Source organism: Lentzea sp. NPDC036955, assembly GCF_055608005.1.
In genome coordinates this window covers 392950-854322 of the sequence record NZ_JBVJRC010000002.1, presented here as the reverse complement: position 1 = coordinate 854322, position 461373 = coordinate 392950, and the positions used below count along the sequence as shown (strand labels likewise).

General features: G+C 71.9%; 382 protein-coding genes, 1 tRNA gene and 2 pseudogenes (2 of these 385 cut by a window edge). 191 read left to right on the top strand and 194 right to left on the bottom strand.

Annotated elements, in window-relative coordinates; translation table 11 throughout:
* The 12 genes from ACZ7CF_RS08855 to ACZ7CF_RS08800 all read right to left on the bottom strand — a co-directional run.
* On the bottom strand, positions 1-931 hold the 5' portion of the coding sequence (locus ACZ7CF_RS08855; RefSeq protein WP_470369303.1) for an FAD/NAD(P)-binding protein. 515 nt of this gene lie to the left of the window's left edge; the window shows 931 of its 1446 coding nt (coding positions 1-931); it begins with the start codon at positions 929-931; its stop codon lies off the left edge, out of view.
* On the bottom strand, positions 924-2207 hold the full coding sequence (locus ACZ7CF_RS08850) for a sulfate adenylyltransferase subunit 1 (protein ID WP_360396657.1): 1284 nt from the start codon (positions 2205-2207) through the stop codon (positions 924-926). Before ACZ7CF_RS08850 ends, ACZ7CF_RS08855 begins: the two co-directional genes overlap by 8 nt.
* Entirely contained in the window at positions 2207-3121 is a 915-nt protein-coding gene (gene cysD / locus ACZ7CF_RS08845) for a sulfate adenylyltransferase subunit CysD (RefSeq protein ID WP_360396659.1), read from the bottom strand. The genes ACZ7CF_RS08850 and cysD (ACZ7CF_RS08845) overlap by 1 nt, the downstream gene beginning before the upstream one ends.
* Positions 3118-3738 carry an adenylyl-sulfate kinase gene (gene cysC / locus ACZ7CF_RS08840; protein ID WP_470369302.1) on the bottom strand — a complete coding sequence of 207 codons (621 nt, stop codon included), beginning with the start codon at positions 3736-3738 and terminating at the stop codon, positions 3118-3120. Before cysC (ACZ7CF_RS08840) ends, cysD (ACZ7CF_RS08845) begins: the two co-directional genes overlap by 4 nt.
* Positions 3722-4867: an acyl-CoA dehydrogenase family protein gene (locus ACZ7CF_RS08835; RefSeq protein WP_470369301.1), complete on the bottom strand. Its 1146-nt coding sequence runs from the start codon at positions 4865-4867 to the stop codon at positions 3722-3724. Before ACZ7CF_RS08835 ends, cysC (ACZ7CF_RS08840) begins: the two co-directional genes overlap by 17 nt.
* A gap of 13 nt (positions 4868-4880) precedes the next feature.
* A complete protein-coding gene (locus tag ACZ7CF_RS08830) occupies positions 4881-6518 on the bottom strand; it encodes an AMP-binding protein (RefSeq protein ID WP_360396665.1) in 1638 nt (545 codons plus the stop codon).
* Between the two features lie 28 nt (positions 6519-6546).
* A complete protein-coding gene (locus ACZ7CF_RS08825; protein WP_360396667.1) occupies positions 6547-7299 on the bottom strand; it encodes an SDR family oxidoreductase in 753 nt (250 codons plus the stop codon).
* On the bottom strand, positions 7299-8216 hold the full coding sequence (locus tag ACZ7CF_RS08820) for a sulfotransferase (protein ID WP_360396669.1): 918 nt from the start codon (positions 8214-8216) through the stop codon (positions 7299-7301). The genes ACZ7CF_RS08825 and ACZ7CF_RS08820 overlap by 1 nt, the downstream gene beginning before the upstream one ends.
* Positions 8216-9106: a family 3 encapsulin nanocompartment shell protein gene (locus tag ACZ7CF_RS08815; RefSeq protein WP_360396671.1), complete on the bottom strand. Its 891-nt coding sequence runs from the start codon at positions 9104-9106 to the stop codon at positions 8216-8218. The genes ACZ7CF_RS08820 and ACZ7CF_RS08815 overlap by 1 nt, the downstream gene beginning before the upstream one ends.
* A gap of 20 nt (positions 9107-9126) precedes the next feature.
* Entirely contained in the window at positions 9127-9915 is a 789-nt protein-coding gene (locus ACZ7CF_RS08810; RefSeq protein ID WP_360396673.1) for a 2-amino-3,7-dideoxy-D-threo-hept-6-ulosonate synthase, read from the bottom strand.
* A 31-nt stretch (positions 9916-9946) separates the two neighbouring features.
* Positions 9947-11200 (bottom strand): aspartate kinase, encoded by a 1254-nt coding sequence (locus tag ACZ7CF_RS08805; RefSeq protein WP_360396675.1) that lies wholly within the window; start codon positions 11198-11200, stop codon positions 9947-9949.
* Positions 11201-11482: 282 nt separating this feature from the next.
* Positions 11483-14326 carry a helix-turn-helix transcriptional regulator gene (locus tag ACZ7CF_RS08800; RefSeq protein WP_470369300.1) on the bottom strand — a complete coding sequence of 948 codons (2844 nt, stop codon included), beginning with the start codon at positions 14324-14326 and terminating at the stop codon, positions 11483-11485.
* A 304-nt stretch (positions 14327-14630) separates the two neighbouring features.
* Here ACZ7CF_RS08800 and ACZ7CF_RS08795 point away from each other — a divergent pair, with 304 nt between their 5' ends.
* Both ACZ7CF_RS08795 and ACZ7CF_RS08790 read left to right on the top strand, forming a co-directional pair.
* The gene (locus tag ACZ7CF_RS08795; protein WP_360396679.1) at positions 14631-15800 is read left to right on the top strand and encodes an MFS transporter; all 1170 of its coding nucleotides are present in this window, start codon (positions 14631-14633) and stop codon (positions 15798-15800) included.
* Between the two features lie 69 nt (positions 15801-15869).
* The gene (locus tag ACZ7CF_RS08790) at positions 15870-16499 is read left to right on the top strand and encodes an HAD-IA family hydrolase (protein ID WP_360396681.1); all 630 of its coding nucleotides are present in this window, start codon (positions 15870-15872) and stop codon (positions 16497-16499) included.
* Between the two features lie 116 nt (positions 16500-16615).
* Here the strand turns inward: ACZ7CF_RS08790 and ACZ7CF_RS08785 are convergent, their stop codons facing one another.
* The 4 genes from ACZ7CF_RS08785 to ACZ7CF_RS08770 form a co-directional block, all read right to left on the bottom strand.
* The gene (locus ACZ7CF_RS08785) at positions 16616-17449 is read right to left on the bottom strand and encodes an aldo/keto reductase (protein ID WP_470369299.1); all 834 of its coding nucleotides are present in this window, start codon (positions 17447-17449) and stop codon (positions 16616-16618) included.
* Between the two features lie 30 nt (positions 17450-17479).
* A complete protein-coding gene (locus ACZ7CF_RS08780; RefSeq protein WP_458432220.1) occupies positions 17480-17878 on the bottom strand; it encodes an ASCH domain-containing protein in 399 nt (132 codons plus the stop codon).
* Positions 17879-17982: 104 nt separating this feature from the next.
* A complete protein-coding gene (locus ACZ7CF_RS08775) occupies positions 17983-18327 on the bottom strand; it encodes an RNA polymerase-binding protein RbpA (RefSeq protein ID WP_030466135.1) in 345 nt (114 codons plus the stop codon).
* A gap of 237 nt (positions 18328-18564) precedes the next feature.
* Positions 18565-19320 (bottom strand): thymidine kinase, encoded by a 756-nt coding sequence (locus tag ACZ7CF_RS08770; protein ID WP_470369298.1) that lies wholly within the window; start codon positions 19318-19320, stop codon positions 18565-18567.
* Between the two features lie 328 nt (positions 19321-19648).
* On the opposite strand from ACZ7CF_RS08770, the gene ACZ7CF_RS08765 reads away from it, so the two are divergent.
* Together ACZ7CF_RS08765 and ACZ7CF_RS08760 are read left to right on the top strand one after the other, a co-directional pair.
* Positions 19649-19981, top strand: a complete 333-nt coding sequence (locus ACZ7CF_RS08765) for a PadR family transcriptional regulator (RefSeq protein WP_360396688.1) — start codon at positions 19649-19651, stop codon at positions 19979-19981.
* Positions 19978-20853 (top strand): hypothetical protein, encoded by an 876-nt coding sequence (locus ACZ7CF_RS08760; RefSeq protein WP_470369297.1) that lies wholly within the window; start codon positions 19978-19980, stop codon positions 20851-20853. Before ACZ7CF_RS08765 ends, ACZ7CF_RS08760 begins: the two co-directional genes overlap by 4 nt.
* A 41-nt stretch (positions 20854-20894) precedes the next feature.
* Here ACZ7CF_RS08760 and ACZ7CF_RS08755 read toward each other — a convergent pair whose 3' ends face one another.
* A complete protein-coding gene (locus ACZ7CF_RS08755; RefSeq protein ID WP_470369296.1) occupies positions 20895-22304 on the bottom strand; it encodes an MFS transporter in 1410 nt (469 codons plus the stop codon).
* A gap of 55 nt (positions 22305-22359) precedes the next feature.
* The gene (locus ACZ7CF_RS08750) at positions 22360-23121 is read right to left on the bottom strand and encodes a glycerophosphodiester phosphodiesterase (RefSeq protein ID WP_470369295.1); all 762 of its coding nucleotides are present in this window, start codon (positions 23119-23121) and stop codon (positions 22360-22362) included.
* A 281-nt stretch (positions 23122-23402) separates the two neighbouring features.
* On the opposite strand from ACZ7CF_RS08750, the gene ACZ7CF_RS08745 reads away from it, so the two are divergent.
* The 3 genes from ACZ7CF_RS08745 (at position 23403) to ACZ7CF_RS08735 (ending at position 26478) form a co-directional block, all read left to right on the top strand.
* Positions 23403-23744: a hypothetical protein gene (locus ACZ7CF_RS08745; RefSeq protein WP_030475304.1), complete on the top strand. Its 342-nt coding sequence runs from the start codon at positions 23403-23405 to the stop codon at positions 23742-23744.
* A 72-nt stretch (positions 23745-23816) separates the two neighbouring features.
* Entirely contained in the window at positions 23817-25817 is a 2001-nt protein-coding gene (locus ACZ7CF_RS08740; protein WP_360396696.1) for a putative bifunctional diguanylate cyclase/phosphodiesterase, read from the top strand.
* A gap of 52 nt (positions 25818-25869) precedes the next feature.
* Positions 25870-26478 carry a VOC family protein gene (locus ACZ7CF_RS08735; RefSeq protein WP_360396698.1) on the top strand — a complete coding sequence of 203 codons (609 nt, stop codon included), beginning with the start codon at positions 25870-25872 and terminating at the stop codon, positions 26476-26478.
* 16 nt (positions 26479-26494) lie between these two features.
* Here the strand turns inward: ACZ7CF_RS08735 and ACZ7CF_RS08730 are convergent, their stop codons facing one another.
* The gene (locus ACZ7CF_RS08730) at positions 26495-26959 is read right to left on the bottom strand and encodes a PPOX class F420-dependent oxidoreductase (protein ID WP_470369344.1); all 465 of its coding nucleotides are present in this window, start codon (positions 26957-26959) and stop codon (positions 26495-26497) included.
* A 10-nt stretch (positions 26960-26969) separates the two neighbouring features.
* Here ACZ7CF_RS08730 and ACZ7CF_RS08725 point away from each other — a divergent pair, with 10 nt between their 5' ends.
* A complete protein-coding gene (locus tag ACZ7CF_RS08725) occupies positions 26970-27812 on the top strand; it encodes an alpha/beta fold hydrolase (RefSeq protein WP_470369294.1) in 843 nt (280 codons plus the stop codon).
* 19 nt (positions 27813-27831) lie between these two features.
* Here ACZ7CF_RS08725 and ACZ7CF_RS08720 read toward each other — a convergent pair whose 3' ends face one another.
* On the bottom strand, positions 27832-29037 hold the full coding sequence (locus tag ACZ7CF_RS08720; protein ID WP_360396702.1) for a GGDEF domain-containing protein: 1206 nt from the start codon (positions 29035-29037) through the stop codon (positions 27832-27834).
* Between the two features lie 176 nt (positions 29038-29213).
* Between ACZ7CF_RS08720 and ACZ7CF_RS08715 the strand changes: the two genes are divergently transcribed.
* Positions 29214-29399 (top strand): hypothetical protein, encoded by a 186-nt coding sequence (locus ACZ7CF_RS08715; RefSeq protein WP_360396704.1) that lies wholly within the window; start codon positions 29214-29216, stop codon positions 29397-29399.
* Between the two features lie 67 nt (positions 29400-29466).
* On the opposite strand, the gene ACZ7CF_RS08710 is transcribed toward ACZ7CF_RS08715, so the two are convergent.
* Both ACZ7CF_RS08710 and ACZ7CF_RS08705 read right to left on the bottom strand, forming a co-directional pair.
* Entirely contained in the window at positions 29467-30669 is a 1203-nt protein-coding gene (locus ACZ7CF_RS08710; protein WP_470369293.1) for an MFS transporter, read from the bottom strand.
* A 207-nt stretch (positions 30670-30876) separates the two neighbouring features.
* Positions 30877-32403 carry a carboxylesterase/lipase family protein gene (locus ACZ7CF_RS08705; RefSeq protein WP_470369292.1) on the bottom strand — a complete coding sequence of 509 codons (1527 nt, stop codon included), beginning with the start codon at positions 32401-32403 and terminating at the stop codon, positions 30877-30879.
* A 132-nt stretch (positions 32404-32535) separates the two neighbouring features.
* Here ACZ7CF_RS08705 and ACZ7CF_RS08700 point away from each other — a divergent pair, with 132 nt between their 5' ends.
* From ACZ7CF_RS08700 to ACZ7CF_RS08690, 3 genes are read left to right on the top strand one after another with little or no spacing between them, the layout of a single operon-like run.
* The gene (locus ACZ7CF_RS08700; RefSeq protein WP_360396710.1) at positions 32536-33192 is read left to right on the top strand and encodes an HAD family hydrolase; all 657 of its coding nucleotides are present in this window, start codon (positions 32536-32538) and stop codon (positions 33190-33192) included.
* 47 nt (positions 33193-33239) lie between these two features.
* Entirely contained in the window at positions 33240-34262 is a 1023-nt protein-coding gene (locus ACZ7CF_RS08695; protein WP_470369343.1) for a phosphotransferase family protein, read from the top strand.
* 1 nt (position 34263) lies between these two features.
* On the top strand, positions 34264-35475 hold the full coding sequence (locus tag ACZ7CF_RS08690; RefSeq protein WP_470369291.1) for an acyl-CoA dehydrogenase family protein: 1212 nt from the start codon (positions 34264-34266) through the stop codon (positions 35473-35475).
* 43 nt (positions 35476-35518) lie between these two features.
* Here the strand turns inward: ACZ7CF_RS08690 and ACZ7CF_RS08685 are convergent, their stop codons facing one another.
* The 3 genes from ACZ7CF_RS08685 to ACZ7CF_RS08675 form a co-directional block, all read right to left on the bottom strand.
* Positions 35519-35872 carry a VOC family protein gene (locus ACZ7CF_RS08685; RefSeq protein WP_470369290.1) on the bottom strand — a complete coding sequence of 118 codons (354 nt, stop codon included), beginning with the start codon at positions 35870-35872 and terminating at the stop codon, positions 35519-35521.
* Between the two features lie 65 nt (positions 35873-35937).
* Positions 35938-36651: a poly-gamma-glutamate hydrolase family protein gene (locus ACZ7CF_RS08680; protein WP_360396716.1), complete on the bottom strand. Its 714-nt coding sequence runs from the start codon at positions 36649-36651 to the stop codon at positions 35938-35940.
* A 91-nt stretch (positions 36652-36742) separates the two neighbouring features.
* A complete protein-coding gene (locus ACZ7CF_RS08675; RefSeq protein WP_360396717.1) occupies positions 36743-37174 on the bottom strand; it encodes an Hsp20/alpha crystallin family protein in 432 nt (143 codons plus the stop codon).
* 101 nt (positions 37175-37275) lie between these two features.
* Here ACZ7CF_RS08675 and ACZ7CF_RS08670 point away from each other — a divergent pair, with 101 nt between their 5' ends.
* Positions 37276-37821, top strand: coding sequence for an HSP18 transcriptional regulator (locus tag ACZ7CF_RS08670; RefSeq protein ID WP_470369289.1), 546 nt, complete (start codon positions 37276-37278; stop codon positions 37819-37821).
* Positions 37822-37923: 102 nt separating this feature from the next.
* Here the strand turns inward: ACZ7CF_RS08670 and ACZ7CF_RS08665 are convergent, their stop codons facing one another.
* Positions 37924-38772: a S66 peptidase family protein gene (locus ACZ7CF_RS08665; protein ID WP_470369288.1), complete on the bottom strand. Its 849-nt coding sequence runs from the start codon at positions 38770-38772 to the stop codon at positions 37924-37926.
* Positions 38773-38791: 19 nt separating this feature from the next.
* Positions 38792-40684 (bottom strand): prolyl oligopeptidase family serine peptidase, encoded by a 1893-nt coding sequence (locus ACZ7CF_RS08660; RefSeq protein WP_470369287.1) that lies wholly within the window; start codon positions 40682-40684, stop codon positions 38792-38794.
* 78 nt (positions 40685-40762) lie between these two features.
* On the opposite strand from ACZ7CF_RS08660, the gene ACZ7CF_RS08655 reads away from it, so the two are divergent.
* The 11 genes from ACZ7CF_RS08655 to ACZ7CF_RS08605 all read left to right on the top strand — a co-directional run bounded on the left by ACZ7CF_RS08655 (position 40763) and on the right by ACZ7CF_RS08605 (position 50622).
* Positions 40763-41329 (top strand): DUF3090 domain-containing protein, encoded by a 567-nt coding sequence (locus ACZ7CF_RS08655; RefSeq protein ID WP_470369286.1) that lies wholly within the window; start codon positions 40763-40765, stop codon positions 41327-41329.
* A gap of 1 nt (position 41330) precedes the next feature.
* Positions 41331-42119 carry an SCO1664 family protein gene (locus ACZ7CF_RS08650; RefSeq protein WP_470369285.1) on the top strand — a complete coding sequence of 263 codons (789 nt, stop codon included), beginning with the start codon at positions 41331-41333 and terminating at the stop codon, positions 42117-42119.
* 22 nt (positions 42120-42141) lie between these two features.
* Positions 42142-43167, top strand: a complete 1026-nt coding sequence (locus ACZ7CF_RS08645) for a S66 family peptidase (protein ID WP_470369284.1) — start codon at positions 42142-42144, stop codon at positions 43165-43167.
* Between the two features lie 132 nt (positions 43168-43299).
* Complete coding sequence (locus ACZ7CF_RS08640; RefSeq protein ID WP_470369283.1) at positions 43300-44001, top strand: aminoglycoside phosphotransferase family protein; 702 nt, start codon at positions 43300-43302, stop codon at positions 43999-44001.
* Positions 44002-44010: 9 nt separating this feature from the next.
* Positions 44011-44817 carry a DUF3097 domain-containing protein gene (locus ACZ7CF_RS08635; RefSeq protein WP_470369282.1) on the top strand — a complete coding sequence of 269 codons (807 nt, stop codon included), beginning with the start codon at positions 44011-44013 and terminating at the stop codon, positions 44815-44817.
* Between the two features lie 204 nt (positions 44818-45021).
* Entirely contained in the window at positions 45022-45447 is a 426-nt protein-coding gene (locus ACZ7CF_RS08630) for an NfeD family protein (RefSeq protein ID WP_360394452.1), read from the top strand.
* Between the two features lie 65 nt (positions 45448-45512).
* On the top strand, positions 45513-46709 hold the full coding sequence (locus ACZ7CF_RS08625) for an SPFH domain-containing protein (protein WP_470369342.1): 1197 nt from the start codon (positions 45513-45515) through the stop codon (positions 46707-46709).
* A 184-nt stretch (positions 46710-46893) separates the two neighbouring features.
* Positions 46894-47316 carry a YciI family protein gene (locus tag ACZ7CF_RS08620; RefSeq protein WP_360394457.1) on the top strand — a complete coding sequence of 141 codons (423 nt, stop codon included), beginning with the start codon at positions 46894-46896 and terminating at the stop codon, positions 47314-47316.
* Between the two features lie 29 nt (positions 47317-47345).
* Positions 47346-48623, top strand: a complete 1278-nt coding sequence (locus ACZ7CF_RS08615) for an RNA polymerase sigma factor (protein ID WP_470369281.1) — start codon at positions 47346-47348, stop codon at positions 48621-48623.
* A gap of 56 nt (positions 48624-48679) precedes the next feature.
* A complete protein-coding gene (locus tag ACZ7CF_RS08610) occupies positions 48680-49441 on the top strand; it encodes a hypothetical protein (RefSeq protein ID WP_470369280.1) in 762 nt (253 codons plus the stop codon).
* A 101-nt stretch (positions 49442-49542) separates the two neighbouring features.
* On the top strand, positions 49543-50622 hold the full coding sequence (locus tag ACZ7CF_RS08605; protein ID WP_470369279.1) for a hypothetical protein: 1080 nt from the start codon (positions 49543-49545) through the stop codon (positions 50620-50622).
* Positions 50623-50627: 5 nt separating this feature from the next.
* Here the strand turns inward: ACZ7CF_RS08605 and ACZ7CF_RS08600 are convergent, their stop codons facing one another.
* Together ACZ7CF_RS08600 and ACZ7CF_RS08595 are read right to left on the bottom strand one after the other, a co-directional pair.
* A complete protein-coding gene (locus ACZ7CF_RS08600; protein ID WP_470369278.1) occupies positions 50628-52061 on the bottom strand; it encodes an amidase in 1434 nt (477 codons plus the stop codon).
* 85 nt (positions 52062-52146) lie between these two features.
* Complete coding sequence (locus tag ACZ7CF_RS08595) at positions 52147-52647, bottom strand: CGNR zinc finger domain-containing protein (RefSeq protein WP_470369277.1); 501 nt, start codon at positions 52645-52647, stop codon at positions 52147-52149.
* A 26-nt stretch (positions 52648-52673) separates the two neighbouring features.
* On the opposite strand from ACZ7CF_RS08595, the gene ACZ7CF_RS08590 reads away from it, so the two are divergent.
* Both ACZ7CF_RS08590 and ACZ7CF_RS08585 read left to right on the top strand, forming a co-directional pair.
* Positions 52674-52877, top strand: a complete 204-nt coding sequence (locus ACZ7CF_RS08590; RefSeq protein WP_360394470.1) for a hypothetical protein — start codon at positions 52674-52676, stop codon at positions 52875-52877.
* A complete protein-coding gene (locus ACZ7CF_RS08585) occupies positions 52864-53478 on the top strand; it encodes a TetR/AcrR family transcriptional regulator (protein WP_360394472.1) in 615 nt (204 codons plus the stop codon). Before ACZ7CF_RS08590 ends, ACZ7CF_RS08585 begins: the two co-directional genes overlap by 14 nt.
* On the opposite strand, the gene ACZ7CF_RS08580 is transcribed toward ACZ7CF_RS08585, so the two are convergent.
* On the bottom strand, positions 53475-53996 hold the full coding sequence (locus ACZ7CF_RS08580; RefSeq protein WP_470369276.1) for an AAA family ATPase: 522 nt from the start codon (positions 53994-53996) through the stop codon (positions 53475-53477). The genes ACZ7CF_RS08585 and ACZ7CF_RS08580 overlap by 4 nt on opposite strands.
* Entirely contained in the window at positions 53981-54850 is an 870-nt protein-coding gene (locus ACZ7CF_RS08575) for a sucrase ferredoxin (protein WP_360394478.1), read from the bottom strand. The genes ACZ7CF_RS08580 and ACZ7CF_RS08575 overlap by 16 nt, the downstream gene beginning before the upstream one ends.
* Positions 54851-55078: 228 nt before the next feature.
* Between ACZ7CF_RS08575 and ACZ7CF_RS08570 the strand changes: the two genes are divergently transcribed.
* Together ACZ7CF_RS08570 and ACZ7CF_RS08565 are read left to right on the top strand one after the other, a co-directional pair.
* On the top strand, positions 55079-55774 hold the full coding sequence (locus ACZ7CF_RS08570; protein WP_470369275.1) for an SDR family NAD(P)-dependent oxidoreductase: 696 nt from the start codon (positions 55079-55081) through the stop codon (positions 55772-55774).
* Positions 55775-55802: 28 nt separating this feature from the next.
* On the top strand, positions 55803-56432 hold the full coding sequence (locus ACZ7CF_RS08565; protein ID WP_470369274.1) for a class I SAM-dependent methyltransferase: 630 nt from the start codon (positions 55803-55805) through the stop codon (positions 56430-56432).
* Here ACZ7CF_RS08565 and ACZ7CF_RS08560 read toward each other — a convergent pair.
* The 3 genes from ACZ7CF_RS08560 to ACZ7CF_RS08550 all read right to left on the bottom strand — a co-directional run bounded on the left by ACZ7CF_RS08560 (position 56429) and on the right by ACZ7CF_RS08550 (position 58730).
* Positions 56429-56791, bottom strand: a complete 363-nt coding sequence (locus ACZ7CF_RS08560; RefSeq protein WP_470369273.1) for a VOC family protein — start codon at positions 56789-56791, stop codon at positions 56429-56431. The two genes, ACZ7CF_RS08565 and ACZ7CF_RS08560, sit on opposite strands and share 4 nt — an antisense overlap.
* 80 nt (positions 56792-56871) lie before the next feature.
* The gene (locus ACZ7CF_RS08555) at positions 56872-57621 is read right to left on the bottom strand and encodes a ZIP family metal transporter (protein WP_458432244.1); all 750 of its coding nucleotides are present in this window, start codon (positions 57619-57621) and stop codon (positions 56872-56874) included.
* Complete coding sequence (locus ACZ7CF_RS08550) at positions 57618-58730, bottom strand: epoxide hydrolase family protein (RefSeq protein WP_470369272.1); 1113 nt, start codon at positions 58728-58730, stop codon at positions 57618-57620. Before ACZ7CF_RS08550 ends, ACZ7CF_RS08555 begins: the two co-directional genes overlap by 4 nt.
* 44 nt (positions 58731-58774) lie before the next feature.
* Here ACZ7CF_RS08550 and ACZ7CF_RS08545 point away from each other — a divergent pair, with 44 nt between their 5' ends.
* Together ACZ7CF_RS08545 and ACZ7CF_RS08540 are read left to right on the top strand one after the other, a co-directional pair.
* Positions 58775-59719 carry a helix-turn-helix transcriptional regulator gene (locus ACZ7CF_RS08545; RefSeq protein WP_360394493.1) on the top strand — a complete coding sequence of 315 codons (945 nt, stop codon included), beginning with the start codon at positions 58775-58777 and terminating at the stop codon, positions 59717-59719.
* A 2-nt stretch (positions 59720-59721) separates the two neighbouring features.
* Entirely contained in the window at positions 59722-59988 is a 267-nt protein-coding gene (locus tag ACZ7CF_RS08540; protein ID WP_360394496.1) for a hypothetical protein, read from the top strand.
* A 9-nt stretch (positions 59989-59997) separates the two neighbouring features.
* On the opposite strand, the gene ACZ7CF_RS08535 is transcribed toward ACZ7CF_RS08540, so the two are convergent.
* Positions 59998-60234 carry a hypothetical protein gene (locus tag ACZ7CF_RS08535; RefSeq protein ID WP_360394499.1) on the bottom strand — a complete coding sequence of 79 codons (237 nt, stop codon included), beginning with the start codon at positions 60232-60234 and terminating at the stop codon, positions 59998-60000.
* A 60-nt stretch (positions 60235-60294) separates the two neighbouring features.
* Here ACZ7CF_RS08535 and ACZ7CF_RS08530 point away from each other — a divergent pair, with 60 nt between their 5' ends.
* Positions 60295-60882 (top strand): TetR/AcrR family transcriptional regulator, encoded by a 588-nt coding sequence (locus ACZ7CF_RS08530; protein ID WP_470369271.1) that lies wholly within the window; start codon positions 60295-60297, stop codon positions 60880-60882.
* Position 60883: 1 nt separating this feature from the next.
* Here the strand turns inward: ACZ7CF_RS08530 and ACZ7CF_RS08525 are convergent, their stop codons facing one another.
* Entirely contained in the window at positions 60884-61432 is a 549-nt protein-coding gene (locus tag ACZ7CF_RS08525) for a cadmium resistance transporter (RefSeq protein ID WP_470369270.1), read from the bottom strand.
* Positions 61433-61523: 91 nt separating this feature from the next.
* On the opposite strand from ACZ7CF_RS08525, the gene ACZ7CF_RS08520 reads away from it, so the two are divergent.
* Positions 61524-62366 carry an SDR family NAD(P)-dependent oxidoreductase gene (locus ACZ7CF_RS08520; protein ID WP_470369269.1) on the top strand — a complete coding sequence of 281 codons (843 nt, stop codon included), beginning with the start codon at positions 61524-61526 and terminating at the stop codon, positions 62364-62366.
* A gap of 36 nt (positions 62367-62402) precedes the next feature.
* The gene (locus ACZ7CF_RS08515; protein WP_470369268.1) at positions 62403-62966 is read left to right on the top strand and encodes a TetR/AcrR family transcriptional regulator; all 564 of its coding nucleotides are present in this window, start codon (positions 62403-62405) and stop codon (positions 62964-62966) included.
* Between the two features lie 9 nt (positions 62967-62975).
* On the opposite strand, the gene ACZ7CF_RS08510 is transcribed toward ACZ7CF_RS08515, so the two are convergent.
* Positions 62976-63758 (bottom strand): LLM class flavin-dependent oxidoreductase, encoded by a 783-nt coding sequence (locus ACZ7CF_RS08510; protein WP_360394512.1) that lies wholly within the window; start codon positions 63756-63758, stop codon positions 62976-62978.
* 617 nt (positions 63759-64375) lie between these two features.
* Here ACZ7CF_RS08510 and ACZ7CF_RS08505 point away from each other — a divergent pair.
* The 5 genes from ACZ7CF_RS08505 (at position 64376) to ACZ7CF_RS08485 (ending at position 69675) form a co-directional block, all read left to right on the top strand.
* A complete protein-coding gene (locus ACZ7CF_RS08505; RefSeq protein ID WP_360394514.1) occupies positions 64376-65353 on the top strand; it encodes a tyrosine-type recombinase/integrase in 978 nt (325 codons plus the stop codon).
* 118 nt (positions 65354-65471) lie between these two features.
* Positions 65472-66299 carry a non-homologous end joining protein Ku gene (ku, locus tag ACZ7CF_RS08500; RefSeq protein ID WP_360394517.1) on the top strand — a complete coding sequence of 276 codons (828 nt, stop codon included), beginning with the start codon at positions 65472-65474 and terminating at the stop codon, positions 66297-66299.
* A complete protein-coding gene (gene ligD, locus ACZ7CF_RS08495) occupies positions 66300-67742 on the top strand; it encodes a non-homologous end-joining DNA ligase (protein ID WP_470369267.1) in 1443 nt (480 codons plus the stop codon).
* Complete coding sequence (gene ligD / locus ACZ7CF_RS08490; RefSeq protein WP_360394522.1) at positions 67732-68604, top strand: non-homologous end-joining DNA ligase; 873 nt, start codon at positions 67732-67734, stop codon at positions 68602-68604. Before ligD (ACZ7CF_RS08495) ends, ligD (ACZ7CF_RS08490) begins: the two co-directional genes overlap by 11 nt.
* Positions 68605-68637: 33 nt before the next feature.
* Positions 68638-69675, top strand: coding sequence for a GrpB family protein (locus ACZ7CF_RS08485; RefSeq protein WP_458432253.1), 1038 nt, complete (start codon positions 68638-68640; stop codon positions 69673-69675).
* Here the strand turns inward: ACZ7CF_RS08485 and ACZ7CF_RS08480 are convergent, their stop codons facing one another.
* The gene (locus ACZ7CF_RS08480) at positions 69676-71793 is read right to left on the bottom strand and encodes a choice-of-anchor P family protein (protein WP_470369266.1); all 2118 of its coding nucleotides are present in this window, start codon (positions 71791-71793) and stop codon (positions 69676-69678) included.
* Positions 71794-71959: 166 nt separating this feature from the next.
* Here ACZ7CF_RS08480 and ACZ7CF_RS08475 point away from each other — a divergent pair, with 166 nt between their 5' ends.
* Positions 71960-72202: a hypothetical protein gene (locus tag ACZ7CF_RS08475; RefSeq protein ID WP_470369265.1), complete on the top strand. Its 243-nt coding sequence runs from the start codon at positions 71960-71962 to the stop codon at positions 72200-72202.
* Here the strand turns inward: ACZ7CF_RS08475 and nikE are convergent.
* The 4 genes from nikE to ACZ7CF_RS08455 are packed head-to-tail and all read right to left on the bottom strand — an operon-like array spanning position 72163 to position 77224.
* Positions 72163-73689: a nickel ABC transporter ATP-binding protein NikE gene (gene nikE, locus ACZ7CF_RS08470; protein WP_470369264.1), complete on the bottom strand. Its 1527-nt coding sequence runs from the start codon at positions 73687-73689 to the stop codon at positions 72163-72165. The two genes, ACZ7CF_RS08475 and nikE, sit on opposite strands and share 40 nt — an antisense overlap.
* 4 nt (positions 73690-73693) lie before the next feature.
* Positions 73694-74518 carry an ABC transporter permease gene (locus tag ACZ7CF_RS08465; RefSeq protein ID WP_360394535.1) on the bottom strand — a complete coding sequence of 275 codons (825 nt, stop codon included), beginning with the start codon at positions 74516-74518 and terminating at the stop codon, positions 73694-73696.
* Positions 74515-75465, bottom strand: coding sequence for an ABC transporter permease (locus tag ACZ7CF_RS08460; RefSeq protein ID WP_470369263.1), 951 nt, complete (start codon positions 75463-75465; stop codon positions 74515-74517). The genes ACZ7CF_RS08465 and ACZ7CF_RS08460 overlap by 4 nt, the downstream gene beginning before the upstream one ends.
* A 1-nt stretch (position 75466) precedes the next feature.
* Positions 75467-77224, bottom strand: coding sequence for an ABC transporter substrate-binding protein (locus tag ACZ7CF_RS08455; protein WP_470369262.1), 1758 nt, complete (start codon positions 77222-77224; stop codon positions 75467-75469).
* A gap of 44 nt (positions 77225-77268) precedes the next feature.
* Here ACZ7CF_RS08455 and ACZ7CF_RS08450 point away from each other — a divergent pair, with 44 nt between their 5' ends.
* Entirely contained in the window at positions 77269-78096 is an 828-nt protein-coding gene (locus ACZ7CF_RS08450; RefSeq protein WP_470369261.1) for a M55 family metallopeptidase, read from the top strand.
* 87 nt (positions 78097-78183) lie between these two features.
* Positions 78184-79473: a M20/M25/M40 family metallo-hydrolase gene (locus tag ACZ7CF_RS08445; RefSeq protein WP_470369260.1), complete on the top strand. Its 1290-nt coding sequence runs from the start codon at positions 78184-78186 to the stop codon at positions 79471-79473.
* Here the strand turns inward: ACZ7CF_RS08445 and ACZ7CF_RS08440 are convergent.
* Together ACZ7CF_RS08440 and ACZ7CF_RS08435 are read right to left on the bottom strand one after the other, a co-directional pair.
* Positions 79470-80045 (bottom strand): pyridoxamine 5'-phosphate oxidase family protein, encoded by a 576-nt coding sequence (locus ACZ7CF_RS08440; RefSeq protein ID WP_470369259.1) that lies wholly within the window; start codon positions 80043-80045, stop codon positions 79470-79472. The two genes, ACZ7CF_RS08445 and ACZ7CF_RS08440, sit on opposite strands and share 4 nt — an antisense overlap.
* Positions 80038-80964, bottom strand: a complete 927-nt coding sequence (locus tag ACZ7CF_RS08435) for a helix-turn-helix transcriptional regulator (RefSeq protein ID WP_470369341.1) — start codon at positions 80962-80964, stop codon at positions 80038-80040. The genes ACZ7CF_RS08440 and ACZ7CF_RS08435 overlap by 8 nt, the downstream gene beginning before the upstream one ends.
* 182 nt (positions 80965-81146) lie before the next feature.
* On the opposite strand from ACZ7CF_RS08435, the gene ACZ7CF_RS08430 reads away from it, so the two are divergent.
* Together ACZ7CF_RS08430 and ACZ7CF_RS08425 are read left to right on the top strand one after the other, a co-directional pair.
* Entirely contained in the window at positions 81147-81731 is a 585-nt protein-coding gene (locus ACZ7CF_RS08430) for a DinB family protein (protein WP_470369258.1), read from the top strand.
* A 180-nt stretch (positions 81732-81911) separates the two neighbouring features.
* Positions 81912-83570, top strand: coding sequence for a M14 family metallopeptidase (locus tag ACZ7CF_RS08425; RefSeq protein ID WP_470369257.1), 1659 nt, complete (start codon positions 81912-81914; stop codon positions 83568-83570).
* A gap of 21 nt (positions 83571-83591) precedes the next feature.
* Here the strand turns inward: ACZ7CF_RS08425 and ACZ7CF_RS08420 are convergent, their stop codons facing one another.
* Positions 83592-84803: an FAD-dependent monooxygenase gene (locus ACZ7CF_RS08420; protein ID WP_470369256.1), complete on the bottom strand. Its 1212-nt coding sequence runs from the start codon at positions 84801-84803 to the stop codon at positions 83592-83594.
* Positions 84804-84893: 90 nt separating this feature from the next.
* Between ACZ7CF_RS08420 and ACZ7CF_RS08415 the strand changes: the two genes are divergently transcribed.
* Complete coding sequence (locus tag ACZ7CF_RS08415; RefSeq protein ID WP_470369255.1) at positions 84894-85433, top strand: TetR/AcrR family transcriptional regulator; 540 nt, start codon at positions 84894-84896, stop codon at positions 85431-85433.
* An 86-nt stretch (positions 85434-85519) separates the two neighbouring features.
* Here the strand turns inward: ACZ7CF_RS08415 and ACZ7CF_RS08410 are convergent, their stop codons facing one another.
* From ACZ7CF_RS08410 to ACZ7CF_RS08380, 7 genes are all read right to left on the bottom strand, one after another.
* Positions 85520-86284, bottom strand: a complete 765-nt coding sequence (locus ACZ7CF_RS08410) for an alpha/beta fold hydrolase (RefSeq protein WP_470369254.1) — start codon at positions 86282-86284, stop codon at positions 85520-85522.
* Positions 86285-86342: 58 nt separating this feature from the next.
* Entirely contained in the window at positions 86343-86801 is a 459-nt protein-coding gene (locus tag ACZ7CF_RS08405) for a hypothetical protein (protein WP_360394565.1), read from the bottom strand.
* A gap of 47 nt (positions 86802-86848) precedes the next feature.
* On the bottom strand, positions 86849-87400 hold the full coding sequence (locus ACZ7CF_RS08400) for a TetR/AcrR family transcriptional regulator (RefSeq protein WP_470369253.1): 552 nt from the start codon (positions 87398-87400) through the stop codon (positions 86849-86851).
* Positions 87401-87430: 30 nt separating this feature from the next.
* Positions 87431-88216: a pentapeptide repeat-containing protein gene (locus ACZ7CF_RS08395; RefSeq protein WP_360394571.1), complete on the bottom strand. Its 786-nt coding sequence runs from the start codon at positions 88214-88216 to the stop codon at positions 87431-87433.
* 230 nt (positions 88217-88446) lie between these two features.
* A complete protein-coding gene (locus tag ACZ7CF_RS08390; RefSeq protein WP_470369252.1) occupies positions 88447-89445 on the bottom strand; it encodes a hypothetical protein in 999 nt (332 codons plus the stop codon).
* A 372-nt stretch (positions 89446-89817) separates the two neighbouring features.
* Positions 89818-91053, bottom strand: coding sequence for an epoxide hydrolase family protein (locus ACZ7CF_RS08385; RefSeq protein ID WP_470369251.1), 1236 nt, complete (start codon positions 91051-91053; stop codon positions 89818-89820).
* A gap of 33 nt (positions 91054-91086) precedes the next feature.
* The gene (locus tag ACZ7CF_RS08380; protein WP_360394580.1) at positions 91087-91653 is read right to left on the bottom strand and encodes a TetR/AcrR family transcriptional regulator; all 567 of its coding nucleotides are present in this window, start codon (positions 91651-91653) and stop codon (positions 91087-91089) included.
* Between the two features lie 66 nt (positions 91654-91719).
* On the opposite strand from ACZ7CF_RS08380, the gene ACZ7CF_RS08375 reads away from it, so the two are divergent.
* On the top strand, positions 91720-92211 hold the full coding sequence (locus ACZ7CF_RS08375; protein ID WP_470369250.1) for an FBP domain-containing protein: 492 nt from the start codon (positions 91720-91722) through the stop codon (positions 92209-92211).
* A gap of 10 nt (positions 92212-92221) precedes the next feature.
* Here the strand turns inward: ACZ7CF_RS08375 and ACZ7CF_RS08370 are convergent, their stop codons facing one another.
* Positions 92222-92398, bottom strand: coding sequence for a hypothetical protein (locus ACZ7CF_RS08370; RefSeq protein ID WP_458432271.1), 177 nt, complete (start codon positions 92396-92398; stop codon positions 92222-92224).
* 376 nt (positions 92399-92774) lie between these two features.
* Here ACZ7CF_RS08370 and ACZ7CF_RS08365 point away from each other — a divergent pair, with 376 nt between their 5' ends.
* Together ACZ7CF_RS08365 and ACZ7CF_RS08360 are read left to right on the top strand one after the other, a co-directional pair.
* The gene (locus ACZ7CF_RS08365) at positions 92775-93326 is read left to right on the top strand and encodes an RNA polymerase sigma factor (protein WP_470369249.1); all 552 of its coding nucleotides are present in this window, start codon (positions 92775-92777) and stop codon (positions 93324-93326) included.
* Positions 93323-93739, top strand: coding sequence for a hypothetical protein (locus tag ACZ7CF_RS08360; RefSeq protein ID WP_360394592.1), 417 nt, complete (start codon positions 93323-93325; stop codon positions 93737-93739). Before ACZ7CF_RS08365 ends, ACZ7CF_RS08360 begins: the two co-directional genes overlap by 4 nt.
* Here ACZ7CF_RS08360 and ACZ7CF_RS08355 read toward each other — a convergent pair.
* Positions 93736-94509 carry a S8 family peptidase gene (locus ACZ7CF_RS08355; RefSeq protein WP_470369248.1) on the bottom strand — a complete coding sequence of 258 codons (774 nt, stop codon included), beginning with the start codon at positions 94507-94509 and terminating at the stop codon, positions 93736-93738. The two genes, ACZ7CF_RS08360 and ACZ7CF_RS08355, sit on opposite strands and share 4 nt — an antisense overlap.
* 81 nt (positions 94510-94590) lie before the next feature.
* Between ACZ7CF_RS08355 and ACZ7CF_RS08350 the strand changes: the two genes are divergently transcribed.
* Positions 94591-97110 (top strand): CHAT domain-containing protein, encoded by a 2520-nt coding sequence (locus ACZ7CF_RS08350; protein ID WP_470369247.1) that lies wholly within the window; start codon positions 94591-94593, stop codon positions 97108-97110.
* 43 nt (positions 97111-97153) lie between these two features.
* Here the strand turns inward: ACZ7CF_RS08350 and ACZ7CF_RS08345 are convergent, their stop codons facing one another.
* Together ACZ7CF_RS08345 and ACZ7CF_RS08340 are read right to left on the bottom strand one after the other, a co-directional pair.
* Positions 97154-97690, bottom strand: coding sequence for an HAD family hydrolase (locus ACZ7CF_RS08345; RefSeq protein WP_458432275.1), 537 nt, complete (start codon positions 97688-97690; stop codon positions 97154-97156).
* Entirely contained in the window at positions 97687-98424 is a 738-nt protein-coding gene (locus tag ACZ7CF_RS08340; RefSeq protein WP_458432276.1) for a DeoR/GlpR family DNA-binding transcription regulator, read from the bottom strand. The genes ACZ7CF_RS08345 and ACZ7CF_RS08340 overlap by 4 nt, the downstream gene beginning before the upstream one ends.
* A gap of 74 nt (positions 98425-98498) precedes the next feature.
* On the opposite strand from ACZ7CF_RS08340, the gene ACZ7CF_RS08335 reads away from it, so the two are divergent.
* From ACZ7CF_RS08335 to ACZ7CF_RS08320, 4 genes are all read left to right on the top strand, one after another.
* On the top strand, positions 98499-99683 hold the full coding sequence (locus ACZ7CF_RS08335; RefSeq protein WP_470369246.1) for an MFS transporter: 1185 nt from the start codon (positions 98499-98501) through the stop codon (positions 99681-99683).
* 78 nt (positions 99684-99761) lie between these two features.
* On the top strand, positions 99762-100448 hold the full coding sequence (locus tag ACZ7CF_RS08330) for an RraA family protein (protein WP_360394610.1): 687 nt from the start codon (positions 99762-99764) through the stop codon (positions 100446-100448).
* Positions 100449-100557: 109 nt separating this feature from the next.
* The gene (locus ACZ7CF_RS08325) at positions 100558-100956 is read left to right on the top strand and encodes a VOC family protein (protein ID WP_360394613.1); all 399 of its coding nucleotides are present in this window, start codon (positions 100558-100560) and stop codon (positions 100954-100956) included.
* 5 nt (positions 100957-100961) lie between these two features.
* Complete coding sequence (locus ACZ7CF_RS08320; RefSeq protein WP_360394859.1) at positions 100962-101375, top strand: YciI family protein; 414 nt, start codon at positions 100962-100964, stop codon at positions 101373-101375.
* A gap of 41 nt (positions 101376-101416) precedes the next feature.
* On the opposite strand, the gene ACZ7CF_RS08315 is transcribed toward ACZ7CF_RS08320, so the two are convergent.
* The 3 genes from ACZ7CF_RS08315 to ACZ7CF_RS08305 all read right to left on the bottom strand — a co-directional run bounded on the left by ACZ7CF_RS08315 (position 101417) and on the right by ACZ7CF_RS08305 (position 103494).
* A complete protein-coding gene (locus tag ACZ7CF_RS08315) occupies positions 101417-102169 on the bottom strand; it encodes an SDR family NAD(P)-dependent oxidoreductase (protein WP_470369245.1) in 753 nt (250 codons plus the stop codon).
* Between the two features lie 78 nt (positions 102170-102247).
* A complete protein-coding gene (locus ACZ7CF_RS08310) occupies positions 102248-102931 on the bottom strand; it encodes an aspartate/glutamate racemase family protein (protein WP_360394619.1) in 684 nt (227 codons plus the stop codon).
* Between the two features lie 8 nt (positions 102932-102939).
* Complete coding sequence (locus ACZ7CF_RS08305; RefSeq protein ID WP_470369244.1) at positions 102940-103494, bottom strand: TIGR03086 family metal-binding protein; 555 nt, start codon at positions 103492-103494, stop codon at positions 102940-102942.
* Between the two features lie 65 nt (positions 103495-103559).
* Between ACZ7CF_RS08305 and ACZ7CF_RS08300 the strand changes: the two genes are divergently transcribed.
* Together ACZ7CF_RS08300 and ACZ7CF_RS08295 are read left to right on the top strand one after the other, a co-directional pair.
* Positions 103560-104333 (top strand): helix-turn-helix domain-containing protein, encoded by a 774-nt coding sequence (locus ACZ7CF_RS08300; RefSeq protein ID WP_360394625.1) that lies wholly within the window; start codon positions 103560-103562, stop codon positions 104331-104333.
* Positions 104334-104376: 43 nt separating this feature from the next.
* Positions 104377-105318 carry a GNAT family N-acetyltransferase gene (locus ACZ7CF_RS08295; protein WP_470369243.1) on the top strand — a complete coding sequence of 314 codons (942 nt, stop codon included), beginning with the start codon at positions 104377-104379 and terminating at the stop codon, positions 105316-105318.
* Between the two features lie 16 nt (positions 105319-105334).
* Here ACZ7CF_RS08295 and ACZ7CF_RS08290 read toward each other — a convergent pair whose 3' ends face one another.
* The 6 genes from ACZ7CF_RS08290 to ACZ7CF_RS08265 form a co-directional block, all read right to left on the bottom strand.
* On the bottom strand, positions 105335-105538 hold the full coding sequence (locus tag ACZ7CF_RS08290; RefSeq protein ID WP_360394631.1) for a hypothetical protein: 204 nt from the start codon (positions 105536-105538) through the stop codon (positions 105335-105337).
* Entirely contained in the window at positions 105535-106788 is a 1254-nt protein-coding gene (locus ACZ7CF_RS08285; RefSeq protein WP_470369242.1) for an RNA polymerase sigma factor, read from the bottom strand. Before ACZ7CF_RS08285 ends, ACZ7CF_RS08290 begins: the two co-directional genes overlap by 4 nt.
* Before the next feature lie 7 nt (positions 106789-106795).
* Positions 106796-107062 carry a YciI family protein gene (locus ACZ7CF_RS08280; protein ID WP_360394637.1) on the bottom strand — a complete coding sequence of 89 codons (267 nt, stop codon included), beginning with the start codon at positions 107060-107062 and terminating at the stop codon, positions 106796-106798.
* Positions 107028-107948: an NAD(P)H-binding protein gene (locus tag ACZ7CF_RS08275; protein WP_470369241.1), complete on the bottom strand. Its 921-nt coding sequence runs from the start codon at positions 107946-107948 to the stop codon at positions 107028-107030. The genes ACZ7CF_RS08280 and ACZ7CF_RS08275 overlap by 35 nt, the downstream gene beginning before the upstream one ends.
* Complete coding sequence (locus ACZ7CF_RS08270; protein WP_470369240.1) at positions 107945-108700, bottom strand: TetR/AcrR family transcriptional regulator; 756 nt, start codon at positions 108698-108700, stop codon at positions 107945-107947. The genes ACZ7CF_RS08275 and ACZ7CF_RS08270 overlap by 4 nt, the downstream gene beginning before the upstream one ends.
* A gap of 62 nt (positions 108701-108762) precedes the next feature.
* A complete protein-coding gene (locus ACZ7CF_RS08265; RefSeq protein ID WP_360394646.1) occupies positions 108763-109071 on the bottom strand; it encodes a MerR family transcriptional regulator in 309 nt (102 codons plus the stop codon).
* 92 nt (positions 109072-109163) lie between these two features.
* Here ACZ7CF_RS08265 and ACZ7CF_RS08260 point away from each other — a divergent pair, with 92 nt between their 5' ends.
* Entirely contained in the window at positions 109164-109388 is a 225-nt protein-coding gene (locus ACZ7CF_RS08260) for a hypothetical protein (protein WP_458432286.1), read from the top strand.
* A 107-nt stretch (positions 109389-109495) separates the two neighbouring features.
* Here the strand turns inward: ACZ7CF_RS08260 and ACZ7CF_RS08255 are convergent, their stop codons facing one another.
* The 5 genes from ACZ7CF_RS08255 to ACZ7CF_RS08235 are packed head-to-tail and all read right to left on the bottom strand — an operon-like array spanning position 109496 to position 112373.
* Positions 109496-109717: a hypothetical protein gene (locus ACZ7CF_RS08255; RefSeq protein ID WP_360394649.1), complete on the bottom strand. Its 222-nt coding sequence runs from the start codon at positions 109715-109717 to the stop codon at positions 109496-109498.
* Entirely contained in the window at positions 109714-110220 is a 507-nt protein-coding gene (locus ACZ7CF_RS08250; protein ID WP_360394652.1) for a YflT domain-containing protein, read from the bottom strand. Before ACZ7CF_RS08250 ends, ACZ7CF_RS08255 begins: the two co-directional genes overlap by 4 nt.
* Before the next feature lie 35 nt (positions 110221-110255).
* A complete protein-coding gene (locus tag ACZ7CF_RS08245; protein ID WP_458432288.1) occupies positions 110256-111035 on the bottom strand; it encodes an arylamine N-acetyltransferase family protein in 780 nt (259 codons plus the stop codon).
* 45 nt (positions 111036-111080) lie between these two features.
* Positions 111081-111572: a GNAT family N-acetyltransferase gene (locus ACZ7CF_RS08240; protein ID WP_470369239.1), complete on the bottom strand. Its 492-nt coding sequence runs from the start codon at positions 111570-111572 to the stop codon at positions 111081-111083.
* Positions 111573-111602: 30 nt separating this feature from the next.
* Positions 111603-112373, bottom strand: a complete 771-nt coding sequence (locus tag ACZ7CF_RS08235; RefSeq protein ID WP_470369238.1) for an SDR family NAD(P)-dependent oxidoreductase — start codon at positions 112371-112373, stop codon at positions 111603-111605.
* Positions 112374-112438: 65 nt separating this feature from the next.
* Between ACZ7CF_RS08235 and ACZ7CF_RS08230 the strand changes: the two genes are divergently transcribed.
* Positions 112439-112831 carry a MerR family transcriptional regulator gene (locus tag ACZ7CF_RS08230; protein WP_470369340.1) on the top strand — a complete coding sequence of 131 codons (393 nt, stop codon included), beginning with the start codon at positions 112439-112441 and terminating at the stop codon, positions 112829-112831.
* A gap of 103 nt (positions 112832-112934) precedes the next feature.
* Positions 112935-113111 carry a hypothetical protein gene (locus ACZ7CF_RS08225; protein ID WP_360394664.1) on the top strand — a complete coding sequence of 59 codons (177 nt, stop codon included), beginning with the start codon at positions 112935-112937 and terminating at the stop codon, positions 113109-113111.
* Positions 113112-113320: 209 nt separating this feature from the next.
* Here ACZ7CF_RS08225 and ACZ7CF_RS08220 read toward each other — a convergent pair whose 3' ends face one another.
* The gene (locus ACZ7CF_RS08220) at positions 113321-113548 is read right to left on the bottom strand and encodes a hypothetical protein (protein ID WP_360394667.1); all 228 of its coding nucleotides are present in this window, start codon (positions 113546-113548) and stop codon (positions 113321-113323) included.
* Positions 113549-113610: 62 nt separating this feature from the next.
* Between ACZ7CF_RS08220 and ACZ7CF_RS08215 the strand changes: the two genes are divergently transcribed.
* The gene (locus tag ACZ7CF_RS08215; RefSeq protein WP_360394670.1) at positions 113611-114342 is read left to right on the top strand and encodes an SDR family oxidoreductase; all 732 of its coding nucleotides are present in this window, start codon (positions 113611-113613) and stop codon (positions 114340-114342) included.
* Positions 114343-114351: 9 nt separating this feature from the next.
* On the opposite strand, the gene ACZ7CF_RS08210 is transcribed toward ACZ7CF_RS08215, so the two are convergent.
* Both ACZ7CF_RS08210 and ACZ7CF_RS08205 read right to left on the bottom strand, forming a co-directional pair.
* The gene (locus tag ACZ7CF_RS08210) at positions 114352-114855 is read right to left on the bottom strand and encodes a DUF2087 domain-containing protein (protein WP_360394673.1); all 504 of its coding nucleotides are present in this window, start codon (positions 114853-114855) and stop codon (positions 114352-114354) included.
* A 60-nt stretch (positions 114856-114915) separates the two neighbouring features.
* Entirely contained in the window at positions 114916-115392 is a 477-nt protein-coding gene (locus tag ACZ7CF_RS08205) for a hypothetical protein (RefSeq protein ID WP_458432292.1), read from the bottom strand.
* Between the two features lie 49 nt (positions 115393-115441).
* On the opposite strand from ACZ7CF_RS08205, the gene ACZ7CF_RS08200 reads away from it, so the two are divergent.
* Positions 115442-116431, top strand: coding sequence for a helix-turn-helix transcriptional regulator (locus ACZ7CF_RS08200; protein WP_360394678.1), 990 nt, complete (start codon positions 115442-115444; stop codon positions 116429-116431).
* Here ACZ7CF_RS08200 and ACZ7CF_RS08195 read toward each other — a convergent pair.
* The 3 genes from ACZ7CF_RS08195 to ACZ7CF_RS08185 are packed head-to-tail and all read right to left on the bottom strand — an operon-like array spanning position 116367 to position 120288.
* On the bottom strand, positions 116367-117212 hold the full coding sequence (locus tag ACZ7CF_RS08195) for a DUF3626 domain-containing protein (protein ID WP_458432293.1): 846 nt from the start codon (positions 117210-117212) through the stop codon (positions 116367-116369). The genes ACZ7CF_RS08200 and ACZ7CF_RS08195 overlap by 65 nt on opposite strands.
* Entirely contained in the window at positions 117209-117967 is a 759-nt protein-coding gene (locus tag ACZ7CF_RS08190; RefSeq protein WP_360394685.1) for an SWIM zinc finger family protein, read from the bottom strand. Before ACZ7CF_RS08190 ends, ACZ7CF_RS08195 begins: the two co-directional genes overlap by 4 nt.
* On the bottom strand, positions 117964-120288 hold the full coding sequence (locus ACZ7CF_RS08185; RefSeq protein ID WP_470369237.1) for a DEAD/DEAH box helicase: 2325 nt from the start codon (positions 120286-120288) through the stop codon (positions 117964-117966). The genes ACZ7CF_RS08190 and ACZ7CF_RS08185 overlap by 4 nt, the downstream gene beginning before the upstream one ends.
* A 41-nt stretch (positions 120289-120329) precedes the next feature.
* On the opposite strand from ACZ7CF_RS08185, the gene ACZ7CF_RS08180 reads away from it, so the two are divergent.
* The 7 genes from ACZ7CF_RS08180 to ACZ7CF_RS08150 all read left to right on the top strand — a co-directional run bounded on the left by ACZ7CF_RS08180 (position 120330) and on the right by ACZ7CF_RS08150 (position 128502).
* Positions 120330-121100, top strand: a complete 771-nt coding sequence (locus ACZ7CF_RS08180) for a TetR/AcrR family transcriptional regulator (RefSeq protein WP_360394691.1) — start codon at positions 120330-120332, stop codon at positions 121098-121100.
* 120 nt (positions 121101-121220) lie between these two features.
* Positions 121221-122522, top strand: coding sequence for a hypothetical protein (locus ACZ7CF_RS08175; protein ID WP_470369236.1), 1302 nt, complete (start codon positions 121221-121223; stop codon positions 122520-122522).
* Positions 122519-123475, top strand: a complete 957-nt coding sequence (locus tag ACZ7CF_RS08170) for a glutamate ABC transporter substrate-binding protein (protein ID WP_470369235.1) — start codon at positions 122519-122521, stop codon at positions 123473-123475. Before ACZ7CF_RS08175 ends, ACZ7CF_RS08170 begins: the two co-directional genes overlap by 4 nt.
* A gap of 11 nt (positions 123476-123486) precedes the next feature.
* On the top strand, positions 123487-125658 hold the full coding sequence (locus ACZ7CF_RS08165) for a serine/threonine-protein kinase (RefSeq protein ID WP_470369234.1): 2172 nt from the start codon (positions 123487-123489) through the stop codon (positions 125656-125658).
* Positions 125658-126626: a PP2C family serine/threonine-protein phosphatase gene (locus ACZ7CF_RS08160; protein ID WP_470369233.1), complete on the top strand. Its 969-nt coding sequence runs from the start codon at positions 125658-125660 to the stop codon at positions 126624-126626. The genes ACZ7CF_RS08165 and ACZ7CF_RS08160 overlap by 1 nt, the downstream gene beginning before the upstream one ends.
* 84 nt (positions 126627-126710) lie before the next feature.
* Entirely contained in the window at positions 126711-127487 is a 777-nt protein-coding gene (locus ACZ7CF_RS08155; RefSeq protein ID WP_470369232.1) for an alpha/beta hydrolase, read from the top strand.
* Between the two features lie 107 nt (positions 127488-127594).
* A protein-coding gene (locus tag ACZ7CF_RS08150) for an IS5 family transposase (RefSeq protein WP_470369231.1) occupies positions 127595-128502 on the top strand; the annotation gives its coding sequence in 2 pieces (ribosomal slippage) (positions 127595-128008 and positions 128011-128502; 906 coding nt in all).
* 8 nt (positions 128503-128510) lie between these two features.
* On the opposite strand, the gene ACZ7CF_RS08145 is transcribed toward ACZ7CF_RS08150, so the two are convergent.
* Positions 128511-128855 (bottom strand): YybH family protein, encoded by a 345-nt coding sequence (locus ACZ7CF_RS08145; protein WP_470369230.1) that lies wholly within the window; start codon positions 128853-128855, stop codon positions 128511-128513.
* A gap of 24 nt (positions 128856-128879) precedes the next feature.
* Here ACZ7CF_RS08145 and ACZ7CF_RS08140 point away from each other — a divergent pair, with 24 nt between their 5' ends.
* Positions 128880-129260 (top strand): winged helix-turn-helix transcriptional regulator, encoded by a 381-nt coding sequence (locus ACZ7CF_RS08140; RefSeq protein WP_470369229.1) that lies wholly within the window; start codon positions 128880-128882, stop codon positions 129258-129260.
* Between the two features lie 237 nt (positions 129261-129497).
* Positions 129498-129860, top strand: coding sequence for a hypothetical protein (locus ACZ7CF_RS08135; RefSeq protein WP_360394711.1), 363 nt, complete (start codon positions 129498-129500; stop codon positions 129858-129860).
* Positions 129861-129963: 103 nt separating this feature from the next.
* Here the strand turns inward: ACZ7CF_RS08135 and hrpA are convergent, their stop codons facing one another.
* Positions 129964-133845: an ATP-dependent RNA helicase HrpA gene (gene hrpA / locus ACZ7CF_RS08130; protein WP_360394713.1), complete on the bottom strand. Its 3882-nt coding sequence runs from the start codon at positions 133843-133845 to the stop codon at positions 129964-129966.
* 169 nt (positions 133846-134014) lie between these two features.
* On the opposite strand from hrpA, the gene ACZ7CF_RS08125 reads away from it, so the two are divergent.
* Positions 134015-134389 carry a hypothetical protein gene (locus tag ACZ7CF_RS08125; protein ID WP_470369228.1) on the top strand — a complete coding sequence of 125 codons (375 nt, stop codon included), beginning with the start codon at positions 134015-134017 and terminating at the stop codon, positions 134387-134389.
* Positions 134389-134715, top strand: coding sequence for a hypothetical protein (locus ACZ7CF_RS08120; protein WP_360394718.1), 327 nt, complete (start codon positions 134389-134391; stop codon positions 134713-134715). Before ACZ7CF_RS08125 ends, ACZ7CF_RS08120 begins: the two co-directional genes overlap by 1 nt.
* Here ACZ7CF_RS08120 and add read toward each other — a convergent pair.
* On the bottom strand, positions 134682-135656 hold the full coding sequence (add, locus tag ACZ7CF_RS08115; RefSeq protein WP_458432305.1) for an adenosine deaminase: 975 nt from the start codon (positions 135654-135656) through the stop codon (positions 134682-134684). The genes ACZ7CF_RS08120 and add overlap by 34 nt on opposite strands.
* A 112-nt stretch (positions 135657-135768) precedes the next feature.
* On the opposite strand from add, the gene ACZ7CF_RS08110 reads away from it, so the two are divergent.
* The 4 genes from ACZ7CF_RS08110 to ACZ7CF_RS08095 all read left to right on the top strand — a co-directional run bounded on the left by ACZ7CF_RS08110 (position 135769) and on the right by ACZ7CF_RS08095 (position 140544).
* Positions 135769-136149, top strand: coding sequence for a DUF4180 domain-containing protein (locus tag ACZ7CF_RS08110; RefSeq protein ID WP_470369227.1), 381 nt, complete (start codon positions 135769-135771; stop codon positions 136147-136149).
* Between the two features lie 335 nt (positions 136150-136484).
* Positions 136485-137537, top strand: coding sequence for a threonine aldolase family protein (locus ACZ7CF_RS08105; protein WP_470369226.1), 1053 nt, complete (start codon positions 136485-136487; stop codon positions 137535-137537).
* Positions 137534-138652 (top strand): site-specific integrase, encoded by a 1119-nt coding sequence (locus ACZ7CF_RS08100; RefSeq protein ID WP_470369225.1) that lies wholly within the window; start codon positions 137534-137536, stop codon positions 138650-138652. The genes ACZ7CF_RS08105 and ACZ7CF_RS08100 overlap by 4 nt, the downstream gene beginning before the upstream one ends.
* A 365-nt stretch (positions 138653-139017) precedes the next feature.
* A complete protein-coding gene (locus ACZ7CF_RS08095) occupies positions 139018-140544 on the top strand; it encodes a M4 family metallopeptidase (protein WP_470369224.1) in 1527 nt (508 codons plus the stop codon).
* A 71-nt stretch (positions 140545-140615) separates the two neighbouring features.
* On the opposite strand, the gene ACZ7CF_RS08090 is transcribed toward ACZ7CF_RS08095, so the two are convergent.
* A complete protein-coding gene (locus ACZ7CF_RS08090; RefSeq protein WP_470369223.1) occupies positions 140616-141077 on the bottom strand; it encodes a YybH family protein in 462 nt (153 codons plus the stop codon).
* 106 nt (positions 141078-141183) lie between these two features.
* On the opposite strand from ACZ7CF_RS08090, the gene ACZ7CF_RS08085 reads away from it, so the two are divergent.
* Together ACZ7CF_RS08085 and ACZ7CF_RS08080 are read left to right on the top strand one after the other, a co-directional pair.
* A complete protein-coding gene (locus ACZ7CF_RS08085) occupies positions 141184-141558 on the top strand; it encodes a YciI family protein (protein WP_360394736.1) in 375 nt (124 codons plus the stop codon).
* Complete coding sequence (locus ACZ7CF_RS08080; RefSeq protein WP_470369222.1) at positions 141555-142736, top strand: RNA polymerase sigma factor; 1182 nt, start codon at positions 141555-141557, stop codon at positions 142734-142736. Before ACZ7CF_RS08085 ends, ACZ7CF_RS08080 begins: the two co-directional genes overlap by 4 nt.
* On the opposite strand, the gene ACZ7CF_RS08075 is transcribed toward ACZ7CF_RS08080, so the two are convergent.
* Genes ACZ7CF_RS08075 through ACZ7CF_RS08065 form a run of 3 tightly spaced genes read right to left on the bottom strand, consistent with a single transcriptional unit; the run spans position 142708 to position 145284 of the window.
* A complete protein-coding gene (locus tag ACZ7CF_RS08075) occupies positions 142708-143400 on the bottom strand; it encodes a histidine phosphatase family protein (RefSeq protein ID WP_470369221.1) in 693 nt (230 codons plus the stop codon). The two genes, ACZ7CF_RS08080 and ACZ7CF_RS08075, sit on opposite strands and share 29 nt — an antisense overlap.
* Positions 143401-143410: 10 nt before the next feature.
* Positions 143411-144238 carry an undecaprenyl-diphosphate phosphatase gene (locus ACZ7CF_RS08070; protein ID WP_360394744.1) on the bottom strand — a complete coding sequence of 276 codons (828 nt, stop codon included), beginning with the start codon at positions 144236-144238 and terminating at the stop codon, positions 143411-143413.
* Positions 144235-145284 carry an LLM class F420-dependent oxidoreductase gene (locus tag ACZ7CF_RS08065; protein WP_470369220.1) on the bottom strand — a complete coding sequence of 350 codons (1050 nt, stop codon included), beginning with the start codon at positions 145282-145284 and terminating at the stop codon, positions 144235-144237. The genes ACZ7CF_RS08070 and ACZ7CF_RS08065 overlap by 4 nt, the downstream gene beginning before the upstream one ends.
* 72 nt (positions 145285-145356) lie before the next feature.
* Here ACZ7CF_RS08065 and ACZ7CF_RS08060 point away from each other — a divergent pair, with 72 nt between their 5' ends.
* The 4 genes from ACZ7CF_RS08060 to ACZ7CF_RS08045 all read left to right on the top strand — a co-directional run bounded on the left by ACZ7CF_RS08060 (position 145357) and on the right by ACZ7CF_RS08045 (position 148012).
* A complete protein-coding gene (locus ACZ7CF_RS08060; protein WP_360394749.1) occupies positions 145357-146322 on the top strand; it encodes an aldo/keto reductase in 966 nt (321 codons plus the stop codon).
* Positions 146323-146514: 192 nt separating this feature from the next.
* On the top strand, positions 146515-147171 hold the full coding sequence (locus ACZ7CF_RS08055) for a YncE family protein (protein ID WP_470369219.1): 657 nt from the start codon (positions 146515-146517) through the stop codon (positions 147169-147171).
* Positions 147168-147380: a DUF5703 family protein gene (locus tag ACZ7CF_RS08050; protein WP_360394754.1), complete on the top strand. Its 213-nt coding sequence runs from the start codon at positions 147168-147170 to the stop codon at positions 147378-147380. Before ACZ7CF_RS08055 ends, ACZ7CF_RS08050 begins: the two co-directional genes overlap by 4 nt.
* A gap of 176 nt (positions 147381-147556) precedes the next feature.
* Entirely contained in the window at positions 147557-148012 is a 456-nt protein-coding gene (locus ACZ7CF_RS08045) for a hypothetical protein (protein ID WP_470369218.1), read from the top strand.
* A gap of 124 nt (positions 148013-148136) precedes the next feature.
* Here ACZ7CF_RS08045 and ACZ7CF_RS08040 read toward each other — a convergent pair whose 3' ends face one another.
* Positions 148137-148967, bottom strand: coding sequence for an alpha/beta fold hydrolase (locus ACZ7CF_RS08040; protein WP_470369217.1), 831 nt, complete (start codon positions 148965-148967; stop codon positions 148137-148139).
* Positions 148968-149148: 181 nt separating this feature from the next.
* On the opposite strand from ACZ7CF_RS08040, the gene ACZ7CF_RS08035 reads away from it, so the two are divergent.
* From ACZ7CF_RS08035 to ACZ7CF_RS08025, 3 genes are read left to right on the top strand one after another with little or no spacing between them, the layout of a single operon-like run.
* On the top strand, positions 149149-149337 hold the full coding sequence (locus ACZ7CF_RS08035; protein ID WP_360394762.1) for a hypothetical protein: 189 nt from the start codon (positions 149149-149151) through the stop codon (positions 149335-149337).
* Positions 149334-151025, top strand: coding sequence for a DUF6895 family protein (locus ACZ7CF_RS08030; RefSeq protein ID WP_470369216.1), 1692 nt, complete (start codon positions 149334-149336; stop codon positions 151023-151025). Before ACZ7CF_RS08035 ends, ACZ7CF_RS08030 begins: the two co-directional genes overlap by 4 nt.
* Positions 151022-152053, top strand: a complete 1032-nt coding sequence (locus ACZ7CF_RS08025; protein WP_470369215.1) for a serine hydrolase domain-containing protein — start codon at positions 151022-151024, stop codon at positions 152051-152053. The genes ACZ7CF_RS08030 and ACZ7CF_RS08025 overlap by 4 nt, the downstream gene beginning before the upstream one ends.
* 17 nt (positions 152054-152070) lie before the next feature.
* Here the strand turns inward: ACZ7CF_RS08025 and ACZ7CF_RS08020 are convergent, their stop codons facing one another.
* From ACZ7CF_RS08020 to ACZ7CF_RS08005, 4 genes are read right to left on the bottom strand one after another with little or no spacing between them, the layout of a single operon-like run.
* On the bottom strand, positions 152071-153387 hold the full coding sequence (locus tag ACZ7CF_RS08020) for a M20/M25/M40 family metallo-hydrolase (protein WP_360394863.1): 1317 nt from the start codon (positions 153385-153387) through the stop codon (positions 152071-152073).
* Positions 153388-153415: 28 nt separating this feature from the next.
* Entirely contained in the window at positions 153416-154300 is an 885-nt protein-coding gene (locus tag ACZ7CF_RS08015; protein WP_470369214.1) for a glutaminase, read from the bottom strand.
* An 18-nt stretch (positions 154301-154318) separates the two neighbouring features.
* Positions 154319-155275 carry an AAA family ATPase gene (locus ACZ7CF_RS08010; protein WP_470369213.1) on the bottom strand — a complete coding sequence of 319 codons (957 nt, stop codon included), beginning with the start codon at positions 155273-155275 and terminating at the stop codon, positions 154319-154321.
* Between the two features lie 30 nt (positions 155276-155305).
* Entirely contained in the window at positions 155306-155968 is a 663-nt protein-coding gene (locus ACZ7CF_RS08005) for a GAP family protein (RefSeq protein WP_470369212.1), read from the bottom strand.
* Positions 155969-156132: 164 nt separating this feature from the next.
* Here ACZ7CF_RS08005 and ACZ7CF_RS08000 point away from each other — a divergent pair, with 164 nt between their 5' ends.
* From ACZ7CF_RS08000 to ACZ7CF_RS07985, 4 genes are read left to right on the top strand one after another with little or no spacing between them, the layout of a single operon-like run.
* A complete protein-coding gene (locus tag ACZ7CF_RS08000; RefSeq protein ID WP_470369211.1) occupies positions 156133-157017 on the top strand; it encodes an ABC transporter ATP-binding protein in 885 nt (294 codons plus the stop codon).
* Positions 157014-157721 carry an ABC transporter permease gene (locus ACZ7CF_RS07995; RefSeq protein WP_360394776.1) on the top strand — a complete coding sequence of 236 codons (708 nt, stop codon included), beginning with the start codon at positions 157014-157016 and terminating at the stop codon, positions 157719-157721. The genes ACZ7CF_RS08000 and ACZ7CF_RS07995 overlap by 4 nt, the downstream gene beginning before the upstream one ends.
* Positions 157694-158863 (top strand): sensor histidine kinase, encoded by a 1170-nt coding sequence (locus ACZ7CF_RS07990; RefSeq protein ID WP_470369210.1) that lies wholly within the window; start codon positions 157694-157696, stop codon positions 158861-158863. The genes ACZ7CF_RS07995 and ACZ7CF_RS07990 overlap by 28 nt, the downstream gene beginning before the upstream one ends.
* Positions 158860-159465 carry a response regulator transcription factor gene (locus tag ACZ7CF_RS07985; protein WP_360394781.1) on the top strand — a complete coding sequence of 202 codons (606 nt, stop codon included), beginning with the start codon at positions 158860-158862 and terminating at the stop codon, positions 159463-159465. The genes ACZ7CF_RS07990 and ACZ7CF_RS07985 overlap by 4 nt, the downstream gene beginning before the upstream one ends.
* Here ACZ7CF_RS07985 and ACZ7CF_RS07980 read toward each other — a convergent pair.
* Positions 159462-160397 carry a squalene cyclase gene (locus ACZ7CF_RS07980; protein ID WP_470369209.1) on the bottom strand — a complete coding sequence of 312 codons (936 nt, stop codon included), beginning with the start codon at positions 160395-160397 and terminating at the stop codon, positions 159462-159464. The genes ACZ7CF_RS07985 and ACZ7CF_RS07980 overlap by 4 nt on opposite strands.
* Before the next feature lie 173 nt (positions 160398-160570).
* On the opposite strand from ACZ7CF_RS07980, the gene ACZ7CF_RS07975 reads away from it, so the two are divergent.
* Positions 160571-160656: transfer RNA gene (locus ACZ7CF_RS07975), tRNA-Leu, on the top strand.
* 139 nt (positions 160657-160795) lie between these two features.
* Here ACZ7CF_RS07975 and ACZ7CF_RS07970 read toward each other — a convergent pair.
* Positions 160796-161230 (bottom strand): hypothetical protein, encoded by a 435-nt coding sequence (locus ACZ7CF_RS07970; RefSeq protein WP_470369339.1) that lies wholly within the window; start codon positions 161228-161230, stop codon positions 160796-160798.
* Between the two features lie 216 nt (positions 161231-161446).
* On the opposite strand from ACZ7CF_RS07970, the pseudogene ACZ7CF_RS07965 reads away from it, so the two are divergent.
* The 6 genes and pseudogenes from ACZ7CF_RS07965 to ACZ7CF_RS07940 all read left to right on the top strand — a co-directional run.
* Positions 161447-161587, top strand: a pseudogene (locus ACZ7CF_RS07965) (acetyl-CoA C-acyltransferase); the annotation flags it as partial.
* Positions 161588-161816: 229 nt separating this feature from the next.
* A complete protein-coding gene (locus tag ACZ7CF_RS07960) occupies positions 161817-162506 on the top strand; it encodes a DUF7822 domain-containing protein (RefSeq protein WP_360383472.1) in 690 nt (229 codons plus the stop codon).
* 1635 nt (positions 162507-164141) lie between these two features.
* Complete coding sequence (locus ACZ7CF_RS07955; protein WP_470369208.1) at positions 164142-166034, top strand: endo-1,4-beta-xylanase; 1893 nt, start codon at positions 164142-164144, stop codon at positions 166032-166034.
* Positions 166035-166449: 415 nt separating this feature from the next.
* Positions 166450-167466 carry an SMP-30/gluconolactonase/LRE family protein gene (locus ACZ7CF_RS07950; RefSeq protein WP_360383478.1) on the top strand — a complete coding sequence of 339 codons (1017 nt, stop codon included), beginning with the start codon at positions 166450-166452 and terminating at the stop codon, positions 167464-167466.
* 754 nt (positions 167467-168220) lie between these two features.
* Positions 168221-168919: a helix-turn-helix domain-containing protein gene (locus ACZ7CF_RS07945; RefSeq protein WP_470369207.1), complete on the top strand. Its 699-nt coding sequence runs from the start codon at positions 168221-168223 to the stop codon at positions 168917-168919.
* Between the two features lie 38 nt (positions 168920-168957).
* Positions 168958-169737, top strand: a complete 780-nt coding sequence (locus ACZ7CF_RS07940; protein ID WP_470369206.1) for an IclR family transcriptional regulator — start codon at positions 168958-168960, stop codon at positions 169735-169737.
* 10 nt (positions 169738-169747) lie between these two features.
* Here ACZ7CF_RS07940 and ACZ7CF_RS07935 read toward each other — a convergent pair whose 3' ends face one another.
* Together ACZ7CF_RS07935 and ACZ7CF_RS07930 are read right to left on the bottom strand one after the other, a co-directional pair.
* Entirely contained in the window at positions 169748-174997 is a 5250-nt protein-coding gene (locus tag ACZ7CF_RS07935; RefSeq protein ID WP_470369205.1) for an SDR family NAD(P)-dependent oxidoreductase, read from the bottom strand.
* Positions 174997-180147: an SDR family NAD(P)-dependent oxidoreductase gene (locus ACZ7CF_RS07930; protein WP_470369338.1), complete on the bottom strand. Its 5151-nt coding sequence runs from the start codon at positions 180145-180147 to the stop codon at positions 174997-174999. The genes ACZ7CF_RS07935 and ACZ7CF_RS07930 overlap by 1 nt, the downstream gene beginning before the upstream one ends.
* Positions 180148-180515: 368 nt before the next feature.
* On the opposite strand from ACZ7CF_RS07930, the gene ACZ7CF_RS07925 reads away from it, so the two are divergent.
* Positions 180516-188036 (top strand): type I polyketide synthase, encoded by a 7521-nt coding sequence (locus ACZ7CF_RS07925; RefSeq protein WP_470369204.1) that lies wholly within the window; start codon positions 180516-180518, stop codon positions 188034-188036.
* A gap of 162 nt (positions 188037-188198) precedes the next feature.
* On the opposite strand, the gene ACZ7CF_RS07920 is transcribed toward ACZ7CF_RS07925, so the two are convergent.
* Positions 188199-190529, bottom strand: coding sequence for an ATP-binding protein (locus tag ACZ7CF_RS07920; RefSeq protein WP_470369203.1), 2331 nt, complete (start codon positions 190527-190529; stop codon positions 188199-188201).
* Between the two features lie 718 nt (positions 190530-191247).
* Between ACZ7CF_RS07920 and ACZ7CF_RS07915 the strand changes: the two genes are divergently transcribed.
* Positions 191248-194316 carry an AfsR/SARP family transcriptional regulator gene (locus ACZ7CF_RS07915; protein WP_470369202.1) on the top strand — a complete coding sequence of 1023 codons (3069 nt, stop codon included), beginning with the start codon at positions 191248-191250 and terminating at the stop codon, positions 194314-194316.
* On the opposite strand, the gene ACZ7CF_RS07910 is transcribed toward ACZ7CF_RS07915, so the two are convergent.
* Entirely contained in the window at positions 194277-196088 is a 1812-nt protein-coding gene (locus ACZ7CF_RS07910; protein ID WP_470369201.1) for a condensation domain-containing protein, read from the bottom strand. The genes ACZ7CF_RS07915 and ACZ7CF_RS07910 overlap by 40 nt on opposite strands.
* Positions 196089-196271: 183 nt before the next feature.
* Between ACZ7CF_RS07910 and ACZ7CF_RS07905 the strand changes: the two genes are divergently transcribed.
* The 14 genes from ACZ7CF_RS07905 to ACZ7CF_RS07840 all read left to right on the top strand — a co-directional run bounded on the left by ACZ7CF_RS07905 (position 196272) and on the right by ACZ7CF_RS07840 (position 212011).
* The gene (locus ACZ7CF_RS07905; RefSeq protein WP_470369200.1) at positions 196272-197546 is read left to right on the top strand and encodes an MFS transporter; all 1275 of its coding nucleotides are present in this window, start codon (positions 196272-196274) and stop codon (positions 197544-197546) included.
* A gap of 154 nt (positions 197547-197700) precedes the next feature.
* Entirely contained in the window at positions 197701-198420 is a 720-nt protein-coding gene (locus tag ACZ7CF_RS07900) for an O-methyltransferase (protein WP_470369199.1), read from the top strand.
* Between the two features lie 66 nt (positions 198421-198486).
* Positions 198487-199176: an O-methyltransferase gene (locus tag ACZ7CF_RS07895; RefSeq protein WP_470369198.1), complete on the top strand. Its 690-nt coding sequence runs from the start codon at positions 198487-198489 to the stop codon at positions 199174-199176.
* A complete protein-coding gene (locus tag ACZ7CF_RS07890) occupies positions 199173-200216 on the top strand; it encodes a hypothetical protein (protein ID WP_470369197.1) in 1044 nt (347 codons plus the stop codon). The genes ACZ7CF_RS07895 and ACZ7CF_RS07890 overlap by 4 nt, the downstream gene beginning before the upstream one ends.
* A gap of 29 nt (positions 200217-200245) precedes the next feature.
* A complete protein-coding gene (locus ACZ7CF_RS07885) occupies positions 200246-200467 on the top strand; it encodes a phosphopantetheine-binding protein (RefSeq protein ID WP_360383513.1) in 222 nt (73 codons plus the stop codon).
* Between the two features lie 16 nt (positions 200468-200483).
* Positions 200484-203582 carry an AMP-binding protein gene (locus tag ACZ7CF_RS07880; RefSeq protein ID WP_470369196.1) on the top strand — a complete coding sequence of 1033 codons (3099 nt, stop codon included), beginning with the start codon at positions 200484-200486 and terminating at the stop codon, positions 203580-203582.
* Between the two features lie 88 nt (positions 203583-203670).
* Positions 203671-203922 (top strand): acyl carrier protein, encoded by a 252-nt coding sequence (locus tag ACZ7CF_RS07875; RefSeq protein WP_360383519.1) that lies wholly within the window; start codon positions 203671-203673, stop codon positions 203920-203922.
* A gap of 1 nt (position 203923) precedes the next feature.
* Positions 203924-205162 (top strand): hypothetical protein, encoded by a 1239-nt coding sequence (locus ACZ7CF_RS07870; protein WP_470369195.1) that lies wholly within the window; start codon positions 203924-203926, stop codon positions 205160-205162.
* A complete protein-coding gene (locus ACZ7CF_RS07865; protein WP_470369194.1) occupies positions 205080-206009 on the top strand; it encodes a TauD/TfdA family dioxygenase in 930 nt (309 codons plus the stop codon). Before ACZ7CF_RS07870 ends, ACZ7CF_RS07865 begins: the two co-directional genes overlap by 83 nt.
* Complete coding sequence (locus ACZ7CF_RS07860) at positions 206006-207475, top strand: AMP-binding protein (RefSeq protein ID WP_470369193.1); 1470 nt, start codon at positions 206006-206008, stop codon at positions 207473-207475. Before ACZ7CF_RS07865 ends, ACZ7CF_RS07860 begins: the two co-directional genes overlap by 4 nt.
* On the top strand, positions 207466-208395 hold the full coding sequence (locus ACZ7CF_RS07855; protein ID WP_470369192.1) for a TauD/TfdA family dioxygenase: 930 nt from the start codon (positions 207466-207468) through the stop codon (positions 208393-208395). The genes ACZ7CF_RS07860 and ACZ7CF_RS07855 overlap by 10 nt, the downstream gene beginning before the upstream one ends.
* An 84-nt stretch (positions 208396-208479) precedes the next feature.
* Positions 208480-210243 (top strand): carbamoyltransferase family protein, encoded by a 1764-nt coding sequence (locus ACZ7CF_RS07850; protein WP_458432338.1) that lies wholly within the window; start codon positions 208480-208482, stop codon positions 210241-210243.
* A gap of 62 nt (positions 210244-210305) precedes the next feature.
* Positions 210306-210548, top strand: a complete 243-nt coding sequence (locus ACZ7CF_RS07845) for a phosphopantetheine-binding protein (protein WP_360383537.1) — start codon at positions 210306-210308, stop codon at positions 210546-210548.
* On the top strand, positions 210545-212011 hold the full coding sequence (locus ACZ7CF_RS07840; RefSeq protein WP_470369191.1) for a condensation domain-containing protein: 1467 nt from the start codon (positions 210545-210547) through the stop codon (positions 212009-212011). The genes ACZ7CF_RS07845 and ACZ7CF_RS07840 overlap by 4 nt, the downstream gene beginning before the upstream one ends.
* A gap of 1 nt (position 212012) precedes the next feature.
* Here the strand turns inward: ACZ7CF_RS07840 and ACZ7CF_RS07835 are convergent, their stop codons facing one another.
* Together ACZ7CF_RS07835 and ACZ7CF_RS07830 are read right to left on the bottom strand one after the other, a co-directional pair.
* Positions 212013-212723 (bottom strand): LmbU family transcriptional regulator, encoded by a 711-nt coding sequence (locus ACZ7CF_RS07835; RefSeq protein ID WP_360383543.1) that lies wholly within the window; start codon positions 212721-212723, stop codon positions 212013-212015.
* Positions 212720-213055 carry a hydroxyisourate hydrolase gene (locus ACZ7CF_RS07830; protein ID WP_360383546.1) on the bottom strand — a complete coding sequence of 112 codons (336 nt, stop codon included), beginning with the start codon at positions 213053-213055 and terminating at the stop codon, positions 212720-212722. The genes ACZ7CF_RS07835 and ACZ7CF_RS07830 overlap by 4 nt, the downstream gene beginning before the upstream one ends.
* A gap of 434 nt (positions 213056-213489) precedes the next feature.
* Here ACZ7CF_RS07830 and ACZ7CF_RS07825 point away from each other — a divergent pair, with 434 nt between their 5' ends.
* A complete protein-coding gene (locus ACZ7CF_RS07825) occupies positions 213490-215088 on the top strand; it encodes an HAL/PAL/TAL family ammonia-lyase (protein WP_470369190.1) in 1599 nt (532 codons plus the stop codon).
* 76 nt (positions 215089-215164) lie between these two features.
* Here ACZ7CF_RS07825 and ACZ7CF_RS07820 read toward each other — a convergent pair whose 3' ends face one another.
* The 11 genes and pseudogenes from ACZ7CF_RS07820 to ACZ7CF_RS07770 form a co-directional block, all read right to left on the bottom strand.
* Positions 215165-215869 (bottom strand): cold shock domain-containing protein, encoded by a 705-nt coding sequence (locus ACZ7CF_RS07820; RefSeq protein ID WP_470369337.1) that lies wholly within the window; start codon positions 215867-215869, stop codon positions 215165-215167.
* 30 nt (positions 215870-215899) lie between these two features.
* Positions 215900-216103: pseudogene (locus ACZ7CF_RS07815) on the bottom strand (cold-shock protein); the annotation flags it as partial.
* A 94-nt stretch (positions 216104-216197) separates the two neighbouring features.
* Positions 216198-218420 (bottom strand): MMPL family transporter, encoded by a 2223-nt coding sequence (locus tag ACZ7CF_RS07810; RefSeq protein WP_470369189.1) that lies wholly within the window; start codon positions 218418-218420, stop codon positions 216198-216200.
* A gap of 178 nt (positions 218421-218598) precedes the next feature.
* Complete coding sequence (locus tag ACZ7CF_RS07805) at positions 218599-220869, bottom strand: methyltransferase (protein WP_470369188.1); 2271 nt, start codon at positions 220867-220869, stop codon at positions 218599-218601.
* On the bottom strand, positions 220866-221756 hold the full coding sequence (locus ACZ7CF_RS07800; RefSeq protein ID WP_360383557.1) for a hypothetical protein: 891 nt from the start codon (positions 221754-221756) through the stop codon (positions 220866-220868). The genes ACZ7CF_RS07805 and ACZ7CF_RS07800 overlap by 4 nt, the downstream gene beginning before the upstream one ends.
* A 59-nt stretch (positions 221757-221815) precedes the next feature.
* Positions 221816-222037, bottom strand: a complete 222-nt coding sequence (locus tag ACZ7CF_RS07795) for a hypothetical protein (protein WP_360383559.1) — start codon at positions 222035-222037, stop codon at positions 221816-221818.
* A gap of 222 nt (positions 222038-222259) precedes the next feature.
* Positions 222260-223141, bottom strand: a complete 882-nt coding sequence (locus ACZ7CF_RS07790; RefSeq protein WP_360383562.1) for a TauD/TfdA family dioxygenase — start codon at positions 223139-223141, stop codon at positions 222260-222262.
* A gap of 7 nt (positions 223142-223148) precedes the next feature.
* On the bottom strand, positions 223149-224411 hold the full coding sequence (locus tag ACZ7CF_RS07785) for an ATP-binding protein (protein WP_470369187.1): 1263 nt from the start codon (positions 224409-224411) through the stop codon (positions 223149-223151).
* Positions 224408-225526, bottom strand: a complete 1119-nt coding sequence (gene aepY / locus ACZ7CF_RS07780; RefSeq protein ID WP_470369186.1) for a phosphonopyruvate decarboxylase — start codon at positions 225524-225526, stop codon at positions 224408-224410. Before aepY ends, ACZ7CF_RS07785 begins: the two co-directional genes overlap by 4 nt.
* A complete protein-coding gene (locus ACZ7CF_RS07775) occupies positions 225523-226377 on the bottom strand; it encodes an isocitrate lyase/phosphoenolpyruvate mutase family protein (protein ID WP_470369185.1) in 855 nt (284 codons plus the stop codon). The genes aepY and ACZ7CF_RS07775 overlap by 4 nt, the downstream gene beginning before the upstream one ends.
* The gene (locus ACZ7CF_RS07770) at positions 226374-227069 is read right to left on the bottom strand and encodes a class I SAM-dependent methyltransferase (RefSeq protein WP_360383573.1); all 696 of its coding nucleotides are present in this window, start codon (positions 227067-227069) and stop codon (positions 226374-226376) included. Before ACZ7CF_RS07770 ends, ACZ7CF_RS07775 begins: the two co-directional genes overlap by 4 nt.
* 336 nt (positions 227070-227405) lie before the next feature.
* Here ACZ7CF_RS07770 and ACZ7CF_RS07765 point away from each other — a divergent pair, with 336 nt between their 5' ends.
* Positions 227406-228155 carry a dTMP kinase gene (locus ACZ7CF_RS07765; RefSeq protein WP_470369184.1) on the top strand — a complete coding sequence of 250 codons (750 nt, stop codon included), beginning with the start codon at positions 227406-227408 and terminating at the stop codon, positions 228153-228155.
* 37 nt (positions 228156-228192) lie between these two features.
* On the opposite strand, the gene ACZ7CF_RS07760 is transcribed toward ACZ7CF_RS07765, so the two are convergent.
* The 8 genes from ACZ7CF_RS07760 to ACZ7CF_RS07725 all read right to left on the bottom strand — a co-directional run bounded on the left by ACZ7CF_RS07760 (position 228193) and on the right by ACZ7CF_RS07725 (position 240221).
* Positions 228193-230835: a DEAD/DEAH box helicase gene (locus tag ACZ7CF_RS07760; RefSeq protein WP_470369183.1), complete on the bottom strand. Its 2643-nt coding sequence runs from the start codon at positions 230833-230835 to the stop codon at positions 228193-228195.
* A gap of 79 nt (positions 230836-230914) precedes the next feature.
* Complete coding sequence (locus ACZ7CF_RS07755; RefSeq protein WP_470369182.1) at positions 230915-234310, bottom strand: helicase-related protein; 3396 nt, start codon at positions 234308-234310, stop codon at positions 230915-230917.
* 146 nt (positions 234311-234456) lie between these two features.
* Entirely contained in the window at positions 234457-235668 is a 1212-nt protein-coding gene (locus ACZ7CF_RS07750; RefSeq protein WP_470369181.1) for a sensor histidine kinase, read from the bottom strand.
* The gene (locus tag ACZ7CF_RS07745) at positions 235658-237154 is read right to left on the bottom strand and encodes a glycosyltransferase family 2 protein (protein WP_458432352.1); all 1497 of its coding nucleotides are present in this window, start codon (positions 237152-237154) and stop codon (positions 235658-235660) included. Before ACZ7CF_RS07745 ends, ACZ7CF_RS07750 begins: the two co-directional genes overlap by 11 nt.
* Positions 237151-238239, bottom strand: a complete 1089-nt coding sequence (locus tag ACZ7CF_RS07740) for a HEAT repeat domain-containing protein (RefSeq protein WP_470369180.1) — start codon at positions 238237-238239, stop codon at positions 237151-237153. Before ACZ7CF_RS07740 ends, ACZ7CF_RS07745 begins: the two co-directional genes overlap by 4 nt.
* Positions 238236-238610 (bottom strand): response regulator transcription factor, encoded by a 375-nt coding sequence (locus ACZ7CF_RS07735; RefSeq protein ID WP_360383593.1) that lies wholly within the window; start codon positions 238608-238610, stop codon positions 238236-238238. The genes ACZ7CF_RS07740 and ACZ7CF_RS07735 overlap by 4 nt, the downstream gene beginning before the upstream one ends.
* A 104-nt stretch (positions 238611-238714) precedes the next feature.
* Positions 238715-239173 carry a MaoC family dehydratase gene (locus ACZ7CF_RS07730; protein ID WP_360383596.1) on the bottom strand — a complete coding sequence of 153 codons (459 nt, stop codon included), beginning with the start codon at positions 239171-239173 and terminating at the stop codon, positions 238715-238717.
* Between the two features lie 34 nt (positions 239174-239207).
* Positions 239208-240221: a beta-ketoacyl-ACP synthase III gene (locus ACZ7CF_RS07725; RefSeq protein WP_360383599.1), complete on the bottom strand. Its 1014-nt coding sequence runs from the start codon at positions 240219-240221 to the stop codon at positions 239208-239210.
* Positions 240222-240564: 343 nt separating this feature from the next.
* On the opposite strand from ACZ7CF_RS07725, the gene ACZ7CF_RS07720 reads away from it, so the two are divergent.
* From ACZ7CF_RS07720 to ACZ7CF_RS07700, 5 genes are all read left to right on the top strand, one after another.
* On the top strand, positions 240565-240792 hold the full coding sequence (locus ACZ7CF_RS07720) for an acyl carrier protein (RefSeq protein WP_458434402.1): 228 nt from the start codon (positions 240565-240567) through the stop codon (positions 240790-240792).
* Positions 240789-242009: a beta-ketoacyl-[acyl-carrier-protein] synthase family protein gene (locus ACZ7CF_RS07715; protein ID WP_470369179.1), complete on the top strand. Its 1221-nt coding sequence runs from the start codon at positions 240789-240791 to the stop codon at positions 242007-242009. Before ACZ7CF_RS07720 ends, ACZ7CF_RS07715 begins: the two co-directional genes overlap by 4 nt.
* Before the next feature lie 29 nt (positions 242010-242038).
* Complete coding sequence (locus tag ACZ7CF_RS07710) at positions 242039-243880, top strand: acyl-CoA dehydrogenase family protein (RefSeq protein WP_470369178.1); 1842 nt, start codon at positions 242039-242041, stop codon at positions 243878-243880.
* A gap of 27 nt (positions 243881-243907) precedes the next feature.
* Positions 243908-245374 (top strand): acyl-CoA carboxylase subunit beta, encoded by a 1467-nt coding sequence (locus ACZ7CF_RS07705; RefSeq protein ID WP_470369177.1) that lies wholly within the window; start codon positions 243908-243910, stop codon positions 245372-245374.
* A gap of 451 nt (positions 245375-245825) precedes the next feature.
* A complete protein-coding gene (locus ACZ7CF_RS07700; RefSeq protein WP_360383609.1) occupies positions 245826-248720 on the top strand; it encodes an ATP-binding protein in 2895 nt (964 codons plus the stop codon).
* A gap of 22 nt (positions 248721-248742) precedes the next feature.
* On the opposite strand, the gene ACZ7CF_RS07695 is transcribed toward ACZ7CF_RS07700, so the two are convergent.
* A complete protein-coding gene (locus tag ACZ7CF_RS07695) occupies positions 248743-249564 on the bottom strand; it encodes a hypothetical protein (RefSeq protein WP_470369176.1) in 822 nt (273 codons plus the stop codon).
* A 292-nt stretch (positions 249565-249856) separates the two neighbouring features.
* Here ACZ7CF_RS07695 and ACZ7CF_RS07690 point away from each other — a divergent pair, with 292 nt between their 5' ends.
* Complete coding sequence (locus ACZ7CF_RS07690) at positions 249857-251059, top strand: fumarylacetoacetate hydrolase family protein (protein WP_470369175.1); 1203 nt, start codon at positions 249857-249859, stop codon at positions 251057-251059.
* Here the strand turns inward: ACZ7CF_RS07690 and ACZ7CF_RS07685 are convergent.
* Positions 250986-252221 carry an MFS transporter gene (locus ACZ7CF_RS07685; RefSeq protein WP_470369174.1) on the bottom strand — a complete coding sequence of 412 codons (1236 nt, stop codon included), beginning with the start codon at positions 252219-252221 and terminating at the stop codon, positions 250986-250988. The two genes, ACZ7CF_RS07690 and ACZ7CF_RS07685, sit on opposite strands and share 74 nt — an antisense overlap.
* Before the next feature lie 65 nt (positions 252222-252286).
* Between ACZ7CF_RS07685 and ACZ7CF_RS07680 the strand changes: the two genes are divergently transcribed.
* Complete coding sequence (locus ACZ7CF_RS07680) at positions 252287-253333, top strand: ArsR/SmtB family transcription factor (protein ID WP_470369173.1); 1047 nt, start codon at positions 252287-252289, stop codon at positions 253331-253333.
* On the opposite strand, the gene ACZ7CF_RS07675 is transcribed toward ACZ7CF_RS07680, so the two are convergent.
* The 12 genes from ACZ7CF_RS07675 to ACZ7CF_RS07620 form a co-directional block, all read right to left on the bottom strand.
* A complete protein-coding gene (locus tag ACZ7CF_RS07675; RefSeq protein ID WP_470369172.1) occupies positions 253330-257247 on the bottom strand; it encodes an amino acid adenylation domain-containing protein in 3918 nt (1305 codons plus the stop codon). The genes ACZ7CF_RS07680 and ACZ7CF_RS07675 overlap by 4 nt on opposite strands.
* Positions 257248-257362: 115 nt before the next feature.
* A complete protein-coding gene (locus tag ACZ7CF_RS07670; RefSeq protein ID WP_470369171.1) occupies positions 257363-262546 on the bottom strand; it encodes an amino acid adenylation domain-containing protein in 5184 nt (1727 codons plus the stop codon).
* Positions 262533-264572 (bottom strand): condensation domain-containing protein, encoded by a 2040-nt coding sequence (locus ACZ7CF_RS07665; RefSeq protein WP_470369170.1) that lies wholly within the window; start codon positions 264570-264572, stop codon positions 262533-262535. Before ACZ7CF_RS07665 ends, ACZ7CF_RS07670 begins: the two co-directional genes overlap by 14 nt.
* Before the next feature lie 116 nt (positions 264573-264688).
* Complete coding sequence (locus ACZ7CF_RS07660) at positions 264689-265393, bottom strand: thioesterase II family protein (protein WP_360383630.1); 705 nt, start codon at positions 265391-265393, stop codon at positions 264689-264691.
* Complete coding sequence (locus ACZ7CF_RS07655) at positions 265393-268797, bottom strand: non-ribosomal peptide synthetase (protein WP_470369169.1); 3405 nt, start codon at positions 268795-268797, stop codon at positions 265393-265395. The genes ACZ7CF_RS07660 and ACZ7CF_RS07655 overlap by 1 nt, the downstream gene beginning before the upstream one ends.
* Before the next feature lie 62 nt (positions 268798-268859).
* The gene (locus tag ACZ7CF_RS07650) at positions 268860-269882 is read right to left on the bottom strand and encodes a BtrH N-terminal domain-containing protein (RefSeq protein WP_458432365.1); all 1023 of its coding nucleotides are present in this window, start codon (positions 269880-269882) and stop codon (positions 268860-268862) included.
* A complete protein-coding gene (locus ACZ7CF_RS07645) occupies positions 269879-270424 on the bottom strand; it encodes a hypothetical protein (protein ID WP_470369168.1) in 546 nt (181 codons plus the stop codon). The genes ACZ7CF_RS07650 and ACZ7CF_RS07645 overlap by 4 nt, the downstream gene beginning before the upstream one ends.
* Positions 270421-270705 (bottom strand): hypothetical protein, encoded by a 285-nt coding sequence (locus tag ACZ7CF_RS07640; RefSeq protein WP_360383638.1) that lies wholly within the window; start codon positions 270703-270705, stop codon positions 270421-270423. The genes ACZ7CF_RS07645 and ACZ7CF_RS07640 overlap by 4 nt, the downstream gene beginning before the upstream one ends.
* A complete protein-coding gene (locus ACZ7CF_RS07635) occupies positions 270702-271430 on the bottom strand; it encodes a 2OG-Fe dioxygenase family protein (RefSeq protein ID WP_470369167.1) in 729 nt (242 codons plus the stop codon). Before ACZ7CF_RS07635 ends, ACZ7CF_RS07640 begins: the two co-directional genes overlap by 4 nt.
* A gap of 95 nt (positions 271431-271525) precedes the next feature.
* Entirely contained in the window at positions 271526-272269 is a 744-nt protein-coding gene (locus ACZ7CF_RS07630) for a thioesterase II family protein (RefSeq protein ID WP_360383643.1), read from the bottom strand.
* 63 nt (positions 272270-272332) lie between these two features.
* Positions 272333-272758, bottom strand: a complete 426-nt coding sequence (locus tag ACZ7CF_RS07625) for a VOC family protein (RefSeq protein WP_360383646.1) — start codon at positions 272756-272758, stop codon at positions 272333-272335.
* Between the two features lie 55 nt (positions 272759-272813).
* Positions 272814-275375, bottom strand: coding sequence for a penicillin acylase family protein (locus tag ACZ7CF_RS07620; RefSeq protein ID WP_470369166.1), 2562 nt, complete (start codon positions 275373-275375; stop codon positions 272814-272816).
* Between the two features lie 97 nt (positions 275376-275472).
* On the opposite strand from ACZ7CF_RS07620, the gene ACZ7CF_RS07615 reads away from it, so the two are divergent.
* Positions 275473-276705, top strand: coding sequence for an MFS transporter (locus ACZ7CF_RS07615; protein WP_470369165.1), 1233 nt, complete (start codon positions 275473-275475; stop codon positions 276703-276705).
* A gap of 42 nt (positions 276706-276747) precedes the next feature.
* Here the strand turns inward: ACZ7CF_RS07615 and ACZ7CF_RS07610 are convergent, their stop codons facing one another.
* The 6 genes from ACZ7CF_RS07610 to ACZ7CF_RS07585 are packed head-to-tail and all read right to left on the bottom strand — an operon-like array spanning position 276748 to position 286954.
* Positions 276748-278082, bottom strand: coding sequence for a M20/M25/M40 family metallo-hydrolase (locus ACZ7CF_RS07610; RefSeq protein WP_470369164.1), 1335 nt, complete (start codon positions 278080-278082; stop codon positions 276748-276750).
* A 19-nt stretch (positions 278083-278101) separates the two neighbouring features.
* Positions 278102-279904 (bottom strand): adenylyl-sulfate kinase, encoded by a 1803-nt coding sequence (gene cysC, locus ACZ7CF_RS07605; RefSeq protein WP_360383655.1) that lies wholly within the window; start codon positions 279902-279904, stop codon positions 278102-278104.
* Positions 279904-280812: a sulfate adenylyltransferase subunit CysD gene (gene cysD, locus ACZ7CF_RS07600; RefSeq protein ID WP_360383657.1), complete on the bottom strand. Its 909-nt coding sequence runs from the start codon at positions 280810-280812 to the stop codon at positions 279904-279906. Before cysD (ACZ7CF_RS07600) ends, cysC (ACZ7CF_RS07605) begins: the two co-directional genes overlap by 1 nt.
* On the bottom strand, positions 280812-281018 hold the full coding sequence (locus tag ACZ7CF_RS07595) for an MbtH family protein (protein WP_360383660.1): 207 nt from the start codon (positions 281016-281018) through the stop codon (positions 280812-280814). Before ACZ7CF_RS07595 ends, cysD (ACZ7CF_RS07600) begins: the two co-directional genes overlap by 1 nt.
* Positions 281011-286104 (bottom strand): LLM class flavin-dependent oxidoreductase, encoded by a 5094-nt coding sequence (locus tag ACZ7CF_RS07590; protein ID WP_470369163.1) that lies wholly within the window; start codon positions 286102-286104, stop codon positions 281011-281013. Before ACZ7CF_RS07590 ends, ACZ7CF_RS07595 begins: the two co-directional genes overlap by 8 nt.
* Entirely contained in the window at positions 286088-286954 is an 867-nt protein-coding gene (locus tag ACZ7CF_RS07585) for a GNAT family N-acetyltransferase (RefSeq protein ID WP_470369162.1), read from the bottom strand. Before ACZ7CF_RS07585 ends, ACZ7CF_RS07590 begins: the two co-directional genes overlap by 17 nt.
* Before the next feature lie 143 nt (positions 286955-287097).
* Between ACZ7CF_RS07585 and ACZ7CF_RS07580 the strand changes: the two genes are divergently transcribed.
* Genes ACZ7CF_RS07580 through ACZ7CF_RS07570 form a run of 3 tightly spaced genes read left to right on the top strand, consistent with a single transcriptional unit; the run spans position 287098 to position 292420 of the window.
* Entirely contained in the window at positions 287098-290376 is a 3279-nt protein-coding gene (locus ACZ7CF_RS07580; RefSeq protein WP_470369161.1) for a non-ribosomal peptide synthetase, read from the top strand.
* On the top strand, positions 290373-291485 hold the full coding sequence (locus tag ACZ7CF_RS07575) for an acyl-CoA dehydrogenase family protein (RefSeq protein ID WP_360383670.1): 1113 nt from the start codon (positions 290373-290375) through the stop codon (positions 291483-291485). Before ACZ7CF_RS07580 ends, ACZ7CF_RS07575 begins: the two co-directional genes overlap by 4 nt.
* Positions 291485-292420 carry an acyl-CoA dehydrogenase family protein gene (locus ACZ7CF_RS07570; protein WP_470369160.1) on the top strand — a complete coding sequence of 312 codons (936 nt, stop codon included), beginning with the start codon at positions 291485-291487 and terminating at the stop codon, positions 292418-292420. The genes ACZ7CF_RS07575 and ACZ7CF_RS07570 overlap by 1 nt, the downstream gene beginning before the upstream one ends.
* A gap of 72 nt (positions 292421-292492) precedes the next feature.
* Here ACZ7CF_RS07570 and ACZ7CF_RS07565 read toward each other — a convergent pair whose 3' ends face one another.
* Positions 292493-293200 carry a sulfotransferase-like domain-containing protein gene (locus ACZ7CF_RS07565; RefSeq protein ID WP_360383674.1) on the bottom strand — a complete coding sequence of 236 codons (708 nt, stop codon included), beginning with the start codon at positions 293198-293200 and terminating at the stop codon, positions 292493-292495.
* 128 nt (positions 293201-293328) lie between these two features.
* Here ACZ7CF_RS07565 and ACZ7CF_RS07560 point away from each other — a divergent pair, with 128 nt between their 5' ends.
* From ACZ7CF_RS07560 to ACZ7CF_RS07515, 10 genes are all read left to right on the top strand, one after another.
* The gene (locus ACZ7CF_RS07560; protein ID WP_470369159.1) at positions 293329-296343 is read left to right on the top strand and encodes a non-ribosomal peptide synthetase; all 3015 of its coding nucleotides are present in this window, start codon (positions 293329-293331) and stop codon (positions 296341-296343) included.
* A gap of 146 nt (positions 296344-296489) precedes the next feature.
* Positions 296490-299576, top strand: a complete 3087-nt coding sequence (locus ACZ7CF_RS07555) for a non-ribosomal peptide synthetase (RefSeq protein ID WP_470369158.1) — start codon at positions 296490-296492, stop codon at positions 299574-299576.
* Positions 299576-300667, top strand: a complete 1092-nt coding sequence (locus ACZ7CF_RS07550; protein ID WP_470369157.1) for a M20/M25/M40 family metallo-hydrolase — start codon at positions 299576-299578, stop codon at positions 300665-300667. Before ACZ7CF_RS07555 ends, ACZ7CF_RS07550 begins: the two co-directional genes overlap by 1 nt.
* 15 nt (positions 300668-300682) lie before the next feature.
* Positions 300683-301543 carry a lysine biosynthesis protein LysX gene (gene lysX, locus ACZ7CF_RS07545; protein ID WP_458432378.1) on the top strand — a complete coding sequence of 287 codons (861 nt, stop codon included), beginning with the start codon at positions 300683-300685 and terminating at the stop codon, positions 301541-301543.
* Positions 301540-302856 carry a DegT/DnrJ/EryC1/StrS family aminotransferase gene (locus ACZ7CF_RS07540; protein ID WP_470369156.1) on the top strand — a complete coding sequence of 439 codons (1317 nt, stop codon included), beginning with the start codon at positions 301540-301542 and terminating at the stop codon, positions 302854-302856. Before lysX ends, ACZ7CF_RS07540 begins: the two co-directional genes overlap by 4 nt.
* The gene (locus ACZ7CF_RS07535; protein WP_470369155.1) at positions 302853-303668 is read left to right on the top strand and encodes a transketolase; all 816 of its coding nucleotides are present in this window, start codon (positions 302853-302855) and stop codon (positions 303666-303668) included. The genes ACZ7CF_RS07540 and ACZ7CF_RS07535 overlap by 4 nt, the downstream gene beginning before the upstream one ends.
* A complete protein-coding gene (locus tag ACZ7CF_RS07530; RefSeq protein WP_360383694.1) occupies positions 303665-304612 on the top strand; it encodes a transketolase family protein in 948 nt (315 codons plus the stop codon). The genes ACZ7CF_RS07535 and ACZ7CF_RS07530 overlap by 4 nt, the downstream gene beginning before the upstream one ends.
* Before the next feature lie 67 nt (positions 304613-304679).
* Positions 304680-304853 (top strand): lysine biosynthesis protein LysW, encoded by a 174-nt coding sequence (gene lysW, locus ACZ7CF_RS07525; protein WP_360383697.1) that lies wholly within the window; start codon positions 304680-304682, stop codon positions 304851-304853.
* On the top strand, positions 304854-305870 hold the full coding sequence (gene argC / locus ACZ7CF_RS07520) for an N-acetyl-gamma-glutamyl-phosphate reductase (RefSeq protein ID WP_458432381.1): 1017 nt from the start codon (positions 304854-304856) through the stop codon (positions 305868-305870).
* A 53-nt stretch (positions 305871-305923) separates the two neighbouring features.
* Complete coding sequence (locus ACZ7CF_RS07515) at positions 305924-306736, top strand: [LysW]-aminoadipate kinase (RefSeq protein WP_458432382.1); 813 nt, start codon at positions 305924-305926, stop codon at positions 306734-306736.
* Between the two features lie 46 nt (positions 306737-306782).
* On the opposite strand, the gene ACZ7CF_RS07510 is transcribed toward ACZ7CF_RS07515, so the two are convergent.
* Positions 306783-309278 (bottom strand): AAA family ATPase, encoded by a 2496-nt coding sequence (locus ACZ7CF_RS07510; RefSeq protein ID WP_470369154.1) that lies wholly within the window; start codon positions 309276-309278, stop codon positions 306783-306785.
* 598 nt (positions 309279-309876) lie between these two features.
* On the opposite strand from ACZ7CF_RS07510, the gene ACZ7CF_RS07505 reads away from it, so the two are divergent.
* The 6 genes from ACZ7CF_RS07505 (at position 309877) to ACZ7CF_RS07480 (ending at position 315859) form a co-directional block, all read left to right on the top strand.
* Positions 309877-310839 carry a chlorinating enzyme gene (locus tag ACZ7CF_RS07505; RefSeq protein ID WP_360383708.1) on the top strand — a complete coding sequence of 321 codons (963 nt, stop codon included), beginning with the start codon at positions 309877-309879 and terminating at the stop codon, positions 310837-310839.
* The gene (locus ACZ7CF_RS07500) at positions 310839-311099 is read left to right on the top strand and encodes an acyl carrier protein (protein WP_360383711.1); all 261 of its coding nucleotides are present in this window, start codon (positions 310839-310841) and stop codon (positions 311097-311099) included. Before ACZ7CF_RS07505 ends, ACZ7CF_RS07500 begins: the two co-directional genes overlap by 1 nt.
* A gap of 188 nt (positions 311100-311287) precedes the next feature.
* The gene (locus tag ACZ7CF_RS07495; protein ID WP_360383714.1) at positions 311288-312760 is read left to right on the top strand and encodes an amino acid adenylation domain-containing protein; all 1473 of its coding nucleotides are present in this window, start codon (positions 311288-311290) and stop codon (positions 312758-312760) included.
* Entirely contained in the window at positions 312757-313845 is a 1089-nt protein-coding gene (locus ACZ7CF_RS07490; RefSeq protein ID WP_470369153.1) for an acyl-CoA dehydrogenase family protein, read from the top strand. The genes ACZ7CF_RS07495 and ACZ7CF_RS07490 overlap by 4 nt, the downstream gene beginning before the upstream one ends.
* An 11-nt stretch (positions 313846-313856) precedes the next feature.
* Complete coding sequence (locus ACZ7CF_RS07485) at positions 313857-315116, top strand: cation:proton antiporter domain-containing protein (RefSeq protein ID WP_470369152.1); 1260 nt, start codon at positions 313857-313859, stop codon at positions 315114-315116.
* Positions 315113-315859, top strand: a complete 747-nt coding sequence (locus tag ACZ7CF_RS07480) for a thioesterase II family protein (RefSeq protein ID WP_470369151.1) — start codon at positions 315113-315115, stop codon at positions 315857-315859. The genes ACZ7CF_RS07485 and ACZ7CF_RS07480 overlap by 4 nt, the downstream gene beginning before the upstream one ends.
* A gap of 4 nt (positions 315860-315863) precedes the next feature.
* Here the strand turns inward: ACZ7CF_RS07480 and sbnA are convergent, their stop codons facing one another.
* Positions 315864-316811, bottom strand: coding sequence for a 2,3-diaminopropionate biosynthesis protein SbnA (gene sbnA, locus ACZ7CF_RS07475; RefSeq protein WP_470369150.1), 948 nt, complete (start codon positions 316809-316811; stop codon positions 315864-315866).
* A gap of 145 nt (positions 316812-316956) precedes the next feature.
* Between sbnA and ACZ7CF_RS07470 the strand changes: the two genes are divergently transcribed.
* The 7 genes from ACZ7CF_RS07470 (at position 316957) to ACZ7CF_RS07440 (ending at position 331982) form a co-directional block, all read left to right on the top strand.
* Complete coding sequence (locus tag ACZ7CF_RS07470) at positions 316957-317889, top strand: TauD/TfdA family dioxygenase (protein ID WP_470369149.1); 933 nt, start codon at positions 316957-316959, stop codon at positions 317887-317889.
* Positions 317890-317892: 3 nt separating this feature from the next.
* Positions 317893-318387 (top strand): flavin reductase family protein, encoded by a 495-nt coding sequence (locus tag ACZ7CF_RS07465; protein ID WP_360383729.1) that lies wholly within the window; start codon positions 317893-317895, stop codon positions 318385-318387.
* Positions 318388-318402: 15 nt separating this feature from the next.
* Positions 318403-319719 carry a cation:proton antiporter gene (locus ACZ7CF_RS07460; RefSeq protein ID WP_360383731.1) on the top strand — a complete coding sequence of 439 codons (1317 nt, stop codon included), beginning with the start codon at positions 318403-318405 and terminating at the stop codon, positions 319717-319719.
* Between the two features lie 13 nt (positions 319720-319732).
* The gene (sbnB, locus tag ACZ7CF_RS07455) at positions 319733-320728 is read left to right on the top strand and encodes a 2,3-diaminopropionate biosynthesis protein SbnB (protein WP_458432388.1); all 996 of its coding nucleotides are present in this window, start codon (positions 319733-319735) and stop codon (positions 320726-320728) included.
* Positions 320729-320737: 9 nt separating this feature from the next.
* Positions 320738-326005 (top strand): amino acid adenylation domain-containing protein, encoded by a 5268-nt coding sequence (locus tag ACZ7CF_RS07450; RefSeq protein WP_470369148.1) that lies wholly within the window; start codon positions 320738-320740, stop codon positions 326003-326005.
* 11 nt (positions 326006-326016) lie between these two features.
* On the top strand, positions 326017-327063 hold the full coding sequence (locus tag ACZ7CF_RS07445; protein ID WP_360383737.1) for a ketoacyl-ACP synthase III family protein: 1047 nt from the start codon (positions 326017-326019) through the stop codon (positions 327061-327063).
* Between the two features lie 83 nt (positions 327064-327146).
* Entirely contained in the window at positions 327147-331982 is a 4836-nt protein-coding gene (locus ACZ7CF_RS07440) for a type I polyketide synthase (protein ID WP_470369147.1), read from the top strand.
* A gap of 130 nt (positions 331983-332112) precedes the next feature.
* On the opposite strand, the gene ACZ7CF_RS07435 is transcribed toward ACZ7CF_RS07440, so the two are convergent.
* From ACZ7CF_RS07435 to ACZ7CF_RS07370, 14 genes are all read right to left on the bottom strand, one after another.
* Positions 332113-333456 carry an NAD(P)/FAD-dependent oxidoreductase gene (locus tag ACZ7CF_RS07435; RefSeq protein WP_470369146.1) on the bottom strand — a complete coding sequence of 448 codons (1344 nt, stop codon included), beginning with the start codon at positions 333454-333456 and terminating at the stop codon, positions 332113-332115.
* Positions 333453-333716, bottom strand: a complete 264-nt coding sequence (locus ACZ7CF_RS07430) for a phosphopantetheine-binding protein (protein ID WP_360383744.1) — start codon at positions 333714-333716, stop codon at positions 333453-333455. The genes ACZ7CF_RS07435 and ACZ7CF_RS07430 overlap by 4 nt, the downstream gene beginning before the upstream one ends.
* Complete coding sequence (locus ACZ7CF_RS07425; protein WP_470369145.1) at positions 333713-338452, bottom strand: amino acid adenylation domain-containing protein; 4740 nt, start codon at positions 338450-338452, stop codon at positions 333713-333715. Before ACZ7CF_RS07425 ends, ACZ7CF_RS07430 begins: the two co-directional genes overlap by 4 nt.
* A gap of 69 nt (positions 338453-338521) precedes the next feature.
* Positions 338522-339274 carry a thioesterase II family protein gene (locus ACZ7CF_RS07420; protein WP_458432392.1) on the bottom strand — a complete coding sequence of 251 codons (753 nt, stop codon included), beginning with the start codon at positions 339272-339274 and terminating at the stop codon, positions 338522-338524.
* Positions 339271-340461, bottom strand: a complete 1191-nt coding sequence (locus ACZ7CF_RS07415) for a cytochrome P450 (RefSeq protein ID WP_470369144.1) — start codon at positions 340459-340461, stop codon at positions 339271-339273. The genes ACZ7CF_RS07420 and ACZ7CF_RS07415 overlap by 4 nt, the downstream gene beginning before the upstream one ends.
* Positions 340458-341675: an MFS transporter gene (locus ACZ7CF_RS07410; protein WP_470369143.1), complete on the bottom strand. Its 1218-nt coding sequence runs from the start codon at positions 341673-341675 to the stop codon at positions 340458-340460. The genes ACZ7CF_RS07415 and ACZ7CF_RS07410 overlap by 4 nt, the downstream gene beginning before the upstream one ends.
* Positions 341672-361153, bottom strand: a complete 19482-nt coding sequence (locus tag ACZ7CF_RS07405; RefSeq protein ID WP_470369142.1) for an amino acid adenylation domain-containing protein — start codon at positions 361151-361153, stop codon at positions 341672-341674. Before ACZ7CF_RS07405 ends, ACZ7CF_RS07410 begins: the two co-directional genes overlap by 4 nt.
* A gap of 28 nt (positions 361154-361181) precedes the next feature.
* Positions 361182-361397, bottom strand: coding sequence for an MbtH family protein (locus ACZ7CF_RS07400; protein ID WP_360383759.1), 216 nt, complete (start codon positions 361395-361397; stop codon positions 361182-361184).
* Between the two features lie 73 nt (positions 361398-361470).
* Complete coding sequence (locus ACZ7CF_RS07395; RefSeq protein ID WP_458432394.1) at positions 361471-363606, bottom strand: MMPL family transporter; 2136 nt, start codon at positions 363604-363606, stop codon at positions 361471-361473.
* A gap of 107 nt (positions 363607-363713) precedes the next feature.
* Positions 363714-363962, bottom strand: a complete 249-nt coding sequence (locus ACZ7CF_RS07390; protein ID WP_360383763.1) for a hypothetical protein — start codon at positions 363960-363962, stop codon at positions 363714-363716.
* Positions 363959-364270 carry an ArsR/SmtB family transcription factor gene (locus tag ACZ7CF_RS07385; RefSeq protein WP_360383766.1) on the bottom strand — a complete coding sequence of 104 codons (312 nt, stop codon included), beginning with the start codon at positions 364268-364270 and terminating at the stop codon, positions 363959-363961. Before ACZ7CF_RS07385 ends, ACZ7CF_RS07390 begins: the two co-directional genes overlap by 4 nt.
* 38 nt (positions 364271-364308) lie before the next feature.
* On the bottom strand, positions 364309-365472 hold the full coding sequence (locus tag ACZ7CF_RS07380; RefSeq protein ID WP_470369141.1) for an MAB_1171c family putative transporter: 1164 nt from the start codon (positions 365470-365472) through the stop codon (positions 364309-364311).
* Positions 365472-365975 (bottom strand): hypothetical protein, encoded by a 504-nt coding sequence (locus ACZ7CF_RS07375; RefSeq protein ID WP_360383771.1) that lies wholly within the window; start codon positions 365973-365975, stop codon positions 365472-365474. The genes ACZ7CF_RS07380 and ACZ7CF_RS07375 overlap by 1 nt, the downstream gene beginning before the upstream one ends.
* Positions 365976-365994: 19 nt before the next feature.
* Complete coding sequence (locus ACZ7CF_RS07370; RefSeq protein ID WP_360383773.1) at positions 365995-366441, bottom strand: helix-turn-helix domain-containing protein; 447 nt, start codon at positions 366439-366441, stop codon at positions 365995-365997.
* Positions 366442-366788: 347 nt separating this feature from the next.
* Between ACZ7CF_RS07370 and ACZ7CF_RS07365 the strand changes: the two genes are divergently transcribed.
* Positions 366789-368576 carry an AfsR/SARP family transcriptional regulator gene (locus tag ACZ7CF_RS07365; RefSeq protein WP_470369140.1) on the top strand — a complete coding sequence of 596 codons (1788 nt, stop codon included), beginning with the start codon at positions 366789-366791 and terminating at the stop codon, positions 368574-368576.
* A 147-nt stretch (positions 368577-368723) separates the two neighbouring features.
* Here the strand turns inward: ACZ7CF_RS07365 and ACZ7CF_RS07360 are convergent, their stop codons facing one another.
* Positions 368724-370316, bottom strand: coding sequence for a tryptophan halogenase family protein (locus tag ACZ7CF_RS07360; RefSeq protein ID WP_360383779.1), 1593 nt, complete (start codon positions 370314-370316; stop codon positions 368724-368726).
* A 183-nt stretch (positions 370317-370499) separates the two neighbouring features.
* On the opposite strand from ACZ7CF_RS07360, the gene ACZ7CF_RS07355 reads away from it, so the two are divergent.
* Both ACZ7CF_RS07355 and ACZ7CF_RS07350 read left to right on the top strand, forming a co-directional pair.
* Complete coding sequence (locus ACZ7CF_RS07355) at positions 370500-371702, top strand: HNH endonuclease (RefSeq protein WP_470369139.1); 1203 nt, start codon at positions 370500-370502, stop codon at positions 371700-371702.
* A 67-nt stretch (positions 371703-371769) separates the two neighbouring features.
* Entirely contained in the window at positions 371770-372234 is a 465-nt protein-coding gene (locus tag ACZ7CF_RS07350; RefSeq protein ID WP_470369138.1) for a hypothetical protein, read from the top strand.
* Positions 372235-372287: 53 nt separating this feature from the next.
* Here the strand turns inward: ACZ7CF_RS07350 and ACZ7CF_RS07345 are convergent, their stop codons facing one another.
* Positions 372288-372788, bottom strand: coding sequence for a MarR family winged helix-turn-helix transcriptional regulator (locus ACZ7CF_RS07345; RefSeq protein ID WP_470369137.1), 501 nt, complete (start codon positions 372786-372788; stop codon positions 372288-372290).
* A 58-nt stretch (positions 372789-372846) separates the two neighbouring features.
* On the opposite strand from ACZ7CF_RS07345, the gene ACZ7CF_RS07340 reads away from it, so the two are divergent.
* Positions 372847-374028: an FAD-dependent oxidoreductase gene (locus ACZ7CF_RS07340; RefSeq protein ID WP_470369136.1), complete on the top strand. Its 1182-nt coding sequence runs from the start codon at positions 372847-372849 to the stop codon at positions 374026-374028.
* A 144-nt stretch (positions 374029-374172) separates the two neighbouring features.
* Positions 374173-374910: a ribonuclease activity regulator RraA gene (locus ACZ7CF_RS07335; RefSeq protein ID WP_360383794.1), complete on the top strand. Its 738-nt coding sequence runs from the start codon at positions 374173-374175 to the stop codon at positions 374908-374910.
* 1 nt (position 374911) lies between these two features.
* Here ACZ7CF_RS07335 and ACZ7CF_RS07330 read toward each other — a convergent pair whose 3' ends face one another.
* From ACZ7CF_RS07330 to ACZ7CF_RS07315, 4 genes are all read right to left on the bottom strand, one after another.
* Positions 374912-376189: a mandelate racemase/muconate lactonizing enzyme family protein gene (locus tag ACZ7CF_RS07330; RefSeq protein ID WP_470369135.1), complete on the bottom strand. Its 1278-nt coding sequence runs from the start codon at positions 376187-376189 to the stop codon at positions 374912-374914.
* Positions 376186-378195: an ABC transporter permease gene (locus tag ACZ7CF_RS07325; RefSeq protein ID WP_470369134.1), complete on the bottom strand. Its 2010-nt coding sequence runs from the start codon at positions 378193-378195 to the stop codon at positions 376186-376188. The genes ACZ7CF_RS07330 and ACZ7CF_RS07325 overlap by 4 nt, the downstream gene beginning before the upstream one ends.
* Entirely contained in the window at positions 378192-379619 is a 1428-nt protein-coding gene (locus ACZ7CF_RS07320) for an extracellular solute-binding protein (RefSeq protein WP_470369133.1), read from the bottom strand. The genes ACZ7CF_RS07325 and ACZ7CF_RS07320 overlap by 4 nt, the downstream gene beginning before the upstream one ends.
* A 256-nt stretch (positions 379620-379875) precedes the next feature.
* Entirely contained in the window at positions 379876-380619 is a 744-nt protein-coding gene (locus ACZ7CF_RS07315; RefSeq protein WP_458432410.1) for a FadR/GntR family transcriptional regulator, read from the bottom strand.
* A gap of 74 nt (positions 380620-380693) precedes the next feature.
* Here ACZ7CF_RS07315 and ACZ7CF_RS07310 point away from each other — a divergent pair, with 74 nt between their 5' ends.
* A complete protein-coding gene (locus ACZ7CF_RS07310; protein ID WP_458432411.1) occupies positions 380694-381851 on the top strand; it encodes a mandelate racemase/muconate lactonizing enzyme family protein in 1158 nt (385 codons plus the stop codon).
* Positions 381852-382020: 169 nt separating this feature from the next.
* Positions 382021-383202, top strand: a complete 1182-nt coding sequence (locus ACZ7CF_RS07305; RefSeq protein WP_470369132.1) for a hypothetical protein — start codon at positions 382021-382023, stop codon at positions 383200-383202.
* Between the two features lie 58 nt (positions 383203-383260).
* On the opposite strand, the gene ACZ7CF_RS07300 is transcribed toward ACZ7CF_RS07305, so the two are convergent.
* Positions 383261-383959: a glycoside hydrolase family 11 protein gene (locus ACZ7CF_RS07300; protein ID WP_470369131.1), complete on the bottom strand. Its 699-nt coding sequence runs from the start codon at positions 383957-383959 to the stop codon at positions 383261-383263.
* A gap of 406 nt (positions 383960-384365) precedes the next feature.
* On the opposite strand from ACZ7CF_RS07300, the gene ACZ7CF_RS07295 reads away from it, so the two are divergent.
* Positions 384366-384896, top strand: a complete 531-nt coding sequence (locus ACZ7CF_RS07295) for a GNAT family N-acetyltransferase (protein ID WP_360383811.1) — start codon at positions 384366-384368, stop codon at positions 384894-384896.
* A 65-nt stretch (positions 384897-384961) separates the two neighbouring features.
* Here ACZ7CF_RS07295 and ACZ7CF_RS07290 read toward each other — a convergent pair whose 3' ends face one another.
* Positions 384962-385252 (bottom strand): DUF4342 domain-containing protein, encoded by a 291-nt coding sequence (locus ACZ7CF_RS07290; protein ID WP_458432415.1) that lies wholly within the window; start codon positions 385250-385252, stop codon positions 384962-384964.
* A gap of 221 nt (positions 385253-385473) precedes the next feature.
* On the opposite strand from ACZ7CF_RS07290, the gene ACZ7CF_RS07285 reads away from it, so the two are divergent.
* Together ACZ7CF_RS07285 and ACZ7CF_RS07280 are read left to right on the top strand one after the other, a co-directional pair.
* Positions 385474-387648: a hypothetical protein gene (locus ACZ7CF_RS07285; protein WP_470369130.1), complete on the top strand. Its 2175-nt coding sequence runs from the start codon at positions 385474-385476 to the stop codon at positions 387646-387648.
* Positions 387649-387807: 159 nt separating this feature from the next.
* On the top strand, positions 387808-389322 hold the full coding sequence (locus tag ACZ7CF_RS07280) for a hypothetical protein (protein ID WP_470369129.1): 1515 nt from the start codon (positions 387808-387810) through the stop codon (positions 389320-389322).
* Between the two features lie 21 nt (positions 389323-389343).
* Here ACZ7CF_RS07280 and ACZ7CF_RS07275 read toward each other — a convergent pair whose 3' ends face one another.
* Both ACZ7CF_RS07275 and ACZ7CF_RS07270 read right to left on the bottom strand, forming a co-directional pair.
* Positions 389344-389880 carry a hypothetical protein gene (locus tag ACZ7CF_RS07275; RefSeq protein ID WP_360383820.1) on the bottom strand — a complete coding sequence of 179 codons (537 nt, stop codon included), beginning with the start codon at positions 389878-389880 and terminating at the stop codon, positions 389344-389346.
* 389 nt (positions 389881-390269) lie between these two features.
* Positions 390270-393395: a GH92 family glycosyl hydrolase gene (locus ACZ7CF_RS07270; RefSeq protein ID WP_470369128.1), complete on the bottom strand. Its 3126-nt coding sequence runs from the start codon at positions 393393-393395 to the stop codon at positions 390270-390272.
* Between the two features lie 230 nt (positions 393396-393625).
* Here ACZ7CF_RS07270 and ACZ7CF_RS07265 point away from each other — a divergent pair, with 230 nt between their 5' ends.
* Genes ACZ7CF_RS07265 through ACZ7CF_RS07255 form a run of 3 tightly spaced genes read left to right on the top strand, consistent with a single transcriptional unit; the run spans position 393626 to position 396256 of the window.
* Positions 393626-394198 (top strand): hypothetical protein, encoded by a 573-nt coding sequence (locus ACZ7CF_RS07265; RefSeq protein ID WP_360383837.1) that lies wholly within the window; start codon positions 393626-393628, stop codon positions 394196-394198.
* Positions 394199-394209: 11 nt separating this feature from the next.
* Positions 394210-395565, top strand: coding sequence for a DUF2867 domain-containing protein (locus ACZ7CF_RS07260; protein WP_470369127.1), 1356 nt, complete (start codon positions 394210-394212; stop codon positions 395563-395565).
* Positions 395566-395584: 19 nt separating this feature from the next.
* Positions 395585-396256, top strand: a complete 672-nt coding sequence (locus ACZ7CF_RS07255; RefSeq protein WP_470369126.1) for an AIM24 family protein — start codon at positions 395585-395587, stop codon at positions 396254-396256.
* Between the two features lie 97 nt (positions 396257-396353).
* Here ACZ7CF_RS07255 and ACZ7CF_RS07250 read toward each other — a convergent pair whose 3' ends face one another.
* The 3 genes from ACZ7CF_RS07250 to ACZ7CF_RS07240 all read right to left on the bottom strand — a co-directional run bounded on the left by ACZ7CF_RS07250 (position 396354) and on the right by ACZ7CF_RS07240 (position 399580).
* Positions 396354-396815, bottom strand: a complete 462-nt coding sequence (locus ACZ7CF_RS07250; RefSeq protein WP_470369125.1) for a YybH family protein — start codon at positions 396813-396815, stop codon at positions 396354-396356.
* A gap of 75 nt (positions 396816-396890) precedes the next feature.
* Positions 396891-398915 carry an MGH1-like glycoside hydrolase domain-containing protein gene (locus ACZ7CF_RS07245; RefSeq protein ID WP_470369124.1) on the bottom strand — a complete coding sequence of 675 codons (2025 nt, stop codon included), beginning with the start codon at positions 398913-398915 and terminating at the stop codon, positions 396891-396893.
* A gap of 230 nt (positions 398916-399145) precedes the next feature.
* Positions 399146-399580, bottom strand: coding sequence for a DUF6069 family protein (locus tag ACZ7CF_RS07240; RefSeq protein ID WP_470369123.1), 435 nt, complete (start codon positions 399578-399580; stop codon positions 399146-399148).
* Positions 399581-399695: 115 nt separating this feature from the next.
* Here ACZ7CF_RS07240 and ACZ7CF_RS07235 point away from each other — a divergent pair, with 115 nt between their 5' ends.
* The gene (locus tag ACZ7CF_RS07235; RefSeq protein ID WP_360383853.1) at positions 399696-400259 is read left to right on the top strand and encodes a TetR/AcrR family transcriptional regulator; all 564 of its coding nucleotides are present in this window, start codon (positions 399696-399698) and stop codon (positions 400257-400259) included.
* Positions 400260-400362: 103 nt separating this feature from the next.
* On the opposite strand, the gene ACZ7CF_RS07230 is transcribed toward ACZ7CF_RS07235, so the two are convergent.
* The 3 genes from ACZ7CF_RS07230 to ACZ7CF_RS07220 form a co-directional block, all read right to left on the bottom strand.
* Positions 400363-402405, bottom strand: coding sequence for a serine/threonine-protein kinase (locus tag ACZ7CF_RS07230; RefSeq protein WP_470369122.1), 2043 nt, complete (start codon positions 402403-402405; stop codon positions 400363-400365).
* A 117-nt stretch (positions 402406-402522) separates the two neighbouring features.
* On the bottom strand, positions 402523-403329 hold the full coding sequence (locus ACZ7CF_RS07225; RefSeq protein ID WP_470369121.1) for an endonuclease/exonuclease/phosphatase family protein: 807 nt from the start codon (positions 403327-403329) through the stop codon (positions 402523-402525).
* 17 nt (positions 403330-403346) lie between these two features.
* Positions 403347-404207, bottom strand: coding sequence for an NmrA family NAD(P)-binding protein (locus ACZ7CF_RS07220; protein ID WP_470369120.1), 861 nt, complete (start codon positions 404205-404207; stop codon positions 403347-403349).
* A gap of 83 nt (positions 404208-404290) precedes the next feature.
* Between ACZ7CF_RS07220 and ACZ7CF_RS07215 the strand changes: the two genes are divergently transcribed.
* Both ACZ7CF_RS07215 and ACZ7CF_RS07210 read left to right on the top strand, forming a co-directional pair.
* Positions 404291-405004: a TetR/AcrR family transcriptional regulator gene (locus tag ACZ7CF_RS07215; RefSeq protein ID WP_470369119.1), complete on the top strand. Its 714-nt coding sequence runs from the start codon at positions 404291-404293 to the stop codon at positions 405002-405004.
* A 70-nt stretch (positions 405005-405074) separates the two neighbouring features.
* On the top strand, positions 405075-405860 hold the full coding sequence (locus ACZ7CF_RS07210; RefSeq protein ID WP_470369118.1) for an ion transporter: 786 nt from the start codon (positions 405075-405077) through the stop codon (positions 405858-405860).
* Between the two features lie 57 nt (positions 405861-405917).
* Here ACZ7CF_RS07210 and ACZ7CF_RS07205 read toward each other — a convergent pair whose 3' ends face one another.
* Genes ACZ7CF_RS07205 through ACZ7CF_RS07195 form a run of 3 tightly spaced genes read right to left on the bottom strand, consistent with a single transcriptional unit; the run spans position 405918 to position 409354 of the window.
* Entirely contained in the window at positions 405918-406964 is a 1047-nt protein-coding gene (locus tag ACZ7CF_RS07205) for a sporulation protein (protein ID WP_360383868.1), read from the bottom strand.
* Between the two features lie 33 nt (positions 406965-406997).
* Entirely contained in the window at positions 406998-408053 is a 1056-nt protein-coding gene (locus ACZ7CF_RS07200) for a hemolysin family protein (protein WP_470369117.1), read from the bottom strand.
* Positions 408050-409354, bottom strand: a complete 1305-nt coding sequence (locus ACZ7CF_RS07195) for a hemolysin family protein (RefSeq protein WP_470369116.1) — start codon at positions 409352-409354, stop codon at positions 408050-408052. The genes ACZ7CF_RS07200 and ACZ7CF_RS07195 overlap by 4 nt, the downstream gene beginning before the upstream one ends.
* 137 nt (positions 409355-409491) lie before the next feature.
* Here ACZ7CF_RS07195 and ACZ7CF_RS07190 point away from each other — a divergent pair, with 137 nt between their 5' ends.
* Positions 409492-409890, top strand: coding sequence for a MerR family transcriptional regulator (locus ACZ7CF_RS07190; RefSeq protein WP_360383876.1), 399 nt, complete (start codon positions 409492-409494; stop codon positions 409888-409890).
* A gap of 46 nt (positions 409891-409936) precedes the next feature.
* Here the strand turns inward: ACZ7CF_RS07190 and ACZ7CF_RS07185 are convergent, their stop codons facing one another.
* On the bottom strand, positions 409937-410500 hold the full coding sequence (locus tag ACZ7CF_RS07185; protein ID WP_470369115.1) for a DUF4082 domain-containing protein: 564 nt from the start codon (positions 410498-410500) through the stop codon (positions 409937-409939).
* The gene (locus tag ACZ7CF_RS07180; RefSeq protein WP_470369114.1) at positions 410497-411075 is read right to left on the bottom strand and encodes a biliverdin-producing heme oxygenase; all 579 of its coding nucleotides are present in this window, start codon (positions 411073-411075) and stop codon (positions 410497-410499) included. Before ACZ7CF_RS07180 ends, ACZ7CF_RS07185 begins: the two co-directional genes overlap by 4 nt.
* 132 nt (positions 411076-411207) lie before the next feature.
* Between ACZ7CF_RS07180 and ACZ7CF_RS07175 the strand changes: the two genes are divergently transcribed.
* Both ACZ7CF_RS07175 and ACZ7CF_RS07170 read left to right on the top strand, forming a co-directional pair.
* The gene (locus ACZ7CF_RS07175; protein WP_470369113.1) at positions 411208-411606 is read left to right on the top strand and encodes an ATP-binding protein; all 399 of its coding nucleotides are present in this window, start codon (positions 411208-411210) and stop codon (positions 411604-411606) included.
* A 195-nt stretch (positions 411607-411801) separates the two neighbouring features.
* A complete protein-coding gene (locus ACZ7CF_RS07170; protein ID WP_470369112.1) occupies positions 411802-413811 on the top strand; it encodes an ATP-dependent Clp protease ATP-binding subunit in 2010 nt (669 codons plus the stop codon).
* Positions 413812-413919: 108 nt separating this feature from the next.
* Here ACZ7CF_RS07170 and ACZ7CF_RS07165 read toward each other — a convergent pair whose 3' ends face one another.
* The 6 genes from ACZ7CF_RS07165 to ACZ7CF_RS07140 all read right to left on the bottom strand — a co-directional run bounded on the left by ACZ7CF_RS07165 (position 413920) and on the right by ACZ7CF_RS07140 (position 417961).
* On the bottom strand, positions 413920-414174 hold the full coding sequence (locus tag ACZ7CF_RS07165; RefSeq protein WP_458432442.1) for a DUF3040 domain-containing protein: 255 nt from the start codon (positions 414172-414174) through the stop codon (positions 413920-413922).
* Entirely contained in the window at positions 414164-414631 is a 468-nt protein-coding gene (locus ACZ7CF_RS07160) for a GreA/GreB family elongation factor (protein WP_360383894.1), read from the bottom strand. Before ACZ7CF_RS07160 ends, ACZ7CF_RS07165 begins: the two co-directional genes overlap by 11 nt.
* Before the next feature lie 80 nt (positions 414632-414711).
* The gene (locus ACZ7CF_RS07155; protein ID WP_360383897.1) at positions 414712-414867 is read right to left on the bottom strand and encodes a hypothetical protein; all 156 of its coding nucleotides are present in this window, start codon (positions 414865-414867) and stop codon (positions 414712-414714) included.
* Positions 414868-414874: 7 nt separating this feature from the next.
* Positions 414875-416125 (bottom strand): NAD(P)/FAD-dependent oxidoreductase, encoded by a 1251-nt coding sequence (locus tag ACZ7CF_RS07150; RefSeq protein ID WP_470369111.1) that lies wholly within the window; start codon positions 416123-416125, stop codon positions 414875-414877.
* A gap of 80 nt (positions 416126-416205) precedes the next feature.
* Positions 416206-417753 (bottom strand): PucR family transcriptional regulator, encoded by a 1548-nt coding sequence (locus ACZ7CF_RS07145; RefSeq protein WP_360383903.1) that lies wholly within the window; start codon positions 417751-417753, stop codon positions 416206-416208.
* Positions 417754-417775: 22 nt separating this feature from the next.
* Positions 417776-417961, bottom strand: coding sequence for a hypothetical protein (locus ACZ7CF_RS07140; RefSeq protein ID WP_360383906.1), 186 nt, complete (start codon positions 417959-417961; stop codon positions 417776-417778).
* Positions 417962-418077: 116 nt separating this feature from the next.
* Between ACZ7CF_RS07140 and ACZ7CF_RS07135 the strand changes: the two genes are divergently transcribed.
* From ACZ7CF_RS07135 to ACZ7CF_RS07095, 9 genes are all read left to right on the top strand, one after another.
* Positions 418078-419223 (top strand): amidohydrolase family protein, encoded by a 1146-nt coding sequence (locus ACZ7CF_RS07135; protein ID WP_470369110.1) that lies wholly within the window; start codon positions 418078-418080, stop codon positions 419221-419223.
* Between the two features lie 212 nt (positions 419224-419435).
* Entirely contained in the window at positions 419436-420047 is a 612-nt protein-coding gene (locus tag ACZ7CF_RS07130; protein ID WP_470369109.1) for a TetR/AcrR family transcriptional regulator, read from the top strand.
* Positions 420048-420159: 112 nt separating this feature from the next.
* Positions 420160-422052 carry a bifunctional copper resistance protein CopD/cytochrome c oxidase assembly protein gene (locus ACZ7CF_RS07125; RefSeq protein WP_470369108.1) on the top strand — a complete coding sequence of 631 codons (1893 nt, stop codon included), beginning with the start codon at positions 420160-420162 and terminating at the stop codon, positions 422050-422052.
* A 6-nt stretch (positions 422053-422058) separates the two neighbouring features.
* Positions 422059-424380, top strand: a complete 2322-nt coding sequence (locus tag ACZ7CF_RS07120; RefSeq protein ID WP_470369107.1) for a heavy metal translocating P-type ATPase — start codon at positions 422059-422061, stop codon at positions 424378-424380.
* Between the two features lie 26 nt (positions 424381-424406).
* A complete protein-coding gene (locus ACZ7CF_RS07115; protein ID WP_470369106.1) occupies positions 424407-425087 on the top strand; it encodes a DJ-1/PfpI family protein in 681 nt (226 codons plus the stop codon).
* On the top strand, positions 425084-425884 hold the full coding sequence (locus ACZ7CF_RS07110; protein WP_470369105.1) for a DsbA family protein: 801 nt from the start codon (positions 425084-425086) through the stop codon (positions 425882-425884). Before ACZ7CF_RS07115 ends, ACZ7CF_RS07110 begins: the two co-directional genes overlap by 4 nt.
* The gene (locus ACZ7CF_RS07105) at positions 425881-426423 is read left to right on the top strand and encodes a vitamin K epoxide reductase family protein (protein WP_458432457.1); all 543 of its coding nucleotides are present in this window, start codon (positions 425881-425883) and stop codon (positions 426421-426423) included. The genes ACZ7CF_RS07110 and ACZ7CF_RS07105 overlap by 4 nt, the downstream gene beginning before the upstream one ends.
* Entirely contained in the window at positions 426420-427550 is a 1131-nt protein-coding gene (locus ACZ7CF_RS07100; protein ID WP_470369104.1) for an MFS transporter, read from the top strand. The genes ACZ7CF_RS07105 and ACZ7CF_RS07100 overlap by 4 nt, the downstream gene beginning before the upstream one ends.
* A complete protein-coding gene (locus tag ACZ7CF_RS07095) occupies positions 427547-428320 on the top strand; it encodes a hypothetical protein (RefSeq protein ID WP_470369103.1) in 774 nt (257 codons plus the stop codon). The genes ACZ7CF_RS07100 and ACZ7CF_RS07095 overlap by 4 nt, the downstream gene beginning before the upstream one ends.
* On the opposite strand, the gene ACZ7CF_RS07090 is transcribed toward ACZ7CF_RS07095, so the two are convergent.
* Positions 428289-429395: an acyl-CoA dehydrogenase family protein gene (locus tag ACZ7CF_RS07090; RefSeq protein WP_470369102.1), complete on the bottom strand. Its 1107-nt coding sequence runs from the start codon at positions 429393-429395 to the stop codon at positions 428289-428291. The two genes, ACZ7CF_RS07095 and ACZ7CF_RS07090, sit on opposite strands and share 32 nt — an antisense overlap.
* A 55-nt stretch (positions 429396-429450) precedes the next feature.
* On the opposite strand from ACZ7CF_RS07090, the gene ACZ7CF_RS07085 reads away from it, so the two are divergent.
* Positions 429451-431031 carry a CoA transferase gene (locus tag ACZ7CF_RS07085; RefSeq protein WP_470369101.1) on the top strand — a complete coding sequence of 527 codons (1581 nt, stop codon included), beginning with the start codon at positions 429451-429453 and terminating at the stop codon, positions 431029-431031.
* Positions 431028-432662, top strand: coding sequence for an AMP-binding protein (locus ACZ7CF_RS07080; protein WP_470369100.1), 1635 nt, complete (start codon positions 431028-431030; stop codon positions 432660-432662). Before ACZ7CF_RS07085 ends, ACZ7CF_RS07080 begins: the two co-directional genes overlap by 4 nt.
* A gap of 42 nt (positions 432663-432704) precedes the next feature.
* Here the strand turns inward: ACZ7CF_RS07080 and ACZ7CF_RS07075 are convergent, their stop codons facing one another.
* From ACZ7CF_RS07075 to ACZ7CF_RS07060, 4 genes are read right to left on the bottom strand one after another with little or no spacing between them, the layout of a single operon-like run.
* Complete coding sequence (locus ACZ7CF_RS07075) at positions 432705-433472, bottom strand: metal ABC transporter substrate-binding protein (protein ID WP_470369099.1); 768 nt, start codon at positions 433470-433472, stop codon at positions 432705-432707.
* A 3-nt stretch (positions 433473-433475) separates the two neighbouring features.
* Positions 433476-434279, bottom strand: coding sequence for a metal ABC transporter permease (locus ACZ7CF_RS07070; RefSeq protein WP_360383943.1), 804 nt, complete (start codon positions 434277-434279; stop codon positions 433476-433478).
* Positions 434276-434911 carry an ATP-binding cassette domain-containing protein gene (locus ACZ7CF_RS07065; RefSeq protein ID WP_470369098.1) on the bottom strand — a complete coding sequence of 212 codons (636 nt, stop codon included), beginning with the start codon at positions 434909-434911 and terminating at the stop codon, positions 434276-434278. Before ACZ7CF_RS07065 ends, ACZ7CF_RS07070 begins: the two co-directional genes overlap by 4 nt.
* Positions 434912-434955: 44 nt before the next feature.
* Complete coding sequence (locus ACZ7CF_RS07060; RefSeq protein WP_470369336.1) at positions 434956-435555, bottom strand: sigma-70 family RNA polymerase sigma factor; 600 nt, start codon at positions 435553-435555, stop codon at positions 434956-434958.
* A gap of 93 nt (positions 435556-435648) precedes the next feature.
* On the opposite strand from ACZ7CF_RS07060, the gene ACZ7CF_RS07055 reads away from it, so the two are divergent.
* The gene (locus ACZ7CF_RS07055; protein ID WP_470369097.1) at positions 435649-436407 is read left to right on the top strand and encodes a zf-HC2 domain-containing protein; all 759 of its coding nucleotides are present in this window, start codon (positions 435649-435651) and stop codon (positions 436405-436407) included.
* A gap of 110 nt (positions 436408-436517) precedes the next feature.
* Here ACZ7CF_RS07055 and ACZ7CF_RS07050 read toward each other — a convergent pair whose 3' ends face one another.
* Both ACZ7CF_RS07050 and ACZ7CF_RS07045 read right to left on the bottom strand, forming a co-directional pair.
* On the bottom strand, positions 436518-436844 hold the full coding sequence (locus ACZ7CF_RS07050; RefSeq protein WP_360383954.1) for a hypothetical protein: 327 nt from the start codon (positions 436842-436844) through the stop codon (positions 436518-436520).
* A gap of 70 nt (positions 436845-436914) precedes the next feature.
* Positions 436915-439167, bottom strand: coding sequence for a cellulase family glycosylhydrolase (locus ACZ7CF_RS07045; protein WP_470369096.1), 2253 nt, complete (start codon positions 439165-439167; stop codon positions 436915-436917).
* Between the two features lie 269 nt (positions 439168-439436).
* Here ACZ7CF_RS07045 and ACZ7CF_RS07040 point away from each other — a divergent pair, with 269 nt between their 5' ends.
* The 5 genes from ACZ7CF_RS07040 to ACZ7CF_RS07020 are packed head-to-tail and all read left to right on the top strand — an operon-like array spanning position 439437 to position 444492.
* Complete coding sequence (locus ACZ7CF_RS07040; RefSeq protein WP_458432468.1) at positions 439437-439733, top strand: rhamnogalacturonan lyase family protein; 297 nt, start codon at positions 439437-439439, stop codon at positions 439731-439733.
* Positions 439730-440737: an SGNH/GDSL hydrolase family protein gene (locus ACZ7CF_RS07035; protein WP_360383961.1), complete on the top strand. Its 1008-nt coding sequence runs from the start codon at positions 439730-439732 to the stop codon at positions 440735-440737. The genes ACZ7CF_RS07040 and ACZ7CF_RS07035 overlap by 4 nt, the downstream gene beginning before the upstream one ends.
* Before the next feature lie 12 nt (positions 440738-440749).
* Complete coding sequence (locus tag ACZ7CF_RS07030) at positions 440750-442081, top strand: glycoside hydrolase family 43 protein (protein WP_470369095.1); 1332 nt, start codon at positions 440750-440752, stop codon at positions 442079-442081.
* Between the two features lie 11 nt (positions 442082-442092).
* Positions 442093-443532 carry a family 43 glycosylhydrolase gene (locus ACZ7CF_RS07025; protein WP_360383966.1) on the top strand — a complete coding sequence of 480 codons (1440 nt, stop codon included), beginning with the start codon at positions 442093-442095 and terminating at the stop codon, positions 443530-443532.
* Positions 443533-443538: 6 nt separating this feature from the next.
* Positions 443539-444492 carry an arabinan endo-1,5-alpha-L-arabinosidase gene (locus tag ACZ7CF_RS07020; RefSeq protein ID WP_470369094.1) on the top strand — a complete coding sequence of 318 codons (954 nt, stop codon included), beginning with the start codon at positions 443539-443541 and terminating at the stop codon, positions 444490-444492.
* 21 nt (positions 444493-444513) lie between these two features.
* Here ACZ7CF_RS07020 and ACZ7CF_RS07015 read toward each other — a convergent pair whose 3' ends face one another.
* From ACZ7CF_RS07015 to ACZ7CF_RS06990, 6 genes are read right to left on the bottom strand one after another with little or no spacing between them, the layout of a single operon-like run.
* The gene (locus tag ACZ7CF_RS07015) at positions 444514-445251 is read right to left on the bottom strand and encodes a cupin domain-containing protein (protein ID WP_470369093.1); all 738 of its coding nucleotides are present in this window, start codon (positions 445249-445251) and stop codon (positions 444514-444516) included.
* On the bottom strand, positions 445245-446138 hold the full coding sequence (locus ACZ7CF_RS07010; protein ID WP_470369092.1) for a DUF6807 domain-containing protein: 894 nt from the start codon (positions 446136-446138) through the stop codon (positions 445245-445247). Before ACZ7CF_RS07010 ends, ACZ7CF_RS07015 begins: the two co-directional genes overlap by 7 nt.
* Complete coding sequence (locus ACZ7CF_RS07005; RefSeq protein ID WP_360383976.1) at positions 446120-447205, bottom strand: Gfo/Idh/MocA family protein; 1086 nt, start codon at positions 447203-447205, stop codon at positions 446120-446122. Before ACZ7CF_RS07005 ends, ACZ7CF_RS07010 begins: the two co-directional genes overlap by 19 nt.
* Positions 447202-448512: an ABC transporter substrate-binding protein gene (locus ACZ7CF_RS07000; protein ID WP_470369091.1), complete on the bottom strand. Its 1311-nt coding sequence runs from the start codon at positions 448510-448512 to the stop codon at positions 447202-447204. The genes ACZ7CF_RS07005 and ACZ7CF_RS07000 overlap by 4 nt, the downstream gene beginning before the upstream one ends.
* 15 nt (positions 448513-448527) lie before the next feature.
* Positions 448528-449361: a carbohydrate ABC transporter permease gene (locus ACZ7CF_RS06995; RefSeq protein ID WP_360383982.1), complete on the bottom strand. Its 834-nt coding sequence runs from the start codon at positions 449359-449361 to the stop codon at positions 448528-448530.
* On the bottom strand, positions 449351-450274 hold the full coding sequence (locus ACZ7CF_RS06990) for a carbohydrate ABC transporter permease (RefSeq protein ID WP_470369090.1): 924 nt from the start codon (positions 450272-450274) through the stop codon (positions 449351-449353). Before ACZ7CF_RS06990 ends, ACZ7CF_RS06995 begins: the two co-directional genes overlap by 11 nt.
* Positions 450275-450570: 296 nt before the next feature.
* On the opposite strand from ACZ7CF_RS06990, the gene ACZ7CF_RS06985 reads away from it, so the two are divergent.
* The 3 genes from ACZ7CF_RS06985 (at position 450571) to ACZ7CF_RS06975 (ending at position 454184) form a co-directional block, all read left to right on the top strand.
* A complete protein-coding gene (locus ACZ7CF_RS06985; protein WP_360383988.1) occupies positions 450571-451407 on the top strand; it encodes an SGNH/GDSL hydrolase family protein in 837 nt (278 codons plus the stop codon).
* Between the two features lie 64 nt (positions 451408-451471).
* Positions 451472-452620, top strand: coding sequence for a hypothetical protein (locus ACZ7CF_RS06980; RefSeq protein WP_360383991.1), 1149 nt, complete (start codon positions 451472-451474; stop codon positions 452618-452620).
* Between the two features lie 97 nt (positions 452621-452717).
* Entirely contained in the window at positions 452718-454184 is a 1467-nt protein-coding gene (locus ACZ7CF_RS06975) for a glycoside hydrolase (protein ID WP_470369089.1), read from the top strand.
* Between the two features lie 30 nt (positions 454185-454214).
* Here ACZ7CF_RS06975 and ACZ7CF_RS06970 read toward each other — a convergent pair whose 3' ends face one another.
* Positions 454215-455780: a sensor histidine kinase gene (locus ACZ7CF_RS06970; RefSeq protein ID WP_470369088.1), complete on the bottom strand. Its 1566-nt coding sequence runs from the start codon at positions 455778-455780 to the stop codon at positions 454215-454217.
* A gap of 209 nt (positions 455781-455989) precedes the next feature.
* Here ACZ7CF_RS06970 and ACZ7CF_RS06965 point away from each other — a divergent pair, with 209 nt between their 5' ends.
* A complete protein-coding gene (locus ACZ7CF_RS06965) occupies positions 455990-456979 on the top strand; it encodes a BtrH N-terminal domain-containing protein (protein WP_470369087.1) in 990 nt (329 codons plus the stop codon).
* A gap of 105 nt (positions 456980-457084) precedes the next feature.
* Here the strand turns inward: ACZ7CF_RS06965 and ACZ7CF_RS06960 are convergent, their stop codons facing one another.
* Complete coding sequence (locus ACZ7CF_RS06960) at positions 457085-457996, bottom strand: TauD/TfdA dioxygenase family protein (RefSeq protein WP_360384003.1); 912 nt, start codon at positions 457994-457996, stop codon at positions 457085-457087.
* Between the two features lie 229 nt (positions 457997-458225).
* On the opposite strand from ACZ7CF_RS06960, the gene ACZ7CF_RS06955 reads away from it, so the two are divergent.
* The 5 genes from ACZ7CF_RS06955 to ACZ7CF_RS06935 all read left to right on the top strand — a co-directional run.
* Positions 458226-458309 carry a putative leader peptide gene (locus ACZ7CF_RS06955; protein ID WP_360384958.1) on the top strand — a complete coding sequence of 28 codons (84 nt, stop codon included), beginning with the start codon at positions 458226-458228 and terminating at the stop codon, positions 458307-458309.
* A gap of 77 nt (positions 458310-458386) precedes the next feature.
* Positions 458387-459391: an ABC transporter substrate-binding protein gene (locus tag ACZ7CF_RS06950; protein ID WP_360384006.1), complete on the top strand. Its 1005-nt coding sequence runs from the start codon at positions 458387-458389 to the stop codon at positions 459389-459391.
* The gene (locus ACZ7CF_RS06945; protein WP_360384008.1) at positions 459388-460209 is read left to right on the top strand and encodes an ABC transporter ATP-binding protein; all 822 of its coding nucleotides are present in this window, start codon (positions 459388-459390) and stop codon (positions 460207-460209) included. The genes ACZ7CF_RS06950 and ACZ7CF_RS06945 overlap by 4 nt, the downstream gene beginning before the upstream one ends.
* A complete protein-coding gene (locus tag ACZ7CF_RS06940; protein ID WP_470369086.1) occupies positions 460206-461057 on the top strand; it encodes an ABC transporter permease in 852 nt (283 codons plus the stop codon). Before ACZ7CF_RS06945 ends, ACZ7CF_RS06940 begins: the two co-directional genes overlap by 4 nt.
* A gap of 9 nt (positions 461058-461066) precedes the next feature.
* Positions 461067-461373, top strand: partial view of an FAD-dependent oxidoreductase gene (locus ACZ7CF_RS06935; RefSeq protein ID WP_470369085.1) — the beginning only. The gene runs 1250 nt beyond the window's last position; 307 of the gene's 1557 nt are visible here — the first part of the coding sequence; it begins with the start codon at positions 461067-461069; its stop codon lies beyond the right edge, outside the window.

Genomic DNA, 461373 nt, shown 5'->3' with positions numbered 1-461373 from the left:
GGTGGTCCACGAACTCGCGCCACCGCTCGGGGTCGGCGGACACGCAGCGGCGGGCGAACCGGAGCAGCTCGCCGAGCGAGCCGATCTGTTCCGGCGGGTCCGGGAAGGACGGTGCGCCCGGCTTGCGGCGGTGCGGGCGGGGGAGCAGTCCGTGCCGGGACACGGCGTGCAGCGGCGAGTCCGGTGCCAGGCTCACGGCGATGTCCATCATGGACAGTCCTGTGCCGAGCACCAGCACCGGTGCGCCAGCGGTGTCGGGCAACGGTCCGGCCCACGGGTCCGCGACGTAGCGCGGTGACCCGTCGGGCAGCAGGTCGGCGAGCGGGTCGCCGCCGCCCGCGCCCGGTGCGAGGACGGCGAAGTCGGCGTGCACCGGCCCGGTGCGGGCCAGTTCCACGGTGACGCCGTCGTCGCGGGTGGACAGTCCGACGGCGGTGTCGGCGACGTGCCGCACCACGGCCTGGCGGTCTGCCTGCTGGTTCTCGGCCCGCTGTTCCTCGGCGGCCAGGGTCTGGGCCAGGTAGCGCCCGTAGTCCCGGCGGGGCAGGAACGCTCCCGGTTCCGCTCCGCTCCAGCGCACGAAGTGCTCCGGGTCGTCGTCGAACGCGCTCATCTTCTCGGCGACGGTGTTGAGCAGGTGCCCGGGATCGCCGGTCCGGTACGCCCGGCCCGGCCCGAACTCGCCGCTGCGGTCCACCAGGACCAGCTCGACGGGGACGCCGGAGCGCAGCAGGTGCACCGCGGCCAGCGTGCCGCTCGCGCCCGCGCCGATGACGACGACCCGAACCCGCTCGTCGGTCACGGGGCGGTCCCGGTCGCCGGCGACGACCCGGTCGTGCTGACCCGTCACCGGGCGGCCGCCGGCGCCGTCCTGCTCACCGGCGGCCGCCCGGACGCGTTCTTCCGCGACGCCCCGGTCCCGCTCACCCATCACCGCGCCCGTCGGTCACCGCCGAGAGCGTGTCGCCGACCTGGCCCGCGGCGAGGGTGTTGCCGCCGTTGGGGTCGATGAGCAGGAACGCGCCGGTCGCGACGCAGTCGGTGTAGTCGTCGAACGGCAGGGCGTCGGCGACCTCCAGGCGCACCTGGCCGATCTCGTTGAGCTCCAGGCACTCCGGGTCGCGTTCGAGCACGAGCTCCTGCTCGTCGAACCGGGCGGCCAGGCTCGGGACCCGGCACTTCGTGGTGCGCGTGCCGTGCCTGAGCAGCACCCGCGCACCGGGGCGCAGGGGTTCCTCGGCGAGCCAGCACACGGTGGCGGTGAGTTCGGCGGCCAGCTCCGGCAGGCGGTCGGCGGCGGCGATCAGGTCGCCGCGGCTCACCGGCAGGTCGTCGGCCAGCGTGAGGGCCACCGGCTGCCCGACGGTCGCCTCGTCGACCGGGCCGTCGGGGGTGCCGATCTCGGTCACCGTCGAGCGGGTGCCGGCGGGTAGCACCACGACCTCGTCGCCGGTCCGCACGGCGCCGGCGGCGATCTGCCCGGCGTAGGCGCGGTAGTCGTTGTCGCCGTCGCGCAGCACGTACTGCACCGGCACCCGCAGGCCCACGTCGCAGCCGCGGTCGTCGGGCTGCACGGTCTCCAGGTGTTCCAGCAGTGTCGGTCCGTCGTACCACGGGGTGTTCTCGGAGCGGGTCACGACGTTGTCGCCGGTCAGGGCCGACAGCGGGATGGTGGTGATCTGCTCTGGCCGGAAGCCCAGCGACTGCGCGTGTGCGACGAACTCCTCGCGCACGGAGGTGTAGGTCTCCTCGGAGAAGTCGACCAGGTCGAGCTTGTTGACCGCGAGCGTGATGCCGGGAACGCCCAGCATCGCCATCACGGCCAGGTGCCGGCGCGTCTGGGGGAGCACGCCCTTGCGCGCGTCGGTCAGCAGCACCGCGTGGTCCGCGGTCGACGCACCGGTCACGGTGTTGCGCAGGTAGTGCACGTGACCGGGGGTGTCGGCGAGCACGAAGGTGCGTTTGGCCGTGGCGAAGTAGCGGTAGGCGACGTCGATGGTGATGCCCTGCTCGCGTTCGGCCCGCAGGCCGTCCACCAGCAGCGAGAGGTCGGGGTTGTCGAGCCCGCGTTCCTCGCTGCTGCGCAGCACGGCGTCGATCTGGTCGCTGAGCACGGACTTGGTGTCGTAGAGCAGCCTGCCGACCAGGGTGGACTTGCCGTCGTCCACGCTGCCCGCCGTCACCAGTCGCAACAGGTCGGACGTCATCAGAAGTACCCCTCCCGCTTGCGGTCCTCCATGGCGGCCTCGGACATGCGGTCGTCGGCCCTGCTGGCACCGCGCTCGGTGAGCCGGCTCGCCTTGATCTCCTCGATGATGTCGGTGACCGTGGCCGCGTCGGACTCCACGGCACCGGTGCAGGAACCGTCGCCGACGGTGCGGTAGCGCACGGTCTTCTCGACGGTCTCCTCGTCGTCGGCCGGACCACCCCACTGCCCGGAGGTCAGCCACATGCCGTCGCGCAGGAACACCTTGCGCTGGTGGGCGAAGTACAGCGAGGGCAGCTCGATGTCGCGGGCCTCGACGTAGCGCCACACGTCCAGCTCGGTCCAGTTCGAGATCGGGAACACCCGCACGTGCTCACCGGGGGAGTGCATGCCGTTGTAGAGGTTCCACAGCTCCACGCGCTGGCGGCGCGGGTCCCAGCGGCCGAAGCTGTCGCGGACGCTGAAGATCCGCTCCTTGGCCCGTGAGCGCTCCTCGTCACGGCGGCCGCCGCCGATCACCGCGTCGAACTTCTGCTCGGTGATCGTGTCGAGCAGCGGCACGGTCTGCAGCGGGTTGCGCATCCCGTCCGCGCGTTCCTGCACCGCGCCCTTGTCGATCCAGTCCTGGACCTCCGCGACGTGCAGCCGCAGCCCGAAGCGGTCCACGATGTCGTCGCGGAACTGCAGCACCTCGGGGAAGTTGTGGCCGGTGTCGACGTGCACCAGGGTGAACGGCGGTGCGATGGGGGCGAACGCGCGCACCGCCAGGTGCACCAGGACCGTGGAGTCCTTGCCGCCGGAGAACAGCAGTGCGGGCCGGTCGAACTCGCCCGCCACCTCCCGCAGCACGTGGATCGCCTCGGCCTCCAGCTGTTCGATGCCGGTGACCGCTTTTTCCTTGGCCGGCGCGCTCATCGCAGCACCACCTCCCGGATGTCCTGTTCACGGCGTTCGGACTCGCAGCGCTCCAGGGCGCGTTCGATCATCTCGACGCTCTCCTGCACGCTCAGCGACGCGGTGTCGACGAGCACGTCGGGGGAGGCGGGTGCCTCGTAGACGTCGCTGACCCCGGTCATCGCCTCGACCTGGCCGGCGTCGGCCTTGGCGTAGAGGCCCTTGACGTCGCGTTCGGCGCACACCTGCACCGGTGCGTCGACGTAGACCTCGACGAACGTCAGGCCCGCCGCCTCGTGCGCGGCGCGGACCTCCTCGCGCACCTCGCGGAACGGTGCGATCACCGACACCACCGACAGCACGCCGTGGGAGGCGAGCATGGCGGCGAGCTTGCCGATGCGGCGGATGTTCTCGGTGCGGTCGTGCTTGCTGAACCCCAGCTCGGGGAAGAAGTCCTTGCGCACGGCGTCACCGTCGAGGTGCTGCACCGCACGGCGGTCGCGCAGCCGCTCGACCAGCTCCCGGCCCAGTGTCGACTTGCCCGAGCTGGGCAGCCCGGTCAGCCACAGCGTGGTGGTCACGTGTTCCTCCTTGTCCAGTCGTGGTTTCGGTCCGGGCCCGTCAGGGCGCGTGCTCACGGCCCAGCAGCTCCCGTGCCACCACGAGCTTGGTGGCGTTCTCGGTGCCGTCGGCGATCTCCTGCCCGATGGCGTCGCGCACCCGCCGGCTCGCCGGGTGCTCGTCGCTCCAGCCGCGGTGGCCGAGCGTGAGCAGCGCCTGGTGCGCGGCGTCGACACCGACGCGCGGTGCCCACCACTTGGCCATGTTCGCCTCGGCGCGGTGCGGCAGCCCTGCGTCGGCGCGCCACAGCGCCTCGAAGGCGAGCAGCCGGGCCGCGTGCACCCGTGTGGCGTGTTCGACCAGTGGGAACGCCACGCCCTGGTGCTTGCCGATGACCTGCCCGAACGACTCGCGCTCACGGGCGTAGGCCAGTGCGTCGTCCAGTGCGGCCTGGGCGTTGGCCACGGCCAGCACGGCGATCAGTGCGCGGGAGTGGTCGAAGCCGCGCATCACCCCGCTGAAACCCTCGCCGACACCGCCGACGACCTCGTCGTCCGCGGCGCGCACGCCGTCGAAGTGCAGCGTGGCCCGGCCTCCCGCGCGCACACCGAGGTCGGTGAGCCGTTCGCGGGAGATGCCGTCGCGGTTGAGCGGGACGAAGAACGCGGTCACACCGCGCGCCCCGTCCTCGCCGGTGCGGGCGAACACCAGCCCGTGGGTGGCGTGCATCCCGAGCATGATCGAGGTCTTGGTGCCGGTGAGCAGCCAGCCCTCGCCGTCGTGTTCGGCGCGCAGCTCGATCGCGGCCGCGTCCGTGCCGTGCTCGGGTTCGGTGAGCACCAGTGCCACCACCGAGTCACCCGAGGCGACCGCCGGCAGCCACCGGCTCTGCTGCTGCGCGGTGCCGCTGCGGCCGATGATGCCGCCGATCAGCGCCGCGTTGAGCACCGGGTAGCACGCCGTCGCCTCGGCGCGGGCCAGCTGCTCCACCGCGATGCCGACCTCGACCGCGCCCAGCCCGCGGCCGCCGTGTTCCTCGGAGATCGCCAGACCGGTCAGCCCGGCCCGGCCCAGCTCGGCGAAGAACCCGGACCAGAACGTGCCCTCCCGGTCGTCGAGTGCCGCGTGCCGGGCGATGGTGTCCTGGGCGAACGCGCGGACCTTGTCGGCCAGCGCCTGTTGCTCGTCGGTGAACGAGAAGTCCATCTCCTGCCCTCCCTCAGCCGCTGACCAGCTGCTCGCGCAGCTTGAACTTCTGGACCTTGCCGCTGGGCGTCGTCGGCAGCTCACCGACGTGCTCGACGCGTTCGGGCCAGTACTGCTTGGCCATGCCCAGCCCGTCGAGGTGCTCGCGCAACGCCGGCAGCTGCGGTGGCTCGCCCTGTGCCACGATCACCGCGCACGCCCGCTCACCGAGCCGGTCGTCGGGGTAGGCCACCACCGCGACGTCCTTGATGTCGGGGTGGCGGCGCAACGCCGCCTCGACCTCCACCACGGGCACCTTCTCGCCGCCGCGGGAGATCACGTCCTTCTCCCGCCCGGCGATGCGGATGCCGCCGTGTCCGTCGTCGCGGGCCAGGTCACCGGTGTCGAACCAGCCGTCGGCGGTCACGTTGTCCGCGTAGACCTCCGGGCGTTCGAAGTAGCCCAGGCACTGGGTCGCGCCCCGCACCTGCAGCCTCCCCGTGGCTCCCGGCTCGACCAGGGCACCGTCCTCGTCGACGATGCGGACCTCCATGCCCGGCACCGGGGAGCCGTCGCTCTCGGCGGCCCGCATCTGCGGGTCCTCCGGCCGGGTGATCGTGGGGGCGCCGTTCTCGGTCATGCCCCACAACGCGTACAGCCGGCAGCCCAGCACGTCGCGGGCCTGCTCGACCAGCACCGGCGGGATCGGCGCGCTGCCGGTGGCGAACGTGCGCAGGCTCGACAGGTCGCGCTGCTGCTCGCGCTGGCGGTCGATCAGGTCCACCAGGAACGGTGGCGCGCCCATGAAGAACGTGACCTGCTCGGTTTCCAGGACGCGCAGCATCAGGTCGGCGTCCCAGTTGTCGATGTGCACGCACGTGGCGCCGAGCAGCAGCGGCATCGTGAAGTTCCACGTCCACCCGGCGTTGTGGGTGGTGGGGGAGCCCATCGCGGTGACCTCGTCGTCGCGCAGGTGCAGCGCGTCGATCTGCATGCGGTTGGTGGCGTGCAACGTGTTGTGGCTGTGCATCACGCCCTTGGGCTCACCGGTCGTGCCCGAGGTGAACATGACGTAGGCCAGGTCGTCGGGCTTGGCCTCACGGCCCTCGATGTCACCGAAGACCGCGCCCTCGGTGCCGGGTTCGCCCAGCAGCGCGGTGTCGAAGTCCCGGGCGTCACCGAGGTCGGCGTCCGAGCCGGCGGCGCCGACCAGGACACGTTCCCTGATCGACGCCACCTCGCGGGCGACCTCCTCGCTGAGACGGGCGTGCGAGAAACCGCGGTGCTCGACCGGTCCGATGTAGACCGGGCTCTTCGTCAGGGTCGTCATGAACGCCAGCTCGCGGCGGCGCATGATCGGCAGCACCGGTCCGGCGACCGCGCCGATGCGGGCGCACGCCAGCGTTGTCGCGAGCAGCTGCCAGGAGTTCGGCAGCTGCAGCGTCACCACGTCACCGCGTTCGACGCCGAGGCCGGCCAGTCCCGCCGCGATCCGCTCGACTCGGCGTTCCAGTTCGGCGTAGGTCAGCGTCTCGGTGTCGCGGCCGTCGGTGTGCCACACGACGACCGCGCGCCGGTCGGGGTGCTCCCGCGCCGCCCGGCGCAGGTCGTCGACGAGCGTCTCGTCGGTGCGCCACCACCCGTTGGCGCGGTAGGTCTCGGCCAGGTCCATCGTTCTCACTCCTGTCGCGGGGTCGTGGTCACACCGGCGCGCGCGTGTTGCCGCCGTCGACCAGCAGCAGCGCGCCCGTGACGAAGGCGGCCTGCCGGGAGGCGAGGAACGCGGCCAGCGCACCGAAGTCGTCCGGGTCGCCGACGCGGCGCAGCGGTACCTCGGCGGCCGCGGCGGAGGTGTCCTCACCGGACGGTCCGCGCAGCGCCGGGGTGTCGTGGTAGCCGGGTGCGAGGACGTTGACCGTCACACCGCTGTCGCCGAAGGCGTGCACGAGGTTGCGGGCGTAGGACAGCACCCCCTGCCGGGCCACCCCGGACAGCACGTTGTGCGGCATCGGCTGGCGCACCGCCTCCGAGGTGATCATCAACACCCGCCCGTCGCGGCGCAGGTGCGGTGTCGCGGCCTTCACCAGCGCCACGTGGGGGATGAGCGCGGTGTCGACGGCCCGGCGGTAGTCCTCGGGCCCGAAGTCGGCGACCGGGCCCTGCACGACCCCGCCGGTGTGGCTGACCACGACGTCGATCCCGCCGAACTCGGCCACGGCGCTGTCCACCCAGCGCTGCACCGCGCCGTCGATGCCGACGTCGGCGATCTGGGCGTGCACCCGGCCACCGCCCAGCGCCTCCAGCTTGCCGCGCGCCTCGGTGAGCCGGTCGCGGTCGCGGCCGCAGATCGACACGTCCGCGCCCTCGGTCACCAGGGCGCGGGCCACACCGAGCCCGAGGCCGCTGCTGGCGCACGCCACGAGGGCGACCTTGCCGTCCAGTCCGAGGTCCATCAGCCCTCCCTGCCCGCGCGCACCGGGTAGCCGTAGCGCACCAGCTGCGGTGCCGCGGCGGCCGTGGTGAACGCCCTGGGCTTCCACGGCAGGTCGGTGCGCCACCGGCCGTCGGCCTTGATCAGCACCTGACCGTGGTGGAAGCGGTCCGGGTTGCCGGTCACCGTGTGGTTCACGCCCAGCTCGACCGTGCCGCCCGCGGTCACCGGGACGCTGCCCGGGATGCCCGCGAACGCCATCACCTCACCGATCACCTCGTCCGGGCGTGCGGAGAAGTCCTCGTGACGCACCCGCAGGTACCGGTCGTGGCCGGCCAGCGCCAGCAGGTCGGAGGCGGCGTTGACCGCGCTCCAGTAACCGGTGCTGCGGGCCGCGCTCATGCGCGTCACGTAGCTCTTGTCCTTGCGGTAGGAGTGCGCGGTGGCCCGTGCGTCGCGGACCACGTGCAGCACCCGCACGTCCAGGTCGTCACGGCCCAGCAGCGCCGCGGCCTCCGCGGGGTACTTCGAGCTGTCCACGACCACCTCGGCACCGGCGGCGCGTGCGGCGGCGCGGTAGAGCTCGGTGGTCACCCCGGTCACCCACCGCACGTCCGGGGGTGTGCGCAGCGGGCCGAGCGACTCCGCCAGGCGCAGCGGGGTGTGGCGGGCGCGCAACCGGGTGGCCTGCACGGCCTCGACCGCCTCGGCGACGTGCCGGTCGGCGGCCACCTCCTCGGCCAGCACCTGCGACCACACCGGGCAGCCGGTCAGCGGTTCACCGCAGCCGCAGCTGGAGTTCGTGCCCCGCGTGAGGATGCCGTTGCGCCACAGGTAGTGCAGCTCGCCCACGTGGACCGCGTGCGGGGTCTCGTTGAGGACGTTGCCGATCATCGTGCTGCCGCAGCGCATCATGCCGGTGACGTAGAGGACCCGCATCAGCGCGCACCCTCCTGCTCCACGAGCACGAAGTGCTGCGGCAGGTGCACCGCGAGACCCATGCGGCTGCCCGCCTCCAGCAGGTCACCGCCGTCCGGGGCGGCACCGCGGCGCAGCGTCAGGTGCGAGATGCCGGGGTCCAGGAACGTGGTGGCGGCGCGGAAGTCACCGAGCAGCACCTGGTGCTCCGGGATCATCCTGGTCCGCGCGATCCGCACGCCCGCCTCGGCGAGCCGGCCCAGCAGCCCGGACTCCACGGCCTGCCAGTACACGGCGTTGTGCGCCACGATCCCGTCGCACGACCCACCGGTTTCCTCGACCAGTGCCGCCGCCCTGGTGAGCAGGTCCACCGGCCGGCAGTCGACGGTCATGCGGCGGGCCTCCGGCAGCTCCAGCAGACCGGGCACCGCGCCGTCGTCGCTGCCGCGCAGCAGCACCTGGTTCTCCGTGGTGCCGAACCGCACGATCAGCCGGAAGTCGATGAACGCCGCCAGCAGCCGCGGGTGCTCCAGCAGGCCGGCGGGCACCGGCAGCGACACCCCGATGTCGGTGAGCTTCGCCGCGTCCAGCAGCGGCTGGAACCCCGCCTCCGGGGTCGTGTCGAACGTGACGCCCGAGCGTTGCCCGCGGTCGGACTCCGGCTGCGGTTCCCGCACGAACGGCGTGTCGCCATCGCGGACCGTCGCCATCTTCATCAGCTGCCGCACGGTGAACCGCGGTCGTTCGGCGAACAGCGGGAACGCCGTGGGCAGGTAGCCGCGGTAGGTGACGGTCACGTCCTCCGCGCGGTTGCCGAACGCCGCGGCCTGTGCGAACTCCGAGCCGGGCGAGCTCTCGGTCATCGCCGGGTCGGCCAGCAGCTGCCGCATCTGCTTGATCTGAGCAGTCATGAGTGCCTTTCCTCCCCGGTTCAGGCCGCGATCGCCATGCGGCCGTGCACGACGTCACCGATGTCCCTGGCCAACCGGCCGGGAGTGGGGTGCTGGAAGATGTTGCGGCCCATGGCGAGCCCGGCCGCTCCCGCCCGCATGGTGGCGGCGACGCGCTGCAGCAGCTCCCGCCGGTCGTCCACCGGTGCCCCGCCCGCGACCAGCACGGGGATCGGGCAGGCGCGCACCACGTCCGACAACGCGTCCGCCGTGCCGGGGTAGGTGACCTTCACCAGGTCCGCGCCCAGGTCCGCCGCGAGCGTGGCGGAGTGCCGCACCAGCTCGGTGTCGGTGCCGTCGTCGATCTGCGGGCCGCGGGCGTACATCATGGCCAGCAGCGGCACACCCCAGCGGTCGGTCTCCTCCGCGGTGCGGGCGAGGTCGGCGATCTGCTCGGCCTCCTGCTGCGAGCCCATGTTCACGTGCACGCTCACCGCGTCCGCGCCCAGCCGCAACGCGGCCTCCACGCTGGTGACGAGGTACTTGGCGTCCGGGTCGGGGGCGTGTGCGGTGCTCGCGCTCAGGTGCACGATCAGGGAGGTGTCGACGAACAGCTTCGGGTCGAGGTGGCGGACGGTGCCCTTGTGCAGCACCACCGCGTCGACCTTGGCGGCGACGAGCTGGCCGATCAGGTCGCCCAGGGAGTCGTCGGGGGTCACCGGTCCGTCGGCGACGGAGTGGTCGAGCGGGACGACCAGCAACCGCCCGTCGCCGTTGCGGTCGATGCGGTTCAGGCGCAGCTTCGCGCCGAAGGATTGCGGCTGGTTCACCGGAACTGGCTCCTTTCGCACAGTGGTGGGGTCAGGCGGGCAGTGCGCTGTCGGGGTCGTGCAGCCCGAAGCGCTCGTGCAGCGTCCGCACGGCGTCGTGCACGCGGTCGCGGGCCACCAGGAACGTCGTGCGTTCCTGGCTGCACGACACGCATTCGGCCGGGATGCCCGCTGTTGTCAGGGCGTTGAGGCCCAGCGCGGTGAGGCCGGGCCGGCTGAGCAGGCCGGTGCCGACGGCGCAGACCCGGCCGAGGTCCTGGCGCAGGGTGACCGCGCAGTCGTCGTCGGGCAGCTCACCGCGCACCGCGCCGGCCGCGTCGTCCGCGGCGGTGTCGGTGACGCAGAACCGCATCCGCAGCGGAGCGCCGCGGTGCGACAGCCACTGCACCGAGTCGACCGCGATTCCCAGGCGCGCCACCGCTTCCAGCACGCGCGCACCGCCGTCAGCCGGGTCCCGCCCTGCCTCGACCACGACCTGGGTGACCTTGTCGTCGTGGGTCACCGCCACCACACCGGCGCGTCCTTCCAGGACGTCCGAGTCGAGCATCGCCGCTCTCCCTCCGAAGATCGTGCTTCCCTCGCCGAGCCCGGCCGAGTCGCGCACCACGATGTCCACGCCGTGCGCCGCGGCCAGCTCGACCGACCGCGGGTGCAGCACCCGTGCGCCGGAGAACGCCATCTCGGCCATCACCGCGGCCGGCAGCCGCTGCAACAGCCCGGCACCGGGCACCACCCTGGGATCGGCGCTGGCGACTCCGAGGACGTCGGTGTAGATCTCGCACACCGGCGCGCCGTGGGCGACGGCCAGCGCGACCGCCGAGGTGTCCGACCCGCCGCGGCCCAGCGTGACCACCGCGCCCTCCTCGTCGAGGGCCTGGAAACCGGCCACGACCACGACGTGGCCGCGGTCTAGCCACTGCCGCACCGTGCCGGTGTCGATCGAGGCGATCACCCCGGCACCGGGCGGGCCCACCGCCTTGAGGCCGGCCTCCGGCCCGGACAGCGACACCGCCGGCACGTCCAGCTCGCGCAACGCGATGGCGAGCAACGCCGCGGAGGCCAGCTCACCGGTGGCGAGCAGCTTGTCGGTCTCCCTCGGGTCCGGTGACGTGCTGACCGCCGTGGCCGCCCGGACCAGCTCATCGGTCGTGGCACCCCGTGCGGACACCACGACGACCACCTCGGCGCCGGCCCGGTGGGTCTGCGCCACCCGCCGCGCCACCGCCGCCACCTGGGCGTCGTCGGCCAGCGAGCTGCCCCCGTACTTCTGGATGCTGATCTGCATGCCACTCCGTCCGGAATAAGTCCAGAAGGGAAGTCGAATTCGCTCAGAACCGGTCCGAGCAGCGCCACTCGTGGTGGGCTCGAACTCGTCGCGAATTAGAAGTTCCCCGTGGCGGGGGTCCGTGAAGCTCGCTCAAATCCATGAACCTGCGCGCGGCGAATGCCGAATGCGTGCGGCGCTTCTCACGTGAATGAGTGAGGCCAGATGGCGGTGAAAGAAAAAGAACGCCCGCCGGTGGCACCGGCGGGCGTTCGGAGGTCGGGGGACGGGGGCGGGGGTCGGTCAGGGGGTGCGGCGGGGTGCGCGGTCGCGGTCGTGGGCGATGACCTGCAGCGCCAGCTCGACCCGGTTGGTGACCTGCAGCTTCGTGAACGCGTTGCGCACGTGCGTGCCGATGGTGTTGGGGGAGAGGGTCAGCCGGGTGGCGATCGCCTTGTTCGTCAGGCCCTGGGCGACCAGCCGGGCCACCCTCACCTCGGTCTCGGTGAGGCTCGCCCACAGCTCCAGCGACGGCTCCGGCACCGCCTCCCGCGGCGGGCGGGTCTGCCGGGGGCCGTCGGCGAGGTAGCTGCCGGTGCGGCCGGGGGCCAGCGGGACACCGCACGCCGCCCACGTCTGCCGTGCCTGCTCCAGCAGCTCACGGGCCCGGTCGGGGTCGTCGTGGGCACGGGCCAGCCTGCCCGCGTCGGCCAGTGCGGCCGCGGCGGCCGCCCGCCGGTCGCTCAGCCGGTTCAGCTCCGCGGCGCGGACCACCGCGTCCGGGTCACCGTCGCGCAGGCCCGTGGCGTGCGCGGCCGCGGCGGCCACGCCCAGCACACCGGGGTTGAGCTCGCTGAGCTGCTGCGCGACCCGCACGACCTGGTTGACGCGGTGCTCGTCGGCGCGCCGGCGGGCCAGCCCTACCAGCACCGGTGCGACCGGTGACGGCGCGGTGGCCGTGATCGCCAGCAGGTCCGCGCCGCTGAGCAGCCCCTCGGCGACCTCGGCCGCCTCGTCGTGCCGGTCAGCCGCGCACAGCCACAGCACCCGCCGCCACGCCAGCCGGGCCGCCCCGGCACCGCGGCCGCCGACCTGCTCGGCCTCCCGCAGGTTCGCCTCGGCCGCCCCCAGGTCACCCAGCCCCGTGCGGATCTCCGCGAGCAGCAGCAACGCCCGCCCCAGCAGCGGCGTGAACGGCCGGTCCCTGGCGCTGCGCACCGCCAGCTCGGCATCGGACTCCGCGGTGCGCAGCCGGCCGCTGGCCAGGTGCGCCCTGGCCCGGTGGTACTGCCAGCGCGGCATCGGCCACGCCGTCCCCAGCTGGGCCGACTCACCGGCCACCACGGTCAGCGTCGAGTGCACCTCGTCGAACCGGTCCAGCGCCACCAGCGGCGCGCACAGCCACAACCGGGAGTGGTGCCTGCGCGGGAACGGCCCGGTCCGGTCGGCCTCCCGCACGGCGGCCCTGGCCAGCTCCAGCGACCGGCTCAGCTCTCCGCGGCGCAACGCGACCTGCGCCCGTGCCGCGGACCCGAACACCACCGCCTCACCACCGGCTGCCCGCGCCCGTGCCGCGGCGCTCTCCGCAGCGTCGGTGTGCCCGGCGGCCGCGAGCCGGTAGGCCTGCACCGCCGCGAGGTCGGCCCGGTGCTGGTCGTCGAGGTCCGGCCGGGCCAGCGCACGCCGCGCGTACTCCACGACCACGTGGTCGTGACCGGGGTCGCGGCCGTCGGCCAGCTCGCCCAGCGCGCAGACCAGCCGCGTCTGCGTGGCGGGGCCGGGCACCCGGCTCAGCGCCCGCACCGCCAGGTCCCAGGCCTCACCCGTGCGCCCGGCCAGCGCGAGCAGCCGCACCGCCTCCACCACCAGCTCGTCACCGCCGGGGTGGTCGTCACCGACCACGTCCAGCAGCTTCACCGCCAGCTCAGCGGCCTCGACCGGGCCACCGGTGCGTTCCCGCACGGCCTTGCGCAGCGCCTCGACCACCGCGGGCGAACCCCGGCGGCCACCGCGTTCGAGGTGGCGCACGACCTCCGCCGGCGCACCGCCCTCCGCGGCGACGACGTCGGCGGCCTCGCGGTGCAGCGCGACCCGCACCGGCTCGGCCAGCCCCGCGTACACCACCCGGCGCACCAGCTCGCTGCGGAAGGCCAGGCCTCCGGTATCCGGTGCCAGCACCCCGGCCTCGACCAGCTGCGCGGCGGCCTGCAGCAGCTCGGGCACCGGCTTGCGCAACAACGCGGCCGCCTCGTGCACGGTGAACGCCCTGCCCAGCACCGCACCGGCGTGCAGCACGGCGGTGGGTGTCGCGGCCAGGTCACCCAGGGCGGCGCGGACGTCCGCGACCAGCCAGGACGGCAGCGGCTGCCGGTCGGCGTCGGCGGCGAGCACCGCCGTACCACCGCCGACCTGGATGTGCCCGGCCTCGTGCAACGCGCGCAGGACCCGTTCCGCGTCACCGTCGACGTCCGTCGCGATCGCGACCACTGCCGGGTCGGGCTCGGCGCCGAGCACCTGTGCGCACAGGCGCCGCGCGTCGTCCCCGGTCGGCCACCGCGCGGGCAGCAGCCGCGCACCGGCGTCCAGGAGCACGTCGACGACCCCGCGCACGGCGGGGGAGGCCTGCGCCGGGCGCAGCGAGAGCAGCCACAGCACCGGGGTGGTCGCCAGACCGGGGATCAGCACCCGCAGCGCCAGCGCCGTCGCGTCGTCGGCGTGGTGGAAGTCGTCCAGGCACACCAGCACGCCACCGTCACCGGCCAGCCCCACCAACTGTGCTCTGACCTGCCGCAACGCGGTCAGGTGGTCGACGTCGAAGTCGCGGTGGGCGTCGGGCACCCCGGCGCTGAGCGCCGCTCTGAGCGTGGACAGCGGTGCCACCCGGTCGACGTGGGTCGCGCGCCCGTGCACCACTCTCGTGCCCCTGCGCGCGGCCTCGGCCCGCGCGTGCCCGACCAGCGCTCTGCGCCCCAGCACGCCGTGCTGCTCGGCAACGAGCACGCTGCCCTCGCCGCGTTCGAGTGCGGCGAGGGCAGCGGTGACGAGCTCGGGGCTGCCGGGTGTTCGCGGTGCTCCCGGTGTTCGCTGTGCTCCCGGTGTTCGCTGTGTGGACGGTGCTGTGGCGGGCTGCTCGACGTCCTTGAGCACAGAGGTCCTCCCCGTCGGCGGACGTGGCGCGTCGTCACCCTCAGGCGCCGCGGTACTACTGCACGTACCCACTCGCTCACCCGCTTGAACCGCCCATCCAGGTGCTAATCGGACATCCGTGGCTGAGCTGATCCCGTGACGACTTTGGTTGGTCCTACGTGCGAAAATACGCGCAGATCCACCGGACCCGCGCCGAATGCCTGCGGGACCCCGTAGTCCGTCACGGGGAAATTTGCTTAGCCGTGAAGCGAGCTGAGAACCCTCTGCGCAATTGCGTTGTCGACGCGCACGCCTGGAGGGGGCAGTGAAGAGGATTTGGATATGGGCTTTGTTCAGCGGCGCGTTCGCGGTGGCGTGCACCGAATTCGCCGTCGTCGGACTGCTGCCCCAGATCGCGCGTGACCTGAACGTGTCGGAGGCGGCCGCGGGCCAGCTGGTGACGCTCAACGCCGTCGCGTTCGCCATCAGCGCCCCGGTGCTCGCCGCCGCCTGCCACCGGATGGACCGGCGCAAGGTCCTGTTCGGCGCGCTCATCGTGTTCGCCGTCGGGCACCTCACCGCCGGGCTCGCACCCAACTACGCGGTCCTGCTGGGCTCGCGCATCCTCTCCGGCGCCATGATGGGCCTCTACCTGGCCACCGCCATCGGTGCCGCCGCCCGCCTGGGCGGGGAGGAGAAGCGCGCCTCGAAGATCGCCACGATCCAGGCCGGCGTCAACACCGCCACCGCGCTGGGCGTGCCCATCAGCACCCTGCTCGGCCACCAGATGGGCTGGCGGGTCCCGATGCTCGTCATCGGCGGCATGGCGTTGCTGTCACTGGCGTTCATCGCCATCGCACTGCCGCCCACCGGTGCCGACGACGGCCCGCCGCTCAAGGTCCGCCTGCGCGCCATCCGCACCGCGCCCGTGCTCATCGGCCTCGCCGCGATCACCCTGTTCTGGGGTGCCTCGTTCACCGTCTACACCTACCTCGTGCCACTGCTGGAACAGCGCGCAGGCCTCGACAGCACGATGGTCATCGTCGTGCTCGTCATCGCCGGTGTCTGCGCCGTGGTCGGCAACGTCATCGGCGGCAAGGGAGCCGACACCGACTCCCGCAAGACGCTGCTCATCACCTCCGCCATCACCTCCGTGGCCCTGCTCGCCGTGCTGCCGATGTCCACCAGTGCCCTCCAGACCATCGCGCTCGTCGTGGTGTGGCAGCTGGCCGCCTGGTCGTTCGTCCCGGCGGTGCAGGCCGCGCTGTTCCAGGCGGCGGGGGAGGGCGGCGAGCTCGCGGTCTCGTTCGCCGTCTCGGCGTTCAACATCGGCATCGTCGCGGGCGCCGGCTTCGGCGGCATCGCACTCGACCAGTTCGGCCTGCCCGGCGTGGCCGTGCTCGGCGCGGCACTCAGCCTCGTGGCACTGGGCTTCGTCGTGCTGCTCGTCCGCCAGGTCGCGCGCCGCGAGCTCGCGGACACCACAGCGAAGTAACAGCACCGCGGTGAGGCCAGCCGGTCGTGACCGCCGTGACCCCTGCACCACCGGATCGAAGGGATGACCATGGGACTCGAATTCGACGCCGTCCTGTTCGACATGGACGGCACCCTGATCGACTCCACCGCCGCCGTGCGCAGGGCGTGGCACCGCTGGGCCGAGGAGGAAGGCGTCGACCCGGCCCGCCTCGCCGGCACGGAAGGCAAGCCCGCCAAGGACATCGTCGCCGCCCTGCTGCCACCGGACCGGCACGAGTCGGGCCTCGCCCACTACTCGCACATCGCCACCCACGACCTCGACGGCGTCGTCGTGCTGCCCGGCGCGCTCGACGCGACCACCGCCGTCGGCGACCGCAAGGCCATCGTCACCTCCTGCACCCGTGACGTGACCGACGCCCGCACGACCGCCGCCGGGTTACCCGTGACCGACGTGCTGGTGACCGCCGACGACGTCGACCGCGGCAAACCCGAACCCGTCCCGTACCTCAAGGCTGCCGAACAGCTCCACGTCGACCCGCGCCGCTGCCTGGCCGTGGAGGACACCGCCTCGGGTCTCGCCTCCGGTCGTGCCGCAGGCTGCACCACGCTGGGCGTCGGCACCGACCTGGACGCCGACATCGTCGTGCCCGACCTCTCCCACGTCCGCTTCGAGCTCGCGGGAGACCGCGTGACCCTCCACGTCCGCACCCCGGCCTGAGCATCTGCAAGTACCACCAACCTGTTCGCCACCCGCAGGGGCCGGAGGTGCTGTTGGCGGTGGTTACGAGCCTGTTGATGTCGAGTTGGTGGTACTTGCAGATGCGGGGGGAGCGGTCAGAGGACGTCCAGGGGTTCGGGGCCGTCCGGGGGAGGGAAGGCCGTGTCGAGGTCGGACAGGTCTTGGACGGTGAGGGCGAGGTCCACGGCCGCGGCGTTCTCCCGCACGTGCTCCGGGGAGCTGGACTTGGGGATGGCGGTGACACCGGGCCGGCGCAGCACCCACGCCAGCGCGACCTGCGCGGGGGAGGCGTCGTGGCGGCGGGCGACCTCCGCCAGCACCGGTGAACGCAGCAACCGGCCCTGCTCGACGGGGGAGTAGGCCATGACCGGGATGGACCGCTCCGCCAACCACGGCAGCAGGTCGTGCTCCGGCCCGCGGCGGCTGAGGTTGTAGAGGATCTGGTCGGTCTGGCAGAACCCGGACAACGCCGTCAGCTCGCTCATGTCGGCCACGTCGAAGTTGCTGACGCCCCAGTGCCGGATCTTGCCCGCCTCGACGAGCGCGGCGAACCCGTCGAGGGTCTGCTCGAACGGCACCCGCCCCCGCCAGTGCAGCAGGTACAGGTCGATCCGGTCGGTGCCGAGCCGCCGCAGGCTCGCCTCGCACGCCCGCACGGTGCCCGCCGCGCTGGCGTTGCGGGGGAGCACCTTCGACACGAGGAACACCTCGTCCCGCCGCCCCTCGACGGCCTCGCGCACGACCTCCTCGGCGCCGCCGTCGGCGTACATCTCGGCGGTGTCGACCAGCGTCATGCCCAGGTCGAGGCCCAGCCGCAGCGCGGTCACCTCGTCCGCGCGCGCTGCCCGCGACTCACCCAGGTGCCACGTGCCCAGGCCGAGGGAGGGGATGGACTCACCGGAGGGCAGCCGCACGTGCGTGGTCGTCATGCGCACAGGATGCCCGCCGCACCGCGCTTGTCACCCGTTGATCAGCCGGAACCACACGCACACGACAGGTGCCCGTCCGCTGGGCCGGCCACCGCCGTGCTCCGCCCAGAACCCGGCGTGCACCTCCCGCCAGTGCTCCACCGAGGTGAACCCCTCGCCCTCCGCCTCGGCGAGCTCCCAGCCGACCAGGTCGAACGGCGTCACGAGCACGGCCGTCACCTCGACCACCGCGAGCCGGTCACCGGCGCTGTCCACGAGCACCAGCCGCTCACCGACGTGCTCGGGCAGCTCACCCTCACCGGTGTAGCCGGCCAGCAGACCGGCGGTGGCCTGCTTCGTCCCGGCGAGCACCAGGGCGGTGAGCCGGTCGCGGTGCTCACCGGGCAGGCCGAGCTCGAGCGTGCGCAGTCCGTCCAGGCGTGGCCACATGATCAAGATCCTAGGCCGCACCCGGTGCGCCGCGTGCGGCTTTCCGGGCACGCAAAAAGCCGCCCCGGAAGGCGACCGGGACGGCTTGAGCGTCTGTGCTCGGATCAGGCCGTGCGGGTGCGGCGTCCGCGCAGCTCTTCGAGGCGCTCGTCGAGCAGCTCCTCGAGCTCGGGGATCGACCGGCGCTCCAGGAGCATGTCCCAGTGCGTGCGCGGCGGCTTGACCTTCTTCACCTCCGGCTCGACACCGTCGATGATCTTCGACTCGGTGCCGTGCAGACGGCACTCCCACGTCGGAGGCAGCTCGGCGTCGTCGGAGAACGGGACCTCGAAGTCGTGTCCCTTGGGGCAGGCGTACCGCGCTGCCCGGCGCGGAGCGAGATCGTGGTTGCGGTCGGTCTCGTAGCTGACTGCTCCGAGCCGGCTTCCACGCAAAACGCGGTCGGCCATGGCGGTGTCCTTTCGCTCGGCTCAGGGCCGGGGCCCAGGCTTCTTGCTCACCGTGTGCAACGCCCGGATTGCTCCGTTTGTTTCCGGTTCGCTCTCATGGTTGCCCACAGTGACGTCGTTCACTCGTCAACGAAGGCTTCCTACTAATGGATGCGATCGCTCAAGGATCGTGACGCGTTATCAAGCTACTGGGCTTATGCGTCACTCTAATGGCCTAGCAGGCCGCTGGGAAGTCGATCACGCCAACCGGAGTTGACCACTTTGTGCGACGTCAGGACCCAGATCACCTAGCCGGAAGTGACGCCGACAGAGGACCTGGTAGCGGACAGTAGTTTCCGTGGTATCGGTTACACAGTTGCTGTCCGTACCCGATCGGTGCTGTTCCGTGTCCGGCACCGTGTCGGCCACCAGAACCGTGTCCCCGGCCCGGATCACCCGTCCGGCCCGCACCCGCGCGTTGAACCGTCCCGGCACCCCGCACCAGCACAGGACCTCGACCTGGATCGCCTTCAGCTCGTCCGCGAGCTCGAACAGCCGCTGCGAGCCCGGGAACATCTCCCCGCGGAAGTCGGTGGCGAGCCCGAAGCAGTAGACGTCGACCTGGACGTCGTCCGCGAGCTCGGCCAGCTGCTCCACCTGGACGGGGGTGAGGAACTGCGCCTCGTCCACGATCAGGTAGTCCACCCGGCGGCCCTGCGCCCACTCGGCGCGCACCAGCCGGCGGAGATCGTCGTCGCGGATCTCCGCGGCCTCCCTGGTGATGCCGATGCGGCTGGAGATCTGCGGACGCCCCGACCGGTCGTGCCGCACCAGCAGCAGACCGCGCCGGCCCTGCCGCGAGTTGTTGTGGTCGATCTGCAGGGCGAGCGTGGACTTGCCGCAGTCCATCGGGCCGAAGAAGAACTTCAGGTGCCCCACCACCGGGGTGGTCCGCCGCGAACCCGCTACGGGCACGGCGGACAGGGCGTCTGTCGGATCGGGTAGGGCGTCCACGGCGGGTCACCCTAGTGCCTGGCCGGTGATCAACAGGAATCGGCTGATCAACGCCGACCGGCACCGCGGCGTCCCCGCGCTGTGTCGTTGTCCATCGTGCTCCTCCTGTTGTGCTCGCCGGCCCCGGTGGGCTGGAGATAGCCGGTGCGCCGGGGGCCGAAACATCACGTTTGAATACACCTCCACCGCCGGTACCAGGTCGGTTCGCTGCGCCATGGGATCGGAACAATTGTTTTCAGAGTCTCCATGGTTTCAGTGTTGACTGAAATAAGTACTTCGCCGATGTCCGGCTTCCCGATATAGCTCGCGTCACGATATATTCAGGCACATGAGTGGTCGGATCATGTCCGAGCAGGCGTTCCTGGTGCTCACCGCACTGGCCGAGGAGCCGCTGCACGGGTACGCGATCGTGCAGGCGGTGGAGCAGTTGTCGCAGGGCCGGACCGTGCTGCGCGTCGGCACGCTGTACGGGGTGCTGGACCGGTTGGTGGCCGACGGCCTGGCCGAGCGCGACCGCGAGGAGGTTCACCAGGGCCGCCTGCGGCGCTACTACCGGCTCACCGACTCGGGGGTGCGGGCGTTGCAGGCGGAGGTCGCCAGGCTCAGCGCGAACGTGCGCGCGGCGGCGGCGGTGCTGCGGGGGAGGGGGATCGAGGCATGAGCAACCTGGAGCGCCGCTACCGGCGGCTGCTGAAGGTCCTGCCGGGCTGGTACCGGCGTGACCGCGAGGAGGAGATGGTCAGCATCTTCCTCGCCGAGCGGACCGACGAGCTGGACCTGGAGCACAGCTGGCCGGGCTGGGGGGAGACGTGGGCGACGCTGGGCCTGGGGGTGCGCACCCACCTGGCCGCCGGCGCGGCGCTGGTGCACGTGCCGGACCGGGCGCGGTGGCGCGGTGAGGTCGTGCGCGCCCTGGGGGTGCTGGGGCTGCTGCTGGGCGTGTTCTACGCCGGTGCCGCCGCCCTGCACCTGGTGCTGACCCGCGGCGGTTCACCGTGGGTGCCGCCGGCCGCGTCCGTGCGGTGGTTCGAGCTCGCGCCGGTCGTGGCGTTCGCGGCGCTGCTGGCGGGCAGGCGCACGGTGGCGAAGGCGGTGGCCGCGCTTGCGGTGGTGCCGGTCGTGGTGGCGTTGTCGGAACCGGGGCCGGTGCTGTTCTCGCTGGCGTTCCAGGTGCCGTCGCTGGTGTTGTTCGCGTGTCTGTGCCTGGGTTTCCACCGGGAGGCACCGACGCCGCCCGTGCGCAGGCCGGCGTGGTGGGGTGGGGGAGCGCTGGTGCTGGGGCTGGGTGCCGGGCTCGCGCCGGGAGTCGGGCTGGTGGTCGTGGCGCTGCTGGCGGTCGCGGTGCGCGTGGTCGCCTACGTGCGCGGGGATGTGGTGCTGGGGAGGGCGCTGTCGGTCTTCGCGGCGTTGCTGCTGGTGCCGGTCGCGGTGCTGCTGGCCGGCGAGGTGACCTGGGTGGTGTGCGCGCTGGCCGTGCCGTTGGTGGGGAGCGTGGTCGCGCCGGTGCGGCGGGCGCGGGTGGCGTTGTCGTGACGGGGAAGGGGCGCTGACCGCGGTCAGCGCCCCTGAGCGGGTCAGACGAGGGTGGGTTCGGGGTTGCCGACGGCCTTGATGGCCCTGCGGACCGGCACGAAGATCAGCAGGACGAAGCCGGCGACGAAGAAGATGATCAGCGCGAGGATCGCGGGCCGCAGGCTGCCGGTGGCCTGGCCGACGCCCGCGAACACCAGCGGGCCGAGCCAGCTGGTGGAGCGCTCGCCGACCTCGTAGAGCGAGAAGTACTGCGCCTCGCGTCCTGGCGGGACCATCTGGCTGAACAGGCTGCGCGACAACGCGTTCGTGCCGCCCAGGACGATGCCGATGCCGGCGGCGACGAGGTAGAACTGCATCTCGTCACCGGCCTGCACGAAGAACGCCGCGGTGATGACGACGATCCACACGAGCAACGAGCCGAGGATCGTCTTCTTCGCGCCGACGCGCTTGGCGACGAAGCCGTGCAGCACGCCGCCGAGGAAGGCGACGAACTGGACGATCAGGATCACGGTGATCAGCGTCTGCTGCTCGAACTTGAGCTCGACGCTGCCGTACTGCGCGGAGACGTTCGCGACGGTGGCGATGCCGTCGGTGTAGATCAGGTAGGTGCCCAGGAACGCGAGGGTGAGCGGGAAGGCCTTGGCCTGGCGCAGGGTCGTGCCGAGCTCCTTGAAGCCGGCGGAGATGACCGAGGTGCCGTGTTCGCGGCCGTGCGGGTTCTGGTGCTCGGTGAGGGCGCGCAGCGGGATGATCGTGAACGCGGCCCACCAGATGCCGGAGATGACGAACGCGATGCGCGCGGCGTCACCGGAGCTGATGCCCAGCGAGTCGGCCGAGAGCGTGATGCCCAGCTGGACCGCGAGCGCCACGCCGCCGCCGAGGTAGCCGAAGGCCCAGCCGCGGCTGGAGACGGCGTCGCGTTCGTCGGGGGTGGCGATCTCGGGCAGGAACGCGTAGTAGACGACGACGCTGGAGCCGTAGCAGATGTTGGCGATGACGAAGAGGAGGACGCCGAGCTTCCAGTTGGTGCCCTCGACGGTGGCGAGGGCGATGGTGGCGGCCGAGCCGGTGAAGGCGAAGGCGCCGAGCATCTTCTTCTTGTTCTGGGTGCGGTCGGCGATGGCGCCCATGACCGGCAGGACGAGGACCTGGACCACCGTGGCGACGGAGAGCAGGTAGCCCCACAGGGACCCGGCGGGGAACTGCAGCCCGAGCAGCGTGAGGTCGCAGCGGTCGAAGGCGTTGTCGCCGGCGCACGGGGTGGCGCCGTTGAGCGCGCTGTCGGCCTTGGCGGCGTTCTCGGCGATGCTGGTGAGGTACAGCGAGAGGAAGACGGTGATCACGGACGTGGGGAACACGGAGTTCGCCACGTCGTACCAGACCCAGCCGCGCTGTTCCTTGCGGCGGCCGGCGGTGGTGGCGTCAGTGGGGTCGTCGCCCTTGACCTTCATGTCGGCGGACTGTACTTGTCCGCCGACTCACCCGATCCGGTGACTGTCCAACCTGTTACCAGTCGCCACGTGAGCGCAGGACGTCGCGCAGGACGTCGGGCCGGTCGGTCACCAGGCCGTCGACTCCGAGGTCGAGCAGGGCGCGCATGTCGGCCTCGTCGTCGATCGTCCACACGTGCACCTCGAGGGCCCTTTTGTGGGCTGCGGCGACGAAGCGGCGGTCGACGACGGTGAGGCGGCCCTGGCTGCGGGGAACCTGGGCGACCTGGCCGCGGACGGCGAGCCCGGCGAACGGGACGCGGCGTGCTGCCCACAGCGCGCCGGCGGAGCGGGGGCCCATGGAGGTGAGCAGGCCCGCTCCGCCGAGGCGGCGCAGGCGGGCGAGGCGGTGGTCGGAGAAGCTCGCGAGGCAGACCCGGTGCAGCGCCCCGGTCCTGCGCAGCAGCGTGACGACGGGTTCGACGGCGTTGTCGGCCTTGACGTCGATGTTGAAGAACGTCTCGGGCAGTTCCTCCAGGACGTCGGCGAGGCGGGCGATGGGTTCGCGGCCGCCGACGCGGGCGTCGCGGACCCGGGCCCAGGGGAGTGCGGAGACCACGCCTTCGCCGTCGGTGGTGCGGTCGAGGGTGTGGTCGTGGTGGACGACGACCTCGCCGTCGCTGGTGGCGTGCACGTCGGTCTCGACGTAGCGGTAGCCCTCCCGGGCGGCGCGGCGGAACGAGCTCAGCGAGTTCTCCATGCCGGTGAGGTCGTCGAGGTGCCAGCCGCGGTGGGCGAAGGCCCGCGGGTGCGGGCCGGCGAGGTAGGGGTGGGTCACGGGTGCGAGTGTGCCTGGCGAAGCCGGCCGTGAGGTGGCGGTTGGGTGGCGCACCACTTTCTTGTTCAATTCTATGGTTTCAGTGCAGACCAAAGTTAACACTCCAAAGTGGTCCCGCTCCCAACCAACCCCAGGACCACAAACAACCAGGAAGAAGCAGAGCAGGTCCGTGGCGGAATGGGACCAATCGCGCGACCGGTGCTGTCCGGTTCCCTACGAACGTCGGGGTTTGTGGCGCGTCGCTTACGCCCACCCCAGCTCACCCGCTACCGTCGCGCGCCATGGAGCGCTCCATGGAGGCGGATGAGCCCAGGCACTGCGCGTGGTGCGGGCGGCGGTTGCCGGGGAGTGGGCGGATCGGCCGGCCGCGCAGGTACTGTGCTCAGCCGTGTCGCCAGCGGGCGTACGAGCGGCGGGCGGCGTTGCAGCGCGGTGGGCTCCCCGAGGACGCCGTGGTGCTCAGCACGGCGGAGTTGGCAGACTTGCAGGACCGGCTGTTCCAGCTGCGGTGTGCCGCGGAGGACGTGGTGACGGCGGCGCAGGACGGTGCGGAGAACGAGGAGCTGCGCAAGTTGGCGGCGGAGTTGGTGGAGTCGGCGAAGGGGTTGGAGCGGCTGCGTTAGCCGTTCGCACTCCAGCGAACCAACCGGCGTAGCGGGTTGCTTACGTCCGGTGATCGGACGATCATGACGCGCGTGACCTCCTATTGCCGCACGGTGCTCGACCGGGCGGATGTCGGCTATGCCGTGACGGATGCGCGCGGCAGCCTGTTGTGGTGCAACCGCGCGCTGGGCGCTGTGCTGGGTGTGCCGGTCGAGCAGGCGTACGGGCGGTCGTTGCCCGCGTTGCTGCCGGGGGTGCCGGAGGGGCCGTCGCCCGCGCGGGAGGTGCTGGCGCCGGGGCCGCGGTGGCTCGAGGTGCGGTGCAGCCGTTTGGGTGACGACCTGATGTACGAGGTCGTGGACGTGTCGACGTGGCGTGACCGGGAGCTGACGGTGACGCAGGAGGCGGACGCGCTGCGGCGGGCGCAGGCGCTGGGCCGGATGGGCACGTGGGAGTGGTCGATCTCGGAGGACCGGGTGACGTGGTCGGACACGTTGCTGGAGATGTTCGGGTTCGCGCCGGGCACGGCGTTCGACTTCGAGATGTACGCGCAGCTGGTGCACCCCGACGACCTGCCGATGATCGAGGAGAAGCTGGACACGGCGCTCAAGACGGGGTCGGTGTTCACCTACACGCACCGGATGTTGCGCCCGGACGGTGCGGAGCGGGTGTTCGAGTGCTTCGGTGAGGTCGTGGTCGACGAGACCGGGGCGCCGTTGCGGGCGTTGGGGACGGCGCACGACGTGACGCAGTCGAGCCGGGTGCACGACGAGCTGGTGCGGATGGCCGAGCAGGACCCGTTGACGGGGTTGCCGAACCGGCGTGCGCTGACGCGGGCGTTGGAGAAGGAGCTGGCGAACAACGGGTCCGGTGCGTTGCTGGTGCTGGACCTGGACAACTTCAAGGACGTCAACGACCTGCGCGGGCACGCGGTGGGTGACCGGGTGATGCGGATGCTGGCGTCGGCGCTGCAGTCGCGGCTGGGTGAGCAGTTGATCGCGCGGCTGGGTGGTGACGAGTTCGCGGTGGTGCTGCCGGGGTCCTCTGCGCGGGACGCGGGTGCGGTGGCGGACGGGTTGCGCGACGCGGTGGCGGGTTTTCCGCTGGCGGGGATCGGGACGCCGGCGCGGATCACGGTGAGCACGGGGCTGGCGGAGTACGGGCCGGGTGACTCGTGGGAGCTGGTGCTGGCGAACGCGGACCTGGCGTTGTACGCGTCGAAGGCGGCGGGCCGGGACCGGGTGACGGTGTACGAGCCGAACCACTACGCGGACACGGTGAAGCGGGTGTCGGTGCTGGACCGGTTGCGGCAGGCGCTCGCGGGTGAGGGTCTGGCGTTGTACGGGATGCCGATGGTGGAGCTGCAGTCGGGCAAGACGCTGGGGCACGAGCTGTTGCTGCGGTTGGAGGACGGTCAGGAGCCGTACCTGGGGCCCGCGGACTTCCTGCCGGTGGCGGAGCGGTCGAACCTGATCCTGGAGGTCGACCGGTGGGTGTTGTCGACGGCGATCGACGCGCTGGTGGCGGAGCCGAGCTCGTCGTTGCGGTTCAACGTGAACGTGTCGGGGCGGACGTTGGAGGACCCGGACTTCGCGGGGTTCGTGCTGGACCGGTTGGGGCGTGCGGGGGTGGCGCCGGGCCGGTTGGGGTTGGAGATCACGGAGACGGCGGCGGTGACGAACCTGGACGCGGCGGTGTCGCTGGCGACGCGGCTGCGGCAGTTCGGGTGCCGGATCACGCTGGACGACTTCGGTTCCGGTTTCGGGTCGTTCGTGCACCTGAAGCACCTGCCGATCACGGGGATCAAGATCGACGGTGAGTTCGTGAAGGGGATCGAGACGAACGACGCGGACGCGGTGCTGGTGTCGGGGATCGTGCAGATCGCGAACGGGCTGGGGTTGTCGGCGGTGGCGGAGTGGGTGGAGCGGCCTTCTCAGGTGGAGGCGTTGCGGCGGTTGGGGGTGCGGGTGGGGCAGGGTTTCCACCTGGGCCGGCCGGTGCCGTTGCGTGAGGTGGTGAACGCGGAGCGCATGCCGCCGAATGGTGCATTGTCGTCTCGGGTGGTCGGCGCAGAGGATGGTGCGCGCTCCTGATCACCGCCTTGATGGGATGCCCGTGTCGTCTTGTGGTCTGCGTCGTCTTGAGTTGGGTGTTGCCGAGCCCGAGGTGTCGGTGGACTTCTTCGCCGGTGTGCTGGGGTGGACGGTGATCGCGGAGCCGGGTGGTTCGTTCTCGGGCTGGGTCGGTGACCGGTTGGCTGCGCGGGTGGCGGTGGGGGAGTCGGGCTGGCGCGTGGTGTTCGGTGACGACGGGGCGCGGGAGCTGGGGGACGGGTCCTGTGTGGACGTGGGCCGGGTGTTGCACGGTCCGTGGGCGCCGGCGCCGCGTGCGGGGGAGCCCTGCTGGGTGGAGCTGATGGTGGAGCGGCCCGACGACGCGTTCTGGGCCGGGGCGCTGGGGTGGGACGTGGAGGCGAGGTCGGAGGACTTCGCGGTGTTCCTGGCGGCGCGGCAGGGTGATCGGCGTGCGGTGGCGGGCCGGTTGCGGACGGGGCGGGCGCCGGGGTGGATGACGTACTTCGCCGTGGACAGCGTGGAGGACGCGTGTGCGCGGGTGTCCGAGTTGGACGGTCGGGTGCTGCTGGGGCCGACGACCGTGCCGACCGGACTGGTCGCGTCGATCTCGGGGCCGCACGGTGGTGCGTGTGCGGTGCTGGAGCGGCCCCGCGGCTGGGGCGGTGCCTGGGCGGTCTGAGCCCGGTCCGCGGTGCTCAGGTGTCGAGCTCGGGTGGGAAGCCGCCGGTGGCGATGGGGCCCCAGGTGTCGATGGTGACGCGGAGGAGGGCCTTGCCCTGGCGGAGCATGGCGGCGCGGTACTCGTCCCAGTCGGGGTGCTCACCCGCGATGCAGCGGTAGTACTCGACGAAGTCGTCGAGGGCGTGCGGCAGGTCGAGGACCTCGGCGGTGCCGTCGACCTGGACGTAGGGGCCGTCCCAGTCGTCGGAGAGCACGCAGAGGGTGACGGCGGGGTTGCGGCGGGCGTTGCGGACCTTGGCGCGCTGCGGGTAGGTCGCGATGACGATGCGGCCGCCGGTGTCGACGCCGCAGGAGACGGGGGAGACCTGCGGGCCGCCGGTGCTGGAGCGGTGGGTGATGAGAACGCCGTGGTGGCGCGGGCGGAGGAACTCGAGCAGCTGCGGCCGGTCGACGAGGTCGGTCGTGGCGATCTTCGGCATGATGTGCAGCATGGCACGGTTCACCTCGTTCGACGGTACTCGGCTCGCCTACCGGGAGGTGGGGGAGGGTGCTCCCCTGCTGGTGCTGGCGGGTGGTCCCGGCAGGGCGTCGGAGTACCTGGAGACGCTGGGCGGGCTGGAGCGGCACCGCAGGCTGGTGGTGCTGGACAACCGGGGTACCGGTGAGTCCGACGAGCCGGTGGAGGCGTTCACCTACCGGCGGGACATGTTGGTGCGGGACGTGGAGGTGCTGCGCAGGCACCTGGGGCTGGAGCGGGTCGACGTGCTGGGGCACTCGGCGGGTGCGGGGATCGCCATGGGGTACGCGGCGGACTTCCCGGACCGGGTGGGCCGGTTGGTGCTGCTCACGCCGGCGTTGCGGTCGGTGGGGCTGTCGCCGGAGCAGAGCGACTGGGACACCTTCCTCGCCGCTCGCGCCGATCAGCCGTGGTTCGCGGCGGCGCAGGAGGCGCTGGAGCGCAGCGCGGCCGGTGACGACTCGGTGGAGAACCGGGTGGCGGCGTCCCCGTTGCTGTACGCGCGGTGGGACGAGCGGGCGCGGGCGCACGCGGCCGCGGAGCTGGGGCAGTGGAAGTACCCGGTGGCGCTGGGCTACAACGCCGAGGGCGCGTTCGTGCCGGGGGTGCTGCGGCGGGCGTTGGTGGAGTTCGACCACCCGGTGCTGGTGTACGCGTGCGGTGAGGACCCGATCTCACCGGTGCGGCGGTGCCGGGAGCTGGCGGAGCTGTTCCCGGACGCGGTGCTGACCGTGCACGAGGGTGTGGGGCACTACCCGTGGGTGGAGGAGCCGGACGAGGTGTCGGCGCGGATCGCGGCGTTCCTGGACGCGTGAGGGTTCGCCTGGGGGCCGGTCAGAACGCGGGTGCGGTGGCCACGCGGTCGCGGCCGGAGTTCTTGGCCCGGTAGAGCGCTTCGTCGGCGGCGAGCAGCAGTGGGCTGAGCTCGGTCGCGGTGTCGGGGAACACCGCCGCGCCCACGGAGGCGGTCAGGCCGGTGATGACGCGGGGTTCGCCGCTGCGGTCGACGGCGGGGACCTCGAGGCGGGCGATGTCGAAGCGGATGCGTTCGGCGGTGGCGCGGACCTCGTCGGTGCCGACGCCGGGCAGCAGGACGGCGAACTCCTCGCCGCCGAAGCGGCCGACGAGGTCGTAGGAGCGCACGGCGTGGCGGACGGAGTCGGCGATGGCGCGCAGGACCCGGTCGCCCGCGAGGTGGCCGTAGGTGTCGTTGATGACCTTGAAGTGGTCGATGTCGAGGATGAGGACGCCGACGGTGGAGGTCAGGCGGCGGGCGCGGGCGAGCTCGCGTTCGGCGACGTCGTGCCAGAAGGTGGCGTCGACCAGGCCGGTCTTGGAGTCGGTGCGGGCGGCGACGCGGAACTGCGGCAGCAGCAGGCCCATGTGCAGGGCCAGGACGGTGAGCAGCAGGATCGGCGTGAGCCACGGTCGTGCGGTGGCGATGATGGCGACGCCGGAGCCGAGGCCGACGGAGGCGGTGACGATGAGGACGTCGGAGGCGTGGCCGAGCGCGGTCTTCACCGGGTTGGCCGGGTTGGTCATGATGATGGCGCCCACGACCAGGGCGTAGTTGACGAACCAGTAGAGGAACCCGGCCACCGCGAGGGCGATCAGCCCACGTGGACCGTCCAGATCAGACGGAGCTGACGCCGAGAACATGTGCAGCACCCATTGCGCTGCGGCACATCCAAGTATGACAGTGGCGGCGGAGAACAGCTTCCGGTACAGGACCGCCCGGCGTTTGTAGACCCGCAGCCACGCGTGCAGGTAGATGGTCACGACCAGCAGGACGACCAGTGGCATCGGGAGTACGAGCACGCCCGCGAACTGCCACACCGACTGCATCTGCGCGTGCGGGGCACCCTCCACGGAGATCTCGCGGATGCGTTCGATGCCGCGTGCCGCTTCCAGGTGGACCAGGGCGGCGACGGCGAGTGCCGCGAACCACGTCCACGAGCGCGCCTCGACAGGGGTAAGCCGTGCGGTTGCGAGCGTGACGAGTGCCGCCGTCACGGAGATCGTCACGACGTAGGTCAGCACGACAGGAGGAAGAGACCATAGCTTCCACCGGCGCGGGTCGAGCCAAGGCACGCTGCCACCCCCACCGAAAACCATCAGGAACCAACCACTGTAGCCACCGGGTCACGCCAAGTCGTGGCTCCATGTGGGGGACCTCACCCTGAGTAGTCCTCGCGTTCTCGCGCACCATTCACCCCTTGCAACTCCCGCATTCCCACAAGGAGACGGTCATCATGATGAACACCGCGCTGTCCACCGACTGGACCTTCGCCGCGTCGACGGACTGGACCTTCCGGTCCTCCACCGACTGGACGTTCACGTCGACGGACTGGACGTTCGCCTCGACCGACTGGACCTTCGCGTCCACCGACTGGACCGTCTGACCACCTGGGACGCAGTGGGAGAGCGGGGTGCCGGCCGGTGTGGACGGCCGGCACCCCGCTCTCTCGTTCACGGCGTGCCGCGGGCAGGCGCTGCCACCGCCTGCCGCCACGACCAGCCCGCCGCGCACGCCGCGAGCACGCCCGCGAGGCCCGCGGCGGCGATGACCTGGTGCGCCGCCCACCGTTCGGCCAGCAGCCCGGCCAGGCCGACCCCGACGCCCTGCGACACCCGCAGTGCGGTGACGGCGAGCCCGAAGGCCTGCCCGCGGGCGGCGTCGGGCACCTCGCGCACGAACGTGGTGTTCGCGAGCAGCTGGTAGGCGCTCGCGACCCCGGACAGTGCGATCAGCGCCAGTGACCAGCCCAGTCCCGGTCGCAGCAGCACGGGCAGCAGCACCGCGCAGGAGGCGACCGCCAGCCACGGCATGGCGGCGAGCTGCCGCTGGTGCGGGATGCGCGCGACCACGGCCATGCCGGCGACGGCACCGGCGGCGTGCGCGGCGAGGATCAGCCCCACCGCCGACGCGCCCGCTCCCAGCTGTGCCGCGTAGGGAGCGGCCAGTGCCTCGGCGACGATGTAGAACCCGGACACGCAGGCCAGTGCGACCAGGGCCCGCAGCCGGCGGGCCCGCCAGACCAGCCGTGCGCCGCCCAGCAGGTCCGAGGACCAGGCCCGCACGTGCGGGTGCTCCGGGACCGCGCGGCGCAGCACGTGGGCGCTGACCAGCAGGGCGGAGACGGCGAAGGTCACCGAGTCGGCCACCAGCACCGGAGCGGGCCCCCACCACGCCACCAGCGCGCCGCCGGCGACGAACCCCAGCACCTGCGCGGCCTGGGTGACGGTGCTCAGCGCCGCCATCCCCAGCGGGTAGCGCTCGTCGGGCAGCACGTGCGGCAGCAGCGCCGCCCGCGCCGCACCGTGCGGGGCCCCGGCGAGCTGCACCAGCACCAGCACGGCCGCCAGCACCCACAGCGGCAGCCCCGGTACGGCCATGACCAGCAGCAGCACCGCCCGCACCAGGTCGGCGGCCACCATCACGTCCCGGCGCGCGAACCGGTCGGCCAGCCCGGACAGCAGCGGCCCGCCCACCAGGTCGGGCAGGAACGTCAACGCGTAGGTCAGCGCCGTCAGCCCCGCGCTCGCCGTGCGGTCGTAGACGTGCACCGCCAGCGCGACCCGCGCGAACTGGTCCCCGGCCACCGACACCACGTGCGCGGCGAAGAGGGCGCGGAACTCACCGTCACGGGCAAGATCGCGGTAGCCGGGCATGGGCTACAGGATGGCCGACCCGGCCGCGTGCCGGGTGATCACCGGCGAAATCCGCTGTCCGGGTTGCCCCACCTGCCGTCACCGCGCCGCCGAACGCGACGACCCCCGCCGCAGGCACATGCAAATTGCACGCCCCCGCCCACCCCGCCCCTGCTGGTGACGCTGCGTCACCAGCAGGGGCGGGGTGGGCCGCGTCCGTTCCCGGTCTCAGAGCTGGGCCCAGAACCCGCACCGGTGGTCGCGGGCGAAGTCGGCGGGGCCGATGGCGCCCGGAGCCAGCGACTGCACCGCGGCCCGCCAGCCGGGGTCGCCGGTGCGGGCGAACCGGCCCCACGCCGTGATCATGTAGTCCGACACCGCGCGTTGGGCCGGGGTGAGCACCACGCCGGGGAAGTCGAACAGCATCAGCAGCTCGGAGGCGTGGTAGGCCCTGTACCCGCCGGGGAACGGCGGCAGGTCCGGGAACAGCAGCGGCACGCCCGCGTCCGCGAACTCGTAGGCCGACACCCGCTGGTGGCGGCCCAGCTCCCGGCGCGCGTCGGCCACCGTGCACGCCCACGACTGGTCGGTCATCAGCCGGGCCAGCTCGTCGCGCACGTCGCCGTTGCCGTCGCCGGGGTAGCGGGCCAGCACCCGGTCCACGTCCTCGGCCGCGTACAGCCCGGCCAGCGCCTGCCGGTAGGCCGCGGTCGGGATGGGCTGCGGGAAGAGCAACGCCGCGAACAGCGTCGCCTCGTCGTGCGTGGAGCCCACCAGGGTGGGCACGTGGTGCATTCGGCCCGTGCGCTGCGCCACCACCGGGTCGACCGGCAGCACCGCCGTGCCGTGCGCGGGGGTGCCGAACGCGGTGTGCACACCGAGCAGCGCGGTCACCGGCAACGCCCGCAGGCACGCCACGTCCGCGCACCCCAGCCCCGCGGCGGCCTGCGCGCCGGTCTGCTCGACCGCCGCCCGCTCACGCCACAGCGTCGAGAACACCCCCGGCTGCCCGCCCGGTGTCGTCAGCCCGCACGGACCGGACTGGATGATCGCCTTGTCGAACAACCCCGCCGCCCGCGGCGATGCCAGCAGCGCGCACACGCTCAGCCCGCCGGCGGACTCGCCGAACACCGTCACGTTGCCCGCGTCGCCGCCGAAGGCCCGCGCGTTGCGCTGCACCCACCGCAGCGCCGCCTGCTGGTCGGCCAGCCCGAACGCACCCGACCCGGCGAGGCCGGGCAGCCCGAAGAACCCGAACACCCCGAGCCGGTAGTTCACCGTCACCACGACCGCGCCGGTGCGGGTCGCGAGCCGGCGCGCGTCGTAGTCCGACGCCGCCCCCGCGGTGAACCCGCCGCCGTGGACCCACACCATCACCGGTCGCGGCCGTGCCGGGCCGGTGGGTGCGGTGACGTTGAGGTACAGGCAGTCCTCGGTCTGCGAGCCCGGCTGGCCCAGCTGCGGCAGCTGCGCGCACTTCGGGCTCGGCACCGTCGCGTCCCGCACCCCGCGCCACGCCGCGGCCGGCTGCGGGTCGCGCCACCGGTTCGCGCCCACCGGCGGCGCCGCGAACGGGATGGCGCCGAACGTCCGGTACCCCTCGGCCACCGTCCCGGCCACCAGGCCCTTGTCGGTGCGCACCACCCGGCCGTCCCCAGCCCCGTTCCCGGCGGCCGCCGGGGCCGTCACCACCGCCGTGGCGAGCACCGCGGTCAGCGTCGCGGTCAGCACGGACCTCATCGGCTTGCGTCTCATGGAACCCCCTCAGTCCGCCACCGAACGTAGCGAGGCCGCCACGGGGCCGATACCGCCGGAGGTCGCCGTCCCCGTCATCCGAAGGCGATCGCCCGGTTGCCGACATACCGACCGGTCGGTACCCTCCGGTCCGTGGGTGACACGACACTTCCCGACAGCCCGTCGGTCGACGCGCTGGTCTTCGACTGGGGCGGGGTCATGACCGTCTCCGTACCCGAGTTCGTCGGTCAGTGGATGCACGCCGAGGCCGTGGACCGCGACGTCTACGGCCGCATCATGCGCGACTGGCTGGGCCGGGAGGCCCGTCCCGGCAACCCGGTGCACCTGCTGGAGACCGGCGAGCTGACCGTGGCGGAGTTCGAACGGCTGCTGGCCGCCGAGCTCATCACCACCGGCGGTGACCCGATCCCCGGCAAGGGGCTGCTGCGGCGCATGTTCGGCGGCGCCACCCCCGACCCGGCGATGGTCGAGCTGGTCCGCAAGGCCCGCGCCGCCGGCCTGCACACCGCGCTGCTGTCCAACAGCTGGGGCGAGGGCTACCCCGCAGACCTGCTCGTCGAGCTGTTCGAGACCGTCGTCATCAGCGGCCGCGTCGGCCTGCGCAAACCCGACCGGCGCATCTACCACCACACCCTGGAGCAGATCGGCGTGCCCGCCGGGCGTGCCGTGTTCTTCGACGACGCGCCCGTCAACGTCGAGGCCGCCCAGGCGATCGGCATGCACGCCTTCCGCCACACCACCGCCGATGCCACCCGCGCCCACCTCGCCACCCTCGGAGTGACCCTGTGAGTGAACCCGTGACCGACCGCCCTGCCCCGGACCAGCCCGGCTCGGAGCTGCCCGGTTCGGAGTTGCCCGGCCTCGACCTGCGTGCCCTGGCCACCCACCTGGGCACGGGCCCGCTCACCGGTGAGCTGTTCCGCGGCGGCCGTTCCAACCTCACCTACCGCGTCGGCGACGGCACCCGCACCTGGGTCCTGCGCCGCCCGCCGCTGGGTCACGTGCTGGCCACCGCCCACGACATGGCCCGCGAGTTCCGCGTCATCTCCGCCCTGGCCGGCACCGCGGTGCCCGTGCCCGGCACCCACCGGCTCGTGGAGGACCCGTCGGTCATCGGCGCGCCCTTCTACCTGATGGACGAGATGCCCGGTGCCGCCCTGCGCGAACGCTCCCAGTGCCCGTGGCTGACCCCCGAGGACGCCCGCGCGTTGTCGCAGCGCCTCGTCGACGTGCTCGCCGACCTGCACGCGGTCGACCCCGCCTCGGTGGGCCTGGTCGGCTTCGGCCGCCCCGACGGGTTCCTCACCCGCCAGGTCACCCGCTGGGGCAAGCAGCTCGACGCCTCCCGCAGCCGCGACCTGCCCGGCATCGACGAGCTGCGCGACAAGCTCGCCGCCACCGTCCCCGCCTCCGGGCGCGCGACGATCATCCACGGCGACTACCGCCTCGACAACGCGCTGGTCACCCGCGACCCGCTCGCCATCAGCGCCGTCCTGGACTGGGAGATGGCCACCCTCGGCGACCCGCTGGCCGACCTCGGCCTGCTCTACGTCTACTGGGCGGGCCTGGGCGCGGACCCCGGCAAGGGCGCCGACCCCATCACCGGTGGCGTCACGTCCCTGCCGGGTTTCCTCACCGCCGACGAGCTCGTCGCCCGCTACACCGCCCGCACCGGCACCGACACCTCCGGCCTGGGCTGGTACATCGCCTTCGGCTACTTCAAGCTCGCCGTCATCGTCGAGGGCATCCACTTCCGCTTCGCCAGCGGCAAGACCGTCGGCGCGGGCTTCGACAAGCTCGGCGCCTTCACCGTCCCCCTCGTCCGCCAAGGACTCGCCGCCGCCCACAAGGAGCTCTGACATGGACTTCGCCTACGACGCCAAGACCGAGGAACTGCGCACCCGGCTCCTCGCGTTCATGGACTCCCACGTCTACCCCGCCGAGGCCGTGCTGGAGCAGCAGCTGCACGACGCCGAGGACCCGTGGCAGCGCCAGCCGGTCCTGGAGGAGCTCAAGGCCGAGGCCCGCCGCCAGGGCCTGTGGAACCTCTTCCTGCCCGACCCCGAGCACGGCGGCGGCCTGACGAACCTGCAGTACGCGCCGCTCGCCGAGATCACCGGCCGCAGCCCCCACCTCGCCCCCGAGGCCCTCAACTGCGCCGCCCCGGACACCGGCAACATGGAAGTGCTCGCCATGTTCGGCACCGACGAGCAGAAGAAGCAGTGGCTGCAGCCGCTGCTCGACGGCGAGATCCGCTCCGCGTTCTGCATGACCGAACCCGACGTGGCCTCCTCCGACGCCACCAACATCGCCACCCGCATCGAACGCGACGGCGACGACTACGTCGTCAACGGCACCAAGTGGTGGTCGTCGGGGGCGATGAACCCCAACTGCGCGATCTTCATCGTCATGGGCAAGACCGACCCCGACGCCGAACGCCACCGCCAGCAGGCCATGATCCTCGTCCCGCGCGACACCCCCGGCGTCACCGTCAAGCGCGCCCTGCACGTCTTCGGCTACGGCGACCACGCCCACGGCGGCCACGCCGAGATCGAGTTCACCGACGTCCGCGTGCCGGCGGCGAACCTGATCGCGGGGGAGGGCGAGGGCTTCGCCATCGCGCAGGCCCGCCTGGGCCCCGGCCGCATCCACCACTGCATGCGCCTGATCGGCATGGCCGAACGCGCCCTGGAGCTGATGTGCCGCCGCGCCGTGTCCCGCGTCGCGTTCGGCCGTCCCATCGCCACCCAGGGCGTGCTGCAGGAGTGGATCGCCGAGTCCCGCGTCCGCATCGAACAGGCCCGCCTGCTCGTGCTCAAGACCGCGTGGCTCATGGACACCGTGGGCAACAAGGGCGCCCACACCGAGATCCAGTCGATCAAGATCGGCGTCCCTGCCATGGCCGAGTGGGTCATCGACAAGGCCATCCAGGCCCACGGTGGCGGTGGTGTCAGCCAGGACTTCCCGCTCGCGGAGCTGTGGGCGGCCACCCGCACGCTGCGCCTGGCCGACGGCCCCGACGAGGTCCACCGCATGTCGCTGGCCAAGCGGGAGCTCAAGAAGTACCTCTAGGACACGACCACGGGGCCGGGCCGCCACCGCCGTGGCGGCCCGCTCAGGTGAACAGGCAGAACGGGTGCCCGTCCGGGTCGAACAGCACCCGCACGCCGGGCTGCGGCTGCACCGGGGCCAGCACCGCCCCGCACGCCGGCGCGTGCCCGGTGGCCGCCTTGAGGTCCTCCACCTCGATGTCGAGGTGCTGTGTCGCGTTCTGCCCCGAGCGCGTGCTCGGCCACACCGGCGGCGTGAACTCGCGCTCCAGCTCGAAGTTCACCGCAAGCCCGTCCGGCGTGCGCACCAGCGCCCACCGCGGTTCCGCCTCCGCCACGTCCGCGCCCAGCAGCCGCGCGTAGAACTCCGCCAGCTCCCGCGGCCGCGCACAGCCGACCGTGACCGAGGTGAGCCGCATGCCGTGAACCTCCCGTGTCGCCTCCACCGGCAGGCGGCACCCGCCGCGGCCGGCACCGACACCGGTCAGTTGTTCAAGGCTTCGCGGGCCGCGAGAGCCGCGCGGCAGGCGTGCACGAAGTCCCAGAACACCTCGGTCGTGGTGTGCCGGCGGTCGGAGCGGGAGTTCTCGGCGAACATGGCGCCGCGCAGGGGAGTGGTGAGCTCCAGCTGCCCGCCCCGGCGCGACCGGGTGCGGTTGGCGATGTTCGCCCGGTCGCCGCCACCGAGGATCGGGTGGTCGGCGGCGTCGACCGTGTGGAACCCGGCGCGGCGCAACCGGGTCAGCAGCTCCGCGCGCAGCAGGGCGTCGCGGCCGCCGACCAGCACCGCCCGGTCGTGGTCCTCCAGGCCCGCCGCCGCCGCGGTGCACCCGTGCAGGCCCAGTGCGTGCGCCGCACCCGACACCAGCGTGCGCGCCACCCGGTCGTCGCAGTGCGACGAGGTCACGTGCAGCTCGTCGTTGGCGACCGAGCGCAGGCCCTCGAACATCCAGTAGTCGTGGGTCTGCCCGATGGGCACCCGCGTCGAGGGGTGGTAGCCGGCGATCGCGAGGCACAGCTCGGACGTGCCGACCTCGATGCCGCCGCCGTGCGGGGCGAGGACGACCGACTGCGTGCGGGGACGGTGCCGCTTGAAACGGCGCCGGTAGTCCACCCGTTCCACCAGTCGGGGATCGGCGTAGAGGTCGGTGTTGGACGCGTAGACGTCCAATGCCGCCCATTGGGGCTGGGGTCTCATGGCGGGCGGAAGCCTACCCGGGATCACCCGGTCGGCCGCCGCCCGCCGTGTGAATCATCACGCGCGGTGAGTCGTCACGCGCTGGGAACGGTCACGCGTCGATCTGCTTCGGGGACTCGTCACCCGAGGTGATCGCGATCTTGCGGGGCTTGGCGCGCTCGGCGATCGGGATCCGCAACGTCAGCACACCCGCCTCGTAGCCCGCGTCGATGTGGTCGGTGTCGAGCGTGTCGCCCAGGAACAGCTGCCGCGAGAACACGCCCAGCGGCCGCTCCGAGACCTGCATCTCGACGTCCTTGCCGACCGGCCTGCGCTCGGCCTTGACCGTCAGCACGTTGCGCTCGACGTCGAGCTCGATCGCGTCCGGCGAGACACCCGGCAGGTCGAAGCACACGACGAACCGGTCACCGTCGCGGTAGGCGTCCATCGGCATGGCCGAGGGCCGCGACCACGTGCCCTGTCCGCCGAACACCTGCTGCGTCAGCCGGTCGAGCTCGCGGAACGGGTCAGTGCGCATCAACATCTGACACCTCCTGTCACCTCGTGGACTGTCAATGCGCTGCACCACTGTTGTAGCATGTCGTCGAAACGATGACAAGCCACCGATGTCATCAGGAGGACGACATGCCGAGTGACTACGAGACGGTCCGCGCGACCGCTGCCCGGCCGGGCAGCGCCACCGAGGTCCTGTCAGCCCTGATGCTGCTGCGCCGGCTGCGCGACGAGCTCTCCGACTACGAGCCGCAGCTCATCGAGGCCGCCCGCTCCCTGGGCACCAGCTGGGCCGACCTCGCTCCCGCACTCGGTGTCGCCAGCCGCCAGGCCGCCGAACGCCGCTACCTGCGCGTGCGCCGCACCGACGACACCGGCACCGGCGACGAGCGCGTGCAGGCCGAACGCGACCGCCGCGCCGGTGACAAGGCCGTCACCGCCTGGGCCCGCGAGAACGCCGCCGTCCTGCGGGTGCTCGCCGCCCAGGTCGGCCCGCACGACGCGGGCGTGCAGGACGCCCTCGGCCACACCGACGCCGCCCAGCTCCTCGAACCGCTGACCCAGGCCGGTCCCGGCCTGCGCGACGGCCACCCCGGCCTCGCCGACCAGATCAGCGCCATCGGCCGGCAGACCGACCGGCTGCGCCTCGACGCCCAGCAACGCCGCACCGCCCTCTGATCACCCACACGAGCCCCACCCGCCACATCCGAGGGCACGCGGGGACCTTTCGTACCCTCCAGGGGTACGAAAGGTCCCCGCGTGCCCTGAACAGACGGGGGGTCAGAGGAGGCGGAGTGTTGTGGTGGCGGCGTCGAGTTCCGCCGCCACGCCCAGAGGCAACGTCCACTGCCCGGCGCAGTGCCCGAACCCGAAGTCGCCCAGCACCGGCACCCCCAGCGGCACGAGCCGGTCCAGCAGCACCGCCGACGGGTCACCGCACCCGGTCCACGACCCCAGCACGATCCCCGACACCGGCTCGAACCACCCGGCCCGCAGCAGCTGCGTCAGGATCCGGTCCAGCCGGTAGGGCTCCTCGCCGACGTCCTCCAGCAACGCGATCGCCCCCGGCGCGGGCACCGACCACCGCGGCCCGCCCACCGACGCCGCCAGCAGCGCCGCGTTCCCGCCCACCAGCACCCCGCGGGCGGTACCGGGCACCACGGGCGTTCCCGCGGTCCACGACGACACGCCCTCGAACAGGAACCGCCGCAGCCGCTCCTGCGCCACCGGGTCCTCGACGAAGTCCCGCGTGCCCGGCATCGGCCCGAACACCGTCGGCTGCCCGGCCGCGTTGAGCTCCGCGTGCAGCACCGTCACGTCCGAGGAGCCCACGAACACCCGCGGCGGCAGCGACCGCCACGGCACCAGGTCCGTCATCCGCAGGCACCCGTACCCGCCGCGCACGCAGAACACCGCCGCCACGTCCGAGCACCACGCGTCCACGAACTCCGCCGCCCGGTCGGCGTCGGAGCCGGCCAGGTACGGCAACGACCACGCGTCCACCACAGGTGTGGTGACCGTCAGCCCCCACGACCGCAGCACCGCCACACCCGCGGCGACCAGCGGCGCGAGAGCCGGGCCGGCCGGTGACACCAGCGCGACCCGGTCCCCGCGCTCCAGAACGCTCACGAGCGCACCGCGCGCAGGGTCACGAACGCAGGTCCAGCACCGGCACACCCGGCGGCGTGAACCCGAACACCTGCCCGTAGAACGACAGCTCCGCCTCCAGGGCGGCCTTGATGTTCTCGGCCTTGCGGAACCCGTGCTGCTCGCCCTCGAAGGTGAGGTAGGCGTGCGGGATGCCCGACCCGTCCAGGTCCGCGGCGAACCGGTCGGCCTGCTCGGGCGGGCAGATCTCGTCCTCCAGGCCCTGCAGCAGCAGCACCGGACCGGACACCGACCGCGCCTTGTTCGACGGCGACCGGTCCCGGTAGCGGTCAGCGGCCTCGGGCAGCGTGCCCACCAGGCCCTCGACGTAGCGGGACTCGAAGTCGTGGGTCTCCCCGCCCTCCGAGGTCCAGCCCGCCAGGTCGAGGATCGGGAACGCCACCATGCCGCACCGGTAGACGTCGGTGGAGGTCAGCGACGCCGCCGAGGTCCAGCCACCGGCCGAGCCACCGCGGATGGCCAGCCGCTGCGGGTCCGCCGTGCCCTCCTTCGCCAGCTCCTGCGCCACGAACGCGCAGTCCTGCACGTCCACGACACCCCACTGCTCGCGCAGCCGCTCCCGGAACGCCCGGCCGTAGCCGGTCGAGCCGCCGTAGTTCACCGCCACCACGCCGATGCCGCGGCTGGTGAGGTAGGCGATGTCGGAGTCGAGCTTGGGCAGCGCCCGCCCGGTCGGCCCGCCGTGCACGTGCACCACGTACGGCGGCAGCTCACCCTCGGGAGCGGCGAAGTCGGGGTTGGTCGGCGGGTAGACGTAGGCGGGGACCTCCCCGAACACCCGCTCCACCGGCACCGGCAGGTACGCGGCCTGCGCCGGTTCCTCACCGCCGGTCAGGTAGGTCAGCTCGCCGTTGGACAGGTCCAGCCGCACGACGTTGAACTCCGAGGTCGGCCCGGCCGCCCCGTCGATCACCACGCCGTCGCGCACCGACAGGTCCGCCGCCCACATCGGCAGGTCGGTCTCCACGTCGGTGACCGTGCCGCTGCGCTCGTCGAGCACCGCCAGGTGACCCGAGCGCACCACCAGGTAGCGGCCCGGCGCCAGGGTGGCGAACCAGCGGTTGCCCAGCCGCCACATCGGGCCGCCCAGCTCCTCCGCGCACTCGGCCAGGTTCGTGCGCGAGCCGTCCAGCCCGACGCGGAACAGGTTCCACCAGCCGTGCGGGTCGGTCAGCGCCAGCAGCGAGTCGCCCTCCCACTCGAACTGGCACACCGCCTCGGTCGTCGACCCGGTGAGCACCCGGTGACCGGGTTCGCCGATGTCGGCCACGCACAGCTCGGAGCCGTCCCACGGCATCTGCGGGTGGTCCCAGCCGATCCACGCGAACTTCGTGCCGTCGGGGCTGATCTTCGGGCCGGTCATGAAGTGGTGCGACGACCCCAGCACCCGCACCTCACCCGACGGCGTGATCGCCACCAGGTCGCGGCGCACGTCGGTGCGCGCGTCCCCGGTGATCGACTCGCGCACGCACCACACCTCGCCGTCCGGTCCCGCGGACAGGTCGGCGTAGCGCAGCCCGTGGTGGCGCTGCGGTTCCGGCGTCAACGGCGCCGGCGGCACCTGCGGGGTGTCCGGGTTGAACACGTAGACGCGCTGGTCGGCCCAGTGCGTGAACGCCACCCGGTCCTCGGCGAGCACCACGAACGGCCGCCCGCCGTACTCGTGCACCCGGTTGCGGGCGTTCCACGGCGCGGGCAGCACCTCCACCCCGTCGCGCACCAGAGCGACCCGGCCACCCTCGGCCGGCCTGCTCTCGGCCCACCACACCTGCTCACCGTGCAGGTCGGCCCACTGGAACCCACCACCCGGCTTGGAGGTGTCGCCGGCGCTGATCGGCGAGGTCCACGTCCCGTACGAAGCGATCTTCACCACAACCCGACCCTATACGCGGAGTGTTTGGTGGGGGAGGACCTGCCGACGATCTCCGCGTGGCCTAGGGTCGTAGGTGCCATGGCTCGCGTCATTCACGTATTCCGCGCACCCGACCGGTTCATCGCAGGAACCGTCGGGCAGCCCGGCGACCGCATCTTCTACCTGCAGGCCTCCGAGCAGAGCAGGTTGATCAGCGTCGCGCTGGAGAAGCAGCAGGTCCAGGTCCTCGCCGAACGCATCGGCTCGCTCCTGGAGGAGGTGCATCGCCGCTTCGGCACCGAGGTGCCCGACGACGCGCCACCCGACGACGTCGACACCGAACCCCTCGACGTGCCCGTCGAGGAGGAGTTCCGCGTCGGCACCATGGGACTGGGCTGGGACGCCGAGTCCAAGGCCGTCGTGATCGAGCTGCTCGCGATCTCCGAGGAGGAGGTCGACGAGGCGGTGGTGCTCGACGACACCGAGGAGGGCCCCGACGCCGTGCGGGTGTTCCTCTCGCCCGGTGCTGCCCGCGCCTTCGCCGCCCGCGCCGACCGCGTCGTCAACGCCGGCCGCAAACCCTGCCCGCTGTGCGCCGAACCGCTCGACCCCGACGGCCACATCTGCCCGCGCCAGAACGGCTACCGCCGCACCGAGGAAAACTGACGTGGACACCGCCGCGGCCATCGAGTTGCTGACTCACGGCCGCATCGAGGTCGAGGGCAGGCTCGTCGACGCCTCCAACGCGACGCTGTTCTGCAAGATCTCCCACAACGGGCTCGACGCGCAGTGCGTGTACAAGCCGGTGCGCGGCGAACGGCCGCTGTGGGACTTCCCCGACGGCACCCTCGCCGGCCGCGAGGTCGCCACCTACCTGATCTCGGCGGCCTCCGGTGTCGGCGTGGTGCCGCCCACGGTGCTGCGTCCCGGCCCGTTCGGCTCGGGCATGGTGCAGCTGTGGGTGGACACCCGCGAGGAGGACGAGCTCGTCGACATCGTGGGCGTCGACGAGGTGAAACCGGGCTGGATCCCCGTCTTCCACGCCCACGACCGCTTCGGCGACCCGGCCGTGCTCGTGCACGCCGACCACCCCCGCGTCCAGCTGATGTCCGCGTTCGACGTGGTGGTGAACAACGCCGACCGCAAGGGCGGCCACGTCCTGCACGCCGTGGACGGCGGGGTGTTCGGCGTCGACCACGGCATCTGCCTGCACGTCGAACCCAAGCTGCGCACCGTGCTGTGGGGCTGGGCCCGCGAACCGCTGCCCGAGCCGGTGCTGGAGGCGATGCGCCGCCTCAGGTCCGCGCTCGAGGGCGATCTGGGCGAACAGCTGCACGACCACCTCACCCGCGCCGAGGTCCGCGCGGTCTCCGAACGCACCGACAAGCTGCTCGCCGACGGCGTGTTCCCCGAACCGTCGGGCGACTGGCCGGCAATTCCGTGGCCCGCGTTCTGACGCACGGTTAGCGTCCGGGGTTGTGATCACCCCGCCCAAGCCCGTGCCCGGTGACCGCGTCGCGGTCGTCTCCCCCTCCGCGGGCCTGCCCGGGCTGTTCCCGCTGCCCTACGAGCTCGGCCTGCGGCGGTTGCGCGAGCTGGGCCTGGAACCCGTGGAGTACCCGGCCACCCGCAAGATGGGCGCGAGTCCGCGTGAGCGCGCCGCGGACCTGCACGCCGCGTTCGCCGACCCGGACGTCAAGGCCGTGATCGCGAGCATCGGCGGCGACAGCCAGATCGAAGTCCTGCCGCACCTGGACGTCGAGCTGGTCACCGCCAACCCCAAGCCGTTCGTCGGGTTCAGCGACAACACGAACCTGCTGGTCTGGCTCGCCAACCGCGGCATCGTCGGCTACCACGGCGCCACCGTCATGATCGAGCTCGGCCGTCCCGGTGCCCTGCACCCGGCCACCCGTGACTCGCTGCACGCCGCCCTGTTCACCACCGGCGAGTACGCACTGCCGCAGTCCACCGCCTACGGCGACGTGAACAAACCCTGGGACGATCCCGCCACGTTCGACGCCGAACCCGAGCTGCGGCCCGCTGCCGGCTGGCGGTGGCACCACGGCGACCGCGTCGTGGAGGGCCAGGCGTGGGGTGGCTGCCTGGAGGTCCTGTCGTGGCTGCTGATGGCCGACCGCGAGATCAAGCCGCCCGAGCACTACGAGGGCAAGGTCCTGTTCTTCGAGACCTCCGAGGAGATGCCGCCCGCCACCGAGGTGTTCTACGTGCTGCGCGCGATGGGCGAACGCGGCCTGCTGGCCCGGTTCGCCGCCGTCCTCGTCGGCCGCGCCCGCGCTTGGTCATTCACCAAGCCCGGCACCGACCGGGCCGCTTACACCGCAGACCAGCGCGAGGCCGTGCTGCGGGCGTTCGCGCGGTACGCGCCGGGCACGCCGATCGTGTTCGACGTCGACCTCGGCCACACCGACCCGCAGCTGGTGGTCCCGGTCGGCGGCCGGGTGCGGGTGGACGGCCCGAACCGCACGATCACCGTCACCTACTGACCGGCACAACCTCACCTCCCCGCACCGATCTGCCCCCGGTAGCGACCGGAAAACGACCGGAAACCGGGGTGAATCCGGCCTCCGGGGCGAAACAGACCCGGCGTTCTGGCCCGAGTCGCTAGCGTGAAGCGGGTGATCGACGACCCCGCCAGAGCCCGCCTGGTCCGCCGTTTCGGAGACTCCGTCACCACCTGGCTCGACGCCCTGCCCGACCTGGTCGCCACCCTCTCCGCCCGCTGGGGCCTCACCGTCGTCGAGTCGATGCCCGGCGGCACCGGTGTCACGTTCCGGTGCACGAACGCGGTGCTCAAGCTGACCCCCGAGCACGACATCGCCGCGCACGAGGCCAAGGCGCTCACCGCGTGGGCCGACACGCCCGCGGCGGTGGACCTGTTCGACACCGACCTCGCCCGCGGTGCCCTGCTGCTGGAGCTGCTGCACCCCGGCACCGAGGCCACCGACCCGGCGCGGGTGGTGCCGGTGCTGCACCAGGCCGACCCGAAGGGGTTCCCGCCGCTGCGCGCCCGCGTGGACTTCCTGTTCGAGGCGTTGCTGCCGCGCCGCACCGGCACCTACTACGCCACCGAGCACGCCAAGGCCCGCCGGCTCGCCGCCGACAACACCCCGGTGGTGCTGCTGCACGGCGACATGCACCCCGGCAACGTCCTGCAGAGCGCGCGCGGGCCGGTGGCGATCGACCCACGGGCGTGCGTGGGTGACCCGGCGGTGGACTGGCTGGACTTCGTGCACGGCGGGTACGACCTGCACGGCGCCGACGTGGACCTCGACCGCGTGCATGAGTGGCTCACCGCCTTCAAACCGTTCTACGGCTAGGGTCTGCGGGTGCGTTCTCACGACTACGGCCGCGATGTCCTGTCCACCCCGAAGCGCAAGAAGGTCCGCGAGGTCGCGGCCGAACCCGGTCTCGTCGTCGAGGATCCCGCCAGCGGCTTCTGCGGCGCGGTCGTGAAGTTCGAGCACGGCAACGTCGTGCTGGAGGACCGCCACGGCCGCCACCGGCTGTTCCCGCTCACGCCCGCCGGGTTCCTCGTCGACGGGCAGCCCGTCACGCTCGTGCGGCCCGTGGCCGTGCCGCAGAAGGCGCGCATCAGCGCCTCCGGTTCGGTGAAGGTCGAGGGGCTGCGGGCGCGGACGGCCAAGGCCAGCCGCATCTGGGTCGAGGGCAAGCACGACGCCGAGCTCGTCGAACGCGTCTGGGGCCACGACCTGCGCGTCGAGGGCATCGTCGTGGAACCCCTCGACGGCGTCGACGACCTGCCCGCCCGCATCGCCGAGTTCGGCACCGCGGCGCACCGCCGCCTGGGCGTGCTCGTGGACCACCTCGTCGCCGGGTCGAAGGAGCAGCGCATCGTCGATCAGGTCCGCGACGACAACGTGCTGGTCACCGGCCACCCCTACGTCGACATCTGGCAGGCCGTGAAACCCGCCGCCGTGAAGATCGAGGCGTGGCCGGTGGTGCCCAGGCACATCCCGTGGAAGGAAGGGGTGTGCGCGCAGCTGGGGTGGGGTGAGACCTGGGAGGGCTGGCAGCGGGTGCTCGGCGCGGTCAGCAGCTACCGCGACGTCGAGTCCGACCTGCTCGGCGCCGTGGAGCGGCTCATCGACTTCGTCACCGTTCCCCAGGACTGATCCGCGTGTAGCGGGCGACGAGCACACCCGTGCCGGTGGTGGTGCTGCCGGTGAGCGCGAACCGGGTCAGCGGCGCCGGCCCCTCCCTCACACGAACGGCGGCCGCAGGTGTCGACGCCGCAGGATGATCGGTTTTGTCACGGTCGGGGGCGCAGCGCGCTGAAGTTCAGCCGGTCGGGCGGCCCGTGGTGTATGTATGGGCGCATGGCCGCGCTGATCTGGCTGATCGTCGGGATCCTGCTCGTCGTCGCCGAGGTTCTCTCCGGTGACTTCGTGCTGGTGATGCTCGGCGCCGCCGCGCTGGCCGCGGCGGGGGTGACCGCGCTGGGTGCTGGTGACCTGGTGAGCGTCCTCGTCTTCGCCGCGTCCTCGGTGGGTCTGATCGCCGGTGCCCGGCCGCTGCTCAAGAGGCGGCTGCAGCTGGGTTCCAGCGTGAGGATGCACCACGAGGCGCTGCTGGGCAGCAAGGCCGTCGCGGTGTCCGAGGTGGACGAGCACGGCGGGCAGGTCAAGATCGGCGGCGACACCTGGAGCGCGCGCACCCTCGACGGGTCCGTGATCGCGGCAGGCGAGGCCGTCACCGTAGTCGAGATCTCGGGAGCGACGGCCGTGGTGATCGCCGCGGTCTGACCGCCGCGCTGCGATCACGCGACCGGCCGTCGGAGCCCAGAAGGATGTGAACCGAGTTGGACCCGATCACCGGCGTGGTCGCGGCCGTCATCGCCCTGTTCGTGTTGATCGTCGCCGTGAAATCGGTGCTGGTCATCCCGCAGGCGCAGGCCGCCGTCATCGAACGTCTGGGCCGCTACCGCAACACCGCCGCGCCCGGCCTGAACATCATCGTGCCGTTCATCGACAGGGTGCGGGCCCGCATCGACCTGCGCGAGCAGGTCGTGTCGTTCCCGCCGCAGCCGGTGATCACCCAGGACAACCTGACGGTGTCGATCGACACGGTCGTGTACTTCCAGGTCACCGAGCCGCGCAGCGCCGTCTACGAGATCTCCAACTACATCGTCGGTGTCGAGCAGCTCACGATCACGACGCTGCGCAACCTCGTCGGTGGCATGAGCCTGGAGGAGACGCTGACCTCCCGCGACCACATCAACGGTCAGCTGCGCGGGGTGCTCGACGAGGCCACCGGCCGCTGGGGCCTGCGGGTGGCGCGGGTGGAGCTGAAGTCCATCGACCCGCCGCCGTCGATCCAGGACTCGATGGAGAAGCAGATGCGCGCCGACCGCGAGAAGCGCGCCATGATCCTCAACGCCGAAGGCCAGCGCGAGTCGTCCATCAAGACCGCCGAGGGCCAGAAGCAGTCGCAGATCCTCGCCGCCGAGGGCGCCAAGCAGGCCGCGATCCTCACCGCGGAGGCCGAGCGGCAGTCCGCGATCCTGCGCGCGCAGGGTGAACGCGCCGCCCGCTACCTGCAGGCGCAGGGCCAGGCGAAGGCGATCGAGAAGGTCTTCGCCGCCATCAAGGACGGCCGTCCCACCCCGGAGGTGCTGGCGTACCAGTACCTGCAGACGTTGCCGCAGATGGCGCAGGGCGACGCGAACAAGGTGTGGATGATCCCGTCGGACTACGGCAAGGCCCTCGAGGGGTTCGCCCGCATGCTCGGCGCACCCGGTGAGGACGGTGTGTTCCGCTACGAGCCGCCCGCCGACACCGGTGAGCGGCCGAAGCCGGAGCAGGACGACCCGTCGGTCGCCGACTGGTTCGACACCAAGCCCGACCCGAAGGTCGCCGAGGCCGTCGCCGCCGCGGAGGCGGTGGCCCGCAAGGAGGTGCCCAGTCCGCTGAGCGCACCGCCGCGGTCCGTGGGCGGCGCGGCGGCGTTCCCGGAGCTGGAGGCCGAGCAGCCGCGTTCCCTGCACCAGCCCGACGAGCAGGCCTGAGCACAAGACACGACGAGGAACGGCCCGCCCCTGCCACCGGGGGCGGGCCGTTCGCCGTCGTGAGCTGCGGAAACAAGAAAACTTGGAAAATCTGCGGGCCGGTGTCGATCCCGGTACCGGCCCGTTCGACCTGGGCGTGAAAGGGTCCACACCGGACCCACCCGAACCCCCTGGGGAGATCGTCATGAAGTTCATGCTCATCTGGCGCGTCGAGTCCGACGAGGCGTGGAGCAACCTGGGCGAGATCGACTTCGACCAGATGATCGAGACCGTCGGCCGCTTCAACGAGGAGCTCATCGAGGCCGGTGTGCTGATCGCCGCCGAGGGCCTCGCACCCGCGGAGGAGGGTGTGGTCGTCGACTTCTCCTCCGAGCCGCCGGTGGTCACCGACGGCCCCTACGGGGAGACCAAGGAGCTGTTCAACGGCTTCTACCTGATCCGGGTGGACTCCATCGAGGAGGCCGTCGAGTGGGCCAAGCGCACCCCGATGACCGCCGCCGGGTTCAAGACCGAGATCCGCCGCGTGTCCGAGATCCACGAGTTCCCCCAGGACAACGAGTGGATCAAGAAGGAGCGGGCCTGGCGCGAGTCCACCGGCCAGCTCTGAGCGCAGCCGCCTGATCTATTTTGGGCGCCATGAGCGACCCCACCGGCCGCAAGGCCGTCGCCGCGGTGTGGCGCATCGACTCCGCACGGATCGTCGGTGCGCTCACCCGCTACACCGGTGACTTCGCCCTGGCCGAGGACCTCGCGCAGGAGGCGCTGGCCGAGGCGCTGGTGACGTGGCCGCGCGAGGGCGTGCCGGCCAATCCGGCGGGGTGGTTGCTCACCGTCGGGCGGCGCCGGGCGATCGACGCGTTCCGCCGGCGCAGCACCCGTGACGAGAAGTACGCCGCCCTCGCCCACCACCTGCCCGAGGGCGGCGCGCTGACCGGTGCCACCGAACCCGCCCCGGCCCCCGGCGACGTGCTGTGGGACCCCGACCAGATCGATGACGACACCTTGGCGCTGGTGTTCACCTCGTGCCACCCGGTGCTGTCGCGGGAGGCCGCCGTCGCGATGACGTTGCGCGTGATCGGCGGTCTGAGCAGCGACGAGATCGCGCGGGCGTTCCTGGTGCCGACCGCGACGGTGCAGGCGCGCATCACGCGGGCGAAGAAGACGCTGGGCGCGGCGAACGTGCCGTTCGAGGTGCCGCCCGCCGCCGAGCGCCCGAAGCGCCTCGCGCAGGTGCTCAGCGTGATCTACCTGATCTTCACCGAGGGTTCGTCGGCCAGCTCCGGTGACGAGGTGATGCGCCTGGACCTGGCCGGTGAGGCGCAGCGCATGGCCCGCATCCTGGCGCGGCTGATGCCGGGGGAACCCGAGGTGCACAGCCTGCTGGCGTTGCTGGAGCTCACGGCCGCCCGCTTCCCGGCCCGCCGCGGCCCCGACGGGGAGACGGTGCTGCTGGAGGACCAGGACCGCCGCCGCTGGGACCGCTCGGCCATCACCCGCGGCCGCGCCGCCCTGGCGAAGGCCGCCGACGCGGGCCGCGGCTACGGCTACTACGGGCTGCAGGCCGCCATCGCCGAGTGCCACGCCCTGGCGCCCTCGGTCGAGCAGACCGACTGGAACCGCATCGTCGTCCTGTACGAGGCGCTGGGCCGGCTCGCGCCCTCACCGGTGGTGGACCTCAACCGCGCGGTGGCGGTGTCGATGGCGCGGGGGCCGGAGGCGGCGCTGCCGATCGTGGACGCGCTGGCCGGGTCGGAGGCGTTTCGCGACTCCCACCAGCTGCCGGGGGTGCGGGGGGAGCTGCTGCGGCGGTTGGGGCGGGTGGACGAGGCCCGGGCCGAGCTTGAGCGCGCGTTGGTCCTGTGCGGCAACGAGCGTGAGCGGGCGGTGCTGACCCGCAAGCTCGCCTCCCTCTGACCTCGCCTGGCCGTACTCGTCTGACACGAGGTGGATGGGTGCCGTAGGTTCGGCCGGTGCAGCAGGTCCGGTTCGTCCTCAACGGGCGCCCCTACGAGTTGTCCCGAGCGCACGTGGAAACACGCCTGTCCGGCGTGGTGCCGGAACCTGTGCACAAGCACGCTGTCCTGGTCGACGGCATCTGGTTCCCGGTCGTGCAGGCGTTCGAGGCGGCGGTCGGCGTTCCGCGATCGGAGTTCATCTCGCACACCGCTCGGCGCCACTTCGTCGCCCTCGGCTTCGAGATGCGCGGGGAGATCACCCTGCGCGACGCTCACGCCGGTGCCGCGGCCGGAGACCGGACGAGCTCCGCGCGCCGGGAGGCGCCTGCTGTCAGCGCGGTCGAGGAATGGCACTCCGAGGTCAACGCGCAGGCAGCCGTGGTGGCCGCACTGGTGGCGGCAGGGTGGAGGATCCGCTCGGTGGCGAACACGGTCACGAAGGAACACGGCGTCGATGTCATCGCCGACCGCGCGTCGATCACCGTCGGTGTCGAGGTCAAGGGCTATCCAAGCCGCGGCTACGCCGACCCGGCCCGCGCGGGCGAGATCAAACCGACCCCTCCGGGCACCCAGGCCGGTCATTGGTTCGCCCAGGCCGTCCTCGCGGCCATGCGCCTGCGCGGCCGTGAGCCTTCGTGGCGCAGTGTCGTGGCGCTGCCGGACTTCCCGCGCTATCGGCGGCTGCACGACGAGGTCGCGGGTTCGCTCCGGGCCGCGCAGATCGAGGTCTGGTGGGTGCTCGAGGACGGCGCGGTGCCTGCCGTGACCGGCGGCTGACTCGACCCCGCGTGCCGTCACGACCACAAGCGGTGAACAGCAGGGTTCCGTTAGGGCGACATCGGTAGCACTCGGTCGAGTGACGAGTGTTTGATGTTGTGATGAACTCGCTGCCCGCCGCCGTGGCTTCCGCGCTCGCCGAGGCCGGTGGTGAGGACGACGCCGACTGGCCGGCGCGCTGGCAGGAGCTCACCGCCGTGTCGGTGGAGCTGCAGTCGTTGCTGCTCACCGATCCCGGGCCGGAGCTGGTGGCGCTGGTCGAGCAGATCGTCACGCAGCTCGCTAACGGGGTCGCGGGCAGCCGAAGACACCGGGTGGAGCTGGCGGAGCTGACCCACCGGGTGCTCGACATCCACGCCCGCGCGTGCGCGGTGAGCACGCCTGACCCGGTGCGGCTCGCCGACTGGCTGCTCGATCTGCAGCTGGAGCACCCCGAGGCGCCTGAGGTCGCGCTGGCGCCGTACGCGGAGGCGCTGGACGACGAGGGGCTGGCGCACTACCGCGAGCGGGCGGTCGCGTTGTTCGAGCCGTTGCCGGTGGTGGGGTTCGGGGAGACCGGCCGCTACGACCGGGCCCGGTGGGCGTTGCTGCGGGTGATGGAGGAGCTGGCCGAGTACACCGACGACGTGGACCTGCAGCTGCTGGTGCTGTCCAAGGACCTGTCCTCGGGGTGGCACTACCTGCAGGTCGCCACGGTGCTGCGCGACGCGGGCCGCGCCGATGAAGCGCTGGAGTGGATCGACCGGGGGTTGCGCGCGACCGGTGGGCGGGGTGCGGCGTTGCGGTTGATCGACCTGGCGGTGGAGGAGCACCTGCGCCGGGCGGCGCCGCACCGGGCGGTCGCGGTGTGCCGGGAGGCGTTCCTGGTGCGGCCCAACCTGGAGATCTACCTCAAGGCCCGTGCGCTGGTGGTGCACACCGACGAGTGGCCGCCGTTGCGCGCGGAGCTGGTGGAGCACCTGGTGCGTGACGGTGGCCGGTTGGCGATCGAGGTGTACCGGCGCATCGTCGAGGTCGAGCTGGCGCGGCGCGGGGTGCAGGAGCAGGAGGTGGTCGTGGGGTGGTTGCGGCAGCTGCGCGGTCTGCAGCCGGACGCGTTCGCCGACTACCTGGAGCACATCAAGTCACGGCACGTCGCCGACCGGGAGCTGCTCGACGAGCTGTCGCGCCGTGGCCTCTGACCAGTTCACCTCCGGACAGTCCGCACTCGTGCTGCGTGGTCGAGGCCGGAAGGGGTCCGGTCCGCCCACGGCCGGACACGTTCGAGCTGGGCGGAGAGCGAGAGCAGGGTGCACTCGTCGTGCTGGCGGCCCACGAGCTGCACCGCGAGCGGCAGTCCCGCGGCGCTGCGGCCGGCGGGGACGCACGCGGCCGGGTTGCCCACGATGTTCCACAACGGCAGGAACGTCGTGTAGCGGGCGGCGGCCAGCAGAGCCGCGACGACGGTGGTGCGGTTCCACTCGCCCACGCGGATCGGCGGCCGGGTCAGCGCCGGGGTCAGCAGCACGTCGACCCGGCCGAAGACGCGGTTCGCGTGCGCCGTGAGCGCCGCGTCCTGGCTGCGTGACCAGCGCACGAGCGCCTGCGGCAGGCGCCGGCCGAGGTCGGCGGCGGCGCGGGTGCGCGGTTCGAGCAGGTCCGGCAGCTCCACCTCGGTGCGGGCGAGGTGGGCGTTGTGCAGGTAGCGCAGCGCGAAGCGGGTGGAAGCCGACAGGTCCTTCATCGGCGGGTCGAGCCGCACGACGTCGTGGCCCAGGTCGGTCAGCAGGACGGCGGTGTCCTGAACGGCGTCGCGGACCTCGTCGTCGATGCCGATGCCCGGTCCCCACGGCCGCAGCGACACCCCGATGCGCAACCGGCCGGGGTCGGTGCGGGCGGCGTCGGTGAACGTGGTGCGCGGCGGGTGGGCGACGTGCGCGTCACCGGGCACGGGGCCGTGGATCTGATCGGCGACCAGCGCCCAGTCCTCGACCGTGCGGGTGATCGGCCCGGCCACCACGAGCCCGCCCCACGCCTGGGGCTGCGGGGCGAGGGAGACGCGGCCGCGCTGGGGCTTGAGCCCGAACAGGCCGGTCACCGCCGCCGGGATGCGGATGGACCCGGCGCCGTCGGTGCCGATCGCCGCCGCGGCCAGTCCTGCCGCGACCGCGGCCGCCGATCCGCCGCTGGACCCGCCGGGGGAGTGCGTGAGCGACCACGGGTTGCGCGTGGGCCCGGCCCAGCCGCTCTCGGTGTGGGGCCACAGCCCCAGCTCCGGCATCCTGGTGCGGCCGATGACCACCGCGCCGGCGGCGCGCAGCCGGGCCACGACCGCGGAGTCGGCCGGCTGCGGGGTGCGTGCGGCGTTGGTGCCCCCGGTGGTGGGCAGACCGGCGACCGCGAGGTCCTCCTTGACCGCGATCGGCACACCGCGCAGCGGCAGGTCGGCATCGCGGCGGTCGGCGGCGTCGGCTTCGGCCAGCGCCTGCTCGGCGAACACGACCCGGAACGCCCGCAGCACCGGGTCGAGCCGTTCGATGCGCTCCAGGTGCCGCCGCACCAGCTCACGCGAGGTCACCTCGCCCGCCCTGATCGCCGCGGCCTGCCCGGCGACACCGGCGAACACCAGCTCCTCGGTCATGGCCCGACCTTAACGTGATCACCCGGACCGCAGTACCGGTATGAGAGTCCGCGGTCCTCGTCACCGGCTGAGCCGGCAGGGGGAGTCAGGCGGGCTGGCGGCTGCGGTGGTTGGCGACGTTGACGCGGTTGGCGCACCTGGTGGAGCAGAACCGGCGGCGGCCGTTGCGGCTGGTGTCGACGTAGACGGTGTCGCAGCCGTCGCGGTCGCACCAGCCGATGCGCCCGGCGTCCTCGCAGAACAGCGCCGCCATCCCCGCCGCGGTGTAGGCCTTGAGCCGCACGTCGGTGGGTGCGTCCTCGCGTGCGTAGTGCAGGTGCGGCGCGCGGCCGTCGTGGGTGGAGATGTAGTGCGTGGTCGAGGACTGGGCGAGCAGGTCGTTGAGCAGGTCGACGCCCGGTTCGCGGAAGACCTGCCGCAGCCGCTCGACCCAGTTCCGCACGTCACGTTCCTGGCGTGCGTCCAGCGAGCCCAGCGGCTTGTAGTCCGAGGCTTTCAGCACGTCGAGCAGGGGTGTGGCGGGGTCGGCGTTGACCAGGGTCGCGGCGAGCTCGGCGGCCGCCCCGCCGTAAGGGTTGAAATGCACTAGACCATGACACCAGAGTTGGGGGCATGATCGCCACCTGCCCCGCGTGCCACTGGCCCTGCGACTCCGCCCTGTCCCGCCACGGCCCGGTCGCCTACGTGCGGTGCGTGTGCGGCCTGTTCCTGGTGATCGACCGCGGGGTGCTCACCGCGACCGCCGGGACCAGCGCGTTCCGCCCGGTGCCGCGGACCAGCGGTGACCAAGTACCCTCGGGGCGTGAGCCGTCGTGATCTCCTGTGCGACACCGCGATCCAGATCCTCGCGGTGGAGGGCGGCCGGGGACTGACCCACCGCGCGATCGACCGCGAGGCCGGCGTCCCCATCGGCACCACCAAGAACTACTTCCCGACCCGCGAGGCCATCCTCGAGGCCTCCGCCGCGCGCATGACCGCACTGCACCGCGCCGCCGTGGACCGCCTGCGCGAGACCACCCCGGCCGACATCAGCCCCGCCGACGTCGCCGAGCTCTACCCGGCGCTGCTGCGGCGCGCGGTCGCCGAGGACCCGACGCAGATGCTCGCGATGGTGGAGCTGTACCTGGAGGCGGTGCGCCGGCCGGGGGTGCGTGCGGCGTTGTCGGGCATGGTGCTGGCCAACGCCGAGGCCGCCGCCGCTCTGCAGCAGGCTGCGGGGCTGCCCTCGACGGTGCGCGACACGGGCCTGCTCGACGCGTACTTCCTGGGGGTGGCGATCTCGTTGCTGGCGTTGCCGGTGGACACGCTGGAGACCGTGGGCCTGGACGACCCGTACGCGCTGGGCATCGGCGTGTTCTCCGCGACCGTGCCCGGCCCGGTCGCGCCCCCGGCGCAGCACCGCGAAGCGGGCAGCTAGCCCAGGGCCGCGAGCAGCGCGGCGTAGGTCTGTTCCACGTCCAGCCCGCCGTTGTCGATGACCGTCGTCCCCGGTGTCAGGTACCGCCGCAGGTCGTCGAACACCTGGTGGATCAGCGCCTGCCCGCCCAGTGCCCTCACCACGGCGTCGATGGGTTCGTCGCGCTGCTCGAACCGGGTGATCGCCGTGGTCCGCGGGGCGAGCAGCACCACCTCCACGTACCGCGCGCCGGCGGAGCTCACCGCGTCGGCGAGGACGTCGCGCTGGTCGCGGCGGGTGATCAGCTGCGGCATCACGACGTCGTGCCCGGTGCGCAGGTGGTGGGCGGCCATGGTGAGCGCGAGCGGGCGGACCAGGTCGACGGTGGCGAAGAAGTCGTCCTGCCAGCCGCCGACCAGGCCCACGATCCGGTCGGCGTCGAGGTTGAGCGTGAGCGGGTGGTCGGCGGCGTAGCGGGCGGCGAGGGTGGACTTGCCCACGCCGGTGGGACCGTTGAGGTGGATCAGCCTGGGCGGCACGCGCTCACCAGTTCGTCGACGGCGGTCGCGACCAGTGCGGTCGCGGTGTCGGGTGAGCGGCCGCAGCTCGACGGGCGCGGCGGCACCGGCCGCTCGGTCAGGGTCACCCGCCATTCTCGGCCATCGGCGTGGCGCACGGTCGCGGAGCCGGCGTTCTCGGCCACGACGGTGAGCACGTCGCCGGTCTCGCCGATCCGCTCGCGCACGGCGACCTCGGCGACCTGCCCGCGCGGGGTGAAGCAGGACCGGCCCCGGCAGCGTTCGGCGGAGACGCCCTTGGTGGTGAGCCGTTCGGCCAGGTCGTGGTCCAGGCGGCCGTAGAGGTGGCCGGTGGGCAGCAGCACACCGGTGGGGGCGAAGCGGTGGCCGCCGGTGTGGGTGCACTCCCACAGGTTCAGGGCGGTGGCGATCGGCCGCCCGTACAGCGCGCAGCACACGTCGCGTTTGCTGTTGGTGCACACCAGCAACAACGGGTCGTGCACCGGTGTGCCGAACGCCGTGGAACGCCCGGCGCCCAGCGCGGCGAAGTCCAGCTCCAGCAGCTCCTCGGGCGCGCCGACGTCGGCCTGTTCCAGCCACGACGCACCGGGGGTGGTGGCGGCGAGGTAGACGCGGCGGCGGGCGGGCACACCGGTGTCGGCGTGGCGGCCGGGACGGCGGATCAGCAGGATGCGCACCCCCGTGCCGCTCGCACGGCGGTGCAGCTCGGCACCCAGCTCGCGGTCGAGGTGGCTGTCGAGCAGCGCGTCGCGGCCCCACGGGCCGGGTTGCTCCAGGCACAGCCACGCGGTGGCGGTCGCGGCCGTGCCGGCCAGCGGCTCACCCGCGAGGTCGGCGAGTACGGAGCACCTCATCTGCGCACTCTATACGGCCGATCGGGTGATGGCTAAGGACACCCTTACCTTCATCGTCGGCGGGTACCCGGCATCGACCGGGTGAACACACCACTGGGTTGTGCGACGGCGCCGCCTGCGTGCACGGCCGCCACGAGACCACGACCGCCCCGGTCAACGTCGCGTTCGTCGTGGTGACCCGCGCCGGGCAGCTCTGACCGCGGGCGTGCGGGTCCTAGGGTGACCGGCATGACAACGGTGATCACCGGGGGAAGCCGGGGGATCGGTGCCGCGACCGCGCGCAGGCTGGTGCGCGACGGGCACCGGGTCGTGATCAGCTACCGGCAGGCCGCCGACGAGGCCCGTGCCCTGGAGCAGGAGCTGGGTGTGGTGGCCGTGCGGGCCGACACCGCGGACGAGCACGACGTGGCGCGGCTGTTCGACGCCGCCGGCGAGGTCACGGGCGTGGTGAACAACGCGGGCATCACCTCCCCGGTGGGGACGCTGGCCGAGCTGCGCACCGAGGACCTGCGCCGCGTCGTGGACGTCAACGTCGTCGGCGCGTTCTTCGTGGCCCGCGAGGCGGCCCGGCGGATGAGCGCGGGCGCGATCGTGAACGTGTCCTCCGGTGCCGCGACGCTGGGCAGCCCCGGCGAGTACGTGCACTACGCCGCCACGAAGGCCGCGGTCGACGCGCTGACCGTCGGCCTGGCCAAGGAGCTGGCGCCGCGCGGGATCAGGGTGAACTGCGTGCAGCCGGGCACCGTCCGCACCGACATCCACCGGCTCTCCGGTGTGCCGGACCGGGCCGACCGGGTGGCGCCGCGGGTGCCGCTGGGACGCGCGGGGGAGGCCGAGGAGATCGCGAACGCCATCGCCTGGCTGCTGTCGGCGGAAGCCTCCTACACCACCGGGGCGGTTCTGCGGGTGACCGGCGGGATGTGACGGGCGGGCGCACCTAGACTGCCGGGTCATGCCCGCTCCGACCCTGGCGGAGTTCGTGCTCGCGAACACGACTCCGACGCCGGTGCCGCTCGTGCCCGAGATCGTGCTGCACAGCGCGTGCGAGGCCATGGAGCTGTGGGAGCGCACGCAAAACGACCAGCCGCCGTTCTGGGCGTTCCCGTGGGCCGGTGGGCAGGCGCTGGCCCGGCACGTGCTCGACCACCCCGAGCTGGTCGCGGGCCGCACGGTGTTCGACCTCGCGTCCGGTTCAGGGCTGGTGGCGATCGCCGCCGCGCTGGCGGGAGCCCGGGAGGTCGTCGCGAACGACATCGACCCGTTGTCGCTGGCGGCAGTGCGGCTCAACGCCGCGGTCAACAGGGTGCGCGTCACGACCCTGGCCGCCGACCAGCTCGCCGGGGACGCCGCGGGCGCCGGCGTGGTGCTCGCCGGGGACGTGTTCTACGACGCGCGGATCACCGCGCTGGTGCTGCCGTTCCTGCACCGGGCGGCGGCACGGGGCGCGGTGGTGCTGCTGGGCGACCCGGACCGGGCGCACCTGCCGCGCGAGCGGTTCACGCAGCGGGCGCGCTACGAGGTGCCGGTGCCGTTGACGCTGGAGAGCACCGAGACCCGCAGCGCGACCGTGTGGACCGCCTAGTTGGTCACCAGGCAGAAGGGGTGACCGGCGGGGTCGGCGTAGACGCGGAACCCCGTCTTGGACCGCGAGCCCTTGAGCTTGGTCGCCCCGAGTTCGAGCACGAGCGGTTCGGACTCGTTGAGGTTGCTCACCATGACGTCGAGGTGCACCTGTTGCGGGTGCTCCTGGCCGGGCCACTGCGGCGGCTCGTAGTCGTCGACGCGCTGGAACGACACCCGCATCCCACCGGGGGCCTCCAGGGTGGTCCACCACCCGTCGGAGTCGGTGACCTTCCCGCCGATCAGCTCGCGGTAGAACTCCGCGAGCTCGTCCGGTTCGGGGCAGTCCAGCACCACGTCGTAGAGCTCACCGATCGCCACGACTCTCCTCGTCAGCCGCACCTCGCGCCACCTGCTGGCGGCGCGAGCGACCTTAACGCCCACCCGCCGGGCACCCCGCGTCAGCCCAAACGTTCCACCACGAACGCCGTGAGGAACCCCGCCGTGGTGCACAGCCCGGTGTAGAGGCGGGCCCGTTCGAAGGCCTCGGGGATCATGGTGTCGGCGATCATCGCCAGGATCGCACCGGCGGCCGTGGCGGTGATGACGGCGATCACCTGCGGGGAGGCGCCGTCGAGCAGCACGTTGCCCAGCGCCGCCGAGATGCCGCTGGCCACGGCGATCACACCCCACACGCCGAAGACGTAGCCCGCTCCGCGCCCCGCCTGCTTCATGCCCGCGACGCTGGACAGGCCCTCCGGGACGTTGGAGATCACCACGGCCACCAGCATCGCGACCCCGATGCCCCCGCCGTCGAGCAGCGACACACCGAGCACCACCGACTCCGGCACCCCGTCGAGCAGCGCGCCGACCGCGATCGCCGTGCCGCTGCCGGCCTGGTCGGACTCCGAGGGCTGGTTCGCGGCCCGTTTGCGGTGCCGTGCCCCGTGGCGGGCCAGCACCACGTTCGCCAGCACGTAGGCCAGCGCGCCCCCGGCGAACCCGGCCGAGGTCGCCAGCAGGCCACCGGTCTGCTCGGCCTCGTCCACCAGCTCGAACGACGCCGCCGCGATGAGCACGCCCGCGCCGAAGGCCATCACCACCGCGACCACGTCGCGCGGCACGCGCACGAACCAGGCGACGACCGCGCCCGCGACGAGCGCGCCGCCACCTGCCAGACCCCACAGTCCCGCTTCGATCCACTGCGTCACCGAGGCGGGGTGCCCTGCAACTTCGCGAAGAACACCTTCAGGTCCTCGGCCAGCAGATCGGGTGCCTCGTGCCCGGAGCAGTGCCCGCCGCGGCCGAACTCCGACCAGTGCACCAGGTTGTGGTGGTCGCGTTCGGCGAAGCGGCGGATCGACTGGAAGTCGTCGGGGAAGACCGCCACGCCCAGCGGGAACGTCGTCGGCTCGCCCGGGGTGTCCTCGCGGTGGGCGTCCTCGTAGCACAGCCGCGCCGAGGACCCGGCGGTGCGGGTGAACCAGTGGATCGACACGTTCGCCAGCAGGAAGTCCCTGCTCACCGCCGGCTCACCCATCAGCTGCAGGATCCAGGCGAGCTGACCTGTGGGGGAGTCGGCCAGGGCGAACGCCACGTTCTGCGGCCGCGACTGCTGCAGCTTCGCGTACCCCGACATGGTGTCGTAGAAGTTCTGCAGCACCCCCGGGCGCCGGTGCTCGTCCTGCGTCAGCCCCTCCACCTCGGCCGGGTCGCCCGAGGGGAACGAGAAGACCTGCGTGACGCGCACCCCGGCCACGTGCTCGCCGTCCACCCGGCCCAGCTCCGGGCCGATGATCGCCCCGGCGTCGTTGCCGTGCACCCCGTAGCGGGTGTGGCCCAGCCGGCTCATCAGCTCCGCGTAGGCCCGTGCGACCCGCCCGGAGTGCCAGCCGGTCGCGGTCGTGGGACCGGAGAACCCGACACCGGGCGTCGAGGGGATCACCAGGTGGAAGTCGTCGCGCAGGTGCTCGATGACGTCCACGAACTCCAGGACCGTGCCCGGCCAGCCGTGGATCATCAGCAGCGGCAACGCGTCCGGATTCGTGCTGCGCACGTGCAGGAAGTGCACACCCGTGCCGTCGATCTCGGTGACGAACTGCGGGAAGGAGTTGAGCCGCGCCTCGACCGCCCGCCAGTCGAACTCCTCGGCCCAGTACCGCGCCAGCTCCCGCACGGTCTCGACCTCGTCGCCGTAGCGCGCCCCCGCACCGGGCACCTGGTCGGTCCACCGCGTGCGCGCCAGGCGCAGCGCCAGCTCGTCGAGTTCTGCCGCGCCGACCGCGACCCGGAACTCCCTGATCTCCGTCGTGTCACCCATCCTCCGCGGCATTGTGGCCAGCTCCTGTCCTAAAGTTCCGGGTCATGTTGGAAACCTCCGCACGCTTGCTGCGCCTGCTCGCCCTGCTGCAGTCCCGCCGCGACTGGCAGGGCTCGGAGCTCGCCGACGAGCTGCGGATCAGCCCCCGCACCGTCCGCCGCGACGTCGACCGGCTGCGCGAGCTCGGCTACCCGGTCAACGCCACCACCGGCAGCTTCGGCGGCTACCGCCTCGGCGCCGGCGCCGAGCTGCCCCCGCTGCTGCTCGACGACAACGAGGCCGTCGCCGTCGCCGTGGCCCTGCGCACCACGCCGGTCACGGGCCTGGAGGAGGTGTCGCTGCGCGCCCTGCTCAAGCTCGAACAGGTCCTGCCCTCCCGGCTGCGCCACCGCGTCTCCGCGCTCGAAGGCGTCGAGTCCGTCCCCCGCGACAGCCCCGCACCGGCGCTGGACCCCGAGCTGCTCACCACCCTCGCCGCCGCCTGCCGCGACAGCGACACCCTCCGCTTCGACTACACCTCCCACGACGGCACCCCCACCCGCCGCCGCGCCGAACCCCACCGCCTCGTCAACTGGGGCCGCCGCTGGTACCTCGTCGCCTGGGACGCCGACAAGCAGGACTGGCGCAGCTTCCGCGTCGACCGCATCAGCCGCCCCGTACCACCGCACGGGCCCCGCTTCACCCCGCGCGAGCTCGACGCCACCACCTACGTCGCCTCCCGGGTGACCTCCGCGGCCTGGCGCTACGAGGCCCGCGTCCTCGTCCACGCCCCCGCGACCGAGGTCCTCACCCGGATCAGCCCCGCCATCGGCAGCGTCGAGGCCGTCGACGAGCACACCTGCGTCCTGGTGACCGGCTCGGACTCCGTCGAGACCCTCGCCGTCTGGATCAGCATGCTCGGCTTCGACTTCGAGGTCACCTCACCGCCCGACCTGGTTGCACACGTTCGCACCCTTGCGGCCCGCTACGCCCGCGCCGTACAAGACTGACCATGGCCATCACGGGTAGGGACATCGAGCACCTGCTCTACACCGACACCCCCGACCCGGTCCTGGTCCTGCACGACGGGGCCACCGAGATCGTCGCCGCGGCCGAGCTCGGCGCCTGCCCGGGAGCGGTGGTGGTGTGCTCGCGCGCCGAGGTGCTGCGCCGGGTGGGGGAGAGGGACCTCAGCGAACAGGACCTGGCGGGACTGGCCGCCGCCCTGTCCGACGCGGTCGCGGACCCCACCCGCGCACGGCCGCTGTGGCCCCTGTGAGCACCCGGCCTACCGCCTGCGGCGCAACCTGACCGGGTCACCGGGCGCGGGCGCCTCGTCCTGCCGCTGGGCCTCGGCCTGGACCTCGACGTTCGTCCGGTGTGCAACCGGGTCCCAGATCTCCTCGAACGGCGCCATGAGCGAATGCCCGCTGCCGCTGCGCCGGGCCCGATGGGCGTACCAGGCGAAACCCGCCAGGAAGAGGGGCAGGCTCAGCAACGCGGCCACGGACGCCAGGAGCTCCACTCACCCGACGGTACAGTAACGTCGCGTATCCAGAAACACCGTGTTACCGAATGGACGGCGATGACCCGCCTCACCCGAGCCGAGCAGCAGCGGCTCACCCACGACCACCTGCTCACCGCCGGCCGCCAGGTCTTCCTGCGCCGCGGTTTCCTCGCCGCCACCGTCGAGGAGATCGCCGCCGACGCCGGCTACACCCGCGGCGCCGTCTACAAGCACTTCGGCGGCAAGGAAGGCCTCTGGCTCGCCCTCGTCGACACCGACGCCGACACCCACCTGCACACCCTGCGCACCGCCCTGAGCGCGGCCACCACCCGCGACGACCTGATCGCCGCACTCACACCCGCCACCACGACCGGCGACCAGGCCGCGCGGTGGAGCGCGGCCGCCGCGGAGGTGCTCGCCGCGACCGCCCAGAACCCCGGCACCGCGACCCAGGTCGCCGCCGTCCAGCAACGCCACGACGACGCCGTCACCGCACTGCTGCGCGAACACTCCCGCCGCCTCGGAATGCACCCCGCCCTGCCCCTGGAGCAGGCCGTCGTCCTGCTCGGCGCACTGGGCATCGGCCTCGCCCTGCGCCAGACCGTCGCCCCCGCCGCCGACCCCGCCGCGATCCTCGGCCACGTGCTCGACACCCTGTTCCGGTGACTCAGCCGGAGAACAACACCAGCAGACCGATCCCGACCAGCACCACCGGCAACGCGATGTGACCCCACCTGGCCAGCGCGCGGGCGACCACCTGCCGGGAGGCCAGGAACCAGCCCGCCAGGCACCACACGCCCACGAGCACCAGGAACACCACGACGTAGAGCCACAGCGCGTCGGTCACCGTGAAGACCGGGACGTAGACGCCGATGTTGTCGCCACCGTTGGCCAGCGTCACACCCGCGACGGCCAGGACGCCCGGAGCCGCGCCGGGATCGCCGTCGTCGTCCCCGCGCCACAGCGACCAGGCCGCCTTCAAGCCCAGCGCCAGGGGGATCAGGCCGAGCCAGGGGCGGAACTGCTCGGGCAGCAGGGAAGCGCCGAGCGCACCCAGCACCGCCACCACGAGGATGCCCGCGAAACCCAGGTACTGACCGGCCACGATCTGCCAGGCGGAGCGGGCGCGGGCGAAGAACAGGGCCAGGAGCACCAGGTCGTCGACGTTGGTGACGGCGAACATGCCCGCGGCCTGGGCGATCACAGCGAGGTCCACGAGCGGGGATTCTCGCGCACGCGACAAACGGATAGCTCATCCGGATGTGCTAGCGTCCCGAAACGGATCAACTATCCACACAGGAGACGCCATGCCACCCAAAGCAGTCATCACCGCCGCAACCGCCGGCATCGGACTCGAAACCGCAAAAGAACTCGCACGACGCGGATTCGCCGTCACCGTCATCGGACGCGACCCACAACGAGGACACCAAGCAACCGCACAAATCGGGGGAGAAGCCCGATTCCTCCGCACCGACCTCGCCTCACTGCACCAAGTACGCGCACTCGCCCGCAAACTCACCGACGAAGGACCACTCGACGTCCTCATCAACAACGTCGGCGCCATGTTCCCCCGACACCAGCACATCGACGGCCTCGAAGCCACCTTCCTCGTCAACCACCTCTCGCCCTACCTGCTCACCGAACTGCTCCTGCCCGTCATCACCGGCCGCATCGTCAACGTCACCTCAGCAGCCGTCATCGCCGCCAAGAAGAACTTCGACCACACCGAACCACCCGGCGGCTACTACGCCTTCCACTGGTACGGCCGCGCCAAACTCGCCAACCTCGCCTACACCCTCGACCTCAGCACCCGCACCAACGGCATCACCGTGATCGCCGCCGACCCCGGCGGAGCAGCCACCGACATGACCAACGGCACCATGAACGACCCGAACATCGTCTCCCCACCACTGCGCCTGCTCTGGCCACTGGTCAAACGCACCTTCGCCCGCTCCACCGCCCGACCCGCCACCCACGCCGCACAACCCTCCATCACCGCCGCCACCGACCCCGCACTCACCGGCCGAACACAACTCCTCATTGGGCCGAACGGGACACCCACCACCCCCCACCGCACCGCACTGCAACCCCACGTGATCGCCGCCATCCGCCGCCTCAGTGAACAGCACGCGCCACTCGAGCCCAGCTGACCCAATACGGATGGGCTATCCAATTACCCTGGACACATGACGCCGCTGCGCAAGGACGCCGCCCGCAACTTCGACCGCATCGTGGCCGTCGCACGCGAACTCGTCGACCAAGGCACCCCACTGCAGCTCAACGACGTCGCCCGCCGCGCAGGCCTCGGCGTCGGCACCGTCTACCGCCACTTCGCCACCACCGAAGCCCTCCTCGAAACCATCGCCACCCCCTGCCTCGAAACCCTCACCGCACACGGCCACCACGCCCTCACCGCCGACAACCCCTGGCACGCCCTGCGCACCTTCCTCGAACGCACCGTCGAAGCCCAGGTCACCGACCCCGCCACGGTCAAAGTCGTCGCCTCCACCACCGACGCCCTCCCGCACACCACCGAGCTCAAACACCAACTCCAAGCACTCGGCAAAGCCCTCTTCGCCCGCGCCCGCGACGCCGGCCACGTCCGCACCACCGTCCACGACGGCGACATCGTCCCCCTCATGTGCGGCATCGCCTACGCCGTCCACCTCCACGGCCACCCCACCCACGACCGCGTCACCACAGCCCACCGCTACCTCGACACCCTCCTCGAAGGCCTCCACGCCTCCTGACCCGCACACCTACCGCGGGGGACCGGCCACCACGAACTCCCGCAACCCCGCCACATCCCGCGCACCACCATCAGTCAGCACCCACGTCACCCCCGCCTCCTCATACGCACCCACATCCGACAACCCCGGACCCCAGATCACCAGATCACCCCCGACCGGCCCACCCGACGCCACGAACTCCGCCTTGATCCGCGCCGCATCAGCGGGGGAGACCACCGCCAACCCCGACCCACCGAACACCGCCGGCACCACCCCGTCCGCCAACGCCGCCGCACGGAACGGCACCTCCCGAGGCCACACCCCACCCACCCAGATCGGCACCTCCACCGGCGCGAACCGCACACCCTCCGCACGGAACAACGCACCCCGGTGATCCACCACCTCACCCGACAACAACGCCCGCACCAACCCCACGCCCTCCGACATCGCCTCCGCCCGCGACACCACCTCACCGAAGGGGGAGAAGTCCTGCGGCGTCCCCGCACCCACCCCCAGCACCAACCGCCCACCCGACAACCGCTGCACCGTCGACGCCTCCAGCGCCACCTTCCACGGCCGCCGCCGCCCCAACGACGTCACCACCGGCCCCAACCGGATCGACGACGTCCGCGCCGCCACCGCACCCAGCACCACCCACACGTCCGCCACCACCGGCTCGTCCGGCACCACCACGTGGTCCCACAGGAAGAACCCGTCCCACCCCGCCTCCTCGGCGGCCACCGCCAGCGACACGAGCTCAGCCGGGTCACCCAGCTCCGGACCGAAACACGGCACGTACATCGCGAATCGCATGCACCGAGTGTGGCAAGCACCCCTGACAAGATCATCTGACCAGGGGAGCTAACGCCACGGTGACGAAAGCAGGCGAGCGTCGGCGAGCGGCCGCAGCGCGGTCACCGAAGCGCCACCTTCACCAGGCGGCAACAGCGACGCGCGTCCCGACGCAGAACGGCGAACCGACACGCGAACCGAGCGTCGGCGCCCGGCGAACGCAACGCGGCGCAAGGCAGGCGCGCGAACCCCGGAGGAGGACTCCAGCTGCGCCGGATCCGCGTTACTTGACATAATGTAGATTATCGGCGAAACGGCGACCTGCGGAGATCGTCCAGAAGGACCCGAATCCCAGGCCGTCGCGCCGGACCGTCCTCAGGTGCGTCTGCGGGTGTCGCCCACGGGCAGGTCGGCGGACACCCCTGCAGACGCCTGAACCTCGAACCTCGGCGATGCCGGAGCGCGGTCGGCATCGACTGGTTGTGGAAGAGACGCGCGAACCGGTGAATCGTGACGCGGGCTCCCCGAGGAACTCCGGCGCCACCGACCGTGCCACCGCCCGCCGCCGGAGTCCGGCGAAACGGACATTTGATGCATAATGGCGATTATCCAGCACAGAACGCGGAATTGTCGGTGCTGTGCGGTACAAGATCCATATGCACGTGCTCGCCGCGCAGGACGCCTTCTTCCTCGCCCGCCGGACCCGCAAGGACTCGCCGCACACCACCGCGGCCTACCAGCGGGATCTCGCCGGCGTGACCGCACTCCTGGCCGAGACCCTCTCCTCCCCCGTCGAGGACCTCGTCGTGCAGGACCTCACGGGCGCCAACCTGCGTCACGCTTTCGGGTTGTTCGCGGACACGCACGCCAAGAGCTCCGTGCTGCGGGCCTGGTCGACGTGGAACCAGTTCCTCACGTTCTGCGTGGCCGAGGACCTGATCGCGGGCAACCCGATGGGTGCGGTGGCGCGGCCGAAGACCCCTCCCCTGGTGCCCAAGCCGTTGCGGGGTGAGGACACGCCCGAGCAGTTGCTGACGGCGGCCGCGGAGGGGGCGCGCAAGGGGCGCGACCCGTGGCCGGAGCGGGACGTGCTGGTGATCGCGCTGGGGTTGGTGGCGGGGTTGCGCAGTGCGGAGATGCGGACGTTGACGCTGGCGAGCGTCGTGGGGCGGGAGGGTGATCGGCGGTTGCACGTGAAGGGCAAGGGGAACCGGGACCGGTCGGTGCCGATCGAGCCGCCGATGGAGCGGATCGTGGAGGCGTACCTGGCGAGTTGCCGGCGGCGGTTTCCGCAGGGGCGGTTCGACCGGGACAGTGCGTTGTTGCGGGATCGGCATGGTGAGCCGATCGGGCGGGGTGGGTTGGAGTACCTGGTGAAGTCGTGTTTCCGGTGGGCGGGGTTGCACGACCGGGTGCCGACGGGGGCGAACCTGCACGCGTTGCGGCACACGTTCGCGACGCGGTTGGCGGAGGACGGGGCGTCGGCGAGCGAGATCATGGCGTTGCTGGGGCATGCGAGTTTGGCGACGAGTCAGAACTACATCGAGGCGACGGCGCGGGAGCGGCGTGCGGCGGTGGCGAGTAATAGGACGTATCGGGCGTTGCGGGACATGTAGTGGGGTTCGACCGGTGTGCGGGAGCCTCGGTGGGTCGGGGTTGCCCTGGTGCCGGTGGGGTGGGCCGTGTGGGTGACGTGGTGGTGCGAAAACCGCATTTCAGGGGTACTCAGTGGGAATGAGATCCGTGTGGCGTGGGGCCATCTCCTTCGGGTTGGTGACGATCGCCGTGCGCCTCTACACGGCTGTCGAGGAGCACGACTTCCGTTTCAACCAGGTGCACCGTGAGGACGGCGGGCGCATCAAGTACAAGCGTGTGTGTTCGGTGTGCGGCAACGAGGTGGAGTACGGCGAGATCACCAAGGGCTATGAGCTGGACGACGGCCGGATGGTGGTCATGGAGAACGAGGACTTCGAGAAGTTGCCGGTGAGGACCGACAAGTCGATCGAGGTGCTGGAGTTCGTGCCGGCGGAGGAGATCGATCCGATCTACTTCCAGAAGACGTACTACCTGGAGCCGGACAAGGCGGCGGCGCGGCCGTACGTGTTGTTGCGGGATGCGTTGGTGAAGACGGGTCAGCTGGCGGTCGTGAAGATCACGATCCGGCAGAAGGAGACGCTGGCGACGATCCGGGCGCGTGATGACGTGCTGGTGTTGCACACGATGTTGTGGCCGGATGAGATCCGCAGGGCGGAGTTCGACTTCTTGGAGCAGGACGTGGAGGTGCGTCCGCAGGAGTTGAGGATGGCGACGTCGTTGGTGGAGTCGATGGCGGGTGACTTCGATCCGGGCTCGTTCACCGATGACTACCGGGATGCTCTGGAGAAGGTCATCGCGGCGAAGGCGGAGGGTGCGGAGTTGCCCGAGCAGCCGGAGTCGGAGGACAAGGGCGATGTGATCGACCTGATGACGGCTTTGGAGCGGAGTGTGGAGAAGGCGAAGGCCGGGCGCAAGGGTGCGTCGGCGAAGAAGGCCGCTCCGAAGAAGAAGGCTTCGTCGGCGTAGATGGCCGGGCTCGACGAGTACCGGCGCAAGCGGGATCCGGCCAGGACGCCGGAGCCCGTGCCGGGTGCTGCGGTTCTCCCCCGTGGTGACGATGACACGTTTGTGGTTCAGGAGCACCACGCGTCGAGCCTGCATTGGGATGTGCGGTTGGAGCGGGGTGGGGTGCTGGTGTCGTGGGCGGTGCCGAAGGGGTTGCCGCCGACGACGGATGTGGTGCGGCTGGCGGTGCGCACGGAGGACCACCCGCTGGAGTACGCGGAGTTCTCGGGTGAGATCCCGAGGGGTGAGTACGGCGGCGGGTCGATGGTCATCTGGGACCGGGGCCGGTACGAGACGGTGAAGTGGTCGGACCGCGAGGTGGACGTGGTCCTGCGCGGGGGTCGGGTCGAGGGTCAGTTCGTGTTCTTCCGGTCGGGTGGGGACGGGAAGAACTGGATGGTGAAGCGGCGGTACGCGAATGCGCGGCCGGACTGGCAGGTGTTGCCCGAGCAGGTGAAGCCGATGCTGGCGGTTCCGGGTCCGTTGCCTGCTGATGATGATGACGAGTGGGCGTACGAGTTCAAGTGGGACGGTGTCCGGGCGATCCTGCGGGTCGAGGGTGGCCGGGTGCAGGCGTGGTCGCGGTTGGGCAACGACATCACGGTGGCGTATCCGGAGCTGCAGGCGGTGGGTGCGCAGCTGGGGTCGACGGAGGCGTTGCTGGACGGGGAGATCGTGGCGTTGCGGGACGGGCGGCCGAGTTTCAGCGCGTTGCAGAACCGGATGCACGTGAGCAAGTCGGATGCGGCGCGGCGGGCGGCGCGGCAGTACCCGGTGACGTTGTTGGTGTTCGACCTGTTGCACCTGGATGGCCGGTCGTTGGTGTCGTTGCCTTTTCGGCAGCGCCGTGAGTTGCTGCGGGAGCTGGGGCTGAGGGGGCCGAACTGGCTCACTCCCCCGTCGTACGACGCCGATGGGGCGGCGGTGCTGGCGGCGAGCCGGGAGCAGGGTCTGGAGGGTGTGGTGGCGAAGCGGCTGGACTCGGTGTACCAGCCGGGGTTGCGGTCGCCGGTGTGGCGCAAGATCACCGATCTGATGGCGCAGGAGGTGGTGATCGGGGGCTGGCGGATGGGTGAGGGCAAGCGTGCGGGGGTGATCGGTGCGTTGTTGCTGGGTATTCCGCAGGACGGCGGGCTGGCGTTCGCGGGGTCGGTGGGCACGGGGTTCAGCGACGCGGAGCTGGCGGTGCTGACGCCGCGGTTGAAGGCGTTGGCGCGCAGGTCGTCTCCGTTCGTGACGGAGATGCCGAGGGAGAGGTCCAGGGGCGCGAAGTGGGTGGAGCCGGAGCTGGTGGCGGAGGTGGTGTTCCGGCAGTGGACACCGGACGGGCGGATGCGGTTCCCGGCGTGGCGGGGGTTGCGGCCGGACAAGACGCCCGGGGAGGTGACGCGGGGTGAGCGGTGAGGTGTCGGTGCGGGTCGAGGGCCGGGTGTTGAAGCTGACGAACCTGGACAAGGTGTTGTACCCGGGGTTCGGGTTCGCCAAGGGTGAGGTGATCGACTACTACACGCGGGTCGCGCCGGTGCTGCTCCCCCACCTGAAGGACCGGCCGGTGACGTTGAAGCGGTTCCCGAACGGGGTGGACGGGAAGTGGTTCTTCGAGAAGAACGCGCCGCAGCACCGTCCTGAGTGGGTGCGGACGGTGCGGTTGGAGTCGCCGGGCAGCACGAAGGGCAACGAGACGGTCAACTACGTGCTGGTCGACGAGTTGGCGACGGTGGTGTGGCTGGCGAACCTGGCGGCGTTGGAGTTGCACGTGCCGCAGTGGACGGTGGGTCCGCGGGGTGGGAAGCGGGATCCGGACCTGCTGGTGTTCGACCTGGATCCGGGGGCGCCGGCGACGGTGGTGGAGTGCTGCCGGGTGGCGGAGCTGGTGCGGACGGTGCTGGACGACGACGGTGTGGACTCGTGGGCGAAGACGTCGGGCAACAAGGGGATGCAGGTGTACGCGTACGCGCCGGCGAAGGACACGTCGGAGTACGCGAAGGGGGTGGCGCGGCGGTTGGCGAGGGAGTTCCCGGAGCTGGTCGTGTCGACGATGGCGAAGGCGCAGCGCACCGGGAAGGTGCTGATCGACTGGTCGCAGAACAACCCGGCGAAGACGACGGTGGCGCCGTACTCGTTGCGGGCGCGGGAGCGGCCGACGGTGTCGGCGCCGGTGACGTGGGACGAGGTCGAGGAGTGCCGGGTGGTGGAGGACCTGGTGTTCACGGCGGATGAGGTGCTGGCGCGGGTTGATGCGGTGGGTGACCTGTTCGGGGGTTGATATTCTGGCCGACTGCCTACGAGGGGGTGTGTCGTGGACGTCGAGCTCGTGGAGTACGACTGCGCGTGGCCGGGGTTGTTCGAGCGGGAGCGTGCGCGGGTGCTGGGGGCGGTGCCGGGTGCGGAGCTGGAGCACGTGGGGTCGACGTCGGTGCCGGGGTTGTGCGCGAAGCCGGTGGTCGACCTGATGCTGGTGGTGGCGGACGCGGCGGATGAGGCGTCGTACGTGCCGGCGTTGGAGGCCGTGGGGTATCGGGTGGTGGTGCGGGAGGACGATTGGCACCACCACCGCATCCTCAAGGGGCCGGACACGAACGTCAACCTGCACGTGTTCGCGCGGGGGTGTGCGCAGGTGCGGCGGCATCGGGTGTTCCGCGACTGGTTGCGCGTGAACGACGAGGACCGTGCGCTGTACGCGCGGGTGAAGCGGGAGCTCGCCGGGCGGCAGTGGGAGCGGGTGCGGGACTACGCGGCGGCGAAGAACGAGGTCGTGCTGGAGATCCTGGAACGCGCGTACGTGGCGTGGCGGTTGCCGTCGGACGACGTGGAGTTCGTGACGGAGTCGCCGGTGGGGTCGGGGCAGGTCGTGCTGGAGGACTACAACCCGGACTGGCCGGGCTGGTACGAGCGGGAGGCGCGGCGGATCCGGGGTGCGCTGGGGGCGGCGGTGCTGCGGCTGGAGCACGTGGGGTCGACGTCGGTGCCGGGGTTGGCGGCCAAGCCGTTGATCGATGTTCTGCTGGTGGTGGCGGACTCGAACGACGAGGACGCCTATGTGCCGGCGTTGGTGGCGGCGGGCTATTACCTGCGGTTGCGGGAGCACGGCTGGTACGAGCACCGGTTGTTGCGCGACCACGGGCCGGACGTGAACCTGCACGTGTTCTCCCCTGCCTGTGAGGAGGTCGACCGGATGCTGGTGTTCCGCGACCGGCTGCGTTCCCACCCGGCGGACCGGGAGGAGTACGAGCGGACCAAGCGCGTCTTGGCGGGGCGGACCTGGGACCGGGTCCAGGACTACGCCGACGCCAAGACGCGCGTGGTGGAGCGGATCATCCTGCGGGCGCTGGCCTGATCAGCCCAGGCGGCACGCGCTGATGACGATCTGCTGGCCGAGCAGCGTCTGCACGCGCACGGCGGTCTGGGTCAGCTGACCGCCGGGGCCGGTGGTCGTTTCGTTGAGGTGGACGGTGGCGACGCCGGGGATGCCGATGGTGGCGGGTGCGGAGCCGATCGGCTGGCCGTTGAGGCTGCCGACCTTGGAGGTGCCGGTGATGCCGCTCGAGTCGCTGGTGCAGGAGGCTTCGACGGCGTTGAGCTGGATGGCGCCGCCGAGCAGCGTGGCGCCTTCGACGCGTGCGTTGGCCTGGGTGCGGCCGGTGGTGGGGTCGAGGGTGCAGTCGGCGTGCAGGGCGTTGACCGACGCCAGGCCCAGGACGTTGACCGTGGCGATGGTCTTGTCCTCGTTGGGCGGGCACGTGGCGTGCGGGGTCTTGGCGACGGTGATCAGGCCGCTGGCCGAGAGGGCCCATGCTTCGCCGCGCAGGTAGATGACGACGGTGAGCACCGCGGTGGCGGAGCCGCCGTCGTCGTCGGTGACGGTCACCAGGACGTTGTGCACGCCCAGGGTGGTGAAGGCGTGTGAGCCGGTGCAGGTCTTGGCGCTGTGGTTGACGGTGCCGTTCTCCGGCGCGCCGCCGTCGACGTAGTCGAAGGTGCAGGTGTGGGTGTCGTTGGCGGCGATGTCGGTGAACGGTGCGGTGAAGTTCACGGTGGTGCCGCGGGTGGCGAGGGTCTTGTCGGCGGTGAGGGTGGTGTTCGGGGCGACGTTGGTCAGGGTGAGCGTCGTGGTCGTGGAGACGGCCGGGTTGAGGCCGTCGTCGGCGGTCAGCCGCAGGGTCCACACGCCGTCATCGGTGCACCTGACCGTGGTGGTCTGGGCGGTGGGGTCGGCGAAGGTGCAGATGGCGCCCGCGTCGACACCGGACTGCGGGGTGGCGGTCCAGGAGGTGGTCAGCGAGGGGCCGTCGGGGTCGGTGACGGTGCCGGCGAGGGTGACGTCGGTGCCTTCCTGGCCGGCGTAGGGGCCGCCGGGCAGGACGACGGGTGGGGCGTTGACGCGCACGGTGGTGCATTCGGTGACGCTGCCCGGTCCCCCGCCGTCGGTGCCGCGGGCGGTGACGCACAGCTGGTGGGTGCCCGCGGTCAGCGCCGGGGTGTCGACGGTGTAGTCGACGGTGGCGGGGCCGTCCTGGGGCAGGGCCGGGGTGATGGCGGTGACGGGCAGGTCGGCGCCGCCGTCGACGGTGAGCGTGAGCTGGGTGAGCTTGGAGGCGATCACGCCGGGGACGAGGTCGGGCAGCTGGGAGACGTCGGGGACCTCGGTGCAGGTGCCGCCGGTGGTCTCGGCGATCTTGCGCAACGAGCTCTGCGAGCCGGCGAGGTCGCAGGCGACGCCGTTGGACACGGCGAAGGTGTAGATCGTGATGCCGGCGGCGACGGCTTGCTGCAGCTGGGCGTCGACGGAGCCGGCACCGGCGCCGTCGGACAGGAACACCATGAGCTTGCGCTGCTGCGGTGCGGCGGTGGCGGAGGCGAGTCCGGCGGTCAGCGCGGCGGTGTAGTTGGTGCCGCTGGGGAAGCTGTGGTCGGTGAACAGGCCGACGCCGCCGTAGCGGGCGGTGGTCACCGCCTCGATGACGTCGGGGGTGCCGTTGCCGTTGGTGTCGGCGGCGGGGGCGGCGGTCTTCTGCTCGCCGGCGGCGGGGCTGACGTCGACCGGCGTGCCGTCGGTGCCGAACACGGCGGCGCCGACGCTGCCCACGACGGTGTTGGGGACGGCGGCCTTGGCGTGCAGGGCCTTGGCTGCGGCGACCTCGCAGTCCAGGACGGTGTTGGGCTGGCCGTCGCCGTTGTGGTCTCCGCCGCAGCCGGCGGCCACGGGTGAGGCGGTGGAGCCGGACACGTCCAGGACGTAGGTCAGCGCGGTGTCGACGATCGCGACGCCGGTGCCGATGGTGGCCTTGCCGGTGACGGTGACGGGGCCCGGTACGACCAGGGTGCCGGGTGCGGGGCTGGTGATGGTGACGCCGATGCTGGTGCCGCCGGGCAGGTTGCCGGTGGCCGCGTGCGCGGGCAGGGCCAAGGCCACGGTGGTCACCAGTGCGGTGCCGACCGTGAGGGTGGGTCTCATGCGCGTGGTCTCCGCTCGTTGGGTTCTGTTCCCCGACCGATCGGAAGGAGATCGCACGCGGGCGTTCGGATACACACCATCACCGCTTTGCACCGGTAGTCGGCCTGTTCGGACCAATGCCGGTTCCGGCCCGGTGGGTGTGCGGTGCCGGGAAGGAGCACCGGTCGTGGTGGTGGGGGTGCCGGGTCCGGTGCAGGTCGGCGGGCGGGAGGTCGCCGCGATGCGGCAGTGGGCGCTGCTCGCGCTGGAGGTTGGGCGGATCGTGGGGCACGAACAGCTGATCGGCGGCTTGTACCCGCGGCCGCTGGCGGGTGCGGTCGCAGCGGTCCACGCCGCCCCTGCCGGTCTCGGCGGGGGCGGTGCAGCGCCTCAGATGCGCGGTACCGCGCGGACCAGGGTGCGGGTGTAGTCGTGTTCGGGGTTGAGCAGCACCTGGTCGACCGGGCCCTGTTCGACGATCTTGCCCTGGTGCATCACCGCGACCCGGTCGGCGATCTGCCACGCCAGCCCGAGGTCGTGGGTGATGATCAGGGAAGCGAGGCCCAGCTCGCGGCGCAGCCGCAGCAACAGCGCCACGATCTCGCCGCGCACCGAGGCGTCCAGGGAGGCGACCGGTTCGTCGGCCACCAGCAGGCGGGGTTGCAGCACCAGGGCGCCGGCGATCACCACCCGTTGCTGCTGGCCGCCGGACAGCTCGTGCGGCACGGCGTCGAGGTACACCGTCGCGGGCCGCAGCTCGGCTCGTTCGACGGCGGTTGTGACCTGTGCGTGTTCGTCGTCGGCCAGGCCGTGCACGCGCAGTCCCTCCGCGACGGCGGCGTAGACGGTGTGGCGGGGGTTCAGGGCGCTGGCGGGGTCTTGGAGCACGAGCTGCACCTGGCGGCGGAACGCCTTGAGCGACCGGCCCGAGCGGGGCACCTCGGCGCCGTCGAAGACCACCGTGCCGCAGGACGGTGACCGCAGGCCCATGATGGCGCGGGCCAGTGTCGTCTTGCCGGAGCCGGACTGCCCCACCAGCGCCACGATCTCCCCGTGGCCGACCTCCAGGTCGACGCCGTCGACCGCGCGGGTCCGGCCGTAGTCCACGCGCAGGTCGCGCACCTGCAGCAGTGGCCGCGGGGGGTCTTCCGCGGGCTCGGTCCAGCGGTGGGCGGGGTCGCCGATGACCGGGAACGCCGCCGCGAGCGCCGCGGTGTGCGGGTGGCGCGGGTTCGCGATCACCGTGCGGGTGCCGCCGCGTTCCACGAGCGCGCCACGGTGCATGACCGCCAGGTCCTCGCAGGTCTGCGCGAGCACCGACAGGTCGTGGCTGATCATCAGCAGGCTCAGGTCCTGCTCGGTGACCAGCCGTGTGACCAGTGCCAGCACCTGGGCCTGCACCACGACGTCGAGCGCGGTGGTCGGTTCGTCGGCGATCACCAGCCGCGGTGAGCACGCCAGCGCCATCGCGATCATCACCCGCTGCTTCTGCCCGCCGGAGAGCTCGTGCGGGTAGGCGCGGGCTTTGCCGGCCGGCAGCTCGACCTGTTCCAGAAGCTCCCGGACGTTGCCGGGCGTGTGGTGCAGGCGCATCGGTTCGGCGATCTGCTCGCCGACGCGGCGCACCGGGTTCAGCGAGTGCATCGCCCCCTGGAACACCACCGACGCCGATGCCCACCGCACCGCTCGCAGCCGGCCCCACGACATCGCCGCGACGTCCTCGCCGTCGAGCAGCACCTCGCCCTCGACCCGCGCGGTCTTGGGCAGCAGCCGCAGCACCGACATCGCCAGCGTCGACTTGCCCGACCCCGACTCCCCCGCCAGGCCCAGCGTCCGCCCGGCGGCCAGGGTGAGGCTCACGTCGTCGACGACTCGCTTGGGTCCGTAGTGGACGGTGAGGTTCTTCAGCTCCAGCACCAGGTCACCTCTTCGGTGTCACAACGGCTTCCAGGGCGCGGCCGACCAGCGTGAACGCCAGCACCACCACGACGATCGCCACTCCCGGCGGCAACAGGAACCACCACGCCCGCTGCGGCACCGCGCCGTGCAGCTGCGCCTGGTGCAGCATCGCGCCCCACGAGATCCGGGTCGGGTCGCCCAGCCCGAGGAACGCCAGCGTCGACTCCGCCACGATCGAGGACGCCACCGCCAGCGTCGTGTTCACCAGCACCAGCGGTACCACCGAGGGCAGCACGTGCCGGCCGATCACGTGCAGGTGCCCGCCGCCCAGGGCGCGGGCGCGTTCCACGAACGGCCGTGCCTCGATCGTCAGGGTCTGCGCCCGCACCATCCGCGCCGTCGAGGGCCAGCTCGTCAGCCCGATGGCCAGCACGATCGTGCCCAGCCCGCGCGGCAGCACCGTGGACAGCGCGATCGCGAGCACCAGTGCCGGCAGCACCAGGAAGAAGTCCGTGACCCGCAGCAACGCCCCCGACACCAGTCCGCCGAAGTGCCCGCTGGTGATGCCCACCAGCGTGCCGATGCCCACCGACAGCACCGCCGCGGTCAGCCCGACGAACAACGACGTGCCCGCACCGGAGACGACCAGGGCGGCCACGCTGCGGCCGGTGTGGTCGGTGCCCAGCCACGCGGCCGCGTCCGGTGGCTGCCAGGCCCGTGCGCTGACCCGCGTCACGTCCAGCGCCTCCGCCGGCACCAGCCACGGCGCGAGCACCGCCACCACCGCCGCGACCAGCAGCACCACCGCGCCCGCGACACCCGAGCGGTGGGACAGCATCACCCTCATACGACCTTCACCCGTGGGTCCAGCACGCCGTGCAGCAGGTCGGCCAGCAGGTTCATCACCACGACCCCGCCCGCCGTCACCACCAGCAGCCCCTGCAGCAGGAAGTAGTCCGGTCCGGTCAGCGCGTCGTAGAACAACAGCCCCAGCCCCGGCCAGGAGAACACCGTCTCCGTCGTGATCGCCCCGCCGACCACCAGCCCAAACCGCAGGAACACCAGCGTGATCGCCGGCAACACCGCGTTGGGCACCGCGTGGCGGCGGCGCACCAGGTCGTCGCGCAGCCCTTTGGCCCGTGCCGTGGTCAGGTAGGGCGCGTGCATCTCCTCCAGCAGCGACGAGCGCATCACCAGCATGTACTCCGCCGCCACGACCGCGACCAGCGTGAGCGACGGCAGCACCAGGTGGTGCCCGACGTCCAGTGCCTGGGACAGGAAGCCGGGTGCGGTGTCGGTGTCGCGCATGCCGCGGGAGGGGAACAGGTCGCCGGTGGCCATCATGAGCAGCATGCCGAGCCAGAACGTCGGCACGGCCCACAGCGTCAGCGACACCCCGGTCGTCACCCGGTCGAACGCCGTGTCGCGCTTCCACGCCGCCCGGATGCCCAGCCACAGGCCCAGCAGCACCGCGATGAGCGTGCCGGTGCCGACCAGCAGCAGCGTCGGGCCCAGGCGTTCGGCGATCACGTCGGCCACCGGCCGGCGGAACGTGAACGACGTGCCCAGCTCACCGCGCAGCAACCCGGTGAAGTAGGTCCAGAACTGTTCCAGCAGCGGCCGGTCCAGGCCGAACTGCGCGCGCAGCTCGGCCTGCATCGCCGCGGTCGTCGGCCGTCCGCGCGTCATCGACACCACCGGGTCGCCGGGCACCACGCGGAACAGGAAGAACCCCAGCACCGCCACCATCACCAGGCTCAGCGCAGCACCGCCGAGCCGACCGAGCAGCCGCACGCTATTCGCGCTCCCCCACCGTCGCCCGCCGCCGCGCCACCACGGCGACCACCACCACGACCAGCCCCAGCAGCACCACGCCGCCGATGACCAGTGCCGTGCGGCTCACCGTCGCCGTCGTCGCCGCCCGGTCGGCGGGTTCGGCGCCGTAGTAGCCCCACACGCCGTTCTGCGCCATGATCACGCCGCCCTGCGCCGGTTGCGTGGTGAAGCGGGCGACGTGGTCGGACCGGTAGGCCTCCAGGGCGTTGTCGTAGGCGAGCACGACCGCGGGCACCTGGTCGTAGAAGCGGGCCTGCATCTGCTTGACCAGCTCGATCCGCTTGGACTCGTCGAACTCCGAGAGCTGGCGGGCGTAGAGCCGGTCGTAGGTCTCGTCGCAGAAGTAGGCGTCGGTGGTGCCGCCCTTGCCGTCCGCGCCGGGACGCTGCCCGCAGGTGTGCAGGCTCAGCACGAAGTCGGGGTCGACGTTGGTGGCCCAGCCGGAGAACGCCAGGTCGTAGGTGCCGGCCGTGGTGGCCTCGTTGAGCTGGTTGTCCGACACCAGCCGCACGTCCAGTGCGATCCCGACCTCGCCCAGCGACCGCTTCAGGTACTCCGAGGCCTGTTCGTCGTAGGCGCGTCCGGCCCGGCCCATCAGCCGCAGCGCCAACCGGGTCCCGTCGGCTTTGCGCGCGACACCGGCGGCGTCGAGGGCGGCGTTGGCCGCGGCCGGGTCGTACCTGCGGCGTTCCTGCTCGCTCGGTTGCCAGTGCCACTTGGCGAACACCGGTGGCACCAGGCCCGCACCGCGCTCGGCGTAGCCGAGGTTCACCCGGGAGACCAGCGCGTCCATGTCGACGGCCTGCGCGATGGCCCGCCGCACCCGCACGTCGCGCAGCGCCGGGTTGCCGTCGCCGATCGGTTCACCCGAGCGGGTGGCGGCGCCGGGGTTGATCAGCAGCTCGGTGAACCGGCGGCCCTGCGCCTTGTTGCGCGTCACGCCCTGCCGGCCGGCCAGCGAGTCGAACTGGGCCGGTGCCATCCGGTTGACCAGGTCGACCTCGCCCTTGCCCAGTGCCTGCACCGCGGCGTCGGAGTTCTGGAAGTACACGAAGTGCAGCTCGTCGTACTTCGGTGCGCCCCGCCAGTGGTCCTTGTTGGCCTTGAGCTTGATGAACTGCCCGGCCACGTGCTCGGTCAGCACGAACGGCCCGGACCCGACGACGGGCATCCGGTCGTTGGCGTAGTCCTTGACGGCGGTCACCTCCTCCCACACGTGCCGGGGCACGATCGGGACGTCCAGCGCCAGCATCGTCACCTGCGGTGCCTTGGTCCTGATGACCACGGTGCGGTCGTCGGTGGCGGTGACGGACTCGAAGTTCGCGACGAAGCTGCCGTTGGCGGTGCGCGCGGCCTCGTCGGTCAGCATCAGGGTGTAGGTGAACGCGACGTCGTGGGCGGTGATCGGCTGCCCGTCGCTCCACTTCTTGCCCTCGGGCACCGTGAAGGTCCAGGTGAGCTTGTCCGCCGAGGTCTCCCACCGGCTGGCGATCCCCTCGGTCACGCGCTGGTCCTCGGCGGCGTAGGCGGTGAGGTAGTCGTACATCAGCCGGTTGACCTCGGTGCTCGACTGGAACACCGCCAGGAACGGGTTCAGCGAGTCGATCTGCTGCACGATCGCGACCTTCAGGATCGTCGGCTGCTGCGCCACCGCCGCCGGTGTCGTGGCCCCCAGGACGGTCGCGGCAGCGACCAACGCGCACAACTTCACCCGCACGAAATACCCCTCTCCCCAGCCGCCCGCCGCTACGTTACCCAGATGTGCGGATCATGATCTCGGCAGACATGGAAGGCGCCACCGGCGTCACCTGGACCGGTGACGTCGTTCCCGGCACCGAGCCGTGGCAGCGGTTCCGGCGGCTGTTCACCGGCGACGTCAACGCCTGCGTCGAGGGCCTTGTCGCCGGCGGCGCGACCGACGTGCTCGTCAACGAGGCCCACTCCTCGCAGCGCAACCTGCTGCTGGAGGAGCTGCACCCGGCCGCGCGGCTGCTCACCGGCCGCCACAAGCCGCTGTCGATGATGCAGGGCGTCGACTCGGGCGTGGACGGGGTGGTGTTCCTGGGCTACCACGCCGCCGCGGGCGACACCGGGGTGCTGGCCCACACCTACCTGGAGAACTCCGTCACCGGTGTGTGGCTCGACGGCGTCCTGGCCTCCGAGGGCCTGCTCAACGCCGCACTGGCCGCCGAGCACGGGGTGCCGGTGCTCATGGTCACCGGCGACGACCGCACCTGCGCCGACGCCCGCGCCTACGCGCCCGGCGCGCAGCTCGTGGCCGTGAAGGAGTGCGTGTCGCGCTACGCCGCGGTGTGCCTGCCGCCCGCGGTGGCCCACTCCCGCATCACCGAGGCGGCGACGCTGTCGATGGCACGCGCCGGGCGTGCCGACGGTGCCGTGGCGGCGCATCGCGTCGAGGTGGAGTTCGACGCCACCCACCTGGCCGACGCCGCCGCGGTCGTGCCGACCGTCGAGCTCGTCGGGGTGCGGCGGGTCGGGTTCGACGCGGTGTCGATGACCGAGGCGATGAAGGCGTTCAAGGTCGTCACGCACGTGGCCGCCGGGGCGATCGAGGGCATCTACGGCTGACCCCCGCCGCACACCCGGTGCGCTCGATCCTCCCGGATCGTGGGTGCCGTGACCTTCTCACGAGGCACCTGTGGTTACGGTGGCCCCATGACGTTGGACGTGGCACAGCTGTGTGCGCAGCTCATCCGCTTCGACACCACCAACCGCGGCGGCGGTGAGTCCCGGGGCGAACGCGAGGCCGCCGAGCACGTCGCGGCCGTGCTGCACGACAGCGGCGTGGTGCCGACGCTGCTCGAACCCGCGCCGCGGCGCACCAACGTGCTCGCCCGCATCCCCGGCACCGATCCCGACCTGCCCGCGGTGCTGGTGCAGGCCCACCTCGACGTGGTGCCCGCCGACCCCGCCGAGTGGAGCTTCGACCCGTTCAGCGGCGAGATCCGCGACGGGTTCGTCCACGGCCGCGGCGCGGTCGACATGAAGGACATGGTCGCCATGACGCTGGCCGTGGTGCACCGCTGGCACACCGAGGGCCGCCGGCCCCGCCGCGACGTCGTGCTCGCGTTCGTCGCCGACGAGGAGGACCTGGGCGCCCATGGTGCGCACTGGCTCGTCGAGCACCACGCCGGCCACTTCGCCGGGGTGCAGGCCGCGATCAGCGAGTCCGGGGCGTTCTCCTACGACGTCGACGGTGTGCGGCTGTACCCGGTCGGCACCGCCGAGCGCGGCACCTCCCACATGCGGCTCACCGCCACCGGCCGCGCAGGGCACGGGTCGCGGCGCAACCCCGACAACGCCGTCACCGCCCTGGTCACCACCCTCGCCCGCATCGCAGCCCACCGCCACCCCGTCGTGCTCACCCCGACCGCGGAGGCGTTCCTGGTCGGCGCGGGCAAGGCACTGGGGATCGAGGTCGACCTCGACGACGTCGACGCCACCGTCGCCCGCCTGGGCCCGGCTGCCAAGCTCGTCGAGAACACCGTGCGCTGCTCGACCACCCCGACCGTGCTCGACGCCGGCTACAAGGTCAACGTCATCCCCGGCACCGCCACCGCCGAGCTCGACGTGCGCACCCTGCCCGGCACCGTCGAGGAGGTCCTCGCCACCATCGACTCCCTGCTCGCCCCCGGCGTGACCAGGGAGCTGATCAACAGCCAGGCACCGGTCGAGGCACCGGTCGACACACCCTGGTTCACCGCCATGGCCGAGGCGCTGCGCGACGAGGACCCCTCCGCCGTCGTCGTCCCGTACTGCCTGGGCGGCGGCACCGACGCCAAGGCGTTCAGCAAGCTGGGCATCCACTGCTACGGCTTCGCGCCGCTGCTGCTGCCCGCGCAGGGGTACGACTACCGCGCGATGGCGCACGGTGTCGACGAACGCGTTCCCGTCGAGGGCCTGGAGTTCGGTGCCCGCGTGCTCGACCGGTTCCTGATGTCCTAACGCGGCGGCAGGGGCAGCGGCACCGCGGGCAGGCCGTCGATGCTCGCGACGTTCGTCGGCTTCTTGCCGGTGTACTCGCGGAACTCCTCGTCGGACTTGCGGCCGAAGTAGTCCGCGTGCAGCGTGCGTTCGGAGCGGTAGTCCATGAACGGCACGGCGAACCCGCAGGTGTCGCTGACCAGCTCCGCGTGCACCACGACGACCGCACGCAGCCCCGGCCCGTCGGCGTCGCCGAAGCCGGTGACCAGCTCGGTGAAACGCGCGTCGTCGCGGAAGACGACCTCACCGCGGCCGTGCACGCGCACGATGTTGGGCGGCCCGTCGAACGCGCACCACATCAGCGTGATCCGGCCGTTCTCCCGCACGTGCGCGATCGTCTCGGCGTGGCTGCCGCCGAAGTCCAGGTACGCCACCGTCCGGTCGTCGAGGACGCGCAGCGTGCCCGCGCGGCCCTTGGGCGAGAGGTTCACGTGACCGTCCCCGGCCAGCGGCGCCGTCGCCACGAAGAACACCTTCTGGTCCTCGATGAACTCCCGCAGCCGCGGCTCGATGCGCTCGTAGCTCTTACCCATGCCCGGCAGTATCGACGGCGTTGCGGAACCTGTCAGCCGTCTTTCCCAGGTGCTGAACCAGCTCCGGCGGACCGTCCACCTCGAACTCCGCGTCCAGCATCCCCAGGTGCACCGCCAGCACCTGCGGGGTGTCCGACCCGGCCGTCACCCGGCACGTGCGCTCGTCCACCGCCTCCACCAGCGCCGCCGGCACCCTCGCCGCGATCTCCGCCGCCGGCGCGTGCACCAGCACCGTCGTGCGCCACCGCCACGCCGCCGTGGCCAGGCCCTGGGCCAGGTGGGTCTCCAGGTCCGGCAGCTCCCGCGGCGTGAACCGCGGCCCGGCCGGCACCCGCGGCCGCACCCGGTCGGCGCGGAACGTGCGCCAGTCCTGCCGCGCCACGTCCCAGGCCACCAGGTACCAGCGGCCCCGCGCGTGCACCAGCCGGTGCGGCTCGACCTCGTGGCGGTCCTCGGTGCCGTCGAACGCCACGTAGTCGAACCGCAACCGCTCCCGTGCCCGGCAGGCGTCGACGATCGTCACCATCGCGTCCGGGTCCGGCTCCGCGCTCGTGCCGGTGCTGTGCTCCCGCACCGCCGAGACCCGGTGGCGCAACCGGGAGGGCAGCACCTGCTCCAGCTTCTTGAGCGCCCGGTCCGCGGTCTCGGAGTCCTGCGTGCTCAGGCTCAGCGCGACCGCCACCGCCTCCTCGTCGTCGAGCAGCAACGGCGGCAGGCTCGCTCCCGCGCCCAGCCGGTACCCGCCGGTCACCCCGGGTGTCGCGTGCACCGGGTAGCCCAGGGTGCGCAGCCGGTCCACGTCGTTGCGCACCGTCCTGGTCGTCACCTGCAACCGCCGTGCCAGCTCCGGACCCGTCCAGTCGCGCGGGGACTGCAGCAGTGACAGCAGCTTCAGCAGCCGGGCCGACGTCTCCAGCACCAGTTCCACCCCTCCCCGCGAACGCGGAATGAAACTTTCCGCAATTGTTCCCAGTGTGTCAGCCGTGAACACAGTCCGCGTGGAGGTTCCCCGGAGCGAGCCCGACGACCTGCGGCAACGCCTCACCACGCATCAGGCGAACCCGCGGGAGACCGCCTGTCGATCATGGCAGGGTGACGCCCATGTCCCGTGACCCCAAGGCAGACCTGCACCACTACCTCAAAGCAGCCCGCGAGGCCCTGCTGTGGAAGCTCGACGGCCTGTCCGAGTACGACGTGCGCCGCCCGCTCACCCCCACCGGCACCAACCTGCTCGGCCTGGTCAAGCACCTCGCCGGCGTGGAGCAGGAGTACTTCGGCGCCTGCATGGGCCGCCCCTTCGGCGAGACCCTGCCCTGGATCGACAACGGCGACCCGAACGCGGACATGTTCGCCACCGCCGAGGAGTCCCGCGAGTTCGTCCTGTCCCTGCACGCCCGCGCCACCGCGTTCGCCGACAGCTCCATCGAGGAGCTGCCCCTGGACGCACCCGGTGTCGTGCCGTGGTGGCCGCAGGACCGCAGGCACGTCACCCTGCACCTGCTGCTCGTGCACGTCATCGCCGAGACCAACCGCCACTGCGGCCACGCCGACATCGTCCGCGAGACCCTCGACGGCACCGCCGGCCTGCGCGCGGCCGTGTCGAACCTGCCCGACGGCCAGGACTGGCCCGCGCACGTCGCCCGCGTCGAGCAGGCCGCCAGGGAGGCCGCCGCGCGCACCACCTGACCTCGGACGGGGTGCGCTGCCCGCGGCGCGCGGCGCACCCGTCGCGGCGCGCACCTCGGTTGACGGTCAGCCCCGTTCCACCAGGTGGCGCCATACGGATGGCGGGATGACAGCGGGGCTTCACACGCACTACACATTGCGGAGCCATGTCCCTGCCGTGGTTCGAAAGGGTTGCCCTGCATGCGAAAAAGCCATCTCAGACCCCTGATCGGGGTCACCGTCGCCGCCTCGGTGTGCTTCGCGATGGGCGGCGTGCCCACCGGCGCGGCCCCCGACCAGGCCGAAACGTCGACGAACTACCAGGTCAGCGGGGTGCGCACCGCTGAGCAGCGCACCAAGGTCGCCAAGTCCGGTGCGGCGATCGACTCGGTCGAGGAACACGGCATCGTCGTGGTCACCGCGACCGGTCGTGAGGTCAGGAACCTGCGCGCGCAGGGGTTCGAGGTCACCGAGCTGCCCAAGCGGCTGGAAGCGAGCTCCGCCATCGGGCCGTTCGACTTCCCCGCGGCGGACTCGAACTACCACAACTACGCCGAGATGACGACGGCGATCAACAACGCCGTCGCCGCCTATCCGAACCTGATCAGCAAGCAGGTCATCGGCAAGTCCTACGAGAACCGCGACATCATCGCTCTCAAGATCAGCGACAACGTCACCACCGACGAGAACGAGCCGGAGGTGCTGTTCACCCACCACCAGCACGCCCGTGAGCACCTCACCGTCGAGATGGCGCTGTACCTGGTCACCCAGTTCACCACCCAGTACGCCACCGACGCGCGGATCAAGGGTCTCGTCGACAGCCGCGAGATCTGGATCATCCCGGACGTCAACCCCGACGGCGGCGAGTACGACATCGCGACCGGCACCTACCGGTCGTGGCGCAAGAACCGCCAGCCCAACGCCGGCTCCAGCAACGTCGGCACCGACCTCAACCGCAACTGGGCCTACAAGTGGGGCTGCTGCGGCGGGTCGTCGGGCAGCACCGGCAGTGAGACCTACCGCGGGCCGAGCGCGGAGTCCGCGCCCGAGGTCAAGGTCGTGGCCGACTTCGTGCGCGGCCGCAACGTCGGCGGCAAGCAGCAGATCACCGCGTCCATCGACTTCCACACCTACAGCGAGCTCATCCTGTGGCCGTGGGGCTGGACCTACGACGACATCGCACCGGGCCTGACCCAGGACCAGCGCGACACCTTCGCCACCATCGGCCAGTCGATGGCGCAGAGCAACGGCTACACGCCCGAGCAGTCCAGCGACCTCTACATCACCGACGGGTCCATCCCGGACTGGCTGTGGGGCACGCAGGGCATCTTCGCCTACACCTTCGAGATGTACCCCGGCAGCGCCGGCGGCGGCGGTTTCTACCCGCCCGACGAGGTCATCCCGGCCCAGACCTCCCGCAACAAGGAGGCCGTGCTGCAGCTGCTCGAACGCGCGGACTGCCCGTACGAGGCGATCGGCAAGGAGGCGCAGTACTGCGGTACCACGCCCCCGCCGACCGGCAAGTACTTCGAGAACGCCACGGACTTCCAGATCAAGGACAACGCCACGGTCAACTCCCCGATCGCGGTGTCGGAGGTGGCGGGCAACGCCCCGTCGACCCTCAAGGTCGCCGTCGACATCAAGCACACCTACCAGGGCGACCTGCGCGTCGAGCTGGTCGCACCGGACGGCACCGCCTACGTGCTGCACAACCGCTCCGGCGGCGGCACGGACAACATCAACACCACCTACACCGTCAACGCCTCCAGCGAGGTCGCCAACGGCACCTGGCAGCTGCGGGTGAACGACAACGCCGCCCAGGACACCGGGTTCCTCGACAAGTGGAGCCTGCAGTTCTGACCGGCTGACCGAAGCGGTCCCTCAGTGCGCCGGCAGCACACCGGCGCCCTGAGGGCCGTAGTCGCGCACGACCATCGAGTCGTGCAGCCGCACGCCCTTCGAGTTGAGCTTGGCCAGCGGCCGCACCAGCCACACCGGCAGCGACGTCGCCACCTGCATGCCGCGCACCAGCCCCGTGACCCCCAGCCGCGACCGCGGGATCAGCGTCCTGGCCATGCCGAGCGCGAACTCCCGGCTCGCGTGCACCACGCCGCGCATCTCCCGCTCGTAGCGGGCGAACCCCGCCACGTGGTCGCCGTCGGCGAGCTCCCCGGCCAGCACGTACGCGCCCAGCACCGCCAGGCTCGTGCTCCCGCCGACCGCGGGCCCGGGGCAGTGTGCGGCGTCGCCGACCAGCCCCACCCGCCCGCGTGACCACGTGTCCTCGCGCAGCTGGGTGATCGAGTCGAAGTAGAACGCCCCCTCGCCGTCCAGGTGCCCCAGCCACGAGTCGACCTCCGGGTGCAGGCCCGTGAACGCCTCCCGCAGCAGCTGCTTCTGCCGTGCCACGTCGCGGTGGTGGTAGTCGAGCTCGCGCTCGCGGCGGAACAGGAACACCGCCCGCGCGTCGCCCAGGTGCCGCGCCCCGTACAGCGCCGCGCTGCGCCCCGGCCCGATGTGCCCGGTCATCGCCCCCGGCACGCCCAGCTCCCGCGGCACCGACAACACCGCCAGGTACGCGCCGGTGAACCGCTTCGCCACCTCGCCGAACACCAGCCGCCGCACGTTCGAGTGCAGCCCGTCCGCGCCGATCACCAGGTCGAACCGCCGCGGTGCCCCGGCCTCGAACGTCACGTCCCCCTCGGTGATGGAGGTGATCGAGTCGCCGAAGACGTACTCGACGTCGGCGCGCGTGGCGTCGTAGTAGACCTCGCTGAGGTCGTCGCGCATGACCTCGACGTGCCGGTCCGACGCCGCCGCGAACAGCTTGGTCGCGTCCCCGCTGATCGGCCGGCGCGTGCCCTCGCGCAGGAACGTCAGCCGCTCGGTGCCGGTCTTCATCGACTCGATGCGCTCCAGCACGCCCATGCGCTCGGAGATCTCCATCGCCGGGGCGAACAGGTCGACCGCGTGCCCGCCGGTCTTGCGCAGCACCGGTGACCGTTCCACCACCGTCACCTCGTGCCCGTACCGCGTGAGCCAGTACGCCAGCACCGGACCCGCGATGCTCGCCCCCGAAACCAGAACCCGCACGTCACACCCCCTTACTTAACGGTCGGTAAGTGAGCTGGTGCCAGGCTAGCACCGCCGCTTACCTACCGTTAAGCAAGTTATGCTGCGCCCGTGGCCCGACCGTCCGACACCAAGCAGCGCATCCTCACGACCGCCCGCGAGCTCTTCGCGGCCAAGGGCGTGCAGCAGACCAGCCTGCAGGAGATCGCCGACCGCCTCGGCATCACCAAACCGGCGCTGTACTACCACTTCTCCTCACGCGAGGAGCTGATCCGCAGCATCGTCGAACCGCTGCTCAACGACGGCCAGAGCTTCCTGGAACAGATGGAACGCCGCGCCGACGTCGCACCGCGCGAGCTGCTGGAAGGGTTCTTCGACTTCCACCACCGCTACCGCGCCGACATGCTGTTCCTGCTCACCGAGATGACCACGCTCGCCGAGCTCGGCCTCATCGACGTCGTGCTGTCGTGGCGCGCCCGCCTGAGCAGGCTGATCTTCGGCGACCACCCGGCGCTGGAACAGGAGGCCCGCGCCGTGCTCGCGTTCGGCGGCATGCAGGACTGCACCATGCAGTTCCCCGACGCCCCGGTGGACGAACTGCGCGCCGCCACCGTCGCCGCCGCGTGGGACGCGCTGGGCCTGCCCGACTGAGCACCCGGCCGTTGCTGCCCAGGCGTCTGCAAGTACCACCAACACATGATCAAATCGCCGCTGACTACCACCAGCTGGCAACCTGCTCAGACGAGCAGCCGCTGCTGCGCCACGGCGCGCGCGAAGCCGTCCACGTTGTCGATCATGATGTTGTGCCCGGTGCCGGGCACCGCGACCAGCTGCACCCCGGCCTGCGTCAGCTCCCGCGCACCGGCCGGTGGGCTGTCGGCCGGGTGCAGCAGGACGCAGGGGATCTCCAGCTCCAGCAACAGCCTGCGCATCGTCGGGTGCGTGCCGCGCACCAGTCCGGCCGCGCTGCGGTACAGCGCCTCGCGCCCGGCCAGCCGCATCGTCGCCGCCCACTCGGGACCGGCGTCGGCGAGCACCTGCTCGTAGCCGTGCGAGAGGAACTCGGCCTCGTCGTAGGCGGCGATGCCGCGGCTGCCCAGCGCGCCGAGGTACGGCTCGAGCGGGTCGAGGTTGGGGTCGACGAGCACGAGGGAACGCACCATCTCCGGGTGCCGCGCGGCCAGCACGACCGCCACCGCGCCACCCATGCTGTGCCCGACGATCTCACTGCGCCGCAGGCCGATCTTCGCCAGCGCCACGGCGAGCGCGTCGGCGTGGCCCTCCAGCGAGTAGGCGAACCCGGTGGGGCGGTCGCTGATGCCGAAACCCAGCAGGTCCAGCATCAGGCTGCGGCGGCCGGCCAGCAGCGGGTGCGCGACGGCCTCCGCGTAGTAGGGCGCGGAGGACGCGCCGAGACCGTGCAGGTAGACGCGAGCGGGTGAGGCGCCGGGAACCTCGACCCACCGGATGTTGACCCCAGGTCTGATCTCGACGGCGCGCATGGCTGGACATTACCCTGCCGCACAGCGGTCTCAGACCGCTTTCGACAGCAGCCCCGTGCTAGTCGACCAGGCCCGCCGACAGCACCGCGAGCACCAGCGACACCGCCGTGAACACCAGCGTGTAGCCGAAGGCGATGCCCGCGTGCAGCCACCGTGAACGCGCTCCCTCGCACAGCGACAGCTGCCAGTACCCGGCGCCCAGACCGAACACCAACCACGGCAGGACCAGGAGCGCCGGCGCCGGTTCGCCGAGCACACCGGTCACCGCGAACGGCGTCAGGACGGTGACCGCACCCGTGCCCAGGGCCAGCGGCCACGGCCGGTCCACCGGCTCTCCGGACAACCGCCCCGCACCCACCGCCACGACCGCCGCCAGCACGACGGCGGCGATCAGCACCCCCAGCAGCCACACGTCACCGGCCGGAGCGGACCGTGCGACGGGCACGAGCACCACCGCGAGCGCGACGACGACGGCGGTGGGCAGCACCGGCAACACCCAGGCGTGGCGGAGGGTCACGCCCGTGATGGTCGCGCACCACCCCTGCGCCTGTCGCCGCGTTCGTGTTATTCCACCCCGAGCTCCCGGTCGATCGCCCCCGACACCAGCTCCCGCGCCCGCGCCACGCTGACCGAGCCGCTGTGCCACCGTTCGCCGAGCCCCTCCACCAGCGCGGTGAGCCGCTCCGCCGCCGCCTCCGCGTCCTCGCCACCGGCCACGCGGACCAGCTCGGCCACGTCGGCGTTCCACGCGCCGGTCGTGCGCTCCAGCGGCTCGCGCAGCTCCTCGCAGAACACCGCGCTGGCCCGCAGCTCACCCCACGCGACGCTGTTCTCCCGCACCTCGTCGACGTCCTGCAGCTCGGCCAGCAGCAGCTCCCGCAACGCCTCGCGCGGGTCCCGCGCGGTCGTGCCGGTGTACTCGGCGGCGCGGTGGTTCACGTGCTCCAGCGCAGCGCGCAGGATGCCGGCCCGGTCCTTGAAGTGGTAGTAGATCAACGCCGTCGACACCCCGGCCTCGGCGGCGAGCTTGTCCACCCGCAGCCCGCGCACCCCGTCCTGCGCGATCACCCTGACCGCCGCGTCGAGCAGCTGGGCCCTGCGCTGCGACACGCTCACCTCGGTTCCTGTTGCGTCGTGCGGTGGCGACTACCGCCGTCTCCGCGGCTCCGCCCAGTGAGCAGGCCGGGTGAGCACCGCGGGGAGCTTCGTCCCTGCGTTGCCGCGCGCGGCGTTGACCTGCATCTGCGTCAGGAACAGGCTCGTGCTCAGGTCCGCACCCGACACGTCCGCGCCCCGCAGGTCCGCCCCGATCAGGTCGGCACCGCGCAGGTCGGCACCCGTGAGGTCCGCGCCGATCAGGTAGGCGCCACGCAGGTCCGCGTCGACCAGCTTCTTGTTGCGCAGCCGGGCCCCGATCAGGTCCGCGCCGCGGTAGGACTTCGCACTCGACCGCAGCCGTTCGCTCGTGCGCAGCAGCAGGACGTCGACCTTCGCGCGGATCTCGGCGACGTCCAGCGCGAGAACGGTGTCCGGATCAGCCGAGGCGCAGCCCTCGACCTCCGCGTACGCCGCGGTGAGGTCGTCGTGCGGGTCGCGCCGCTGGGCTTCGGCGAGGTACCAGAGCAGTTCGTGCAGCTGCCGCACGACGGGGAAGACGTCGAACATCTTCTGCCGCTCGGCGGTGCGCCAGTCGACACCTCCGAACACCGTCTGCGACACCCGCTGACCCGCACCGAAGCAGTCGTACACGGTGCAGCCGGCGTAGCCGGACGTGCGCAGCTTCGCGTGGATTCCGCAGCGGTGGTCGGCCAGCAGGTTGCGGCACGGCGTGCCCGCGTCCTTGGTGGCCGCGAAGTCCGCCGACCTCGCGAACGGCAGCGCCACGCAGCACAACCCGAAACAGGCGGCGCAGTCCGCCTTGAGCTCGTCCATCGCGGTCAGGATACGGGCCAGATCAATGCCATCACTCGCGACGGTCACCATGCGGCCAGAACACCGGGATGCGAGGGGACCGTGCACACCGAGGCGCACCACCGCGAGGCCGCCGGCACCGGTGCCCGCGTGGGGCGGGATGGGCGCGGTGCTGCGGCAGCGCAGTGACCTGCCGGGCGCCCACGAGTGGTTCCGGCACGGCGCCGAGCTGGGCGACGAGTACTCCGTTCTCAGCTCGGCGCGCGCAGGCTTCGCAGTTCGGCCATCACCTCGTCCAGCTGGCGCTCGGCTCGTTCCGCACGCGCCAGCGTTTGCGCCCGCGCGTCCTCCACCGCCGCCAACGCCTGCCGCACCGCCGCCACCTGCTCGCCGCTCTCCCGCCGGACCTGCGCGAGCCGTTCGTCGACCTCGTCCCGCATCCGTTGCACCTCGGCGCGCGCGTCGGCCGCCGTCTGCTCGGCACGTTCCGCGCGCACCACGGCCTGATCGCGTGCCATCGCCGCCTTGCTCACGGTGTCCGCGGCGGCCTGGCGTGCCTGCTCGACCTGCGCCACAGCTTCCGACCGGATCTGCTCGACCTGTGCCGCGGCCTCCGACCGGGCCTGGTCAGCGGCTGCCTGCGCCTGCTCGGCCGCCGCCTGAGCCTGCTCCACCCGGACCTGGGCTTCGGCGCGGGCTTGTTCGATCTCCTTCGCCGCCTGCCGCCGTGCCTGCTCGGCGTGCTTCACCGCGTCTGCCCTCGCCTGCTCCACGGCCTCACCCGCGAGCCGCACCTTCTCCTCGGCCTCGGCCCTGATCTCCTCGACCACGGCCGCCGCCTGCACCCTGACCTCGGCGACCTCCGCCTCGGCCCGCTCCTTCGCGGCCTGCGCCTGCTCACGCGCCTCGTCCCGCTCGGTGAACGCCCGGTCCGCGGCCTCGTCGGCTTCCTCCGCGGACCGCACCGCCTGCTCGGTGACCACCTCGGCCGCCTTGCGTGCCTGCTCAGCGTCGTGGCGGCGCCGTTCCGCGGCCGCGAGGTCGGCCTGCGCCTCCGCGACCCGGCGAGCCGCCTCGGCCTCCGCCGCCTGGATCTGGCTCTCGGCGACGCTCGGGTCCGCCATCGCGTTGAGCTCACCGACCGCCCGCCCCAGCGTCTGCGTCATCTGCTCGGATAGCACCCGGAAGCGGTCGAGGAGCTCTTCAGCCCTGATCTTGGCGGTACCGGAGACCCTAGGGAGATTCGTCACGGTGACGACCTCCAGGTTTTGCTCCGCCCCTTTCTCGGCCGCCTCTTGGAGCCGTTGCCGTTCCCGCCATGCCCGCCAGCGCGTGTGCTCGGGCAGGTCGCAGTACTCCGAGGGCCTACCGGGGCCGCTACCTCGGAAAACGGGGCGTTCGCAGCCCGGGAAGTTACAGCTCGTCTCCACGGGCAATATCGTAGCAGGGTTACGTGTGCAGTTACGTTATCCAACGCAACGTAAACCAAATGAGCGTTCGGATGCTGACCGCCGATAAGTGAACATTATCGGCGGTCAGCATCCGGGGAGGCTGCCAACGAAACCGGTCCCCCGGCAGCCTCGAAACGCCCTGCGAAAACTGTGAACCGCCTACAAACTTCCCTAAGAGCGGCGATCGCGGAACGTGGCCCGCAGATCGCTCACCCACGCCTGCGGGTTCTCCCACGGGATGAAGTGCCCGCCACGCTCGTGGGCGTTGACGTTCACGTGGTTGAACCACGCCGCCTGCGGACCGCCGAGGAACGCCGCGACCCGCTCCTCGGCGGTGTGGATGCCCGGCGGGTTCTCGTAGGTGACGAACGTGAGCCCGACCGGGGCCTCTACGACCGGGGTGCGGGAGTGCGAGGGCTGCCACGGGTACCGGTTGGCGTTGGCGTAGTAGCGCATCGAGGTGGCGATGGAGTTCGTGACCCAGTAGATCGTCGCGTGCGTCAACAGGTCGTCCCTGGTGAACACGGACTCGACATCGCCGCCGTTGTCGCTCCACGCGGTCCACCGCTGCAGCAGCCACGCGAGCAGCCCGGCCGGCGAGTCGCTCAGCCCGTGCGCCAGCGTCGCGCCGTCGAGCATGTGCACGGCCAGGTGCGTCGCCCAGCGGCGGTCCATCTCGATGATGCGGTCGCGGACGTCGGCGGGCTGGTCGTCGGTCAGCGGGCGGTTGCGGGCGAAGTCCCAGGCGCGCGGGCCGGTGAAGAAGTCGAGCGGCAGGCCGGAGCCGATGTGGATGCCGTGCAGCGAGCCGGCGTACTTGTGGCCGAGCTGGCTGGAGACGATCCCGCCGATGTCGCACCCGCCGGCGGCGTACCGGTCATGTCCGAGGACGTCGGTCATCAGCGCGTGCCACAGGTCGGCGACCTTCCAGAAGTTGACGTCCGGGAACCCGGTGAGCGGACCGGGGAACCCGAACCCGGGCAGCGAGGGCACGATGACCTCGAACGCGTCGGCCGGGTCACCGCCGTGCGCGGCCGGGTCGGCGAGCGGGCCGATGACCTTCGACCAGTGCCAGAACGTCCACGGCCAGCCGTGGGTGAGGATCAGCGGGATCGGCGCCGGGCCGCGTCCGGGTGCGCGCAGGAAGTGCACCGGGACATCGGCGACGGTCACCTCGTAGTGTTCGTGGGCGTTGATGGCGGCTTCGGCCGTGCGCCAGTCGTAGCCGTCGCGCCAGTACGCGACCAGCTCGCCGAGGTAGCCGGCCGGGACGCCGTAGGACCAGTCGTCGTTGCCCTCGTCCAGCGGCGCGCGGGTCCGCGCGAGGCGGGCGCGCAGGTCGTCGAGGACCTCGTCGGGCACGTGGATCGGGGTCGGGTGCAGCGGGAAGGCCTGCCCAGTGGTCATGACCTTCGTTCTACCCGCCGGTGCCGGCCGGGTTCAGGCGGGCCAGGCGCGCAGCAGCGAGTCGAGCGCGTCCACGGCGCGGGTCCACGACGCCTCGACACCGCGCGGGTGGCTGTGGAAGGCGCCCGCCTGCTCCAGCGACACGTACCCGTGCAACGTGCTGTGCAGCAGCCGCACGGCGTCGGTCTGGTCGGGTTCCCACAGGTCGTAGCCGCGCAGCAACGCCCGTGTCAGCTCGGTGTGCCGCTCGGCCGCGCCGGTGGCCGCCGTGTCCGGGTCCAGTGCGATCCGCGTGGCCGCGTACCGGCCGGGGTGCTGTTTGGCGTAGCCGCGGTAGGCGTCGGCGAACGCGCGCAGCGCCTGCTTGCCGGAGCGGCCGGCCAGTTCGGCGGCGACGCGGTCGGCGAGTTCGGCCAGCGACTGGACGGCGACGCGGGTGCGCAGGTCGTGGGCGTTGCGGATGTGCGAGTACAGCGAGGCGTCCTTCACGCCGAAGTGGCGGGCGAGCGCGGACACCGTCACGTTGTCGAAGCCGACCTGGTCGGCCAGCTCCGCCGCCGCCTGCGTGAGGCGGTCGGCGGTGATCCCCGCGCGTGCCATGCACCACCCTTCCTAGGGCTCTTAATCATTTGCCTAGTACCTCTAGGTAAACCTACCGTCGAGGTCATGAAGCCGCTGACCGAACACGACATCCGCGCGTCCTTCGTCAATTCCACCAAGGGCGAGGCCAAGCGCATGCACGTGCCCCGCGATCTCGCCGACCGCCCGTGGGACGACCTGGACTTCCTCGGCTGGCGCGACCCTGCGGCACCCGACCGCTCCTACGTCGTCACCGAGCTCGGAGACCGGTTCACGGGCGTGGCGCTGCGGCGGGCCGCCCAGTCCGGGCTGCCGCGCAAGTCGATGTGCTCGTGGTGCCTGACCACGCACTCCGGTGACGGCGTGTCGCTGATGACCGCGCGCAAGGCCGGCAAGGCGGGACAGCTGGGCAACTCGGTCGGCGTCTACCTGTGCGCGGACCTGGACTGCTCGCTGTACCTGCGGGGACGCAAGGACGCCGGGTTCGGCGGGCGGATCCACGAGTCACTGGCGCTGGAGGACAAGGTCGACCGGCTGCTGGGGAACGTGGCGGCGTTCTTCGCGCGCGTCAGCTCCTAGGGACCGCCGTCTACAGCTCCAGCACGAGCTCGGCGGTGCACGCGCGGGCGCACGGCCACGGGTCGCCGCACTCGGTGCAGCCGGAGGTCGCGGGCAGGTGCGCCTCGAGCACGCTGACCGCCCGGTCGCGGTAGCGCTCCAGGTCCGACTCCCAGCCGTGGCGGGAGGACGCGGTCGCACTCGTCATCGTCATCAGTCCTCAGGGTTGTGCTGTAGGACACAGGATGCACCCGCGCGAGCGGTTGTGGGTGCGCAACGGGCGAACAGGTTCCGTTCCGGCAGGAAAGCGCACGGCACATTCGCGCGGCGGGCCGGGCGGGACGTGACTCCCAGCCACGCCCCGCCCGCCCCCAGCCCGCACCACCGGCCCCCCGGTCGATGGCTGCCGGCGCCCCCGACGAACGCCGGCACCACCGTTGTATCGGTCCGGGATTTTTCACGTTCGGGCATCGGCGGCTAATCAACGGGAAACGTTCCACCGACCGGGCGACCCGCACCGCCCGCACGGCGAACCCGGTGCGCGGAAGGCGAATCTGGGCGGGTGCGGGCGGCATCATGTGGGCATGGACGTACCGGCGGCGCTGGCCGCGGCCGCGCGTGGTGACCAGACGGCGTGGGATGCCCTGGTCAGGCAGTTCAGCGGGCTGCTGTGGTCGGTCGCCCGCGCCCACCGGCTCAGCGACGCCGACGCCGCCGACGCCGTGCAGTGCACCTGGATCAAGCTGGTGGAGCACCTCGACCGCATCGCGGAGCCTGAGCGGCTGGCGGGGTGGCTCGCCACCACGGCGCGGCACGAGTGCCTGCAGCTGATCCGGCGGTCGGGGCGGTTGCCGGAGCCGGCCGAGATCGACGACTCCGCCGACCCCGCGCCGCCGGTGGACCACGCGCTGCTCGTCGGTGAGCGGGACGCGGCGCTGTGGCGGGTGTTCGAGGGGCTGCCGGACCGGTGCCGGCGGCTGTTGCGCGTGCTCATGGCGTCACCGCCGCCCGCGTACGCCGAGGTCGCGGCCGCGTTGGACATGCCGGTGGGCAGCATCGGGCCGATCCGGCAGCGGTGCCTGAACCGGCTCAGGGCGCTCGTCAGCGGCGAGCCGGTGCTGGAGGAGCGGTCATGAGCGAGGACGACGACTTCCTGGCCGAGCTGCGGGCGGCGGCGGACCGGTTCGACCCGGTGCCGGCCGGGGTGCTGCGCGACGCGAGCGCGGCACTGGCGCTGCGGGCGCTCGACGAGGAGCTGGCGGTGCTCGTGGAGAACGAGGCGGCGCTGGTGCGCGGTGACGACGGGCCGTTGCTGCTGGCGTTCGAGTCCGAGCGGGTGACGCTGAACCTGGAGATCAGCGGCGACACCGTGCGCGGGCTCGTCACCGGCGCGGTGGGCGAGGTGGTGGTGGAGACACCGCGGTCACGGCGTTCCACCCCGGTCGTCGACGGCTGGTTCACGGTCACGGACGTGCCGTCCGGGCTGGTCAGGGTGCGGGTGACCGCCACGGACGGCACCGTCGTGGTGACCCAGTGGGCGCGCTTCTAGAGCAGGACCCGCACGTCGAACGGGCCGTTGACGCCCCACGCGTGCCGGGTCTCGCACTGGCCGAGCAGCACGTCCCGCGCGGCCGTGGCGGTCAGGCCGCTCTCCATCAGCGCCCCGATCCGCCCGGTCACCGCGGCGGCCGCGAACGAGGTGCCCGACCACGTCGCGAACCCCTTCTCGAACGGGCCGTGCACGTCCTCACCGCGGGTGAAGACCGTGATCCACCGGCCGCAGGCGCTGAACTCGGCGATCTCCCCGCTCGCCGTGGTCGCGCCGACCGAGAGGACGCCCGCGTCGGCGGCCGGGTAGTTGCGCAGCGGTGAGGCGTTGTTGGGCACCGCTGCGACGACCACGACGTCACCGGCCAGTGCGTCGAGCGCGGCCCGCAGACCCTCGGGGGTGCCCTGTTCGGAGAGGCTGCCGCCGAACGACAGGTTGATCAGCTTGATGTCGGGCCGGTTCAGGTTCTCCAGCGCGGCCACGACCTGGGTGTCGTCGTCGGGTCCCTCGACCAGGGCGCGGCGCAGGACGACCGTGGCGGTCTTCGCGTGGTCGAGGACCACCCCGGCGACGAACGTGCCGTGCCCGGAGCCCGCCGCCTCGACGTGGTCGTCGTCGACCTCGACGTGACCGTCGAGCCACGGGTGCGGTGCGTAGTCGGTGTCGACCACGCCGATCTTCAGTGCGGCGTCCGCCGCCGGCAGCGGCACCCTGGTGATGGTGCTGACCGCCTGGGCGAGGCCGTAGGCGTGCGGGTCTCTGCCGCCCATGGTGTCCACTCCCCTCCTGCGTCCGGATGAGCATGTCCGAAGCTTGATGCCGCGGCAACGGATAGCTGATACACACCGCCTATGACGCTCGTCCGTGCGGAGCAGGCGAAGGACCTCGCCTACACCTCACCGGCGCGTGCCCGCCGCCTGGCCGAATCCGTACGTGGCAGGACGGACGCGGAGACCGAGTCGGTGGCGCTGCACGCCCTGGGCATGGCGGCCTCGGCGGTGGGGCGGCTCGACGAGGCCGAACGGCACCTGCGCGCGGCCGTGTCGGTCGCGACGGCGGCGGGGCTGGTGGTGCGGGCCGCGCAGGCGCGGGGGTCGCTGGGGTACGTGCTGACGCTGACCGGGCGCACGGCGGAGGCGTTGCGGGCGCTGGCCGACGTGCCCGAGCAGGTGGACGGGGTGACCGCGGCGCGGCTGCTGATGCAGCGGGCGCTGGTGCTCACCGAGATCGGCCGGTTCGCCGAGGCCGCCGACGGGTTCGCTGCGGCGCTGGCCGCGAACCCAGGTGACCCGCTGCTGGAGGCGACGATCCGCAACAACCGGGGCCTGCTGCGCGCGCACCGGCGGGACTGGCGGGGTGCGGCGGAGGACCTCGACCTGGCCGAGTCGCTGTACGTCGCCGCCGGTCACACCGGGCGGACCGCGATGGTGTTCCACAACCGCGGGGTGGCGTTCGAGGCGCGCGGCGACGTGCCGGCGGCGCTGGCCGCGTTCGACGAGGCGGCGGCCCGGTACGCGGCGGCCGGGCGGGACCCCGGGCTGCTGCCGATCGAGCGGGCCGAGGCGTTGCTGTCGGTGCGGCTGGTCGCGGAGGCCCGGTCGGCGGCCGCGGCGGCGGTGGCGGCGTTCACCCGGCAGCGCAACTTCGTGGACGTGGTGCAGGCACGGCTGGTGCTGGCGCGGGTGGAGCTGGTGGCGGGGGACCCGGTCGCGGCACTGGCCTCGGCGGTGTCGGCGGGGCGGTCGGCGCGGCGGCAGGGGCGGCCCGCGTGGGCGGCGTTCGCCGGGTACCTGGCGTTGCGGGCGCGGTGGGAGCGGGGGTCGGCGTCGCTGCGGTCCGCGCGCCGGGTCGTCGAGGCGCTGGCCGGTGAGGGCTGGGTGGTCGCGGCGCTCGACGCGCGGCTGATCGTGGCGCGGCTGGCCCTGCAGGCACCGCGGCACCGGGCGGTGGCGCGCGCGGAGCTGACCGCCGTCGCCGCGGCCTCCCGCACCGGTCCGGCGGAGCTGCGCGCACGGGCCTGGCACGCGACGGCCCTGCTGCGGCTCGCCGACGGTGACGTGAAGGGTGCCGAGGCGGCGCTGCGGTCCGGGGTCGACGTGCTGGCGGCGTTCCGCAACGGTCTGGGCGCGACGGAGCTGCGGGCGCACGCGTCCGGGCTGGCGGGCGAGCTGGTCGCCACCGGCACGCGGCTGGCCCTGGCCGGCGGCCGTCCCGCCGCGGTGTTCGGGTGGGCGGAGCGGTGGCGGGCGGGGGCGTTGCGCGTGCGCCCGGTGCGGCCGCCCGACGACGACCGGCTGGCCGACGACCTCGCGGAGCTGCGGCAGGTCATGGCCGCCGGGGACCTGCGCCGGCAGGCCGAGCTGGAGCAGGCGATCAGGGCACGGGCCCGGCACGCGACCGGCATCCGCGCCGCCGACCCGCCGCCGTCGCGCACCCGGCTCAGCACGGCGCTGGGCGAGCATGTGCTGGTCGAGTACGTCGAGTCCGACGGGCGGCTGCACGCGGTCGTCCTCGACCGCGGCAGGGTCCGGTTGCTCGACGCAGGTCCGGCCGAGGCCGCCGCACGGGAGGTGCAGGCGCTGCGGTTCGGCATCAACCACCTCGCGCACCGCATCGGCTCCGACCGCACCCGCAAGGCCATCGAGGAACGCCTCGGCCAGGCCGCCGACCGCCTCGACCGGCTCCTGCCCGCGACGAGGAAACCGCTGGTCATCGTGCCGACCGGTGCGTTGCACGCACTTCCGTGGCCCGCGCTGCCCAGCTGCCGGGGCCGGGCGGTGACCGTCGCGCCGTCCGCGGCGCTGTGGCTCAGGGCCGCGGAGTCCGACCACGTCACCGGGCGCACGGTGCTGGCCGCCGGACCGGGCCTGCGCCACGCCGTGGCCGAGGTCGAAGCCCTGAAGCGCCGCTACCCGCACGCCGAGCGGTTCACCGGCAGGAGGGCGACCACGGCGAACCTGCTGCACGCCCTCGACGGCGCCGAGCTCGCGCACATCGCCGCGCACGGCCGGTTCCGCGCGGACAACCCGCTGTTCTCGACGCTCACCCTCGCCGACGGTCCGCTCACCGTCTACGACCTCGAAGGACTGCACCGGCCGCCGCGGCAGGTGATCCTGTCCGCGTGCGAGGCGGGCAACTCGGGCATCCGTCCGGGTGACGAGCTGCTCGGCCTCGCCGCGGCACTGCTGGCGCTGGGCACCAGGACCCTCATCGCCTCGGCGGTGTCGGTGCCCGACGACACCAGCAAGGCGCTGATGCTGCGCTACCACCGGGAGCTGGCGGCCGGCCGTGCCCCGGCGGAGGCGTTGGCGAAGGCGCAGCGCACCTGGACCGAGGCAGTGTTCCAGTGCTACGGCGCGTCTCTGCCCTGACAAAACGGTCCGACGAGTGCGGTGCGCTCAGGTCCCCGTGCGATCACGCGTGGAGAACCGCCCGCAGCCCGTCGATGCCCGTGAAGTGGTGCCCGCGCATCCCGGCCCGCCGCGCCGCCTCGACGTTCTCCAGCCGGTCGTCCACGAACAGGATCTCGTCGTCGCCGAGGCGTTCCCGGCACCACTCGAACGCCTCGATCGACGGTTTCGCGTGTCCGATGCGGCAGGAGAACGCCCGCAGCTCGAACAGGTCGAGCCACGGGTAGCGGCGTTCGAAGTCGCGGGCGTGGTCCTCGGGGATGTTCGACAGCAACGCGATGCGCCTGCCCGCGGCGTGCAGTGCGCCGAGCAGGGCGACCATCTCGTCGTCGACCTCGGTCCAGCTCGCCACGTCCTGCTCGACCATCGGCGGGTACCCGACGCGCCGCCAGTACTCGGCGGCGGTCACGTCGCCGCGGTCGTAGGCGGGGCGGTGCGCCCAATAGGCCTGCCAGAACGCCGGGTCGGTGCTCATGGTGTCCATCACCGCCCGGGACTGGTCGCGGGCGATCACCCCGAACATGTCGAACAGCACGATCACGCCGTCACCACCGCCACGCCCGCCGCCGTCAACCCGTCGTCGCCGTCCGCATCGGTCACCACGGCGTCCAGGGCGGACACCGGTGCCACGAACGCCAGCGCGGTGCGCGTCAGCTTCGAGGCGTCGGCCGCGGCGATCACGCGCCGGGCCGACGAGATCGCCGCGCGCTTGACCGCGGCGTCGTCCAGGTCGAACGCGGTCAGGCCCTGCTCGGCGGAGAGGCCGCAGCAGCCGATGACCGCCGTGTCGAAGCGCAGCGACTGCAGCGACTGCAGGGTCAGCGGTCCGGTCAGCGCCAGCTCCCCCGCGCGCGGTGTGCCGCCGGGGATCAGCAACGTCAGCGACGGGCCGCCCACCAGCGCGTTCACTGCGTGCAGCGACAGCGGCATCACGGTCAGACGGCGCGCATGCAGCACGTGGGCGACCTCCACGCACGTGGTGCCGCTGTCGAGCACGACCGACTCGCCGTCGGAGAGCAGGCCCGCGACGACCCCGGCGATGCGGCGCTTGGCGTCCAGCGCCTCCTCCGAACGCAGTGCGTACGGTGGTTCAGACCCGCGCAGCAGCAGGCTGCGCGCACCACCGCGGTAGCGCTCCAGCACGCCTTGCGCGGCGAGCACCTCCAGGTCGCGGCGGATCGTCATCTCGGACGCGCCGGTCAGCGACGCGAGCTCCGCCACACCGAGGGAGCCGGCGTCGCGCACGGCCTCGGTGATCTGCCTCAGTCGGGACACACTCGCGATTGAACACCAGCTGTGTTCGAAGTTCAAACTTTCAAACACGCGGATTGTTCGTTAGCGTGAAGCATGTGAACGCTCTCAGGGCCGCGCGGGTGGCCACCTTCACGTACTTCGCCCTCAACGGCTTCCTGCTCGGCATGTGGATCGTGCACATCCCCACGGTCGAGCGCCGGGTCGGCATCGACCACGCGGAGCTCGGCCGGTTGCTGCTGGTCCTCGGGCTCGGCGCGTTCATCGGCATGCGGGCCGGCGGCTGGCTGACCGACCGGTTCGGCGCACGCACCGTCACCCCGCTCGCGGGCGTGCTGTGCAGCGCGGCCGTCGTGCTGCCGGGACTCTCCACCGGTGAGCTGGCGCTCGCCGCGGCGTTGCTGGCGTTCGGGTTCGGCAACGGCGTGCTGGACATGGCGATGAACGGGCACGCGGTCGTCGTCGAACGCGAGTACGCGCGCCCGGTGATGTCGGCCTTCCACGCGACCTGGTCGCTGGGCGGTGTCGCCGCCTCCCTGGTCGGCGCGCGCACGCTGAGCTGGGAGCTCTCGCCGGCCACGACGCTCGCGGTGGTCGCCGTCGTCGGCGTGGTGGTCAGCCTCGTCACGGCACCGGCGTTGTCGCACGGCGCGACGACCGTCCCGCACGAAGGCGACGAGGACCAGCCCAGGACGAAGAAGAAGGTGCCGCTGCGGATCTGGGTCATGGCGGGGCTCGCGTTCATGGTGATGCTCAGCGAGGGCGTCGCCAACGACTGGAGCGTGCTGCACCTGCAGGACGTCCTGGGCGCCGAACCGCAGATCGCCGCGCTCGCCTACGGCGCCTTCGCGACCACCATGACCGTCGGGCGGCTGCTGGCGGACCGGGTCACCGCGAAGATCGGGCCGATGGCGGTGCTGCGCTGGGGTGCGGTGATCGCGGCGGCCGGGTTGCTGCTGGCGGCGTTCGCACCGTGGACCGGCCTGGCGATCGCGGGCTGGGCGGTGGCCGGCGCCGGGTTGTCCGGCACGGTGCCGCAGCTGTTCAGCGCGGCCGGGCACAGCGACCCGAGCTCCGCGGCGGTGAACATGTCGCGGGTGGCGGGCCTGGGCTACATCGGCGTGCTCGCCGGGCCCGCGGTGATCGGCTGGCTCACGCACCTGATGCCGCTCAACGTCGCGTTCGTGCTGCCGGTGCTGTTCTGCGTGGTCACGGCGTTCGCGGCCGGTGTGCTCAGGCCCGCGGCCACCGAGGTCGAACGCACCGCCGACCCCGTGCACTGACGGAACGAGTGCGGCACGCCGGAAAGGCCTCGATCTTTCCGGCGTGCCGCAGCGCTCGCAGGTGATTCACTGTCCCGCATGGATCTCCCCGAACTGGACCTCGCCGCGCTGGACCTGACCACCGCGCACCTGGCCGACGCCTGCATCCGCACCGGCGTCCCGGTCCGCACCGCCACCCTCGCCCCGGTCGTCCCCGGCAGCAGGGTCGCCGGCCGCGTCCTGCCCGCCCGCCACGCCGGCAGCGTGGACGTCTTCCTCGAAGCCGTCGAGCGCAGCGCACCCGGTGACGTGCTCGTCGTCGACAACGACGGCCGCACCGACGAGGCGTGCATCGGCGACATGGTCGTGCTGGAGGCCCAGGCCGCGCAGCTGCGCGGCCTGGTGGTCTGGGGCCTGCACCGCGACACCTCGGACATCCGCGCGATCGGGCTGCCGGTGTTCAGCCTCGGCGCGAACCCGACGGGGCCGCTGAGCCTGCGCGACCGGGCACCGGAGGCGCTGTCGACCGCCCAGGTCGACCAGTGGACCGTTACCAGCGGCGATGTCGTGTTCGGCGACGACGACGGCGTGCTGTTCGTGCCCGCCGACCAGGTCGAGACCGTGATCGCCAAGGCGCGGGGCATCCGCGACGTCGAACGGGCGCAGGCGCAGCGCGTGCGGCAGGGTGAGTCCCTGCGCAGCCAGCTGCGGTTCGACGAGTACCTCGCGAGCGGGCTCACGTTCCGCGAGCACCTGCGCGAGATCGGCGGCGCAGTCGAGGAGTGAGGACCGCGATCGCGCAGCTCCGGTATGCGGGTCGCGACCCCGTGTCGAAAAGGTCCTGAGCCCTTCGACGGACCGGTGACAACGCCAGCCGCGGAGAGGAAGCGCAGAGATGGACTGGACCCTCGAGGTCGTCGTCGTACCGGTGTCGGACCTGGACCGGGCGAAGCACTTCTACGCAGAACAGCTCGGGTTCGTCGTCGACCACGACACGACGTTCGACGAGAACACGCGCATCATGCAGCTCACGCCACCCGGCTCCGGCTGCTCGGTGGTGATCGGCAAGGGGATCGTGAAGGGCGAGCCCGGCACGCTCAAGGGCGTCCAGCTCGTGGTCTCCGACCTGGAGAAGGCTCGCGCGCAGCTCGTCGAGCGCGGGGTCGAGGTCAGCGAGATCGTGCGGATGAACGAGAAGGACGGCGGGTCGTTCGTGTTCTTCGACGACCCGGACGGCAACAGCTGGGCCGTGCAGGAGATCAGGGCCCGCGCGACCGGTGGGGAGTGGAAGTGAAGTACATGCTGGTCAGCTACGGCGGCGCCCAGGAGGACTGGGAGGGGCTCGCCGCGTGGACCGACGAGGACATGCACCGGATGATCGGGTACATGCGCGACCTGGACGCCGAGCTGCGCGCCACCGGTGAGCTGCTGCAGTCCGAGGGGCTCAGCGGGCCCGCGCGGGCGTTCGTGGTGCGCGGCGGCGAGGACGGCGTGCCGAACGTGGTCGACGGGCCGTTCGCCGAGTCCAAGGAGGTCATCGCCGGCTACTGGGTGGTCGACGTGGACAGCCGCGAGCGGCTGCTGGAGATCTGCCAGAAGGCCTCGGCGTGCCCCGGCCCCGGCGGGAAGGTCCTGAACCAGCCGATCGAGGTGCACCCGATCATGGGCGCCCCCGACGTCGACCAGGACACCCTGGCGCCCTACAAGCAGTGACCGGGACGGGGTCGGACCGCTCAGGCCCGACCCCACCGGGATCAGCCGTGCGGGTAGCCGCTGACGTAGAGGACCTGGCCGGTCACGAAGTCGGCGTCCTCGGCGGCGAAGAACAGCACCGCACGCGCGATGTCGTGCGGTGTGCCGATCCGCCCGACCGGGATCGACCTGCGCACCACTTCGAGGTGTTCGTCCACGGTGCGCCCGGCCCGCGCGGCGCTGACCTCCGTCATGCCGGTCCGCACGGTGCCGGGACCGACGGCGTTGACGGTGATGCCGTGCGGCGCGAGGTCGAGCGCGGCACTACGGGTCAGCCCCTCGACACCGGCCTTCGCGGCGACGTAGTTGATCCGCTCGCCCTGCACGATCGCGGCGATGCTGGAGATGGTGACGATCCGCCCCCACCCGGCGTCCCGCATCGCCGGCGCGGTGGCCTTGAGCATCAGGAACGCGCCGCGCAGGACCGTGCCCTGCACCGCGTCCCAGTCCTCCAGGGGCATGTCCAGCGGGTGGTTGTCCCGCGCGAACCCGGCGTTGTTGACCAGGATCTCCACCGGCCCGAACGCCGCGACGACCTCGGCCACCGCCGCGTCCACCGAGGCCGGGTCGCTGACGTCGCACTCCACCGCGACCGCCTGCCCACCCGCCTCGGCGATCCGGCCGGCGACCGCGCGGGCGCCCTCGACGTCGCGGTCCACCACGGCGACCCGGTGACCCAGCTCGGCCAGCTCCTGCGCGATACCGGCGCCGATTCCCGATCCAGCGCCGGTGACCAGCGCGACACGTGACTGCATGTGGTCAACCTGCGCGAGGCCGGTCCCGTCCGCAACCGGGTTTCACGGCCGGTGCGGCTTCACCAGATGAGCAGCGGCTCAGGCCAGCGCGCGTGCGACGGCGGCTTCGACGTGCAGCCGGGTCGTGGGGAACACCGGCAGCGGCACATCGTGCTGGCTGATCAGCAGCTCGATCTCGGTGCAGCCGAGGATCACGCCCTGCGCGCCCTCGAACCGGCCGATCACGTCCTGGTAGGCGCGCCGCGACTCGTCCTTCACCACACCCAGGCACAGCTCGTCGTAGATGATCCGGTGCACGGTCGCGCGGTCCTGCGGGCTGGGCAGCAGCACCGTGAGGCCGTGCTGCTCCAGGCGTTCGCGGTAGAACGGCTGGTCCATGGTGAACCCGGTGCCGAGCAGCCCGACGGTGGTGAGCCCGGCCTGCGTGATGGCGGTGGCGGTGGTGTCGCCGAGGTGGACCACCGGGATGTCGACGGCGGCCTGGACCTCGTCGAACACCTTGTGCATGGTGTTGGTGCAGATGAGCAGGAAGTCCGCGCCGCCGGCCTGCACGAGCCGCGCGGCGTCGGCCAGTGCCTTCGCCGCGTCGTCCCACCTGGCCTCGACCTGCATGCGTTCGATCTCGGCGAAGTCGACGGAGTGCAGCACGACCTTGGCCGAGTGCAGGCCGCCCAGCCGTTCGCGCACGACGGTGTTGGCGAGCCGGTAGTACTCCGCGCTGCTCTCCCAGCTCATGCCGCCGAGCATCCCGATGGTCAACATGCCGTCAGTCAAGCACTCCAGCGCGCGTCGCGTCCGGTCTTGGCCAGCAGCCGTTCGAACGCGGTGGCGTCGGCGGGCGGTTCGGTGGGGGCCTGGAAGACGTTCCACTCCAGGGCGGTGGGGCCCATCTGCTCGACGAGGCCCTCGACGACGGTGAGCACCTCGGGGTCGGGTTCGAACCGCTGACCGGTGGCCTGCGCGAGGTCGGAGGCGTGGATGGTGAGGTCGAGCAGCGCGAGCCCGCCGACCACGGAGGCGGGCAGGTTCATGTTGCCGGCGATGCCCTCGTCCGCGCCGGGCTGTCCCCAGGCCTCGACGAGCCGGGCGGTCTCGGCCGGGTACTGCGCGCGCCAGTCCGGGTAGTGCGGTGTGGTGCTGAAGTCGGCGTCCTGCTTGACGGCGAGCTTCTGGAACTCGACGACGACGTGCAGCAGGTGGTCGAGCAACGCGCGCACGTCGTAGTCGGCGCACGGGGTCGGTTTGGTCAGGTCGTCGTCGCTGATGGTCGCGATGACGGGCAACGCGTGGTCGCGGGCCCGGTCGAGCAGAACGCTGAGCTTCATGGTGAGGACGGTAGGACGCGGCGTGGGGACGTTCTTGAAGAAACGCGCCACATAGGATTCCCGGCGTGCAGGGGCCGCGCCGGGACACACGGGGGATCGTCGACGCACGGGAGCTTTTCGCCCGTGTCCGGTTCCGCCGCCGCCTGCCCGCGCCCGAGCTGCGGCCGTACCTGGAGCACTACTGGCTCATCGACGGCGAGCTGGACACGCCCTACACCTCGCACGTCGTGCCGCACCCGTCGGTGAACGTCGTGTTCGAGCACGGCCACGAGCACCCGGAGATCGCCGGGGTCGGGCTGGGGTTGTTCAGCCGGGAGCTGCGCGGGCGGGTGCGGGTCGCCGGGGTCCAGTTCCGGCCGGGCGGGTTCCGGCCGTTCCGCGCGGAGCCGGTGTCGCGGTGGACCGGGCGGCACGTGCGGCTGACCGACGTGCCCGCGGCGCTCGTGCTGGCCGTGGAGGGCGAGGATGATCGGGTGGCGGCGCTGGACGCGTTCCTGCTGGGCCTCGGACCGGTCGCCGACCCGCAGGCGGCGCTCGCGGTGGAGCTGGTGCAGCGCATCCGCGAGGACCGGGAGATCCGCCGGGTCGCTGACTTCGCCCGTGCCGAGGGCGTGGCGGTGCGGACGTTGCAGCGGCTGTTCGCCGACTACGTGGGGGTCAGCCCGAAGTGGGTGATCCTGCGCTACCGCATCCACGAGGCGCTGGAACGGGCGGAGACCGACGTCGAGTGGGCCGGGCTCGCCGCCGACCTCGGCTACAGCGACCAGGCGCACCTGGTCCGCGACTTCACGCAGACCGTCGGCGTCTCCCCCACCGCCTACGCCAGGGCGCTGACCTGAAAACGGTTCGACGCCGCCGCCGGCCCCTGCCACAGTGCCCGCTGTGACGACCGAACTCCTCACCGCCGAGGACGTGCGCCTGATGCAGGGCCTGGCTCAGCGGGTCACCGCGGTCCGCCCGGAGCTGGTCAACAGCGACGCCTCCTACGGTGAGCTCGCGTGGAACTGGGGCAAGGACCACGCCACCGAGGGCCACGCCTGGGTGCGCCGGCTCTGGTTCGCGGGCGACGACCTGGTGGCCTGGGGGTGGGCGCAGCTGCCGCGCCGGGTGGTCCGCCGTGACGGTTCGGTCAGGGACGTCACCGGCGCCTACCTCGCCCACCAGGTGCACCCCGGCCACCCGGCGCTGCTGGACGAGGTGGTCGACTGGTTCGACGGCGTCGCACCGGGTGTCGACCGCACGGTGCTGCCCAACGCCGACGACGAGGCCGCCCTCGCGCGGTGGACGGCGCACGGCTACGAGGTCGACCGGGACTCGCTCGGCGGCTGGACCCAGCTCAACGAACGCGACCTCACCGAGATCGCGCAACCCGTGCTGCCGGCCGGTTTCCGGTTCCGCACCGCCGACGAGGCCGGTCCGGAGGCGGTGGTGCGGGCGCACGTCGACGCCTGGGCCGGCTCGACGTACTCGCCGCGGTCCTACGAGGGTGTCCGGCAGACGGCCGCTTACCGCGGTGACCTGCACGTCCTGGTCGAGGCGCCGGACGGGACGATGGCGTGCTCGGCGATCATGTGGCTCGACGAGGTCAACCGGACCGCCGAGTTCGAACCGGTCGGCACCCACCCGGAGCACCGCAGGCGCGGCCTGGCCAGCGCGGTGTTGCTGCACGGCATGCGGCTCGCGCGGGCGGCAGGGGCGGTGCACGTGACGGTCGCGTGCCTGGGCGCGGACGAGCACCCGTCGGCACGGGAGCTGTACTACGGCGTCGGGTTCCGGCTGCTGTCGCGCGACCTGCCGCTGATCAAGCGGGCGGACAGCGCCTGATCGGCCACCCCACGGCTCACCTCGCCAATGCGCGTCCGATCGCGGCCACCGCCGTCGTGATGTCCCCCGGTGTCGTCGCCGCGTACCCGAGCACCAGCCCCGGCGCGTGCTCGGTCTGGCAGTGCCACGACAGCGGCTGCACCTTCACCCCGCCGGCGAGCACCCGCGCCCGGTTCTTCGCGGTGTCGTTCACCGCGCTGGGGGTGACGCTCGCGCTCACGTGAGGCAGGCGGCGGCGCGGTCGAGCAGCAGGGTGCGCTCGCGTTCGTTGCGGGTCAGGCCCGCCGCCTTCTCGAACTCCGCCCGTGCCTCGTCGGTGCGGCCGAGCTTGAGCAGGAAGTCGCCGCGCACGCTGGGCAGCAGGTGGTAGCCCTGCAACGCCTTCGCGCCCGCGATCTCGTCGACGAGCGCGAGCCCGGCGGCCGGTCCGTAGGCCATGGACAGCGCCACCGCCCGGTTGAGCTCGACCACCGGCGAGGGCGAGAGCCGTGCGAGCACCTCGTAGAGCGCGGCGATGCGCCGCCAGTCGGTGTCCTCGGGCCTGCGGGCGCGGGCGTGGCAGGCCGCGAGCGCCGCCTGCACGTAGTAGGGGCCGGGCGGCTGGTTGAGCGCCTCCGCCCGTTCCAGCGCCGCGAGGCCGCGGCCGACGAGCAGCCAGTCCCACCGGGCGCGGTCCTGCTCCAGCAGCAGGACCGGCGTGCCGTCGGGGGCGGTGCGGGCCTGGGAACGGGAGGCCTGGATCTCCATCAGCGCCACCAGGCCGTGGACCTCGGCCTCCTTCGGCGCGAGCTCGGCGAGCACCCGGCCCAGCCGCAGCGCCTCCGCGCACAGCTCCGGCCGCATCCAGTGGTCGCCCCGCGTGGCGGAGTAGCCCTCGTTGAAGATCAGGTAGATGACCTCGAGGACGCTGGCCAGGCGGGCGGCGAGCTCCGGTCCCTCCGGCACCTCGAACGGCACCCCGGCCTCGGCCAGCGCCTTCTTCGCGCGCACGATCCGCTGCGCCACCGCGGTGTCGCTGACCAGGAACGCCCGCGCGATCTCCTCGGTCTTGAGGCCGCCGAGCAGCTTGAGCGTCAGCGCGACCCGCGCCTCGGTGCCCAGCACGGGGTGGCAGGCGGTGAACATGAGGCTGAGCAGGTCGTCGCCGATCTCGTCCTCGACACCTTCGGCGGCGTCCGGTGTGGACTCCCGGACGTCGCGGCCGATCTCCTCGACCTTGCGGTTGAAGTTCTCGCGGCGGCGGATCTGGTCGACGGCCCGGCGCTTGGCCGTGGTCGTCAGCCACGCGCCGGGGTTGTTCGGCACTCCCTCGACCGGCCACTGCTCCAACGCCGCGACCAGCGCGTCCTGTGCCATCTCTTCGGCCAGGCCGACGTCGCGCACGTACCTGGCGAGCGCGGCGATGACCTTCGCCGACTCCATCCGCCAGACCGCGTCGATCGTCCGGTGCACCGAGGTCGTAGCCCCCATGGGGGCATCAGACCACAGCCACCGGCCGGATTTCCACGACGCACCCGGCCACCGGGATGCGCCGCACGCGTTCGACCGCTTCGGCGTGGTCGCGCACGTCGATCAGCCAGTACCCGCGCACCGGCGCACCCGTTGTGACGCGGCCGTTCCCGTCGACGGCGCCGGCGCGCAGGTCGGCCGCGTCGAGCAGCACCCCCGCCCGCGCCAGCGCATCGCAGTACCTCGTGGCGAACGGCAGCTCAGCCGCCGTCCTGACGATCACCAGAAACCGCACCGGGTCCTCCTCGTCGCGCGTCCCCCGCGGGAACGTCGATCGAGGAGCCGCCGAAATCGACGGCGTGGTCGCGCGCCCATGCCGCGAACGTGCGGTAGGGCCTGCCGGTGACGGTCTCGAAGTCCGGCTCCACCGCGAACTCGTAGTCGGAGAAGTCGTCCGCGTCGCCGCCCTCGTAGCCGCCGAGGCCCAGGACGTAGCGGGCGATCTCCTCCGGCCAGCCCACGCTCACGTAGTAGGCCAGTGCCTGCTCGACCGTGACGTCGGCGAAGCGCAGCTCCCGCCCGAGCACCTCGCCGATCGCCCGCGCCATCTCGCGTTGCGTGAGCGGTGCCGGGCCGCTGAGCGTGTAGGCCTTGCCGTCGTGGCCGTCCTCCAGCAGCGCGGCGACCGCCACGTCGGCGACGTCGGCCTCGTGGATCGGCTGGCCGAGCTCGTCGGGGTTCGGGTGCACGATCGTGCCGTCGGCGCGGATCGACGGCGCCCACAGGTCGACCTTGTTGACCGCGAACTCGCCGGGCCGCACGTGCGTCCACGCCACCCCGGAGGCCTCGACCGCCTGCTCGACCGGCAGGTGGTGGGTCCGGTCGTAGCCGTGGGTCACCGCGCCCGAGGACAACGTGACGATCCTGCGCACACCGGCGCGCACGGCCAGGTCGACGACGCGCTGCGCGGTGGGCGGGTGCGCGAACAGGTAGAGCTTGTCGATGCCGTCGAACGGGATGCCGCCGGGGTCGTCGAGGTCGCCGCGCACCACCTCGACGCCGTCCGGGAAGCTCGCCTTCGCGGGGTCGCGGGTCATCGCCCGCACGCGAGTGCGGTCCGCGAGTCCCCGCACCACCAGCCGGCCGACGTTGCCGGTCGCCCCGGTCACCAGGACCGTCATCGCAGGCCTCCCTCGATGCCGTCGAGCAGCTTGGTCAGGCCGTAGTCGAACGAGCCGCGCACCTGCTCGGCGAGCGTGCCGCCGGTGTCGTAGGCGCCGGCGTTCCACAGGGTCGTCATCGTCGGGTAGCGCTCCACGTCGAAGTAGTCGTCCCAGAACAGCTGCCGCGCGTGCCACCAGGAGTCGCCGGACTCGCCGGTGACCTGTTCGAGCTGCTGGTCGTCGACCTCGGCGGCCGCGGCGCCGTGCACGAACCCCTCGACGGCGGTGTGCGCGACGATGACCTGCCGCGGTTCGAGCCCGGAGTCGGCCAGCGCGGCCAGCACGAACTCCTGCCCGTCCATCAAGCCCGGTCCGAGCGGTGGCCGCACCATCGACACGTCCCGCATCCACGGGTGCGCCTGGTAGACGGCGCGGGTGCGGTCGGCGTAGTGCCGGATGCGTTCCCGCCACGTGCCCTCGGCGCTCAGGTCGCGTTCCTGCAGCACCGTGTCGGCCATCAGGTCGATGAGCTCGGCCTTGCCGGGCACGTGCCCGTAGAGCGACATCGTGCCGACGGTGAGCTCCTGTGCGACGCGCGCCATCGACATCGCCGCGAGTCCTTCGCGGTCGGCCACGGCGATGGCGGCCGCGACGACCTGGTCGACGCTCACCTTGGGCTTCCTGCCGACCGGTTTGGGCTCCGGCGGCCGGCGCCAGAGCAGTGCGATGGTCTTGGCGGCGTCTCCTGCGCCGCTGCGTTCGACGGCCATGCGTTCCCCTCATTTCCGTAGGCCATACGGAAACAATACCGTACGTCATACGGAAACTGGGGTCAGTTCGTGCCGAGCCGCGCCCGGAGGTCCGCCACCTGGGCTTTCGCGGCGGTCAGGTCGTCCTGCAGCCGGACGATCACGATCGCGGAGGCCAGCGGGTGACCGTCGTCGAACAGGGCCCGGAAGCGCTGGGCGAGGCCGAGCTGACGGCGGGAGTAGCGGCGGTGACCGCCGTCGGAGCGCTGCGGCACGAGGACGTCGGCCGCGTCGAGGCTGCGCAGGAATGCCTGCTGCACGCCGAGCAGCTCGGCCGCCCTGCCCATGCTGTAGGCCGGGTAGTCCTCGTCGTCGAGGTCGCTGAGCGGCACGCCGGACTCCTCTATCGGGTGGTTGACTAAACCTACAGTGCGCGCTACAAAAAATATGTACCTGCTAGCTCTTCATCGAGGAGTGGTACAAGGTGCTGACGACCGGTGAGAGGGCGTTCGCGGACCTGGTGTACGCCGACCCGGCGTGGGTGAGCGCGGAGTTCGAGGCGATCATCGACGCCAACTTCGGTACGACACCGAGACCGCGTCACCACCGCCCCGCGGCCGCCGTCGGGTTCGCGGAGCCCGCGGCACTGCGAGGGGTGTGGCGCACCGGGTCCGCGAGGTCGCGGCAGCGATCTCCCCCGGCCGGATGAGGCAGTCGCGTTCTCGTCCAGCCGACGCGGGAAGGAGCCCAGACACAGGGGAAGGGGCGGCAGACCCGGAGGTCTGCCGCCCCTTCCGCGTGGTGGGAGCTGGTCTTCTAGGCGGCGAGGTCGGCGCCCGCCGGTTCGAGCAGGAGCTGCGCCACGCCGAGCTGGCGGGCCGCGGCGCGCAGGTCCTTCACGACCTCGGCGACGTCGCGGCCGAGGTCGCGGTCGGCGCGTGCGGCCAGCTGGGCCGCTGCCGAGCTCAGCTCGGCGCTCCTGAGGCTGATCTCTTCCACCGCCGCGCGCAGTTCTCCGGCGGTCAGCGGGGCGCTCATCCGCGCCACGCCAGCTTCGTCAGCATGTCCTTGCCGCGTTCGGCGCTGCGCGGGTGGCTCAGCACGTCGTAGCGGCCCGCGACCAGCTGCGTGGTCGAGGCGAAGTCGCGCTTGCCGCGTGTGGCCGCGTAGCGCATGGCCGACGAGGCCAGGCCGAAGGCCGTACCGACGAGCAGACCGGTGACGATCGGGGCGATGGCGCCGCCGGTCGAGAACAACCCGAGCAGCAGACCGACGAACAGACCGAACCAGGCACCGGACGCGGCGCCGGCGCCGAGCACGCGACCCCAGGTCAGGCGCGCGGTGACGCGTTCGACGATCATCGGCTCGACACCGACGATGGTGACGTCGGCGACCGGGAAGTCGTTGTCCGCCAGGTGGTCGACGGCTCGCTGCGCCTCTTCGTAGGTGGCGTAGGACCCGATCGGCCAGCCGCTGGGCGGGGTGGGCAGTGCGTTGACGCCGGTCGTGGCTCCAGCGGTGAACGGAGTCGCGGTGGTCATGTGCAACACCTCCGATGTGCGATCCCCTACATCTATTAGTACGAATGTGCGGGCACGGGTGTTCCTGAAGTTGAGCCGATGTGACTCAGCTCCCTCTCGGTGAGCGCGATGTCCAGCGACTCCAGTGCCGCACCGAGGTCCTCGACCTCGACCCGCTCCGGTTCGGCGCCCGCGCGGTCGACGGTGAGCGTGCGGCCGACCAGCCGCCGGCTCAGACCGGGTTCCAGGCGCATCACGACGAGCTGGCCGCTGAACGGCGACCTCGGGTGCGTGGCCACGTAGTAGTTGGCCGCCAGGTAGTCGACCGGCAGCTGCTCGACGTCGTCCTCGAACGCGTGCTGCAGCTCCCAGCCGTCCGCGGTCTGCTTCTCCAGCACCCAGCGGCGTTGCGCACGCCGCAGCCGGTGCGGCCACCCCGCCTGGTCCACGACCGCGCCGTCGCGCAACGGCATCGGGTGCAGCATCCCCGCGCCGAACCCGACGTCGGCGAGCTGACCGTCCACGATGGACATCATGTGCGTGCGCGGGCCGGTCCTCACCCGGCTCATCCGCCGCTGCACCGTGTGCCCGAGGCGTTCCAGCACCGCCGTGAACAGCAGCTGGTGCTCGAAGCAGTACCCGCCGCGGCGGCGGTGGACGAGCTTGTCCTGGATGTCGGCCATGTCCAGCGACGGCACGAGACCCAGCATCACGTCGATGTTCTCGAACGGAATGGCGCGCACGTGCGCCTCATGCAGCTCCGCGAGCGAGCTCGACGCGGACGCTCCCGTGCGCTCCAAGTACGCGTCCACGTCGACGACGTCCGTCTCCCACATGCGTGACCCCCTTCGGCTGTGAACCCCTCGCCCACCCCAACTCGATCACGCCGACTCCCATTCCTGGCGGGTCAGCTCGTACTCGACGTCACCGTGCTCGGCGCCGGGCAGCGGCTCGTCCCACTGCGGGAACACCGTGCGCACGTACCGCAGCCCGCATTTCCGCATGACCCGCCGCGACCCGGCGTTGACCGCCATCGTGGTCGCGACGACCCGCTGCGCCCCGCATGCGCGGAACGCGTGCTCGACCAGCGCCCCGGCCCCCTCGGTGGCGTACCCGCGGCCCCAGCAGTCGCGGCGCAGCCGGTAGCCCAGCTCGAACACACCGGCGCCGGTGTCCCCGAGCTCGAACCAGCCCAGCCACCGCCCGGTGCGCCGCTCCACCGCCGCGTGGAAACCGCCGGCCAGGTAGTGCTCGACGGGCGCGGGGTCGAGGAACCGCATCACCTCGGGGTCGGCGTGCAGCCGCCGCAGGTCGTCCACGTCGGACTCGGTGAGCGGGCGCAGCGTCAGCCGTTCGGTCCGCAGGCGTTCCACACCGGCATCCTGTCCGGCCTGTCCACCGGATTACGGCTGGGTCGCGCGCAGGGCGAGTGCGGCGACCAGGCGCAGAGGTGTCCTGCGGAGCAGGAAGGCGGTGAGCTTGTTGAGGTGCCCGTCGACCACGGCCGGTCCGCGGCGCTCCAGTGCGGCCAGCGCGGTGCGGGCGACCTGGGCGGGATCGCGCTTCCCGTGGCCGGGCCGGGCGTTCATCGCCGTCCGCGTCGGTCCCGGGCTCACCGCGACCACGCGGACGCCGCTGGAGCGCGTCTCGGCCCACAACGCCTGCGTGAAGGACAGGACGTAGGCCTTCGACGCCGCGTAGGCGGCGAGCACGGGCGCCGGGGTGTAGGCCCCGGTGCTCGCGATGTTGACGACCGATCCGCGGCCCCGCCGGACCATCCCGGCGACCACGAGCGCGGTCAGCTCGGTCAGGGCACCGGCGTTGAGGTCCACCAGCCGGCGCAGGGCGGCGGGGTCGCTGTCGGCCACCAGCGCACGTGAGCTGGTGCCGGCGTTGTTGACCAGCATCTCCACCTCGACACCCGCCTCCCGCACGACCTCCAGCAGGCGGTGGGGAGCGCCGGGCTCGTCGAGGTCGAGCGGCACGCACCGCACGACGACACCGTGCCGCTCGCGCAGTCCGGCGGCGGTCTTCTCCAGCCGGTCGGGATCGCGGGCCACCAGCACCAGGTTCGCCCCGTGGCCCGCGAGCGCGTCCGCGATGGCCTCGCCGATGCCGCTCGACCCGCCGGTGACCAGGGCGTGGCGGCCCTTCATCTCGGATGCCGTTGTCATGGCGGCTAACCTAAACATTGACGTCAACGTGAAGGTCAAGCCGACGGCCGGGAAGGCGGGACGTGATGCGCATCGGAGAGCTCAGCCGGGCGACCGGCGCGAGCACGCGGGCTCTGCGCTACTACGAGGAGCAGGGACTCATCCGCAGCGAGCGCCTGCCCAACGGGTACCGCGACTACGGGCCCGAGGCGGTCGGCGTGGTGGAGTTCGTCCAGGACCTGCTCGCCGCCGGGCTGTCCTCCAGGGTGCTGCGCGACGTCGTGCCCTGCGTGGGCGGCGGCCACGAGAGCACCGCGTGCTCCGACCTGCTCGCCCTGGTTCAGCAGGTCCGCGATGACCTGCTGAACCAGGAGCGGCGCATCCGCGCCCGTCGGCAGGCGCTGGAGCAGTACCTCACCGGCCGGCGCAGCCCGCGCGGCAGCACCGGTCTGACCGGTGTGCCCGGGACTTCGGCCTGACCGTCTCCGGTGCCCCCGGCGTCCGATGTGGTGGCCGTGACCGGGGTCACGGCAGGCCTGCCCTCGTGCGGGGCGCAGGAGGGCGCGATGGCAAGATCCTCGCGTGCCGATCGATCAACAGTCCGGCAGTGCAGAGCCGGCGACCGAGGTGTTCGCGAAGATCACGTCAGAGGAACCGAAGGCGGCACCCGCGCCGGCGCCCGTGCGCCGACGCAGGTCGCTGTCGCGGCGGCTCGCCCGCCGCATCCTCGGCCCTACTCTGATGACCAGGAAGGACTGAGCTCACTACCGGTCGGGGACCTGGCCGAGCCCGCCGCACGCGCGGCAGGCGGTCCGGTCCTCGTTGAGCCCAGATCCATGGCAACGGCTGCACTCCTTCACAGGACGACAGTGTCCGCTTCTACTCCGAGTGGCCGCAGCCGCCGAAAAAGGGACCCCTTGGCAATAATGGGTGAACCCCATCGTTCACGCTCGGTGACGACCCGGTGATCAGGCCGGGGTGGACGGTCCCGCCGGGATCTCGTTGGCACGTGCGACGTTCCCTGCGACGATGCCGCTGCGCTCGGCCGCCGGGACCCGCCACCAGCCCGAGCAGCCGCGCGGGCACGGGTGTGACATCTCCTGCACGACAAGGCCTTCGTCACCGAACACCGGCTGTTGCCACGACATGGTCCCCGACCCCGCGCACAGCAGGCAGGTGTCCTCTTCATGTTCCACCAGTGGTGATTACTCCACACTCGACACCGCGGGCAATCGCTGGATCGAGGGGAGAAGCGGGCATGGCGGTAGCGGTCGTGACGGGAGCGGGTTCGGGTGTGGGGCGTGCGGCGGCGCGCACCCTGCTGGCCGCGGGGTTCCGGGTGGCGCTGGCCGGTCGGCGCGCGGACGCGTTGCGCGAGACCGCCGAGGGCTTCCCGGACACCGCGCTGGTGGTACCGGCCGACGTGTCGCGTGAGGACTCGGTGAGCGCTCTCTTCCAGGCGGTGGTGGACTCCTGGGGCCGGGTGGACGTGCTGTTCAACAACGCCGGCACCACCGTGCCGGCCACACCGGTCGAGGACTTCGGCCTCAGCGCGTGGGAGGAGGTCGTCGGGGTGAACCTGACGGGCGCGTTCCTGTGCGCACGGGAGGCGTTCCGGGTGATGAAGACCCACGGCGGCGGGCGGATCATCAACAACGGCTCGATCTCGGCGTCGGTGCCGCGCCCGCACGCGGTGGCCTACAACGCGACCAAGCACGCGATGACCGGGCTGACCAAGTCGTTGTCGCTGGAGGGCCGCGCGCACAACATCGCCTGCGGGCAGATCGACATCGGCAACGCGGCCACCCCGATGACCGAGCGGATGGGCCGGGGCGTGCTGCAGGCCGACCTCGAGACGCGGCCGGAGCCGACGTTCGACGTGCGGCACGTGGCCGACGCGGTGCTCTACCAGGCGCGGTTGCCGCTGGAGGCCAACGTGCAGTTCATGACCGTGATGGCCACGGCCATGCCCTACATCGGCCGGGGTTAGACCGCGGCATCAGATCGGCAGGGGCTGGGCCTGGTACATGCCGCCGCCGCGTTCGAGCAGGCCGTGGTCGACGAGGTAGCGGCGGAGGGTGACGTGGTCGACCTCTCCCCCGTCGCACCACGCCCGCAGCCGTTCGTTGACCTGCTTCTCGTCGTAGTACTCGCGGGCGGTGAAGGCGCGTGCGGCGACGTGTTCGAGGATCTTGCGGCGGCGTTCGGCCGCCACCGGGAGCGAGATCAGCTTGTCGCCGCGCACGAACGGCGCGAGCCCGTCGGCGGGCATCGCCTCGGTGAGCGTGGCGGCGAGCGGCTTGAGGTCGGCCGGGCGGGCCGGTTCGCCCTCGACCAGCCCGGCCTCGCGCAGCTTGAGCAGTGCGACGCCCGCGTCCTTGACCTTGAGCCCGGACGCGGCGGCGACGTCGGCCAGCGTTCCCGCGCCGAGGACGACGGCGGCGAACGCCCGCAGCCTCGACGGTTCGGCCAGTGCGCGCACGACGTTCTCGGGGGTGGTCATGTCTGCGAACCTAACCACCCCGTCCAGCCGTTTACCGGGACGGCGCCCCTGTCCAGTCGCTCATCGGCCGACCGGTCCCCGCGCCAGGCTGTCGGCGAGGTAGGCGGTGAGGTCCGGCTCGTCGGTGTCGAGCACGTGCCGCACCCAGGCCCTGCGTTCGTGTTCGAGCGGCGGCAGCTCCCAGACGCAGCCGATGAGGTCCTTGGGGATGACGCTGAAGCGGGTGAGGTCGGGGTCGGTGGAGCCGAGGAACGGCTGGTCGCCGGAGACGGCGGTGCGGCAGTGCAGGACGTTGTCCCAGACCCAGTTGTAGGCGTTGAGGTACATGCCCGCGGCGCTGCGGTGCAGCACGGTGACCGTGGCGGGCGGGGTGGGGTCGGCGAAGTCCGGGTAGATCGTCGGCAGGAAGTCGTACGCGGCGGCGCGGACGTCGTCGGTGATCTCCAGTCCGGGGGTGACCACCTCGTACCGCTTCACGTGTCTGCCCGCGACCACCAGGGGTTCGCGCACCGTCAGGTTCTTCTCGTAGAACGCCATGCGTCGAACGTATGAGCCCACTGCTGACACCTTGTGGCAGTGTATTTCTGTGCGTGCGAGCCGGTTGGTGTCGTTGCTGCTGTTGTTGCAGGCGAAGGGGCGGATGACCGCGCAGGCGCTGGCCGACGAGCTGGAGGTGTCGGTCCGCACGATCTACCGCGACGTGGAGTCGCTGCACGCCGCCGGGGTGCCGCTCTACGGCGACGCGGGCCCGGCGGGCGGCTACCAACTGCTGGAGGGTTACCGCACCCGGTTGACGGGCCTGACCGAGCAGGAGGCGGAGTCGCTGTTCCTGGCCGGGTTGCCGGGTCCGGCGGCGGAGCTGGGTCTGGGGGCGGCGGTGTCGGCGGCGCAGCTGAAGCTGATGGCGGCGTTGCCCTCGCCGATGCGCGACCGGGCGGCACGGATGGCCACGCGGTTCCACCTCGACGCCCCTGCCTGGTACTACGACCCGGAGCGGTCGCCGTTCCTGGAGCTGGTCGCCGACGCGGTGTGGCACGCGCGGCTGCTGGAGGTCTCCTACCGGCGCTGGCAGGCACCGGAGGAGGTGACGCGGGTGCTGCGCCCGCTCGGCCTGGTGCTGAAGGCGGGCCGCTGGTACCTGGTGGCGCTGGGGTCCTCGCGCATCTCGACCTACCGGGTGGCGCAGATCCAGGCCGTGCGGGCGCTGGAGGGGACGTTCGAACGCCCGGCGGGTTTCGACCTGGCGGCGCACTGGGCGGCGTCGCTGGAGGACTTCCAGGCACGCCAGCACACGGGGTCGGCGGTGCTGCGGTTGTCGCCGCGCGGCTGGGAGTCGTTCGCCGTGCACGTGCTGCCGGTGGTGGCGCGGGCGGCGGAGGACTCGGCGGTGCCCGACGGCGGGTGGACGCGGGTGACGATCCCGATCGAGTCGGTCCCGCACGCCACGGGGATGCTGCTGCGGCTGGGCGCGGAGGTGGAGGTGCTGGAACCGGCGGAGCTGCGCGAGCGGGTCACGGCGGTGGTGCGGGACCTCGCAGCGCTGTATGCGCCAGGTGGTGCCACAGGTGTTTCCTGACCTGCGGGTCGGCGTCGGCCTGCGCGAGGACCCACGGGTCGATGACGCCGTCGACGGCGATGCGCAGTCCCAGCTCCACCGACTCGGGCGTGCGGAAGCCCGGATCGAGGTCCGTTGTGGACATCCGGAACCCGCTGTGCCACTCGACGCGGGTGTCCAGGGCGTGCGCGGCGTCCTCTACCTCGGTGCCGCGGAAGGACGGGTCGAGCACGACCGCCTCGACGTCGGCGAGGGTGACCGGGCCGTGGACGTGGGCCTCGACGTAGTCGTCGAGCAGGTCGCGGTGGCCGGTGAGGGCGATCAGCGGCATGTGCCGCGCGGTGCCGAAGTCGACGGGTTCGAAGACGCTGTCGGGGTAGCAGAACGTGCTGCGGTCGAGGGTGTTCTCGGTGAGCCGCAGGTGCGCCGAGCCGAACCGCGGTGCGCCGCCGAACTCGCTGCGGCGGTGGTTGAGCGCCCCGTACTTGGGGCGCGCGGCGGGTGGGGCGTGGTCGTAGGCGCCGCCGAACAGGCGGCTCTCCCACTGCCAGCGGGCTCCGCCGGGGTGGGCGGTGAGGCCGCCGTTGCCGGTGCCGGTCTCGAACTGGGACCGGTAGACGCCGTCGCGGGCGAGGGCGGCCAGGACCCCGTGGCCGGGGTGGAAGTTGAGCGTGATGCGCAGGTCGCGCGGCACCGGCGGTCCGGTGAGGCCGCGGAAGTTGTCGGTGCCGGCTGCGACCAGTTCGGGGTCGGAGTCGCGGTACAGCCGGCCGGTCATCATCTTCTGCTTCTCGGTGATCACCCTTCGAGGGTGCCCGAACGCAGCAGTGCGCGGGCGCGGCCGGCGGCGATCTCCATCAGTGCCACGAGCTCCTCGGCGGCGAACCCCGGTGGCGCCTCGACCGCGAGCACCACAGGTGTGGTGGCCGGGACGCCCGGTCGTGCGGGCAGCTGACCTGCGGCGACGTCGGAAACCACCACAGGTGTTCTGGTGCCGACGGGTCCGGCGACGCGGGAACGCAGTGCGTCGAGCAGTTCCTGTTCGGGTTTGCCCTTGAGCAGCAGCAGGACGAACGGGTCGGCGTCGAGCAGCCAGCCGACCTGGAAGGCCAGTGCGGCGGCGTGGCGGCAGGGCAGCTCCCAGCCGGGGCAGTCGCAGTCGGGGTCGAGGTCGCCGATGCCGGGCAGCAGGTCCACGCCGACGTCGGCGGCGGAGGCGACCAGGGTGCGGGGCATGTCGTTGTCGAGCAGGGCGGCGATGTGACCGGACTGCTCGGCGACGCGGTCGAGGAACCGTCCCCAGTGGAGCTCGGTGAGCTCCGGGACGTGCACGGTGGTGCTGTAGACGGTGTCGTCGTCGTGGACCTGGGCGTGCAGGCGGCCGGGGCTGACGGTGATGGGACCGACGACACCGGCGTGGGCGTAGCGGCGGCCCATGCGGATCACGGCGGTGTCGAGAGCGGTGTCCTCCAGTGCCTTCACCCACGTCTTTCCCCACCAGGTGGTGGCGACGCGGCGCTTGGTCTTCGGGAACGCGGCGAACCCGCGGGCGGTCATCGGGTGCTCCTCAGTTCGACGAGCTCGGCGAGTTCGGCGTCGGTCAGTTCGGTGAAGGCGGACTCCCCCGCGGTGAGCACGGCGTCGGCCAGGGAGCGCTTCCGCGCCAGCAGTGCGGCGATGCGTTCCTCGACGGTGCCCTCGGTGACGAGCTTGTGGACCTGCACGGGCCGGGTCTGGCCGATGCGGTGGGCGCGGTCGGTGGCCTGGTCCTCGACGGCGGGGTTCCACCAGCGGTCGAAGTGGATCACGTGGTCGGCGCGGGTGAGGTTGAGCCCGGTGCCGGCGGCTTTGAGCGACAGCAGGAACACCGGGGCGCGACCGGCCTGGAAGTCCTCGACCATCTGCTCGCGCCGGGCGACGGGCGTGCCGCCGTGCAGGAACAGGGTGGGGGCGGTGATGTGCTGTTCGAGCAGGCGGGCCATGGCGGTGTACTGGGTGAAGACCAGCACGGAGCCGTCCTCGGCGAGGATCGTGGCGAGCAGCTCGTCGAGCAGCTCCAGCTTGCCGGAGCTGCCCCGCAGCGTGTCGTGGCCCAGGTACTGCGAGGGGTGGTTGCAGATCTGCTTGAGGCCGGTGAGCAGTGTGAGCACCAGGCCGCGGCGGGCCATGCCGTCGGCGGTGGCGATCCGGTCGAGGGTCTCGCGGGTCAGCGCCTCGTAGAGGGCGGCCTGCTCGGTGGTGAGCGAGACGGGCAGGTCGGTCTCGGTTTTTGCGGGCAGCTCGGGTGCGACGCCGGGGTCGGACTTGCGGCGGCGCAGCAGGAACGGCCGCACGACGCGGGCGAGCGTGTCGTCGGGCTCCGGCCAGCGGGCGCGGAACGCGCGGTGCGTGCCGAGCAGGCCCGGTGTCGTCCAGTCCAGGATGGACCACAGCTCCGACAGCGAGTTCTCCACCGGTGTGCCCGACAGCGCGACCCGCGCCGCCGACGGGATGGCGCGCAACGCCGTGGCGGTGCCGGAGTGCGGGTTCTTGACGTGCTGGGCCTCGTCGGCCACGACCATGCCCCACGTGTGCTCGCGCAGGACCTCGGCGTCCAGGCGCATGGTGCCGTAGGTGGTGAGGACGACGCCGTGGCCGGGCAGTGTCCGGTGTGGACCGTGGTAGCGGGTGACCGGCACGCCGGGTGCGAAGCGGTGCAGCTCGCGTTCCCAGTTGCCCAGCAGTGAGGCGGGGCAGACGACGAGCGTCGGTGCGTCGAGGTCTTTGTGCAGGTGCAGGGCGATGAGCGTGATGGTCTTGCCCAGGCCCATGTCGTCGGCCAGGCAGGCACCCAGGCCGAGGGAGGTCAGGTGCGCCAGCCACCGCAGGCCGTGCAGCTGGTAGTCGCGCAGGGTGGCGCGCAATGCCGCGGGCTGGGCGATCTCGGGGATCTGCGTGACGGTGCGGGCCAGGTCGTGCGGGGCGACCTCGACGTGTTCGCCGTCGATGACCGCGACCCCGGTGAGGGCGGCGGTGACGGCCTGGACCGCGGGGATCGGCGCGAGCCGTGCGCGGGCCTTCTTCGCGAGTGCGGGGTCGAGCAGCACCCACTGGTCGCGCAGCCGCACGACGGGGCGGCTGGCCTCGGCGATGAGGTCCATCTCGGCGGCGGTGAGCGGGTCGCCGCCCAGGGCGAGCTGCCAGTCGAACGTGAGCAGCTCCCCGGCCGTGAACTGCCCGCTCGCCTGGCCGATGACCGCCCTCGCGGCCAGGGTGGTGTTGAGCTCTCTGGGCCAGTGGACCTCGATGTCGCTGCCCAGCAGCGAGCCGACCTCGTCGTCGGTGAGGTCGAGGTGGTGCGGGGAAGCCTGGTCGAGCAGCCGGTGCAGCGGTGTCCAGCTCGACCGCCGGATCGCCTTGATGGCGTCGAGCTCGCGCCCGGAGCCGGCGACGTCACGGGGGTGGGCGTCGGTGACGGCGCGGACCTGCAGCGTCGCCCGGAAGTCCAGGTCCAGCCGCAGCGACAGGGTGATCTGCTCGTCGGCCCAGGCCTTCAGCTCGGGCACCGCGCACGGCTCGGCCGCCGCGAACGGCCCGTCGCCCCCGCGCGGCAGGGTGTCGGCGATCGCGTCCATGAACGCGCGCAGCTGGTCATAGGACCCGTGCGCGGCCAGCGCGCGCAGGTGCAGCTCGTCGGCGTGGTCGAGCGGCCCGATCCGCCACGTGTCGTGCCCGGAGGCGGTCACCCCGGGCACGATGCGGCCGCGGGCGACGAGGTGCAGCGCGGTGGCGGCGGCCACGGCCCAGTAGTCCTCACCGGCCAGCACCGCGGGCAGGGCGTCGAGCAGGGGTTTTCCGTCGAGCTGACCGAGGCGGGGCGGATCGGCAGGGGCGAACATACTCTGTACCGTACAGCATACGGTACGGTAGTGTCGTCGTCGTGATCGAACACACGGGCAGCGGTGACCCGGCACGGACGCTGGCGTTGCTGTGGCGCACCCAGGAGCGGACCAGCCGCAAGGGCAAACCGGACCTGAGCGTGGACCGGATCGTGCGGGCCGGCATCGACCTCGCCGACACCGAGGGCCTGCGGGCGCTGTCGATGCGGCGGGTCGCCGAGGCGCTGGGCGTGGGCACGATGTCGCTCTACACCTACGTGCCCGGCAAGGGCGAGCTCATCGACGTCATGGTCGACACCGTCCAGCAGGAGACCGGCCGCGTCCCGGCCGCGGGCTGGCGCGCGCACCTGGCGTCCGTGGCGCGGGAGAACCTCGCCCTGCACCGGCGGCACCCGTGGCTGCTGCAGGTGGCGCCGTCGCGGACGGTGCTGGGCCCGCAGGTGGCGGCCAAGTACGACTTCGAGCTGCGCGGCCTGGAAGGCATCGGCCTGTCAGACGTGGAGATGGACTCGGTGCTGAACCTGGTGCTGGGCCACGTGCACAACTCGGCGCGCGGGCTGACGGCGGCGGCGCTGACGGAGAAGGAGACCGGTCTGACCGACCAGCAGTGGTGGGACGCGGCGGCACCGGTGCTGATGACGGTGTTCGACCCGGCCCGCTACCCGGTGGCGGCACGGGTGGGCGGCGCGGTGGGCGAGCAGCACCACAGCGCGTTCAGCCCGGAGCACTCGTTCGACTTCGGCCTGGAGATGATCCTCGACGGCGTGGAGCGGCTGGTCACCACCCGCCAGGCAGACACCGGTGGCCGCTGACGCAACCGCCGTACGGGTGGCGGGGCTGATTCGCGCGGTTACGGCCTGGTGACACCTCGCACGTCCGGTCGCGAATTCGCACGCGGTGGTGCCCGGATGCCTACAGTTACGCCACGCGGCGTGGTGACGATCACCGGATCAGCGACCGCGCACCGGGCAGGCACGCTGCAGGGAGGGCAGATCGTGGTGATCGACGCGCACCCCCGGCAGGCGCTCGTGCGCCGGATCACCGGTCTGGCGCGGTCGACGCCGGGGCGGTTGAGCCTGATCATCCTGGTGCTGGCGCTGGCGAGCCTGGCCAGCGGCACCCTGACCACCTACGGCGTGGTCCGGCAGTCGCAGGCCCTCGACGACCTGTCGGCGCGGTCGGAGCCGCTCGCGCACGCCGCGCAGGAGGTGTACCGGTCGCTGCAGGACGCGGACGCGACGGCGGCGAGCGCGTTCCTGTCGGGCGGGCTCGAGCCGGTGCGGCTGCGGGAGCGCTACGAGAAGGACATCGCGCAGGCGCAGGCGGCGCTGTCGGTGGCGACGGCCTCCTCCCCCGAGCTGACGGCGACGCTGTCGGCGCAACTGCCGGTCTACACCGGGCTGATCGAGACCGCGCGCAGCAACAACCGGCAGGGCTACCCGGTGGGCGCGGCCTACCTGCGGCAGGCGTCGAACCTGATGCGCACCCAGCTGCTGCCCGCGGCGCAGCAGCTCTACGCCGCCGAGACCGGGCGGGTGACGCGGGCGCAGGACGAGGCGCGGTTCCCGGTGGCGGAGGCGGGGGTCGCGGTGCTGTTCGTGGTGGGGCTGCTGCTCACCCAGCGGTACCTGACCCGCAAGACCAACCGCGTGCTCAACATCGGGCTGCTCGTCGCGACCGGCGCGGCGGTGGTGTCACTGCTGTGGGTGACGACGGTGTCGTTGCTGGTCATGCGCGACGTCAGCGACAGCCGCACGGCCTCGCAGCAGGCCGACGTGCTCGCCCAGGCGCGAATCGCGACGCTGACCGCCCGCGGCGACGAGACGCTCACGCTGGTGGCGCGCGGCGCCGGGCAGACCTACGAGAAGAGCTTCGTGGACACCTCCGCGCGCCTCAAGGGGCTGCTGGAGCAGGCACGGCCCGGTGGCGGTGAGCCGGTGCAGCAGGCCGGACGGGCGTTCGAGCAGTGGCAGCAGGTGCACCAGCGGATCCGGGAGGCCGACGACGCCGGGCAGTACACCGAGGCGGTCAAGCAGATCAGCCTGCCCTACTTCGACTCGCTGGACCTCGCCCTGGTGCAGGCGATCGGACAGGCGCGGCAGGACTTCAGCGACGAGGTCGCGGTGGCGCGCTCGACGCTGGCGGGCACGGTGGTGGGGGTGCTGGTGCTGTCGCTGATCAGCGCGGCCGGGTCGACGACGGGACTGTGGCAGCGGCTCAAGGAGTACCGATGAGGCGGCTCGTGCTCGCGGCGGTGCTGCTGGCGGGGGCCTGCACGGGCGGCCCCGTCCCCAGCGAGGTGGTGCCCGAGGAGGTGCCGGCACCGCTGCCGGCGGGGGCGAGCACGGTGACGGGCGCCCCGACGTCCTCCCCCGGTCCGGCGCCGCAGTGCGACGCGACGGCGAGCCTGCGCCCGGGACCGCTGCCGCCCGCGGGGCAGATGCCGCAGGGCTCGGCGATGGACCGCATCCTCCAGCGCGGCCGGTTGATCGCCGGGGTGGACCAGAACTCGTACCTGATGGGGTTCCGCAACTCCTTCACCGGCGAGATCGAGGGCTTCGACGTCGACGTGGCGCGCCAGATCGCGCGGGCGATCTTCGGCGACCCGGCGAAGGTCCAGTTCAAGGTGGTCACGGCAGCGGAACGGATCGGGGTGCTGCAACGCGGCGAGGTCGACGTCGTGGCCAGGACGATGACGATCACCTGCGAGCGGCTGCGCGACGTGGACTTCTCGGCCGTGTACTACCAGGCGGGCCAGCGGGTGCTGGTGCGGCGCAACTCGGGCATCTCCGGTGTCGGCGCCCTGAGCGACAAGCGGGTGTGCGTGGCCACGGGCTCGACCTCGCTGGGCAACGTCGCGGGCAGGGCGCGCACGCTGGTGTCGGTGCCGAACTGGACGGACTGCCTGGTGATGCTGCAGCAGGGGCAGGTGGAGGCGATCTCCACCGACGACACGATCCTGGCCGGCCTGGCCGCGCAGGACCCCTACACCGAGGTGGTGGGGGCGCGGTTCACCGAGGAGCCGTACGGGGTGGGGGTGCCCAAGGGGCAGGAGGACCTGGTGCGGTTCGTCAACGGCGTGCTGGAGCGGATGCGTTCCGACGGCACGTGGGCGCAGACCTACCGGCGGTGGCTGGGCACGCTGGGCCCGGCCCCGCAGCCGCCGGTCGCGCGGTATCGGGACTGAGGAGGGCCGTGATGAGCGAGGACCTGGACCTGCCCGTCACCGGACCGGCGACGGCACCCGCGGAGCGCGGCACGGGACCCGCGACCTCCCCCGCCACGTCACCGGGGACGGCGCCGTGGTCGGTGTCGCAGCCGGCGGCGACGGGGTCGGGGCGGGCGCGGCGCACCTCGGTGCGCTCGATGAGCCGGGGCCGGCTGGGCGCGGGGCTGGTGGAGGTGCCGCGGGTGCCCTACCGGGACCCGACGACCGCGGTGCTGGCTGCCCCGGAGGTGCCGGAGGCGAAGCGGTTCTGCTCCCGCTGCGGCAAGAAGGTCGGGCGCACGCGGGAGGGCAGCCCCGGCCGGGTGCAGGGGTTCTGCCCGCAGTGCGGGCACCGCTACTCGTTCACGCCCAAGCTCGCACCCGGTGAGGTGCTGCACGACCAGTACGAGGTGCTGGGGTGCCTGGCGCACGGCGGCCTGGGCTGGTTGTACCTGGCGCTGGACCACGCGGTGAGCGACCGGTGGGTGGTGCTCAAGGGCCTGCTGGACTCCGGCGACGCCGACGCGATGGCGGCGGCGCTGGCGGAGCGGCGGTTCCTCGCCGAGGTCGAGCACCCCAACATCGTGAAGATCCACAACTTCATCCGGCACGCCGACCGGGAGACCGGCGGTTTGGTCGACTACATCGTGATGGAGTACGTCGGCGGCGAGTCGATCAAGGAGATGATCACCAGCCGGCGGCGGGAGGGCCGCGGGGACGAGGCGCTGCCGCTGGCGCAGGCGATCGCCTACGTGCTGGAGATCCTGCCCGCACTGGGCTACCTGCACGGGGTGGGGCTGCTGTACTGCGACTTCAAACCGGACAACATGATCCACACCGAGGAGCAGCTCAAGCTGATCGACCTGGGCGCGGTGCGGCGCATCGACGACCACCACTCCCCCATCTACGGCACGATCGGCTACCAGGCACCGGAGATCGGCACGATCGGCCCGTCGGTGTTCTCCGACATCTACACGGTCGGGCGGGCGCTGGCGGTGATGTGCTTCCCGTTCGACTTCCGCGGCACGTGCAAGGACCGGCTGCCCACCCCGCAGGAGCAGCCGCTGCTGGCGCGGTTCTCGTCGTTCCACCGGCTGCTGCTGCGCGCGACGCACCCGAACCCGGAGCTGCGCTTCGCCAGTGCCGAGGACATGGCCGAGCAGCTGACCGGTGTGCTGCGCGAGGTGCTGGCGATCGAGGACGGCGTGCCGCGGCCGGGCATGTCCAAGCAGTTCACCCCCGAACGCCGCCGCTTCGGCGTGGAGGGCGGCCTGGACCTGGTCGAGGCGGCGCTGGCGTTGCCGGCACCGAGCGTGAGCACCTCGGACGCGGCGGCCTCGTGGCTGGCCACGGCGGCGACGTCGGACCCGGCGGGGCTGCGCAAGGCACCGGAGTACACCGTCGAGGTGCGGCTGCGGATCGTGCGGGTGCTGATCGAGTCCGGTGACACCGCGGCGGCGCTGCGGGAGCTGGAGTCGCTGACGGTGCCGCCGCTGTTCGACGAACCGGACGTGGACCCCGAGGACTGGCGGCCGGACTGGTACCGGGGCCTGGCGGCGTTGCGCGACGGCCGCGCCGACGAGGCGCTGGGGTTCTTCGACGCCGTGTGCTCGGCACTGCCGGGTGAGGCGGCACCGAAGCTGGCGCTGGGGGTGTGCGCGGAGGCGACCGGGGACCTGGAGTCGGCGACGTGCTGGTACGAGCTGGTGTGGCGCACCGACCACGCGCACGTGTCGGCGGCGTTCGGACTGGCGCGGGTGCTGCTCGCGTGCGGTGACCGCGCGCGAGCGGTGCAGGTGCTGCTGTCGGTGCCCGACACCTCCTCCCAGCACCTGGCCGCCCAGATCCTCGCGGTGCGCGCGCAGCTCGGCGACTGCGCCGCGGAGGACCTCGTCGCGGCCGGGGAACGGTTGCGGGCCTTGGACATCGACCGCCACTCGCACACGCAGCTCGCGGCCGAGCTGCTGGAGGCGGCGTTCGACTACGTGACCCGCAATCACGCCGCCGAGGGCAGGGTGCTGGACTGTGCACTCTCCGAACACGAGCTTCGGCTGGGTCTCGAGCGGCGCTACCGCACGCTGGCCCGGTTCGCGGCCACGCCGGAGGAACGGATCGCATTGGTGGACCGCGCGAACGCGGTAAGGCCTAGGACGTTGGTTTGATGGACACCCTGAAGTGCCCGGACTGCTTCGCACCGATCGCCGCGGAGGACCGGTTCTGCGAGGCGTGCGGGCGCAACCTGCTGGTGCGGCGCACGCCGATCGGCGGACCGACCGGTCCCGCGCAGGCCTCGTGCATCCTGTGCGGATCACCCGACATCGACGACGAGGACTACTGCACCCAGTGCGGCCGGCACCAGCCGTCGGCGCGGGACCGGGTGGAGTACGCGCTGGGCGCGGTGTCGGGGGTGAGCGACCGGGGCAAGCGGCGGGCCCGCAACGAGGACTCGATGGCGTTCGGCCAGGTCGCGGGCGCCGGTGTGGCCGCGGTGGTGTGCGACGGGGTGGCGTCGTCCGAACGCGCGGAGCAGGCCTCGCAGGCCGCGGCCGACGCGGCGGTCGACGTGCTGCTCAACGCGTTGATCGAGGCCGCGGACGCCGAGCAGGCCATGGTGGACGCGGTGGCGGCGGCGTGCCTGGCGGTGGAGCAGCTGGTGGAGACCGACCCGGTCGAGACCGGTGGCCGCGGTGTGGCGCCCTCGTGCACGTTCGTCTCGGCGGTGGTGACGCCCTCGGCGGTGACGATCGGCTGGGTGGGCGACTCGCGGGCCTACTGGCTTGCGCAGGAGGGCTCCCGGCAGCTGACCGCGGACGACACGTGGGCGGCGCAGCTGGTGGCCGAGGGGGTGCTGACCGAGGAGCAGGCCCGCACCGACCGGCGCGCGCACGTGCTGTCGCGGTGGATCGGCGCGGACGCGGGCCCGGTGGTGCCGCAGGTGGTGACGTTGCGGCCGAGCACGCCGGGGACGTTCCTGCTGTGCTCGGACGGCCTGCACAACTACCGGCCGCTGCCGGAGGACCTGCAGCCGCTGCTGCCGTGCGGGCCGGAGGACTTCGTGAAGGTGGCGCTGGACGCGGGCGGGCACGACAACATCACGGTGGTGCTGGTGCCGTTCGTGCCCGGCGACTGACCGGGGTGATCGTCGTGGCGCGGGTTCGTCACCCCGGTGTTCGCGCAGGTCACGAACACCGACCGGCGCTGCTGAGATGAGCGGGTGCGCGGGGCGGTGTTGATCTCGGCGGCGGTGGTTGTCACCATCGTCGCCGTGGTCTTCGCGTTCCAGCGCAAGCTGGTCTACTTCCCGTCCCCCGGTCCGCTGCCGTCCGCCGAGGAGGTCCTGCCCCGTGGGCGGGACGTGCGGCTGGTGACGGCGGACAGCCTGCTGCTCGACGGCTGGCACTTCGAGACCCGTGACGCCCCGGCGACGGTGGTGGTGTTCCCGGGCAACGGCGGCAACCGGCTGGGCCGGGTGCCGCTGGCGCGGGCGCTGGTCGACGCGGGGGTGTCGGTGCTGCTGTTCGACTACCGCGGCTACGGCGGCAACCCGGGCACGCCCTCGGAGGAGGGCCTGGCGATGGACGCCCGCGCCGCCTTGGACCTGGTCGACGGGCCGGTCGTCTACTTCGGCGAGTCGCTGGGGGCGGCGGTGGCGGTGGAGCTCGCGACCTGGCGGGCACCGGCGGGGCTGGTGCTGCGCTCACCGTTCGCGTCGCTGGCCGAGGTGGGCTCGCACCACTACCCGTTCCTGCCGGTGAGGATGTTGTTGCAGGACAAGTACCCGGTGGCCGAGCGGGTGGCCGGGCTGGACGTGCCGGCGGTGGTGCTGCTGGGGACGGCGGACTCGGTGGTGCCGCCGGCGCAGAGCCGGGCGGTGGCCGCGGCGGCACGGGCACGGCTGGTCGAGGTGGCGGGCGCGGACCACAACGACGAGGTGCTGCTCTCGGGCCGCGAGGTGGTGGACGCGGTCGTGTCGGTCACGCCACGCGGCTAGGTCGTGTTTCAAAGGTGAGGTGATCGGCGGCGTGTCGGTGCCGGAACGTGGTGAGGTCTCCGGTATGTGGGTTAGCGACCAAGCAAACCCGCAGTACCGGAGACCTCGTGGCCAGCGTAGCGGCAGCGGGGCGGGCCGACCTGACCGACGCGCAATGGGCGGTGTTGCAGCCGCTGCTGCCGGTCGGGCGTAAACCGGGGCGCCCGCCGAAGTGGAGCAAGAGGCAGTTGATCGACGGCATCCGGTGGCGGGTGCGCGTCGGTGCCCCGTGGCGTGACATCCCGCCTGACTACGGGCCCTGGCAGACCGTGTACGGGTTGTTCCGCCGCTGGCAGCGGGCCGGAGTCTGGCAGCGGATTGTGACCGCGTTGCAGGCCCGCGCCGATGCCGGCGGGCTGATCGTGTGGGACGTCTCGGTGGATTCCACCATCACGCGGGCGCACCAGCACGCCGCCGGCGCACGGAAAAAGGGGATCTGCAGGTCGAACCACCCTCCACCCCGGCCGGCGGGACCGAGCCCGACGACCACGGGCTGGGCCGCTCGCGCGGCGGCTGGACCAGCAAGCTGCACCTGGCCTGCGAGCAGGGCCGCAGGCCGTTGTCACTGCTGGTCACCGCCGGGCAACGGGGCGACAGCCCGCGGTTCGTGCCGGTGATCGAGCAGATCTCGGTGCCACGCATGGGGCCCGGACGCGCCAGGACCCGTCCGGACCGGGTTCTGGCGGACAAGGCCTACAGCTCCCAAGCCAACCGTGCCTATCTGCGGCGCCGCGGGATCAAGGCGACCATCGACCAGCCCCGTGACCAGGCCGCCCACCGCAAGGCCAAAGGCTCCGCGGGTGGGCGGCCACCTGCGATCGACCGAAAGATCTACAAGCAGCGTCACGCCGTCGAGTGCGGCATCAACCTGCTCAAGCAACACCGGGCCGTGGCCACCCGCTACGACAAGCTCGCCATCCGCTACCAGGCCACCGTCCACATCGCCGCCATCAACATCTGGCTACGCCACATCTAAAACACGGCCTAGGCCCTGGTGCCGAACGGGTTGTCGATCACGTACCGCCACCGCCCGTCGGCACCGAGGCGGGCGACGTCGGTGGCGGTGCCGGTGACGTCACCGATGGCCCAGTCCACGACGAGCAGCGCGATTCCGTCGTGGGCGTAGACGTGGCGCGGTGTGACGGTGATCGGCAGGCCGGTGTCGAGGAACTCCTGGTTGGCGGCACGCCGGTCGCTGCCGGTGACGGTGTAGCCGGGCCGGGGCACGAACAGGGCGCCGGGTTCGTAGACCGCGTCGACGGCGCCGGCGTCGCGGGAGTTGAACGCGGCGGCGAACGCGTGGGCGACATTGGCGGGGTGGATGCTCATGGGCTCAGCGTGGCGAACGCCGGCGTGGGTCACCAAACGGTGACCTGGGACGAGGAGCTGGTGCCGACCGAGCGGGGCCGGACGGTGGCGCCGTCGGCGGCGTGCCCGGTGGAGGTGGCGCTGGCGGCGGTCAGCGGCCGGTGGGCGACGCTGGTGCTGCGCGACCTGATGGGCGGGCCGCGGTCGTTCAGCGGGTTGCGCGCGGGGTTGCCGCAGCTCAGCGCGAAGGTGCTGACCGAGCGGCTGGACGGCCTGGTGGCGCGGGGGCTGGTGCGCCGCGACCGCTCCCCCGGTTTCCCCGCCCGCACCGAGTACGCGCTGACCGACGCCGGTGTGGCGCTGCGGCCGTTGCTGCTGGAGCTCTACCGCACCGGTGAACGGCTGCTGGGCGTCGCCGACCGGTGAGATCGCCTGGTCGGCTGCCGCTGCGGCGGGGTCCGGGCTGATCGCCGGGGCGGACCCCCGATGGCAGGCCAAGTGCTCGCGGCGGTGCTCGCCGCCGGTCGACCGAGCACCTCTTTCGGGTGGTCGAAGGCTCGAAATCGCACCTCGGCTGCGTCAAGGCTGGCACATTGGTCAGTTGCAGGAGCGGGTGAACGCACCGCAGCCATGGATGCGTGAAGGTGACACGGGGGTGTCGAGATGAGATCCGTCAAAGCCATCTTCGGAACGGCTGTGCTCATGGCCGCAGCGTTGAGCGCGACCCTCACGAACACCGCGGCGGCGGTCGACGGGTGCGTTCGCACTGACCCCCATCCCAACTCCGGCACCGTGTACTGGGTCCACGTGATCAACGCCTGCAACTACACGCTCTACAACGTCGACGCCCACGTGTACAACGGTCCCGCCGGGATCGACAAGCGCAGCGGATACCGCGCCAACCTCAAACCGGGCGGCTGGTTCGAGCTCACCGGCGCCTGGAAGGCGCCGGCGGGGTCGTGGACCTGCGGAGAACTGTGGGGCCCCGACGCGAAACACTGGGGGACCGACTGCGTGCGGATGTGACACGGCCTACCGCGTCCACCGGCAACGCTTCGACACCGGTCCGGTCGCGGCTGACCCGGAACCCGCAGTTCAGCCGCGGGCTTGCCCGGCTTCCGCGAAAGTCTCACAGCGGTACGGCGTCGAGTGCCTTGTAGATGCGCTTGTCGCTGACGGTGTAGCGGGTGCCGATGGTCTGCGCGAAGTACGACAGCCGCAGTTCCTCGATCATCCAGCGGATCTCGTCGAGCTCGGGTGCGGGCTCGTCGGCGGGGCTCTGGGCGCGCAGCTCCCGGTACTCGGCGTGGACCTGGTGAACCTTCTCGGTCCATTCGAGGTCACGGCGCGGGTTCTCGGGCAGCTTCTCGACGCGCCGGCTGATGCCCTTGAGGTAACGCACGAGGTCCGGCAACCGGTCATAGCCGGTGTCGGTCACGAAACCCTTGTACACCAACGAGTTGAGCTGCCCGCGGATGTCGTTGACCGAGTCAGGGGCGCCCTTGAGGCCGGAGAGCTTGAGCTCGGCCTCGTGGGCGGCTTCGAGGACCTTGCGGACCTCCTGCACGGTGACCCAAGTGGTGTCGGTGAGCGCGGCCTGGACCTTCTTCAGCTGCGCGGCGTAGGCCTTGGCGTCCCAGGCCGGCTCGCCCATGAGCCGGTCGACGGCGGCGGTGATGCAGTCCGACAGCAGGTTCGCGACGCCGCCGTGGGGGTTGCGGGTCAACGCGAGCTTGGAGGCGTTGTCGAGGTGGCGCTGCAGGTGCTTGACCGGTGAGTTGACGCCCAGCAGCAACAGCCTGCGCACCCCGCGGCGGTGGGCGTGGGCCTGGCGGCCGGGGGTGTCGAGGACCTTCACGGCGACGCTGTCACCGCGGTCGACCAGCGCCGGGTAGGCGGTGACGGTGATGCCGGACTGGCGTTGCTCGATGGTGCGGGGCAGGGCGTCGAAGTCCCAGGTCGTGAGCCCGGTGCGTTCGAGGTGCCCGGCGGCCTGCGACAGCGACTCGCGGACCTCGGCGCGCAGCTGGGTCTTCAGCGCGGCGATGTCCTTGCCCTCGGCGAGGGTGCGGTTGTGCTCGTCGACGACCTGGAAGGTGAGCTTGAGGTGGTCGGGGACGGCGTCGAGCTGCCAGTCCTCGCGGTGCACGGTGACACCGGTGAGGGCTTTGAGCTCGCGTTCGACCCCGGCCAGCAGGCTGGTGTCGGCGGGGTCGATGCGGGCGAGCACGGCGGTGGCGACGTCGGGGACGGGCACGAAGTTGCGGCGCAGCTGCTTGGGCAGCGACCGGATGAGGGCGACGACGAGGTCGTGGCGCAGGCCGGGGATCTGCCAGGAGAACGCGTCGTCGTCCAGGGTCGTGAGCGCCGGCAGCGGCAGCTGGACGGTGACGCCGTCCTTCTTGGCGCCGGGTTCGAAGTGGTAGCTCAGCGGCAGGGTGAGCTCGCCTTGGCGCCACTGGTCGGGGTAGGCGTCGGGGCGGACGTCGGCGCGGTCGTTGACCAGCATGTCCTTGGTGAAGGTGAGGAGGTTCTTGTCCTTCTGCTTCTTCCACCAGGTGTCGAAGTGCCGTGCGGAGACGACGTCGGCGCCGACGCGGTGTTCGTAGAACTCGTAGAGGGTTTCCTCGTCCACGACGATGTCGCGGCGCCGGGCCCGGTTCTCCAGCTCCCCGACCTCCTCCAGCAGGGCGCGGTTGGTGTGGAAGAACCGGTGGTGGGTGGTCCATTCCCCCTGCACGAGGGCGTGGCGGATGAACAGCTCCCGCGACAGCCCGGGGTCGATGCGCCCGTAGTTGACCTTGCGGCCGGCGACGATCGGCACCCCGTAGAGGGTGACCTTCTCCAACGCGACGACGGAGCCGCGTTTGGCTTCCCAGTGCGGTTCGGAGTAGGTGCGTTTGACGACGTGCTCGCCGAGGCGTTCGGCCCACTCGGGTTCGATCTTGGCGACGATGCGGCCCCACAGCCGGCTGGTCTCGACGAGCTCGGCGGCCATCACCCACTGGGGTGGTTTCTTCGCGAGGGCGCTGCCGGGGAAGATCGCGAACTTGGCGTTGCGGGCGCCGAGGAACTCGGTCAGGGGACGGCGTTTCTCACCGGGTGCCTGCTTCTTGAGGACGTCCTTGACGCCGATGTGGCTGAGCAGCCCCGACAGCAGCGCGATGTGGATGTTGCGCGGGTCGCCGGGCTGGTCGTTGAGGGTCATGCCGATCTGCTTGGCGACCTGGCGCAGCTGCAGGTAGATGTCCTGCCACTCGCGCACGCGCAGGTAGTTGAGGAACTCGGCCTTGCAGCGCTTGCGGAACTGGTTGCCCGACAGTTCCTTCTGCTGCTCCTTGAGGTAGCGCCACAGGTTGAGGAAGCTGACGAAGTCGGAGTCGGCGTCGACGAACCGGGCGTGCTGCTGGGTGGCGGCTTCCTGGGCGTCGGCGGGCCGTTCGCGGGGGTCCTGGATGGACAGCGCGGCGGCGATGATCATGACTTCTTTGAGGCAGCCGGTGGTGTCGGCCTCCAGGACCATGCGGCCCAGGCGGGGGTCGACGGGCAGGGCGGCGAGCTTGCGGCCGGTGGGGGTGAGCTTCTGCTCCCCCGCCCCCTTCTGCCCGGTGCTGATGGCGCCGAGCTCCTGCAGCAGGCCGATGCCGTCGTTGATGTTGCGGCTGTCAGGCGGGTCGATGAAGGGGAACTTCGCGACGTCACCCAGGCCGATGTTGGTCATCTGCAGGATGACGCTGGCGAGGTTGGTGCGCAGGATCTCCGCGTCGGTGAACTCGGGGCGGGCCTCGAAGTCCTCCTCGGAGTACAGGCGGATGCAGATGCCCTCGCTGACGCGGCCGCAGCGACCCTTGCGCTGGTTGGCCGACGCCTGGCTGACGGGTTCGATGGGCAGGCGCTGGACCTTGAGGCGGTGGCTGTAGCGGGAGATGCGGGCGGTGCCGGGGTCGATGACGTACTTGATGCCCGGCACGGTGAGGCTGGTCTCGGCGACGTTGGTGGCGAGCACGACGCGGCGGCCGGTGTGACGCTGGAACACCCGGTGCTGCTCGCCGACGGACAGCCTCGCGTAGAGCGGCAGGATCTCGGTGTTGCGCAGGTCCTCTGCTTTGAGGGCGTCGGCGGTGTCGCGGATCTCCCGTTCACCGGACAGGAACACCAGGACGTCGCCGGGGCCTTCCGCCTGCAGCTCGTGGACGGCGTTGATGATGCCCTGGGTCTGGTCGTCGTCCTCCTCCAGCGGCCGGTAGCGGGTCTCGACGGGATAGGTGCGGCCGGAGACCTCGATGATCGGCGCGTCGCCGAAGTGAGCGCTGAAGCGCTGCGGGTCGATGGTGGCGGAGGTGATGACGACCTTGAGGTCAGGGCGGCGCGGCAGCAGCTGCTTGAGGTAGCCGAGCAGGAAGTCGACGTTGAGGCTGCGTTCGTGGGCCTCGTCGATGATGATCGTGTCGTAGCGGCTCAGCGTCCGGTCGGTCTGGATCTCGGCGAGCAGGATGCCGTCGGTCATGAGCTTGACCAGCGTGTCGTCGCCGGACTGGTCGGTGAAGCGGACCTTGTAGCCGATGGTGTCGCCGAGCGTGGTGCCCAGCTCCTCGGCGACGCGTTCGGCGACGGTGCGGGCGGCGATGCGGCGGGGCTGGGTGTGGCCGATCTGGCCGGTGATGCCCCGGCCGAGCTCCAGGCAGATCTTGGGCAGCTGGGTGGTCTTGCCGGACCCGGTCTCACCGGCGACGATCACGACCTGGTGGGCCGCGATGAGGTCCTTGATCTCGTCCTTGTGCCGGCTGACCGGCAGCTCGTCGGGGTAGCTGATCGGGGGGACGGACTCCCTGCGCAGCGCGACCTTGACGGCGGCCTCGTCGATCAGGCCGGCGATCTCCTCGGTGATCTTGCGGCGCGCCAGGGGGTCTGTGACCTTGCGTGCGCCGTCGAGGCGCCTGGCGAGCCGGCGTTGATCACGCGGCATGAGCTCGGGCAGGCGTTTGTGCAGTTCAGCGAGCGGGGTGTCCATTTGGGCTCAAGGATAGTCAGGAGGGTGCGAATCCCTCGCGTCAATAACCGGGTGGGCTGGCTCACCGGCACCGCCCCGGCCTGGGCCCCCTCACCGCTTCGGGTGCTTTGCGGGGCTTCTGACCTGCGGTGACGCAAAATTGTCAGACCCCCTCGCTAGCGTGCTCGGCATGGACCTGAACCCGTTCGGGGCCCTGGCCGCCGGCCAGGCCGCCCGCCCGCCGTCGGCTCCCGCGCTGAGCCCGCGGCCGGTGCCGTTCGGTGGTGCGCGGGCCGCGGAGCCGGGAGCGGACCCGATCGTGGCGTTGTCGGTGGTGCCCGGTTCGGGGCGGTTATCGCACGGGCAACCGGTCGCGGCCGGGCCGGGTGCCGCGCGGCAGGCGCTGCTCCCGGGCCTGGGTTCGGGCTGTTCACGGCCGTCGCCGGACGGCCGGTGGGGGCCGGGGCGTGCCGGCGGTCGGTGGTTCTCACCCGGTCCGCGGAGGATCTCGCGAGGGACCGCGCTGGGTGCGCTGTCGGGTGTGGTGTTCGGAAAGGTGGCGTGATGGACGTCCCGTTCGACGTGGTGGTGTGGCGGGCGCCGGGTCCGGCGTCGTTCGCGGAGGCGGCGGCCCGGTACGCGGAGCTGCGGTCCTCGCTGCTGGGGGCGTTCGACCCGGCGGTGGCGGCGTTCGTGCGGGAGCTGCGCCAGACCGCACCGGACCCGGCGGTGCCGGCCCGGTGGGACGAGGCGCTGACGGTGGGCACGGACGCGGTGATCGTGCACGTGGTGTGGCCGCAGTGGCGGCGGGTGGTGGAGCTGGTGGGGTTGCTGGCGGCCAAGCACGGCCTGGTGTGCTACGAGCCGTCGCGCCAGGCGGCGATGTCGTGACGCAGCCGCGCTTTCACCCGCGGCGGCGCGAAGGAGGCGTCGACGGCGGTGAGGGCGAAGGAGGCCATGCGGGTGTCGGTGAAGCCGAAGGCGGCGCGCACCCGTGAGTACTCCTCGGTCAGGGTGGTGCCGGTCGAGGCGGGGATGTCGGTGTTGAGCGTGACGGTCAGCCCGGCGTCGAGCAGGTGTGGCAGCGGATGAGAGGAGAGCGAGTCGACCAGTCCCAGCGCGACGTTGGACGAGGGACACACTTCGAGCGGGACGGCGCGGTCGCGCAGCAGTGAGACGACCCCGGGGTCGTCGAGTGCGCGGATGCCGTGACCGATCCGGTCGGCCAGCCCGGCGGTGACCGCGTCGGCGACACTCGGTGCTCCGCACGTCTCCCCGGCGTGGTGCACGAGCCCGATCCCGGCCTCCCGCGCGGCGCGGAACACGGGGGTGAACGGGGTGAGCGGGTGGTCTTCGGCCCCGGCGACCCCGATCGCGACGACCTGCGGGTGCCTGCGCGCGAGCCGCAGCGAGTCCTCGAAGCGCTGTACCGACCGCCTTCTCGGGTGGTCCACGATCACACGGCATTCGATGCCGTGGGCGGTCTGTCCTGCGGCGAGCCCGGCGATCACCGCCTCGAGCGGCATGTCCGGATCACCGAGTCGTTCCCCGTGGCCTGCCGCGGTGAACGTGACCTCGGCGTAGCGGGTCCCCTGCGCTGCTTCCTCGGCGCAGAACTCGTAGGCGATCCGGTGGAAGTCGCCGGGCTCCCGCAGGCAGTCCCGTACCGCGCCGTTGTGCGCGGCGAACGGCCCGAACCCGTCGAAGACCCCGGTGTGGGCGGGCACCCGCACCCCGTGCCGGTCGGCGAGATCGGCGAGCGTGCCGGGGCGGACGGTGCTTTCCAGGTGCACGTGCAGGTGGGCCTTGGGCAACGTCGCAAGATCACGCATGGTCGTGACCCTAGAGAGCCGCACCGGTGCGGCGCCTGCCCATTTCCGCAGGTCACCTCCGCGGGCGAAATGCGCGCGACGGCGGCCGCGGGCGGCCGCTACTTTGCTGCGCATGTCGGATGTTGTGGGGACGCGCCACGGCGCGACGGTCCTGATGTGCTCGCCGGACGGCCCGCTGATCGGTGACGAGCAGTCCGCTGTGGACCTGATCGGCACGTTGTGGGGCCAGGACGTGGCGTGGATCGCGCTGCCGGTGGCGCGCCTGCCGGAGGACTTCTTCCGGTTGCGCACACGGGTGGCGGGCGCGGTGGTGCAGAAGTTCCAGCAGTACGGGTTCGGGGTGGCGGTCGTCGGGGACATCAGCGGGTACGTGGAGCAGAGCACGGCGTTGCGGGACTTCGTCTTCGAGTCCAACCAGGGCCGGCAGCTGTGGTTCGTGGCGGACGAGGCGGAGCTGGACGAGCGGTTCTCGGCGCTGGCCGGCCGCGCCTGACCACCACCTGGGTGTGCCCGGCCGCCTGACCGCCGGGCGCTCGACCGCGTGGCTGCTTCGGGTGCCCGGAACCTCCAGGCACCCGACCGTGTCCGGTCACCTGGCGTTCACCGGACACTCGGCGCTCGCCGCACACGCGGCCGTCGCCGTGTGCCTGACCGTCCCGTGTGCCTGTCCGGCGGCGCGCCCCTTGTCCGTCGCCATCCCCCGACCGCCGTCGCGGTGCGCTTGCCGCTCCCGAGTGCTTCCTGCTTCCGAGTACCTGCCGTTTTCGGGCGCCGCACCACCGCCGTGCGGGCGCTGTGCAAGCCACTGGCGAGACCTAGGCTCGGGTGGTGGAGATCCGCCGGTCGTTGTCGATGCACGCCAGTCCGCGCCGTTCGCCGTTCGAGGTGTTGCGGCGGCTGTCCGAAAGCGGCCTGATCGCCCCGGACACCACACCGGAGGAACCGGTCGCGCGGCTGGAGGAGCGCGTGGCGGGGTTGCTGGGCAAGCCGGGGGCGTTGTTCTTCCCGTCGGGGACGATGGCGCAGCAGACGGCGTTGCGGGTGCACGCGGAGACCCGTGGCCGGCGTGCGTTCGCGGGGCATCCGCAGACGCATCTGCAGGTGTGGGAGAACCAGGGGTACAGCGCGGTGCACGGGTTGCGGTTCCACCCGGTCGGTGACCGCAACGCGCTGATGGGGTTGCCGCAGCTGCGGGCGGTGGGTGAGCCGTTGGCGGCGGTGGTGTTCGAGCTGCCGCAGCGGGACCTGGGCGGTGTGCTGCCCGCGTGGGAGGACCTGCGGGAGCAGACGCGGTGGGTGCGGGAGCAGGGGGCGGCGGCGCACTGCGACGGGGCGCGGTTGTGGGAGGCGCAGACCGGTTACGAGGCGTCGCTGGCGCAGGTCGCGGACCTGTTCGACACGGTGTACGTGTCGCTCTACAAGGGTCTGGAGGGCGCGCGGGGCGCGGTGCTGGCCGGGGACGAGGTGACGATCGCGCACGCGGCGGTGTGGCGGCGGCGGCTGGGCGGGGCGATCGCGGACGCGTGGCCGTTGGCGGTGCTGGGGTTGCTGGGGCTGGATGAGGTGCTGCCGCGGATGGCGGAGTTCTGCGACCACGCGCGGGCGCTGGCGAAGGCGATCAACGACGACGGGTTCGCCCGCACCCACCCGGTGGTGCCGCAGACGCCGATGTTCCACGTCCACCTGCCGATGTCCCCGGCCGACGCCGAACGCGCGGCGCAGGCCCTGGCGGAGGAGACGGGGGTGAAGCTGTTGCTGTACACGCGGTCGAACCCGGATCCGGGGCGGTGCAGCTTCGAGGTCGGGGTGGGGATCGGGGCGCTGGAGCTGTCGCCGCGGGAGGTCGCGGAGTTGATCAGAGGGCTACCATCGCGGGTGTGAGCCTGCCGGAGCCGGTGAAGAGCGCGCTGGTGCGGGTGTCGCACTCGGTGCTGGTGGACGGTGAGGCGCTGGCGGCGGTGCGGGCGCGGTTCGACGACGAGCAGGCGGCGTCGCTGGCGAGCTATCTGCGCAATGCCCAGTCGCCGAACACGGTGCGCGCGTACCGGTCGGACTGGGTGGGGTGGGCGGGGTGGTGCGCGGCGGAGGGCCGGCAGGCGTTGCCCGCGGATCCGCTGGACGTGGCGGTGTACCTGGCGGCGGCGGCGGACGCGGTGCGCGAGGACGGGTCGCCGGCGTTCGGGGCCTCGACGCTGGAGCGCAAGTCGGCGGCGATCTCGGCGGTGCACGCGGCGAACGGGTTGCCCAGTCCGACGCGCAGTGACGTGGTGCGGTTGACGTTGCGCGGTATCCGCCGCTCGCGCAAGGCGCAGCCGCGGCGCAAGCGGCCGGTGCTGCTGGACACGCTGGAGGCGTTGCTGGCCGAGCGGCCGGCGCAGGGTCCGGCGCGGGCGCGGGACGCGGTGCTGCTGCTGGTGGGGTTCGCGGGGGCGTTGCGGCGCAGTGAGCTGGCGGCGATCGAGTTCGAGGACGTGGCGGTGGACGTGGATCCGCGCACGCACGAGCCGTTGCTGCTGATCGCGCTGGGGACGACGAAGACCGACCAGACCGGCAAGCACCAGCAGACGGTGGTGCTGCCGCGTGGCAGCAGGCGGCCGACGTGCCCGGTGTGCGCGTTCGCGGACTGGGCCGATGTGCTGGAGGGCCGCGAGCCGCGGGACTCGGGTCTGCACCGCTGTCACGGTTACCGGGGCACCACGCGCACGGGGCCGGTGTTCCCGGTGGTCAACCGGCACGGCGGCATCGGGGAGAAGGCGATGTCGGGGCGTGCGGTGGCGGAGCTGGTGAAGCGGTACGCGGTGCGGGCGGGGCTGGACCCGGAGCTGTTCGGGGGGCATTCGCTGCGGGCGGGGTTCGCGACGCAGGCGGCGCTGGGCGGGGCGAGCGACCGGGAGATCATGCGGCAGGGCCGGTGGACGAACCCGCGCACGGTGCACCGCTACATCCGCACGGCGAACCCGTTGGAGGACAACGCGGTCACCCGTCTGGGCCTGTGAATTCGTGACCCAGGTCTCAGTGAATCGCGTTAACTGTAAACAAGATCCCCGCCGGTAGGGCTGCACCGGCCGGCGCAGCGCGCTGCACCGTCGGCAGGAGTGCCGCCGGGTGTTTCCGTCGCGTTTCCACATTGGTTGAGCTGTGGTTTTGGTCCAGCATTCGGACAAATCCCGATCTCGTGACCAGCACCGCAGGTCAATTCATGAAGCAATCTCGGATTCTGGGAGTGGATGGTTCCCTGCACTCTGCGCAATACGATCGCCACGCCCGGTCATCGAGACGAAGGTCGGGCTGTTCCACGGTGCCCGGTCCGGCACCCCTGTAACGCCGGAGCGGGCTCCCCCTGCGTGTGAACAGGAGTCCCATGAAGCGCATCAGCCTGGGCATCACCACCGCCCTCGTATCAGCGGTGGCGTTCGCCGCCGCCGGCACCGCGGGAGCCGGCGCGGCACCACAGCCGGTCAACCCGTTGCTCGCCAAGTCCGAAGCACTGCACGCGGCAGCCGAGCAGGCGGGGACGATCTCCTCCGCCCTCGGCCTGTCCGGCGGTGAACGGCTCGTGCCCCGCGACGTCGTGCGCGACGCCGACGGCACCGCCCACATCCGCTACGACCGCACCCTGGGCGGCCTGAAGGTCATCGGCGGCGACCTGGTCGTCGCCCAGAAAGCCGGACAGGTCACCGGGGTGACCAAGGCGTCGCAGGCCTCCCTCGCCGGCCTCGACACCACCGCCGTCACCACCGCACGTTCCGACGCCACGCTGGTGGTGTTCGCCCTCGACCACGCCCCCGTGCTGGCGTGGGAGCAGGTCACCCACTCGGTCAAGGACGACCAGACCCCGAGTGAGCTGCACACCTTCACCGACGCCCGCACCGGGCAGACGCTGCTCAGCTACGACGGCGTGCACGACGTCGAGGGCACCGGCCAGTCGACCTTCAGCGGCACCGTCGCGCTCAACACCACCCAGTCGGGGACGACGTTCCAGCTCAAGGACCCGGCGCGCGGCAACCAGTCCGTGAACAACCTCAACAACACCTCCGGCACCGGCACGCTGTTCACCGACGCCGACAACAAGTGGGGCAACGGCACCTACACCGACAAGGCCACCGCCGGTGTCGACGCCGCCTACGGCGCCGCGCAGACGTGGGACTACTACAAGAACGTCCACGGCCGCAGCGGCATCAAGAACAACGGTGTGGGCGCGCTGAGCAAGGTCCACTACGGCAACAACTACAGCAACGCGTTCTGGACGGACTCGTGCTTCTGCATGACCTACGGCGACGGCGCCCAGAACCGCAACCCGCTGACCTCGATCGACGTGGCCGCGCACGAGATGTCGCACGGCGTCACCTCGGCCACCGCGGGCCTGGTGTACTCCGGTGAGTCCGGCGGCCTCAACGAGGCCACCAGCGACATCTTCGGGTCCACCACGGAGTTCCACGCGGCCAACGCCGCCGACGCCGGTGACTACCTGATCGGCGAGAAGATCAACATCCGCGGTGACGGCAAGCCGTTGCGCTACATGGACAAGCCCTCCAAGGACGGCAGGAGCCTGGACTACTGGTCGTCCTCGGCGGGCAGCGTCGACGTGCACTACTCCTCGGGCATCGCCAACCACTTCTTCTACCTGCTGTCCGAGGGCAGCGGCGCGAAGACGATCAACGGTGTCGCCTACGACTCCCCCACCGTCGACAACCAGCCCGTCACCGGCATCAGCCGCGCCAAGGCCGAGAAGATCTGGTACCGGGCGCTGACCACCAAGTTCACCTCCAGCACCAAGTACGCCGCCGCCCGCACCGGCACCCTCGCCGCCGCGGCCGACCTGTACGGCGCCTCGTCGCCGGAGTACGCGGCGGTCAACCGGGCCTGGGCCGCGGTGAACGTCAAGTAGAGACCCGCCGGAAAGAAGACCGGGGCCCGGACCGCTTCCCCCTGCACGGTCCGGGCCCCGGCCGACATCCACTAGGGCGTCTCCCGCGGCTCCAGATCGGTCGCCGCGAGGAACGACCCGTCCATGTGGAACGGCACCGACTGGTGCTCGTGGACCACCAGCCACCGCCCCTCCCGCCGGCGCAGGCCCACGGTGACGCGCATCCACATCGAGAACCCCTCCGGGTAGCCGACCGGGACCGCCGCCAGCCGCGCCAGACCGTGCGCGAACGCCACATCACCCGACACCGCGACCCGCAGATCCCGGTGCTCCAGCGTGATCGGCCCGCTGAACCCGGCCATCCACCCCGCCAGCGCCTCCGGGTCACGCGCGTCCAGACCCGTGTTGCGCAACGGCGGCGCCAGCGTGCACGTCACCGCGTCCCGCGCGTACCGGGCGACGATCCGTTCCGGGGACCGCAACCTCATGCCCTGCTCGTGCTCGGTGAACACCGCGCGAACCGCGGTCTCATCCCGCACCGACGTCGTGGTCATCTCCCACACCTCCCTCTCGATTGACACACCGGTGTCGAGACACGGCCCGCGGATTCGACATGGCGGTGAGAAGATCTCTCGCCAGCCAGCCGAGCGGAGGCCGCAAGTGAAGTACCTGATCCTGATCTACAGCAACCCGAAGTCGCGGGCGGCCTGGGAGAAGCTGACCGACGAGCAGCAGAGGCAGTTCGGCCAGGCCCACTACGACCTCACCGACACGCTGCGCGCCTCCGGTGAGCTGGTCGTCAGCGAAGGCCTGCCCGGACCCGAGACCGGCAAGGGCGTCAGCATCCGCGGCGGCGAGGTCGTCGTCACCGACGGGCCCTTCGCCGAGGCCAAGGAGTACCTCGCCGGGTTCTACCTGGTCGAAGCCGACACGATCGACCAGGTCATCGCCCACGCCGCCACGTTGCCCGACGCCCACAACGACGGCATCGAGGTCCGCCCGGTGTGGGACAGGTCCACGCTGGACGACCTGTGACCACACCCCCGGTCGAGGGCCTGCTGCGTGAGCTCGCGCCGCAGGTCCTCGGCGTGCTCGTACGCCGCCACGGCCAGTTCGACGTGTGCGAGGACGCCGTGCAGGAAGCCCTGCTGCAAGCCGCGCAGCAATGGCCGGCCGACGGGCTGCCGGACAACCCGAAGGGCTGGCTCATCACCGCGGCGAGCCGCCGGTGGATCGAGCAGTACCGGGCAGACCTCGCCCGCCGGGCACGGGAGGACAAGGTCGCCGCCCTGACCCCACCGCCCGCGGACCCGGCGCCGGCCCGCGACGACACGCTCACGATCCTCGCGATGTGCTGCCACGAAAGCCTCACCACGGCCTCGCAGATCGCCCTGACACTGCGCGCGGTGGGCGGCCTCACGACAGCGGAGATCGCCAGGGCGTTCCTCGTACCCGAAGCCACCGTGGCACAGCGCATCAGCCGGGCCAAGCAGAAGATCAAACAGGCCGGGGCCACGTTCCGGCCGCCCGCCGACCTCACCGCCGTCCTGCACGTGCTCTACCTGGTCTTCACCGAAGGCTCCACCGCCAGCTCCGGCGACACCCTCGTCCGCGTCGACCTCACCGCCGAAGCCCTCCGCCTCACCCGCCGGCTGCACCACACCCGCCCCGACGACGGCGAACTCACCGGACTGCTCGCACTGATGCTGCTCACCGACGCCCGCAGACCCGCCCGCACCACCGAACACGGCGACCTGGTCCCGCTGGCCGAACAGAACCGCGGCCTGTGGGACACCGACGCCATCGACGAAGGCACCCGGCTCATCCGGCACGCCCTGCGCACCACCCAGATCGGCCCCTACCAGCTGCAAGCCGCCATCGCCGCCGTCCACGCCGACGCGACCACCGCCGACGACACCGACTGGCCCGAGATCCTCGGCCTCTACGACCTGCTCACCGCACTGGCACCCGGCCCCATGGTCGCCCTCAACCGCATCGTCGCCCTCGCCATGGTCCACGGCCCCGACCGGGCCCTCGCCGAGCTGTCCACACTGGACCTCGACCACCACCGCGTCCACGCCGTCAAAGCACACCTGCTCGACCTGCGCGGAGACCACCACCAGGCCCGCGAAGAGTACGACAAAGCCGCCACACTCACGCTGAACGCCCAGGAACAGCGCTACCTCAAGCTCCGGTCGCGCCACCCACGGTAGCGTCCGACGACGGCTCCTCCTGCGGCGGCGCCTTCGGCACCACACCCGCCAGATCCCCACCGTTGTCGTTCACCCGCAACACGAACGGCCGCGTCTGCGTGTACTGCACCACCGACACCGAACACGGATCCACCACAATCCGCTGGAACCCGTCCAAGTGCACACCCAGCGCATCCGCCAACACCGACTTGATCACATCACCGTGCGAGCACAACACCCACACCGCACCCGGACCGTGCTCCTCGGCGATCCGCGCATCATGCGCCCGCACCGCGGCCACCGCACGCGCCTGCACGTGCGCCAACCCCTCACCCTCCGGGAACACCGCCGCCGACGGGTGCTGCTGCACCACCGTCCACAACGGCTCGCTCAACAGGTCCTTGAGCGCCTTGCCGGTCCACGCCCCGTAATCCACCTCGGACACGGCAGGCTCCGCGACCGCCTCCAGCTCCCGGTCCGCCAGCAACGGCGCCAGCGTCTCCTCACACCGCTGCAACGGCGACGACACCACCGCAGCCACCGGGATGTCCCTCAACCGGGCGACGAGAGCCGCGGCCTGCGCCTGCCCCCGCTCGTCCAAACCCACACCCAACATCCGCCCGGCGAGCACACCGGAACCGTTGGCGGTCGAACGAGCATGTCGAAGCAGGATCACCGTGGCCACGGCACCCACCTTAGATCGGCTGGATCAACCCCATCGACAGCAGCCCCATCAGCACCAGGCCCAGCATCAGCCGGTACCACACAAAAGCCGAGTACGAATGCTTCGACACGTACTTCAACAACCACGCGATCGTCGCGTACCCGACCACGAACGAGATGACGGTCGCGACGACCATCTGCGGGATCGACGCCTGCACACCCTCACCACTGCGCTCCAGCACGTCCGGGATCGAGAACAACCCCGCACCGAACACCGCCGGAATCGCCAGCAGGAACGAGTACCGCGCCGCCGCCTCCCGCGTCAGCCCCAGGAACAACCCCGCCGTCAACGTCCCACCCGACCGCGACACCCCCGGGATCAACGCCAGCGCCTGCGCCAACCCCATCCCGATCGCGTCCTTCATCCGCAGCTCATCCCGCTGCTGCTTCGCCAGATGATCAGCCAAACCCAGCAGCAGACCGAACACCACCAGCATCGTCGCCGTGATCCACAGGTTCCGCGCCGACGTCCGGATCTCGTCCTTCAACAGGTACCCGAGCACCGAGATCGGCACCGAACCGATGATCACGTACCAAGCAAGCCGGTAATCCCGCTCCTTGCGCGCCTCCGCGTTGACCAAACCGCGGAACCAGGCGCTGATGAAGCGCCCGATGTCCTTCGCGAAGTAGATCAGCACCGCCACCTCGGTACCCAACTGGATCACCGCGGTGAACGACGCACCCGCATCGTTGCCGAAGAACAACGTCGACGTGATGCGCAGGTGCGCACTGCTGGAAATCGGCAGGAATTCCGTCAGTCCTTGGACCAGTCCGAGGACCAGAGCCTGCAACCAGCTCAACTACCCACTCCTGCCAGATCCAAAGCCTCGGCCGCGGTCCGAAGACCCGCGATCCCCTGCTCCAGATCTTGCAGCATCGGCGAAACGGACAGCGTGGTGACCCCCGCGGCAGCAAGCGCCTGCATCTTCTCCGCTATGCGCTCCCTCGACCCCAGCAACGCCGTCGCGTCCAAGAACTCCAACGGGATCGCCCCCATCGCACCCGCGTAGTCCCGCGACAGGTACCTCTCCTGGATCTCCTCCGCCTCAGCCGGAAAACCCATCCGCACCATCAGGTTGTTGTAGAAGTTCTGCTTCCGCGACCCCATGCCGCCCACGTACAACGCCGTGTACGCCCGCACCGGATCCGCACACGCCTTCCAGTCCTCACCCACCACCAACGGCACCGTCGGAACGACGTCGAACCCCTCCATCGACCTGCCGGCCCTCTCCCGGCCCGCCCGCACCGACGCCAGCGACTCCGCAGAGAACTCCGGCGAGAAGAAGATCGCCAACCACCCGTCCGCGATCTCCCCCGTCAACTCCAGGTTCTTCGGACCCACCGCCGCCAGGTACACCGGGATCTGCTCCCGAACCGGGTGCACCGTCAACTGCAACGCCTTGCCAGGACCATCCGGCAACGGCAACGTGTAATGCTCACCCTCGAACCGCAGCTTCTCCCGCGACAACGCACGCTTCACGATCTCCACGTACTCACGCGTCCGCGCCAACGGCTTGTCGAACCGCACACCGTGCCACCCCTCCGACACCTGCGGACCCGACACCCCCAGCCCCATCCGGAACCGGCCACCCGACAACGTGTCCAGCGTCGCCGCCGTCATCGCCGCCATCGCAGGCGTCCGCGCCGGAATCTGGAAGATCGCACTGCCCACGTCGATGCGGTCCGTCTGCGCCGCCACCCACGCCAGCACCGTCGGCGCATCGGAGCCATACGCCTCCGCCGCCCACACCACCGAAAAACCGAGCCGGTCGGCCTCTTTCGCCAGCTCGAGGTTCGCCGCGTCATTACCGGCGCCCCAGTACCCGAGGTTCAGTCCCAGCTTCACGCAGCGAGACCCTACCGGTCAGTAACACCGATTGCCAGGCTGACACGATCATCACCCCTTAGCATCCCGCACGTGGAACAGCGACACCTCGGCCGCAGCGGCCTCCGCGTCTCCCGCCTCGCACTGGGCACGATGACGTGGGGCCGCGACACCGACGCAGACGAGGCCGCCACCCAGCTCATGGCCTTCGCCGACGCCGGCGGCACCCTCATCGACACCGCCGACGTCTACACCGAAGGCGAATCCGAACGCATCCTCGGCACCCTCATCGACGAAGTCGTCCCCCGCGACCACCTCGTCATCGCCACCAAAGCCGTCGCACGCCGCACCGACGGCCCCTTCGGCGGCGGCGCCAGCCGCGGCGCCCTCCTCACCGCACTCGACGGCTCCCTGCGCCGCATCGGCGTCGACCACGTCGACCTCTGGCAACTCCACGCCTGGGACCCCACCGTCCCCGTCGAAGAAACACTCTCCGCACTCGACACCGCCATCACCGCAGGAAAAGTCCGCTACGCCGGCACCTCCAACTACAGCGGCTGGCAACTCGCCACCGCAGCCACCACCCCCACCACCTTCCCCCTCATCTCCACCCAGCACGAATACTCCCTGCTCGAACGCGGCATCGAACGCGAAGTCGCCCCCGCCGCCGCCCACCACGGCCTCGGCCTCCTGCCCTGGGCACCACTCGGCCGCGGCGTCCTCACCGGCAAGTACCGCAACGGCACCCCACCCGACTCCCGCGGCGCCTCCGCCCACTTCGCCGGCTACGTCGAACAACACCGCACCGACCGCGCCGCCCGCATCGTCCAGGCCGTCAGCACCGCCGCCGAAGGACTCGGCACCTCCGCCCTGTGCGTCGCACTGGCCTGGGTCCGCGACCGGCCCGGCGTCGTCGCCCCCGTCGTCGGCGCCCGCGACACCAACCAACTCCTCGCGTCCCTCGACGTCGAACAGCTCACCCTTCCGCCCGCGATCCGCGCCGCACTCGACGACGTCAGCGCCATCGAGCTCGCCTACCCCGAGCGCCCGATGCCCTGAGTTCCTGGCTGTTCTGCGTTCGTCAGTTTCTGCTGGTAGTCGCTGTCGTGAAGGTGTTGAATTTAGTCAACACTGAAGTTATTGAGATAACAGACCAGAAGGCCCTGAACGAGATTCACCCCACCCCTCGCGTGACCTTCGCGAGCACTGCGGGCATGCTGGAAGACCACGCAGATCCACGGAGGAACGACCTTGCACCGGCTCGCAGCTCTGATCTTGGCCACCGCGACGCTGACGGCGTGCGGACAGAGCGAGAAGTCGCAGGACCCGCTGCAGGTCGCCGAGACGCTCGAGGTCGCCAAACCGGCCCTCTCCCCCGCCCAGAACACCGCCCTGCCCGGCGACATCACGCCCGGCGGCTCGTTCACCGAGGGCGACACCACCCTGAAGTTCGAGGTCAGCGGTCGCAAGGTCGAGCTCGACCGCCTCCGCAGCGCCGTCTTCGAGATGACCACCGACGACAAGGGCTCCCCCACCCGCGGCCCCGGCCTGCGCGCCGGCGACGGTGCCACCAACGCCGTCCCCGACCGCTTCGGCCGCCTGCTCGTCGTCGACACCCGCGGCGGCGAGTTCATCGCGTTCTCGATCGACCCGCTGATCATGCGCCAGCGCTACCCCGTGCCCGGCACCCCCTACGGCATCGCCTACGACGCCAAGCGCGACATCGCGTGGATCACGCTCACCGACCGCAACGAGGTCGTCGGCCTGGACGTCGCCGCCGGCGAGCCGTCCGAGAAGCACCGCTTCGCCACCGTGCGCCAACCCAACACGGTCAGCGTCGACCAGGAGACCGGACGCGTCACCGTCACGTCCGGCGACAACGGAGGGATACAGGTGATCTCGCCATGACCGAAGGGGTGATCGACGGGGACTGGGAGTACCGGCCGCTGCGCCTGCCGCCCGGCATCTCCCGCCGCACCGCGACCACGCAGCTGGCCATCCACGCCGAGTTCGCGGGCTGGGAGCTGTCCCGCACGCTGCTCTACGGCGACGGCTCCCGCAAGGTGTGGCTGCGCCGCAAGCGCGTCCCGGGCGACCTGCCCGGACTCATCACGTAACGCGTCACACGACACGAAGTGCCGCTCAAACGCCCCCTCCGCCTGCGGCCCACAACGCTGAGGTGCCCACGTCCCGGCGTTTGAGATCCCCTGTTCGTTCGTTGAAGCTGAGCACCGCGTGATGGTTCATTTCAGTCAACACTGAAGCAATAAAATTGACCGGAGTCGTAGAATATGTGATCAGATTCTGGGTCATGGAGCTCGTGCCGCAACAAGTCGGGGTCGCGCACAGCGCACTGCCGCACGACGAACCGTCCACCCGTGCCCTGCTCGCCGAAGCCGCGGCCCAGGGCCTGCACACCGTGGTCGTCACGGCCCCGGAGAACGATGAGAGCGCTCTCGCCGTCCTGCGCGAGCTGAGAGCCGAGTGGCACACCGAGAACGGCCAGGTCACCGCCCAGCTCGACACCGACGCCCAGGGCCAGCTGGCACACCTGTGGGGACTGTCCGCGCAGGACAGAGCGGCGTGGCTGGCCGCGTTCCCCCGCGCCGACGACCCGAACTGGTGGATGCACCGCCTGCTGGTGCTGAACCACCACCCCGAGTGGGCACCGCTCAAGGAATGGCTCGTCGGCGAGCACGTGCGGCTCTTCGGCCGGCCACCGGGACGGCGCCGCACCCCCGCGTCGTAGACGATTCCGGAAAGCGTGTCGAGAACGCGCCACCTGGCAGGCCGCGCGTTCCTCACCTGCTCCACGACCGGTTGCGGCCGCGAGATGGTCGGTGGGGGGCACATCACCGCGCCCCCGCCGACCATCAGGCCTTGGCCAACTCGCGGATCAGGTTCGCGATCTCTGCGGGACGTTCCAACGGGAGCATGTGCCCCGCGTCGGGCAGCACCACCGACGTGCCGCCGAACCTGGCCACGTCCGACTCGGACACCAGCCGGTCCTCGTCGCCCACCACCGCGACGACGGCCTTCTCCTGCGCCACGGTCAGTCCCGCCTCGCGGTCGTAGCGGTCCACGGCCGGGCGGAACAACGCCACCGTCTCCGGCCACTCCCCCCACACCATGTCCGCGGTCAGCTCGACGTCGTCGTCGGACGGCTCGTCACCGAAGAGCCACCACCGCAGGCCCGCGGTCTTGGTGGGCTCGATCTTCTCCCTGACCGCCCGCACGATCGGCCCGAACGCCCGTTCCAGCTCCCGCACCAGCTTGCCGAGCGACTTGGGCCACGCGAGCGAGGTCTCCGACAGCTCGCTCGCCGCCGTCGACACGAACACGATGCCCAGCACCCGCTGCCGGAACAGCCGCGGCCTGCGTTCGGCCATCGCCAGCGCCGCCATGCCGCCCATCGAGTGCCCGGCGATCACCACGTCACCGCTGGGCACCGCGCGTTCGATCAGCTCACCCAGGTCGTCGCCGAGCTGCTCGATCGTCGCGGTCTCCTCGTCGGCCTTCGAGGACTCGCCGTGGCCGCGGTGGTCGTAGGCGATCACCTGGAAGTCGCCGCTGAGCCGGTCGACGACCTTGTGCCAGCTGCGGTGGTCGAGCGCGTACCCGTGCGCCAGCACGATCGTGGTCCGCGCGTCGGGATCGCCCGCCCGCAGCACGTTGAGCTCGGTCCCGTCCTCCAGCCGCACCATGCCGTTCCTTTCGCCGTGCCGTCTGCATGCCCAACGACACGACACACCGAAAAGACACGGTCCATCTGCGACACAGCACCACCTGTCCGTTGTGGATTCCTTCACTGGAACGGGTGATACAGCGCGTGTCCCCGCGTTCGAGGTGGTACTCCGGAAGAACGAAGCGAAGGAGGAGGTTGTGATGATGCGAACACTGGCCCGTCCGGTTGTTGCGCCGGAGGACATGGCCGAACTGATGACGGCGGTGGCGGAGCCCGAGGCCGCGGTGGCCGACCCGCCGCTGCACGTGCCCACCGCCGGCGGCGCGCTCCTGGCCGGTCTGCTGCTGATCGTCTCCCCCGGCAACCCGACGGAGCCGGAGAAGCGGTGACCACAGGTGGCGCGATCGACCGCACGTCTCGTGCGGACGCGGTCGCCGCACTGGCCGGACACCTCGTCGGCGCACTCGGGGAAGGTGTGCCGACGAGGCTCGCCGACTTCCTCGACTCCTGCGCCGACGGCGTGGCCGGCCTGTGGGCGGTCCGCCTGGTGGGCGCCGACGCCTTCGCGCCGCACCTGCTGGCGGGCCGCCCCCTGGAGGGCCGGGACGCCGCTGTCGTGTCCGACGCTTTCGAGGCGTTCCCGCCCGTCCAGCAGCCGGTGACGCACCAGCAGTGCGTGCTGGCCCACCGGGACCAGGCCACCGCCGAGCTGCTGGTGCGGCTCACCGACGGGCGGTGCGCGCCGCCCGGGACCGTCGAGGTGTGGGAGAACCGGGAGGCCTCGGCCCACCTCGGCACGTCACCGGTCGACGCCCTGCTGGGCCCGGCCGAGCAGTGGGCGCGCTGGTCGGTGGCCGTCGCCCAGCTCTCGCCGCTGGCCCTGCCGGGCTTGGACGGCCCGGTGTTCCAGGCGGTGGCGGGTGCGCCGCTCGCACTGGCCAGGGGCACCACCCGGGCCGTGCTGCGCCGGGACTACGCCACCGCAGCACGCCTGGTTCGCTGGGTGGCCCTGCTCGCCGACCGGGTTCCGCTGGACGCGGCCCTGCTGGTGGAGCACCTGAGGCTGCACGCGGGCGCCGACGCCCGGCTGCTGCTGGATCTGGCCATCGCCGAACGCGTTCTCGCCGCCGAGCCGGTGTCCTCGCGACCGGCGCTCCCGGCTCCGACGCCTCCGGTGCCCTCGGCACCGACCGCGGTGGTGCACGACGTGGCGAGCCGGGCGATGGCCTGGCTGCACGCGCACCACGAGCTGGGTGCCTTCACCGACACGGCGACCGCCGACCTCGACGACCCCAACAGCGTCTACAAGCCCCTGTGCGAGGTGGCCCTGGCGTCCGCGTTCGTGCTGCGCGAGGGCGTTGCCGGTGCCGCGCAGCTGCGGCACGCGCGAGAGCTGCTCGACTTCTCCTGGGAGCAGATGCGCCGCGGCGACCTGCTCTACGAGCGCCAGCTCCGGCACGCCCTGCTCACCGACCCGGTGGAGACCTACGCGTCGTTCGCCCGCTCCGGGTACCGGCACGCCGCCCTCGAACGGGTCGCCGCGCACAGCTCGGCCGCCGACGCGGTGAACGAGGTGGTGCCCAACCGGCGGCTCGCCGTGGCCAACGCGCACCGCGTCGTGGGCATCCCGCGCGACGACGACTGGGACGCCCTCACGACCGCGACCTGGCTCGGCCGCGAGCCCGAGCCGTGGGTGATCGACTGGTACACCGGGTACTGCGCCACGCACACCGTCTTCCACCTCACCGACTGGGGCGCGCGTCCGGAGGGTCTGCCGGCCGGCACGGCCCGCTACCTCGACGCGTGGCTGCCGGTGTGGATCGACGTGTGGACCGAGGCGCGGCAGTGGGACCTGGTGGGCGAACTGCTCCTCGTGGGCGCGTGCCTGCCGGAGCCGCGCATCGAGGCCGCCGAGTGGGCGCCGTTCGCCGCCGCCCAGCACGAGGACGGCCTGGTGCCCCGTGACGGAGAACCCGTGTCCGACGACCCGCGCACCCGGTTCCTCGACCACCAGCACACCGCCGTGGTCGCGACCGCGGCGGGCACGCTCGCGCTGTCCCGGCTGCTCGCAGGGTGAACGAGGACCGGATCACCGCACTGCTGTCCGCCGCACCCGGTGTCGCCGTCGCCGCTCGGGTGGGCGACGAGGAGACCGTGCTGGTCGCGGGCGTCACCGCGCTGGACGACCCGCACCCGGTCACCGCCGCCACCCGGTTCGAGATCGGCTCGCTGACCAAGACGTTCACCGCGCTGCTGCTGGCCGAGCTGGTGGCGCGCGGCGAGGTGCGGCACAACGACCCGGTGGACCGCTTCCTGGACACCGGCCTGGGCCCCGGCGTCACACTGGAGCGCCTGGCCACGCACACCTCCGGCCTGCCCCGGCTGCCACCGGGCCTGCTGCGCGCGGCCTTGCCCGCCTGGCGCACCAACCCCTACCGGGCGTTCGGACCAGAGCGCCTGACGGCGGCGCTGCGCCGCACCCGCGTCCGCCCCGACGACCGAGCGCGGTACTCGAACTTCGGCGTCGCCGTGCTCGGCCTGGCACTGGCCCGCGCGACCGGCCGGCCGTTCGAGGACCTGCTCGCCGACCGCGTCCTGCGTCCCCTCGGCCTGACCGACACCGGCTTCGACACCGCGCCGCAGGCCACCGGTCACCTGCGCGGCCGGGCGCGCCCGCCGTGGGAGATGCCCGGGATGCCCGCCGCCGGCGCGCTCCGGTCCTCCGCCCGCGACCTGCTCGTCCTGCTGACCGCCCTCCTCGACGGCCGACCGGCCTCCCTCGCGCCCGCGCTCGCCGACGTCGTCGCGCCCCGCGTCGCCGTCTCCGCCACCGACCACCTGTGCCTGGTGTGGAACCTGCGCCGCCTCCCCGACCACGACCTGCTGTTCCACTCCGGGGGCACGCGCGGCTGCACCGCGTTCGCCGGGTTCAGCCCGCAGCGCCGCACTGCGCTCGTGGTCCTCGCCAACACGGGCCCGACCGTGCGAGCCACGCTCGTGCAGGACTCGTACAACGCCCTGCGCGCCCTCGACGACCCGGCCGCCGCACAACGGCCCGGGACGAGAGGGAGCGACAGGGATGCGACGCGGGAGACGACTGCTTGAGCCGCCGGACGGTCCCGTCAGCTGTTGCGCAGGAACCGGTCCAGCACCCGCACACCGAACTTCAGCGCCTCCACCGGCACGCGCTCGTCCACGCCGTGGAACAGCCCGGAGAAGTCCAGGTCGGCCGGCAGCTTCAACGGTGCGAAGCCGAAGTTGCGAATCCCCAGCTGCTGGAACGACTTCGCGTCGGTGCCGCCGGAGAGCATGTACGGCAGCACGCGCGCACCGGGGTCCTCGGCGGTGATCGAGGCGGTCATGGCGTCCACGAGCGCGCCGTCGAACGTCGTCTCCACGGGCGGCAGGCCGATCCACTCGCGTTCCACGTCCGGGCCGAGCAGCTCGGCCAGCTCGCGGTCGAACGCCTCCTCGCGGCCGGGCAGGATGCGGCAGTCGACGGTCGCCTCGGCGGTGGACGGGATGACGTTGGCCTTGTAGCCGGCCGTGAGCATCGTCGGGTTCGCGGTGTCGCGCAGCGTCGCGCCGATCATCCGCGACAGCGCGCCGAGCTTGCCGATCGAGCCCTCGACGTCGTCCTCGGGGAAGTCCAGGCCGGTGATCTCGGTGACGCCGTCGAGGAACTCGCGCACCGACGGCCGGATGATCAGCGGCCACTGGTGCTGGTCGAGCTTGGTGACGGCGGCGGCGAGCTTGGCCACGGCGTTGTCGCGGTGGATCATGCTGCCGTGCCCGGCGGTGCCCTTGACCCGCAGCTTCAGCCAGCGGATGCCCTTCTCGGCGGTCTCCACGAGGTAGGCGCGGACGTCGTCCTTGAGCGTGATCGAGAACCCGCCGACCTCGCTGACCGCCTCGGTGACGCCCTCGAACAGCTCCGGCCGGTTGTCGACCAGCCACTTCGCCCCGTAGAGGCCGCCGGCCTCCTCGTCGGCGAGGAACGCGAACACGATGTCGCGTGGCGGCACGACGTTCTCCCGCTTGAAGTGCCTGGCCAGCGCGAGCGTCATGCCGACCATGTCCTTCATGTCGACGGCGCCGCGGCCCCACACGTACCCGTCCTGCACCGCACCGGAGAACGGGTGCACCGACCACTCCGACGCGTCGGCGGGCACGACGTCGAGGTGCCCGTGCACGAGCAGCGCGCCCCGGTTCGGGTCGGCGCCCGCGAGCCGCGCGACCACGTTGCCGCGCCCCTTCGCACCCGACTCGACGTAGGTCGTCTCGTAGCCGACCTCCCCGAGCTTCTCGGCCACCCACTCCGCGGCCTTGCGCTCCCCCACCACCGTCGCGGGGTCACCGGTGTTGGTGGTGTCGATCCTGATCAGCTCGCTGACGAGCGTGACGGCCTCGTCCTCGGCCCGTGCCAGCGCGTTGCCCAATGTGCTCACCCCGTCTTCCTACCACCCGTCAGAACACGGACCACCCTGTGAGAGTGGTGAACCTGTCGAGCGCGTCGACCCCGGCCACCGAGTTGCCGCGGGCGTCCAGCCCGGGACCCCACACGCAGATCGCGCACCTGCCCGGCACCACGGCCACGATGCCGCCGCCGACGCCGCTCTTGCCCGGCAACCCGACCCGGTAGGCGAACTGCCCGGCCGCGTCGTAGGTGCCGCACGTCAGCATCACCGCGTTGACCCGCTTCGCGCCGCTGACCCCGAGCAGCCGCTCGCCGTCGTTGCGCACCCCGTGCCGTGCCAGGAACAGCGCGCTCCTGGCCAGGTCCGCGCAGCTCATCGCGATCGAACACTGCCGCACGTACTCGTGCAACACGACGTCGACCGGGTTGCGCATGTTGCCGTAGGAGGCCATGAAGTGCGCCAGCGCCCGGTTGCGGTCGCCGTGGTCCAGTTCGGACCTGGCGACCTCCTCGTCCACGTCGATCGCGTGGTTGCCGCTCTCCGCGCGCAGGAAGTCGAGCAGCCGGTCCGACGCGCCCGGCCCGAGGTGGTCGGTGACCACGAGCGCCCCGGCGTTGATGAACGGGTTGCGCGGGACGCCGTTCTCGGTCTCCAGCTGCACCAGCGAGTTGAACGGCGACCCCGACGGCTCCCGGCCCACCCGCTCCCACAGCTCGTCGCCCACGGCGAGCGCCAGCGTGAACGCCTTCGAGATGCTCTGGATCGAGAACGGCGCCCGGTACTCCCCCGCCCCGCACACCTCGCCGTCGAGCGTGGCGACCGCCATGCCGAACCGCCGCGCGTCGACCCGTGCGAGCGCCGGGATGTAGTCCGCGGCCGCACCGCCGGGCATGACCTCGCCCGCGATGCGGTCCACCAGCTGCTGGAGCTCCATAGCGGCCATCCCACCACTTCAGGGCACGAGCAACGCGGCCACCTCCTCGGCCGTGCGCCCGGACGTGTCGACCGCCGTGCCGATCCCCCGCAGCCGCCCGGCCTGCGCCACGGCCTCCTCGACCACCCGGTCGAGCTCCTCCTCCGACCGCCCCGCCAGCGGGTCACCCGGCTCCGGCCAGCCCTCTCCCCTGCCCCGCCGCCGGATCCGCTCCACGAGGTCCGCGCGCGAGGCCTCCAGCCGGTACACCGTGGCGCCGGGGAACACGTCGGCGTACGGGCCGACCACGACCAGCACCCGTGCCCCGGCCTCCCGGTAGGTCCGCCACACCGCCGCGAGGTTGTCCGCGCGGGCCTGCTCCATCCCGAACCCGAGCTGGCCCGCGTCGACGAACCCGGCGCGCACCCCCGTGCCCAGCAGCCGCAGGTACACCGCGAAGCCGACGACCGACTTGCCGACACCGGTCGTGCCGCAGAACCACAGGACCCGCTCCGGCCCGGCCCAGTCGCCAGCCGCCCGCTCGACCCGGTCCGCCACCTCGGCGACCGACAGCCCGGTCGTGTCCACGCACACGTCGCCGATCGCGCGGGCGTCGAGCTCGTCGGCCTCGCGCAGCACGTGGTCGAGCTGCTCCGGCCGCATCCCGCGCCCGAGGTACCGCTCCCGCAGCACCTCGCGGTCGGCCCGCAGCCGGCACACCGTCAGCGTCGCGCCGGGAATCGGCGCGGCGCCGTTCGGATCGGCCACACCGGACACGACGAGGCTGCGCACCCCGCTCGCCCGCGCGCCGGCCACCACCGCGGCCAGGTTGCGGGCCTTCATGCGGTACCGGCCGGGGTCGTCGTCCGGATCCGGGTAGCAGATGCCGAGCTGGTCGACGTCGACGTACGCCCCGCCGTTGCGGCGGTGCACCTCCCACCCGACCACGGTCTTGCCGACACCGGGAGGTCCGCAGATCCACAACACCGAAACCACGACCGCAGTCTCCCGGCCCCGTCAACGCGTTTACAGGAAGAACAGCCGCGCGACCGCGTCCCGCGCCACCAGGAACCCGGCGATCCCGAGGATCCACCCGGTGGCGCCGGCGCCCTTCTCCGCGAACCACCTGCTGATCCGCTGCAGCACCGGCTCGACCCGTTCCCGCAACGCGATCCGCGCGGCCAGCAGCACCAGCGCGGGCACGACCATGACCACGCAGTACCCGGCGAGCAGCAACCCGGTCTGCGCCGGCGTGATGTCCGCGGCGCTCATCATCCCGATCGCGCCGAGGTAGGGCAGCATCGTCGCGAGCTCCACCACCCCGGCCAGCAGCGCGACCCCGACGAGCGCGGCCGTGGACCCGCCGACCCGCCTCGTCCACTTCGTCGTGTCGGTCTTCTTCTTGCTGTCGAAGCGGAAGCTCACGACGAACAACCCGACGCCGATCACGAGCTGGACCCACAGCGCGACCCGCCCGTCGAGGTGCTCCAGGACCTGCGCCGCCCCCAGCACCAGCCCGATGCCGACCACGAAGTAGAACACCGTGATCGTGCCCAGGTAGACGGCGAACCGCCCGACCCGCAACCGCCCCGGCGCGAGCATCAACCAGATCGGGACGAACAACGTCCCGATGCTCGTCGAGTCCAGCAACGCCAGCCCCACCAACGCGAGCAACAACCCCGTACCCACCGCGTCCCCCTCGCCCCACTTCGCACAGTGCCCGTGCCGGATCTTTTTAGCACAAGTGTGACATTAAAGCGTGCGCGGGCCTGCCGGGGACATGACATCTGTCATCACGTTCCGATGCGTCCTGACACTGCCGGGACCAGGAATTTCACGCGATCGTTGAACACATGACAGCGATCGAGGTGAAAGACCTGACCCGGCGCTACTCAGGGGGATTCGAGGCCGTGCGCGGCGTCTCGTTCGAGGTGGAGCGCGGCGAGATGTTCGCGTTGCTCGGCACGAACGGCGCGGGCAAGACCTCGACCGTCGAGGTGGTGGAGGGCCTGACCCGGCCGGCGGAGGGGACCGTCCGGGTCCTGGGCCACGACCCGTTCCTGGAGCGCAAGGCCGTGCGCCCGCGGGTGGGCGTGATGTTGCAGGAGGGCGGCTTCCCGCCCGACCTGACCGTGTCCGAGGCGACCACGATGTGGGCGGGCACGCTGACCCGGCCCCGCCCGATCGCCGAGGCGCTCGACCTCGTCGACCTGGGCCACCGCTCGGCGGTGCGGGTGAAGCAGCTCTCCGGCGGTGAACGGCGGCGCCTGGACCTGGCGCTCGCGTTGCTCGGCCAGCCAGAGGTGCTGTTCCTCGACGAGCCGACCACCGGCCTCGACCCGGAGAGCCGGCGCAACACGTGGCAGCTGATCCGCACCCTCCTGCACGAGGGCACCACCGTGCTGCTGACGACGCACTACCTGGAAGAAGCGCAGGAACTGGCCGATCGGCTGGCCATCATGCACCGCGGCCGCATCGTCGCGCGCGGCACGGTGTCCGAGGTCGTCGACGCCTACCCGGCGCGCATCACGTTCACGCCGCCCGCCGGCATCGCGCTGCCCGTCGTGGCCGACCTCGACGAGTCCGGCCGCGCGACCGTGCGCACCAACACCCTGCAGGAGACGTTGCACGAACTGCTGACGTGGGCACACGCGCAGGACGTCGTGCTGTCCGGTCTGGACGCCCGCTCGGCGTCCCTCGAAGAGGCGTTCCTGGCGATCGCGGAGGAGGCGGCATGAGGGCCGTGGCCATCGGGCAGGCGGAGCTGAAGCTGTTCTGGCGCAACCGCACCGCCCTGTTCAACTCGCTCATCGTGCCGCTGCTGGTCGTGCCGCTGCTGCTGTCGATCGACGCCGACGGCGTGCCGCTGGTCGTCGGCCTGACCGGGTTCGTGCTGCTCATGGCGGTCTACTACAACCTCGTCACCGTGTTCGTCGCGCGCCGCGAGGAGCTCGTGCTCAAGCGCCTGCGCGTCGGCGAGCTGACCGACCCCGAGGTGCTGTTCGGTGCCGCGCTGCCGTCGATGGTGGTCGCGATCGGGCAGATGGTGCTGTTCGCGGTGATCATCGGCGTGATCACCGGCGTGGCGGTGCCGACGAAGCCGTGGTTCCCGCTGCTGGGCGTCGTCGGCGGGACGCTGCTGTTCGCGTTGCTGGCGGCGGCGTCCGCGGCGTTCACCCGCACCGTCGAGATGGCGCAGGTGACGTCGTTGCCGGTCCTGATGGCGTGCATCATCGGCAGCGGCCTGATGGTCCCGCTGTCGGTGTTCCCCGACGAGGTCCAGACGGTGCTGCGGTTCCTGCCGCTCACCCCGGTCCTGGACCTGCTGCGGGCCGGCTGGCACGACGGCCCGGTGCTGCAGCCGGTGGTCGTGCTGGCGGCGTGGGTCGCGGCCGGTGTCTACGCTGTCCGGCGATGGTTCCGCTGGGAGCCGCGGAGGTGACCTTGCTGTCCTGGTGGCGCTCGCGCAGCAGCGCGTCGCGGTTCGACTACTTCACCCGCTCGTCGTTCTACCTGACCCTCGTCGCGCTGCCGATCCTGCCGATGACGAGCCTGGCGAACGACGACTCCGTGAGCCGCACCGCCGCCGTCGCCACCATCGTCGCGATCGTCGTGCACGCCGCGTGCTGCATGTGGCTCGTCCACCAGGGCATCGAGCACTACCTGGGCAAGGCGCCGTTCCCGCGCCTTGCCCTGACCGTCGCCGCCGTCGTGACCGCCGTGGTGGTGGCAGGCGGCATGGCCGTCCTGCCCGGCGCACCACCCGGCGGGCGCGACGGCCCGGTCGACGCCGTGACGCTGTTCGTGCCGGTGCTGTTCGTGACCGCGGTGTCGTGCACCCTGCGCCCCCGCGTGACGGCGGCCGTGGTGGCCGCGACCGGCGTGTTCCTGGTGCTGACCGTGCCGCTGGGCGCCGCGGTCCCGATGACGATCGCCCTGGTCTTCTTCACCGCCGTCTACCGCACCTCGGTGTGGATGATCGGCACGATGTGGGAGCTGGACCGCTCCCGTGAGGTCCGCGCCAGCCTCGCCGTGGCCGAGGAACGCCTGCGCTTCGCCCGCGACCTGCACGACGTGGTCGGCCGCAACCTCTCCGTCGTCGCCCTGAAAGCCGAACTGGCCGCGAAACTCGCCCAACGCGGCCGTGACGAGGCCGTCGCCGAGATGCTGGAGGTCCGCCGCATCGCCCAGGAGTCCCTCGACGAGCTCCGCGCCGTCGTCTCCGGCTACCGCACAGCGGACCTCACGGTGGAGCTCGCCGGCGCCCGCTCCCTGCTCACCTCCGCGGGCATCGACTGCCGCGTCATCGGCGAGCCCTCCCTCCCCGACGAGGCCGCGGGAGCCCTGGGCTGGGCCGTCCGCGAGGGCGTGACCAACGTCCTGCGCCACAGCGAGGCCCGCACGTGCACCATCGCGTTGCGCGGCACCACCCTCACCATGTCCAACGACGGCGCCACCGCCACCACCATCCGCTTCGGCAGCGGCCTCACCGGCCTGCGCGAGCGCGTGGCCACCCTCGGCGGCTCGGTGACCGCCACCCCGGAGCCCCCCAACCGCTTCGTGCTGACCGTGGAGCTCCCGTGATCCGCATCCTCCTGGCCGACGACGAACACCTGATCCGCGGCGCCCTCGCCGCCCTCCTGGCCCTGGAGGACGACCTCGAGGTCGTCGCCCAAGCCGCCACCGGCGCCGAAGCCGTGGCCACCGCCCGAGCAGTCCGCCCCGACGTGGCCGTGATCGACCTGCAGATGCCCGACCTCGACGGCGTCACCGTGGCCCAAACCCTGGCCACCGAGCTCCCCACGTGCTCCACGATGATCGTCACCTCCCACGGCCGCCCCGGCCACCTGAAACGCGCCCTGGCCGCCGGCGTCCGCGGCTTCCTCCCGAAAACCGTCTCGGCCGACGTCCTGGCCACCGTCGTCCGCACCGTCCACTCCGGCGGCCGCTACGTCGACCCGGCCCTGGCCGCAGAAGCCATCAGCGCCGGCGACAGCCCCCTGACCCCACGCGAGGCCGACGTCCTCGAACTGGCCCTGGAAGGCGCCCCGATCGACGAAATCGCCCGCCGCGCCTCCCTCTCCCCCGGCACCGTCCGCAACTACCTGTCCTCAGCAGTCGGCAAAACCGCCGCCTCGAACCGCCACGAGGCCGCCCGCATGGCCCGCGCCCGCGGCTGGATCTAACCCCACCACTCCAGCACCCTGGTCCCGTACAGCGTCAGCCACTTCGACGGCTGCCCTCGTTCGACGTCGACCTCGAACCACATCCGCCCTGGATGCCGCCCAGCCTGCACCCACGTCCCGTCGGGCCGCCTCTGCTCCCTGATGCGCTCGACGGCCTGCGCCATGCGCTCATCAGGCCGCGCTGCACGCCGGAAGTAGTCGGCCGCGTTGAGCACGCTGTACTGCCACCGCAACGGGTACCGAAACGTGTCCACCCACTCCGCCACCGCTTCTCCGGTCGAGAGCCGTTTGTACAGGTGTCGTTCGAGCAGGTATTCCTCGCCTCTTCTGCGCGCGCTCCTCGACTCGTCGCTGCCACCCGTGGCCACCTCGTAGTCCAGCAACCCCTTGAGCGAGTTGAGCGTGGAGTGGAACGACGACCTCTTCGCCCCCTCAACCCACTCGCAGTTCCACCCGCCGTCCTCAAGCTGGTGCTCCACGAACCACGCGACGTTGTGGTGGACGTCCACCCCGAGCCACAGCCCGTTCGACACCGTCATCGCGTTGATGCAGCAGTCGACCTCGCCACCCCAGTACGGCAACCCGTCGTACTCCCACCGGCTGTTGGCGGCCAACAACTCCGCAGTGCCGTGCAGCGCTTCGGGGTCGAGCCCCCACTCGCGCAACGTGACCAACGTCCAGGTGGTCGCGGTCCACGGCTGCGGCTCGTCGCCGCGCATGTCGTAGTCAGGCGGGAAGAAGGCCCCACCCGCCCACTGCCCGTCCTCGCCTTGGAGTTCCAGCAACCGCTTCCCGAGGCCTTCCGTGGCAACTCGTGCTCTCGTCGCCTTCCACACCTCTTCGGGCGCGTGCAGGAGGTCTCGTTCGACCTGCCAACGCAGGGCCGGGTCCGCGTCCTTCAGCAACCACTCCACCAACGCCGTCGTCAGCACCCGGTGACCCTAGCCCCGCTTGAGTTTGATCTGCCTGGCTTCCGCCCGCTCTGTGCACCCGACCATGCTCCTACCAGCGAAAACCTTGCTCGGGGCGCTCGATTTTGGTCGTTGCCGACGATCATGTAATCTATGCACGCACCACGGCGCGAGCTGCGGTGACAACTGAACAGGTCCGGGTGGCGGAATGGCAGACGCGCTAGCTTGAGGTGCTAGTCCCCGAAAGGGGGTGGGGGTTCAAGTCCCCCCTCGGACACCAGCACTATTCACCCCCGCGGGGTTGATGGAGACGTCAGCTTCGTGGGGGTTTTGCTTGTAACGGACCTGCAGGTCGATCGCGTCGTACAGATCCTCCAGTCTCGTCGGGGCGTGGCCCCTCAGCGCCGCGCTGATGTCGCCTATCGAGTCGATCGCCGCATAGATCTCGGCGATGTCCCGCTCCACCGGTGCCGGGACGTTGTCCAGGGCAGCCCGTGCCGCCAGCCTCTCGCCTGCGCGTCGTTGATCGCCTCGACCAACGCAGCTGGATCGGCGCCGGCCATGATGGCGTTCTGGAACCTCGTCAGCTTGGCTTCCGCGTCAGCGAGCCTCCTCTTCGCGGCATCGCGACTGACCTCGATCACCGGTTCTTGTGAGTCCATCAACGCGGCGACGGTCCGGTCTCGGTTCTTCCGGTCGAACAGGTGCCCGAGCCAGCCGTTGATGGCGTCCTGAAGAACGTCCTCCCGCAAATAGACCGTTCCGGGATACGACGCGAGCACCGGAGATCCCGGAGCGAGGGTGCGTGCCGGGCACCGGTAGTACATGGCTTTCTTACGTGGGCTGCGCTCCATCTTCCGCCCGCAGATGTCACACCGAATCCGGCCGCGAAACAGATAGCGGTGCTTCACCGCCCGTTCGGACCGCTCTGCCTTCCGCGCGATCCGCAGGCTGCCCTTTGATTTCCGCAGGAGCTGGGCAGCCGTGAAGTCCTCGATTTCCACGATGTTCGGGTGCGCCGGATTACGCGGCCGGATCACCCGGTCCGGACTGGCCTTGCGGAAGCGGACCACCCGGTCGGCGCCACCGGCGTACGCATGCTCGGCACCCTCGCGCGCGAACTGCACCGCCGCCAGACACGCTACGGCCTCGAGACCATGTGCATCGGTGGTAGCCAGGGCATGGCCGCCATCTTCGAACGGATCACGTAAGCGGTTGAGTCCTGTTTGAACACTCACGACCGGACGGAGCACCCGGCGATCACTCACCGCGACAACCGCTGAGAACTCGCGACAGTTGAATACGCGGCCTCATCAGTCTCAAGGGCCAACTCCTGCGGGGCGGGGGAAGCGGAGAACGCCCGCGTCTACCCGCAACCGAAACGGACCATCTGCCTCGGCCAGGTCCAGCCCCGCCGCAGGCCCGTCGTAGGATCCGGTCATGGCGAACCGTTCGTACCTGTACAGCACCAGCAACCGGCCGGAGTCCTATGAGGATCGGCCGGAGACGGTCTCCGGGTTGTCGGAATGGCCCTACGCCATCCCGTTCTCCTTCCTGGTGCTCCTGTCCGGCGATCCCCGGCTGTGCGCGTCCCTGATCGCCGACGGGTTCGACGGCGAGCCCCCGGAGAGCAGGACCACGCTGTACGCGATCAGCGGTGAGTTCGACGCCGGGTTCGCGCGGCTGACGAAGTTCGCCGCCGCCGTGCGCGCCGTGAGCGACGCCGAAGGCCTGCACGCCGGGCTCGCCGAGGCGGAGCGGTTCCTCGACGCGCACCGCGACCGGTACGTCCTGCTCGAGACCATCGAGCTCGACACCATGATCGAGAGCGGCGAGGACGAGCTGCGGGCGCTCATCGAGGGCCACCTCGACCTGTGCCGGGCGGCGGGCGCGGCCATCGACGCGCTGCCCGACGACGCGGCGGCGGCCGGGGCCGTGCTCGCCGCAGCGGCGGCCGAGCGGTCGGCGCCGCCGCTGGACGCGTTCCACGGGCTCGTGCTGACCGACGACTTCGACAACACGCGTGACGACAGGACCGAGAACCCGATCGGCCTCAGCTGGTGGACCGACGTACTCTACTTCGCGCTGTGGAATCGGGCGGAGTACGCGGCGAACCAGCCGAAACAGTAGCTCGCGGCGGCCAGGACGATCTCGGCGATGGCCTCGTGCCCGGCTGGGGTGGACGTCGGTAACCATGCAGAAGTACGTCAGCGCGCACACCCGCGCCACCGGCTGTGCGTGCCGAAAACTACGTCCATGCAGGTCAAGACATGACGATACTTGGAAGAAGACTCAGCCAAGATCATGTCCGTCTACGGTGAAGCGTTCGATCTGATTGGCTTTGACAGGCTGAGGCCGGACCCGCAAAGATGCCGCACCAGCGATCGGTGGGTGCGGTGCTCGTTGCGGTGGCGGTCGTACTCACGCAGCGCCTGCCGCATATGGGCCTGATTCCACACCAGCGCGTGGTGCAACAGGTCGCCGCGAAGTTCTTGCTCCAAGTCGATACAACTCAGCGACGAAAGATTGATTAGTGCCGACTGGCCCTCTATACCAAATTCGAGCTATCCAATAGCGTATGAACACACGAACTGCGCAAGCTCGTTACTTGTGGGGACTCAAGTCCCCCTCGGACACGTACGCTAAGCACACGCGAAGAGGTCGTCGCATAGACGGCCTCTTTTGCTTTGTCGTACCTCAGCCCGCTCCCAAGTTCCTCGTAGAGTCTCGCCAGCTTCTCCGGCTGCCCTTCGTTGATGATCACGGTCACCTTTGCGAGGGAGTCCACCGCGGCCTGTAGCTCTGCGGCAGTCGCCAGGTTCGGTGCGGGCAAGCCGTCGAGTTCGGCTCTCGCCGCGGCCCTGCGCGTGCCGAAACTATGTTTGCGCAGGTCAAGCGGCATGCCGATACACGCGGAGGCTCCGCCGAGACAGTCCCGTTGAAGTACCCCGCAGGGCGTCCGATCTGGTCGGGTTCAAGAGCCTGCGACCGCGCTCGCAAGGGCGCTACGGCGGCAAGTGATCGGTGGGTTCGGTGCTCGTTGTAGTGCCGCTCGTACTCACGTAGCGCCTGACGCAGATGGTCTCGCGTGTTAGGGGTAACCGGGAAGACCTCCTGCCAGCTGGAGCGACGTATCAATCTCATCAGCGTGGCTAACCAGAAACGGTCCGCGAGCTCGTAACGAACCGGTCGGGCCAACTGCCGACGAAGCACAACGTTTCTCGTGCCACAGAACAAGAAGCTCCGCGCCCTTGGTCGCTTTACTGCGAACTAGCACAGCCGGAACAGAAAGCAATTTGCACAACGCCTGGTACAACAGCGAACCAATCACCCATGCATGCTCGCAGTCGGTACAACCTCGCGCCTCAGAGAGGCGATGACCTTATGGGCGGCACAGCTGCGGAGATCGGGTCTCCCGCAGCGAAGACGTCCGGATCTCTCTGCTGGGACTGCCCCTGACCACGATCAAGGCCACCAGGGTCAGGCTGACCGGCGTGCAGACGTAGGCCGGGCTGCTGAGAGAGAAGTGCCTGGTGCTGCTCGGCTCCAGCGCCGGCGCTGCGACGGACCGACGGGTGTGGCGGGTGTCCACCGACTCCGCGATGACCTCCTCCAATTGTTGACCCCGCGGGTGTTCGCGAGCGAGCTGGACTCGCGCCGACCCTCTGGCAGCGGAGTGCCACGTTTGGGCCGAATGGTGCCTGGGTGCCAAGAGCAGGTCGCCTTATGGTTCTGGGAGCGCTCCCAGAACCTGGAGGATTCTCGATGAGGAGAGTTCTGGCCGGCCTGCTGGCCCTCTCGGTCGTGGCAGGGCTGCTGACGCACGGTCCCGCCGCGCTCGCCGCCGACACGCCGGTGACGGTGGTGTCCAGCACGTTCGAGAACGACACGGTGCAGGGCTGGACCTCACGCGGAGCAGAGACCACCGCGGTGAGCTCGGCCGTCGCACACGGAGGTGCCCGGAGCCTCCTCGTCTCGGGCCGGACCCAACCCTGGGAAGGGCCAGTGCTCGCCCTGCTCGACGACGTCGAGAAGGGCGTGCGGTACAGCCTGTCGGTGTGGGTGCGGCTCGCGGGCGGTGAGGAGCCCGCGCGGCTCCGGATGTCCGTCGAACGCCATGCTGACGGCGTCACGTCCTACGAAGGGGTCGTCGGCGACACGCTCGTCACCGCCGACGGCTGGGTCAACCTCACCGGTGGCTACACGCTGGCGTCCGATGCCGACTTCCTCACCACCTACGTGGAGAGCTCCAGTCCTGCGGCGTCGTTCCACCTCGACGACTTCGTCCTGTCGTACACACCGCTTCCCCCGATCCAGACCGACATCCCCGCGTTGCGGGACGTGGTGCCGTTCCGGCACTTCGGGGTTGCCGCCGAGCCCGCCCTGCTGTACGGGGAGCACGGCAGGCTGCTCGACCGGCACTTCAGCTCGATCACGCCGGGCAGCCAGCTGAAGTGGGACGCGACCGAACCCGCTGAGGGCGCGTTCCGGTTCACGGACGCGGACACGCTCGTCGACTGGGCCAAGGCGCGGGGGAAGGCGATCCGCGGTCACACCCTCGTCTGGCACCAGCAGACTCCCGACTGGGTCTTCAAGGACTCCTCCGGCGCCGACATGACACCCACCGCGGAGAACAAAGCGCTGCTGCTGCACCGCATCGAGACGCACATCCGCGCCGTGGTGGGCCGGTACCGCGACGACATCACGGCGTGGGACGTGGTGAACGAGGTCGTCGACGAGGCGCAACCGGACGGCCTGCGCCGCAACAAGTGGTTCGAGATCGCGGGACTGGACTACATCCGCACGGCGTTCCGCGTGGCGCACGAGGTCGCACCGAACGCCAAGCTGGTCATCAACGACTACAACACCAATGTGCCCGCGAAACGGGACAGGTTGTACGACCTCGTGTCCCAGCTGCGCGCGGAAGGCGTTCCCGTCGACTCTGTCGGACACCAGATGCACGTCAACGTCGACTGGCCCTCGGCCGCCGAGACGGAAGTGATGATCACCAAGTTCCTGCCCCTGGGCGTGGACCAGCAGATCACCGAGATGGACGTCTCGATCTACACCGACAGCAACCAGTCGTACCCGAGCCCGCCCGCCGCTTCCTTGCTGGCACAGGCACAGCGCTACCGCGACCTGTTCGCTGTGTTCACCAGGTACGCGCACGCGATCAGCTCGGTGACGTTCTGGGGCCTGGCCGACGACAGCACGTGGCTCGACACGTTTCCGGTGACCCGCAAGGACCACCCGCTGCTGTTCGACACCCGACTGCGGGCCAAGGACGCCTTCTGGGCCGTGGCCGATCCCAGCCGGATCGGGACCGTTCTCCCCACTGCCACCTGCGAAATCACCTATGAGACAACGGCGCAGTGGCAGGGCGGATTTCTCGGCTCGGTGCGGGTCACCAACTCCGCCACCGCACCGCTCGACTCGTGGACCCTCGCCTGGTCGTACGCCAACGGCCAGCGCGTGACCCAGCTCTGGAACGGTTCGTTCACCCAGGACGGTGCAGTGGTGACGGTGCACGGTGCGCCGTGGAACTCGGCGATCCCGCCCGGCGAGTCCCGCTCGTTCGGCTTCCTGGCGGACTGGAGCGGTGCGAACGACCGGCCGGCGTCCTTCGTCCTGAACGGCGCGCCGTGCCGGTGGGTGTGACGGTATCCCTCGCGACATCCTTCTCCCGAGAAGGACATGCGCAGAAGCCCGATGACGACCGCTGCCCACCAACGCTTACTGACCTGCACGAGCGTCTTTCTCGGGAGCACGAACAATTCGCACTCGACACGTCCCCCACGTCCATCGCTTTCTCACATGGCCCCGCTCGTCGAATTCGTCGAACCACCACTCGATTCGAGTGTCGAACCGCAGCGCACGTGAAGCGAGGACCTGATGGCGCCCGCGCGCAGCCACCCCACAAGCTAAAAAGTCACTCGAACTTTAGCGATCCCAAACACTCCGACGATCCACCTCTTAGCCGAAAGAAACCTTTTCGTCGCGTCTTGACCACACCGAAATCATCCTTCACAGTTCAAGGCACAGTCCTCCAAGCGGAAGCGAGGATGTCACCGGCATGAACATCCGAGCACGGCAGCGAAAGATCGCGGTGGCCACGGTCATCCTGGGCATGGTCTCCGCGAGCGTCACCGGCACCTCGGCCGCGGCACCCGAAGGACCGTGCCCCGACGGGCCGTTCGGCACTCCGCTGCCCTCACCGAACCTGACCGCGACCAAGATCAAGGACGGGTTCAACTTCCTGGAGGGCCCGACCTGGGACGCGGCGACGCAAACCCTGTTGCTGTCCAACATGTACGACGGCACCGGCCCGCAGAACGTCCAGCCTTCGGACATCCTGCGGTACACCCCCTCGACGGGCACGTTCACCACTTTCGTCAAGAATGCGGGCAGCAACGGTCTGGCGATCAGCCGTGACGGCACGTCCGTCCTCGCGGCGACCCACGACCAGCGCAGCCTGTCCTCGTACGACCTGGCCACCGGACGGCGGACGACGATCGCGGCGACCTACCAGGGACGACTGTTCAACTCTCCCAACGATGTCACCGTGGCCGCGAACGGAACGGCCTACTTCACCGACCCGAACTTCCAGCGCGCGAACCGCCCGGACCAGATGTCGGGCAGGACCGGCGTCTTCCGCGTCACCAACGGTGTCGTCACCCTGATCGACGACACGATCCGCCAGCCGAACGGCATCGAGCTCTCCCCTGACGGCAAGACCCTCTACGTCGGCGGCAACGCGACGGGCAAGATCTACCGCTACCCCGTCAACACGGACGGGAGCACCGGGCAGCGCAGCGATTTCGCGTCGCTCGACGGCACCGACGGCGGCACCGTCGACTGCGCGGGAAACCTGTACCAGGCCACCTACGGCAGCGGGAAGGTCTACGTCTACTCCCCGGCCGGCAAGCTCCTCGGCACGATCTCCGCCGGCCGCAACGCGACCAACGTCGCCTTCGGCGGCCCCGACCGGAAAACCCTCTACATCACGTCGGGTACCGCATCCACCGGCGGCAACACCGGAAACTTCGGCCTGTACAGCATTCGCTTGAACGTTCCCGGCTGGCCCTACTGACTCCGGCACATTCCGATGGGAACTCAAGTCCCCCTCGGACACCAAAATGTCGCAAATCTGCTACACCTACGTGCCAGGTGCTCAAGTCCGCTTGAGCACCTGTTCTGCACGGCGTCTTCAAGCCCGCCGGAAAGGGCTATCTCCGGCTGCCCGCTGATGCCCGATCGGACAGACCAGGGCGCCCGTCATGCGGGAACCAGCCGAGGAAGTCCTCGTCGGCCTACCACCCTTGCAGCCGATCCTTCATCCACATCGCAGTCGTACCGCCAGGTTCACTCGTTCGCGCAACCCCGTCGCACAGTGAGAGCAAGGTCACCGGCAGGGTTGAGCCGAGTCCTCATCGCGATCATTTCCGGCTTTGCGGGACTCCGCAGTCCCTGCCTCACGCCGGAGCTTCCCACGGGCTGAGCCGGTGGAGGTGACGCCGCCCGGCTCGGCACCCAACGCGCTCCCGATACCGCCCGAGTACCGCGCGGCGAATCTAGGTGCTCGAAGGGCGTTCGAACCACGAGATGGCGCACGAGCTCAAAGTTTCCCGGCGCACGAACAAGTTCCACCTGCCGCAAGCTCGGGTGCGCCGCCGAACCCAGCTGTCGTCTGCACTCGGAGGCTTCGTGCTGCGGATGTGACTTCGCCCGGTCGCGCCGGGTACTGCGGTTCTCCGCAGTACCCGGCACTTCGTCCTGATTGACAGTGGGCTTTGCCAGCGGCGCTCCGTGCGCCGACAAGCCACTTGCCGCAGGAGGACACGTCTTTGTCCAGCGAGGAGGCCGTGCGAGGCCGCCCGGTCAAGAAGGCCTTCGAGCTCGTCGAGCTGTTGTCCTCTTCGGGAGCGATGACACTCGCAGAACTGGCGCGCGCGTCCGGCCTGCCGAAGTCCTCCCTGCACCGGATGATGGACGCCCTCACGGGTTCGAGCCTCGTCCGGCGCACGTCGAGCGGGTACGAGATCGGTGACTGCCTGTTCGACCTGATCGACGACAGCGCACGGGCGCGGGTCGATCGGGTGCTGAAGTCCACGCTGGCACCGCACATCATCGACCTGCGGGAGAAGACGGGCGGTGTCGTCAGCACCGGGATCTTGGCGGGATCGCACGTCCGCCAGGTCGACGTGCAGTACGACCTGCGGCACCTGTGCCTCGTGCAACGAGTGCCCACGATGCTTCCCGCGCACTGCACCGCGATCGGCCGTGCCCTGCGGTCCCGCGACCCGGACGCCGTCGTGGTGGCGAACGGCGAGTTGTACAGCGGGGTGATCGGTGTCGCCGCCTCCCTCGTGGCCGGAGACCACCTGCCCCGCATGGCGATCAGCGTCTGGGGTCCGGCGGAAACGATCAACGTCGACTTCACCACCGCCCTCCTCAGGTGCGCCGTTCGCGCCATGCGTTCGGACCTGCTGCGCTGCGCCCGACCGAGCGCGGCTGTGCTGGACGCCCTGAAGCAGGCCAACTGATCCCGCCCGATCCAGCCACATTCCCAGGAGTCGTGCCGGTGGAGTCGCTTTCAGAAGCCCGCAACGCGCCGGGTGGTCCTCTGCGCAAGGCGCTCGCGTTGATCGAGGAGTTGGCTGGAGCCGAGGGCGCGATGTCGCTCTCCGACCTGGCCAGGCGGTGTGGCCAGCCCAAGTCGTCGGTCCACCGCGTGCTCGGCGTGTTGACCGACCTCAACCTCGTGGCTCCTTCCGAGGGTGGTTTCGTGCTCGGCGACCACCTCCACGACATGACCCGGCACAGCGACCGGGCCAAGGCCGAACGACTGCGCCGGATCTTCAACCCGCTCCTGGTCGACCTGCAGAACCGCACTCGCGGCATGGTCGCCCTGGACGTCCTCAACGGCACGCAGGTCCGCTACGTCGAACTGCTCTACCGCCACGAACTGGCCGGGTACGTGCAACGCCAGCCGTCGCTGCGCCAAGCCGCGAACACCGCCACCGGACGCGCCCTGCTGGCGTTCAGGCCGGATCTCCGCGAGCGCGTCGACGAGGTCGCCGCCGCGGCCGGTGTCAGGCCGGAACAGCTGATGCTCGACCTGCGCACCGTGCGCACGCGCGACATGGCGGTCGTGACCGAGGACGCCGGACGCGGCGGTTGCACCGTGGCGATACCGGTGCGCATCGGCGGTGAGCTGCCGTTCCTCGCGATCAGCGTCGCCAGTCCTGAACGGCTGGACGTGCCGCGCACCGCCATCGCGCTGCGCAGGGTCGCCACCATGGCGGCCGTGTTGGCCACCGCCCGGCCCACCAGCACGGCCAACGGCCGGCAGGTGGGCTGAGCGGCGCACGTCAAGCCATGCGCTCCAGCATCGACTCGACGTCGTCCTCGGGCGTCAGGTAGCGGCCCGACAGCGGGTCCGCCTTTCCGGACGCCAGCTCCATCAGCACTTCCGCGGCACGCTCCGGTGCGGCGAACCGCCCCTGCTCGCGCTGCTCGCTCAGCCACTCCTGCATCCGGTCGCCCCACTTGTCACCGGTGGGTTCGAGGTCCAGGGCCTGCTTCGTGATGCCCAGGTCGACCAGGCCCGGGTGGTAGCTGAACACCGACACGCCGGTGCCGAGCAGCTCAGGGGCCAGGTTGTCCGCCACCTTGATCATGGCGGCCTTCGACACCGAGTAGGACGAAGCGCTCGGCCAGCGGTGCCTGCCCGCGGAGCTCACGATGTTCACGATGCGGCCCGAACCCCGTTCGACCATGCCGGGCAGCACGGCACGGCAGACCTTCAGCGTGCCGCGGAGGTTGACCTCCATGCCCCGCCACCATTCGTCCTCGTCGGTCTCCCACAGGGGTCCGATCGGGCCGGCGATGCCCGCGTTGTTGACCAGCACGTCCACCGAACCGAAGGTGTCGACGGCCTGCTTGACGACGCCGGCCACACCGGCTTCGTCCATGATGTCCGCGGTGTCGAAGACGACCTCGGCACCGAGGGAGCGCGCGGATTCCGCCACTTCGGCCAGTGCCGCGCCGTCCCGGCCGGTCAGCACCAGGTTCGCACCGGCGGACGCCATCGACTCGGCGAACAACCGACCCAGGCCACCGGTCGCACCGGTCAGCAGGACGGTGGTGCCCGTCATCGACGCCGGAGCCGGCGTGGAGGTGGAACCGGCCGAAGCCGCCTCGAACCGGGTGCGCAGGTACTTGGCCAGGCTCTGCGGCGTGGGGTGCTCGAAGAGCGTCGTCAGCGGGATCGAGGTGCCGGAGGCCCGTTCCAGCGCGTTGCGCAGTTCCAGTGCGGTGAGCGAGCTCAGACCCATCTGGAGCAGCGCGGCGTCCGGTGACACGTCCTCGACGCGGTGACCGAGAGCCTCGGCGACCATGTCCGTGATCGCGGCGACGAGGTCGCTGTGTCCGAGACCGCTCAGCCTGGGCTCGCTCGTGATGACGCGAGCACGGGCCGGGACGGGCCCGGCAGCGGGCGTGCTTGCCGGCGCCAGCCGCACCGGCAGGAGCACGGCCTCAGCGGACCCCAGCGCGTTGTCGAAGGCCGACAGCGCGTCCTCGGTCGACAGCGGCAGCACACCGCTGCGGGCGAGACGTCGCAGGTCCACGTCGTCGAGGTGAGCACCGAGCGCGCCCTGTTCCGCCCACAGCCCCCACGCGAGGGAGATCCCCGCGAGACCGGTCGCGCGCCTGCGGCGCACGATGGCGTCCACGGACGCGTTGGCCGCGGCGTAGTTCGCCTGCCCGGCGGTGCCCCACCAGCCTGCCGCGGACGAGCAGACGACGAACCAGTCGAGGTCGAGCTCACGGGTCAGTTCGTCGAGGGCCGACACCGCGTCGACCTTCGAGGCCAGCACGCGGTCGAAGTCCCCGCTGGTGAGGCGTTCGAAGACCGCGTCGGACGTGGTTCCGGCCGCGTGCACGACACCGCGCAGATCAGGGATGCCCTTGATCAGTGTCGCGACCTGGTCGTGATCGCCCGCGTCGCAGGCCTCCACGACCACGGAGGCGCCGAGGTCGCGCAGTTCCGCCGCGATCGCCTGCATTTCGGGCGATTCCGCACCGCGACGGCTGACCAGGGCGAACCGGTCGACTCCGTGGGCGACGGCGGCGTGCCGGGCCAGTGCCGAACCGACGACGCCACCGGCGCCGGTGATCAGCAGGGTGCCGCCCCGCCAGGCCGGCACCGGACTGGCCGTCGCCTTGCGGAGCCGCGGGACGTACGGCTTGCCGTTGCGAACCAGGACCTGGCGGTCGTCGGCGAGCACGACGTCACCGTCGGTGTCGACCAGCTGGATCCGGCCGGGGTGCTCGGTCTGCACGGACCGCAGCAGGCCCCAGACGGCGCTGCGTACCGGGTCGCTCTCGACCTCACCGCTGACCAGCACCAGCACGTCGTTCTGCTCGGCGAGCCGGCGCCGGGTGAAGGCGGTGACCTCTTCCAGTGCCGAACGCACTCGCTCCGGCAGGGTGGCGCCTTCCACCGCGGCCGGCACGATGTCGTCCAGCTTCACGAACGAGCCCGCCTCGACCGGCGTGGCCGGCACCCACTGGACCTGGTGCAGCACGTCGTTCACCGCGAGGGTGACCGGTCGCGCGACCAGTTCGTCGGCGGTGAAGACGGGAACACCCCTGGTGTCCCAAGCGGAGATCGACACCCCGTCGGCACCGGTCGCCGTCATGCGCACGCGCAGCGCGGTGGCGCCGGGCGTGTGCACCTGCGCACCCCTCCACGCGAAGGGCAACCGCGTGCCCGTGGTGTCCGCCAGCAGGTAGCCGGCAGCGAGCGGGTGCAACGCCGCGTCGAGCAGTGCCGGGTGCAGCACGTGCTCCCCCGCCGCGACGGGCAGGCGCACGTCCAGGAACAGCTCGTCGTTCCTGCGCCACAACGCTTCGAGGCCGCGGAAGGCAGGACCGTACGTCAGGCCGCGCTCGTCCAGCCGGTCGTGCAGCCCCGCGATCTCGACCGGCTGTGCGTCGGCCGGCGGCCATTCGGTGAGCGCGGCGGGAGCTTCCGCCGGCGCCGTCACCCTGGCGCGGGCGTGCTCGGTCCACGGCGCCTTCTCGGAAGCCCGCGCGGACACCACGACGGTGCCGTCGCCATTCTCGTCCACTGTGGACAGCTGCAGCTGCACCTCGGCCGGTGCGGCCACGGGAGCGGTGAAGACGATCTCGTCGATCCGCTCGGCCCCCGTCCGCAGGACCATGTCCAGCAACGCGGTGCCGGGAACGACGACGTCGTCACCCACCTGGTGGTCGGCGAGCCAGCCCTGGTGACCGGGCGACAGCTGGCTGGTGTGCACGCTGCCACCGGTCGCCAGCTCGACGACGGAAGCCTGCGGCGGCGCGGCGTTGGTGGCCGCGGTGCTGTCGATCCAGTAGCGACGACGCTCGAAGGCGTAGGTGGGCAGCGGAACCGCGGTCCCCGAACCGGCGAACGCGGCCGCCAGGTCGACCTCGGTGCCCGTGACGGCGAGCACGCCCAGAGCCGAGAGCAGCTCTTCGCGGTTCGAGCAGGCCGCTCCGATCTCCAGTCGCGTGACGGCCAGGTCCTCGGTGGTGGACCTCCACCCCGCACCGCTCGTGACATCGCGCGCCAGCGGGAACCGAGGACGTCGGTACGAGACGGTCTCACCCTTGTTCAGGGCGACGGCGTGCCGCGCGGCTTCCGGCAGTGAGAGCAGACCCGCCAGGTGGGCGGCGACGACCTCACCGACGCCATCACCGTGCAGCAGGTCCGGTTTCACACCCCACGACCGCACCAGCCGGAACTGCGCCACCTGCAACGCGAACAGCGCGACGAGTCCGTTCTCCCGCAGGACAACGTCCCGCGGTCGGCCCAAGGCCTGGCACGTCTCGTCGAAAGCGTCCGCGAACACCGGGTGCGCGTCGAAGAGGTCGTGTCCGATCGCGGAGGGCACGACGCCGGAGAAGACGAACTGCAGCGGAGTGGATCCGGCGACGCCGGTCAGGACGCCGGCCGTCTCCTCCCCCGCGGCGACGGCGGCGAGGCCGGCGAGGTGCCCTCCCCGTACGAGCGCACGGTGCTTGAACCGCGTTCGCCTCGTGAGCGACACAGCCACGTCGCCCGGATGGAGGTCGGGGTGGCTCAGGAGGTGTTCGCGCAGGCGTGCGGCCTGAAGTCGCAGTGCCTGAGCGGTTTCCGCGGACAGGATCCACGGCGTCGAGACGCGCTCGACCGGCGGCGGTGCGTCCGCGGCCGGTGCCTCCTCCAGCACCACGTGCGCGTTGGCGCCGCTGATGGCGAACGCGGACACACCGGCGCGGCGGGGCTCTTCGCCCCGCGGCCACGGAGTCGCCTCGGTCACCAGCCGCACCGGGCTCGTGGCCCAATCGATCAAGGGGGTGGGCTTGCTGATGTGCAGGGTGCGCGGCAACATGCCGTGGCGCATGGCCTGCACGGTCTTGATCACACCGGCGACACCTGCGGCGGCCTGGGTGTGGCCGAGGTTGGACTTCAGCGAGCCGAGCCACAGGGGCCGGTCCCGGCCGGACCCGTAGACCGCGTCGAGCGCCTGGACCTCGATGGGGTCACCCAGCGGCGTGCCGGTGCCGTGCGCCTCCACCGCGTCGATCTGGTCGCTGGTCAGCCCGGCGGAGGCCAGGGCGGACCGGATGACCCGCTGCTGGGCGGGGCCGCTCGGTGCGGTCAGTCCGCTGCTCGCGCCGTCGGAGTTCATCGCGGAGCCGCGGACCACGGCGAGCACCGGGTGCCCGTTGGCCCGCGCGTCCGAGAGGCGTTCGAGCAGGAGCATGCCCGCGCCTTCGCCCCAGGCCACACCGTCGGCGTCGGCCGAGAACGGCTTGCAGCGGCCGTCCGGCGACAACGCGCGCTGACGGCTGAACTCGGTGAACGACCCCGGAGTCGCCATCACGGTGACGCCGCCGGCCAGTGCCATGGAGCACTCGCCCGACCGCAGCGCCCGGGACGCCAGGTGCAGCGTCACCAGTGAGGACGAGCACGCGGTGTCGACGGTGAACGTCGGGCCTTCGAGGCCGAGCAGGTAGGAGATGCGCCCGGAGGCTACGCTGCCCGCGATCCCGATGGTGAGCTGCCCCTCGACGGCCGGGGGCGCGAGGTGCGACGGCGGACCGTAGTCGTGGTACATCTCGCCGACGAAGACGCCGACCTCGCTGCCGCGCAGCGCCCGCGGGTCCAGACCGCCGTCCTCCAGGGCCTCCCACGAGGTTTCCAGCAGCAGCCGCTGCTGGGGGTCCATCGCCAGGGCCTCCTTCGGCGCGATGCCGAAGAACGGGGCGTCGAAGCCGGCGACGTCGTCGAGGAAACCACCGCGTCGCGTGTAGCTGTGACCGGACTTCGAGGGGTCCGGGTCGTAGAGCGCCTCCAGGTCCCAGCCGCGGTCCTCGGGGAACTCGCTCGTGGCGTCGCGCTCGTCCACGAGGGCCTGCCAGAGGTCCTCCGGCGACCGCACACCGCCGGGGTAACGACACGCCATGCCCACGATGGCGATCGGCTCCTCCGCGCGGTTCTTCACCGCACGGAGCTCCTCCCTGGTCTCGAACAGGTCGACGGCCAGCTTCTTGACCGCGGACCGCAGCTTGTCGTCGTTGCTCATCAGGAGACTCCGAACTCGCGGTCGAGGAATGCCAGCAGTTCGTCGTCGCTGGACGACTCGATCTCGGCGGCCAAGGAACGGGCTGCGCCGCCCCCTTCCGCCACCGGCTCGTCGAGGTCGGCGCAGAGCGTGCCGACCAGGTGCTCGGCCAGCGCCTTCGGGGACGAGTGGTCGAACAGGGCCGTGGCCGGCAGCTTGAGCTTCGTCGCCGAGTTGAGGCGGTTGCGCAGTTCCAGCGCGGTGAGCGAGTCGAACCCGATCTCCATGAAGCCCCGGTGCGGTTCGACCGAGCTCGGCGTCGTGTGGCCGAGCACCGCGCCGACGTGCTCGCGGACCACCGCCAGGACGATGTCGACGCGGTCCTCGGCCGGTGCCGAGGCCAGAGTCGCTGCCAGGTCAGTGCGGTCGGCCGTCACCGGCTTGGCCGCCTTCGAGGGCTTGGTGCGGACGAAGCCGCGCAGCACCGGGGCCGCCGAGCCGTCCTGCGGCACCGAGAACCGGGCCGGCACCAGGACCGCGGCGTCCGAGGCGACGGCGTCGTCGAACAGGCCCAGGCCCTCCTCACCGCTGATCGGCACGACGCCGAGGCGCAGGAGCCGCTTCCGGTCGACGTCGCTCAGCCGGGCCGCCATGCCACCGTCCTGCTCGGTTCCGGCCCACGGGCCCCAGGCCAGCGACGTCGCGGGCAGCCCCGCACCGTGCCGCAGGTCGGCCAGTGCGTCGAGGAACGTGTTCGCCGCCGCGTAGGCCGCCTGTCCCGGCAGGCCGAGCAGGCCGGATGCCGAGGAGAACAGCACGAACGAACGGAGACCGAGATCCTGGGTGAGCTCGTGCAGGTACCAGGCCGCGTCGACCTTGGGACGCAGCACGGCGTCGACGCGCTCGGGCGTCAGGTCGCTGAGGACGCCGTCGTCGACGACGCCCGCCGCGTGCACGACCGCGGTGAGCGGGTGCTCCGCCGGGATCGCGGCCAGTACCGCGGCCAGCGCGTCCCGGTCGGCGGCGTCACAGGCCGCGAAGGTCGCGGTGGCACCGAGCTCGGCCAGCTGGGCTTTCAGCTCGGCCGCACCGTCCGCGGCCTCACCGCGCCTGCTGAGCAGGAGGAGGTGCCTGGCGTCGTGCCGCACCACCAGGTGGCGGGCCAGCAGACGTCCGAGACCGCCGGAGCCGCCGGTGATGAGGACGGTGCCCTCGGGATCGAGGACGGTCCTGCCGGTGCCGGTCTGGGCGTTCGCCAGCCGGGGCACGTGGACGCGTCCGCCGCGCACGGCCAGCTGCGGCTCGCCGGTGGCGACCGCGGCGGGAAGCACCTGCCGGAACGCCTCGTCGTCGGCACCGTCGACCAGCACGAAGCGGCCGGGGTGCTCCGACTGGGCGGACCTGACCAGGCCCCACACCGAAGCCGCGGCGACGTCCACCTGCCCGGTGAAGACGGCGTCGGTCGTGTGCAGCACGATCGGGCCGTCGGTGTCCTGCACGGTGCGCAGCGCGCGGTGCAGGACGTCGTGCGTCTCAGCCACCGGGTCGGTGCCCGTTGTGCTGATCCGCACCACCGGCGGGACGTCGCCCGCGGTGCCCGTCGTCACGGGCTGCCAGTCGAGCCGGTGCAGCAGGCCGCCTCGGGTGGAGGTGGACGCCCGCAGTTGCTCGGACGACACCGGGCGCAGGGTGATCGAGTCGACCGTCGCGACCGGGGTGCCGTTCGGATCGGTGATGTCGATGGCCATGGTGTCGATGCCTTGCTGGGTCAGTCGCACGCGCACCGAGTCGACCCCGGTGGTGTGCAGCGTGACGCCCGACCAGGCGAAGGGCACGCGCACCTGGTACTCGCTGCCGGGCTCCGAGCCGACGGCGGCGAGCTGCAGCGTGGCGTCGAGCAACGCCGGGTGGATCCCGTAGGTGCTCAGGTCCGCGCCTTCGTGCAGGGAGACCTCGGCGTACCGGACGCCGTCGCCCTGCCAGCCGGCCCGGATGCCGGTGAAGTAGGGCCCGTAGCCGAGTCCGGCGTCGGCGAGCCGCTCGTAGAAACCCTCGATCGGGATGACCTCGGCGTCAGCCGGCGGCCACTGGACCTCGAACGGCCTCGGGGTCGCGGCGTCGGCCGCGAGCGCGCCGGTGGCGTGGTGGATCCACTCGCCGTGCGCCTCATCGGTGAACCGGGAGTGCACGGTGAAGGCGCGCAGACCGGCCTCGTCGGCGGCCTCGACCACCAGTCGCAGCTGGCGGACGCGGCCCGGCTCGCCCGAGACGAACACGTGGTGGTTGATCTCGTCGATGCGGTTGCAGCCGAGCTGACGGCCGGCCCACAGGGTCATGTCGACGAACGTGGTGCCGGGCAGGATCGGCTTGCCGTGCACGCAGTGGTCCGGCAGCCAGCTGGGGATGTCGACGGCCAGCACACCGGTGAACACGGTCGTGCCGTCCGGCAGCTCGACGATGCTGCGCACCAGCGGGTGGTCGGACGCGTCCTGACCGAAGGTGGCGGCGGCACCGAGGGGCGCCTGCGCGGCAGGCCAGAAGCGCTGGTGCCGGAAGGGGTAGACCGGCAAGCCCTGCGGCACGGTCGAACGCGCCGGGAAGAACCGGTCCCAGGCCACGTCGTGCCCGTGCCCGTGGATCCGGGCCAGCGCCTCGATCACGCCGACGTCCTCGGTGCGCGCCCGCATGCCGGTGGCGATGACCGTGCCACCCGTGGCTCGGGCGGCGAGCGGCATCAGCACCGCGGTCGGCCCGACCTCCACGAAGGTGGTGACGCCGTTGGCGGCGAGCCAGCGAACACCGTCGTCGAACCGCACGGCACCGCGGGCGTGCCGGACCCAGTAGCGCGGGTCCGCCAGTTCTTCGGCGGTGACGGGACGGCCGGTGACGTTGGAGACGAACGGAATGACCGGAGCGGAGTGCTCGATGGTGCGCACGGCGTCCGCGAACTCGTCGAGCACGGGGTCCATCAGCGGCGAGTGGAAGGCGTGGCTGACCTTCAACCGGGTCGTCCGGCGGCCGTCGGCGCGATACCTCTCCTCCAGGCGAGCGACCGCGTCCTCGGCGCCGGCGAGCACGATCGCGCGCTCACCGTTGACCGCGGCGATCGAGACCTGGTCCTCCAGACCCGTCAGGTCGATCTCGTCCTCGGCGGCCTGCACGGCGAGCATCGCACCGCCGGCGGGCAGGGACTGCATGAGCCGCGCACGAGCGGAGACGAGCCTGCAGGCGTCGGTCAGCGACAGCACGCCCGACACGTGGGCGGCCGTGATCTCGCCGATCGAGTGGCCCATGACGTGGTCGGGGACCACGCCGAGGTCCTCGAACAGCCGGTGCAGAGCCGTCTCGAACGCGAACAGCGCGGGCTGGGTGAAGCCCGTCTGGTTCAGCAGGTCAGCGTCGTCGCCGAACATCACGGCCTTGACGTCGACGTCGAGCAGCGCGCAGACCTCGTCGAGCGCCTTGGCGAAGACGGGGAAGGTGTCGTAGAGGCCGGCGCCCATGCCCAGGCGCTGGGAACCTTGTCCGGAGAACAGGAACGCCAGCTTCCCGTCACGGCCGGACGGCACGAGGCGGGTCAGGTTGTCCACGGCCTCCTCCGCGGTGGCGGCCGCGAAGCCGGCTCGGCGGGCGAAGTGCGTGCGCGTGGTGGCCAGCGCGGCGGCGACGTCGGCGAGCCCGGCTTCAGGATGGCCGGTCAGGAACGCGCGGAGCTGGTCGGCCTGCGCCTGCACCGCGTCGTCGGTCTTGGCCGACAGGACGAACGGCACGGCGGGAAGCGTCGTCTCCGCGGTGGGCCGGGTCTGCTCGGGTGCCTCTTCGAGGATCAGGTGGGCGTTGGTGCCGCTGATGCCGAACGACGAGACAGCGGCACGACGCGGCCGTTCGAGCTTCGGCCACGCCACGTTGCCGGTGAGCAGCGACATCCCGGACCAGTCGACGTCCGGCGTCGGCCGGTCGACGTGCAGCGTGCGGGGAATCTCGCTGTTGCGCAGCGCCTGCACCATCTTGATGACACCACCGACGCCCGCGGCTGCCTGGGAGTGGCCGATGTTGGACTTGAGCGAACCCAGCCACAACGGCTGCTCGCGGCGCTTGCCGTAGGTGGCCGCCAGTGCGCGTGCCTCGATGGGGTCACCGAGCGTCGTGCCGGTGCCGTGCGCCTCCACGACGTCCACGTCCGCCGTGGTCAGCCTGGCGTTCGCGCACGCCTGGCGGATGACCGCCTCCTGGGCGGGACCGCTGGGCGCGGTGAGACCGTTGCTGGCGCCGTCGGAGTTGATCGCGGAACCGCGGATGACCGCGTGCACGAAGTGGCCGTTGGCGATGGCGTCGCTGAGCCGTTCCAGCACGACGACGCCGGCGCCCTCGCTCCACCCGGTGCCATCGGCCCCCGCGGCGAAGGACTTGCAGCGGCCGTCGGCGGCGAGGCCGCGCTGCCTGCTGAACTCGACGAAGGTGCCCGGCGTGGAGATCACCGTGGCACCGCCCGCCAGCGCGAGTCCGCACTCACCCGAGCGCAGGGAGTTCGTGGCCTCGTGGATGGCGACGAGGGACGAGGAGCAGGCGGTGTCGATGGTCATGGCCGGGCCGCGCAGGCCGAGCGTGTAGGAGATGCGACCGGACGCGACACTGCCGGCGTTGCCGGTGAGCAGGTACCCCTCGGTCTCCTGCACACCGCGGAGCAGGGACTCGTAGTCGTTGTGGACCGCGCCCACGAACACACCGGTCTCGCTGCCCCGCAGCTTCTGGGGGACGAGCCCCGCGCGTTCGAGCGCCTCCCAGGCGACCTCGACCAGCAGCCTCTGCTGGGGGTCCATCCCGAGGGCCTCGCGGGGGCTGATGCCGAAGAAGTCGGCGTCGAAGCCGGCCGCGTCGGCCAGGAAGCCGCCGCGGCGGGTGCTGGTCGTGCCGGGCGTCTCGCCGTCGGGGTCGTAGCCGACATCCCACCCGCGGTCGGCGGGGAACTCGCTGATCGCGTCACGGCCCTCGCGCACGAGCTCCCACAACGCCTCCGGCGTGGTGACGTCACCGGGGTAGCGGCAGGCCATGCCGATGATCGCGATCGGCTCGTGGTTGCGGTTCTCGGCGGCCTTGAGCTGCTCGCGCGCCTGCTGGAGGTTCGTGGTCGCCCGCTTGAGGTAGTCGCGGAGCTTGTTCTCGTCGGTAATCGGATATCACCCTTCTTCTGCTCGAACTGCGCTTCGTGAAACCCGAACGGGTCCGAGAGGACGAGGTCCGCGGTCCCGACGTCACTGCGAATCTGCGAGCCGGGGCGCGTTCACTCGACTCGAGCGGCGGCGCGTTTCGCAGCGACTGCAGGGTGTGCCTCACCGAAGTTAGAGGCCGAGCGGACTCCACCCGAGGGCGCGTTCCGTTTTCCGGTACGCCTGCGATGAGACGCCCGACACAGTGGAATCCCTGCTCAGCGACCCGTCGACGAGGAGTTCCGAAAACCGGAACAGTCATTCGCATTGGCGGCCCGCGGTGGTCTTTCATCGATTCACACCGCTGCCGATCGATCCACGGGGGTCAATTGATGAACGCCGGTCAGCTCCACCCGCGCGACGCCATCGCCGTTGTGGGAATGGCGTGCCGAGCACCCGGCGCTCGTGATCTCCAGGATTTCTGGCGACTGCTCCATTCCGGTGAGAGCGCCATCTCCGCCGTGCCGTCCGACCGCTGGGACGCCACGACCGCACCGCAGGACGCGCGGTTCGGCGGTTTCGTGGACGACGTCGCGGGTTTCGACGCCGAGTTCTTCGGGATCTCTCCGCGCGAGGCCGCCGCGATGGACCCCCAGCAGCGCCTCGTCCTCGAACTGTCCTGGACGGCGCTGGAGGACGCGGGCATCGTGCCCGCGACGCTGAGCGGCAGGAACGTCGGTGTGTTCGTCGGCGCGCTGCGCGACGACTACGCGATCCTGAGCCACGCGGACGAGGACACCATCTCCGGCACCACCATGACCGGGACCCAGCGGGCCGTCATCGCCAACCGCGTCTCCTACGCCCTGGGCCTGCGCGGTCCGAGCATGACCGTCGACACCGCCCAGTCGTCCTCCCTGGTCGCGACGCACCTGGCCGCGACCAGCGTGCGCTCCGGCGAGTCCGAGCTGGCGATCGTCGCCGGTGTGAACCTGAACCTGCTGCGCGCCGGTGCCGTCACCGCGTCGCGCTTCGGCGGGCTGTCCGACGACGGCCGGTGCTTCACCTTCGACGAGCGGGCCAACGGCTTCGTCCGCGGGGAGGGTGCCGGGGTGGTCGTGCTCAAGCCGCTGGAGCGTGCGCTCGCGGACGGCGACCCGGTGCACTGCGTGCTCCTGGGTGGCGCGGTCAACAACGACGGGTCCACCGACGGCCTCACCGTGCCGAGTGCCGAGGCTCAAGCCGAGGTCGTGCGAGCCGCCTGCGCCGACGCCGGCGTGGCGCCCGGCGACCTCCAGTACGTCGAGCTGCACGGTTCCGGCACTCCGGTCGGTGACCCGCTGGAGGCGGCGGCGCTGGGCGCGGTCCGCGCGGGAGCCGAGCCCCTGCCCGTCGGTTCGGTCAAGACCAACATCGGTCACCTCGAAGGCGCCGGCGGGATCCTCGGTCTCATCAAGACCGCCCTGAGCGTGGAACACGGCGTGATCCCGCGCAGCCTGAACCACGACCGGCCCAACCCGGACATCCCGCTCACCGAACTGGGCCTGCGGGTGGTCACCTCCACCGAACCCTGGCCGGAGAGCGACACCCGCCTGGCCGGCGTCAGCTCGTTCGGCATGGGCGGGACGAACTGCCACGTCGTGCTCGCCTCAGCGCCTGCGGCCGTTCCGCCGCAGCCCTCCGCCGAGCAGGTCAGCGCCGAGCAGGTCAGCGCCGAGCAGGTCGGCGCCGTGCCGGTTCTGCTGTCGGGCCGCACCGAGCAGGCTCTGCACGCCCAGGCCGCCCAGCTCGCCGCCCACCTCGACGCCGCGCCGGACGTCGACCTCGCCGACCTCGCCCACGCGACCGTCACCACCCGGACGCCCTTCCGGCACCGCGCCGTCACGATCGCCGCCACCCGCGAGGACCTGCTGCGGTCGCTGCACGCGATCGCGGACGGACTGCCCGACGGGCGCACCGTCCAGGGCCAGGCCCGCACACCCGGCAAGACCGTCTTCGTCTTCCCCGGCCAGGGCTCTCAGTGGATCGGCATGGCGGCCGCACTCCTGGAGTCCTCCCCCGTCTTCCGCGACCGGATCGACGAGTGCGCGCGGGCGCTGGCCCCGTTCACCGACTGGTCGCTGCACGATGTGCTGAAGGACGGCGAAGGGCTCGACCGCGTCGACGTGGTCCAGCCCGCTCTCTTCGCGGTCATGGTGTCGCTGGCCGCCCTGTGGCAGTCCCTCGGCGTGCGTCCCGACGCGGTCGTCGGCCACTCCCAGGGTGAGATCGCGGCTGCCTGCGTGGCGGGTGCGCTCACCCTCGAGGACGCGGCCAAGGTCGTGGCCCTGCGGTCCCGCGCTCTCCAGGTGCTCGCCGGTACCGGCACGATGGCCGTGGTGGCGCTGTCCGAGGCGGAGGTCCGCTCCCGGCTGACGGAACGGCTCGAGGTCGCCGCGATCAACAGCCCGACCTCCACCGTCGTGTGCGGCCCCATCGAGGACGTCGAGTCGTTCGTGGCCCTGTGCCAGAACGAGGGTGGCCGGGCGCGTCGCATCGCCGTCGACTACGCCTCCCACTGCGCCGCCGTCGAAGCCGTGCGCGAGCAACTGCTGACCGACCTGGGCGACATCACCGCCAGGGAACCGGACATCGCGTTCTACTCCACCGTCACCGGCGAACCGGTCTCGCGGCCGCTCGACCCCGGCTACTGGTACGACAACCTGCGTCAGGCCGTTCTCCTGGCCCCCACCGTCGCGACCCTGCTCGACGAAGGCCACTCCGTCTTCGTGGAGATCAGCCCGCACCCGGTCCTCACCGGCGCGGTCGCGGAAACCGCCGAAGCGGCCGGCGCCGACCCGGTCGTCGTCGAGACCCTGCGGCGCGACGACGGTGACTGGGCGCGCGTGCTGAGCTCCGCGGCTTCGTTGCACACCAGCGGAGTCGCCGTCGACTGGCACCAGGCCCTCTCCCCCAGGACCTGCGCGCGACTGCGGCTGCCCACCTACCCGTTCCAGCGGCGGCCGTTCTGGCTTCCGGCCACCGGTGCCCGTCCGGCACCGGCAGCTCCCGCGGCGGTCGTCGCCGAGCAGGAGGAGAGCGTTGCGCAGACGCCCTCGGCGAACGGGCGGCAACTGCTCCGGCTCGTCCTGGCGCACACCGCGATCGTGCTCGGACACGCCGACGCCGCCGCCGTCGACCCGGACCTCACCTTCAAGGAGATGGGTCTGGACTCGCGCATGGCCGTCGAGCTGCGCGGCCGGCTCAACGACGCCACCGGCGCGAAGCTGCCCTCCGGGGCGGTCTACGACCACCCCAGCCCGTCCCGGCTGGCCGAGGCGCTGCGCGTCCGGCTCGGCGGTGACACCGCTCCCGCCGCCATCACGGCTCCCGACGCCGGCAACGCCCAGGACGACGACCCGATCGCGATCGTCGCGATGGCGTGCAGGCTGCCTGGCGCCGACTCCCCGGAACAGCTGTGGCAGCTGCTCGTCGAGGGAGCCGACCTGACGAGCGAGCTCCCCGGCAACCGCGGCTGGGACCTGGACCACCCGGTGCGGATCGCCACCGCACGCGGCGGCTTCCTGCACGGCGCCGGCGACTTCGACGCCGACCTGTTCGGCATCTCACCGCGTGAAGCGGCCGCGATGGACCCCCAGCAGCGCCTGCTGCTGGAACTGGCCTGGGAGGTCTTCGAACGCGCGGGCCTCGACGCGTCGTCGTTGCGCGGCAGCCGGACCGGTGTCTTCGCCGGAATGATGGCGCAGGACTACGGGCCCCGCATGCACGCGCCGTCCGAGGAACTCGCCGGTCACCTGCTGACGGGCGGGGCCGCGAGCGTGGCCTCTGGCCGCATCTCCTACGCGTTCGGGCTGCGCGGGCCCGCCATCACGCTGGACACCGCGTGCTCCTCGTCGCTGGTGGCGGTGCACACGGCCGCGCGGTCGATCCAGGCAGGCGAGTGCACGCTCGCCCTCGCCGGTGGCGCGACAGTCATGGCCACCCCCGGCATGTTCGTGGAGTTCGAGAAGCAGGGCGGGCTCGCGCCGGACGGCCGCTGCAAGCCCTTCTCCGCGAACGCCGACGGCACCGCCTGGGGTGAGGGCGCCGGCCTGGTGCTGCTGGAGCGGCTGTCCGACGCCCGGCGCAACGGGCACCCGGTGCTCGCGGTGCTGCGTGGCAGCGCCATCAACTCCGACGGCGCCAGCAACGGACTCACCGCGCCCAACGGCCGCGCGCAGGTCGAGGTCGTGCAGGAGGCGTTGTTCTCCGCCGGGCTCACCGCCCACGACGTCGACGTTGTCGAGGCCCACGGCACCGGCACGGTGCTGGGTGATCCCATCGAGGCGCAGGCGCTGCTGGAGACCTACGGCAGCGCCCGGTCCTCCGAGAACCCGGTGTGGCTGGGCTCGTTGAAGTCCAACATCGGCCACGCCCAGGCGGCGGCCGGCGTCGCCGGCATGATCAAGATGGTGCTGGCCCTGCGCAACGGGACGCTCCCGCGCACGCTGCACGCAGCCGAACCGACCACGCACGTCGACTGGTCGGCCGGGTCGCTGCGGCTCCTCGGCGAGACGACGGCATGGCCCGCCGGTGGATCACCGCGTCGTGCGGCTGTCTCGGCGTTCGGCATCAGCGGCACCAATGCCCACGTCATCATCGAGGAAGCAGGCGCCACACCCGCGTTGTCCGAAGTGGACGTCCCGGCGGTGACCGCCTGGCCGTTGTCCGGCGCGACCGCCGCCGCCCTGCGGGCCCAGGCGACGCAGCTGCACGAGTTCGCGAGCAGTCGTGCCGACGTCTCCCCCGCACTCATCGGCGCGGCACTGGACCACAGCAGGACGGCGCTGCGGGAACGCGCCGTCGTTCTGGGCGAGGACCGCACCGAGGTGCTGTCGGCCCTCTCGGCACTCGGCGCCGGCCGGTCGGCGGAAGGCGTCGTGCGCGGTCACACGACGACCGGCGGCACCGCGTTCCTGTTCTCCGGGCAGGGAAGCCAGCGGATCGGCATGGGGGTCGCGCTGGCGCAGGCGTACCCGGTGTTCGCCGAGGCCCTGACGGAGTGCTTCTCCCACCTCGACCCGGAGCTGCCGCGGATCATCGCGGAGGACCCGGACCGGCTGAGCCACACGGAGTTCGCGCAGCCCGCGCTGTTCGCCGTCGAGGTGGCGTTGCACCGCCTGCTGGCCGACTGGGGAGTGACCCCCGACTTCCTCGCCGGCCACTCGATCGGCGAGATCGCCGCGGCGCACGTCGCCGGAGTGCTGTCCCTGCCGGACGCCTGTCGGCTGGTGACCGCACGCGGCCGCCTCATGCAGGCACTGCCCGCCGGTGGCGTCATGGTCGCGGTCCGTGCCGCGGAGGCCGACGTCGCTCCACTGCTCGACGGCGACGTGGCGATCGCGGCGATCAACGGCCCTGAGTCGCTGGTGCTGTCCGGCGCCGAGGACGCGGTTCTGGCCGTGGCGCGGCACTTCGGTTCGCCCAAGCGCCTGGCCGTGAGCCACGCGTTCCACTCCCCGCTGATGCAGCCGATGCTCGACGAGTTCCGGCGCGTGGCGGAGGAGCTGACCTACTCCCCCGCACGCGTCGCGGTGGTGTCGACGGTGACCGGTCAGCTGATCACCGGAGACGACCTGCGCTCGGCGGAGTACTGGGTGCGGCACGCCGCGAACGCGGTGCGCTTCCACGACGCCGTCACGACCCTCGCCGCCGAAGGCGTTCGCACGTTCCTGGAACTGGGTCCTGACGCGGTGCTCACCGCGCTCGGTTCCGCGGGTCTGGCTTCGGCGGACGACTGCCTGTTCGCGCCGTTGCTGCGCCGCGACCGCCCGGAAGCCCGCACGGCCGTCACGGCGGTCGCCTCCGCTCACGTCCGCGGCCTCGCGGTGGACTGGGCACGCGTGGGTGGCGTCGCGCGGACACCGATGATCGACCTGCCGACGTACCCGTTCCAGCGCGAGCGCTACTGGGCGGAGGCGGTGCGGCAGAACGCCGCCGCACCCGCAACGAACGACTGGCGCTACCGGGTGGCCTGGAACCCCGTCCCGGCCGTCTCCGCCGCCCGGCCCACCGGCACCTGGCTGGTCGTGGCCCACCCCGAGCACGGCCAGGCCTGGGTGCGCGCACTGACCTCCGGTCTGATCGACTCCGGCGCGCGGGTGCACCAGCTGCTGGCCGACGACCACCACGACCTCGCCGCACGACTGTCCGCGGTCGGTCGCGTCAACGGGATCGTCTCCCTGCTCGGCCTGGCCGAACACCAGGAGTCGGGCGTCTCCACCGGGCTCAGCTCGACGCTGGCGCTCCTCACCGCGACCGGCGACCTGGGCATTCCCGTCTGGCTGCTCACCGAGCAGGCGGTGGGCACCTCCGCCGGCGACCCGGTGCGCAACCCCGTGCAGGCGCAGGTGTGGGGCCTCGGCCAGGTGGCGGCACTGGAACAACCCGGGTCGTGGGGCGGTCTCGCCGACCTGCCCTCCACCCCCGGTGCCCGTGCGGTCGACCGCCTGCTCGGCGTGCTGGCCGATCCGGCCGGCGAGGACCAGTTCGCGGTGCGCGACGAGGACGTGCTGGTGCGACGGGTCGTTCCCGCGCCTGCGGCACGCCGGAACCCCGCCCGCCGCTGGCGCCCCGAGGGCACCGTCCTCATCACCGGCGGCACCGGCGCGCTGGGTGCGCACCTGACCCGCTGGCTGGCGGCCGAAGGTGCCGAGCACGTCGTGCTGGCCAGCAGGCGAGGTGCGGCGCAGGAAGAACTGCACGCGGACCTCGCCGCGCAGGGCGTCCGCCTGACGTCCGCGGCGTGCGACGTCACGGACAGCACCGCCGTCGGGGAGCTGGTCTCCTCACTCGCGGCTCAGGGCCAGCCGGTGCACACCGTGGTGCACGCGGCCGGGGTCAACGTGACCCGGCCGTTGACCGAGACGTCCGGCCAGGACCTCGCCACCGTGCTCGCGGCCAAGGTCACCGGCGCCCAGGTGGTGGAGGACCTGCTCGTCACCGGTCAGATCGAGGAAGCGGTCTTGTTCTCCTCCGCGGCCGGAGTGTGGGGCGGCAACGGCCAGGGTGCGTACGCCGCGGCCAACGCCTGCCTCGACGCGCTGGCGGATCGCCTGCGCGCCGACGGCCACCGCGTGACGTCCGTCGCGTGGGGCATGTGGGCCGGCGACGGCATGGGCGCGGACGACACGCTCGCGACCAAGCTCAGCCGTTCCGGAATGCGCGCGCTGGCACCGGAACTGGCTCTGCGGGCCCTGCACGAGGCCCTCTCCGCCGGTGAGTCGGCGCTCACCGTGGCGGACCTCGACCGCGACAAGTTCGCGTCGCTGTTCTCCTCGGCCCGCGAGCGCCACCTCTTCGACGAGTTCGTGGTCGTGTCCGAAGTGGACGGCTCGGGTGACGTGACCTTGCGCGACGAGTTGGCGGCCCTGCCCGCGGACAAGCGCCGCAGTCGCCTGCTGGACCTGGTGAAGAGCGAGGCCGCGGCCGTCCGGGGCCAGAGCGACCCGGAGTCGATCCCGTCCGACCAGGCGTTGCGGGACCTCGGTTTCGACTCCCTCATGTCCGTCGAGCTGCGCACCAGGCTCGCGACCGCGACCGGCCTGACCCTGTCCAGGACGCTCGTGTTCGAACACCCGGACGCCGAGGCGCTCGCCCGCCACCTGCACGACGAGCTGCGCGACGAGGACGAGGACGTCCTGGCGGTGCTGGACCGGCTCGAGCCGGCGATGACCGCTGATCCAGACCTCGTGCCGGACGTCATCAAGCACCTGCAGGAACTGCTCGTCCGTCTCGGCGGGCGGGAGGCCACGTCGCCCGGCCTCGAACTCGACGTCGCCACTGACGAGGAGCTCTTCGACCTCATCGACGGTGAACTGCGGTTCGACCCCCCGACGACCGGCCGGACGTCCGACGAGGACACCGGCGGCCTCTGATCTCACCCGCGCGGGGCTGAACGTCCCCGGATCAGACAGGAGACCGGGCGGGAAGGCCATCTGCACAACGGCCTTCCCGCCCCTTTTCACCGCCGTGGGTCCGACTACCGCACGCCGACACCCGTGAGTGCGTCAGTCGCCACGGGCGTACATGGCTACACCTCACCCCTCACCGGACGCGGCCGGAGGGCACGCCGTCGAATGTCGCGACGTGGATCCGACGCCATGGGCGGCGACTTTGGCCTTGACGTTGTCGGCGCTGGGGTGATCGAGGCCGGTGAGCAGTTCGAGGGCCTTGTGCCACGACCGGAAGGCCTGGCTGCTGTCGCCCATGTAGTGCTGGACGTCGCCGAGGTGCTCGAGTGCTTCCGCTTCGCCGAACTGGTCGCCCAGCTCCCGGTGCACCTCCAGCGCCTGCTCGTAGCAGACGACGGCCTGGGCGTGCTGGCCGAGGTGGTGGTGGATGTGGCCGAGGCTGTCCAGTGCCAGGCCCTGACCGGCCCGGTCGTTGTGCTCTCGCAGGAGGACGAGGGCTCTTTCGCAGTAGGCCAGGGCCAGGTCGTGGTCGCGGAGCAGCGTGAGGTGCCAGCCGATCGCGTTGTAGCACCTGGCCTGTCCGAGCCGGTGGCCGGTTTCGCGGTACAGGTCAAGGGCTTGGTGGTCGTGTCGGAGAGCCTGCTTCGGGTCGCCCCACCGCTCCCACATGATGGACAAGGTGTTGTGGATGTGCGCCTGTTCGGTGCGGTCACCGGCTTGGACGGCGAGGTCCAGGCCACGGTGGAGCTGGTTGTCGGCGTCGTCGAACCGGTACAACCGCGTGTACGCGCGGCCGAGCTGGCAGTGGGCGCGCGCCTCCATGACCCGATCGGCCAATCGAGCCGCGGCCGCGATCGCGGTCCGCCAGATCACCAACCCGTCGTGCCAGTGCCCCCGGCGGTCCAGGAAGACCGCGATCGCCTGGGCGAGTTGTCCGACCTGTGCCTCCCGGCCGGTGGTGGCGTGTTCGATGATGTTGAGCAGGACGGCGCGTTCGCTGGTGAACCAGTCGAGTGCGCGCTGGTAGTCGGTGAACTGCTCCGGCACGGTTCCCCCGGCCGGTGGGGCCGGTTCGGTGTGGTCCGTGGCGGGGTCCAGCACCTGGTTGGCGTTGCACGCCGTGTGCAGGTAGTGGTCGAAGATCCGGCCGACGGCGGCCCGGCGGTCCGGTTCGGGTTCGGTGGACCGGGCCAGGTGTGCGGCGTAGTCACGCATCAGGTCGTGCCAGGTGTGCCGATCGGGATGACGCTTGGCGATGAGGCTCGCCGAGGTCAGTTCGAGCAGCGACGCCCGCGCTTCCGGGAGGGAGACGGCGGCGAGGCTGGCTGCGGCCGCGACGGTGACGTCCGGGCCGGGGTGGAGGCTGAGGAGCCGGAACAGCCGGGCCGCCGGTGGGGTCAGTGCCTGGTAGGACCAGGAGAACGCTGCCCGGACGTCGGCCTGTGGGTCGCCGTCCTCGAAGACGTCCGACCGGCCCGGTGCGCCGGCCAGTTCCCAGACCACGGCCGCCAGCGGCAGCTCCGGGTCCATCGCCGCGCGGGCGGCGACCACGGCCAGTGCCAGTGGTAGCCGCGCGCAGCGGCCGACGATCTCGTCGACCGCTGCGGGCTCGGCGGTGACCCGGTCGAGGCCGAGCCGATCAGTCAGCGCGTCCTGGGCCTCCGAGGTGGTGAACAGGTCGAGCGTGAGCGGGTGCGCTCCCTCGGCGGCAACCAGGCTGGAGAGCCGGTTGCGACTGGTGATCAGGACCAGACAGCCGGGGGCGGCCGGCAGCAGCGGACGTACCTGGACGGCGTCGCGGGCGTTGTCCAGCACGATCAACATGCGCTTGTCGGCGAGCAGACTGCGGTACAGCGCTGTCTGGGCGTCCAGATCGGCGGGAATGCGGCTCGGCGGCACCTCCAGGGCGTCGAGGAAACGGCGGACCGCCTCGGCCGGGTCCACCGCCCGGCCGCCGGGGTCGAAGCCACGCAGGTCCACGTACAACTGCCCGTCACGGAACCGGCCGGCCACCCGGTGCGCCCAGCACACGGCCAACGTGGTCTTGCCGACCCCCGCCGTGCCACTGATGGCGACGATCACCACCGTGCCCGCGCGGGCAGTCGTCTCGGCCAGGGCGTCCAGCGTCGTCAGCTCGCGGGCGCGACCCGTGAAGTGGCGCACCGCCAACGGAAGCTGTCGGGGAACCGGCATCCCGCCAGGGTGGTCGGCACCGCCGCCGTGGGGATTCACTGGTGCGGCGGACTTCTCGCCGAAGGCGTACTCCAGCAGGGTGTACCGGGGGCGCCAGTGCTCTTCGATGCCGGTTGCCACCGACAGCCGGTCCAGTCGGCCGTTCTCGTCGGCGTACCGGTGGCAGTTGGTGACCAAGCCCTTGACCAGTTCCCAGTCTGGAAGTCGCCGAACCTGGCCGTTCAGCACCGTCGCGAGCTGGCTCCTGCCCCGGCCGAGCTGCACCTCCAGGACCCGCAGACTCGGTCCGCCTGCCTGCGTCCGCAGACGCCGAAGATCATCACACAATCGCCGCAGGAGCTGCGGGGCGAAGTCAGTGGCCAACTCGGGGCCTCCGGTGTGTCCGCCGCCGTCCGCCCTTTCCCGCGGACAGCGCGCATTCACCTGCGCCGCACTGTTCGAGTGCCCGTAGCTGTCCGACATTCACGAAAGTGAGCGTACCGACGGATGATGATAATTCACTGATGTTGCGCCGATGAGAGGAACGCGATCATGCCGCCGACCTACTGCATCGCTATCGGCCACTCCCGTTTTCGTTCGGCCTGCGAACCGCGTCCGGGTATCCCGTGAACCATTCAGAGTGAACGCGGCACGCCGAACGGCGTAACCCGGGTGTTGGCCGGAATTTGCGGTGAGAAGGAGCAGCCTATGCGGTTCCGCATTCCTGGCCCACCGGAGGTCATCAGCGCGGTCGACCGACCGTCGTTCGCGCCTCGACAGAGGATGATCCTCTCCGGGTCGTCACTCGAACCCGACCGCGTGGTGTCCGTCGAACGTCCGGTGGACGCCGTCTGGGTACCGCGTCGGCGATGGTCCCCGTGCTCCACCGCCCGCTGACGGACCACGACCAACGGGGCCTCGCGCCTGTCGAGCGACCACGGGATCGTCCGCCACGACGCGGACCCTCCACCTCGCGTCCATCACGTCGAAATGGCTTCGTGTCATGCATTTCAGGATCCTCGGTTCGCTCGACGTCTCCCTCGGCCAAATTTCTTTGCAGTTTCCGAACGGCCGCCAGCGAACCGTGTTGGCGATGCTCCTCATGCAGGAAGGAAGCCTCGTATCGCTCGACCGGATCACCGAGGGGATATGGGGAGAGGATCCACCCGTCACCGCCAAGGGGCAGATCCACACCTGCATCTCCGCTTTGCGGCGTGAGCTGCGAAAATTCGGTGACGACCATGCGATCGCCACCAGCCTGATGGGCTACACGATCCATCTTCCCGCGGGTTCGCTCGACTCCACCGCGTTCCGCCGGATGGTCAGTTCCGGCCGAGAGCTGGCTGCCGCCGGGAAGATCAGGGACGCGGCAGCTGAGCTGCGTGCCGCGCTCGCGCTCTGGCGCGGCCCGGCGGTGGCCGCGGACGTCGAGAGCGCGGTGGTCAGAACAATGGCGATCCGGCTTGAAGAAGAACAGATCAGGACCACCGAGGAGTGCATCGAGCTGGAGTTCGAACTCGACAGGCATCACGAGCTCGTCGCCGAGTTGAGTGAGCTCGTCCGGGCTCACCCGCTGCGCGAGTCACTGAGAGCGCTCCACATGGTCGCCCTGCACCGGTCTGACCGGCAAGCGGACGCCCTTGAGTCGTTCCAAGAAATCAGGGACACCCTCAGGGAAGAACTCGGACTGGAGCCATCCGACCGGCTGCACAGGCTGCACAAGTCCTTCCTGAGACGGGTCGATCCGCTGTCGGTCACACCCCGGACTGCTTCTGGCCCGAAAACCACCGGCAACTTTCACGCCATCGTCCCCCGGCAGCTCCCGCCGACTGTCGCCGACTTCACCGGCCGGGAGGAAGTGGTCGACGCCATCGTCGCGAAGCTTTCCGGATCGGGTTCCGCGGAAGGCAGGCGATACATGCCTGTCGTGTGCCTCAACGGCAACGGAGGCGTCGGCAAGACGACCCTGGCCCTTCACGTGGCGCACGCCGTCCACCACCTGTACGACGAAGGCGCGATCTTCGTTCAGCTCCCCGGCGGCGACGGCCATCGCAGCGACCCGCTGGACGTGCTGGCCAAGCTGCTCGGCTCACTCGGCTTCCACCCCGCGGCACTTCCTGAGGACCTCGAACACCGGAAGGCCGTCTACCGCAGCTGGCTCGGCGACCGCAAGGTCCTGCTCCTGCTCGACGACGCCGACAGCGCGGCCATCGTCACGACGCTGATGCCGGGAAACGCCAACTGCTGTGTGATCGTCACGAGTCGCTACCCCCTCACCAGCCTGCCCGGCGCCGTGCACGTTCACGTCGAGAACCTGGATGAGGCGGCCTGCGTCGAACTGCTCGGCAAGATGGTCCGCCCCGAGCGCGTGGCCGCCGAGTCCGACATGGCACTCGAACTGGTCAGGCTGTGCGAGTGCCTGCCACTTGCCGTCCGGATCGTGGCCGCCAAGCTCGTGAAGTGGCCGCACCGGAGCATCAGGCAGATGGTCTCCCGCCTGAAGGACGAAACCCGGCGACTTGACGAGCTGACCCTCGGCGACATGAGCGTCCGGGCGACGATCGCTTCCTCTTACAGCGGCCTCAGCCGGGGTGCGCGGCAGCTGTTCACCAGGCTCGGGCTCCTCGGCCCGGTGGACTTCGCGTCCTGGGTGTGCGCTCCGTTGCTCGATGCCGACGGTGATTCCGCGGCCGACCTCCTCGACGAGCTCGCCGCGGCTCGCCTCGTCGAGGTGAAGGCGGACGACACGGGCCGATACCGGTTCCGGCTGCACGCCCTGGTGCGCATCTTCTCCCTGGAGCGGCTGGCCGTGGACGAGGTGCCGAGCGAGCGCCGTGCGGCACTGTCCCGGCTGTCGCACTGCTGGCTCTCTCTGGCCGTCGACGCTCACCGCCGCGTCCACGGCAGTGACGGGCCACGCTGTGCCGCGCGGTCGTGGACGCTGCCGGCCGGTGTGCGCGATCAACTCCTGGTGGACCCGCTCGGCTGGCTCCGGCTGGAGAGCGCGGCACTGGTTCTCGCCGTGTCGCAAGCAGCTCATCTCGGGCTGGACGAGGTGTGCTGGGGGCTGGCTGTCGCCCTGGTCGCGCTGTTCGAGTCCGATCACCGGGTCGAGGACTGGCTGTACACGCACGAGACAGCGCTCGACGCCGTCAGACGGACCGGCAACGAGCGCGGTGAGGCCGCGTTGCTGTACTCGCTGGGGATGATGACCCTCAACGGCGGCGTGAAAGACGCGACGTCCACTTTGGAGTCCTCCCTCCGCCTCTACGAGGGACTCGGCGATGTGCCCGGCCGAGCACGGGCTCTCGGTGCGCTCGCGTTCGCTGACCGAATGGCCGGTCGGTTCGACCGGGCACTGCTGGGCTACCGGCGGGCTCTGGCCGACCACCGGTCTGCCGGTGACCAGGTGGGTGAGGTCGACGTGCTGGGCGACATGGCGCAGATCCACATGGACAGGGGACTCTGGGACGACGCCAGGCTGCTCCTCGACCAGGCGGTTGCCAAGAGCACCACGCAGGCGCCGCGCACAGCCGCACGGGTCGAGCACCGGCTCGGCACCTTCCACCTCCGCACGGGGAACTGGCGGGACGCCGAGGAGTCGTTCGTCAGGGTGCTGGCACGGGCGCGGGAATGCGGTGACACGGTGGGCGAGGCGCACGCGTCGGCCGCTCTCGGCTCACTCATGACTCGCCGTGGGCACCACGAGTCCGCGCAGGCCGCCCTGTCTGCCGCGCTCACGCTGTCGCGTGGCACGGCCGGCGGTCTCGACAGTGCACGGGTCCTGCTGTCATTCGTCGAGTTCTGCGTTGTCGTCGGGGACTGGGACCGCGCCGCCCCCCTGATCGGCGAAGCGCTGACGACCTTCGGTGAGACCGGTCCGGCTCCGGTGCTCCGTGCCAGGTTCCTCGAGTTCAAGGCCCACGTGGAGACGGGTCTGGGACATCCACGGGCCGCGGAGGCAGCCCGTGGCGAGGCCTTTGACATCACCCAGCGGTACGGCTCCGGCATCGCGCCGGACCTCCAGGGCGGCTATCGACTGCGCAGCGGCGCCTCGTGGGACTGGCTTTGAGCGTCCGGCAGCCCGCTCCTCCCGGACCCCGCGCTGATCACCGGCCAGCCGATGGGGTTGTCGACGCCGGCCGGAACCGCCGCGCAGACGACGTAACGGCGCGGCGTCGTCGCTGACGGGTGTGCCGGTAGCACGGCCATGCACCGCGCGTGAGCTTGCTCCGGCGTCCGGACGGAGTCAGCGGCCTCGACGTACGCCACCAGCGGTTCATCGGCCACCTGCGCGAAAATACGCGCCCCGGCCGGTGCGAACGCGTCATCGAGGAGTCGCTGGACCTCAGCCAGGTCGACCCACTGGACATCGGTCTTGACCCAGGTCGAGTCCCGGCGGACCGGCTCCAGCCGAAGGGCGTCGACGATGCCCTCGTGATCGAGGTCGCCACCGGATGCCGCCACCAGGAGACGCTCGACGGCCTGCAGCAACGACGTCAGGTGTTCCACCGGCACCCGGCCGAGGTCGGAACTCCAGCCACACAGCTCCACCTCGTCGTCCAACTTGGAGACGTCGAACCGGACGGGTGTCGCCAGGCGGAATGGCATGGGGTGGTGACGCAGCCGGGTCCGGCTCAGCAAGGCGGTCAGGTGCTCCGGTGACGGTGGACGTTCCTCCACAGCCACACCGCTTTCGACGACACTGCAGTTGTAGATGGCGTCGAAGCAGAAGAAAACACCGCGTTCGTGCGCTATCCCATCGCCGATCTCTGCGAGCTCATAGGCATCGTAAACGCCGTGCATGCACCCCTTCAGCATGCCACCCCACGCGTTTCTCACCACTTGGTCGAAGCTCGCGAAGCCGACGTCGATGGCGGCGATTCCTGTTTGGGCGAGCGTGCCGACGTAGTCGTAGAGGTGGCGCTCAAAACGGTTCGAGGGCATCACCGGGAACACTATCTCGCGATAGCCGGTGCGCACGGAAAGCACGGCGCACACCGCGGCAAGCACGACACTGGACCGGCTGGTTCGCGTGCGTGCGCTCACGCTCCGCGCGGCCAGTGCGGCGGCCGGTGACGACATGGAGACGCCCACCGTGTCGTCAGCGTTCGCCTGCGCGAGTTCGGGCCGCGCGGAAGGCGTCAGGTAGAGAGGTGAGGGCATCACGGCGAGCTTGCCGCTCCAGTACTCCAGCGTTCTGCGACGTTTCGCGCGTTCACGCTCGGAGCGTTCGAGTTCCGCCTGGTCCAGCGGATGATGGCGAGGCGGTCCCACGACCCGGGCCGCGGGATCGCTGATGAGTTCAGCCAGCTCACGCTGGAGGATCTGCGCGCCGGCCCTGTCCACCGCCATGTGCGAGAACTCGACGAGAACCGCCCGCACCACGTCAGCGCTGGTGGCCAGGGCGACTCGCAGCTGGTGGCCGGCCAGCCGCTCCCCCGCGGGCCGGTGCGGAGTTGTGCTCGCCAAGTGCTCGGCGAGCTCAGCCTCGACGTCAGACTGGTCGGCTCGGTCGTCGTCCAGCGAACAGATGTCGACCATCACCGTGCCGGCGGAGGAGACGCGCTGACATGGCGGCGGTCCGGTGACGAAGGACGTCCGCAGCACCTCATGACGGGCGATCAGGAGCGCAAGACCGTCGGTGACGTCTTCCACGCTCGCCGTCTCACTCAAGCTGACCGCACACGTCACGACAGGGTACGGCTGGCCCTCTCGCGACTCGAAATCTTTGATCCACTTCAGAATGTTGATCTGGCCTGTGGTCAGCGGCCCCTGCCGGGCGGTCTCGGCGGAGAAATGCACGGGCACCGACGATCGCAGGGTGAGTTTGACGGCTGACATATCACTTCCCAGGCGCGTTCACGAAGTGAAAGAATTGATGATTTTGCCATCTGGTTCAACCAGTTCTAGCGCAGGCGTCTGCCGTGGTCAACAAAGGAGAGACATACCTTGACGTCATGCCCGGGGCACGATTACGTCTTCGCGTATGGCTGATGTGGCCACCCTTCCGAGAGGAGCGGCCCAGTGCCCGTCAACAAGGGGGCCGAACCGCTCGGGTTCCTGATGAGGAATCCCCAGTTCGGGATGTTGCTGGTCGTCAACCTGGTCTCGTCGTTGGTGGGAGCGGGCGTGGGCATCGCCTTGAGCGTCCACCTCTACCAACTCACCGGCTCGCCGATCTGGACGGCCTTGCTCGCGGCCACCCCGACCGTGGCCGGGGTGGCCTTCGGGCACCTGGCCGGGACGGTCACAGATCGCTGGGGCACACCCCTGCGGATCATGCGGATCGCACTCTTCCTGCGGGTGCTGGTACTGCTGACCGTCTTCGCGGTCGCCGACTCGCCGATCGGCCTCCTCTGCGCGGTGTTCGCCCAGGCTGCCATCCAGCAGCTCTACATCCCGGCCGAGCAGGTCCTCATCGCCGACTACGTCACCGCCGAGGACCTGGTCGAGGCCAACGGCCTGAACTCGTTCGCCTCCAACGCCACCAGGCTGGTGGGGCCCGCGCTCGGCGGGTTCACGATGGGATGGGCCGGCTTCCGCTGGACGGTCATCGGGGTGACGGCGCTGATGCTGCTGTCCACACTGCTCAGCCTGCTCCTGCGGGGATCAGGGCGGAAGACGCCGACCGCCGGCGACGCGCCGGAGGAAGGCACGGGAAGCACGGAAGGCGACGGCGACGGGTACCTGGCGATCGTCCGGCGCAGCCGTCGCGTCCGGGGCCTGGTGCTCCTGCAAGTCCTCGACGCGATCAGGGAGGCGCCGCTGTCCTCCCTGTTCCCGGTGCTCATGCTGGGCGTGATCGGTGCCACCTCCGGGCAGATGGGCCTGGTCAACAGCTTGTTCGCGGTCTCGGCCCTGATCGCGGGCCCGATGATCGGCACGGTGGTCCGCCGGCTGGGGTACCGCCTTCCCGTCCTGCTCGGCGCCGCCGTCTCCAACGCCGCGATCGTGGTGCTGATGATCTGGCCGTCGCTCCCGCTGGCGTTGATCGTCTTCGTCGTCTCCGGCCTTCCCTTCACCATCTCGTGGGTGGGCGGGCAGACCTGGCTGCTGCTCAGCACGCCGCTCTCGCTGCGCGGCCGGATCGTGGGCACGACCGGGGCCATCTACGCCGGGGTGTCGCTCGTCGCCATGCTCGCGAGCGGCGTGCTGGCGGAGTGGTTCGGCCCGCGGTGGGTCATCGGCGTGGGGGCCTCCATCGCGCTGATGGGCCTGATCGCCATCGCGGCACTGCTCGCCGAACGCCGGCAGCCGACCGGCACCGACCAGTCAGCACAGGCCACCTCCGTGATGTGACCACGACTCCCGGCCTCTGCCTGCCGGCGCACGTGCCGGCAGGCTGCTGCGGGCTCGATCGGCAACCCTTCACCCGGGTACCGCGGTTCGTGGTCCTGCCAGCAGGACAACAAACTCACCGCGACGTTCCGCACCTCGCACCACGGCGTTGACAGTGGCGGATTTCGGCGGACAGCATTGCGCCATGGATATGTCGATTCCTGCGGCAGGACTCAAGTCCGCCTTGTTCTCCGATTCCGGAGTCAGCGATCAATCCCGCATCCGGTCGCTCATGGAAGACGTATTCCGACGCGCAGAAGACCCCCCGAACACCTTGGACGACCGGGTCAGCAACCTGTCCCAGCTCCTGTACCTGATGTACCTGGCGAGAGCCCGGAAGGCCACCCGCATAGCCGAGATAGGTTTCAGCATCGGCTTTTCGAGCATCGCCTTCCTGGAGAGCTCACCCGCCGCACAGGTCACGTCCTTCGAAATTCACGACGAGACACCGGCCAAGTCGGCGAAGGAGTTCATCGACTCCCGTTACCCAGGTCGCCACCAGCTGATCTACGGAGACTCCACGCAGACGGTACCGGCCTTCCAAGCTCCCCCGACATCAGATGGTTTCGACCTCGTCTTCATCGACGGCGCCCACGAGTACCCATCGGTGAAGGCGGACATCGCGAACGCCCGCCGGCTGGCCAAGCCGGGCGCGACGATCGTGGTCAACAGCATGACCCCCTGGTTCAAGTGGGGAATCGGCCCGACGACCGCGTGGGACGAGGCGGTCCAAGACGACGTCGTCACCCCGCTCGAGCACGTGTCCAACGCGGTCGCCGTCAGCCGGATTCGCGGGCCGATCGCACGTGCGTGGGCAGTCGGACAATTCCGGTAAGCGCACGCCCGGCACGTCGAAGCCGAAGTGTTGACAGCAAAAGATCGAGAAAGACAACATTGCCACATGGACATGTCGATGCCTTCAGCAGGACTCAAGTCCGCCCTTTTTCCCGATTCGGGAGCCAGCGACCGAGCACGCATCAACGCGCTCATGGAGGAAGTCTTCCAGTGCGCACAGGGGCCGGGAAACGCACTGGACGACGGAATCAGCTGCTTGGCCCAGGTCCTGTACCTCATGTACCTGGCGAGAGCCCGGAAGGCCACCTCCATAGCCGAGGTGGGTTTCAACATCGGCTATTCGAGCATCGCCTTCCTCGAAAGCTCCCCCCAGGCGAAGGTCACCTCCTTCGAAATCAACACCGAGGCCACCGTCAAGTCGGCGAAGGAGTTCATCGACTCCCGTTACCCGGATCGCCACCAGCTCGTCTACGGCGACTCCACGCAGACGGTCCCGGCCTTCCAGATGCCCCCGTCCTCGGATGGTTTCGACCTCGTCTTCATCGACGGGGGCCACGACTACCCGTGCGCGAAGGCGGACATCGCGAACGCCCGCCGGCTGGCCAAACCGGGCGCCACGATCGTGGTCGACGACCTGACCCCTTGGTTCAAGTGGGGAATCGGCCCGACGACCGCGTGGGACGAGGCGGTCCGCGACGACGTCGTCACCCCGCTCGAGTACATGTCCGACTCGGTCGCCGTCAGCCGAGTCGAGGGACCGGCCGAGCGCGCGTGGGCGGTTGGGCAATACCGGTGAGCAGCGCAGCGGCCGACCACGTCGAGGGTGTGCGGCGTCAACGCGCGATTTTGCCGGTGACGACGAACCCCAGTATCCGGGCGTACCAGCCGTATGCGTACCCGGTCTCCATCGTCGAGGCGCATGTCCCCGAGAACCGTGACTGGATTCTCTCGAACTTCATACACCTGGCCTACGACGAACACCCGATGGAGTCCCCATCGCTGTGCTTCTACTCCTGCGATTTCGCAGCCAATCCGCACCTGCGCACGATCAGAGCCGATCGTGAGTGGATGCAGCGGTGGATCGGCCGCAGCTTCGCGCAGTTCGTGCACGAACAGCTCCTCGACGGTTGGTACGTGTACGCGTTCGTCGACGAGTTCTTCGTTCCGCGGCGACCGGCGCACGGGCGAAGTGCTCGTCATCACGACGTTCTCGTCCACGGATCAGACGGTGATGCGGAGATCGCGCATCTACTGGGTTACGACGAGGCGATTCGGTTCGACACGACCCAGATTTCCTGGAGAGAGCTCGACGCCGCCTACGAGTCCTGTGCGAACGCGGACCACCCGTGGTCGCGAGCGTTCATCCTCTTCAAGTTCGACCCGCTGGCGTCCTACCGGTTCGATCCGCAGTTCGTGGTCGCCGAACTCGAGCTCTTCCTCGCTTCCGGGAACCCTGGCCGGGCTGTGCAGGGCCTGGTCATGCCGGACGACCGCCTGTACGGCGTGGCGGCGTTGGAGGCGTACCGGGACGAGCTCTTGGGCACGCCGCCCGATGACCCGGGGCTCGACCTGCACGCCCCGCGGGCGCTGTTCGAGCACAGCAGACTGATGTCCGAGCGGTTGCGCGCGTTGCTCGGCGATGACTTGTGGCAACGCCATGTCGCCGAGCGGTACAGCACGGTCCTCCGTTTCTATTCCGCTCTGCCCGTGGCGGTGTTCGGCGCGAAGCACGAGAAAGACCATTCGGCACTAAGACGGCTGATGGCCGACTATCCCGAAATCATCGAGCAACAGATCAGCACGGTGACGGACGCACTGGACCGCAGAGCACGCTGACCCCGGGCATGCGACAAAGGAGGCTGACGATGCAGGCACGCAAAGTTCTTGAACAGGAGTTCCGCGTGGTGACTGGTCGCGAGCTGACGGACATGGCCGTGGACGTGTTCGGTCTCGGTCTCGACTCGCTGGGGATTCTTTCCTTGCTGGGAGGACTGCGGGAGGCCGGATACGACGTTTCCCTGGACGACCTCCTGTCCGCGGCCAGCATGAACGAGTTCGTGCTGACGATGACGGACGCCGCCGCGTGACCGGGGAGAAGCGATCATGATCAGCTCTGGTGCGGACGGACGGGCAGCCCTGGCGACGGTCTTGGCAGACCGCGTCCGTCGTGGAGCGGCCGAGACGGCTTTGGTGGACAGCACCGGAACCGTCCTGTCCTACGCCGATCTCGGTGCCCTCGCCTGCACGTGCGATGAGTTCTTCGGTCAACGGCACGCGGAACGGGTCGTCATCGTCGGCGCGGCGTCGATCGAGGTCAGCGCGTTGATCGCGGCGTGCTTCTGGACGGGGCGGACCTTCATGGTCGTCGATGACCAGGAAAGCGACGCCGTGCGGCGGCAGCTCATCGACCAGTTCGGCGCCGACGTGGTCCTCCTGACCGGCTCATCCGCCCGCACCACACCCGCGAACCCGACGAACGAACCGGTCACCGTCACCGGGCGGGACCTGAGTGAGCTCGCCCGGCAATGGGACGACCACGCCGTGCTCGAACACAGCGACCGCATGGCGATGCGGACACCTCGGGCGGCCGCGTACTGCGTCCGGACTTCCGGCACGACGGCGGAACCGAAGCTGATCGAGATGAGCCGGGCGGCGATCGAGCAGTACTGCGTGGAGTTCATCGCCAGGTACGGCCTCGCGCCCGGCCACCGCCTGGCGGTGTGGGCGGCCCCCACCTATGACGCCCACTACTGCGAGCTGGTCCCGGCCCTGGCCAGTGGTGCGGTGGGCGTTGTCGCGCCGATGTCCATCCGCGGTGACGGGGACGCGGTGCTGCGGTGGCTGAGCGAGGAACGCATCACCCACTTCGAGACCACGCCGTCGATCCTGAGGCGGGTGGCGTCCGCCGCGGTGCGGCCCGAGGCGTCGTGGCCGCCGTCCCTGACGGAGGTGATGTGCGCCGGCGAGCGGTTGGACCCGCGAGTGGCACGGCAGGTCTTCGACGCCGCGGAGCTCAGCGGGACCACGGTCAGGCTGCACAACGAGTACGGCCCTTCGGAGTGCATTCTGCTGACCTGGCACCAGGTCACGGCGGAGGACGCCGACTCGGGCGACATCCCGGTCGGTGCCGCGATCGCGGGACGGACGCTGTCCATCGAGCCGTTGGACGACCACACCGGCTCCTCGGCCCGACACCCCGGCGAGATCGTGGTGGAGTCTCCGTACCTGTGTCGCGGATACGGGTCGGAAGAGGCCGGCTCGCTCGTCGCCTTTCCGTCACCTCGCGGCGTCCCGCTCTTCCGGACGGGGGATCTCGGCCATCTGGACGACCGCGGTCGTCTGCGGTTGTCGGGACGGCGTGACCGGACCGTGAAACGACGCGGTGTGCGGATCAACCTCGACCAGGTGGAGGCGGTGCTCCACGCGCTCCCCGCCGTGGGGCAGGCGGCCGCTCGAGCCGACGAGGCGGACGGCCAGGTGCTGATCCACGTCTGGGTCGTGCCCTCCGACGGCAGCCTCGACCGTGACGCGGTCCTGACGCAGATCGCCGAGACGATGGAGGTCCGCCTCGTTCCCGACCGGGTGATGATCTGCCCGCAGCTGCCGCGCCTGCACTCGGGGAAGGTCGACTACCGGTCTCTGGAGGTGACCGGCCCCGGCGACGGACAGGTGGAGGTGACGGCGGACGAGACGACGGTGAAGGCGGTCGCCGAGGCGTTCGAGCGGGTACTGCCCCGCGTGCCCGCGACACCCTCGACCGACTTCTTCGCCAGCGGCGGGCACTCCCTCCTGGCACTCGAGCTGAGCGCCCACCTGGAGCGCGAGCTGGGAGTCAGGCTGACGATCCGCGACTACCTGGCCCACCCCACGGTCGCCGGGATCGCCGGTGTGGTGGACCGCACCCGTCGTCAGGCTCCGCGCTCCGCGCCGACCGCTCCCCTCCTGGCCTCCGATGACGAGCTGACCTCCACTGAACGGCCGATCTGGGTGTGGAGTCAGCTCTTTCCCGGCGACGGTGCGCTGAACGTCGTCGGGGGGTTCACCACACGTGCGGCCGTCACCGAGCAGCGCCTCCGGCACGCGCTGTCGGCCTTGCTGGAGGACGTGGCCCAGCTGAGGGTCCAGTACGTCCCCGGCCGCGACCGCCCACGACGGGTCGTGCGCGCGGCAGGCGTCGCGCGGGTCGACGTGCTCCAGATCTCCGCATCCGCTGACACCTTTCCCCAGCCGGAGGTGGACGGCATCGTCTACCAGCCGTTCGACGTCGGGGCGGATCAGCTGGTCAGGGCCGTGCTGGTCCGCTCGCGCACGGAGCCCGCACCGGTGGGCGTCCACCTGGTCGCCCACCACCTGGTGTGCGACGGAGTGAGCATGGGACTGCTGGTGGCGGAGTTGCAGCACCGCCTTCGCACACCGGAACACCGGACATCGCTGTCCTCGCAGTGCGTGCTGCCCCCCGCGAGACCGGATGCCCGTCTCCTCCAGGCCGCGGCCGGGCACTGGTCCACCGTCAGGCGTGAGGTGGCGGCGCAGCCGTACGACGAGCGGCTTCGCCCGAACGATGCCGCCGCGGGAACGTCGAGCGTCCAGTGGCGACTGCCGACGCAGCCGGTCAGGGAACTCGCGGACGAGCTGTCGGTGAGCCGGGCGGCCGTTCTCATCACGGTGATCGCCACCGCGGTCGGCCGGGTGCTGGACCGGGACCAGGTCGTCGTCGAGACGCCGGTCTCGACGCGGACGCCGGACCAGGTGCGCTCGATCGGCAACTACGCGGTCGACGTGCCCCTGCTGGTCGACGCCTCCTGCCAGGGCGTCACCCGCGTCGTCGACGCGGTCAACCGCGACCTGCTGGCAGCCGTTGACTTCGCGGCGCTGGTGCCGGGGTTCGGCAGCGTACGGCCGGGACAGGCGTGGGCACCCGTCGGCGACGTCGTCGTCGTTCTGGAGGACCAGGTACCCGCGCCGGCCGTCGAGATCGACGGCGTGACGAGCTCGGCCACGCCGCCCGTCGGCTCGCCCCCGCGCCACGCCCTCGCGTGCTACTTCCGGACCGGCGCTCTGGCCGAGGACATCACCTGCGTCATCACGGGCCGCTCCGACGGTGGGCTGGCACGTGCTGTGCGTGCCGAGGCCGACGCCGCTCTCACCGCCATGACCACAGCAGTTCTCAACGAGGAGGCTCGGCGATGGCCGACGTCGTGATTCGGCCCGGTGAACGCCGGGAGATCGAGCACCCGCAAGCCGGGCTCTTCCTCTCCCCCGCCGCCGGTGCTCGGGACGAGGCGGATCGATGAGGGCGATCGACTACCCGAAGGTGCTGGAAGAGGTCGAGGCCTGCTGGCGCGACGTCGCGCCGGCCTCCGCGAAGACGCTGGCACCACACGACAACCTCTTCGAAAGCGGTGCCGACTCGTTCACCTTCATCCGGCTGGTGCGATCAGTCGAAGCCACGTGCGAGGTCACGCTGCCGCTGCTCGAGGTCTTCGAGGAACCGCGGCTGGCCACCATCACGCGCTGCGTCATCGAAGCGAGGAGACGCTGAGATGGCAACGGTTCTGCCCGCCACCGCAGCCGAGTTCGGCCTGTGGTACCAGGAGCAGGCGGCGGCACTGCCGGGGCGCTACCTGTGCCTCGCAGCTGCGGAGCCGCGCACGGGGACGCGGGTGGGCCTTCGCCACGCGGCGGACGCCATGACCGCCGTCCTGGCCGGTCACCCCGAGGCACTGGCACGGTTCGCGGTCGACGAGCACGGTCTGCTGCACAAGGTGCTCGAGTCGCCCACGGCAACGCCACCCGCGGAGTTCCTCACGTTCCCGGCGGAATGGTCGCGCACGGACGTCATCTCCCACTTGACCGGGCTGCCGACCCCCCTCGCGACCGGGCCGCTGGTCCACCTGGCCGCGCAGGCCGATGACAGGGGAAACGCCGCGCGGCTGTTCGTGCTGGCTCACCACATCGTGTGGGACACGCGTTCGGAGGAGGTCTTCTGGACCGAGGTCGACCGCAGGCTCACCGGGCCGGGGGAAGGCGGCGTCAGCCCTTCGGTGCACCACGTCGCCACGCAGGACCACGCCCCGCTCGTGACCGACCCACAACTGCACCTGACCATCCCGAACGAGGACCGCGTGTGGGAGCGGCTCGCGGCCGCGGCGCGGCGAGCCGGGGTCACCCCGTTCGCCTGGACGGTCGGGCACCTGGCGGCCGCGGCGGCGGTGTGGTCGGAGCCGGCGACGATCAGGGCGTACATCGACGTGGACCTCCGCCCGCTGGCCGGCACGTCCCCCGACACGATGGGATTCCACCTGTCCCAACTGGACATCGCCACCGTCGACCGCGGTACGTCCGGTGCGGCCGCGGCCGCCACCGTCCACACGGCCGTGCTGCACCGGCTGGACGCCGCCGCGCGGCGGGGAATCCGTCCGGACAGCGAGACCACCGGCCACGACGGTCACCCCGTCAAGTTCTACTTCCGCCACATCCGGTACCAGAACCGCCTGCACAACCTGCGGCCCGTCGCCATCCGCCTGCCGGTGGCACGCAACCAGCTGTCGGTGGGCGTGACCGTCACCGACACCGGCCTCGACCTGACGGTCACCGCACGACGCGGCACCGCCGACAGCACCGATGTCGAGCGGTTGGCGCGGCTGGCACGTCAGCACCTCATCTCGGCGGCGGCACACGGCGAAAGGATGGCCGACGATGCGGCATCTCAGGCTCGACGGTCCACCGGAAGTGTGGTGGCACGACAACTCCGCGGCGCTCACGGAGCACCTCCGCCGTGACGGCGCTGTCGTCATCGACGGCGACGGGCTGTGCCAGGACGTGGCGACCTTCCAGCGACTCGCCGCCGCGGCGTGTGGACCGCTCACCAGGGACAACCCGGAGCACACCGGCGTCGATGACGACCCCACGGGCACGGTCAACAGTCCGACCCCGTTCTCCCCGACCAGAAAGCTGCTGTGGCACAACGAGAACACGTTCGCACGCCGGTGGCCCCGGCGGATCGTCTTCGGATGCCAGGAGATCGGGGACGGTGGACAGACACCGACCGCGGACATGACAGCCGTCTACACGCGACTCAGCCGCGCGACCAGGAACGTGCTCGCCACCGGGGTCACCTACGTCCGCAGGCTGGGCATGGACCTCGGGCTCGACTGGCGTCAGGTCTACCGCACCACTGACCCCGCCGCCGTCGAGCGCGCCTGCGAACGGGAGGACACCACCTGGAGGTGGGACGAGCGCGGCGGCGTCCTCACCACCGAGCAGCGGCGACCGGCTATCATCCTCGACCCGGCCACCGGCCGGCCCTCGCTGACAGCACAGATCCTGCATTGGCATCCTCGCGCGCTGGACGAGGACCTCTACGATTCGCTCCGCCTGCTGTACGAGCCTCACGAGTTCCCCAAGGGGTGCCGGCGTGGGGACGGCGGGCCGATTCCCGACGCCGTCGTCGACGAGGTCATGGGAATCTGCTCCGACCTGGAGGAAGTCGTGCCCTGGCAACCGGACCGCACGATCGTCGTCGACAACCTGCGCCGCAGCCACGCGCGCAACCCCTACTCGGGTGTGCGTCGCCTGCTGGTCGCCGCCGGCGATCCCGTCGACTGCATGGAACTGGCGCGGCCATGACCACGTTCGCGCACAACCTCGTCGGAGGCCTGGCCGGTTCCACTGCCGCCGCGGTCGTGGAACAGGGCGTGGTCACCACCCACGCACAACTGCTGTCGCAGGCACGCGAGGTCGCCGTCCACCTGCGCCGGCGCGGGGCCGAGCCGGGCGCCGTCGTGCCCATCCAGGCGGCGCCGAGCACGACCGCTCTCGTCCAGGTCGTGGCGATCCTGATGACCGGAGCCGCCTTCGCTCCGATCGATCTCCGCATGCCGCCCCGCACCGCCGCCAGGATCGCCCGTTTGTGCGGTGCCGACTTCATCCTCGGGGCCGCCGGCGGGACGACCGACGGCGTCGTCCGGCTCAGCCCGCGGGACCTGGCCGGCGACCCAGGCCCGCACCGCCTCATCCCCACGGTCCCGAGGGACACCTCGTACGTGATCTTCACCTCGGGCACCAGCGGCGAGCCGAAGGGAGTCGTCGTACCCGAGTCCGCCGTGACGGCCTACCTGGGCTGGTCGATGCGCGAGTACGACTGCACCCGAGGGTGGGGGGCGCCGCTGTTCACCTCGCTGGGCTTCGACCTGACGATCACCAGCCTCCTCGGACCGCTGCTGAACGGCAGACGGGTGGAGGTCCTCGATCCGTTGCGCTGGCCGCTGCACGTCGCCAACGACCCCGGCATCCTGCAGGGCGCCAGTTTCGTGAAGATGACGCCGAGCCAGGTCACCGTGCTGTGCGAGCTGCTGGAGGCGCGTGGGGCCCGGTGCTCGATACCGGTCCTGGTGGTCGGAGGTGAGGCCCTGTACGGGTCCGGTGTCGCCCGCTGGCGCGAGAGCCTCCCCGACACGCTGGTGGTCAACGAGTACGGCCCTTCCGAGGCGACCGTGGGCTGCTGCCGCTACACCGTGCCCGCCGACTGCACCAGTCACGAGATTCCCATCGGGACCGCTCCCCCTGGCGTCGAGCTGAGCATCGAGGGACCGCCTTCCCCGACCGGGGACGGGTTCGAGGAGGGCGAGCTGGTGATCACCGGGGTGCAGGTCGCGACCGGTTACCTCACCGCCTCGGAAGCGGAAGCGGAATCGGGCGACGCCACGGCTCGCGGGCGGTTGCGACCGTTCCCCGGTCCGCCCGGCAAGCGCAGCTACCGCAGCGGAGATCGCGTGCGGCGCGACCACGACGGGACCTACACCTACCTCGGCAGACTAGGACGGGAGGCGAAGGTCGCGGGCTTCCGGATCAACCTGGCCGCTCTCGAGTCGCGCCTCAACGCCTTCCCGGGGGTGGTGAGCGCCGCCGTCCAGGCGGACGAGGTGCACGGCCTCCGCTCGGCCGTGGTGACCCGGGACGGCGGGACGACCCAGGAAGACCTCCTCGCACACCTGCGCGAGACGTTCCCGTCCTACGCACTGCCGAGCTCCATCCGGATCAGCACCCAGGTCAGCACCACAGAACGTGGGAAGTCGAGCGTGTCATGGGAATAACGGGAAAGATGCCGGCCACCCCGATCACACCGTCCGATCTGGACAGCGACCTGACCACCGGGCTGAGCGAGGAGCAGTCCCGGTACGTCGACGAGCGGCTGAGGTCAGCCGGCCGTGTCCTGTTCCGAGGATTTCCCCTCAAGACCACGGCCGACTTCGCGAAGGCGGTTCAGGCGCTCGGCGGCGAACCGCTGCCCTATACGGAACGCTCCACACCGCGGAAGCAGCTCGAGTCCGGGATCTACACGTCGACCGAGTACACCCGTGAGGAGGAGATCTTCTTCCACAACGAGAACTCCTATCAGGCGACCTGGCCGAGCAGGCTCTTCTTCTTCTGTCAGCAGCCTCCCGCCTCGGGTGGGGCGACGCCGCTGGCCGACGTCCGCCAGGTCACCGCCTCGCTCGACGCGGGCGTCGTCGAGGAGTTCCGCCGGCGTGGCTGGCGGCACATCCGCAACTACCATCCGCAGATCGGCCTGCCGTGGAGCGAGGTGTTCGGCACCACGAGCCGCGAAGCCGTGGATCGCTACTGCGGAGAGAACGGCATCCGGACGCACTGGAACAACGACGGGACCCTCCGCACCGTCGCTGATCGGGTGGCCCTTCACCGCCATCCGGCAAGCGGCGACGAACTGTGGTTCAACCACATAGCCTTCTTCCACTGGACGACCCTTCCCGAGCGGGTCGTCGGAGTCCTCGAACAGCTCTTCGGCAGGGACGGCCTCCCCAACAACACCGTCTACGGCGACGGGGAGGAGATCCCCGCGGAGGTGTGCGCGCACGTCCGCGAGAAGTACCGCGAGGCGGCGACGCGGTTCGACTACCGGCAAGGCGACCTGCTGATGATCGACAACATGCTGACGGCTCACGGACGCGAACCGTACGAGGGGCAACGACAGATCGCGGTGGCGATGACCTGACGCCGGCGAAACCTCTGCTCAAGGCTCATCGAGAGCGAAGAAACCGATGTCAACCCGCGATGTCGACGAAGAGGAGCTGCAATCGTGCCATATGTCCTGGGAGTCAGTGGGCTGGGCCAGAGCCAGCCGTACATGCGGCAGTCGTTTCCGGGGCTGGGCGAGCGCGTGTACCGGCTCGCCCAGGGGGCGGACTCGGCAGCGGCTCTCGTCACCGAGGACGGCATCGTGGCCGCCGCGGCCGAGGAGCGTTTCGTGCGGCGCAAGGGAACCGGGGAGTTCCCACGGGCCGCGATCGAGTACGTGCTCGACGCGGCGGGCATCTCTCCGCGTGACGTGAGCGCGGTCGCGCACAACTTCGACTTCGGCCGGTACCAGACGTACTTCGAATCCGAAGGCGCGATCGAGGAATACCAGAACGTGTACGCGCCGGAGGTCATCCAGCGCGACCTGTTCGCGGCATTTCCCAGGGACCTCTGGAGCGACGACCTGAAGGTCATCCCCGTCTTGCACCACCAGGCCCACGCCGCCAGCGCGTTGCACTGTTCCGGCTTCGACTCCGCCGATGTCCTCGTCGCCGACGGGGTGGGCGAGTTCGAGAGCACCTCGCTGTACACCGGCGGACCGCGGGGACTGCGGCTGCGCGGCCAGGTGGGCGGGCTGCACTCCATCGGACTCGTCTACGGGCTGGTCACCATGCACCTGGGCTTCTGGATGAACTTCGACGAGTACAAGGTCATGGGACTGGCGCCCTACGGGGACCGGCGGCGACTCCGTTCGGCGTTCGACACCCTCGTGCTCCGCCACGACGACGGCCGCTACAGCACGCCACTGACATACCTGAACGAAACACCGCAGGAGCGCTTCACCTACCAGAAGTCACGGGACCACCTCGCCTCCGTCCTCGGCCCACCACGGGAACCGGGAGCGAGCCTCGATCAGCACCACCTCGACATCGCCGCCGCGCTGCAGGCCGTGACGGAGGAGACCGTCGTCGGTTTCCTCGCGGCGCACCAGGACGAGCAGTCGAGCGAGAACCTGTGCCTGGCCGGCGGCGTGGCCCTGAACTGCGTCGTCAACCAGGCCATTCGCAAGAGCGGGAGGTACCGGCGGCAGTTCGTCCAACCGGCGGCCGGCGACGACGGAACGGCGCTGGGTGCGGCGCTGGCGGTGGTCGAGGAGGGCACCGAGGCGCCCCGCAGGCGAGTTCGCCCGCGCATCGGGCTGCCCTACCTCGGTCCGGCTTTCACCTCGGAGCGCATCCAGACCGCGGTGGAACGCGCCGGCCTGCGCTGGCGACGGCTCGAAGTCGACGACCTCGTCGGTGAGGCCGCCGCGCTCCTGAACGACGGAAAGGTCGTCGCGCTCTTCCAGGGCCGGATGGAGTACGGCCCGCGCGCGCTGGGCAACCGCAGCATCCTCGCCGATCCGCGAACCGTCGAGATGAGGGACCGGATCAACTCGATGGTCAAGCAACGGGAGGAGTTCCGGCCGCTCGCCCCGGCGGTCCTGGTCGAGTACGCGAAGCAGTGCTTCGAGATCGACGATCCCGAGGAGTACCTGTGGATGATCGAGACAGTCGATGTCCGTGAGGAGTGGCGTTCAAGCCTCGGGGCGGTGACGCACGTCGACGGCACCGCCCGGGTCCAGGTGGTGCGACACGAGGACAACGAGCTCTACTGGCGGTTGATCGACGCCTTCCGTGCGGTCACCGGCATCCCGGTCCTGCTCAACACCTCGTTCAACTCGCGGGGGGAGCCGATCGTCTGCTCACCCGAGGACGCGGTCGCGACGTTCTCCCGGATCGACATCGACGCGATGGTCATGGGCGACCTCCTGGTGTCGCGGTAGGAGGGCGGGCGGATCCGTGGATCCCCGTGGCCAAGGCACATCTCGGACCTCAGGAGGCACCCGTGCGAACCATCGATGAAACCCAGGAGCTGATCTCGAGCATCTGGGTCGAGCTCCTCGGCCTTGACGCGCCGCCTGACCGCTCGGCGCACTTCTTCACCATCGGCGGCGACTCGATCCTGTGCGTGCGCTTCGTGGCCATCGCGTGCACCCGGGGTGTCGAACTCACCATCCGCGACGTGCTGGAAGACGACGAACTCGAGTCCCTCGCGGCACGAGCACGTCCGGCGAAGGAGCGATCGTGAACAGCCGGGGTCACGACACCATCTCCGAGTCCGTCCGCGCGACGCTCTGCGCGGCAGCCGAGGCCAGCGAGGCGTTCGAGGTTCCGGACCACCGATGGGCGCGGATACCCGCGCTGGGCCTGGTCTCTCCGGCGGATCGCCGACGGCTGCCGGCCGGCGCCGAGGACGCCTTCCCGATGAGCGAACAACAGGCCGCGATGGCCACCCGGATGCTCATGGCCGCAGCACTCCGAGACCGCGGCGCCGTGGGTGTCCCGGCCTACCACAACGTCGCGACCTCACATCTGACCGTGCCTCGCGTGGACCCCGCGGCCTTCGAGGAGGCCGGGCGCGGCCTGGTGCGGGAGCACGAGATGTTCCGGTCGCTGCTGGACCTGGACCGCTACTCACGCCCGATGCAGGTCGTGCTGGACCACGTCGACCGGCCACTGGTGACGGTGCACGACCTTCGCGGGCTCCCCCACGGTGAGCAGCAACACCGGTTGGCCGAGTTCACCGATGCCGAGAACGCGCGGACCATCGACCTGACGGATCCGCCCCTCGTCACGATCACGGTCCACCTCCTGAGCGATACGGCGATCACCCTGACCCTGACCGAGCCGCACGCGATCGCCGACGGGTGGAGCACCCACCTGAACCTGGTGGAGTTCCTGGACCGCTACGTCGCGGAGCTCACCGGGCGGCCACCCGAGCGGCCGGCGTCGTCCGGCGCGAACGACTCGCCCCGCTTCAGGCTCCGCGAGCACAGCGCGCAGCAGCTCTTCCAGTCACTCACGGTCGCCGACTCGCAGTGGTGGAGCCAGTACCTCTGCGGACTGGAACCACGGCCGAGTGCCGAGTCCACTCGCGACTGCCACACGTGGCAGGACTCGGTGGAGATCGTGGGCAGGGAGAACCGGATGCTGAGCCGGCTCGCGGCGAGCTCTTCCGGGGTGAAGGCCGTGCTCCTCGCCATCCACCTGGAGGCGCTGGCACGACTGGCCGGCGAGCGGAGGATTCTCACCGGCGTCCCCGTCAACACCCGGCTCGCGGTACCGAACGGCGTGGACGCGCGGGGGATGTTCCTCAACGTCGCCCCGCTGCGAGTCGACGTCCCGGCACCGGGCAGGGAGGCCGTCGCCCTGGCGCACCGGCAGCTGATGCAGGTCACCATGCGCGGCCGGACTCCGCTGGCCCAGCTGGCCCGCACCATCGGCCGGGCGGTGGTTCCCGCTTCCCTGTTCGGTTTCAACAGCTTCCACAGCATCGCCGGTGTCGCGCAACGGCTCGACCTGGACACGCTGGAGGCGTTCGACGACTGGTCCCACACGGACTTCCCGTTCGAGGCCAGCTTCAACCGGAGCGAAGAGGTGGGTGAGCACATCCGCGTTCTGCTCTACTCCGAAGCCTCTTCACACACGCGCGCCGACGCGACAGCGGCGTACCGCGACGCCATTGCGCGGTTCGCCCGGATCGAGGAGTGAGTCAGCCGGCTCCGGCGGCTCGCGTCGCCGGAGCCGGTTCTCGCGAAGCGAACGCCAAGGTCGCGCGAGCTGCCTGCTCAAGCATCTGTTGTGCCCACGTGCCAACGGACAGCTGGGACCTGCTGGCCGCCTCCGTGATCATGGCAAGCTGATCGTCGGTGACATCCAGCTGCAGTTTCGGTGCCACGCCGACGTCTTCACGCCCGGCGTCCGTGGTCACCCCGGCCGCGACACCTCGGTCAGCGAGGTCCTCGCCGCGCGTGGAGAGGCTGGCGCGCACCTCGCGCCGCAGGTCGTTCCTCGACCAGCCGAACAACTCCGCCTTCCGAAGCCAGTAGTCCTGCTCCGGCCCGGGGAGACCGGCGACCGCGGCGTGGTGCTCGAAGCTCAACCCGGCCCTCCGCCTCGTGTGCGCGAACTTCCTGGCGACCCACGCGTAGTTGCGCAACGTCTTGTAGTCGAGCGCGGTCTGCTCGACGGCACTGCGGTAACGCCCGGTGAAGCGGGTTTCGCCGTAGATCAGCCAGTCACCCAGGCACCACGCCGAGTTGCTCGCGACCTCGGCCAGCCTCTGGCCGATCCCCAGCCAGTTGTCGAAGGGCATTCCGCTTTCGAGGCGCAGTCCCGGCGAAGGCAGCGTGGCGGCGCCGGCCGTGGTGGTGTCCGCGGGCAGGGGCGGGAACTGCGATGGCACTCCTGACTTGACTTTCATTGCCCATCCTCGCTGAATATGAAGCAGTTAGCGGGAGTCACCAGCAGCGTGATCCGGTGAACACGGTCACGGTTGGTCGTGAAGCTCACCCCGATCGCCGAGTTGCGGGGCGCGTACCCGAGCGTGTTGAAGTATTCGCCGAGGTCGAATTCCAGCCGATACGCTCCCCGCGGCAGTGAAAGCTCCCGCAAGCTCAGGACCTGCCCGCTTTCGTCCGCTCGACCAGTCCACCGCCGCACTGACCCACCATCGGACTGTCGGCTGAGGCTGACCGCGAGTCCGGCGGCCGGCCTTCCGTAGATGCCGTCGATGACCCGGACAGAGACGCTCATGACAAGACTCGACCCTCCTCGTGACCACAAGTCGAGAGCCGGCCCTCGCGGACATCCGACTCACACGTCCGACCATGGAAGGCGCCGGTCCTGCTCCGCTCTCACGGCGCTCCTGCCGGGCCCCTCCCGGGTCAGTACGCGGAGACCGCGCCAGTAGTGGCGTGAGAGCGACGTCCGACAACGTGGCCGCATGCCCAACCGCCCACAGCTGTCCGTGGTGATCCCCACGACCGCCTGGCGATCCACTACTGCTACCAGGAGGACCAGGGGTACCGGCCGGCCAAGGCGCGGAACACGGGCGCGGCACCGCGGACCTTCCGGCCGGGGCACGCGTGGCGGTCTTCGGCAGCGGCGCGAGCGTGCCTGGCCCGCCAACAGCTTCGACCGCGAAGCCCGCACAACCGTTTCGTCGTAGTACCCCAATTCGGCGTGGCATGCACGAAAGGCTGACAATGATTACCATCACCGGGCACAGTCTCACCATCCACGACGTGGCACGGGTGGCGATCAACCGGGAGACGGTCGAACTCGACGAGCAGGCACTTCAGAGGGCACGTGAGGCGCACGAGCGAATCACCGAGTGGGGCATGGACCAGCGCCCGATGTACGGCGTGAACACCGGTTTCGGCGAGATGGCGCACGTGACGGTGCCCGCCCGCTACATGAGTGAGCTGCAGGTCAACCTGCTCCGCGGGTGCGCCGCCGGCGGCAGCGAGGTGTTCGACGAGCCCGAGGCCCGCGCGATCCTGCTCGCCCGGCTCAACTGCCTCGCACGGGGCTACTCGGGCGTCTCGACGGAGACCCTGTCGCTGATGGCGGATCTGCTCAACCACGGCATCACCCCGGTGATCCCCAAACAGGGCTCCCTCGGCGCCAGCGGCGACCTCTCCCCCTTGAGCCACATGGGACTCCCGCTGATCGGCGAGGGAGAGGTCTTCTTCGGCGGAGAACGCGTGCCCAGCATGGACGCGTTGCAGGCCAACGGTCTCAAGCCCGTGGTGCTGGGATACAAGGAAGGTCTCGCGCTCAACAACGGGACCTCGGCCATGACCGGGGTCGCGTCGATCGCGCTCCTGGAAGCCCAGGAGCTGCTGGAGAGCGCCGTGCTCCTCGCCAGCGTCGTGATCCAGTGCCTGCGCGGCTCCGCGGCGGCCTACGACGCGCTCGGGCACGAGCTGAAAGGCCATCCCGGTCAGATCCAGGTCGCCGATCGGCTGCGGTCGCTGCTGGCCGGCAGCAGGCTCACCCACAGGCACGCAGAGCTGATGACGGCCATCGAGCAGCAGACCGGTGACAACGACGCGGTCACCGACACCGGGATCTACATCCAGAACGCCTACTCGCTGCGCTGCGTGCCGCAGATCCTCGGCCCGGTCGTGGAGACCATCGCGTTCTGCCGCGGCATCGTCGAACGCGAGCTCAACTCGTGCAACGACAACCCGCTCGTGTTCGCGAGCGCGGACACCTCGTTCCACGGCGGCAACTTCCACGGCCAGTACGTGGCGATGGCGTGTGACTACCTCGCCATCGCGCTGACGGAGATCGGCGTGCTGGCCGAGCGCCAGATCAACCGCCTCGTCGACCCGGCGACCAGCGGCACGCTGCCGGACTTCCTCGCGCTGACCGACAGCGGACTGTCGTTCGGCCTGATGGGCGCCCAGTTCCTCGCCACCAGCGTCGCCTCGGAGAACCTCGACCTCGCGGCCCCGTCGTCGGTGAAGACCATCCCGTCGAACGGCCAGAACCAGGACGTGGTCAGCATGGGCCTCAACGCCGCGCGCCGGTGCCTGCAGCTGTCCGCCAACGTCTCGACGATCCTCGGGGTGCTGGGCGCGGCGTGTTACCAGTCGGCGCACATCCTCGGCGCGGAGCAGCTCAGCGAGCCGGGCCGGCTGTGGTTCGCGCACACCTCGCAGACCGTCAGGCCGCACGACGAGACGATCCCGGTGAGCACGATGCTGTCCGGCGCGCGCAGCAGCCTCCTCAGCCAGGAGGGCGCCGAGCTGGCGCACAAGTACGTCAACCTCGCGTGACGAGAAACCGTGCCGGGACGCCGTGCAGCGCCGCTACATCGCCCGCTTCGAGACCTGTTAGGACCGTCCCGGACGGTCAGGCGCGTTCGACGGCGTCGGCCTGCGGGCCCCGGTCGCTCTGCCGGATGCGGAAGCGCACCCGCTCGCCGGCCACCAGGGGCTCGCCGGAGACCACCGAGACGTGCACGAACAGGTCGGGGCCGCCCGCGTCGGGGGTGATGAAGCCGAAGCCGCGGTCGCCGTCGTAGCGGGCCACCGTGCCGTCGCCGGCGCGAGCCGCGGGCCGGGCGGCCGGACGGGCCTGGCCGGGGGCCGCGGCGGTGTCCACCGGCTCGCCTGCGGCCACGAACCGCACCTCGCGCGCCTGACGACCCTGGTCCACGGTGACCGTGGTGAACGAGACCCGGTCGCCCTCCACCGGCAGGTACCGGTCGTCGACCAAGGCGCGCTCGTGCAGGAAGACGTCGCCCGCCCCGTCGTCGGCGGCCACGAAGCCGAACGACTTCTCCTCGTCGAACCACAGCACGGAGCCGTCGGCGCCGTCGCCGGGGGCGACCAGAGGGGCGCGGTGGACGCCGGCGTCGAAGCTCAGCGGCACCACGTGCTGGGCCTGCGGACCCTTCTCCCCCGCCGTGACGACGAAGGCCACCCGCTGCCCGGCCGCGAGGACGCCCCCGGTGACGATGGCGGAGGAGTGCACGAACACCTCGGCGCCCCCGCCGTCCGGCGCGGCGAACCCGTAGCCCTTGGCCGGCTCGTACCAGGAGACGGTGGCGAGCACGCCCAAGGTCGCGTCGGGCGAGGCGTCCCCGGTGACGGCGACGTGCAGCGCCTGCGGACCGCGAGGTCCCTCACCGGTCTCGAACTCCACGGTCTGGCCCTCGCGCAGCGCCCGTGCCGCACCCTCGCCCTGCACCTGCGAGACGTGCACGAAGATGTCGGGGCCGCCGTCATCGGGGGCGAGGAAGCCGAAGCCGCGCTCGAGGTCGTACCAGCGGACGGTTCCCTGCTGCACTGTGCACTCCTGGTCTAGCGGGTGGTTGAGGGTCCAGTGTCCCAGGCGCATGAGATCCCGGTTGACCCACCAGCGGTGTTGGAGTGTGCGCGCACTACCGGGCGGCTTCAGGTAGAGGGTGACGTGTGGGAGCCACACGGGTGGGCGTGTCCGGTGTTTCGCGGAGGCCCACGCGTCGGTGCAGGTGGCGCATCGGTGCGGGAGCCCACCACGCGTGGCGTCCGAGCAGTCGCATGCCGACCGGCATCAGCACGCCGCGGATGAGGGTGGCGTCCAGCAGGACGGCCAGTCCTGCTCCGATGCCGAACATCTGGACGAAGCTCACTCCGCTGAGGGCGAACGCGAAGAGGCTGACCGCGATCAGTGCCGCGGCGGTGGAGACGAGCCGGCCGGTGCGGGACATTCCGGTGATCACCGCCGAGTGGTGGTCGGCGCCCTGGTCGTGGGCCTCCTTGATGCGGCTCACCACGAACAGCTCGTAGTCCATCGACAGTCCGAGGATGATGGTGACCATCAGCACCAGCATGCAGATGTTGAGCGGTGACGGGGTGAAGCCGAGGACCGGTGCCAGCCACCCCTCCTGGAAGACCAGCACCAGCACACCGAGGGTGGCCGACAGGCCGAGCACGTTGAACGCCACCGCCCGCAGCGGTTGCAGGAGGCTGCCGGTGAACAGGAACAGCAGGGCGAACGTGGTGATCGCGATCAACGCGAGCGCCAGTGGCAGCCGGCTTCCGATGGCGTCCTGGCTGTCCGCCAGGAGCGCTGCCTCGCCGCCGACCGCGACCGAGGTGCCGGGCGGTGCCGGCAGCGCGCGGATCGCGCTGATCAGTTCGCGCGCCCGCGCTGAGCTGGGTTCGAGTTGGGCTGCGACGAGGAGGCGCTGGCTGTCGGCCCGGACGAGCGTGGCTCCGGCGAGGACCGGTCCGCTGTCGTGACCGCGGACGAACGCTCCCGCGCTGGAGGTCACCTGTGCCACACCGGGGAGCTCGGAGATCCGGCGTGCGTGGCCGGCCACCGCGGCCGGTGTGGCAGTGCCCTGCACGACGACCTGGATCGCCCTGCCGTCCTCGGTGCGGAAGTGCCCGCGCACCACCTCGCCCACCACCCGGCTGTGTGCGGAGCTCGGGAGCACCCGGTCGTCGGGCATGCCGATCTCCGCCCGTGCCAGCGGCATGGCTGCCAGCAGCAGCAGGACGATCACCGGCACCCCGGTGAGCAGCGGCCGCCGCATGGCCGTGTCGGCGAGCCTTCCCCACAGGGCCGACCCGGAGCCGAGGGGGTAGCGGTGCGCCCACGGCAGGCGGCCGGCGTTGACCTTCGGTCCGAGCACGGTCAGCACCGCGGGCAGCACGAGCACCGCGCTGATCATGGACGCGGTGACCACGCCGATCCCGGCATAGGCGAAGGAACGCAGGAAGTACATGGGGAACAACAGCAGCACGGAGAGCACGACGGCCACCGTGACGGCGCTGAACACGATCGTCCGGCCGGCGGTCTGCACGGTGCGGATCACCGCGGCGGAGGGGTCGAGCCCGGCGGCCAGCTCCTCGCGGAACCGGCTCGTCATCAGCAGCGCGTAGTCCACGGCCAGCCCGAGGCCCAGCCCGACGGCCATGTTGACCGAGTAGATCGACACGTCGGTCACCGACCCGATGACCGACAACCCGGCGATGGTGCACACGATCGCGGCACCACCCATGAGCAACGGCAGCGTCGCGGCCACGACCGTGCGGAAGGCGAGCACGAGCAGGAGCAGGATCACCGGAACGGCGATCAGCTCGGCCAGCAGCAGATCGGCGGCCAACTGCTGGTCGGCGTCCAGCTCGGCCGCCGCCGAGCCGCCGATGTGGACGGTGATCGGGCCCCGGTCGCCGGCATAGCGCTCACGCAGCCGCTCGACGGTGTTCTGGTTGTCCGCGAAGTCACCGGAGAACTGGCCGAGGGCGAGCGCGTGTCGGCCGTCGTCCGAACGCAGCTGCGGCGTCGCGGTGGCGAAGTAGGAGGTCACGTCGGACAGCACCGGGTCGGCCTTCAGGCGCGCGGTCAGCTCGCCGCCGGCTTGCCTGACCGCCGCGTCGTCGACCGTGCCGGTGCGGGCGGTGATCAGGACCAGGGCGTTGACGTGCCCGCCGAACCGCTCCTCGATGAGGGTCTGCGCCCGCCAGGACTCCGAATCCGGATCACCAAAACCGGAGGTCGTCAACGCACCGGAGGCGGTGAGACCGAGTGCCCCGGCACAGATCACCACCGACACACCTGCCACGAGGACGGCGCGTGCGTGCCTGGTGACGAACCGGCCGATACCTCTGAACACGCAAGGACTCCCTCTGCGTCGGATGCCGGTGGACCGCTTGGCTGTCGCATCGGGAAGCTATTGCCACCGGGTTCCGCGCGCTCCTCGTGCCGCCCGATCGAGCGTCCCTCCAGAGGGTGCGAACGCAGAAGATCAACCGAGAGCGTGACCGTGTCACGGTCGGCGTGGACTGTGGTGCTCAGACGAACCACGTGCCGCCGCGGCCGGCCGGTGACACATCGGCCAGGGCGACCTCGCCCGAACCGGTCGACACCTGGAGGAAGTAGGCGCTCAGATGAGTCGCGCGCTGGGCCTCGGCCAGCCGGGCGTAGGACTCGCGGACCCGGTCCGGCTGGGTGTGCGTGGCGGCGGCGACCGCCGCGATGAGCCGTTCGCAGGTGTCCGTGCCGGTGGTCAGCGGTGAGTGGGAGACCACCGTGCAGCGGATGTCCAGGTCGTGCTCGCGGGCAGCCGCGGACAACCAGTCACCGAAGCGCCCCGGTCCGCCGTCGGTCAGCGTCATCCCGACCAGGTGCGCCCGGCCGCGACCGGTCAGGGCGTCCGGGAGGCCGGCGAGCACCCGTGAGGTCACCAGCAGGCCGTCCTCACCGCCGTGTCCGACACGGGGCGCCGGCAGGTCCGCCACCGGGTAGGGCAGGGTCGGCGGGTTGGCGACCACCAGGTCGAAGCGCCGCCCGGCGACGGGCTGGTACAGGTCGCCGGAGAGGACTTCGACGCGGTCGGTCAGCCCGTTCAGCGCGGCGTTGAGCCGGGTCACGCGGGCGACTCGGGGGTCGAGCTCCACCGCGGTCACCTGCGGTGCGAAGCGGGCGCAGTGCAGCGCGTGCAGCCCAGGGCCGGCGCAGAGGTCGAGGCACGCTCGGGTTCCCTGCGGCGTCAGCCGGCTCAGCAGTGCCAGGGAGTCGTCACCGAGGTAGCACAGCGGGTCCGGCTGCGGACGGTGGCAGATCAACCAGTTGCCGGCGACGAGCAGGACGGCGAGGCCGTCGGTGTCGACGCACCCGTCCTGCCGCTCGACGAGCACTCCCGCCGCCGTCAAGCCCGCCACCGACGCGGCGAGGTCCGGCGGCAGCGCGTCCGGGTGCACACCGCGGCCCAGCAGCAACAGGTCCACGACGGCACGCAGACCCGGTGCCGCGTGGTCGCGTGCGGCCCGCCACGCCCGCGGGTCGAGGACGGACGGGGTGAAGCAGGTCAGGAACTCGCCGTACCCGGTTCCGGTGAGCACCTCGCTCAACCGCTCCACCGCTGCGATGGCGGTGTCCTCCGACGGGGAGGTGCCGGCCTGGGCCGGTGTGCGCAGGACGAGGCCGCGGTCGGTGATCCGCTGGACCAGGCTCTCGACGTTCGGCGCCGCCTCGCCGTCCCGCTGTCCGACGGCCGCCTGTGCGGCGGCGGCCGTGGTCCTGCCGTCGCACAGCAGCAGGTGCGCGAACTCCTGTTCCGACAGCTGCAGCGAGGCCGCGAACTCGTTGAGCCGGGCGACGGCGATCCCCTGGCCGGAGAAGAAGAAGTCGACGTCGAACTCCAGGGCGGGCAGCACGGCGCCGGTGGCGCGGTCGTCGTCGCGCACCGGGACCAGCGGCACCCTCGCGGGTGCGGGGCGTCCGATGAGGTGGTGCTCCGCCCAGGCGAACACCGCCCGCGCGAAGGCGACGCAGCGGGTGGCGTGGGCCGCGGCCGACCGGGGCTCGGGTCTGGCCGGCGCCCGGTGGAGGTCCCAGAAGACGCGGTCGGCGGGCAGACCGGTGCTGCGCGTCCACAGAGGACGGTCCCAGTCGCCGGGCAGCCGGGCCAGCAGCCGGGTGCGCCACTTGGGGTTCGGGTTGGTGAGGTGGTGGGCCGCGAGCAGGCCGTCGACGGCGTGGCCGAGGAGGTCTTGCGCCGCCAGCACGCACGTGGCGTCGTCACCCTGGCGGCGGTAGCCGACCAGGTCGACCTGGACGGTGCGCGCGAGGTGGCGCGCGACCTGGAGTTTCAGCCTCGCCACCGAGGCGCGGTCCGGCCGCCAGGACCACGGCGCCGGACCGGGGCTGGGCGGGTGGACCACGAGCCCTTCGAGCAGGCGGTGCAGCAGCAACCGCTCGCCGTCGTCGAACGGGGCCAGCTCGACCAGGTTCCACGGCAGGCACGCCCAGTCGCGCAGGCGGTGGATCAACGACTCGACTCCGGCCCGGTGGAGGATCCGCAGGTCGACCATGCTGTGCCCGACGGCCCAGCACAGCTCGTCCTCCGCGCGGTCGGTGTCACCTTCGCCGGGGACGAGGATCAGGTCGAGGTCGGACTTGTCGTTGCCCAGCCCTTCCACCAGGGAGCCGACGGCGAGGACCAGGTCGCCGGGGCGCAGGCCGACGACGTCGTCGATGCCGGCCAGCAGGGCCGCCTGGTCGGTGCCGCACCGGGCCAGGCACGCCGTGAGCGCCGGTGACGTCTCCGTGGCGCTGCTCACGACCGGCCGATCCCGATCTGGTGCAGGACGGGTTCCGGGTCGCCCGCTCTCGCGCGGCAGGTCGGCCGGCGGGCGCAGCACGCGACCGAGCAGTCGAACACGTTCCCGCCCAGCTCCTCGGTGGTGATGGTGTTGAAGTCGTGCAGCCGCTTGCGGAACAGCGCCGCGAACCGGCCGGGGTCGGCGTTCCGGCCGATCTCCTCGACGAGCACGGCGGTGTAGGCGATGTGGCTGAGCTCGTCGGTCAGCAGCGCGTCGTGCAGCCTGGTGATCTTGTCCTGGTTCTCTGGCGGGCAGTGGACCGCCAGGACCGGGCGCTGCATGGCGTGGTGGACCGTCGTGCGGATCTCGGCGATGTTCATCTGGAGGAAGTCGTCGATCGTGGGCACCCTGGCGTACGGGGACCCCGGGACCGGGAACAGCTCCCGCCGCATGGTGAACCCCGGTGACAGCTGCCGGAGCTCGGCGCGGAACTCCGGCGACACCGCCCCGGGGAAGGTCAGGTCGAGCAGCGACAGGTAGATCAGGGAGTGCCTGGACTCGTCGCAGGCGTGGCGCTTGAGCAGGCGCTGGTGGCGCGGGTCGACCGCGCAGGCCGCGAGCGACCACAGCCGCCGGGAGCCGTCGCCCTCGCGCTCCGCGTTGGTGATCAGGGAGATGCCCATCCACCTCGGTTCGACCGACAGGCTGCGGTAGATGAGGCCGTACTCCGCTGTGCCGAACGGTGGCGGTTCGTCCCGCAGGGCTTGGTCCAGCGCCTCGAAGTAGCGCGGGCACCCGGCGTCCGGGTAGTGGGTTCGAACCGCCACCTCGGCGATGGACCGGATGAGGTCCGTGGAGGGTTCACGCCCGAGCAGAGTGTGCGCGAGAACAACGTCCTGGGACATCCGAACCTCACATCCTCGCGATCGGTGCTGGGGCCACGTTCGGCCAGACGGTGTGGCGGTCAGACGGCCTGGGGCTCGGCGTCGAACGGTGAGTTCATCGCGACGAACGCCATGTCGGCGTCCGGGTACTTCTCACGGATCTGGTCGAGCGTCGACTGGTCGAGCTGGAGCTCACCGTTCTTGATCCGACCGGTCAGGACCAAACCGGTGCGGTTCTCCTGAATGGTGCTCGCCGCGCTCGCGAGTTGTTCCACATCGGCCGCGCGTTCCTGGTTAGCCATCGGGATCGCCTTTCATCAACAGAACGTCGAAATGTTAATTGCCCGGTTTCCCGAGCGTACTGCGGCCAATCCGGGCCGACAAGGGCACGTGGCCCATTATTCGCAGCCGGGCGTTTTTACATCCGATTCGGTGATTTCGAAGTACTATTTCGGCGGATGGCACCCGAGTGGTGGGGAGTGGCGTTACCGCCGGTGATGTCGCCGGCACCACCCGGGGGTAACTCACAGAGGTGGTTGCAGGACAGCCGGCCGGGCCCCGATCCACGTCCGCAACATCAGCCGGCCCGCACCCGCGCCGGGCCGGTCCTGGAACGCGGTCCTGCCGTGCACGACCGCCCTGTTGTTGACGACGACCACCTGGCCGGGTTCCAGGCGGTGGCAGGTGCGCAGGTCCGGGCGGGACAGCAGCGCGTCCAACCGGTTCATGGCCCGCGTCTGGGGCTCGGACAGCGGGGGGACTCCCGGTCGGCGGTGCGCGCTGTCGATGTACTCGCGCAGGTAGGCGATCCGCGCTTCCCCGCGGTCGAGCTCCAGGACGGGGCGCGGCACGGTGACCGGGTGGCCGGGGCGGTCGTCCCGCGTGTCGAAGTGCACCGGTTGCCGCAACGCGGCCACCGACTCCGGCTCCGACGCGAGCAGTTCGCGGACCAGGTCGGCCACGTGCACCAGGACCAGGGCCCCGCCTGCCGCCGCCTGCCGGACGCAGTGCAGCGCGAAGTAGGCGGGCACCTCGCCGGGCCGGTGGATGCCGTCGGTGTGCAGGTGCCCGCCCTGCCGGGTGTCGGAGTAGCGGACGGTGGGTCCGCTCTCCAGCCGGACGCCCCGGTCGCGCACCTCGCGGACCACCTCGCCGTCGAAGGTCTGGGGCAGTGGCCTGCCCAGCGCCACCGACAGCGCGAGCAGGAAGCGGCGTGCCGCGGACTCGTCGAGGTGACCGAGCCCGGACAGCAGGAAGTAGCCGGGCCCGGTCACCAGGTGCCGTTCCTCGCAGTCGCGCGCGGCCCTCGCCAAGGCGGCGCGGGAGGAGGGGTCGTCTCCGACCACCCCGTCCACCAGCCGCTGGTCGAGGTGGTGGATCGGGGTGGTCTGTTCGCTGTCGTCCATGTCGTCGTCACACCTCCGTGAGCGCTCGGGATCGCCGGAGGCACCACTGCGCGATGTCCGCGCCGTGGTGCCGGACACCGGCGAGGTGCAGATCGCCGACTGCGCGCGCCACGCGGTCGTACGCCTGGGCGCGGCTGGTGCCGGTGGCCAGCACCTGCGCCGCGATGGTGTCGAGCACGACCGGCTGCCCCACGTCGAGCGTGCAGTCGACGACCACCCCCGGCCGCTCGGCGGGCAGGCTCACCCGCCTGAGCACCCGGTTTGCGGGCGTCCCTGGGCGGAGGAACAGGTGGCCTTGCACGGCGTGCGTGCCGGCGGGCGGGTCGACGGGGGTCGACCGCGCCCCGGCGGCCAGCCCGAGCTGCAGGGCGATCACGTCGATCCCGGTCACCGCTTCGGCGATCCGGTAGGCGCCGGTGAGGCGCGGGTTGACCTCCTGGAACGTGTAGCCGCCCGCGTGGACGAGGAACTCGACCGTCACCACGTTGAACAGGCCGAACGCGCGCGCCACCCGCTGGGCGTCGGCTCGCATCGCCGCCAGGAGCACCTCGGGCACGCCGTGGACGGGCGCGGCCTCCAGCAGCTTGCGGTTGCCCGCCACCAGCAGCGATTCCCGCTCGCACAGGTGTGCGGCGTTGCCCTGGTCGTCGACCGCCACCACCACTCCGACCACGCGCGCGGGTTCCACGTACCGCTCGGCGTACCAGTCCGGGTGGTCGGCCAGCGCGGCGGACAGTTCCGCCGGACACCGGACCACGCGGACCCCCTCACCCTGCCGGCAGCGCGACCGCTTGAGCACGACGGGCAGGCCGTGGCGGGCGACGAGCGCGCGGATCATCCGCCTGCCGACGGCGTGGGGCAGCACGGGCACGCCGGCGCGCTCGGCCGTCTCGACCGCCCAGGCCGTGTCACCGGCCACCGCGAGCGCCGCCTCCGGTGAGCCGACGAACCGGATGCCCCGCTCCGCGAGCCCGCGGGCCAGTGCCGGGTCCTCCGCGACGGCTCCCCAGCCGGGGTGCACGGCGTCCACCCCGGCCGCGACCGCCGCGCGGACGACGCAGTCGGCGCAGTCGTAACCGCCGCAGCCGGCACCGGCGCGGGTGGTGGCGGCGCAGCCGGCTGCGTCGAGCACCACGTGACCGGCGAGGACGTGCCGCCGCTGCGGGTCCGACGGCGTCACGACGGTCACCGGGGCGATGCCGAGGGCGCGGCACACCGCGGCCGCGCGCACCGCCGGTGCTCCACGCGCGGCGACCAGCACCGATCTCACCGGTCCACCCCGAGCCCGGTGGTGGCACACGCGGCGAACCGGAACCTCTCCCGGATGCCGCGGTTGTCGAGGACGGACGTGACGCGTGGCGGGGTCACCCCGGCGCCGGCCGCGATCCGCACCGCGACCAGGTGCGGGCCCGGTGCGCCCGCGACGCGCTCCAGGCAGGCGTGCACCTGCTCGACGGTCCGGCAGACCGCGGCGGTGCGGTAGCCGACGGAGAGCGCGAGGCGGTCCCAGGCGACCGGGTGGGCGCGGGTCCGCTGTCCACCCGTGGAGTCGTAGGCACCGTTGTCCAGCACCAGGTGGGTCAGGTTGGGCGGCTTCCTGTCACCCACCAGCGCCAGACCACCGAGGTGCATCAACGCGGAGCCGTCGCCGTCCACCACGACGACCCGCCGGTCGGGCCGGGCGACCGCCGTGCCCAGGCCCAGGCCGATCGCGTGGCCCATGCTGCCCTGCACGTAGAAGTTGCCGGGGCGGTCGTCCAGCCCGAACAGCTCGCGGCTGATCATGCCGGTGGTGCTGTAGACCAGCGCGTCACCCAGGTGCGCGCAGATCGCGGCGACCGCGTCCGCGCGACGCATCACCGCGTCCGCGGCCGTGTCCGGGACGGGGCACGAGGCCAGCGTCGCCTTCGGCACGAGCAGGGCGAAGCAGCGGTCGTGCCGGTACTCCCGCTTCGCCCGGTCGAGGGCGGCGTCGAGGGAGTCCACCGACGGTCCGAGCACCGCGTGCGCGACCCCCACGGCGTCCAGCAGCGCGGCCGTGGCGTGACCCATGACCTCGTGGTGCGGCTCGTCGTCGCGTGCGTCCGGCCACCCGCGCAGGCTCATCACGACCAGCAGCGGGATGTCGTAGGACATCAGCAGGGAGGTCAGCGGGTCGAGCAGGTTGCCCAGCCCGGAGTTCTGCACCAGCAGCGCGGCGCGGCGGCCGGCGAGCTGCGCGCCGGCCGCCATCGCCATCGCCACCCCCTCGTTGGGCGCGGGGACGTAGGCGCCGCGGCGTTCCAGGACGGCGAACGCGCCCTGCAGGTAGGAGCACGGAACACCGGTGAAGAAGTCGAACCCGCGCGTCTCCAGCGCGCTGCAGAACACCTCCGCCTCGATCACGCTCCCCACTCCTCCCACTCGGCGGTCCTGGTCAGGGCGAAGACCTCCTTCACCGGCGCGATCGAGTCCTCGGCGGTGGCCGCGTCGCCACGCAGGTGGATCTCGCTCAGCACCGTGCGCACGGCCAGCACGGAGGCCCTCAGGGCCTGGTTGGCGTAGATGACCAGCGAGACCCCGGCGTCCTGCGCCTCGGCCAGGCTCCACCGGTAGTAGGTCGTCGGCACCACGACCACCGGCGCGCGTCGGCGCCACCGGTGGAGGAACTCGACGATCTCGTCGGGTTCGCGCCGCTTCGAGTGGACCAGCACGGCGTCCGCGCCGGCGTCGACGTAGTGGTGCGCCCTGCGCACCGCCTCGTCCATGCCCGCGCCGGCGATCAGGGCCTCGCAGCGGGCCACCACGGTGAAGTCCTGGTCACGCCTGCTGCGCACGGCCGCCTCGACGCGCTGGGCGAACGCGTCCGGGTCCTCCAGGACCTGTCCTCCGTCGAGATAGCTGTTGCGCTTGGGGAACACCTTGTCCTCGACGGAGATCCCGGCGATGCCCGCCGCCTCGCACAGCCGCACCACGCGGACGAGGTTGATCGCGGTGCCGAACCCGGTGTCGCAGTCGACCAGCGAGGGCAGGACCGTCGCACCGTCGATGAGCGCGGCGGCGTCGAGGCACTCGGTCATCGTCAGCAGACCGAGGTCGGGCAGCGCACGGGTGGCCGACAGCTCGAAGCTGGACACCCACACGCCGTCGAAGCCCGCCTCCTCGACCATCCGCGCGGTGAGCGGGTCCCTCGCCCCGACGATGCGCGAGACAGCCGGTCGCGTCAGCAGTTCGCGCAGCTCAGCGGCCTTGGTCATGCGTACCGCCCTCCGACGTGCCCGGGGCCGCGGTGCCGCGGCGTCGCGCGCTCCACCTCGAACAGGCAGTGCCAGTGGTACGAGCCGGGCGTCCCGTGCTCGGCGTCGAAGGCGTCGAGCAGTCTGAACCCCCGGTGCAGCCGCACCAGGTCGGCCTCGTCGGCGTAGAGGTGCGGATGGACCTTGTCGTCGGTCGCACGGGGCTGGACGAACGTGTTCGGCGCGACCTCGACGCCCCGGCCGTGCTGCGCGTTGCGCTTGGACAGCATCGTGGCCTGGTAGAGGCCACCGGGGCGGAGGACGCGGCGCACCTCCCCCAGCACCCGCGCCAGAACGTCCTCGTCGGCGTGGTAGACCACGTTGAAGGCCAGCACGAAGTCGAAGGCGCCGGCCGGACAGGGCAGGGACGTGATGTCGGCGACGTCCGCCGTCAGAAGCATTCGCCGGTCGGCCGCCTCACCGCGGACGAACTCCACCGCGGCGGCACTGCGGTCGATCGCGTGGACGGTGAAGCCCTCCTCCGCCAGCAGGAACGTGTGCCGTCCGATGCCGCAGCCGAGGTCCAGCACGTCGCGCACGCCGCGCTCGCGCAAGCGGTGGACGGTGTCCGTCACCCAGGGGTGCGGCGCGACCCAGCCGCTGCGGCCCTGCCGGGTGCGCCACATCCGGTCCCAGTAGAGGTGCGCGGTCATCTCGCCGCCCCACCGGGTTCTCGACCGGAGATTGCGACATCCGATCGAACAACGCGCGTTCGGGGCACGAGATCACCTACCTGACCGAGTGACGAGAATTGCGCACGGTGACGCACATCGATTCCGTCATCCATTCGGACAACGTGAGAAACTTTGAACATGAAATCCTCCCGGCCTGTCCGAGGTGACTGTACCGACATCGACTCCGCCCGGCGTGTCGAAATCCGACCCGACACTCATGTGGTGGGAATATCACCTTGACTCGAATGCAACGTGAAAGGCCTACGCAATTCCTGGAGAGGGATCGCCGTTCGGGCCGGGGAGGACGATCGAACAATGATCATCGCTTTGGACGGGCCCGATGGCGCGGGCAAGAGCACCCAAGTCCGCGACCTGGTCGCATGGGCACGGGCGGAGGGCCACTCCGCCGCCGTCGTCGGCAAATGGGACGTCTTCCGCCACGACGTGGTGCCGCACGCGCGGTTCCTGCGGGGCACGGACCAGGTGGACCTGCGCACCTGCATCGCGGAGATGCCCACCCCGGCACGGATGCTGTTCCTGGGGTGGATGAACGCCACCGCGGCCACACTCGCACTCGAACGCACCGAGGACCTCGTGGTCCTGGACGGCTACTGGGCGAAGCACGCGGCAGCCGAACTGCTCGCCGACTGCCCACCCGACCTCGTGCACACGATCAACGCCGCGATGGCGCCCGTCGACTCGGTCGTCTACCTCGACGTCACGCCGGAGGAGGCCTTGCGCCGCAAGGGCACCGACCTCGCCCCCTACGAGTGCGGCCGGGACGCCGGGTGCTCCCCCGCGCGCTTCCTGACCCACCAGACGGCCGTCCGCCGGGTCCTGCTCGACTGGGCGCGCACGCGGGGATGGACGGTGATCCCCAGCGACTCCCGGCAGAACGTCCAACGCGCCCTGCGCGACCACGTCGCCGCACTGCTCTCCGCCCCTCACCGCGGTACGACGGCGGTGATCGACTGGTCAACCGGATTGCGCCCGCTCCGCGCAGCCACCACGGCCTCGGCGGACATCAGCCCGACCGCGACCGGGAGTCCGATCCGAAGCCGGTGATCCGGCGACCGGCCGAGTGGCGCGGGGCGCTCGGGGTCTACGAGGCCGGGCCGCCGAGCAGTCGTTTCCGTTCGGCGGCCACGATCTCGCGGGCGATCTCGGCGTCGGAGATGTCGAACGCCTCTGGCGCGCTGTCCGCCGTCGCCGAGGTGCGTGCGAAGTCGTCGAAGAGCTCGCGCTTGCGCCCGAGGATGTCGGTGATCCGGCGGTCGACGCCCTCCTCGGACAGCAGCCGGTGGACCTGGACCGTCTCGAGCTGGCCCATCCGGCGCGCCCGTGCGATCGCCTGCCACTCCGTGGTGGGCTTGAGCTGCGGCTCGCAGATGACGACCACCGAAGCGGACTGGATGTTGAGACCGACACCGCCGGCCACGATCTGGGCGACCAGGACCGCGCCACCGGCTGCCCCGGAGAACTCGTCGACCATCGCCTGGCGCCGGGCAGCGGGGACCGATCCGGTGAGCGGCCCGAACACCTTGCCGGGCAGGATGCGGGCGACGTCGTCCAAGACGCCCCGGAAGTGGGAGAAGACCAGCACCTTGCGCTGGTTCTCCTCGGCCTCCTCCACGATGTCGAGGAGCCTGCGGACCTTCTCGGACCTGTGGCCCGCCCGCAGCGCGGCCTGGCGCATCGCCATGAAGTTCGACTCGGACACGGACGCGCGGTAGGCCCGCTGGTCCTCGTCCGAGAGCGGCAGCCACTCCTCCACCTCGACCAGCTCCGGCAGCTCGGTGAGCACGTCCTCCTGGTTGCGCCGCAGGTAGACGGGGGCGACCTGCTTGCGGAACTGGCGCGGGGCGTGCTCCCCCGCGTCGACCGCGAGGTCGGGGCGCAGGTAGTCGACGAGGTTGCGGAACTCCTCGATCCGGTTCTCCAGGGGCGTGCCGGTCAGCAGGACCGCGCGCGGGGCGCCGCCGATGAGCGCCCGCGACCTCGCCGTCCGCTTGGCCTCGGGGTTCTTGATGTAGTGCGCCTCGTCGAACACCAGGCAGGCGGGGGCGGCCTTCGCGGGAACCCGTCCCTCCAGCCACGCCAGGCTGTCGTACGTCGTGACGGCGACGCCGCCGTCTCTGACCCACTGCCTGAGCGCGTCGTCGCGGCCCTGGCCGTGCAGCCGGAACGCCCCCAGGTCCGACTTCGACCGGACTTCGCGGACCCAGTTCGTCACCACGGCCGCGGGGCAGACGACCAGGAAGTGGTGGGAGCCCTTGGCGCGCAGGTGCGTGAGCACGGCGATCGCCTCGACGGTCTTCCCGAGGCCCATCTCGTCGCCGATGATGACCTTGCGCTGCACGATCGCGAACCGCGCGCCGAACGACTGGTAGCCGCGCAGCGAGGCGCGCAGGTGGGACGTCTCCAGCTTGAGGTCGCGGATCGCGTCGAGGATCTCGTCCGGGAGGTCGCCGCCGGTGCCTTCCTCGTCACCGCTGAGGAAACCCAGCTCGGAGAGCATCGCGTAGTAGTCGGCGGGACGCGCGAAGAAGTCCTCCCACGGGTCGGCCGCGCCGCGGGACGTGCCGCCGCCGTCGTGGTGCCCGAGCGCCCCCGCCCAGTTCGTGACCCTGTCGCAGACCGCGCGAAGGTCCGCGACCTGCCGTTCGGCGGGGATCACCACCAGGTGGGTGGCGCCGTTGGCGACGGTGTTCGCGATGGCGCGCAGCTCTTCCACGGCCGCCAGCTCGGCGGCGGCCGCGCCGATGGACCGGACCGCGGACCAGGCGCGCAGGGCGCGGAGCAGCTCGGTGGCCGCGGGCGTCCGCTTGGCGATGTCGATGCGGACCGGCATTTCGTCCAGGGTGGTCTGCCAGATGGTGCGCGCGGCCCCGATCATCCGCTTGCCGGTCACCTCGCCCACGCCGGGAAGCGCGGGGATCGCGTGTTCGTGCCGCAGCACCGCGCCGACGGTGGTGATCCCGGCTTCGCGGAGCGCGCCGAGCCGGAGCTGTCCGCTCGTGGCCTCCCGCAGGCGTTCGACCGGCATCTCGGCGACCATCGCCATGGTCTCGTCCTGGCGCAGCGCTTCGGCGGCGGTGGCGACGACGGCCTGGACCTGGTGCACCTCGCGCAGCGACCGGTCGATCGCCGCCAGGGCCGCCCGTGCCGGTGCCAGGAACCGCACGTCGACCACCTGGGAACCGGCCGGGAGCCGGTGGGCGAAGCCGACCTCGGGCGCCAGCAGCATGTTCTCGGGGACGTCACGCGTCAGCGCCGGGTCCCACCGCTCCAGCTGCGCCAGTGCGGTCAGGGCACCCGAGCCGGTCAGCCGGCCGTCGAGCTCGGCGAGGTGCTGCACGCTGCCCGCTGCCTTCTCCTTGCGGGCCTTGGAGGCGAACAGGCGCCGGGCGCCGAACGCCGATCTGCTGTCGGCCAGCGCCGTGCGGACGCGGTCGTTCAGGAGACCGGTCAGAGCCTCGTGCGCCTGCTCGGAGACCTGCGGCAGCTCGTGCGCGCGCCGCAGCGCGGTGACGCAGGCACGGTCGTCGGGGCGCAGGCTGATGGTCTGCCACAGAACGGTCTGGCCGACCCCGCACCGGTGCACGCGGCGCTCGATCTCACTGGCGGCGGCCGCGGCCTCGTCCGCGACGGCCTTCCTGGTCGCGCGCACAGCCGCCGCCCGGTGGGACCACTGCTGGAGGCTGGCCGCGATCTCCTTGGCGCGCTCGCGTTCGACCTTGTCCATCGTTCTCTCTCGTCACCCTGCCTGCCGGCGTCGACCGGCGGGAGCTGCGGTCTGCTGTCCCCTCGCGAGCGTGTCCTGGTCAGAAGGGCGCTGTCCCCTTCGACCACGACTGGGCCCAGTCCCCGCGGACGCCCGTCGCCGCGAAGCCTCCCAGGTCGGTGGTCCTGAAGGGATCGGCGAGGTAGCGCACCTGGTCGTGCTCGGGACCGCGCGGGTCGACGGAGACGAGGGCGAGGCGGTAGTGGGGTGCGGCGTTCTTGCCCGTCATGACCTCGTTGTGGGTCACGAAGAAGTCCTCGGCACCCGCTGTGCGCGCCTTCACCTCGATCCGGATGGCGGTGCCGTCCGGGGCGGCGGAGAGCACGTCGAAGCCGGGGTTGGTGAAGGCCTGCTCCTCGGGTGCGCGGCCGAGCTTCCGCTCGGCCGCCAGGACGAGGTCGATCCCGCGCCGCTCGACCTCCTTGGTCTCCTTGGCGTGCAGGGGCGCGTTCCGGTCGATCTCGTCGGCGACCAGTGAGAGCGGGAGGACCAGTGCGGCGGTGACGAACCGCGGTGGCTGCGTCGACATGTGGCTCTGCCGGTCCAGCAGCTCCATGCGCCTGGCGAGCCGCACGTCGAGCTCGGCGGCCTTGCCGGCGAGGCTGGTGGCCGTCTCCTTCACCTTCTCCCCGCGCCGCTGCTTCTCCTGGGCGGCGGAGGCGTCCCGGAGCAGGCGCTCCCGCTCGGCGACCAGGCGTTCCCGGACCTGGTGGCGCGTCCGTTCCAGCTCGGCGGCACGGGCCGGGCGGACCTCGTCGAGGTACTCGCGGAGCCGGTGGGCGCTGATCCAGCTGAGCGCCTTGGTCTCGGCGTCGGCGAGCCACGCGGCGGTCTTGGCCTGGTCCACCCCGTGGCCGCGAGGAGCAGCCACGCAGTCCAGGTACGGCGCCGGGCCGGCGGAGGTGACGGTGCCGTGCTCGTCCACGAACACGTACCCGAAGCGGCGTGCCACGGACGCGCCGGTGGCGTCGTTCACGGTCTCCTCGACGCCGACCAGCAGATGGGGTTTCTCCAGCGTCGCCGACACCAGGACCGTGCCGGCGGCGAGGGAACCGGAGAACCGCTCGATCGCCAGGTCCACCACCGCGTCGTGCAGCGGGTGGCCCGGCGCGAGCAGGTCGGCCCGGACGGCTTCCTCGTCCCCGATGTGGTCGAGCGCGAAGCACACCCGCTCGTACCGCGACGCGACCGGGGCGTGCGCGTGGGCGCGGACCGCCGGTGGGACGTGGGGGATCTCGAAGCGCCCCTTCTCCCGCCGGACGACCTTGCCGCCCAGCCGGGCGAACGCGACCTTGAACGCCATCTCGACGTAGTGCGGCTGCAGGCGCTTCGCCCTGGCTTCGTCCATCGCCGCCCGCATCGTCTGGAGGTCGTCGTCCGAGAAGCCGGTCGCGGCCAGCGCCCGCTCGGTGAGCAGGTGCCGCACCCTCTTCCCGGCTGCCTCGTCGATGACCTCGTGCATGCGCGCCCGTACTTCGGGCTGCTCGCCGTATTGGATGGCGCGCAGCAACAGGTCGCGCAGGGGTGTCTCCGCGAACGCCTCGCCGAGGACGTCGAAGACCTTCCCGCCGTAGGACTCGCTCATCTGCTCCAGCTTCCGGAGCAGGGTGGCGAAGACCTCGCCCTCACGGGTGTCGGTGGCCACCAGGTTCCACAGCCGGCACACCTCGGTCTGGCCGATGCGGTGCACGCGCCCGAACCGCTGCTCGATGCGGTTCGGGTTCCACGGCAGGTCGTAGTTGACCACCAGGTGCGCGGCCTGGAGGTTCAGGCCCTCGCCCGCGGCGTCCGTGGCCAGCAGCACCTGGCACCCCGGGTTCTGGGTGAACTCCTCGGTGGTCCTGCGCCGGTCCAGTCGCCGCACCCCGCCGTGGATCGCCACGACCGCCTCGGGCCGCCCCAGCAGGGTGGTGATGCGTCCGCGCAGGTAGTCCAGCGTGTCCCTGTGTTCGGTGAAGACGATCAGCTTGCGCGGCACGCCTCTGCCATCGGTCGTGAGCGTGTGGTCGTGGAGGATGCGGGACAGCTCCGACCACTTGCGGTCCGTGCCGGACGCGCGGACCCGGGACGCGGCCGCGATGAGCACGCCGAGCTCCTTGAGTTCGGCGCTGAGCTCGGCGACGGTCTGGGCGGCCGTCGCGGCGTCCACGACCTCCTCTTCGAGGGACTCCAGCTCCTCGGCGCTCAGCTCGTCGTCATCGAGGACAGCGAGGTCGGCGTTCGGAAAGGACTCGGCGAACGAGCCCGCCTCGATCTCGCGCTTCTTGCGTTCGAGCCGCTCGGCGCGGCGGCCCAGTGACCGGTGGATCGCCTCGGGGCTCGAAGCCAGCCGCCGCTGGAGAACGGTCATCGCGAACCCGACGGTGTTCCGCCGCTTCCCGTCCAGGCGCTCGGCCCGGTTCATCCCGGTGCGCACGTACTCGGTGACGTCCTCGTACAGCTCCTGCTCCAGCGGGGTCAGCTGGTACGGGACCGTCTCGGCGACGCGTTCGGGGAACAGCCGCTTCCCCTCGAAGGTGAGGAGGCCCTCCTTGACCACGCGGCGCATGAGCCCCGCGGTGTCGACCGTGGTCTTCTTCCTTCCCGCGAACCGGTCCCGGTCGAGCAGGGTGAGGAAGGCCTGGAAGTCCTCCTCCTTGCCCGAGTGCGGGGTGGCGGTCATCAGCAGCAGGTGCCGAGCGATCTCACCGAGCTTCTCCCCCAGCAGGAACCGCTTCGTCTTGCGCAGCTCGCCACCGAACCAGTTGGCGCCCATGCGGTGCGCCTCGTCGACGACGACGAGGTCCCACCGGCTCTCCAGCAGCTTGCGCTGGAGCTCCTCGTTGCGGGCGAGCTGGTCCATCCGCGCGATCACGAGGTTCTTCGCCTCGAAGACGTTGACGTTGACGTTCGCGTCGATCAGCTGGTTGGTGAGCAGGTCGAAGCTGAGGCCGAACTTGAAGAAGAGCTCGTCCTGCCACTGCTCGACCAGCCCACCGGGAGCCACGACGAGACACCGCTGCACGTCGTCGCGGAGCACGAGCTCCTTGACGTAGAGACCCGCCATGATCGTCTTGCCCGCGCCGGGGTCGTCCGCCAGGAGGAACCGCAGCGGTGTGCGCGGCAACAGCTCCCGGTACACGGCGGAGATCTGGTGCGGCAACGGGCGGACGTTGCTGGTCGCCACCGCGAGCATGGGGTCGAAGAGGCCGGCCAGCTGGATCCGCTTGGCCTCGGCGGCCAGCTTGAAGTCCTCCGCGGGAGCGTCGAACGCACGCGCCCCGCTGTCGGCGACGGTGAGCGAGTCCTCGTCGTCGCGGTAGACGAGGCGCTGCCCCAAGGAGCCGTTGACGCGCTTGTAGGTCAGCTCGACGGTGTCGGCACCGTGCGGCTGAGCGAAGAGGACGGTGACCGTCTCGCCCGGCTCCACCCCGTTCAACCGGACACTGGACGTCAACGACTCCAACCGCACGCGCAAAGCTCCTGTCGACCGCACCACGACGTTCCCCACGGCATGTCGTGGCCCCGGCACGCGGTGTTACCGGCCGGCGTGCCATCACGTCACGCCCTGGCGAACGTCTCCGCAAGATCGCTTCGGCTCGATCAGGCGGCGGGCAGGGTGAACCAGACGGTCAAGCCGCCGTCGATGCCGTCGGCCATTCCGATCGTGCCGCCGTGGGCGGTGACGACGCGTCGGCAGGTGGCAAGTCCGATGCCCGTGCCGCCTTCGACCGTGCCGTGCTGGTGCACCTGGCTCAGCAGCGCGAAGGCCTCTTCGCGGCGTGCGGGTGGGATGCCCCTGCCGTTGTCGGCGATCTCGACGCGCACGAACTCGCCACTGTGCTTCGCCCGGATCCGCACGCGGAGCCGCCGGTCGGGGCGTGCGAAGCGGACCGCGTTGCTGATGACGTTCTGCAGCAGCGCTCGCAGGTGTGTCTCGTCGCCGCGGACTGCCGGCAGCGGTTCGAGGTCCAGCTCCACCGGCTCGGTTCCCGCGCCGGTGGAGCGGTCGTCGACGAGGTCGGCGAGGAGGGTGCCGAGGTCCACAGACCGGCACCTCAGCTGTCCGCCGAGCTTCGCGTACTCCAGCAGTTCGTCGACCAGGGCGTGCATGCGGTTCGCGGCGCCCCTGCCGCGTTCGACCAGTCGCCCGGCGGTCGGGGCGGCCACGACGGCAGGGTGGTCCGACAGCAGTTCGAGGAATCCCGTGATGCCCGCGAGCGGGTTGCGCAGGTCGTGGCTGACCCGTCCGGCGAAGTCGGCGAGCTCGCTGTTGGAGCGCAGCAGCTCGGCGCGGGCCGCGGACAGTTCCGCGACGGTGCGGGTGAGCGCCAGGCCGGACCGTCGCAGCTCCAGCACGTCGACGGCCTGGTGGGCGAGCAGGTCCAGGCTGCGCCGCTGTCGCGGGTCCAGCCGGCGGGGGACGTCGTCGAAGACGCACAGGGTGCCGAGCACGGCGCCGGAGGGCGCCTGCAGCCTGCTGGCGGCGTAGAACCGGACCGATGCGATCCGGCCCGTGACGAAGGGGTTGGCGGCGAAGCGGGGGTCCTCCCGTGCGTCGAACACCTCGACCGGCTCCGGGGTGACGATCGAGACCGCGCACATCGAGTCCTCCCGCGAGCAGACCGAGGGTGAGATCCCCACCGCCGCGACCTGGTGCTGCAGGTGCTCGCTGATCAGGTTGACCGCGCCGTGGGGTGCCCCGCAGACCTGCGCGGCCAGCTCCGCAAGAGCTTCCAGGTCGGGATGGCGCCCCAGGTCCTCGATGCCGTACTCGGCCAGCACGGAGTCGCGGTCACACAGGTCAACGGGCATCGGGCACCGCCTCTCCCGGATGTGCCACCGGTCCGGACGCGGGCACGGGACCGCCCGCGGGCTCGGCGCTGGCGAACCCCACCCGCGTCATCCGGCCCCACTCGGCCTTCCCGCCCCGCAGGGCGTCCACCAGGCCGCGCAGCCGCCACACCGCCGTCAGCTGCCGGTAGCCGACGTTCTCGACGACCGCCACCACGAGGGCCACCGCCAGGTCACGCCAGCCGCGGTAGCGGTGGAACGAGTACTCCTCCACCACGAGGGCGACGAGGGAGAGCGCGACGCCGTAGCCGAACGCCACCAGGAAGAACAGCACGGCGAAGGCCCAGTCGACGGCCCCCATCAGCAGTCCGGCGGCGAGTGCGACGAGCCCGAACAGCTCGACCACCGGCGCGAGCAGCTCGAACAGCGCGTAGAACGGCAGTGCCAGCGTGCCGACCGCGCCGTACGCCGGGTTCCCGAGCATCCTGCGGTGCTTCCACAGGACCTCCGCAAGGCCTCGGGACCAGCGGCGCCGCTGGCGGCCGAGCACCCGCAGCGACTCCGGCACCTCGGTCCAGGCCACCGGCTCGGGGACGAACACGACCCTGGCGCGCCGCCGGTGCTCGCGCATCCAGCGGTGCAGGCGGACGACCAGTTCGGCGTCCTCCCCGATCGTGTCGACGTCCAGCCCACCGACCTCCACCAGGACGTCGCGCCGGAACAGGCCGAACGCCCCGGAGACGACGACGAGCGCGTTGAGGGCCGACCAGCCGGAGCGTCCCAGCAGGAACGCACGCAGGTACTCCACGACCTGCGTGCGCGCCAACCAGGTCCTCGGCATGCGCAGCTCGGTCACGCGTCCGGCCGTGACGGTGCTGTCGTTGACCGCGCGCACGACGCCGCCGGTGGCGACCACGTGTTCAGGGTCGTCGCCGAAGGGCCTGGCCACGACGAGCAGGGCGTCCGGGTCGAGGAGCGAGTCGGCGTCGACCATGCACACCAGCGGTTGGACCGAGACGTTGATGCCGGTGTTGTTCGCCGAGGCCTTGCCGCCGTTCTCCTTGCGGACCACGACCAGCGGCACCGCTCCCGGCGGGGCGTGCACCGAGGTGATGGCGCCGCGGGTGAGGACGTCCTCCGGCACCACCCGCGGGACCTCCACCAGACCGAAGTGGGAGCGCAGCACGTCGAAGGTGCCGTCGGTGGAGCCGTCGTCGACGACCACGACCTCGAAGAGCGGGTGCCGCAGGGCCAGCATGGCGTTGACGCTCTCGACGATCGTCGCTTCCTCGTTGTGCGCCGGCATCACGACCGAGACCCCGAGCGCCAACGGGTCGGTGTACGTCTCTTCGAAGCCCGCGTACGGGCGGCGCCGGAGGTGGCGGCGGAACTCGCGCACCGCGAGCAGGATCAGGCCGAGGTAGCTCGTGTTCAGCAGCAGGAAGTAGGCCAGCACGAACCAGTTGGCCAGAACGACGACGTCGCTGACGACGTCCAGCGCGGTCATGTCCGCACCGTCGCCGGCGGCCTCCTGGCGTTCGCCGCCGCCAGAGCCTCGCGGGCATGCCCCGAACGGTCAGCCACCCGCGCGAGAGCGGCCACTCCGTCAGGGCGGATCGCGGCGAGAGACGCGGCGGCCGTGTGCGCGACCCAATGCACGGGATCGTCGACCAGCTCGGTCAGCACCGGGACCGCGCGCCGCGCGCCCAGCACGCCCAGGGCCTCGGCCGCCGTCACCCGCAGCACGAGCGGCTCGCGGGCGGAGGTGGCGGCGATGACGTCGTCGACCGGGGTGGGAGCGCCGATCAGGCCGAGAGCACGGACCGCACGCAGGCGGACCTCGGTGGAGCGGTCGGTGCGCAGCATCGCCACGAGCACGGGTGCCGCCGCCACCGCGCCGATCAGGCCGAGGGCTTCGGCGACCTGGGCGCGAACGAGGTCGTCGGCGTGGTCCGCCGCGGCGAGCAACGGTGGGACCGCCGCCGGGCCGACCTGCCGCAGCGCGGTCATGACCAGGTGGTGCGGTAGCGGGGGTGTGCGCCGCAGGCCGTGCACGAGTGCGACCGCCGCGCTCGGGTCGGCCAGCCGGCCGAGGGCCCGCACGGCCACGGCCCGCACTTCCAGGTCTCGGTCCCCCAGGAGTCGTGCGAGCTGCGCCGTCGCCCCCGGTCCGCCCACCGCGCCGAGCAGGTGGGCCGACCGGGCACGCACCACGGCGCTGCGCCGATGTGCGCCGCGCATCGCCCGCTCCACCGAACCTCGCCGTTCGAGCAGGCCGACCACGGCGGTTCGCGCCTCGCCGCGCACCTTGCCGAGCATGGCGACCGCGACCGGCTCCAGTGCGCGCCACGTGCGCGCATCCACCGCGGCGAGCCGTTCCACGGACACGGCATCGTCGTCTTCTCCTGCGACCAGCCGGACCAGCCACGGGCGAGCGGAAGCCACCAGGCCCGCGCGGCGTGCGTCGGTGACCCGCAGCCACCACCGGCCGGCCAACACCGCCAGGGAGAGGGCGACGAGCAGCACGGCGAGGCATCCCACCGCGACGACCAGCACGTCGCGGTCGATCGACGGGGACACCGGTGAGGTCATCGCCGGCTGCGGGCCAGGACGGCGCGGACCCGGCTGGCCAGCTCACGGGGGCTGAACGGTTTGGTGAGGTAGTCGTCCGCTCCCCAGTCGAAGCCGCCTTCGACGTCGCTCTCCCGGGCACGGGCGGTCAGCAGGATCACCGGGATGCCGGCGGTGGCCTCGGCCGCGCGCAGTTCCCGGCAGACGTCCAGGCCGGTCATCCGGGGCATCATCACGTCCAGGACGGCGATGTCCGGCAAGGCGTCGCGGGCCAGGGTCAACGCCGTGGCGCCGTCTTCGGCGACGAGCACGTCGTAGCCCGACTGCTCGAGCTTGAACACCACGACGTCCCGGACGTCAGCATCGTCATCGGCGACGAGCACGGTGGTCATGGGAACTCCCGAACTCTCGGTCTCCCGTTCGAGGTACCCCTGATTAGACCATTCAGTCCTTCACGTCATCTGGATGGCGCAACCGCCGCCGGAAGAACGCCGTCTCACCGGTAGAGCATGACCAGGTCGGCCTTGCAGGCGGGACGGGGCTTCCCCTCGACCTCGACGACGACCGACACCACGGCCTCCACGAAGTCACGGGCCCGCGACTTCGCCGACGTGAGCTCGGCGGTCAGCCGGATGCGTCCTCCGGCCGGAACCGGTGTGGTGAAGCGCAGCGCGTCGACGCCCCTGTTGACGACCGACGAGGCCCCGTCGACGCGGAGCACCTCGTCGAGCATCGGGACCACCAGCGACAGGGTGAGGAAGCCGTGCGCCACCGGTCCTCCGAACGGACCTGCGTCGGCTGCGGGACCCGCACGGTGGATCCACTGGTGGTCGCCGGTGACGTCGGCGAAGCCGTCCACCGTGCGCTGGTCGACGGTGCGCCACGAGCTCGTGCCGAGCCGGTCGCCGACGGCGTCGAGCAGGTCGGCCGGTGTGGCGAAGATCCGGGCCGTCATGAGGCGGTGGTGGTGAGCGGTTCCGGGGAGGCGGTCACTCGATGACCAGTTCCGGCCAGGTCAGCACGGTGGAACCCCAGCTGAGGCCCGCGCCGAACGAGGTGACCAGTACGCGGTTGCCTGCGACCAGCTCCCCTGCGGCGGCGGCATCGCCGAGGACCAGCGGGATGGAGGCGGCGACCGTGTTGCCCACGCGGTCGACGTTCAGGAGGAAGCGCTCTTCCGGCACCCGGAGGTTGCGTGCCACCGCGCTGATGATCCGGGCGTTCGCCTGGTGGCACGCGAACCGGTCCACGTCCTCGAGGCGCCAGCCGGCGTTGTCGAGCACCTTGCCCGCCGACTCGCTCATGCGCGCCACGGCGTGGCGGTACACCGGCTGGCCGTCCATCCGGAAGTGGACGTCGGCGGGGTCGAGCGGCTCTCCGGAACCGCGCTGCTCGGAACCACCGGCGGGCACGATCAACAGGTCCGAGCCGGTGCCGTCCGATCCCAGGTCGAACGGGCCGAAGGCGCCCGGTTCGTCCGCGGTGCCCGCGCGGAGCACCACCGCGCCGGCGCCGTCGCCGAAGATGGCCGCGGTGGTGCGGTCCTGCGGGTTCAGCACCGTGGTGAAGGTGTCGGCGCCGATCACCAGCACGCGTTCGGCGATGCCCGCGGCGATGTGGCCCGCGGCCGTCGCGAGCGCGTACACGAAGCCCGCGCACACGGCGTTGAGGTCGAAGGCGGGCACCCCGCTCAGCCCGAGCCTGCTGGCGACCTCGGGCGCGGTGGACGGGCAGGGGTGGTCCGGTGTCGTCGTGGCCACGATCACCAGGTCGACGTCCGCGCCACCGGCCGACTTCAGCGCACGGGCACCCGCCTCCACCGCGAGGACCGAGGTCGACATGCCGGGTTCGAGCACCCGGCGTTCCCGGATGCCGGTCCGCTTCCGGATCCACTCGTCCGAGGTGTCCAGCTGACGAGCGAGCTCGTCGTTCGTCACCACCCTCGACGGCAACCACGTGCCGATCCCGCACAGCACCGCGGCACGGCGTTGATCCGCTGTCATACGTTCTCCCGTTGATCTCGCGTGGCGCGTCGACGCCGGTACGACGTCATCGACGCTAACCAGCGCGAGCCGGAATCGACTGTGGAAGTCCACAGCGGCGCGTTCCCGGCCGCATCGTCGCCAAGCCGAACCGCACCGATGTCATCGGCACACCAGCGGGCCCGTCATTCCCAGGTCCTAAGTGGACGGAATGGCGAGGTGGCCGCGCGGTCCGATCAGGTCACACAACCGACTGTGGTTCTCCACAGCACGAACCTCCCCCACCTGTCGCAGAGTTGGTGCTGCCAACGGTTGCCGACGCGCCGCCGAGCCGCCCATCGCAGGAGGAAACGTCTTGTCCAGCGTGTACAACACGATCGCCGAGGTCCTGACGACCAAGTTCGCGGTTCCGGCCGACACGATCACCGCGGACACCGCGCTCGAAGAGGTGCTGACCGACTCCCTGGACGTGGTCGAGTTCGGCGTCGTCATGGGCGAGCACTACAACGTCCTGATCTCCGACGAGGAGCTCGAGACGGTCACCACGATCGCCGACGTCGCCGGGCTGCTGAGCGGCAAGGTCGCGGCATGACCTCGCGTCCCGAGGTCGTCATCACCGGCCGGGGGATGGTGACCTCGGCGGGCGTCGGCGTCGACGAGAACTGGAAGCGCGTCAGCGCCGGCGAACCGACGGCCGTGCTCGGTCCTGACCTCGGTGTGCTGGGGACCCAGGTCGTGTGCCCGGTCACGGACTTCGACGCGCGGATGCTGCTCGGTCACGGTGCTCGGCGGCTCGACCGCTACAGCCAGCTCGGCATCGTCGCCGCCGGCGAGGCGGTCCAGGACGCGGGACTGCGGACCAGCGACTGGGACGGCGCCCGCGTCGCGATCGTCATCGGGGTGTCGGTCGGCGGCATGGAGACGCTGACCGCGCAGCACGTGGCGATGCTGAACCGCGGCCCGGCCGCGACCTCACCGCTCACGATGCCGATGTCGCTGGTGAACATGGTGGCCGGTCAGCTCGCCATCCACCTGTCGGCGACCGGTCCCAACCTGACGGTGTCGACCGCGTGCGCCTCCGGTGCCACCGCGATCGGCACGGCGCGGATGCTGCTGCAGTCCGGTGCGTGCGACGTCGCGGTCGCGGGTGCCGCCGATGCCTCGCTCGTGCCGCTCGTGCTCTCCGCGTTCGCCAGGATGGGGGCGCTCACCAAGCGGTCAGCGGACCCGAGCAGGGCCTCTCGCCCGTTCGACCGCGACCGGGACGGGTTCGTGGCAGCGGAGGGCGCGGCCATCGTCGTCCTCGAACGGGAGGCGGACGCCCGTGCCCGCGGCGCGACGGTCCGGGGCCGGGTGCTCGGCTACGGCGCCTCCGCTGACGCCCACCACGTGACCAGCCCGCACCCCGACGGCGTGGGCGCACGCGCGGCGATCACCGCGGCGCTGCTGGACGCGGGCCTCACCGGTGCGGACGTCGACCACCTCAACGCGCACGGCACGTCGACCAAGCTCAACGACCAGGCAGAGGCGAAAGCGGTGCGCGAGGTCTTCGGCGACGGGATCTCGGTGGCCTCGACCAAGGGCGTCACCGGCCACCTGCTCGCGGCGGCCGGGGCGGCCGAGACCGTCTACGCCTCCCTCAGCATCGAACACGGGCTGGTCCCGCCCACGGCCAACCTCGAGAACCTCGACCCGGAGATCGACCTCGACCTCGCCCCGGTGGCGAGGCGGCAGGCGATCGAGATCGCCATGAGCACCTCGTTCGGGTTCGGCGGGCAGAACGCCGCACTGCTCGTCGGCGCGCCCTGACCGGCACCCAGAGAAGAAGGAGCAAGCAAGTGGTTGCGCACGACGCTCGATCGGAGGCGCTCGCGCGTCTCACCGCGGACCAGGTGGCGGAGTTGCGCGGACTGCTGCGGTACGGCGCCGACGAGGAGCACGACCGGTACGCCAAGCTCTTCTCCACCGCGGCCTTCGACCAGGTGGAAGGCCGCTCGCCCGCCGAGAACGCCGCTCTCGCCTACCGCCGGCTGCGGCAGGTCAACGCCGAGCTCGGACCCGTTCGCGAGTTCGTCAGCGGTGACCTGGAGCGCTTCCTCGTCCTGCACGAGTGGGCCGGTGTGCTCGACCCGACCCTGGTGTCGGTGCTGACCATCCACTACAACCTGTGCCTCGGCGCCGTCCTGGAGCTCGGCGGTGACCGGCCGGAGCTGGCCGCCGTGGTCGACGAGCTGGCCAGGATGGACTCGGTCGGCGTCTTCCTCGCGACCGAGCTGGGTTACGGCAACAACGTCGCCGAACTGCGCACACGGGCGGTCTACGACCGTTCGACCGACGAGTTCGTGCTCACCACGCCGAGCCACGAGGCGCGCAAGTTCATGCCCAACACCGGCCTGGACGGCGTGCCGAAGATCGCCGTGGTGCTGGCCCGGCTGGAGATCGACGGTGCCGACGAGGGCGTGTTCCCCTTCGTGGTGCGCATCCGCGACGAGAACGGCCCGTGCCGGGGAGTCGACGTCAAGCCGCTGGGCGACAAGCCGGGGCTGGCGCTCGACAACGCCGTCACCACCTTCCGGGGCGTGCGCGTTCCGCGAGCGTTGCTGCTGGACGCCGCAGAGCCGGTCATCGCTGCGGACGGGAGCCGCACGGGTGCGGTCAGGTCGTTGCGCCGCAGGTTCACCAGGGCGATGACCAGGGTGCAGACCGGCAAGCTCTGCCTCACCTCCGCGACCGCGGCCGCCGCCCGCGCCAGCGTCTTCATCGCCGTCCGGCACGCGCACGGCCGGCGCGTCACCGTCTCCGGTGGCCGGTCCGTTCCCGTCATGACCTTCCGGACCCACCAGGCGCAGCTGCTCGACGCCCTTGCCAGGACGTGCGCCGTCAGCGTGCTGTTGAACGGGACCAGGCGGCAGGCGGCGCGGAGCTCTCTCGCCTCGGTCGAGGTCAAACGCGCGCTCGCCGTGACCAAGGCGCTGGTCACGTGGACGGCGCAGGACGTGGTGACCACCTGCATCGAACGGTGCGGAGCGCGGGGCATGTTCGCGCACAACAGGATCTCGCCCTACGTGGCACTGGTCCAGGGATCGATCACCGCCGAGGGCGACAACCAGGTCGTGCTCCTGGACGCCGCCAACGAGATGCTGCTCGGCCGCGGCTACGAGCCACCGGTCTCGGCACCCGGTCACGGCGCGCTGGACGACCCGGAGTTCCTGCTCCGCCTGTTCTCGCACCGCGAGAACAGGGTCTACGAGGAAGCACGCGCGGCACGCAGGACCGGTGACGACCCGTTCGAGCGGGCCAACGGCGCCGCGTTGCCGGCCTCGGAGCTCGGCAGGGTGCACGGCGTGCGACGTGCCCTCGAAGAACTCCACGCACTGGCGCAGCGAGCCACCTCCGCCGAGGTCGGTGAGGTCCTCCGGGCGCTGTTCCTGCGGTTCGCCCTCGCCGAACTGGGCCGGGACGCGGCCTGGCACCTGTGCGACGGCACCCTCGAACCCGCTCAGGCCCGAGAGCTGCCCTCGCTGGTCGCTGCGGTCGACGAACGGCTCTTGCCCCGGGTCGAGGACGTCGTCGACGCCTTCGGCATCTCCAACGACGTGCTGCGCGCTCCCATCGCCTCCGCGGACTACGTCGAGGCCTACGCCGAACTGCTGCCCGTACCCGATCTGCCGCTGGTCTGACCACGAGAGCCGACGGAGACAGAACCCGTGACCACGACGATTAACCCGGCCGCGACCCCCGCGCCGGTGAAGCCGGCCAAGCCCGGTGCCCGCGACGCGCTGAACGCGCTCGTCGACGCCGGCAGCCTGGTGGAGTTCGGCGCGGAGGCGAAGCACCAGTGCACCGCCTTCGGCATGCAGGCCAAGACGCCTGCGGGAGATGCGGTGATCACGGGCACGGCCGAGATCGACGCGCGGCCCGCCGCCGTGTTCGCCCAGGACGTCTCCGTGCTGGGCGGGACCCTGGGCGCCACCCACGCGCAGAAGATCGCGCAGGTCCTCGACCAGGCGGAGCGGGCGCGGTGCCCGGTGGTGGGCGTGCTGGACTCCGGCGGAGCGCGCATCCAGGAGGGGGTCTCCGCTCTCGACGGGTACGCGTCGATCTTCCGCCGCAACGTGGCCCTGTCCGGGCGGGTGCCGCAGATCAGCGTGATCCTCGGTGCCTGCGCGGGCGGTGCCGCCTACTCCCCCGCGCTGACCGACCTGATCGTGATGGACCGCCAGGCGCACATGTTCCTGACCGGTCCCAAGGTCGTGCGCAGCGTGACCGGTGAGGACGTCACCGCCGCGGACCTCGGCGGTGCGCCCGTCCACTCCGCCATGTCCGGCCTCGCACACCTCGTGACCGAACGCCCCGAGGACGCGTTCCCGCTGGTGCGCCGGATCTTGTCCTACCTTCCCAGCTCGTGCTGGGACGAGCTGCCGCTGCACCTGGCCCGCGAGCCGGAGACCGACCCCGAGGTGCCGTCCGAACAGCGCAAGACCTACGACGTGCGGCGAGTCGTGCGCGGGCTGGTCGACGGGGACAGCTTCCTCGAGCTCCAGCCGCACTACGCCGCGAACATCGTCATCGGCTTCGCGCGGGTGGACGGCATGCCGGTGGGGGTCGTGGCGAACCAGCCGAACACGCTGGCGGGCACGCTCAACGCCCAGGCGGCCGAGAAGGGCGCACGGTTCGTGCGGATGTGCGACGCCTTCGGCCTCCCCCTGGTCACGCTCGTCGACACCCCGGGTTTCCTGCCCGGCCGGTCCCAGGAGACCGACGGCGTCATCCGCCGCGGCGCCAAGTTGTTGTACGCCTTCGCGGAAGCGACCGTGCCCAGGGTGACCGTGATCCTGCGCAAGGCCTACGGCGGCGCGTACATCGTGATGAACTCCAAGCAGCTCGGCGCCGACCGCGTGTTCGCCTGGCCCACGGCGGAGATCGGCGTCATGGGAGCCGAGGGCGCGGTGGAGGTCGTGTTCCGCCGCGAGCTCGCCGCGAACCCCGGCAAGCGCCAGGAGCTGCTGGAGAACTACCGCGCGGAAGCACTGTCGCCGGCGCTGGCGACCGCACGCCAAGCCGTCGACGCGCTCATCACGCCGGCGCAGACCCGCGACGCGATCATCAAGGTCATCCGTCCGTTGATGCGTGCCCGGCGCCCGGAGCACCGGCACGGCAACATGCCGCAGTGACGACAGCTCAGGACTCCATCTCCGCCTCACCCAGGATGCCGCCTTCCGCTACCGCGAGGGCGGCATTCTGCTGCGCGCGGTGCGGTGCCTGAGCTGATCTCGCGGAGCCGTCAGCCGGAGGGGCTCGTCCTGTGCCAGGGACTGGAACACCGGTTTGCCCCGCCGGTCACGACTGCCTTCAATCGAGAGGCGACTTCGATCAAGAGGCAGCGCACACGGCGGAGGTGTGACCGAATTCATTTTTCTCTTTTTTCCTTATCGCCCCAAACGACATCCTCGTGCGGATGTGATAAATCTCGTCGCACCCCAGGAGAAGCGTCCCCCGAATGCCTCATTTACGCCCGTGACCAGCAGGGTACCCTCGCGTGGAATTGAAAGAGCAAATTTAACACCCGTGGACTAATACGATTATTACCCGAACGGACCAGCTGCTGACTACGGAGCGTTCACGATGAAAGCCGACGCAAGTCGACGCCGGAATCTCAACAGCCGGACCGCCCTCGTCGGCCGCGGGGCCGAGTTGCAACGCATCACGGAGGCCCTGGACGCAGCGGAGGCCGCCATGCCCTCCACGCTCCTGTTCGAAGGAGCGACCGGCATCGGCAAGACGGCACTGCTGGACGCCGCGTGCTCGATGGCACGTGAACGCGGATTCGTCATCTGCAGGGCCGTGGCGTCGCCGATGGAGCGGGAGATGCCGTTCGCCGTGGTCCAGCAGCTCTTCGAGCACCTGCGCCTGGAGCGGACCAGCGGTTGGGACGAGGAAGCCGCACCGCACGGGCACGCGGTCATCGCCGGGCACCCCGCGGGCGACCTGGGCGACTTCGAGGAGGTCCACGTCCACCGGGCGATCCGCGACCTCTACCGCATCACGACCGGTCTCGCGCAGCACGCGCCCCTCTGCCTCGTCATCGACGACGTGCAGTGGACGGACGTGCCGTCCCTGCGCTGGCTGAACTACCTGGTCCACCGGGTGGCCCGACTCCCGGTCACGATCCTGCTGGGCCGCACGTCCGGCATCCGGCCGACCGATCCGATCCTCCTCGCCGAGCTCGAGATCTACTCGGAGCGGCTGCGGCTGGGCGTTCTCACCGCGCCGGACGTCGCGGCCCTCACCGAGCAGGTGCTCGGACGCGCACCGCACGAGAAGTTCACCGCCTCCCTCCTGCGGGCCACCAACGGCTGCCCCATGGTGTCCACCCAGATCCTCTCCCTGATGAGGGAGCAGTCGGTGGCACCGGACGAGCAGGCCGCGGCCAACCTGATCACCCCGCAGCCAGAGGAACTGGGGCGGTCCGTGCTCGCGCGGCTCAACCGGCAGTCACGCGAGCTGGTCGAGGTCGCCAAGGCGATCGCCGTCGTGGTGCCACCTCACCTGGAGCTCCTGGCCGCGGTCACGGGCATGAGCAGCGGCGCGGCCGCGGACCAGGTGCGCCAGCTCGAGGGGATGGGGGTGCTCGCTCCGGAGGGCGAGCTCACCTTCGCCCACTCGGCGCTCAGGAGCGGGATCGAGGAGGCCGTCGCCTACGGTGACCAGGAGGAGCTGCACGCCAGAGCCGCGCGGTTCCTGCACCGGACGCGCGCGTCCTCCCTCCTCATCGCACGGCACGTCCTGCGGACGTCCTCCCGTCTGGGTTCCTGGGCCGTGGACGCGCTCCGGGCCGCCGCCGAGACGCTGATCACCGAGGGCGATCCCCAGTCCGGTGCGAAACTGCTGAACAGGGCCCTGCAGGAGGACGTCTCCGCCGCCCAGAGGCGAGACCTGGTGCTGCGGCTGGGGTTCGCCGAGACCTACGTCGACCCGCGGATGGCGGTCGTGCACCTCGAGGAGGGCATCGGCGAGCTGGACGACCCGGAGAGGACCCTCGCGGTCGTCTGCCGGCTCGCCCAGGTCCTGTACCTCGACGGTGCCTACGACAAGGCGGACGAGGTGCTGAGCCGCGCCGTGGACGAGATCGGGCCCAAGATCCCCGCGGCGGTCGACATGCTGCAGCTCCTGAGAAAGCTCACGGTGCCGTCGCGGGACCCCTCGACCGGCCAGGTGGACCTCACCCGCTTCGACGAGCGGGAGTGGCGCAGTCGCGACGCACGTGGTCGCAGGCTCGCGGCGCTGATCGCCGAGGACGCCGGCAACCGGGGAACCGACCTGCACCTGTGCCGCGAGGCGGCCGTCGCGGCGATGCAGAACGGCGCGGCCGCCATGCTGCAGCACCCGCAGCGGCTCCTCGGCGTGCTCAACGCCTTCATCCGCACCGATGACCTCGAACTGGTGATGCGCTACTGCAACGACGTCCTGCTCGAAGCGCACCGGGAGGGGTTGTCGCTGATCGAGCTGCTCGGCCACACCGTCCGTTCCCGGGCGCACTACCACTGCGGGTCCTTCACCGAAGCGGTCGCGGACGCCAGGCTCGCGTTGTCCGCTGCGAGGAAGGCGGAGCTGCCGCCCGACCACTTCGGGAACGTCTACGCCGTCGAAGCGCTGATGCGCGCACACATGGAGCTCGGCGCGCTCGACGACGCGGAGGAGGCCCTCCTGCTCCTCGGCAGGACGAGGACGCTGCCGCAGACCTGGCCGCACACCGCGCTCCTGCACGCGAGGGGTGCGTTGCGCATGGAGCGCGGTGACGCCGCGGGAGCGCTCGCCGACCAGCTCGAATGCGGTGAGCGCCTGGTGTCCTGGGGCATGGGCAGTCCGGCCGTGCGCCCCTGGCGCTCCTACGCGGCGCTGGCCAGGCTCCGGCTGGGGCAGCGCAGGCAGGCACTGGACCTGGCGCTCGAAGAGCTGACGCTGGCACGGAAGTGGGGCGCGCCGACCGTCGTGGCCCGCGCGTTGCTGACCGTGGGCATCGTGACCGGCGGTGCCGCCGCCGCGCCCTGGCTGTCCGAGGCCGACGCGCTGCTGAGGGGGTCGCCCGCGCGGATGCTGCACGCCAGGGTGCTGCTCGAGCTCGCCGTCACCCAGTGGGAGAAGGGCCACCGCGACGCGGCACGGCGCCACCTCGCGGAGGCGCGGATGCTGGGCGAGCAGTGCGGCGTCGTCGTGGAGCCGGGACAGCGGCTCGCGGGTCTGGGGGCCGGCGCCGCGGGGAGTGAGCTGGTGCGGCCTCGTGCCGAGCCGGCGAGCGTGCCGCCACCGGGCCCCTCGTCCACCGCGCTGCTGACGCCGCACGAGTACCGCGTGGCGAGCCTGGTGCTGGAGGGGAGGTCGAACGACGAGGTCGCGCACAAGCTCAACGTCACCCGGCGCACCGTCGAGTTCCACCTCACGAGCATCTACCGCAAGCTCGGTGTGCGCCGCCGGACCCAGCTGTCCTCCGCACTCGGCGGCTTCGTCTCACGGAGGTGACGCCGCCGGAACGCGCCGGGCGCTACCGCTGGTCCAGCGAGGAGATCGTGTGCTTCGCCGGCGCACGGCCGGCGGGCGCTGTGCCTTCCTCCTGCTGGGTGTTCGCCGAGTAGTGGGCGACGGCGATGGCCCCGGCGAACGCCAGCACGAACCCGATGGTCGCGGCGGTCAGGTACCCGTCGCGGACGGTGTCACCGAGGTAGACCAGGCCGACGAACGACGAGAGCGCCGTGTTCGTGGTGAACATGATCGCGGTGACACCGGTCGGGCCGCCCTTCTGCAGGGCCATCGCGAACAGCACCGCCGCGACGAGGCCGTTGAGGACGATGGCCCAGGCCGCCGGTTCGAGGACCAGTCGCCACGCGGTGTCGGGGAGGTGGAGGGTCCTGGCCGAGATGCCGACGACGCTGTAGGCGATGCCGGAGCCGAAGGCCAGTGCGACGGTGGCCCAGACGTGGTTGTGGCGGCGGGCGTAGACGGCGATCGCCGCCACCGGGAGTGCCACGGCCACGAGGACCCACCGCCACTGCGGCGGCAGGGCCTGGGCCCTGCCCGGCTCCGCGGAGACGCCCAGCAGGACCAGGCCGATCGCGCCGACGGCCAGTGCCACCCACCCCGACCTGCGCAGGCGGGTGCCCATGAATGCGCTGATCATGGCGGTCACGCCGACGCTGAACGCGAGCATCGACTGGACGAGGAACAGCGGCAGGCGGTGCAGGGCCGCGGACGCGCACGCGAACCCCAGCAGGTTCACGCCGAGACCGAGGAAGTACCGCCACTGGCGCCAGAGAGCGATGAGATCGCGAGACGATCCGCCGTGCGCGGCGACACGCCGGACACCCATCGACTCCAAGATCGAACCACTGCCTGACGCCAGGGTCGCCAACACAGCGAGGACGTAACCCAGAGCCATTCGTCCATTCTGTCAGCCGGTGTGCGCGGTGCTTTCAACCTCCCCGGGCCAGTGCGGTCCCGACCCAGTCCCCCGGGGCGCGGGTCAGGGGGTCCGGTGCGGCAGTGAACAGCGCAGCGGCCACCTGGCCGGTCAGCGATGCGGTACAACAGTCGCAGCGCCACACCCGCGATCACGCCGTCACGACGGCAGAGACCCGGCCACCGCAGCAGGAAGGGTTCCCATGGGGATCTCGCTCACCGCAGCCGACGTCCTCCCCGGCGACGCAGCGGACGCCACGCTGGCCGGGAGGGTCTTCGACCCGTCCGTGAGCGGCCCTTCGGTCGTGGCGGTCCGCGGTGAGGAGGTCGTCGACCTGTCGCCGGTGGCGCCGACCGTGTCAGCGCTGCTCGAACGGCCGGACGCGGTGGAGGTCGTCAGGACGCACCCCGGTGGCACGTCGTGGCCGCTCGCGGAGGTGCTGGCGGCCACGGCGAGCCGGGCCGCCGGTGCCGTCCCCCGGTTCCTGGCGCCGGTCGACCTGCAGGTGCTCAAGGCCGCCGGCGTGACGTTCGTGCGCAGCATGCTCGAACGGGTCATCGAGGAGCGCGCCGACGGGGACCCGGCGCGGGCCGAGGAGGTGCGCGCGAAGGTGGGTGCGGCCGTGCGGGGCCACATCTCCCACCTGCGGCCGGGGTCCGCCCAGGCCGCGGAGGTGAAGGGGGTGCTGCAGGCGGAGGGGCTGTGGTCGCAGTACCTGGAGGTCGGCATCGGGCCCGACCCCGAGATCTTCACCAAGGCGCCGGTGCTCTCGGCGGTGGGGCTGGGCGCCGACGTCGGCGTTCTCGCCCGCTCGGAGTGGAACAACCCCGAGCCCGAGCTCGTCCTGGTCGTGGACTCGCGCGGGAAGCCGGTCGGCGCGACGCTCGGCAACGACGTCAACCTGCGCGACTTCGAGGGGCGCAGTGCCCTGCTGCTCACCGAGGCGAAGGACAACAACGGCTCCTGCGCCGTCGGGCCGTTCCTCCGGCTGTTCGACGACGGGTTCACGCTCGCGGACGCCAAGGCCACCGAGATCGCCCTGGACATCACCGGGCCCGACGGGTTCGAGCTGCACGGCGTGAACCCGGTCTCCGAGATCAGCCGGGAGCTGGAGGACCTCGTGTCCCACGCCTATGGTGCCCACCACCGCTACCCCGACGGGTTCGTGCTGTTCACCGGCACGATGTTCGCCCCGACCGAGGACCGGGACCAGCCCGGTGAGGGGTTCACGCACAAGGTCGGGGACGTCGTGCGCATCTCCTCGCCGCGACTGGGGGCGTTGACGAACGTCGTGAACACGGCCGAGGACGCGGAGGACTGGGCGTTCGGCATCACCGCGCTGATGGAGAACCTCGCCGGCCGCGGTCTGCTGGGGTCGCGCGCAGGTCGCGGACCGACCGGCTGAGCAGGGGAACGAGCGCCGCGGCCACGAACACGACCCCGCCGGCGAGCGCCACCGTCCGCGCACCCCACTCGGCCGCTGCTCGTCCCACCACGAGCAGGCCGATCGGAATCGCGCCGAAGGACAGCAGGTCGTCGTAGGAAGACACCCTGGAGAGGACTTCGGGGCGCACGTTCTGCTGCAACGCGGTGTCCCAGGTGACCCCGGACACCGTGAACCCCATCGCGCCGACGAAGACGCAGACCAGCAGCACCGGCAGACCGGCGTCCGCGCTCAGCGCGAACAGCGGGAGCGCGCCGAAGGCGGCCGCGACCATTCCCGCGCGCAACGGCCTGCGCAGCACGAGGCGGTACATCAGCAGGCTCATGGCGACGAGGCCGGCCGCGCGCACGCTCAGCACCAGGCCCCACGCCGCGTCGCCGCCGTCCTCCCTGGTGAGCGCCGGGCCGAGCACCTGCCAGGGGCCGACGTTCGCGAGGTTGACGACGAAGAACGCCAGCGACGTGACCCACACCCAGGTGGTCGACCTGAACTCCCGCCAGCCCGCCCGGATGTCGGGCAGCAGGCTGCCGCGCGCGCCGCTGACCCGTCCGGACCTCGGCAACCGGGACAGCAGTGCGGCCGCGATGAGGAAGCTCAGCGCGTCGGCGGCCACGGCCCAGCCGCCGCCGGCGACGGCCGTGATGACGCCGGCGAGGGCGGGGCCCGCGACCCGGCTGACGTTGCGGCTCAGGGACAGCGCGGAGTTGGCGCGGTGCAGGTCCTCCGGTGCGACGAGCTCGGGGACGATGCCGCGCAGGGCGGGCGACGCGAACGCCTCGAGTGCGCCGTGCGCCACCGCGAGCAGGGACACGGGGAGCAGGTCGAACGTGCCGGACAGCAGGATCGCGGCGACGCCCGCCTGCGTCAGTCCGGCCCCGAGGTTGGCGTGGACCAGCAGGGTCCTGCGCGAGAACCGGTCGGCCACGGCACCGCCGACGAGCAGGAGCACGAGCTGAGGACCGATCCCGGCCGCCAGCACGATGCCGAGGTCGGTGGCGCGTCCGGTGGCCCCGAGAACGCCGAGCGCCAGCGCGACGGACGACATCGAGGAGCCCAGGAGGGAGACGGTGCGGGCGGCGAGGAACCCCCTGAACGGTGGCCGGAGGACGGTAGAGTCGATCATCTTCACCGGGCGAGGCTCGCAGTGCCGGTTCCGGGATCTCCAGCTCTGCGACGAAAGGCGCAACGTTGACGCTCCTGCGCCTCAGCGCCACCGGCTTGGCGCGCTCGCACTTCGCCGTGTCGCCGCTCGCGGAGACCGTGGGGTCGCTGATCGCGCTGCACCGGCCCTGCGCCTGGCCGTGGCTCGCGCGGTGGCACTCGGAGAACCTGCCCGCCTACCGCTCGTGGCTCGCGGGCAACGCGGTCGCCGCGGGGCTCCTGGGCCTGGTCTCCGCCACGAAGTGGTTCCCCGACGTGGTCTCGGTCCCGCCGTCCGGCGGTGTGGACACCCGCCTGGCCGACGAGCTCGCCGAGGTGGCCGCTCAGTCCGACGCCGAGGTGCGGGCCACGATCGAGGACGCCGCGGCCTCCACGGGCTGCTCCACGACCGGCGCGTGGCTGCCGGCCGGCGGTGCCGGGTCCCGGATCGCCGCGGTGCTGGAGGAGGGCTGGCACCGGTTCGTCGAACGCGACTGGCCGCGCAGGCACGCGGTGATCGAACGGGAGATCACCTACCGCGCAGAGCTCGTCGCCGCGCACGGCTGGCAGCGCGCGGTGAAGGGCATGACCCGGCGTTCGGTGTGGGTCGAGCCCGACGCGATCCGGTTCAGCAACCAGAGCTGGAGCGATCGGGACATCGGCGACCACGGCCTGGTCTTCGTCCCGTACACGGCCCGGCAGGGCTCGTGGACCTGTGAGCGTCCCGGCCGGTACGCGCTGGTGTACCCCGCGCGCGGGGCCGCTGTCCAGCCCGAGCGCGCCCACTCGGACCCGGTGTCCGTGCTGCTGGGAGCCGGTCGGGCACGGGTGGCCGTGGAGCTCAGGACGCCCGCGACGAGCACTCAGCTGGCGGCGGTGCTGGACCTCTCGCTCGGCACCGTGAGCGCGCATCTGGCGGTGCTGCGCCAGGCGGGCGTGGTGAGCCGGACGCGGTCCGGGCGGCACGTCGTCTACCGGCTGACCGAGCGGGGCAGCGGCCTGCTGGACCTCCTCGGGGACCGCGACGCGCAGAACACCGCTGGAACGGGAGAACGGCGGTGGCCGCTCCCCCGTTCCAGCGGCGGGACGGGCTAGGACGAGACCGGGACGACCGGGCGCAGCGGTGTCGCGTCCCGTGCGGAGAGGAACTCCGGCCGGGTCTGGTCCTGCGGGCGCGGGGCGTTGCGGACCGAGTTGAACGTGATGATCAGCAGCCTGCGGTCGGTCGCGGACATGTTGGGCGGCGAGCCGTGCAGCAGCTGCCCGTGGAAGAACAGGACAGAGCCCATGTCGCCGAGCGGGGCGACGATGCCGTTGTCGTTCATGCTCTTGCCGAGGGCCACTGGGTCGATCTGGTACTTCAGCGACGCCGACAGCGTGGACGCCCAGTCCTCCTCCTCGTCGAAGGTGACCGGCAGGAGGCCCTGGTGCGAGCCGGGGACGAGGTAGAGGGGGCCGTTGAACTCCGTCACGGGGTCGAGGAACACCACGGCGCTGAGCGCGTCGGGGCGGGGCATGCCGTCCTCGCGCTGCCAGAACATGAAGTCCTGGTGCCACTCCCAGATGCCGCCGCCGAGGCCGTGTTTCGCGTTGATCTTGAACTGGTGGACGTAGACGTCGTCGCCGAGCAGCTCGCTCGCCGGGCCGAGCAGGCGGGGGTCGCGGACGAGGTCGTGGAACACCTCGTTCGTCAGGTGCACGCCGTGCACCGCGCGGACCCTTCCGGAGGCCTCCTCCATCGTCCGGTGCGGGCCGGGGCGGCCGAACTCCGCCTCGGCCTGGTCGCGCAGCACCGCGAGTTCGTCCACCGTGAAGAGGCGTTCGCGCAGGAAGTACCCGTCCTCGGCGTACTGCCTGGACACCTCGGTTGACAGGGTCACGGACACGCCTCCTTGTCGTTGGCTCGCAGCGGCTGTCTCCACCACCTCGGCGAACTCGGCGGTGGTGGGGTGTTCGAAGAGCGCGTGCAGCGGGATGTCGACGGCGAACGACGAGCACACCTGCGCGAGCACCTGCGCGGCGAGCAGGGAGTGGCCGCCGAGGTCGAAGAAGTCCTCGTCGGCGCCGATCTCCGCCACGCCGAGCGCCGCCGACCAGATCTCGGCCACCCGTCGCTGGGTCGGGGTGCTCAGCGGTGCGCGCGCGGGGCGTTGCGGTGCGTCCCAGTCGGGGTCGGGCAGGGCGCGGCGGTCGACCTTGCCGTTCGCCGTGAGCGGCAGCCGTTCCAGCACCACCACGCTGGAGGGCACCATGTAGTCCGGGACCTTGGTCGCGGCGTGGGTCCGCAGCAGCCGGGCGAGGTCCGGGGTGCCGGGGCCGACGCGGCTCACGTAGCCGACCAGGCGGGCGTCACCGGCCGGGGCGGTGCGCACCAGCACCACCGCCTCACCGACCTGGGGATGGGTCTCCAGGGCGCTCTCGACCTCGGCGAGCTCCACGCGGAAGCCGCGGACCTTGACCTGGAAGTCGGCCCTGCCGAGGAACTCCAGCTCGCCGCCCGGCCGCCAGCGGCCCAGGTCGCCGGTGCGGTACATGCGGCGGCCGGGTTCACGGGCGAACGGGTCGGGCACGAACTTCTCGGCCGTGACGCCGGGCTTGCCGACGTAGCCGCGGGCCAGGCCGGCGCCGCCGATGTGGATCTCGCCGATCACGCCGTCCGGGACGACCTCGCCGTGCTCGTCGAGGAGGTACACGCTCGCGTTGGCGATCGGTGTGCCGACCGGTACGGGCGTGGGCCACTGCTCGTGGTCCCGCGGCAGGTCGTAACAGGTGACGACGTGGGTCTCGGACGGCCCGTACTCGTTGTGCAGGGACATGCCGGGGACGGTGCTCAGCTGCCGGACGTCCGGGGTGGCCATGAACTGCTCCGACCCGGAGATGACGGTGCGCAGCGCGGCCGGTGTCGTGCCGGCCTCCCGGTAGCCCGCCGCCACCTGGTGCAGGGCGGGTGCCGGGATGAACAGGCGCCGGACGTCCTGGGCGTCCAGGACGCCGTGCAGCCGTGCGAGGTCGAGCCGTTCGTCGTCGGTGATCAGGACGACCTCGCCGCCCACCAGCCAGGTCGAGAACATGTCCTGCACCGAGACGTCGAAGGCCAGTGACGCGAACTGCAGCGTCCGCGGCGGGTCGTCCGTGGTCATCCGGTAGTGGCCGGCCTGCCAGGCCAGCAGGTTGACCACGGCCCGGTGGGGCATGGCGATCCCCTTCGGCCCCCCGGTCGAGCCCGACGTGTACGTCACGTAGGCCACGTCCTGCGGGTCGAGGCCGCTGCCGGGGCCGGTCGGCTTACCCGCCTCGGCGTGGATGCCGTCCAACGGCCAGACCTCGGCGGTGGTCGCGGGCAGCCGGTGTTGCGACCGCAGCGTCGTCAGCACGACCGGGGCGGCCACCTCGGACAGCACGGTGCCGATCCGGTCCGCCGGGTTGCGCTGGTCGATGGCCACGTAGGCGCCGCCGGCCTTGAGCACCCCCAGCACGGCCACGACCATCTCCAGGCCGCGTTCCAGGTACAGGGCGACGCGGACGTCGGGCCGCACGCCCGCCGCGCGCAGGCGGTGGGCCAGCAGGTTGGCGCTCGCGTCGAGCCCGGCGTAGGTCAGGGCGGTCTCACCGAGGCGCACCGCGACCCGGTCCGGTGCGGCCACCACCTGCGCCTCGAACAGGTCGAGCAGCGTGGTGCCCGGCTCCGGCTGGACGGGTCCGGCGCTGCGGCCTGCGATCAGCGCGGCGCGCTCCTCGCCGGTCAGCAACGGGATGCGCGTCACCGGCACCTGCGCGCCCGCCGCGATCTGTGCGAGCAGCCGGTCGAGGTGCCTCGCCATCGCGGTGATCGTGCCGGCGGAGAACTCCCCCGCCGCGTAGTCGAACGTCAGCCGCCACACGTCGCCCTCGCGGCGGGCGGTCAGTGCCAGCGGGTACCTGACGGCGGCCGGGTCGAGCGCGAGCCGCTCGGCCCGCACCCCCGGCAGTGCCAGGGCCGAGTCCTCGCCGGTGGCCTCGAACCACACCTCGAACAGGGAGTCGCGGCGGCCGCGGCGGCTCGGCCTGGCCACCTTGACCACCTCGTCGAACCCGAGCGCGCGGTGGGCGGCGGCCTCGCCCAGCGTGCCGTGCACCCGCTCGGCCAGGTCGCGGAACACCGGGTCGCCGGTGACGTCGAGGCGCAGCGCGAGGACGTGCTGGTGGCAGCCGATGTCGTCGGTGCCGTCGCGGTCCGGTGAGCTCGTGCCGACCATGATGTCGGTCTGCCTGCTGTAGCGGCGCAACAGCAACGCCCACACGGCCAGGAGTGCGCTGCTCGCCGGGCATCCGGCCTGGCGGGCCACCGCGGCCACGACCACGGCGGGGACGTCGATGCCGTGGGTGGCCGCGCGGTCGCCGCTCTCCTGGCTCAGCCGCGGCAGGTCGAGCCCCACGGGGCACTCGGCCAGCCGGTCCTCCCAGTACCGCCGCGCCTCCTCGTGGTCACCGGGCTCCTCGTGCCCGCGTTCCGCGATCGGTGGCAGCGCCGGTGCCGCACCGGTCACCTCCGCCGCGTACAGCGCGGCGAGGTCGCGGGTCAGCAGGTGCTCGGACCACTGGTCGAAGGCGATCCGGTGGACCACGACAGCGAGGAGGTGGGTGTCCGGACCGCACCGCACCACGGCGGCCCGCAGGACCGGGCCGTCGGCGAGGTCGACCGGCTGCCGGGCGAACGCCCGCAGCACCTCGGCGGCCTCGTTCTCCGAGTCCACCACCTCGTGCGTGAGCGCGAAGTCCGCGGCGGGTTCGTCGACGACCTGCATCGGCGCACCGGCCACCTCGGCGAACCGCGTGCGCAGCGCCCGGTGCCGCGACCGCAGCGCGGAAAACGCTTTCCGCAGCGCCTCGACGTCGAGGGCCCCGTTCAGCCGCCAGCCGGCCGAGAAGCTGTGGGCGGGACTGCCCGGGTCCATCCGCGCGAGGAACCACAGTCCACGTTGGAACGTCGTGGCGGGTTCGGCCGCCACCTCACGTGATCGCCCGGTCATCGCTCACCCCAGACAGGCCGGTCCGATGTGCTCACGGCATCGTCATCGCGCCCGGAGGCACCCCACAAGTCCGGCACGCTCCCGACACCACCGTCCACCCGCCACCGTCCGGGGCTCATCCGACGCTCCCCTGCTCCTCGGCCAGCCGCGCGGCCACTTCCTCGTCCGACAGCGTGGCGACCATGGCGAGCACCTCGCGCAGGTCGTCCCTGGACGCCTGCTGCACCCGGCGTTCGCGGATGCGGTCGGCGAGGCGCTCCACCGTGGGGTCGGTCGTGAGCAGGTCCGCCAGCGGCAGCTCCACCCGCAGGGCCGACCTGATCCGGGTGACGACCCTGGTCGCGAGCAGCGAGTGCCCGCCGAGGTCGAAGAAGCTGTCCCGCACGCCGATGCGCGGGACGCCCAGGACCTCCGCCCAGATCTCGGCCAGCTGGCCCTCCAGGGCGTCTCTCGGCTCGACGTAGGTGGTCTCGGCGCTGCGTTCCAGGCTGACCGGCGGCAGCGCGGCCCGGTCGACCTTCTCGTTGGGCGACAACGGGATCGCGTCCAGCCACGTGAACACGGCCGGCACCATGTGCTTGGGCAGGGTCTCACCGAGGACCGCGCGCAGCTGCTCGGTGGCAGGGCGTTCGGCCTTCGCGACGAGGTAGGCCGCGAGGAACCGGTCGCCGTACTGGTCGGGCACCGCGACGACGACGGCGTCGGCGACGCCCTCGCACTCCCGCAGCACCACCTCGATCTCGCCCAGCTCCACCCGCTGGCCGTGCACCTTCACCTGGAAGTCGTTGCGCCCCCAGTACTCCAGCAGCCCGCCGTCGGTCCACCGCGCGCGGTCGCCCGTCGCGTACAGCCGCTCGCCGTCGCCGAACGGGCTCGGCACGTACCGCGCCGCCGTCAGGTCCGGCCGGCCCTCGTAGCCGTGCCCGACCTGCACGCCGCCGACGTACAGCTCGCCCACCATGCCCTGCGGCACCGGTGACATCGACCGGTCGAGCACGAACAGCGTGACGCCCGCCAGCGGACGGCCCAGCGGCACACGCGCGCCGAACGGTTCGGTGGCCTCGTGCGTGATCACCTCGACCGCGGCCTCGGCGGGCCCGTAGGTGTTCAGGAGCCGCACACCGGGGAACGTGCGGAGGAAGTCGGTGGCCAGCGCGGTGGGCAGCTCCTCGCCGCAGGACACCACCAGCCGCAGCGCCGGGTGCCCGCCGGGGTGCTCGTGCTCCAGGAACGGCCGCAGCATCGACGGGACGAAGTTGGACATCGTCACGCCGTGGCGGTCGAAGACCTCGTGCAGGTGCGCCGCGTCGCGGTGCCCGCCCGGCTGGACCAGCACCAGCCGCGCCCCGTGCAGCAGCGGCCACACCAGCTCGGGCACCGAGACGTCGAACCCGATCGGGGTCTTGGTCGCCAGCACCTGGCTGGAGTCCAGTCCGAGCCGGTGCCGGTAGGACTCCAGCCGGTTCACCAGTGCGCCGTGGGTGTTGGTGGCGCCCTTGGGCTTCCCGGTCGAGCCGGACGTGAACAGCACGTACGCCACGTCGAGCGGGCCGATCACCACCCCGGGCGGGGTGGTGGGCCGTGCGGCCACCTCGGCACTCACCGCCGGGTCGTCCAGGCACACCGAGCGGATGTCCGGCGGCACCACCTTCCGCGCCGCCGAGGAGGTCAGCACGACGGCCGGGCGGGCGTCGGCGATCATGCCCGCCAGCCGCTCGGCCGGGCTGTCCGGGTCCAGGGGCAGGTAGACGCCCCCGGCCTTCCAGATGGCCCACACCCCGATCACGAGGTGCTGCCCGCGTTCGAGGCAGACGCCGACGCGGGAGCCGCGCCCGACGCCGTGGTCGCCCAGCCACCGGGCCAGCTGGTTCGCGCGCCGCTCCACGTCCAGGAACGACAGCTGGTCACCGCCGTCCTCGACGACGGCGATCCCGTCGCCCCACCGGTCCACCACCGCCTCGAACCAGCTGACGGCCGTGTCGAACTCGGGCCGCAACGGACCGCCGTCGCCCAGCGAGGTGGTGCGGGACAACGCCGCAGCCGACATGACCGGCAGTCGTGACACGGGCTGCCCGGCGTCGGCGGTCCCGGCGCGCAGCAGCTCCACCAGTGCCTCTCCGAGGCCGGTCGCGGTCAGCTCGCCCAGCACGTCGGTGGAGTACTCCAGCCGGCCGCTCAGGTCACCGCCGGGGGCCGCCGCCAGCTCGATCCGCACGTCGAACTGCGCCGTCCCGGTGTGCAGCTGGGAGATCCGGCCCGCCGGGACCACCGGCGGCAGCTCCTCCCGCAGCACGAGCATGGTGCGCACGATCGACAGCCGGTCGGAGAAGTCCTGGTCCTGGCGGGCAGCGCGGACGATCTGGTCGAACGGCAGGTCCTGGTGCGCGTAGGCGGCCAGGCACGTCTCGCGGACGCGGCCGAGCAGCTCCCGGAACGTCGGCTCGCCGCCCAGGTCCACGCGCAACGGCACGGTGTTGGCGAAGAAACCGACGACCCCGGCCAGTTCGGGGCGCGAGCGACCGGCGGTGACCGTGCCGATGACCACGTCCTTCTGGTCAGCCCACCGCGACAGCACCGCCGCCCAGGCCGCGGCGAGCACCATGAACGGCGTCACCTGCTCGGCGGCGGCCAGCTGCCGCACCTGTGCCATCAGCCCGGCGGGAACGATGAGGGGCAGCGCGCTGCCCTCGAACGAGCGGTCGGCACCCGCCGCGGCGTCGGACGGCAGCTCCAGCGGCACGGCACCGGCCAGTCGTTCCCGCCAGTGCGCCACCTGCCCGGCCACCGCGTCACCTGAGACCTGGTCCCGTTGCCACGCCGCGAAGTCCGCGTACCGGACCGGCAGCTCCGGCAACGCCGACGGGCCGGCGGCGAGGAGGGTGTTCAGCTCGCGCGCCAGAACGCCGGCTGACTCGCCGTCGGCGACCGTGTGGTGCACGCAGAGCACGAGCACCCACCGCCCGTTCGCGGTGACCTGGACCACCGTCGCCCGCACCAGCGGGGGTGCGGCGAGGTCGAACTCCTCCTCGGCAACGCGCCGGCACTCCTCGTCGAGCGCCGTCTCGTCCGGCACCTGCCGGACCGCCACGTCGAACTCGACGTCGGCGTGCACGACCTGTTCCAGGCGGCCTTCCGACGTCAGGCGGAACCCGGTGCGCAGGGCGTCGTGCCGGGCCACGAGTGCACGCAGCGCGGAACGCACGGCCTCGACATCGGGTTCGTCGTCCCAGTCGACCCGGCCGGCGATGTGGTACGCGGCCCCGGCGCCGATCTGGTCGAGCAGCCACAGGCGCTCCTGCCCGAACGACGCCGGTGCCACCACGCCGTCGGCGAGCCGGGGAACGGGGACGTTCTCCCGCAGGCCGCGGGACGCGGAGGCGACCGCCGCGGGGGTCGCCTCGCTCAGCAGCCACTCCAGCTCGACATCGGTGTCGTGGCCGGACAACAGCGCGGACCGCAGCCGGATTGCGCGCAGGGAGTCCAGGCCCTGGCCGACGAGCGGCCGGTCGGGGTCCAGCGACGCGTGGTCGAGCTGGAGCGCCTCGGCGACGAGCCGGGTGATCGGGTCCGCGGTGCCGGGCGCGGGCTCGCTCGGCTGGGCCGGTCCGGCGGGTTCCGCGGCGAGGGCCGCCAGCGTCCCGGCGAGGTACTGCTCGCGGCACGCGGTCCGGCGAACCTTGCCGCTGGAGGTCCTGGGCACCGAACCCGGTCGCACCAGCACCACATCGGCCAGTTCGAGCAGGTGGTCGCGGGTGACGGCCTCGCGCACCGCGCGGATCAACGCCGTCACCTCGGCCGGCTGGTCGGTCGTGAACCCCCTGGCCACCTCGTGCACCAGGACGACGCGTTCGGTCTCGCCGTCGTCCACGGCGAACGCGGCGGCCCGGCCTGCGGCCAGACCGGGGCCGGCGGTGGCGGCGGACTGCTCGATGTCGGCCGGGTAGTGGTTGGCGCCCCGGATGACGATCAGCTCCTTGAGCCGCCCGGTCACGAACAGCTCGCCGTCGCGCCGGAACCCGAGGTCGCCGGTGCGCAGCCAGTCCCGGTCGGACCCGTCGAGGCGGGCGCGGAAGACGCGCTGCGTCTCGTCCTCGTTGGCCCAGTAGCCCGCGCCGACCGTGGGACCGCTGACCCAGATCTCACCGACCTCACCGGCCGCGCGTTCCCGGCCGGTGGCCGGGTCCACCACGGCGACGAGGTCCGTGCCCCTGGCGGTGCCGCAGCCCACCAGCGTCGCCCCGGACTCGGCCGGCACGACGCTGCCCCTGGCCAGTTCGGCGCGGTCCACGGTGAGCTCCACCGGCAGCGCCGACGCGGCGGCACCGGCCACGAACAGCGTCGCCTCCGCGAGGCCGTAGCAGGGCAGGAACGCCTCCGCGCGGAAGCCGGCCGGCCCGAAGCGCTCGGCGAACGCGCGCAACGTCGGGGCGCGCACGGGTTCCGCGCCGACCAGGGCCAGCCGCCAGGCGCTCAGGTCGAGCCCGGCCAGGTCCTCGTCGCTGACCCGGCGCACGCACTCCGCGTACGCGAAGTCCGGTGCGGCACTGGCCGAGGCGCCGAACTCGCTGATGGCGCGCAGCCACCGGACGGGGTGGTGCAGGAAGGCCATGGGGGACATGAGCATGCCCGGGAATCCACTGTGGAGCGGCTGCAGGATTCCGCCGATCAGGCCCATGTCGTGGTAGGGCGGCAACCAGCTGACGCTGCGGGTGTGCTCGTCCGGTTCGAGCACGCCGGAGATCACCGCCGAGTTGTGCAGCAGGTTGCCGTGGCTCAGCAGCACGCCCTTCGGCGTCGCCGTGGAGCCCGAGGTGTACTGGAGAAAGGCGACGGTGTCCGGGGTGAGCGAGGGCCTGGACCAGCCCGCCGGCTCGCCGGTGGGCACCAGCCAGCGCAGCGGCAGGTCGCCCAGGCGCTCCCGCACCGCGGGCAGGATCGCCTCGTCGGTCGTGGCGACGGTCGCGGCGCAGTCCTCGGCCACGGCGAGCACCCGCGCGATGCCCGCGCGGTTGGTCGGCGGGTACACGGGGACCGCGACCGCCCCGGCGTACAGGCAGCCGAAGAAGGCGGTGACGTAGCTCGCGCCGGGCGGGTGCAGCAGCATCACCCGGTCGCCGGGTGCCACCCCGGCGGACTGCAGCGCGGCGGCGGCGCCCCGCGCGGCGGCGTCCAGTTCGCGGTAGGTCAGCGCGAGCTCGGAGCCGTCGCCGTCGGTGAACACGTAGCCGACGGCGTCCGGTCGCCCGGTCGCCCGCGCGAGCAGCAGCTCGACGAGATCTGCGGGGTCACTCAGCCCCATGGTCGCTCCTGTCGTCATCCGCCCGGAACCGCGCGCGGTCCAGCTTGGGAATGGATCTCGTGGGCCTGGCCGGGGTCGCCTTCTCCACCAGGGCCGCCACGTTCGCGACGGTGCCCGCTTCGAAGAAGTCGACGAGCTCCAGCTCCACGTGGCAGGCCGCGTGGATCCGGTGCAGGATCCGCACGGCGAGCAGCGAATGTCCGCCGAGGTCGAAGAAGTCGTCGTGCACGCCGAAGTCGTCGGCGTCCAGCAGCTCCGCCCAGATGCCCGCGACCACGCGCTCGGTCTCGGTGCGGGTGGCGACATTCTCCTGACGCGGCTCGACCGGGTGTTCCACCGCCCGCCGCGGCTCGTCGTCCACGGCGGGTGCCAGGAACTCCAGTGCTCCCGCCGCGGTGCGCCGGGCCCGCAGCCCGGTCGCGTACAACCGGGTGCCCGACCCGGTCGGGTCCGGCACGAACCGCTCGGCCGTGCGGCCGGGACGTCCCGCGAACCCCTCGCCCGCCTCGGCCGCGCTGACGAACACCTGGCCGACCACACCCGCTGGCACCTCGGTCAGCGACCGGTCGAGCAGGTGCATGCGACCGGCCTGGGCGTGCCGTTCCACCGGGGCCAGCGGCAGTCTCCACACCGGACACCCGGCGTCGGCCACGCCGGCGCGCAGCACCTCGGTCAGCGCGCCCACCAGCCGCCGGACCGAGGATTCCGCCAGCACGTCCGCGGCGAACTCCACGAACCCGGTCAGCCCGCCGTCGGCCGCCGGGGACAGCTCGATCTCCAGCTCGAACTTGGCGGTGCCGGTGTGCACCGGGACCACGTCCATGCTGATCCCGGGCAGCTGCGCCGTGGCGGGCGGGGTGTTGTGCAGCACCAGCAGGTGCCGCACGACCGGCGAGCGGCCCGTGGCGTCCCTGTCCGGCCGGACCACCTTGACGAGCTGGTCGAACGGCAGGTCCTGGTGCGCGTAGGCGTCGAGGCACGTCCGGCGCACCCGGCCGAGCAGCTCCCGGAACGTCAGCGGGGCCCGCACGTCCACCCGCAGCGCCAGCGTGTTCACGAAGAACCCGACGAGCCCTTCGAGCTCCGTCCTGGTGCGCGCGGCGATGGCGGTGCCCCACACCACGTCCGAGCGGTCCGACCACCGCGACAGCACGACCGCCCAGGCCGTGGCCAGCACCATGTAGAGCGTGGCGCCCTCGGCCTCACCGAGCCGCCGCATGCCGTCCACGAGGTCCGCGGGCAGCGACATCGGCACGTCTCCGCCGGAGAACGGCCGTCCTGGGCCGGACGTGACGTCGGCCGGCAGAGCGAAGGGCCGCACACCGGCGAGCTGCTCGCGCCAGTACTCGACCTGCCCGGCGAGCGCGTCACCGGACACGTGGTCGCGATGCCAGGCGGCGAAGTCCGCGTACCGGATCGGCAGCGGCCGCAGCACCGGGAGCTGTCCGCCGCGCAGCGCGCCGTACACGACGGCGAACTCCTCCGCGAGGACGCCGAGGGACCAGCCGTCCACGACGATGTGGTGCACGCACAGCACCAGGTACCACTCGGCCGGTCCTACCCGGAACAGCGCCGGCCGCAGCAGGCTCGGCCCGGCGAGGTCGAACGGCCGGCGGCAGGTGCGGCCGACCTCGTCCCACAGCTCGTCCGCGGTCACCTCGCGGACCGGCAGCTCGACCGGAACTGCCTCCGGCGGGTGCACGACCTGGACGACAGCGCCGTCGGTGTCGACCTCAAGGCCCGTGCGCAGGGCCTCGTGCCGGTCGACCAGCCGGCGCACCGTCTCCCGCAGCACGGCGAGGTCGAGCTCGCCGTGCATCCTGAGCGCACCGGCCACGACGTAGAGCGGGCTGCCGGGGTTCATCCGCTCGAAGAAGAAAAGCCGTTCCTGGGCAGGGGATGCCGGGCTCCGCGTCTCCCCGGCGGGGCGGCGCGGGATCGGTGCGGGCGCCGCGCCGACACCCGCCTCGTCCAGTCGCCGCTGGAGCAGTCGCAGCTGGTCAGCCGAGAGTGGTCCTGGAGCCAAAACGCCGGCACCTCCCCTGTGGTGGCGACGAACGCCGCAGCCGAGCAGTCACGTCATCACGTTTGCCCTGCCCGGCACCGCCAACAAGTCGGTGAGTCCCCCGACAGTGCACGGCGTCACCGCCCGCCGAGCGACTCCTCGACCACGCGCAGCACCCGGTCGGCGGAGGTCAGGAGGTACATGTGCTCACCGGGCAGCTCCCGCAGCGTGAACCCGCGGCTGGTCGCCTTTTCCCACTCGCTGGCCAGCTCGGCGGACACCAGGGCGTCGTGCTCGCCCCGCACCGCGGTGATCGGTGCCGCGAGCGGCACGTCGGTGCTGGGCCGGTAGTCCTCGTGCATCTCCACGTCCGCCCGCAACGTCGGCAGCACCATGCGGCGCACGTCGGGGTTGCCGAGCGCGTCGTCGCGGTGCCCGGCGAGCTCGGCGACCCGGTCGGCGAACTCGTCGTCGGGCAACCCGGTCGCCCGCCGCGTGCGCTGCGTCCACGGTCCCGGTGAGCCGCTGACGACCAGGCTCACGACCTCGGCGGGCGTGGTGTCCGCGAGCAGGTGGGCCAGCTCGTAGGCCAGGACGGCACCCAGGCTGTGGCCGAAGAGCGCGACCGGGCCGCCGCCCCCGACGTCGGCCAGCACGTCGGGCAGCACACCGCGTGCCGCCACGTGGACGTCGCGGTACGGCTCCTGCCTGACCAGCCGCTCGCGGCCGGGCAGCCGCACCGGGACGATCTCCAGGCCAGCCGGGGCCACCGCGCGCCACTGCCGGAAGAACGCGCTGCCGCTGCCGGCGAACGGCAGGCACACCAGCGGAATGCTGCTCATCAGGTCCTCGTTCCGTTCTGCACCTCGGTGCGCGCCTGCTCGTCGGACAGGGCGCTCACCTCGACGACGAGCTCGGCGACCGCGTCCACGTCGATGCCTTCGGTCGCGCCGAGCTGGCGCATGTAGGCGGCGAGCGCGCGCACCGTCCGCGCCGCGAGGAAGCCGGGGATGTCCAGCTTGATGCGGAACAGCTCCCTGATCCGCGACACCGCCTGGGTGGCCAGCAGGGAGTGACCGCCCAGCTCGAAGAAGTCGTCCACCGCGCCGATCCGCGGTGCCGCGAGCAGTCCCGACCACAGGTCGGCGAGCACCTGCTCCAGGTTCCCCTCGGGCGGGGTGTAGTCGCTCCGCGCGGCGCCCGCACCGGGCACCGGCAGCGCCGCGCGGTTCAGCTTCCCGCTGGGCAGCAGGGGAAGCCGGTCAAGCACGACGTAGGCCGACGGCACCATGTGGTCCGGCAGGCGTTCGGAGAGGTAGTCGCGCAACGCGTTCGCCTCCGGCCGCTCATCACCGCGCGGCGTCACGTAGGCCGCGAGCCTCCGCTCGCCGACGGAGTCGGTGTAGGCCAGCACCACCGGCTCGTTCACCCCGGGGTGGCCGGCGAGCGCGTTCTCGATCTCCCCCAGCTCGATCCGGAACCCGCGGATCTTCACCTGGAGGTCCAGCCGGCCGAGGAAGTCGAGGTCCCCGTTGGGGAGGAACCGCGCGTGGTCGCCGGTGCCGTACATCCGGCCGCCCGGCTCCGGGCTGAACGGGTCGGGCACGAACCGCTCGGCGGTCAGCCCCGGCCGCCGCCAGTACCCGCGGCCGGGACCGGCTCCGCCGACGAACAGCTCCCCCGCCACCCCGACCGGGACCGGTTCGCCGTGCTCGTCGAGGACGTAGAGCCGGTGGTTGGGCAACGGCCTGCCCCAGGGCACACCGGCCGGACTGCGCCCGGTCACCGGGTGGGACGTGCTGCAGTAGGACACCTCGGTCATGCCCGCGAGGTTGAGCAGGCGCACACCGGGGACGAGCTCGGCCAGCCGGGCGGGCAGCGCGGGCGGCATCCGGTCACCGCCCAGACCGACCGCCCGCAACACGACACCGGGCATGCCGCCGCGCCCGTAGGTGTGGTTGACCAGCATGTCCAGCAACGCCGGCGCCGAGCTCCACGCGGTCACCCGCTGCCGCTGCAACAGCTCCAGCAGCTGCTCCGGGTCGGTGGTCTCGATGTCACCGGGCACGACGATCGTCGCGCCCGCGGCCAGCGTGCCGAAGACCTCGTAGACGGACATGTCGTAGTTCAGCGAGGAGATCGCCAGCATCCGGTCAGCGGGCTGGAGCCCGTAGGCCCCGTTGACGCCGTGCAGGGTGTTGGCCACCCGGCCGTGCTCGTTCGCCGAACCCTTGGGGCGGCCGGTGGAGCCCGAGGTGTAGATGACGTAGGCGAGGTTCGCCTCGGTGACGACGGGCTCGGGTCGTTCCCGCGACAGCTCCTCGATGCGGGTGGCCTCGGTGTCGAGGCACACCAGCCGGGGTCCGGCGGTGTCGTCGCCGACCCGCATGCGGTCGGGGTCGGCCACCGAGGAGTGGGTGAGCACGAGCTCCGCCCGGGCGTCCTCGGCCATGTAGGCGACCCGCTGGCGGGGGTAGAACGGGTCGAGGGGCACGTAGCCCGCACCGGCCTTCAGGATGCCGAGCACCGCGACGATCATCAGCTCCGAGCGCGGCAGGGAGACGCCGACCAGCTGCTCCGGTCCGACGCCCTCGGCACGCAGGAACCGGGCGAGCTGGTTCGCCCGCTCGTCCAGCTCGCGGTAGGACAGCGTCCGGTCGCCGAAGACCACCGCCGGAGCGTCGGGCGCGCGGTCGGCCTGCTGCTCGAAGAGCCCGTGCAGGGTGCCCGCGGTCCGCGCCGGTGCCGCCGAGCCGCCACCGCTGAACTCCGCCACCATGCGGGCGCGTTCCTGCTCGGTGGCGATCGGCAACCGCGAGATCCGGGTGTCCGGAGCGCGCAGCCCGGCCGCCAGCAGCAGGTCGAACGCCGTCATCATGCGCCGCACGGTGCCGGCCTCGAACAGGTCGAGGCTGAACTCGGCGCGACCGGCGATGCCGCCGTCCGCGTCCGGCACGAGGTCGAGGGACAGGTCGAACTTGGTCGACTCGGTGTGCAGGTCCAGCACCTCCACCCGGACGCCGGGCAGCTCCAGCGCGGACATCGGCACGTTCCGCAGCACCAGCAGCGTCTGCACCAGGGGGACGGTGCCCGCAGACCGGTCGGCGACGGTCTCGGCGACCATCCGCTCGAACGGCAGGTCCTGGTTGGCGTACGCGGCGAGGCAGATCTCGCGGGCCGTGCGGACCAGTTCGCGGAAGGTCGGGTCCCCGGACGTGTCCACGCGCAGCGGCAGGGTGTTCACGAAGAACCCGACCAGCGGCTCGACGTCCACGTGCACGCGGTTGGCCACCGGGGAGCCGATGATCATCTCCGGCTGGCCGCTCCACCGCCGCAGCAGCAGGGCATACGCGGCGAGCAGCACCATGTACTGGGTGGCCTGCTCGGTCTCGGCCAGCCGGTCCACGGCCCGGACGGTGTCCGCGGTCAGGTGCAGGGGAACCGAGGCGCCGTGCGAGGTCCGTTGTGCGGGACGGGGTTTGTCCGCGGGCAGCTCCAGGACGGGTGCCCCCGCGAGGAGGTCCCGCCAGTACTCCAGCTGACCGGCGCCGGGCCGGTTGCGCTGCCAGACCGCGAAGTCCGCGTACTGCACGGCCAGCTCCGGCAGCGGCGACGGCTCGCCGGCCGCGAACGCCCGGTAGAGCGTCGTCAGCTCGTGCTGCAGGACGCCGAGCGACCAGCCGTCGGACACGATGTGGTGCAGGCTCAGCAGCAGCACGTGCTCGTCGTCGGCGACCCGCAGGACGCTGGCCCTGATCAGCGGTCCGCGCGCGAGGTCGAACGGCAGCCGGACCTCCTGCTGGTAGCGCTCGCGCACCTCGGCTTCCGCGGCCTCCCCGCCCAGCTCCACCAGGGGGATGCTCAGCGGTTCGGCGGGCAGCACCACCTGGTGCGGCAGGCCGTCCCGTTCGGCGAACACCGTCCGCAGCACCTCGTGCCTGCGCACGATCTCGTCGAGCGAGCGGCGCAGCGCGCCGACGTCCAGCCGTCCGGTGAACCGCACCGCCGCCGGCACGACGTAGGCCACGGACCCGGGATCGGCCTGGTCGAGGTACCACAGCCGTTCCTGCGCGAACGAGCACGGCAGCGGGTCACCGGTCCGCGGGATAGCCGGGATGCCCGCCGCCGACGCGGCCCTGCGCGCCAGCTCCGCACCGACCAGCAACCGCTTCTCCGGTGACAGGCCGCGCAGCACCTCCTCCAGGTCGATGTCCGCCGCGTCGTACTCGCCCACCACATCTGCCATTCACGCAGGATCGGGTTCGCGCGACCCTTCCGGGAAGACGGGGATTCTCCCGACTGCCGGGGTCAGAGCGCCGCGGCGACGGCGGCCATCCGGTCCACTGTGGCCAGTTGGTCCGCCAGCAGCGCGGTCGTCCGCCCGGCCAGCGCCCTGCCCGCGGTGGCCGGGTCGTCGCGGCCGGTGGCGACCATGATGCGGACGGCGGACCAGTGGTGGGCGATCCGGTCGACCTCGCGGGCGAGCGTGAGCAGCGGTCGCTCACCGAGCCGGCGACCGGCCGCGGCGAGGTAGTCGCCGTGCAGGCCGGTCACCGCGAGGGCGACACCGGCCACGACGAACACCTCGTCCACGACGGACGCGTCACCGCCGGACAGACGTGCGGCCGCCTCGCGCAGGAAGCGTTCCTGGCCGGGCAGACCGCGGTGGTCCGACGACCCGTCGTCCACGCCGCGCAGGCCCTCCAGGTTCGCCGTCATGATCTCGCGGAGGCGCTCGCGGGACGCGGGACCGGTGTGGCCGCTGACGGTCACGTCCAGCCAGCGGTTGCCGATCGGGTTGGCGGTGAAGAACATGTCGCGGCTGTGCCGGACCGGGTTGGCCGAGTCACGTGCCGCGGTCAGCTCCTCGATCCGGATCTCCCCCAGGAACCTGGGCGGCACCGGGTCGCACACCGACACCGTGCCGCGCTCCTCGTCGAAGCCGTGCACCACGAGCAGGTGGTTGGTGTGGACGTCCTGGTAGGCCGGGCGGAACGGGAGGAAGTAGTTGTCCGCGGCCACCGCGACCGGTGTGCCCGCCAGCACCCTGGCCCGCACCTCGTCCCAGCCCTGCTCGGGCGAGGACGGTGCGTGCCAGGTGGACGTCACGTCGTGGAACGGCGCGAGGCTCGCGAACAACGACCGCTGCCCGCAGGGGAAGTAGTACTCCTCGCGGCGCATGTCGCCCGCGGTGTAGTCGAACCCCCAGGCCGCGCCCAGCAGGTCCAGCGGGTCCGCGCCGTGGAAGCCCAGCAGCACGCCCGCGGTGGCGTGCAGGCAATGACCGAGGTCGTGGCGCCAGTGCGCGATGCCCGGCAACGAGGCTTTCATCCGACCGCCTGCAGGGTGAGGGCGAAGACGTGCAACGCGGGGTTGTCCGGCAGGACGAGCGCGACGACGCCCGACGGGACCGTCAGCGGGACGCGCTGGGCCCAGATGGCGGGCGACGTCGTGCGCTGCACGTGCCGGGGGTAGTGCATGTGCCGGCAGCGGAACGCGAGCACCTCGCCGAAGCGGGGTTCGGTCTGCGGCCAGAAGTCCGACATCCGCAGCCACTGGCCGCGCACCGAGCCGTCCGCGTAGTGGACCTCGACGAGGTCCTCGGTCCGGCGTTCCGCGGCACCGAGCACGTGCACCCAGTCCCAGTCGCCGGCGGGGACGTCGACGCGCTGGCCGCGGCAGCGGACGTTGTCCGCACCCGCGACCGGGAACAGGAACGGCACCTCGCCGACCACCGCCGTGCCACCGGCGGGTGGGAGCTCGCCTGCGGGGAAGGTGTTGCCCCAGATGTTGAAGCCGCCGCCGTCGAGCCCGTCCTCGCCGGTCAGCCCGGTGTTGTTCAGGTGCGGCGCAAGGGAAAGCGGTCGCATCATGACAGGGCCGTCCCCAGCAGGCGGACGCCCGGCAGCACCGGCAGTTCCACGGCGAGCAGCTCGGCGCGCCGGGGCACCCCGATGCGGGCGACCGGCGTGCCGGGCAGCGAGCGCAGGAACTCGGGGTCGACGGCGTCGCGGTAGTGCAGCCACACCGCGGCCTCCCCGACCGGTGCCGACAGGTGGAGGTGCACCCAGTCGTACCGGCCGGGTCCGACCTCGACCAGCCTGCCGTCGAGCGGCAGGTCGCACGGGCTGAACGTGAGCTGTGCGGCGGTCATGCCGGGTTCACGTCGACGAGGAGCATGTCCCGCACGGTGCGCCCACCGGCCGGGTCGAGGATCGAGATCGGCGACGCCTCGTGCCAGATGGCCGTGTCGTCGACCAGCACGGACTCCAGCGGGTCGCGCAGGGTGAAGCGGACCTCCGGCAGACCGTCCCGGTAGATCGTCGACTCCCCGCCCGCGCTGTTCTCCCTGCGCACCAGGTGCATGCCGACGAACGAGTGCCCGTCGCGGTGCCTGCCCTCCGGCGTGGGCAGGCCGGGTTCACCCGGCACGGCCACGATCCGGATCATGTGCAGGCCCACCGTCCACTCCGGACAGGACCGGACCAGTGCCGCGAGGGCGAGGTCGGTCGAGATCAGGTCGTGCAGGCACGGGTTGGTGAGGAAAGCGGGCTCGATCGGGGCGAACAGGCGCTCGTTCGACCGCCACATCGGGATGCTGTCCTGGCGGAACGCCCGGTGCGGCAACGGGGTCAGCTCGAAGCCCTCGCCCACCGGCGCTGCCGCGAGCCGGCCGTACCGGCGGTACCGGTAGCTGCCGCCGTCGACCAGCGCGTCGTCCCGGATCAGGTCCTCCCAGCCGGCGCGGAACTCGGCGAACTCGGCGCCGCCGGTGTCGACCGGGAAGTCCGTGCCGGACAGGCGGACGAAGCCCTCGGCGGCCAGGCCCGCGACGAGCTCCGCCGTGGCCGGCCCGGTTGTGCGAACGTTCTCGGGCACTGGCCCTCCTCAGTGGTCGACCCGGATGCGGGCGCGGTGGGACTCGTCGGACGGTGCTGCCGGGTACCTCGCTGCCGCCGGCGGCGCTGGGGACGTCACAGCGACGGCACCTCCACGGCAGCCAGCACGTCGGCGCGCAGCTGGGCGAGCACCACGTCGGGGAGGTCGCGGGGGAAGAAGTGGCCGCCGTCGAAGGTGTGGACGCGCGCGTCGCCCTCGGTCTCCGCCAGCCACGCGTCCGCTTCGTCGTCGCCCACCAGCGGGTCCGCCGCGCCGCGGTACACCCGCAGCGGACAGCGCAGCGGTGGCAGCGGTTCCGGTTCGAAGGTGTTGACCAGCGTGAGGTCCGCGCGCAGCATCGGCAGGAAGTACTCGAGGAACAGCGGGTCGAGCGCGGTCTGCGCCGGGAGGCCCTCGGAGCGGGTGATCAGCTCGTGCAGGCCCTCATCCGTGGTCTCGCTGTACCACCGCGGTGAACGCAGGCGGGTCGGCGCCGCGGCCGCTGCCACGACCAGGCCCCGCGGTTCCCGCGGCAGCCTGCGGCAGAGCTCCCAGCCGACGATGCCGCCCATGCTGTGGCCGAACACCACCAGCGGCAGGTCGTCGAGCCGCCCGAGCTCGGCGACCAGGACCGGCACCAGGGCGCCCATGTCCGTCAGCGGTGGCTGCAGGCTCCGCGCACCGCGGCCGGGCAGCTCCACCGCGACGACCTCGACCTCGGGGCCCAGGACCGCGGGCCACCGGTGGTAGAGCTGAGCGGACCCGCCACCGGGCGGTAAGCACACCAACCTCGCCTTTGCCCGCCCAGGTGGCGAGAAGCGCTGCAGCCATTCCGTCACGTGTCGAGGTTCATCCGGTCCGGATGTCCGGACAAGTCGGTGACGTTCCCGACAGGCCCGGTGCTACAGGTCGAACTCCCCCGGCGCGAGGCTGCGGGCCAGGCAGAACTCGTTGCCCTCCGGGTCGGCCAGCACGACCCAGGAACGGCCGTCGCCCTGCCCGACGTCCACAGTGGACGCACCGAGCGCGAGCAGCCGGTCCAGCTCGGTCCGCTGGTCGCTGTCGATCGGGGTGATCTCGAAGTGCACCCTGTTCTTGCCGCCGTCCTTGCCCTCGGGCACCTGGACGAAGGACATGCTCGGCACGGCGGGCGCGCGGCGCAGGTCAGCGAGCCGTTCCGCGTCCGGCGCCTCGGGGTCGGGGCCGATCTCGACCACGGTGCCGTTCTTGTCCTCGTAGACGACGTAACCCAGGACGCCGCACCAGAACTCGGCCAGCCGCCGCGGGTCCACGCTGTCGATCGTCGTCCATTCCAGCCTGCTCGTCATGTACAACGCCCTTGTCCGTCGATGTCCTTTGAGCTCGAACACTGTCCCACAGGGCTCAGGCCGGCTTCAGGGTGAGGTGCTGCCGTGCCGCCGCCGTCACGGCGTCGCGGCTGAACGGCCACGCGGTGGTCTCCCCGCGCTGCCACAGCGGCAGCTGGTCGTCGTAGTGGTCGTCGAACGCGTGGCCGGAGGCGCCGGTGAGGTTGACCCACCGGGAGGCGTCCAGGTCGGCCCAGTCCACGACCATCCGCATGGACGGCACCCAGTTCACCTGGTAGGTCTTCTTCGCGTTCCAGCCGGTCGCGTTCACCGTGGCGGGTCCGCCCGCGACACCGCCCGGTTCGCGGTTGAGCAGCCACTGGACCGGCGCGGGGCCGGTGCCCAGCGTCTGGTTGCGCACCGTCAGCTGGTGCAGGTCGCCCCACCTCCACGCGGCCGGGTCGGCGCCGAGCCGGTCGCGCAGCTCGGCGTTCGCGTCGTCCATGGCCGCGCGCAGCACGGCGTCCCGGCCGGTGAGGGCGCGCTTGGCGTTGTGCCAGAAGTCGTCGTCGGGGCGGTTCAGCAGGTCGCGGACGACCTCGAACCACTGGCCGCCGCCGTCCACGTCGACCTTGGGCGCGCCGTTGGTGAGCTTGTCCACGAACATCAGCTGCAGCAGGTTGCGCCAGACGGCGTTGAAGTAGGCGGCCGCGGCGGAGTCGGCGGGCTGGGTGAAGTCCCAGCCGCGCAACAGGTCCCGCGCCTTCGCCGTGTCACCCTCGACGGGCACCCGCAACAGGTGCGGGGTCAGGTTCGCGGCATTGGCGTTGCGGGTGTCGAGCTGGATCCGCTGCATCGCGGCCGCGTCCAGCTTGCCGCCCTGCTTGATCAGGTCGGTGATCCGCTGGCTGCGGTTGCCGTCACCCCAGTCCTTGGTGATCAGGTGCGGGTAGGACGGGTCGGTCACGGCGTTGTTGGCGTTCACGAAGTACCCGCCTGCGGGGTCGAGCGCGCTGGGCAGCTGCTCGAACGGCAGGTACCCGGCCCACTCGGTCGCGCTGGTCCAGCCGGGCACCGGGAACCGCCCGTCGCCCTGCTTGCGGACCGGGATGAGACCGGGCACCTGGTAGCCGATGTGGCCCGCACGGTCGGCGTAGAGCATGTTCTGCGCCGGTGCCGCGAACAGCGACGCGGCCTCGCGGAACGAGGTCCAGTCGCGGGCGAGCGCCAGCTGGAACACCGCGTCCAGGGTCCTGGCCGGTTGCAGCGCGGTCCACTTGATCGCGACGGCGTGCTCACCGGCCTCGACGCCGGGCACCCTGCCCTGCGCGCCGGCGTTCTTCAGCCGGTCCACCACGTCGGACAGCAACGGGCCGTGGCCGGTGGACCGGACCGTGATCGTCCGTGGTTGGGCCCCCGCGACCTTGATGACCTCCTGCCTGGTCTCCAGGGGCTTCTGCACGCCGTCGTACTCGTAGGTCGAGCCGGTGACGCGTTCCAGGTACAGGTCCGTGACCGCGGGGTCGAGGTTCGTCAGGCCCCACGAGACGTCCCGGTTGTGGCCGATGACCACACCGGGCATGCCGGAGAACGTGAAGCCGCTGACGTCGAACGGGCACTCCTGACCGACCGAACGGCAGTGCAGGCCCATCTGGTACCAGATGCTCGGCATCGCCGGTCCGAGGTGGGGATCGTTGGCCAGCAGCGGTTTGCCGGACTTGGTGAGCTTGCCCGACACCACCCAGGCGTTGGACCCGATGCCCTGGCCGCGCGGCCCGAGGACGCCGTCGAGCGAGCTCGCGGCGTCGGCCGCGTTGTCCAGCGCCGCCGTGAAGGCCGCCTTCTCGGCACGTCCGGCGCCCTGCGGCACGGTCGCGTCGGAGGCGGCGGGCACGCTGGGTTCCCAGCGGCTGTAGTCGTACTCGGGGAACAGCCGCGCCACGGTGTCCGCGGGCAGGCTCGCGGACAGCATCGCGCGCCTGGTCTGGTAGGTGACCGTGCCGCTGAGGTCCCAGGCCATGGCCTTGAGCCAGGCCACCGAGTCCACCGGGGTCCACTGCTCCGGCACGTACCCCGGCGTGATCACCCCGAGGACCGCGTACTCCACGCTCAGCTCGGACCCGGAGTGCTCGGCGAGGTAGGCGTTCACGCCGTCGGCGTAGGCCTGCAGGTGCTCGCGCGTGCTCGCCGAGAGCATGCCGTACTCCTGCTCGGCGACCCGGCGCCAGCCCATCGTCCGCACGGTCGCGTCCACGGTCACCTGGTCGGCGCCGAACAGCTCGGAGAGCCGCCCCGCGGTGATGTGGCGGCGGACGTCCATCTCCCAGAACCGGTCCTGCGCGTGCGTGTAGCCCTGCGCGAGGAACAGGTCGTGGGGGTTGTCCGCGTAGACCTGCGGCACGCCGTACTGGTCGCGCAGCACCTCGACCGGTGCGCGCAGACCGGGCACGGCCAGCTCGCCGTCCGTCGTCGGGAACGAGTTCCGCACGGTCCAGGTGACGAAGAGGCCCGCCGCGGACGCCACCACGACCAGGACCACCACGAGGCACCAGGCGGTGATCCGCAGCCGTCGCAGCCACGTCGATCTCGGTCGCGCCGGCGGGACGGTCTCGGCCGCGGTGTCCGGGGTGCTCGCCACATCTACCACCCGTGGAGCATCGCCGCGCCCGCGTGCGGGGCAAAGTGAGGGGTTCTCCTGACTTAACCGGTGTCCGCGCGGGTGGAAGGCTCGCGGCGTGGCTACCGACACCGCCGTGCGCACCGGACCCGGCCGCGACTTCCGGCGGTTCTGGGCCGGTGACGTGGTCTCCCAGTTCGGCTCCCGGATCACCGAGTTCGTGCTGCCGCTGCTCGTCGTGACCACCCTGGACGGATCGGGCACGCAGGTCGGCCTGTTGCAGGGCCTGTACCTGTGCCCGTTCTTCCTGCTGCCGCTGCTGGCGGGGGTGTGGCTGGAACGGCGGGCGAAGCGGCCGGTCATGATCGCCGCGGACCTCGTCCGGTTCGTGGTCGTGCTGTCCGTGCCGGTGCTGGCCCTGCTCGGCCTGCTGACGCTGCCGCTGCTGTACGTGATCGCGGTGGTCGGCGGCACGATGACGGTGCTCTACGACATCGCGGCGACCAGCTACCTGCCCCTGCTCGTGCGGGGCGGTGCGCTCGCGTCGGCCAACAGCAGGGTCCTGGCAGGCCAGGCCGCCGGTGCGACCGGCGGACCCGGTCTGGCGGGCTGGCTCAGCGCCCTGTTCGGCCCGGCAGCGACCCTCGTGTTCGACGCGTTGTCGTACCTGACCTCGGCGAACGCGTTGCTGCTGATCCGCCACCGCGAGCAGGTCCCGCCGCCGTCCCCGCGCAACCTCCGGCGTGAGGTGGCCGAAGGGCTCCGCGCGGTGCTGCACAACCCGCCGGTCCGGGCGTTCGCCGTCCACGCCGGGATCTACAACGCCGCCACCGCGATGACGACCGTGGCGTTCCTGATCTACTTCGTGCGCGAGCTCGGGCACAGCTCCGCCGCGTACGGGCTGATCATGCTGTGCGGCGGGCTCGGCGGCATCTGCGGCGCGCTGACCACGCCCGCGTTGATCAGGCGGCTCGGCTACGGGCGTTCGATGCTGGTCGTGCTCGTGTTCTCCACGTCGTCGTACTTCCTGCTGCCGCTGGCCGACGGCGGCCGTCTGGACTCGGTGCTGTGCGGCCTGGCCTACTTCCTCGGCTCGGCCGGTGCCGCGGGCGGGACCGTGGTCGCGTTGACCGTGCGGCAGAAGACCACGCCGCCCGAGCTGCTCGCACGGATGAACGCCAGCTACCGGCTGTTCGCGTTCGGCATGCTGTCGCTGGGTTCGGTGGTCGCGGGTTTCCTGGTCGACGGGGTTGGCGCGCGCACCACTCTGGTCATCGCGCCGATCCTGCTGCTGTTGTCCGCCATCCCCGCGGCCAGCCGGCCGATCCGCACGATCCGCCACCTGGACTGACGTGAGGGCGGCCCGGCGCACCGGGCCGCCCTCACGTCACGATCAGCGGTAGGAGCGCAGGAGGTCGGTGAGGCAGGTCGTGCCGAACTCCAGTGCGTCCACGGGAACGCGCTCGTCGACCGTGTGCAGCAGGCCGCGGTAGTCGGTGCCCGCCGGGAGCCGCAACGGGAGCCAGCCGTAGCAGCGGATGCCGAGCTGGGCGAACAGGCGGGCGTCGGTCGAGGCCGGCGAGACCATGGGCAACGGCACGGCGTCCGGGTCGGCCTTGGCGAGGATCTCGGCCATCGTGTCGTAGAAGCCGCCGAACTCGGGTTGCCGGATCCGTTCCGGCCGGACCATCGAACCCTCCAGCAGCAGCTCGTGCTCGAAGTCCTCGTCGGCGAGCTCGCGCAGCTCACCGACGAAGTCCTCGACGGTGAAGTTGCCGGGCAGGATCCGGCCGTCCAGGTCGACGGTGATCTCGCTGGGCACGACGTTGATCTTCTCGGTCGTGCGGACGATCGTGGGGTTCGCGGTGTGCCGCAGCACCGAGTCCAGCCGCAGCGCCTCCCGCAACGGCAGGCCCTCCGGGCGGGGGTCGCCGGTCTGGTCCGCGCGGTACCGGGCCACCTGCTCCGACAGCGGTGACGGCAGCGCGCCCGCGAGCACCTCCAGCATGCGGTCCGCGGCCGAGGTCTGGTGCCGCGGCATCCGGGTCCCGGTCAGCGTGGCGAGCAGCCGGCCCAGGCGTGCCATCGGCGAGTCCGGCGGTGCCAGCCGGGAACCGTGCCCGCCCGGACCGCGCAACGTCAGGCGCAACCAGCAGGCCCGCTTCTCGGCCACCACGATCGGGTGGAACCGGTGGCCGGGGAGGTCGATGCCGGCACCGCCCTCCTCGCCGATCGCGTACTCCACGCCGTCGAACAGCTCCGGGTGCTCGTTGACGAGGTAGCGGGCGCCGACCGCGCTGCCAGCCTCCTCGTCGGCCACCACGGCCAGCAGGACGTCACCGGCGGGGCGCTCGCCCGCGGCCGTCAGGCGGGACAGGGCGGACAGCATCATCGCCAGGCCGCCCTTCATGTCGATCGCGCCCCGGCCCCAGACGTGCCCGTCGACGATCCGCGCCTCGAACGGCGGGTGCGTCCACTGCTGGCCGTCCACCGGCACGACGTCGGAGTGCGCGTGCAGCAGCAACGGCGGTGCCTCGCCGCGGCCGGGGAACCGCGCGACGAGGTTCAGCCGCTCCGGGTCCGGGCCGAGCACCTTCAGGTCCACGTCCACGCCGGCGAGCAGCCGCCGCAGGTGGTCGACGACGGCGGTCTCCCTGCCGGGCGGGTTGGTGGTGTCGATCCTGATCAGGTCCCGCAGCAGCGGCACCGGTTCGTCGGCGAACGACATGGGGGTCCGTCCTTCTTCGTCAGGTGAGCAGGGCGACCACGCGTGCGGCCAGTTCCTGGACGTCGCCGTCGTCGGGCCGCAGCACCAGCTCGGGGTGCTCCGGCGGTTCGTACGGGTCGTCCACGCCGGTGAACCCCGTGATCTCGCCACGGCGAGCGCGCGCGTACATGCCCTTGGGGTCGCGGGACTCGCACACCTCGACGGGGGTGTCGACGTGCACCTCCCGGAACGCCAGACCGGTGTCGGCGTGCCGGGACCGCACCTGGTCGCGGTCGGCCCGGTACGGGCTGATCAGCGCGACGATCGCGACCACGCCCGCGTCGGCGAACAACCGGGCGACCTCGCCGACCCGGCGGACGTTCTCCGCGCGGTCCTGCGCGCTGAAGCCCAGGTCCGAGTTCAGGCCGTGGCGCAGGTTGTCGCCGTCGAGCAGGTAGGCGGGCCGGCCGGCCGCGACCAGCAGGCGTTCGACCTCCGCGGCGATCGTGGACTTGCCCGCGGCCGACAGACCGGTCAGCCACACCGTGCACCCCGGCGTCGTTCGGGCCACGTCGGTGCGGTGCCAGACGACGGTGGGTGCGGCGGGCCGCAGGACCATGCCGGCGCCGACGGTGTCGTTGGTGGCCTCGTCGATGAGCACGAAGCTGCCGGTCGCCCGGTTGCGCCGGTACACGTCGTAGGCCAGCGGGGCGTGCGTGTGCAGCGTGACGCGGCCGATCTCGTTGAGCGACAACGACTCCGCGGACTCGTCGCGGTGCAGGGTGGTGATGTCGAGCCGGTAGCGCAGGGCCTGCACCGTGGCGCGGACCTCCTGCGTGGTGTGCTGGACGAGCAGCCGCGAACCGGGTGAGAGCGCGGACCGGTCGCCGAGCCAGCAGACCATGGCCTCGACGTCCCTGCCGACCTCGGGCCGGTTGCCGGGCTTGCAGATCATGTCGCCGCGCCGCACGTCCACGTCGTCGGCCAGCCGCACGGTGACCGCCTGGGGCGCGAACGCGTACGGCAGCGCTCCGCCGCCGGGCCGGTGGATGGCCGAGATCGTCGAGGTCACGCCGGAGGGCAGCACGACGACCTCGTCGCCCTCGCGGAACGTGCCGCCGCCGACGGTGCCCGCGTAACCGCGGAAGTCGCCGTGGCGCACCACGTACTGCACGGGCAGCCGGGCGTCGACGAGGTTGCGGTCGGACGCGATGTGCACGTTCTCCAGGTGGTGCAGCAGCGGGGTGCCCTCGTACCAGGGCATCTGCGTGCTCCGCTGCACCACGTTGTCGCCGTGCAGCGCCGAGACCGGGATGAACGTGACGTCCGCGACGTCGAGCCGGGACGCGAACTGCTCGAACTCCGCGCGGATCTCGGCGAACCGGGCGGCGGAGAAGTCCACCAGGTCCATCTTGTTCACGCACACGACCAGGTGCGGGATGCCCAGCAGGCTCGCGACGAACGCGTGCCTGCGGGACTGGTCCAGCAGCCCCTTGCGGGCGTCCACCAGGACCAGCGCGAGGTCCGCCGTGGACGCGCCCGTGACCATGTTGCGGGTGTACTGCAGGTGACCCGGGGTGTCGGCGATGATGAACCGGCGCCGGGGCGTGGCGAAGTGCCGGTAGGCGACGTCGATGGTGATGCCCTGCTCGCGTTCGGCGCGCAGGCCGTCGGTGAGCAGCGCCAGGTCCATCGCCGTGCCGCGGGCCTCGCTGGCGCGCTCGATCGACGCCAGCTGGTCGGTGAAGATCGCCTTCACGTCGTAGAGCAGCCGCCCGATGAGGGTCGACTTGCCGTCGTCCACGCTGCCTGCCGTGGCCAGGCGCAACAGCTGGGGGTCCATCAGAAGTACCCCTCCCGTTTGCGATCCTCCATGCCGGCTTCGGAGATCCGGTCGTCGGCGCGGGTCGCGCCCCGTTCGGTCACGCGGGTGACCTCGGTCTCCGCGACCACCGCGGCCGGTGTGTCCGCTGTGGACTCCACGCAGCCGGTGCAGGTGGCGTCGCCGACCGTGCGGAACCGGACCGTGGCCTCGTACGGCCGCTCCCCCGCCTCCAGCCGCAGGAACCGGGTGTGCGCCAGCAGCATCCCGTCGCGTTCGACCACCTCGCGGCGGTGGGAGTAGTACAGCGACGGCAGGTCGATGCCCTCGCGGGCGATGTAGGACCAGATGTCGAGCTCGGTCCAGTTCGACAGCGGGAACACCCGCAGGTGCTCGCCCCTGCGGTGGCGGGCGTTGTAGAGGTTCCACAGCTCGGGCCGCTGGTTGCGGGGGTCCCACTGGCCGTGGTCGTCGCGCAGGCTGAAGACGCGTTCCTTGGCGCGGGCCTTCTCCTCGTCGCGGCGGGCACCGCCGAACAACGCGCCGAACCGGTGTTCGGCGGTGGTCCGCAGCAGAGTTGTGGTCTGCAGGCGGTTGCGTCCGCCGGAACCCTCCACCACCCGGCCCGCGTCGATGTCGTCCTGCACGCGGCCCACCACCAGCCGCACGCCGGTCCGGCGCACCACCTCGTCGCGGAACTCGACCACCTCGTCGAAGTTGTGCCCGGTGTCGATGTGGACCAGGGGGAACGGTGGCGGCGCCGGCCAGAACGCCTTGACCGCCACGTGCAGCATCACCATGGAGTCCTTGCCGCCGGAGAACAGCAGCGCAGGCCGCTCGACGGTCGCGACCACCTCGCGCAGCACGTGCACCGCCTCGGCCTCGACCGCGTCCAGGTGCGACAGCACGTAGTCCTCCGCGACGGCCACTACACCCCCATCGCGCGGCGCAGGCTCAGCGGCCGCATGTCCGTCCAGACGGTCTCGACGTGCGCGAGGCACTCGCTCTTGGTGCCGGTGACGCCGACCTCGCGCCACCCGGACGGCACCTCGCGGTACGTCGGCCAGATCGAGTACTGCTCCTCGTGGTTGACCACCACGGTGAAGCGGGTGCCGTCCTCGTCCTCGTCACGCATGTCCATCCTCCATCTCGGTTTCCCGCTGGTCAGCCAGCGACCGCAGGACCGCCGCCAGCTCGGCGGCGTGAGCGGTCTGCATCATGCTGAAGTGGTCGCCCCGCACGGCCGTGGTCCGGACCTCGCCGTCCACAACGGACTCCCAGCCCGCCGCGGTGGTGCCGGAGCCGTGCGGCACCAGGAGGTCCACGACGCCGCGGTGGCGTTCCGGTCGCCACACCGACACGGCCGTGGTCAGGTCGGTGAAGGTCTTCGCCCTGGCCAGCATCTCGGCGCGCTGCCCGTCCGGCAGCAACCCGGCCTCCGCCAGGGCGTCCAACGCCCTGGCGTACTGGGCATCGGGTTCGAGTGCGCTGAGCTCGGCGACGTCCAGGGTCACCTCGGCGCCCGAGGCCGCCGCCACGCTGCGCACGAACCCGTCGACCGCGAACGGCAGCGGGACGGCGACACCGGTGTCCGCGGGGGCGACCGTGTCGAGCAGGGCCAGCAGTCCGACGTCGCCGAGCTCGGCCGCCACGGCCACCGCGAGGCTGCCGCCCAGCGACCAGCCGACGAGGTGGTACGGGCCCTCCGGCCACCGCTGCCGGATCGCCGACGCGTAGCCGCGGGCCAGCTCCGCCACGTCGGGCGAGGCGCCCTCGGGCAGCTCGATCGCGTAGCACGGCCGGTCGCCCAGGTGCTTGCTCACCGGCACGTACGGCAGGGACGACCCGGTGCTCGCGTGCAGGCAGATCAACGGCCTGCGGGTGCCGGACTCGTTCAGGGGCACGATCGCGCCACCGTCCTCGGCGGTGCCCGCGGCGATGCCGGCGAGCTCGCGGACGGTCTGGTGCTGGAACAGCTGGCGCGCGGTGATCGGCACGCCGCGCCGGTTCGCCTTGTCCACCACCAGGACCACGGAGATCGAGTTGCCGCCGAGGTCGAAGAAGCCCGTCAGGACACCGACCGGTCCCCCGCCGAGCACCTCCTGCCAGATCTCGGCGAGCACCCGCTCCGTCGCGGTGGCGGGCGGCTCGTAGGTCACGTCCGGTCCGGCCGCGCCGGGGTCGGGCAGCCGCTTGCGGTCGACCTTCCCGTTGGGCGTCAGGGGGAACGCGTCGAGCCAGGTGAACCGGGCCGGGACCATGTGCTCGGGCAGCAGGTCCCTCAGGTGGCGCCGCACCTGGGCGTCCGCCGGCCGCGTGCCGTTCTCGGGCACCAGGTAGGCCGCGAGGTACTGGCGTCCTGCCTCGCCCCTGGCGGCGACGGCGGCCGACCGGACCGCGGGGTGGTCGAGCAGCGCGGCCTCGACCTCGCCGAGCTCCAGCCGGTGGCCGCGGATCTTGACCTGGTCGTCGGCCCGGCCGAGGAACTCCAGCTTGCCGTCGGCACGGCGGCGGGCCAGGTCACCCGTGCGGTAGAGGCGCCGGCCACCCCCGGCGAAGGGGTCGGGGACGAACCGCTCCGCGGTGAGACCGGGCCGGCGGTGGTACCCGGCCGTGACGCCGTCGCCGCCGAGGAACAGCTCCCCCGCCACGCCGATGGGCTGCGGCTGCAACCGGTGGTCCAGCACGTAGGCGGCCTCGTTCGCCAGCGGCGTCCCGATGGTCACCTCGTCCACGACGCGGTCCGCGGTCGACCACACCGTCGTCTCCGTCGGGCCGTACATGTTGTGCAGCTCGGCGGGGGTGATCTCGCGCAGCCTGCGGGCCAGGTCGGCGGTCAGCGCCTCACCGCCGACGAACAGCACCTTCAGCGACGCCAGGGCCTCGGCCGCGTCCTGCGCACCGGCGAGCAGCCCGGCCAGTGTCGGCGTGCATTGCATGTGGGTCACGTCATGCGCGCGGATCAGCGCGGCGAGGCTGTCGTCGCGCCGGGCACCGGTGAAGGCGCGGCGGACGGTGTCGACGTGCGGCAGGGCCGCGAGGACGTCATCGGTCGCGATGCCGAAGTCGACCAGGCACGCGATCTCGTCGACGCCCAGCTCCGCGAGCCGCTCGGCGAACCGCACGCACTCCTCCGGGGTGCCGAACAGGCCACCGGACTCCATGTACCGGTCGGCGGCGTGCTCCAGCAACGCCAGCCGGTCGTCCTCGCTGAGCGTGTCGAACTCCAGCCCCATCTGCTTGGCCAGACCGCGCAGCAGGTCCAGCGAGGTGCTCAGGTACCGGGTGAACGGGCCGCGGGCCACGTCCAGCGCGCGGTCTCGGTCCGGGTCGATGAACGTGTGCAGCATCAGCGCCACGTGCCCGCCGTCGGTGCCGTGGCGTTCCCGCCAGGCTTCGCGGTAGACGGCGATCTTCCCGGCGAGCGCGTCGAGGTCCTGGCCGAGCATGTGGGTGAGCAGGCCGAGTCCGGCGTGCCCCGCCGCGCGGAACGTCTCCGGGCTGCCCGCGGCGCTCAGCCACATCGGCAGCTCGGCCTGCACGGGCGCGGGCCGGATGCGGACGTCGACCTCGGCACCCTCGCCGGCGGGCATGCGCACGCTCTCCCCGCGCCACAGCGACCGCACGGTCTCGACGCCGTCGAGCATGACCTTCTTGCGTTCGCCGTAGTTCTCCGGCGCGAACACGAAGTCGTTGCGGTGCCAGCCGGACGCCACCGAGATGCCCACGCGGCCGTCGGACAGGTTGTCGACGACGGACCACTCCTCGGCCACCCGCACCGGGTTGTGCAGCGGCAGCACCACGCTGCCCGCGCGGATCGAGATCCGGTCGGTCGCCACGGCCAGCGCCGCCGCCATGACCGACGGTGCCGGGTAGAGCCCGCCGAAGGCGTGGAAGTGCCGTTCGGGCGTCCAGACCGAGCTGAACCCGTTGCGGTCCGCGTACTTCGCGCCTTCCAGCAGCAGCCGGTAGCGCTCGCTGCCGGGCGTGCTGGAGTCGTCGCTCGCGAAGTAGAACAGGCCGAAGTCGAGTTTGCGCGTGGGCCGCGCGGTGCGCCCGCCCAGCATGGTGTCGGTGTTCGCCTCGGCGACCACGACGGTGTAGCCCCTGGCCAGCGTCCACAGCAGCTCGACCACGGAGATGTCGAACGAGATGCTGCTGACCGCGAGCCACACGCCCGGATCGCGGGTGCCCAGCCGCCGGTCCAGCTCCCCGTACAGGGTCATGACCTCGCGGTGGTCGACCATCACGCCCTTGGGCTGACCGGTCGAGCCCGAGGTGTAGCAGACGTACGCCAGCATCTCCGGCGCCACCGCGGTCTCCGGCGCCGTGTCGGGTTCGCCGCTGACCTCGGCCACGTCGACCAGCGGGACGCCGTGCTCCGACATCGCGGTCTTGCTCTGCTCGTCGACGAGGACGGCGACGGGGGCCGCGTCCTGGAGGACGAACCCGAGCCGGGCGGCCGGGTACCTCGGGTCCAGCGGCACGTACGCCGCACCGGCCTTGAGCACACCGAGCAGCGCGGCGGTGGTGTCGACCGACCGGCCCACGGCGACCCCGACCAGGCTGCCCGGTCCGGCGCCCGCGGCGAGCAGCCGGTGCGCGACCTGGTTCGCCCGGCACCGCAGCTGCGCGTAGGTCAGCGAGTCCTCCCCGCTCACCACGGCGGTCGCGTCCGGGGTGCGCTCGGCCTGGGCGTCGAAGGCCTCGTGCACGGTGCCCGCGGGGACGGGTGCGCTCGTGTCGTTCCAGTGCACGGTCAGCCGGACGCGTTCCGACAGCGGCAGGAGCTCCAGCTCGGACAGCCGGGCGTCCGGGCGGGAGACCGCGGACTCCAGGAGCTGGCGGGTGTGCTGCAGGAACCGGTCCATCCGGTCGCGGTCGAACAGCTCGGTGGCGTACTCCAGGCCCAGCTCGACGCCGCCCGCGGACCGCTCGGCGACGCTGAGGGTGAGGTCGAAGCGCGCGGTGCCGGTGTGCAGGGCGACGCCCTCGACCTCGACGTCGCCCATCCGCACGGACTTGAGGTGCTCGTCGACCTGCAGCAACGCCACCTGGAACAGCGGGTTGGCGCCCGCGTCGCGGTCCGGCCGCAGCTCGTTGACCAGCTGGTCGAACGGCATGTCCTGGTGCGGGTGCGCGGAGTAGACGGTCTCCTGGGCGCGCGCCAGCAGCTCGCGGAAGTTCGGGTCGCCCGCGGTGGACACCCGCAGCACCACCGTGTTCGCGAAGTAGCCGATCAGCCGCTCCAGCTCCGGCCTCGTGCGACCGGAGAACGCGGTTCCGGCGACGATGTCGTGCTGGCCGGTGTACCGGGAGGACACCGCCGCCAGCGCGGCGAGCATCAGCGGCAGCACCCTGGTCGGTTCGGGGCCGCCCAGGGCTTGCAGCTCGCGGTGCAGCCGTGCGGGCAGGACGTGGTGGACGGTGTCGCCCGCCCAGGTCGGGGCCGCCAGTCGCGGCCGGTCGGCCGGGAACCGCAGGGTGTCCAGGTCCGCCAGGGCCGTGCGCCAGTACTCCAGCGACGCGGCGCGCCGCGCAGTGGCCTCCTGGCCGTGCTGCCAGGCGGCGAAGTCGGCGTACTGGATCGGCAGCTCCGCCAGCACGGCGGGCCGGCCCGCGCGGGCGGCGCTGTAGAGTTCGATCAGCTCCCTGGTGAGGATCTCGGTGGACCACGCGTCGGTGGCGATGTGGTGCAGGGCGAGGACGAGCAGGTGGTCGTCGGCCGCCAGCCGCACGAGGTCGGCACGCAGCAGCGGGTCGCGCTCCAGGTCGAACCGGCGGCGCCCGGCCGCGGCCAGCAGGTCGGCCGCCCGGCGTTCGCGGTCCTCGAACTCCCGCAGGTCCGTCGCGGTGAACAGGCCGGTTCCGGGTGGGCCGACGAGCTGGCGCGGGCCGTCGGGCGTGTTGACGTACCGGGTGCGCAGGCTCTCGTGCCGGGCGACCAGCTCGGCGACCGCGTTCCGCAGCAGCGGCACGTCGAGCTCGCCGCGCAGGCGCATGGCCAGCGGCGTGTTGTAGATCGGCTTCCCGTCCGCCCACTGGTGCAGGAACCACAGCCGCTGCTGCGCGAACGACAGCGGCAGCGGCTCGTCCCGTCCGACGGCGGGAATCCGGTCGGCCTCGCGGGCGGCGGCGCGCTGGGCGCGGAGCTCGGCCACGAGTGCGGCGCGCTGCTGGGCCGTGAGGTTTCCCAGCCGCTCTTCAGTGCTCTCGTGCATCGCGCTCCTCACAGCTCGGCCGCCCTGCCCAGGCAGACTGTCCTGCGGGCGGACACCCCGGCCAGTCCGGGGATTCCCCTACCCGCCACCAGGCCAGGAACTCCGGCCGGTCCAGCCTGGGCTGGGCGAACGAGCCGATCACCGCGGCGGGCTCCGACCAGCTCCGCCGCACCGGCGCGACGTCGGCGAGCGGGGCCCAGTCAGCGCCCCGCAGCACCCCCAGGTGGCGGTTCCTGTCCACCTCGACGGAGATCCCGTCGGGCGCCGGCGCCGTGACGCACACCGTGCCGCCGGCCACCGACCACCAGGACCGGACGGTTCCGGGCGTGTGGTCGGGTTCCGGGTAGTCCTGCGCCCTCACCGGTTCGCCGAGCAGCAGCTCCATGTGCACTTCGGACAACGGCTTGTCGTCTGCGGGGAAGTGGTGGACCGTCCGGTAGCCCGCGCGGGCGTAGAACGCCGGGTTGCCGCGTTCGACCACGGCGTCGAGCACCACTCGCACCGCCCCCTCGGCGCGCGCACCGGCTTCGAGCGCCCGCAGCAGCCGCCTGCCCACGCCGAGCCCGCGGGCTTCGGGTGACACGGCGAGCCGGCGCACGCACCAGTCCCGGCTGTGCGCCCGCACCGCGCCGACGACCCGGCCACCGGCCGTCGCGGTCCACAGGTGGTACCCGGCGGCCAGGTCGGCGCGCACGTCGTCCGCCGTCTCCCGGGCGCCGTCCGCGACCGGCAGGCCCGGCACCAGGTCCCCCGCCCGGTAGGCGGTCCTGGTCACGGCGGCGACCTCATCGGCCAGCCGGTCGGCCGGTCGCAGGGCCTCCGCGACGGTCAGAGTGTCTGATGTGGACACACGGCACCTCCCCGCCGCAGAGTGGCACGCCGGGACCGTGCCGGACCTGTAGGGGTATTGCCGGACTCGTCCGGCTCCCGCGGTCTGGACAGGGTGGAGGCTCGCCCACGGGCAGCCGAGGACGCGCAGTCGAGGAGCCGAGCATGCCGAACCCGCCATCCCGACCGGCCGCGAGTGGACTCGCCGAAGCGCGCAAGGCGGTACTGGCGCTGCGCACCCGGCAGCACACCGCGAGCCACGGCGGCGGCACCCGGATCGAACCCGCCGCGCGGGACCGGCGGCTGCCGTTGTCGTTCGCCCAGCAGCGGCTGTGGTTCCTCGACCAGTGGTCGCAGGGCCAGCCGGTCTACAACGCGCCGATGGTGCTGCGGCTCAAGGCCGACCTCGACGTGGACGCGTTGCAACGCGCGCTCACCGAGGTCCTCACGAGGCACGAGGTCCTGCGCACGCGCTACCCGAGCGAGAACGGCGTGCCGTACCAGCAGGTCGAGCCCGCACCGGACCGGGTTCCGCTGCCGGTCACCGACATCGCCGCCGGGGACGTGGACGCGTTCGTCGGCGACCTCGTGCGGGAGCCGTTCGACCTGGGCACCGGCCCGGTGTTCCGGCCGGCGCTGGGCCGGGTGAGCGCCACGGAGTACGTCCTGGTGCTCGCCATGCACCACATCGCCACCGACGGCTGGTCCGTCGAGATCATGCTGCGCGAGCTGATCATGAGCTACCAGCGCGCGATCGGCGCGCCCGTCGCCGCCGTGCCGCTGGCCGTGCAGTTCGCCGACTACGCGGTGTGGCAACGGGACTGGCTGGCCGGCGAGGCACCGCAGGACCAGCTGCGGTACTGGCGGGAGCAGCTGCGCGACCTGCCGACGCTCGACCTGCCGACGGACCGGCCGCGGCCCGCGCACCGCACGCAGGCGGGGTCGATCGAAGAGGTCATGCTGCCGGGCCCGCTCGCGGAGAAGCTGTCCGCGTTCGCCATCGCCGAACGGGCCACCGTGCTCACGGTCGCGCTCGCCGCGTTCAACGTCGTGATGGCGCGCTACAGCGGCCAGGACGACATCGTGGTGGGGTCGATCTTCTCCGGTCGCACCCGGCCCGAGATCGAGCCGCTGATCGGGTTCTTCGCCAACACCCTGGTGCTGCGCACCTCCACCGCGGGCAACCCGACGTTCCGGGAGCTGGTGGCGCGCACGGGCCAGACCGTGATCGACGCGCACCTCAACCAGGACCTGCCGTTCGGCCGGCTGGTCGACGAGCTGAGCCCCGAGCGCGACCCGAGCCGCAACCCGCTGTTCCAGGTGTCGTTCACCCTGCAGCACGCGTCGGTGGAGTCCGCGACCGTCGGCGACCTGACCGCCGAGGTGTACTCGCCCGACATCGGGACCGCCCGCTTCGACCTCGCGTTCCAGGTCACCCAGGTGGCCGGGAGCGGGCTGCGGCTGTGGGCGGAGTACTCCACGGAGCTGTTCGACGCCGACCGGATCCGGCGGCTGTTCGCGCACTACCGGCGCGTGCTCGAACTCGTGCTCGACGCCCCCGAGACGCCACTGGGCCGGGTGCGGCTGCTCACCGACGACGAGTACGACTCGGTGGTGGTCGAGGCCAACCGGACGGAGCGGTCGTACGGCCCGCAGGAGCGCTGCCTGCACCACCTGTTCGAGTCCGTTGTGGACAGGGCGCCGGACGCGGTCGCCAGCCGGTTCGCGGGCGCGTCGCTGACCTACCGGGAGCTCGACGAGCGGGCCAACCAACTGGCCCGGCACCTGTCCTCGCTCGGGGTGGGGCCGGAGTCGGTGGTCGGCGTCCTGCTGGAGCGCGGGCCCGCGCTGCCGACGGCGTTCCTGGGTGTGCTGAAGGCGGGCGGCGCGTACCTGCCGCTGGACCCCGACCATCCCGTGGCCCGGCGGGAGCTGGTGCTCGGCGACGCGGGCGCGGCCGTGGTCGTGACGACCACCGACCTGGCCGGGGGCGTGCCCGAGGGCGTGCGGGCGGTGTGCCTGGACGACCCGGCGGTCGCGGCGCAGGACACCGCGCGGCCCAACCTCCCCGTGCACCAGGACAACCTGGCGTACGTGATCTTCACCTCCGGCTCGACCGGGCGGCCGAAGGGCGTGCAGGTCTCCCACCGGTCGATCGCGGGCTTCACCCCGGCGGTGATCGAGCTGTTCGGACTGGAGGTCGGCGACCGCGTGCTCCAGTTCGCCAACCCGGCGTTCGACGTGAGCCTCTTCGACTTCTTCGGCGCGCTGTGCAGCGGCGCGACCCTCGTGCAGGCACCCCGCGCGGACCTGCTGGACCCGGTGCGGCTGACCGAGCTGATGCGGTCCGAGCGGGTCACCGTCACCGACCTGCCACCGGCGGTGCTGCGGCTGCTCGACCCGGCGGCCCTGCCGGACCTGCGGGCGTTGTTCGTCGGCCTGGAGTCGTTCCCCGGTGAGCTGGTCAACGCCTGGAACACCGGGAACCGGATGTTCCACAACGGCTACGGCCCCACCGAGGCGACGGTGGCGTGCGTCGACTACCTCTGCCCGCACGAGCACCACGACGCGATGCCGCCGATCGGCGTGCCGATGGCCAACTACCAGGCCTATGTCGTCGACCGGTTCGGCGAGCCGGTGCCGGTGGGCGTGCCGGGTGAGCTGCTGATCGGCGGGGTGGGCGTGGCGCGCGGGTACGCGGGGCGGCCGGACCTGACCGCGGAGAAGTTCGTGCCGGACCCGTTCGGCGCACCCGGCGGCCGGCTGTACCGCACGGGCGACCTGGTGCGCCGGCGCGCGGACGGCAACCTGGAGTTCGTCGGTCGGATCGACAACCAGGTCAAGATCCGCGGCCTGCGGGTGGAGCCCGCCGAGATCGAGCACGCCGTGATGGCGTTGCGCCAGGTCGAGGACGCGGCCGTGGTGGTGTCCGGCAGTGGCGGTGACGCCCAGCTCGTGGCGTACGTCGCGCCCGCGGCCGGTGCGACCGTGGACACGGCGGTGTTGCGGTCCGAGCTGAGCGAGTCGCTGCCGGTCTACCTGGTGCCGTCGACCTTCGTCGTGCTGCCGTCGCTGCCCCGTGCGGCGAGCGGCAAGCTCGACCGCGCCCAGCTGCCCAGGCCGGGCGCGGCGCACGTGCCGGAGACCTCCCCGCCCACGACGGCGACCGAGGTGGCGCTCGCCGAGATCTGGCAGGAGCTGCTCGGTACCGAGTCGATCTCGGTGCAGGACAACTTCTTCGCCATCGGCGGCACGTCGTTGAAGATCACCCAGGTGGCCACCAGGGTCCAGGAGCGCTTCGGGGTCCGGCTGGAGCTGCGGGACCTCTTCCTGCACGCCACCCTCGGCGGGCTCGCGGCGCTCGTGGAGGAACGGGAGCTGGCGGACGTCTCCCCCGACGAGCTGGCCGCGTTGCTGGACGCCGTCGACGGGCGGTCGTCGTGAACTTCCGCGAGGAGATCCGCGCGTTCTTCGCCTCCCGGCGCGTTCAGGACGAGGTCGCCGCGATCCGCGCCCTGCCACCGGAGGCGGAGACAGGGCGGCTCGCCGTCTACTCGTGGCTGGGTGAACGCGGCTGGCTCGCCCCGCACTGGCCGGAGCGCTACGGCGGCCTCGGCCTCGGTGTGGCGGAGGCGGCGGCGCTCACCGAGGAGATGCTGTACGCGGGCGTGCCGGACGACCTGCACACGTTGAGCATCGGCATCGTGGGCACGTTCCTGCTGCACAGCGGGACGGAGGCGCAGAAGCAGGAGCACCTGCCCGCGCTGGCGCGCGGTGACCGGATGGCCACCGTGCTGTTCACCGAACCGTCGTGCGGCTCCGACCTGGCCGCCCTGCGCACCGAGGCACGCCCCGACGGGGCCGGCTGGCGCCTGCACGGCACGAAGATCTACAACCAGAAGTCGCAGTTCGCCGAGATGGCCCTGTGCGCGGCCCGCACCAGGGACAGCGGTGTCGGCATGGACGGCATCACGCTGTTCCTCGTGCCCCTCGACTCCGCGGGCGTGCACGTGTCCACCGTCGCGTCGATGGGCAACGACCGGTTCACCCAGGTCGTCATCGACGGTCTGCTGCTCACCGAGGACGCCGTCGTCGGCGCGGTGCACGACGGCTGGACGTTGATGAACTCGTTGCTGCTGCTGGAACGCACCGGCATCGACTTCCACGCCAAGGCGCGGGTCCTGCTGGACACCGTCCTCGACCGCGCCCGCGCCACCGGCCGCCTGTCCCCGGAGCTGGCCGAGCTGGACGCACGGCTGGCAGCGGCGCACGCGCTGGCGTGGCAGCAGGTGCACAACCTCGCGGCGGACCGGCCGTCACCGGGCGGGTCGGCCATGGCCAAGTGGTACGCCTCCGAGCACTTCCGGCCGATCCTGCGGGCCGCGGCGGAGGTCGACGGCCTGGACTCCGTGCTCACCTCGTGGGACGGCGGCGCACCCGCGCACGGGAGCGTCGAGTCGGCCTACCGGACCGGGCCGAGCCTGCGCCTGGCCTCCGGCACCTCCGAAGTCATGCTGTACCTCATCGCGACCGGGGAACTGGGACTGCTGTGATGCTGACCGACCTGTTCGACGACGACACCACCCCGCTGCTGCGCAGGCTGGGCGAACGGCCGCGGGGCGGCGGGGCACCGCAGGACGAGGAGACGCGCCGGCAGGTGCTGGCCGCGCTCGCGGACTCCGAGCAGTCCCCGGCGGAGGTGCTGCGGGCCGCCGAGCTGATGGGCGCCGCGCTGTACCAGAGCCCGTTCCTGGACACCGTCGCGGCCGCGGAGCTGTTCCCGCTCTCCCCCGGCCGCACCGTGGCGCTGGCGTTGCGGGAGAACGGCACCGACAACCCCGCCACGCCCGCGCCGTTCGTGCTGCGGGACGGCAAGGTCACGGCCGTGCGGCGGTTCGTGGCGTTCGCGTCCGATGTGGACGACCTGCTCGTCGTCGGTGGCACCGCGGCCGCGCTGGTTCCCGTCGAGCAGCCCGGTGTGCGGACCCGCCGGCAGGACGACGTCGGCCGTGGCGACCTGCACACCGTCGAGCTCCAGGACGCGGTGGCACAGGTGCGGGACGTGACGGCCGACTACCCGGCGGTGCTGGCCAGGGCCCGGCTGCGGCACGCCGCGTACCTGGTCGGCGCGGCGCAGGCGGCGATCCGGCTGACCGCGGACCACCTGCGGGAGCGCAAGGTCTTCGGTCAGCCCCTGGCCAAGTCCACGGCCCTGGCGTACCGCTTGGCGGCGTTGCACGCGGAAGCCGAGGCCGTCCGTGCGCTGGTCGGCACGGAACCGAGCCCGCGGACGGGAGCGCAGGCGGTGCTGCTGGCCGGCGCGGTCGCCCGGCAGAGCGCGGAGGAGGCGGTGCACCTGCACGGCGCGCGCGGCATGACCGAGCACAGCGACGCGCAGCTGTTCTACCGGCGCGCCGCGGTCGACGCCCAGTGGTACGGGACGGCAACCGCCCTCCGCGCCGAACTGCTCGCGGCGCTGAGCGCCTGACCTGCTCCCCTGCCGTGCCCACGGCGTCTGCAAGTACTGCCAACACAGGTGTTGGCAGTACTTGCAGATGCGTCAGGGAAGCAGGCGGTGGGTGGACAGCAGGTCGTAGAACGGCTCGTGGTGCTTGCTGAACGCCGCGAGCGCCTCGTTGTTGTCCACCGTGTCCGCGTACGCGGTCGACGTGGCGGTGAACCCGGTGCTGTTGCTGACCGCCGTGTGCCACCGCGCGGAACGGGACCATTCGGAGCGGTCGCCGGAGGACCACGTCGTCGCCTCGGCGCGGTAGGTGATCCCCACGCGGTCGCAGTACGCGCGCAGCACCTCCGACGGCGCGCTGACCAGGTCCGCGGCGTCGAGCACGACGGGCACCTGCCCGCCCGCGTCGAGCACGGCCCGGTAGATCTCGTACTGGCCCTCGATGCCGATGTCCGAGCACACCATGTCCGGCTTGAGCGCGTAGAACGAGGCCGCGATCTCGTCGGGGCGGCGGATCAGGAACGTGTGCCGCACCTCGGCCAGGAACCGGCGGTCGGCCAGCACCGCGTCGTAACGGAGGTCCGTGGTGTCCTTGAAGAACACCGTGCGGGTAGCCGACTCCTCCCGGATCGCCGCGATCAGGTCGGTGTGGGTGTGCACCTCGCGGGACCCGACGGTGGTCGAGCCGTAGTCGGAGATGTTGCAGAACGGCTCGTGCAGGGCGAGGAGCCCGTCGTGCTCGACCATCGAGCGGAAGAGCGCGGTCGACCGGGAGCGCGGGGCCGCCCACAAGGCGATGATCATGTGGCTTCCTTCCTGGGGTGCTCACGGTCCCCCAGGCCGCGCGGGCGGGACAAGCCAGGTATGTCCCCGACTTGAGGGTCCCGTGCGCCGGCCGCGATTCTCGGGACCGATTGGCGAAGGGCGGCCGCATGCGACTTGAGTCCACAGCAGACGGATGGGCGCCGGCCCCACCGCGCCGGGTGCCGCGCGCCGGTCGCGGTGACGGACGGCTGCCCTGCTCACCGGCGCAGGAACGGCTGTGGTTCCTCGAACAGGTGGACCCAGGCTCGCCGGCGCACGTCGTCCCGGTCGCGGTGCGGTTCACCGGCGACCTCGACGTGCCCGTGCTGAGCCGGTGCCTGGACGAGGTCGTGCGGCGGCACGAGGTGCTGCGCACCAACATCGTCGAGCGCGCCGGCGTGCCGTACCAGGTGGTGAGCCCGCCGGCGCCGGTGCCGTTGCCGGTGCGGGACATCAGGGACGCGCCCGACGTCGAACGGGCGGTGCTGCGCGAGGCCGCGACCGCGTTCGACCTGGCGACGGCGCCGATGCTGCGGGCGAGCCTGCTGCGCGTCGACGATCGCGTGCACGTGCTGCTGCTGAGCATCCACCACGTCGCGTGCGACGGCTGGTCGATCGGCGTGCTCCGCGCGGAGCTGACCGCGTTGTACGAGGCGTTCCGCGACGGCCGGCCGTCCCCGCTGCCGGAGCTGCCGGTGCAGTACGGCGACGTCGTGGTGTGGCAGCGCGACCGGCTCCGCCGCGGCGAGCTGGACGCCCAGCGGGAGCACTGGCGGACGGCGCTGGCCGGTGCGGGTGAGCTGCTGCTGCCGGCGGACGGCTCGCGGTCCGCCGCCCGGACCGCACGCGGTGACACCATGGCGTTCCGGTTGTCACCGGACCTCGTCACGTCCGTCGGCGCCGTGGCGGCCACGGCGGGGACGACCCGGTTCGCGGTGCTGCTGGCCGCGTTCACGGCCGTGCTGTCGCGGTGGAGCGGCCAGGACGAGGTGGTGGTCGGCTCGCCCGTCGCCGGCCGGTGCGCGGCCGAGACCGAGCCGGTGGTCGGGCTCCTCGCCAACACCCTCCCGCTGCGCCTGGACCTGTCCGGCGACCCGGCGTTCGCCGACCTGGTCGCCGCGGCCGGTGAGGAGCACCGCGCGGCCCTCGCCAACCAGGACTACCCGTTCGACCTCGTGGTCACCGACGTCGGCGCCGGCCGCACGGACGGGCTGGCGCCGCTGGTCCAGGTGGTGCTGGCGCTGCGCGACGCACCGCCCGCGCCGGTGCGGCTCGGCGGGCTGGTCGTCGAGGAGCTCCCGGTCCGGTCGGTGGCCACGAAGTTCGACGTGGCGCTCGACCTCGTGCCCAGCGCGGACGGCGGTGTGGACGGGCGCCTGGAGTTCAGCGCGGACCTGTTCACCCGCGACACCGCGGCCCGGATGGCCGACGCCTTCGTGCGGCTGCTGCGGCACGGCGTGTCCCGGCCGGACGAGGCCGTGTCGGCGCTGCCGCTGATCGCGCCGGCCGAGAGCACCCGGATCACCGGCGAGCTCAGCGGTCACAGCTCCGCCGCGCCGTTCGAGGGCCCGCTGACCGTGCACGGCGTGGTCGAGCAGTGGGTGGAGCGGACTCCGGACGCACCCGCCGTCGTCTTCGGGGACCGCACGCTCACCTACGCCGAGCTGGACGCGCGCGCCAACCAGCTCGCGCACCGGCTGCGGGCGCTGGGGCTGACGTCCGAGCAGCTCGTCGGCGTCTCGCTGCCGCGGTCGGAGCTGGTGGTCGTCGCGGTGCTCGGCATCCTGAAGGCCGGTGCGGCCTACCTGCCGCTGGACCCCGGCTACCCGCGGTCGCGGGTGGCGCACATGGTGCAGGACGCGGCAGCGCCGGTGGTCCTGACGCACTCCTCGGTCGAGACCGGGGACCTCGACGGCCCGGTCCGGTTCCTCCGCCTGGACACCGAGTGGCCCGCGGACGAGCCCGTCTCCCGGCCCGACGTCCCCGTGCACGGCGCGGGGCTCGCCTACGTGATCTACACGTCCGGTTCGACCGGCCAGCCGAAGGGCTCGGCCAACGAGCACGCCCGTGTGGTGAACACGCTGCACGGCGTCAACAACGCCTACGACCTCACGCAGGAAGACCGCGTGCTGGCGGTCTCGTCGCTGAACTACGACATGTCGGTCTACGAGGTCTTCGGCACGCTCGCGGCGGGCGCGACCGTCGTCGTGCCGAGCGACGAGGAGACCGCAGACCTCGACCGGCTGCTGAACCTGCTGGTGCGCCAGGAGGTCACGGCGTGGAGCTCGGCGCCGGCGCTGCTGGACGCCCTGGTCGGTCACGCCGGCCGGCGCGGCGGCATGTCCGGTGTCGTGTTGCGCGCGGTCGGCCTGGGCGGTGACCGGATGCCACCCACGCTGCCCCGCCAGCTCACGGACCTGCTCCCCGGCATCCGGCTGCTCAACCTGGCCGGCATGACCGAGACGTCGTACTGCAGCCTCGCCCACCGGCTGACCCGCCGCAGCTACGCGGGCGGCGTGCCGTGGGGCAGGCCGTTCGCGAACCACCGCATCTACATCCTCGACCGGCACGGCCGGCCCGCACCCGTCGGCGTGCCGGGTGAGCTGTTCATCGGCGGAGCGGGTCCCGGCCGCGGCTACTGGCGGCGGCCGGGGCTGACCGCGGACCGGTTCCGGCCCGACCCGTACGGCCAGGAGCCCGGCGGCCGGATGTACGCCACCGGTGACCACGCGCGGTTCCTGTCCAACGGGGACGTCGAGTTCCTCGGCCGGCTGGACCAGCAGATCAAGGTCCGCGGGTTCCTGGTCGAGCCCGGCGAGGTCGAGGCGGAGCTGGCGACGCACCCGGCGGTGCGCGAACCGGTGGTGATCGCCTTCGACGACGCCGGCGGCGAACGCAGGCTGGCCGCGTACGTGCTGCTGCGCGGCAACCACCGCCCGTCCACCGCCGAGCTGCGCGGCTACCTGGCCGCGCTGCTGCCCGAGCACATGGTGCCGTCGGCGTACGTGGTGCTCGACCGGTTCCCGCTGCTGCCCAGCGGAAAGCTCGACCGGGCCGCGCTGCCGGCGCCGTGGGCGGACCCGCCAGGCGAGGCCGTCGTGACCGCTGCCGACGACGAGGTCCGGGTGCGGCCGCGGGGGTGAGCCGGGGAGATCCCCGACTGTCCCGGACACCGCGGGACCGGCAACGTCTGCAGACCAGGATTGGGAGGTGTCGTGGAATCGTTCACCGCGGACCGGCTGCGGCTGGTGTGGCAGCCCGGCGTCCCCGCCACCCCGGGAGGGCTCCGGTGACCGACACGTACGTCTTCCCGGCGTCCTTCGGCCAGGAACGGCTGTGGATGCTGCACGAGATGGGCGCGGGCAGCGCCTACCACGTCAGCGGCGCGCTGCGGCTGACCGGCGACCTGAACGCGGACTTCCTGCGCCAGGCGCTGCAGCTGCTCGTCGACCGGCACGAGGCGCTGCGCACCGGTGTCGAGATCGGCGAGGGCGGCGCGGTCACGCAGGTCGCGATCTCCGAGCTGACCGTCCCGTTCAGCACCGGGGACACGGCCGAAGCCGGGCTGGACGACGCCATCCGGGCCGTCGTGGAGCCGCCGTTCACCCTGTCCGCGCCGCCGTTGCTGCGGGCGCGGCTGCTGCGGATCACCGACGCGCCGGAACCGCAGTGGGTGCTCGTGCTGTGCGTGCACCACATCGTGGTCGACGGCTGGTCGCTGGGCATCCTGATGGCCGAGCTGGGCGCCGCGTACGCCGCGCTGGCGGGCGGCACCCCGCCGCGGTGGCCAGAACCGGAGATGCAGTACGCCGACTTCGCCCTGTGGCAGCGGGACTTCCTGGCCGGCGACGAGGTCGCGGGGCAGCTGGAGTTCTGGCGGACCACCCTGGCCGGTGCGACCGCGCTCGACCTGGTGACCGACCACCCGCGCGGCTCGGCCACCGGCTACCGGGGCGGCACGGTCCGCGCGGTACTGCCGGACGTGCTGGTGAAGCGGCTGGCCACGGCCGCGCAGAGCGAGAACGCCACCGAGTTCATGGTGTTCGTGGCCGCGTGGTCGATCGTGCTGGCGCGGTGGAGCGGCCAGGACGACCTCGTCATCGGCACACCGGTCGCCGGCCGGCCCAGTGACGAGCTCGACGGCGTGGTCGGGTTCTTCGTCAACACGCTGCCGCTGCGGGTGCGGCTCGACCCGCTGGAGACGCTGCGGCAGGCGCTGGTGCGGTGCCGGTCGGTCTGCCTGACCGCGCTGGCCCACCAGGACGTGCCGTTCGAGTGGATCAAGCAGGCGCGCGGTGACGGCCCGAAGATCCCGCAGACCGTGCTGGCCCTGCAGAACACCCCGAGCGGCGACCTCAGCCTCCCCGGCGTGCAGGTGCAGCCGGTCGCGGTGCACAGCGGCGGTGCGCAGTTCGACGTGGGGCTGTACCTCGCGCCGGCCGACGACGGTCTCGCCGCCGAGGTGGCGTACTCCACCGGTCTGTTCGAGGAGGCGTCCGCGCAACGCGTGCTGGACGCGTTCGTGACCGTGCTGACCGAGTTCACCGAGCACCTGGACGCTCCGCTGTGGACGCTCCCGGTGCTGTCCGCGGCCGAACGGGCGCGGGTCGAGGCGATGACGGGGTCGACCGAGCTCGCCGAGCCGCTGCCGTCGATCACGGAGTGGTTCGGGCGGACCGCCGCACGCACACCGGACGCGGTCGCGGTCGTCGCGGACGCCACCGGTGACTCGATGACCTACCGCGAGCTGGACATCCGCGCGGCGGAGGTCGCGTCGTGGTTGCGGACCAACGGCGTCCGGGTGGGCGACTGCGTCGGCGTGTGCCTCGAACGCGGCCTCGACCTGGCCGTCGCGGTGCTGGCGGTGCTGAAGGCGGGCGGCGCGTACCTGCCACTCGACCCGGACTACCCCGATGGACGGCTGGCGGCGGTGCTGGCCGGTGCGAAGCCGGGCATCGTGCTCGCCTCGGCCGCGACGCGGTCCCGGGTCTCCGGCGGCACCCGCGTCGTGGACGTCGCCGAGGTCACGGGAGAACCGGCGGCGCCGGTGGAGGTGCCCGGGGACAGCGCGTCCTACGTGGTCTTCACGTCCGGTTCGACGGGCGTGCCCAAGGGTGCGGTCAACACCGTCGCGGGCCTGGCCAACCGGCTGCGCGCGGCGGAGGCGCGGATGCCGCTGGGCACCGGCGACGTGGTCGCCCAGAAGACCCCGATCGGCTTCGACGTGGCCGTGCCCGAGATCCTCTGGCCGTTGCTCGTGGGCGCCCGGCTGGTGTTCGCCGCACCGGGCGGTCACCGCGATCCTCGTTACCTCGAGGAGTTCTTCACCCGGCACGGCGTCACGCACACGCACTTCGTGCCGTCGATGCTGCGCCTGTTCCTCGACTACGGCATCACCGCCGCCGACGTGCCCTCGCTCCGGCGGGTGCAGTGCAGCGGCGAGGAGCTGCCGGCAAGGCTGGCGGCGGACTTCCTCGCCGCGTTCCCCGGCGTCGAGCTGCACAACATGTACGGCCCGGCCGAGGCCGCGGTCGAGGTGACGCACTTCCGGGTCGACACGGCGGCGGACAGCAGCCGGGTGCCGATCGGCGACCCGTTGCCGGGCGTGCAGCTGCTGCTGCTCGACGCGCACGGGCAGCCCGTGCCCGTCGGTGTTCCCGGTGAGCTGCACATCGCGGGCGTGCAGACCGCCCGCGCCTACCTCGGCCAGCCGCGGGCGACCGCGGCCGCCTTCCTGCCGCACGAGAACGGCACGCGGATCTACAGGACCGGCGACCGGGCGTACTGGAACTCGCACGGGCAGCTGGTCTTCCTCGGCCGCACCGACCACCAGGTCAAGATCCGCGGCCAGCGCGTCGAACCGGCGGAGATCGCCAGTGCGATGCGCACGCACCCGGCGGTCACCGACGCGGTCGTGGTCGTCCGGCCGGACGAGCACGGCGGCCCTCGGCTCGTCGGCTACCTCGTGGCCGACGGCGACGTGGCCGTGGACGAGCTGCGGCGCCACCTCGCCGACCGGCTGCCCGCCGCCATGGTGCCCGGCCGGTTCGTCACGATGACGGCGTTCCCGGTGAACGACAACGGGAAGGTCGACCACGCCGCGCTGCCGCTGCCACCGGCGGACCTGGTGGAGTCGGTCCGCGTGCCGCCCAGGACGCCCGTGGAGACGCTGCTGGTGAAGCTGTGGGCCGACGTGCTGGGCGTGCCCGAGGTCGGCATCCGCGACGACTTCTACGAGCTCGGCGGCGACTCGCTGCGCGCGGTGAACCTGTTGCAGCGCACCCGTGAGCTCGGCCTGGACTTCCCCCTGCAGGTGCTGCTCGGCCGGCACACGATCGAGGAGCTGGCCGAGCTGGCCCCGGAAGGGCGCGGCTGATGACCCGCACCTCCCCCACCTCCGCGAACACCGTGCCCACCGCCGCGGTCTCCGACGGCAGAGCGGTCGAACTCCTGCACCGGATGGTCGCCATCCCGTCGGTGTCCGGCCAGGAGGGCGAGCTGGCCCGGTTCGTCGTCGGCGCCATGACCGAGCTGGGTTTCGAGGCGCACGTGGACGACGCCGGCAACGCCGTCGGTGTGATCGGCGCCGCCGACGGTCCCACGATCATGCTGCTCGGCCACCTGGACACGGTGCCGGGCGGGCCACCGGTCCGGCTCGACGGCGACAAGCTGTACGGGCGTGGTTCCGTGGACGCCAAGGGACCGCTCGCGACGATGATCGTCGCCGCTGCGCGGGCACGGGCGGCCGGTGCGCGGATCGTGGTCGTCGGCGCGGTCGACGAGGAACGCGACTCCGTCGGCGCGCACTACGTCGCGGTCACCCAGCACGCGGACGCCGTGGTGATCGGCGAACCGAGCGGTGTGGGCACGGTCGTGGTCGGCTACAAGGGCGTGCTGCGGTTCACCTGCTCCGTCGACCGGCCGCAGGCGCACACCAGCTCGCCGGACCCCAACGCGAGCGAGGTCGCCGCGGCCTTCTGGGAGGCGTTGCGCGCGCGGTACGCGGTGGCCGGCGGCCGGGTGTTCGACCAGCTGTCCCCCACTCTGGTCAGCACGTCGGGCGACCTCGTCCACGCCGACCTGGTGGTCTCCTGCCGCACACCGCTGGACTTCGACACCGCCGCCTTCCTGGCCGAGGTGCGCGATCTCGCCGGTGACGCGCAGATCCGGGTGCTGGAGACGACGCCGGCGATCCGCCGGTCCCGCGCCGACCCGGTGGCCAGGGCGCTGGCCGCCGCGGTGCGGGAGCACACCGGCGGCGCCGAGTTCAAGCTGAAGCTCGGCACCTCGGACATGAACGTCCTGGGTCCGGCGTGGCAGGTGCCGATCGCCACGTACGGCCCCGGTGACCCGCACCTGGACCACACGCCCACCGAGCACGTCGACCTGTCCGAGTACCTGCTGGCGGTGACGGTCCTGACCGACGCCGTCGGCCGGCTCGCCACCGATCTGATGTCACCGAGCTGACCAGGGGATGACCTGATGGACCTGCCTGTCGCCGTACTGGCATCGCGCATCCGGCTCGAGGAGAAGCTGATCCTCGCCGAGCTGGCCCGGCGCGGGGTGCCGGTGGAAGTGATCGACACCCGCCGGGCGCTGTTCGAGGTGCAGGCGCCCACACCCGCCTACGCGGGCGTGATCAGCCGCGAGATCTCCCACACCCGCAACGTCTACGCGGCGCGGTTGCTGGAGCACTCCGGCCTCACCGTGGTCAACAGCGCCGACGTCGTCGCGCTGTGCGGGGACAAGCTGCTCACCACCCTCACCCTGCACGCCGCCGGGCTGCCGGTGCCGCGGGCGGCCGTGAGCCTGTCGCCGGAGCACGCGCTGGACCACCTGGAGGACTTCGGGTTCCCGCTGGTGTCCAAGCCGGTGAACGGGTCGTGGGGGCACCTGGCCGCACGGCCCACCGACCGCAACTCCGCCGAGATCATGCTGGAGCACCGCAGCGCGCTGCCCGGCCTGCACCACCAGGTCGTCTACGTGCAGGAGTACGTCGACAAACCCGGCCGCGACATCAAGGCCTACGTCATGGGCGGTGAGGTCGTCGGCGTGATCTACAAGATGTCCGACGAGTGGCGCACGAACACCGCACGCGGTGGCACGACGATGCGCTGCGACCCCGACGAGGAGCTGACCAAGCTCCTGCGGGCCACGGCCGACGCGGTGGGCGACGGCATCCTCGGCATCGACGTGCTGGAGTCCGAGCACGACGGCTACCTCGTCAACGAGGTCAACCACACGCCGGAGTTCCACGGCGCACTCGAGGTGCTGTCGGTGGACCTGGTCGGGGCCTACGTGGACTTCGCGACCCGCAAGCTCGGCATCGGTGCGGCGGCATGAGCGACAAGCTGGCGATGTTCGGCGGCACCAGGGTGATCGGGAAGGGCAGCGTCCCACCCGAGCAGGTCCGGTGGCCGGTGATCACGGACGCCGAGCACGAGGCGACCCGGCGCGTGCTGGACAGCGGGCAGTTCACGTCCAACAGCACCGGCGGCGGTGAGGTGGCCGCGCTGGAGGCGGAGTGGGCCGAGTTCGTCGGTACCCCGCACTGCGCGGCGGTGGTCAACGGGACCGCGGCCATCGAGCTGGCGCTCGCCGCGGCCGGGATCGAGCCGGGCGCGGAGGTCCTGGTGCCCGCGCTGAGCTTCATCGCGAGCGCCATCGGTGCCGTGCAGCGGATGCTCGTGCCGGTGTTCGTCGACATCGACCCGGTCACGTACAACATGTCACCCGAGGCCGCGGCGGCGGCGATCACCCCGCGGACCCGCGCGATCCTCGTGGTGCACCTGCACGGCCTGCCCGCCGACATGACCGCGTTGCGCGCACTGGCCGACCGGCACGACCTGCTGCTGGTCGAGGACGCCGCGCAGTCGCACGGTGCCACCTACCGGGGCAGGCGCACCGGCACGCTCGGCGACATCGCCACGTTCAGCCTCAACGTGGTCAAGAACCTGCCCACGTGCGGCGAAGGCGGCCTGATCACCACCGCGGACCCGGAGCTGCACCGGAAGGTCGTGCTGCACCGGCAGTTCGGCGAGGACCTGCGCGGCGGCCGGGAACGGGACTACGTCTCCCGCGTGCTGGCGGGGAACGCGAAGCTCAGCGCCATCCAGGCGGCGTTCACCCGCGCCCAGCTCGCGCGCCTGCCGGAGTACGACGCCGCCCGCAAGCGCAACGTCGAGGCGATGCTCGCCGCGCTGGCCGGCCTGCCGGGGCTCGTGCTGCCGGAGGTGCCGGCCGACCGGACGCACGCCTGGCACATCCTGCGGTTGCGCTTCGACCCTGCGGCCACGGGCCACCCGGACGTGCGCCCCGGTGCACTGCGGTCGATCCTGCACCGCGCACTGCGCGCCGAGGGCGTGCCGTTGCAGCCGTACCAGCTGGTGCCGCTGCCGATGCAGGAGGCGTTCCAGACCCGTGCCGGGTTCGGCGGGTACCCGTGGAAGCTCGGCGGGGACGTCCGCGGCGGGGAGTACCCGGAGACCACGGCGGTCATCGAGTCGTCGCTGACGTTGCAGCGCTGGCACCTGAACCCGCACAGCGGACCGGTGCTGCTGCGGTGCGCCGAGGCGATCCGCAAGGTGTGGGACAACCTCGACACCCTGATCCCGATCGCCCGCAGCGTGGGCCACCAGTCGAAGGCGGCCGTATGACCACCCCGCTCGCCGCCAAGGCGCTGCGCAACCGCGAGCAGATCCTGCGGATGGGCTCCTCGCCGTCCGGCACGCACGTCGGCGGCAGCCTGTCCTGCGTCGACCTGCTCACCGTGCTCTACGACGAGGTGCTCGACCTGCGGCCGGACGAGCCGGACTGGCCGCTGCGGGACCGGTTCATCCTCAGCAAGGGCCACGCCAGCGCCGCCCTCTACGCCGTGCTGGCCGCCAACGGCTTCCTGCCCGAGTCCGAACTGGAGACCTACGCCGCCAGCGGTGGCCGGCTCGCGGGGCACCCGCTGCGCCGCCTGCCCGGCGTCGAGTTCCCCAGCGGCTCGCTGGGCCACGGGTTGTCGCTCGGCGCGGGCGTGGCGCTGGCCGCCAAACGCGCGGGGCGCCCGTACCGGGCCTTCGTGCTGATGGGCGACGGTGAGCTGCAGGAGGGCTCGGTGTGGGAGGCGGCCCAGTTCGCGCCCGCGGCGGGCCTGGACAACCTGGTCGCCATCGTGGACCGCAACGGCTGGCAGATCACCGGCCGCACCGAGGACCTGGGCCTCGAACCGCTCGCCGACCGGTGGCGCAGCTTCGGCTGGACCGCCGTGGAGGTGGACGGCCACGACCTGGACGCGCTGCGCGAGGTCTTCGCGTCGCTGGAGCCGGGTCGTCCCACGGCCGTCATCGCGCGAACGGTCAAGGGCAAGGGCGTACCGCTGTTCGAGGACAAGAAGAAGAGCCACCACGTCACGCTGACCCCCGCGCTGCTCACCAGGGCGCAGGCGGGTCTGCGGGCGCGGTCGAGGAGGACGTCATGAGCGTCGAGACAGCCCCCGGCGTCCTGGTGCCCACCCGCGAGGTCTACCGCCGGGTCCTGGGCGAGCTGGCTGAGCGGGACCCGCGGGTGTTCTGCGTGGACTCCGACATGGGCGGGCTGGAGACCGGTTTCGGCGAGCGGTTCCCCGACCGGTACACCAACGTGGGCATCGCCGAGGCGAACATGATGGGTGTCAGCGCCGGACTGGCCTCCGCGGGCTTCCTGCCCTACGCCAACACCATCAGCACGTTCGCCGCGTGCCGGGCGTGCGAGCAGATGAAGGTCGACGTCGCGGGCAACAACCTGCCGGTGCGGATCGTCGTCACGCACGCCGGGTTCTCCGCGGGACACTACGGTCCCACGCACCACGCGCTGGAGGACATCGCCATCGCCCGCACCATGCCGAACATGACCGTCGTCGTGCCGTCGGACTCGGTGTCGACCGAGGCGGCCGTGTGGGCGACCGCGGACCTGCCCGGTCCGCTGTTCCTGCGGCTGGGCCGGGCGGCCACCCCGCTCGTGCACGAGTCGCCGGACGACTTCGTGCTCGGCAAGGCCACGCGGCTGCGCGACGGCGACGACGTGACGATCATTGCCACCGGGCCGTACCCGGCCGTGCTGGCCCTGCAGGCGCACGACCTGCTCGCCGCGGCCGGGGTCAGCGCGCGCGTGCTGGACATGCACACCGTCAAGCCCATCGACCGCGACGCGATCGTGGCGGCGTCCGAGCAGACCCGCGGCATCGTCACGGTCGAGGACCACGTGCTGGAGGGCGGCATGAGCAGCGCGGTCTGCGAGGTGCTCGCCGAGACCGCGCCGTGCCGGGTTCGCCGCATCGGTGTCCCCACCTCGTTCTTCGACGTCGTCGGCGACGAGCTGGAACTGCTGGCGGCGACCGGGGTCAGCGCGGAAGCCGTCGTCGCGGCGGCCGAGGCCCTGCTGTAGGGGACTCTCCGGACTACTTCGGGGAGTGCACGGACCACATGCTCGGCTGGACATCAGAGGAGGAGCCATGACCACCGCGACGGCGTGCCCCGAGTGCGAGGGCGCGATCGAGATCACGAGCTCGGTGACGCAGAACGAGATCGTGGAGTGCCCCGACTGCATGAGCGAGCTCGAGGTCGTCACCGCCGAGCCGCTGGTGCTGGCGCTGGCTCCCGAGATGGACGAGGACTGGGGCGAGTAGGTGACCTCGATCTCCGCCGGCGTCGTCGGCGCGGCCGGGTACATCGGCGGTGAGCTGCTCCGGCTGCTCACCGCCCACCCCGAGGTCGAGGTGACGCGCGCCTACTCCGCGAGCCAGCAGGGCAAGCGGGTCGACAGCCTGCACCCCAACCTGCGCGGCCACACCTCGCTGACCTTCACGCACCCGGACGAGCTCGGCTCCCACGACGTGCTGTTCATCGCCGTGTCGCACGGGAAGGCCGCCGAGCTGGTCCAGGCGATCGGCCCGGCCGCACCGCTCGTCGTCGACCTCACCGCGGACTTCCGGTTGAAGGACCCCGCGGTCTACGAGACGTACTACGACTCGGCGCACCCGGCGCCGGACCTGCTGGCCGGGTTCACGCCGGGACTGCCGGAACGCCACCGGGACGCGCTGCGGACGGCGGCGCGGATCAGCGTGCCGGGGTGCATGGCGAACGCGGCGATCCTGGCGCTGGCACCGCTGGCCGGGATCGTCGACCAGGACGTGACGATCGACGCCAAGATCGGCTCCAGCGGTTCCGGCGCGACCGCGACCGGGATGAACCTGCACTCCGAGCGCAGCGGGGCGATGCGGGTGTTCGCGGCGGTCCGGCACCGGCACGAGGCCGAGGTCGGGCAGGAGACCGGGCTGCGGGTGCGGATGACGGCGACCGGCGTCGAGGCGGTGCGCGGGGCTCAGGTCCTGTGTCACGCCACGGCCTCCGGTGTCACCGAGAACGACCTGCGCCGCGCCTACCGCACCGCCTACGGGAACGAGCCGTTCGTGCGGATCGTCGCGCAACGGCGTGGCCTGTACCGGCTGCCGGAGCCGAAGATCCTGGCCGGGACCAACTTCTGCGATGTCGGGTTCGCCGTGGACGGTGACCGCGTGCTGGCCGTCGCGGCGCTGGACAACCTCGGCAAGGGCGGCGCGAGCAACGCCGTGCAGTGCCTGAACATCCGCATGGGCTGGGCGGAGAGCACCGGCCTCGGCTTCGTCGGGCTGCACCCGATCTAGCACCGCGACCGGCCTGAGACCGCCGGCGCGGCACCGACACAGGCAGGAGAGACATGGACGGCGTGCTCGTGGTCAAGGTCGGCGGGGCGGCCGGTGTCGACGCCACCGGGGTCTGCGCGGACGTGTCGGACCTGGTCCACGCCGGTCGGCGGGTCGTGCTGGTGCACGGCGGCTCGGCGACGGTCGACTCACTGGCGGACCGGCTCGACGTGCCCCAACGTCACCTCACCTCCGCCAGCGGTGTCACGACCCGGCACACGGACGCGGCCACCCTGGAGGTGCTGCAACTGGCGCTGCTCGGCCAGGTCCGCCCGGCCGTGCTCGGTGCGCTGGGCGAGCGCGGCATCCGCGCGATCGGACTCTCCGGGCTGGACGCCGGTCTGCTGCGGGCCGAACGCCGCGCCGCCGTCCGCGCCGTGGTGGACGGCAAGCGCGTCCTGGTCCGCGACGACCACAGCGGACGGATCACCTCGGTGTCCGGGGCGCTGCTGGAGTTGCTGCTGGACAACGGGTACACCCCGGTGATTTCGCCGCCGGCGATCGCCGAGGACGGCCGCCCGGTGAACGTCAACGCGGACCGGGTCGCCGCCGCGGTGGCCGCCGAGCTCAAGGCGGACACGCTGGTGTTCCTCACCGCCGCCCCCGGACTGCTCGCGGACCTGGGCGATCCCACGTCGCTGCTGAGCAGCTACCCGCTCACCGCGGCCAGCGCGTCCACCGTGTCCGGTGGCATGTCGGTGAAGCTGATCGGGGCGCGCGAGGCGTTGCAGGGCGGCGTGCGGACGGTGCTGATCTCCGACGGCAGGGCGGAGTCGCCGGTGAGCCGGGCGCTCGACGGCGCCGGCACCCGCGTCACCCTCGCCTGAGAGACATGTCTCCCCCGGCCGGCGAACCGACCGGGGGAGAACGCTGTCACGCGATCCGGCGCATGGTGCCTGTGAGTGCCGCGACCTCCGAGCGGGACGAGACCTCCAGCTTGTCGAAGATCCGGCGCAGGTAGGTCTCCACCGTCTTGTGGCTCAACGTCAACGCCCGCGCGATCTGCTGGTTGGTCCGTCCCCTCGCCACGAGCTCGGCCACCTGGTTCTCCCGCACGCTCAACAGGCTCAGCCGCTCCACGACGGCCTTCTCGAAGTCCTCGACCTCGGCCTCCCCCGCCGCGCGCACGGGTGCCCCGTCCAGGTGCAGCACGGCGAGCAGGACCGGGTGCGACCGGGCGGACAGCACGGCGACGGCCGCGCGCACCAGCTGCCGCGCCTGCTTCTGCTCGGTCACCGACTCCAGGCACGCCAGCGCCAGCAGGGTCAGCCCCAGCTGGTCGGCCGGACCGCGCCGGGACAGCAGCTCGTCCTCCAGCGCGTGCCAGAACCGCGCCTCGTCGTTCCTGCCCACCGCCGAGCTGAGCCCGGCCAGCACCGCGCACAGCGACCCCGGCACCGCCGTGCCGCCGCTCGCGATCACGTGCCGGATCTCGGCGCACAGCCGTTTCGTCCGCACCGCGACCCCGGCCGAGCCGGTCGAGGAGGCGAGCGCACTCGCGTCCTGCGCGTGTTCCACCGCCAGTCCCAGCGCGCCGTCGCGCAGGTGTGCGGTGGCCAGGCCGAGGTGGAGCCGGCCGAGGACGTGGACCTGCTGGTGCCGCTCGGCGAGCTCCAGCCCGCGGGTGAACTCGGTCAGCGCGTGCGCGGTGCGGCCGGACCAGATGTTCGCCCAGCCGAGCCAGTCGAGCGCTTCACACGTCGACGTGACGTCATCACCCAGTCGGTCGAGCGCCTCGGCGGTGCTGTCGGCCACTGCCGCCGCCTCGGTGCCGCGGCCCAGTGTGGCGAGCATCGCGCTGTGCACGGCCGCCGCGCGCGGATCGGCCTGCGCCAGTGGTGCGACGGTGTCCAGCAGACCGGCCACGTCACCGCCGCTGTCCAGTGCGATCTCGGCGAGGGCGAGCGGCACCTCGACGTGCCGGACGGCCGTGCGGACCACCTCCGCCGCGTCGTCGAACCTGCCGAGCAGGCGCAGCGCCCGGACGTGGGACTCGGCCAGGCCGGTGAGGGTCGCCGGGTCCAGCTCGTCGTGGTGCCGCCACGCCTGCTGGTGCTCCGGCAGGCTCTCGGCCAGCCGCCCGGACAGCGCGGTGGCCCTCGCGAGCCGGGTGACCAGCTCGCCGCGGTGCAGGTCGTGCCGCTCCAGCAACGCCCGCAGCCAGCGCGACACCGCGCCGGGCATGCGGTCACCGGTGCTCCTGACCGCGGCCAGGAGCGTCTCGGCGTCCCGCTCGGTCGCCGGTTTGCCGGACCGTTCGAGGTGGTGCGCCTGGTCGGCCAGCGGTGCGCCGCGCTTCCACAGCGCCTCGTAGGCCCTGGCGTGAGCACCGATCCGCCACCCGCCACCCGACTGCCGGTAGCAGATCGCCCTGACCACGCCGTCGCGGAAACCGAGCCGGTTGTCCCTGGTGCGCACCAGGTCCTGGGCGATCAGCTCGTCCAGGCCGGCCAACGCGCGGTCGTGTTCGAGCTCGGCGACCTCGGCCACCAGCACCGGGTCGATCGCGTCGCCGACGACGGCGGCGGCCTGGGCGAACAACCGCCCCTCCGGTCCCAGCGCCTGCAGGTCCACGCCCACGGCCGCCGCGACCGGGTGCGGCGACGGCAGGTCGTCCACGACCGCCGTGTCGTCGTGCGCACCGGCGGCCAGCGCGCTCAGCAGTCCTGGCTGCCCGCCGCTGAGCCGGTGCAGCACCCTGCGGCGACCCGGCCGCATGGTGGCGGGCAGCAGCCGCGCCGAGTCGGCCGGGTCCAGCGGTCCCAGCTCGATCCGCCGCACCGCACCGGTCTCCGCCGCCGTGCCCAGCGCGCTGACCAGGTCGACCGGCGTCTGCCGGGGACGGTGGGTCAGCACGAGCAGCACGGGTGCGGCCAGCGGGCGGCGCACCAGGTTGAGGATCATCTCGACGGAGCTCTGCTGCGCGTTGTGCACGTCGTCGAGCAGCAGCACGAGCGGTGCGTCCTCGCTCAGCTTCCCCAGCAACGCGCGGATGCCCTGACAGGCCCAGTACCGCCGTTCCTGCGGCTGTGTCCGGGTGGCGCCGGACGCGTGCAGCACGGGGAACATCTCCGGCAACCGGACTGCCGCCCGCGGGTCCATTCCGGACAGCAGACGCGCACCGCCTGCCGCCAGCAGGTCGTCCAGTGCGTCGGCGAACACCGCGAACTCCGTCATCAGCGGCTTGCCCACGGCCTCGCCGTGCGCCACCAGCACACCCGCGCGTTCCGCCCGTTCCCGGAACGCGGCCAGCAGCCGGGTCTTGCCCATGCCGGGCTCACCGGCCAGCTCCAGCACCCTGACCGGGCTCCCGCCGAAGGTTCCCAACAGGTGGTCGAAGAACTCGAGCTCCCGCGTCCTGCCCCTCAAGACCGACTGCCCGGACAACTCTCCCGTCCTGCCAAGCCCGCCCCCGAGCATCGACGGCTCCCTCCTCGACAGAGACATACCGCCGTTGGCGCACACCCGCAGGCGCGCACCAGTGCGTGCACGCCGTACGCACTCGTGTGCGCATCGGCATACACCCATGCGTGTATGAATCTGCACGAATAGACCCCAGTACCCGCCTGTCAGTATTACCCGCACACCACACGGCGGCAAGTCTGGCTAATCCGGCGCACGTCAGGGGGAACCTTGACACGCCTGCGGAGATTTGGTTACGTTCGCTTCGGGTCCAGCGACATGGGGGCTGTGACCCAGAAATGGCACTGGGGGCCGACCGGGGGGTTGACATGTCGCGAACTGGAAATACCAGACATCCGCGCAGGCCTTCCACCGGCAGAGCGCAGGCCTGACCTGATCGTCGCTGGCGAGGTAGCACGCGACCGTTGATCTCACGAACCTGACAGTTGACGCCGAGCCGTCCGGCCGGCTCCATTCGTGCTGCCCGCGTTCGATTGATTGTTCACCGACAAGACCACTTCCGCGCAAATTCGACGTGCAAATTTTCGGAACGGCAGGGGTAATCATGGTATCCGAAAGCAAGGCGTTCACACTGAGCGACGAGGAACTCGCGAAGTTCCACCGCGACGGATACATAGGTCCATTCGACCTCTACGAGCCCGAGGAGATGGCCGCGCATTTGCAGGCCCTGCGGCCGAAACTGATCAACACGAAAAAGGCCGTGTACGGCGGCGGCAAGACCATCTCCGGCGTGACCAACCTGTCGAACTACGACCGGCACCTGGACGTCGACTTCCTGGCCGAGCACATCACCCGGCCGGAGATCGTGGACCGGGTGTCGAGCATCCTCGGGCCGGACACGCTGTGCTGGCGCTCGGAGTTCTTCCCCAAGTACCCCGGTGACGAGGGTACGGACTGGCACCAGGCCGACAACTTCTCCAACGTGGCCGGCTCGAAGCACCCGCAGATCGTGTGGCCGGAGGACGCGGACTTCGGCGGCACCATCACGGTGTGGACGGCGTTCACCGACGCGTCGGTGGACATGGGCTGCCTGCAGTTCATCCCCGGCTCCCACAAGTCGATGAACTACGACGAGTCCAAGGTCATGGACTACAACCCGGAGCTGATCAACAACCAGGAGAAGGGCGGGGTGCGCCGCGGGTTCTTCGGCTACGACTACCGGCAGCTGCAGAAGGACCCCAACTGGTCCCCGGACGAGTCCAAAGCGGTCTCGCAGGCGATGAGGCAGGGCCAGTTCATCATCTTCTGGTCCACGCTGATGCACGCCTCGCACCCGCACGCGGGCAAGACCGACCAGATGCGACTCGGCTTCGCGGGGCGTTACCTGCCGACCTCCGTGCGCGTCTACCCGCACTCCGACGCGCTCGCCGAGTTCGGCGGTGCGGCCAGCCTGGAGAAGTTCGGCAACGTGCTCACCTCGGGCCGGGACAACTTCGGGCACAACAAGTTCGTCGAGACCACCGTGAACGGCTTCCGCTTCCCCGTCAGGGACGGGGTGCCGGCCTGATGGCGACCGACGACATCGACACCATCCAGAAGTGGGTCGTGACCACCTGTCAGGACCTCGGGCTGAGCGTGGACGCGGAGTCCGACTTCTTCCGGTCCGGCGGGTCCTCGCTGACGGCGGTCAAGCTGATCGCCAGGGCCGAGGAGGCCTACGGCGAGGACGCGCTGCCGCCGGACGACCTGTTCAGCAACAGCAGCGTCCGCGAGATCGCCGAGAGCATCGCCCGCAACGGGCAGCAGGCCGACGCGTCACCGGCGTAGGCGCACCGCGATGAGGGGTGGCCCCCGGTGTGCCTGCCGGGGGTCACCCCTCCACGCCGTCCACCCGGAAGCAGGGAGCAGATGTCGAGGGGAAGCGCATGAAACGGCTCACCGCCGGACCCAGAGCGCGCGATGTGCACGCTCTGGCCAATGTGGACACGTCGGTTCCCTTTCCGTCGGACAGCAGCATGAAGGAGCTGTTCGAACACCGTGCCCGGCGGAACGGCGGGGCGACCGCGCTCGTGCACGGCGACCGGCGGATGACCTACGCGGAGCTGAACGCGGCGGCCAACCGGCTGGCGGGGCACCTCGTCCGACAGGGGTGCCGGCGCGGTGACGTGGTGGGCGTGTGCGTGCGGCGGTCGTGCGAGCTCGTCGTCGCGCTGCTCGCGATCGTCAAGTGCGGGGCGGTGTACCTGCCGTTCGACCCGTCCTGGCCGGACGAGCGCCTGCACGTGATGTTCGGCATCGCCGGCTGCGACCGGGTGGTCACCGACCAGCGGGAGGCCCTGGCGGCGCGGCTGCCGCGGTGCCAGGTGACCGATGTGTCCTCTTCGGACGGTGACGGTGCCGCGGACCCCGCGGTCGCCGTGCTGCCCACGGACATCGCGTACGTCAACTTCACCTCGGGGTCGACCGGGCGGCCCAAGGGCGTGCCGATCCAGCACCGGTCGGTCGTCCGGCTGGTCCACGACGCCCGCTACACCCGGCTCGACGACAGGGCCGTCACCCTGTTCCTCGCGCCGGTCACCTTCGACGCGGCCACGTTCGAGATCTGGGGAGCGCTGCTCAACGGCGGCACGTGCGTGGTCTACCCCGGTGGTTTCGTCCGGCTGTCCGAGCTGCGCCGGGTGGTCCGCCGGCACGCGGTCAGCACGGTCTTCCTGACCACGGCGCTGTTCAACACGATGGTCGACGAGGACGTCGACGCCCTCGGCACCGTCGACACCGTTCTCACCGGCGGTGAGGCGCACTCGTTGCCGCACGTCGAAAAGGCGCTGGCGCACTACGGCGCGGGCCGGATCGTCAGCGTCTACGGCCCCACCGAATGCACCACGTTCGCCACCTACTACCCGCTCACCGGGCCGCAGCCGGAGGACCGGCCGCTGCCGATCGGGCGGCCGATCCAGAACACCCGCGTGCACCTCGTCCGCGACGACAGGCTGTGCGAGCCGGGTGAGACGGGTGAGGTGTGCCTGTCGGGTCCCGGCCTGTCCCCCGGTTACCTCGGGATGCCGGAGGAGACCGCGCGGCGGTTCGTGGACTGCGAGGTCGACGGCGTCACCGAACGCCTGTACCGCACCGGTGACCTCGCGTACTTCGAGGCGGACGGCGTGCTCGTGTTCCAGGGCCGTGACGACGACCAGGTCAAGGTCAACGGTCATCGCATCGAACTGGGCGAGGTCCAGCACGTGCTGACCGGGCACCCGGACGTGCGCCAGGCCTTCGTCACCGTGCACGTCACCGGCACCGGCGAACGGGTGCTCATGGCTTTCGCCGTCTCGGACGCGCCGGCGGAGGCGTTGCGGGAGCACCTGGCGCACCGCCTGCCGCCGTACATGGTGCCCGCGGTGATCGAGGTCCGCGCGTCGCTCCCCCTGTCGGCGCACGGGAAGGTGGACCGCGAGGCCCTCCTGTCGTCACTGCGGTCCGGGTCATGAGCGACGACGTCCGCCAAGAGATCCGGTCCGTCTTGGACGCGGTCGTGCTGCCGCACGCCGACAGCTGGGAGGAGCAGGGGCACATCCCGGCCGACGGGTGGCGTGCGCTGGCGGAGACCGGTCTGCTCTCCCTGCCGCACGAGGGCCCAGGCTTCCTGCGCAGCGCCGTGTTCCTGGAGGAGCTCGGCGGCACCGGGTACGCCGGCGTCCGCGCGGCCATCGGTGTCCACGCCTACATGGCACCCGCCTACCTGCGGATGTTCGGCACCGACGCCCAGCGGTCGGCCTGGCTCAGGCCGGACCGGATCGCCGCGCTGGCCATCACCGAGCAGAACGCGGGAACGGACCTGTCCTCGCTGTCCACAGTGGCCAAACCGGACGCTGCCGGTCACCGGCTGACCGGGGAGAAGTTCTACGTGGCCAACGGTTCCACCGCGGACTACTTCGTCGTGCTGGCCAAGACCCGCGAGGGCGGCACCACCCGCGTGCTGTCCGGGGCGAGCCTGTTCGTGGTGGACGGCCGCTCCCCCGGCATCACCCGGCACCCGCAGCGGACGCTCGGCTGGCGCGCGGCCGGCACGTGCCGGGTGTCGTTCGACGGGGTGGTCGCGGACGGGGTGATCGGCCGGCCGGACCGGGCGCTGCTGCAGCTGATGCCGGCGCTGGACTTCGAACGGCTGGTCGCCGGTCTGCTGGCGGTCGGCGGCGTCCGGCACTGCCTCGACCTGCTGCGGTCGTTCGTGCGGTCGCACCGGGTGCGCGGTGAGGCGCTGAGCGCCAACCAGGCGGTGCGGCACCGCCTGGCCGACCTGGACGCCCAGTTCGAGCTCGTGCGGGCCTTCGCCCACCGGCTGGCGGAGGAGCACTGCGCCGGGCGGCTGGACACCAAGGCCGCTGCCGTTCTCAAGCTCACGGCGACCGAGCTGGCGGTCGCGGCCGCACAGGCGTGCGTGCAGTTCCACGGGGCGCGGGGGTATCTCGACGACGCCGCGCCGGCCCGCCTGTACCGCGACGCGATGGCGGGGACCATCGCCGCCGGCGCGAGCGAGCTCATGCGTGACTTGATCTTCGAGTCGGGGCGATGAGGAGTGGAGACATGGGGAACTTGGACGCCGCGACGGTGAGCGGCCGCCTGCTGCTCGCCATGGCCGTGCTCACGGTCGCGGTGCGGGTCGTCGGCTGGGCGGTGAGCAAGATCGGCCAGCCGCGGGTGCTCGGGGAGATCGTCGCCGGCATCCTGCTGGGACCCAGCGTGCTGGGACTGGTGTGGCCGGAGATGATGGCCCACCTCTTCCCGCAGCAGGTGATCGCGGGGCTGAACGTGCTGGCCCAGACCGGCCTGGTGATGTTCATGTTCCTGATCGGCCTGGAGATCGACCTGAGGTCGCTGCGCGGGCAGGGGCGCAAGGTCACGGTCATCAGCCACGCGTCGCTGCTGGTGCCGATCGCGCTCGCGGTGCCGCTGGCGCTGTGGCTGTACCCCCGGTTCGGTGCGCAGACCGACCGGCTGGCGTTCTGCCTGTTCTTCGCCGCGGCCATGGCGATCACCGCGTTCCCCGTGCTCTCCCGGTTGTTGCGGGAGTCCGGCCTGATGCCCACCCGCGTGGGCGTGATCAGCCTGGTGTGCGCGGCGATCAACGACGTCTACGCGTGGATCATGCTGGCCGTCGTGGTCGCCGTGGCCAAGTCGACGGGCCTCGGGGACGTGCTGCTGACGCTCGCCCTGTCGACCGGCTACCTCGTCGTGATGTTCGCCGTGGTCCGGCCCCTGTTGCGGCGCCTGGGCCACCCGTCGATGTGGGTGATGGTCGCGGTGGCGATCCTGAGCGCCTGGACGACCGACCAGATCGGCATCCACGCGATCTTCGGCGGTTTCCTGGCCGGTGCCGTGATGCCGCGCGACCCCGAGTGGCAGCGCGGCGTCGAGGCGAAGCTCGAGAGCATGATCTCCGTGCTGCTGCTGCCGATGTTCTTCGGCCTGGTGGGGCTGTCCACCCGGATCGACCAGCTCACCACCGCCGCCCTCTGGCTGACCGCGCTGCTGGTCGTCGTGGTCGCCACGGCCGGCAAGCTCGGCGGCGCGGCGATCGCCGCGCGCCTGACCGGTGACCGGTGGACGGAGTCCTTGCTGATCGGCGTCCTCATGAACACGCGCGGGCTGACGGAGGTGGTGATCCTGACCGTCGGCGTGCAGCTGGGCGTGGTCTCCTCCTCCCTGTTCACGATCATGGTCCTGATGGCGCTGGCCACCACGTTCATGGCGGCACCGGTCATCACCGTGCTGCAGCGCCGCCTGGCGGACCCCCTCGTGAACGCCGATCCGCTGGCCGGCCGCGGCGCAGGAACCGGTCGATGAGCCGGCCCGGTCAGGACGCCTGGCTGCGCGGCTTCTCGCCCAGCCCGGACAGCGAGGTCCGGGTCGTCTGCTTCCCGCACGCCGGTGGTTCGGCGAGCTACTACGTGCCGTTCGCCGAGCAGCTGTCCCCGGTGGCCGACGTGCTGGCCGTGCAGTACCCAGGCCGGCAGGACCGCAGGCACGAGCCGTGCATCGACGACATCGCCGTGCTGGCGGACCGGGTCGCCGAGGTCCTCGCACCGCACCTGGACCGCCCGACCATCTACTTCGGACACAGCATGGGCGCGACGCTCGCGTTCGAGGTCGCCCGCAGGACGACCGCGGCGCACCTCTTCGCGTCCGGCCGGCGTGCGCCGTCGTGCTGGCGCGACGAACGCGTGCACCAGCGCGACGACGACGGCCTGATCGCCGAGATGCGCGCGCTGAACGGCACGAGCTCCGCGCTGCTGCAGCACGAGAAGATCCTCCGCATGGTGCTCCCCGCGGTGCGCGCGGACTACCGGGCCGCGGAGACCTACCGGTACGCCGAGGGTCCGGACCTCACCGCGCCCGTCACCGTGCTGGTCGGCGACGACGATCCGCTGGTGACGCTGGACGAGGCCCACGCCTGGCAGCGGCACACCACCGGGACCACGGAGCTGCACGTGCTGCCGGGCGGCCACTTCTTCTTGGAGGACCAGTGGCCCCGCATCACCGGCCTGGTCGGGGACGAGGTGCGCGGACTCGTGTCGTCGCGCGCGTGAGGACTCAGCCGGGCAGCAGACCGGAGTCCGCGAGCCACCTGTCGTCGTAGAGCGACTCCAGGTAGTTGCTGCCCAGGTCCGGCGCGATCGCCACGCACGTCAGGTCCTCGTCCCTGGACTCCAGCCACCGCAGCGCGCCGCTGACGACGGTGCCGGTCGACCCGCCGAACAGGTAACCGTGCCGCACCAGCTCGTGGCACGTCCGGACGGTGTCGCTCTCCTCGACGTGCACGACGTCGTCGACGAGCGACTCGTCCAGGATCTGCGGGCGGACGCTCGTGCCCAGGCCCGGGATCAGCCGGGTGGCCGCGGGCGTGCCGAAGGTGACCGAGCCGACGCTGTCGACGGCGACGATGCGCACGGCCGGCTGGGTCTCGCGGAAGTACCGCGCACAGCCCATCAGGGTGCCGGTGGTGCCCGCGCCGATGAACAGCACGTCCAGGTCGGGGAACTCCTTGGCGATCTCGGGCGCCGTGGAGCGGTAGTGGCCCGTCCAGTTGCCGGGGTTGGCGTACTGGTTGAGCCAGACGAAGCCGGAGTTGTCGCGGCACAACGCCTGCACGTGCGCGATCCGGGTGCCGAGGAACGCACCGGACGGGTCCGGCTCGGACACCACGTGCACCTCGCTGCCCAGCGTCTCCATCGCGCGGCGGGCCGCACCGGTGCAGCGGACGTCGGTGACGCAGATGAACCGGTACCCCTTGCTGGCCGCCACGAGGCTGAGGGCGACGCCCATGTTGCCGGAGGAGGACTCGACCAGGGTCGAGCCGGGGGTGATGCGGCCGTCGCGTTCCATCGCGCCGACCATCTCCACCGCGGCCTTCAGCTTGATCGAGCCCGCGAAGTTGAAGCCCTCGCACTTGAGCAGCAGCCGCCGTCCGACGACCGGCCGCAGGTCCACGTACAAGTCCGCGACGTTGAACTCCAGCGGACTCGTGATGACAGCTGCCACACCGAAATCCCATCTCGTAGCCGACGCGCAAATCCTTTCCAGGGACGCCATATTTCCGCTATACGGACGGCCATAGGTGCGATACCGATGAAATATAGGCGCTCTCCGCAGGGTCGTTTTCACGACGAACCGGAGGGAGAGGCAGATGGGACACTGGGCTCCACTCGAGCTCGACCCGGCAGGCATCGGAGCCGAGCCAGGTCCACACGGGCTGGTCGACCATCTGCGCGGACGGGCCGACCTGGCCGGACTGCTGACGGCGAACAAGGCCCTGGTCTTCCGCGGTTTCCAGGTCACCACCGCGGAGCTCGACGAGGTGATGGACCTGCTGCTGCCCAACCGGCTCGCCTACGTCCACGGCAACTCGCCGCGCACGAAGGTCGGTCAGAACGTGTACACGTCCACGGAATACCCGCCGGAATTCGACATCTCCATGCACAACGAGATGTCGTACGCCCATCAATGGCCGGAACGGCTGATGTTCTTCTGCGACGTGGCACCGGAAACGGGTGGCGCGACCCCCGTGGTGGACGGGGTGCGCTGGCTGGGTTCCCTCGACGACGAGGTGCGCGAGGCGTTCGCGAAAGGCGTGCGGTACACGCAGAACCTGCACGGTGGCAAGGGGTTCGGCAAGAGCTGGCAGGACACGTTCGAGACCGGCGACCGGGACGTGGTCGAGGAGTTCCTCGGCACCTCCGGCAGCGAGTTCTCGTGGCGTGCCGACGGCGGGCTGCGGGTCAGCCAGGTGCGGCCCTCGACCGTCGAGCACCCGGTGACCGGTGACGAGGTCTGGTTCAACCAGGCCGACCAGTGGCACGCGGCCGGGCTCGGCGACGAGACCGCGGCGGCGCTGTACCAGATCATGTCCGAAGAGGACCTGCCGCAGTCGGTGACGTTCGCCGACGGCTCCCCCATCCCGGCGGAGCACGTGCGGCAGATCCGCGACCGCGGCCTGTCCGAGGCGGTCGACGTGAGCTGGCGCGCGGGCGACGTGCTGCTGATCGACAACGTGGCGGTCGGCCACGGCAGGCGGTCGTTCACCGGGCCGCGCCGCATCCTCGTCGCGATGTCGGACTGACCCGTGTCGAGCACCCAGCTCCACCACGAGCACCAGGCCGAGTCGCTGCGCCGCGCCGCCCGCCGGTTCGCCACCGGCGTGACGGTGGTGGCGGTGAGCGACGAGGGTCGTGACCACGCGCTGACCGCCAACTCGTTCGTCACGCTGTCGCTGCAGCCGGCCCTCGTGGGCGTGTCGGTCACGACGGGTGGCCGGATGCGCCTGCTCGCCGAACGCGCCCGCTACTTCGGCATCAGCGTCCTCGACGCCGGCCAGGAGGAGTACGCGCGGCACTACGCGAGCCGCGGCCGCGCCGGTGCTCCCGAGCACCTCGTGCTGCGCACGCTGGGCAGCGTGCCCGCGCCGGTCGTGCCGGGCTGTGTCGCCTACTTCGTCTGCGAGTTCGCGCACACGCACCCGGTCGGCGACCACGACCTGATCATCGGCTCGGTGGTCGAGAGCCGCGTGGTCAGCGAGGAACGCGCGCCGCTCATCTTCCTCGACGGCAAGTTCAGCTGACTGGAGCCACCTGACATGACCCCGGTACCGCCCTTCGGCGGCCACTCCCTGTTCCTGTTCCTGGTCCAGGTCGCGGTGCTGCTCCTGCTGGCGCTGCTGACGGGCAGGCTCGCGATGCGGTTCGGGATGCCCGCGATCGTCGGCGAGCTGCTCACGGGCATCCTGCTCGGCCCGTCGCTGCTCGGCGCGGTGGCGCCCGGCTGGGCGGAGTGGCTGTTCCCGCACCAGGCGGAGCAGTTCCACGTGCTCGACGCGTTCGGGCAGATCGGGGTGCTGCTGCTGGTCGGCGTGACCGGGGTGTCGCTCGACCTCAAGCTCATCCGCAAGCGCGGCAGCACCGCGGCGAAGATCAGCATCCCCGGTCTGGTGATCCCGCTGGGCCTCGGCGTCGGCGCGGGGTTCCTGGTGCCGTCGGCGCTGCTGGCCGGCTCCGGTGACCAGCGCGCGGTGTTCGCGTTGTTCCTCGGCATCGCCATGTGCGTCAGCGCGATCCCGGTGATCGCCAAGACCCTGATCGACCTGAAGCTGTTGCACCGCAACGTGGGCCAGCTGATCCTCATCTCCGGCACAGTCGACGACATGGTCGGCTGGCTCGGCCTGTCGCTGGTCACCGCGATGGCCACGACCGGCCTGCACGCGGGCACGGTCGCGCGGTCCGTCGGGTTCCTCGTGCTGTTCGTCGTGGTCTCGGTCGTCGTCGGCAGGCCGGTCGTGCGCGCGGTGATGCGGCGGGTGAGCGACGGCGCCACGATCGGTGCCGCGGTCGTGGTCCTGCTGACGATGAGCGCCGCCAGCCACCTCCTCGGCCTCGAAGCGGTGCTCGGCGCGCTCGTCGGCGGCATGCTTATCCGCAACGCGGGCGGCGACGTGCTGGAGAAGCTGCTCCCGCTCCGGACGGTCGTCATGACGTTCCTCGCGCCGGTCTTCTTCGCGATGGCCGGGCTGCGCATGGACCTCACCGCCCTCGTCCAGCCGTCCGTGCTCGTCGCCGCCGTGGTCCTGCTGCTGATCGCGGTCCTCGGCAAGTTCGCCGGCGCGTTCCTCGGCGCGTGGCTGAGCGGCCTCAACCGCTGGGAGGCGCTGGGGATCGGCGCCGGCATGAACGCGCGCGGTGTCGTCGAGGTCGTGGTCGCGATGGTCGGGCTGCGGCTGGGCGTGCTCAGCACCGAGATGTACACGATCGTCGTGCTGATCGCGATCGTCACGTCGCTGATGAGCCCGCCGATCCTGCGTGCCGCGGCCGCCCGCATCGAGGTGACCGCGAGCGAGCGGCTGCGGTTGAGCGAGTACGAGCCCCCGTCGCGGCAGCAACCCGCCGCCGACCCCGCCTGAGGAAGGACACCCCGTGCTGCCTCCCCCCTTCACCGTCATCTCCGGCGCGCAGGTCCGCAAGGTCCTGACCGGTGCCGAGAAACAGGTCACCGACGTGGTCGAGGCCGCGTACCGGCTGCACGGCGACGGCCGGACGGTGAACCCGGACTCGTACTTCCTGCGCTTCCCCGACCGGCCGTCAGCGCGGATCATCGCGCTGCCCGCGTCGCTGGGCGCGGTGCACGGCATCAAGTGGATCTCCAGCTTCCCGGAGAACGTCGCGGGCGGACTTCCGCGCGCCTCCGCGGTGCTGATCCTCAACGACGCCGAGACCGGGTACCCGTTCGCCTGCGTGGAGGCGTCGGTCATCAGCGCCGCCCGCACCGCCGCGTCCGCCGCCCTCGCGGCCGTGCGGCTCAGCGCCGCGCGCGGTGTCCGGCCCACCCGCGTGGGTTTCGTCGGCGCGGGGCTGATCGCGCGGTACGTGCACACCTACCTGCTGGCCAACGGGTTCGCGTTCGACGAGGCCGGTGTGCACGACCTGTCCCCCGAGCACGCCGACGGGTTCGCCGCCTACCTGCGCCGGTCCGGACCGGTCGTGGTGCACGACCGGTCCGAGGACCTCATCCGCTCGTCGGACCTCGTCGTGTTCGCGACGGTGGCCGGCGAACCGCACGTGCACGACCCGGCGTGGTTCGCGCACAACCCGCTGGTGCTGCACCTGTCGCTGCGGGACCTGTCGCCCGAGGTGGTCCTCGCGTCCTGCAACGTCGCCGACGACGTCGAGCACTGCATGAAGGCGAACACCTCACCGCACCTGACCGAGCAGCGCACCGGGGACCGCTCCTTCATGGCGGGCGACATGCGCGCGCTGCTGGCGGGCGAGATCGACGTGCCGGCGGACCGGCCGGTGGTGTTCTCGCCCTTCGGGCTGGGGGTGCTGGACCTCGCGGTGGCGGTGCACGTCCACGAGCACGCGGGCGGGCTCGTCGTGGACGGGTTCTTCGACGAGCTGAAGCGCCACGGCTGAGGGGGAGGCATGACCGAGCGACTGCCGCTGTCGGCGGCACAACGGGGTGTGTGGTTCGCGCACCAGCTGGACCCGACCGGGCAGCTGTTCAACTGCGCCGAGTACCTGGCCGTGGACGGTCAGCTGGACGTCGGCGTGTTCACCGCGGCGTGGAACCGGCTGCGCGCCGAGGCCGACGCGCTGCGGATCACCGCGCTCGACCGGGCCGACGGCGAGCTCTGGCAGTTCGTCGCACCCGGCGGCGACGCGCCGCTGCCGTTCTTCGACCACACCGGCCACGCCGATCCCGAGGGCGACGCGCTGCGGTGGATGCGTGCGGACACGACCGGTGCGGTCGACCTGGCCGTGCCGCCGATCTCGGCGTTCGCGCTGTTCAAGGTGTCCGACTCGCGCTTCCTCTTCTACTACCGCATGCACCACGCGGTCGTCGACGGGTACGGGGTGCAGCTGATCGGCACCCGGCTCGCGGAGCTCTACACGTCGCTGGTGTCCGATGTGGACGGCGGGACGCCCTGCACGTCGTTCGAGCACATCCTCACCGAGGACCTGGCCTACCGGGCCTCGGCGCAGTTCGAGCAGGACCGCGAGTACTGGATGAAGCGGTTCGGCGACCAGCCCGCGCAGATGCGAGTGCTCGGCGACGTGCCGCCCGGCGTCGATCCCGCGTCGCTGCCGCTGCGGCTCAGCCGGGTCGCGGAGCTGGCACCCGCGCACGTCTCGGCGTTGCAGCAGGCCGCCGCGGCGACGGGGTCGACGTGGCAGGTGGTCGTGCTCGCCGCGGTCGCGGCCTACGTGCACCGCGTCACCGACCGCAGGGACGTGGTCATCGGCATGCCGGTCGCGGGACGGCGCAGCACGGTGTCGCGGCGTGCGCCCGGCATGGCGACGAACTCCGTCGCGCTGCGGATGGACGTCTCCGCGGCCGAGAGCCTCACGGACCTGGTGCCCCGCATGGCCGAGGTCGTGCGCGCGGCGCTGCGGCACGAGCGCTACCGCGCGGAGGACCTGCGCCGCGACCTCGGGCTCGATGGCAGCGAGCAGGCGTTCATCGGACCGATGGTCAACTTCATGCCGTACGACCGCACGCTGCGGTTCGGTGCCGCGACGGCCACGACGCACAACCTGGCGTCGGGCCCGATCGTGGACCTCTCGCTGGGCGTGCGCGGTCAGGTGGGCGGCCAGATGTCGCTCGTGTTCGAGGCGAACCCGCAGCACCACAGCCTGTCCGGGTTCCTGGCCCATCGCGACCGGCTGTCCGCGTTCCTCCGTGCGGTGACCGCGGACCCGGCGCGGCCGGTCGGTGCCGTGTCGCTGCTGTCCGACGTGGAACGACGCGACCTGCTCGTCGACCGCAACGCCACCGCGCGCGACCTGCCGGGCGAGACCGTGCCCGAGCTCGTGGCCCGCCAGGCCGCCCGCACCCCCGGCGCACCGGCCGTGCGGTTCGGCGACCGCACCCTCACCTACGGCGAGCTGGGCGCACGCGCGTCGGCGCTCGCCGCCGGACTGGTCGCACGCGGGATCGGCGCCGAGGACCTCGTGGCGATCGCGCTGCGCCGCTCACCCGAGCTGGTCGTGGCGATGCTCGGGGTGCTGCGGGCCGGTGCCGCGTACGTGCCGGTCGACCCCGAGTACCCGGCCGAACGCGTCGCGTACCTGCTCGGCGACCTCCGGCCGGCGGTGGTCATCGACGACGCCGCGTTCGACGATCCCGGGTTCAGCGGTCCCTCCACGGCGACCCCGCCCGCCCCTCGTGGCGAGCACGCGGCCTACGTCGTCTACACGTCGGGATCGACCGGTGCCCCGAAGGGTGTCGTCGTACCGCACGACGCGATGCGCAACTTCGTGCTGGACCACGCCGAACGCTTCGGCGTGACCGAACGCAGCCGGGTGCTCCAGTTCGTCTCGCCCAGCTTCGACGTGGCCGTGGGCGACATCTGGCCGACGCTCGTGTCGGGGGGCTGCCTGGTGCTCGCACCGGACGGGCAGGACCTCGCCGGGCTGCTGCGGTCGGAGCGGGTCACGCACGCCACCATCCCGCCGGTCATGCTCGCGCAGCTGCCGTCCGACGGGCTGCCCGACCTGCGGTTGCTGATCACCGGCGGGGAGCCGCCCGACCAGGACGTGGTGCGGCGGTGGGCGTCGGGCCGGCGGATGGTGAACGTCTACGGCGTCACCGAGGCCGCGGTGGCCAGCACGACCTGCCCGCTCACCCCGGGGGACGGGGCGCCGATCGGCAAGCCCGTCGCGAACACGCGGGTGTACGTGCTGGACTCGCGGCTGGAACCCGCGCTGCCCGGTGTCGAGGGCGAGCTGTACCTCGCCGGGGACGGGCTGGCGCGCGGGTACCTGCGCCGGGCCGCGTTGACGGCCGAGCGGTTCGTGCCGTGCCCGTTCGGGCCGCCGGGTGCGCGGATGTACCGCACCGGCGACCTGGTGCGGTGGCGGCCGGACGGCAACCTGGAGTACCGCGTCCGCGCCGACGACCAGGTCAAGATTCGCGGGTTCCGGGTCGAGCTCGGCGAGCTGGAGGCCGTGCTGCTCGGTCATCGCGCGGTCCGGTCCGCGGTCGCCGTGGTGCGGCTGGACGAGGGGCGCAAACGGCTCGTCGCGTACGTGGTGCCGGACGGTGCGGTCACCGCGGAGGAGCTGCGCGAGCACGCCGCGCGCCTGGTGCCGGACTTCATGGTGCCGGCCGCCGTGGTGCTGCTGGACGAGCTGCCGGTCACCCCGAACGGCAAGGTGGACCGCAGGCTCCTGGTCGCGCCGGACTTCTCCTCGACCGACGACGCCACCCCCGAGGACGGGCGGGAGGCCCTGCTGTGCGGGCTGTTCGCGCAGGCGCTCGGGGTGGCCCGCGTGGGTCCGCAGGACTCGTTCTTCGACCACGGCGGCGACAGCATCATGGTGTTCCCGCTGGTGGCGAACGCGGCCGCGGCGGGACTGGAGTTCACCGCGCGGGAGGTGTTCCAGCACCCGACGCCGGCCCGGCTCGCGCGGGTGGCCAGGGACGTCCTGACCGCGGCGGGCACCGGCCCGTTCCCTCCGACCCCCGAGCTCGCGCGGCTGGGCACCCGGTTGGACGGCCTGCACCAGTCGGTGGTCGTGCCGGTGCCGCTCGGCACCCGGCTGAAGGCGGTGACCTCGGTCGTCGACACCCTCGTCGCGCACCACGAGGCGCTGCGGATGCGCGTGCTGGCGGACGGGACGTGGGAGGTCGCCGACGCCGCTGCCGACTGCCTGAGCCGCGTGCTGCTCGTCGGTGACCCCGAGCCGGAGGTCGTGGACGCCGAACGGGCGGCGGCCGCCGAGCGCCTCTCCCCAGCCGACGGACGGGTCGTCCAGGCGGTGTGGTTCGACTCCGGTCCCGCGCACCCCGGTCGGTTGCTGCTGGTGCTGCACCACCTGCTCGCCGACGGCGAGTCGTGGCGGACCTTGCTGTCCGACCTGGACGCGCTGTGGTCCGGGGCCGCGCTGCCCGCCGCCGTCCCGTTGCGCGACCACGTGTCGGGCACGCCGGGCGGGCCGGTGGACGCGGGTCCCGTGCGGACGGTGGAGATCACGCTGCCCGACGCCGACTGGGACTCGCTGGCCGAGCGGTACCGGGTGGACCGGGCCGACATCGTGCTTGCAGGGCTCACCCAGGCGGTGACCGAACCGTGCCTCGCCGAGGCACCGCGCTCCACCGGGCCGGTCGGGCGGATCGCCGCCCGGGTGCCCGTGCACTGCGCGTGGGCGCCGGCGGAGAAGGCGTTGCGGCAGGTCAAGGAACAGCGGCGGGGCGGCGGTGCCGACGCGCACCCGCGGATCGCGTTCCGCGACCTCGGCGAGCTGCCGGTCGAGTCGTTCACCTGCACCCCCGATCCGGGACACGCCCTGGCGTGCACCACGTTCTCCGTCGGTGGCGTGCTGCGCGCACAGCTGGCGTGGCGCGAGTCCGCGTTCTCGGAGGCGGACGTGCACGAGTTCGCCGACCAGTGGCGTGCCGCGCTCGGCGACCTGGCCGCGTTGCGGGGCCGGGCTGCGCTGACGCCGGCGGACGTGCCGCTCACCGGCCTCACCCGGGCCGAGCTCGACGCGATCACCGCCGCGCACCCGGACGTGACCGACGTGCTGCCGGTGTCGCCGCTGCAGGCGGGGTTCGTGTTCCTGCACGCGGTGTCCGGGCAGCACGCGGACTCCTACGTCTCGCAGCTGCGGTTCGACCTGGAGGGCCCGTTCGACGCCGCACGGATGCGGGCGGCGGCCACGGCGTTGCTGCGGCGGCACCCGAACCTGCGGGCGGCCTTCCGCGACGACGTCCAGATCGTGTGCTCGGACGTCACGCTGCCGTGGCGCGAGACCGCGTGCACGGCCGGCGACGCCGACCGGATCGCGGCCCGGGAGCGCGCCGAGGGGTTCGACCTCACCCGCCCGCCGCTGGTCCGGTTCCACGTGCTGCGCTTCGGCGAGCACCACCACCGGCTGCTGCTGACCGCCCACCACGTGCTGTGGGACGGCTGGTCGACCGGGCTGATCGTGCGCGAGCTGTTCGAGCGGTACGCGCACGACACCGAACCCCGTCCCGGCCCGCCCTACTCCGACTACCTGCGGTGGCTGGCCGGCCAGGACCTCGACGAGTCGCGCCGGGCCTGGGTCGCGGCGCTGGAGGGCTTCTCCGCGCCGACGCTCGTGGCACCCGGCGCACCGCCTGCCCGCGAACGGCAGGAACAGGTCAGGACCGACCTCGACGCCACGACGACGGCCGCGCTCGCCCGCATCCCCGGTGTCACGCTGAACACGGTGGTGCAGGCGGCGTGGGCGACCGTGCTGGGCCAGGTGACCGGGCGCGACGACGTGGCGTTCGGCTGCTCGGTGTCGGGCCGGCCGCCGCACCTGCCGGGCATCGAGCGGATGGTCGGGCTGCTGACCAACACGGTCCCCGTGCGCGTGCGGCTGGGCCCCGACCTGCTGACCCGGCTGCAGGCCGAGCAGGCGGCCCTGATCCCGCACCACCACCTGGGGCTGGCCGACATCGGCCGCGACCTGTTCGACACGGCGATCATGTTCGTCAACTACTCCTTCGACCGCGCCGAGTGGGCGGACGCGCTGCCGGAGGAGCTGCGGCTGACCGGGTTCGAGGTCGAGGACGAGACCCACTACCCGCTGCGGCTCGCCGCGGTGCCCGGTGAACGGCTGCACCTGCGGCTCGGCTACCGGCCCGACCTGTTCCGCCCGGCCGAGGCACGGCGGTTGCTCGACCGCCTGGTCCACGTGCTCGGCACCTTCGCCGACTGAGGGGACACCCCGTGCGCGACGTGTACATCAAGGGAATCGGCGTCCACCTGCCGCCGGTGGTCGGCATCGAGTCGGCCGTCGCGCAGGGGCTCTACCCCGCGGAGGAGGTGGACCTGCACCAGCTCGCCGGCGCCGCCGTGGCGGGTGAGGTGCCCGCGCCGGAGATGGCCCTGCTCGCGGCGCAGGACGCGTTCAAGCGCACCGGCCACGACCCGCACGACGTCGGTGTGCTGCTGTACGCCGACTCGTGGCACCAGGGCCCGGACGGCTGGCAGCCGCAATACCACCTGCAACGGCACCTGCTCGGCGGTGACGTGCTCGCGGTCGAGGTGCGCATGGGGTGCAACGGGATGTTCGGCGCGCTGGAGCTGGGTGCGGCGCACGTGCTGGCCGGCCGCGGGAACGCCTTGCTGGTGGCGTCGGACAACTTCGGCACCCCGATGATGGACCGGTGGCGGATGGGCCCCGGCTACGTCGCGGGTGACGCGGCGTCGGCCGTGATCCTGTCACGGGAACCGGGTTTCGCCCGGCTCCTCGCGGTCGCCTCGGTGGCCGTGCCCGAGGCGGAGCAGATGCACCGGGGCGACGAGCCGCTGTTCCCGCCGGGACCGACGGTCGGCGCACCGCTCGACTTCGTGGCGCGCAACGCCGCGTACAAGAGCCGGATGGTCTCCTCGGGGGAGGGCACCGGCGCGCTGATCCGCATCCACCAGCAGACGCTGTCCGTCGTGGAGCGCGTGCTCGACGAGGCCGGCATCGGTCTCGGCGACGTCACGCGCGTGGCGTACATGAACTACTCGCGGGAGATCGTCGAGCAGCGGTGCATGGCCGCGCTCGGGCTCGGCATGTCCCGCTCCACCTGGGAGTTCGGCCGCACGGTCGGCCACCTCGGCGCGAGCGACCAGGTCGTGTCGCTCGACCACCTGCTGTCCGCGGGCGAGCTCGGACCGGGCGACCACCTGCTGATGCTCGGGGTCGGTCCCGGCGTGACGCTGTCCGCCGCGGTGGTCGGCATCGACCACCCCGCCCCCTGGCTGGACTCGCCGGAACAACCGTGAGCACACCACCGGTGGGCCGTGACCGGCGGCTCGGTCCCGCGGTCACGCCCTCCGCCGTCGGGATCGAGAATGCGAGGAAAGTCATGAGCACACCACCGGTGGCCGTGATCGGCGTCGGCTGCAGGTTCGCGGGCGGCGCCGATGGCCCGGCCGCGTTCTGGGACATGCTGGTCTCCGGCCGGGACGGTGTCGGCGACCTGCCGGAGGGCCGGTGGCGCGCCTACGACGGCTCGTTCCCCGCGGAGCTGCGCCGCGCCGCCGTTCCCGGCGGCTTCCTGGACGACGTCTCCGGGTTCGACTCCGGCTTCTTCGGGCTCACCCCGCGCGAGGCCGAGCTGATGGACCCGCAGCAGCGCCTGCTGCTGGAGGTGGCGTGGGAGGCGCTGGAGCACGCCGGCATCCCGCCGCGGTCGCTCGCGGGCGGTGACACCGGCGTGTTCGTCGGCATCGGGTCCGACGACTACGGCCGCCGGATGCTGGAGGACCTGCCCTCGATCGAGGCGTGGACCGGCATCGGCAGCGCGCTGTGCGCGGCGGCCAACCGCATCTCCTACGCGCTCGACCTGCACGGGCCGAGCCTCGCCGTCGACACCGCGTGCTCGGCGTCGCTGGTCGCGACGCACCTGGCGAGCAGGGCGCTGGCCGACGGGGAGTGCGGCATCGCGCTGGTCGGCGGTGTGAACCTGATCATCGGGCCGGGGCTGACGCTCACCCTCGACGCCGCCGGGGCGACCTCGCCCGACGGCCGGTGCAAGCCGTTCTCCGCCGACGCCAACGGTTACGGGCGCGGCGAGGGCGGCGGCGTCCTCGTGCTCAAGCTGCTCGACGACGCGCTGCGCGACGGCGACCGGGTCCTGTCGGTGATCCGCGGGTCGGCCGTGCACCAGGACGGGCGCACCAACGGCATCATGGCGCCGTCCGGTTCCGCGCAGGAGGCGCTGCTGCGAGAGGCCTGCTCCCGCGCGGGCGTCGAACCGTCCTCCGTGGACTACGTCGAGGCGCACGGCACCGGCACCCGGCTCGGCGACCCGCTGGAGGCCGGCGCGCTGGCGGCCGTCTACGGGGCCGGGCGGACCGAGCCGGTGCGGATCGGGTCGGTCAAGCCCAACATCGGGCACCTGGAGGCGGGCGCCGGGATCGCGAGCCTCATCAAGGCCTCGCTCACCCTGCACCACGGCGAGCTGCCGCCGAGCCTCAACTGCGCCACCCCCAACCCGGCGATCGACTGGGCCACGTCCGGACTGCTGGTCAACACCACCCGCACGCCGTGGCGGCGCGGGGACCGGGTGCGCCGCGCCGGGGTCTCCGGGTTCGGGTACGGCGGCACCATCGGGCACGTCGTGCTGGAGGAGGCACCCGTGCGTGCGGCGGTGGCCGCACCGGACGACGCGCCCCGGCTGTTCCCCGTGTCCGCCGCCTCCCAGGACGCCCTGCGTGCCTTCGCCGACCGGCTCGCCGGGCACGGCGACCTCACCGCGGCCGGCCACACGCTCGCCCACCGCCGGTCACACCTCCAGCACCGCGCCACCGTGGTCGCCCAGACCGCCGAGGAGCTGGCCGAGGGCCTGCGCGAGGTCGCGGCCGGTGAACGACTGCCGAACCCGGTCCCGTCGAACCCCGGCACCGGGCTGGTGTGGGTGTTCTCCGGGCACGGCGCGCAGTGGCCGGGCATGGGCAGGGAACTGCTCGACAGCTCACCGGAGTTCGCCGCGGCCGTCGCCGAGCTGGAACCGGTCTTCCTGGAGGAGATCGGCTTCTCCCCCACCCAGGTGCTGCGCGACGGCGACTTCGACACGATCGACCGCATCCAGACGATGATCTTCGTGGTCCAGGTGGGTCTGTCCGCGGTGTGGCGGTCGTACGGCGTCACACCGGACGCGGTGATCGGCCACTCGGTCGGCGAGATCGCGGCCGCGGTCGCCTGCGGCGCGCTGACCCCGCAGGACGGTGCCCGGCTGAGCTGCCGCCGTTCCGCGCTGCTGCGCCGCGTCGCCGGGCAGGGTGCGATGGCGATGACGTCGCTGTCGTTCGAGGAGGCGGGTGAGCGCCTCGGTGGCCGCACGGACGTCGTCGCCGGCATCTCCGCCTCGCCGTCCTCGTCCGTGGTCTCCGGCTCGCCCGCCGCGATCGACGCCCTCATCACCGAGTGGGACGACGTCCAGGTCCGGCGGGTCGCCTCCGACGTGGCGTTCCACAGCCCGCAGATGGACGCGCTCACCGCCGACCTCGCCGCAGCCGCGAGCGACCTGGAGCCCCGCGAACCGCAGATCCCCATGTACTCCACCGCTCTGCCCGACCCGCGGTCGACCGGGCTGCTGCACGGCGACTACTGGGCCGCGAACCTGCGCAACCCGGTGCGCCTGCTGGACGCGACCCATGCCGCGATCGAGGACGGCTACCGGCGGTTCGTCGAGGTCTCGGCCCACCCGGTCGTCGCGCACTCGCTGACCGAGACGCTCGGCGACGAGGAGGCGTTCGTCGGGATCACGTTGCGGCGCAACAAGCCCGAGCAGGTCTCGGTGCTCACGGCGGTCGGTGCCGCGTTCTGCGCCGGTGTCGACGTCGACTGGGACCGCCTGCACCCCGCCGGCGACCTCGCCGACCTGCCCGTGCGCGCCTGGCAGCACACGCCGCACTGGCACGAGTCCTCGGTCAGCGGCGCACCGCAGCAGCACGACCCGGCCGACCACGCCCTGCTCGGTGCCCCCGTGCCGGTGGCGGGCCGCCCGGACCTGACGCTGTGGCGCACCGCGCTCGACGACGCCAACCGCCCGTACCCCGGCAGCCACACCATCCACGGCACCGAGATCGTCCCGGCCGCGGTGCTGGTCAACACCTTCTTCCTGGCAGCGGGCGTGACGGCGGTCCGCGACGTCGACCTGCGGCTGCCGGTGCGCGGCGGTGAGATCCAGGTCGTGCGCGACGGCAACGGCCTGCGGATCGCCGCGAAGGCCTCGGACAGCTGGCTCACCCACTGCACCGCCGCACTCGGCCCGGTCGCCGGTCTCCCGGCCCGGCTGCCGAAGCTGCCCAGGGGCTCCGCACCGCTGCCGCCCGGCCACGTCCGCGCCCACCTGCGTTCGGTGGGCGTCCCGGACATGGCGTTCGAGTGGACCGTCGAGGAGTTGCTGCGCACCGACACCGTCCTGCGCGCACGCGTGCTGGCCGACGGCTCGTGGCCGGCGGTGCTCGACGCCGCGCTGTCCATCGCCCCCGCCGCGTTCCCCGGTCCCGCCGAGCTGCGGATGGTCGCCGGGATCGGCTCCGTCCAGGTCTCCGGCACGCCGACGGCCGCGGTGGACGTCCAGGTGTCCGTCACGTCGGCCGACACCGTCGACGTCCTCGTCGCCGACAGCGGTGGGACCGTGCGGGCGCAGCTGACCGGTCTGCGGTACGGCGGCATGACCGAGCAGGCCGCCCCGGCGGACCTGGTGCACGAGATCGGCTGGCGACCCCTGGAGCTCGGCCCCTCCCGCGAGGTGGTGCCCGGCGTCACGGACGAGCTGTTCTTCGCCCCGAGCGACGGGGAGCCGGCCGCCATCGCCTGGAAGCTGCTGGAGGAGGCCCACCGGCTGTCCACGATGGACAGCCCGCCGCGGTTGTGGTGCGTCACGACCGGGGTGCGGGAAAGCGCGACACCGCAGGCACTCGCGCAGTCCGTGCTGTGGGGGCTGGGCCGGGTGCTCGCGAGCGAGTACGAGGAGCTGTGGGGCGGCGTCGTCGACCTGCCCGCCGACGGCTCCACCGCGCGGCTGCACGAGGTGATCGGCTCGGCGCCGGCAGCGGACGTCATCTCGCTGCGGTCTGGGGTCGAGACGGCCACGCTGCTGCCGACCACCCGGGAACCCTCCCACACCCCGCTGACGTGCCGCCCGGACGGCACGTACCTGGTCACCGGCGGTCTGGGCGTGCTGGGTCTGGAGGTCGCCCGGTGGCTGGCCGAGCGCGGCGCGCGGCGGCTCGTGCTCGTGGGCCGCACCCCGTTCCCCGCGCGCCGGGACTGGGCAGCGCACCCCGACCAGCGCCAGGTCGAGGCGATCCGCGGGCTCGAGAGCGCCGGCGTGACCGTCCACTGCGTCGCGCTGGACATCACCGATCCCGCGGCCGTGACGTCGTTGCGGGAGCTGGACCTGCCGCCGATCAGCGGGATCGTGCACGCCGCGGGTGTGCTGGACAACCGCATGGCCGCCGACGTCGACCTCGCCTCGATGCGGGCGGTGCTGGCCCCGAAGGTCACCGGTGCGTGGAACCTGCACCAGGCGTTCCCGGTGGGGAGCCTCGACTTCTTCGTCCTGTTCTCGTCGTGCGGCCAGCTGCTCGGCCTCCCCGGCCAGGCGACGTACGGTGCGGCCAACGCGTTCCTCGACGCGCTGGCCGCCCACCGACCCGACGTCACCAGCCTGGGCTGGACGTCGTGGCGCGGCCAGGGCATGGCGGTCAACGCCTCCGTCGACCGCCAGCTCGCCGCACGCGGCGTGGGCGACATCTCCGCCGCCGAGGCGTTCCGCGCGTGGGACCACGCGGCGGCGCGGGGCCCCGGCCACTACCCGGTCCTGCGGGTGGTCGCCGCGGCCGACGCCGACCGGCCTCCGCTGCTCAGCGAGCTCGCCACCGTCGAGGCCGTCGCCGCCGAGGACACCGCGCCGGACGACTTCCAGGGGCTCGGCTCCGACCAGCTCCAGGCCCGGCTCATCGAGGTGATCGGGGCGCAGATCGCCGGCGAGATGCGGCTGCCGGCGGCCTCGCTCGACGTGCGCAGGTCGTTGGTGGAGCAGGGGCTCGACTCGGTGATGACGATCGTCGTGCGCAAGCGGCTGGAGAAGCGGTTCGGCCACAAGCTGCCGTCCACGCTGCTGTGGCACCAGCCCAGTGTCACCGCGATCGCCGACCACCTGGCAGAGCACCTCGGAGCCAGCTAGCCCGTAGGACGGAACAGCAAGGGGGTGTCCGGAGCACAGTCCGGACACCCCCTTTCGGCGCGCCGAAAGCCATCGGCGCACACGACAGCGGGCCGGCTCCCGGAGGAGCCGGCCCGCTGGGGTCGAACCGTCAGAAGCTGGGTGCCGAGGTGGGTGCCTTGAGCGTGCCCAGGTACGGGTGCCAGAGGTGGTCGGGGTTCGCCTCGACGGCGGCGACCACCTCCTTCATCGCCTTGAGCGCCTTGGGTTCCTCGCCGTCGTACACGTCGCCCTGCAACATCTTGAGCACGTCCACGCGGTACCGGTGGTCCTGCACGAACGCGGTGAACAGCACGTTGAGCCGGTAGTAGATGGAGATGAACTCGTACCAGTACTTCACCGCCCGCCGCAGCTTCGACTCATAGGTGCCGAAGCGCTCCTTCTCGTACGAGCCGGCGGCGTGCGCGGCGATGATGTCCTGGGCCGCGATCCGCGCGCTGTTGAGCGCCACGCTCACACCGCTGGAGAAGATCGGGTCGACGAACCGGGCCGCGTCACCGATCAGCACGAACCGGTCGCCGCAGATCTTCTCCATCGCGTAGCTGTAGTCGCCCTCGACCTTGAACGGGCGCAGCCGCTGCGAGTTCTTCAGCGCGTCGGCCAGCTCGGGGCGGCTTCCCACGAAGTCCCAGAAGAACTCCTCGCGGTCGCCGGAGCTCTCGCGGAAGCGCTTCTTCTGGGTCACCACGCCGATGGACGTGATGGTGTCGGTGATCGGGATCTGCCACACCCAGGTGTCCTTGATGGGCAGGAAGTGCACGAAGATGTGGTCCACCTGCGACGCGTCCCCCGCCAGCGCACCGCGGTCGAGGCCCTCGAACCAGGTGTGCACCGCGTACTGGTCGAACACCGGGTCGCTGACCTTCACCTTGAGCTGCTTGCCCAGCAGCGTCGAGCGGCCGGAGGCGTCGACCACCATGCGCGCGGTGAACGGGACGTCGCGCGGGCCGACGCGGCAGGTCAGGCGCACCTCCGACGGGGAGGAGAAGTCGACGTCGCGCACGCGGACGCCGTTGAAGACCGTGGCGCCCTGCTCCTGGGCGTGCTTGAGCAGGATCGCGTCGAAGCGGCCGCGGTCGACGTGGAAGGTGTAGTCGCGGTCCACACCGGGCTGGTTGCGCTCCACGAACTGGATGTCCGCGGTCCAGCCGTGGCTCAGGCCGCTGTAGCCCATCTTCGGGATGTCGCGCGACTCCGCGGACGTCCAGGAGGCGCCGTACTTCTTCGGGAACCCGGCCTCGTCGACCTTCTCCAGCGCGCCGATCTCGGCCAGCACCGGTGTGGTGGCGGGGACCAGGGACTCGCCGACGTGTTCGCGCGGGAAGGTCTCGCCCTCGAACACGACCACGTTCAGACCGGCCCTGGCCAGGTAGGACGCCATCGTCGAGCCGGCCGGGCCGCCGCCGATGATCGCGACGTCGTAGTCGGTGCTCATGCGCGCACCCCCTGCTCCTCGTGCAGCATCGCGGCGATGGTGCTGATGTCCGCGAAGTGCCGCGCGTCGATCTTGGTCAGCGGCACCTGGACGGCGAACTCGTCGCGGATGAACGCCATCAGCACGGCGATGCGCAGCGAGTCGAGGACGCCCGACTCGATCAGCGGCGTGGCCGCCGTCAGCTCCACGTCGTCGGAGTCCGACAGGAACTCCCGTCGCACGAAGGCGAGCAGTGCGGAGACGTATTCTTCCTCGGTCATCGGTTCTCACTCTCGTCGAGCAGGGCCAGTTCTTCGTCGGACATCCGGTCGAGCTCGGCCCGCACCTGCTCCTCGACCACGGCGGCGAGGTCGGCGACCGTGCCGCCTTCGAAGACCGCGCGCATCGGCACGGTCACCTCGAACTCGGACTGGATCGTCGCGATCAGCCGGATCGCGAGGATCGAGTTGCCGCCGATCGAGAAGAAGTGGCTGTGCGCGCCGACGGGGACGCCGAGCAGCGCGGTGAACACCTCGGCAACCCGTTCCTCGACGACACCGCGCGGTGCGACCAGGGTCTCGGCGGCGGGGCCGGGAGCGGGCAGTGCGGCGCGGTCGAGCTTTCCGTTGGCGTTCAGGGGGAACGCCGGGAGCGAGGTGAACGTCGCGGGCACCATGTAGGCGGGCAGCTTCCCGGCGCACCACCCGCCGAGCTCCACGTCACCGGCCACCGGCACGTAGTACGCGGTCAGCACGCCGTCCCCGGCGACCACGACCGCGTCGCGCACGCCGGGGTGCTCGGTGAGCACCGCGGTGACCTCGCCCAGCTCCACCCGGTAGCCGCGGATCTTCACCTGCTGGTCGCGCCGGCCGACGAAGTCGACGGCGCCGCCGGGCAGCAGCCGCACGAGGTCGCCGGTGCGGTAGAACCGCGCTCCTGGCGGACCGAAGGGATCGGGCAGGAAGCGCTCCGCGGTGAGGTCCGGCCGGTTCGCGTAGCCGCGGGCCACGCCGGCGCCGCCGACGAACAGCTCCCCCACCACGCCGACCGGCACCGGCTCCAACCGGGTGTCGAGCACGTGCATCGTGACGCCGGGCAGCGGTGTCCCGATCGGCACCGAGTCGCCGAGCGGCGAGCGCACCGGGTGGGTGCACGTGCCGACCGAGGTCTCGGTGGGGCCGTACTCGTTGACCAGGTCGACCAGGCCGTCCCACTGCGCGGCGAGCCGGGGCGGGAGCGCCTCGCCCGCCACGACGACCACGTCGGCGAGCCCTGCGCGCTGCGCGGGCTCCAGCTGCTGGGTGAGCACGTCGAGGTGGCCGGGTGTGAGCTTGAGGAACCCGAACGGTGCCGCGGCCAGCAACCGCGCGCCGAGCTCGGTGAGATCGAGGTCCTGGGGCAGCAGGTGCGTCGGGTGCCCGGCCAGCAGCGGCGCCCACACGTTGGGCACGACCAGGTCGAACGCGACCGACGAGAACACCGGCGCGCCACCGGTTGCGGCGAGCTCGCCGACCGCCCAGCGGACGTGGTTCGCGAGGCCGCGGTGCGGCACCTGCACGCCCTTGGGCCGCCCGGTCGAGCCGGAGGTGTAGATGACGTACGCCAGCGCGTCCAGGTCCGTCGAACGCGGCAGCGGGCTCGCGTCGCCGTCGTGGACGTCGGGCCGCAGGCCGTCGAAGCCGTCGCGGTGGGTGATCAGGACGTCGGCGTCGGCGTCGGCCAGCACGTACCGGACGCGGTCGGCCGGGAAGTCCGGGTCGAGCGGCACGTACGCGCCGCCCGCCTTCCACACCGCCAGGAACGCCGCCGGCAGGTCCGCGCCGCGGTCCAGCAGCACGCCGACGACCGACTCCGGTCCGACGCCCACGTCCCTCAGCCGCCGGGCCAGGCGGTTGGCGTGCGCGTCGAGCTCGCGGAACGTGACGGTCGCGCCGGCCACGACCAGCGCGGTCGCGTCGGGGGTCGCCGCGGCCTGCCGCTCGAACCCGTCGAGGACCGACGACGTGACCGGCTCGACCGGGTTGCCGCTCCACGACAGCACGTCGCGGCGCTCGTCCGCGGGCAGCAGGTCCGCGGTGCCGAGCAGCGTGTCGCCCGTGACGGACGCCAGCAGCTGCCCGAAGTGCCGTGCCATCCGCTCGACGGTCGACCGGTCGAACAACGAGGTCGCGTACTCCAGCATCCCCGTCATCGAGCCGTCGGACTGCTTGCGCAGGTAGAGCGTGAGGTCGGTCTTGGCGACCTGGGACGCTTCGAGCAGGGTGGCCAGCTCGGCGTCGTCGGAGGGTGCGCCGGTCAGCTCGTCGCCGTGGAAGTCGAACGCCACCTGGTAGAGCGGCGTGCGGGACAGGTCCCGTTCCGGGGCGAGTGCGGCGACGAGCCGTTCGAACGGCAGCTCCTGGTGCGCGAACGCCTGCTTGCACGTGTTGCGCACGGAGTCGAGGGCCTGTTCGAAGGTCAGGTCGCCGTCCAGGCGGCAGCGCAGCACGATGCTGTTGAGGAAGAACCCGACGACGTTCTCGATCTCGGGGCGGTCGCGGCCGGCGACGGGGCTGCCGACGACCACGTCCCACTGGGCGGTGTAGCGGGCGAGCAGCGTGGCGTAGGCGGTGAGCAGCACCATGAACGGGGTCGCGTCGCTGCGCCTGCCGAGCTCCTCCAGCTGCCGGGAGACCGCGGCCGGGACGGTGAAGCCGACGACCGCGCCACGGGCGTCGCGCGCGGCGGGCCGCGGGTGGTCGGTGCGCAACGCCAGCGGCGTGGCACCCGCCAGCTCCTCGCCCCAGTGCGCCAGCTCGCGGGCGAGGACCTCCTCGGTGAGGCGGTCCCGTTGCCACACCGCGTAGTCCGCGTACTGGACGTCCGGTGTGGACGGTGTGCGGCCGGCCAGGACCTCGTGGAACTCCCGTTCCAGCACCGCGGAGGACCAGCCGTCGCAGACGATGTGGTGCATCAGCACGACGAGCCGTCCCGCCGCCGGGAACAGCAGCGCTCGCACGACGGGGCCGGTGGCGAGGTCGAAGCCGCGCCGGGCGTCCTCGTCGAGGACGGCCGCGATCCGGTCGGCCGGGACGTCGAGCACGCGCAGCTCCACCGGCCGCGGCGGGTCGACGACCTGGCGTGGTTCGTCGTCCTCGACGACGAACCGGGTGCGCAGCGACTCGTGCCGTGCGATCAGGGCGTCCAGTGCGGTGCGCACGGCGGTTTCACCGGCGTCGGTGCGCAGGAACAGCCCGGAGACCCACTCGCGTGCGGCGGGGTGGATCCGGTCGAGCAGCCACAACCGCTGCTGGCCGAACGACAGCGGCAGCGCGCCGTCGCGCGGCACCGGGCGCACCGGTACCGCGGACGCCGGCCGCGGGTCGATCAGCCGGGCCTGCGCGGCCACGGTGGTGGAGGTGAGCAGCGCGGCCAGCGGGACGTCCACACCGGTGGCCGCGCGCAGCCTGTTGCCGAGCCTGGTCAGCTGCAGCGAGGAGCCGCCGAGCCGGAAGAAGTCGTCGTGCGCGCCGACCTGCTCGACGCCCAGCAGCTCACGCCACACCCCGGCGACCAGCTCCTCGGCCTCGGTGCTCACGGCGGGTACGGCGGTGCCGGGCGCGGGCAGGGCGGTGCGGTCGACCTTGCCGCTGGACGTGCGCGGGAAGTCGTCGAGCTCGACGAACGCGGCGGGCACGTGGGTCTCGGGCAGCCGGGCGGCGAGGTAGGCGGCCAGGTCGACCGCCGAGCCCAGCCGCGCGTAGGCAGCGAGCCGGGTGGCACCGCTGGCCGCGGTGTAGGGCGCGACGACGGCCTCGCGCACGTCGGGGTGGGCGTTGAGGACGGCTTCGACCTCGCCGGGCTCGATCCGCACGCCGTTGACCTTGACCTGGTGGTCGAGTCGGCCGAGGTGCTCCAGGGTGCCGTCCGCGCGCCGGCGGACGCGGTCGCCGCTGCGGTACCACCGGGTGCCGCCGGAGCCCGGGACGAACCGCTCCGCGGTCAGCGCGGGGTCGGCGAGGTATCCCTGGGCGACGCCGGGTCCGCCGATGAGCAGCTCGCCGTCCTCCGCGATCTCCACGCGCATGTCGTCGATCGGTGTGCCGATCGGAACCGGGCCGGACCGCTGCAGGTCGTCGAACCGGTGCGCGGTCACGTCGATGGCCGCCTCGGTCGGCCCGTAGGTGTTCCAGACGGTGACGGGGCAGTTCTCCGCCACCCGCAGGAACCGCTGCACGAGCTCGGCGTGCAGTTGCTCGCCGCCGGAGGAGAGGACGCGCAACGTCGTGCAGCGGTCCCACCCCGGCTCCTCGACCAGCGCGCGCAGCATCGAGGGCACCACCTGCAGCACCGTGATCCCGTGGTCGGCGACCGCGCGCACGATGGCGGCAGGGTCCCGTTCAGCTCCGGGCGGTGCCAGCACGACGGTCGCGCCGCTGATCAGCGGCGCCCAGACCTCCCAGCCCGCCGCGTCGAACGTGAGCGCGGTCTTCTGCAGCACCCGGTCCCCGGCCGCGAGACCGTGGGTGCGGGTCAGCCACCGCAGCTGGTTGCCGATGCCGGCGAGCGTGACGACCACGCCCTTCGGGGTGCCGGTGGAACCGGAGGTGTGGAGCACGTACGCCGGGTGGTCGCCGCTGAGGGGCACGTCCGGTGCGGCCGGGTCCTGGTCGTGCAGCACGGTCAGGTCGGGGTCGAGCACGACGTCCGCTGCCGCGTCCGAGACGACCAGGCGGGGCTGCGCGGCCGCGAGCACCGCCGCGTTCCGCTCGGCCGGGTGGGCGGGGTCCAGCGGCGTGTAAGCCGCGCCCGCCTTCCACACCGCGAGCAGCGCGACGACGAGGCGCACGCCTCGGGGCAGCCGCACGGCGACGAGGTCACCGGGCCGGACACCGTTGGCGCGCAACAGGTTCGCGAGCTGGTTGGCCGACCGGTCCAGCGCGCGGTAGGTGATCCGGCGGGTGCCTTCGACGAGCGCTACCGCGTCCGGTTCGCCGGCCGCCCGCCGCGCGATCCATGCGTGGGGCACGCTGTTCATTCGTCTCTCCACTGTGTGCGCGTTGGGACGGTTGCCGTCCCGAAACTCCCGCCGGTCCCGATACTCGGGCTATATCGCGGCCATACCGGTGGCCCAGTTCTCCTCGGCCCTGATCAGCTCGGCGAGTCCCGCCGCGGAGTCGTCGAAGTAGAAGTGCCCGCCGGGCTGTGTGGTCGCCTCGAACCGTCCGATGGTGATCTCCTGCCACCGCAGGACGTCCGCGAGCGCCACCGACTCGTCGCGGTCGCCGGCGATCGCCGTCACCGGGCACGTGAGCGGTGCGCCCGCCGTGTACCGGTAGGACTCGATGAGGCGGAAGTCGTTGCGCAGCGCGGGCAACGACAGCTGCCACAGCTCGGCGTCGTCGAGCAGCGCCGCGCCGGAACCGCCGAGGAACCGGACGTACTCGCGGATCTCGGCGTCGCTGTGGTCGGTCGTGCGGCGGCGGTGCGCGGGTGGGGCGTCGCAGGCGGACGCGTAGAGCCGGGCGAGCCGCGACGGGAACCGCGGCCGCAGCCGCCGTGCGGTCTCGAACGCTACCGCGGCGCCCATGCTGTGCCCGAAGAACGCGGTCGGGCGCGTGAGCCGCGGTTCGACCTGCTCGGCCACCCACGTCGCGAGCTCCGCGAGGTCGGCGGGCAGCGGGTCGCCGATGCGGTCCTGCCGTCCGGGGTACTGCACGGCCACCACCTCGACGGCCGGTCCGAGCAGCTCGGCCCAGCCGCGGAACGCGCTGGCAGCGCCACCGGCGTGCGGGAAGCACACCAGCTGCCGCGGTGCGTGCGGACGGGGCACGAACGCGCGGAACCAGCGGCCCGTCACCGGACCTCGATCCGCAGGTGCCGCAGGAACCGGAAGTTGATGCTCTCCAGCCAGGCAGGCGACCGGTCCAGCAGCTCGATGGTGGAGAACCGGCCGAGCAGCCGGGAGACGGCGATCTCGATCTCGGCCAGCGCCAGCGAGGCGCCGAGGCAGTAGTGGATGCCGTGCCCGAACGACAGCTGGTCGTGCGCCCTGCGGGTCACGTCGAGCCGGTCGGGGTCGGCGTAGCGCTTGGGGTCCCGGTTGCCCGCGCCGAGCACGAGCGCCACGGACTGGTCGCGTTCGATGCGCTGCCCGGCGATCTCGATGTCCTCCAGCGCCACCCGGCTGGTGAACTGCACGGAGCTGTCGTAGCGCAGGAACTCGTGCGCCGCGTTCGCCGCCAGCTCGGGCCTGGACCGCAGGAGCTGCTGCTGGTCGGGGTGTTCGACGAGGGCGAGCACGGCGTTGCCGATCAGGTGCGTGGTCGTCGCCTGGCCCGCGTCGATGAGCAGCAGGAAGTTCGCGAAGACCTCGTCCTCGGTGTAGTCGTCCTTGGCGAGCTGCCCGGACACCATCCTGGTGAACAGGTCGGTGCCGGTGCCGTCGCGGCGGGCCTGCGCGCCCTCGTCGAACAGGCCGCGCAGCGCGGCGACCCGCGGCACCTCGCGCCGGGACTGGGTGAAGAACTCGTGCAGCAGCCCCTGCCAGCTCTCCAGCAGGTGCGCGCCGCGTTCGGGAACGCCGGCGAGCTGCCCGACCACGTCCCGCGTGAGCGGTTCGGAGAAGTCCGCGATCACGTCCATCCCGCCGCGGGCAGCGGCCTCGTCGAGCAGCGACTCCACCCGGTCGGAGATGACCGACCGGATCTCCTTGACGAACCGCGGGGTAAGCCCGGGGCGCAACAGCTGCCGCAGCCGGGTGTGCCGGGGCGGCTCGTTGAACAGCATCATCGGCGCCAGCGCGTCCTTCAGCGTCGCCAGCCCGGTGCGCGCCCCCTCGGGGAGCTGTTCGTAGAACTGCTCGATCCGGGCGCCGGAGAGCCGGGGGTCCTTGGACAGCCGGGTGATCTCCTCGTGGTCGAGCACGATCCAGGTGCGCATCCACTGGTCCCAGTGCACCGGGCCGAGCTCGCGCAGCCGCCGGTACAGCGCGTACGGGTCGGTTTCCCCGTACTGGCTGAACAGGCTCTCGATCGCCTTGGTCATGCGGTCACCCTTTCCCGGTACTCGGTGGTGCGGACGGCGGGCATCAGCCAGGCGGTCACGGCGACGGCGGCCATCACCGCGCCGACGCCGAGCACCGTGTGCCCGGTCCCCCAGGACGCCAGCAGGAACCCGGCGGCCAGCGCGCCGAACGAGTTGGCACCCGAGCTGAGCAGGCCGGCCACGCTGCCGACCCGGCCCTGCATCTCGTCGGGCGTGACCTGCACCTGGTAGACGCCGGCCATCACGTTGACCAGGGCACCGGCGAACGACATGCCGGCGAACAGGCCGCCGAGGACGACCGGGCTGGAGGTCAGCGCGACCATCGGCATCAGCAGCGCCCACACCGCGAACACGGTGATGATCACCATGCCCGGCCGGAGCCTGCGGACGAACCACGAGCCGCTCATCGCGCCCAGCACGCCGCCGACACCGGACGCGGCACCGATCACGCCGATCACCGCGGGCGAGCCGCCGTTCTCCTTGATGATCAGCGCCAGGCTCAGGGACAGGACCTGGAACAGCACGTTGGTCACGGCCACCAGGAGCACGGCGGAGCGCAGGAACCGCTGCCGCAGCAGCCAGCCGACGCCCTCGGCGATCTCGGCCCTGATGTTCTTGCGCGGACCCCGCTCGGTCTGGAAGTCCTTGCGGATCAGCAGCAGCGTGACCAGCGCGACGAGGTGCCCGAGCGCGGTGAACACGAACGGCGCCCACCGCACCAGCGCGAACAGGACGCTGCCCAGCGGCTGGCCCAGCAACCCCGCCGCACGGCCGCGCGCCTCGTTCTGCGACAGCGCGGCCGGCAGGTGGTCGGGGTGCACGACGTTGCGCACCGCCGCGCGTTCCGACAGCCGGTAGAAGATCTGCGCACTGCCCTCCAGGAACGCCACGGCGAGCAGGTGCGGCAGCCACAGGTGCCCGAGCAGCAACGAGATCGCGACGCTGCCGATCGACAGGAACGACACCGCGTCGCACGTGATCATCACGCGGCGCCGGTCCCAGCGGTCGACGAACACCCCTGCGGGCAGCTGGAGCAGCAGCATCGGCAGCAGCGCCGCGAACCCGACGAGCCCGGCCCGCACCGGTGACCCGTCGTGCCAGATCATCAGCAGCGGGTAGGTGACCGTCGTGACCGTGCCGCCCAGCGCGGAGATGCCCGCGCCGGTCCACAGCAGCCGGAAGTCCCGGTTGTGCCGCAGCACCCCCGCGCTCATCGGTCGCCTTCGAGCAGGGAGGTGTACTGCTTCACCACGTCGGCGCCCGCGTCGGAACCGGTGAGCGCGACGAACCCGGTGCCCTGGCCGATGCGGCACATCGCCATGGCGTGGAAGCCACCGCCCGTGCCGCCGTGCCCGAACTGGACGTCGGTGCCGAGGTCGTCCACGACCACGCCGAGCCCGTACGCGCTGTGCCGGTGCTGCGGTGTCACCATCTCCCCGGCCAGCTCCGGTGACAGCAGCGCACCGGCGTGGCCGAGGCGCGACCGGCGGACCTCCAGCAGGAACGACGCGAGGTCGCCCGCCGTGGTCCACAGACCGCTCGCCGCGGCGGGCCACAGCAGCCACGGGACGGGCTTGCCGTCCTGGTCGTGCCCCTGGGCCGCCGGTCCGGTCGCCGGGCCGTAGCCGCTGCGCGCCATGCCGAGCGGTGCGAACACCAGCTCCCGCACCAGCTCGGCGAACGGCCGGCCGGTGACGTCCTCCAGGAGCTGCTCGACGACCGTGTAGTTGACGTCCGCCTTGCGGAACATCGCGCCGGGCGGCGTTTCGAGCCGGACGTCCCGCAGCAGTTCCGCCAGTCCGGGCAGCTCGGCGTAGCCCGGGTTGGGCGCCGGGGCGAGCCCGGACAGGTGGCTGAGCAGCTGCCGCAGGGTGACGCGGCCGTCGGCGGGGACCGACCAGCTCGTCAGGTGGGTGTTCACGTCCGCGTCGAGGTCGAGCACGCCCTGCTGGACCAGCCGCAGCGCGGTGAACGCGGTGACCGGCTTGCTCAGCGAACCGACCTGGAACACCGTGTCCGCGCTGACCGCGCCGCGAGTGCGGGCCTCGGCGAGCTCACCACCGCGGATCACCGCCACGCTCACGTCTGTCACGCTCACGTCCGCCACGCTGTGTTCGACCGGCGCCGGCCGTGCCTGGTCGATCGCCGCGGCCACGGCCGAAAGGCGGTCGTCGGCGTACATCGCCAGCAACGACAGCGCCCGTCCCGCGCGCCGGGCCGCCGCGATCACCTGGAAGACCAGGATCGAGTGGCCACCGAGCTCGAAGAACCGGTCGGCGGCACCGACCCGCTCCAGGCCGAGCACCTCGGCCCACACGTCGGCGAGCCACTGCTCGGTGTCGGTGATCGGTTCCTGGTAGGACCGCTGCGCGAACGCCGACCCGTCCAGCGCGGGCAACGCGCGGAGGTCGAGCTTCCCGTTGGCGGTCAACGGGATCTCCGGTACCGGCACGAACGCGGCCGGCACCAGGTGGGCGGGCAGGCGGGAGGCGAGCCACGGGCGCAGGTCGTCCCGCTCCCCCACCACGTAGGCGACGAGCCGGCCGGAGTCCACGACGACGCGGGCGTCGTCGAGCCGTTCCCGCAGGACCGACTCGATCTCGCCGAGCTCCACCCGGAACCCGCGGATCTTCACCTGGCCGTCGTCGCGGCCGAGGAAGTCGACGTCACCGGAGGGCAGCACGCGGGCGAGGTCGCCGGTGCGGTAGAGCCGGGAACCGGGCGCGCCGAACGGGTCCGGTACGAACCGGTCCGCGGTCATCGCGGGCTCGTCCCGGTAGCCGCGAGCCACCCCGGCACCGCCGACGTACAGCTCGCCGGGCACGCCGACGGGCACCGGTCGCAGCGCGGAGTCCAGGACGTAGGTCGAGACACCGGGCAGCGGCGTGCCGATCGGCACGGCGTCGGCGCCGTCCGGCACGACGAACTCGTTGGACGTCACCGTGGTCTCGGTCGGTCCGTAGGAGTTGACGATCCGACCGGTGACCAGGCCGCGCGCCGACGCCACCACGTGACCGGACACGGCCTCGCCGCCGACGACCAGGTCGCGGGCGAGCACGCCCGGCACCTGCCCGGTGACCAGCTCCAGGTGGCTGCGGGTCAGCTCGACGAAGTCGAACGGGCCCTGCCGGACCAGCCAGTCGCCCAGCTCGTCGAGCGGGAGGTCGCGCGGCGCCAGGTGCAGCGGCGCACCGGCGGTCAGCGGTCCGTGCACGTTGGACACGACCATGTCGTAGGCGATCGACGCGAACAGCGGCGCACCGCGGTCGCGCACGTACTCGGCCCGCACGTAGGCCAGGAAGTTCGCCAGGCCGCCGTGGGTGACCTGCACGCCCTTGGGACGGCCGGTCGACCCGGACGTGTAGATCACGTACGCCAGGTGGCCGGGGTCCGTCGCACGATCCGGCGTGGTCGCCGGGAAGGCGTCGAGCCCGTCGAGCGCCGGCGCGTCGAGCACTGCCGCACAGCCGCGCAGCATCTCCTCCGCCCGCGCCGCCGGGAACGACGGGTCCACCGGCACGTAGGCCGCGCCCGCCTTCCACACGCCCAGCAGCGCCGCGACGAGGTCCACCCCGCGGTCCAGCAGCACGCCCACGAGGGACTCGGTGCCCACGCCCTTCGCGCGGAGCAGGTGGGCGACGCGGTTGGCCCGCGCGTCGAGCTCGGCGTACGACACGGTGGCGCCCTCGAACGTCACCGCAGGTGCGTCCGGTGTTGCCCGGACGTGCGACTCGAACATGTCGGGGGCTGGCCTGGACACCGCCGGCTCCGGGCCGACCGGCAGCACCGGTTCGCCCTCGGGCAGGTAGGTCCCGCAGTCCTCACCCGCGACGACCGACGCCAGCGCCGCCCGGTACATCTGGGCGAGCCGCTCGGCGTTGGCCCGGCTGAGGACCGCGCCGTCGCACGCCAGGAACAGGCAGGTGTCGGAGGCCGTCACGGCGAGCGGGAACTCGTCGTGGCTGAAGCCCTCCGCGGGATCGGCGGCCACGTCGGGCGTGCCGAAGTCCTCGTAGCTGAAGTAGACCTGCACGAGCCGCCCGCCGCCCGCCAGCTCGTGCTGGATCGCGGGCATCGGGAAGTGCCGGTGCGGCCACATCCCCAGCTCGCGGTCGAACACCTGCCGGGCGAGGTCCGTCCAGGACGAGGTGACCTCCACCGGGAACGGCACGGTGTTGAGGTGCGTGCCGTAGACGCGGTCGCCGCCGTCCGGGCGGCAGTGCGTGACGAGCCCCGAGTGGAACCGCCGCGCGGGCGTGAGCTGGCTGAGCACCTTGAGGTGTGCGGCCAGCAGCACGCTCTTCACCGGCACCCCGGCCGCCGCGGCGACCGCGCGCAGCCCCTCCGACAGGTCGTCGAGCGGCACGCGGAGGTGGCTGTCCTCACCGGAACCGCCCCATCCGTCGGGCAGCGCGAACGGTTCGAACCCGTCGACGACGTCCTGCCAGTACGCGCGGTCCTCAGTGGACCGCAGCGCGCGCAGCTCCGCCGCGACGGTGTCCGCGAACCGCAGCCGGGACGGCGTGAACGCGGGCAGGTCGGCACCGTCGCGCACGGCGCGGTAGGTCTCCAGCAGCTCGGCGCGCAGGGTGCTGAACGTCCAGCCGTCGATGACCACGTGCGACTGGGTGATCGTCAGCTGCCACTGCCCGCCGGCGAGCCGGTGCACGGTCAGCCGCAGCAACGGTGCCGCGGAGTGCGGGATCGCGGTCTCCGCCTCACCGCGCAACGCCGCGCGCACCTGCTCGTCCGCGTCAGCGGCCGTGGTCAGGTCCACCACCTTCAACGGCACCTCGGCCGAGGCGTGCACCAGCTGCACCGGCACCGAGCACCGGTCGAGGTCCACCGACGTCCGCAGCGCCTCGTGCCGTGACACGAGCAGGTGGAGGGCGCGGTGCAGGGCGTCGCGGGAGAACGGTTCGGTGATCCGCGCCGACGCCACCCGGTGGTAGCTGCGCGGGCCGTCCCCGGCCAGCATCTCCACCAGCATGCCGGTCTGCGGCTGGGTCAGCGGGTAGGCGTCCACCAGCCCGTCCGGCAGCAGCGACCGGTCGGCGTCGGAGAGCAACGCGAACGGTTCGACCGGCTCGGCACCGGCGTCGTGGGACGACAGCGCCAGCACCGCGGCGATCGTCTGGTGCCGCAGCACGTCGAGGGCGGTCACCGCGATCCCGGCGGCCTTCATCTCCCCCACGACCATCACGGCGCGGATCGAGTCCCCGCCCAGGTCGAAGAAGCTGTCGGCCAGCCCGACCCGGTCGACGCCGAGCACCGCGCGCCAGATCGCCACGACCCGTTCCTCGACCGGCGTGCGCGGGGCGACGAACTCGGCACCGGCGAACGCGCCCCGGTCCGGTGCGGGCAGTGCCCGCTTGTCCAGCTTCCCGTTGGGGGTCAGCGGAATCCGGTCGAGCACCGGGTAGGCGGCCGGGACCATGTAGTCCGGCAACGTGCGGCCGAGCCAGGCCCGCAGGTCGGCGGGGTCGAGGCCGGTGGGGTTCGGCCCGGCCGGGTCTGCGGCAGCGTCCAGTCCGGCCGGGTCACCCGCGGGCACGACGTAGCCGACCAGCGACTCGTCGCGCAGCACGACCACCGCGTCACGCACGTCCGGGTGAGCGACCAGTGCCGCCTCGATCTCGCCCAGCTCGACCCGGTAGCCGCGGATCTTGACCTGGTCGTCGGCCCGGCCGGCGAAGCCGAGGCTGCCGTCCGGTCGCCGCAGGGCCAGGTCGCCGCTGCGGTACAGCCGCGATCCGGGCGGTCCGAACGGGTCCGGCACGAACCGCTCGGCGGTCAGCTCCGGCCGGTTCAGGTAGCCGCGGGCCACGCCGGGGCCACCGACGTGGATCTCGCCGCGGGTGCCGATCGGCACGAGGTTGCCGTGCGCGTCCAGCAGGTGCACGGCGAGGTCGCTCAGCGGTCGGCCGATGGGGTTGCCCGCGCCGGGCAGCGTGTCCTTCTTGGACAGCCGGTGGTAGGTCGTGTGCACGGTCGTCTCGGTGATGCCGTACATGTTCACCAGCGCGACCCGCCCGAGCCCGACGCGCTCGACCCACGGCCGCAGCTCGCCGATCTCCAGCTTCTCACCGGCGAAGACCACCGCGCGCACCGACAGCCGCGTGATCCGCGGGTCGTCCGCGAACGCGACGATGGACCGGAACGCCGACGGCGTCTGGCTCAGCACCGTGACCCCGGTGTCCACCAACAGGTCCAGGAAGTCCTCCGGCGAGCGGGTGACCTCACGCGGCACCACCACAAGCGTGCCGCCGTGCAGCAGTGCACCCCACATCTCGAACACCGACACGTCGAACGCATACGAGTGGAACAACGAAAAGACATCCGACTCGTCGAACGCGTAGTGCTCCTGCGCCGTCGCCATCAACCGCACGACGTTGCTGTGGGTCAGGCAGACGCCCTTCGGCTTGCCGGTCGAACCCGAGGTGTAGATCGTGTAGATCAGGTTGTCCGGCACCGTCAGCGACACGGGGTTCGCGTCCGGCCCCTCGGGCAGAGCGGCCAGCATCTCCGCGTCCACCACGATCGAGACGCCGGCGTCCTCGCGGACGTACTCCAGCCGCTCCGGCGGGTTCACCGGGTCCAGCGGCAGGTAGCCCGCGCCCGACTTGAGCACGCCCAGCAGTGCGGGCAGCAGGTCGGGACCGCGGTCGAGGCACACGCCGACGAGCTGCTCCGGCCCGGCGCCCAGGGAACGCAGGTGGTGCGCCAGGCGGTTGGCCCGCGCGTTGAGCTCGGCGTAGGTCAGCGACACCCCGCCGGCGACCACGGCCACCGCGTCGGGGGTGCGCGCCGCCTGCTGCTCGAACAGCTCGTGCACGCAGGACGACACCGGTTCCGCGACGGCGTCGGTGAAGCCGAGCAGCCGTTCCCGTTCACCGGCCGGCAGGTGCACGGCCCGCGCGTCACCGTCCACGTCGGACGCGATGGCTTCGAGCACCGCGCGGTACATGCCGGCGAGGCGTTCGGTGTTGGCGCGGCTGAGCACGCGTTCGTGCGAGTTCACCCAGAGCCGGTCGCCGCGGTTGAAGATCGACAGGTCGAACTCGTTGGGGCCGATGTTCATCCGGGTGCCGGTCGCGACGCGGTCGGTGTCGACGTGGTGGAAGTCGAGGTAGTTGAACAGCACGTTGATCAGCCGGCCGCCGCCCCAGTCGTGCTGGACCGCGGGCATCGGGTACCGCCGGTGCGCCCACAGCTCGACCTCGGCGTCGAACACCTGCGTCAGCAGCTCGCGCCACGTCCGCGCCGACCGGTCGACGCCCATCGGCAGGGTGTTGAGGTACATGCCGGGCACCCGGTCCGCGCCGAGCACCTCCGGGCGGACGTCGCACACCAGGCCGGTGTGGTACGCCGGTTCGTCGGTGACCTGGCCCATCACCTTGAGGTGCGCGGCCAGCAGCACGCTCTTCATCGACACACCGGCGGCGCTGGCCGCCGAGCGCAGGGCGGCGCCGAGGTCGTCGAACGGCACCTCGACGTAGACGCGCTCGTCGGAGTCGCCGGCCCACTCCGGTGGCATGACCACCGGCGCCTGCGTGCCGGTGACGCGCTGCCAGTAGGCCCGGTCCGCCGCGGAGCCCAGTGCCGCCAGCTCACCGGCGATCGTGTCGGCGAACCGCACCCGCGGCCGGTCGTACGGCTCGGGTTCGGCGCCGTCGCGGATCGCCCGGTAGACGTCCAGCAGCTCCATGAGCAGCAGGTGGTAGCTCCAGCCCTCGGTGATCGCGTGCGATTGGGTGAAGGTCACCCACCACGCGTCGTCGGCCTCGACGTGCGCGATGATCCGCATGAGCGGTGCCCTCGCGACGTCGAACACCGCGGCGCGCTGCTCGGCCGCCAGCTCCTGCCTGACGCCGACCAGGTCCTCTTCGGACAGTCCGCGCACGTCGCGGAGCTCGACCGGCAGGTCGGCGCTGCCGTGCACGAGCTGCAGCGGCTCGGAGAAGCCGGTGAGCCGGAACGACGTGCGCAGCACCTCGTGCCGGTCGGCCAGCACGCGGGCGGCCGCCGTGAGCGCGGCGGGGTCGAGCGGCTCGGGTTCGGTCACCCGGAACGTGTTGATGATGTGGTACGGGTGCCTGCCGTCGTCGGCCAGCATCTCGATGATCATGCCGAGCTGGGTGCGGCCCACCGGGTAGGCGTCGACGACGTCCGCGGGCAGCAACGCCCGGTCCTCCGCCGAGACCAGCGCGAACGGCTCGACGTACTCCTGCTCGGCCGCCACGCCGCGACCGGTGAACAGCCGGCACAGGTTCTCGACCGTGCGCGCCTCGAAGACGTCCCGCACGGCGACGTCGAAGCCCTCGGCCCGCAACGCGCCGACCAGTCCGACCGCGCGGATCGAGTCACCGCCGATGTCGAAGAACCCGTCCCGCACGCCTACTCGGTCGAGTCCGAGCGCGGTCCGCCAGATCTCGGCGACGCGGGCCTCGGTCTCCGTGCGCGGCGCGAGGTGCTCGCCGCGGGCGAACGCGTCGTCACCGGGTTCGGGCAGCGCCTTGCGGTCGTGCTTGCCGTTGGGCGTCAACGGGAACTCGTCGAGCCGCACGAACGCCGCCGGCACCATGTAGTCGGGCAACGTGCGGGCGAGCCGGTCGCGCAGCTCCTCCCGCGCCGGTGACCCACCGGTGTAGTAGGCCACCAGCCGGTCGTCGCGCACGACCACCAGCGCCTCGCGGACCTCGTCGAACGCCGAGAGCTCCGCCTCGATCTCGCCCAGCTCGATCCGGTGGCCGCGCACCTTCACCTGGTCGTCGATCCGGCCGAGGAAGTCCAGTGCGCCGTCCGGCCGCCAGCTCGCGAGGTCACCGGTGCGGTAGAGCCGCGCGCCCGCCGGGCCGAACGGGTCGGGCACGAACTTCTCCGCGGTGAGGTCCGGCCGGTTCAGGTAGCCGCGACCGACGCCGAGCCCGCCGACGTACAGCTCGCCCGCGACACCGGAGGGCACCGGCTCCAGCCGGGCGTCCAGCACGTAGAGGCGGGTGTTGCGGACGGCCTCACCGATCGGCACGCGCCGTCCGTGCAGCCGCTCGGTCAGGAACGCGTGCGTCACGTCGTCCGAGCACTCGGTCGGGCCGTAGGCGTTGACCAGCGGGATGCGCGGGTACCGGGTGAACCACCGCGGGCACAGCTCCGCCGGCAGCGCCTCACCGGTCACCATCAGCCACCGCAGGTGCGGCAGCGGAGGCAGCCCGGTGCCGTCCGCGCCCGTGCTGTCCAGCGCGGTGCGCAGCAGCGAGGGCACGACCTCCAGCACGGTGATCCGCTCCTGCGCCACGAGGCCGAACAGCGCGTCCGGGTCGAGCGCCGTGTCGCCGTCCACGACCCGGACCTCGCCGCCGACGACCAGCGGTGCGAGCATCTGCCACACCGAGATGTCGAACGACGGCGAGGCGTTCTGCACCACGCTGTCCCGCTCGGTGAGCCCGAGGTCCTCGACCTTGGCGAGCAGGTGGTTGCCCATGCCGCCGCGGCGCACCATCACGCCCTTGGGCCGGCCGGTGGACCCGGACGTGTAGATGACGTACGCGAGGTTGTCCTGCGTGGCCCGCGGGGCGGGGTCGGTGTCGGGCAGGTCCTGCAGTGCGGGCTCGTCGACCAGGACGACCGTCTCGTGCGACACCCGGTCCAGCAGGGAGCTCCGCGTGACCAGGAGCCGCGCGCCGGCGTCGGAGTGCATGAACTCCAGGCGCGCGGGCGGGGTCTCCGGGTCGAGCGGCAGGTAGGCGCCGCCCGCCTTGAGCACCGCGAGCACGGCGGTGACCAGCTCCGGTGAGCGCTCCAGGCAGATCGCGACGACCGTCTCGGGTCCGACGCCGAGGCCGGTCAGGTGGTGCGCCAACCGGTTGACGCGTGCGTTGAGGTCGGCGTAGGTCGCCGCGTAGTCGTCGGAGGTCAGGGCGATGGCGTCCGGGGCGAGCGCGACCCGGCGCTCGAACTCCTGCTGCACGCACAGGTCGACCGGTTCCCGCTCGGTCGCCGACGCCTCGATGAGCAGGCGGGCGCGTTCCCCGGTGGGCAGGTGGGTCGTGCGGGCGTCACCGTCGAGGTCGGCGGTCATCGCGTCGAGCACCGCCGCGTACATCTCGCCGAGCCGCGCACCGTCCGCACGGGACAGCACGGCGGTGTTCGCGGTGAGGTTCAGGCGGTTCGGGCGGCAGTGCAGCGTGAGGCCGAACTCGGTCTGCGACACCGCGTACCGGGACTCGACGTCCTCGCCGGCGGACTCCTCGTGCCGCAGGTCGACGTAGTTGAACGCGACGTCCACGAGCCGTCCGCCCGGCCAGGCGCGCTGGATCGCGGGCATCGGGTAACGGCGGTGCGGCCACAGCTCGACCTCGCGGTCGAACACCCGCAGCACCAGCTCGCGCCACGTCGTCGCGGACCGGTCCGCCGGGAACGGCACGGTGTTGAGGTGCATGCCGTAGACGCGGTCGGCGCCGTCGAGCTCCGGCCGCGCGTCGCACACCAGGCCGACGTGGAACGCCGGTGCCCCGGTCAGCTGCCCCATCACCTTGACGTGCGCGGCGAGCAGCACGGTCTTCACCGACACGCGCAGCTCGGCCGCGACCGCCGTCAGCGCCTGCTCGTCCAGCGCCACCGGCACGTCGTAGCTCTCGCCGGGTTCCTCGCCGCGCCACGGCTCCGGCAGCGTCACCGGGGCGTGCGCGTGCACGACATCACGCCAGAAGGCGGCGTCCTCTTCGGACTCCAGTGACGCCAGCTCGGCGGCGATGTAGTCGGCGTACCGCACACCGGGCGGGGTGTGCGGTGCCGGCGCGAGGCCGTCGCGCAGCCGCCGGTAGCAGTCGACCAGCTCGGCGAGCAGCCAGTTGTGGCTCCAGCCCTCGACGATCGCGTGCGGCCGGCACAGCGAGAGCCACCAGCCGTCGTCACCGGTGAGGTGCGCGGCGATCTTCAGCAGCGGCGCCGAGTCCAGGTCGAAGGTCGCGTTGCGCTGGGCGAGCAGCGACTCCATCAACGCGTCCTCGCCGTGCACCTCGTGCACGGTCACCGGGACGTCGACCTCGGCGTGCACGACCTGCATCGGGACGGAGTACGTGTAGAGGTCGAACGAGGTCCGCAGCAGGTCGTGCCGTGCCACCACGATCCGCGCCGCCGCGCGCAGGGCGTCCGCCGAGAACGGCCCGGCGATCCGGTAGGAGGCGAAGCTGCGGTAGGCGTCGTCCTCGGTCAGCAGCTCGACGATCATGCCGGTCTGCACCTGCGACATCGGGTACGCGTCGGCGGCACCCGCGGGCACCTTCGCCCGGTCCGCCGCGCTGACCAGCTCGAACGGCTCGACCGGTCCACGTGCGGTGACGTCCGCGCGTCCGGACGCGATCGAGGCGAGGCCGGCGATCGTGCGGTGCTCGAACACCTCGGGCACGGACAGGTCGACGCCTCCCGCACGCAGCGCGCCCACCAGCCGCACCGCGCGGATCGAGTCACCGCCCACCTCGAAGAACCCGTCGTGGACGCCCACGCGGTCGAGCTTCAGCACGTCCCGCCACACCGCGGCGATCCGCTCCTCCACGGGGGTGCGCGGGGCGACGTGACCGGTGCCCGCGAACGCGCCGGCGTCCGGGTCGGGCAGTGCGCGCCGGTCGAGCTTGCCGTTGGCGGTCAACGGGATGGCGTCGAGCGGCACGAACGCCGACGGCACCATGTAGTCCGGCAGGTTCCTGGCCAGCGCCGGGCGCAGGTCGGTCCCGTCCGCGCCGACGACGTAGGCGACGAGCCGGTCGTCGCGCACGACCACGACGGCCTCCCGCACGCCGGGCAGCGAGCTGAGCGCGACCTCGATCTCGCCCAGCTCCACGCGGTAGCCGCGGATCTTGACCTGGTGGTCGGCGCGTCCGAGGAAGTCCAGGCTCCCGTCCGGGCGACGCCGCGCGAGGTCACCGCTGCGGTACAGCCGCGAGCCGGGCGCACCGAAGGGGTCCGGCACGAACCGCTCGGCGGTCAGCTCCGGCCGGTTCAGGTACCCGCGGGCCACACCGGGACCGCCGACGTGGATCTCGCCCGGCACCCCGAACGGCACGAGCTGCCCGTGCGGGTCCAGCAGGTGCACCGACAGGTCGCGCAACGGCGAGCCGATGGCGTTGCCACCGGCCAGATCCGCCGCGGCGACGCGGTGGTAGGTCGTGTGCACGGTCGTCTCGGTGATGCCGTACATGTTGACCAGGGCGACCCGGTCCAGCCACGGCCGCAGCTCGCCGATCTCCAGCTTCTCACCGGCGAAGACCACCGTCCGCACCGACCACCGGCCGGTGCGCGGGTCCTCGGGGTCGATGGACCGGAACGCCGACGGCGTCTGGCTCAGCACCGTGACCCCGGTATCCACCACCAGATCGAGGAAGTCCTCCGGCGACCGCGTCACCTCACGCGGCACCACCACAAGCGTGCCGCCGTGCAGCAACGCACCCCACATCTCGAACACCGACACGTCGAACGCATACGAGTGGAACAACGAGAACACATCCGACTCGTCGAACGCGTAGTGCTCCTGAGCGGTTGCCATCAAGCGCACGACGTTGCGGTGGGTCAGCACGCAGCCCTTGGGCTTACCGGTCGACCCGGAGGTGTAGATCGTGTAGATGACGTTGTCCGGGCCGGACACCGTGACGGGGTTGGTCTCCGGTCCCTCCGGCACCTCGGGCGAGGTGATCACGATGGAGACGCCGGCGTCCTCGCGGATGTGCTCCAGCCGCTCCGGCGGGTTCACCGGGTCCAGTGGCAGGTAGCCCGCACCGGACTTCAGCACGCCCAGCAGTGCGGGCAGCAGGCCGGGGCCGCGGTCGAGCGAGACGCCCACCAGCTGCTCCGGTCCCGCGCCGAGCGAACGCAGGTGGTGCGCCCACCGGTTGGCCCGCGCGTTGAGCTCCGCGTAGGTCAGCGACACCTCGCCGGCGACCACGGCCACCGCGTCCGGCGTGCGCGCGACCTGGTCCTCGAACAGTTCGTGCACGCACTTCACCACGGGCACCGGGCTGGTGCCGCCGAGCTCCAGGAGCCGGTCCCGCTCGCCCTCCGGCAGGTACACCGCCCGTGCGTCGCCGTCCACCTCGGCCGCCATGGACGTCAGCACGGCGCGGAACATCCCGGCCACGCGGTCGGCGTTGTCCTGGCTGAGGACGTGCGAGTTCGTGGTGATGGCGAGCAGACCGCCGAGCGTCGTGATCGCGAGCGCGAACTCGTTGGGCGCGTCGTTGAAGCCCCAGCCGTCCTCGGCGACCCGCGCGTCCAGCCGGTGGAAGTCGAGGAACCCGAAGAACACGTCCACGAGCCGGCCGCCGTGCCCGCGGATGGCGGGCATCGGGTAGTGCCGGTGCGCCCAGGCCTCGATCTCCCGGTCGGACACCTGCCGCACCAGCTCGCGCCAGGTGCGCGCGGAGCGGTCGGCGGGGAACGGCAGGGTGTTGAGGAAGTTGCCGTACAGCCGGTCCGCGCCGGGCGCCTCCGGCCGGGAGTGCGTGACGAGCCCGGTGTGGAACGCGGTCTCGCCGGTGAGCTGGCTCATCACCTTGACGTGCGCGGCGACGAGCACGCTCTTCATCGACACCTTCGCCGCCGACGCCAGAGCGCGCAGCCCGTCCGCGAGGTCGCCGAAGTCGGTGCCGGCGCGCACGGGTGCCACCGGGGCGGTGCGGTCACCGTGCCAGCCGGCGGGGATCTCGAACTTGGCGTGCTCGTCGACGAGCCGCTGCCAGTACCCGGCGTCCTCCCGCGACTCCAGCGACCTCAGCTCGGCTGCCACGAAGTCCGCGTACCGCACCGGGACCGGCTCGTACCGGTCGGGCTCCTGGCCGTCGCGGACCCGCCGGTAGACCTCGACGAGCTCCATCAGGAACAGCTGGTTGCTCCAGCCGTCCATCACCGCGTGGTTCTGGGTGAACGAGCACAGCCACTCGTCGTCGGTCATGAGGTGTGCGCTGACCCGCAGCAGCGGTGTGCCGGCGGCGAGGTCGAACACGTCCGCGCGTTCGGCGGCGACGAAGTCCGACACCGCGGCCCGCCGGTCGCGCACGTCGAGGTGGCGCAGGTCGAACCGGCCGATCGGCGTCTCGGTGACCCAGTGCACGAGCTGCAGCGGCACCGAGAAACCGGTCAGGTGCACGCTGGTGCGCAGCACGTCGTGCCGTGCCACGACGATCCGCACCGCGCGGGCGAACGCCAGCACGTCGAACGGCCGGTCGTCGTGCACGGTGTAGACGTTGACGTTGTGGTAGTTGCTGCGACCGGGGTCGGCCAGCATCTCGACCAGCATGCCGGTCTGCACCTGCGACAACGGGTACGCGTCGACGACGCCGTCCGGCAGCGCCACCCTGTCCTCCGCGCTGATCAGCGCGAACGGCTCGACGAAGGTCTCCTCCGACACCGCGGCGCGGCCGGACAGCCGCTCGCACAGCGCCGCGACCGTGCGGTGCCCGAACACGTCCTTCACGGACACGTCGAACCCGGAGGCCCGCAGCGCGCCGATCAGCGCGACCGCGCGGATCGAGTCGCCGCCCAGGTCGAAGAAGTCGTCGTGCACGCCGAAGTCGGCGCCGAGCACGTCGTGCCACACCGCGGCGACCCGCTCCTCCAGCGGTGTCCTGGGTGCCACGCTCACTGCCCGCGCGAACGCGTCCGCGCCGGGTGCGGGCAGCGCGGCCCGGTCGACCTTGCCGTTGGCGTTCAACGGGATGGCGTCGAGCTGGACGAACGCCGACGGCACCATGTAGGTGGGCAGCACGGGTTCCAGCAGCGCGCGCAGCTCCTGCGGGTCGGCGTCCGCGCCGACCAGGTAGGCCACGAGCTGCTTCTCACCTGGGTTGTCCTCGCGCAGCACCACGCGCACGTCCGTGACGCGCGGGTCCTCGGCGATCCTGGCCTCGATCTCGCCGAGCTCCACCCGGTAGCCGCGGATCTTGACCTGGCCGTCGCCGCGGCCCAGGAAGTCCACGTCACCGGTGGGCAGCACGCGGACGACGTCGCCGCTGCGGTACAGCCGCGCTCCCGGCGGCCCATACGGGTCGGGCAGGAAGCGTTCCGCGGTGAGCTCCGGCCGGTCGGCGTAGCCGCGTGCGACACCCGTGCCGCCGACGTACAGCTCGCCGGGCACGCCCACGGGCACCGGCTCCAGCCGGTGGTCCAGCACGTACATCGTCACGTTGGGCAGCGGCCGCCCGATGGGCTGGACCTCCGCGGTGATCGGGCCCTCGACGGGGTGGGTGCACGTTCCGACGGACGTCTCGGTCGGGCCGTACTCGTTGACCAGCCGCACGTCCGGCGCCAGCTCGCGCCACGCCGTGACGACCCGGCGGGTCAGCGCCTCACCCGCGACCACCAGCACCGACGCGAGCGCGTTGGCCTGCTCGGGCGGCAGCTGGTGGGTCAGCACCTCCAGGTGCGCGGGCGTGAGCTTGATGAAGCTGTACGGGCCGGACAGCGCCTCACCCAGCGCGGCCAGGTCGGTGTCCTGCGGCACCATGTGCACGGCCTGCCCGGCCAGCACCGGCGCCCACAGGTTCGGCACCACGAGGTCGAAGGCGATCGACGAGAACAGCGGCGCGCCACCGGTGCCCTGCGACGCCAGCTCCTGCACGGCCCACCACACGTGGTTGACCAGGCCGCGGTGCGGCACCTGGACGCCCTTGGGCCGGCCGGTCGAGCCGGACGTGTAGATCACGTAGGCGAGCCGGTCGAGGTCGGCGACCCGCTGGGGAGCGGTCGCCGGTTCGGCCGAGACGTCGTCCACGCCGACGAGGAGCGTCGGGCCGGCGAAGTCGTTGGTGTACCCGGGTTGCGTGACGAACGCGGCGGCCTCGGCGTCGGCGAGCGCGCCGGTGACGCGGCCGGCCGGGAACGACGGGTCCATCGGCAGGTACGCCGCACCCGCCTTCCACACGCCCAGCAGGCACGCCAGCAGGTCGGGGCCGCGGTCGAGCAGCACGCCGACCACGGACTCGGTACCGACGCCCATGCCGCGCAGCCGGTGCGCGTACCGGTTGGCGAGCGCGTCCAGCTCCACGTAGGACAGTTGCCGGGTTCCGTCGGTGACGGCGACGGCGTCCGGCGTGCGGGCGACCTGGTCCTCGAACAGCTCGTAGGTGCACTTCTCGACCGCGGGGGCGGGGTTGACCGCCCACTCCCCCAGCGTCCGCGCGGTCTCCTCCGGTGCGACGAACGTCTTCTGGGCGTCGCGCGCCGGGTCAGCGGCCATGTCCGCGAGCACCGCGCGGAACATCGCCGCGATGCGCTCGGTGTTGGCGAGGCTCAGCGACGACGAGGCGGCGGTGAGGAAGATGTGCTTGTTGCGCGAGGAGATCGTGAGCGGGAACTCGGTGGGGCTGTCGTCGATGCCGACGGAGGCGTCCACCAGCCCGGTGTCCACCTGGCGGAAGTCCTGGTAGTTGAAGAAGACGTCGATCAGCTGGGCCGCGCCGTACTCGCGTTGCACCGCGGGCAGCGGGTACCGGCGGTGCTCCCAGGACTCGACCTCCTGCGCGAACACCTGCCGCACCAGGTCGAGCCACGAGGGCGCGCCGCGGTCGAACGGCAGCGGCAGCGTGTTGAGGTACATGCCGAACACCCGGTCGGCGCCGAGCACCTCGGGCCGCACGTCGTAGACCAGGCCGCCGTGGAACGACGGCAGGTCGGTCAGCTGGCTCATCACCTTGAGGTAGGCCGACAGCATGACGGCCTTGAGCGAGGCACCGGCGTCCGCGGCCAGCGCCCGCAGACCGAGCTCCAGGTCCTCCCACGAGACCCGCACGTGGTGCGTCGTCCCCGGCTCCTCGCCCCAGCCCGCCGGCAGCGTGACCTTCGGGTAGCGGGTGACGACGGAGCGCCAGTACGCACCGTCCACACCGGACTCCAGCGAGTCCAGCTCCGCCGCGACCGAGTCGGCGAACCGCACGCCGGGGCGGTCGTGGGGCTCGGGTTCCACGCCGTCGCGGATCGAGCGGTACAACCGCAGCAGCTCCATCAGCAGCGAGTGGTAGCTCCAGCCCTCCATCACCGGGTGGCACTCGGTGATGGAGATCCACCACCGGTCGGTGCCGGTGAGGTGGGCGTGGAACCGCATGAGCGTGGGCTCGGTGAGGTCGAACGGCGTGGCGCGCTGCTCGCGCACCCACTCCCGCAGCGTCGCGAGCTGGCCCTCCTCGTCGAGGTGGCCGAGGTCGCGCTGACCGACCTCCATGGTCGCGGTGGCGTGGACCAGCTGCAGCGGCACCGAGTAGTCGGTGAGGTGCACGCTCGTGCGCAGCATGTCGTGGCGCTCCACCACGATCCGCGCGGCGCGTTCGAAGGCCTCCCACGAGAACGGGCGGTCGTCGAGGATCCGGAAGCAGGAGCAGTTGTGGTAGTTGTTCTTGCTGTCGTCGGCCAGCATCTCGATGACCATGCCGGTCTGGATCTGCGACAGCGGGTAGGCGTCGACGACGCCGTCCGGCAGGGCAGCCCGGTCCTGCGCCGAGATCAGCGCGAACGGTTCCACCAGCGCGTCGTCCGCGGCGACCAGGGCGGTGCGGCCGGTCAGCAGCTCGCACAGCTCGGCGACCGTGCGGCGCTCGAACACGTCGCGCACGGCGAGGTCGAAGCCCTCCGCCCGCAGCGCGCCCACCAGCGCGACCGCCCGGATCGAGTCGCCGCCGAGGTCGAAGAACCCGTCGTGGACACCGACGCGCTCCACCTCCAGCGCCGTCGCCCACACCGCGGCCACCTGCTCCTCGACCGGCGTGCGCGGCGCCACGTACTCGCCGTGGGCGAACGCGCCGAGGTCGGGTGCGGGCAGTGCGCGGCGGTCGAGCTTCCCGTTCGGGGTCAACGGGATCGAGTCGAGCCGCACGAACGCGGCCGGCACCATGTAGTCCGGCAGGTCGCGGCCGAGCGCCGTCCGCACCGACGCGGTGTCCAGCTCTCCGGCGACCGGCACGACGTAGGCGACGAGGCGTTCGTCGCGTGCGATCACCACGGCGTCGCGCACGTCGTCCAGTGCCGTCAGCGCGAGCTCGACCTCGCCGAGCTCGATGCGGTAGCCGCGGATCTTGACCTGGTGGTCGGCGCGTCCGAGGAAGTCCAGGCTGCCGTCCGGGCGGCGCCGTGCGAGGTCACCGCTGCGGTACAGCCGCGAGCCGGGCGGCCCGAACGGGTTCGGCACGAACCGCTCGGCGGTCAGCTCCGGCCGGTTCAGGTACCCGCGGGCCACACCGGGGCCGCCGACGTGGATCTCACCGGGCACGCCGACGGGGACCAGCCCGCCGTGCGCGTCGAGCAGGTACACGTTCAGGTCGCCCAGCGGCCGCCCGATCGGGTTGCCGGCCGACAGCTCCAGGTCTCCCGGCCGCACCTCGTAGAACGTGGTGTGCACGGTGGTCTCGGTGATGCCGTACATGTTGGCGAGCACCGGCTCGTCCAGGCCGCGCCGGTCGGTCCACGGCCGCAGCTCGGGCATCTCCAGCTTCTCGCCCGCGAAGATCACCGCCCGCAGCACCAGCCGGTCGATGCGCGAGTCGCCGTCGGCGGCGGCGGACACGAGCGAGCGGAACGCCGACGGCGTCTGGCTCAGCACGGTGACCTCGTTGTCCACCAGCAGGTCCAGGAAGTCCTCCGGTGACCGCGTCACCTCCCGCGGCACGACGACGAGGGTGCCGCCGTGCAGCAGCGCGCCCCACATCTCGAACACCGACACGTCGAACGCATAGGAGTGGAACATCGACCACACGTCGGACTCGTTGAACTCGTAGTGCTCCTGGGCGGTGCGCATGAGCCGCACGACGTTGGCGTGGGTGAGCACGCAGCCCTTGGGCTTGCCGGTGGAGCCGGAGGTGTAGATCGTGTAGACGACGTTGTCGGGAGCGGACCGGTTCACGGGGTTGGTGTCTGGCCCGTCCGGCAGTGCGGCGAGCAGCTCCTCGTCGACCACGACGGACACGTCCGCGTCGGCCTGCACGTACCGCAGCCGGTCCTCCGGGTTCACCGGGTCCAGCGGCAGGTAGCCCGCGCCGGACTTCAGCACGCCGAGCAGGGCCGGCAGCAGGTCGGGCCCGCGTTCCAGGCGCACGCCGACCAGCGTCTCCGGCCCGGCGCCGAGGTCGCGCAGGTGGTGCGCCAGCCGGTTGGCGCGGGCGTTGAGCTCGGCGTAGGTCAGCCTGGTGCAGCCGGCGACGATCGCCACGGCGTTCGGCGTGCGGGCGGCCTGCTCCTCGAACAGGGTGTGCACGCAGTCGGTCACCGGGCTGCCCAGACCGGGCACCACGCCGGTGACGAGCGCGTACTCCGCGTCGTCAAGGATGTTCAGGCGGGACACCGGAAGCGCGGTGTCGGCCAGCGCGGACTCCAGCAACCGCACCAGGTGCCCGGCGGCGCGCTGCACGGTCTCCTCGTGGAACACCGACGTCGCGTACACCAGCTGCCCCGCGAACGAGGCGTCGGGCAGGTCGTTGATCTGCAGTTCGAGGTCGCACTTGGCCACCCGCCCGGTGGCGGTGCGCGGCTCGACGGTGACGCCGGGCAGCCCGAACGGCGCGCCGCCGCGGTCGTGCATGGTGAACGCGACCTGGTACAGCGGGGTGCGGGACATGTCCCGCTCGGGCTGCAGGTCGTCGACGAGCCGGGCGAAGGGCACGGCCTGGTGGTCGTAGGCGTCGGCGAGCGTGCCGCGTGCCTGGACGAGCAGGTCGCGGAAGGACGGGTCGCCCTCCCACCGCGCGCGCAGCACGAGGTTGTTGACGCCGTAGCCGATCATGCCCTGCAGCTCTGGCCGGGTCCGGCCGGACACGGTGGTGCCGACCGGCACGTCGGAGCGGCCGGTGTAGCGGGCCATCAGCACCTGGAAGGCCGTGAGGAGCACGACGAACGGCGTCGTGCCGTACTCCTTGGCCACCGCCCTGATCCTGCCGGCGACCTCGGCCGGCACCGCGAACTCCACGGCGTCACCGGCGGCGTCGCGCACCGCGGGCCGCGGCAGGTCGGCGGGCAGGTCGGCCACCTCGATGCCGGCGAGCTGCTCGTGCCAGTAGGCGAGCTGCTGCTCCAGGGCCGGGTCCTCGCGCTGCCACACGGCGTAGTCCGCATACTGGGTCGGCACCGGCGGCAACGGCGCGGGCTCACCGCGCGTGAACGCCGTGTAGAGCGCCTCCAGCTCCTCGCCGACGACGCGCGTGGACCAGGCGTCGAACGCCACGTGGTGGAAGACGAGCGTCAGCACGTGGTCCTCGGGCCCGGTGCGCCACAGCTTCGCGCGCACCGGCCAGTCGTGTTCGAGGTCGAACGGCGCGACGGCCTCCTCGCCCACCGCCTCGTCCACATCGGACACCCGCGTGACCGGCAGCGCGACCGGCGCGGGCGGGTCGATCACCTGCACGGGCTCGGTGCCGTTCACCGCGTACCGCGTGCGCAGGACCTCGTGCCGGGCGACGACGTGCTCCCAGGCCCGTTCCAGCGCGGTGACGTCCAGCGGTCCGCGCAACCGGAACGCCAGCGGCACCAGGTACTCGGCGCTGCCGGGGTCCAGCCGGTTGAGGAACCACATCTGCCGCTGCCCGTGCGACAGCGGCAGCGGCGCGAACCGGTCCGCCCGCCCCATCGTCCGCCGCCTGCCCCGCACGCCGCCGCTGAGCCACCGGCGCAGGAGCTCGTCCCTGTCGGCGGAGGTGCTCGTGTGCTCGATCTCGCCGGTGCTCATGGTCGACCTGTCCTCCCGATCGTGTGGACTAGTGCGCTGCTTCCGCCATGCGGCGGCGGAGGCTGAGCGGGCGCATGTCCGTCCACACCTCACCGATGTGCGCGAGGCAGTCGGTCCGAGAACCCTCGGTGCCGTCCGCGCGCCATCCGGCGGGCAGGTCCCGGTCGGCAGGCCAGATCGAGTACTGCTCCTCGTCGTTGAGCACGACGCGGTAGGTCTGCTTGTCGTCCTGTTCCTCGGCCACGAGAACTCCTCAGGTGATCGTCTCCGGTCGCCTGAACAGTTCTCGCGGGCCCAATACTGCGTCTATACGCGAACTATCCGGAGCCGAGGCGCGCGGCCACCGGCTGCGGCGAAGCGCCGCCGGCCAGCCGGGGAACGTGCGAGAACCGCCCCAGGCCACCGGGCAGCACCCAGGCGCGCTCGCCCAGCACCGCCATGGCCGCGGGCAGCAGCACACCGCGCACGACGGTGGCGTCGACGAGGATCGCCACGGCCATCCCGACGCCGAGCATCTTGTACTCGATGGCGCTGAGCGTGACGAAGACGGCGAACACCGCGGTCATGATCACCGCGGCGCTGGTGACCACCCCGGCGCTGCTGCCCACTCCCCCGACGACGGCGGCGCGCGCGTCGGCACCACCGAACCAGCGCTCGCGAATCCGGCTGAGGATGAAGATGTGGTAGTCCATGCTCAGCCCGAACAGCAGCACGAACATGAACAGCGGCAGCCACCCGACCACGCCGCCGTAGGACGTGAAGCCGAGCGCCGACTCCAGGTGCCCGTCCTGGAACACCCACGTGAGCACCCCGTAGGCCGCGCCGATCGACAGCACGTTCAGGCCGATGGAGATCAGCGGGATGGCCAGCGCGCGGAACGCCACGACCAGCAGCACGAACGCGAGCAGCAGCACGAACCCGAACACCAGCGGTGTGGTGGACCGGATCTGCGCGGTGAAGTCGTGGGCGAACGCCGTCTTCCCCGAGACCGCGTACGACACTCCGGGCACGTCGCCGAACGCGGCGGGCAGCGCCTGGGACCGCAGGTGCTCCAGGGCCCGGTTGGACAGGTCGTCGGTCCCGGTGCCGGCGAGCGGCACCCGCACCACCAGCGCGGAGTCCACCCGTGCCGCGGTGAGCGGCTCGTGCAGCAGCCCTCCGCTGGCCGCGATCTCCCGGCGCAACGCGGCGACGTCCACGTCGTCCACCTGCCCCCACAGCACGACCTGGGCGGGCGTCGGGGTGCCGGGGAACGCCTCCTGCATGCGGATTGCGCCGTCGACCGCGGCGACCGTGCGCGGCAGGCTGTTCACCGCGCCCGCGTCCTGCAACCGCATGTCCAGCGCGGGAATCGTCAGCACCACCAGCGACAGCGCGGCGAGCCCGCCCCACAGCCACGGGCGGCGGACCACCACACGCGCGACGGCGGTCCACAGCCGTGACTCGCGCACGTGCGTGCGGCGCAGGAACGGCACGCGCACCCGGTCCACCCACGGGCCCAGCAGCGACAGCAACGCGGGCAGGGCGGTGACCGATCCGAGCACGGCCAGGCCCACCACCAGCGCGGTGCCGACGGTGAGGCCGCGGAAGTTGTCCAGACCGGTGAACAGCAGGCCCGCGACGCACAGCATCACCGTCAGCCCGGCCACCAGGACGACCCGGCCGGAGGTGCGGGCGCTGATCCGCAGCGCCTCGGCCACCGACCGGCCCGCCGCGCGTTCCTCGCGTTCGCGGCGCAGGTAGAACAGCGAGTAGTCGATCCCGACGGCGATGCCGATCAGCAGGATCATCGACGACGTCGCGCTGTTCACCGGTACCCAGGTGCCGACCAGCCCCAGCAGCCCGAACGCGGCGACCACCGTGGTCCCGGCCAGCAGCAACGGCACCGACGCCGCGATCAGCGAACCGAACACGACCAGCAGGATGAGCACGGTGATCGGCAGGGAGATGAGCTCCGAGCGCTGGAAGTCGTCCTTCACCGCCTGGTCGACGGCTTTGGCCAGACTGCGGTCGCCCGCCTGGGAGAACCGCGTGTCCGGGTGCCGGGACGACACCTCGGACACGACGCGGACCACCGTGTCGTAGTTGCCGGCGATCCGGTCGTCGGGACCGGCGACGTGGAACGTCACGAGCGAGGGCGTCCCACCGGTGGTGGTCAGCTCGGTGACCGCGCCGCTGCCGCGCAGGGCGGCGACGAGGTCCTCGGTCCCCGCCCCCTCGACCAGCACGTTCTCCCGGACGGGGGCGTAGGTCCGTTGCCGGTCCAGCACCTCTCCCGCCACGCCGGACTCACCGGGGTCCCGTGCGGACGCCCCCTGTCCCGCCAGCGCACCGGCCAGCACGGCCAGCAACACGACCAGGAGCCATCCGGCCACCGCCACGCCCCGGTGCCGGACCGACCACGCGGCCACCCGTTCCACCAGTGCGACCTTCGACCTGCGCGCAGGCAGCATCGACTAAAGTCCTTCCTCGAAGGAGTGCTCACCAGAACTCGCCCTCGGGCGAGAGCCGCTTCTTCCGCTGGGCCGCCGAGTTGCCGCTCGCCGGCCCAGCACTTCCCCTACTCGACTTCCTTGAGGATGCGTTCGACCGACCGCATCCGCTCCTGCAGCTCGTCGAGCTTGCGCTCCGAGCTCTCCTGCGCCTGGACCGCCCGTTCGGCGAGCGCCCGGTACTCGTTCTCCCGCGCCAGCGCCGCCTTCGCCCGCCAGGTCGCGGCCAGCTGCCAGATGAGGACGGTCGTCACCGCGGTGATCAGGACGAACACCCCGACGACGCCGATGATCTCCTGCCAGTCGTAGGGGCTCATGCCTGCGCTTCCTTCTCCGTGAGAGTCCGCACGGCGACCGCCACCGACTCCGGTGACAGCTCGACGGCGAACGGTTCGACCTCGTAGAACTTCATCGCCTTGCCGTCCTCGGACAGCTCCAGGTGCGCGCGCACCAGACCGGCCGACTCCAGCTTGCGCAGGTGCACCTGCAGCAGCGCGCGGCTGATCCCGAGCTCGCGGGCGAGCGCGCTGACGTAGGTGCGCTCCCTCGTGAGCACCGCCAGCACCCGCAACCGGTGCGGGTTGGCCAGCGTCGCGAGGATGCGCAGCAGCTCATCCCCTGTCACAACTGAACCCTGCACATGCCAAGAAATGTTAGCAGGTGTCAGGCGAGCCTGCGATACGCCCTGGCCACCGCGACGAGGAACGCCGTGTCGCTGTCGAGGTCGCCACCGCCGGGCACACCGACCCGCGCCTCCGCGGTGAGCGCCCGGCCCCGTGACGCGGCCCGCACCGCGTCCGCCAGCACCGCCGCCTCCACGTGCGCGTCGACGTCCGTTCCGCGCACCCCGTCGTGCTCGGCGGTGCGCCGGGCCCGCGCGGCGACCTCCGGGTCGAGGTAGGGCTGGAGCGCGACCCGGCCGTCCCGGATCTCGATCACCCGCCGGTACAGCCGCAGCCCCAGGTCGTCGGGCAGCAGGTCGACGGCGGCGCTGCGCGGCGGGTGCAGCGCGATGTGCGGGCTGACCCGGTGCAGGTCGACCCACAGCGGCCGCAGCCACCGGTACGTGCGGTACTGCTTCACCCGCGCCACCAGCGCGGTCAGCCCGATCCGGGGCGCCCACCAGCGGATCGTGGCGCCGCCGAAGGCGAACACGTTCGCCGCGAGCGGGAAGTACTTGTCCACGAACGGGACGGACAGGTACGGGAGGCCGAACCTGGCCGCCGCGAACAGCAGTCCTTTGTGGACGTGATAGGCCAGTGCGCAGAACCCGCCGGCCGCCACGAACCGCAACCCCAGGCGCAGCACGGCATCCGGCGTCACCCGCGCGAACCGCCACGACTCGCGCACGACCGTGGCGAACGCGGGGGTCAGGCACGCCGCGTAGAAGACCCAGTACTCCAGCACCCACGGCGTGCGCGCGTACCGCGTGGAGAAGCGGACGTCGTCCACGTCGACCGGGGCCAGCACGAACAGGACCACCAGCACCGCGAACCCGGCGAGCAGCCACCACGCGACGCGTCTGGACCGGCGCCGGGCGGTGAGCGGCGCGGTCAGCCAGGCGACGAACGCCAGCCCCGCCCACGCCACCACGAGCATCGTGCCGTGCCCGATGAGCCGGCCGATGTTGGGAACGCCGGTCACCCGCGCCGCGAACGCGTAGCCGGCGGGGGTCAGCACGATCAGCGAGATGCCGAGCGCCAGCAGGCCGAGGCGCACCGCGCGCTGGGCGTCGGTGCGCGGCCGGTACTCGCCGTTGACCAGCATGGCCACGAAGAAGCTGATCACCAGCAGGGGCGGCAGGTAGAACCGGAGTGCGTCCAGCATCAGCGCGGGTCTGGCCAGTTCAGCGCCTCGGAGATCCGGTGCGCGAGCCCTTCGGCGGGCGGTGCGGCCGGATGACCGGCCTGCTGCAGGATCAGCGACGCGAGCAGCTCGGCCTCCTGCTCCTCCACCGCCGAGTACCCGGTGCGCTCCAGCACCGAGCGGACCATGTCCGGGTCGAGGTGGGGCATCAGGTTCGCCGCGGGCAGCGGTGCCGCGTAGTGGTCGCAGAGCAGGTGGCACAGCTCGTGCAGGATGATGTGGTCCTGGTGCGGCCGCGTGGTCGCCTCTTCGTAGAAGATCAGGTCGCTGTCGTCGGTGGCGACCCACAACCCGAGCACGCCGTGCCGTCCGGTCATCGGGAGCAGCGTGATGGGCCGATCGCGCTGCCCGGCGACGAGGGCGCAGAGCGCGCGGACGTCGAACGGGTCGGGCATCGGCAGCTCCCGCACCCGTGCGGCACACCGGCGGCGCAACCGCCGCAGGCTCAGTCCCCCACCGAACACGACACCCCCCACCGGCGGGTCACGAGCCCGCTTCCTCCTCCGACCCCTCGGAAAGGCCTTCGAGCTCCCGCGCCCGTTCCACCATAGCGGTGAGCGCGTGCAAGCTCTTGGCCGACAAACCCGACGCCCGCAACGCCATCCGGCGCACCGAGCTGTCGCGCAGCGCGATCAGCAGCGCGAGCTCGGAGTCGATCATCTCGGTGACCGCGTCGTCGAAGAAGTAGGCGGGCGGCACGCCGAAGAACCCGGCGAGTGCCTCGAGGTGGCGCTTGGTGGGGTTGTCCCGCAGGCCCCGGCGCAGCTGCCACACGTAGGTGGCGGAGATGGTCGGCCCGCCACGGGCCTTGATCGTCTCGGCGACCTCGTCGAACGAGTACTCGCGCCCGGCACGCGGGCGCACGGTCCGGAACAGGTGGTCGACCTTCGCCGCCAGGGAGCCCTCCGGCGGCCCGTCCGCATCGGCCATCCACTACCTCCGCTGTCAGCACACCCGCCACCGGTGGGCCCGTCGACCCTACACGTATCAGCCGATGTGGATGAAAGGTACATGAACCCCCCACCACAGTTGACGCCCCCCGGGGCGTCTCGGTACGTTGGCCTTGTTTGGGGATTAACCAACGAGATCGCGCGACAACTGGTGAGGAATGCGCTCGCCCAGGGGAACACCGGCGAGCGGATTTGGCGCGCACGACGACCGAGCTCACGGCCGGAACGCACAATCCTGGTCCGATCAGGTCCTGAGCTCGGTTCTTCAGGGTATGCACCAATCCTGAACTGCTGAAAGGTGCACACTTCGAATGGGGGAAGTGTCCTTTGGAGTTCCGAATACTGGGACCGGTCGGCCTGTGGCTGGACGGTGCTGAGCTTCCGCTGAAGGGTTCCAAGCAGCGCACGATCCTGGCGGCACTGCTGCTCGCCAGGGAGAAGGTGCTCTCCGACGCCCAGCTCGGCGAGGTGCTGTGGGGCAAGCACCCGCCCGCGACCTATCAGGCCCAGATCTACACCTACGCCTCCCGGCTGCGCAGGCACCTGCAGGGCAGCATGGCGCTGATCCGGCAGGGACCGGGCTACTTCATGCGGATCGGGGCGTCCCGGTTCGACTTCCACGAGTTCGAGGAGCTCGCGGGCACCGGCCGCGAGGCGTTGCGGGCCGGCCGGTTCGACCACGCCTCCGAGACGTTGCGCGGTGCGCTCGACCTGTGGCGCGGCCCGACGCTCACGGACGTGACCGACCTGCTGGCCGAGACCGAGCGGCCGCGGATCGAGGAGGTCCGGATGAAGACGCTGGAGCTCCGGATCGACGCCGAGCTCGCACTCGGCCGGCACCACGAGCTCACCTCCGAGCTGGTCGGGCTGGTGAACGCCAACCCGTTGCGCGAACGGTTCAGAGCCCAGCTGATGGTCGCGCTGTACCGGGCGGATCGGCAGGCAGAGGCGTTCGCGACGTTCCACGAGGGCAGCAGACTGCTGTCCGACGAGCTCGGCGTCGACCCCGGCCCGACGCTGAAGGGCGCCTACCAGGCGATCCTCACCAACGAGGTGCCGTCGGCGTTCCCCCAGCAGCGCCACGCGATGACCGCGGCGCCGAGACCGGTGGCGCTGGCCGCAGACACCCCGGACTTCACCGGCCGCGCCGCCGAGCTGGCGCTCGCCGCGGACCGGCTGCGCCACAGGTCCGCGCCGCTGACGATCACCGGCATGGCGGGCGTCGGCAAGACCGCGTTCGCGTCGAGGGTCGCGGGCGGCCTGCGCGCGGACTTCCCCGACGGCCAGCTGCTCGTCGACCTGCGTGGCAGCGACCGCACGCCGCTGCCGCCGGGTGAGGCACTCGGTGCACTGCTCACCGCGCTGGGCCTCGACGAGGCGTCGCTGCCGGCGAGCCTGGAGCAGCGGGCGCTGCTCTACCGGGGCTTGCTGGCCGACCGGCGGATGATCGTCGTGCTCGACGACGCCGCGACCGACCGGCAGGTGCGTCCGCTGCTCACCGCGGGAACGCACTGCCGCACGATCGTCACCACCCGCCGTTCGCTCACGACACTGGCCGGCCAGTACACGCTCGACCTCGCACCCCTTGGCGACGAGGCCGCGCTGTCGCTGTTCACCAAGATCGTGGGACCGGAGCGCACGGCCGCCGAGGCCGGTGCGGCGGCGGGGATCGTGGACTTCTGCCACGGTCTGCCGCTCGCCATCCGGATCGCCGGCGCGCGCGTCGCGGCCAAGCGGCACTGGCCGCTGGCCCGGTTCGCCCACCGGCTCGCCGATCCCGACCGGCTGCTCGACGAGCTGCGGCTCGGCGACCTCGACGTGCGGGAACGGCTCACGGGCGGCAGCAGCTCGCTCGACCCGCGGGCCCGCGGCGCGCTGCTGCGGTTGTCGCTGCTGGACCTGCCGTCGTTCCCGCACTCGGTGACGAGCTCGCTGCTGGGCCTGTCCGACGCCGACGGCGAGCAGATCACGGAGTCGCTGCTCGACCTCCACCTGCTGGAGCTCGCCCACGTCGACGCGGAGGGCGAACCGGCCTACCGGTTCCACCCGCTCGCCCGGCTCGCGGCGCGGGAGACGGCGCTCGCCGAGGGGTTGTCGGAGCTGTCCCTCATCTGAGTCCCCGACCGGAAGGGGCTGCGCCCGGTGCACCGGGTGCAGCCCCTTCCGGCTTGTGGGATCCCCTCGCGGGGCCGATCCTGGGCGGCACCCGCAAATAAAACTTAGCAGGTGCCGCCAGGAGTCGGCATGCCACCGTCCGGGTGATCAACGGCCGTGGAGCTCACGCACGTAGTCGTAGGCGGTCGGCAGTGTCTTCAACAGCTCGGCCTGCTTCTGCCTGATCTGCGCGAACGCCGGCTCGGCCCCCTCGACCGCGTGCGGCCGGAACGCCAGCGCCGGCAGCGGGTGCTCGGGCAGCACGTCCAGACCGGCGAAGATGCAGTAGTAGCTGCTGTTGGTCCAGAAGTTGCGGAACTCCGCCTCGAAGTTCTCGTAGTAGGTCGCCTCGTCGGTGATCGGCATGTTGACCGCGAGCCCCGCCCGGTACTGGGCGATCTTGAACTGGATGTCGTCAGGCAGCACGATCTCCTTGCACGCCCGCCAGAACGGCGTGTCGTTGCGCGGCGCCAGCGTGAAGTGCGCCTGCAGGAAGTCGCGCGAGTCGTCGAACATCGTCTCGATCTCGCGGTTGAACGAGTCGATCAGCACCGGGTCGAACCGCTTGTCCGGGAAGTGCTTGCCCAGCTGGTAGAGCGCCGCGGTGATGAAGTAGATGCCGGTCGACTCCAGCGGTTCGAGGAAGCACGACGACAGCCCGATGCTCACGCAGTTGCGCACCCAGGTCCGCCGGTTGCGCCCGACGCGGAACTTCACGTGGTTGAGCGGCTGCTCGTCGGGGTCCAGCCCCCACATCGCGCAGAGGTCCTCGGCGGCCTCGTCTCCGTCGGTGAACCGGCTGGAGTAGACGTACCCGGTGCCGAACCGGTCGAGCATCGGGATCTTCCACGTCCAGCCGGACTTCATCGCGATCGCCGACGTGGCCGGCTCGACCCCGTGAGCGGCGTCGTCGTGCGGCACGGCCGTGGCGACCGCGCTGTCGTTGAGCAGGTGGTCCCCCATGTCGAGGAACGGCTCGCGCATCAGCTTGTTGATCAGCAACCCGCGGAAACCGGAGCAGTCCACGAAGAGGTCACCGGCGATGGTGCGCCCCTCCTTGGTCTTCAACGAGGTGATGTGCCCGCGCTGGTCGATCGTCGCGTCCACCATCTCGTCCTGGACGTGCACCACACCCTGCTTCTGGATCGCGAACCGCTTCAGGAAGTCCGCGACCAGCTGCGCGTCGAAGTGCCACGCGTAGTTCGTCCACTTGGTACCGTCGGCGAACCGCGGCGACAACCGCGCGTCGATCATCGGCGACTCGCGGTAGCACGCGTAGTCGAACGGCTCGTCCGTCTGCCCGTCGAGCCTCTTCGCCGCCCAGTAGTGCGACAACGGCAGGTGCTCGTGCGTCGGCAGCAGCCCGAACAGGTGGTAGAAGTGGTCCGGCCGGCCCCGCAACGGCCTGCCCTCCGCCTCCCCCTCGCCGGGCGTGCGCCAGTTCACGAACTTCACCGCCATCTTGAAACTGGCGTTGCACTCCCGCATCCACTCCTCCTCGGGAATCCCCAAGAAGTCGAAGAACGTCTTGTGCAGATTCGGGACCGTGGCCTCCCCGACGCCGATTCGGGGAATCGACGGCGCTTCCAGCACCGTGATGGTCGCGTGCCGACCGAGCGCTTTCCCCAGATAGCTGGCGGTCATCCAGCCGGCGGTGCCACCACCGAGAACGACGACGTTGGAGATCCTGTGGTCTTCCATCCGGACCACTACCCTTCGATTCCACGACAATACTGTGGACGCCACTGTTCCCCGGGCACCTGATACTCGGTCTATATTCAGCCTATTCCGCCGAACCTCTCCGGAGGTCGCCGTCGCGGTTTCCCGGAGGCGCCGGCAATGGGCGGCGGTAACCCGGTCCCGGCGAGGGTCGATGATGAAGGCATGCGTGCAACAGACGACTCCGGTGCCGTGCTCAACGCGGAGTTCGAGGTCGAGGCGGACGGTGACCACCTCGCGCTGGTCGTGAAGAGCGCGGGCGGCAGGGTCACCGGGAGCCCGCACGGCCGCAACCACCAGTACAACCCGGCTCTGGAGCTGCTGCTGCACCGGCTGCGCGAACGCGGCGCTGTGCTGGAGAGCGGCGTGGTGGACTCCGCCGCGGTCAGGGACCTGCCCGAGGCGCACCGCACGATCCTCGATGCGCCGGTCGTGCTCGCGACGACACCGGACGTCGAGGCGTTGCGCAAGAAGCTGGGCCGCGCCCAGGGGAAGATCGGCAGGAACCCGGACGGGAACGCCACCAAACAGATCCGGCTGAGGCTGCGGGTACCCGGCTACGCCGCCGACGACGCCGACCGCCTGGCAGCGGACCTGGCACGACCGGCGAACCGCGGCAGCGCACCAGACGCGCTGGAGTTGTTGCGCTCGCTCATCGGAGAACCCGTCGAAACGGTGACCGGCAACGTGAACACCGTCGTCGAGGTCAAGGAGAAGCGGGTGCTGGTGACCACCGAGCGGTCGCCGCAGGGGCAGTGGGTCGAGGTGCGCGACGTCGCGGCCGGCCTGGAGAAGCTGTACGCGCGGGGGTCGGTGCCCGTGAGCGTCGACGAGCTCGGGCACCGCTCCTCCTTCGTCGGAGCCGTGCTGGCGTCCGTCCCCGGCACCGTCGTGTCCCTCCGACCGGCCGTGATCACCCTGCACGACAGTCAGTTCCCGGTCCGCGTCCGCAAGTTCGCCGTGCTCGACGGCAGCGCGGTGGTCACCACCCGCAAGGAGCAGAGGGAGCTGCGCCGGGTGCTGCTCGGTGGCCGCACCGCCGCACCCTGCGACCTGTGCGGGCACGAGTTCCCCGGCGACTACCTCGTCGCGGCGCACATCAAGAAGCGGTCGCTGTGCACCGACGACGAGCGCAACGACCTGGCCAACGTGGCGATGCTGGCGTGCACGTTCGGGTGCGACAGCCTGTTCGAGTCCGGCCTCATCACCGTGGACGACACCGGCCACGTCCGTTCCTGGGTGGAGGACGGGCTCCGCGGCCGGCTGCGCGACCACCTGGAGCAGCTGCACGGTCGTCCCTGCGGAGCACACCGCGCCGGCTCACAGCCCTACTTCACCTGGCACCGCACCACTGTCTTCCGCGGGTAGCGATCACACCGCACGCGAGCGGACCGGAAGATCCCGTTCCACCCCGAAACCCCTACTGTGCACCACCATGAGACTGGTGCCGGTGCAGTGGGCCTCCCTCGTCGTGATCCTCCTCGACGCCGTCGTCGTCCTGTCCGGACTGGTCACCGGCAGCCCGCTGCTGCCGCGGTCGGCGAACGTCGTGCTGATGGTGATCACGTTCGCCCTGATGCTGGCGGCGGTGCTGCTGACCGGCGGCGGGTTCAACCTCCAGAACCCGACGCTGCCGGCGTGGGCGGTCGGGGTGGCGGTGGTCGCGGTGGCCGGCGGGGGTTTCCTCTTCGCGTTCCCGTTGTTGACGGACCGCACCGCGGGGAGTTTCGAGTACCGGGACGGGAAGTACGTGGAGTCGAAGGACGGTGCCGTCGTCCGGCAGCTGGACGAGGACGAGTACGACGCGGCCATGGCGGCCAACCAGCGCGGGTGGGCCGGGCTCGCCGCCGCGCTGGCCGGGGGCACGCTCGCGTACGCCGGGGTCCGCCACCGCAGGTGAACGGACACCGGAACCGGTGTGAAGACCGAGAACCAGCGAACAGACCCAGCGGCTCAGCGGGTCCGCGACTCCGTCAGCCGCCGGTCCACCGACGTCGCCGCACTCGTCATCCGCCCCAGGAACGCCGCCACGGTCCGGAGTTCGGCCGGTGACGTCTCCCGCAGCACACCGGCGATCTCCGTTCCGGCGAGGCCGAGGAAGCGCCGGGCGTGGTCGCGGGAGGCAGGGGCCGGGCGCAGGGTCACGCGGCGGCGGTCGGTGCTCTCGCGGGTGCGGAGGAGGTGGCCGGCGGCTTCCAGGCGGTTGAGCAGGATCGTGGTGGCGCCGGTCGTCATGCCGAGCTGGTGCGACAGCTGCGCCGGTGAGAGCGGGGTGCCGGCCTCGGCCGCCCAGATGACCTGGCCCAGCGCGTTCGCGTCGGAGGCCGGGAGCCGCATCCACGCGGCCAGGTGCTGGTTGAGGGTCGTGAACGCCACCACCCAGTCGCGCAGGCGGTGCATCACGTCGACCTGGTCCGGGGACCAGTCTTCGACCAGCGGGTCCGCGGCTGTCATGCACACCCCTTCACAGCGAAGTAGCTTTGCTGCAAAGCTACCAAACGAGGGGTTGGACATGACGGCACGGCACGCGGTGGTTTCCGGTGGGAGCATCGCCGGGCTCTCGGCGGCGTTCTGGTTGCGGCGCACCGGCTGGGAGGTGACCGTGCTGGAGCGCGCGGAGGAGTTCCGGGACGGCGGGCAGAACGTCGACGTGCGCGGCACGGCCCGGGAGGTGCTGACCAGGATGGGGTTGTTCGAGGCGGTCAAGGAGCAGAACACCACCGAGACCGCCACGGTGTTCGTCGACTCGTCGGGCCGGGTGCGCGCCGAGATGCCGGCGGGCACGGACGGGGCGACCGCCGAGCTGGAGGTGCTGCGCGGCGACTTCGCGAGCACGATCCTGCGGAACCTGCCCGCCGGGGTGGAGATCCACTACGGCGACACCGTCTCCGCGGTGGACGAGGAGGCAGGCGAGCACGTCACGGTGACCACCGCCGCCGGGCGGACGTTGAAGGCCGACCTGCTCGTCATCGCCGAGGGAGTGCGGTCCACTACGCGCGACATGCTCTTCGGCGACGACGTCGAGCGGCGCGATCTCGGCGTCTCCATGGTGTTCGGCACGATCCCCCGCACGGCGGGCGACGACACGCGGTGGCGCTGGTACACCACGACCGGCGGACGGCAGATCCACCTGCGGCCCGACAACCACGGCACGACGCGCGCGATGCTCGCCTGCACCGGGAACATCGCCGTGCGCGACCGCGGTGAGGCGTTGCGGCGGTTCCGCGAGCGCTTCGCCGACGCCGGGTGGGAGGCGCGCCGGGTGCTCGACGAGCTCGACCGGTCGCGGGACGTCTACGTCGACCAGCTCACCCAGATCAGGATGACCACCTGGCACCGCGGGCGGGTGTGCCTCGCCGGGGACGCCGCGTGGTGCGTCACGCCGATGGGCGGAGGCGGCGCGTCGCTGGCGCTCATCAGCGGTTACGTGCTGGCGGCCGCCTTGTCCGCGAACGGCGTCGAGGACGGGCTCGCGGCCTACGGCAAGTGGATGCGGCCTCTCGTGGACGACGTGCAGAACTTCCCGCGCTGGGTCCTGCGGTTCGCCTTCCCGCAGACGGCACGCGGCCTGCGGTTGCGCCACCTGGCGGACAGGGTGGTCACGTCCCGGCTGCTCGCGCCGTTGACCGCCAAGGTGACCCAGGTCGCCGACAGCGAGCAGGCCCTGCCGCCCATCACGGTGCCGCAGGCCTGATCCGCGCCCGGCGATCCTTTCCCGACAGGGTTTCCCGTTCCTGCAACGATTTTCCGCGCTGGCACTGGGTCTTCGGACTAGGCTCGGTGGTGGACGGCACGGAACTTCCCGACAGCGCAACGCGAACCCGAGGGAGCCACCGACGTGGTCGAGACGCACGACATCGCCCGCCCGCCCGCCGAGCTCAGCGCGGCGCTCGCCGCCATCGGCAGCGCCACGGCCAGTGGTGAGCTCAGCCGCATGGGCATCCGCAGCGCCGCCATCCGCGGCCCGGTGTCGGTGACACCCGGTCTGCGGGTGGCGGGACCGGCGTTGACGTTGCAGTTCATGCCGAAGCGGGAGGACCTCTACCCCGTCGACGAGTACGAGGACCCGGAGAAGCAGCTGCACCGGCACGTCATGTACCACGCCCAGGCCGGCGACATGATCGTCGTCGACGCGCGCGGGGACATGGGCAGCGGGGTGTTCGGCGAGATGATGCTGACCTACTTCAAGGGCCGCGGCGGTGCCGGTGTGGTGGTCGACGGGTGCCTGCGCGACACCGGTGAGGCGAAGACGCTCGGGCTCGGGCTGTGGATCCGCGGTGCCACGCCGAACTACCACGCGCAGACCGACATCGTCCCGACCGCCGTCAACGTGCCGGTGGCCTGCGGTGGCACGCTGGTGGAGCCGGGCGACATCGTCGTGGCCGACGACGACGGGGCGGTGGTGGTACCGATCAAGCTCGCGCCCGCCGTGCTGGCCGCCGCGCAGGAGCACGCGGAATGGGAGGAGTTCTCCCGGAAAAGGCTTTCCGAGGGTGGCGACCTGCGCCTGTACTACCCCCTGTCGGACGAGGCCCGTCCCGAGTACGAGCGGTGGCGCGCGCAGCAGGGGCGCTGACTCAGCTCCACAGCCGGTCGTGGCTCGACTCGCGGTCCCAGTGCGTCGTCTCGGCGAAGAACACCGGGTCCCGCGGGTCGAGGTGCCGTTGCAGCAGTTCCTCGTCGACGTCGCCGAAACCGAGCCCCGGTGCGTCGGGCACGGTGATGTGACCGTTCTGGATCAACGGGCGGGGCAGGCCGGTGACGAGGTCGCTCCAGAAGTCCACCTCGGCCGCGTGGTGCTCCAGTGCGAGGAAGTTCTCCGTGGCGGCGGCCAGGTGGACGCACGCCATCGTCGCGATCGGGGACGCCGCCAGGTGCAGCGCCATCGGGATGCCGCGGTCCTGGGCGTAGTCGCCGAGCCGCTTGGTCTCCGCGATGCCGCCCGCGGTCGCCGGGTCGGGGTGCACGACGCGGATGGCGCCCGCGTCGAGCAGCGGCTTGAACCCGTCGAGCAGGTAGATGTCCTCCCCCGTGCAGGTCGGGACGGCGACGGACGTGGTGAGCTGGCGCCACTGGTCGGTCAGCTGCCACGGGATCAGGTCCTCGATCCACGCCAGCGTGAACGGCTCCAGCGCGCGGCCGATGCGGATGCACGAGTCGAGGGCGATGTGGCCGAAGTGGTCCGCGGCGAGCGCCACGTCGTAGCCGACGACCGAGCGCACGACGTCCACATAGGACGCCAGGTGCTCGACGCCCTTCGCCGTGACCTGGATGCCGGTGAACGGGTGCATGGTCGTCTGGTCCGCACGGGCTCCCGCCGGAGCGATCAACGCGCCGGGCACGTCCCACAGCAGGTCGATGCCGACGTCCATCTTGAGCATGGTGAACCCGCGCTGCTTGCGCTCCAGCAGCCGCGCGCCCATCGCGTGCGGGTCCGGCAGCGTGGGGGTGTCGGCGTAGCAGCGGACCGCGTCCCGGAACCGGCCGCCGATCAGCGCGTACGCGGGCACGCCGTAAGCCTTGCCCGCGAGGTCCACGAGCGCCATCTCGACGCCGGAGACCCCGCCGCCCTGGCGGCCGTGGTGCCCGAACTGCTTGATCTTGCGGAAGACCTTGTCCAGGTTGCAGGGGTTCTCCCCCACGAGCCGGCTCTTGAGCACCAGCGCGTAGGTGGCGCTGGCCTGGTCGCGCACCTCCCCGTACCCGACCAGGCCCTGGTTGGTGTCGATCCGGATGATCGACGAGCGGAACGGCACGCCGGCGAGGGTGGCCACCCGCAGGTCGGTGATGCGCAGGTCGCTCGGCCGGGACGCCGTGGCGACGTGCTCCTCCGTGATCGCGGACGGCTCGCTCATCCCTTCACGGCTCCCGCGGTCAGGCCCTCGGTCAGGAACCGCTGGCCGAAGCCGTACATGACCACGACCGGGATGCTGATCAGCAACGACGCCGCGGCCAGCTGGCCCTGCGGCACGACGTCGCCGAAGATCATCGACTGCATGCCGACGGGCAGCGTCTTGTAGTCGTCCTTGGTGATGAACACGAACGCGAAGAGGAACTCGTTCCACGCGTTGGTGAGCGTGAACAGCGCGACCGCGAGCAGTCCCGGTTTGGCCAGTGGCAGCACGATCCGCAGGAACGCGCCGAACCGCGTGCAGCCGTCGACCAGCGCGGCCTCCTCCAGGTCCGCCGGGATCGACTTGAAGTAGCCGACGAGCAGCCACGTCGCGAACGGCAGGGTGAAGGTGGGGTAGGCGAGCACGAGCGACCACAGCGAGTCGTTGAGGCCGATGCCGCTCATCATCTGGTACAGCGGGATGAACAGCAGCGCCCCCGGCATCACGTAGGTGAGCAGGATCGTCACCGTGAAGCTCTCCGAACCGCGGAACTTGAGCCGTGCCAACGCATATCCCGCCAGCGCCGCGCAGACCAGCGCGATCGCGGTGGACGCCAGCGACACCAGGACCGTGTTGAGGTACCAGGTGCCGAACGCCCTGCCGGAGAACAGGTTCGTGAACTGCTCGGTCGTCCACGGCGTCGGCCAGAGGTCGTCGGTGCGCGCGACGATCTGGTCGTCGGACTTGAACGCCGTGACCGTCATCCAGTAGAGCGGGGCGAGCACGAAGCCCAGCAGCCCCAGCAGTGCGATCCCGCTGCTCGTCCCGCTGACCAGGCGGGCGGCCAGCCGGTTGCCGCGTGCGGCGAGCACGGACACGACCCGTCCGACGGCGGCCGCGAGGACCACGAACACGCCCAGCACCAGTGCTGCCTTCCACACGATGTGCGGCGACGCCCAGATCAGCACGAGCGTCGAGGCCACGACGATCACCCACGGCAGCGCGGTGCGTTGAGCGGGGGTGAGCCTCCGGCGCCCCAGGTCCGCGGCGCCGGGCTGGTCGCTGCGGCGCATCATCCGCACCAGGACGACGACGAGGACGGCGATGATCGGCAGCATCACCAGCGTGACCGCGGCACCCGCGCCGAGCTGCAGCTGCTGGATGGCCTTGGAGTAGGCCACCATCACGTACGGGGCGGTGGCGTCACCCGGTCCGCCCTGGGTCATCAGCCAGATCAGGTCGAAGTTGTTGAACGTCCAGATCGACGACAGCAGCACCGTCACGATCATGATGTTGCGCAGGCCCGGCAGCGTGATGTGCACGAAGCGCTGCCACGGCGTCGCACCGTCCACGACGGCCGCCTCGTACAGGCCGCCGTCGATGGCCTTGAGCCCGGCCAGGAACGTCACCGTGAAGAACGGGATGCCCTTCCACACGTTGACCAGGATGACCGCCGGCATCGCGAGCGCGGGGTCGGACAGCCACTCCGCGGGCCAGCGGTCGACGAGCCCGACCGCCGCGAGCGCGGGCCCGATGCCGGAGTCGGTGAGCAGGACGTTGACGCTGCCGAAGATCGGGTCGAGCAACGACCGCCAGGTGAACGCCGTGACGACGGTCGGCACCACCCACGGCAGCAGGATGATGCCGGCGATGACCGCCCGGCCGCGGCGCATGTGGTGCAGCATCAACGCCGCGATGAGGCCGAGGACCACCTTGAAGATCTCGGCGTACGCGGTGAAGACGAACGAGTTCAGCACGCCCTTGTGGAACACGGTGTCGCCGGCGAGCGCGGTGTAGTTGTCCAGGCCGACGAAGACCGTGTCCTCGCCGTGGCGTTCGGTGGTGCTGGTGACGACCGAGTCGATGATCGGGAACAGGATCAGCCCGGCCACGAGCACCAGCGTCGGCCCGATGAACACCGCGGCGAGGCGCCAGTCGCGCCCGAGCGCGCGTTGCGTCGAGCTCAGCGAGGGAGACCGGTTCGGCGCCGGGCGGACCGGCGCCGGCCGGGTGCGCAGGTCGGTCACTGCCGGTAGCCCTGCTGCTCGAAGACCTGGACGATCCGGGCGTGGGTCGAGGCCACGGCGTCGGCGGGCTTGGTGCCCTGGATGACCGACTGCATCATGTCGGTCAGCAGGTACGCCGCGGTCGCCGCCTGCTCGCCGGGGCTCGGGGCCTGGGGGAACGCGAACCCGGTCTTCGTGGTCACCGGCAGCGGTGTGCGGGTCTGCTCCCGCAGAGCGGGGAACGCCGGGTCACCGGTGGTGTAGTAGGGGTCGGAGTCCCACACCTTGTCCCACGAGGGGTTCACCAGGCACGGTGCTCCCTTCGCGACACCGAGCAGCGCGCTGCCGCTGACCATGAACTTCGCCACCAGCTTGGCTAGGTCGGGGTTCTTCGCGCCCTTGAACACGACGAACGAGTTGGACTCGCCGAACGCGAGCGGTTTGTCGAGCGCGGGTCCGGTGGCGCCGTTGAACGGGTGGGTGTTGGCGTAGACCGGGTTGTTCTTGGTCTTGGAGTCGGCGTAGACGCTGAACTGGTTGAGCGTGAGCCCCAGGATCTGGGCCAGCCAGTTCTCGTTGTTGCTCGAGTCGGTCCAGCTGCCGACGCCCGGCGGCAGCATCGGCGTGTACTTCGGGTTCGTGTAGATGTCGCCGATGAACGTGACGGCAGCGACGGTCTCCGGCGAGTTGAACACCACCTTCGTGCCGGTGTTGTCCGCGATGGCCCCGCCGTAGGTGTTGATGACGTTCGCGATGAACCCGTTGGCGTCGCCCGAGCGGTTCACCGTGAGACCCCAGCCGAACCGCTTCTTCGCCGGGTCGGACACCTCCAGGGCGTTGTCCCGCAGCTCTTCCCACGTGTAGTGGGGTTTGAGCGGGAGGCCCTTCTCCTGGTACCAGTCCTTGCGCAGGTACATCGCGGACGCGATGAAGTGGTACGGGATCGCGAACCAGCGCCCGTCGAAGACGCAGTAGTTCGTCGCCTCCGTCGCGGGGTCGCCGTAGAGCCCGCGCATCTGCTCGACCACGTCGGTGACGTCGGTGAGGGCGCCGAGGTTGTGCAGCTGGCCGACGAACCGCCGGTCGCTCACGAACGCGAAGTCGCGGCTGGTGCCCGCCCTGACCTCGGCGTCCATCTTCGCGACCATGTCACCGGCGTCGCCGGAGACCAGGTCGTTGCGGACCGTGGTGCCGGTCGCCTGCGCGAAGACCTGCAGCGACTTGTCGAGCGCCTTGTTGGCGGACTCGGAGTAGAGCTTCTGCGACAGCATCCCGACCGACCCGCCGCGCAGCGAGGCGGCCTGGTCGAGCAGGGCCTGGGGCACCTGGACGTCGACCTGGGGCGCCGCGGGGCCTCCTCCCCCGCCGCAGCCGGCGAGACCGAGCACGCCCAGCGCGCTCATCCCGAGGAAGGTGCGCCTGGATAAGTCCGTTTTCTCTTCCATGAGACCACTCCTCTCGCGTCCGGTCGAGCGGACGCGTACCGACGGGGCGACGTTGCAACCGGCGGGACAGCACGGCGAGGGCCGCGCTGCCGGGTTCATGCGGCGAAGAACGGCGGAACGGGGTGGCAACCGGCGGCACCCCGGGCGGACGAGGTGCGACGGCGTGGGACTTCCTGCGGTACGGCGGTGGTGCGGTACGGCGGCGGAACAATCGCGGGGTGGTGCGGTCTTGCGGCGGAACGGTCCGTGCGGTGGCCTAGCGGCGCCGGGTGGCGCACCTGGTCTGCTCCTCCTTCTCCGCGAGGAGCGTGGAGTTGTTGCTGAGGTGCCTGCGCATCGCGTCGCGGGCACGGGCCGGGTCGCGCGCCAGGATCGCCTCGTAGATCTCGGTGTGGTCGGCGGTGGCCTTGCGCAACGCGGCCGGTGCCTCGTTGGTGATGCGCCGGCTGGCCGTGCCGAGCCAGCGGGCGGAGTACATGATCCGGTCGAGGATGCGGTTGTCCGCGGCCCGGCAGATCTCCATGTGGAACTCGTGGTCCACCGCGAGGTAGGCGTTGGGGTCGGCCTCCAGCGAGGCCATGCGGCCGACCTCGTCCCTCAGCCGGTCGAGCGTCTCGTCGGTGACGCTCGCCGCGGCCATGGCGGCGAGCTCGGGTTCGAGCAGCACGCGCATCTGGTGCAGTTCCTGCAGCAGCTCGCCGACGATCTCCTGCGGCAGCCACTCGATCAGCAACGGGCTCAGGTAGTCCCACTCGGCGGGAGGGCGCACGACCACGCGGCGGCCCTGGGCGACCTCGACGATGTCGAGCGAGGCGAGGATCTTCAGCGTCTCCCGCGCCACGACCCTGGACACCCCGAACTCGCGGGAGATGTCGAGTTCGGACGGAGCCCGGCCGTCCTCCACGTCACCGCTGACGATGCGCCGGGTCAGGTGTGCGGCCACCTGCACCGGAAGGGTCCGGACCTTGACAGCGTCCGCGGACTCCTGTCCCCTTTGCATGTCATCAGCTTATAGGACAAGTTGCACACCGCGACAGTCTCCGTTCCTGTGCACCACCCGGCGACGGGAGAGCAATGCGGATCGTGAACGTCACGACAGCAGTGGTGGCCTACCACGGTGAGGCCACGCTGGTGCGGATCGACACCGACGAGGGCCTCAGCGGTTTCGGCGAGGCCAACCCCGACGCCGGCGCGGGAGCCGTCGTCGGAATGATCAACTCACTCACCCCGCTCCTGATCGGCGAGGACCCCCGCAACGTCGAGCGGTGCTGGGAGAAGCTGCGCCGCAACAAGGTCTTCGCGGGCCCGCAGGGCGGGGTGTTCGTCATCGCCCTGTCCGGGATCGAGCTCGCGCTGTGGGACCTGGCGGGCAAGGCGGCGGGCCAGCCGGTGTACCGGATGCTCGGCGGGAAGTTCCGCGACCGCATCCGCCTCTACGCCGACTGCGGTGACGGCGACGACCCGGCGGGCTCGGTCTCCGGCTGCGTCGACCGGGCGCAGCGGATGGTCGCCGAGGGCTTCACCGCGCTGAAGTTCGACATCGACGACCTGCACCACCCGGACAAGTTCGACGCGTTCAACCACACGGTCAACACCGGCGAGCTGCGCTCGATGGTCGACCGCGTGGCGGCCGTGCGGGAGGCGATCGGACCGGACGTCGACCTGGCCATCGACCTGCACGCCCGCTACGACGTGCCGAGCGCGTGCCGGATCTCGTGGGAGCTCGAGCCGTTCAACCTGATGTGGCTGGAGGAACCGCTGCCGGCCGAGAACGTCGACGCGCTGGTGCGGGTGCGCGCGCAGACCCGCACACCGATCTGCGCGGGCGAGAACCTGTACCTGCGCTGGGGTTTCCGCGAGCTGCTCGAACGCGGCGCGGTGGACGTGATCGAGCCGGACGTGCCCAAGTGCGGTGGTCTCGCCGAGGCCAAGAAGATCGCGAACCTCGCGGAGCTGCACTACATCCCGTTCGCACCCCACCTGGTGTCGACGCCGTTGGGCACGATGGCCACCTCGCACCAGTGCGCGGCGATCCCCAACTTCTTCGTCCAGGAGTGGCACGCCCTCGACGAACGCGCGGTGTGGGACAGCTACGTCCGGGCACCGGACGGGAGCGGCTCGATCGTGAAGGACGGCTACATCACCGTTCCGGACACACCCGGAATCGGTGTGGAGCTGGACATGGACGGCGTGCGGGCCCACGCCGTCGAGGGCTACGGGGTGTTCGAGTAGCGCGCCGGGGGTCCGTGTCCTTTGTGGACGCGGACCCTCCGCCCCCACCGGGCCGATCCCCTGTTCGGCGGTGCCGCGTGCGGTACCGCGGGCATAGACAGGAGTCGTCCGCGGCCACGGGGAGGGGCGGTGCGATGACGGTGGAGCCGCGCGTGCGGGCCGGTGCGTCGTGACGGGCCGGGCGGTGCTCGCCCTGCTCGTCGGCGTGGCCGTGCTGGTCGTGGGGATGGCGGCGACCTACCTGGCGGTCGCGGCGTTCATGCGGGTGTGGCGGCGGGCGCAGGCGAAGGGCTACACCGGCCCGCTCACGCCCGCCGTGCTCGCGACGTCCACCTTCGCCGGCCTGGTGGGCTGGCCGCTCCTCGTCGCCCTGGTGGTGCGGTCCGGCGACGGACCGGTCCTCACCGCCGTCGCCGTGCTCGGCGTCGCGGTGACGCTGGCCGGTCTGGCACTGGCCGTGCGCCTGGTGCCCGCACGCCCTGTCCGGTCCGGCCGGCGGCGACGGCCGCGCACACCGTTCCGCGTGCTGGGCAACGCGGCGGTGGCGGTCCCGCCGCTGCTGTACGCGCTGCTGGCGTTCAACGGGAAACCCGTGACCCTCGCGGTGCAGTCCATGCTGCCGATGGCGATGGCCTACGTCCTGTGCCACGCGGCGGCCCGGCGCGCGGACCGCCTCGACGCCCCGCCCACGGCCGATCCGCGCCCGGCCGTGGTGTGGATCCGCGGCTTCGGCAACGAACGCAGGCTGTTCGCCTTCCGGCGCCGCGAGCCCGACGAGACGCGCGCCCGGCCGGAACTGCGGAAGGTGTTCCGCCGCCCGGAACCGATGGCGTTCGACGACTACTTCGCGCCGGCGATCGCACGGACCCTCGGCCGCGGCCACGGCCTCGGCAACCCGCGCGACTACCTCCCGCCCGAGGGCATCGACCGCCACTACGCGACCGACGACTCGTGGCGCGAGCAGTTCGCCGAGCTGGTCGCCGGGTCCCGCTGCGTGATCATGGCTCCTGGCGACTGGCCGGAGCTGCGGTACGAGTTCCGGGTGATCAGGGAGCTCGGGGCGCACCGCAGGTTGTTCGTGTTCACGCCACCGGCGGCGCGGGCGGGGCAGACCCGGCGGGTGAACCTGCTCAAGGGGTTCCCGCACGAGACGTGGGCCGACTTCGCCGCGGCTCTCGGCGACAACTCCGGCTACCGGGTCGGACCGGATCCCGGGGCCGGGGCGGTGGTGGCGTTCGGCGACGACGGGGGTGCCGTCGTCGTGGCGCGCGGAGCCGAGGGGCCGGAGGACTACGTGGCGGCCGTGGTGCGGCACCTGGCCGAGACCGAGGAGGGGGCACCACGGGAGTAGCCGGCACGGGGGTTCCCGCACCGCGGGCTGCGGCGCTCACCGCAGCCCGCGGGAGGGGTCATCGCACGGTGATGTTGGAGTTGCCGCTGCTGCGGTACCCCTCGGTCGCCATGATCATGTAGTAGTTGAAGCCGCCCAGCCGCATGTTCGCGCGGCTCCACGCGTCGAAGTGGTTCCCGGTGGTGATGGAACCGCCGGTGCGCCTTTGCTGACGGACGCTCCAGAACTGCGGGAAGGTCTTGTTGTTGCCTTCCACGGAAGGCGCGTTGTACCTCATCGTCTGGTAGATGTCGTACGTTCCGCCATCGGTGGTCACCGTGCCCTTGTAGGTGCCGGTGGGCCGGTAGTCGCCCCAGTTGTCGACGATGTAGTACTCGACGAGCGGATTCGACGTCCAGCCGTACAGGGTGAGATAGGCGTTGCCGGACGGGTTGAAGCTGCCGGAGTAGTTCACCGTGCGCCGGGAACCGTTGCTCCAGCCCTTGCCGCCGACGAAGTTGCCGACGTTGCTCCACGACGTGCTGTAGTTGCCGCCGGACCCGAGCTCCATGCAGACCCGGCCGCCGCCGTCGGTCCAGAACGAGTAGTAGTACCCGCCGTTGTTGCCCGTCTGGCTCGAACACGTGGCGGTGATGCCGACATCGGCGCCGGCGACGCCGGGTGTCAGCGACATGACCAGCGCGATGCAGGCACCGCGGACGAGCGTGGCCATGCGGCCGCGAACGCGGCCGGACGAGCGGGAAGTGGCCTCAGCCATGTGCAGTACTCCTCGTCGTCGAGGGTGGTACGGCAGCCGGGCAACGCGATGCGAGCCGCGAGGGCAGTGGTGATCGTGCTGGGGGCCGCCGTCGGTGCTGGCCTTTTCGGAAATGGCCAACTGCGTGGTTGCGACCGGCCGGCCCGGATTCGGCGGAGACCTAGGTCGACGGTGGCCGAACCTTTTCGGACACTAGCAGTGCCGACACGACTCCGTAAGGTTGCCGCGAAGTTTCGACAATGTTTCGAAACTTCGGCGGAAGTGCCAGAGGATCGCACTCCGGCATTTGTGGGCGGCTAAATTTTAGCGCCCGAAAAGCCGGGCGACGACATCTGGACCCGCGGGCGCTCGCGGGCTGAGGACTAAATGGATGGTCACCGCACGCTCCTGTCTGCAGGATGGGGTCGTGCAGACACACACCGGCCGGGGTTCCGCCGCGTTCGCGGTCCGCGAGGCGCACGACGACGACTGGCCGGGGATCTGGCCGATCATCCGGTCCGTCGTCACCGACCAGCGGACCATCCCGTACGACCCCGCTATGACCGAGGACGACGCCCGGCGGATGTGGGTGCTGCCCGCACCCGCGCGCGTGGTCGTGGCCGCCGGCGAGGGTCAGGTGCTCGGGACGGCGAACATGTACGCCAACCGCCAGGGCCCGGGAAGCCACGTCGCCTCGGGCACGCTGATGGTCGCCGAGCACGCGCGGGGTGCCGGGGTGGGGCGGGCGCTCACCACCGACCTGGTCGACTGGGCCCGGCGCACCGGTTTCGCCGCCGTCCAGTTCAACGCGGTCGTCGACACGAACACCGCCGCCGTCCGCCTCTACGAAAGCCTCGGGTTCGTCACGCTCGGCGTCGCTCCCGGGGCCTTCCGCCACCCCACCGAGGGCTTCGTGGGTCTTCGCATCATGTGGCTCGACCTGCAGCACACCCCGTAGGACACCGCAGGCCGGTGCCGCCACCAGTCGGTGACGGCACCGGCCTCGCACTCGGACCGGCCGAGCTACACCCGCTCGGCCTCCGCCGTCGTGGCGGGCTGGGCGCCGGGCTGACGGCGGTCCTCCAGCTTGATGTCGCACTTGCCGACCAGCGCGACACCGGCGCCGATCGTCGTGGCCACCGGAGCGGCCAGCGCCGCTACCACCCCGAGAGCCACCGGCACCTCCAGCACCACGTCGTCCTTGCTGTCGCGCACGACCACGCGGCGGTTGATGCCCTCGCTGACCAGCCCGCGAACGGCGTCGACCACCGAGTCGACGGCGGAACGGGCGGACTCGGGCTTGGACTCGCTCATGACTCTCCTAGAACCGTGGGTCTTCCCTGACGACTCCAGAGTGCCCGTGCGCGAGCGCGGTGCCATCAGGGTTTACCCCTGATCCGCACCTGATTCGACCCTCAGGGCCGATCCGGCCCCCAGAGGGCACCGACGTCCACTGTGGACATATTTTTCACCGATGTGAACTGTCAAGTTATTGTCCTGTAACGGATCGTTGGACGCGCCTAGCATGTTCTCGCGTGACGACAGCCGACGAGATCGAGACCATGAAGGCGGCGGCGCGGCGACACGTTCTCGCGGTGCAGAGCTCCCCGCTGGTCAACGGCAAGGCGGGCCCGTTCCTCGAAGACCTCGCCGACCGGTGTCTCGACGACGACTTCCACGACGCGCTCAAGCACACCGCGGCACAGCACCGGCTCGACGGCGCGGCCGACATCGCCGCGCTGCACCGGCTCCTGACCGACAACGGGGTCGTGGCCGAGCGGAACGGCGTGGTCCGGTTCGTCCCCGACCGGATGGGCGACTTCCTCGCCGCGTGCCGCGCGGTCCACGAGGACAGGGGCAGGCTCCGCTTCTGGTTGCGTCAGAAGGCGTTCCTGCGTCCCGGTGGCGCGTGGCGGAAGAACAGCGGGGTCGCGCAGTACCAGGTGGCGCTGTGGTGGGACACGGCCGAGGCGATGCTGCGCAAGCGGCTCGAAGCCCTGCTGAGCCCCAAGCACGCCGACACCCACGTGCACTTCGTCGCCGAACTGCTCCACCGGCGCCTGGTGCCCGCAGACGACCTGCGCGAGAAGACCGTCGGGGTGCTGCACGAGCAGCTCGCCGACCTCCGCAGGGAGGCAGGCGCGTGGCGGGCGTCGGTCGCCACGCTGCGCGAGCTCGAACCGGAGCAGACCGCCGACGCGCTGGAGCGGCTGGCCCGGCTGCAGAACCGGGACACGCCCTCCCTGCGCCGGTTCAACGCCGTCGAGGTGCTGACCGAGATGGACCCGGTGCGCGGTGAGCAGTGCCTGCGCCTGCTGGCGGGCACGCTCACCGGCGGGCGGACCGAACGGCTGGACGTGGCCGGGCTGATCTGGCGCCAGGAGGCCGCACTCGGCCTGCACGCCTACCGCTGCCTCGCGGCCGACCCGGACATGGGCGACCGGCGGCTGGACGCGGCCAGGCTCAGCGGCGACACCGCGCTGTGGGCCGGTCTGATCGGCCGCGAGGGCACCCTGAGCGACGCGGCACGGCTGGCGCACCTCGGGCAGCTGGCCGAGGCCGACGAGGCCGAGGCCGTCAGGACCGCCGAACGGTTCGCGGACAGCGCGAGCACCGAGAACACACCGGTCGCGGTCGCCAGGGCGGTCCGCCCGTGGGACGCGCGGGTGGCGCTGCGCATCGCGGAGGGGGTCGCGTGGCCGCCCCGGCGCAAGATCGCCGGTCCCGTGCGGCTCGAGGCGGTGCACCTGATCGGCGACCTCGTGCCGTCCCGCCGCTTCTCCGACCTCGCCCGGCTCTCCCGCGAGGCGGAGGACGAGGAGACCCAGCTCGCCGCCGCGCTCTCCATCGTCAACCATGGCGGCCCCGTCACCGCGCTGCACGCCTTCGCCGCGAACCCGAAGAAGAGCCGCGAGCGCCGGCTGGTCGGCGCCCGCAGGATCTGCAAGGCCGAGCCGAAGTCCGGTGGCCTGCTGCTCATCGACATCGCCAAGACTCACAGGGCGGTGGACCGCGCCGGGGTCGACCTGCTCCTGGAAGCGCTCAAGTTCGCGGACGGCCCCGCCGCCGAGGCGCTGGAGAAGGTCGCACGGGACACCGGCAGGCCTGCGGAGCTGCGCATCCTCGCCGTCGAGTCCGGCGCGTTCGACAAGGCGAAGGCCATCACGCTCTACGAGCTCATCGCGACCACCACCACCTCGGACAGGGACCTGATGCTCAAGGCCGCCCGCAAGGTCGTGGGCATGAAGAAGGACGCCGGCGAACAGCTGATGGCGCGGCTCGCCGAGATGTTCCCCTCGGACATCTCCTTCCAGGTCAGCCTGCTGCGGGAGGCGGGCGGCCGGGGCAAGGGGAAGCTGCGGCAGATCGGCTTGTTCGCGCAGTCGGCGGACCACCGGCTGGACGCCGCGAAGGCGCTCGTGGGCATCGACCGGAAGTTCGCCGCCGAGGTGATCGACAAGATCGTGAAGAAGCGCCGTGCGGGCGAGGTCCGCATCGAGGCCGCCTGCCTGCTGCCCGGTGAGCAGCGGCTCAAGTGGTTGCTGCACGTCGTCGGCGACCTCGACACCGACGCGGTCCGCTTCGAGGCGGGGCGCAAGGCCGTGGAGGTGGACGAGGAGCGCGGGAAGGAGGCACTGCGGAAGCTGGCGGAGGATCACCGGGTCTCCCGGCGCACGCGCGAGGAGATCAAGGCGTTCCTCGGCCGGTGAGGTGGCGGCTCCCAGCCGGAGCTGCCGGTCAGGCGACCTTCACCAGGCACCTCGGTGACCGGTGAGACCGGCTGACGGACGAACCCGCGTCTGTCCGCCGCGCTGATCCGACGCCGGGCCGAGTCGCTGCCGTGATCACGGGTACGCAGGCTGTCCGGCATGAGAGCTGGGGGATTCCTGCGCTGGGTGGCGCATCCGGTGTCGCTCGGGGCCGCCGCGGTCCTGCTGCTGAACGACCACGTGCTCAAGCGGGCGTGGCCGGGTCTCGTCACCGGCAAGCTGAGCGACGTCGCCGGTCTGGTGGTGGCACCGGCCGTGCTGGGCCTGCTGGCCGGCCTGTTCCGCGCGGGCCGGGCGGGTGCGGCGGCCGCGGTGGCGCTGACCGGTGCCGGGTTCGCGTGGGTCAAGACGACCGCGGTGGGCGCGGAGGTCGCGTCGGCGGCGTGGTCGCTCGTCAACGGCCCGTCGGTGGTGCTGGCCGACCCGACGGACCTGGTGGCGCTCCCGGCGCTCGGCCTCGCCTGGTGGACGTGGCGGCGTGCGGCGGCCGCTCCCCCGCTGCCCGACGGCCTCGCGCACCGGCTGCGGGTGGTGCTCGCCGTCCCGTTCGCGGTGCTGGCGGTCGGCGCGACCTCGGCGCCCTACGTCTCGCTGCCGGCCGTCGACTCCGTGCGGGCCGCGGACGGCGGACGGGTCGTGGTCGAGATCGAGGAGCGGTTCTACGGCTCCCCCACCGGCCTCGGCGGCTGGGCCCCGCTGCCGCAGGCCTCGCCCGAACACCGGCTCCAGACCGAGGCGTGCGTGCCCGGCACCGCCGCACACTGCTACCGCGTGCACGGCGGCGGCGAGCTGGACCTCGACGAGACCCCGCCCCGCGGCGGCCGCCTGCTCGGCGTCGACGAGACGACCGACGGCGGCCGGACCTGGCGCACCGCCTGGGAGGTGCCGGCCGCGCGGTGGTCGTTCATCGAACGCCGGCACCTGATCCCCAGCGGCGTCGACCGCAGCTCCAAGATCGCCAGCGTGGACCTGCTGGTCCGGCAGGTGCCGGGCGGGCACGAGGTGTTCGTGGCCAACGGCGCCGAGGGCATGGCCGTCCGCGGCACCGACGGCACGTGGCGCGCCGTGCCGGTCGTGGTCCCCGCGACCGGACTGGACGTCCGCCCCTCCCCGCTCACCGGGTTCGGCCAGGCCATCGGGGACCACGTGCGGCACGCCGGCCTGGTCACCGCACTGGCCCTGCTGCTCGGCATGGCGGTGGCCGTCAGCCGGTCCCGCACCCGCCCCAAGGCGCTGCTGCCGTTCGCCGCCCTGCTCGCGTCGTCCCTGCCGGTCGCCGGTTGGGTGAGCTTCTTCTTCACCACGGCGGACGAGACCACGCCCGCGCCGCTGCTCTACGCGCTCGGCGTGGCGGCGGTCGGCGTCACCCTGACCCTGGTCCAGGACTCCGTGCCCCGGCGTCGCGCCGTGGTGGTCGGTGTCGCCGCGGTGCTCGCGGGCGTCGCGTTCCTGGCCCCGCTGCTCGGCTGGACGGCCGGCTGGCCGGCCGACCACGACCTCGCCACGCAGCTGGGGCTGGTCACCGCGGTGGTGTGGTCGTTCGTGATGTGCGCGGCCGGGTGGTGGGCCGGTTCCGCTGCTCCGAACCGTCCCGAGTGGACTCCGTCGCGATAGGACAAGCGTTTGTGGACGCGGTCAGACCCCGGCCGGGCACACGTCGTTCTCCGCCGCGCCCCGGCGGCGCCGGTCGGCAGCGGTGTGCGCCAGCACGACGGCGGCCTTCTCGGGCGCGAGGAAGCGCAACCCCATGAAGTTGTCGCCGGTGCTGAAACCCGGCAACGCCCAGATCTCCTCGTAGGGCATCAGCACCGGCCAGTACCGTCGGAGGCTGTAAACGTTGCTCCACAAGCACTTCGAGGGATCGGGCCGCCACAGCCGGCGCGCGAACGCCGGGTCGCGGAACGAGTGCCCCACCTCGCCGATGGCCAGCACGTGCTTGCGGCCGGTGAGCAGCACGACGTCACCGGTGGTCACGGTGTCCATCCTGCGGTCGTGCTTGGCCGTCGCACCCCAGAACCGCGCCCGGCCACTCGGGTGCACGGCCGCCAGCCGCGCCGAGTCCGCCGGATCGGGGTCGAACGCGCGGAACTCGACCGCGCGTTCCAGCGAGTCGGCCCAGTGCCTGCGCGCTCCGGGTGTGCCGTACGAGGGCTGGATGAAGACCTGCACCACGGCTCTCACGCTACCCGCGTTTGTGTTGGGGTCTGAGCAGGGTTCCAGTCAGTCATCACACCGGTGATTTGAATTTAGTCTACACTGAAGCAATCATCAATACTGACCCGCTGATCGCGGAGCTGCGCTGCGCGGGTGGAGCCTGCCGATGGAGCAGGTGAGGTCGCCGAACGGCTCGGCATCTCCCGCAAGACCGCAGGCACGCACATCGAGCGGATCTACCCAAGACCGGCGCGTCGTCCCGGTCGACGGCGACGCTGTTCGCGTTGCGCAACGGCCTGCTCGACCTGCAGCCCACTCCGTGGAGAGAACGCCCGGTGGCACCGCCACGGGTGCGGCGTGCGACGGCTGCCCGCCGCTCGCGGACCTGCTGCAGCGCTACGAGACCGTCACCCCGTGCCGATGGCGAACACGTGGAGCTGCCTGTCCACGGGCATGGTCACGCTCGCGATCACCTTGCCCTCCGGCGCGGCGAACGGCGCGGTGGCGAAGACGAACGCCGGTCCGGTGGCGCCGCGCGGAACGTTGCGGTAGCGGGGGTGCGCGACGACGGTGTTGCCGAACACCGGGGTGTCGGGCTTGCCGCCGGGCAGGACCCAGTCACCGAACGACAGGTCCGCCGGTGCCGTGGTGCCGTCGGTGAACGTGACGGTGGCCGTGCCGCGGTGGTCGCCGTTGGTGGCGGCGCCGATGAACGTCAGCCGTGTCGGGCCGCCGGTCAGGGTCACGGTCTGGCCGTCGGCGGCGACGTTGTCCGGGCGGCCGGGCGGGGTGGCGGGCCAGGTGAACGTCGTGCCGGCGACCTCGGCGCGTGTGCCGCCGGTCAGGCCCGCCTCGGCGAGGGCCTGGCGGGAGTGGCTGTTGCCGGCGCCGTCCAGGTTCGCCTGCGACCTGTCGTCATCGTCGGAGACGCCGGTGTTGCCGTAGCGGGTGACCAGGCTGCCTTCGGGGGCGACGAGCACGGTGACCGCGGTGGTCACGGTGTGGTGCTCACCCCTGATGGTCAGCGGGACGTCGTGGTAGCCCTCGGGTGCGGTTGCGCCCACCTGGAGCTTCACCTGGCCGTCGGCGAGCGGGAACCGCTGCGGGCCGGTGACGGTGATGCCGGCGGGCGGTGCGCTGGTGACGGACAGCGTGCGGTCGTCGCCGGCCAGCCTGCGCGCGGACACGGTCAGCTCGGCGGTGCCGCCGGGGCGCACGGTGACCAGGTTGTCGGCGCTCGCGAGGAAGTCGTGCTCACCGTCGCGGTAGGACGGTGGGGCCGCGTCGGCGCCGGTGGCCCAGTCGCGGTCCGGGGTGGTGCCCAGGTCGAAGTCGAGCCGGCCGCCGGTGCGGAGCAGGTCGCGCGGCAGGCCGGTGCGCTCGTGGTCGCGGCCGTCGAGGTGCAGGGCGTGCACGTACGGCGCGGTGGCGGAGGCCTTGGGCGCGGTGATGGTCAGGTCGCGGCCGGGCAGGTCGAGCACGATCCGCGGGAACAGGGGGCTGTGCACGGCCAGGTCGGACGTGCCGGGTGTCGCGGGGTACAGGCCCAGCGCGGCCCAGACGTACCAGGAGGACTGGGCGCCGAGGTCGTCGTTGCCGGGCTCGCCGTCCGGGGTGGCGTTGAACAACGTGGTCATGATCTGCCGGACCACCTGCTGGGTGCGCCACGGGCGGCCGGTGTGGTTGTAGAGCCACGGGATGCCGAACGCCGGTTCGTTGCCCGCCCACATGTACGGCTCTGACGGGCCGGCGTTGAGCTTGGTGGTGAACGCGTCCAGGCGGGTCGCCGCGGCGTCGCGGCCGCCCATCGCGGTGATCAGGCCGGCCGGGTTGTGCGGCACCATCCACGTGTACTGCACCGCGTTGCCCTCGTCGAAGCCGTCCTGGCCGAAGCCGCCTGCCGACGGGGGCCACGCGGGACCGTCCGGGAACCGGCCGGCGCCGTCGCGCGGCTGGACGTGCGCGGTGGCGGGGTTGAACAGGTTCTGCCAGTTCTGGCCCCGCCTCGCGAACTCGGCGGCCGTCGCGCGGTCACCGGCGGCCTGCGCGAGCTGGGCGATGGCGAAGTCGGCGACCGACCACTCCAGGGTGATCGAGGCACCGGCCCGCGCGTGGTCGCCGCGGGCAACGTCGGTGTTGGGCAGGTAGCCGCGCCGCACGTACTCGTCGATGCCCGGCCGTTCCCGGTAGCCGCCCGGTGTGGTGTCGACGCTGGTCGCGCCCTTGACCAGGTACTTGAGCGCGGTGGCGAGGTCGAAGTCGCGCGCGCCGTAGGCGTGCAGGTTCGTGATCAGCGGGACCGAGCTGTCGCCGGTCATCTGGGCGGTGTGGTCGTTGGCGAGCGGCCAGCGCGGCCACCAGCCGCCCTGCACCGCGTCGTTGACCAGCGACTGCGCCATGTCGCTCGCCTGCCGCGGCCACAGCATGGCGTGCAACGGCGCGAGGCTGCGGTAGGTGTCCCAGTCGGAGAAGTTGGCGTACTGGGTGCGGCCGGCGGGCAGCGTGTGGACCTGGTCGTCGAAGCCGGTGTAGCGCCCGTCCACGTCGTTGAACGTGTTGGGGTGCATCAACGAGTGGTACAGCGCGGTGTAGAACGTCTTCAGCTCGTCGGCGTTCGTGCCCGCGACGCGGATCTTGCCGAGCTCGGTGCGCCACCGCGCCCTGGTGTCCGCTCGCACCCGGTCCGCGTCCCAGTCGGGCACCTCCTGCACCATGTTCCGCTTGGCGCCGTCGACGTCGACGTAGGACAGCGCGACCTTGGCCTTCACCTGCCCCGCTGGGAAGCTCAGGTAGGCACCGGCCCGCGGCGCCCGGACGCTGCCGCTGCCCGGCGTGACGGTGCTGCCGTCCCAGGTGCCCTTCGCGGTGAACGGCCGGTCGAACGTGATGGCGTAGTAGACGGTGTACTTGTTGGCCTTGCCGCAGAAACCGCCGGTGCTGGCCGAACCGGTGACCGTGGTGTCGTTCTCGACGGTGAGGTCGGCCGCGGAGTTGCCCGAGAGGCTCGCGCCGCCCTTGACCAGCACGTGCCCGTCGGCGGGGAGCGTGAATGTCGCGAGAGCGGTGCGGGTGGTGGCGGTCAGCTCGGCCCGGACCCGCGAGTCCTCCAGCGTCACCGCGTAGTGGCCGGGTCCGGCCTGCTCGCTGCTGTGCCGGAAGGTCTCCACCCGGTCCCAGGGCTGCTCCCCCACGGCGCCGGTGACCGGCAGGATCGGCACGTCACCGAACACGCTGCACCCCGCGCTGGCGTGCGTGAGGCTGAACCCCCGGATCTTGTCGCTGTGGTACTGGTAGCCGGCGTACGAGCCGAGGGTGTCCGGCGAGAACTGCACCATGCCGAACGGCACGGACGGGCCGGGGAAGTTGTTGATCTCGCCGACGGCGGCGCCGGCCTTCCCGGTGCCGATGAACGGGTCGACGTGGGCGGTCGGGTCGGCGACCAGCGGTGGCGGGGTCTGAGGCTGCGCCGACGCGGCCAGCGGGACCACCAGGAGGAACGCGGCTGCCAGACCCACCACTCCGCTGCTGCGCATGTATCGGAACGTTCCGCAGACGTGGAGGGCTGTCAACGTTGTCGGCGGTGATTTGACCGGTTCGGGACAGGCCGTCCTCGTTGATGGGGCACGGCCAGCGGGATGCGGCGATCTGCGGGAGCAGCGGCCCGCATCGGTGGGAGGTACCCGATGGTACCGGCTGCCAACCGCGCCGTCGCTCCTTCGTGGAGGGACGATTGCGCTCACCCGAAAGTGGGCACGTCTTGCGCGTGACGACCGACCACGATGACCTCCTGCACGCGCACCTCGACCGTGAGGCGCAGGAGTTACTGGATCCGCACCACCACCGGGCGAGCGCCCACCTCGGCGACAGGTTCGTCGTCGACCCCGCGCAGGTGCTCGCGAACGTCGCGATGGCCATGGAACGCCTCGACCTCGACATCGCCACACCGGTCAGCATCGAGGACGACGTCGCGACGCTCGACGAGCTGGTCGCGATGGTCGACCACTTCGGCAAGGGGGCCGAGCTCATCGCCCACGCGCTCAACACGGCGGCGCGGGTCACGACCGCCCGCTACCCCGCAGAGCTCGTCCGCCACCCGCTGCCGCCCGACTGCGACCTGCGCATGCTGTTCCACGCCGAAGTGGACGAACGCAGCCAGGACGTGGCGCGCGCGGTGTTCAACCGGCGGCTGGCCGAGCCGGCGGACGTGCGGGAGACGGAGGTCGCGGTCGACCTCGACGGCCTCACGTCGCAGCAGCAGATCGAGGTGTTCATGGCTGTGTTCTTCCTGTACGGCATCAAGGTCGGGGCGTTGCAGAACAGAACCGGCATCCGGTGAGGTGCCTCGTCATGGGCGCGACCGGGCACCTGGGGTCGCGCCTCGTGCCGGAGCTGCTGCGGCACGGCCACGACGTGGCGGTGCTCGTCCGCGACGGCACGCAGGCGGCCCGGTTCCCCACGAACGTGCTGGTGCACGTCGGCGACGCCACGCACCCGCACGTGGTCGGGGAGGCCGTGACCGGCTGTGACGTCGTGTACTTCCTGGTGCACTCGCTGGACCGTCCCGACTTCGCCGAGGTCGACCGCGAGGCCGCCGCGGTGCTCGTCACCGCGGCGGCGGACGCGGACGTGCGGCAGGTCGTCTACGTCGGCGGGCCGCGACCCGACTCCCCCGGCCTGTCCGCGCACCTCGCGTCCCGGGCCGAGGTCGGTGACGTCGTGGTCGCGGGACCGGTGCCCGCGCTCGTCATGCAGGCGTCCATGGTCATCGGGGCCGGTTCGGCGAGCTTCGAGCTGCTGCGGTCCTCGGCGCGGCTCACGCCGTGGGTGCCGGTGCCGTCGTGGATGCACAACACGAGCAGGCCCGTCGCGGTCCACGACGTCGTGCACTTCCTCGGGACCGCCGCTGACCTGCCGGAACCGGTCGACGGCGTGTTCGACGTCCTCGGGCCCGAGCAGCTCAGCTACCTGGAGCTGGTGCAGCGGTGCGCGCGGGTGCTGCGACTGCCCGTGCGCATGCCGCTGCCCGCACCGCTGTGGTCGCACAAGCTGGCCGCACAGGTCGCCGGGCTGGTGACACCGGTGTCCGCGGCCGTCGCGGAACCGCTGTTCGCCTCGCTCGACCACGACCTCACCGCGACCTCTCCCCCGGTCACCGACGTGCTGCCCGCACCGCCCGGCGGTCTGACCAGTGTGGACAACGCCATCCGCGCCGCGACCACCCCGGTGGACGAGCGCACCGACGGCGAGGTGTTCACCGAGGAGCGGACCGTCCTGACCGACGCGGCACCGGAGGACGTGTGGCGCACGGTGAACGCGCTCGGAGGCAAGGACGGCTGGCACACCATCCCCCTCGTGTGGACGGTCCGGGGCGCGATCGACCACCTGTTCGGCGGCATCGGCCTGTACCGCGGCCGGGCACCCGAGGTCGGCGAGGGTGACGTGGTCGACTTCTGGACCGTCGTGCACCGCGACGACGACGCGCGGCAGCTGGTGCTGCGGGCGGACATGAAGATGCCCGGTCACACCCTGCTCGACATGCGCGTGGACCGCGCGGGCGACCGCACCCGCTACCGGCAGAAGATCACGTTCACCGCCGACGGGCTGCTCGGCCGGCTGTACTGGGTGGCGCAGAAACCGTTGCACGACATCGTGTTCGCCACAATGGCACGCGGAATCGTCCGAAAGGCGTGCACGCGCCCATGATCACCTGCATGATTCCCGCATGCGCAGCTCACTGTTCAACCACCAGGAACGGTCCGTCGAGCCGGGAAGCTTCCAACTGCAGAACGAACGCATGCTGAAGGTGGACCTCACCGGCAGCGGCGGTCACTTCTTCGCCAAGCAGGGCTCCATGGTCGCCTACCAGGGCGACGTCGACTTCGCCTACGAGGGCGCCGGCGGCCTCGGCAAGCTGTTCAAGAAGGCGTTCACCGGCGAGGGCATGTCGCTGATGAAGGTGTCGGGCAGCGGGGACGTGTTCCTCGCCCAGGACGCCGACGAGATCTTCGTGCTGTACCTGGAGAACGAGGCAGTCACCGTCAACGGCAAGAACGTCCTCGCCTTCGACAGCACGCTGACGTGGGACATCAACCGCACCGAGGGCGCGTCGATGCTCAGCGGCGGCCTGTTCAACACCACGTTCACCGGCACCGGTGCGCTGGCCGTCACCGCCTACGGCACGCCGGTCGTGCTGAACGTGGACGTGCCGACGTTCGTCGACATGCAGTCCGCCGTGCTGTGGTCGACCTCGCTGCAGTCGTCGATCCGCAAGACCGCCAAGCTCGGCGCGGTCATCGGCCGCGGCTCGGGTGAGGCCTACCAGCTCGCGCTGTCGGGTCAGGGCATCGTCGTCGTGCAGGCGTCCGAGGGCCACCCGGTGCCGACCGCGCAGTGACGGGGCCCCGGCTGAGCGGCCTTGCCGCTCAGCCGCCCGGCCGCCACGGACACCGCGATGTGCGGGGTGAGGACACGCTTCGGACCAGCTGCTCCCGTCACCCCAGCCGTTCCAGCACCTCGGCGTCCTGGACGGGGTCCAGCACCTCGGTCGAGTTGTGCTCGCGGACGATCCGCCACCCGTCCGGTGTCCGGCGCCAGACCAGCGAGGTCGTGGTGCGGATGTGCGTGACCTGCTCGTGCGTCACGATCCGCGCCACGAACCGCAGCGTGGACGCGGCCAGGTTCTCGTCGGCGACGACGTGCGGGCCGTCGTCGATCACGTGGTGCGCCGAGGTCGTGGTGCGGAAGGCGGGTTCCCAGATCGCGCCGTACCCGGCGGCCGAGGTGGCGACCCGGTGCCCGGGGTCGAAGTCGTCGTAGAGGCGGACGTCCGGTGAGCCGAAGTCGTAGAGCTCGCCGAAGACGCGCCGGAAGTCGAAGGGCTCGTCCCCCTCGCGGCGGTCCCAGCCGAACACCCACCGCTCGTGCTGGTCCGCGATCACCTGTGCAGCGTTCATGATCTCGACGGTAGGACCGCGCACGCGCGCCCGGCAGGGTGCGTCACACCCACCCAGCCGGTGGGTCACCTCCGCTCAGGCGCCGCGGCAGGCGAGCCAGTCGAGGTTGATCGCACCGGTGTCACCGGCGCCGTACGAGAGCGTGACCACCGGGTCGCGGCCGGTCAGCGGGACGTCGTCGAACGTCACGGTGCCCCAGGCGTCCCAGCTGTCGGAGACCTTCGGGAAGCTCACCTGGCGCACGGCCCGCCCGTCGACCGACAGCGTCATCGTGCGGGCGTCGCCGTGAGCGTTCGCGTACCGCAGGGTGAGCGCGCCCGAGCCCAGCTCCGCCGTCGTGCGGTGCAACGTGAACGACGACGCGGCGCCCTGGGCCCACAGCCCGTCGAGAAACGCCCGGCCGGAGTAGCCGGTGTGGTTCACGTTCGTCTTGACGCCACCGGTGTTGTGGGCGTCCTCGGCCTCCAGGTGGATGGGTGCCGGGCAGCCGGAGACCGTGCCGGCGGTGTCGGCGCAGCGGTCCCGTGCGTCGGTGACGCCGTCACCGTCGCGGTCGCCGTCGGTGGCTCCCGTCAGCGTGATCTCGACGGTGTGCGCACCCGTGAGCGTGGCGGGCACCTCGGCGCGCGACGGCCGGCCGTCGACCGTGACCGAGCGGATCGTGGAACCCGCGCCGCGCAGGGAGATCGTGAGGTCGGCGCCGCGGTAGCGCACGTCGCGCAGGGTCACGTCGCCCCAGCCCGCGGGCAGGTTCGGCGCGAACGTGAGCCCCCGGTCGGTGTACCCGAGGCCGAACAGTCCGGTGTGGACCATGTCCAGGAACGCCGTGGCTGACCACGTCTGGTCGGGTTCGGAGCCCCAGTGGAACTTCACCGCGTCCCCCAGCCGCTGGTAGCCGCCGTCCACCACACCTGTGGTGCCGTTGTAGACCTCCCAGAAGCCGCTGTTGTTCACGGCGAGCTTCGCGAGGCGGGCGGTCTCGGCGGCGAACCGGTTCGTGTCGCCCTGCCGGGCCAGCGCCTTGGCCCACAGGCCCTGCACGAGCGGCCAGACGATCGCGTTGTGGCGGCCGGGCTGGGCGTCGGAGTAGCGGTCCCAGTGCGGGAACGTGTCGGGCATCCCCCACGTCATGCCGCGGGCGTTCGCGACGATCGATCGCGCCTGCGCTGGGCTCGCGATGCCGAAGAGGATCGCGAACGCGAGCCCGGTGCCCTCCTGGTGGGCGCCGCGGGTGCCGTCGGCGAGCAGCTGGTAGTCGTACCGGCCGGTCGCCGGGTTCCAGAAGTGCCGGTTGATCGCGGCCTTGAGCGCGGCGGCCTTGGCGCGGTGCGCGGCGGCCTGCTGCGGCAGCCCCAGCCGGTCGGCCATGTCCGCGGCACCGGTGTAGGCGGCGTAGTAGACCTCGTTGGTGCTCAGGTACATGCCGCTCGCGATGCCCGGCCACGGCATGCTGCCGGTGCTGACCGACTCGGTCGCGTCGGCGGGCGGCGCGGGGTAGCCGGCGATGCCGTCGTTGAAGAACGACGCGCCGGTGAACAGCCCGTAGGTGCGGTTGAAGCCGGCGCTGCTCGCGTTCTCCCGGATGGCGAGGGTGTTCGCGGCGGTGCGGTGGGCGTGGGCGAGGAACTCCCGGTCGCCGGTGACGAGGTAGTGGTGCCACGCGGCGGTGACCCAGACGACCTGGTCCCACTGCTGGTCGTCCTGCTGCACCCGCAGCGCACCGGTGGAGTCCTTGTCCACCACCGCCCAGAGCGTGTTCTCCGCGAGGGCCGGGTCCAGCAGGCTCGTCGCGTTCCAGCTGTTGATCGACGCGTCGCGCGTCCACGGCTGCTCGTACCCGCCGCCCGCGCGGACGATGCCGGTGCCGGGGTCCAGCAGGCCGCTCTTGTTGTAGCGGGTGTCGTAGGCGATGGTGTTGCGGCGCAACAGGTTGTCCAGCGCGGTCGCGTAGGCGTTGCCGTACAGCGCCTGGCTGTGCGGGTTGGCGAACCGCAGTGACGGCGGTGTGACCACCGCCGCGGCCGGTGTGGCGGCCGTGACCGCGCCGCTCACCACCAGCAGGGCCAGGAGGACATGTCCGATCCGCCGCCGGGGACCCATCCGCCGCACCTCCCTCGGCACCGGACCCGCCCGGAGCCGATCAGCAGTGCACCACGGGAACGCTCTCACGGACCGTGCCGGAGAAGATCCTGTCCGCTTCTGTCACGGCGTTGCGCCGACTGGACGGCGGTGCGGTCCCGGGCCGCGGCGGCGGTGCGGCCCGGGACCACGCGACCGGGGTCCTGCGCCGCAGTGGCGTCGGCGCGGTCCCCGTCGCGCTCCTCAGCGGCTCACCGGGCGCCGAGCGGCAGGATGCGGATCAGCACCGGCACGGTGGCTGCGGCGACCACGAGGTGCATCGCCATCAGCGCGAGCGAGTTCACCACGGACGCGCCCCCGGCGAGGATGCCGAGGTCGGGAATCCACGAGACCACGACGACGACCGGGACGAGCACGCGCAGCACGCGCCGCGGGTTGCCGGCGAAGCGGCGCACCAGGTACCAGCCCAGCGTGCCGAGCGCGATGCCGATGACCGTGGCGGGCGCGTACTCGTTCAGGGCGAGGCCCATCCGCTCGGTGCCCTCGGGGATGAACTTGGCCGCGACCAGGGCGATCACCGCGTTGACGACGGTCGAGATGACCGCGGCGCCGAGGAGGCCGACGACGACCTCACCGGTGCTGGGCGCGAGACCTGCGGGGCGTGCGGGGAGGCTGGTGTCGGCCATGGGCCCTGTCCTTCGGTAGGCTGAATTGCAAGCGGTCACTTGCAAACGAAGGTAGCCATCCGGCGCCGACAATGCAAGTGTCCACTTGCATTGTCGGACGATCGGGGAGGGCTGAGTGGCTGGCCGGGTGACCGACGCGGCGGTGTTCGACGCGGTGCTGGCGGTGATCGCCGAGCAGGGCTACGAGCGCGCGACGACCCGTGCCATCGCCGACGCCGCCGGGATCAACGAGGCGACCCTGTTCCGCCGGTTCGGCTCCAAGAAGGACCTGCTGCGCCAGGCCGTGCGCAGCAGCTTCGCCGGGTTCTCCCTGGACATCGACACTCCGGGCGACGACGTGGCCGCCGACCTGCTCACGATCGTCAACTACTACGCGCGCCTCTACGAGACGCGCGGTGGCGTGGTGCTGACCCTGATGCGGGAGGCGAAGTTCAGCCCCGAGGTCGCGGCCGTGCTGGCCGAGCCGGAGTCACTGCTGGAGAAGGTCGACGCGGTCGTCCTGCACCACCAGCGGCGCGGCGCCCTGGTCGTGGAACCGCCGCGGCACACGTTCTTCGCCCTGGTCGGCCCGGTGATGATGCGCGGCATCGCACGGCGCATCGACCAGCGCGCCACGCAGGCGCCCGCCGACCCCGAGACCGTCGTGCGCCGGTTCCTGCGCGGTCACCTGGCCGACTAGGCACCTGGCCAGCAGTCTTGCCCGCCTCTCCCCCTCCTTGCTGCCCTGGCAGAGCCGGGGGCGGGGACTTGGGGCGTCGAAGGCACGACAGCCGGCAAACTGCTCAGAACTTGGACAGGATCTGGGTGTTCCACCACAGGTCGAGCTTGTCGAGGGTGTCGATGTCGCCCGGCCTGCGCAGCACGCCGATCGTGAGCGTGCGCGAGTCGACCCACCAGACCTCGGCCTTGCCCTCGGCGAGGAAGCACGTCGTGAACTCACCGGGCAGCGGTCCCGAGGTGGAGCGGTAGTAGAGCGCGTAGTGGATCGGGTCGGACTTGGGCCGGCACCCGCCGCGGTCGTCCATGCGCGGGATGCCCCGCGCGTTCACCAGCCCGATGAAGAACGCGTTCTGCGCGGCCTGATCGGCGAACAGCCGGAACTCCGCCTCGTCCGGCTGCGCCAGCCGCCCGTCGTAGGCGGCGTTCGCGGTGGTGCACCGGACCGCGGCGACCGCACCGCTGTCCGGCTCCTTGCGCACGCACGAGTTCGCCGTGCGGTACACGGTGGGCAGCGCGGCCAGCAGGGCGTCGTCCTGCGGCGTACGGGTCGTGGTGGTGGTCGTCGGCGTGGCCGAGGTGGTCGTGCTCGTCGTGGTGCTGGTCGGGGTGGTGCTGGACGAGCCGGACCCGAGGGTGCGGTCCCCGTTGGCGATGATCAGCGCCGTCGCGACGATGCCCACCACGACCGCGAGCGTGCCGCCGACGAGCGCAGCCCGTTTGGCCGGTGAGGTGCGGCGGGGCGGCTGGCCGGTGAACGGCTGGGGGCCGGTGGAGGGGAACGGCGGAGCGGCGGGGGTGGTCGCGCGGGGGAACTGGGACTGGCCGGGGTGTTGGGCCCAGTGGGCGGCGGGGAGGCCGGGAGTGGCCTGGCCGGCCGGTGGGGTCATGGGCGCGGGCTGCCCGGCCGGTGGGGTCGGGTGCGCGACGAGGGCGCCGGGCGGCGTGGGGTGAGCCGGTGCCGGGCCGCCGGACATTGCGCCGCGGCCGGCCGCACCGCCGTGGCCAGCGGGCCTGGGCGGCGTGCCCTGGGCCGGAGCGGGCAACCCACCCGGCGGCGTGCCGTGGCCGACGGGCGCGCTTGGGGCCGGAGCGGGCAGCCCACCAGGCGGCGTGCCATGCCCGGCGGGCGCGCTTGGAGCCGGAACGGGTAGCCCACCAGGCGGCGTGCCGTGACCGGCGGGCGCACCTGGGACCGAGGCGGGCAACCCACCAGGCGGCGTGCCATGCCCGGGAGCTGCGGCGAACCCGCCCGCGGGCGTTCCGTGACCGCCCGGCACCCCGATCCTCGGAGCCGTCAACGCCCGCGCCGCCGCCTGCGCCAGCTCCCCTGCCGTCGCGTACCGCTCGGCGGGGTCCTTCGCCATGCCCTTCGCGATGACCTCGTCCAGCGCAGGCGGCACGGCCGGGTTCAGCGGCGAGGCCTTGGGCGGGGCCTCCTTCATGTGCGCCCAGATCTGGGCGGCGGTGCCGTCCGCGGTGAACGGGCGGCGGCCGGACAGGCACGCGAACAGGACGCAGGCCAGGGCGTACACGTCGGCACGGCCGTCGACCGGGCCGCTCTCGAAGCGTTCCGGGGCCATGTAGTCGAGGGTGCCGACCACCGAACCGGAGGCGGTCAGGCCCGTCACGGACGGGGAGGCGCTGCGGGCGATGCCGAAGTCCACCAGGTAGACGAAGTCGCCGGAGGTCACGAGGACGTTCGACGGCTTCACGTCGCGGTGCACGAGGCCGTCGGCGTGGGCGGCGTCGAGGGCGCTCGCGACCTGTTCGACGATGCGGACGGCGCGGGCCGGTTCGAGGGTGCCCTGGTCGATGACGTCGGACAGGTCGGCGCCCTCGACCAGGCGCATGTCGAGGTAGAGGCGGTCGTCGATCTCGCCGTAGGCGTGGATGGGGATGACGTGCGGCTCGCGCAGCCGGGCCACGATCTGCGCCTCGCGGCGGAAGCGGGCGCGGAACTCCTGGTCGTCGTGGTAGCCGGGCGACAGGCGCTTGAGCGCGACGAACCGGTCGTGCGCCGTGTCGTAGGCCCGGTGCACCTCGCCCATTCCGCCGCGACCGAGCAGCTGCTCGATGCGGTACGGCCCGAACGTCTCTTCCGTCATCGTCCCCGTGTTCCCGAGCGCCTTGTCCGTCCGAGTCGACGCGCGCAGACCGCTGCGGGTTCCGCCGACCGCAGCAGCCTAATCGGCGCCCGGCGGGCCTGGACGCCGATCGGGTGATCACGGTGTCGTCAGGCGCACCAGGAACCCGTCGTGGTCGGTGTGGCTCAGGCCGTACCTGGCGGTGCTGACGAACGCGTGGTCGCCGGAGAACACCACGTGCTGCACGTCGCCGTCGCCCTTGCGGACGTGGCCGGGCGGAACGCAGTTCTGCGCGTTCTCCGGGTCGGACGGGTCGTGCTCGAGGTTGGAGTCGCCGCCGACGACCGTCCGGCCACTCAGCCCCTCCGCCGACCGGATGGCCGGGACCACGTCGAACAGCAGCGCCCGGCAGTGCGCGAGCGCGACCGGTTCACTGCTCGCCGACAGGTGGGTCGTGCACGCGAGGTGGTTGCCGACGGCGTAGGCGCAGGCGTAGGTCCGCTGCTCGTTGCCGCCGTCCTGGCTCGCGTACCGGCCCGTGTACGTCCGCACGCCCTGATGACCGGCTGCCGCGACCCGGCCGAGCACCGCGTTGCCGTAGTCCTGGCCGTTGGTGCACTTCACCGGCGTGCCGGTGTCCCGCCGCAGCGCCGGGGCGAACACCTGGTAGACGACGTCGCCCGGCCACGCCTGCGTCATCGCCGCCACGAGGTGGCCCGGGAGGTCGCCGGCGCAGATCTCGTTGAGCGTCACCAGGTTCGGCCGCACCCGCCGGATGAGGTCGGCGGCCTCGGGGACCGCGCGGCCCTGCGCGTAGCAGCCGGCCACCCCGCTGTTGCACAGGTTGAGCTGCAACGCCCAGAACCGTTCCGCGGCCGCCGCCGGCACCGCCGTCGCCAGCACCACCACGAGCGCCGCCAGCACGGCCGAAACCCTCGCCCCCATCGGTTCCCCTCCGGTCGTCAGCGGCGCGCGATCTCCTCGACCACCGTGCGCGCCGCGGTCGCCGGACGCCCCAGCAGCTCTTCAAGCGCCGGGTCGGTGACCGCGAACTGGCCGGCCCGCGCCGCGCGGAACATGCCGAGGGTGAACTCTGCCAGCCCTTCCGGCGTGCCGTGGCCGATCACAGTTGCCTTCCACTCCTCGTCGTCGACGACGACCCGCCTGATGGTCCGCCCGGTGACCTCGCTCAGAACCCTTGCCACGTCGGCGAAGTCGAGCAGGCCGGGCGCGGTGAGCGGCGGGCTCGCGCCGTCGAACAGCCCGGGCTTCGTCACCGCGGCGGCGTCCGCCTCGGCGAGGTCGGCGTGCGCCGTCCACGAGAACGGCCCGTCCGCGGGCAGGCGGAGCTCACCGGTCCGCAGCGCATCGGGTACGTAGTGCTCCAGCGTGCTGACGTAGAAGCCGTGCCGCAGCGCCGTGTGCGGGACGTCCTGCTGCGCCAGGTGTTCCTCGACCGCCGCGTGCTGCCGTCCCGGGTCGAACAACGAGTCCGGCGAGGCCGCCTGGTGACTCGTGTAGAGCACCCGAGACGCTCCCGCGCGCACGGCCGCGTCGACCGCCGCACGGCTCGCCTGAGCCGCCTGGGGCCCGCGGATCGCGGCCGAGACGAGCAGCACCTGGTCCGCACCCTCGAACGCGCGGTCCAGCGTCGCGGGCTCGGTGAAGTCGCCCGCGCGAACCCGCACGCCCCGCGCGGCGAGGTCCGCCGCCTTCCCGGGGTCGCGCACGCTCACGCCGACGGTCCCGGCGGGAACGCGCTCCAGCAGCTCCTCGACGACCTGGCGGCCGAGCCGTCCGGTCGCCCCGGTGACGATGATCATGAAAGCCTCCCTGAACCAGTGATTCACAATCACGCTATCACTGATTCGGATCGGCGATAGCTCGATGCTGATATCGTTGATCCATGACGGAGACCGGCGCCGACGCTCGCGTGAAGATCGTCACCGCGGCCGCCCACCTGCTGCACACCGGCGGCGCCAAGGCCGTGACGACCCGCGCCGTCGCCCAGGAGGCAGACGTCCCGGCACCGACGATCTTCCGGCTGTTCGGCGACAAGGACGGCCTGCTGGAGGCGGTCGCGGAACAGCTGATGGCCGACCACGTCACCGAGAAGTCCGCCAGCGCCGCGGCGGAGGACGGCGACCCGGTCGACGACCTGCGCGCCGCCTGGCGCACCCACCTCGCGTTCAGCCTCGCCCACCCCGACGTGTTCCTGCTGCTGACCGGCCCCGGCCGCCGGCACTCCCCCGCCGCCACCGGCGGCACCGAGGTGCTGCGGTCCCGGATCACGCGACTGGCGGCGGCGGGACTGCTGAACGTGTCCGTCGCACGCGCGGTGGACCTCGTCCACGCCGCGGGCAGCGGGGCCGTGCTCGCGCTGCTGGGCAAGCCGGAGGACCAGCGCGATCCTCAGCTCGCCGACGTGCTGCTGGAGGCGGTGCTCAGGCAGGTCCTCACCACGGCACCGGCGCCGCCCGCGGCCGATCCGCTGGCGCTCGTGCTGGCGTTCGAGGCGGCGCTGCCGGAGCTGCCGTCGCTCAGCGACGGGGAGCGCACGTTGCTCACCGAGTGGTTGTCCCGCACCACGACCGCGCTGCAGGACCAACGGAGACGCTGATCCACAACAGGCTCCGGCCACTCGATAGGTTGATCATCACCAGTCGACCTCTCGCACCAGGAGCCCTCCGTTGACCGCCCGTGCCCGTTTGCGCGTCCTGGTCGACGCGCCGTGGTTCACCAGAGTGATCACCGCCGTCATCCTGATCAACGCGGTCACGCTCGGTCTGGAGACCTCGCCCCAGCTCCTGGCCGACCACGGCACCGTGCTGCACGCGATCGACCGGCTGGCGCTGGCGGTGTTCGTGGTCGAGCTCTCCCTGCGGTTCGCCGCGTACGGCGGGGAGTTCTTCCGCGACCCGTGGAACTGGTTCGACACGGTGGTCGTGGGCATCACGCTGCTGCCGGCCACCGGCACGTTCTCGGTGCTGCGGGCGCTGCGGGTGTTGCGCGTGCTGCGGCTGGTGTCGGTGGTGCCGAGCATGCGGCGGGTGGTGTCCGCGCTGCTCACGGCGTTGCCGGGGATGGCGTCGATCACCGCGTTGCTGGCGCTGGTGCTCTACGTGTCCGCGGTGATCGCCACGAAGCTGTTCAGCGCGGTGGCGCCGGAGTACTTCGGTGACCTCGGGGACTCGCTGTTCACGCTGTTCCAGGTGATGACCGGGGAGGCGTGGTCGGAGGTCGCGCGCACCGTCATGGCGGAGAAGCCGTTCGCGTGGGTCTTCTTCGTCGGCTACCTGGTGGTCACGACGTTCACCGTGCTCAACCTGTTCATCGCCGTGGCGGTCAGCGCCATGCAGACGCAGATGACCGAGGAGCACGACCGCGAGGAGATGGCCGCGACGCTGCAGATCCTCGACGAGGTGCGGTCGCTGCGGGCCGAGCTGGCGGCGATGCGCGACTGCGTGCCGGGCTGAGGCGGACGAACGGCGGGCGACCCCCTGGAGGGCCGCCCGCCGTGTCGTTCGATCAGGTCACTCCTCGCCGAACGCGAAGTCTCCGCCGTCGTCCTCGAAGACCTCCTCGACGACCTCGCCCAGCACCATGCCGCCGACCACACCGGCCGCACCGGCGGCGATCATGCCGCCCATGCCCGGCCCGCTGCGGTGACCGTGCTGGCCGTGGTGGCCGTGGTGCCCGTGCTGGTCGTAGCCGTACTGGCCGGGGTGCGGCTGGCCGTACCCCGGCTGACCGCCATAACCCGGCTGACCGCCGAACGCCGGGTTGCCGCCGAACGGCATGCCGCCGTGGCCGCGGTCGGAGATCTGCGACAGCCACCCGTTGATCGCCGACGCCCAGTCGGCGACCTGCGCCTCCTGGTGCGACATCCGGAAGTGGCCGAACGCGTCACCGCCGGAGGAGAACATGCCGCCGCGCTTGTCGGCCTCCAGCACGACGTACAGCTCGTGCGGGGAGGCGACGAAGGTCAGCTCGACCTCCTGGATGCGGCCCGCGAACTGGGCCGGCGGGAAGAACTCGATCTCCTGGTAGAACCCGAGCTCCTGGTGCACGCCGTGGATGCGGCCGGCCTCGACGTCCGCGCTGCGGAACGAGAAACCCAGCTGCCCGAAGGCGTTCAGCACCGCGTCCTGCGACGGCAGCGGGCCCACGTGGACCGGATCGAGGTCGCCCTTGTCCGGCGCGCCCGCGATCACCAGCTCGGTGCGCACACCGACGGTCATGCGCGGCAGCGGCTGACCGCCGACCGCGGTGATCGGCGTCTCCCACGGCAGCGGCAGCTGGAACGGGATCGAGACCGGCTGACCGGCGGGCACGCGCACACCCTGCTGCACCACCAGCCGGAAGAACTCGGACACACCGGCGTACTCGTGGTCACCGTGCTCGACCTCGACGCGCGTGACCAGCGACAGCACGACCTGGCCGATCTCGGCGTCCGCGCTGCCACCCTGGATGCGCACCTGGCCCGTGACCACCTGGCCGGGTGTGGCGTACGGCGAGTCGAGCACTGTGTCGACGGACGGGCCACCGACACCGAAGGCGCTCAGCATCCGCTTGAACATGGACAGTCTCCTCCTGCGGGGACTAGGTGAGGATCAGTTCGAACGCACCGCTGCGCGCGGTGCGTCGGTCTCGTCGTCGAACTCGCCGATCAGTTCTTCGAGCAGGTCTTCCAGTGCGGCGATGCCGACCACGGCCTCGTCGGCGCCGGCCACCAGCGCGAGCTGGGCGCGGTCGGCGCGCATCGCCGTCACCGCGGCCGCCACCGGCATCCCCTGCGCCAACGTCAGCACAGGGCCCATCAGCTCCCGCGCGGTGGGATCGGCCCCACCGGCGGTCGCCCTCATGGCCTCGCGGATGTGCACCAGGCCCACGTAGGCGCCGCGCTCGTCCCTCACCGGGAAGCGCGACCGTCCACAGCGGAGGCTGGCGCGCTCGACGTCGCGCGCCGACGTCAGCTCGGTCACCGTCGAGACGTCCGCGATCAGCACCATCACCTCGCGCAGCGTCGTCTTCTGCACCTGCAGCATCCGGGTGAGCAGCCGCTGCTGGTTCTCCGGGATGAGTCCGTGCTCGGCGGACTGGCGCACCAGCAGCCGCAGGTCGTCCGGGCGGTGTGCCTGGGCGAGCTCGTCCTGCGGTTCCACCTTCAGCAGGCGCAGCAGGGCGTTCGTCGTGCCGTTCAGTCCACTCAGGACCCAGCGGACCGAGTGGGCGAACGCGCGGAACGGCACGGCCAGCAGCAGCGCCGACCGCTCCGGGTGGGCGATGGCCCACGACTTGGGCGCCATCTCGCCGACGACCATGTGCAGGAACACCACCAGCACGAGGCTGATCGTGAACGCGATGCCGTACGCCACGGCGTCGGGCATCCCGGTCAGCTGCAGCAGCGGGTCGAGCAGGTCCGTCACCGCGGGCTTGGCCAGCGCACCCAGGCCGAGCGTGCACAGCGTGATGCCGAGCTGCGCGCCGGCGAGCATGAGCGACAGCTCGCGGACACCGGCCACGGCGGCACGTGCGGCGCGGGAGGCCTCCGCCTCCTGCTCCAGCCGGTGCCGCTTCGCTGCGATGAGCGCGAACTCGGCGGCGACGAAGAACGCGTTGGCCGCCAGCAGCACCAGCGACACGAGCAGGGACCAGGTCGTGCTCATCGAGCCTCCTCCCGCTGTGCGGTGCGCGCCGTGAGCACCACGGTGTCCGGCACGTTGCGGGCCACCGCGGCGACCAGCAGGGTCACCTCGCCGAGCTCGATCTCGTCACCGGCCTCCGCCGTGCGGCCGAGCTGGTGCAGCACCAGGCCCGACACCGTGTCGTAGGAGTCGTGCGCGGGCAGCGGCACGTCGGTGGCGTCCTCCACCTCGTCCAGCCGCATGCGGCCGGGCACCTGCCAGCGGCGGTCGCCGAGGGGTTCGATCGCGTCCTCGACGATGTCGTCCTCGTCGTGGATCTCACCGACGAGCTCCTCCGCCAGGTCCTCCAGCGAGACGACGCCGGCGAACCCGCCGAACTCATCGACCACGCAGGCGAGCTGGCGGCGCTCGGTGCGCAGCCGTTCCAGGACCGCGGGCAGCGGCAGCGTCGTGGGCACCACGAGCGCCGGCGACGCGATGTCACCGATCGGCGTGTGCGGCCGCTGCTCCGGCGCGAGGGTCAGCACCTCGGCCAGGCCCACGACACCGCGCAGGTCGTCCAGGTCGGTGCCGGTCACCGGGAACCGCGAGTGCCCCGTGGCGAGCAGCTCGACCACGCGGGCGGCGGGCTCGTCGGCCCGCACCGAGTGGACGTTCACGCGCGGCGTCATGGCCTGCTCGGCCACCAGCTCGCGGAAGTCGAGACCGCGGTCGAGCAGCCGGGCCAGCTCCGGTTCGAGGTGGCCCTGCTCCTGCGCGTCCCCGACGATCTGCTTGAGGTCCTCGGGCGTGGCGCCCTGCGGCAGCTCCTCCACCGGCTCGATGCCGAGGGAGCGCAGCAGCTTGTTCGCCGTCGCGTCGAACAACCGGATCACCGGACCGGCGATCTTGAGGTACACCAGCGTGGACGAGGCCAGCCACGTCGCCAGCGCCTCCGGCTTGGCGATCGCGAGGTTCTTCGGCAGCAGCTCGCCGAGCACCATCTGCACGGCGGTGGCGAAGATCAGCGCCACGGCCATGGCCAGCGGCACGCCCACGGACTCGGGCAGTCCCAGCACGGTCGCCAGACCCGTGCCGAGCAGCGGCTCGGCCACGTACCCGACGAGCAGCGCCGTCACCGTGATGCCGAACTGCGCGCCCGACAACATGAACGACAGCTTCTGGGTCACCCGGTAGGCGCGCTCGGCGGCCTTGTCGCCCGCCTCGGCCATCTGCTGCAACCGGCCCCGGTCGACCGCCATGTAGGCGAACTCCTGGGCGACGAAGTAGCCGGTGGCGGCGGTCAGCGCCACGATCACCAGCAGGCCGGAGAAGATCAACATGTCGCACCCGCGACACGGAAGGGAGAGGTTCGCCGGGCTCGCCCCGGCGCAGTACTGCAGCCGTCTACATCGGCTTCGGAAGGCATGCTTCACAGTAGCACGTGACACTGTACGGTTGTGGGGACGAGGAGGTGTGCGTGTCCGAGGCCCTGTTGAAGATCGGAGAGCTGGCCGCCCGCGCCGGCGTGAGCATCCGCACCGTCGACTACTACACGACCCTGGGTCTCATCAGCCCAGCTCAGCGCACCGCGGGCAACTACCGGCTGTACTCCCCCGCCGACGTCGACCGCATCCACCTGGTGCAGCGCCTGGAGGTGCACGGCCTGCCCCTGGAGGAGATCGGCACGGCGCTGCAGGCGCGGACCGGCGACGTCACGCTGCTGCTCGACCGCATCGACACCGACCTGCGGGTGCTGCAGGAGGCCGCGGACAGCGCGTCGCCGGAGATGCAGGGCCTGCTCGCGGTGATCGCGACGCGGGTGCACAACCTGATCACGATCGCGTTGCAGCTGCCGCCGGACCTGCCACTGCCGTGAGCGGTTCCCTGACACGGGACGGCGGTGCCGTCCCGTGTCAGGGCGGTCAGGCCTGGAGCTCCGGAGCGACCCAGTAGTGGCTGTCGCGCCACGTCTCGGTCGGGAACCCGTCGTCGTAGCTGTACACGCCGGCGTGCGCGGGCAGCACGAACGGCGCGCGCACGACCGTTGCCGGGAACGTCTCGGTGCTCGCGCGGTACAGGCCGTGGCGCGAGGTGAGCGAGGCGACGTACTCCACCCCCGGCACCACCGGCACCGGCGTGGCGAACGCGTCGGCGTACGCGCCGGGGACGGCCTGGTCGGCGAGCAGCGTGCCGTCACCGCGCCACAACCGCACGCGGCTGGCCTTGTCGTGGTTCCACGACGTGACGACATGGCTGACGATCGTGTGGAACGCCTGTTCGACACCGGTCTCGCCGCCCAGCGGCACGGTGGCGGTGCGGTACCCGTCGCGCCAGGTCTGGCCGCCGTCCACCGGGACCTGGAAGTCCCGCAGCGTGTCGGACCGGTGCCCGTCGTGGCCGTTGTCCGTGGGTGTGCAGAGGTGGGACTGCGGCAGTGTCGGCGTCAGGGGTCCGCTACCGGCTGCGGCGAGCAGAGCAGCGGTCACCGCGCGGACGGCGCAGCACGGTGGTCGGACGCGACCACCCACTCGCGGAACAGCTCGAAGTGCCGGTTCGCCGCCGCGCAGGCGGCCGGGACGTCCTGCGGCGGCAGGACCTGCCCGGCCAGCTCACCGAACCGCCGCAGCCGGCGGCGCGCGTCCCCGTCACCCGCGAAGAACGACACCGGCACCGGGCCGAGTGCGCCGGCGACCCAGCGGGTGATCAGCTGCCCGCCGAGCCGGGCGCCCTCGACGACGTAGAGCGAGCCGACCAGCGCGGGCAGCGACTCGACGTCCAGCGCGGCCGACCGCGGCAGCGACGCGATGCGCGCCGGGCTCCAGCCGGAGTCGCGCAGGTCCGCGGCGAGCAGGCCGGCGCCCGGCAGGACCGACCACGGCAGCCGCTGTGCCGTGACGGCGGCGGCCAGCGCCTCCTCCAGCGGTTCGTGGAAACCGAGGAACACCGCGAGCACCTCCTCGTAGCGCTCCGGTGAGGTGAGCCGGCCCGACAACCCCAGGTCGTCCTCCAGCGCATGGTGCGCACCGCGGGTTTCTGTGCGCAATCGTGCGAGCAAGTCCACCCGCGCACCCTATTCTCGGGGGTGCGGCGGCCTCCTCGGCGGAACGGAACCACAAAAGACCCGAACCGCGTCCGAACCCACGACGAACGTCCGGATGGCAGCTCTGCGCACCGACCACGAACTGGAGGCGACGTGTCCACGACGGAAGACGTGCTGCCGGACAGATCCGGCACGCGGCGGACCCTCGCGATCGAGGACGACGTCAGCGAGCTGCGCCGCGCCAGGGACTGGGTGCGCGAGCAGCTCACCGGGCTGACCGCGGACCAGGCGGAGGACGTGGTGCTCGCCGCCGACGAGCTGGTCTCCAACGCGCTGCGGCACGGCGCGGCCCCGCGCACGCTGGCCCTGCTGCTGCGACCCGGTTCGCTGCGGTTCGAGGTCGAGGACGGCGAGCCGGCACCGGCCCGGCCGCGTGAGGGCACCACGACGGGTGGCCGCGGGCTGACGCTGGTCGACGCGCTCGCGACGGACTGGGGGCAGCAGCCCACCGGCCGCGGCAAGGTCGTGTGGGCGGAGTTCACCCTCGACTGACGGGGGAACGCGCGGCGACGTCGCGCAGCCGGTCGACGACGGGGTGGCCGTCGGGCAGGAACTTCAGCACGGGTCCCCGGGGTGCGAGCTGCGGCCGGGCGCTGCGCCAGGTGGCGGAACGACCGTCACGTCCACCCTCCAGAAGGGGGACGATGTGCGGGTGCAGGTCCCTCGACCGGGTGGAGGTGGCGAGCAGTGGGTGACGACTGGCTGTTCGGGTTCGGGTCCAACTCGCTGGAAGACCTGGTGGGCAAGCTGTTCGGCGGGCTGGGGCAGCCGCCGTCGGCGACCAGGCGCACCGACCACTTCGGCCGCGACCTCACCGCGGCGGCCCGCGACGGCCTGCTCGACCCCGTGGTCGGCCGCGAGGACGTGATCGAGGAGGTCCTCGAGGTGCTGTCGCGGCGCACCAAGAACAACCCCGTCCTCATCGGCGATCCGGGCGTGGGCAAGACGGCGGTCGTCGAGGGCATCGCGGCGCTGATCGCGAGCGGCGACGTGCCGGCCACGCTGCAGGGCAGGCGGCTGATCTCGCTCGACCTCGCGGGCATGGTCGCCGGGGCGAAGTACCGCGGCGAGTTCGAGGAACGGCTGCAGGGCGTCGTCGAGGAGGTGGCCGCGACGAACCGGATGGTGGTGCTGTTCGTCGACGAGCTGCACACCGTGGTCGGCGCCGGCAGTGCCGAGGGCGCGCCGATGGACGCCGCGACCATGCTGAAACCGGTGCTGACCAGCGGGCGGCTGCAGGTCGTCGGCGCCACCACGGCCGAGGACTACCGCCGGTACATCGCGAAGGACGCGGCGCTGGAACGCCGGTTCCAGCCGATCCTCGTGCCCGAACCGTCGGTCGAGGAGTCGATCGCCATCCTGCGCGGCCTGCGCCCGCGCTACGAGCTGCACCACGGCGTGCGGATCACCGACGAGGCGGTCGTGGCCGCGGTGGAGCTGTCGGCCCGCTACGTCACCGACCGGTTCCTGCCGGACAAGGCCGTCGACCTGGTGGACCGCGCGGGCGCACGGCTGCGGCTGCGCGAGAAGTCCCCGCTGCCCGCCGACCCGGCGCAGCTCGAACACCGCGTGCGGCGCCTGAAGCGGGACCGCGCCACCGCGCCACCGGAGGAGGCGCTGGCGATCGACGACGAGCTCGACCGAGCCGTCGCCGACCTGGAGGCCGCCCGCGCCGCACTGGCCGACGCCCCGGAGGTGGGCGCGAACGACGTCGCCGAGGTTGTGTCCCGCAGCACCGGCATCCCGGTCGCCCAGCTCACCGAGGCCGAACGCCACCGCCTGCTGCACCTGGAGGACCACCTGCACCGCCGGATCATCGGACAGGAGGAGGCCGTGGAGGCGGTGGCCGACGCCGTGCGCCAGGGCCGTGCGGGCCTCAAGCACCCGAACCGCCCCATCGGCTCGTTCCTGTTCCTCGGCCCGACCGGCGTGGGCAAGACCGAGGTCGCCCGTGCGCTGGCGGAGGCCCTGTTCGGCTCGCAGGACCGGCTGATCCGCTTCGACATGAGCGAGTTCGCCCAGCAGCACACCGTGACCCGCCTGATCGGCGCACCCCCCGGCTACGTCGGCTATGAGGACGCGGGCCAGCTCACCGGCGCAGTCCGCCGAGTGCCGTACTCGGTGCTGCTGCTCGACGAGATCGAGAAGGCCCACGGCGACGTCTTCAACACCCTGCTCCAGGTGCTCGACGCGGGCCGGCTGACCGACGGCCAGGGTCGCACCGCGAACTTCGCCAACACCGTCATCATCATGACCAGCAACATCGGCGCCGACCAGCTGCTCGCCGCGGCCACCTCGGGCGTGCCGGTCGAGGACCTGCGCGGCCCGCTGCTGGGCACCGTCCGCCGGTACTTCCGCCCGGAGTTCCTCAACCGCCTCGACGAGATCATCCTGTTCCGCGGCCTCGACGCCGATCAGCTGCGGCAGATCACCGCGCTGCTGCTCGACCGCACCCGCGACCGGTTGCGGGAGAAGGACATCACGCTGGAGGTCGACGAGCAGGCCGTGGAGTGGCTCGCGGCCCGCGGGTACGTGCCCGAGTACGGCGCGCGGCCGTTGCGGCGGACCATCGGGCGTGAGCTGGACCGGCGGTTGTCGCGGGCGTTGCTGGCCGGGGAGCTGCGGGAGGGGCAGCACGTCGTGGTGACGGCCGGGGAGGGCGGGCTGGAGCTGACCGTCACCGACCGGCCGGGATGACCGGGTGACCGGGTCGGGCAGTCGCGCGCCGCGATCGGCAACGCCTCCCCGACCGCCGCCTCCACGCTCCGCCGTCCCCTGGCCCGAACGCGTGGCGCTCCCCCGGGGTCACGCCCCGGGCTTGCGCCGGTACTGCGAGCGGGCCCAGGCCCACCCGGCGAGGAGGGCGAACACGAGGATGCCCATCGGGTGCCCGAGCACCAGCGCCGCACCGCCCAGCAGGACGACGGCGATGACGAGGGCCTGGTGGCGGTCCGCCGCGGGCCGGGTGGCGCCCTCCAGCTTCGCCGCGAGCTCCGGGTCCTGCTCGCCGAGGGTGCGCTCGATCTCGCTCAGCGCCGCGCGTTCCCGGTCATCGAGCACTGCGCACCTCCTGCTCGCCGTGCGCCTGGCCGTACGGCACGGCGCTGAGCAGGGTCACCGGCACCGCGGCTCCGCTGGGCGTCCGGTACGTGCGCCGCTCCCCCTGCCGGGCCCCGTTCACCGCCGCCCCGAGCGGTGAGTCCGGTGAGTAGACCTCGACCGCGCCGTGCTCCGCGCCGCGGGCACCGAGCAGGAACGTCTCGGTCTCGCCGGTGTCGTCGAACCGGACGGTGAGGACCATGCCGGGTTCCGCGATGCCGTCGTCGGGCGGGTCCTCGCCGACGATCGCGTTGGTGAGCAGGTCGGTGATCTGGCGGATGCGCGCGGTCCGCTGCTGTTGCGGCACGGGGCTGGTCTCGTCGTCGGACTGCGCGCGCGGTGGGGCGAGCAGGGTCGTGAGCTCGTTGCGGAGCCGGTGGTGCGCCTGCGGCGTCAGCCACACGCGGGGAGTCGTCATCGTTGCTCCAGGGCGAGGAGTAGGGGGTGTCCGTGTGGGCCGGGTTCGTCAGCCCACGACCCGCACGGACAGGAGGGTGGTCAGTGGTCGCGGCGCAGGGCCTCGAAGTCGTGCGCGTAGTCGGAGGCGACGCGCAGGAGGATGTCGCGCTGCACGCGGAGGAAGTCGTTCTCCTTGCGCAGCCAGGCGAGCTCGGCTCGTTCGCCGTCGGTCAGCGGCGGTTCGGCGGGGTGCATGCGGCGGTCACCGGAGCGGGTCGAACTCGCGCAGCGCGGCGGGTTGCTTGCCGGTGGTGATCTGCTCGGCCAGCAGGCGGCCGGTGACCGGTCCCTGCGCCAGGCCCCACATGCCGTGGCCGCCGGCGACGTACACGCCGGGGACGCGGGTCGCTCCGATCACCGCGCGGCCGTCCGGGGTGACCGGGCGGGGGCCGACCCACACGTCGGTGCGGTCCTCCCACCGCACGCCGTCGAGCAGCGGCCGGGTGGAGGCGATGATCGCGTCCACCCGCGCCTTGTCCAGCGGTGCGTCCGGGTCGCGGAACTCCATGGTGCCCGCGACCCGCAGGCCGTCCCGGTACGGGGTGCAGGCCACGCGCACCTCCGGCAAGTAGATCGGGCCGCGGACGGGTTCGCTCACGGGGACGGTGAACGAGTAGCCGCGGCCGGCGCGGACCTGCGTGCGGACACCGGCCCGTGCCGCGAGGGCGGGCAGCCACGCGCCGGTGGCCAGTACCACGGCGTCGGCGGAGATCGCGGTGCCGTCGCTCGTCTGCACGGAGACACCGGGGCGGACGCCGGTCACCTCGCCGGACCGGATCGTGGCGCCGCGGGCGACCACGGCGCGACCCAGCGCCCGCACGAACGCGCCGGGGTCGACGAACCGCTGCCCGTCGATGCGCACCCCGGCCGTGAGGGCGGCCGAGGCCTGCGGGAGCTGTTCCCTCAGGTCCGATGTGGACAGAACGGAGTGGGCGACCGGTTGTCCTGCCGCGGCGAGCCGTTCCAGCTCGCGCACCAGACCCTGCGCCTGCCGGGCCGAGGTGAAGGCCGCGGTGAACGGCGCGTCGACGGTCGGCACCGCGACGCCGTTGGCGGTGAGCACGTCGTAGGCCTCGATGCTCTCCTCGTTGAGCGGCAGGTTCGCCTTCGCCACGCGCGTCCACGACGACCAGCGGCAGTGGGCGGCGAACCGCGTGAGGAACGACCACAGCCTGGGGTCGGCGGTGAGCGGGATGTGCAGCGGCGCGGCCGGGTTGAGCAGGGACCGCAGCCCGTAGCGCAGCACCGCCGGTTCGTTCAGCGGGATCGCCAGGCCCGGCGCGATCCACCCCGCGTTGCCCCACGAGGCGCCGGCGGCGACACCGGTCCGGTCGACGACCGTGACCTCGACCCCGCGTTCCTGCAGGAACCACGCCGTGGACAACCCCACGACCCCCGCACCGACCACCACCGCTGAGCGCGGACCGCCGTCAAGGCGCTCGACGCCGTCCATCCCGGGCCTCCTGTCATCGCTTGACCCCAGGATGGAGTGAGGACAGGCCGATCCGGTTGTCCGATTCCTACAACCGCGGCTCAGCGGTTGTAGGTTTCCGACACCGTGGCGGCGAGGTCGATGAGCATGGCGACCCGCTTGGCCGGGTCGTCCAGGCCAAGGGCCGTCACCTCGCTCATCTTGCGCAGCCGGTTGCGGACGGTGTTGCCGTGCACGCCGAGCCGGTCACCAGCCGCGGCCAGGTCTCCCTGCGCCTCCAGCCACGCGCGCAGCGTCGCGACGTACTCGGTGCCGTGCTCGGCGTCGTGCCTGCGCAGGTCGGCCACCGGTCCGCGCGCGGACGCCCGGCCGACGCGGGCCGCGGCGCGCAGCCGGTGCAGCAGGATCTCGTCCCACGACTCGTCGTAGGCGGGGGCGGGCGTGTCGCCGGTGCGCATCTCGTGCAGGGCAAGGCACTCGTCCGCCTCCTGCCGGGCAGCGGGCAGGTCGGCGGGGCCGGCGACCGCGCTGATGCCCGCCGCCAGGGTGACGTTGTCGGGCAGCGCCGACCGCAGCGCCGCCAGCCAGTCCCGTGCCGCCGCCACCCGCTCGCCCGGCAGGACCGTGTAGATGCTGTTGCCGGTCACCGCGCTGCGCCCCGGTCGCGACCAGCCGAAGCCGGTGGTCGCCTGCTCGAACGCGAGCAGCACGGCCGCGTGCCGCTCGGCGCCGACGTGGGCGCGGACCGCGACCACCCTGGCCGGTCCCGGCGGCAGGCCGAGCTGGCTGATCACCGTCGCCGCGTCCGCCGTGCCCTCCAGCAGCCGGATGACCCACTCCGACTCCACCTGGCGCTCCAGGTCGGCGCTGGCCCGCAGCCGCAGCAGGTGCAGCGCCACGATCCGGGCGCCGTCGGTCAGCGCCGTGCGCTGCGGCCCCCGCAGCGGCGCCGGGCAGGCCACCCAGACCGCGCCCAGCAGCTCCCGGCCCACCCTGACCGCGGCCACCATCCGGCCGGTCAGCCCGCGTCCGGGTGCCCCGGCCACGAACAACGGCTCGTCGGACGCCTGCAGGTGCGCCCGCACACCCGCCGCCTCGAACAGCTCCCGCACCCACGCCGGCACCTGCCGGCCCATGATCGTCTCCAGCCGGGCGGCGTCGACCTCCTGCTGCGGTCCCGAGTAGGCCAGCACGCGCGAGAGCTGGTCCTCGATGGTCACCGCACCGCCGGTGGCCGCGGCGAGGCTGTCGGCCAGGGCGAACAGGTCGGTGGGACCACGTCCGGACTCGGTCTCCCTGCCTTCGAGCACCAGCCCGTAGACGACGCCCGCGAGCTGGCTCCACGACAGCGCCGGGTCCGCCAGCATCACCGCGACGCCCTCGGCCTCCCCCACCGCGACGACGTCCGCGAGCAGTTCCTCGCCGCCCCGCAGCAGCACGACGACGGCCCGCGCCGCCACCGCCGCGCGCACCGCTTCCGCGACCGAGCCCGCGCCGACGGCGAGGTACACGTCACCCACCTCGGCGCGCTCGTCCGCGGCGTCGCGCAGCACCACGCCGCGCAGCTCCGCCGACCGCGGCACCGGGCAGCAGCACAGCCGCACCCCGTACCCGCCCAGCACGTTGACCAGCCGGTCCAGTCTCACCACGGCCGTGCTCCCCGTCCCGGCGTCACCGCCGCTTCGGCCAGGGCACGAGCAGCAGCACGCCGGCGGCGGCGCACAGCAGGCCGATCGTCGTCCAGAGCTGCTGCCCGGTCATGAAGCTGCCCTTGAGGTGGCCGAGGCCCTGCGCGGTCCAGACGCCGCCGAGCACGAGCAGCACGACGCCGACCCCGACCACCACTTTTCTGCTCATGCCCGGCAGCCTACCGGCCGGGCGGTCGCCGGCGCTCCACAGTGGACGGACGGGTGGGTGGGACACGACCGCGTCGGTCGTTGATCGCGCCCGCCGGAACGGGTGGAGTGGACGGTGTGGCGACGACGATCGTGAACGCGCGGGTGTTCGACGGCAGGGCGGTGCGGGACTGGACCTCCGTCCGGTTCGCGGAGGGCCTGGTCACCGGCTGCGCGGTGGACTCGGCCGCGCAGGACGGCGACGAGGTGGTCGACGCGCGGGGCGGGACCGTGCTGCCCGGCCTGATCGACTCGCACGTGCACCTCGTCCCCGGCGCCCTCGCGCAGTCGCTGAACCACGGCGTCACGACCGTGCTCGACATGTTCAGCAAGCCCGACGTCGTGGCCGCGGCCAGGCAGCAGGCCGCCACCCGCACGGACGTGGCCGACGTGCGGTCCTCCGGCATCGGGGCCACCGCACCCGGCGGGCACCCGTCGCCGCTGTACGCGCCGATCCCGGCGGTGAGCGCTCCCGGTGAGGCCGAGCGGTTCGTCGCGGACCGGGTCGCGGAGGGCGTGGACCACCTGAAGGTCATCTCCGGGGTCGGTGGCCTCTGGCCGGCGCTGGACTCCGCCACGATCGCCGCCCTGGTCACCGCCGCGCACGCCCGCGGCCTGGTGGTCGTCGGGCACGTGAGCTCGGCGGCCGGGCTCGACCAGCTCGTGTCCGCCGGGGCCGACGTCGTGGCGCACGTGCCCACCGACGACCTGGACGACACCCTCGTCGACCGCATGGCCCTGGCCGGAATCTCCGTCGGCCCCACCCTCGTCACCGCGGAGAACGCCCTGCGCTCCGCGAACCGGGCAGCGGCCACCGTGCGGCGGCTCGCCGAGGCGGGCATCCCCCTGCTGGCGGGGACCGACGCGCCGAACCCCGGCACCGCGTTCGGGCAGGCGCTGCACCGCGAGCTGGAACTCCTGGTCGGGTGCGGTCTTAGCCCGGCGGAGGCGCTGGCCGCCGCCACGGCCGAGCCGGCACGGGTGTTCGGGCTCGGCGACCGCGGCCGGATCGCACCGGGCCTGCGCGCGGACCTGGTGCTCGTGTCCGGCGACCCGCTGGCCGACATCACCGCGGTCCGCGCGGTCGAACGGGTCTGGCGCGCGGGCGTGCAGTGCGAGCGGCGCCCGTTCGTCCCGGATGCCACCGAGGCCGAGGAGCTGGCCGCGTTCGACGCGCGGGTCGCCCGCGCCGTGGCTGCCGTGCGCACACGCAGGCTCGGCTGACCCGAGCCACCGCACCCGAGCCCATCGAACTGATGGGCCAGTACGTCGAGGTGCTGCGGACACGTCGCCGAGTTCGATGGCGGCACCTCGGCGGTCCACGCGCCCGGCGGCGGACGGCGGAGCCGTGTCAAGCTGACCGCGACCCACCAGGAGAACGCACCGGAGCTCGTCCCCGCCGCGGGATGACCCGACCGACCCGGGAGAAGCACCTGATGCCGCGGATTCGCGCCGCCACCATCGAAGAGCACCACGAGATGGTGTGGGCCGACCTCGCCGAGGCGGTGCGGCAGCTGCTGCTCGAACGCGACTACGACTCGATCAACATGGGTCACATCGCGGCCAGGGCGGGACTCGCGCGCAACACCCTCTACAACTACGCCCGCGACAAGAGGGCGCTGGTGCTGGCCCTCGCGCACCGGGCGAGCCTGCCGCTCGCCGGGCAGGTCGCCGAGATCGCCGCGCGGTCGTCCGACCCGGCAGCCGACCGGCTGCGGGAGGTCGTCGAGACGATCCTGGCCGCGTCCACGCAGCACGCGCTGCGGCTGATGTTCCTGCCGAACTCCAGCCCGCTGGTGGCGGAGCTGCCGGACGGACCGGAGAACCCGTTCTCCGTGCTCGTGGCCGAGGTGGTGAACATCGTCGAGGCTGGCGTGGCCGCCGGTGAGTTCCGGCCGGTCGAGGACGTGCGGCTCACCGTCGAGCTGCTGTCGGGGGCGATGCGCGCGGGCATCGACCGGATCACCAGGGACCCGGACGCGTTCGCGGCCACGGTGCGGGCGGCGCAGGAGATCGTGCTCGCCGCGGTGACCCGCACCGGGGACTGATCGACGGGGACCCGCCGGCTCCGTCCACTGTGCGCAGTCGGCTGCGTCACACCGGCGCCCCTGATCCACCGCGGCCGGGAACTCGACGAGGGGTTCGTCCGACCGCCTGGGCATGAGGGTGGACAGGGCCGTCGCGGTCGCGTCGGTCGGCTCGGTGGTGTGCGTCGCGGTCGTCGTGCTCTGGGCGGGTGACGTGCACGCCGCCTTGGGCGACAGCGATCCCGGCAGGGCCACGGCGCTGGCGTTCGGCCTCGTGCGCACCGCGGCGAACGCCGCTGCCACGATCACGGTGGGAGCGCTCGTCTTCGGGGCGTTCGTCGTGCCCGCACCGCCGAAGCGCGCCCAGCTGACACCGCACGCCTTCGCCGCCGTGCGCACCGCCGCAACGGCTGCGGCCGTGTGGGCCGGTGCGGCCGCAGCTGCCGTCGTCCTGTCCGCCGCCGACGCGTCCGGGCAGTCCGTCGCGGTCGCGCTGGAGCACCTCGGCGGGCTCGTGGCCGCCACCGAGGAACCCAAGGCGTGGATCGTCTCGGCGGTCGCCGCCGTGGTCGTCGCGGCCGGTGCGCGGGCGACGCTGACGTGGACGACCTCGGTGCTGTGGCTCGGTCCCGCCCTGGCCGGGGTGCTCGCGCCGGTCGTCGCCGGGCACGTCGCCAACGGTGCGTGGCACGACGTCGCCACCAACGCGGTGGTGTGGCACATCCCGGCCGCCGCCGTGTGGGTCGGTTCGCTCGTCGCGCTGCGGGCGTACCTGCGCAGGCCGGGCACCGCTGCGACCGATGTCGTCGTCCGGCGCTACCACCGGCTCACGACGGGCTGCGTGGTCGTGCTCGTCCTCAGCGGCGCGGTGACCGCGGCGGTCCTCATCGGACCGTCCGGGCTCCACACCGGGTACGCGGTCCTGTTGCTGCTCAAGCTTTCCCTTTGTGTGGCCGTGCCGCTGCTGCGTGCGCGCTGGGGCCCGCAGCGGCCGCTCGGCACCGAGCTGGTGGTGCTGGGACTCGTGCTCGGCGCCTCGACCGGTCTCACCCACCTCGTGCCGCCCGCGTGGTTCGCCGACCGGCCGTCGCCGCAGGAGACCGTGCTCGGCTACGAGCTGCCCGACCCGCCGAGCCTCGCGGAACTGGTGCTGGGCTGGCGCCTCGACCTGGTGTTCGGCCTGGGCGCGCTGGGGCTGGCTGCGGGGTACGCGGTAGCGGTGCGGAAGCTGCGGCGCCGAGGTGACACCTGGCCCGCCGGGCGGACGGTCGCGTGGCTGCTGGGGTGCGCGGTGGTGCTGGTCGTGACGTCGTCCGGGGTCGGCCGGTACGCGGCGGGGATGTTCAGCACCCACATGGTCGCGCACATGTCGCTGAACATGCTGGCACCGGTGCTGCTCGTGCTGGGCGGACCGGTGACGCTCGCGCTGCGGGTACTGCCGGCCGGGCCGCGGCAGTGGGTGACGGCGCTGCTGCACTGCCGGGCCACCCGGCTGGTCGCGCACCCCGCGGTGGCCGCGACGGCGTTCGTCGGGTCGTTCTACGTCCTGTACTTCTCGGACCTGTTCGGTGCCGCGATGCGCTTCCACTGGGCGCACCAGCTGATGAACCTGCACTTCCTGGTCACCGGCTGCGTGTTCTTCTGGCTCGTCATCGGCGTCGACCGCGCGCCGCGGGCGTTGCCGCACCTGGCCCGGCTCGGGCTGCTGTTCTCGGTGATGCCGTTCCACGCGTTCTTCGGCGTGGTCCTGATGAACCACCAGACCGTGATCGCCGAGCACTTCTACCGCACCCTCGGCCTGACGTGGCTGCCCGACCTGCTCACCGACCAGCGCCTCGGCGGCGGCATCGCGTGGGCCACCGGGGAGGTGCCGATGCTCGTCGTCGTGCTCGCACTGCTGCGGCAGTGGGCGGTGGCGGACCGGCGGGAGGCGGTGCGGTTCGACCGCGCCACCGACACCGGGCACGACGACCGCTTGGCCGCCTACAACGCGATGCTCGCGGAACTGTCCGGAAGGAAGAACTGACCCGCCATGACCACCACCACCGCGGACAACGCCGTCGAACTGTCGGTGTCCGGGATGACCTGCGCCGCCTGCGCCACCCGGATCGAACGCAAGCTGAACCGGGTCGACGGCGTGCGCGCCACCGTCAACTACGCCACCGAACGCGCGATCGTCCAGCTGCCGCAGGGGATGCGCACCGACGACGCCGTGCAGGTCGTGCGCGCCGCCGGGTACGACGCGGCCGTGGCCGGGCAGGAACGGGGTGACGACGTCGTCACCGGGCTGCGGCACCGGCTGGTGGTCGCGGCGGTGCTCGCCATCCCGCTGGGCAACCTGTCGATCAGCCTCGCGCTGGTGCCCGCGCTGCGCTTCCCCGGCTGGGAGGCGGTGTGCGTGCTGCTCGCGCTGCCGGTGGTCGCATACTCGGCCTGGCCGTTCCACCGCGCGGCGCTGCGCAACCTGCGGCACGGCGCGTCGAGCATGGACACCCTGGTGTCGCTGGGCGTGCTGGCCTCGTTCGGGTGGGCGGTGTGGTCGCTCGCGGCCGGGCCGTCCGGGCCGGGCCACTGGCTCGGCTTCGGCGTGACGGCGGAGGGCGCGGACGCCGTCTACCTCGACGTGGCCGCCGGTGTCACGACGTTCCTGCTCGCCGGCCGCTACTTCGAGCTGCGGTCGCGGCGCTCCGCGGTGGGCCTGCTGACAGCGCTCGCGGGCATCGCGGCCAAGGACGCCAGGGTGCTGCGCGACGGCGTCGAGACCACGGTCCCCGCGGCGCAGGTGCTGGTCGGCGACCTGGTGGTGGTGCGACCGGGCGAGGCACTGCCCGCGGACGGCGTCGTGACCGAGGGGTTCTCCGCGGTCGACACGGCGACCATGACCGGCGAGCCCGTCCCGGTGGAGGTGGGTCCGGACGCACCGGTCGTCGGCGGCACGGTCAACAGCGCCGGGCGGCTGGTCGTGCGGGCGACGGCGGTCGGCGCCCACACCCAGCTCGCACAGATGCGGGCGCTGGCCGAACGGGCGGCCGAGCGCAAGGCCGCCGTGCAACGCCTGGTCGACCGGGTGTGCGCGGTGTTCGTGCCCGTCGTGCTGGTGCTCTCCGCGCTGACGCTGGCCGGCTGGCTGCTCACCGCCCACTCCCCGCGCGAGGCGTTCACCGCTGCGGTCGCGGTGCTGATCATCGCCTGTCCCTGCGCGCTCGGCCTCGCCACGCCGACCGCGCTGATGGTCGGCGTGGCGAGGGCGGCACAGCTCGGCGTCCTGGTGAAGGGGCCGGAGGCGCTGGAGGCGACCCGCGGTGTGGACACGGTCGTGCTGGACAAGACCGGGACCGTGACGACCGGCCGCATGGAGGTCGTGGAGACGTGGGCGCTCGGGGACGAACGCGTGCCGGGGCCGGAAGCCGTACACGACGACCCGCCCACCCTCACCGACCACGTGCTCCGGGCTGCGGCTGTGGAAGCCGCCTCCCAACACCCGCCCACCACCGCCGACCACGTGCTCCGCGCCGCAGCCGCCGTGGAAGCCGCCTCCGAGCACCCCATCGGCGTGGCCATCGCCGCCGCCTGCTCGGACGCACCCGCGGTGACCGCGTTCGAGGCCCTGGTCGGTGCGGGCGCACGGGGCGAGGTCGAGGGCGTCGCCGTGGTCGTCGGTTCCGCGGAGCTCATGGCACGGCTGCGTCTCCCCGTCCCGCCGGCGGCGGCCGAGTGGCTCGCGGGTCTCGGCGCGGCGACCGGGGTGCTGGTCGCGCGCGGCGGTGTGGTGGTGGGCGGGATCGCCCTGCGCGACACCGTCCGGCCGTCTGCCAGAGGTGCGGTCGCCCGCCTGCACTCGCTCGGCCTGCGCACCGTGCTGCTGACCGGCGACCACGACGCCGCGGCCAGGGCCGTCGCCGCGGAGGTCGGGGTCGGCGAGGTGGTCGCGAACGTGCGGCCCGCGGACAAGGTCGCCGTCGTGGAACGGTTGCGCGCGCAGGGCCACCGGGTCGCGATGGTCGGTGACGGCGTCAACGACGGGCCCGCACTTGCCGCCGCCGACCTGGGCATGGCGGTCGCGCACGGCAGTGACATCGCCGCGCAGGCCGCCGACGTGGTGCTCGTGCGCGACGACCTCGGCGCCGTCGCGGACACGGTCGTGCTCGCCGGGCGGACGCTCGCCACCATCCGGGGCAACCTCGTCTGGGCGTTCGGCTACAACGCCGCCGCGCTCCCCCTCGCTGCCTTCGGGTTGCTCAACCCGCTCATCGCGGGCGCGGCCATGTCGTTGTCGTCGGTGCTGGTGGTCGCGAACAGCCTGAGGTTGCGCAACGCGCTCGGGAACCGGACCGACCTCGCGGCCGACTCCTAGGACGACACCGGACCTGGGAGGCCACCGTGGAACGACGGACATTCCTGCGCGCATCGGCGCTGTCTCTGGGGATCACGGGCGCGGCGGGCGCCACCGCGTCGGCGGCGCAGCCGCTGCGCGTCCAGGTGCTGCTGTTCGACGGCGTGGAGGAGCAGGACTTCGTGGCACCGGTGGAGGTGCTGGGGCTGGCCGGGCGGATGTCCGGCGGTGCCGTCGTGACCACCCAGGTCACGTCCGGCCGGCCGGGCACGGTCACCTGCACGTACGGCACGAAGGTCGAGGTCGCGCGCGGCTGGTCGCCCGGCGAGGCCGACGTGCTGGTGGTGCCCGGCGGCGGGTACGCCGCGCGGACCGGCCCCGGTGTGCACCGGCTCATCGCCGACCAGGGCTTCCTGCGCCGGCTGGCCGGGGCGGACGTGCTGCCGGTGGGCATCTGCACCGGGACGATGGTGCTCTCCGCGGCGGGCCTCACCCGCGGCCGCAACGCCACCACGCACAGCGGCGCGAAGGCCGACCTCGCCGCGCAGAGGGCGACCGTGGTGAACGCGCGCGTGGTCGACGATGGCGACCTGATCACCGGCGGCGGCATCACGTCCGGCCTGGACGTCGCGCTCTGGCTGGTGGAACGGTTCGTCGGCGCGCAGACCGCGCAACGCGTCGAGACCGTGCTGGAGTACGAGCGCAGGGGCACCGTCTGGCGCAAGTGACGGTGGACCGGGAACTCCTCGGCCTCCGATCCGACCACTACCTGAGCAAGGAGTCCCCGAACAACCCGAGGCGCAACAGGATGTCCCGCACGAAGAAGAATCCCGTCACGGCACGCCGTGGCGTGTCGCTCAACGTGGTGCTGACCGCCGTGGTCGTGCTGCTCGCGGCCGCCGTGTTCGGCGGTGTGCTGCTGTTCCAGCGCGATGGCGCCGAGGACAGGACCGCCGCGCTGGTGCCCGCCGGTGCGCACACGCTCTCCAAAGTGGACGGTGACGGGGTGGTGCTGGTCGAGTTCCTCGACTTCCAGTGCCCGGCCTGCTCCGCCTACTACTCCGGCGTGACGAAGAAGCTGGAGGACGACTACCGGGGGCGCGTCACCATCGTGCCCAGGAACCTGCCGCTGGAGATGCACCCGCTGGCGCTGCCCGCGGCGCAGGCGGCCGAGGCTGCGGGCCGGCAGGGCAAGTACGCCGAGATGTACCACGCGCTCTACGGCAACTACGACCGCTGGGCGGTCGACGGCCAGAACACCAGTGCGGACCGCGACCGCGCGATCGGCCTGTTCGAGCAGTTCGCCACCGCCGCCGGGCTCGACCTGGACCGGTTCCGCGCCGACATGGCGTCCGCGGACGTGCGGGCCGCGATCGACCGCGACGTGGCCGACGCGCGCAAGCTCGGGGTGCAGAGCACGCCGACGCTGTTCCTCAACGGCGAGCAGTTCCAGCCGTCGGGCAAGTCGTTCGCCGACGTCGACCGCGAGCTGCGCGCGAAGATCGACGCGGCGCTGGCCGGATGAGCCGCCCGCTGGCGTGGCTGTACGTGGCCGGCGGCGCACTCGGGTTCGCCGCGTCCGCCGCGCTCACCCTGGAGAAGCTGGCGCTGCTGCGGAACCCGGCGCACGTGCCCACGTGCTCGCTGAACCCGGTGGTGTCCTGCGGGCCGGTGATGGACAGCCCGCAGGCGGCGGCGTTCGGGTTCCCCAACCCGCTGCTCGGCATCGCCGGGTTCGCGGTCGTGGTGACCACCGGGGTCGCACTGCTGGCCGGGTTCGCGCCGCCGCGCTCCTACCGGCTCGCCCTCAACGCGGGCACCGGCCTGGCCGTGGTGTTCGTGCACTGGCTTGTCGTCGTCAGCCTCTACGACATCCACGCGCTGTGCCTGTACTGCATCGTCGTGTGGATCGTCGTGATCCCGTTGTTCTGGTACACCACCCTCGACACCTGGCCACGCCTCGCGCCGTTGCGCCGCTTGCACAGCACTGTGCTCGTGCTCTGGTACGCGGTCATCGTCGCGTTGGTGCTGCACGCGTTCTGGGACTACTGGGTGACGGCGTGACGGCCGTCCTGGCGACGGCCGCGATGGCCGTGTCGATGCTGCAGCTGTTCGTGCTGGGCGCGCTGGGGCCGGTGCTGGTCACCGACCTCGGCGTGGCGCAGTGGCAGCTCGGTGCGCTGGTCGCGGTGGGGTTCGCGGTGGCGGCGCTGCTGTCGCTGCCCGCGGGGGCGCTGGTGGACCGGGTCGGGGCGCGGCGCGGGCTGGCCGGGGTGTTCGTCGTCAGCGCGGTGGCGCTGGCGGTGCTGGCGGTCGCCGGGTCGGTGTGGTGGATCGCGGCCGGGGTGGCGCTGGGCGGGGTGCCGCAGGCGCTGGCGAACCCGGCCACCAACAAGGTGGTCGTCGCCGCCGTGGCACGGGAGCGGCTCGGGGCGGTAACCGGGTGGAAGCAGTCCGGGGTGCAGCTCGGCGCGTTCGTCGCGGGCGTGCCGCTGGCCGGTGCCGCCGCGGTGGTGGACTGGCGCTGGGGCGTCGGGGTGCTCGCGGTGCTGTGCCTGGTGGGCGCGGTGCTGACCACACGGCTCGCGGTGCCGGCGGTTCCGGCCCAGCGCGGGCGCGGGCGGGTGGGTGGCCGGGTGCGCGCGCTGGCGGTGTTCTCGCTGGCGCTCGGCTTCGGGCTGGCGTCGGTGAACACCTTCTTCCCGCTGTACGGCGTGGACCGGCTGGAGCTGCCGGCACCCGTCGCGGCGTGGTCGATCGCCGTGGTGGGGCTGGTCGGCATCGCGGGACGGGTGTGCTGGAGCGCGGCGGCGGGGCGGTCGGGTGACCCTGCCGCCGTGCTGCCGTTGCTGGCGCTCGGGGCCGTCGTCTCGGTCGCGGTGGTGGCGCTGGCCGAGCACGTGCACTGGCTGGTGTGGTTCGGTGCGGCGGGGATCGGGGTGTTCGCGGTGGCGGGCAACGCCGTGTCGATGGTCGCGGTGCTGCGGGCGGTGCCGCAGGGGCTGGCCGGGCGTGCGGCGGCGGTGGTGTCGGCCGGGTTCTTCTCCGGGTTCGCCGCCGGGCCGCCGATCACCGGGCTCGTGCTGCAGCAGGCCGGTTACCCGTGGCTGTGGGGTGTCGTCGGCGTGGCGTTCGGGCTGGCCGCCGCCGTGGGCGTGCTGGTCGTCCGGCGCACCGCGGTGGCGGTGTGAGCGGCTGGGCGCACGACCTGGTGCGCCGGCTGTGCGACCGGGTCGACGAGGCCGAAGCCGCGGCGGGAGAACGGTTTCCGCTCTACCGCCACGACGGGCGGTGGAAGACCTCGGCCCGCGGGTCGTGGACCGGCGGGTTCTGGGCGGGGCTGCTGACGCTGCGGAGTCTCGCCACCGGCGTCGGTGACGTCGCCGCGGTGCGGGACCGGCTGGACGTCTGGGCGGACGCGGACACGGTGCTGCGCGGCATGATTTTCTGGTACGGCAGCGGCGCGGAACGGCTGGGGACCATCGCCGCACGCCCCAGCACGGCCCTGGTCGCGGACCGGCTCGCGCGGTGCTACGACCGCGAGTTGGGCGCGGTTCCGTGGGGCACGGCGCTGGCCCCCGACGGACCGCCCGTGCGCGCGGACGGGGCGGCCGGGCTCGTTCCGCTGCTGAACGCCCACGGCCACCACGCCGTCGCGCGCTGCCATCAGCAAGCGCACCTGGCACTGGACCCGGACTGGCCGCGCGGCAAGGCGTGGCTGCAGCTCACCCACCCGCGTCCGGCTTGGACCGTGTCCACACAGGACAGTTCGGCGGTGGCGATCGCCGCCGTGGCGTTGCTGAAGGCCGGTCGGCGCGAGGAGGGCGAACGACTGCTGCGCACGTTGCCGGACGGTGCTGAGTACGACGGCCTGACCGGTCTTCAGGTGGTGTGGGGCGACTTCTTCACGTTCCTCGGCGCCGCGCTCCTCACCGGTCTGGTGCCGCCCGACGCCTGGTGAGCAGCCGCCGTCCGGTGGTCGCGACGTGCAGCTCGTCCGCGCCGTCGAGGATGCGGGCGGCCCGTGCCACGCGCAGCAGCCGCGGCAGACCCGTTGCGGCCATGAGCCCTTCCGCCCCGTGGACCTGGACCGCGGCGTCGGCCGCGGTGTTCAGCGCCCGTGCGGCGGCGACCTTCGCGAGGCTCACCTCGACCGGCGCGCGCTCACCGGCGGCGACCAGCGCGGCCGCCTCGCGGGCCAGCAGCCGGGCCGAGCGCACCTCCAGCTCGGACTCGAACGCCAGGCGCTGCACCAGTTGCCGGTCGGCCAGCACGCCGTCGCCGAGCGCCCGCGACACCGCACGGTCCGCGAGCAGGTCGAGGCACCGCTGCGCCTGCCCGACCCAGCGCAGCGCGCGCAACGTCCGCCCGAGCGCGAGCCGTTCGCCGGCGAGCCGCATCCCGTTCCCCTCCTCACCGACGAGGTGCGTCGGTGGCACGCGGACCGCGTCGAACGAGATCTCGTGCTGCCCGCCCGCACCGAGGACGTCGAGCTCGCGGTCCACCCGGAACCCGCCTGCCGGCACGGCGACGACCGAGAAGCCGTCGCCGGTGCGGGCCACGACCAGCACGAGGTCCGCACGGGCCGCACCACTGGTGAACCACTTGCGGCCGGTGACGGTCCACCAGCCGTCCGCGCCGCGCTCGGCGGTGGTGCGCAGCCCGGACGGGTCGGAGCCCGCGACCCCCGGCTCGGTCATCGCGTAGCTGACGTGCGCGCGCCCGGCCACGAGGTCGGTCAGCACGGCGTCCCGCAGCTCCGGATGTGCGTGCGCGGCCAGCATCCGCGTGTTCAGCAGGCTCGACGAGCCCACGACGTCAGGGCCGTGGTCGCTGCGCCCCTCGTCCTCGGCCTCCGCGAGGTAGCCGGCCAGCGGCTGACCACCGCCGCCCAGCTCGACCGGCAGCGGCCGGGCCCACAACCCGGCCTGCTTGGCGAGGTCGCGCAGTGCGAGACCGCCGCCCGCGTCGAGCTCCGGTTCGGCGGGGATCACGACCTCGTCCACGAACCGCCGCAACTGCGTGTCACCTGTCACCGGCACATCACACCACCGTGGGAACCCGAATGGGCGCGCGTACGACCTCTGGATCATGACGGAAGCCACAGCACTGCACGCCTTGGCCCTGGAAGGCGCGACCGCGTCGGTCTCGGGCACGAGCGCGGCGGCACGCGTGCTGCGCGCGCACCTCCGCGCGCTGGGAGCGGAGGTGCACACCGGCTTCGCGGAACGACCCGCCGAGGCAGTTCTGGTGCTGGACGGCGGTGATCGGCACGAGGTGGTCGTCGACTGGGCCGGTCCGGTGGACGTCCCCGGTCTGCGCGACGAGGCGACCGTCCAGGCCGCGTGCGGGGTGATGCACGTGCACGGCAGGCGGTCCGGCTCACCGCGCGGCCTCGGCGTGGACCACTGCGGCACGGCGGCCGGGGTGCTGGCGGTGACGGGGTTGCTCGCGGCGGTGCTGCGGGGCGCGCCGCGGGTGCGGACCAGCGTGGCCGAGGCGGCGTTGCTGACGGTGTCCCAGTACCTCGCCGCGGCGGGGGCGGACGAGGCGGAGGCGGTCGACCTGCGGCCCGGTGGACCGCCGTTCACCACCGCCGACGGGGTGCGGTTCGAGGTCGAGGCGCTGGTGTCCGAGGTGTGGGCGGCGTTCTGGACGGCGCTCGGCACGGACTCCGCCGCGGTCCGCGCGGGCTGGCGGCCGTACCAGTTCCGCTATGCCACGGCGACGGCGCCGATTCCCGAGGCCCTGCACGCGGCGACCCGCGCCGTCACGTTCGCGCAGATCACCACCGCCGCGATGGTGAGCGGGGCCAGCGTCTGCCGGGTGCACCGTCCTGTTCAGCCACTCGAACAGCCGTGGAGCATCCGCCCCACGGCCGGCGTCGCGACGCGCACCGGCGACGACCTGGTGGTGTACGAGGCGGGCCGGCGCATCCAGGCACCGATGGCCGCGCACCTGCTGGGTCTGCTGGGCGCCAAGGTGATCCGCGTCGAACCGCCGGGCGGTGACCCGTTGCGGGGCATGCCGCCGATGTGCCGCGACCTGTCCGCCCGCTGGCTCGCGCTCAACCGCGGCAAGGACGCCGTCGAGGTCGACCTCAAGGCCCCCGCCGATCGTCAACGGCTGCGCGACCTCTTGGTGGACGCGGACGTGTTCCTGCACAACTGGGCGCCGGGCAACGCCGAGAGGTGGCGGCTCACGGCGGCCGACCTGCCGGACGGACTGGTGTACGCCCACACGTCCGGCTGGGGCGGCGGCGACCTCGTGGACCCGCCGCTGGGCACCGACTTCATGGTCCAGGCCCGCACCGGTCTGGCCGAGCTGGTGCGCCCAGCCGACGAGGAGCCCGCGCCGTCGCTGATGACGCTGGTGGACGTGCTCGGTGGCCTGATCGGCGCGGAGGCCGTGCTCGCCGGGGTGCTGACCCGGCGGCGCACCGGTCGCGGCGTCGCCGTCGAGAGCAGCCTGCTCGGCGCCGCCGGTGCGTTGCTCGCCGGTGCGAAGTCCCGGCCCTCCCCCGGTTTCCGCGTTCCCGTCGACGGCCGGGTCGGCGGCGTGGACGTGCTCACCGACCTCGCAGCGCTGCCGGGTGACCCCCGCTTCGCCGCCGTACTGGGCCGCGACGACCGCGGCTGTCCCGCTCTCGGCTCCCCGTGGAGGTTCCTGTGACACTCGCCGCGACCACCGCCGTGCGGCACCTGGCGGACCTCGTGCCGTACGAGCTCCGCCGCGGCTGGGCCGCCACCGGTCTGTACCGCGACCGCGACCTGTACTCGTTGTTCCGCGAGCACGTCCTGGCCGGTCCCGGCCGCGTCGCCGTCGTCGACGCGCAGGGTGAGGTCACCTACGGCGAGCTCGACCTGATGGCCCGCTCCCTGGCGGCGGGCCTCGCGGGCATGGGCGTGGAACCGGGTGACGTCGTCGGCATCCAGCTGCCCAACGGCCGGCTGGCGTGCGCGTTCGACCTCGCGGTGGCCGCGCTGGGTGCCGTCGCGCTGCCCTACCCGGTCGGGCGCGGTGACCGGGAGGCGGCGAGCCTGCTCAGCCGGTCCGGCGCGGTCGCCGTGGTCACGACGACGCGCTACGGCGACTACCCCTGCGCCCAGCGGACCCGCGCGCTGGCCGGCGAGCTGCCCGAGCTGCGGACCGTGATCGCGGCGGGCGACGGCGTGGTGCCGGCGGGCTGCGTGCCGGTGGCGGCGCTGCTGGCCGCCCACCCGGCCCGGTTCACCCCGGCGTCCCCCGACCCGGACGGACCCGCGCGCATCCTCGTCACCTCCGGCTCGGAGGCAGCGCCGAAGATGGTGCTGTACTCGCACAACGCCCTCGTCGGCGGCCGCGGCCGGTTCATCGGCGAGCTGATGGGCGGCGACGCCGAGCTGCGGAACCTCGTGCTGGTGCCGCTGGCGTCGTCCTACGGCAGCAACGGCACGTCCGTCACGCTCGCCGTCCACGGCGGAACCCTCGTGCTGCTGCCCAGGTTCGACGTCACGGCCGCGCTGGCGATGGTCGAACGCGCCCGCCCCACGCACGTGCTCGCGGTGCCCACCATGCTGCGGATGATCGCCGACTCCCCCGACCTCGACCGGTACGACACGTCCAGCCTGCGCGTGGTCGCACTCGGCGGCGCCGCCCTGGACGCCACGACCGCCGCACGCGTCCGCGACAGGCTCGGCTGCACGGTCGTGAACGTCTACGGCTCGGCGGACGGCGTCAACTGCCACACCGCCCTGGACGACCCGCCCGGCCACGCCGACACCGCGGGCCGTCCCAACCCGTTCGTCGCACGCCTGCGCATCGTGGACGACACCCTGCACGACGTGCCGCCCGGCGCGGTCGGCGAGATCATCGCGCTCGGCCCGATGTCACCGCTGTGCTACGTCGGCGCACCCGAGCTGAACGAGCGCTACCGCACGCCGGACGGCTGGGTGCGCACCGGCGACCTCGGCCGCATCGACGACGAGGGCTACCTGCACGTGGTCGGGCGGCGCAAGGACGTGATCATCCGCGGTGGCCTGAACATCAGCCCCGCCGAGGTCGAGGCGCTGCTCGTCACGCACCCGGCGGTGCGGGACGTGGTGTGCGTGCCGGTGCCGGACGACGTGCTGGGCGAACGGTTGTGCGCCTGTGTCGTGGGCGATCCGGCGCTCGTGCTGGAAGACCTGACGGCACACCTGTCGGCGCAGGGGCTGGAGCAGCGGAAGTTCCCCGAGCGGCTGGTCGTGGTGGACGCGCTGCCGCTGGGCGCGGCCGGGAAGGTGGACCGCCGCGCCGTGCAGGACCTCGTGCGGCGGTCGTGAGGCGCGCCCGGCGGACGGGCCGTCCGCCGGGCGCATGCCCCGTCAGGCCTTGAGGGCCTTCGAGATCTCCGCGGCGTTCGCCGTGAACACGCCGAGGAGGTCGAGGTCCTCCCCCGGGTAGTTCACGATCCGCACCTGCCGCGCGGCCGAACCGGGCAGCACCGTCCCGGTCGACATGTGCGCGTTGTCGAACACCAGGTCCGGCTGCTTGCCCGCGAGCTCGGCGAGCTGCGCCGGGGTGACCGGCTGCGGGCCGAACGTGCCGACCACCTCGGCGCCGGTGACCGCGGCCATGTACGCCACGAACGCCTGGCTGACCACCTTCGGCGCCTTGCCGCCGGGGAACGAGCCGCGCACCTGCTGCTCGACCGACTTCAGCGTGGTGTCGAACTCCGCCAGCCACTTCTCGGCCGCGGCGGTGGTGCCGAGCAGGCCGGCCAGCCGCGTCACCTCGGCGCGCACCACCTCCGGTGCGTTCTCCAGCTTCACCGCCTCCACCTGCGCCGCCCCGCCCGCGGCCTCCTTCAGCCGGGGCGCGAACCCCTCGAACTCCGCGTACAGCACCAGGTCCGCGCCCGCGACGGCGGCGAGGTCGGACGGTTTGGGGTCGTAGTCCGCCGCGTGCGCCACGGTCGCCGGCACCACGACCCGCACGTCGGTCGCACCCGCGGCCTTGGCCAGCGCGGCCTCCCACGCCGTGGCGGCGACGACCTTCTTGCCCGCCGGGGCGGCCGGGGACGCGGGCTGGGCTCCGCCGCCGCAGGCGGTCAGCGCGAGCACCGCGCCGAGCACCACGAGCTTGGTCTTCACGGGTCAGGTTCTCCTCATCGGCGACAACTGGGCCAGCAGGGCGATCACGCCCGCCAGCAGGACGAGCACCGGACCGGGTGGCTGGTCCAGTGCGAGTGCGAGCAGCAGACCGCCGACGGCCACGACGAGGCCGATGCCGACCGACGCGACGACCATGCCGGTCAGGCCGCGGCCGATCCGCCGCGCCGCCAGCGCGGGCAACAGGGTCAGCGCGTCCACGAGCAGCGCGCCGGTCAGCTTGATCGCCGCGGCGATCGACACCGCGATCACCACGAGCAGCGCCGCGGTCAGCGGTCCGGTGCGCACACCGGAGCACGCGGCGAGCTCCCTGTCGTGCAGCAGCAACGCCAGATCCCCGCGACGCCACCAGAACAGCGCCGGAATGGCCACCGCCAGCACCCCGAGCACCACCAGGTCGACCGGCCGGGTCGACAGGATCGAGCCCCACAACAGCTCGAACGCGCCGTTGGCGTTCACGCCGGAGATCGACAGCACCAGCAGCGCCACGGCGATGGCGAGGCTCATCAGCAACCCCATCGCACCGGACAGCCCCGCCGACGTCGTCGCGAACGGCGCCAGCCCACCGCCGGCGAGCGCGCACAGCGCCAGCGCCCACAGCAGCGGGTCGGTGCCGGTGAGCAGGCCGATCGCGCTGCCGAGCAACGCCACGTGCATGATCGCGAACCGCACCGGGTAGATGTCGAGGCCGACGACCAGCACCCCGACCGGCGGCAACGCGACGGCACCCAGCAGCAGGCCGAGCCCCGCGCGCTGCACCGGGACCAGCGCGAGCAGCTCCGCGATCACGCCACGTCCCGCAGCCGCCCGGCGGCCATCTCCACGACCCGGTCGCACGCGTCGGCCACGGCCCGGTCGTGCGTCGCCACCAGCACCGTCACCGGCAACGCCGCGATGACCGCCGCCGCTTCCTCCTGGCCCGCGAAGTCGAGCGCCGCGGTGGGTTCGTCGGCCAGCAGCACGCCCGCTCCGGCGGCCACGGCCCCGACCGCCCGCGCGAGCCACGCCCGTTGCGCCTGACCACCGGACAACGTGTGCACGCCACGGGACTCCACCCCGGCGAGCCCGAGCCGTTCCGCCGCCGCACGCGCCGCCTCGCCGTGACCGCTGCTGTCGAGCAACTCGCCCAGCAGCAACGGGAACCGCCCCGCCGACCGCAGCTGCGGGATCCACGCGACCTCGGCCCGCCTCCGGCGCCACTGCGCGGCGTTGCCGGCCCGCACCCCGCCGACCTCCACCACGCCGTCCGCGATCGGCTGGAACCCCAGCACCGCGCGCAGCAACGTCGACTTGCCGGAGCCGTTGGTGCCGATCAACGCCACCCGCAGCCCCGCGGGCACGTCGAGGTCGACGGCATGAACGGCGGTGTGCCTGCCATAGCGGCAATGCACACCTCGGAACAGCAGGGACGACGCGGTCACGTGCCACAGGTCGTTCACCCGGCCGGGTCAGTTCCCGGCAGTTGTCAGCCGACTTCGGTGGCGTCCTGCCCGGCGGCCCTGACCAGGTCCTCCCGCGCCCGCGCCACCCGCGACCGGATCGTGCCGATCGGGCAGCCGACGACCTCCGCGGCCTCGGCGTACCCCAGCCCGAGCACCTGCGTGAGCACCAGCGCCTCCCGCCGGTCCTCCGCGAGCCCGTCGAGCAGCACGTTGAGCTCGACGATCGCCGTGAACCCCGACGACGTGCCCTGCCCCCGGTCCGCGGCCTGCACCCAGTCGACGTCCGCGGACACCCGCGGCCGCGACTGCGCCATCCGCACCTGGTCCACCACGACCCGCCGCGCGATCGACAACAGCCAGGTCATCGCCGACGACCGCGCCTCGAAGTTGCGCAGGCTCGGCAACGCCCGCAGGTACGTCTCCTGCGCCAGGTCGTCCGCGACGCCGACGTCCGCGAGGTGCGCGACGAACCGCCACACGTCCCGCTGCGTCGCCCGCACGAACCGCTCGAGGGCAACCCGGTCACCCCCGCGTGCCTGCAACGCCCAGCGGGTCATCTCGTCATCGGGGGAGTTCACGAGGCCGCATCGTAACGGCCACCGTCCGGTGACCTCACCGGCCATTCGGACCCGCTGGGCCACGTGCCGGACCCGCGTCCGCCGAACCGTTCACAGATCACCGGGAACCAACTGGGCCGGATGACCGACAATGTGCATGTGGACTGCAGCACCTGCCGCGAAGCCCTGTCTGCCCGCCTCGACGGGGAAGACGAGGGCGTGCCCGCCGAGGAGGTGGACGCGCACCTCGGCTCCTGCGCACCCTGCCGCCAGTGGCAGGAGACCGCCACCGCCCTGACCCGCACGCTGCGCGTCCGCCCAGCCGCACCGGCGCCGGACCTCGCCGCGGCCGTCCTCGACGCCACCCCCGCACTCACCCCACCCGCACCGCGGGCGTGGCTGTCGCGGGCCCTGCTCGGCGGGGTCGCTGTCGCACAGCTCACCCTCGGGCTCGCCCAGGTGCTGGGCACGGGCTCCGCGGCGCACGGCGGGCACACGACCGGTGTGGACAGCAGCCACCTGTTCAACGAGAGCACGGCCTGGAACCTGGCCCTGGGCCTCGGTCTCCTGTGGACCGCGCTGCGGCCGGCGGCAACGGCGGGCGTGCTCCCGGTGACGGCGGCTTTCGTGGCCGTGCTGGTGCCGTACTCGGCGAGCGACCTGGTCAACGGAACGGCGACCGCCGGCCGGGTGCTGTCGCACTCGTTGCTGGTCATCGGGTTGGCTTTGCTCGCGGTGGTGCACTTCCGCGATCGGGGGCCGGGTGGGCGGGTCTCCTCCGGTGGCGAGTCCGGCGGAGGCTTTGCTGACGAGGCGTCGCGGGCTGAGCAGCCTGCGGCTGGGCGGGCCGCGGCTGGGCGGGCCGCGGCTGGGCGGCGGGTCCGGTTGCGGCCGGTGAACCGGCGCCGGGCGGCGTGACCGGGCGCCGGTCGGCGTGAACCGGTGCCGGTCGGCGTGAACCGGTGCCGGTCGGCGTGACCAGGCGCCGGTCCCGTGAGGAGCCGCTGCCGCGTCAGCCCTCCAGCGCGTCAACCCACCCGCGCGTCGCCCGCCTCGGTGTTGGCGAGCCAGCCGGCCATGCCCTGCGGGTTCCAGTCGTACGCCTCGTACCTCTCCACCACCGTGCGCACGTGGTCCGCCGGGGTTCCCGGCCACGCCTCGAAACCGGTCCCGCCGAGGTCGCCCGCGACCATCAGTCCACCCAGAACCACGTACTCGACCACGGCGACGGCGATCGGTTTGAAGTCCTCGCCCACGGTCTCGCGCGCCCAGCCGATCGGCAGGTCGGCGTGCACCCAGTCGGTGAGGCCGTCGATCAGCAACTCGGTCGCGATGGACTCGACGACGTTCTCCATGTGATGGCACTTCCTGGCTGTGCGGGACCGTCGCACCGTTGTAGCACGACGGCCCGCAGCGCGCTGCACATCAGCCGGTCGTGCAGGTGCTCCCGTTCAACGAGAACGCCCCCGGCGCCGAGTTCACCCCGCTGTACGTCCCGTTGAACCCGATGCTCACCGACCCGTTGGGTGCCAACGTCCGGTTCCAGGCGAGGTTCACCGCCGTGACCGCCGCACCGGACTGCGCGAACGTGGCGCCCCACCCCGGCAGCGTCAGCCGCTGCCCGTCCGCGTAGCTGAACGCCAGCGTCCAGCCGTCGACCGGGGCGGCACCGGTGTTGGTGATGGTCACACCCGCCGTGAACCCGTTGCCACCGCCCCAGTTGTAACCCGAGTACGCGACCTTGCAGCTCGCCGAACCCGCGCCCGTCGTCACCGACACGACCGGGGAGTCGGCGGAGACGTTGCCGGTCGTGTCCTTGGCGCGCACGCGGTACCGGTACGTGGTCGAGGCGGTCAGACCGGTGTCGGTGTAGGTGGCCGACGGGACCGAACCGACCAGGGCGAACGCAGCCGGGCCCAGGGCGCGGTAGACGTCGTAGCCGGTGACGCCGACGTTGTCGGTCGAGGCGGGCCAGGTCAGCGTCAGGCCGGTGGAGGTCACGTTCGACGCGACCGGGGCGCCCGGAGCGGACGGCGGGACGGGGTCCACCGCGCCGCCGAAGATCGTGGCCTCCTTCGCGGTCTGGCCGATTCCGTTGGCGCCGTTGAGGAAGCGCTCGCCCCACGGGGTCAGTGCGGCCGGGTCGAAGGAGGTGGTCATGTCCAGGTAGGCGACGTCGCTGCCGTTGCCGCTCCACGACCAGCCGAGGTAACCGAGACCGCGGGCCTGCGCCTGGGCCATGATGGTGTCCTCGTCGGGGTCGCCGTCGCTGTGGTCGAAGCCGAACTCGCCCACCACGAGCGGCAGGCCCGCGGTCTGGAACGCGTCGAAGTAGGCGTTGATCTCGGCCGCGGTGTCGTAGACGCCGTACATGTGGATGGAGAACACGGTGTTGCGCAACGGGTCGGCGGCGAACACCGCTGCCGCGCCGTCCCGCATGACGTTCTGCCAGTCCTGGCCCCACATCGGGGCGTCCGCCATGATCAGGTGGTGCAGGCCGGCGCCGCGCAGGCGGGTGACCGCGCTGCTCGTCGCCGTGGCCCACATGGCGCTGACCTGGGCGTTGTTGCCGAACGGCTCGTTGCCCAGGTTGATGACGACGTAGTTCTCCTGGCCCTTCAGGGCGTCCGCGACGCCGAGCCAGTAGGTGGCGGCCTGGTCGAGGCTCGCGGCACCGCTCTGCTCGCCGTAGCCGGTGGTGTCGTGGACCTCCAGGACGCAGATCATCCTGTTCTGCTTGCACAGCGCGATGACGGACGACACCTCGGCGGCCGGGGTCGGGCCCCACCGCTGGCCGCTGCCGAGCACGACGCGGACGGTGTTGGTGCCGAAGGACTTCATGTCCGCGAACGCCCTGGTCCGGTTCGGGTACCAGACGTGGGCGTGGTTGACGCCGCGCATCACGAACGGGGTGCCGTTCGCCTCGACGACGCGGGTGCCCTCGACGTGCAGGCCGGGCGCGGCCGGGGGTTGTGTCCCGAGAGCGGCCACCACGGCCGGGTACCAGCGGCTCTCGATCTTCTGGATGCCGGTGGTGGTGTTGGGGTGGACGCCGTCGGTGGTGTCGGTGGCGGTGCTGAAACCGGTCCACTGGTCGACGACCGTGATCGGTGAGGCCGTCGTGCTGTTCGCCCTCGCCCAGGCCGGGATGGCGGCGTTGAGGTCGGCCACGCGCTGGCCGCAGGCCGGGCAGCCGGAGGGGTTCATCGGGATGAGCTGGGCCACGACCAGCTTCACCGCCGGGTTGGCGGCGCGCATCTGGCCGAGCATGGTGGTGTAGGCGTTGAGGATGGTCTGCGCCGGGATGTTGTTCCACACGTCGTTCGTGCCGAGGTGCATCAGCACGACGTCCGGCCGTGCGGTGGCCAGCCAGCCGGGGAGCTGGTTGTCCCGCACGATGTTCGTGGCGAGGATGCCGCCGTGGCCCTCGTTCTCGCCGTCATAGGGGAAACCGCAGCCCGGCGCCGGGAGCGAGCCGACGAAGTCGACGCCGGTGTGACCGGTGTCCTGCAGGTGCTTCCACAGCAGCGCACGCCAGCAGCCGGGTGAGCCGGTGATCGAGTCGCCGAGGGCCATGATCCGAACGGGTGCGGCGGCGCCGGCGGGCGTGGGAGCGACGACCGCGCAGGCCGCCAGCACCAGGACGGCCACCACCGCTCGGAGGAGTCTGCGGGCCACCACGACCTCCTGAGGTGTTCGACAGGGGAGGACATCTTCTGGGAGCGCTCCCGGAGTGGGACTGTAACCACGGCGGATCAAGCGACCACACCGCCGACTGGCCCCACCGGGACGCGCAACACCGGTCGATGGCCGTTCGACCCGTTCGACACCTGCTCCGTCGAACGGCGCACCCGAATCGACGATCAAGTCTGGAAAACGCTTTCCACATTGCTGCACAACACTTCTCACCCTTGCACGCGCCAGTACGCCGGGCCATCCTGACCGCTGTGGACCCGCGACGAAGCGTGCTGCTCCCAGTGGTGGTCACCGCCGTCCTGGCCGGACGGGAGCCGCGGCAGGAGGTCGTCCACGGCGGTGCGACGCTCGACGACGACGGGTCGCTCGCGTACAGCTCGACCGGCGTGCTGCCACCGGGCAGCGCCGTCACCGGAGCAGCGGTCCGGGTCGGGCACGGTGACGCCCTGCACGTCACCGACATCGACCCGAACCGCCCCGGTCTCGAAATCTTCATGGTCCACGAGGGCGCGCGTCCCCTGCCCTCGCGCGGAAAGGTCGCACCATGATCAGGACCCTGCTCGTCGCGGTGGCGGTGCTCGCGGGCACCGCCGTCGCGGCACCGGCGGCCACGGCGGCCGTCACGAGCCCGCCCACCGATCCGAACGCCCGCTACACCGGCCGCTGGAACACGAGCTCGGCCGGCGCCTACGTGTCCGAGTGGGCGGGTGCGCACGTCGTCATCGGGTTCACCGGACGGACGGTGAAGCTCCGGCAGCGCGGCACGATCGACTTCTTCGCCAGCATCGACGGCGGCCCCGACGTGTCGTACGTGAACCGAAGCGGGACGGTCGACCTCACGCCTGCCCCACTGGCCACCGGCAACCACACCCTGCGCGTGTCCTACCGCCCGATCGCGGGCTCCTACAAGGGCGACGCGGTGTACCAGGGCATCGAGATCGACACCGGCGCGCGGACGTTCGCGCCCGCCGTGCCCGCGAAGACCATCGAGTTCGTCGGCGACTCGATCACCGTCGGCCAGCAGTCGTCCAAGCAGGCGCTGACCGCGTACGGCTGGCTGACCGGCGAGCGGCTGAAGGCCGGCCACACCCAGATCGCTGTGGGCGGCGCGTGCCTGCACCCGGCGGCGGACGGGTGCCTGAGCATGCGCGAGGGTTTCCTGCGCACCGGTCTCGCCCTGAACGCCCCGGCGTGGAACTTCGGCCGTTACCGGGCGGACGCGGTCGTGATCAACCTCGGTACCAACGACGTCGGTCACAGCGTCACCAAGGAGCAGTTCCGCGCCTCCTACGTGACGCTGCTGCGGCGGGTGCGGGAGAAGTACCCGACCGCGGCGGTCTTCGCGCTGGGCACGTTCCGCAAGCGGTACCTGCCGGAGACGCAGGCGGCCGTGCAGGAGGTCGTCAACGGCGGTGACGGCCGCGTCTGGTTCGTCGACACCACCGGCTGGATCGTCGAGGCCACCGACACGACCGACAACGTGCACCCCAACGACCAGGGGCACCGCAAGATCGCCGACCGCCTGGCGCCGATCGTCGCCGCGAAGTTCTGAGGGAGGCGGTCCATGCCGCGCACAGCACTCCGGCTCGTCCTGCTCGTGTCCGCGCTCGTCGCGGCGGCCGCCGTCGTCCCCGCCGCCTCGGCGGCAGGTCCGGTGCCGCACTACCTGATGACGGCGTTCACCAACAGCAGCGAGTCGAACATGTACGTCTACGACTCGGCCAACGCCACCGGTTTCACGCAGGTCAGGGCGAACGCCTACACACCGCCGTCGGGCCTGATCCGCGATCCCAGCGTCATCCGGCACACCGACGGCTACTACTACCTCGTCTACACCACGAACTGGACCGGTGACACGATCGGTTTCGCCCGCAGTGCCGACTACGTGACGTGGACGTTCCTGCGCAACGTCCGGGTAGGCCTCAACGGCGCCACCGGCAGCACCTGGGCACCGGAGTGGTTCAAGGACTCCGACGGCAGCGTCCACGTCGTCTTCTCCGCGTCCACGACGGGAACGGCCGGGCAGTTCCGCCCGTACCGGATCACCGCGACGAACGCGGACCTGTCGGCGTGGACGAGCCCGGTCGCGCTGGGCATCCCGGCCAACTACATCGACAGCTTCCTGGTCAAGGTCGGCGGCACCTACCACAACTTCCTCAAGAACGAGACGACCAAGTACGTCGAGCACGCCACGGCCACGTCGCTGACCGGGCCGTGGACGTTCGTCGGCACCGGGAACTGGGCGGGCTGGGGCTCCGGGCTGGAGGGACCCGCTCTGGTGCGGCTGCCCGACGGCCGCTGGCGGATCTACTTCGACCAGTACGGCCAGCGGCGCTACTTCTACGCCGACAGCGGCAACCTCACGACGTTCGGCGCCAAGACCGAGCTGGCGGGGCTGTCCGGTACCGCACGGCACTTCACGGTCCTGCGTGAGGACTCCGGCGACGGCACGGCCATCGCCACAGGCGCCCGCTCGTTCCGCTCGGTGAACTTCCCCGACCGGTACGTCCGCCACCGCGACAACCTCGCGTACGTGGACCCGGTGAGCTCGTCCAGCCCGCTCTCCACGCGTCAGGACGCGACGTTCACGGTCGTGGCGGGCCTGGCCAACGCGAACTGCCACTCGCTGCGCTCGGTGAACTTCCCCGACCGCTACCTGCGGCACTACGACTTCAAGGCACGGCTGGACGCCAACACCGGTGACGCCACGTTCGCCCGCGACGCCACGTTCTGCGCCCGCACCGGACTCGCCGGCACCGGCACGTCACTGGAGTCCTACTCCCATCCCGGCCGCTACCTGCGCCACCACAACTACGAACTGCGCGTGGACTGGCGCACCTCCGACTCGGCGTTCGCCGGTGACGCGTCGTTCACCGCCGCCGCCCCACTGGCCTGAAAGGACAGCCGATGAGGACGGTCTTCCTCCGCCTGGCGGTGCTGGTGCTCGCGGTCGTCACCTGCGTGGCCGGGATGCCGGTGCCGCAGGCCGGTGCGGCGCCCGCGGTGCGCTACACCAACCCGATCGCCGAGAAGCGGGCCGACCCGCACGTCTTCAAGCACACCGACGGCTTCTACTACTTCACCGCGACCGTCCCGGAGTACGACCGGATCGTCCTGCGCCGCGCGACGACGATCCAGGGCCTGGCCACGGCGGCGGAGACGGTGATCTGGCGCAAGCACTCCAGCGGTGAGATGGGCGCCCACATCTGGGCACCGGAGATCCACTTCATCAACGGCAGGTGGTACGTCTACTTCGCCGCCGGGCGCACCGACGACGTCTGGCGCATCCGCATGTACGTGCTGGAGAGCTCGGCTGCCAACCCGCTGACCGGGCCGTGGACCGAACGCGGCCGGATCACGACGCCGTGGGACACCTTCTCGCTGGACGCCTCGACGTTCGTGCACAACGGCGTGCGGTACCTGACCTGGGCGCAGCAGGAACCGGGCATCGCCACCAACTCGAACCTCTACCTGGCCCGCATGGGCGCGAACCCGTGGACCATCACCGGGACGGTGACGCGGCTGACCGTGCCGGCGCTGGCGTGGGAGACCCGCGGGTACAAGGTCGCAGAGGGGCCGTCGGTCCTGCAGCGCAACGGGCGGCTCTTCCTGACCTACTCGGCCAGTGCCACCGACGCGAACTACTGCCTCGGGCTGCTGACCGCCTCCGCGTCGGCCGACCCGCTCAACGCGGCCTCCTGGACGAAGAGCGCCGACCCGGTGTTCACCAGCAACGCGGCGACCGGCCAGTACGGTCCCGGCCACAACTCGTTCACCGTCTCCGAGGACGGTGCCAGCGACGTCCTCGTCTACCACGACCGCAACTACCGCGACATCAGCGGCGACCCGCTCAACGACCCGAACCGCCGCACCCGCGTGCAGAAGGTCCACTACCGCTCCGACGGCACCCCGGACTTCGGCATTCCGGTGCCCGACGGCCCGACGCCGGTGCGGCTGCGGTCCTACGCCGCCGCCGACCGCTTCGTGCGGCACTGGGAGTACCGCGCCCGGCTGGAGGCGAACGTGTCGCCGCTGGCCGACTCGCAGTTCCGGGTCGTCACCGGGCTGACCGGGTCCGGCACCGTGTCGCTCGAGTCGACCAACTTCCCCGGCTACTACCTGCGCCACCGCAACAACGAGCTGTGGGTGGACCGCAGCGACGGCAGCACCCTGTTCCGCAACGACGCGAGCTTCACCCAGCGCGCGGGACTCGCCGCGAGCTCGGCGGTGTCGTTCGAGTCGGTCAACTTCCCCGGCCTCTACGTGCGCGTCAACGGCGGTCTGCTCTTCCTGCAGGCGGTCACCGACGCGCAGGGCCGTTCCGATGCGACGTTCGTGCTGGAGTGATCCGCGATGACGAGGAAGATCGCACTGGTCGCGGCGGTGGTGCTGGCCACCGCCGTCGGGACGGCACCACCCGCCTCTGCCTATCCCCTGCCGGGCCGCGTCACGGGTGACACCGGCGTGCACGACCCGAGCGCGGTCCGGCGCGCCGACGGCAGCTACCTGGTGGCGCACACCGGGAGGGACATCGCGCTCCGGACCTCCACCGACCGGGTCGCGTTCCGCTCCGCCGGGTCGGCGTTCCCGAGCGGCGCGTCCTGGACCACCCCGTACACCGGCGGCGACCGCACCCTCTGGGCACCGGACCTGTCGTTCCGCAACGGCCAGTACTGGCTGTACTACTCCGCCTCGACGTTCGGCTCGAACCGGTCGGCGATCTTCCTCGCCACCAGCCCCAGCGGGAACGCCGGCACCTGGACCCACCGCGGTCTCGTCGTCGAGTCGCGGACCTCCGACGACTTCAACGCCATCGACCCCGACCTCGTCGTGGACGACCAGGGCCGCTGGTGGCTGAGCTTCGGCTCGTTCTGGTCCGGGATCAAGATGGTCGCGCTGAACCCGTCCACGGGCCTGCGGGCCGACTCCACGATCCGGTCCCTCGCCGGGCGCAACGGCGGCCCGATCGAGGCGCCGAACATCGTCAAACGGGGCTCCTACTACTACCTGTTCGTCTCGTTCGACTACTGCTGCCGGGGCGCGTCAAGCACCTACCGCGTCATGGTCGGCCGATCGACGAGCGTCACCGGTCCCTACGTCGACCGCAACGGCACCGCCCTGACCTCGGGCGGCGGCACGGAGGTCCTGGCGGGGCAGGGCAGCGTGCACGGGCCCGGCCACCAGGACGTCCTCAGCGACGTCGACGGCGACCTGCTCGTCTACCACTACTACACCGACTCCGGCGCGTCCCGGCTCGGCGTCAACCTGCTGGCCCTCGACTCCGCGGGCTGGCCGTACCTGCGGTGAGGGGTGCCCGCGCAGCGCGGGTCACCGGTACGGCGACCGGCCCGCTGCCGGGTCGTGCACGTCGAGGCGGCCGCACATGCCGAACCGCTGCGGTTCCTCCCCCCGCACCACGTGGACGTCCGCGTCGGCGAGGTGCCCGGTGTCCCCGGCGCGCAGGCGCTCCAGGTGCTCGCCGGTCAGCCGGGTGGCCGCGAGCGCCCCGGTCCGCCACCGCTGTTCCCAGTCGTCCAGCGATTCCCGCTTCAACGCGAGCGCGGCCGCGTAGAACGCCTCGATCGCCGCGGTCTCGCCCGCCTCCAGGCGTTCCCGCAGCTCCAGGAACCCCTCGACGGCCAGGTCGCGGCGCCGGCGGGCGGCGGGCTCGGAGGCGGCGTAGGCGTGCCCGGGTTGCGCGAGGGACGCGGCGGTCGCGTAGCGCTCGGGGTCCGCCAGCACCTCGGGCGGGAACGTGAACACCGCGTCACCGGCCTCGGGCAGGCCGCTGTTCTGCATCACGACGACGATGTGCAGGTCGTCGTCGTTGACCAGCCGGTGGACCGTGCCGGGCGTGAACCACGCGACCGTGCCGGTGCGCAGCGGGGTCTCGGCGAACCCGCGCCGGGTGAGGGTCTGCACCCGGCCCTGCCCGCCGACCACGTAGTAGCACTCCGCGCAGGTGAGGTGCACGTGCGGCGACCCGCCGCACACCCCGTCCGCGGTCGGCCAGTCGTACACCCGCAGACCGGACAGGCCGATCCCACCGGGGAACGGGGTCACCACGCGTGCTCCTCCACATAGGACTCCAGGCGCCCGCGGTCCCAGCCGCCGGTCGCGACGACCAGCCGGTGGCGCAGGTGCAGCGACTCACCGGGTGGCACCTCGACGGTGTCGAAGAAGGCGAACGACGGGTTGACCGCCGCGAACGGTGTGCTGCGCACGAACCAGTGGGTGTTCTTGTTGTCCGGGTGGTCGATGAACAGCAGTGTCGAGGACCGGTCCACCTCGTCGTGCTGTCCGACGAACGCCAGCCACGCGGCCTTCTCGCCCATCAGCTCCTGCCCGCTGCCGCCGCCGGCCGCGAGGACCTCGCCGCCGGTGAACGAACGCGGACCGCGCCAGAAGAACCCGGTGTAGCCCGCGAGCTCGCGGCCGTTGGTGGTCGGGCTGCCGAACGACAACGGCTCCGAGCGCGCGTTCGTCAGCGTGGTGGCGAACTCCAGCGTCCACGCCTCGTCCTCGACGTCGCGCACGGTGAGCCGGCGGGCCTCGTCGACCCAGTGCTGCCCGGCCTCGGTGACCCAGGAGAGCCGTTCGCCGATGGTCAGCTCGCCCTCGGCCTCGGCGGTGCTGAACTCCTCGTGCCGCATGCTGCCCACGTTCGGCAGCACCACGTACCCCTCGTCGCGCACGTAGGTGACGCCGCCCCAGAAGTTCTGCCCGGACACGTCGGTCGCGGTCATCTGCACGCCCTTGTGCCAGCGGTGGTCGTGCGGCCGGAACGCCGTCACGACGTCACCGGCCAGCGTGCGCACGGGGTGCAGGTAGGGCTTGGGCCCCTCGAACGCCGGGGTCGTCGGCCGGTGCACGTACCGGAACAGCTCGGCCGGGCCTGCCGACACGACGAGCACCTCGTCGTCCTGGCGCGTGATCACCGGTTGGTCGCCCACGGGGCACCGCTTCCTTCCATGCTGGTGTAGAACGGGTCGCCCGGCCCGATCCGGCCGGCCTGCACGACGGCGCCGGTGAACGCCGAGGCGTACAGCGCCGCGATGAACTCCATGGTGTCCCTGGTGTCGGCGAGGGTGACCGGGGGCGGTTCGCCGCCGTCCAGGGCGTCGAGGACCGCCGCCAGCTGGCCCCGGTGACCGCTGACCTCGTCCGACCGCTGCTCCTGCTGCCAGCGGGCGAGGACGTCGTCGTGGCCGGGCGCCGGGGTGACCGTCCAGTGCGCGTCGCTGTAGCCGTAGAGGTGCTCGACCTCGACCGTGGCGCGTTCGAAGTCGAACCGCAGCTGTGAGGTCTCCCTGGGTGAGAGCAGCGAGTTCACCACTGAGGCGACCGTCCCGTCGGCGAAGGTCACCAGCGCCATCGAGACGTCCTCGGTCTGCACGTCCCTGGCCTGCCTGGCCGCGACGGCCCGCACCTCCCGCCACGGTCCCAGCACCGACAGCAGCAGGTCGAACTGGTGGATGCCGTGCCCCATCGTCGGACCGCCGCCCTCGCTGTCCCACGAACCGCGCCACGGCACGGCGAAGTAGGCGTCGTCGCGGTACCAGAGGGTGTCGCACTTCGCGACCAGCGACCGGCCCAGCACCCCCTCGGCGGCCAGGCGCCGCAGCCGCACCGCCGCCGGGCCGAACCGGTGCTGGAAGACCGTCGCGACCCGGCCGGTCGAGCTCCGCTCGGCGACGACGAGCGCGTCGACCTCGGCCAGCGACAACGCCGGTGGCTTCTCGACGAGCACCGTCGCGTTCGCGGCCAGGCATTCGAGCGCCAGCGGCACGTGGTGGCGGGGCGGGGTGCAGATGTGCACCACGTCCGGCTCCTCCTCCGCCAGCAGCGCGGTGAGCCCGGGGTGCACCCGCGGCACACCCCACCGCTCGGCGAACGCGGCGGCGCGGCCGGCGTCCACGTCGGCGACCGAGACGAGCTCGACCCGGTCACCGCAGGCCCGCACCGCCTCCGCGTGGGCGGCCGCAATTGCACCCGTTCCGACGATGGCGGCGCGCCTCACCGGGCCGCGTCCACTTCCGCCTGGACCTCCCTGATGAACGACGTGGCCGCCGCATCGGGGGTGGTCCGGCCGAACAGCACGTCCTCGGTGTGCCGCTTGAGGATCGCGTCGACCGTGCTGGCGCCGTTCGGCGTGATCCTGGGCGGGTCGCTGACCGGCACGGTGTCCAGGTACTCCTTGGCCGCCTTGTCGGTCTCCTTCAGCTGGCCGGCGATCGCGTCGCGGATCTTCTGGTTGGCGGGCACACCGCGTTCGGTCAGCATGATCTTCGCCGCCTCCTCGTCGTTGGCGAGGAAGCTCACGAACGCCGCCGCCTCCGCGGGGTGCTTCGACCGCGACGACACCGACCAGAACATCGACGGCTTGTAGTACGCGCCGGGTGCCTTGCCCTGCGTCTCCCCCGGCAGCCGCAGCAACTTCAGCCTGGCGCCGCTGGCAGCGGTCAGCGCGGTCAGCTGGGTGTTCCACCACAGGCCGAACGCGGCGGTGCGGGTCGCGGTGGCGGACTGGTTGAGTCCCGCGGAGGCCTTCTCGATCGTCACCGACGGCGGTGCCGCGACGCCGGACTTCGCGAGGTCGGCGATGTACTGCCAGTACTCGCGGGCGATCTCCTGCGGCAGCACGACCTTGCCCTCGGCGTCGAACATGGCCTTGCCCTGCTGGCGCGCCCGGATGCTCAGCCCGGCGGTGTCGTTGATGCCCGGCGACTGCACGCCGAACACCTGCCCGCCACCGGCCTCGGACACCTGCTCGCCGATCCGCTTCAGGTCGTCCCACGACCACTTCGTGTCGTCGGGAACCGGGATGCCGTACTGCGCGAGCAGGTCGAGGTTCACCATGACCGAGTACATGCCGAGGCCGACGGGCAGCCCGTACTGCTTGCCGCCGATCGCGCCGGTGGCGAGCGCCTTGTGGTCGAAGTCCGCGGTGTCGAGGTGCTTCTTCGCCTCGGTGAGGTCGAGCAACGCGCCGCGCTCGGCGTAGGACGCGATGTACAGCTCGTCCATCTGCATGACGTCGGGCGCGTCGTTGGCCGCCATCGTGGTGGCGAGGCTGTCCCAGTAGCCGTTCCACTCCTTGAACTCGCCCTTGATGGTGATGTTCCGGTGCTGCTCCTGGAACAGCTCGATGATCCGCTGGGTCCTCTTGTGCCGGTCGTCGCCGCCCCACCAGGTGAAGCGCAGCGTCACCGGCTCCGCGGTCAGGTCGCCACCGGCGTCGGAACCGGCCCCGCACGCGACGAGCAGCGACGCGGTCAGGGACAGCAGGGTGGCCCACGCGGCCCTGCGGCGAGCACCTCTTGGCATGAGCTGTCCTTTCGGCTACTTGCCCCCGGTCGTGGCGATCCCCTTGACGAGGTACCGCTGGCCGACGAGGAAGGCGAGGAAGATCGGGACGAGCGACACGACGCTCATGGCGAACTGCGCGCCCCACGACGTCGCGACCGTGGAGTCCACGAACGACCGCAGGGCGACCGGGACCGTGTACATGTCCGGGTCGGTGAGGTAGATCAGCTGGCCGAAGAAGTCGTTCCAGGTCCAGATGAACGTGAAGATCGCGGTGGTCGCGAGCGCGGGCGTCATGAGCGGCAGGATGATCCGCAGGAAGATGCGCGGGTGGCCGCAGCCGTCGATGCGCGCGGCCTCGTCCAGCTCGCGCGGCAGGCCGCGGATGAACTGCACCATGAGGAACACGAAGAACGCGTCGGTGGCGAGGACCTTCGGCACGATCAGCGGCAGGAACGTGTTGACCCAGCCGATGTTCGAGAACAGCACGTACTGCGGCACGATGATGACGTGGATCGGCAGCATGATCGTGCCGAGCATGATGCCGAACCACCAGCGCTTCCCGCTGAAGTGCAGCCGGGCGAACGCGTAGGCCGCCATCGAGCACGACACCAGGTTGCCGAGGATGCAGCCCAGCACCAGGACCGACGAGTTGACCAGGTACGTCCCGAACGACGGTGTGAGGGCGGTCCACCCCTCGGTGTAGTTCTCCGTCCGCAGGCCGTCGAGGACCAGCCCGGGGCTCCGGAAGATCTCGTCGTCGGGCCGCAGCGAGCTCACGACCATCCACAGCACCGGGTACAGCATCACGAAGCCGGCCAGTACCAGGCCGGTGTGCTTGGCGAGGGAGGACAACCGGCTAGTCGTCATAGAAGACCCAGTACCTCGCCGCCCAGAAGTTGATCGCGGTGAACGCCGCGATGATCAGCAGCAGGAACCACGCCAGCGCGGACGCGTAGCCCATGTCGAACCGGCTGAAACCCTGCTGGTACAGGTAGAGCGTGTAGAACATCGTCGAGTCCGACGGGCCGCCGGTGCCGCCGGAGACGACGAACGCCTGCGTGAACGACTGGAAGGCGTGGATGATCTGCAGCACCAGGTTGAAGAACAGGATCGGCGAGAGCAGCGGCAGCGTGATGTGCCAGAACCGCGACCAGCGGCCGGCACCGTCGATCGCGGCCGCCTCGTGGTAGACGGCCGGGATCTGCCGCAGCCCGGCGAGGAAGATGACCATCGGTGACCCGAACGTCCACACGTTCAGCACGATGAGCGTCGACAGGGCGGTGTCGGGGTCGGAGATCCAGCCCCCGCCCTCGACGCCGAAGAGGCCGAGCACGCGGTTCACCAGGCCGTCGGTGCCGAACACCTGCGTCCACAGCACGGCGATCGCCACGCTGGAGCCCAGCAGCGAGGGCAGGTAGAACGCCGAGCGGTACAGGGCGAGCCCGCGCAGCCCGCGGTCCAGCAGCAGTGCGACGGCGAGCGCGCAGGCCAGCTGGAGCGGCACGGACACGAGCACGTAGGTGAACGTCACCCGCAGGGCGTTGTGCAGCCGTTCGTCGGTGAGGATCCGCGCGAAGTTGTCCAGCCCGGTGAACCTGGGCGGCTGGATCAGGTTGTACTTCGTGAAGCCGAGCCCGAACGACGCGAGGACCGGGCCGAGGGTGATGAACAGCAGTCCGGCGAACCAGGGTGCCAGGAACCAGAAGGCCGCCCTGTTGTCGCGCTTGCGCACCTGCGTGCCGTCGCGACGCAGCCGGCGCAACTCGTCGAGAGCACTCATGGAGCCCCTGATCCGTTTGGAAAACGCTTTCCGGAGTTTGCATCGACGTCACCCGACCGTCAAGCAGCGGCGTCGAACGCCGTCGAAAGCTTCGTTGAACAGCGATTCGACCTGCGTTCGACCCGGTGTTCGACGGCGCGGTGCACAGTGGACCGACTGCGGCGCACCACCACCGGACGTCGAATCGACGATTCGCGGAAAGCGCTTTCCGTGCAGCGTGACCACGGGCTACGCTCGGTTCACCCGCCGTTCCCGCCCGGCCGTCTCAGGCAGCCCCTGCCCGTCTGGAGACCACTGTGAGGACTCGTTTCCTGGCCCTGGCAGCACTCGTCGTGCTGCCGTTGTGCGCGGCGGCCACGCCGGCCGTCGCGGAGGAACCCGGCTGCTCCCCGGCGAGCACGGCGCCGGCCGGTGCGGCCGCGGTGAAGGTGTGGCTGGCGGGTGACTCGACGATGGCCGACCCGAAGGCGAGCTGCCCGGTCGGCTGGGGCAGCCAGTTCGGTGCGCTGTTCACCTCCGACGTGACCGTGGTGAACAGCGCGGTGGCCGGTCGCAGCGTCCAGACCTGGCTCTACGAGTCGAACGTGCAGAACGCCAAGGACGCGGCGGGCGAGTGCGTGGTGAGCCCGCGGACCTTCCACCAGCGCTGGCAGGCCATGCTCGACCCGGCCACCGGGATGAAGGCGGGTGACTACCTCGTCGTCCAGTTCGGCATCAACGACGGCAGCCCCGACTGCCCCCGGCACGTGGGCAGCGCCCGCTACCGGGAGCTCCTCGCGCTGATGGCCAAGGCGGCGAAGGACCGCGGTGCCACGCCGATCTTCCTCACCCCGGTCTCCGCGATCCGGTGCAGTGGCAGCACCGCCGTCGCCACCCGCGGGTTCCTGACCGAGACCTTCGACGCGGGACGGACGAGCGGCGTCACCGTCGTCGACCTGCACCGGTTGAGCTACGCGCTTTACAACTCACTGCGGCTCTGCCCCAACGACGGTGACTACACCAGGGGCCCGGTCGGCGCGTTCTTCTGCAACGACCACACGCACTTCGAGGCCGCCGGGGCGAGGCAGATCGCCGGTGTCGTGGCCAAGGCGCTGCGCGACCAGCGCATCCCGCTGGCGAACTACCTGAGGTAACGGGTTCGCCGAGCCCGGAGTTTCCGCACACCGCCGCCGCCCCTCGTGGAAAGGACTTCTTCGCATGCCCTCGACCAGGACGTGGATGAGCGCGGCAGCGGCGGCAGCGGTCGTGATCGGCGGCCTCGTGCCGGTGGCCCACGCCGAGGTGCGGGCGCTGGCCTGCGGTGACCGGGCGTTCAACGCCGAGGCCGTGCTCAGCGGCAGCACCTGGACCTCCCGCACCGGCGGCCGGACCGTCTACACGGGCACCGACATGCGCTCCGCCGTCCAAGCCGCCGTCGACAGCCTCACCGCGGGCCGGACCGCGAAGCAGTGGGTCCTGGTGCGCGGCAGCGGTGCGATGAGCGCGGGCTCGCGGATCTCGCTGCCCAGCTACACCGGCATCGACGTGTGCGGCACGATCAACGTGACCGGCACCGGCTCCGGCGACCAGGCGCCGATCTACTCGCGCGGCACCCGTGACGTGGAGGTGCGCTACCTGAGCCTCACCGGCCGTCCGCTGTACGGGATCTTCATGCGCAACGTCGACAACCTCGTGCTGGGCCAGCTCGACATGCGCCTGTCCGGCGGCCTGGGCGTGCGCATCGACAACCGCGGCAACACGAGCGTGCGCAGCCGCAACATCAGGATCGACAACGTGTTCGTGTCCGGTGCGAGCAGCCACGCCGTCGAGACCTACGGGGTGGACGGCCTCACGGTCGGCACCGTGACCGCGCGCAACGTCGGCGAGTCCGGGCTGTTGCTCAACGACACGATCAACGCGACGGTCGGCACGGTGGACGCGGAGAACGCGGGCGCGGGCACCGGGTACGCGGCGTTCCGCACGGCCAACCGCAACGGCCGCATCGGCACCGCCTACCCCACGAACGTCCGGGTCGGCACCGTCCGCGCCCGCGGTGGCGGCCGTGGCGTGTTCTGCGTGTCGGAGAGCGGTGGCCTGACGATCGACCGGATCGACCTGGCGAACACCGGCAACAACGCGGTGCTGATCGAGAACTGCACCAACGTGGTCCTGGCGGCGCAGAGCGGCACGGTGACCGGCGGCGGGGAGATCCGGCTGGCCGCGCGCTCGGAGTTCCCCGGCAACCGCGACATCACCGTCCAGAACCTGACGGTGACCAACTCGGCCGTCCGCGAGAGCCCCTGCGGCACGAACACGACGTTCCGCAACCTCACCCTGAACAACAGCCCGTCAAACGTCTGCTCCTGACGGCATCTGCAAGTACCACCGACACCTGATCAAACCGCCGCCAACTACCACCAACACGTTCGCCATCCGCCGAACCGGACCACCCCGAGGAGCTGCCATGGTCACGCGCAGGACGGTGCTGTCCGGTGCGGTCGCCACCGTCGCCGCGGCGGCCGTGGGCACGGGTTCCGCCCACGCGGACCAGACCATCACCGTCGACCCCGGCCCAGACCACGGCACGTGGGAGGGCTGGGGCACGTCGCTCGCCTGGTGGGCCAACGTGTTCGGCGACCGCGACGACCTGGCGGACCTGTGGTTCACCACGAAGACCGTCGTCTACAGAGGACAGCCCTTACCCGGCCTGGGGCTCAGCATCGCCCGGTACAACCTCGGCGCGTGCAGCTGGAACAGCGTGAACGACGAGACCATGGTCACCTCGCCGAACATCCCGCGGTTCAAGCAGATCGAGACCTTCTGGCAGGACTGGCGCAACACCGACCCGGCGTCGGCGGCGTGGAAGTGGGCCGCCGACGCCAAGCAACGCGCGGCCGTCGTGAAGGCGGCGCAACGGGGTGCCGTCACCGAGCTGTTCGCCAACTCGCCCGCGTGGTGGATGTGCGCCAACCACAACCCCTCCGGTGCCGCCGACGCGAACAGCGACAACCTGCAGACGTGGAACCAGCGCACCCACGCCGCCCACCTCGCCGAGGTGGCCAGGCAGTTCCGCGACCGGTGGGGCGTCACCTTCCGCACGATCTCGCCGTTCAACGAGCCGGCGTCGGACTACTGGTCAGCGACCGGCAGGCAGGAGGGCTGCCACTTCAACCCGGCGACGCAGCGGGTCGTGCTCCAGCACCTCCGGCAGGAGATGAACGCCCGCGGTCTCACCGGCATGCGGATCGCGGCGTCCGACGAGACCAGCTACGACGCGGCGCGCAGCACGTGGGCCGCGTTCGACGCCACCACCCGGTCCGTCGTGGACCAGCTCAACGTCCACGGCTACCAGGGTTCCGGAGGGCGCCGCGACCTGCTGCACACCGACGCCCGCTCGGCGGGCAAGGTGCTGTGGAACTCCGAGTACGGCGACGCGGACGGCACCGGCCTGTCGATGGCGAGCAACCTGTGCCTGGACTGGCGCTGGCTGCACCCGACCGCGTGGTGCTTCTGGCAGGTGATGGACCCGACCCCGGCGTGGGCGCTGATCAGCTACGACCCGGTCACGCTCGAAGCCGGTGCCGTGCAGAACAAGCTGCACGTCCTGGCACAGTTCACCCGGCACATCCGGCCGGGCATGCGCATCGTCTCCGCGTCCACCGGCAACGCCGCTACCGCCTACGACCCGGTGGCGCGCCGGCTGGTCCTGGTCTGCGTCAACACGGCCACCTCGGCGCAGACAACCACGTTCGACTTGACCCGGTTCACCACCCTGCCCACCGGGCAGCTCACCCGCTGGTCCACGTCCACGACCAGCGGCAGCGACCGCTACGCGCAGCGCACGGACGTCCGCCTGGACGGCAAGCTGCTGCGGGTCGCCTTCGCACCGGGCCAGGTGCAGACCTTCCAGCTCGACGGGGTGGCCGTCTGAGCCGGAGCGGTCAGCGACTCCCGTGCGACCTCACGGGGTTCCGGACACGGTCACCGGGGCGTCCGCGCCGACCCGCGGCAGCGTGAAGCGGACGGTCGTGCCCGCGTTCACCCCGGTGGCCTCCGTGTCCAGCCAGATGCGGCCGCCGTGGAACTCGACGATCTTGCGGCACATCGCGAGCCCGATGCCGGTGCCGGGGTAGCGGTCCTTGGCGTGCAGGCGCTGGAAGATCACGAAGATCCGCTCGGCGTACTGCTCGTCGATGCCGATCCCGTTGTCGCTCACCGAGAACCACCACGTGTCGTCCTCACCGGGCTCGGCCGCGATGCGCACGTGCGGCGGCTCGTCGCCGTGGAACTTCAGCGCGTTGCCGATGAGGTTCTGGAACACCCCGACCAGCAGCCGGACCTCTCCCCTGACCTCGGGCAGCGGTCCCACGTCGATCCGCGCTCCCGAGGACTCGATCGACAGCGCGAGGTTGCGGCGGGCCTCGTCGACCAGGTCACCGGCCGGGACCACCACCTGCTTGTCGCGCATGCGGCCCACCCGGCTGAACGCGAGCAGGTCGTTGATGAGCAGCTGCATGCGCTTCGCGCCGTCCACGGCGAAGTCGATGTACTGCGTGGCGCGCTCGTCGAGCTGGTCGCCGTAGCGCTTCTCCAGCAGCTGGCAGAAGCTCGCGACCTTGCGCAGCGGCTCCTGCAGGTCGTGGGAGGCGACGTAGGCGAACTGCTCGAGCTCGGCGTTGGAGCGGCGCAGCTCGGTCGTGGCGGCGTCGAGCGCGGCGTTGCGCTCCCGCGCCTGCTCCAGCTCGGCGACGATCCGGGTGCGCATGGTGTCGACGTCGACGCCGAGCTCGCGCAGCTCCGTCGGCCCGGTCGCGGCCACGGTGTGCGCGAACGACCCGCCCGCCACCGTCCCGACCTGCCGGCGCAGCCTGCCCAACGGCGCCACGACGAACACCCGCAGCGCCACCACACACCCGAGCACGGCGGCCAGCAGCACGGCCATCGCGACGATGCACGTCACCGCCATCCGCGTGGACGCGTCGTTGAGCGCGGCCCGTCCGGCGGCGCGCTGGGCGGCGATCTCGTCCTGCAACGCCGACAACGCCGCGCGCACCGCGTCGAACCGCTGCTTGCCCAGCGCCTCGGCCGGAACGACGCCGCCCGTCCGCACCGCGGCGACCGCGGGGTCGGCGTAGTCACCACGCCAGTCCGCCAACGCTCCGTCCAGCGCGGTCAGCGCCCGCAGCACGGCCGGGTCGTTCGTCGCCTCGACGGTCGCGCGTGCAGCGGCCTGGCGTTCCCCCGCGTCGCGGTACGGGTCGAGGAACGCCTCGCTGCCGCTCAGCAGGTAGCCCCGGACGCCGTTCTCCTGGTCCACCACGAGGGTGCCGAGCTGCTGCGAGCTCACGACCGCGGGCCCGACGACGTCGAGCAACCGCGAGCGCGCCCTGGACAGGTCGCCGATGGCCAGCAGCACGGCCACCGTCGCCCCGAGCAGGACGACGACGAGCGCCACCGAGATCAGCAGCGACCACCGCCGCAGCGACGGGCCGCCGAGCAGCGCCCCGGAGTCCGGACTCGTCCGCACAACACCTCCCCGGCACCGGCGCCGAGGCGCCGCGCTCGTCCCCTCGACGAGTCGCGCAATCGTAGAGAAGGGGCCGTTCCCGTCGTGACGGCCGGGTGAGTGAGCGTGACCGCGGTCCTCGGTGAACCGCTCGTCGTGGTTGACCCTCACACCGTGGGAGGGTCGAGACTGACCGCACCCCCGCACGACGCACCAGCCCAGGAAGCCACATGATCATCGACGACGTCTCGTTCCCCCGCGGTCAGCACTGCGAGACCACCACCCTCGGCGCCCTGCTGCGCCACGAGGGCCTCGACCTGTCCGAACCGCTGCTGTTCGGCCTCGGCGAAGGCCTGGGCTTCGTCTACTGGGACGCGAAGAACCTCGACTTCCCGTTCCTCGGCGGGCGGGTCAAGCCGTTCGCGCTCACCCGGACCGCGGCCACCCGGCTGGGCCTCGACCTGCGCGCCGAGGAGACCACCTCGCCGCGCAAGGCGTGGCAGAACGTCGTCACCCACCTGTCCGCGGGCCGCCCGGTCGGCCTGCAGCTGGACTCGTTCCACCTCGACCACTTCACGACGAAAGTCCACTTCGGAGGTCACTTCGTCGCGATCCACGGCTACGACGACGACACCGCCCACCTCGTCGACACGGCTCAGCAGGGCGGCAACGTCACCACGACGCTGGCGAGCCTGGCGAAAGCCCGTGCCGAACGCGGACCGATGACCGCCCGCAACCTCTCCTACACCGCCACCGCGCCCACCGGCCGTCCCGAGCTCGGACACGCGGTCCGGGAAGCGGTGCGCGCCAACGCACACGCGTTCCTCACCCCGCCCATCGCCAACCTCGGGCACCGCGGCATCGCCACGGCGGCGAAGCGGGTGGCGCGGTGGTTCGACCGGGCCGGCGACCCGTCCCGCGACCTCCCGCTCGCCGCGATGCTGATGGAGCGCGGCGGCACCGGCGGATCGCTGTTCCGCGCGCTGTACCGGGACTTCCTCGCCGAGGCCGCCGAGCTCACCGGCGACGACACCCTGCGGCACGGCCACGGGCTGTACGCCGCGATCGCGCCGCTGTGGACCGAGGTGGCCGACCACATCGCCGCGGCCGGGGAGACGGGTGACCAGGGGCGGCTGGACCGGGCAGCGGCGGTCCTGGGCGAGCTGGCGGAACGGGAACGGGCCGCGATGGAGGTGCTGGCCCGCGTACGCATCGGCTGAACCGGCCGTGCCGACCAGGCCACGACAGCAGCGCGTGCGCGGTCGAACCGCCGGGACGTGGCCACGACGCCGCAGCCACGTCACCGCGCCCGAGGAGAACGAGCGTCAGAGTTCGGAGAAGTGGGCCGCGTCGCCGACCACGGTCGTGCTCGCCACGCCCTCGACGCTGACCGGCACGTCGCCCGCGAGGGTGATGCGGTGCAGCCGGCGGCGGGCGTTGTCGTAGTCGTCGACGCCGTAGTGCTGGGTGGCCCGGTTGTCCCAGATCGCCACGTCACCGTCGGCCCACTGCCAGCGCACGGTGTTCTCCAGCCGGGTGACGCGGTCCTGCAGCAGCTGGAAGACCGCCTTGGACTCCGCGGCCGTCAGGCCGACGATCCGCTTGACGAAGTGCCCGAGCAGCAGCGCTCGTTCGCCGGTCTCCGGGTGCACGCGGACCAGCGGGTGCTCGGTCTCGTAGCGCTGCGACTCGAACTCCGAGCGGTAGGCCCGTTCCTTCACGTCGACACCGCCGATGCGGGTCGAGTCGACGTGACCCGCGTAGTCGTAGACGTTGGTGTGCACCGCCCACAGCCGGTCCACGAGCGCCTTCAACGCCTCGGGCAGCTCGTCGTAGGCGCGTGCGGTGTTCGCCCAGACCGTGCTGCCCCCGTACGGCGGCAGCTCGACGGCGCGCAGGATGCTGATCGCGGGCACGCGGTCGACGAACGTGACGTCGGTGTGCCAGCTGTTGGCCTTGCCGTAGTCGGAGTCGATCGCCAGCACGTTGGTGTGGTTCTGGCCCTTCACCGTGGGGTGCGCGAGGGTCGGGCTGCCGAGCAGCCGCGCGAACGCGAGCTGCTCCGCGTCGTCGAGGTGGTGCTGGTCGCGGAAGAACACGACCTTGTTGGCCAGCAGGGCGGCCCTGATCTCCGCCACGACGTCCTGCGGGAGGTCGCCGCCGAGCCGGACGCCGTCGACGCGTGCGCCGATGCCCGCACCCAGTTTGGCGACGGTGGCGGAAAGTTGTGCGGTCATCGCGGACTTCCTCTCGTGGTGGCGAACTTCCCCACCACCGTGCTGATGTCCGCGCCGCGTGCGCAACATCGCGCGGCCGGAAAACAAGTCTTCCCAGCACCTGGAAGGGATTGACCGGCCGAGTTCCTTCCAGCGTGAAAAATAGGTGGGACCGTCCAGCCCGGCTCCATGATGTGGGACGTGCGGTCCGGCCGTTGACCCCGTCCGATCCGGGTGTGACGCTCGCTCCGTGAGCCAAGCCGCCTCTCTCACCTCGCGCCGGCACGTCGACCTCCGACGGCACGCCAGCGCCTTCTGTCGCGCCGGTCGCTGAATCCGCTCCGCATTTCCACCGGGACCGTTCGTCCCGTTCTTCAGCGTGCCCGATTTCCCTTCGACAAAGGACCTGCCGTGACCACCACGCGACGGAACTTCCTCGGCCTTTCCCTGCTCGGACTGACAGCGGCGACCGTCGGCTGCTCCACCGCCGCCGGTGCCGGCGTCGAGACCAAGACGCTGCGCTACCAGGGCTGGGCGGGCGACGTGACGCTGCCGGAGCTGGCAGCGGAGCTGGGCTACCTCGGCGACGTGAAGCTCGAGTGGGTCGGCAACACGATCAGCGGCCCGCAGGACATCCAGTCCGCCGCCACCGGGCAGGTCGACTTCGGCGGCGCGTTCAACGGCGCCGTGGTCAAGCTCAAGGCCGCCGGAGCGCCGATCCGGTCCGTGATCGGCTACTACGGCGCCGACGAGAACGCCTACAGCGGCTTCTACGTGCTCGACGACAGCCCGGTCCGCACGGCCCGCGACCTGCTCGGCAAGAAGGTCGGCATGAACACCCTCGGCGCGCACCACGAGGCCATGCTCGGCATCTACCTCAAGCGGGCAGGCCTGAGCCAGGACGAGGTCAAGAAGGTCGAGCCGATCGTCGTGCCCCCGGTCAACACCGAGCAGTCGGTGCGGCAGAAGCAGATCGAGGTCGGTGTGCTCGGCGGCATCCTGCGCGACAAGGCGCTGGAGAAGGGCGGTGTGCGCAAGCTGTTCTCCGACTTCGACCTGCTGGGCCCGTTCACCGCCGGCACGTACGTCTTCACCGAGAAGTTCCTGCGCGACAACCCCGGCACGGTCCGGACGTTCACGAGCGGCATCGCGAAGGCGATCGAGTGGAGCCGCACCACCCCGCGCGAGGAGGTGGTGGCGCGCAAGGTCGAGGTCCTCACCCGGCGCGGGCGCAACGAGGACCCTGCGGCGCTCAGGTACTGGAAGTCCACGGGGGTCGCCGAGAAGGGCGGCAAGATCCTCGACCGGGAGCTGTCCATCTGGGTCGACTGGCTCGCCGAGCGCGGGGAGATCACCCGGGACCAGGTGCGGCTCACCGACCTGTACACCAACGAGTTCAACGAGCTGGCCCGATGAGCGCGCACATCGCCTTCCGCGGCGTCACCAAGCGGTTCGACGTCAAGGTCCGCGGTTCCCGGCAGCGCACCGGGTTCACCGCCGTCGACCGGATCGACCTCGACGTCGAACGGGGCGAGTTCGTCGTCCTCGTCGGCCCCAGCGGGTGCGGCAAGTCCACGCTCCTTGACCTGCTCGGCGGACTCACCGAACCGAGCGAGGGCGAGATCCTGCTCGACGGCCGCCCGATCACCGGTCCCGGCCTCGACCGCGGCATCGTGTTCCAGCAGTACGCGCTGCTGCCGTGGCGCACCGCTCAGGGCAACGTCGAGTTCGGGCTGGAGGCGACCGGGGTGCCGCGCAGGCAGCGCGCAGGGCGGGCCCGCGAGTTCCTCGACCTGGTCGGGCTGACCGGGTTCGAGGACCGGCACCCGCACCAGCTGTCCGGCGGCATGCGGCAACGGGTCGCCATCGCCCGCAGCCTCGCCTACGACCCGCAGGTGCTGCTGATGGACGAGCCGTTCGCCGCGCTCGACGCGCAGACCCGCGAGTCGTTGCAGGACGAGCTGCTGCGGATCTGGCAGCGCACCGGCAAGACCGTCGTGTTCATCACGCACTCCATCGACGAGGCGGTCCACCTCGGTCAGCGGGTGGTCGTGCTGACCTCGCGGCCGGGCCGGGTGAAGGAGGTCGTGCCGATCGACCTCGGTGACCGGACCCGGCAGGACGACCTGCGCTCGAGCCCCGAGTTCGCGCGCTGCCGGCACCGCATCTGGGACCTCCTGCACGACGAGGTGTCCCGTGCCCAGCAACAGGAGAAGGAGGTGGTGGGCGCATGACCGCGCTGCTGGAAACCCCGTCACGGACCGAGGACCACGCCCCGCCGGCACCGGCGCGGCCACGCGGGGCGGTGGCCCGGCTGGCCGACGCGCTGCTGACCGCCGTGGGCAAGGTCGTGGCCATCGCGGTCGTGCTGGCCGTCTGGGAGATTGCGCCCCGGTTCGGCCTGGTGGACTCCACGTTCCTGCCGCCGTTCTCGACGGTCCTGGAGTCGTGGTGGGACCTCGCGGTGAGCGGGAAGCTGCTCGACAACACGCAGGCGAGCCTGGTGCGGTCGCTGTCCGGCTTCGGGCTCGCGGTCGCGGTCGCGGTCCCGCTCGGGCTGCTGATCGGCTGGTACAAGCCGGTCGCGAACCTGCTCAGCCCGCTGCTGGAGGTCTTCCGCAACACCGCCGCGCTCGCGTTGCTGCCGGTGTTCGTGCTGCTGCTGGGCATCGGTGAGACGTCGAAGATCGCGATCGTCTGCTACGCCTGCACCTGGCCGGTCCTGCTCAACACGATCAGCGCCGTGCGCGCGGTGGACCCGACGCTGCTGCGGCTCGCGCGGTCGATGGACCTGGACGGCTTCCGGTTGTTCCAGAAGGTGATCCTGCCCTCGGCGGTGCCCACGGTGTTCACCGGCGTCCGGCTCGCCGGCGCGTTGTCGATCCTCGTGCTGGTGGCCGCGGAGATGGTCGGCGCCAAGGCCGGTCTCGGGTACCTGATCAACGCCTCGCAGTTCAACTTCGCGATCCCGCAGATGTACGCCGGGATCATCACCCTGTCCGCCATCGGCGTGCTGTTCAACCAGGTGCTGGTCGCTCTGGAGCGCCGGTTCACCTCGTGGCGCGTCCCGGTCGGAGCCTGAGGAGGGGTCATGACGCTCACAGCTGACGTGCTGGTGGTGGGTGGCGGTCCGGCCGCCACGTGGGCCGCGCTCAAGGCCGCCGAGCAGGGTGCCTCGGTCGTGCTGGCGGACAAGGGGTACTGCGGGACGAGCGGCGCGACCGCGTCCGTCGGCACCGGTGTCTGGTACGTGCCGCCGGAGGAGAAGGCCCGTGAGGCGGCCATGGCCAGCCGTGAGGCGCTCGGCGGGTACCTCGCCGACCGCCGGTGGATGGCCCGCGTGCTCGACGAGACCTACGAGCGGGTCAACGAGCTGGCCGATGCCGGGCGCTACCCGT

Excerpts from the sequence above, each read along its gene's own strand:
- ACZ7CF_RS08850 (WP_360396657.1), bottom strand. The coding sequence starts at position 2,207 with ATGACGTCCGACCTGTTGCGACTGGTGACGGCGGGCAGCGTGGACGAC.
- cysD (WP_360396659.1), bottom strand. The coding sequence starts at position 3,121 with ATGAGCGCGCCGGCCAAGGAAAAAGCGGTCACCGGCATCGAACAGCTG.
- ACZ7CF_RS08835 (WP_470369301.1), bottom strand. The coding sequence starts at position 4,867 with ATGGACTTCTCGTTCACCGACGAGCAACAGGCGCTGGCCGACAAGGTC.
- ACZ7CF_RS08830 (WP_360396665.1), bottom strand. The coding sequence starts at position 6,518 with ATGGACCTGGCCGAGACCTACCGCGCCAACGGGTGGTGGCGCACCGAC.
- ACZ7CF_RS08825 (WP_360396667.1), bottom strand. The coding sequence starts at position 7,299 with ATGGACCTCGGACTGGACGGCAAGGTCGCCCTCGTGGCGTGCGCCAGC.
- ACZ7CF_RS08820 (WP_360396669.1), bottom strand. The coding sequence starts at position 8,216 with ATGCGGGTCCTCTACGTCACCGGCATGATGCGCTGCGGCAGCACGATG.
- ACZ7CF_RS08815 (WP_360396671.1), bottom strand. The coding sequence starts at position 9,106 with ATGACTGCTCAGATCAAGCAGATGCGGCAGCTGCTGGCCGACCCGGCG.
- ACZ7CF_RS08805 (WP_360396675.1), bottom strand. The coding sequence starts at position 11,200 with ATGCAGATCAGCATCCAGAAGTACGGGGGCAGCTCGCTGGCCGACGAC.
- ACZ7CF_RS08790 (WP_360396681.1), top strand. The coding sequence starts at position 15,870 with ATGGGACTCGAATTCGACGCCGTCCTGTTCGACATGGACGGCACCCTG.
- ACZ7CF_RS08785 (WP_470369299.1), bottom strand. The coding sequence starts at position 17,449 with ATGACGACCACGCACGTGCGGCTGCCCTCCGGTGAGTCCATCCCCTCC.
- ACZ7CF_RS08780 (WP_458432220.1), bottom strand. The coding sequence starts at position 17,878 with ATGTGGCCACGCCTGGACGGACTGCGCACGCTCGAGCTCGGCCTGCCC.
- ACZ7CF_RS08775 (WP_030466135.1), bottom strand. The coding sequence starts at position 18,327 with ATGGCCGACCGCGTTTTGCGTGGAAGCCGGCTCGGAGCAGTCAGCTAC.
- ACZ7CF_RS08765 (WP_360396688.1), top strand. The coding sequence starts at position 19,649 with ATGAGTGGTCGGATCATGTCCGAGCAGGCGTTCCTGGTGCTCACCGCA.
- ACZ7CF_RS08760 (WP_470369297.1), top strand. The coding sequence starts at position 19,978 with ATGAGCAACCTGGAGCGCCGCTACCGGCGGCTGCTGAAGGTCCTGCCG.
- ACZ7CF_RS08755 (WP_470369296.1), bottom strand. The coding sequence starts at position 22,304 with ATGAAGGTCAAGGGCGACGACCCCACTGACGCCACCACCGCCGGCCGC.
- ACZ7CF_RS08745 (WP_030475304.1), top strand. The coding sequence starts at position 23,403 with ATGGAGCGCTCCATGGAGGCGGATGAGCCCAGGCACTGCGCGTGGTGC.
- ACZ7CF_RS08730 (WP_470369344.1), bottom strand. The coding sequence starts at position 26,959 with ATGCCGAAGATCGCCACGACCGACCTCGTCGACCGGCCGCAGCTGCTC.
- ACZ7CF_RS08725 (WP_470369294.1), top strand. The coding sequence starts at position 26,970 with ATGGCACGGTTCACCTCGTTCGACGGTACTCGGCTCGCCTACCGGGAG.
- ACZ7CF_RS08710 (WP_470369293.1), bottom strand. The coding sequence starts at position 30,669 with ATGCCCGGCTACCGCGATCTTGCCCGTGACGGTGAGTTCCGCGCCCTC.
- ACZ7CF_RS08705 (WP_470369292.1), bottom strand. The coding sequence starts at position 32,403 with ATGAGACGCAAGCCGATGAGGTCCGTGCTGACCGCGACGCTGACCGCG.
- ACZ7CF_RS08690 (WP_470369291.1), top strand. The coding sequence starts at position 34,264 with ATGGACTTCGCCTACGACGCCAAGACCGAGGAACTGCGCACCCGGCTC.
- ACZ7CF_RS08685 (WP_470369290.1), bottom strand. The coding sequence starts at position 35,872 with ATGCGGCTCACCTCGGTCACGGTCGGCTGTGCGCGGCCGCGGGAGCTG.
- ACZ7CF_RS08680 (WP_360396716.1), bottom strand. The coding sequence starts at position 36,651 with ATGAGACCCCAGCCCCAATGGGCGGCATTGGACGTCTACGCGTCCAAC.
- ACZ7CF_RS08675 (WP_360396717.1), bottom strand. The coding sequence starts at position 37,174 with ATGTTGATGCGCACTGACCCGTTCCGCGAGCTCGACCGGCTGACGCAG.
- ACZ7CF_RS08670 (WP_470369289.1), top strand. The coding sequence starts at position 37,276 with ATGCCGAGTGACTACGAGACGGTCCGCGCGACCGCTGCCCGGCCGGGC.
- ACZ7CF_RS08655 (WP_470369286.1), top strand. The coding sequence starts at position 40,763 with ATGGCTCGCGTCATTCACGTATTCCGCGCACCCGACCGGTTCATCGCA.
- ACZ7CF_RS08630 (WP_360394452.1), top strand. The coding sequence starts at position 45,022 with ATGGCCGCGCTGATCTGGCTGATCGTCGGGATCCTGCTCGTCGTCGCC.
- ACZ7CF_RS08620 (WP_360394457.1), top strand. The coding sequence starts at position 46,894 with ATGAAGTTCATGCTCATCTGGCGCGTCGAGTCCGACGAGGCGTGGAGC.
- ACZ7CF_RS08615 (WP_470369281.1), top strand. The coding sequence starts at position 47,346 with ATGAGCGACCCCACCGGCCGCAAGGCCGTCGCCGCGGTGTGGCGCATC.
- ACZ7CF_RS08605 (WP_470369279.1), top strand. The coding sequence starts at position 49,543 with ATGAACTCGCTGCCCGCCGCCGTGGCTTCCGCGCTCGCCGAGGCCGGT.
- ACZ7CF_RS08600 (WP_470369278.1), bottom strand. The coding sequence starts at position 52,061 with ATGACCGAGGAGCTGGTGTTCGCCGGTGTCGCCGGGCAGGCCGCGGCG.
- ACZ7CF_RS08590 (WP_360394470.1), top strand. The coding sequence starts at position 52,674 with ATGATCGCCACCTGCCCCGCGTGCCACTGGCCCTGCGACTCCGCCCTG.
- ACZ7CF_RS08575 (WP_360394478.1), bottom strand. The coding sequence starts at position 54,850 with ATGAGGTGCTCCGTACTCGCCGACCTCGCGGGTGAGCCGCTGGCCGGC.
- ACZ7CF_RS08570 (WP_470369275.1), top strand. The coding sequence starts at position 55,079 with ATGACAACGGTGATCACCGGGGGAAGCCGGGGGATCGGTGCCGCGACC.
- ACZ7CF_RS08565 (WP_470369274.1), top strand. The coding sequence starts at position 55,803 with ATGCCCGCTCCGACCCTGGCGGAGTTCGTGCTCGCGAACACGACTCCG.
- ACZ7CF_RS08550 (WP_470369272.1), bottom strand. The coding sequence starts at position 58,730 with ATGGGTGACACGACGGAGATCAGGGAGTTCCGGGTCGCGGTCGGCGCG.
- ACZ7CF_RS08545 (WP_360394493.1), top strand. The coding sequence starts at position 58,775 with ATGTTGGAAACCTCCGCACGCTTGCTGCGCCTGCTCGCCCTGCTGCAG.
- ACZ7CF_RS08540 (WP_360394496.1), top strand. The coding sequence starts at position 59,722 with ATGGCCATCACGGGTAGGGACATCGAGCACCTGCTCTACACCGACACC.
- ACZ7CF_RS08530 (WP_470369271.1), top strand. The coding sequence starts at position 60,295 with ATGACCCGCCTCACCCGAGCCGAGCAGCAGCGGCTCACCCACGACCAC.
- ACZ7CF_RS08520 (WP_470369269.1), top strand. The coding sequence starts at position 61,524 with ATGCCACCCAAAGCAGTCATCACCGCCGCAACCGCCGGCATCGGACTC.
- ACZ7CF_RS08515 (WP_470369268.1), top strand. The coding sequence starts at position 62,403 with ATGACGCCGCTGCGCAAGGACGCCGCCCGCAACTTCGACCGCATCGTG.
- ACZ7CF_RS08510 (WP_360394512.1), bottom strand. The coding sequence starts at position 63,758 with ATGCGATTCGCGATGTACGTGCCGTGTTTCGGTCCGGAGCTGGGTGAC.
- ku (WP_360394517.1), top strand. The coding sequence starts at position 65,472 with ATGAGATCCGTGTGGCGTGGGGCCATCTCCTTCGGGTTGGTGACGATC.
- ligD (WP_470369267.1), top strand. The coding sequence starts at position 66,300 with ATGGCCGGGCTCGACGAGTACCGGCGCAAGCGGGATCCGGCCAGGACG.
- ACZ7CF_RS08480 (WP_470369266.1), bottom strand. The coding sequence starts at position 71,793 with ATGAGACCCACCCTCACGGTCGGCACCGCACTGGTGACCACCGTGGCC.
- ACZ7CF_RS08465 (WP_360394535.1), bottom strand. The coding sequence starts at position 74,518 with ATGAGGGTGATGCTGTCCCACCGCTCGGGTGTCGCGGGCGCGGTGGTG.
- ACZ7CF_RS08445 (WP_470369260.1), top strand. The coding sequence starts at position 78,184 with ATGACGTTGGACGTGGCACAGCTGTGTGCGCAGCTCATCCGCTTCGAC.
- ACZ7CF_RS08440 (WP_470369259.1), bottom strand. The coding sequence starts at position 80,045 with ATGGGTAAGAGCTACGAGCGCATCGAGCCGCGGCTGCGGGAGTTCATC.
- ACZ7CF_RS08430 (WP_470369258.1), top strand. The coding sequence starts at position 81,147 with ATGTCCCGTGACCCCAAGGCAGACCTGCACCACTACCTCAAAGCAGCC.
- ACZ7CF_RS08425 (WP_470369257.1), top strand. The coding sequence starts at position 81,912 with ATGCGAAAAAGCCATCTCAGACCCCTGATCGGGGTCACCGTCGCCGCC.
- ACZ7CF_RS08410 (WP_470369254.1), bottom strand. The coding sequence starts at position 86,284 with ATGCGCGCCGTCGAGATCAGACCTGGGGTCAACATCCGGTGGGTCGAG.
- ACZ7CF_RS08395 (WP_360394571.1), bottom strand. The coding sequence starts at position 88,216 with ATGGACGAGCTCAAGGCGGACTGCGCCGCCTGTTTCGGGTTGTGCTGC.
- ACZ7CF_RS08385 (WP_470369251.1), bottom strand. The coding sequence starts at position 91,053 with ATGACCACTGGGCAGGCCTTCCCGCTGCACCCGACCCCGATCCACGTG.
- ACZ7CF_RS08380 (WP_360394580.1), bottom strand. The coding sequence starts at position 91,653 with ATGGCACGCGCGGGGATCACCGCCGACCGCCTCACGCAGGCGGCGGCG.
- ACZ7CF_RS08375 (WP_470369250.1), top strand. The coding sequence starts at position 91,720 with ATGAAGCCGCTGACCGAACACGACATCCGCGCGTCCTTCGTCAATTCC.
- ACZ7CF_RS08370 (WP_458432271.1), bottom strand. The coding sequence starts at position 92,398 with ATGACGAGTGCGACCGCGTCCTCCCGCCACGGCTGGGAGTCGGACCTG.
- ACZ7CF_RS08365 (WP_470369249.1), top strand. The coding sequence starts at position 92,775 with ATGGACGTACCGGCGGCGCTGGCCGCGGCCGCGCGTGGTGACCAGACG.
- ACZ7CF_RS08360 (WP_360394592.1), top strand. The coding sequence starts at position 93,323 with ATGAGCGAGGACGACGACTTCCTGGCCGAGCTGCGGGCGGCGGCGGAC.
- ACZ7CF_RS08355 (WP_470369248.1), bottom strand. The coding sequence starts at position 94,509 with ATGGGCGGCAGAGACCCGCACGCCTACGGCCTCGCCCAGGCGGTCAGC.
- ACZ7CF_RS08350 (WP_470369247.1), top strand. The coding sequence starts at position 94,591 with ATGACGCTCGTCCGTGCGGAGCAGGCGAAGGACCTCGCCTACACCTCA.
- ACZ7CF_RS08330 (WP_360394610.1), top strand. The coding sequence starts at position 99,762 with ATGGATCTCCCCGAACTGGACCTCGCCGCGCTGGACCTGACCACCGCG.
- ACZ7CF_RS08325 (WP_360394613.1), top strand. The coding sequence starts at position 100,558 with ATGGACTGGACCCTCGAGGTCGTCGTCGTACCGGTGTCGGACCTGGAC.
- ACZ7CF_RS08320 (WP_360394859.1), top strand. The coding sequence starts at position 100,962 with ATGCTGGTCAGCTACGGCGGCGCCCAGGAGGACTGGGAGGGGCTCGCC.
- ACZ7CF_RS08315 (WP_470369245.1), bottom strand. The coding sequence starts at position 102,169 with ATGCAGTCACGTGTCGCGCTGGTCACCGGCGCTGGATCGGGAATCGGC.
- ACZ7CF_RS08310 (WP_360394619.1), bottom strand. The coding sequence starts at position 102,931 with ATGTTGACCATCGGGATGCTCGGCGGCATGAGCTGGGAGAGCAGCGCG.
- ACZ7CF_RS08305 (WP_470369244.1), bottom strand. The coding sequence starts at position 103,494 with ATGAAGCTCAGCGTTCTGCTCGACCGGGCCCGCGACCACGCGTTGCCC.
- ACZ7CF_RS08285 (WP_470369242.1), bottom strand. The coding sequence starts at position 106,788 with ATGGGGGCTACGACCTCGGTGCACCGGACGATCGACGCGGTCTGGCGG.
- ACZ7CF_RS08275 (WP_470369241.1), bottom strand. The coding sequence starts at position 107,948 with ATGACGGTCCTGGTGACCGGGGCGACCGGCAACGTCGGCCGGCTGGTG.
- ACZ7CF_RS08270 (WP_470369240.1), bottom strand. The coding sequence starts at position 108,700 with ATGGCCGTCGAACGCAGCGGCGCAGGAGACGCCGCCAAGACCATCGCA.
- ACZ7CF_RS08255 (WP_360394649.1), bottom strand. The coding sequence starts at position 109,717 with ATGAGCGCCCCGCTGACCGCCGGAGAACTGCGCGCGGCGGTGGAAGAG.
- ACZ7CF_RS08250 (WP_360394652.1), bottom strand. The coding sequence starts at position 110,220 with ATGACCACCGCGACTCCGTTCACCGCTGGAGCCACGACCGGCGTCAAC.
- ACZ7CF_RS08245 (WP_458432288.1), bottom strand. The coding sequence starts at position 111,035 with ATGTGGGAGACGGACGTCGTCGACGTGGACGCGTACTTGGAGCGCACG.
- ACZ7CF_RS08235 (WP_470369238.1), bottom strand. The coding sequence starts at position 112,373 with ATGACAACGGCATCCGAGATGAAGGGCCGCCACGCCCTGGTCACCGGC.
- ACZ7CF_RS08230 (WP_470369340.1), top strand. The coding sequence starts at position 112,439 with ATGCGCATCGGAGAGCTCAGCCGGGCGACCGGCGCGAGCACGCGGGCT.
- ACZ7CF_RS08215 (WP_360394670.1), top strand. The coding sequence starts at position 113,611 with ATGGCGGTAGCGGTCGTGACGGGAGCGGGTTCGGGTGTGGGGCGTGCG.
- ACZ7CF_RS08210 (WP_360394673.1), bottom strand. The coding sequence starts at position 114,855 with ATGACCACCCCCGAGAACGTCGTGCGCGCACTGGCCGAACCGTCGAGG.
- ACZ7CF_RS08205 (WP_458432292.1), bottom strand. The coding sequence starts at position 115,392 with ATGGCGTTCTACGAGAAGAACCTGACGGTGCGCGAACCCCTGGTGGTC.
- ACZ7CF_RS08190 (WP_360394685.1), bottom strand. The coding sequence starts at position 117,967 with ATGACCGCCCGCGGGTTCGCCGCGTTCCCGAAGACCAAGCGCCGCGTC.
- ACZ7CF_RS08185 (WP_470369237.1), bottom strand. The coding sequence starts at position 120,288 with ATGTTCGCCCCTGCCGATCCGCCCCGCCTCGGTCAGCTCGACGGAAAA.
- ACZ7CF_RS08170 (WP_470369235.1), top strand. The coding sequence starts at position 122,519 with ATGAGGCGGCTCGTGCTCGCGGCGGTGCTGCTGGCGGGGGCCTGCACG.
- ACZ7CF_RS08165 (WP_470369234.1), top strand. The coding sequence starts at position 123,487 with ATGAGCGAGGACCTGGACCTGCCCGTCACCGGACCGGCGACGGCACCC.
- ACZ7CF_RS08160 (WP_470369233.1), top strand. The coding sequence starts at position 125,658 with ATGGACACCCTGAAGTGCCCGGACTGCTTCGCACCGATCGCCGCGGAG.
- ACZ7CF_RS08145 (WP_470369230.1), bottom strand. The coding sequence starts at position 128,855 with ATGAGCATCCACCCCGCCAATGTCGCCCACGCGTTCGCCGCCGCGTTC.
- ACZ7CF_RS08135 (WP_360394711.1), top strand. The coding sequence starts at position 129,498 with ATGAGATCCGTCAAAGCCATCTTCGGAACGGCTGTGCTCATGGCCGCA.
- hrpA (WP_360394713.1), bottom strand. The coding sequence starts at position 133,845 with ATGGACACCCCGCTCGCTGAACTGCACAAACGCCTGCCCGAGCTCATG.
- ACZ7CF_RS08125 (WP_470369228.1), top strand. The coding sequence starts at position 134,015 with ATGGACCTGAACCCGTTCGGGGCCCTGGCCGCCGGCCAGGCCGCCCGC.
- ACZ7CF_RS08120 (WP_360394718.1), top strand. The coding sequence starts at position 134,389 with ATGGACGTCCCGTTCGACGTGGTGGTGTGGCGGGCGCCGGGTCCGGCG.
- add (WP_458432305.1), bottom strand. The coding sequence starts at position 135,656 with ATGCGTGATCTTGCGACGTTGCCCAAGGCCCACCTGCACGTGCACCTG.
- ACZ7CF_RS08110 (WP_470369227.1), top strand. The coding sequence starts at position 135,769 with ATGTCGGATGTTGTGGGGACGCGCCACGGCGCGACGGTCCTGATGTGC.
- ACZ7CF_RS08095 (WP_470369224.1), top strand. The coding sequence starts at position 139,018 with ATGAAGCGCATCAGCCTGGGCATCACCACCGCCCTCGTATCAGCGGTG.
- ACZ7CF_RS08090 (WP_470369223.1), bottom strand. The coding sequence starts at position 141,077 with ATGACCACGACGTCGGTGCGGGATGAGACCGCGGTTCGCGCGGTGTTC.
- ACZ7CF_RS08050 (WP_360394754.1), top strand. The coding sequence starts at position 147,168 with ATGACCGAAGGGGTGATCGACGGGGACTGGGAGTACCGGCCGCTGCGC.
- ACZ7CF_RS08040 (WP_470369217.1), bottom strand. The coding sequence starts at position 148,967 with ATGGTGCGGCTGGAGGACGGGACCGAGCTCAACGTGCTGCGGGCGGGC.
- ACZ7CF_RS08035 (WP_360394762.1), top strand. The coding sequence starts at position 149,149 with ATGATGCGAACACTGGCCCGTCCGGTTGTTGCGCCGGAGGACATGGCC.
- ACZ7CF_RS08015 (WP_470369214.1), bottom strand. The coding sequence starts at position 154,300 with ATGGAGCTCCAGCAGCTGGTGGACCGCATCGCGGGCGAGGTCATGCCC.
- ACZ7CF_RS08000 (WP_470369211.1), top strand. The coding sequence starts at position 156,133 with ATGACAGCGATCGAGGTGAAAGACCTGACCCGGCGCTACTCAGGGGGA.
- ACZ7CF_RS07995 (WP_360394776.1), top strand. The coding sequence starts at position 157,014 with ATGAGGGCCGTGGCCATCGGGCAGGCGGAGCTGAAGCTGTTCTGGCGC.
- ACZ7CF_RS07990 (WP_470369210.1), top strand. The coding sequence starts at position 157,694 with ATGGTTCCGCTGGGAGCCGCGGAGGTGACCTTGCTGTCCTGGTGGCGC.
- ACZ7CF_RS07970 (WP_470369339.1), bottom strand. The coding sequence starts at position 161,230 with ATGGAGCGCAGCCCACGTAAGAAAGCCATGTACTACCGGTGCCCGGCA.
- ACZ7CF_RS07960 (WP_360383472.1), top strand. The coding sequence starts at position 161,817 with ATGGCGAACCGTTCGTACCTGTACAGCACCAGCAACCGGCCGGAGTCC.
- ACZ7CF_RS07955 (WP_470369208.1), top strand. The coding sequence starts at position 164,142 with ATGAGGAGAGTTCTGGCCGGCCTGCTGGCCCTCTCGGTCGTGGCAGGG.
- ACZ7CF_RS07950 (WP_360383478.1), top strand. The coding sequence starts at position 166,450 with ATGAACATCCGAGCACGGCAGCGAAAGATCGCGGTGGCCACGGTCATC.
- ACZ7CF_RS07935 (WP_470369205.1), bottom strand. The coding sequence starts at position 174,997 with ATGAGCAACGACGACAAGCTGCGGTCCGCGGTCAAGAAGCTGGCCGTC.
- ACZ7CF_RS07925 (WP_470369204.1), top strand. The coding sequence starts at position 180,516 with ATGAACGCCGGTCAGCTCCACCCGCGCGACGCCATCGCCGTTGTGGGA.
- ACZ7CF_RS07915 (WP_470369202.1), top strand. The coding sequence starts at position 191,248 with ATGCATTTCAGGATCCTCGGTTCGCTCGACGTCTCCCTCGGCCAAATT.
- ACZ7CF_RS07910 (WP_470369201.1), bottom strand. The coding sequence starts at position 196,088 with ATGTCAGCCGTCAAACTCACCCTGCGATCGTCGGTGCCCGTGCATTTC.
- ACZ7CF_RS07895 (WP_470369198.1), top strand. The coding sequence starts at position 198,487 with ATGGACATGTCGATGCCTTCAGCAGGACTCAAGTCCGCCCTTTTTCCC.
- ACZ7CF_RS07885 (WP_360383513.1), top strand. The coding sequence starts at position 200,246 with ATGCAGGCACGCAAAGTTCTTGAACAGGAGTTCCGCGTGGTGACTGGT.
- ACZ7CF_RS07880 (WP_470369196.1), top strand. The coding sequence starts at position 200,484 with ATGATCAGCTCTGGTGCGGACGGACGGGCAGCCCTGGCGACGGTCTTG.
- ACZ7CF_RS07875 (WP_360383519.1), top strand. The coding sequence starts at position 203,671 with ATGAGGGCGATCGACTACCCGAAGGTGCTGGAAGAGGTCGAGGCCTGC.
- ACZ7CF_RS07870 (WP_470369195.1), top strand. The coding sequence starts at position 203,924 with ATGGCAACGGTTCTGCCCGCCACCGCAGCCGAGTTCGGCCTGTGGTAC.
- ACZ7CF_RS07865 (WP_470369194.1), top strand. The coding sequence starts at position 205,080 with ATGCGGCATCTCAGGCTCGACGGTCCACCGGAAGTGTGGTGGCACGAC.
- ACZ7CF_RS07860 (WP_470369193.1), top strand. The coding sequence starts at position 206,006 with ATGACCACGTTCGCGCACAACCTCGTCGGAGGCCTGGCCGGTTCCACT.
- ACZ7CF_RS07855 (WP_470369192.1), top strand. The coding sequence starts at position 207,466 with ATGGGAATAACGGGAAAGATGCCGGCCACCCCGATCACACCGTCCGAT.
- ACZ7CF_RS07835 (WP_360383543.1), bottom strand. The coding sequence starts at position 212,723 with ATGAAAGTCAAGTCAGGAGTGCCATCGCAGTTCCCGCCCCTGCCCGCG.
- ACZ7CF_RS07830 (WP_360383546.1), bottom strand. The coding sequence starts at position 213,055 with ATGAGCGTCTCTGTCCGGGTCATCGACGGCATCTACGGAAGGCCGGCC.
- ACZ7CF_RS07825 (WP_470369190.1), top strand. The coding sequence starts at position 213,490 with ATGCACGAAAGGCTGACAATGATTACCATCACCGGGCACAGTCTCACC.
- ACZ7CF_RS07800 (WP_360383557.1), bottom strand. The coding sequence starts at position 221,756 with ATGTCCCAGGACGTTGTTCTCGCGCACACTCTGCTCGGGCGTGAACCC.
- ACZ7CF_RS07795 (WP_360383559.1), bottom strand. The coding sequence starts at position 222,037 with ATGGCTAACCAGGAACGCGCGGCCGATGTGGAACAACTCGCGAGCGCG.
- ACZ7CF_RS07790 (WP_360383562.1), bottom strand. The coding sequence starts at position 223,141 with ATGGACGACAGCGAACAGACCACCCCGATCCACCACCTCGACCAGCGG.
- ACZ7CF_RS07775 (WP_470369185.1), bottom strand. The coding sequence starts at position 226,377 with ATGACCAAGGCCGCTGAGCTGCGCGAACTGCTGACGCGACCGGCTGTC.
- ACZ7CF_RS07770 (WP_360383573.1), bottom strand. The coding sequence starts at position 227,069 with ATGACCGCGCACCTCTACTGGGACCGGATGTGGCGCACCCGGCAGGGC.
- ACZ7CF_RS07765 (WP_470369184.1), top strand. The coding sequence starts at position 227,406 with ATGATCATCGCTTTGGACGGGCCCGATGGCGCGGGCAAGAGCACCCAA.
- ACZ7CF_RS07760 (WP_470369183.1), bottom strand. The coding sequence starts at position 230,835 with ATGGACAAGGTCGAACGCGAGCGCGCCAAGGAGATCGCGGCCAGCCTC.
- ACZ7CF_RS07750 (WP_470369181.1), bottom strand. The coding sequence starts at position 235,668 with ATGCCCGTTGACCTGTGTGACCGCGACTCCGTGCTGGCCGAGTACGGC.
- ACZ7CF_RS07745 (WP_458432352.1), bottom strand. The coding sequence starts at position 237,154 with ATGACCGCGCTGGACGTCGTCAGCGACGTCGTCGTTCTGGCCAACTGG.
- ACZ7CF_RS07740 (WP_470369180.1), bottom strand. The coding sequence starts at position 238,239 with ATGACCTCACCGGTGTCCCCGTCGATCGACCGCGACGTGCTGGTCGTC.
- ACZ7CF_RS07735 (WP_360383593.1), bottom strand. The coding sequence starts at position 238,610 with ATGACCACCGTGCTCGTCGCCGATGACGATGCTGACGTCCGGGACGTC.
- ACZ7CF_RS07730 (WP_360383596.1), bottom strand. The coding sequence starts at position 239,173 with ATGACGGCCCGGATCTTCGCCACACCGGCCGACCTGCTCGACGCCGTC.
- ACZ7CF_RS07725 (WP_360383599.1), bottom strand. The coding sequence starts at position 240,221 with ATGACAGCGGATCAACGCCGTGCCGCGGTGCTGTGCGGGATCGGCACG.
- ACZ7CF_RS07715 (WP_470369179.1), top strand. The coding sequence starts at position 240,789 with ATGACCTCGCGTCCCGAGGTCGTCATCACCGGCCGGGGGATGGTGACC.
- ACZ7CF_RS07700 (WP_360383609.1), top strand. The coding sequence starts at position 245,826 with ATGAAAGCCGACGCAAGTCGACGCCGGAATCTCAACAGCCGGACCGCC.
- ACZ7CF_RS07695 (WP_470369176.1), bottom strand. The coding sequence starts at position 249,564 with ATGGGTGTCCGGCGTGTCGCCGCGCACGGCGGATCGTCTCGCGATCTC.
- ACZ7CF_RS07690 (WP_470369175.1), top strand. The coding sequence starts at position 249,857 with ATGGGGATCTCGCTCACCGCAGCCGACGTCCTCCCCGGCGACGCAGCG.
- ACZ7CF_RS07685 (WP_470369174.1), bottom strand. The coding sequence starts at position 252,221 with ATGATCGACTCTACCGTCCTCCGGCCACCGTTCAGGGGGTTCCTCGCC.
- ACZ7CF_RS07675 (WP_470369172.1), bottom strand. The coding sequence starts at position 257,247 with ATGACCGGGCGATCACGTGAGGTGGCGGCCGAACCCGCCACGACGTTC.
- ACZ7CF_RS07670 (WP_470369171.1), bottom strand. The coding sequence starts at position 262,546 with ATGGGGCTGAGTGACCCCGCAGATCTCGTCGAGCTGCTGCTCGCGCGG.
- ACZ7CF_RS07660 (WP_360383630.1), bottom strand. The coding sequence starts at position 265,393 with ATGAGCAGCATTCCGCTGGTGTGCCTGCCGTTCGCCGGCAGCGGCAGC.
- ACZ7CF_RS07655 (WP_470369169.1), bottom strand. The coding sequence starts at position 268,797 with ATGGCAGATGTGGTGGGCGAGTACGACGCGGCGGACATCGACCTGGAG.
- ACZ7CF_RS07650 (WP_458432365.1), bottom strand. The coding sequence starts at position 269,882 with ATGAAAGCCTCGTTGCCGGGCATCGCGCACTGGCGCCACGACCTCGGT.
- ACZ7CF_RS07645 (WP_470369168.1), bottom strand. The coding sequence starts at position 270,424 with ATGATGCGACCGCTTTCCCTTGCGCCGCACCTGAACAACACCGGGCTG.
- ACZ7CF_RS07640 (WP_360383638.1), bottom strand. The coding sequence starts at position 270,705 with ATGACCGCCGCACAGCTCACGTTCAGCCCGTGCGACCTGCCGCTCGAC.
- ACZ7CF_RS07625 (WP_360383646.1), bottom strand. The coding sequence starts at position 272,758 with ATGACGAGCAGGCTGGAATGGACGACGATCGACAGCGTGGACCCGCGG.
- ACZ7CF_RS07610 (WP_470369164.1), bottom strand. The coding sequence starts at position 278,082 with ATGTCGTTCGCCGACGAACCGGTGCCGCTGCTGCGGGACCTGATCAGG.
- cysC (WP_360383655.1), bottom strand. The coding sequence starts at position 279,904 with ATGGACCCCCAGCTGTTGCGCCTGGCCACGGCAGGCAGCGTGGACGAC.
- ACZ7CF_RS07595 (WP_360383660.1), bottom strand. The coding sequence starts at position 281,018 with ATGCGTGACGAGGACGAGGACGGCACCCGCTTCACCGTGGTGGTCAAC.
- ACZ7CF_RS07590 (WP_470369163.1), bottom strand. The coding sequence starts at position 286,104 with ATGCACGAGAGCACTGAAGAGCGGCTGGGAAACCTCACGGCCCAGCAG.
- ACZ7CF_RS07580 (WP_470369161.1), top strand. The coding sequence starts at position 287,098 with ATGCCGAACCCGCCATCCCGACCGGCCGCGAGTGGACTCGCCGAAGCG.
- ACZ7CF_RS07570 (WP_470369160.1), top strand. The coding sequence starts at position 291,485 with ATGCTGACCGACCTGTTCGACGACGACACCACCCCGCTGCTGCGCAGG.
- ACZ7CF_RS07565 (WP_360383674.1), bottom strand. The coding sequence starts at position 293,200 with ATGATCATCGCCTTGTGGGCGGCCCCGCGCTCCCGGTCGACCGCGCTC.
- ACZ7CF_RS07560 (WP_470369159.1), top strand. The coding sequence starts at position 293,329 with ATGCGACTTGAGTCCACAGCAGACGGATGGGCGCCGGCCCCACCGCGC.
- ACZ7CF_RS07550 (WP_470369157.1), top strand. The coding sequence starts at position 299,576 with ATGACCCGCACCTCCCCCACCTCCGCGAACACCGTGCCCACCGCCGCG.
- lysX (WP_458432378.1), top strand. The coding sequence starts at position 300,683 with ATGGACCTGCCTGTCGCCGTACTGGCATCGCGCATCCGGCTCGAGGAG.
- ACZ7CF_RS07540 (WP_470369156.1), top strand. The coding sequence starts at position 301,540 with ATGAGCGACAAGCTGGCGATGTTCGGCGGCACCAGGGTGATCGGGAAG.
- ACZ7CF_RS07535 (WP_470369155.1), top strand. The coding sequence starts at position 302,853 with ATGACCACCCCGCTCGCCGCCAAGGCGCTGCGCAACCGCGAGCAGATC.
- ACZ7CF_RS07530 (WP_360383694.1), top strand. The coding sequence starts at position 303,665 with ATGAGCGTCGAGACAGCCCCCGGCGTCCTGGTGCCCACCCGCGAGGTC.
- lysW (WP_360383697.1), top strand. The coding sequence starts at position 304,680 with ATGACCACCGCGACGGCGTGCCCCGAGTGCGAGGGCGCGATCGAGATC.
- ACZ7CF_RS07515 (WP_458432382.1), top strand. The coding sequence starts at position 305,924 with ATGGACGGCGTGCTCGTGGTCAAGGTCGGCGGGGCGGCCGGTGTCGAC.
- ACZ7CF_RS07505 (WP_360383708.1), top strand. The coding sequence starts at position 309,877 with ATGGTATCCGAAAGCAAGGCGTTCACACTGAGCGACGAGGAACTCGCG.
- ACZ7CF_RS07500 (WP_360383711.1), top strand. The coding sequence starts at position 310,839 with ATGGCGACCGACGACATCGACACCATCCAGAAGTGGGTCGTGACCACC.
- ACZ7CF_RS07495 (WP_360383714.1), top strand. The coding sequence starts at position 311,288 with ATGAAGGAGCTGTTCGAACACCGTGCCCGGCGGAACGGCGGGGCGACC.
- ACZ7CF_RS07490 (WP_470369153.1), top strand. The coding sequence starts at position 312,757 with ATGAGCGACGACGTCCGCCAAGAGATCCGGTCCGTCTTGGACGCGGTC.
- ACZ7CF_RS07485 (WP_470369152.1), top strand. The coding sequence starts at position 313,857 with ATGGGGAACTTGGACGCCGCGACGGTGAGCGGCCGCCTGCTGCTCGCC.
- ACZ7CF_RS07480 (WP_470369151.1), top strand. The coding sequence starts at position 315,113 with ATGAGCCGGCCCGGTCAGGACGCCTGGCTGCGCGGCTTCTCGCCCAGC.
- ACZ7CF_RS07470 (WP_470369149.1), top strand. The coding sequence starts at position 316,957 with ATGGGACACTGGGCTCCACTCGAGCTCGACCCGGCAGGCATCGGAGCC.
- ACZ7CF_RS07460 (WP_360383731.1), top strand. The coding sequence starts at position 318,403 with ATGACCCCGGTACCGCCCTTCGGCGGCCACTCCCTGTTCCTGTTCCTG.
- ACZ7CF_RS07450 (WP_470369148.1), top strand. The coding sequence starts at position 320,738 with ATGACCGAGCGACTGCCGCTGTCGGCGGCACAACGGGGTGTGTGGTTC.
- ACZ7CF_RS07440 (WP_470369147.1), top strand. The coding sequence starts at position 327,147 with ATGAGCACACCACCGGTGGCCGTGATCGGCGTCGGCTGCAGGTTCGCG.
- ACZ7CF_RS07435 (WP_470369146.1), bottom strand. The coding sequence starts at position 333,456 with ATGAGCACCGACTACGACGTCGCGATCATCGGCGGCGGCCCGGCCGGC.
- ACZ7CF_RS07430 (WP_360383744.1), bottom strand. The coding sequence starts at position 333,716 with ATGACCGAGGAAGAATACGTCTCCGCACTGCTCGCCTTCGTGCGACGG.
- ACZ7CF_RS07425 (WP_470369145.1), bottom strand. The coding sequence starts at position 338,452 with ATGAACAGCGTGCCCCACGCATGGATCGCGCGGCGGGCGGCCGGCGAA.
- ACZ7CF_RS07415 (WP_470369144.1), bottom strand. The coding sequence starts at position 340,461 with ATGACCAAGGCGATCGAGAGCCTGTTCAGCCAGTACGGGGAAACCGAC.
- ACZ7CF_RS07410 (WP_470369143.1), bottom strand. The coding sequence starts at position 341,675 with ATGAGCGCGGGGGTGCTGCGGCACAACCGGGACTTCCGGCTGCTGTGG.
- ACZ7CF_RS07405 (WP_470369142.1), bottom strand. The coding sequence starts at position 361,153 with ATGAGCACCGGCGAGATCGAGCACACGAGCACCTCCGCCGACAGGGAC.
- ACZ7CF_RS07395 (WP_458432394.1), bottom strand. The coding sequence starts at position 363,606 with ATGCTGCCTGCGCGCAGGTCGAAGGTCGCACTGGTGGAACGGGTGGCC.
- ACZ7CF_RS07390 (WP_360383763.1), bottom strand. The coding sequence starts at position 363,962 with ATGAGCCCCTACGACTGGCAGGAGATCATCGGCGTCGTCGGGGTGTTC.
- ACZ7CF_RS07380 (WP_470369141.1), bottom strand. The coding sequence starts at position 365,472 with ATGCTGGACGCACTCCGGTTCTACCTGCCGCCCCTGCTGGTGATCAGC.
- ACZ7CF_RS07370 (WP_360383773.1), bottom strand. The coding sequence starts at position 366,441 with ATGGCCGATGCGGACGGGCCGCCGGAGGGCTCCCTGGCGGCGAAGGTC.
- ACZ7CF_RS07360 (WP_360383779.1), bottom strand. The coding sequence starts at position 370,316 with ATGGAAGACCACAGGATCTCCAACGTCGTCGTTCTCGGTGGTGGCACC.
- ACZ7CF_RS07355 (WP_470369139.1), top strand. The coding sequence starts at position 370,500 with ATGCGTGCAACAGACGACTCCGGTGCCGTGCTCAACGCGGAGTTCGAG.
- ACZ7CF_RS07350 (WP_470369138.1), top strand. The coding sequence starts at position 371,770 with ATGAGACTGGTGCCGGTGCAGTGGGCCTCCCTCGTCGTGATCCTCCTC.
- ACZ7CF_RS07345 (WP_470369137.1), bottom strand. The coding sequence starts at position 372,788 with ATGACAGCCGCGGACCCGCTGGTCGAAGACTGGTCCCCGGACCAGGTC.
- ACZ7CF_RS07340 (WP_470369136.1), top strand. The coding sequence starts at position 372,847 with ATGACGGCACGGCACGCGGTGGTTTCCGGTGGGAGCATCGCCGGGCTC.
- ACZ7CF_RS07330 (WP_470369135.1), bottom strand. The coding sequence starts at position 376,189 with ATGAGCGAGCCGTCCGCGATCACGGAGGAGCACGTCGCCACGGCGTCC.
- ACZ7CF_RS07320 (WP_470369133.1), bottom strand. The coding sequence starts at position 379,619 with ATGGAAGAGAAAACGGACTTATCCAGGCGCACCTTCCTCGGGATGAGC.
- ACZ7CF_RS07315 (WP_458432410.1), bottom strand. The coding sequence starts at position 380,619 with ATGCAAAGGGGACAGGAGTCCGCGGACGCTGTCAAGGTCCGGACCCTT.
- ACZ7CF_RS07310 (WP_458432411.1), top strand. The coding sequence starts at position 380,694 with ATGCGGATCGTGAACGTCACGACAGCAGTGGTGGCCTACCACGGTGAG.
- ACZ7CF_RS07300 (WP_470369131.1), bottom strand. The coding sequence starts at position 383,959 with ATGGCTGAGGCCACTTCCCGCTCGTCCGGCCGCGTTCGCGGCCGCATG.
- ACZ7CF_RS07290 (WP_458432415.1), bottom strand. The coding sequence starts at position 385,252 with ATGAGCGAGTCCAAGCCCGAGTCCGCCCGTTCCGCCGTCGACTCGGTG.
- ACZ7CF_RS07280 (WP_470369129.1), top strand. The coding sequence starts at position 387,808 with ATGAGAGCTGGGGGATTCCTGCGCTGGGTGGCGCATCCGGTGTCGCTC.
- ACZ7CF_RS07270 (WP_470369128.1), bottom strand. The coding sequence starts at position 393,395 with ATGCGCAGCAGCGGAGTGGTGGGTCTGGCAGCCGCGTTCCTCCTGGTG.
- ACZ7CF_RS07260 (WP_470369127.1), top strand. The coding sequence starts at position 394,210 with ATGGGCGCGACCGGGCACCTGGGGTCGCGCCTCGTGCCGGAGCTGCTG.
- ACZ7CF_RS07255 (WP_470369126.1), top strand. The coding sequence starts at position 395,585 with ATGCGCAGCTCACTGTTCAACCACCAGGAACGGTCCGTCGAGCCGGGA.
- ACZ7CF_RS07250 (WP_470369125.1), bottom strand. The coding sequence starts at position 396,815 with ATGAACGCTGCACAGGTGATCGCGGACCAGCACGAGCGGTGGGTGTTC.
- ACZ7CF_RS07245 (WP_470369124.1), bottom strand. The coding sequence starts at position 398,915 with ATGGGTCCCCGGCGGCGGATCGGACATGTCCTCCTGGCCCTGCTGGTG.
- ACZ7CF_RS07240 (WP_470369123.1), bottom strand. The coding sequence starts at position 399,580 with ATGGCCGACACCAGCCTCCCCGCACGCCCCGCAGGTCTCGCGCCCAGC.
- ACZ7CF_RS07230 (WP_470369122.1), bottom strand. The coding sequence starts at position 402,405 with ATGACGGAAGAGACGTTCGGGCCGTACCGCATCGAGCAGCTGCTCGGT.
- ACZ7CF_RS07225 (WP_470369121.1), bottom strand. The coding sequence starts at position 403,329 with ATGGGGGCGAGGGTTTCGGCCGTGCTGGCGGCGCTCGTGGTGGTGCTG.
- ACZ7CF_RS07220 (WP_470369120.1), bottom strand. The coding sequence starts at position 404,207 with ATGATCATCGTCACCGGGGCGACCGGACGGCTCGGCCGCCAGGTCGTC.
- ACZ7CF_RS07215 (WP_470369119.1), top strand. The coding sequence starts at position 404,291 with ATGACGGAGACCGGCGCCGACGCTCGCGTGAAGATCGTCACCGCGGCC.
- ACZ7CF_RS07205 (WP_360383868.1), bottom strand. The coding sequence starts at position 406,964 with ATGTTCAAGCGGATGCTGAGCGCCTTCGGTGTCGGTGGCCCGTCCGTC.
- ACZ7CF_RS07200 (WP_470369117.1), bottom strand. The coding sequence starts at position 408,053 with ATGAGCACGACCTGGTCCCTGCTCGTGTCGCTGGTGCTGCTGGCGGCC.
- ACZ7CF_RS07195 (WP_470369116.1), bottom strand. The coding sequence starts at position 409,354 with ATGTTGATCTTCTCCGGCCTGCTGGTGATCGTGGCGCTGACCGCCGCC.
- ACZ7CF_RS07160 (WP_360383894.1), bottom strand. The coding sequence starts at position 414,631 with ATGACGACTCCCCGCGTGTGGCTGACGCCGCAGGCGCACCACCGGCTC.
- ACZ7CF_RS07155 (WP_360383897.1), bottom strand. The coding sequence starts at position 414,867 with ATGCACCCCGCCGAACCGCCGCTGACCGACGGCGAACGAGCCGAGCTC.
- ACZ7CF_RS07150 (WP_470369111.1), bottom strand. The coding sequence starts at position 416,125 with ATGGACGGCGTCGAGCGCCTTGACGGCGGTCCGCGCTCAGCGGTGGTG.
- ACZ7CF_RS07140 (WP_360383906.1), bottom strand. The coding sequence starts at position 417,961 with ATGAGCAGAAAAGTGGTGGTCGGGGTCGGCGTCGTGCTGCTCGTGCTC.
- ACZ7CF_RS07130 (WP_470369109.1), top strand. The coding sequence starts at position 419,436 with ATGCCGCGGATTCGCGCCGCCACCATCGAAGAGCACCACGAGATGGTG.
- ACZ7CF_RS07125 (WP_470369108.1), top strand. The coding sequence starts at position 420,160 with ATGAGGGTGGACAGGGCCGTCGCGGTCGCGTCGGTCGGCTCGGTGGTG.
- ACZ7CF_RS07120 (WP_470369107.1), top strand. The coding sequence starts at position 422,059 with ATGACCACCACCACCGCGGACAACGCCGTCGAACTGTCGGTGTCCGGG.
- ACZ7CF_RS07105 (WP_458432457.1), top strand. The coding sequence starts at position 425,881 with ATGAGCCGCCCGCTGGCGTGGCTGTACGTGGCCGGCGGCGCACTCGGG.
- ACZ7CF_RS07085 (WP_470369101.1), top strand. The coding sequence starts at position 429,451 with ATGACGGAAGCCACAGCACTGCACGCCTTGGCCCTGGAAGGCGCGACC.
- ACZ7CF_RS07060 (WP_470369336.1), bottom strand. The coding sequence starts at position 435,555 with ATGGCCGGTGAGGTCACCGGACGGTGGCCGTTACGATGCGGCCTCGTG.
- ACZ7CF_RS07050 (WP_360383954.1), bottom strand. The coding sequence starts at position 436,844 with ATGGAGAACGTCGTCGAGTCCATCGCGACCGAGTTGCTGATCGACGGC.
- ACZ7CF_RS07035 (WP_360383961.1), top strand. The coding sequence starts at position 439,730 with ATGATCAGGACCCTGCTCGTCGCGGTGGCGGTGCTCGCGGGCACCGCC.
- ACZ7CF_RS07030 (WP_470369095.1), top strand. The coding sequence starts at position 440,750 with ATGCCGCGCACAGCACTCCGGCTCGTCCTGCTCGTGTCCGCGCTCGTC.
- ACZ7CF_RS07025 (WP_360383966.1), top strand. The coding sequence starts at position 442,093 with ATGAGGACGGTCTTCCTCCGCCTGGCGGTGCTGGTGCTCGCGGTCGTC.
- ACZ7CF_RS07020 (WP_470369094.1), top strand. The coding sequence starts at position 443,539 with ATGACGAGGAAGATCGCACTGGTCGCGGCGGTGGTGCTGGCCACCGCC.
- ACZ7CF_RS07000 (WP_470369091.1), bottom strand. The coding sequence starts at position 448,512 with ATGCCAAGAGGTGCTCGCCGCAGGGCCGCGTGGGCCACCCTGCTGTCC.
- ACZ7CF_RS06995 (WP_360383982.1), bottom strand. The coding sequence starts at position 449,361 with ATGACGACTAGCCGGTTGTCCTCCCTCGCCAAGCACACCGGCCTGGTA.
- ACZ7CF_RS06990 (WP_470369090.1), bottom strand. The coding sequence starts at position 450,274 with ATGAGTGCTCTCGACGAGTTGCGCCGGCTGCGTCGCGACGGCACGCAG.
- ACZ7CF_RS06980 (WP_360383991.1), top strand. The coding sequence starts at position 451,472 with ATGCCCTCGACCAGGACGTGGATGAGCGCGGCAGCGGCGGCAGCGGTC.
- ACZ7CF_RS06975 (WP_470369089.1), top strand. The coding sequence starts at position 452,718 with ATGGTCACGCGCAGGACGGTGCTGTCCGGTGCGGTCGCCACCGTCGCC.
- ACZ7CF_RS06965 (WP_470369087.1), top strand. The coding sequence starts at position 455,990 with ATGATCATCGACGACGTCTCGTTCCCCCGCGGTCAGCACTGCGAGACC.
- ACZ7CF_RS06960 (WP_360384003.1), bottom strand. The coding sequence starts at position 457,996 with ATGACCGCACAACTTTCCGCCACCGTCGCCAAACTGGGTGCGGGCATC.
- ACZ7CF_RS06945 (WP_360384008.1), top strand. The coding sequence starts at position 459,388 with ATGAGCGCGCACATCGCCTTCCGCGGCGTCACCAAGCGGTTCGACGTC.
- ACZ7CF_RS06940 (WP_470369086.1), top strand. The coding sequence starts at position 460,206 with ATGACCGCGCTGCTGGAAACCCCGTCACGGACCGAGGACCACGCCCCG.